The sequence below is a fragment of the Curtobacterium sp. 260 genome (assembly GCF_030803485.1).
Taxonomy (GTDB): Bacteria; Actinomycetota; Actinomycetes; order Actinomycetales; family Microbacteriaceae; genus Curtobacterium.
Genome location: NZ_JAURUY010000002.1, coordinates 57,672 through 436,826, shown reverse-complemented (window position 1 = coordinate 436,826; position 379,155 = coordinate 57,672). Strand labels below are relative to the sequence as shown.

Annotated in this window: 327 protein-coding genes, 8 tRNA genes and 2 riboswitches (1 of these 337 cut by a window edge); of the genes, 118 read left to right on the top strand and 217 right to left on the bottom strand. The window is 72.3% G+C overall.

Annotated features, from left to right (window positions below):
- Positions 1 to 257: 257 nt before the first annotated feature.
- The gene (locus tag J2X59_RS04380) at positions 258 to 2,384 is read right to left on the bottom strand and encodes a DEAD/DEAH box helicase (protein ID WP_326495830.1); all 2,127 of its coding nucleotides are present in this window, start codon (positions 2,382 to 2,384) and stop codon (positions 258 to 260) included.
- Positions 2,385 to 2,860: 476 nt separating this feature from the next.
- Entirely contained in the window at positions 2,861 to 4,105 is a 1,245-nt protein-coding gene (locus J2X59_RS04375) for a phosphotransferase enzyme family protein (RefSeq protein ID WP_311205883.1), read from the bottom strand.
- 80 nt (positions 4,106 to 4,185) lie between these two features.
- Here J2X59_RS04375 and J2X59_RS04370 point away from each other — a divergent pair, with 80 nt between their 5' ends.
- Complete coding sequence (locus tag J2X59_RS04370) at positions 4,186 to 5,262, top strand: FUSC family protein (RefSeq protein WP_326495829.1); 1,077 nt, start codon at positions 4,186 to 4,188, stop codon at positions 5,260 to 5,262.
- Positions 5,263 to 5,340: 78 nt separating this feature from the next.
- Here the strand turns inward: J2X59_RS04370 and J2X59_RS04365 are convergent, their stop codons facing one another.
- On the bottom strand, positions 5,341 to 5,826 hold the full coding sequence (locus J2X59_RS04365; RefSeq protein ID WP_326495828.1) for a hypothetical protein: 486 nt from the start codon (positions 5,824 to 5,826) through the stop codon (positions 5,341 to 5,343).
- 216 nt (positions 5,827 to 6,042) lie between these two features.
- Here J2X59_RS04365 and J2X59_RS04360 point away from each other — a divergent pair, with 216 nt between their 5' ends.
- Positions 6,043 to 6,720, top strand: a complete 678-nt coding sequence (locus tag J2X59_RS04360; RefSeq protein ID WP_066653196.1) for a response regulator transcription factor — start codon at positions 6,043 to 6,045, stop codon at positions 6,718 to 6,720.
- Positions 6,717 to 8,216 carry a sensor histidine kinase gene (locus J2X59_RS04355; RefSeq protein ID WP_271827028.1) on the top strand — a complete coding sequence of 500 codons (1,500 nt, stop codon included), beginning with the start codon at positions 6,717 to 6,719 and terminating at the stop codon, positions 8,214 to 8,216. The genes J2X59_RS04360 and J2X59_RS04355 overlap by 4 nt, the downstream gene beginning before the upstream one ends.
- A 4-nt stretch (positions 8,217 to 8,220) precedes the next feature.
- Here the strand turns inward: J2X59_RS04355 and J2X59_RS04350 are convergent, their stop codons facing one another.
- The 15 genes from J2X59_RS04350 to rplU form a co-directional block, all read right to left on the bottom strand.
- The gene (locus J2X59_RS04350) at positions 8,221 to 11,634 is read right to left on the bottom strand and encodes an error-prone DNA polymerase (protein WP_326495827.1); all 3,414 of its coding nucleotides are present in this window, start codon (positions 11,632 to 11,634) and stop codon (positions 8,221 to 8,223) included.
- Positions 11,635 to 11,644: 10 nt separating this feature from the next.
- Entirely contained in the window at positions 11,645 to 13,342 is a 1,698-nt protein-coding gene (locus tag J2X59_RS04345; RefSeq protein WP_326495826.1) for a DNA polymerase Y family protein, read from the bottom strand.
- A complete protein-coding gene (locus J2X59_RS04340; protein WP_326495825.1) occupies positions 13,339 to 14,235 on the bottom strand; it encodes a hypothetical protein in 897 nt (298 codons plus the stop codon). Before J2X59_RS04340 ends, J2X59_RS04345 begins: the two co-directional genes overlap by 4 nt.
- Positions 14,236 to 14,349: 114 nt before the next feature.
- Entirely contained in the window at positions 14,350 to 15,852 is a 1,503-nt protein-coding gene (locus J2X59_RS04335; RefSeq protein ID WP_326495824.1) for an anthranilate synthase component I family protein, read from the bottom strand.
- Positions 15,831 to 16,799, bottom strand: coding sequence for an aldose 1-epimerase family protein (locus tag J2X59_RS04330; protein ID WP_326495823.1), 969 nt, complete (start codon positions 16,797 to 16,799; stop codon positions 15,831 to 15,833). Before J2X59_RS04330 ends, J2X59_RS04335 begins: the two co-directional genes overlap by 22 nt.
- Positions 16,800 to 16,881: 82 nt before the next feature.
- Positions 16,882 to 16,954: transfer RNA gene (locus tag J2X59_RS04325), tRNA-Ala, on the bottom strand.
- A 103-nt stretch (positions 16,955 to 17,057) separates the two neighbouring features.
- Entirely contained in the window at positions 17,058 to 17,432 is a 375-nt protein-coding gene (gene rsfS, locus J2X59_RS04320) for a ribosome silencing factor (RefSeq protein WP_066653181.1), read from the bottom strand.
- A 139-nt stretch (positions 17,433 to 17,571) separates the two neighbouring features.
- Positions 17,572 to 19,167, bottom strand: coding sequence for a hypothetical protein (locus tag J2X59_RS04315; RefSeq protein ID WP_326495822.1), 1,596 nt, complete (start codon positions 19,165 to 19,167; stop codon positions 17,572 to 17,574).
- Positions 19,164 to 19,763, bottom strand: coding sequence for a nicotinate-nucleotide adenylyltransferase (gene nadD, locus J2X59_RS04310; RefSeq protein WP_326495821.1), 600 nt, complete (start codon positions 19,761 to 19,763; stop codon positions 19,164 to 19,166). Before nadD ends, J2X59_RS04315 begins: the two co-directional genes overlap by 4 nt.
- 11 nt (positions 19,764 to 19,774) lie before the next feature.
- A complete protein-coding gene (locus J2X59_RS04305) occupies positions 19,775 to 19,975 on the bottom strand; it encodes a hypothetical protein (RefSeq protein ID WP_058728434.1) in 201 nt (66 codons plus the stop codon).
- A gap of 44 nt (positions 19,976 to 20,019) precedes the next feature.
- The gene (locus tag J2X59_RS04300) at positions 20,020 to 21,285 is read right to left on the bottom strand and encodes a glutamate-5-semialdehyde dehydrogenase (RefSeq protein ID WP_326495820.1); all 1,266 of its coding nucleotides are present in this window, start codon (positions 21,283 to 21,285) and stop codon (positions 20,020 to 20,022) included.
- Positions 21,286 to 21,520: 235 nt separating this feature from the next.
- On the bottom strand, positions 21,521 to 22,339 hold the full coding sequence (proB, locus tag J2X59_RS04295) for a glutamate 5-kinase (protein ID WP_326495819.1): 819 nt from the start codon (positions 22,337 to 22,339) through the stop codon (positions 21,521 to 21,523).
- 7 nt (positions 22,340 to 22,346) lie between these two features.
- The gene (gene obgE / locus J2X59_RS04290; protein WP_066653172.1) at positions 22,347 to 23,864 is read right to left on the bottom strand and encodes a GTPase ObgE; all 1,518 of its coding nucleotides are present in this window, start codon (positions 23,862 to 23,864) and stop codon (positions 22,347 to 22,349) included.
- A gap of 123 nt (positions 23,865 to 23,987) precedes the next feature.
- Positions 23,988 to 24,239 (bottom strand): 50S ribosomal protein L27, encoded by a 252-nt coding sequence (gene rpmA / locus J2X59_RS04285; protein WP_022905368.1) that lies wholly within the window; start codon positions 24,237 to 24,239, stop codon positions 23,988 to 23,990.
- Positions 24,240 to 24,253: 14 nt separating this feature from the next.
- Positions 24,254 to 24,562, bottom strand: a complete 309-nt coding sequence (gene rplU / locus J2X59_RS04280) for a 50S ribosomal protein L21 (protein ID WP_066653169.1) — start codon at positions 24,560 to 24,562, stop codon at positions 24,254 to 24,256.
- Between the two features lie 178 nt (positions 24,563 to 24,740).
- Here rplU and J2X59_RS04275 point away from each other — a divergent pair, with 178 nt between their 5' ends.
- Positions 24,741 to 25,028: a DUF4031 domain-containing protein gene (locus tag J2X59_RS04275; RefSeq protein ID WP_326495818.1), complete on the top strand. Its 288-nt coding sequence runs from the start codon at positions 24,741 to 24,743 to the stop codon at positions 25,026 to 25,028.
- Positions 25,029 to 25,585: 557 nt separating this feature from the next.
- Here J2X59_RS04275 and J2X59_RS04270 read toward each other — a convergent pair.
- Both J2X59_RS04270 and J2X59_RS04265 read right to left on the bottom strand, forming a co-directional pair.
- Positions 25,586 to 26,572: a hypothetical protein gene (locus tag J2X59_RS04270; protein ID WP_326495817.1), complete on the bottom strand. Its 987-nt coding sequence runs from the start codon at positions 26,570 to 26,572 to the stop codon at positions 25,586 to 25,588.
- Between the two features lies 1 nt (position 26,573).
- The gene (locus J2X59_RS04265) at positions 26,574 to 29,732 is read right to left on the bottom strand and encodes an Rne/Rng family ribonuclease (protein ID WP_326495816.1); all 3,159 of its coding nucleotides are present in this window, start codon (positions 29,730 to 29,732) and stop codon (positions 26,574 to 26,576) included.
- A gap of 333 nt (positions 29,733 to 30,065) precedes the next feature.
- Here J2X59_RS04265 and J2X59_RS04260 point away from each other — a divergent pair, with 333 nt between their 5' ends.
- Positions 30,066 to 30,674 (top strand): vitamin K epoxide reductase family protein, encoded by a 609-nt coding sequence (locus J2X59_RS04260; protein ID WP_311205892.1) that lies wholly within the window; start codon positions 30,066 to 30,068, stop codon positions 30,672 to 30,674.
- Between the two features lie 502 nt (positions 30,675 to 31,176).
- Here the strand turns inward: J2X59_RS04260 and J2X59_RS04255 are convergent.
- From J2X59_RS04255 to ileS, 5 genes are read right to left on the bottom strand one after another with little or no spacing between them, the layout of a single operon-like run.
- Positions 31,177 to 32,025, bottom strand: a complete 849-nt coding sequence (locus J2X59_RS04255; RefSeq protein WP_058728427.1) for a DsbA family protein — start codon at positions 32,023 to 32,025, stop codon at positions 31,177 to 31,179.
- Between the two features lie 25 nt (positions 32,026 to 32,050).
- Complete coding sequence (gene ndk, locus J2X59_RS04250; protein ID WP_326495815.1) at positions 32,051 to 32,470, bottom strand: nucleoside-diphosphate kinase; 420 nt, start codon at positions 32,468 to 32,470, stop codon at positions 32,051 to 32,053.
- Between the two features lie 26 nt (positions 32,471 to 32,496).
- Positions 32,497 to 32,868 (bottom strand): DUF4233 domain-containing protein, encoded by a 372-nt coding sequence (locus J2X59_RS04245; RefSeq protein WP_326495814.1) that lies wholly within the window; start codon positions 32,866 to 32,868, stop codon positions 32,497 to 32,499.
- A gap of 41 nt (positions 32,869 to 32,909) precedes the next feature.
- Complete coding sequence (locus tag J2X59_RS04240) at positions 32,910 to 34,394, bottom strand: bifunctional folylpolyglutamate synthase/dihydrofolate synthase (protein WP_326495813.1); 1,485 nt, start codon at positions 34,392 to 34,394, stop codon at positions 32,910 to 32,912.
- A complete protein-coding gene (gene ileS, locus J2X59_RS04235; protein WP_326495812.1) occupies positions 34,391 to 37,645 on the bottom strand; it encodes an isoleucine--tRNA ligase in 3,255 nt (1,084 codons plus the stop codon). The genes J2X59_RS04240 and ileS overlap by 4 nt, the downstream gene beginning before the upstream one ends.
- Before the next feature lie 241 nt (positions 37,646 to 37,886).
- Here ileS and J2X59_RS04230 point away from each other — a divergent pair, with 241 nt between their 5' ends.
- Positions 37,887 to 38,921 carry a cation diffusion facilitator family transporter gene (locus J2X59_RS04230; RefSeq protein ID WP_326495811.1) on the top strand — a complete coding sequence of 345 codons (1,035 nt, stop codon included), beginning with the start codon at positions 37,887 to 37,889 and terminating at the stop codon, positions 38,919 to 38,921.
- Between the two features lie 11 nt (positions 38,922 to 38,932).
- Here J2X59_RS04230 and J2X59_RS04225 read toward each other — a convergent pair whose 3' ends face one another.
- The gene (locus J2X59_RS04225) at positions 38,933 to 39,532 is read right to left on the bottom strand and encodes a TetR/AcrR family transcriptional regulator (RefSeq protein WP_066653145.1); all 600 of its coding nucleotides are present in this window, start codon (positions 39,530 to 39,532) and stop codon (positions 38,933 to 38,935) included.
- A 31-nt stretch (positions 39,533 to 39,563) separates the two neighbouring features.
- Here J2X59_RS04225 and J2X59_RS04220 point away from each other — a divergent pair, with 31 nt between their 5' ends.
- The 4 genes from J2X59_RS04220 (at position 39,564) to J2X59_RS04205 (ending at position 44,774) form a co-directional block, all read left to right on the top strand.
- Complete coding sequence (locus tag J2X59_RS04220) at positions 39,564 to 41,207, top strand: ABC transporter substrate-binding protein (RefSeq protein ID WP_326495810.1); 1,644 nt, start codon at positions 39,564 to 39,566, stop codon at positions 41,205 to 41,207.
- Positions 41,192 to 42,262: an ABC transporter permease gene (locus J2X59_RS04215; RefSeq protein ID WP_326495809.1), complete on the top strand. Its 1,071-nt coding sequence runs from the start codon at positions 41,192 to 41,194 to the stop codon at positions 42,260 to 42,262. Before J2X59_RS04220 ends, J2X59_RS04215 begins: the two co-directional genes overlap by 16 nt.
- A 5-nt stretch (positions 42,263 to 42,267) precedes the next feature.
- A complete protein-coding gene (locus J2X59_RS04210) occupies positions 42,268 to 43,137 on the top strand; it encodes an ABC transporter permease (RefSeq protein WP_271827096.1) in 870 nt (289 codons plus the stop codon).
- 68 nt (positions 43,138 to 43,205) lie between these two features.
- Positions 43,206 to 44,774 carry an ABC transporter ATP-binding protein gene (locus J2X59_RS04205; protein WP_326495808.1) on the top strand — a complete coding sequence of 523 codons (1,569 nt, stop codon included), beginning with the start codon at positions 43,206 to 43,208 and terminating at the stop codon, positions 44,772 to 44,774.
- A gap of 205 nt (positions 44,775 to 44,979) precedes the next feature.
- Here the strand turns inward: J2X59_RS04205 and proP are convergent, their stop codons facing one another.
- A complete protein-coding gene (proP, locus tag J2X59_RS04200) occupies positions 44,980 to 46,554 on the bottom strand; it encodes a glycine betaine/L-proline transporter ProP (protein WP_326495807.1) in 1,575 nt (524 codons plus the stop codon).
- Between the two features lie 225 nt (positions 46,555 to 46,779).
- Here proP and valS point away from each other — a divergent pair, with 225 nt between their 5' ends.
- From valS to J2X59_RS04180, 4 genes are all read left to right on the top strand, one after another.
- Positions 46,780 to 49,371 (top strand): valine--tRNA ligase, encoded by a 2,592-nt coding sequence (gene valS, locus J2X59_RS04195; RefSeq protein WP_326495806.1) that lies wholly within the window; start codon positions 46,780 to 46,782, stop codon positions 49,369 to 49,371.
- A gap of 111 nt (positions 49,372 to 49,482) precedes the next feature.
- Positions 49,483 to 49,734 carry a hypothetical protein gene (locus J2X59_RS04190; protein WP_066653141.1) on the top strand — a complete coding sequence of 84 codons (252 nt, stop codon included), beginning with the start codon at positions 49,483 to 49,485 and terminating at the stop codon, positions 49,732 to 49,734.
- A 115-nt stretch (positions 49,735 to 49,849) separates the two neighbouring features.
- Positions 49,850 to 50,458: a TetR/AcrR family transcriptional regulator gene (locus J2X59_RS04185; RefSeq protein WP_326495805.1), complete on the top strand. Its 609-nt coding sequence runs from the start codon at positions 49,850 to 49,852 to the stop codon at positions 50,456 to 50,458.
- A gap of 139 nt (positions 50,459 to 50,597) precedes the next feature.
- Positions 50,598 to 52,625, top strand: a complete 2,028-nt coding sequence (locus J2X59_RS04180; RefSeq protein WP_326495804.1) for a M3 family metallopeptidase — start codon at positions 50,598 to 50,600, stop codon at positions 52,623 to 52,625.
- A 279-nt stretch (positions 52,626 to 52,904) separates the two neighbouring features.
- Here the strand turns inward: J2X59_RS04180 and clpX are convergent, their stop codons facing one another.
- The gene (gene clpX, locus J2X59_RS04175) at positions 52,905 to 54,185 is read right to left on the bottom strand and encodes an ATP-dependent Clp protease ATP-binding subunit ClpX (protein ID WP_326495803.1); all 1,281 of its coding nucleotides are present in this window, start codon (positions 54,183 to 54,185) and stop codon (positions 52,905 to 52,907) included.
- Positions 54,186 to 54,381: 196 nt separating this feature from the next.
- On the opposite strand from clpX, the gene J2X59_RS04170 reads away from it, so the two are divergent.
- Positions 54,382 to 55,104, top strand: coding sequence for a YcnI family copper-binding membrane protein (locus J2X59_RS04170; protein ID WP_251154786.1), 723 nt, complete (start codon positions 54,382 to 54,384; stop codon positions 55,102 to 55,104).
- A gap of 65 nt (positions 55,105 to 55,169) precedes the next feature.
- A complete protein-coding gene (locus J2X59_RS04165) occupies positions 55,170 to 55,784 on the top strand; it encodes a copper resistance CopC family protein (protein WP_326495802.1) in 615 nt (204 codons plus the stop codon).
- 113 nt (positions 55,785 to 55,897) lie between these two features.
- Here J2X59_RS04165 and J2X59_RS04160 read toward each other — a convergent pair whose 3' ends face one another.
- From J2X59_RS04160 to J2X59_RS04140, 5 genes are all read right to left on the bottom strand, one after another.
- Entirely contained in the window at positions 55,898 to 56,557 is a 660-nt protein-coding gene (locus J2X59_RS04160) for an ATP-dependent Clp protease proteolytic subunit (RefSeq protein ID WP_066653125.1), read from the bottom strand.
- 26 nt (positions 56,558 to 56,583) lie between these two features.
- On the bottom strand, positions 56,584 to 57,210 hold the full coding sequence (locus tag J2X59_RS04155) for an ATP-dependent Clp protease proteolytic subunit (protein ID WP_066653123.1): 627 nt from the start codon (positions 57,208 to 57,210) through the stop codon (positions 56,584 to 56,586).
- Positions 57,211 to 57,368: 158 nt separating this feature from the next.
- A complete protein-coding gene (tig, locus tag J2X59_RS04150; RefSeq protein ID WP_066653120.1) occupies positions 57,369 to 58,712 on the bottom strand; it encodes a trigger factor in 1,344 nt (447 codons plus the stop codon).
- Positions 58,713 to 58,748: 36 nt separating this feature from the next.
- Positions 58,749 to 58,825: transfer RNA gene (locus J2X59_RS04145), tRNA-Pro, on the bottom strand.
- Positions 58,826 to 58,878: 53 nt separating this feature from the next.
- Positions 58,879 to 59,202 (bottom strand): hypothetical protein, encoded by a 324-nt coding sequence (locus J2X59_RS04140; RefSeq protein ID WP_326495801.1) that lies wholly within the window; start codon positions 59,200 to 59,202, stop codon positions 58,879 to 58,881.
- Positions 59,203 to 59,257: 55 nt separating this feature from the next.
- Between J2X59_RS04140 and J2X59_RS04135 the strand changes: the two genes are divergently transcribed.
- Positions 59,258 to 59,331, top strand: a tRNA-Gly gene (locus J2X59_RS04135).
- An 84-nt stretch (positions 59,332 to 59,415) separates the two neighbouring features.
- Here J2X59_RS04135 and J2X59_RS04130 read toward each other — a convergent pair.
- The 9 genes from J2X59_RS04130 to J2X59_RS04090 all read right to left on the bottom strand — a co-directional run bounded on the left by J2X59_RS04130 (position 59,416) and on the right by J2X59_RS04090 (position 74,287).
- Positions 59,416 to 61,128: a glycosyltransferase gene (locus tag J2X59_RS04130; RefSeq protein WP_326495800.1), complete on the bottom strand. Its 1,713-nt coding sequence runs from the start codon at positions 61,126 to 61,128 to the stop codon at positions 59,416 to 59,418.
- Positions 61,125 to 62,291 (bottom strand): hypothetical protein, encoded by a 1,167-nt coding sequence (locus J2X59_RS04125; RefSeq protein WP_326495799.1) that lies wholly within the window; start codon positions 62,289 to 62,291, stop codon positions 61,125 to 61,127. Before J2X59_RS04125 ends, J2X59_RS04130 begins: the two co-directional genes overlap by 4 nt.
- A 137-nt stretch (positions 62,292 to 62,428) precedes the next feature.
- The gene (locus J2X59_RS04120; RefSeq protein ID WP_326495798.1) at positions 62,429 to 65,620 is read right to left on the bottom strand and encodes a GH92 family glycosyl hydrolase; all 3,192 of its coding nucleotides are present in this window, start codon (positions 65,618 to 65,620) and stop codon (positions 62,429 to 62,431) included.
- Between the two features lie 13 nt (positions 65,621 to 65,633).
- Complete coding sequence (locus J2X59_RS04115) at positions 65,634 to 66,596, bottom strand: endo-beta-N-acetylglucosaminidase H (protein WP_326495797.1); 963 nt, start codon at positions 66,594 to 66,596, stop codon at positions 65,634 to 65,636.
- Positions 66,597 to 66,682: 86 nt separating this feature from the next.
- The gene (locus tag J2X59_RS04110; RefSeq protein WP_326495796.1) at positions 66,683 to 69,712 is read right to left on the bottom strand and encodes an alpha-mannosidase; all 3,030 of its coding nucleotides are present in this window, start codon (positions 69,710 to 69,712) and stop codon (positions 66,683 to 66,685) included.
- A 66-nt stretch (positions 69,713 to 69,778) separates the two neighbouring features.
- The gene (locus J2X59_RS04105; RefSeq protein ID WP_326495795.1) at positions 69,779 to 71,158 is read right to left on the bottom strand and encodes a glycoside hydrolase 5 family protein; all 1,380 of its coding nucleotides are present in this window, start codon (positions 71,156 to 71,158) and stop codon (positions 69,779 to 69,781) included.
- Positions 71,158 to 72,123 carry a carbohydrate ABC transporter permease gene (locus tag J2X59_RS04100; protein WP_326495794.1) on the bottom strand — a complete coding sequence of 322 codons (966 nt, stop codon included), beginning with the start codon at positions 72,121 to 72,123 and terminating at the stop codon, positions 71,158 to 71,160. The genes J2X59_RS04105 and J2X59_RS04100 overlap by 1 nt, the downstream gene beginning before the upstream one ends.
- Positions 72,120 to 72,992, bottom strand: coding sequence for a carbohydrate ABC transporter permease (locus J2X59_RS04095; RefSeq protein ID WP_058727596.1), 873 nt, complete (start codon positions 72,990 to 72,992; stop codon positions 72,120 to 72,122). The genes J2X59_RS04100 and J2X59_RS04095 overlap by 4 nt, the downstream gene beginning before the upstream one ends.
- The gene (locus J2X59_RS04090; RefSeq protein ID WP_326495793.1) at positions 72,992 to 74,287 is read right to left on the bottom strand and encodes an ABC transporter substrate-binding protein; all 1,296 of its coding nucleotides are present in this window, start codon (positions 74,285 to 74,287) and stop codon (positions 72,992 to 72,994) included. Before J2X59_RS04090 ends, J2X59_RS04095 begins: the two co-directional genes overlap by 1 nt.
- Before the next feature lie 103 nt (positions 74,288 to 74,390).
- On the opposite strand from J2X59_RS04090, the gene J2X59_RS04085 reads away from it, so the two are divergent.
- The 3 genes from J2X59_RS04085 (at position 74,391) to J2X59_RS04075 (ending at position 76,068) form a co-directional block, all read left to right on the top strand.
- Positions 74,391 to 75,449 (top strand): LacI family DNA-binding transcriptional regulator, encoded by a 1,059-nt coding sequence (locus J2X59_RS04085; protein WP_326495792.1) that lies wholly within the window; start codon positions 74,391 to 74,393, stop codon positions 75,447 to 75,449.
- Positions 75,450 to 75,497: 48 nt separating this feature from the next.
- Positions 75,498 to 75,815: a hypothetical protein gene (locus J2X59_RS04080; protein ID WP_326495791.1), complete on the top strand. Its 318-nt coding sequence runs from the start codon at positions 75,498 to 75,500 to the stop codon at positions 75,813 to 75,815.
- A gap of 100 nt (positions 75,816 to 75,915) precedes the next feature.
- On the top strand, positions 75,916 to 76,068 hold the full coding sequence (locus J2X59_RS04075; RefSeq protein ID WP_158407736.1) for a hypothetical protein: 153 nt from the start codon (positions 75,916 to 75,918) through the stop codon (positions 76,066 to 76,068).
- A gap of 36 nt (positions 76,069 to 76,104) precedes the next feature.
- On the opposite strand, the gene J2X59_RS04070 is transcribed toward J2X59_RS04075, so the two are convergent.
- The 4 genes from J2X59_RS04070 to J2X59_RS04055 form a co-directional block, all read right to left on the bottom strand.
- The gene (locus J2X59_RS04070) at positions 76,105 to 76,992 is read right to left on the bottom strand and encodes an EamA family transporter (protein ID WP_326495790.1); all 888 of its coding nucleotides are present in this window, start codon (positions 76,990 to 76,992) and stop codon (positions 76,105 to 76,107) included.
- 22 nt (positions 76,993 to 77,014) lie between these two features.
- Positions 77,015 to 77,677 carry a response regulator transcription factor gene (locus tag J2X59_RS04065; protein WP_326495789.1) on the bottom strand — a complete coding sequence of 221 codons (663 nt, stop codon included), beginning with the start codon at positions 77,675 to 77,677 and terminating at the stop codon, positions 77,015 to 77,017.
- Positions 77,678 to 77,737: 60 nt separating this feature from the next.
- On the bottom strand, positions 77,738 to 79,387 hold the full coding sequence (locus J2X59_RS04060; RefSeq protein ID WP_326495788.1) for a sensor histidine kinase: 1,650 nt from the start codon (positions 79,385 to 79,387) through the stop codon (positions 77,738 to 77,740).
- Positions 79,388 to 79,481: 94 nt separating this feature from the next.
- On the bottom strand, positions 79,482 to 80,888 hold the full coding sequence (locus J2X59_RS04055; RefSeq protein WP_326495787.1) for a serine hydrolase domain-containing protein: 1,407 nt from the start codon (positions 80,886 to 80,888) through the stop codon (positions 79,482 to 79,484).
- A 33-nt stretch (positions 80,889 to 80,921) separates the two neighbouring features.
- Here J2X59_RS04055 and J2X59_RS04050 point away from each other — a divergent pair, with 33 nt between their 5' ends.
- Positions 80,922 to 81,575 (top strand): FMN-binding negative transcriptional regulator, encoded by a 654-nt coding sequence (locus J2X59_RS04050; RefSeq protein ID WP_326495786.1) that lies wholly within the window; start codon positions 80,922 to 80,924, stop codon positions 81,573 to 81,575.
- Positions 81,572 to 83,050 carry an amidohydrolase gene (locus J2X59_RS04045; protein WP_326495785.1) on the top strand — a complete coding sequence of 493 codons (1,479 nt, stop codon included), beginning with the start codon at positions 81,572 to 81,574 and terminating at the stop codon, positions 83,048 to 83,050. Before J2X59_RS04050 ends, J2X59_RS04045 begins: the two co-directional genes overlap by 4 nt.
- Positions 83,051 to 83,078: 28 nt before the next feature.
- Here J2X59_RS04045 and J2X59_RS04040 read toward each other — a convergent pair whose 3' ends face one another.
- The 3 genes from J2X59_RS04040 to J2X59_RS04030 are packed head-to-tail and all read right to left on the bottom strand — an operon-like array spanning position 83,079 to position 85,179.
- On the bottom strand, positions 83,079 to 84,008 hold the full coding sequence (locus tag J2X59_RS04040) for an Fpg/Nei family DNA glycosylase (protein ID WP_066653089.1): 930 nt from the start codon (positions 84,006 to 84,008) through the stop codon (positions 83,079 to 83,081).
- Between the two features lie 18 nt (positions 84,009 to 84,026).
- Positions 84,027 to 84,515 (bottom strand): ribose-5-phosphate isomerase, encoded by a 489-nt coding sequence (locus J2X59_RS04035; protein WP_271825951.1) that lies wholly within the window; start codon positions 84,513 to 84,515, stop codon positions 84,027 to 84,029.
- Positions 84,516 to 84,525: 10 nt separating this feature from the next.
- Positions 84,526 to 85,179 (bottom strand): helix-turn-helix domain-containing protein, encoded by a 654-nt coding sequence (locus tag J2X59_RS04030; protein WP_326495784.1) that lies wholly within the window; start codon positions 85,177 to 85,179, stop codon positions 84,526 to 84,528.
- Between J2X59_RS04030 and J2X59_RS04025 the strand changes: the two genes are divergently transcribed.
- Entirely contained in the window at positions 85,178 to 85,705 is a 528-nt protein-coding gene (locus J2X59_RS04025) for a GNAT family N-acetyltransferase (RefSeq protein WP_326495783.1), read from the top strand. The two genes, J2X59_RS04030 and J2X59_RS04025, sit on opposite strands and share 2 nt — an antisense overlap.
- Positions 85,706 to 85,796: 91 nt before the next feature.
- Here J2X59_RS04025 and J2X59_RS04020 read toward each other — a convergent pair whose 3' ends face one another.
- Positions 85,797 to 86,357, bottom strand: a complete 561-nt coding sequence (locus J2X59_RS04020) for a mycothiol-dependent nitroreductase Rv2466c family protein (RefSeq protein WP_209684412.1) — start codon at positions 86,355 to 86,357, stop codon at positions 85,797 to 85,799.
- Positions 86,358 to 86,561: 204 nt separating this feature from the next.
- Here J2X59_RS04020 and pepN point away from each other — a divergent pair, with 204 nt between their 5' ends.
- From pepN to J2X59_RS04005, 3 genes are all read left to right on the top strand, one after another.
- On the top strand, positions 86,562 to 89,141 hold the full coding sequence (gene pepN, locus J2X59_RS04015) for an aminopeptidase N (protein ID WP_326495781.1): 2,580 nt from the start codon (positions 86,562 to 86,564) through the stop codon (positions 89,139 to 89,141).
- 81 nt (positions 89,142 to 89,222) lie between these two features.
- Entirely contained in the window at positions 89,223 to 90,308 is a 1,086-nt protein-coding gene (locus J2X59_RS04010; protein WP_326495780.1) for a mechanosensitive ion channel family protein, read from the top strand.
- On the top strand, positions 90,305 to 90,763 hold the full coding sequence (locus J2X59_RS04005) for a globin (protein ID WP_326495779.1): 459 nt from the start codon (positions 90,305 to 90,307) through the stop codon (positions 90,761 to 90,763). The genes J2X59_RS04010 and J2X59_RS04005 overlap by 4 nt, the downstream gene beginning before the upstream one ends.
- Before the next feature lie 226 nt (positions 90,764 to 90,989).
- Here the strand turns inward: J2X59_RS04005 and J2X59_RS04000 are convergent, their stop codons facing one another.
- Positions 90,990 to 91,832 (bottom strand): NAD(P)H-binding protein, encoded by an 843-nt coding sequence (locus J2X59_RS04000; protein ID WP_326495778.1) that lies wholly within the window; start codon positions 91,830 to 91,832, stop codon positions 90,990 to 90,992.
- Between the two features lie 109 nt (positions 91,833 to 91,941).
- The gene (locus J2X59_RS03995) at positions 91,942 to 92,643 is read right to left on the bottom strand and encodes a hypothetical protein (protein WP_209683494.1); all 702 of its coding nucleotides are present in this window, start codon (positions 92,641 to 92,643) and stop codon (positions 91,942 to 91,944) included.
- A 43-nt stretch (positions 92,644 to 92,686) separates the two neighbouring features.
- On the opposite strand from J2X59_RS03995, the gene J2X59_RS03990 reads away from it, so the two are divergent.
- Positions 92,687 to 93,544, top strand: a complete 858-nt coding sequence (locus J2X59_RS03990; RefSeq protein WP_209683497.1) for an acyl-CoA thioesterase — start codon at positions 92,687 to 92,689, stop codon at positions 93,542 to 93,544.
- A 122-nt stretch (positions 93,545 to 93,666) separates the two neighbouring features.
- Here the strand turns inward: J2X59_RS03990 and J2X59_RS03985 are convergent, their stop codons facing one another.
- The 5 genes from J2X59_RS03985 to msrA form a co-directional block, all read right to left on the bottom strand.
- Entirely contained in the window at positions 93,667 to 94,149 is a 483-nt protein-coding gene (locus J2X59_RS03985) for an acyl-CoA thioesterase (RefSeq protein ID WP_326495777.1), read from the bottom strand.
- 3 nt (positions 94,150 to 94,152) lie between these two features.
- Positions 94,153 to 95,838 (bottom strand): energy-dependent translational throttle protein EttA, encoded by a 1,686-nt coding sequence (gene ettA, locus J2X59_RS03980; protein ID WP_209683500.1) that lies wholly within the window; start codon positions 95,836 to 95,838, stop codon positions 94,153 to 94,155.
- Between the two features lie 214 nt (positions 95,839 to 96,052).
- On the bottom strand, positions 96,053 to 96,751 hold the full coding sequence (locus tag J2X59_RS03975; RefSeq protein ID WP_326495776.1) for a single-stranded DNA-binding protein: 699 nt from the start codon (positions 96,749 to 96,751) through the stop codon (positions 96,053 to 96,055).
- Positions 96,752 to 96,868: 117 nt separating this feature from the next.
- Positions 96,869 to 97,072, bottom strand: coding sequence for a methyltransferase (locus tag J2X59_RS03970; protein WP_326495775.1), 204 nt, complete (start codon positions 97,070 to 97,072; stop codon positions 96,869 to 96,871).
- A gap of 37 nt (positions 97,073 to 97,109) precedes the next feature.
- Entirely contained in the window at positions 97,110 to 97,637 is a 528-nt protein-coding gene (msrA, locus tag J2X59_RS03965; RefSeq protein ID WP_326495774.1) for a peptide-methionine (S)-S-oxide reductase MsrA, read from the bottom strand.
- 74 nt (positions 97,638 to 97,711) lie between these two features.
- Between msrA and J2X59_RS03960 the strand changes: the two genes are divergently transcribed.
- Both J2X59_RS03960 and J2X59_RS03955 read left to right on the top strand, forming a co-directional pair.
- Positions 97,712 to 98,077: a hypothetical protein gene (locus tag J2X59_RS03960; RefSeq protein WP_209683505.1), complete on the top strand. Its 366-nt coding sequence runs from the start codon at positions 97,712 to 97,714 to the stop codon at positions 98,075 to 98,077.
- A gap of 169 nt (positions 98,078 to 98,246) precedes the next feature.
- Positions 98,247 to 99,422 (top strand): hypothetical protein, encoded by a 1,176-nt coding sequence (locus J2X59_RS03955; RefSeq protein WP_326495773.1) that lies wholly within the window; start codon positions 98,247 to 98,249, stop codon positions 99,420 to 99,422.
- Positions 99,423 to 99,481: 59 nt separating this feature from the next.
- Here the strand turns inward: J2X59_RS03955 and J2X59_RS03950 are convergent.
- The 3 genes from J2X59_RS03950 to J2X59_RS03940 all read right to left on the bottom strand — a co-directional run bounded on the left by J2X59_RS03950 (position 99,482) and on the right by J2X59_RS03940 (position 100,502).
- Positions 99,482 to 99,554 (bottom strand) — tRNA-Arg (locus J2X59_RS03950).
- Positions 99,555 to 99,921: 367 nt separating this feature from the next.
- Entirely contained in the window at positions 99,922 to 100,182 is a 261-nt protein-coding gene (locus J2X59_RS03945; RefSeq protein ID WP_066653047.1) for a thioredoxin family protein, read from the bottom strand.
- 29 nt (positions 100,183 to 100,211) lie between these two features.
- Positions 100,212 to 100,502 carry a hypothetical protein gene (locus J2X59_RS03940; RefSeq protein WP_066653044.1) on the bottom strand — a complete coding sequence of 97 codons (291 nt, stop codon included), beginning with the start codon at positions 100,500 to 100,502 and terminating at the stop codon, positions 100,212 to 100,214.
- Positions 100,503 to 100,563: 61 nt separating this feature from the next.
- Here J2X59_RS03940 and J2X59_RS03935 point away from each other — a divergent pair, with 61 nt between their 5' ends.
- From J2X59_RS03935 to J2X59_RS03915, 5 genes are all read left to right on the top strand, one after another.
- Positions 100,564 to 101,013: a MarR family winged helix-turn-helix transcriptional regulator gene (locus tag J2X59_RS03935; RefSeq protein WP_326495772.1), complete on the top strand. Its 450-nt coding sequence runs from the start codon at positions 100,564 to 100,566 to the stop codon at positions 101,011 to 101,013.
- Positions 101,010 to 102,248 (top strand): MFS transporter, encoded by a 1,239-nt coding sequence (locus J2X59_RS03930; protein WP_251154758.1) that lies wholly within the window; start codon positions 101,010 to 101,012, stop codon positions 102,246 to 102,248. Before J2X59_RS03935 ends, J2X59_RS03930 begins: the two co-directional genes overlap by 4 nt.
- 901 nt (positions 102,249 to 103,149) lie before the next feature.
- Positions 103,150 to 103,788, top strand: a complete 639-nt coding sequence (gene orn, locus J2X59_RS03925) for an oligoribonuclease (RefSeq protein WP_066653036.1) — start codon at positions 103,150 to 103,152, stop codon at positions 103,786 to 103,788.
- 75 nt (positions 103,789 to 103,863) lie between these two features.
- Positions 103,864 to 103,939, top strand: a tRNA-His gene (locus tag J2X59_RS03920).
- A gap of 75 nt (positions 103,940 to 104,014) precedes the next feature.
- Positions 104,015 to 104,359, top strand: coding sequence for a metallopeptidase family protein (locus J2X59_RS03915; protein WP_326495834.1), 345 nt, complete (start codon positions 104,015 to 104,017; stop codon positions 104,357 to 104,359).
- A 172-nt stretch (positions 104,360 to 104,531) separates the two neighbouring features.
- Here J2X59_RS03915 and J2X59_RS03910 read toward each other — a convergent pair whose 3' ends face one another.
- Both J2X59_RS03910 and J2X59_RS03905 read right to left on the bottom strand, forming a co-directional pair.
- Entirely contained in the window at positions 104,532 to 105,854 is a 1,323-nt protein-coding gene (locus tag J2X59_RS03910) for an acyl-CoA dehydrogenase family protein (RefSeq protein ID WP_326495771.1), read from the bottom strand.
- Positions 105,851 to 107,278: an LLM class flavin-dependent oxidoreductase gene (locus tag J2X59_RS03905; RefSeq protein WP_326495770.1), complete on the bottom strand. Its 1,428-nt coding sequence runs from the start codon at positions 107,276 to 107,278 to the stop codon at positions 105,851 to 105,853. Before J2X59_RS03905 ends, J2X59_RS03910 begins: the two co-directional genes overlap by 4 nt.
- Before the next feature lie 102 nt (positions 107,279 to 107,380).
- On the opposite strand from J2X59_RS03905, the gene J2X59_RS03900 reads away from it, so the two are divergent.
- Positions 107,381 to 108,796: an MFS transporter gene (locus tag J2X59_RS03900; RefSeq protein WP_326495769.1), complete on the top strand. Its 1,416-nt coding sequence runs from the start codon at positions 107,381 to 107,383 to the stop codon at positions 108,794 to 108,796.
- Between the two features lie 69 nt (positions 108,797 to 108,865).
- On the opposite strand, the gene J2X59_RS03895 is transcribed toward J2X59_RS03900, so the two are convergent.
- From J2X59_RS03895 to J2X59_RS03875, 5 genes are all read right to left on the bottom strand, one after another.
- Positions 108,866 to 109,507, bottom strand: a complete 642-nt coding sequence (locus tag J2X59_RS03895) for an ATP-binding protein (RefSeq protein ID WP_326495768.1) — start codon at positions 109,505 to 109,507, stop codon at positions 108,866 to 108,868.
- A complete protein-coding gene (locus J2X59_RS03890; protein WP_326495767.1) occupies positions 109,500 to 110,306 on the bottom strand; it encodes an energy-coupling factor transporter transmembrane component T family protein in 807 nt (268 codons plus the stop codon). The genes J2X59_RS03895 and J2X59_RS03890 overlap by 8 nt, the downstream gene beginning before the upstream one ends.
- The gene (locus J2X59_RS03885; RefSeq protein WP_442781408.1) at positions 110,303 to 112,036 is read right to left on the bottom strand and encodes an ABC transporter ATP-binding protein; all 1,734 of its coding nucleotides are present in this window, start codon (positions 112,034 to 112,036) and stop codon (positions 110,303 to 110,305) included. Before J2X59_RS03885 ends, J2X59_RS03890 begins: the two co-directional genes overlap by 4 nt.
- On the bottom strand, positions 112,033 to 112,782 hold the full coding sequence (locus J2X59_RS03880; RefSeq protein WP_326495765.1) for an ECF transporter S component: 750 nt from the start codon (positions 112,780 to 112,782) through the stop codon (positions 112,033 to 112,035). Before J2X59_RS03880 ends, J2X59_RS03885 begins: the two co-directional genes overlap by 4 nt.
- Positions 112,778 to 112,889, bottom strand: a riboswitch (TPP riboswitch). Its footprint overlaps the gene before it by 5 nt.
- A gap of 78 nt (positions 112,890 to 112,967) precedes the next feature.
- On the bottom strand, positions 112,968 to 113,288 hold the full coding sequence (locus J2X59_RS03875; protein ID WP_058727630.1) for a hypothetical protein: 321 nt from the start codon (positions 113,286 to 113,288) through the stop codon (positions 112,968 to 112,970).
- A gap of 129 nt (positions 113,289 to 113,417) precedes the next feature.
- Here J2X59_RS03875 and glgX point away from each other — a divergent pair, with 129 nt between their 5' ends.
- Genes glgX through treZ form a run of 3 tightly spaced genes read left to right on the top strand, consistent with a single transcriptional unit; the run spans position 113,418 to position 120,012 of the window.
- Positions 113,418 to 115,817, top strand: a complete 2,400-nt coding sequence (gene glgX / locus J2X59_RS03870) for a glycogen debranching protein GlgX (RefSeq protein WP_326495764.1) — start codon at positions 113,418 to 113,420, stop codon at positions 115,815 to 115,817.
- Complete coding sequence (treY, locus tag J2X59_RS03865; RefSeq protein WP_326495763.1) at positions 115,814 to 118,261, top strand: malto-oligosyltrehalose synthase; 2,448 nt, start codon at positions 115,814 to 115,816, stop codon at positions 118,259 to 118,261. Before glgX ends, treY begins: the two co-directional genes overlap by 4 nt.
- Complete coding sequence (gene treZ, locus J2X59_RS03860; protein WP_326495762.1) at positions 118,258 to 120,012, top strand: malto-oligosyltrehalose trehalohydrolase; 1,755 nt, start codon at positions 118,258 to 118,260, stop codon at positions 120,010 to 120,012. The genes treY and treZ overlap by 4 nt, the downstream gene beginning before the upstream one ends.
- Before the next feature lie 207 nt (positions 120,013 to 120,219).
- Here treZ and J2X59_RS03855 read toward each other — a convergent pair whose 3' ends face one another.
- The 8 genes from J2X59_RS03855 to J2X59_RS03820 all read right to left on the bottom strand — a co-directional run bounded on the left by J2X59_RS03855 (position 120,220) and on the right by J2X59_RS03820 (position 129,407).
- Positions 120,220 to 121,014 carry a polyprenol monophosphomannose synthase gene (locus tag J2X59_RS03855; RefSeq protein ID WP_200884134.1) on the bottom strand — a complete coding sequence of 265 codons (795 nt, stop codon included), beginning with the start codon at positions 121,012 to 121,014 and terminating at the stop codon, positions 120,220 to 120,222.
- Between the two features lie 45 nt (positions 121,015 to 121,059).
- Complete coding sequence (locus J2X59_RS03850) at positions 121,060 to 121,773, bottom strand: class F sortase (RefSeq protein ID WP_326495761.1); 714 nt, start codon at positions 121,771 to 121,773, stop codon at positions 121,060 to 121,062.
- The gene (locus J2X59_RS03845; protein WP_326495760.1) at positions 121,770 to 122,921 is read right to left on the bottom strand and encodes a glycosyl hydrolase family 8; all 1,152 of its coding nucleotides are present in this window, start codon (positions 122,919 to 122,921) and stop codon (positions 121,770 to 121,772) included. Before J2X59_RS03845 ends, J2X59_RS03850 begins: the two co-directional genes overlap by 4 nt.
- Before the next feature lie 131 nt (positions 122,922 to 123,052).
- Positions 123,053 to 123,901: a DUF4397 domain-containing protein gene (locus J2X59_RS03840; protein WP_326495759.1), complete on the bottom strand. Its 849-nt coding sequence runs from the start codon at positions 123,899 to 123,901 to the stop codon at positions 123,053 to 123,055.
- Positions 123,902 to 124,113: 212 nt separating this feature from the next.
- Positions 124,114 to 126,102, bottom strand: coding sequence for an ArnT family glycosyltransferase (locus J2X59_RS03835; RefSeq protein ID WP_326495758.1), 1,989 nt, complete (start codon positions 126,100 to 126,102; stop codon positions 124,114 to 124,116).
- Complete coding sequence (locus tag J2X59_RS03830; RefSeq protein ID WP_326495757.1) at positions 126,099 to 127,589, bottom strand: glycosyltransferase family 2 protein; 1,491 nt, start codon at positions 127,587 to 127,589, stop codon at positions 126,099 to 126,101. Before J2X59_RS03830 ends, J2X59_RS03835 begins: the two co-directional genes overlap by 4 nt.
- Positions 127,586 to 128,116, bottom strand: a complete 531-nt coding sequence (locus J2X59_RS03825; protein ID WP_326495756.1) for a GtrA family protein — start codon at positions 128,114 to 128,116, stop codon at positions 127,586 to 127,588. The genes J2X59_RS03830 and J2X59_RS03825 overlap by 4 nt, the downstream gene beginning before the upstream one ends.
- 286 nt (positions 128,117 to 128,402) lie before the next feature.
- Positions 128,403 to 129,407 carry an aldo/keto reductase family protein gene (locus tag J2X59_RS03820; protein WP_209683542.1) on the bottom strand — a complete coding sequence of 335 codons (1,005 nt, stop codon included), beginning with the start codon at positions 129,405 to 129,407 and terminating at the stop codon, positions 128,403 to 128,405.
- Positions 129,408 to 129,715: 308 nt separating this feature from the next.
- Between J2X59_RS03820 and J2X59_RS03815 the strand changes: the two genes are divergently transcribed.
- The 5 genes from J2X59_RS03815 (at position 129,716) to J2X59_RS03795 (ending at position 133,789) form a co-directional block, all read left to right on the top strand.
- Positions 129,716 to 130,189, top strand: a complete 474-nt coding sequence (locus J2X59_RS03815; RefSeq protein WP_326495755.1) for a hypothetical protein — start codon at positions 129,716 to 129,718, stop codon at positions 130,187 to 130,189.
- A gap of 209 nt (positions 130,190 to 130,398) precedes the next feature.
- Positions 130,399 to 130,659: a hypothetical protein gene (locus J2X59_RS03810; protein WP_326495754.1), complete on the top strand. Its 261-nt coding sequence runs from the start codon at positions 130,399 to 130,401 to the stop codon at positions 130,657 to 130,659.
- 120 nt (positions 130,660 to 130,779) lie between these two features.
- Entirely contained in the window at positions 130,780 to 131,340 is a 561-nt protein-coding gene (locus tag J2X59_RS03805; protein WP_326495753.1) for a YceI family protein, read from the top strand.
- Positions 131,341 to 131,863: 523 nt separating this feature from the next.
- Positions 131,864 to 132,430, top strand: a complete 567-nt coding sequence (locus J2X59_RS03800; protein WP_326495752.1) for a TIGR03086 family metal-binding protein — start codon at positions 131,864 to 131,866, stop codon at positions 132,428 to 132,430.
- 375 nt (positions 132,431 to 132,805) lie between these two features.
- Complete coding sequence (locus tag J2X59_RS03795; protein WP_326495751.1) at positions 132,806 to 133,789, top strand: aldo/keto reductase; 984 nt, start codon at positions 132,806 to 132,808, stop codon at positions 133,787 to 133,789.
- 100 nt (positions 133,790 to 133,889) lie between these two features.
- Here the strand turns inward: J2X59_RS03795 and J2X59_RS03790 are convergent, their stop codons facing one another.
- Positions 133,890 to 134,819, bottom strand: a complete 930-nt coding sequence (locus J2X59_RS03790) for an oxygenase MpaB family protein (RefSeq protein WP_066652984.1) — start codon at positions 134,817 to 134,819, stop codon at positions 133,890 to 133,892.
- Positions 134,820 to 134,878: 59 nt separating this feature from the next.
- Between J2X59_RS03790 and J2X59_RS03785 the strand changes: the two genes are divergently transcribed.
- A complete protein-coding gene (locus tag J2X59_RS03785; protein WP_326495750.1) occupies positions 134,879 to 136,561 on the top strand; it encodes a long-chain-fatty-acid--CoA ligase in 1,683 nt (560 codons plus the stop codon).
- Here the strand turns inward: J2X59_RS03785 and J2X59_RS03780 are convergent.
- The 8 genes from J2X59_RS03780 to J2X59_RS03745 form a co-directional block, all read right to left on the bottom strand.
- Positions 136,548 to 137,528 (bottom strand): EamA family transporter, encoded by a 981-nt coding sequence (locus tag J2X59_RS03780; protein WP_326495749.1) that lies wholly within the window; start codon positions 137,526 to 137,528, stop codon positions 136,548 to 136,550. The genes J2X59_RS03785 and J2X59_RS03780 overlap by 14 nt on opposite strands.
- Positions 137,525 to 139,426: an amino acid transporter gene (locus J2X59_RS03775; protein WP_235426593.1), complete on the bottom strand. Its 1,902-nt coding sequence runs from the start codon at positions 139,424 to 139,426 to the stop codon at positions 137,525 to 137,527. Before J2X59_RS03775 ends, J2X59_RS03780 begins: the two co-directional genes overlap by 4 nt.
- Positions 139,427 to 139,576: 150 nt before the next feature.
- Positions 139,577 to 140,392: an ABC transporter permease gene (locus J2X59_RS03770; protein WP_200884159.1), complete on the bottom strand. Its 816-nt coding sequence runs from the start codon at positions 140,390 to 140,392 to the stop codon at positions 139,577 to 139,579.
- A 26-nt stretch (positions 140,393 to 140,418) separates the two neighbouring features.
- Positions 140,419 to 141,495 carry an ATP-binding cassette domain-containing protein gene (locus tag J2X59_RS03765; RefSeq protein ID WP_326495748.1) on the bottom strand — a complete coding sequence of 359 codons (1,077 nt, stop codon included), beginning with the start codon at positions 141,493 to 141,495 and terminating at the stop codon, positions 140,419 to 140,421.
- A 59-nt stretch (positions 141,496 to 141,554) separates the two neighbouring features.
- Entirely contained in the window at positions 141,555 to 142,442 is an 888-nt protein-coding gene (locus J2X59_RS03760) for a hypothetical protein (protein ID WP_326495747.1), read from the bottom strand.
- A gap of 221 nt (positions 142,443 to 142,663) precedes the next feature.
- A complete protein-coding gene (locus J2X59_RS03755; protein WP_326495746.1) occupies positions 142,664 to 143,065 on the bottom strand; it encodes a DUF3054 domain-containing protein in 402 nt (133 codons plus the stop codon).
- A gap of 154 nt (positions 143,066 to 143,219) precedes the next feature.
- Positions 143,220 to 143,873, bottom strand: coding sequence for a spermidine/putrescine ABC transporter substrate-binding protein (locus J2X59_RS03750; protein WP_066652971.1), 654 nt, complete (start codon positions 143,871 to 143,873; stop codon positions 143,220 to 143,222).
- A gap of 686 nt (positions 143,874 to 144,559) precedes the next feature.
- Positions 144,560 to 145,492, bottom strand: coding sequence for a DUF3097 domain-containing protein (locus tag J2X59_RS03745; protein ID WP_251154738.1), 933 nt, complete (start codon positions 145,490 to 145,492; stop codon positions 144,560 to 144,562).
- Positions 145,493 to 145,587: 95 nt separating this feature from the next.
- Between J2X59_RS03745 and J2X59_RS03740 the strand changes: the two genes are divergently transcribed.
- Positions 145,588 to 146,640 (top strand): zinc-dependent alcohol dehydrogenase family protein, encoded by a 1,053-nt coding sequence (locus tag J2X59_RS03740; RefSeq protein ID WP_326495745.1) that lies wholly within the window; start codon positions 145,588 to 145,590, stop codon positions 146,638 to 146,640.
- Between the two features lie 33 nt (positions 146,641 to 146,673).
- Here the strand turns inward: J2X59_RS03740 and J2X59_RS03735 are convergent, their stop codons facing one another.
- From J2X59_RS03735 to mnmA, 9 genes are all read right to left on the bottom strand, one after another.
- On the bottom strand, positions 146,674 to 147,420 hold the full coding sequence (locus J2X59_RS03735; RefSeq protein WP_326495744.1) for a methyltransferase domain-containing protein: 747 nt from the start codon (positions 147,418 to 147,420) through the stop codon (positions 146,674 to 146,676).
- A complete protein-coding gene (locus J2X59_RS03730; RefSeq protein WP_326495743.1) occupies positions 147,417 to 148,502 on the bottom strand; it encodes a type III polyketide synthase in 1,086 nt (361 codons plus the stop codon). The genes J2X59_RS03735 and J2X59_RS03730 overlap by 4 nt, the downstream gene beginning before the upstream one ends.
- 122 nt (positions 148,503 to 148,624) lie before the next feature.
- Positions 148,625 to 150,130 carry an Asp-tRNA(Asn)/Glu-tRNA(Gln) amidotransferase subunit GatB gene (gene gatB, locus J2X59_RS03725; RefSeq protein WP_066652943.1) on the bottom strand — a complete coding sequence of 502 codons (1,506 nt, stop codon included), beginning with the start codon at positions 150,128 to 150,130 and terminating at the stop codon, positions 148,625 to 148,627.
- The gene (gene gatA / locus J2X59_RS03720; RefSeq protein WP_326495742.1) at positions 150,130 to 151,677 is read right to left on the bottom strand and encodes an Asp-tRNA(Asn)/Glu-tRNA(Gln) amidotransferase subunit GatA; all 1,548 of its coding nucleotides are present in this window, start codon (positions 151,675 to 151,677) and stop codon (positions 150,130 to 150,132) included. Before gatA ends, gatB begins: the two co-directional genes overlap by 1 nt.
- A complete protein-coding gene (gene gatC, locus J2X59_RS03715; protein WP_058728900.1) occupies positions 151,674 to 151,973 on the bottom strand; it encodes an Asp-tRNA(Asn)/Glu-tRNA(Gln) amidotransferase subunit GatC in 300 nt (99 codons plus the stop codon). Before gatC ends, gatA begins: the two co-directional genes overlap by 4 nt.
- A gap of 164 nt (positions 151,974 to 152,137) precedes the next feature.
- Positions 152,138 to 154,546, bottom strand: a complete 2,409-nt coding sequence (locus tag J2X59_RS03710) for a transglycosylase domain-containing protein (RefSeq protein WP_326495741.1) — start codon at positions 154,544 to 154,546, stop codon at positions 152,138 to 152,140.
- Between the two features lie 115 nt (positions 154,547 to 154,661).
- Complete coding sequence (locus J2X59_RS03705; RefSeq protein WP_326495740.1) at positions 154,662 to 156,068, bottom strand: alpha/beta hydrolase; 1,407 nt, start codon at positions 156,066 to 156,068, stop codon at positions 154,662 to 154,664.
- Between the two features lie 262 nt (positions 156,069 to 156,330).
- Positions 156,331 to 158,721, bottom strand: a complete 2,391-nt coding sequence (gene ligA, locus J2X59_RS03700; RefSeq protein ID WP_144411250.1) for an NAD-dependent DNA ligase LigA — start codon at positions 158,719 to 158,721, stop codon at positions 156,331 to 156,333.
- Positions 158,722 to 158,845: 124 nt separating this feature from the next.
- The gene (mnmA, locus tag J2X59_RS03695) at positions 158,846 to 159,952 is read right to left on the bottom strand and encodes a tRNA 2-thiouridine(34) synthase MnmA (RefSeq protein ID WP_326495739.1); all 1,107 of its coding nucleotides are present in this window, start codon (positions 159,950 to 159,952) and stop codon (positions 158,846 to 158,848) included.
- Positions 159,953 to 160,005: 53 nt separating this feature from the next.
- On the opposite strand from mnmA, the gene J2X59_RS03690 reads away from it, so the two are divergent.
- The 3 genes from J2X59_RS03690 (at position 160,006) to J2X59_RS03680 (ending at position 162,373) form a co-directional block, all read left to right on the top strand.
- Positions 160,006 to 161,367, top strand: a complete 1,362-nt coding sequence (locus J2X59_RS03690) for an MFS transporter (protein WP_326495738.1) — start codon at positions 160,006 to 160,008, stop codon at positions 161,365 to 161,367.
- A 66-nt stretch (positions 161,368 to 161,433) separates the two neighbouring features.
- Positions 161,434 to 161,514 (top strand) — tRNA-Leu (locus J2X59_RS03685).
- Between the two features lie 118 nt (positions 161,515 to 161,632).
- Positions 161,633 to 162,373 carry a DedA family protein gene (locus tag J2X59_RS03680; protein ID WP_326495737.1) on the top strand — a complete coding sequence of 247 codons (741 nt, stop codon included), beginning with the start codon at positions 161,633 to 161,635 and terminating at the stop codon, positions 162,371 to 162,373.
- A 188-nt stretch (positions 162,374 to 162,561) separates the two neighbouring features.
- On the opposite strand, the gene rdgB is transcribed toward J2X59_RS03680, so the two are convergent.
- The 3 genes from rdgB to murI are packed head-to-tail and all read right to left on the bottom strand — an operon-like array spanning position 162,562 to position 164,725.
- On the bottom strand, positions 162,562 to 163,155 hold the full coding sequence (gene rdgB, locus J2X59_RS03675; RefSeq protein WP_066652922.1) for an RdgB/HAM1 family non-canonical purine NTP pyrophosphatase: 594 nt from the start codon (positions 163,153 to 163,155) through the stop codon (positions 162,562 to 162,564).
- Positions 163,152 to 163,883, bottom strand: coding sequence for a ribonuclease PH (gene rph / locus J2X59_RS03670; protein WP_066652919.1), 732 nt, complete (start codon positions 163,881 to 163,883; stop codon positions 163,152 to 163,154). Before rph ends, rdgB begins: the two co-directional genes overlap by 4 nt.
- Positions 163,880 to 164,725, bottom strand: a complete 846-nt coding sequence (murI, locus tag J2X59_RS03665; protein ID WP_066652917.1) for a glutamate racemase — start codon at positions 164,723 to 164,725, stop codon at positions 163,880 to 163,882. The genes rph and murI overlap by 4 nt, the downstream gene beginning before the upstream one ends.
- Between murI and J2X59_RS03660 the strand changes: the two genes are divergently transcribed.
- Positions 164,717 to 166,159 (top strand): nicotinate phosphoribosyltransferase, encoded by a 1,443-nt coding sequence (locus J2X59_RS03660; RefSeq protein ID WP_442781409.1) that lies wholly within the window; start codon positions 164,717 to 164,719, stop codon positions 166,157 to 166,159. The genes murI and J2X59_RS03660 overlap by 9 nt on opposite strands.
- Before the next feature lie 4 nt (positions 166,160 to 166,163).
- Here the strand turns inward: J2X59_RS03660 and J2X59_RS03655 are convergent, their stop codons facing one another.
- From J2X59_RS03655 to J2X59_RS03645, 3 genes are all read right to left on the bottom strand, one after another.
- On the bottom strand, positions 166,164 to 166,424 hold the full coding sequence (locus J2X59_RS03655) for a DUF3039 domain-containing protein (protein ID WP_144411249.1): 261 nt from the start codon (positions 166,422 to 166,424) through the stop codon (positions 166,164 to 166,166).
- Positions 166,425 to 166,616: 192 nt separating this feature from the next.
- A complete protein-coding gene (locus tag J2X59_RS03650; protein ID WP_326495736.1) occupies positions 166,617 to 168,188 on the bottom strand; it encodes an ABC transporter permease in 1,572 nt (523 codons plus the stop codon).
- Positions 168,164 to 169,426 carry an ABC transporter ATP-binding protein gene (locus J2X59_RS03645; protein ID WP_326495735.1) on the bottom strand — a complete coding sequence of 421 codons (1,263 nt, stop codon included), beginning with the start codon at positions 169,424 to 169,426 and terminating at the stop codon, positions 168,164 to 168,166. Before J2X59_RS03645 ends, J2X59_RS03650 begins: the two co-directional genes overlap by 25 nt.
- A 333-nt stretch (positions 169,427 to 169,759) precedes the next feature.
- Here J2X59_RS03645 and J2X59_RS03640 point away from each other — a divergent pair, with 333 nt between their 5' ends.
- The 4 genes from J2X59_RS03640 (at position 169,760) to J2X59_RS03625 (ending at position 172,516) form a co-directional block, all read left to right on the top strand.
- Positions 169,760 to 170,455: a phosphocholine cytidylyltransferase family protein gene (locus J2X59_RS03640; RefSeq protein WP_066652912.1), complete on the top strand. Its 696-nt coding sequence runs from the start codon at positions 169,760 to 169,762 to the stop codon at positions 170,453 to 170,455.
- Between the two features lie 46 nt (positions 170,456 to 170,501).
- Positions 170,502 to 171,326, top strand: coding sequence for an ABC transporter permease (locus J2X59_RS03635; RefSeq protein ID WP_326495734.1), 825 nt, complete (start codon positions 170,502 to 170,504; stop codon positions 171,324 to 171,326).
- The gene (locus J2X59_RS03630; protein ID WP_326495733.1) at positions 171,326 to 172,096 is read left to right on the top strand and encodes an ABC transporter ATP-binding protein; all 771 of its coding nucleotides are present in this window, start codon (positions 171,326 to 171,328) and stop codon (positions 172,094 to 172,096) included. Before J2X59_RS03635 ends, J2X59_RS03630 begins: the two co-directional genes overlap by 1 nt.
- 108 nt (positions 172,097 to 172,204) lie before the next feature.
- Positions 172,205 to 172,516 (top strand): hypothetical protein, encoded by a 312-nt coding sequence (locus J2X59_RS03625; RefSeq protein WP_326495732.1) that lies wholly within the window; start codon positions 172,205 to 172,207, stop codon positions 172,514 to 172,516.
- Positions 172,517 to 172,527: 11 nt separating this feature from the next.
- Here J2X59_RS03625 and J2X59_RS03620 read toward each other — a convergent pair whose 3' ends face one another.
- The 5 genes from J2X59_RS03620 to J2X59_RS03600 all read right to left on the bottom strand — a co-directional run bounded on the left by J2X59_RS03620 (position 172,528) and on the right by J2X59_RS03600 (position 179,008).
- A complete protein-coding gene (locus J2X59_RS03620) occupies positions 172,528 to 173,760 on the bottom strand; it encodes a CDP-glycerol glycerophosphotransferase family protein (RefSeq protein ID WP_326495731.1) in 1,233 nt (410 codons plus the stop codon).
- A 138-nt stretch (positions 173,761 to 173,898) separates the two neighbouring features.
- Complete coding sequence (locus tag J2X59_RS03615) at positions 173,899 to 174,843, bottom strand: glycosyltransferase family 2 protein (RefSeq protein WP_271825989.1); 945 nt, start codon at positions 174,841 to 174,843, stop codon at positions 173,899 to 173,901.
- Positions 174,840 to 175,658, bottom strand: a complete 819-nt coding sequence (locus J2X59_RS03610) for a CDP-alcohol phosphatidyltransferase family protein (protein ID WP_326495730.1) — start codon at positions 175,656 to 175,658, stop codon at positions 174,840 to 174,842. Before J2X59_RS03610 ends, J2X59_RS03615 begins: the two co-directional genes overlap by 4 nt.
- Before the next feature lie 9 nt (positions 175,659 to 175,667).
- A complete protein-coding gene (locus J2X59_RS03605) occupies positions 175,668 to 176,711 on the bottom strand; it encodes a glycosyltransferase family 2 protein (protein ID WP_251154726.1) in 1,044 nt (347 codons plus the stop codon).
- Positions 176,712 to 176,929: 218 nt separating this feature from the next.
- Positions 176,930 to 179,008 (bottom strand): S1C family serine protease, encoded by a 2,079-nt coding sequence (locus J2X59_RS03600; protein WP_326495729.1) that lies wholly within the window; start codon positions 179,006 to 179,008, stop codon positions 176,930 to 176,932.
- Between the two features lie 221 nt (positions 179,009 to 179,229).
- On the opposite strand from J2X59_RS03600, the gene J2X59_RS03595 reads away from it, so the two are divergent.
- Complete coding sequence (locus J2X59_RS03595) at positions 179,230 to 180,432, top strand: aminotransferase class I/II-fold pyridoxal phosphate-dependent enzyme (RefSeq protein ID WP_326495728.1); 1,203 nt, start codon at positions 179,230 to 179,232, stop codon at positions 180,430 to 180,432.
- A 765-nt stretch (positions 180,433 to 181,197) separates the two neighbouring features.
- Here J2X59_RS03595 and J2X59_RS03590 read toward each other — a convergent pair.
- From J2X59_RS03590 to J2X59_RS03575, 4 genes are all read right to left on the bottom strand, one after another.
- A complete protein-coding gene (locus tag J2X59_RS03590) occupies positions 181,198 to 182,010 on the bottom strand; it encodes a carbon-nitrogen hydrolase family protein (protein WP_326495727.1) in 813 nt (270 codons plus the stop codon).
- Between the two features lie 161 nt (positions 182,011 to 182,171).
- Positions 182,172 to 182,248 (bottom strand) — tRNA-Met (locus tag J2X59_RS03585).
- 63 nt (positions 182,249 to 182,311) lie between these two features.
- Positions 182,312 to 185,341 carry a UPF0182 family membrane protein gene (locus J2X59_RS03580; protein ID WP_326495726.1) on the bottom strand — a complete coding sequence of 1,010 codons (3,030 nt, stop codon included), beginning with the start codon at positions 185,339 to 185,341 and terminating at the stop codon, positions 182,312 to 182,314.
- 248 nt (positions 185,342 to 185,589) lie between these two features.
- The gene (locus tag J2X59_RS03575; RefSeq protein ID WP_251154721.1) at positions 185,590 to 186,699 is read right to left on the bottom strand and encodes a YlbL family protein; all 1,110 of its coding nucleotides are present in this window, start codon (positions 186,697 to 186,699) and stop codon (positions 185,590 to 185,592) included.
- Positions 186,700 to 186,868: 169 nt separating this feature from the next.
- On the opposite strand from J2X59_RS03575, the gene J2X59_RS03570 reads away from it, so the two are divergent.
- Both J2X59_RS03570 and J2X59_RS03565 read left to right on the top strand, forming a co-directional pair.
- Positions 186,869 to 188,290 (top strand): zinc-dependent metalloprotease, encoded by a 1,422-nt coding sequence (locus J2X59_RS03570; protein ID WP_326495725.1) that lies wholly within the window; start codon positions 186,869 to 186,871, stop codon positions 188,288 to 188,290.
- A gap of 59 nt (positions 188,291 to 188,349) precedes the next feature.
- Positions 188,350 to 189,207, top strand: coding sequence for a hypothetical protein (locus J2X59_RS03565; protein WP_326495724.1), 858 nt, complete (start codon positions 188,350 to 188,352; stop codon positions 189,205 to 189,207).
- Here the strand turns inward: J2X59_RS03565 and J2X59_RS03560 are convergent.
- Complete coding sequence (locus J2X59_RS03560; RefSeq protein WP_326495723.1) at positions 189,098 to 190,852, bottom strand: ATP-dependent helicase; 1,755 nt, start codon at positions 190,850 to 190,852, stop codon at positions 189,098 to 189,100. The genes J2X59_RS03565 and J2X59_RS03560 overlap by 110 nt on opposite strands.
- Positions 190,849 to 191,784, bottom strand: a complete 936-nt coding sequence (gene nudC / locus J2X59_RS03555) for an NAD(+) diphosphatase (RefSeq protein ID WP_326495722.1) — start codon at positions 191,782 to 191,784, stop codon at positions 190,849 to 190,851. The genes J2X59_RS03560 and nudC overlap by 4 nt, the downstream gene beginning before the upstream one ends.
- A gap of 119 nt (positions 191,785 to 191,903) precedes the next feature.
- Between nudC and J2X59_RS03550 the strand changes: the two genes are divergently transcribed.
- On the top strand, positions 191,904 to 192,902 hold the full coding sequence (locus J2X59_RS03550) for a phosphotransferase (protein ID WP_326495721.1): 999 nt from the start codon (positions 191,904 to 191,906) through the stop codon (positions 192,900 to 192,902).
- A gap of 174 nt (positions 192,903 to 193,076) precedes the next feature.
- Here J2X59_RS03550 and J2X59_RS03545 read toward each other — a convergent pair whose 3' ends face one another.
- Together J2X59_RS03545 and J2X59_RS03540 are read right to left on the bottom strand one after the other, a co-directional pair.
- Entirely contained in the window at positions 193,077 to 196,409 is a 3,333-nt protein-coding gene (locus tag J2X59_RS03545) for an ATP-dependent DNA helicase (RefSeq protein WP_326495720.1), read from the bottom strand.
- Entirely contained in the window at positions 196,406 to 199,561 is a 3,156-nt protein-coding gene (locus tag J2X59_RS03540) for a PD-(D/E)XK nuclease family protein (protein ID WP_326495719.1), read from the bottom strand. Before J2X59_RS03540 ends, J2X59_RS03545 begins: the two co-directional genes overlap by 4 nt.
- A gap of 117 nt (positions 199,562 to 199,678) precedes the next feature.
- Here J2X59_RS03540 and J2X59_RS03535 point away from each other — a divergent pair, with 117 nt between their 5' ends.
- A complete protein-coding gene (locus tag J2X59_RS03535; RefSeq protein ID WP_066657860.1) occupies positions 199,679 to 199,903 on the top strand; it encodes a DUF3107 domain-containing protein in 225 nt (74 codons plus the stop codon).
- A 1-nt stretch (position 199,904) separates the two neighbouring features.
- The gene (locus J2X59_RS03530; RefSeq protein ID WP_326495718.1) at positions 199,905 to 200,201 is read left to right on the top strand and encodes a hypothetical protein; all 297 of its coding nucleotides are present in this window, start codon (positions 199,905 to 199,907) and stop codon (positions 200,199 to 200,201) included.
- Between the two features lie 55 nt (positions 200,202 to 200,256).
- Here J2X59_RS03530 and J2X59_RS03525 read toward each other — a convergent pair whose 3' ends face one another.
- Complete coding sequence (locus tag J2X59_RS03525) at positions 200,257 to 200,973, bottom strand: ferritin-like fold-containing protein (RefSeq protein WP_326495717.1); 717 nt, start codon at positions 200,971 to 200,973, stop codon at positions 200,257 to 200,259.
- A gap of 104 nt (positions 200,974 to 201,077) precedes the next feature.
- Between J2X59_RS03525 and J2X59_RS03520 the strand changes: the two genes are divergently transcribed.
- A complete protein-coding gene (locus J2X59_RS03520; protein ID WP_326495716.1) occupies positions 201,078 to 202,574 on the top strand; it encodes a DEAD/DEAH box helicase in 1,497 nt (498 codons plus the stop codon).
- A gap of 91 nt (positions 202,575 to 202,665) precedes the next feature.
- On the opposite strand, the gene J2X59_RS03515 is transcribed toward J2X59_RS03520, so the two are convergent.
- Complete coding sequence (locus tag J2X59_RS03515; protein WP_251159867.1) at positions 202,666 to 203,547, bottom strand: PHP domain-containing protein; 882 nt, start codon at positions 203,545 to 203,547, stop codon at positions 202,666 to 202,668.
- A gap of 61 nt (positions 203,548 to 203,608) precedes the next feature.
- On the opposite strand from J2X59_RS03515, the gene J2X59_RS03510 reads away from it, so the two are divergent.
- A complete protein-coding gene (locus J2X59_RS03510) occupies positions 203,609 to 205,093 on the top strand; it encodes an aminopeptidase P family protein (RefSeq protein ID WP_326495715.1) in 1,485 nt (494 codons plus the stop codon).
- 15 nt (positions 205,094 to 205,108) lie between these two features.
- Positions 205,109 to 205,618: a GNAT family N-acetyltransferase gene (locus J2X59_RS03505; RefSeq protein WP_081985226.1), complete on the top strand. Its 510-nt coding sequence runs from the start codon at positions 205,109 to 205,111 to the stop codon at positions 205,616 to 205,618.
- A gap of 115 nt (positions 205,619 to 205,733) precedes the next feature.
- Here the strand turns inward: J2X59_RS03505 and J2X59_RS03500 are convergent, their stop codons facing one another.
- Complete coding sequence (locus tag J2X59_RS03500; protein ID WP_326495714.1) at positions 205,734 to 206,675, bottom strand: general stress protein; 942 nt, start codon at positions 206,673 to 206,675, stop codon at positions 205,734 to 205,736.
- Between the two features lie 157 nt (positions 206,676 to 206,832).
- On the opposite strand from J2X59_RS03500, the gene J2X59_RS03495 reads away from it, so the two are divergent.
- Genes J2X59_RS03495 through J2X59_RS03480 form a run of 4 tightly spaced genes read left to right on the top strand, consistent with a single transcriptional unit; the run spans position 206,833 to position 210,756 of the window.
- Entirely contained in the window at positions 206,833 to 208,152 is a 1,320-nt protein-coding gene (locus tag J2X59_RS03495) for a magnesium transporter MgtE N-terminal domain-containing protein (RefSeq protein WP_066652860.1), read from the top strand.
- Positions 208,153 to 208,186: 34 nt separating this feature from the next.
- Positions 208,187 to 208,702 carry a DUF1003 domain-containing protein gene (locus tag J2X59_RS03490; RefSeq protein ID WP_396137159.1) on the top strand — a complete coding sequence of 172 codons (516 nt, stop codon included), beginning with the start codon at positions 208,187 to 208,189 and terminating at the stop codon, positions 208,700 to 208,702.
- The gene (locus J2X59_RS03485) at positions 208,695 to 209,861 is read left to right on the top strand and encodes a P-loop NTPase (protein ID WP_326495713.1); all 1,167 of its coding nucleotides are present in this window, start codon (positions 208,695 to 208,697) and stop codon (positions 209,859 to 209,861) included. Before J2X59_RS03490 ends, J2X59_RS03485 begins: the two co-directional genes overlap by 8 nt.
- 43 nt (positions 209,862 to 209,904) lie before the next feature.
- A complete protein-coding gene (locus J2X59_RS03480; RefSeq protein WP_326495712.1) occupies positions 209,905 to 210,756 on the top strand; it encodes a class I SAM-dependent methyltransferase in 852 nt (283 codons plus the stop codon).
- Positions 210,757 to 210,825: 69 nt separating this feature from the next.
- Here J2X59_RS03480 and J2X59_RS03475 read toward each other — a convergent pair whose 3' ends face one another.
- Entirely contained in the window at positions 210,826 to 211,206 is a 381-nt protein-coding gene (locus J2X59_RS03475; RefSeq protein WP_066652853.1) for a twin-arginine translocase TatA/TatE family subunit, read from the bottom strand.
- A gap of 64 nt (positions 211,207 to 211,270) precedes the next feature.
- On the opposite strand from J2X59_RS03475, the gene J2X59_RS03470 reads away from it, so the two are divergent.
- Complete coding sequence (locus tag J2X59_RS03470) at positions 211,271 to 211,903, top strand: O-methyltransferase (RefSeq protein WP_066652851.1); 633 nt, start codon at positions 211,271 to 211,273, stop codon at positions 211,901 to 211,903.
- Between the two features lie 173 nt (positions 211,904 to 212,076).
- Here J2X59_RS03470 and J2X59_RS03465 read toward each other — a convergent pair whose 3' ends face one another.
- Positions 212,077 to 212,247, bottom strand: coding sequence for a DUF3117 domain-containing protein (locus tag J2X59_RS03465; RefSeq protein WP_017887054.1), 171 nt, complete (start codon positions 212,245 to 212,247; stop codon positions 212,077 to 212,079).
- 145 nt (positions 212,248 to 212,392) lie between these two features.
- On the opposite strand from J2X59_RS03465, the gene J2X59_RS03460 reads away from it, so the two are divergent.
- Entirely contained in the window at positions 212,393 to 213,535 is a 1,143-nt protein-coding gene (locus J2X59_RS03460; protein ID WP_326495711.1) for an AI-2E family transporter, read from the top strand.
- On the opposite strand, the gene J2X59_RS03455 is transcribed toward J2X59_RS03460, so the two are convergent.
- Positions 213,514 to 214,752, bottom strand: a complete 1,239-nt coding sequence (locus tag J2X59_RS03455) for a hypothetical protein (RefSeq protein WP_326495710.1) — start codon at positions 214,750 to 214,752, stop codon at positions 213,514 to 213,516. The two genes, J2X59_RS03460 and J2X59_RS03455, sit on opposite strands and share 22 nt — an antisense overlap.
- A complete protein-coding gene (gene dapE, locus J2X59_RS03450) occupies positions 214,749 to 215,831 on the bottom strand; it encodes a succinyl-diaminopimelate desuccinylase (RefSeq protein ID WP_326495709.1) in 1,083 nt (360 codons plus the stop codon). The genes J2X59_RS03455 and dapE overlap by 4 nt, the downstream gene beginning before the upstream one ends.
- A 174-nt stretch (positions 215,832 to 216,005) precedes the next feature.
- Here dapE and dapD point away from each other — a divergent pair, with 174 nt between their 5' ends.
- On the top strand, positions 216,006 to 216,974 hold the full coding sequence (dapD, locus tag J2X59_RS03445) for a 2,3,4,5-tetrahydropyridine-2,6-dicarboxylate N-succinyltransferase (protein ID WP_326495708.1): 969 nt from the start codon (positions 216,006 to 216,008) through the stop codon (positions 216,972 to 216,974).
- Between the two features lie 25 nt (positions 216,975 to 216,999).
- Entirely contained in the window at positions 217,000 to 217,815 is an 816-nt protein-coding gene (locus J2X59_RS03440; RefSeq protein WP_326495707.1) for an alpha/beta hydrolase, read from the top strand.
- A gap of 634 nt (positions 217,816 to 218,449) precedes the next feature.
- On the opposite strand, the gene J2X59_RS03435 is transcribed toward J2X59_RS03440, so the two are convergent.
- The 7 genes from J2X59_RS03435 to typA all read right to left on the bottom strand — a co-directional run bounded on the left by J2X59_RS03435 (position 218,450) and on the right by typA (position 226,554).
- Positions 218,450 to 219,748 (bottom strand): citrate synthase, encoded by a 1,299-nt coding sequence (locus J2X59_RS03435; protein ID WP_081984701.1) that lies wholly within the window; start codon positions 219,746 to 219,748, stop codon positions 218,450 to 218,452.
- 194 nt (positions 219,749 to 219,942) lie between these two features.
- Positions 219,943 to 221,061, bottom strand: a complete 1,119-nt coding sequence (gene dapC / locus J2X59_RS03430; RefSeq protein ID WP_326495706.1) for a succinyldiaminopimelate transaminase — start codon at positions 221,059 to 221,061, stop codon at positions 219,943 to 219,945.
- Positions 221,062 to 221,075: 14 nt separating this feature from the next.
- Positions 221,076 to 221,393 (bottom strand): ferredoxin, encoded by a 318-nt coding sequence (gene fdxA, locus J2X59_RS03425; RefSeq protein WP_066652836.1) that lies wholly within the window; start codon positions 221,391 to 221,393, stop codon positions 221,076 to 221,078.
- A gap of 37 nt (positions 221,394 to 221,430) precedes the next feature.
- Entirely contained in the window at positions 221,431 to 222,693 is a 1,263-nt protein-coding gene (locus J2X59_RS03420; RefSeq protein WP_326495705.1) for a PIG-L family deacetylase, read from the bottom strand.
- A gap of 19 nt (positions 222,694 to 222,712) precedes the next feature.
- On the bottom strand, positions 222,713 to 223,252 hold the full coding sequence (locus tag J2X59_RS03415; protein ID WP_326495704.1) for a hypothetical protein: 540 nt from the start codon (positions 223,250 to 223,252) through the stop codon (positions 222,713 to 222,715).
- Positions 223,253 to 223,327: 75 nt separating this feature from the next.
- The gene (locus J2X59_RS03410) at positions 223,328 to 224,521 is read right to left on the bottom strand and encodes an amidohydrolase (RefSeq protein WP_326495703.1); all 1,194 of its coding nucleotides are present in this window, start codon (positions 224,519 to 224,521) and stop codon (positions 223,328 to 223,330) included.
- A 110-nt stretch (positions 224,522 to 224,631) separates the two neighbouring features.
- Positions 224,632 to 226,554, bottom strand: coding sequence for a translational GTPase TypA (gene typA, locus J2X59_RS03405; protein ID WP_251154704.1), 1,923 nt, complete (start codon positions 226,552 to 226,554; stop codon positions 224,632 to 224,634).
- 139 nt (positions 226,555 to 226,693) lie between these two features.
- On the opposite strand from typA, the gene J2X59_RS03400 reads away from it, so the two are divergent.
- Positions 226,694 to 227,443: a CPBP family intramembrane glutamic endopeptidase gene (locus J2X59_RS03400; protein ID WP_066652815.1), complete on the top strand. Its 750-nt coding sequence runs from the start codon at positions 226,694 to 226,696 to the stop codon at positions 227,441 to 227,443.
- 187 nt (positions 227,444 to 227,630) lie between these two features.
- On the opposite strand, the gene J2X59_RS03395 is transcribed toward J2X59_RS03400, so the two are convergent.
- From J2X59_RS03395 to J2X59_RS03385, 3 genes are read right to left on the bottom strand one after another with little or no spacing between them, the layout of a single operon-like run.
- Positions 227,631 to 229,769, bottom strand: coding sequence for an ABC transporter ATP-binding protein (locus J2X59_RS03395; protein WP_326495702.1), 2,139 nt, complete (start codon positions 229,767 to 229,769; stop codon positions 227,631 to 227,633).
- Complete coding sequence (locus tag J2X59_RS03390) at positions 229,766 to 230,794, bottom strand: ABC transporter permease (RefSeq protein WP_081984699.1); 1,029 nt, start codon at positions 230,792 to 230,794, stop codon at positions 229,766 to 229,768. The genes J2X59_RS03395 and J2X59_RS03390 overlap by 4 nt, the downstream gene beginning before the upstream one ends.
- A 1-nt stretch (position 230,795) precedes the next feature.
- Positions 230,796 to 231,779, bottom strand: a complete 984-nt coding sequence (locus J2X59_RS03385; protein WP_066657847.1) for an ABC transporter permease — start codon at positions 231,777 to 231,779, stop codon at positions 230,796 to 230,798.
- A 144-nt stretch (positions 231,780 to 231,923) separates the two neighbouring features.
- Here J2X59_RS03385 and J2X59_RS03380 point away from each other — a divergent pair, with 144 nt between their 5' ends.
- From J2X59_RS03380 to J2X59_RS03370, 3 genes are all read left to right on the top strand, one after another.
- Positions 231,924 to 233,606 (top strand): ABC transporter family substrate-binding protein, encoded by a 1,683-nt coding sequence (locus J2X59_RS03380; RefSeq protein ID WP_326495701.1) that lies wholly within the window; start codon positions 231,924 to 231,926, stop codon positions 233,604 to 233,606.
- 69 nt (positions 233,607 to 233,675) lie between these two features.
- Positions 233,676 to 234,152, top strand: a complete 477-nt coding sequence (locus J2X59_RS03375) for a peroxiredoxin (RefSeq protein WP_326495700.1) — start codon at positions 233,676 to 233,678, stop codon at positions 234,150 to 234,152.
- 212 nt (positions 234,153 to 234,364) lie between these two features.
- Positions 234,365 to 234,910 carry a hypothetical protein gene (locus J2X59_RS03370; RefSeq protein ID WP_326495699.1) on the top strand — a complete coding sequence of 182 codons (546 nt, stop codon included), beginning with the start codon at positions 234,365 to 234,367 and terminating at the stop codon, positions 234,908 to 234,910.
- A 174-nt stretch (positions 234,911 to 235,084) separates the two neighbouring features.
- On the opposite strand, the gene J2X59_RS03365 is transcribed toward J2X59_RS03370, so the two are convergent.
- The 8 genes from J2X59_RS03365 to gcvT all read right to left on the bottom strand — a co-directional run bounded on the left by J2X59_RS03365 (position 235,085) and on the right by gcvT (position 245,934).
- A complete protein-coding gene (locus tag J2X59_RS03365; RefSeq protein ID WP_066652794.1) occupies positions 235,085 to 235,588 on the bottom strand; it encodes a PH domain-containing protein in 504 nt (167 codons plus the stop codon).
- 62 nt (positions 235,589 to 235,650) lie between these two features.
- A complete protein-coding gene (locus tag J2X59_RS03360) occupies positions 235,651 to 237,393 on the bottom strand; it encodes an ABC transporter ATP-binding protein (protein WP_326495698.1) in 1,743 nt (580 codons plus the stop codon).
- Positions 237,390 to 238,340 (bottom strand): ABC transporter permease, encoded by a 951-nt coding sequence (locus tag J2X59_RS03355; RefSeq protein ID WP_066652788.1) that lies wholly within the window; start codon positions 238,338 to 238,340, stop codon positions 237,390 to 237,392. Before J2X59_RS03355 ends, J2X59_RS03360 begins: the two co-directional genes overlap by 4 nt.
- Positions 238,330 to 239,259, bottom strand: a complete 930-nt coding sequence (locus J2X59_RS03350; protein WP_066652773.1) for an ABC transporter permease — start codon at positions 239,257 to 239,259, stop codon at positions 238,330 to 238,332. Before J2X59_RS03350 ends, J2X59_RS03355 begins: the two co-directional genes overlap by 11 nt.
- Positions 239,260 to 239,505: 246 nt before the next feature.
- The gene (locus J2X59_RS03345; protein ID WP_066652772.1) at positions 239,506 to 241,134 is read right to left on the bottom strand and encodes a peptide ABC transporter substrate-binding protein; all 1,629 of its coding nucleotides are present in this window, start codon (positions 241,132 to 241,134) and stop codon (positions 239,506 to 239,508) included.
- Positions 241,135 to 241,536: 402 nt separating this feature from the next.
- Positions 241,537 to 244,452 carry an aminomethyl-transferring glycine dehydrogenase gene (gcvP, locus tag J2X59_RS03340; RefSeq protein WP_326495697.1) on the bottom strand — a complete coding sequence of 972 codons (2,916 nt, stop codon included), beginning with the start codon at positions 244,450 to 244,452 and terminating at the stop codon, positions 241,537 to 241,539.
- Complete coding sequence (gene gcvH, locus J2X59_RS03335) at positions 244,449 to 244,826, bottom strand: glycine cleavage system protein GcvH (RefSeq protein WP_066652768.1); 378 nt, start codon at positions 244,824 to 244,826, stop codon at positions 244,449 to 244,451. The genes gcvP and gcvH overlap by 4 nt, the downstream gene beginning before the upstream one ends.
- A 4-nt stretch (positions 244,827 to 244,830) precedes the next feature.
- Positions 244,831 to 245,934 (bottom strand): glycine cleavage system aminomethyltransferase GcvT, encoded by a 1,104-nt coding sequence (gene gcvT / locus J2X59_RS03330; RefSeq protein ID WP_251159886.1) that lies wholly within the window; start codon positions 245,932 to 245,934, stop codon positions 244,831 to 244,833.
- 170 nt (positions 245,935 to 246,104) lie between these two features.
- Positions 246,105 to 246,195: riboswitch (glycine riboswitch) on the bottom strand.
- A gap of 95 nt (positions 246,196 to 246,290) precedes the next feature.
- Here gcvT and J2X59_RS03325 point away from each other — a divergent pair.
- Genes J2X59_RS03325 through J2X59_RS03310 form a run of 4 tightly spaced genes read left to right on the top strand, consistent with a single transcriptional unit; the run spans position 246,291 to position 248,210 of the window.
- A complete protein-coding gene (locus J2X59_RS03325; RefSeq protein WP_066652757.1) occupies positions 246,291 to 246,680 on the top strand; it encodes a BlaI/MecI/CopY family transcriptional regulator in 390 nt (129 codons plus the stop codon).
- 13 nt (positions 246,681 to 246,693) lie between these two features.
- Positions 246,694 to 247,428 carry a M56 family metallopeptidase gene (locus J2X59_RS03320; protein WP_209683672.1) on the top strand — a complete coding sequence of 245 codons (735 nt, stop codon included), beginning with the start codon at positions 246,694 to 246,696 and terminating at the stop codon, positions 247,426 to 247,428.
- Positions 247,429 to 247,476: 48 nt separating this feature from the next.
- Positions 247,477 to 247,959, top strand: a complete 483-nt coding sequence (locus J2X59_RS03315; RefSeq protein ID WP_081985224.1) for an FBP domain-containing protein — start codon at positions 247,477 to 247,479, stop codon at positions 247,957 to 247,959.
- The gene (locus J2X59_RS03310) at positions 247,956 to 248,210 is read left to right on the top strand and encodes a hypothetical protein (protein WP_209683676.1); all 255 of its coding nucleotides are present in this window, start codon (positions 247,956 to 247,958) and stop codon (positions 248,208 to 248,210) included. The genes J2X59_RS03315 and J2X59_RS03310 overlap by 4 nt, the downstream gene beginning before the upstream one ends.
- Before the next feature lie 149 nt (positions 248,211 to 248,359).
- On the opposite strand, the gene J2X59_RS03305 is transcribed toward J2X59_RS03310, so the two are convergent.
- Complete coding sequence (locus J2X59_RS03305; protein WP_326495696.1) at positions 248,360 to 249,238, bottom strand: LysR substrate-binding domain-containing protein; 879 nt, start codon at positions 249,236 to 249,238, stop codon at positions 248,360 to 248,362.
- 68 nt (positions 249,239 to 249,306) lie between these two features.
- Between J2X59_RS03305 and J2X59_RS03300 the strand changes: the two genes are divergently transcribed.
- From J2X59_RS03300 to J2X59_RS03290, 3 genes are read left to right on the top strand one after another with little or no spacing between them, the layout of a single operon-like run.
- Positions 249,307 to 249,792, top strand: a complete 486-nt coding sequence (locus J2X59_RS03300) for a GNAT family N-acetyltransferase (protein WP_209683681.1) — start codon at positions 249,307 to 249,309, stop codon at positions 249,790 to 249,792.
- A 24-nt stretch (positions 249,793 to 249,816) separates the two neighbouring features.
- Positions 249,817 to 250,275, top strand: a complete 459-nt coding sequence (locus J2X59_RS03295; RefSeq protein ID WP_326495695.1) for a GNAT family N-acetyltransferase — start codon at positions 249,817 to 249,819, stop codon at positions 250,273 to 250,275.
- Positions 250,276 to 250,292: 17 nt separating this feature from the next.
- Positions 250,293 to 250,490: a hypothetical protein gene (locus J2X59_RS03290; RefSeq protein ID WP_209683687.1), complete on the top strand. Its 198-nt coding sequence runs from the start codon at positions 250,293 to 250,295 to the stop codon at positions 250,488 to 250,490.
- Between the two features lie 125 nt (positions 250,491 to 250,615).
- On the opposite strand, the gene J2X59_RS03285 is transcribed toward J2X59_RS03290, so the two are convergent.
- Entirely contained in the window at positions 250,616 to 251,803 is a 1,188-nt protein-coding gene (locus J2X59_RS03285; protein WP_326495694.1) for a MalY/PatB family protein, read from the bottom strand.
- Positions 251,804 to 251,915: 112 nt separating this feature from the next.
- Between J2X59_RS03285 and J2X59_RS03280 the strand changes: the two genes are divergently transcribed.
- Both J2X59_RS03280 and J2X59_RS03275 read left to right on the top strand, forming a co-directional pair.
- Positions 251,916 to 252,692 carry an isocitrate lyase/PEP mutase family protein gene (locus J2X59_RS03280; protein ID WP_066652738.1) on the top strand — a complete coding sequence of 259 codons (777 nt, stop codon included), beginning with the start codon at positions 251,916 to 251,918 and terminating at the stop codon, positions 252,690 to 252,692.
- Between the two features lie 312 nt (positions 252,693 to 253,004).
- A complete protein-coding gene (locus J2X59_RS03275) occupies positions 253,005 to 253,292 on the top strand; it encodes a hypothetical protein (RefSeq protein ID WP_066652736.1) in 288 nt (95 codons plus the stop codon).
- A gap of 99 nt (positions 253,293 to 253,391) precedes the next feature.
- On the opposite strand, the gene J2X59_RS03270 is transcribed toward J2X59_RS03275, so the two are convergent.
- Both J2X59_RS03270 and J2X59_RS03265 read right to left on the bottom strand, forming a co-directional pair.
- Complete coding sequence (locus tag J2X59_RS03270) at positions 253,392 to 253,739, bottom strand: hypothetical protein (protein ID WP_066652733.1); 348 nt, start codon at positions 253,737 to 253,739, stop codon at positions 253,392 to 253,394.
- A 99-nt stretch (positions 253,740 to 253,838) separates the two neighbouring features.
- Entirely contained in the window at positions 253,839 to 254,192 is a 354-nt protein-coding gene (locus tag J2X59_RS03265) for a hypothetical protein (protein ID WP_066652730.1), read from the bottom strand.
- A gap of 159 nt (positions 254,193 to 254,351) precedes the next feature.
- On the opposite strand from J2X59_RS03265, the gene J2X59_RS03260 reads away from it, so the two are divergent.
- Positions 254,352 to 254,978, top strand: a complete 627-nt coding sequence (locus tag J2X59_RS03260) for a TetR family transcriptional regulator C-terminal domain-containing protein (RefSeq protein ID WP_066652727.1) — start codon at positions 254,352 to 254,354, stop codon at positions 254,976 to 254,978.
- A gap of 36 nt (positions 254,979 to 255,014) precedes the next feature.
- On the opposite strand, the gene ychF is transcribed toward J2X59_RS03260, so the two are convergent.
- The 3 genes from ychF to J2X59_RS03245 form a co-directional block, all read right to left on the bottom strand.
- A complete protein-coding gene (gene ychF / locus J2X59_RS03255; protein WP_326495693.1) occupies positions 255,015 to 256,088 on the bottom strand; it encodes a redox-regulated ATPase YchF in 1,074 nt (357 codons plus the stop codon).
- 61 nt (positions 256,089 to 256,149) lie between these two features.
- A complete protein-coding gene (locus J2X59_RS03250) occupies positions 256,150 to 256,350 on the bottom strand; it encodes a hypothetical protein (protein WP_066652723.1) in 201 nt (66 codons plus the stop codon).
- Between the two features lie 24 nt (positions 256,351 to 256,374).
- Complete coding sequence (locus J2X59_RS03245) at positions 256,375 to 256,917, bottom strand: hypothetical protein (protein WP_326495692.1); 543 nt, start codon at positions 256,915 to 256,917, stop codon at positions 256,375 to 256,377.
- A 50-nt stretch (positions 256,918 to 256,967) separates the two neighbouring features.
- Here J2X59_RS03245 and J2X59_RS03240 point away from each other — a divergent pair, with 50 nt between their 5' ends.
- Together J2X59_RS03240 and J2X59_RS03235 are read left to right on the top strand one after the other, a co-directional pair.
- Positions 256,968 to 257,633: an exonuclease domain-containing protein gene (locus J2X59_RS03240; protein WP_245171741.1), complete on the top strand. Its 666-nt coding sequence runs from the start codon at positions 256,968 to 256,970 to the stop codon at positions 257,631 to 257,633.
- Between the two features lie 97 nt (positions 257,634 to 257,730).
- A complete protein-coding gene (locus J2X59_RS03235) occupies positions 257,731 to 258,489 on the top strand; it encodes a GntR family transcriptional regulator (RefSeq protein WP_326495691.1) in 759 nt (252 codons plus the stop codon).
- Between the two features lie 18 nt (positions 258,490 to 258,507).
- Here the strand turns inward: J2X59_RS03235 and J2X59_RS03230 are convergent, their stop codons facing one another.
- The 8 genes from J2X59_RS03230 to iolC form a co-directional block, all read right to left on the bottom strand.
- A complete protein-coding gene (locus J2X59_RS03230) occupies positions 258,508 to 258,915 on the bottom strand; it encodes a tautomerase family protein (RefSeq protein ID WP_326495690.1) in 408 nt (135 codons plus the stop codon).
- Between the two features lie 184 nt (positions 258,916 to 259,099).
- The gene (locus J2X59_RS03225) at positions 259,100 to 260,140 is read right to left on the bottom strand and encodes a Gfo/Idh/MocA family protein (RefSeq protein WP_209683703.1); all 1,041 of its coding nucleotides are present in this window, start codon (positions 260,138 to 260,140) and stop codon (positions 259,100 to 259,102) included.
- A gap of 17 nt (positions 260,141 to 260,157) precedes the next feature.
- The gene (locus tag J2X59_RS03220; protein WP_326495689.1) at positions 260,158 to 261,108 is read right to left on the bottom strand and encodes a sugar phosphate isomerase/epimerase family protein; all 951 of its coding nucleotides are present in this window, start codon (positions 261,106 to 261,108) and stop codon (positions 260,158 to 260,160) included.
- Positions 261,109 to 261,139: 31 nt separating this feature from the next.
- A complete protein-coding gene (gene iolD / locus J2X59_RS03215) occupies positions 261,140 to 263,077 on the bottom strand; it encodes a 3D-(3,5/4)-trihydroxycyclohexane-1,2-dione acylhydrolase (decyclizing) (protein WP_326495688.1) in 1,938 nt (645 codons plus the stop codon).
- Positions 263,074 to 263,982: a 5-deoxy-glucuronate isomerase gene (gene iolB, locus J2X59_RS03210; RefSeq protein ID WP_326495687.1), complete on the bottom strand. Its 909-nt coding sequence runs from the start codon at positions 263,980 to 263,982 to the stop codon at positions 263,074 to 263,076. Before iolB ends, iolD begins: the two co-directional genes overlap by 4 nt.
- A gap of 8 nt (positions 263,983 to 263,990) precedes the next feature.
- A complete protein-coding gene (locus J2X59_RS03205; protein ID WP_326495686.1) occupies positions 263,991 to 265,514 on the bottom strand; it encodes a CoA-acylating methylmalonate-semialdehyde dehydrogenase in 1,524 nt (507 codons plus the stop codon).
- Positions 265,511 to 266,500, bottom strand: a complete 990-nt coding sequence (locus J2X59_RS03200) for a class I fructose-bisphosphate aldolase (RefSeq protein ID WP_326495685.1) — start codon at positions 266,498 to 266,500, stop codon at positions 265,511 to 265,513. Before J2X59_RS03200 ends, J2X59_RS03205 begins: the two co-directional genes overlap by 4 nt.
- Complete coding sequence (gene iolC, locus J2X59_RS03195) at positions 266,493 to 267,506, bottom strand: 5-dehydro-2-deoxygluconokinase (RefSeq protein ID WP_209683709.1); 1,014 nt, start codon at positions 267,504 to 267,506, stop codon at positions 266,493 to 266,495. The genes J2X59_RS03200 and iolC overlap by 8 nt, the downstream gene beginning before the upstream one ends.
- A 147-nt stretch (positions 267,507 to 267,653) precedes the next feature.
- Here iolC and rmuC point away from each other — a divergent pair, with 147 nt between their 5' ends.
- Positions 267,654 to 268,916 carry a DNA recombination protein RmuC gene (gene rmuC, locus J2X59_RS03190; RefSeq protein ID WP_326495684.1) on the top strand — a complete coding sequence of 421 codons (1,263 nt, stop codon included), beginning with the start codon at positions 267,654 to 267,656 and terminating at the stop codon, positions 268,914 to 268,916.
- A 147-nt stretch (positions 268,917 to 269,063) separates the two neighbouring features.
- Here the strand turns inward: rmuC and glpX are convergent, their stop codons facing one another.
- Positions 269,064 to 270,053, bottom strand: coding sequence for a class II fructose-bisphosphatase (gene glpX / locus J2X59_RS03185; RefSeq protein ID WP_081984693.1), 990 nt, complete (start codon positions 270,051 to 270,053; stop codon positions 269,064 to 269,066).
- Between the two features lie 120 nt (positions 270,054 to 270,173).
- Between glpX and fbaA the strand changes: the two genes are divergently transcribed.
- Both fbaA and J2X59_RS03175 read left to right on the top strand, forming a co-directional pair.
- Entirely contained in the window at positions 270,174 to 271,202 is a 1,029-nt protein-coding gene (fbaA, locus tag J2X59_RS03180) for a class II fructose-bisphosphate aldolase (protein WP_066652690.1), read from the top strand.
- Positions 271,203 to 271,296: 94 nt separating this feature from the next.
- Positions 271,297 to 272,556, top strand: a complete 1,260-nt coding sequence (locus tag J2X59_RS03175; RefSeq protein ID WP_326495683.1) for a M18 family aminopeptidase — start codon at positions 271,297 to 271,299, stop codon at positions 272,554 to 272,556.
- Between the two features lie 60 nt (positions 272,557 to 272,616).
- Here the strand turns inward: J2X59_RS03175 and J2X59_RS03170 are convergent, their stop codons facing one another.
- Entirely contained in the window at positions 272,617 to 273,738 is a 1,122-nt protein-coding gene (locus tag J2X59_RS03170; RefSeq protein ID WP_326495682.1) for a zinc-binding alcohol dehydrogenase family protein, read from the bottom strand.
- Positions 273,739 to 273,823: 85 nt separating this feature from the next.
- Between J2X59_RS03170 and J2X59_RS03165 the strand changes: the two genes are divergently transcribed.
- Positions 273,824 to 274,393, top strand: coding sequence for a TetR family transcriptional regulator (locus J2X59_RS03165; RefSeq protein WP_311205967.1), 570 nt, complete (start codon positions 273,824 to 273,826; stop codon positions 274,391 to 274,393).
- A 39-nt stretch (positions 274,394 to 274,432) separates the two neighbouring features.
- On the opposite strand, the gene J2X59_RS03160 is transcribed toward J2X59_RS03165, so the two are convergent.
- Positions 274,433 to 275,191: a DUF6264 family protein gene (locus J2X59_RS03160; RefSeq protein WP_326495681.1), complete on the bottom strand. Its 759-nt coding sequence runs from the start codon at positions 275,189 to 275,191 to the stop codon at positions 274,433 to 274,435.
- The gene (locus J2X59_RS03155; protein ID WP_081984691.1) at positions 275,188 to 276,252 is read right to left on the bottom strand and encodes a 4-hydroxy-3-methylbut-2-enyl diphosphate reductase; all 1,065 of its coding nucleotides are present in this window, start codon (positions 276,250 to 276,252) and stop codon (positions 275,188 to 275,190) included. The genes J2X59_RS03160 and J2X59_RS03155 overlap by 4 nt, the downstream gene beginning before the upstream one ends.
- 137 nt (positions 276,253 to 276,389) lie before the next feature.
- On the opposite strand from J2X59_RS03155, the gene xseA reads away from it, so the two are divergent.
- From xseA to J2X59_RS03130, 5 genes are all read left to right on the top strand, one after another.
- Positions 276,390 to 277,631, top strand: coding sequence for an exodeoxyribonuclease VII large subunit (gene xseA, locus J2X59_RS03150; RefSeq protein ID WP_066652675.1), 1,242 nt, complete (start codon positions 276,390 to 276,392; stop codon positions 277,629 to 277,631).
- 64 nt (positions 277,632 to 277,695) lie between these two features.
- Positions 277,696 to 277,968, top strand: a complete 273-nt coding sequence (locus J2X59_RS03145; protein WP_066652672.1) for an exodeoxyribonuclease VII small subunit — start codon at positions 277,696 to 277,698, stop codon at positions 277,966 to 277,968.
- Positions 277,965 to 278,600 (top strand): DUF4245 domain-containing protein, encoded by a 636-nt coding sequence (locus J2X59_RS03140; RefSeq protein WP_066652670.1) that lies wholly within the window; start codon positions 277,965 to 277,967, stop codon positions 278,598 to 278,600. Before J2X59_RS03145 ends, J2X59_RS03140 begins: the two co-directional genes overlap by 4 nt.
- Positions 278,601 to 278,635: 35 nt before the next feature.
- Positions 278,636 to 279,250, top strand: a complete 615-nt coding sequence (locus J2X59_RS03135; RefSeq protein WP_066652668.1) for a carbonic anhydrase — start codon at positions 278,636 to 278,638, stop codon at positions 279,248 to 279,250.
- Between the two features lie 164 nt (positions 279,251 to 279,414).
- Positions 279,415 to 280,788 carry a class II fumarate hydratase gene (locus tag J2X59_RS03130; RefSeq protein ID WP_209684433.1) on the top strand — a complete coding sequence of 458 codons (1,374 nt, stop codon included), beginning with the start codon at positions 279,415 to 279,417 and terminating at the stop codon, positions 280,786 to 280,788.
- Positions 280,789 to 280,952: 164 nt separating this feature from the next.
- Here the strand turns inward: J2X59_RS03130 and J2X59_RS03125 are convergent, their stop codons facing one another.
- From J2X59_RS03125 to J2X59_RS03115, 3 genes are all read right to left on the bottom strand, one after another.
- Positions 280,953 to 282,314 (bottom strand): PhoH family protein, encoded by a 1,362-nt coding sequence (locus J2X59_RS03125; protein ID WP_209683731.1) that lies wholly within the window; start codon positions 282,312 to 282,314, stop codon positions 280,953 to 280,955.
- A 401-nt stretch (positions 282,315 to 282,715) separates the two neighbouring features.
- Positions 282,716 to 283,825 carry an aminotransferase class V-fold PLP-dependent enzyme gene (locus J2X59_RS03120; protein WP_066652665.1) on the bottom strand — a complete coding sequence of 370 codons (1,110 nt, stop codon included), beginning with the start codon at positions 283,823 to 283,825 and terminating at the stop codon, positions 282,716 to 282,718.
- A gap of 112 nt (positions 283,826 to 283,937) precedes the next feature.
- Positions 283,938 to 284,723 carry an isoprenyl transferase gene (locus J2X59_RS03115; RefSeq protein ID WP_326495680.1) on the bottom strand — a complete coding sequence of 262 codons (786 nt, stop codon included), beginning with the start codon at positions 284,721 to 284,723 and terminating at the stop codon, positions 283,938 to 283,940.
- An 86-nt stretch (positions 284,724 to 284,809) separates the two neighbouring features.
- Here J2X59_RS03115 and trhA point away from each other — a divergent pair, with 86 nt between their 5' ends.
- Positions 284,810 to 285,508, top strand: coding sequence for a PAQR family membrane homeostasis protein TrhA (gene trhA / locus J2X59_RS03110; protein ID WP_326495679.1), 699 nt, complete (start codon positions 284,810 to 284,812; stop codon positions 285,506 to 285,508).
- Positions 285,509 to 285,667: 159 nt separating this feature from the next.
- On the opposite strand, the gene J2X59_RS03105 is transcribed toward trhA, so the two are convergent.
- Entirely contained in the window at positions 285,668 to 285,961 is a 294-nt protein-coding gene (locus tag J2X59_RS03105; protein WP_326495678.1) for a hypothetical protein, read from the bottom strand.
- The gene (gene mca, locus J2X59_RS03100) at positions 285,958 to 286,848 is read right to left on the bottom strand and encodes a mycothiol conjugate amidase Mca (protein ID WP_326495677.1); all 891 of its coding nucleotides are present in this window, start codon (positions 286,846 to 286,848) and stop codon (positions 285,958 to 285,960) included. Before mca ends, J2X59_RS03105 begins: the two co-directional genes overlap by 4 nt.
- A 121-nt stretch (positions 286,849 to 286,969) precedes the next feature.
- On the opposite strand from mca, the gene J2X59_RS03095 reads away from it, so the two are divergent.
- Together J2X59_RS03095 and greA are read left to right on the top strand one after the other, a co-directional pair.
- Entirely contained in the window at positions 286,970 to 287,419 is a 450-nt protein-coding gene (locus J2X59_RS03095; RefSeq protein ID WP_326495833.1) for a DUF4307 domain-containing protein, read from the top strand.
- A gap of 67 nt (positions 287,420 to 287,486) precedes the next feature.
- Positions 287,487 to 287,975, top strand: coding sequence for a transcription elongation factor GreA (gene greA, locus J2X59_RS03090; protein WP_066652650.1), 489 nt, complete (start codon positions 287,487 to 287,489; stop codon positions 287,973 to 287,975).
- A 355-nt stretch (positions 287,976 to 288,330) separates the two neighbouring features.
- Here the strand turns inward: greA and ilvA are convergent, their stop codons facing one another.
- Both ilvA and J2X59_RS03080 read right to left on the bottom strand, forming a co-directional pair.
- Complete coding sequence (ilvA, locus tag J2X59_RS03085) at positions 288,331 to 289,590, bottom strand: threonine ammonia-lyase (RefSeq protein ID WP_066652647.1); 1,260 nt, start codon at positions 289,588 to 289,590, stop codon at positions 288,331 to 288,333.
- Between the two features lie 65 nt (positions 289,591 to 289,655).
- Complete coding sequence (locus tag J2X59_RS03080; RefSeq protein WP_326495676.1) at positions 289,656 to 290,894, bottom strand: AI-2E family transporter; 1,239 nt, start codon at positions 290,892 to 290,894, stop codon at positions 289,656 to 289,658.
- A gap of 93 nt (positions 290,895 to 290,987) precedes the next feature.
- On the opposite strand from J2X59_RS03080, the gene J2X59_RS03075 reads away from it, so the two are divergent.
- Complete coding sequence (locus tag J2X59_RS03075; RefSeq protein ID WP_326495675.1) at positions 290,988 to 292,250, top strand: winged helix-turn-helix domain-containing protein; 1,263 nt, start codon at positions 290,988 to 290,990, stop codon at positions 292,248 to 292,250.
- 247 nt (positions 292,251 to 292,497) lie between these two features.
- Here J2X59_RS03075 and J2X59_RS03070 read toward each other — a convergent pair whose 3' ends face one another.
- Positions 292,498 to 293,400, bottom strand: a complete 903-nt coding sequence (locus J2X59_RS03070; protein ID WP_326495674.1) for a M48 family metalloprotease — start codon at positions 293,398 to 293,400, stop codon at positions 292,498 to 292,500.
- Between the two features lie 23 nt (positions 293,401 to 293,423).
- On the bottom strand, positions 293,424 to 294,005 hold the full coding sequence (locus J2X59_RS03065) for a LemA family protein (protein WP_326495673.1): 582 nt from the start codon (positions 294,003 to 294,005) through the stop codon (positions 293,424 to 293,426).
- 236 nt (positions 294,006 to 294,241) lie between these two features.
- Between J2X59_RS03065 and J2X59_RS03060 the strand changes: the two genes are divergently transcribed.
- Positions 294,242 to 296,608: an Ig-like domain-containing protein gene (locus J2X59_RS03060; protein ID WP_326495672.1), complete on the top strand. Its 2,367-nt coding sequence runs from the start codon at positions 294,242 to 294,244 to the stop codon at positions 296,606 to 296,608.
- A 284-nt stretch (positions 296,609 to 296,892) separates the two neighbouring features.
- Here the strand turns inward: J2X59_RS03060 and J2X59_RS03055 are convergent, their stop codons facing one another.
- From J2X59_RS03055 to J2X59_RS03020, 8 genes are all read right to left on the bottom strand, one after another.
- On the bottom strand, positions 296,893 to 298,221 hold the full coding sequence (locus J2X59_RS03055) for a threonine/serine exporter family protein (protein ID WP_081984684.1): 1,329 nt from the start codon (positions 298,219 to 298,221) through the stop codon (positions 296,893 to 296,895).
- Positions 298,222 to 298,504: 283 nt separating this feature from the next.
- A tRNA-Leu gene (locus J2X59_RS03050) sits at positions 298,505 to 298,578 on the bottom strand.
- 75 nt (positions 298,579 to 298,653) lie between these two features.
- On the bottom strand, positions 298,654 to 300,129 hold the full coding sequence (locus J2X59_RS03045; protein ID WP_066652606.1) for an NAD(P)/FAD-dependent oxidoreductase: 1,476 nt from the start codon (positions 300,127 to 300,129) through the stop codon (positions 298,654 to 298,656).
- Between the two features lie 47 nt (positions 300,130 to 300,176).
- Entirely contained in the window at positions 300,177 to 300,725 is a 549-nt protein-coding gene (locus tag J2X59_RS03040; RefSeq protein WP_066652599.1) for a DUF501 domain-containing protein, read from the bottom strand.
- A gap of 67 nt (positions 300,726 to 300,792) precedes the next feature.
- On the bottom strand, positions 300,793 to 301,350 hold the full coding sequence (locus tag J2X59_RS03035) for an FtsB family cell division protein (RefSeq protein WP_326495671.1): 558 nt from the start codon (positions 301,348 to 301,350) through the stop codon (positions 300,793 to 300,795).
- Between the two features lie 401 nt (positions 301,351 to 301,751).
- The gene (gene eno, locus J2X59_RS03030; protein ID WP_058728084.1) at positions 301,752 to 303,035 is read right to left on the bottom strand and encodes a phosphopyruvate hydratase; all 1,284 of its coding nucleotides are present in this window, start codon (positions 303,033 to 303,035) and stop codon (positions 301,752 to 301,754) included.
- Between the two features lie 98 nt (positions 303,036 to 303,133).
- Positions 303,134 to 304,378, bottom strand: coding sequence for a histidine--tRNA ligase (gene hisS, locus J2X59_RS03025; RefSeq protein ID WP_326495670.1), 1,245 nt, complete (start codon positions 304,376 to 304,378; stop codon positions 303,134 to 303,136).
- 287 nt (positions 304,379 to 304,665) lie between these two features.
- Positions 304,666 to 305,331, bottom strand: coding sequence for a MazG family protein (locus J2X59_RS03020; protein WP_326495669.1), 666 nt, complete (start codon positions 305,329 to 305,331; stop codon positions 304,666 to 304,668).
- A 103-nt stretch (positions 305,332 to 305,434) separates the two neighbouring features.
- Here J2X59_RS03020 and nhaA point away from each other — a divergent pair, with 103 nt between their 5' ends.
- Complete coding sequence (nhaA, locus tag J2X59_RS03015; RefSeq protein ID WP_326495668.1) at positions 305,435 to 306,613, top strand: Na+/H+ antiporter NhaA; 1,179 nt, start codon at positions 305,435 to 305,437, stop codon at positions 306,611 to 306,613.
- A gap of 202 nt (positions 306,614 to 306,815) precedes the next feature.
- On the opposite strand, the gene mfd is transcribed toward nhaA, so the two are convergent.
- The 17 genes from mfd to J2X59_RS02930 all read right to left on the bottom strand — a co-directional run bounded on the left by mfd (position 306,816) and on the right by J2X59_RS02930 (position 327,942).
- Positions 306,816 to 310,427, bottom strand: a complete 3,612-nt coding sequence (mfd, locus tag J2X59_RS03010) for a transcription-repair coupling factor (protein ID WP_326495667.1) — start codon at positions 310,425 to 310,427, stop codon at positions 306,816 to 306,818.
- 61 nt (positions 310,428 to 310,488) lie between these two features.
- Positions 310,489 to 312,999, bottom strand: a complete 2,511-nt coding sequence (locus J2X59_RS03005) for a hypothetical protein (RefSeq protein ID WP_326495666.1) — start codon at positions 312,997 to 312,999, stop codon at positions 310,489 to 310,491.
- A gap of 222 nt (positions 313,000 to 313,221) precedes the next feature.
- Positions 313,222 to 313,401 (bottom strand): hypothetical protein, encoded by a 180-nt coding sequence (locus J2X59_RS03000; protein ID WP_326495665.1) that lies wholly within the window; start codon positions 313,399 to 313,401, stop codon positions 313,222 to 313,224.
- The gene (gene pth / locus J2X59_RS02995; RefSeq protein ID WP_326495664.1) at positions 313,398 to 313,982 is read right to left on the bottom strand and encodes an aminoacyl-tRNA hydrolase; all 585 of its coding nucleotides are present in this window, start codon (positions 313,980 to 313,982) and stop codon (positions 313,398 to 313,400) included. Before pth ends, J2X59_RS03000 begins: the two co-directional genes overlap by 4 nt.
- A 32-nt stretch (positions 313,983 to 314,014) precedes the next feature.
- Positions 314,015 to 314,647: a 50S ribosomal protein L25/general stress protein Ctc gene (locus tag J2X59_RS02990; protein WP_066652537.1), complete on the bottom strand. Its 633-nt coding sequence runs from the start codon at positions 314,645 to 314,647 to the stop codon at positions 314,015 to 314,017.
- A 335-nt stretch (positions 314,648 to 314,982) separates the two neighbouring features.
- Positions 314,983 to 315,942, bottom strand: coding sequence for a hypothetical protein (locus J2X59_RS02985; protein ID WP_326495663.1), 960 nt, complete (start codon positions 315,940 to 315,942; stop codon positions 314,983 to 314,985).
- 10 nt (positions 315,943 to 315,952) lie between these two features.
- On the bottom strand, positions 315,953 to 316,609 hold the full coding sequence (locus J2X59_RS02980) for a response regulator transcription factor (RefSeq protein ID WP_326495662.1): 657 nt from the start codon (positions 316,607 to 316,609) through the stop codon (positions 315,953 to 315,955).
- Positions 316,606 to 317,808 carry a sensor histidine kinase gene (locus J2X59_RS02975; RefSeq protein WP_326495661.1) on the bottom strand — a complete coding sequence of 401 codons (1,203 nt, stop codon included), beginning with the start codon at positions 317,806 to 317,808 and terminating at the stop codon, positions 316,606 to 316,608. Before J2X59_RS02975 ends, J2X59_RS02980 begins: the two co-directional genes overlap by 4 nt.
- An 81-nt stretch (positions 317,809 to 317,889) precedes the next feature.
- Complete coding sequence (locus J2X59_RS02970; protein WP_326495660.1) at positions 317,890 to 318,852, bottom strand: hypothetical protein; 963 nt, start codon at positions 318,850 to 318,852, stop codon at positions 317,890 to 317,892.
- Positions 318,853 to 319,039: 187 nt separating this feature from the next.
- Positions 319,040 to 320,395, bottom strand: coding sequence for a D-mannonate dehydratase ManD (manD, locus tag J2X59_RS02965; RefSeq protein ID WP_245171582.1), 1,356 nt, complete (start codon positions 320,393 to 320,395; stop codon positions 319,040 to 319,042).
- Complete coding sequence (locus J2X59_RS02960) at positions 320,392 to 321,672, bottom strand: mannitol dehydrogenase family protein (RefSeq protein ID WP_326495659.1); 1,281 nt, start codon at positions 321,670 to 321,672, stop codon at positions 320,392 to 320,394. Before J2X59_RS02960 ends, manD begins: the two co-directional genes overlap by 4 nt.
- A complete protein-coding gene (locus J2X59_RS02955) occupies positions 321,669 to 322,541 on the bottom strand; it encodes a sugar phosphate isomerase/epimerase family protein (RefSeq protein WP_326495658.1) in 873 nt (290 codons plus the stop codon). Before J2X59_RS02955 ends, J2X59_RS02960 begins: the two co-directional genes overlap by 4 nt.
- Positions 322,538 to 323,722 carry a Gfo/Idh/MocA family protein gene (locus tag J2X59_RS02950; RefSeq protein WP_326495657.1) on the bottom strand — a complete coding sequence of 395 codons (1,185 nt, stop codon included), beginning with the start codon at positions 323,720 to 323,722 and terminating at the stop codon, positions 322,538 to 322,540. Before J2X59_RS02950 ends, J2X59_RS02955 begins: the two co-directional genes overlap by 4 nt.
- Entirely contained in the window at positions 323,719 to 324,555 is an 837-nt protein-coding gene (locus J2X59_RS02945) for a sugar phosphate isomerase/epimerase family protein (RefSeq protein WP_326495656.1), read from the bottom strand. The genes J2X59_RS02950 and J2X59_RS02945 overlap by 4 nt, the downstream gene beginning before the upstream one ends.
- Before the next feature lie 77 nt (positions 324,556 to 324,632).
- A complete protein-coding gene (locus tag J2X59_RS02940) occupies positions 324,633 to 325,580 on the bottom strand; it encodes a carbohydrate ABC transporter permease (protein WP_326495655.1) in 948 nt (315 codons plus the stop codon).
- Entirely contained in the window at positions 325,577 to 326,590 is a 1,014-nt protein-coding gene (locus tag J2X59_RS02935; RefSeq protein ID WP_066652494.1) for a carbohydrate ABC transporter permease, read from the bottom strand. The genes J2X59_RS02940 and J2X59_RS02935 overlap by 4 nt, the downstream gene beginning before the upstream one ends.
- Positions 326,590 to 327,942 (bottom strand): ABC transporter substrate-binding protein, encoded by a 1,353-nt coding sequence (locus J2X59_RS02930; RefSeq protein WP_209683786.1) that lies wholly within the window; start codon positions 327,940 to 327,942, stop codon positions 326,590 to 326,592. Before J2X59_RS02930 ends, J2X59_RS02935 begins: the two co-directional genes overlap by 1 nt.
- 143 nt (positions 327,943 to 328,085) lie before the next feature.
- Between J2X59_RS02930 and J2X59_RS02925 the strand changes: the two genes are divergently transcribed.
- From J2X59_RS02925 to J2X59_RS02910, 4 genes are all read left to right on the top strand, one after another.
- Positions 328,086 to 329,126 carry a LacI family DNA-binding transcriptional regulator gene (locus tag J2X59_RS02925; RefSeq protein ID WP_326495654.1) on the top strand — a complete coding sequence of 347 codons (1,041 nt, stop codon included), beginning with the start codon at positions 328,086 to 328,088 and terminating at the stop codon, positions 329,124 to 329,126.
- 100 nt (positions 329,127 to 329,226) lie between these two features.
- Positions 329,227 to 330,666 carry a glucuronate isomerase gene (gene uxaC / locus J2X59_RS02920; RefSeq protein WP_326495653.1) on the top strand — a complete coding sequence of 480 codons (1,440 nt, stop codon included), beginning with the start codon at positions 329,227 to 329,229 and terminating at the stop codon, positions 330,664 to 330,666.
- Between the two features lie 103 nt (positions 330,667 to 330,769).
- The gene (locus J2X59_RS02915) at positions 330,770 to 334,291 is read left to right on the top strand and encodes an SdrD B-like domain-containing protein (RefSeq protein ID WP_326495652.1); all 3,522 of its coding nucleotides are present in this window, start codon (positions 330,770 to 330,772) and stop codon (positions 334,289 to 334,291) included.
- A gap of 197 nt (positions 334,292 to 334,488) precedes the next feature.
- Positions 334,489 to 335,112: a class I SAM-dependent methyltransferase gene (locus J2X59_RS02910; protein WP_326495651.1), complete on the top strand. Its 624-nt coding sequence runs from the start codon at positions 334,489 to 334,491 to the stop codon at positions 335,110 to 335,112.
- Here the strand turns inward: J2X59_RS02910 and J2X59_RS02905 are convergent, their stop codons facing one another.
- Together J2X59_RS02905 and J2X59_RS02900 are read right to left on the bottom strand one after the other, a co-directional pair.
- Positions 335,113 to 335,796, bottom strand: a complete 684-nt coding sequence (locus J2X59_RS02905) for a response regulator transcription factor (protein WP_326495650.1) — start codon at positions 335,794 to 335,796, stop codon at positions 335,113 to 335,115.
- Entirely contained in the window at positions 335,793 to 337,196 is a 1,404-nt protein-coding gene (locus tag J2X59_RS02900; protein WP_326495649.1) for a sensor histidine kinase, read from the bottom strand. The genes J2X59_RS02905 and J2X59_RS02900 overlap by 4 nt, the downstream gene beginning before the upstream one ends.
- 216 nt (positions 337,197 to 337,412) lie before the next feature.
- Between J2X59_RS02900 and J2X59_RS02895 the strand changes: the two genes are divergently transcribed.
- On the top strand, positions 337,413 to 337,658 hold the full coding sequence (locus tag J2X59_RS02895; RefSeq protein ID WP_326495648.1) for a hypothetical protein: 246 nt from the start codon (positions 337,413 to 337,415) through the stop codon (positions 337,656 to 337,658).
- Here J2X59_RS02895 and J2X59_RS02890 read toward each other — a convergent pair.
- The gene (locus J2X59_RS02890) at positions 337,645 to 338,184 is read right to left on the bottom strand and encodes a gluconokinase (RefSeq protein WP_326495647.1); all 540 of its coding nucleotides are present in this window, start codon (positions 338,182 to 338,184) and stop codon (positions 337,645 to 337,647) included. The two genes, J2X59_RS02895 and J2X59_RS02890, sit on opposite strands and share 14 nt — an antisense overlap.
- 179 nt (positions 338,185 to 338,363) lie before the next feature.
- Between J2X59_RS02890 and gndA the strand changes: the two genes are divergently transcribed.
- Positions 338,364 to 339,770 (top strand): NADP-dependent phosphogluconate dehydrogenase, encoded by a 1,407-nt coding sequence (gene gndA, locus J2X59_RS02885; protein ID WP_400339919.1) that lies wholly within the window; start codon positions 338,364 to 338,366, stop codon positions 339,768 to 339,770.
- A gap of 240 nt (positions 339,771 to 340,010) precedes the next feature.
- Here the strand turns inward: gndA and J2X59_RS02880 are convergent, their stop codons facing one another.
- Positions 340,011 to 340,697 carry a hypothetical protein gene (locus J2X59_RS02880; RefSeq protein WP_326495645.1) on the bottom strand — a complete coding sequence of 229 codons (687 nt, stop codon included), beginning with the start codon at positions 340,695 to 340,697 and terminating at the stop codon, positions 340,011 to 340,013.
- 144 nt (positions 340,698 to 340,841) lie between these two features.
- On the opposite strand from J2X59_RS02880, the gene J2X59_RS02875 reads away from it, so the two are divergent.
- Positions 340,842 to 342,443, top strand: coding sequence for a molybdopterin-dependent oxidoreductase (locus J2X59_RS02875; RefSeq protein ID WP_326495644.1), 1,602 nt, complete (start codon positions 340,842 to 340,844; stop codon positions 342,441 to 342,443).
- Here J2X59_RS02875 and J2X59_RS02870 read toward each other — a convergent pair.
- The 11 genes from J2X59_RS02870 to J2X59_RS02820 all read right to left on the bottom strand — a co-directional run bounded on the left by J2X59_RS02870 (position 342,430) and on the right by J2X59_RS02820 (position 354,493).
- On the bottom strand, positions 342,430 to 342,882 hold the full coding sequence (locus tag J2X59_RS02870) for a GNAT family N-acetyltransferase (protein ID WP_326495643.1): 453 nt from the start codon (positions 342,880 to 342,882) through the stop codon (positions 342,430 to 342,432). The genes J2X59_RS02875 and J2X59_RS02870 overlap by 14 nt on opposite strands.
- Before the next feature lie 28 nt (positions 342,883 to 342,910).
- On the bottom strand, positions 342,911 to 343,696 hold the full coding sequence (locus J2X59_RS02865) for a putative protein N(5)-glutamine methyltransferase (RefSeq protein ID WP_326495642.1): 786 nt from the start codon (positions 343,694 to 343,696) through the stop codon (positions 342,911 to 342,913).
- Positions 343,697 to 343,742: 46 nt separating this feature from the next.
- Positions 343,743 to 344,720, bottom strand: a complete 978-nt coding sequence (locus J2X59_RS02860; protein ID WP_066652469.1) for a ribose-phosphate diphosphokinase — start codon at positions 344,718 to 344,720, stop codon at positions 343,743 to 343,745.
- Positions 344,721 to 344,775: 55 nt separating this feature from the next.
- Positions 344,776 to 346,203, bottom strand: a complete 1,428-nt coding sequence (gene glmU, locus J2X59_RS02855; protein WP_326495641.1) for a bifunctional UDP-N-acetylglucosamine diphosphorylase/glucosamine-1-phosphate N-acetyltransferase GlmU — start codon at positions 346,201 to 346,203, stop codon at positions 344,776 to 344,778.
- An 85-nt stretch (positions 346,204 to 346,288) separates the two neighbouring features.
- On the bottom strand, positions 346,289 to 347,668 hold the full coding sequence (locus tag J2X59_RS02850; RefSeq protein ID WP_326495640.1) for an MFS transporter: 1,380 nt from the start codon (positions 347,666 to 347,668) through the stop codon (positions 346,289 to 346,291).
- 166 nt (positions 347,669 to 347,834) lie between these two features.
- The gene (locus tag J2X59_RS02845; RefSeq protein ID WP_326495639.1) at positions 347,835 to 348,881 is read right to left on the bottom strand and encodes an NAD(P)-dependent alcohol dehydrogenase; all 1,047 of its coding nucleotides are present in this window, start codon (positions 348,879 to 348,881) and stop codon (positions 347,835 to 347,837) included.
- Positions 348,878 to 350,203 (bottom strand): ROK family transcriptional regulator, encoded by a 1,326-nt coding sequence (locus J2X59_RS02840; protein ID WP_326495638.1) that lies wholly within the window; start codon positions 350,201 to 350,203, stop codon positions 348,878 to 348,880. The genes J2X59_RS02845 and J2X59_RS02840 overlap by 4 nt, the downstream gene beginning before the upstream one ends.
- Positions 350,204 to 350,363: 160 nt before the next feature.
- Positions 350,364 to 351,413: a sugar phosphate isomerase/epimerase family protein gene (locus J2X59_RS02835; protein ID WP_326495637.1), complete on the bottom strand. Its 1,050-nt coding sequence runs from the start codon at positions 351,411 to 351,413 to the stop codon at positions 350,364 to 350,366.
- 91 nt (positions 351,414 to 351,504) lie between these two features.
- Positions 351,505 to 352,602 carry a Gfo/Idh/MocA family protein gene (locus J2X59_RS02830; protein ID WP_326495636.1) on the bottom strand — a complete coding sequence of 366 codons (1,098 nt, stop codon included), beginning with the start codon at positions 352,600 to 352,602 and terminating at the stop codon, positions 351,505 to 351,507.
- Positions 352,587 to 353,300, bottom strand: coding sequence for a ThuA domain-containing protein (locus tag J2X59_RS02825; RefSeq protein WP_326495635.1), 714 nt, complete (start codon positions 353,298 to 353,300; stop codon positions 352,587 to 352,589). The genes J2X59_RS02830 and J2X59_RS02825 overlap by 16 nt, the downstream gene beginning before the upstream one ends.
- On the bottom strand, positions 353,300 to 354,493 hold the full coding sequence (locus J2X59_RS02820) for a Gfo/Idh/MocA family protein (RefSeq protein WP_326495634.1): 1,194 nt from the start codon (positions 354,491 to 354,493) through the stop codon (positions 353,300 to 353,302). Before J2X59_RS02820 ends, J2X59_RS02825 begins: the two co-directional genes overlap by 1 nt.
- Before the next feature lie 97 nt (positions 354,494 to 354,590).
- On the opposite strand from J2X59_RS02820, the gene xylA reads away from it, so the two are divergent.
- The 4 genes from xylA (at position 354,591) to J2X59_RS02800 (ending at position 359,487) form a co-directional block, all read left to right on the top strand.
- Positions 354,591 to 355,781 carry a xylose isomerase gene (xylA, locus tag J2X59_RS02815; RefSeq protein WP_326495633.1) on the top strand — a complete coding sequence of 397 codons (1,191 nt, stop codon included), beginning with the start codon at positions 354,591 to 354,593 and terminating at the stop codon, positions 355,779 to 355,781.
- Entirely contained in the window at positions 355,778 to 357,259 is a 1,482-nt protein-coding gene (locus J2X59_RS02810; protein WP_326495632.1) for a xylulokinase, read from the top strand. The genes xylA and J2X59_RS02810 overlap by 4 nt, the downstream gene beginning before the upstream one ends.
- Positions 357,260 to 357,377: 118 nt before the next feature.
- Complete coding sequence (locus J2X59_RS02805) at positions 357,378 to 358,367, top strand: acetylxylan esterase (RefSeq protein ID WP_326495631.1); 990 nt, start codon at positions 357,378 to 357,380, stop codon at positions 358,365 to 358,367.
- Positions 358,368 to 358,479: 112 nt separating this feature from the next.
- Positions 358,480 to 359,487, top strand: a complete 1,008-nt coding sequence (locus tag J2X59_RS02800; RefSeq protein ID WP_326495630.1) for a helix-turn-helix domain-containing protein — start codon at positions 358,480 to 358,482, stop codon at positions 359,485 to 359,487.
- Here J2X59_RS02800 and J2X59_RS02795 read toward each other — a convergent pair.
- Entirely contained in the window at positions 359,445 to 360,017 is a 573-nt protein-coding gene (locus J2X59_RS02795) for a TetR family transcriptional regulator (protein WP_326495629.1), read from the bottom strand. The genes J2X59_RS02800 and J2X59_RS02795 overlap by 43 nt on opposite strands.
- A 118-nt stretch (positions 360,018 to 360,135) precedes the next feature.
- A complete protein-coding gene (locus tag J2X59_RS02790) occupies positions 360,136 to 360,309 on the bottom strand; it encodes a hypothetical protein (protein WP_200884131.1) in 174 nt (57 codons plus the stop codon).
- Positions 360,310 to 360,799: 490 nt separating this feature from the next.
- Between J2X59_RS02790 and J2X59_RS02785 the strand changes: the two genes are divergently transcribed.
- Together J2X59_RS02785 and katG are read left to right on the top strand one after the other, a co-directional pair.
- Positions 360,800 to 361,264, top strand: coding sequence for a DUF2231 domain-containing protein (locus J2X59_RS02785; RefSeq protein ID WP_326495628.1), 465 nt, complete (start codon positions 360,800 to 360,802; stop codon positions 361,262 to 361,264).
- A 109-nt stretch (positions 361,265 to 361,373) separates the two neighbouring features.
- Entirely contained in the window at positions 361,374 to 363,779 is a 2,406-nt protein-coding gene (katG, locus tag J2X59_RS02780) for a catalase/peroxidase HPI (protein WP_326495627.1), read from the top strand.
- Positions 363,780 to 363,800: 21 nt separating this feature from the next.
- Here katG and J2X59_RS02775 read toward each other — a convergent pair whose 3' ends face one another.
- The 5 genes from J2X59_RS02775 to J2X59_RS02755 all read right to left on the bottom strand — a co-directional run bounded on the left by J2X59_RS02775 (position 363,801) and on the right by J2X59_RS02755 (position 370,891).
- Complete coding sequence (locus J2X59_RS02775; RefSeq protein WP_326495626.1) at positions 363,801 to 364,958, bottom strand: PP2C family protein-serine/threonine phosphatase; 1,158 nt, start codon at positions 364,956 to 364,958, stop codon at positions 363,801 to 363,803.
- Between the two features lie 164 nt (positions 364,959 to 365,122).
- The gene (locus J2X59_RS02770; protein ID WP_326495832.1) at positions 365,123 to 367,495 is read right to left on the bottom strand and encodes a glycoside hydrolase family 3 N-terminal domain-containing protein; all 2,373 of its coding nucleotides are present in this window, start codon (positions 367,493 to 367,495) and stop codon (positions 365,123 to 365,125) included.
- Positions 367,496 to 367,677: 182 nt separating this feature from the next.
- Positions 367,678 to 368,571: a carbohydrate ABC transporter permease gene (locus tag J2X59_RS02765; protein WP_066652437.1), complete on the bottom strand. Its 894-nt coding sequence runs from the start codon at positions 368,569 to 368,571 to the stop codon at positions 367,678 to 367,680.
- Positions 368,571 to 369,590, bottom strand: a complete 1,020-nt coding sequence (locus J2X59_RS02760; protein WP_058728968.1) for a carbohydrate ABC transporter permease — start codon at positions 369,588 to 369,590, stop codon at positions 368,571 to 368,573. The genes J2X59_RS02765 and J2X59_RS02760 overlap by 1 nt, the downstream gene beginning before the upstream one ends.
- Before the next feature lie 2 nt (positions 369,591 to 369,592).
- A complete protein-coding gene (locus J2X59_RS02755; RefSeq protein WP_326495625.1) occupies positions 369,593 to 370,891 on the bottom strand; it encodes an ABC transporter substrate-binding protein in 1,299 nt (432 codons plus the stop codon).
- A gap of 158 nt (positions 370,892 to 371,049) precedes the next feature.
- Between J2X59_RS02755 and J2X59_RS02750 the strand changes: the two genes are divergently transcribed.
- The gene (locus J2X59_RS02750) at positions 371,050 to 372,078 is read left to right on the top strand and encodes a LacI family DNA-binding transcriptional regulator (RefSeq protein WP_326495624.1); all 1,029 of its coding nucleotides are present in this window, start codon (positions 371,050 to 371,052) and stop codon (positions 372,076 to 372,078) included.
- A gap of 468 nt (positions 372,079 to 372,546) precedes the next feature.
- Here J2X59_RS02750 and J2X59_RS02745 read toward each other — a convergent pair whose 3' ends face one another.
- Positions 372,547 to 373,533: an AraC family transcriptional regulator gene (locus tag J2X59_RS02745; protein WP_326495623.1), complete on the bottom strand. Its 987-nt coding sequence runs from the start codon at positions 373,531 to 373,533 to the stop codon at positions 372,547 to 372,549.
- Between the two features lie 121 nt (positions 373,534 to 373,654).
- Here J2X59_RS02745 and J2X59_RS02740 point away from each other — a divergent pair, with 121 nt between their 5' ends.
- Positions 373,655 to 374,101 carry a MarR family winged helix-turn-helix transcriptional regulator gene (locus tag J2X59_RS02740; RefSeq protein ID WP_326495622.1) on the top strand — a complete coding sequence of 149 codons (447 nt, stop codon included), beginning with the start codon at positions 373,655 to 373,657 and terminating at the stop codon, positions 374,099 to 374,101.
- A 161-nt stretch (positions 374,102 to 374,262) separates the two neighbouring features.
- Positions 374,263 to 374,415 carry a hypothetical protein gene (locus J2X59_RS02735; RefSeq protein WP_175415895.1) on the top strand — a complete coding sequence of 51 codons (153 nt, stop codon included), beginning with the start codon at positions 374,263 to 374,265 and terminating at the stop codon, positions 374,413 to 374,415.
- A 135-nt stretch (positions 374,416 to 374,550) separates the two neighbouring features.
- Here the strand turns inward: J2X59_RS02735 and J2X59_RS02730 are convergent, their stop codons facing one another.
- The 4 genes from J2X59_RS02730 to J2X59_RS02715 all read right to left on the bottom strand — a co-directional run bounded on the left by J2X59_RS02730 (position 374,551) and on the right by J2X59_RS02715 (position 378,887).
- On the bottom strand, positions 374,551 to 375,399 hold the full coding sequence (locus J2X59_RS02730) for a carbohydrate ABC transporter permease (protein ID WP_126892586.1): 849 nt from the start codon (positions 375,397 to 375,399) through the stop codon (positions 374,551 to 374,553).
- Complete coding sequence (locus tag J2X59_RS02725; RefSeq protein ID WP_326495621.1) at positions 375,399 to 376,280, bottom strand: carbohydrate ABC transporter permease; 882 nt, start codon at positions 376,278 to 376,280, stop codon at positions 375,399 to 375,401. Before J2X59_RS02725 ends, J2X59_RS02730 begins: the two co-directional genes overlap by 1 nt.
- 107 nt (positions 376,281 to 376,387) lie before the next feature.
- Positions 376,388 to 377,707 carry an ABC transporter substrate-binding protein gene (locus J2X59_RS02720; RefSeq protein WP_066652411.1) on the bottom strand — a complete coding sequence of 440 codons (1,320 nt, stop codon included), beginning with the start codon at positions 377,705 to 377,707 and terminating at the stop codon, positions 376,388 to 376,390.
- A 160-nt stretch (positions 377,708 to 377,867) separates the two neighbouring features.
- Positions 377,868 to 378,887 (bottom strand): LacI family DNA-binding transcriptional regulator, encoded by a 1,020-nt coding sequence (locus tag J2X59_RS02715; protein ID WP_326495620.1) that lies wholly within the window; start codon positions 378,885 to 378,887, stop codon positions 377,868 to 377,870.
- A gap of 247 nt (positions 378,888 to 379,134) precedes the next feature.
- Between J2X59_RS02715 and J2X59_RS02710 the strand changes: the two genes are divergently transcribed.
- On the top strand, positions 379,135 to 379,155 hold the 5' portion of the coding sequence (locus tag J2X59_RS02710; RefSeq protein ID WP_326495619.1) for a sugar ABC transporter substrate-binding protein. The gene runs 1,218 nt beyond the window's last position; the window shows 21 of its 1,239 coding nt (coding positions 1–21); its start codon is at positions 379,135 to 379,137; its stop codon lies off the right edge, out of view.

Sequence of the window (379,155 nt, the reverse complement as noted above, 5' to 3'; positions counted from 1 at the left end):
CCGGGGACGCTGACCGCGCACCCGCCCCCCGGGGGGGGGGGGCCCCCCGGCCCCCCCCCCCCCCCCCCCCCCCCCCCCCCCCCCCCGGCGCCCCCCCCCCCCCCCCCCCCCCGCCCCCCCCCCCCCCCGCTTCTCGTTGTGCGGGAGCACGTCGTGCCGCAACGCGACCGGAGCCGGCGCCGGACGCCGGAGCCGACAACCGGCGCCGGGCGGCGGCCGCCGCGCCGCCTCCGCGAGCGACCGAACGCACTCGGCGCTCAGCCCCCGAGCGCCTCCGTCAGCAGCGCCACCATGGCGTCGAGCTGGATGTCGCCCGAGTCGGCGATCTCCTCGTCGGACCCGTCGAGCGCGCGGGCAGCCAGGGACGCCTTCGAGTCGATGAGCTCGGCGATCTTGGTGTCGATCGTCTGCGCCGCGATGATCCGCCACGCGGTGACGGGCTCTTCCTGTCCGATGCGGTGCACGCGGTCGATCGCCTGCGTCTGCTCCGCCGAGGTCCACGACAGCTCGGCGAGCACGACGTTCGACGACACCTGCAGGTTCAGGCCGACGCCGGCGGCGGTGAGCGAGCACACGATGACGGCGACGTCGGGGTCGTTCACGAACGCGTCGATCTCGGCCGTGCGCTGTGCGGGCGTCTGGTCACCGCGGACGGTGGCGGTCTTCAGGTGCCGACGGGCGAAGACCTCCTCGGCCTGGTCCATCACGTCGAGGTGCTTCGCGAAGAAGACCACCTTGCCGACGTTCGAGGCGAGCTGCGCCGCGTAGTCCGCCGCCAGCTGCGCCTTGGCACGACCGATCCGCCGCACCATCGAGAACACGTTCTCGCCGGTCGACGAGGCGTCCTGGTCCTCGAGCTCCCACCGCGCGACCTGGCGGACGAGCTTGTGGTCGATGCCGACGACCGGGTCCTGCCCGGTGCGGGCGTCGAGCGCCTGGTGGTACCGACGGACCAGCTTCGCGGTGAGCTCGCGCTCGGCGTCGCGGATGGAGCGGCCCTCGTCGCCGTCGAGCTCGACCGGGATGTCGGCGATCCGTCGCGCGGGGATGTCGGCGGCGACGTCGACCTTGCGGCGGCGGACGATGCCCTGGTCGATGACGGCCTTGCGGGCCTCGACGAAGAAGCCGGGGTCCGCCGGGGTGAGCCCGATGTCCTCGAGCTCGTTCATGAGCGTCGCGCGGGGCTTCTTGTCGTCGATCCAGCCGAGGAACTCCCAGATGGTACGGAAGTCCTCGACCGAGTTGATCAGCGGGGTACCGGTCAGCGCCAGGAACAGCGGCGACGACACCCGCGCACGGATCTGCTCGGCGAGCTGCAGCACGAACCGGGAGCGCTGCGACTCCTTGTTCTTGATGAAGTGGGCCTCGTCGACGACCATGCCCTTGAAGCCGAAGGCCCCGAGCCAGCCGGCGTGCCGGTCGAGGATCTCGTAGTTCACGATGACGATGTCGGCGAAGCCGTCCAGGTCGTCCCCGTCGCCGTGGATGACGGTGGCGGTGCGGTTCGGCACCCAGCGCTCGGCCTCGCGCGCCCAGTTGGTCTTCACGACGTTGGGCACGACCACGAGCAGCGGGAAGGCGTTCGCGGCGTCGGCGGCGAGCAGCGACTGCGCGGTCTTGCCGAGGCCGGGCTCGTCCGCGAGCAGGAACGTGCGGTGTCCCTGCGCCGCGGCGGCGACGAGCTCCGCCTGGTGCTTCATCAGCGTGGTGCCGGACCGCGAGTGCAGCGAGGTCGGCTCCGGCAGCGGCATCGACGCCGCGCCACCGCCGGCGCCGTACTCGAACGACTTGAACAGCGGTCCGAACAGCTCCCAGTTCGCCAGGCGACGCGGGTGGGCGACGGGCTGGTCGGCGAGGGCGAAGTCGGGCGCGAGGAAGGGGTTGGCCAGCTGGCGCTGCACGACCGCCTGCGGCACGACCGAGCGCACCGGGGCGTCGACCACCGGGGACGGCTCGGCCGCGATGACGAGGTCCTCGGGCTGCAGTTCCATCCCGCCGGCGATCATCATGTCGCGCTTGACCGTGCGGGTCGCCTCGCTCACCGAGGCCTCCTCGGTCAGCAGCTGGATCACGCTGGTGTCCCGCGCGGCGGTCTTCGCCAGGATCGTGGCGACACCGTCGAGACGCTTGAGCTGCTCGGCGCGCTGCGCGTCGGTGAGGTCCGGGTCGGCCTTGACTCGTGCGCGCTCCTCGCGCATCAGCAGCGCGACCGCCTGGAACTTCGACCGGTTGGACGCCTTCAGCGGTCCGCGCTGCGCCGCCGCCTCCACCTCGCGCACCGCGCGGGCGAGCACCGGGATGACGCCGTCGTTGTCCAGCGGGCGGGTACGGCGCGACGCGGTCCGCGTCCCGCCGGCTGCTCGCCGGGTGCCTGATCGAGCCAACGCTCCTCCTGTTCCGCCCGTTCTCCACGGGCGAGCCGCCGTCGTGGCGGGAAGTCCTCGACCGGCGTCTGGCACGACCCCGGTCCGCGGGCCACCCTGGCCCGCTCGTGCGCCGGTCCCGCCGTGGGACGTCCGGTGGACTCCCGCGGTCCGTGCGGCCGGCACCCCTCGGGTGCTCGACACGACGATCCGCGCCGGGACCCGGCGCCGTCGCACGCACGTGGAGCCCGTCGGACGCCCACGGATCCGGTCCCCACGTCGGTCAAGTGACCGACTGCCACGTCCGGAAACGACGCGGCACGCGACGACACGGTGCGTGCTGGGCTCAGTTTACTCCCGCACCCCCGACGGAGGCGACTCGACGGGACCCGCGCGCGTCGCGCCTCCCGTCCGACCGCGCGGTGGACGGGACGCCACGACGGCCGGGAGGCACTGCCCACCACCACCGCGCGGCCGGCGACCGTCCGACGGCCGGGTCAGACCTGCGGTGCCGACCGCGGACGGAGGGTGCCGGCCGACGGCACCGTCGGCGCCGCCTCGGCGAGCGCCGCACGCGTCGCCGCCAGCAGCTGCTGCGCCGTCCGGATGCCGTTCTCGGACCCGGTCGTCGCCTGCCCACCGGCGTGCGCGAGGAGCTGCGCGCCGATCGCCGGACCGATGCGGTCGGCCTCGGCCGGGTTCCGGGCGACCCAGTCGCGGGCGACCGCGTCGGCGAGCCGCTCCGCCGCTGCCCCGCGCTCGGCGTCCCCACGGGACCGGTGCCACAGGCCGGTGACGACCAGGTGCGCGACGACCGCACCCACGTCGCGGACCGGGAACCCCCAGCCCGCCGTGTCGATGTCCAGCAGGCCGGAGATGCGCCACGGCTCGTCCTCGTCGACGAAGACCTGCTCGAGGTGCAGGTCGCCGTGCACCACCTGCTTGGGGGCGGCGCCCCAGCCGATGGACCGCCGCCCGATGCCGTCGTAGAGCTCGTCGATCTCGGCCGCGTCCTGCGGCAGGGCGGCGACGAGCGTGCGCCGGTGCCAGTCGGCGTGGTCCATCGCGTCCGCGCGGGCCTGCTGCGTCATCGGCACCGTCGCGATCCGGCCGGTCAGGGCGGCGAGGGAGGCGACGAACCGCGGGTCGTCGGCGATCTCGGTGATGCGGCTGCCCGCGGGCACCCCGCGGATGCGCTCGAGCACGAGCAGGCCGTCGCCCCGGCTCGACAGCACCCGCGGGACCGGCAGCCCGGCGGCGACGAACTGCTCGTGGGTCTCGACGATCGGGGCGACGCGGTGCGGGCGGACGATCTTGAGGAACAGCACGCGCTCCGGGGCGTCCACGCGCACGACCGCGCGCTTGCCCGGACGGTAGGCGGCGACCGACAGCGTCGGGTCGGTGACCGGCAGGCCGAGGCCGGCGAGGAGCTCGGCGACGGCGTCGCGGTACGTCACCTGCGGCAGCACCGGGAGGCCCGGGTCGTTCGGGTAGGCCCAGACCGAGACCGGCTCGCCCGTGGCGGGGTCGGTGACGACGGCGCTGTTCTGGTCGTGGGCGCCACCCGTGTCGACGTAGGTCAGGACGGTGGCGCGCTGACCGGCCCGGTCGACGGTGTCGACCTCGTAGCCGTACAGGTAGCCGTTGCCCGACGGCTCGACCGAGTGGGCGCGCGCGGCGACCACGGAGGTCCCGGAGCCGGCGAAGGCCTGCGGGATGATGCGCTCGTGGTTGGGCCACACAGGACCAGTCAACCGTGCCGCGGCGGTTTCGTCGCCATCGTGCACGGCTCGGCGTGCGGCTGGTGGCTACCGTGGTCGTCGTGAACCCGGTCGCGCGCCTCCGCAGTTCCAGCCGCACACCGTTCCTGCAGGTCGTGAAGACCGCGGTCGCGGTGGTCGCGGCGGTCCTGCTCTGCCGTGCGCTCATCGACGGGCCGTTCCCGACCTTCGCCGCGATCGCCGCGCTGCTCGTCGTGCAGCCGAGCATCAACCAGTCGTTCGTGAAGGGCCTCGAGCGCAGCGCCGGCGTGGTGCTCGGCGTCGTGCTGGCGACCGCCTTCCACCTGGTCTTCGGTGACGGCGTCTGGGTCGTGCTCGTCGTCATCGTGCTGGCGATCCTGCTGAGCTGGGCACTCCGTCTGACCCCGACGTCGGCGACCCAGGTGGGCATCAGCGGCATGCTCGTGCTCACCGCGGGGGTCGTCACGCCGAACTACTCGGCCGACCGGGTCCTCGAGACCGTCGTCGGCGCCGTCGTCGCACTCGCGGTGAACGCCGTGATCGTGCCGCCCGTGCTCCTCGAACCGGCGCACCTCGCGGTCGCCCGACTGGCCCGGGACACCGCCGCCGCGTTCGAACGGATCGCGATCGGCCTCACCGAGGGCTGGGACGCCGAGCGGTGGGACGATGCCCTGCGCCAGGCGCGAGCCCTCCGGCAGCAGCACGCCCGCGCCGAGGCCTCGCTCACCGCGGCGGGCGAGTCACTGACGATGAACCCCCGTGGTGGCCGGCACCGCACGATCCTGCAGCGGGACACGACGGTCGCGGAGCACCTCCGCGTCCTGGTCACCCGGGTCACCGGGATGACCCGGGCGATCCGCGACAACACGGCGCCGGACCTCCGGTCGGACCCGGTGGTGGGGAGCATCGCGACCGAGGTCGCGCGCATCGGGGCGGACGTCCGAGCACTGAGCGCACGGGTCGAGGCGACGCGGCTGCACCACGCGGAGCGCGACGGCTTCACGGGCACCGCCGCCGACGAGACGACGGCCGCGGAGCCCGCGCTGACGGCGCCGCTCGAGGTCGTCCGGCCGAACTCGCGGCACTGGGTGCTCATCGGCGCCCTGCTCGAGGACATCCGACGGGTGCGGGAGGAGCTGCTCGGCGAGGACGACTGAGGTCCGCGCGGGCGGTCCGGGCCGCGGCGCGGTGTCCGTGGGGCGGAGGCGCGGGGCGTCGGGCCGGCGCGCGCGGCGTCAGGCCGTGGCGCGGTGTGCGGCGCGACCGGACGCTGCCGGGTGTGCGGCGTCCGCGGCGGGAGCGAGCGTGGGCGATCCCCCGCCCACTGCTGCCGGCACGGACGCGGCGGCCGGCTCGACGGCAGTCGGCTCGACGGCAGTCCGTTCGACCTCGGTCGGCTCCACCGCGGCCGCTGCCTCGACGGCCGTGAGGACGAGTCGGTCCCACAGCGCCGTCCCCGACTCGTGCTCGTCGGAGCGGACCCCCTCGAAGCCCTGGATGGTCGCGACCGCGCGATCGGCGCCGGCCTCGTACGCCGCACGGCTCGCGACGTCCGGCACCGCGCTCAGCAGCTCCGCGACGACCCGCTCGCGGCGGGCGTCCTCCAGCTCGCCGAGCACGTCGATGCCGTGCCGTGCCGCCTCGAGCTCCGCGTGCAACCGGACGATGGCCGGGTGGACGCTGTCGTCCGGACGGTACGGACGGTTCTCCTGATCCTGCATGGTGCCCCCTCGGGACACTGCGTCGGGTACGCCGTGTCCGCTGCGGAGCCTAGCAACGCGCTGCTCGCGAGGCCGATACCCCCCTCTGCGGGACGACCGTTCTGCCCTCGTCCGGGTGGCGTGGCGGGGTCACTGTGACGAGATTCAGCCTCTTCCCACCCGGAACCGCCCACGGACCGCCGTTCCCTGCCACGATGGGGGCCGAGGAGGTCGATCATGCGCCTGTTGGTGGTCGAGGACGACGACGAGATGCGCGCGCTCATGGAGCGTGGGCTCGCGGCAGAGGGGTACCGCGTCACGGCGGTCGAGAACGGTGTCGAGGCGCTCATCGCCCTCGGCGAGCAGGCCTTCGACCTCGCGGTCGTCGACGTCATGATGCCGGGCATGTCCGGCTTCGAGCTCGCCCGCCGGATCCGCGAGCGGGAGGACCCCGTGCGCATCCTGCTCGTCACCGCACGTGACGCCGTCGACGACCGGGTCTTCGGACTCGACGCGGGTGCGGACGACTACCTCACGAAGCCCTTCGCGTTCGCCGAGCTGACCGCCCGCCTCCGCGCGCTCGGTCGCCGCGAGTCGGCTGCCGGGCAGCGGGTCATCGAGGTCGGCGACGTCGCCATCGACTCCGAGGCCCGACGGGTGTCGATCAAGGGGCAGCGCGTGGCCGTCAGCCCGACCGAGTTCGCCCTGCTCCGGCTGCTCGCCCGGTCGGTCGGGACCGTCGTCGACCGCCCGAAGATCCTCGAGGAGGTCTGGGACGGCTCGCAGCACGTGGACCCGAACGTCGTCGAGCAGTACATCTCGTACCTCCGCAAGAAGCTGACCTCGCACGAGGCGACGGTCGCCATCGCGACGGTCCGGGGCCGCGGCTACCGGCTCGACCTGCTCGGGGCGTGACCGGGTCCGCACCCACGACCGGGACGGTCCGCGGCGGACGCGGCCTGCCCCGGCCGCTCCGGGTGCTCTCGCTCCGCGCCCGCATCACGATCGGCTCGACGGCGATCGCGGCGGTCGTGATCCTGCTGCTCGTGCTCGTCATGCGCTTCCAGGTCGTCAGCGTCGTGGCGAGCGCCACCCGCACCCTGCTCGACGCCGACGTCGACCCGTACGTGGCGACGCTCGAGGTCGACAGCGACCCGGACCTGTCCGCACCGGGCAACGCCCAGCTCGTCGCCGTCGTGGCACCCTCGGGCCAGATCCGGCTGTCGACCATGCCGCCCCGGGTCGAGCGGGCGCTCGGCAGCCTGACGTCGACCGAGTCGGGCACGTCGCTCATCACCGTCTCCGGGTCCGAGTACCGCGTCGTCATCGAGCACCCGGTCAACGCCGCCGGACGATGGACCGTCGTCGCCGCACGCAACTCGCAGGCCGAGGCGATCGTGGTCGACGACCTCACCACCACGCTGTCGCTCACCGGCCTCGCGATCCTCATCGCCTTCGGCATCGCGTCGTGGGCGCTCGCCACCGCGGCGCTCCGCCCGGTGAACCGGATGCGCCGTGAGGCCGAACGGCTCTCCGTCGCCCCCGAGCGCGCCGAGCTGCCGGTCGGTCCGGCGCAGGACGAACTGGCCTCGCTCGCCACCACGCTGAACGCCTTCCTCGCACGCACCCGCCAGGTGACCGAACGCGAGCGTCAGATGGTCTCCGACGCCAGCCACGAGCTGCGCACGCCCCTCGCGATCCTCACCACCCAGCTCGACCTGGCGTCGCTCGACGGCGACGACGCTGCGGCGCTCGCGGCGCACATCGACCGTGCCAAGCGGAGCGTCGCCCGGCTCTCGCGGCTCGCGAACGACCTGCTCACGCTGTCGCGCATCGAGGACGCGGAGGAACGCGAGCAGGACGGCGCGCAGCCGACCACCGCCTGGAGCGACCTGGGCGACGAGGTCATGGCCGCCGTCGACCGGGTGCGCCTCATCGCCTCGGCGAAGGACATCACGGTGGACTTCGACCTCGAGCGGACCCCGGACCCGGTCGGAGCGGCGGAACCACGCTTCCGCCTCGACACCGGTGGCATGGCGCAGCTCGTCACGAACACGGCGAGCAACGCGGTCGCCGCACTCCCCCGTGGTGGTGGCGTCTTCGTGTCGTGGCGGGTCGAGGGCGACGAGGGTGTCCTGCAGGTGACGGACGACGGACCCGGTGTCCCGGAGTCGTTCATCCCCGTCGCGTTCGACCGGTTCACCCGACCGGACGAGGCCCGGACGTCGCGCCGCGACCCGGACCCGGCGACGGGCGGGGTGCCGGTGCCGGGCGGCTCGGGCCTCGGGCTCGCGATCGTGCGCGCGATCGCGGAACGGTCGGGAGGAACGGCTGCCCTCCGCAACGTCCGGTCCGGTGGCCTCGAGGTCACCGTGCGCATCCCCGTGGTGCGCGAGCAGACCGGGTCCTGACCGGTCACTGGAAGTCCCGCGACCGGGTCCGCACCGCCAGCGGCAGGTGCTCGATCCGGTCCGCCACCAGGTTCACCACGCCGTCCGGCGACCGCTCCAGGATCCCCCGCACCACCACGGCCGGCGACTCCCGTGCCACCCGCCGGTACCGCCCCCACACGCCGACGCTGCAGATGACGTTCACCAGCCCGGTCTCGTCCTCGACGTTCAGGAACGTGATGCCCGACGCCGTCGCCGGACGCTGCCGGTGCGTCACGATGCCACCCACCTCGACCCGCCGTCCGGTCTCCGCCGTCGCGGTGTCCTGCACGCTGAGCACCCCGCGGGCGCGCAGTCGCGGGCGGACGTGGTGCACCGGGTGGTCGTCGGTCGACATGCCCGTCGACCACATGTCCGCGATCAGGACGTCCCCGCTCGTCATCTGCCCGAACAGCGGCGGCTGCACGGTGACCTGGGTGTCGGGCAGCTGGTCGGGTCGTTCCGCAGCAGCCTGCGCCGCCGACCACATGCCGCTGCGCCGGTCGATGCCGAGCCCGGCGAAGGCGTCCGCCGCTGCCAGGGCCTCGAGCTGCGCCGTCGTCAGCCGGACCCGGCGGGCGAGGTCGGACATGTCGGTGAAGGGTCCGTGCGCCTCGCGCTCCGCGACGATCGCCTCGGCGCTCCGCCGGCCGAGCGAGGCGACCTCGACGAGCCCCAGGCGGACGGCGAAGGCGCCGTCGCGACGGTGCTCCGCGGTGTCGTCGGGCAGCGAGCCGTCGAACGGCAGCACGGGTGGCTGTTCCTCGGCCAGGCACGCGTCGACCCCCGTCGGACCGCCCTCGCCGTCGGGCAGGGGCTCCAGCGTCGCGTCGACCGCCGAGCACAGGACGTCCGGTCGCAGCACCCGCACCCCGTGCCGCCGGGCGTCGGCGACGAGGGTCTGCGGCGAGTAGAACCCCATCGGCTGCGCCCGGAGCAGCGCCGCCAGGAACGCTCCCGGGTAGTGCAGCCGCATCCAGGCGCTCGCGTAGACGATGAGCGCGAAGCTGATCGAGTGGCTCTCCGCGAACCCGAAGTTCGCGAACGCCTGGATCTTGGCGTAGATCGTGTCGGCGTCCTCGCCGTGGATGTCGTTCGCCGCCATCCCCGCGTAGAGCTTCTCGCGCAGCCGCTCGATCTTCTCGAGGCCACGCTTCGAGCCCATCGCCCGGCGGAGCAGGTCGGCGTCGTCCCCGGAGCACCCGCCGACGGCGATGGCCATCTGCATGAGCTGCTCCTGGAAGAGCGGGACCCCGAGCGTCCGCTCGAGCACGGGTTCGAGCGACGGGTGGATGTACGTGATCGGTTCCTCGCCCGTCCGGCGCCGGATGTACGGGTGCACGGCACCGCCCTGGATCGGACCGGGACGTACGAGCGCGACCTCGATCACCAGGTCGTAGAACCGCCGGGGCAGCAGCCGCGGGAGGGTGCCCATCTGTGCGCGGGACTCCACCTGGAACACCCCGATCGTGTCCGCGCGGCAGAGCTGGTCGTAGACGCCCTGCTCCTCCTTCGGGATCGAGTGCATGTCCCAGCGCTCCCCGCAGTGTTCGTCGGCCAGGTCGAACGAGTACTGCAGCGCCGCGAGCATCCCGAGCCCGAGCATGTCGAACTTCACGAGCCCCATGAAGGCGCAGTCGTCCTTGTCCCACTGCAGCACGGTCCGGCCGTCCATGCGGGCGTGCTCGATGGGCACGACCTCGCCGACCGGCCGGTCGGTGAGCACCATGCCCCCGGAGTGGATGCCGAGGTGCCGTGGGAACCCGAGCACCTGCTGGGCCATGTCGACCACGGTGTCCGGGATGTCGTGGTCCTGGCTCTCGGTGACCGACCCCCACCGCTCGACCTGCTTCGACCACGCGTCCTGCTGCCCGGGGCTGTGCCCGAGCGCCTTCGCCATGTCCCGCACGGCGCCCTTCGGCCGGTAGGTGATGACGTTCGCGACCTGCGCCGCGTTGAACCGTCCGTACTTCTCGTAGACGTACTGGATCACCTCCTCGCGCCGGTCCGAGTCGAAGTCGACGTCGATGTCGGGCTCCTCGTCGCGCATCGCCGACAGGAACCGCTCGAACGGCAGTCCGTACCGGATGGAGTCGACCGCGGTGATCTCGAGCAGGTAGCAGACGGCCGAGTTCGCCGCCGAGCCGCGTCCCTGGCACAGGATGCCCCGCTGCCGGGCGTACTGCACCATGTCCCGCACGATCAGGAAGTACCCCGGGAAGTCCTTGTCCGCGATGACGGACAGCTCCCGCTCGATGCGTTCACGCTTCTGCGGGTCGACACCGTCGGCGCTGCCCGGGTAGAACCGACGGGCGCCCTGCCAGGTGAGCTCACGCAGCCACGACATCGTGGTGTGCCCCTCGGGGACCTCGACGTCGGGCAGCCCGGGCTTGGCGGTCCGGAGCCGGAACCCGAGCTCGTCGGCCAGGTCGACGCTCGTCTCGACGGCGCCCGGCCAGCGCGCGAATCGCGCGGCCATCTCGGCACCGGACCGCAGGTGGGCGGTCGGGGCCGCCGGCAACCAGCCGTCGATCTCGTCGAGGCTGCGCCGTGCCCGCACGGCCGCCAGCGCGGTCGCCACGGGGAAGCGGTCGGGGGTCGCGTAGTGCACGTTCCCGGTCGCCACGACGGGGAGTCCGTGCCGTGCCGCGAGCGTCGCGAGGACGTCGTTCCTGGCGGTGTCGAGCGGTTCCCCGTGGTCGGTCAGCTCGACGACCACCCCGGCCGTGCCGAACCGGTCGAGCAGCGCACGCAGGGCCTCGTCCGCCGCCGACTCGCCCCCGCGCTCGAGGGCCTGGCGGACGGTGCCCTTCCGGCAGCCCGTGAGGACCCGCCAGTGTCCGTCGGCCTGCGCTGCGAGCTCGTCGAGGTCGTACTGCGGCCGCCCCTTCTCGGCCCCTGCTGCCAGGTTCGCCCGCGTGACGGCCGCGGCGAGCCGGTGGTAGCCGTCCTGCCCGTCGGCGAGCAGCAGCAGGTGTGTGCCCTCCGGGTCGGGGACGCCGTTCTGCGGTTCGGTCAGCCCGAGGGACAGCTCGGTGCCGTACACGGTCGTCACGGTCGGGTACGCCTCGGCCACCTCGGCCATCCGGGCAGCGCCGTAGAACCCGTCGTGGTCCGTCAGCGCCAGGCCGTGCAGGTGCAGGCGTGCGGCCTCCTCCACCAGGTGCTCCGGACCGCTGGCGCCGTCGAGGAAGCTGAAGGTCGAGTGCGCGTGCAGCTCGGCGTACGGCACGACCGGGGCGTCGTCGTCGGCGGCGGGGGTCGGCGGGACGTACCGGGACCGCTTCCGTGACCAGGCCGGGCTGTCCCCGCCGTCGCCGGCGTGCGCACTGTCCGGCCGCTTGTCCGACAGGGCGCGTTCGAACTGCGACCACGGGATCGGTGGGTTGCTGTAGCCCATCAGGTCTCCTTCACGTCGCGACCGCCTCGGCCCACCACCGGTGGTCGGCGAGCACCAGGTACCAGGCCCGGCCGTCGTCGTCGACGACCTGCAGCCGGTGCAGTCGCCGCCCGCCGGCCTCCCACCAGCGCACGACGAGCGGCCACGGCCCCGCCCACGCGGTCACGGACGCGAACCGGCCGCCCCGCTCGCCCTCGGCCCGGAACCGCTCCGGCACCGCGGTCAGTGCGCCACGGTCGTCGACGTCGACGGTGTCGCCCCCCGCAGCGACGACGTCCACCGAACGGGGTCGCTCGAGCACGGTCGCGGGTGGCGGCCCCGGGAGCCTGCCGGGCCACGGCCGGTCGCGGACGGTCGCCAACGCCCGCTCGCCGCCGACCGGGGCGTCGCCCCACGGCACGAGCACGACGCGCTCGGCCAGCGTGCGGCCCCCGCCGATCCGCGGGGTGACCACGCCCTCGTGCCCGACGAGCCCCTGCACCCGGGCGAGGGCGTGGTGCACCCGCTCGTCGGGTCCGGTCCCCCAGAGCCCACGCTCGTGGTTCGACGCGTCGTCGACCGCGACCGGCTCGAGCACCACCTGGACCACGGGCGCCTCGAGCCCGGAGGGGTCCACGCCGCCGGCGAGCTGCCAGCGCACGCGGTCGACGACGTCGGCGGCGTCGAACCAGCGCGGGTGCACCCAGGTCCGTTCGAGCAGGAGGTCGCGCTCGTCGACGATGCCCACCCGGATCGTGGTCGCGACGAGTCCGGCCGCGCGCAGCCGTGCAGCGAAGTCGTCGGCCGAACGGCGGAAGGCGAACGCCACCTGGTCGGCGCGGTCGAGCGGTGGCTCGAAGGACGCCTCGACCCGGAGCTCCGGCGGAACCGCCCGCGCTGCGACCTCGCGCGGGTCTCGACCGCCCGCCAGCCGGTGCAGGAACGCCCCGGCGACACCGAACCGGTCGCGCACCTGCTCGTCGCCGAGCGCGGCGAAGTCGCCGAGCGTGGCGATGCCGAGCCGCCCGAGCACCATCGCCAGGTCCGGGTCGCCGAGCACGCCGAGCGGCAGGTCCGCCAGGAACGGGGCCGAACCGCCGACCGGCACGATGCGCACCCGCTCCCCCGGGCGCACGGGACGCGACCGCGCTGCCTGTTCCGCCGCGAACGGGGTGTCCGCCACCCCGGCACGCACACCGGGCGCACCGTGGTCGGCGGCGATCCCGGCCAGCGTCGCCGCGGCCGCCCGCTCGCCGCCGTAGTAGCGCGCAGGCCCCCGGGAGCGCAGGGCGATCGTCCCCGGTCGCAGGACCTCGACCCCGGGGACCGCTTCCTCGATCGCGCGGATGACGGGTTCGAACGCGCGGTGGTCGAGTGCGTCGTCGTAGGGCTCGACCACGAGTTCCGGGCAGCGCGCCTGGGCCTCGCGCACGCGGAGGCCCCGCACCACCCCCTGCTGCCGGGCACTGGCCGAGCTGGCGAACACCACCCCCTTCGCCACCAGGGCGAACGGGTGCTCGGGCGGCGACCCCGCGGCCCGGGCGGCGGCGATCACCGGCCAGTCCGGGCACCAGAGCACGATCGTGCGCGCAGGCGGTGGTTCCGGCAGGGCGCCGCCACGGGCCAGGGCATCGGCACGCACGGCCGCCTGCCCCGGCACCCCGGCGCCGGCGGTCCCCCTGGTCGTGCCGCGCGGCGAGGCGGCACGGGCCCGTCCCCGCGGGCTCATGACGCCACCGCGACCGGGCGGAGCACCCGGGACTCCCCTGCGCCGTCGACGGCCGCGCTGCCGACGCTGCCCGGAGCGCCCGTGTCCGTCCCACCGGCCCGGGCGACCAGGGGCGCGGCGGGTCGCACCGCACCGTCCGCCGCCGGGAGCAGCAGGTCGGCGCTGACGGGTCGACCTGCTCCCGCGCGGCCGGACGCCGTCACCGTGGCACGCCGCTCCGCCAGGTACCCGTGGCCGTCGCCGATGCCGGTCCACACCGAGCCGCTCACCCGCAGCGTGACGTCGGCGCCCGGCCAGGTGCCGAGGGCGACGAGCGCTCCACCGCGCTGCCGCAGCCGCGCGGACAGCCGGGAGACGTCGCCGGGCACGACCCGGCCGAGCGGTCGCGTCAGGACGATCTGCGCCACGTCGGCGAGGGCCGCGGTCACCGTGAGCCACTGGTCGCCCGGATCGGGCACGAGCACGAGTCGTTCGAGGTCGATGCCCATCGCCGCCGCCGCCTCGACCCCGAAGGACGGCACACCGACCACGGCGCACCATGCTCCCTCGGCCGAGGCCGCCTGCAGCATGGTCATCGCGAGCAGCACGGACTCCTGCACGGCGTAGGAGCCACCGACCCGGATCGCGCCACCGGGCAGCAGCGATCGCAGGGCGTCGGCGGTGGGGAGCCCCTGGACGTCGACGCGGGGTGCTTCCATCTCGGACACTCGGGAGCGCAGCGACGTGATGCGTTCGAGCGCCGCCCGGGCGTCCCCCAGGTGGTCGACGCGCCGGGTCGGTCGGGACGCCCCGGAGCGGCCCCCGGGGCGAGCGGGACCGTCGGGCCCGGTCGCCCCCTCGGGCCCGGGCGACAGGAGTGCCGCCGCCGTCTGCATGCCCTCATATTCGAACATGTGTTCGATGATGTCAACCGGGTCCGACATCCGGTGGACAACCGCTTCGAACACCCGTTCGACACGCCCGACCGGTGCCGGGACGCGGTACCGACCCGCGCCCGGACACCCCGCTCACCAGCGGGCCGAGACCCCCAGTGCTCCGAACACCGACCGGGTCTTCGTCTCGACCTCGTCCGCCTCGTCCGACGCGACCGACGACCACGTCACCGCGCCTCCGGCCCCGAACGTCCGGAAGCGTTCCGCTCCCCGGTCGTCCAGCACCGTCACCAGTGTGCGGATGGCCACCGACAGGTCGACCGCACCGTCCGCGGAGAAGTAGCCCACGACCCCCGAGTACACGCCCCGCGGTGCCCCCTCGAGCCGGTCCGCGATCGCCATCGCGCTGATCTTCGGCGCCCCGGTCATCGACCCCGGCGGGAACGCAGCGCGCACGAGCGCTGCACGGGACGCCCCGGCCGGCAGCACGGCGGACACCGTCGACACGAGCTGGTGCACGGTCGCGTAGGTCTCGACGTCGCAGAGCCGCTCGACGTGCACCGACCCGGGCACCGCCGAGCGGAGCAGGTCGTTCCGCAGCAGGTCGACGATCATGACGTTCTCGGCGCGGTCCTTCGGGCTCGCCGCGAGCGCCGCGCGCGCCGTGGCGTCACGTCGCGGGTCCGGGTCACGCGGGCGCGTGCCCTTGATCGGCTCGGCGACGACCGTGCCGTCGGCACCGACCCGCAGGAACCGCTCCGGCGAGCGGCTCGCGACCCGCAGCGTGCCGAGTCGCAGGTAGGCGCCGAACGGGACGGGGTCCGCCCGCCGCAGTCGCAGGTACTCGACCAGGTGCGGGTCCGTGGCGGGCGTGAGCAGGGCCTCCCGTCCGGATGCACCGACCGCGAAGGCGGTCGTGAGGCACACCTGGAACGCGTTCCCCTCACGGATCTCGGCGCGGCACGCCTCGACCGCTGCCTCGTACGCGTCGCGGGACACGCGCCCGTCCGCACCGGCCTGGAGGCCCGTGGTGCCGTCCGTCGCGTCGGCGGACGGCCGCCCCGTGTGCGGCCCCGCGAGCCACGCCCGGTTCGCCGCACTGGCCGTCGGTTCGTCGTCGGTCACCAGGGCGAGCGCCCAGGCACGACCGTCGGCGTGCACGACGAGCGCGCGGTCCACGAAGCGCAGGTCGGCGTCCGCGTGTGCCGCGGTGCGGTCGGGGCCGCCGGACTCGCGACCGAGCTCGTACCCGAGGAACCCGACCCAGCCGAGCGCGAACCCGCAGCCCGGCACGGGGGCCTCGAGCGGCGGGGTCCGGGTCAGCAGGTCGTCGAGCACGGTGAAGGCGGCACGCGCCTCGGTGCGGGACGGCCCGAACCACCGCTGCGCGGCGGACGGGACCTCGAGCACCGCGTGTCGGTCCTCGTGCCGGAACCGCGTCGCGAACGGCCCGTCCGTGTGGGCGAGGACCGACCACCGGGCGCGTCCACGAGCGGCCTCCGGCGCACCCTCGGGCAGCCCGGAGTCGAGCCAGACGACGTCGGAGCCGGTGGCAGCCGCCAGCGCACCGAGGTCCGGGGCGACGTCGAGGCGACGCGCGAGGACCCGCGCTCGGGTCAGACCGCGGCGATCGTCCACGAAGCGGCGTGCGCGGCACCGGGTGCGAGCACGACGAGCCCGGACTCCTCGCCAGCGTTGAAGGCGTCCGGCGCGCAGGTCATCGGTTCGACCGCGAGGCCGACCCGGTGGTACTCCGGCACGACGTGGTCAGCGGTGTGCACCTGCGCCCAGCCGCACTCCGGCCCGAAGGACACCCGGACCCCGTGGCCGTCCGCCGCGGTGAGCACGATCGTCGCCAGCCCGTCGCCGTCACGGTCGAACCCGGTGAACGCGTGGTCGATGAAACGGTCGCCGATCGCGGTCGCGGTGCGCAGGTCGAACTCGTCGTGCACGGGGACGGTGCCGGTCGGCACGAGACGGTCCTCGGTGACCTCGAGCACCTCGGCGGCGGGCAGGGTGAGGGTCCAGTCGTCGACGCGACCGGCGCCGGCGACGAGGTACGGGTGCGGTCCGGTCCCCCACGGTGCCGCGTCCCCACCGGTGTTCGTCCCGGTGACGGTCGTGTGCAGTCCGTCGGCGTCGACGCGGTACTCGACGAGCACCTCGACGCGGTACGGGTACCCCTCCTGCGCGGGGACGGTCGTGGCGAGCACGGCACGGTCGGGCTCGTGGGCCACGATGCGGAAGTCGGTCCAGGCGACGAGGCCGTGCAGCGCGTGGTGCCGCTTCGGTTCGGTCAGGGCGAGCTCGTGGTCCTGTCCACCGAAGGTGTACCGGCCGTCGACGACCCGGTTCGGCCACGGGGCCAGGACGGCGCCGCGGAAGGCCGGACGGACCTCGTCGGCGGCGAACGGGACGACCAGGTCGCGTCCGTCGGCGCGGAGTGTCCGGAGCGACGCCCCGACCGAGGCGATCTCGGCGGTGTACCCGCCGGCGGTGATCGTCAGGGCAGACCCGGACAGCGGGGATCCGGCCAGGTGGGGACCGGTCGACTGGGAACCGGCCACGGGGGCGTCGTTGCTCATGCGCAACAGCGTACTGGGGTGCGGAAGCCCGCAACGACGAAGCCCCGCCGGGTGTCCGGCGGGGCTTCGTCGTGTTCTTCGGTGGATCTGAGGGGACTCGAACCCCTGACCCCCTGCATGCCATGCAGGTGCGCTACCAGCTGCGCCACAGACCCAGATCGTGTTGCTCCGTGCCCCCGTTCCCGGCGGCACCATGAAAGCGTACACCACGCGAACGCCGGGTGACGAAATCGTCTCCGCCACCCGGGCGCGTCGCGTCTACGCCGTGTGGTCGACGGGCAGCTCGAGCGGGATCGTCGGGCAGTCCGACCAGAGGCGCTCGAGCGAGTAGTACTGACGGTCTTCCTCGTGGAAGACGTGCACGACGATGTCGCCGAAGTCGATGAGGACCCAGCGGCCCTCGGTCCGGCCCTCGCGTCGGAGCGGCTTGGCGCCGGCAGCGATCAGACGGTCCTCGACCTCGTCCGCGATGGCGAGGACGTTGCGCTCGTTCCGGCCGGTCGCGAGCAGGAACACGTCGGTGAGCTGCAGCGGCCCGGTCACGTCGAGGGCGACGAGGTCTTCGGCCTGCTTCGCGTCGGCCGCCTGGGCGGCGATCTGCACGAGTTCCAGTGCGCGTGAGGAGGCGGTCACGGAGTCCTTCCGGTCGTCGGCACCGCGCTCTGCGGGTCCGTGTGGTGGGTCCTGATCATAGGCCACCCCGCCGACAGCGGCCAGGCCGGTGGGCCGGGACGGACGACGGGGCGACGTTCGACGAGGGGTCGGCGGGCGGTCAGCCGCCGAGGTGGGTGGTGAGCAGGGCGACGATGATGACCCCGGCGGCCGCCAGGCCGACGGCGCCGACGGTGACGCCGAGGATGACCGGGGTCCGGGACTCCTTCGGCTTCGCGGCGGCGAGCACGACCTGACGGGTGGACGTGTGGCTCGAGACCGCACGGCTCGCCCGGACGGGGCTCGCGTCCGTCTCCGGCTGCTCGTCGTGCTGCTCGAGCAGACGGTCGACCTCGGACCCGTCGATCGGTCGGTGCGACCCGGTGGAGGACAGCGACGCGGGCAGGTCGATCGAACCGGTCAGGATGACCTCTCCCGTGGCGTTCAGGGCCCCGGTCGGGTCGGCCAGTGCCGAGTTCGGCAGCACGATCGAGTTGGTGTCCTGCACCGCGACGCGGCGCGTGCCCGTCACGTCGTGCACCTCGGTGTCACCGGCGTCCCGCGCCTGCTGGGTCCAGTGACCGGCCGGCGGCTCGAAGGCCGTCGTGACCGGCTTCGGCTCGGGGCTCCGACGGAACGCGGCGGGGACGCGGGGGGCGTCACCGACGGCGTCGGCGCCGTCGTCGGGACGGGAATCCGTCGCCGGCGTCGGGCGCTGGATCGGGACCTCGTTCGTGTCGTCGTCGAGCGACAGCGGGAAGACGACGGGCGTCGAGGACGAGGGCATCCGCGCCGACGACGGTGCCACTCGGGCGGCATCGTCGTCCGCGGCACCGTCCGAGCGCCGTGCGTCGTCGGTCTGGCCGTCGTCGGTGGTCTGGCCGTCGTCGGTGGCCCGGGCGTCGCCGGTGGTCGGGGCGTCGTCGGTCTCCGGCGGCGCCCAGGTCGTGCGGTGGCGTCGGGGTTCCTCGGCGTGCGCCGCGGCCTCGCTCAGGGGCTCGATCGCGTCCGGGGAGCCGTCGGCCTCGGTCGCCTGGGCCACCGCAGCGGCGTCGAGCATCTCGGTCTCGGCGGCAGGCTCCTGACCGGGTGCGTCCGTGGCGTCGCCGGTCCGGTCCGTCGCCTCGGAGGCGTCGACGACCGGGGTCGGGGCGAGCGGGACCTGGGCGGACCGGACCGGGTCCTGCGCCGAGGTCGGACGATCCGCGGACGCCGGGACCGGACGCGGCGGGGTCGACGACCCGCGGTCTGCCGAGGCCGGACGCGGACGCTCGGTGTCCTGGTCGAGGTGACCGACCGACCCGATGACGTCCTGGACGGTGCGGTCGGAGGACTGCGGGGTCGGCGCGCGCAGCGGCACGGGCTGCACCGCCTGCCCCTCGGCCTCGCGCATCAGGCGGAGCTGACGACGGGTGAGGCCGCCGGTCCCCGGCACGATCTCCGTCGCCGAGGCCGGAGCCGGGGTGAGCGGGAACACCGCGCCGGCGGGCTGCGGGGCAGGAGCGGAGTCGCCGGAGGCGGGACGGGCTGCCGACTGCGCGGGGCCGCTCGGCGACGGCGCGACGTGCGAGCCCGGTCGCCGACGGGCCTCGGACTGGTCGGACGGTGCTGCGACGGTCGGCGGCGGGGTGACCGGCTGCCCGCCGGCTGCGGCGGCACGCTCCCGCTCGCGCGCCTCACGCCGCGAGAGAGGCGGCTGCGCGTCGGACGAACTCATGCAACGCTCCGATACAGGTGGTGCTTGGAGATGTACTGGACGACCCCGTCCGGGACCAAGTACCACACGGGGTGGCCGCGCCTGACCCGGTCGCGGCAATCCGTCGAGGATATCGCCAGTGCAGGGACTTCGAGCAAGCTCACGTCTCGTTCGGGGAGTCCGGTGATGCTCAGGTCGTGGCCCGGACGGGTGACCGCGACGAAGTGCGCGAGGTCCCAGAGGCCATTATGATCCTTCCAGTCGAGGATCTGCTGAACGGCGTCCGCGCCCGAGATGAAGACGAGCTGCGCATCCGGTCGCTGGTCACGCAGGTCGCGGAGCGTGTCGATCGTGTAGGTGGGCCCCGGACGGTCGATGTCGACCCGGCTGACCGTGAACATCGGGTTCGACGCCGTCGCGATGACCGTCATCAGGTACCGGTGTTCGGCGTCGGTGACGTCCGACTTCATGTACGGCTGACCGGTGGGGACGAAGACGACCTCGTCCAGGTCGAAGGCACGCGCGACCTCGGACGCCGCCACGAGGTGCCCGTGGTGGATCGGGTCGAACGTGCCGCCCATCACGCCGATGCGTGGGCGCCCCGTGCTCTCGAGCATCGAGCGGCGTGTCAGAGCTTGGTGTGACCGAACTCGTCGACACCCGTCTCGTGGTGGCGGGTGGCCTCGAACTTGTGCGAGTGACGGTACGCGACGTCGCGGAAGCTCCAGGTGACGAACCCGAGGAACGTGAAGAACAGCGCGCCGCACATCGGGAAGACGAACGCGGGCACCCCGGAGGCGTGCTCAGCAGCTTCTGCGAGGAAGGTCATCGGTCCGGTGCTCCGTTCGATCGGGTGGGAAGTCGCGGCCCAGTCTAGCCGCGGATCTGTCCGTGCCCGCGCACGATCCACTTGGTGCTGGTGAGCTCGGGCAGTCCCATCGGGCCGCGCGCGTGCAGCTTCTGCGTCGAGATGCCCACCTCGGCGCCGAAACCGAACTCGCCGCCGTCGGTGAAGCGCGTCGACGCGTTCGCCATCACCACCGCGGAGTCGACCTCGGCCAGGAAGCGCTCGGCCGTGTCGACGTCGTCGGTCACGATCGACTCCGTGTGGCGCGTCGACCACCGCGCGATGTGCGCCATCGCCGCGTCGACGTCGGGTACGACCCGGATCGACAGGTCCAGGTCCATCGACTCCGTCGCCCAGTCCGCATCGGTCGCGCGGAGCACGCCGGGGACGATGGTCCGGGTGGCGTCGTCGCCGCGCAGGGTCACGCCGGCGGCTCGGAGGCGGTCCGCCAGCACCGGCAGCAACCGCTCGGCAGCCGCCTCGTGCACGAGCAGCGTCTCGAGGGCGTTGCAGACACTCGGCCGCTGGACCTTGCTGTTCAGCACGATGTCGACCGAGCGCTCCAGCGGTGCCGACGCATCGAGGTACACGTGCACCACGCCCGCACCGGTCTCGATCACGGGCACCTGCGACTCGGTCACGACGGTCTGGATGAGCGAGGCACTCCCCCGCGGCACCAGGACGTCCACGAGCCCGCGAGCACGCATCAGGTCGGTCGCCCCCTGGCGCCCGAACTCGTCGATCGTCTGCACGAGGTCCGCCGGCAGCCCCACCGAGGCCACCGCCCCGCGGATGCGCTCGACCAGTTCGGCGTTGGTGCGCTGCGCTGCCGATCCGCCACGGAGGACGACGGCGTTGCCGCTCTTCAGCGCGAGCGCGGCGATGTCGACGGTCACGTTCGGGCGCGCCTCGTAGATGGCCCCGACGACCCCGAACGGCACGCGGACCTGGGTGAGCTGGAGTCCGTTCGGCAACCGAGACCCGCGGACGAGGTCGCCGACCGGGTCCGGCAGTCCCACCACGTGCTCGACCGCCCCGGCGAGGGCGTCGATCCGTGCGGTGTCGAGGCGCAGGCGGTCGAGCAGACCGGAGGAGAGCCCGCCGTCCTCGCCCGCGACGAGGTCTCCGTGGTTCGCCGCGACGATGGCGTCCGTCCCGGCGCGCAGGGCGACCGCGACGGCGCGCAGTGCCTGGTCCTTGACCGCCGTGGTCGCCGTCGCGAGCGCCGTCGAGGCGGCACGCGCCGCGACCAGCTTGTCGGTGAGGGTGGGGGCGGTGACGATCGGCGACATGGTCCGATACTAGGTCGACCGCCGGGCTCGTGACGCTGGTGGGGTCGCAGCTGTGGGGACGGCCGGGAGGCGCCACTCGGGTGCAGGAATCCGCTCACGCCCGCGGGTGCCCGGTACCGCTCGCGATCGTGCCGCCAGGGCGGGGCGTGCCGCGGCGTCTCGACCGAACGCCGACGTCTCGACCGCAGGCCGACGTCGCGGGCCGGCACCGTGCCTCCCGGCCGACCGACCCCCGTCAGCGCCGCGGCGCCGCGTGGAACCAGGTGCCGACGTGCTCCCCGGCCAGTGCCCGGTCGACGAGCGCGGTCCCGGTGACGAGCACCGACGTCCCCGCCTCGGCCGCGAGCCGGGCCGCGGCGACCTTCGTGCCCGCTCCGCCGGTCCCGACGCCGGCCGCCCCGACCGACCCGAAGGTCACGCCGGCGAGCTCGTCACCGAACGGGACCTCGTCGATGGGCTCGGCCCCCGGGTGCTCCGGCGGACGGGTGTAGAGCGACGCGACGTCGGACAGCAGCACGAGCGCGTCGGCCCCGAGGAGCCGCGCGACGAGGGCCGCGAGCCGGTCGTTGTCCCCGAAGCGGATCTCGTGGGTGGCGACCGTGTCGTTCTCGTTGACGATGGGGAGCACCCGCAGCGCGAGCAACCGGTCGACCGCCCGCTGCGCGTTCACCCGGTGCGTCGGGTTCTGCATGTCCCCCGCGGTGAGGAGCACCTGTGCCGCGACGATGCCGTGCCGGTCGAGCTCCTTCTGGTACCGGAACATGAGCACGTTCTGCCCGGTCGCGGCCGCTGCCTGCTGGGTCGCCAGGTCCTCGGGGCGTCCCTCGAGCCCGAGGAACGGGAACCCGGTGGCGATGGCACCGGAGGACACGAGGACGACCTCGGTGCCACGCGCATGTGCCGCCGCCAGGGCGTCCACGAGCGCGGCGATCTGCCCGGTGTTGTCACCGCTGACCGACGACGACCCCACCTTGACGACGAGCCGGCGCGCACGCGGCACGTCCTGCCGCCGGCTGACGGGCCCGAGTTCGGTGCGTGCGCGCGCGTCGGTCATGCGTCGGTCAGTCCTGGTCGTCCCGGTCGTCGTCGGCCCACAGGCCGGACACGCGCTCCTGCTCGAGCTCGGCGCGCGCAGCCGCCTTGGCGTCCATGCGCTCGAAGTACTCCTCGCGGCGCTCGTTGCGCGTCGGGCGCGACGATCCGCCGACGCGGGCGTCCGTGCCGCGGGCGCTCGTGATGAGCTCGGCGGTCGACGTCAGCGTGGGCTCCCAGTCGAACACCATGCCGCCGTCCCCGCCGATGACGACGGTGGACCCGGCGACCGCTCCGGCCTTGAACAGGCCGTCCTCGACGCCGAGCTTCGCGAGCCGGTCGGCCAGGTAGCCGATCGCCTCTTCGTTCGTGAAGTCGGTCTGGGTGACCCAGCGCTCCGGCTTGTCGCCCCGGACGCGGTAGAAGCGGTGCTCCTCGCCGCCCTCGGCGCGCACGGTGAAGGGCTTCTCGTTGACGGCCTTCGGGCGGAGGACGATGCGCTCCTGCTCGGGCGCGGCGGGACGATCGGCACGCGCCTGCTCGACGACCTCGGCCAGGGCGAACGTCAGCTCGCGCAGACCCTTGCGGGACGCGGTCGAGATCGGGAACACGCGGTAGCCGCGCTCCTCGAGCTCGGCGGTGACGAAGTCGGCGAGCTCGGCTGCCTCGGGCACGTCGACCTTGTTGAGCGCGACGAGCTGCGGACGCTCGAGGAGCGGGGTCTGGCCCTCCGGCACCGGGTAGCGCTCCAGCTCGCCGAGGATGACGTCGAGGTCGGAGAGCGGGTCGCGGCCCGGGTCGAGCGTGGCGCAGTCGATGACGTGCAGGAGCGCCTCGCAGCGCTCGACGTGCCGGAGGAACTCGAGGCCGAGGCCCTTGCCCTCCGACGCGCCCTCGATCAGGCCCGGGACGTCGGCGACGGTGAAGCGGACCTCGCCCGACTCGACGACGCCGAGGTTCGGCGTCAGGGTCGTGAACGGGTAGTCGGCAATCTTCGGCTTCGCGGCGGAGATCGCGGCGATGAGCGAGGACTTGCCGGCGCTCGGGAACCCGACCAGGGCGACGTCGGCGATCGTCTTCAGCTCGAGGCTGACGTCGCCGGTCCACCCCGGGGTGCCGAGCAGCGCGAAGCCGGGGGCCTTGCGCTTCGTGGTCGCGAGCGCGGCGTTGCCGAGACCGCCCTGACCGCCGGGGGCCACGACGACGCGCATGCCGGGCTCGGTCATGTCGGCGAGGACCTCGCCGTCCTCGTCGTGCACCACGGTGCCGATCGGGACGGGGAGCTCGAGGGTCTCGCCGCTGACACCGCTGCGCATGTCGCCCATGCCCGGCTGGCCGTTCTTCGACGAGCGGTGCGGCGAGCGGTGGTAGCCGAGCAGGGTCGTCACCTGCGGATCGGCGACGAGGACGATGTCCCCGCCGTCACCGCCGTTGCCGCCGTCCGGGCCGGCGAGGGGCTTGAACTTCTCACGGCGGACCGACACGCAGCCGTTGCCGCCGTTCCCCGCGGTGAGGTGCAGGGTCACGCGGTCGACGAAGGTCGCCATGGGTCCACTCCTGGTTCTGGCTCGAGCGCGCGGACGGTACCGCGGCGCTCGAGGTCGTGCACGAAAGAACGGGAGGGGCGGGCACGTGGCCCGCCCCTCCCGCAGAGTCTGTCGTCGCTGGTGTTACGCGTTGACGATGTTGACGACCTTGCGGCCGCCCTTGGTGCCGAACTCGACCGAACCGGCCGAGAGGGCGAACAGCGTGTCGTCGCCACCGCGGCCGACGTTGGCGCCCGGGTGGAAGTGGGTGCCGCGCTGGCGGAGGATGATCTCGCCGGCGTTGACGACCTCGCCACCGAAGCGCTTCACGCCGAGGCGCTGTGCGTTCGAGTCACGACCGTTGCGAGTGGAGCTCGCACCCTTCTTGTGTGCCATCTTCTACTCCCGCCTTACGCGATCGAGGTGATCTTGACACGGGTGAGCTCAGCGCGGAAGCCCTGGCGCTTCTTGTACCCGGTCTTGTTCTTGAACTTCTGGATGACGACCTTCGGGCCGCGGAGGTCCTCGAGCACCTGGGCGGTGACGGTCACGTTCGCGAGCTCGGAAGCCGCCGACGTGATCTTGTCACCGTCCACGAGGAGCACCGGGGCGAGGTCGATGTTGCCCTTGTCGTCGGCCTTGGCACGGTCGATCGTGAGGATCGTGCCGACCTCGACCTTCTCCTGACGGCCGCCGGCGCGCACTACTGCGTAAACCACGTGGAATTCCTTACGTACTCTGCTTGAGGGAAGTCTCGGGTGCCCACTTCTGCACGAGCGGCTCCCGGAGGCCGGGCCCGATCGGCGACGCAGGCAGAACGGCCCGCTGACACCAGGGATCGAGAATACTCGATCCCCCCGGGTCCGGTCAAACGGCGACACACGTACGATGACTCGCGTGACCGTGCTGATCGACCCGCCGACGTGGCCCGCCCACGACACCGTCTGGTCGCACCTCGTCAGTGATGCATCCTACGACGAACTCCACGCCTTCGCCGAACGGGCCGGGATCCCCCGCCGCGCGTTCGACCACGACCACTACGACGTACCGCGTTCCCGCTACGACGAACTGGTGGCTGCGGGCGCGACGGCGGTGACCGGGCGCGAGCTGGTGCTCCGGCTCATCGCGAGCGGCCTGCGGGTGGCGCAGCGCGACAAGCGCGGTCGGGACCGGCACACGCACTGACCGTCCGCGCAGGCCGCGCGGACGGTCGGCGACGCGCTCCCTCCGTGGCGCGTCGCACGGGTCCGCGGCGCGACGGCCGGGAGGCGCGCCCCGCCGCCGCCACGCAGCGTCGCGCCCGGTGGACCACCCGGCAGGACGCGGGGTCGCCGCGGTCCCGTCGGCCCTGGCACGACGATCGATGCGACCCGCCGTAGCGTGCGGTCGGCGGCCGGCTGCCACAGCGGACGGCAGCAGCGGGAGGCCGGGCGCCGGACGCCGGACGCCGGCAGCCGCCGGTCGCCGGCAGCCGCCGGCCGGCGAGCGGCAGTGTGGCGGCGCTGTCGTCGTCCGCACGACGTCGAGCACGTCGAACCGCGTGACGGCGTGGCGCGAGGTGCTTCCCGGTGGTCAGCAGCAGCTCGCGCCGTGCGGTCGGCACGGTTCGGCGTCCGGCGGTCCGGCGGTGCACGGGGTGGCCGGGCGGGGTCGAGCGAGCCGACGACGGACGCCCGGAGCCGGGCTCCCGCCGGTGGCTGTGTCAGCGCACCGGCGGTGCCCGGCGACCGAGCGTGTCGGTGTCAGCGCGTCGGCGGCGTCCAACGGTCGTCGGGCCGCTGCACGGGCGGCTGGCCGGCGGCCTGCTGGGATCCGGACGGCTGACCGTACTGCTGCTGCTGCTGCTGCGCACCGTAGGGCTGCACGGCGGGCTGCACGGTCGGCGCGGGCACGGCGTCCGCAGGACGGACCGTCCCCGGTCGTCCGCCCGTCGGCCCCTGCCCCGGGCGTCCTCCCCGTGGACGACCCAGCCAGAGCCACGCCACGGTCGACGTCGCGAGGAGCATGAGGGTGAAGGGGATGCCGTTCTGCAGGGGCCCGGTGAGGACGTCGATGACGAGCCGGGCACCCGACCCCGTCCGGACCGCGGCGTAGGACCCGGTGAAGACCCCGACGAGCGCAAGGGCGACCGTCCCCGCGGCACCGGCGAGCACGGCACGGAGGAGCACCGTCGGCAGCGGACTCCGCCGCGCGATCGGCGTGAGGAACGCGAGGGCCGTGAACGCTCCCACGTAGAACGGGAACGGCGAGGCGAACACGCCCGACACGAAGCTGCCGAGCAGGCTCGCCCCGGTGCCGTACGTCGAGAAGGGGTGCACGACGAGGGACGCCCCGAGCAGCCCGAGGACGCCGGACACCACCTCGACGAGCACGACGGACACGACGGCGATGAGGGCCCCCGTGACGTTGGCGACCGACGCTCCGGGTGCGAACGCCCGGCGCGGATCCGCGGTCCGGGGCGGCCGTGACCGCACCCGGCCCTGCTGGCCGTACGGCTGTTGGCCGTCCTGCGGCTGGCCGTACGGCTGCTGACCGTACGGCTGCTGACCGTCCTGCGGGCGGCCGTACGGCGGCTGCTGCTGGCCGCCGGGTTGCTGGCCGACGTGCTGCTGGCCGGGCCACGCCGGGCCACCGGGCTGGCCGGCCGCGGGCGGTGCGGGCTGCGACCAGCCCGCACCGTAGTACCCGCGGTCCTGCTGCCGACCGTTCGGGTCGCCCGCGTGGGTCACGTCAGTTCCCCACGATCACGGCGCCGTCGTCCTGCCCGTCGTCGTCCGAGGACGCCGGTGCGCTGATGCTCGGCGACGACACACGGCGCGACCGCGATCGGCCCTGCCCCGGCTGCTTCGGCTCCGGGAGGGCCTGCAGCACGGAGTCGAGGAGCGACTCCGCGTCGTCCCGGACCGGACGCGGCTCACGCTTGGTCACGGCCACCGGGATGTCGAGGATCGCGACGGTGTTCTCGGTCGGGGTGACGGGAGCGCTCGAGCTCACGCGGCGACGGGTCGGCGCGGTCTTCGCCGGAGCGGCATCCTGCGCGGACGGCTCGGGAGCGGACCCCTGCAAAGGGGCCTCCTGTGCGCCAGCGGAACCCGCGCGGCCGGAACGGTGCTGGACGGCCTCGTCAGTGTCGCGCACGGCGGACCCGCGCTGCTCGCCGCCGTGCTGTTCGGCATCCTGCTCGTCGGTACCGCGCTGCTCGGGTGCAGCACTGCCGGCACCACGACCGCCACGACGGCGGCGTCGCTTCGACCCGGACGACTGCTCGCCGTCACGGTTGCCCGCACCACCGGCGTCCTCCGCGCCACGCTCCGGCGCGGACACCGGCGACGGACCGGACGCTGGTGCATCGGCCGAGGCGGAGACCGCGGCCTCGGGGTCCGGGGTCGCCGCGCCGCCGCGCGGCGACGCCACGCCGGTCACCGGTTCGCCGGACGACGCCTCGTCGTGGGGCAGGGTCGAGGCCGCGATGCGGGACAGCGCGTTCTTGACGTCCTCGGTGATCTGGTGCGCCTGCGACGACTGGCCGGTCGACCCGTTGCCGGAGCCCCCGTTGCCCGAGCCGCCGTTGCCACCGTGCCCGTTGCCTCCCTGGCCGTTGCCGTTGCCGTTGCCGTTGCCACCGGTCGAGCCGCCGTTGCCGCGGCCCTTGCGGCGCCCCTTCGAGGGCCCGGGGTCCGCGTTGTTGTCGTTGACCTTGGCGTTGACCTCGTCGAGCGACTCACGCAGCCCGACGCCGATCTTCTTGCGGGTCATCTGCACGAGGCCGAGCGAGGTGACCTCGGCCACCTGGTGCTTCGTGCGATCGCGGCTCAGGCACTCGACGAGACGACGCAGCACCAGGTCGCGGTTCGACTCGAGCACCATGTCGATGAAGTCGATGACGATGATGCCGCCGATGTCGCGCAGGCGGAGCTGTCGGACGATCTCCTCGGCCGCCTCGAGGTTGTTCTTGGTGACGGTCTCCTCGAGGTTGCCGCCGGAGCCGACGAACTTGCCGGTGTTGACGTCGACGACCGTCATGGCCTCGGTGCGGTCGATCACGAGCGAGCCACCCGAGGGCAGCCAGACCTTGCGGTCCAGGGCCTTCTCGATCTGCTCGTTGAGGCGGTACTCCTCGAACGAGTCCGGGCCGTCGTAGATCTCGACGCGGTCCTTGAGGTCGGGCGCCACGGCGTCGAGGTACTCCTCGATGGTGCCGCGCGCGGCCTCGCCGTCGATGATCAGCTTCGTGAAGTCCTCGTTGAAGACGTCACGCACGATCTTGACGAGCAGGTCCGGCTCCGAGTGCAGCATGACCGGGGCGTGCCCGTTCTGCACCTTCTTCTGGATCGCGTCCCACTGGCTGGTCAGGCGCTGCACGTCGCGCGTGAGCTGTTCCTCGGTCGCACCCTCGGCAGCGGTGCGGACGATGACGCCCGCGTGCTCCGGCAGGACCTCCTTGAGGATCTTCTTCAGGCGCGCGCGCTCGGTGTCCGGCAGCTTGCGCGAGATGCCGTTCATGGAGCCGTTCGGCACGTAGACCAGGTAGCGACCCGGCAGCGAGACCTGCGAGGTCAGACGGGCACCCTTGTGCCCGACCGGGTCCTTGGTGACCTGCACGAGGACCTTGTCCCCGGGCTTGAGCGCGGCCTCGATGCGTCGGCCGTGGTTGCCGGTGTCGACCGAGTTCCAGTCCACCTCGCCCGCGTAGAGCACGGCGTTCCGACCGCGGCCGATGTCGACGAAGGCCGCCTCCATCGAGGGCAGCACGTTCTGCACCTTGCCGAGGTAGACGTTCCCGATGAGCGAGACGTTGTGCGACTTGGTGACGTAGTGCTCCGCGAGGACGTTGTCCTCGAGCACGCCGATCTCGATCTTCGACGAGCTCGACCGGACGATCATCTGGCGGTCGACGCTCTCGCGGCGCGCGAGGAACTCGTCCTCGGTGATGACCGTCCGACGACGACCGGCGTCACGGCCGTCGCGGCGACGCTGCTTCTTCGCCTCGAGGCGGGTGGATCCCTTGATGCGCTGCGGCTCGGTGATGAGCTCCGGCTCGCGGCGGCGCGGCTCCTGGTGGTCGCGCGGCTCGCGGACGCCGCGCTCCTGGCGGTCGGCACTGCTCCCGCGACGACGCGAGCGACGGCGGCTGCCGCCCTGCTCGTCGTCCTCGTCGTCGTCCTCGTCACGCGCAGCGCGCGCCGGCAGGGCCGGCAGGTCCGGCAGGACCGGCGCGTGGAAGATCAGGCTGAGGGTGCTGGTCGCCTTCGGCACGAAGGGCTCGTCCGCCTCGGGAGCAGATGCGGGCTCCGGCCGGGAGGCACCGCCCACCTCGACCGCGTCGGTCGCCACCGCGGAGGACGCGTCGTCCGCCGTGGTCGCCCCGTCCGGGTCGGCTGCTGTGGTCGCAGCGGGTGCGTCCGCGACCGTGCTGCGCTCGATGCCGGCTGCACCGCCGTCCGACGACGCCTCGACGACGGGCTGGCTGCCCGTGACCGTCGAGACGTCCTGGGGCTCAGCCGCGGCGGCCGTGACGTGCTCGACCGCGACCTCGACGGCGTCGTCCGCCGTCGCCGTGTCCGTCGACGCAGGGGTCGTCGGCTCGGGGGTCGTCGGCGCGCTGCCCGTCGCTCCGGTGTCCATCGCTTCGGTGTCCGTCGCTTCGGCATCCGTCGCGGCACTGTCCGACGGCACGTTGTCCGGGGTGACCGGACCGTCGACCGCAGCGGTCTCGTCGGTCGGCGCGTCGTCGGTCACGGCGACCGTCTCGATGTCGCTGGTGTCGGTGTCGACGTCACCACGGGCCTCCTGGCCGGTGGACCGGGCGCGACGGCTGCCGAACAGGCGGCCACGGCGCTTCGGTGCGACTTCTTCGTTGTTCGGGTTGTCGGTGTTCTGCTCCACCATGGATCTGGTGCACTCCTCGGCCCCACTCGCGTCCTGACGGACGGCGGGAATTCTGTGGTTGTCACGGGTGGCGTCCACGCCCCCGTGTTCGTTCTCGTGACCGGTGTTCGTCGTCCCGGCGTGCGGTCCGGTGTCGTTCCGTGTCGGACACCCGGCCCGACCGGCTCGGCATCGGATGTGACGCGAGTCCCGGTCACGGCGCGCTCTCACCGCGCCTGATCGTCCGGGCTGCGCCCGGAAAGCTCTCTCGCCGCACGGATCGGCCGCGCGACTGCTGTCATTGTCGCACGAGGTGCCAGGAAAGGTCCGGAACGGACATGCGATGATGACGCCGTGAGCACGAGCGCAACCACGCCCCGCCGCCCGGTCGCGATGGCGGTCTTCCTCATCGTCACCGGAGCAGTCGGCCTCTTCGCCGCGTTCAACCTGGTGCTGGACGAGTTCGCGAAGTACGAGAACCCGTCGAAGGCACTCAGCTGCGACGTCAGCCCGTTCGTGAACTGCTCGCAGGTGATGACGAGCTGGCAGGGCTCCCTGTTCGGGTTCCCGAACCCGCTCCTCGGCGTGATGGGCTTCGTCGCCCCGATCGCCGTCGGGGTGATGCTGCTCGCCGGCATGCGGAACGGTCACCGCTGGTTCTGGGTGCTGTTCAACGCCGGAGTGTTCCTGGCGTGGGTGTTCGTCACCTGGCTCTTCACGCAGACCGTCTGGGTCATCGGCTACCTGTGCCCCTGGTGCCTGCTCGTGTGGACCGTGACGATCCCGATGTTCTGGATCTTCACGACCTGGAACGCGGCGCAGGGACGCTTCGGCGCCGGGCTCCAGCGGGTCGGGCGCTCGCTGCTGCCCTACTCGTGGGCGCTCGTGCTGGCGAACTACGCCGTGATCGTGGTCAGCATCCTCATCGTGTTCCCCCGCGTGCTCTCGACGCTCCCGTTCTGACGCCGCGCTCGTGACGGGCGTCCCGGCCCGCCTGACGCTGCCGCGTCGCTCCGGGTGAGCCCTTCCCGGCTCGCCGAGCGGGCCAGATCCGTCACGCTCGACGTTCTCCGGCGACGAGTCGTGCCCTCGCGCGGATCGCCAGCGGCGTGTCCTGCCCGCTCGGGAGGGCCGTCGGATCGGTCCTGATCGGCACAGCACGCTCGGATCGTCTCAATGGGCCGGGTTCCAAGGCTGCGACGCTCGGATCCGGGTACTGCCTGCGGTGCGACTACCAGGGACTCAGGACTCGCGAGCACTTCGTCCCATCACAGCTGCAATCGGATGACGATCCGCTCGTGGGAGGACGAAACGAACGACCTCCTACGCGCGGAACGACCTCCCACGCGCGGAACGGTCTTCCACGCGCGGAACGGTCCCCGTAGCGCGCCCCGGGCAGCCCGGGGACAGCGCTCGTCCCCGCGCTCCCGGATCGGGAGCGCGGGGCCGAGTGCGGCGGGGCCGACTACTTCGCGGCGGCCTCGATGGTCGGGACGACGTCGGTGAGGGTGCTCACACGCTGCCCGTTCACCAGGATCGTCGGCGTGCCGAAGCCCTGGGGACCGGCGACCGCCGGGTCCGAGGTGACCTGGTTCGTGATCTTCGTGACCCAGCCCTTGTACGTCTCGTTCGACAGGCACTCGGACACATCGGAGCCGGTGGCCCCGCCGGCCTTCACCAGGTCGGCGATCTCGGCGTTGGTCAGGCCCTTCGTGCCCTCCTCCGGCTGCTTCTCGAAGAACTGCGTCTGCACGTCGAGGAACTTGTCCGGCGCGTAGTTCGCGACGCACATCGCGGCGTTCGCGGCACGGCTGGCGTAGCGCGAGCCGAGGTAGCTGCGGTCGAGGATCGACACCGGGTGGATCTCGAGCGTCGCCTGGCCGTTCTTGACGAAGTCGGTGATCTGGTCGGCGTAGGCGCCCTCGAACTGCTTGCAGACCGGGCAGGCCCAGTCGACGTACTCGACGACCTTGACCTTGCCGTCGCTGTCGGCCGTGGCGACCGGGGACGGGGTGCCGTCCGCCGAGACCGCTCCGGTCGTGACGGGCGTGATCTTGCCGTCGCCGCCGGTGAACTGGATGCCACCGGTGACCATGTTCTTCGGGCCGGCGGCGGAGGTGGTGCCCCCGCTGTTCACGTTCACCACGACGATCGCGATGATCGCCGCGACGGCCACGATGCCCAGGCCGATGCCGCCCTGCAGGAACCACTTGTTGCGGCGCTTGCGGCGCTTCTCGGCGTCGGCCCGCTGGCGAGCGACCTCACGGGCGTGCTGGCGACGCTCGTTCTTCGTGGGACGGTCGTTGTTCGTCATCGCGTCTGTGCTCCGCTTCGGTCGATCAGGCGAACCAGAGGGCGAGCTCGCGGGCGGCCGACTCCGGGGAGTCCGAGCCGTGCACGAGGTTCTGCTGCACCTTGAGGCCCCAGTCGCGACCGAGGTCGCCACGGATGGTCCCCGGGGCGGCCGAGGTCGGGTCCGTGGTGCCGGCGAGCGAGCGGAAGCCCGCGACCACACCGTTGCCGGCGACGCGCACGGCGACGACCGGGCCGGACTGCATGAACTCGACGAGCGGCTCGAAGAACGGCTTGCCCTGGTGCTCCTCGTAGTGCTGGTCGAGGAGCTCACGCGACGCCGTGACCATCTTGAGGTCGACGATCTCGTAGCCCTTGGTCTCGATGCGACGGAGGACCTCTCCGGTGAGCTGGCGGGCGACGCCGTCGGGCTTGACGAGGACGAGGGTCTCTTCGAGATCGGACACGCAGTTCTCCTGTGGTTCGGTGGTGGTCAGTCCTCGGCCTGAGCGTCCCGGAACGCGGCGTTCTGCCGGTCGAGCTGACCGCCCTTGACGAAGCAGAACACCCACAGCGCCAGGAACACCGCGCCGACCGCGAACATGAACGGCTCGATGAAGCCGGTGGCGAGGATGGCCGCCTGCAGCAGCCACCCGAACCATACACCGGCGCGCTTGCCCGTCAGGCGTGAGGCAGCTGCGAGGACGATGATCGCCAGGATGCCGCCACCGAACGCCGCGAGCGGCGACAGCGTGCCCTTCCCGTAGACGACGAGCATCGGGAAGAAGAACATCACGGCCTCGAGTCCGAGGGTGATCGCGAGGAGGCTCTCGCGGGCACCGCGCTGCGGGCGCGGCTTCCGCACGCGCGGCTGTCGACCCGGCCGGGAGGCCCGAGGTGCGTCCGTCACTTCGTCCCGCTCTCCGCGTGGACCAGGTCCATGACCTTCCCCACCATGACGATGGAGCCGGCGACGAGCACGAGGGCGTCCTCGGCGTCCGCCTCCTCCGCCAGGTCGCGCGCTTCCTGCAGTGCCTGCTCGAGCGCGGGTTCGACGACCACCCGGTCCTCGCCCACCTCGGCCACGACGATGCGGGCGAACGCGTCCGCGTCGAGTGCACGGTCCCCCGGCGGCTGCGTGACGACGAAGGTCTGCACCGTGTCCTTGAGCGCCCGGACGAAGCCGCGGGCGTCCTTGTCGCCGAGGATCCCGACGACGCCGACGACGTGCTCGGACGGGAACGCGACCGGCAGCGCCTCGGCCAGGGCGCGCGCCCCGTGCGGGTTGTGCGCGGCGTCGACCACGACGGTGGGCTCCTGCGCGATCGGCTGCAGCCGGCCGGGGCTGGTCGCGTTCGCGAGGCCCTCGGACAGGACGTCCTCGTCGAGCGCCTGCGAGCCCCGCCCGAGGAACGACTCGACCGCGGCGATCGCGACGGCGGCGTTGTGCGCCTGGTGCTGGCCGAAGAGCGGGACGAACAGGTCGTCGTAGCGCCCGGCGATGCCCTGCACGGTGACGAGCTGTCCGCCGACGGCCGGGGTGTCGGACACGACGGAGAACCCGGTGCCCTCGACCGCGAGCGTCGACTCGGTGAGCTCCGCGGCCCGCTCGAGCTCCGCGAGGGCCTCGGGCGTCTGCGCACTGGAGACGACCGACGACGACGGCTTGATGATGCCGGACTTGGTGCGCGCGATCTCGGCGACGGTCGACCCGAGCTGCTTGGCGTGGTCGATCGCCACCGGGGTGATCACCTGCACCTGGCTCTGCACCACGTTGGTGGAGTCCCACTCGCCGCCCATGCCGACCTCGATGACGGCGACGTCCACCGGTGCCTCGGCGAAGCACGCCAAGGCCAGGACGGTCAGCGCCTCGAAGAAGGTCAGCGGCTGCTCGCCCTTGTCGGTGAGCTCCTGGTCCGTCATCGCCAGGATCGGGGTGATGTCGTCCCAGTTCTCCACGAACCGGTCGGCCGCGATCGGCTCGCCGTCGATGACGATGCGCTCCCGGATCGACACCAGGTGCGGACTCGTCATGAGGCCGGTGCGCAGCCCGTGGGCGCGGACGATGCTCTCGGCCATGCGCGCGGTCGATGTCTTGCCGTTCGTACCGGTGACGTGGATGACCGGGTACGCCAGGTGCGGGTCGCCGAGGAGCTCGACGGCCCGTCGGGTGGCGGTCAACCGACGTTCGGGTGCCTGCTCGCCGATCCGGGCGTACAGGGCGGCTTCGACGCGCTGCACCTCGTCGTCGTCGCCGCCGTACGGCAGCGCGTCCGTCGGGGCCTCCTCGCCGGACGGTCCGACCGGGATGCGGACCCCGGCCGTGTCGTCGAGCGGACCGAGGTCCTCGATGCCGTCGTGGTCGTCGTCGTACTGCTCGCTGTCGCTCATGCGCGTGCCACCTCCACGGACACCTTCGCACCGTCGCCGACGTCCGAGCCCTCGCCGGGAGCGAACGTCGTCGTGGTCACCTCGACGCTCGTCGCGAGGGTCTCCCCCGCGATGAGCTGCTCGTGCGTGCGGATCGCGTCCTCGGCGTCCTCGGAGACCCGGAGCGTCAGGACGATGCGGTCGCTGACGTCGAGGTCGGCGTCGCGGCGGGCCTGCTGCACGGCGCGGACGACGTCGCGGGCGAGCCCCTCGGCCTCGAGCTCGGGGGTCGTCACGGTGTCGAGCACCGCGAAGCCGCCGCCGTCGAGGAACGCCACCGCGACGGAGTCGTCCGCGACGGTGAGGTCGAGCGTGTACTCGCCCTCGACGAGGTCGACGCCGCCGACCGTCACGCCGGACTCGGTCGCGACCCAGTCACCCTTCTTTGCGGCCGGGATCACCTGCTGCACCTGCTTGCCGATCCGGGGGCCGGCGGCGCGGGCGTTGACGGTGAGCTTCCGCTCGATGCCGTAGCGGCCGAGCGAGGACTCCTCCTGCTGCTCGAGCACGACGCGCTTCACGTTGAGCTCGTCACGCAGGATGTCCGCGAACGGTTCGATCGCTGCCGGGTCCGGCACGACCAGCGTCAGGGTCGCGAGGGGCAGACGGACACGGCGGCCGGTCGCCTTGCGGAGCGCGAGCCCCTTCGACGCGACGTCGCGCACGCGGTCCATCGCGGCGACCAGGGCGTCGTCGGCCGGGAACTCGGCCGCGTCCGGGAAGTCCTCGAGGTGCACGCTGCGCCCGCCGGTCAGGCCCTTCCAGACCTCCTCCGTGACGAGCGGCGCGAGCGGGGCGGCGACGCGGGTGAGCGTCTCGAGCACGGTGTACAGCGTGTCGAACGCCGCGCGGGCCTCGGGTGAGGAGTCCGCACCGAGCCAGAACTTGTCGCGCGACCGACGGACGTACCAGTTGGTCAGCACGTCGGCGAAGTCCCGGACGGCCTGGGCCGCGAGCGGGGTGTCGAGCGCGTCGAGGTGCGTGGTCACGTCCGCCACGAGCACCCGGGTCTTCGCGAGCAGGTACCGGTCGAGCACGTCGGTGCTCGCCGTGCTGCGCGAGGCCTGGTAGCCGGTGTCGCCGGAGGCGTTCGCGTAGAGGGTGAAGAAGTAGTACGTCGACCAGAGCGGCAGCAGGAACTCGCGGACACCCTGGCGGATGCCCTCCTCGGTCACGACGAGGTTGCCGCCGCGGATGACCGACGACGACATGAGGAACCAGCGCATCGCGTCGGCGCCGTCGCGGTCGAACACCTCGGAGACGTCCGGGTAGTTCCGGAGCGACTTCGACATCTTCTGGCCGTCCGAGCCGAGCACGATGCCGTGGCTGATCACGTTCCGGAAGGCCGGGCGGTCGAACAGCGCTGTGGAGAGCGCGTGCATGACGTAGAACCAGCCGCGGGTCTGCCCGATGTACTCGACGATGAAGTCCGCGGGGCTGTGCTCCTCGAACCACTCGCGGTTCTCGAACGGGTAGTGCACCTGCGCGTACGGCATCGAGCCGGAGTCGAACCAGACGTCGAACACGTCGGAGATGCGGCGCATGGTCGACTGCCCGGTCGGGTCGTCGGGGTTCGGCCGGGTCAGCTCGTCGATGAACGGACGGTGCAGGTCGACCTCGCCGTCCGCGTTCAGCGGCAGGCGACCGAAGTCGCGCTCGAGCTCCTCGAGCGAGCCGTAGACGTCCTGGCGCGGGTACGCCGGGTCGTCCGACACCCAGACCGGGATCGGCGTGCCGAAGTACCGGTTGCGGGACACCGACCAGTCGATCGCGTTGCCGACCCACTTGCCGAACTGACCGTCCTTGACGTTGTCCGGCACCCAGTTGATGTCCTGGTTGAGCTCGCCCATGCGGTCGCGGAACTCGGTGACGCGGACGAACCACGACGAGACCGCCTTGTAGATGAGCGGCTTGCGGCAGCGCCAGCAGTGCGGGTAGCTGTGCTCGTACGAGGCCTGGCGGAGCAGTCGCCCCGCCTCGCGCACGGCCTTCGTCAGCGGCTTGTTGGCGTCCGACCAGAGCATGCCGGCGACGTCGCCGAACTGCGCCGTGAAGAGTCCGCCCTCGTCGAGGGACAGCACCACGGGGATGCCGGCGGCCGCGCAGACCTCCTGGTCGTCGGCGCCGTACGCCGGGGCCTGGTGCACGATGCCGGTGCCTTCACCCGTCTCGACGTACTCGGCGACGAGGATGCGCCACGCGTGCTCGTAGCCCTCGGCCTCCGCCAGGAAGTCGAACAGGCGCTCGTACTCGACGCCGTCGAGCTCGGCGCCGACGACCGTGCGGAGCACGGCGGCGAGCGCGTCGTCCGCGCTCTCGTAGCCGAGCTCCTTCGCGTGGGCGGCCACGGTGTCCGAAGCCAGGAGGTACCGAGCCGAGCCGGCGTCGCCACCGTCAGCCGCGCCTCCCGGCCCGGCCGGCACGACCGCGTAGGCGATGTCCGGACCGACCGCGAGCGCCGCGTTCGTCGGCAGGGTCCAGGGGGTCGTCGTCCAGGCGAGTGCACGGACCCCGGTCAGGTCGAGTGCAGCGGCGCGGGCGCCCTGCAGCGGGAACGACACCGTGACCGACTGGTCCTGGCGCATCTTGTAGACGTCGTCGTCCATGCGCAGCTCGTGGTTCGAGAGCGGCGTCTGGTCGTTCCAGCAGTACGGCAGGACGCGGAAGCCCTCGTACGCCAGGCCCTTGTCCCAGAGCTGCTTCCACGCCCACAGGACGCTCTCCATGAAGGTGACGTCGAGGGTCTTGTAGTCGTCCTCGAAGTCGACCCAGCGCGCCTGACGGGTGACGTACGCCTGCCACTCGTCGGTGTACTGCAGCACGGACTGCTTGGCCGCGGCGTTGAAGACGTCGACGCCCATGTCGTCGATCTCGTGCTTCTCGGTGATCCCGAGCTGCCGCATGGCCTCGAGCTCGGCGGGCAGCCCGTGGGTGTCCCACCCGAAGCGGCGGTGCACCTGCTTGCCGCGCATGGTCTGGTAGCGCGGGAAGACGTCCTTCGCGTAGCCGGTCAGCAGGTGACCGTAGTGCGGCAGGCCGTTCGCGAAGGGCGGGCCGTCGTAGAACGTCCACTCCGTGCAGCCCTCGCGCTGGTCGATCGACGCCTGGAACGTGTCGTCGCCCTTCCAGAAGGCGAGGATGCCCTGCTCGACGGCGGGGAAGGACGGGGACGGGACGACACCGTCGGTGGGGACGTTGAGGGGGTAGGCCACGAGCTGCTCCTGTGGGTTCGGTTCGTCTCCACGAGGACGGAGCGTGCTCCGCGGTACCACCTCGCTTGCCGGACGCTGCTCGCGCTGCGACCGACCGCTCGTTCGCCGGATGGGGTGCGGTCCGGTCCGCCCGGGTCTACTGACGGCGGTGGTGCTGCCGCGTTCTTCCGGAGGCTCACCGGTGATGGCCGGTTCGACGCCTGGTGGGACGAGTCTACAAGAGTCGGAGCATGCTGGAGCGATGCCCTCGTCCGAGAAGCAGGACCGTCCGGAGTCCCTGCTCACCGTCGTCATCGCCTTCGCCGCCAACCTGCTCGTCGCCATCGCCAAGACCGTCGCCTCCCTGGTCTCGGGTTCAGCGTCGATGACCGCGGAGGCCGCGCACTCGTGGGCCGACACGGGCAACGAGATCTTCCTGCTCGTCGCCGAACGACGCGGCGCGAAGAAGCGGGACCGGAAGCACCCGCTGGGGTACGGCCGCGAGACCTACATCTGGTCGATGTTCGCCGCGTTCGGCCTCTTCACCGCGGGTGCCGTCGTGTCGATCTGGCACGGCATCACCGAGCTCGGCGAGACCGGTCCGGCCGAGGACGTCGTGCTCAACTACGTCGTGCTCGGCATCGCGTTCGTCCTCGAGGGCACGAGCTTCCTGCAGGCCTACCGCCAGGCACACGGAGCCGCCACGAAGCGCCGCGTCCCGGTGCTCCGCCACGTGCTGCAGTCGTCGAACCCCACGCTCCGGGCGGTCTTCGCCGAGGACGCCGCGGCGCTGGTCGGCCTCGTGATCGCGTTCCTCGGCGTGCTGCTGCACCAGCTCACCGGCCTCGCGGTGTTCGACGCGATCGGCTCCATCGCGGTCGGACTCCTGCTCGGGGTCGTCGCGATCGTCCTCATCGAGCGCAACCGCCGGTTCCTGGTCGGCGAGGCGACGTCGCCCGAGCTCGAGGACGCCGTGCTCACCGAGCTGCTCCGCCGCGACGAGGTGGAGCGCGTCACCTACCTGCACCTGGAGTTCGTCGGACCGTCCCGGGTGTTCCTGGTGGCCGCGGTCGACCTGACCGGCAACGAGCTCGAGGACCACGTCGCGGTCCGGCTCCGTCGGGTCGAGGCGTCGCTCGAGGAGAGCCGGTACATCGAGGAGGCCGTCCTCACCCTGAGCATCCCGGGCGACGCGTCGCTCGCAGCCCGAGGGGACGGCGACGTCCCGGGGATCGTGCGCGACGGCACGGTGGAGGACGTCGCTGCCGGCGGCGCCGGGACGCTCCGCACCGAGTAGCGCCTGTCGGGTCAGCGCGCGTCGAGGCCCGCCGCGACCGGGGTCAGCGCCGCGCCGACGTACTCGACGAGGGACCTGCGGGCGACACCGTCGGCGACCCACACCCCGAACGCCGCCGCGGCGGCCCCGAGCATCGCCCCGGACACGGTCTGCGGCCACAGGGACGTCGGGTGCTCCCCCGTCCGCGAGCCGACGAACGCCGAGACCGCCCCGTGCTGCGCCATCACCCGCGCCGCCACACTGGCGACGAGCTCGGTGCCGATGTCCATCACCTCGGCCTGGGCGATCGCCCACGGCACCCGGTCCGGGTCGTGCGCCCGCGCCGCGGCGAGCACGGCCTGCTCCACGGCGCGCACGGGCGAGGACTCCGTCGAGGCGGTGAGGAACGCGGGCAGGTCGGCCACCGCGGCGTCGAGCTCCAGCCAGAGCACGTCCGACTTCGCCCCGAAGTAGTTGAAGAACGTCGCTCGGCTCACCCCGGCCCGGGCCGCGATCTGGTCGACGGTCGTCCGCGCGTACCCCTGCTCGAGGAACAGCTCGGCAGCCGCGTCGGCGAGGACCTCGGCACTCGAGCGTCGGGGGCGGCCACCGCGGCGCATCGTCTCGTCCATGCCGCCAGTAAACCGCTAGACTCGTGCAGCCATGATCTTGGACCGAGTACAGAAATCACGCACCCGCGCTCTCCTCACCGCCGCGGGAGCCACCGCGGTCCTGCTGGCCCTGACCGCCTGCACCGGCGGCGGCACCGCCACCGACGCCGGCACGCCGGTCAGCGGCGGGACGCTCACGTACGCCTCCGGCGACGCCGAGCCGACCTGCCTCGACCCGCACGTCGGCGGCAACTACCCGCAGGCCCTGCTGTCGACGCAGTACATCGAGATGCTCACCGGGCTCGACCGGGCGGGGAAGCCGACGCCGGCCCTCGCGACCGGGTGGACGACGAGCGACGACGGGAAGACCCTGACGCTCGACCTGCGCACGGACGTGTCGTTCTCCGACGGCACCCCGTTCGACGCGGCCGCCGTCGTCGCGAACATCGAGCACGTGCAGGACCCGACGACGGCGTCGAGCACGGGCTACCTCGCCCTGCAGTCGATCACGAAGGCCACGGCGACCGACGATCACACCGTCACGCTGACCCTGAGCCGCCCGGACAGCGCACTGCTCGAGTCGTTCTCGCAGCCCTGGGTCGGCATGGAGTCGCCGAAGGCCCTGCAGCGGCCGCAGGCGACGAACTGCGCATCCCCCGTCGGCACGGGCCCGTTCACCGTCACGGAGTGGCAGCGGGGCGATCGCATCACGCTGACGAAGAACGACGGGTACACGCCGCTCACCGGCTCGACGGAGCCCCGCCTCGACGGCATCACGTGGCGCTTCCTGCCCGACTCGACCTCGCGCTACGCCGCACTGCAGGCCGGTCAGGTCGACGTCATCGACAACGCCCAGCCCGACCAGCTCAAGAGTGCCTCGACGAAGGGCGCGATCCGCGACCTCGACGCCCCGCGCCCCGGCGCCTCGAACCGCCTCGAACTGAACTCCGGGCACGGGGTGTTCCGCGACGAGGCGGTCCGGAAGGCCTTCATCGCCGGCGCCGAGATCGACCCGGGTCTGCAGAGCCTGTTCCTCGGCACCGCGAAGCGCTCGTACTCGGTGCTGTCGAGCGTCGAGCCCGACGGGTACTCCGATCCGGCGCTGTTCGAGTACTCCCCGAAGACGGCGGGACGCCTGCTCGACGAGGCCGGTTGGAAGGTCGGCAGCGACGGCGTCCGCGAGAAGGACGGGCAGCGGCTCACCGTCACCTTCCCCGTGTCGACGAACCAGTCGGTGCCCGCGGAGCGCAGCCTGTTCCAGCAGGTCCAGGCCTCCGAGAAGGCAGTCGGGTTCGATGTGCGGCTCGAGGAGCTCGACCTCTCCAGCTGGTACGCCGCCCTCGCCGCGAACGAGTACGACGTCGTCAGCGCTCCGTACACCAAGGTCGGCCCGGACGTCCTCCGCATCCTGTACGACAGCGCGAGCATCGAGCCCGCACCGTCGGGCTACTTCGCAAACCTCGCGCAGCTCGACGACCCGACGGTCGACGACCTGCTGGAGCGGGCGGCACGCACGTCGGACGCCGACGAGCGCGGTGACCTCTACCGCCAGGCGCAGCAGCGGATCCTGGCGAGCGGCACCGTCCTGCCGCTCTACGACCAGCAGAACCACTTCCTGTACCGCTCCGCCGTCCACGGCATCGGGACCACGTCGGTCTCCACCCCGTGGTTCGGCACCGCGTGGATCGCGCGCTGACGGGCGAGCCGGCCGGGAGGCCCGCCCCGCGTCCGCCACGCACCGGCACCCGTCGCGGGTGGTCGGCGTGGGTCCTGTGGGGTCTCCGCCGTGCGGCCGGCGGCATCGGGGTGCTCTGGGCGGTCGCCACGATCGTCTTCGTCGCGATCCGGTTGATCCCGGGTGACCCGGCGCTGGCGATCCTCGGCGGCCCCGGGTCCCAGGCCTCGACGGAGGCGGTCGAGGCGGTCCGCCGCGAGTACGGCCTCGACCGGCCGGTGCTCGTGCAGTACGCGGTGTTCCTCGGGCGCCTGGCGACCGGGCACCTCGGCGACTCGTACGCGTTCCGCACGCCCGTGTCCGAGCTCCTCGCGCAGCAGGTCCCCGTGACGCTGACGCTCGCCGTCGCCGGACTCGTCGTCGCCTGGGTCCTGGCGATCGGCGCCGCGTGGTGGTCGACGCAGCGCGGGCGGATCGCCGCGGCCCTGACCGGCGCGATCACCGTGACGGCGAGCGTCGTGCCGCACTTCTGGCTCGGCAGCGTGCTCATCGTGGTCTTCGCGAGCGCACTCGGGTGGGTGCCGGCGGTGTCGGACGGCAGCCTGCGCGGTTGGGTCCTGCCCGTGCTCACCGTCGCCGTGCCGGTCGCGGGGTACCTCGCCGAGACGGTCCGCGACGGCGTGGTCGACGCCCAGCGCTCCGCGTTCGCCCTCGCAGCCCGCGGCCGCGGGGAGACCCGCGTCGGACTGTTCGGTCGTCACCTGCTCCGGCACGCGGCGCTCCCCGGGATCGCGCTGTCCGCGTGGGCCTTCGGCTCGCTGGTCTCCGGTGCCGTGGTCGTCGAGTCGGTCTTCGCGCTGCCCGGGATCGGTCGTGCCCTGGTCACCGCGGTCACCCAGCGGGACATGCCCCTGGTGGCCGGGATCGCCCTCGTGTCCGCCGCGGCGTACGTCGTCGTGCTGGCGGTCGCGGACCTGGTCGAGCGGGCGGTGGACCCGCGGACCCGCGACCGACGCCCGGCCGGTCGCGTGGGGCGAGTGCGCGTGCGCACGCAGGGCGGGGTGGACGCACGGTGAGCGGGGTGCTCGACCCGGGCCTCCCGGCCGGTGCGTCCGAGGGGCGGGCCCGACGGTCCGAGCGGTTCCGTGGGGGGACGCTCGGCCCGGCGGGCTCGGTCGCGGCGGTCGTCGTCGCGGTCGCGGTGCTGGCGGCGGTCTGGCCGGCGCTGCTCGGCGGCGGCGACCCGCTCGCGGTGCACCCCGCCGACGCCCTGACGCCACCCGGACCGGCGCACCCCTTCGGCACCGACGAGTCCGGACGCGACGTGCTCGCGCGCGTGGTCGCGGGGACACGGGCGTCACTCGTGGTCGGGGTCGCCGCGACGCTCGTCGGCGGTCTCACCGGGATCCTGCTCGGCACGCTCGCCGGACTCGGTGGTCGGATCGTGGACGCGGTCGTCGGCCGGGTCACCGAGGTGGCGTTCGCGCTGCCGCTGCTGCTCGTCGCGCTCGTCGTCATCGCGGTCACCGGCCCCGGACCGGTGCCCGCGACCCTGGCGGTGGGGTTCGCCACGGCGCCCGGGTACGCCCGGATCGTCCGCGGCCTGGTCCGGAGTGCGCGGTCGTCGCAGGTGGTCGAGACCGCCGTGCTGCAGGGCCGCTCCCCCGGCCGGATCGTGTTCCGGCACGTCCTGCCCGCGGCACTCTGGCCCGTCGTCGCCGTCGCCACGCTCGGGGTCGGCCAGGCGGTCGTGTGGGCGTCGGCGCTCAGCTACCTCGGGGTCGGGACCCCGCCGCCCGCGCCGGAGTGGGGTGCGATGCTCGCGGACGGCCGCACCTACCTGCTGACCGCGCCGTGGATGAGCACCTTCCCGGGCCTCGCCATCGTGGTGCTGGCGACCGCGGTGACGGTGCTCGGCCGTGCGGTGCGGCGGACGGGGGCCGTGCGGTGAGGGGCTCCGAGCGGGGGCCCGACGACGTCGCGGGACGGACCGGTGCAGCACGGCCGGTGGGGACCCGCGTGCTCGACGTCCGCGGGCTCGCGGTGTCGATCGACGGCGCGACGGTGGTGCTCGGCGTCGACCTGCACGTCGACGCCGGTGAGTGCGTCGCCCTGGTCGGGGCGTCCGGCTCCGGCAAGACCGTGACCGCCCGGGCGGTGCTCGGGCTCTCCGCAGCGGGTGCCGCGGTCACCGCCGACCGCCTCGACCTCGTCGGCTCCGACGTGCGCGGGCTCGCAGAGCGGCGCTGGCGTCGGCTCCGCGGGAGCACCGTCGGCTACGTCGGCCAGGAGGCCCTCGGCGCACTCGACCCCCTCCGCCCCGTCGGCCGCGAGGTCGCCGACGCCCTGCGCCTGCACACCGACCTGCGCGCAGCAGAACGGGTCGATGCCGTGCGCGCCGCACTGGCGGGCGTGGGGCTCGACCCCGCGATGGCGACCGACGGCCGGCGCTCCGGCACGCTCTCCGGAGGCATGCGACAGCGCGCGCTGATCGCGGCGGCGACCGTGGCCTCCCCCGCGCTCGTGGTGGCGGACGAACCGACGACCGCCCTCGACGCCGCCGTGGCCGTCACCGTGATGGAGCAGCTCCGGGCCGTGCAGGACCGCGGCGCCGGGCTGCTGGTCATCACGCACGACCTCGGGCTCGTCGCCGGGTGGGCGGACCGGGTGCTCGTCGTCGACGAGGGGACGGTGGTCGAGCACGGACCGGTCGCCGAGGTCTTCGCAGCACCGCAGCACCCGGCGACCGCAGCCCTGGTGCGGGCGGCACGGGCGGACACACGCCGGGCCGTGGGACCGGTGCCCGGCCCCGGTGCGCCGTCGGCCCCGCTCGTCGAGGGCTCCGGACTGACCCGTTCCTTCGACGGGGTGCCCGCCGTGCAGGACGTGTCGATCACCGTGCGACCGGGTCGCGTGACGGGTGTGATCGGCGCCTCCGGGTCGGGCAAGACGACGGTGGCGCGGATGCTGCTCGGACTCGAGACGCCGGACGCCGGCACCGTCACGCTCGACGGCGACCCGTGGGTGCCCCTGCCCGAGCGCGAGCGCCGGGCTCGTCGGCACCGGGTGGCGGCCGTCGTGCAGGACCCCGGGGCGACCTTCGACGAGCGGTGGAGCGTCGGACGGGTGCTCGCGGACGCCCTGTCCCGCGGGCAGGAGCGGCGGGCGCGGGGTGGTCTGGCCGACCCGGTCGACGCCGCACTCCGTCAGGTGGGACTCGACCCCGAGCTGCGGTCACGCGCCCCGCGCACGCTCTCCGGCGGCCAGCGGCAACGACTGGCGATCGCCCGGGCGCTGGCGACGTCGCCCGAGGTGGTCGTGCTCGACGAACCGGTGACGGCACTCGACGCGACCGTGCAGGACGCGGTGCTCACGCTGCTCGAACGACTGCGCGACGAGACCGGCGTGGCGATGGTGTTCGTGTCGCACGACCTGCGCGCCGTCCGACGGATGGCGGACGAGGTGCTCGTGGTGCACGACGGCCGCGTCGTCGAGCAGGGCCCTGCGGAGCGCGTGCTCGGCGCGCCGGAGCACCCGGCGACCGCGCGCCTGGTCGACGCTGCCGCCCGGCTCGCCCGCGGCGCCTGACCGCGGCGCGCCGGCGCCGGCGCCGCGGCGCAGCGGCGCCGCGCCAGCGGGCGAGTCTCGCCCAGGCGGACACGTTCGCGGTACCGAAGTCGCGAACGTGTCCGCCGAGCCGAGACTCGGGGAGCGCCCACGGAGCGGAAATGCCGGGAGGCACGGTGCGCGTCCGTGGCGGACGTGCACCGCGCCTCCCGGCCGACAGCGGCGGCTACGAGTCTGCGGGCTCCTTGTCGGACCCCGGCTTCGGGGTGTCCCCCGAGATGATCGGGATCTCGCTCGTCGAGAAGTCCTTCGCCCAGTCGGACTGCGCGAGCTCCGAGGTCGGGTCGTTGTAGTCCTTGATGACGTCGGCGACCTCGTCCTCGTGGGCGACCGTGGGGCCCGAGCCCATGAGCGGCGTCGCAGCCGTCTCCTTGGTGAAGAACACCGCGACGAGGCCGATCACGGCCGCGAGCATGAGGTAGAAGGCCGGGATGTCCTCGGCCCACGAGAGCCCGGCGTCCTTCGCCCCGGCGATGAGCGCCTGCGTCGCGAGCGGCGTCGTGCCACCGAAGAGCGAGACGGACACGTTGAACGCGATCGCCAGCGCGCCGTAGCGGATGATCGTCGGGAACAGCGCGGGGAGCGTCGACGGCATGGTCGACGTGAACGTGACGAGCACGAGACCGAGGATCAGCAGGCCGAAGAAGACCCCGGCACCGGTCCCGGTCTGGACGAGCTTGAGCGCCGGCCACGACAGCACGATGAAGCCGATGCAGCCTGCGGCGAGGACCGGCCGGCGGCCGAACTTGTCGGACAGGCGACCACCGAAGGTGATGACGACCATCATCAGGATCATCACGATGACGATGAGGATCAGGCCGAACGTGGCGTTCTGCCCGAGGTTCGTCTCGAGGTAGGTCGGCATGTACGACAGCAGCATGTAGTCGGTCACGTTGAACACGAGGACCAGGCCGATGCAGATGATGAGCGAGCGCCAGTTCTCGGCGAACAGCTTGAGGAACGGCGTCTTCTGCGACTCGCGCTCGGCGGCCTGCTCCTGCTGCTTCTGGAAGGCCGGGGTCTCCTCGAGCTTCAGGCGGAGGTAGAGCCCGATGAGGCCGAGCGGACCGGCGATCATGAACGGGATGCGCCAGCCCCAGCTGAGCAGGGTGTCCTCGGGCATCGCGTACTGCAGGATCGTGACGATCGACGCGCCGAGCACGTAGCCGGCCAGCGTGCCGAACTCGAGCCACGAGCCCATGAACCCGCGGCGCTTGTCGGGCGAGTACTCGGCGATGAAGGTCGCCGCACCGCCGTACTCACCACCGGTCGAGAAGCCCTGCACGAAGCGGGCGACGAGGAGCAGCACGGGGGCCCAGAAGCCGATCGTCGCGTACGACGGGATGAGGCCGATCATGAGCGTGCCGGCGGCCATAAGGATCATCGTCAGCGCGAGGACCTTCTGCCGGCCGATCTTGTCGCCGATGGGGCCGAAGACGGCGCCGCCGATCGGGCGGACGATGAAGGCGGCCGCGAAGAACCCGAAGGTCGCGACGAGGTTCGACGTCGGGTCGCCCGCCGGCAGGAACACCTTCGAGATCGTGACCGTCAGGTACGCGAAGATGCCGAAGTCGAACCACTCCATCGCGTTGCCGAGGGCCGCGGCGGCGACGGCACGCTTGAGCAGCGACTCCTCGACGACGGTGACGTCGTCCTCGGTCAGCTTGCGGCGTGCACGCTTCGCTGCGCTCTTCGTGCGCAACGGCCGGTCGCCGTGCTGGTGTGCGTCGTTCGGTGCCAAGTTCGTTCCTCCGGTAGTGCTGTGTCTTGCCTTCGGGCATCCGGCGGAGAGCGACTGTGCAGTCCTCGCGAACACCGCGCTCGCCGGACAAACTCCGACAGCCTACCAGATGGAGCGCTCCGACGCGGCGGACCGCTACGATGAGGCCACCGCGTACTGTACGCGCGACACTCAGGCACCTCACCACGGACTCGGTGCCGCACACATCGATCGAAAGGCCCTGCCATGACGAAGCCCATGCCCGACAAGCCCACGGTGGACGGCCTCGAGGACGTCTGGGGTCCGGTCTGGGAGCAGGACGGCACCTACCGCTTCGACCGCGACAGCGCGACGAAGGACGCGGTGTACTCGATCGACACCCCGCCGCCGACCGCGTCGGGTTCGCTGCACATCGGGCACGTGTTCTCCTACACGCACACCGACCTCAAGGCCCGGTACGAGCGCATGCGCGGGAAGCACGTCTTCTACCCGATGGGCTGGGACGACAACGGCCTGCCGACCGAGCGCCGCGTGCAGAACTACTACGGCGTCCGGTGCGACCCGCAACTCCCCTACGACCCCGCCTTCGTGCCGCCGTTCGAGGGCGGCGACGGCAAGTCGAGCAAGGCGGGCGACCAGCTGCCGATCTCGCGCCGCAACTTCATCGAGCTGTGCGAGCGCCTGACCGTGCAGGACGAGCAGCAGTTCGAGCACCTCTTCCGCACGCTCGGCCTGTCAGTGGACTGGACGCAGTCGTACCGCACGATCGACGACACCTCGCGGGCGAGCGCGCAGCGTGCGTTCCTCCGCAACCTCGAGCGCGGCGAGGCCTACCAGGCCGACGCCCCGACGCTCTGGGACGTCACCTTCCGCACTGCCGTCGCGCAGGCCGAGCTCGAGGACAAGGAGATGCCCGGCGCGTACCACGGCCTGGCGTTCCACCGCACCGACGGCGGCGAGGACGTCGTCATCCAGACCACCCGTCCGGAGCTGCTCCCCGCCTGTGTCGCCCTCGTCGCGCACCCGGACGACGAGCGCTTCCAGGACCTGTTCGGCACGACCGTCCGCTCCCCCCTGTTCGACGTCGAGGTCCCGGTCCTCGCGCACCACCTGGCGCAGCAGGACAAGGGCGCGGGCATCGCGATGGTCTGCACCTTCGGTGACACCACCGACGTGGTGTGGTGGCGCGAACTGCAGCTGCCGAACCGCGCGATCATCGGCTTCGACGGCCGCGTCCGCTCGGACGAGCCCGCGTGGATCGAGTCGACCCGCGGCAAGGAGCTCTACGCCGAGATGGCCGGCAAGACCGTCTTCTCGGCGAAGAAGGTCCTCGTGGACGCGCTCACCGAGTCGGGCGAGCTCGTCGGCGACGTGAAGACGATCAACCACCCGGTGAAGTTCTTCGAGAAGGGCGACAAGCCGCTCGAGATCGTCTCGACCCGCCAGTGGTACATCGTCAACGGCGCGCGCGACGAGCAGCTCAAGGAGACCCTGCGGAAGCGCGGCGAGGAGATCGCCTTCCACCCGGACTTCATGCGCGTCCGCTACGACAACTGGGTCGGTGGCCTCTCCGGCGACTGGCTCATCTCGCGCCAGCGCTTCTTCGGCGTGCCGATCCCGGTCTGGTACCCGCTCGACGCCGACGGCAACCCGGTCTTCGACCAGCCGATCGTCCCGACCGAGGCACAGCTGCCCGTCGACCCGGCGTCCGAGCCGGCCCCCGGGTACGCCGAGGACCAGCGCGGCGTCGCCGGCGGCTTCCAGGGGGAGCTCGACGTGATAGACACCTGGGCGACCTCGTCCCTCACCCCGCAGCTCGCGGGCAAGTGGGAGACGGACCCGGCGCTCTACGACCTCGTGTTCCCGTACGACGTCCGCCCGCAGGCGCAGGACATCATCCGCACGTGGCTCTTCACGACGGCACTCCGCAGCCAGCTCGAGGCCGACGTCGCGCCGTGGAAGCACGCGAGCATCTCCGGCTTCATCGTGGACCCCGACCGCAAGAAGATGTCGAAGTCGAAGGGCAACGTCGTCACGCCGCTCTCGATCCTCGAGCAGCACGGTGCCGACGCGGTCCGCTACTGGGCGGCCTCGTCGAAGCTCGGCACCGACGCGGCCTTCGACCCGCAGAACCCGAAGCAGATCAAGGTCGGTCGTCGCCTGGCGATCAAGGTGCTCAACGCGGCGAAGTTCGTCTACGGCTTCGAACTGCCGAGCGGTGCGACGACCGTCACCGAGCCCCTCGACGTCGACGTGCTGGCGGAGCTCGGCTCCGTGATCGAGCAGGCCACCGCCGCGTTCGACGGCTTCGACCACGCCCGTGCGCTGGAGGTCACCGAGCGGTTCTTCTGGACCTTCTGCGACGACTACCTCGAGCTCGTCAAGGAGCGTGCCTACGGCACCGCGCCCGACGCGACGCACGAGACCCAGGCGAGTGCGGTCCTGGCGCTGCGCGCCGCGATCGACGCGCTGCTCCGTCTGCTGGCACCGTTCCTCCCGTTCGCGACGGAGGAGGTGTGGGCCTGGACCCACGACACCAGCGTGCACACGGCCGCGTGGCCCACGGTCGCGGAGCTCCCGACGCAGGCGGAGCCGTCCGGGCTGCTGGCCGCCGTCGGCCAGGCGCTGATCGGGATCCGCGGTGCGAAGACCGCCGCCAAGGCGTCCCAGAAGACGCCGGTCACCCGTGCCGTCGTGGCGGCTCCGGCCGACCAGCGCGCGCTCATCGAGCGCGCGGCGGTCGACCTGGCCGCCGTGGGCCGCATCGAGAACCTGTCGTTCACGGACGGCGAGGAGCTCGCGGTGACCGAGATCGAGCTCGCGGAGCAGCAGGCGTAGCGTCGTCCGTCGACGGGCCGGGTCGCGAGCGGCCCGGCCCGTCGTCACGAGCACGAGTACGAGCACGAGTACGAGTACGAGTACGAGTACGAGTCGGCACTGGAGGCACGGATGCAGTTGGGTACACGCTGGAACGTGGGTGGGCAGCCACCCGAGCGACTCCCCGAGGCGATGGTCGTCGCCGCGCGCGGTGTCGAGGAGGAGCTTGCGGCGGCGTCGGTCGACGCATCGACCTGGCGCTGGACGCTGACGTACCTCGAGGGCAAGCCGATCGTCGAGCTCGACGACGGCACGTCGATCCACCTCGACCCCGCCGGGCGTGCGCAGGTGACGAACCCGGACGACGCGCCGGAGGAGGACTAGGCCGTCCCCCGGTCCCGGGCTCGACCGGGACCGGGGGACGCGGCCTACACTGGAGAACGTCCGTTTCCGAGGCGACGGGGACGAGTGGGACCGCAGCGGAGGGAAGGGGATGCCCGTGTCCGGCACCGCCAGCACGACCGACCCGCAGGTGCGCGAGCGCATCGTCGACGCCGCGGACGCGCTCTTCTACGCCCGCGGGTTCCAGTCGGTCGGCATGGACGAGATCCGGACGAGCGCCGGCGTCTCGTTGAAGAAGCTCTACTCGGTGTTCCCCGGCAAGGAGCAGCTCGTCGCCGCGGTGCTCGGCGGGCGGCACGACCTCTGGGAGCAGGGCATCGAGCAGGCGGTGGCCGCAGCGGGGACCCCGCGCGACCGGCTGCTCGCGATGTACGACTTCCTGGAGCACTGGTTCGGCGACGACACCTTCCGCGGCTGCGGCTTCATCAACGCCTTCGGTGAGCTGGGTGCGACCTCCCCCGCGGTCGCGGAGATCGCCCGCGAGCACAAGGACTCGTTCCAGCGGTACGTCGCCGGGCTCGCCGCGGCCGCCGTACCGGACCTCGACGCGGCCGAGGAGCTCGCCGCCCAGCTCGCACTCCTCGCCGAGGGTGCGCAGACGACGGCCGCGATCGCGGGCGACACGACGCCGGCACGGCACGCGCGGCGCGCGGCAGCCACGCTGATCGACGTGGCGATGCGTGCGGAGACCGACCCGACGCGCTGACCCGACGCGCTGACCCGATGCGCCGACCGGACGCTCGACGACACGACGCCCGACACGACCCGACGTCGGCCGGGAGGCGCGGGGCGGGCCCGCCACGTGCCTCCAGACCGGCGTCCGGTCCGGTCCGTAGGGTGGGGCCATGGACACCCCGTTCGACCAGCCGAGCACCCTCCCCTACGCCCTGCCGCCGTTCGACGACGTCCGGCTCGAGCACTTCCGTCCCGCGTTCGACGCCGGCATCGCCGAGCAGCGTGCCGAGGTCGAGGCCATCGCCGCCGATCCCGGTGCAGCGACGTTCGAGAACACGCTGGTGGCGCTCGAACGCTCCGGGCAGCTGCTGACCCGGGTCTCGCACGTCTTCTTCACGCTGTCCTCCGCCGACTCGACGCCCGAGCTGCACGACCTCGAGGCCGAGGAGTCGCCGCTCCTCGCCGCCCACCGCGACGCGATCACCCTCGACGCGCGCCTGTACGCACGGGTCGATGCGGTGCGGTCCTCGCTCGACGAGCGTGCGGACCTGTCCGACGAGGACCGTCGACTCGTCGAGCGGGTGCACACCGAGATGACGCTCGCGGGAGCCGGCCTCGACGACGGTGGGAAGGAGCGTCTCACCGCGATCAACCAGGAACTCTCGACGCTCACCACGACCTTCGAGCGCAACCTGCTCGAGGACACGAACGACCTCGCCGTGCACGTCACCGACGAACAGGAGCTCGCCGGACTCGACGACGGCGCGAAGTCGGCCGCCGCCGCAGCCGCAGCGGACCGCGGCCTCGACGGCTGGCTCGTGACGCTGCCGCTGTACACGGGTCACCCGTGGCTCGCCTCGCTGACCGACCGTGGCCTGCGCGAACGGATCATGCGTGCCTCGCTGTCGCGGGGGCGACGTGGGAACGCGCACGACAACCGCGAGGTCCTGCTGCGCATCGTCCGGCTCCGGGCCGAGCGGGCCGAACTCCTCGGCTTCCCGAACCACGCTGCCGTGGTGACGGCCGACGAGACCGCGGGGACGCCCGAGGCGGTCGACGGCCTGCTCTCCTCGCTCGTCCCGGCCGCCGCCGCGAACGCCGAGGACGAGCGCGCCGTCCGCTCCCGCACGGTCGGCTTCGACGTCGAGGCCTGGGACTGGGCACACGCGACGGAGGTCCTGCGCGGCGAGCAGTTCGCCGCGGACAGTTCGGCGCTGCGGCCCTACTTCGAGGCCGACCGCGTCCTGCACGACGGGGTGTTCCACGCCGCCGGCGCCCTGTACGGACTGACGTTCACCGAACGCTCGGACCTGCACGGCTACAACGACGAGGTCCGGGTCTTCGAGGTGCACGGCGACTCCGGGGAGGAGGTCGGGCTCTACCTGCTCGACCTCTACACACGGGACGGCAAGCGTGGCGGTGCCTGGATGAACCCCGTCGTCGAGCAGTCACACCTGCTCGGCACGCTGCCCGTCGTCGTGAACAACCTCAACGTGGCGAAGCCCGCCGCCGGCTCTCCCACGCTGCTGATCCAGGACGAGGTCGAGACGCTCTTCCACGAGTTCGGGCACGCGCTGCACGGGCTCATCGCCAGGACGACCTACCCGCGGTTCTCGGGCACGAACGTCGAACGGGACTTCGTGGAGTTCCCCTCGCAGGTCAACGAGATGTGGGTGACCTGGCCCTCGGTCCTCGCGAACTACGCGAAGCACCACGAGACCGGCGAGCCACTGCCGCCCGAGCTCGTGCTCGGACTGAGCGACTCCGCCGGCTTCAACGAGGGCTTCTCGACCACCGAGTACCTCGCCGCGGCGCTGCTCGACCAGGCGTGGCACCGTCTGTCGGCTGCCGACGCCGCCGAGGTGACCGACGTCGAGGCGTTCGAGCGCCAGGCCCTCGCTTCCGCGGGCATCGACGTGGCCGCGGTGCCGCCGCGGTACTCGTCGACGTACTTCGCGCACACGTTCTCCGGCGGGTACGACGCCGGGTACTACGGGTACATCTGGTCCGAGGTGCTCGACGCGGACACCGTCGAGTGGTTCCGCGAGCACGGCGGACTCTCGCGCGAGGCCGGGCGGCGGTTCGCGTCGCTCGTGCTCGGGGTCGGCGGCGCGCAGGACCCGCTCGAGGCCTACCGTGCGTTCCGCGGCCGCGACGCCGAGGTCGGGCCGCTGCTGCGCCGTCGCGGGCTCGAGTAGCGCGGCGCCGCGCCGCGGCGGCGGGCCGGCGCACGGCGGGCGTCGCGCCAGCCGCCGCGGCGCCGGGCCAGTGCGTCGGCACAACCGGAAGCACGTCGCGCCGCGGAAGTCCGCGGCGCGACGTGCTTCCCGTTGTGCAGCGGCACGTCACACCGCGGACTGCCCCGGTCCGCCTGCGCACCGCTCCCACGAACGCTCCCGCACCCGCGCCCCCTCCCGCTCACGGCGACGGCCCAGCCCCACGCGGGGACCGGGCCGTCGGCCTGCGGGCGTCGGACGCTACGCGGACTTCTCCACGCGCTTCGCCCGGGGACGCGGCACGATCGTCGGCGCGGCGTTCTCGAGCACGGACTCGCGGGTGATGACGACGCGCGCCACGTCGTCGTCCGACGGCACGTCGAACATGACCGGGCCGAGGACCTCTTCGAGGATGGCCCGGAGGCCGCGGGCACCGGTCTGGCGCAGCACCGCGAGGTCCGCGATGGCCTCGAGCGCCCCGCGGTCGAAGTCGAGCTCGACACCGTCGATCGCGAACATCCGCTGGTACTGCTTCACCAGCGCGTTCTTCGGCTCGGTCAGGATCTGCATGAGCGCCGCCTGGTCGAGCTGCGACACCGTCGTGACGACGGGCAGACGACCGATGAACTCGGGGATGAGCCCGAACTTGTGCAGGTCCTCGGGCAGGACGTCGGCGAACAGGTCCTGCTGGTCGAGCGGGCTGTGCAGCGGAGCGCCGAACCCGATCCCGCGCTTGCCGACGCGCGACGACACGATGTCCTCGAGTCCCGCGAACGCCCCCGCCACGATGAACAGCACGTTCGTCGTGTCGATCTGGATGAACTCCTGGTGCGGGTGCTTCCGACCGCCCTGCGGCGGGACCGACGCGGTCGTGCCCTCGAGGATCTTGAGCAGCGCCTGCTGCACGCCCTCGCCGGAGACGTCGCGCGTGATCGACGGGTTCTCCGCCTTGCGTGCGATCTTGTCGACCTCGTCGATGTAGATGATGCCCGTCTCGGCACGCTTGACGTCGTAGTCCGCGGCCTGGATGAGCTTGAGCAGGATGTTCTCGACGTCCTCGCCCACGTACCCGGCCTCGGTCAGGGCGGTGGCGTCGGCGACGGCGAACGGCACGTTGAGCCGCTTCGCCAGGGTCTGCGCGAGGTAGGTCTTGCCGCAGCCGGTCGGCCCGATGAGCAGGATGTTCGACTTCGCGATCTCGACGTCGTCGCGGTCCTCGGCAGCGGTGATCTGCCCTTGTGCGCGGATGCGCTTGTAGTGGTTGTAGACGGCAACGGCCAGCGCGCGCTTCGCCGGGTCCTGGCCGATCACGTACTCCTGCAGGAAGTCGAAGATCTCGCGGGGCTTCGGCAGCTCGAAGTCGCCGTTCGTGGTGTCCTCACCCGCTTCGGCGAGGCGCTCCTCGATGATCTCGTTGCACAGCTCGACGCACTCGTCGCAGATGTACACCCCCGGCCCGGCGATGAGCTGCTGGACCTGCTTCTGGCTCTTGCCGCAGAAGGAGCACTTGAGCAGGTCAGCGCTCTCCCCGATGCGTGCCATGTCGGTGCCCTCCTTGGATGACCGGTGCAGTTCAGCGATGCAGGCTGGTGACCCGCCCGATGTGATCGACTCTAACCGCATCCGGTGACACCCACGGCGACGCCGTCCGGCCTGTCCCCACGCGTTCGCCCAGGGCGTGCACACCTGGTACCGTTGGCACGTTCCTCTACAAGTTGTAGAAAACCGGAAGGACCCCATGACGAAGCGCCTCGCCCTCCTCGGCACCGGAACCCTCGGCGTCACCGCCGCGATCGTCCTCGGCACCGCGGCCGCCGCGAGCGCACACGTCGAGGCGGATGCGACCTCGACGGCGGCGAACTCGTACACGACCGCGACGTTCTCGGTGCCGCACGGCTGCGACGGCTCCCCCACCACGAAGCTCGTCTTCCAGGTGCCCGAGTCCGTCATCGAGGTCACGCCGACCGTCAACCCGAACTGGACGATCACGAAGGCGACCGAGCCCTACACCGCCCCGTCGAGCAGCGCTGCGAGCGACGAGGAGTCCGAGGCCGGCGCCGAGCGCGTCACGAGCGTCACCTACACCGCGAAGACCCCGCTGCCCGCCGACGAGCGCGACACCTTCTCGCTGTCCTTCGCGCTGCCCGACGGCAAGCCGGGCGACCGCGTGGCCTTCCCGGTCGTGCAGACCTGCGAGCAGGGGTCGACCGACTGGGACCAGGTGCAGAAGAGCGGCGAGTCCGAGCCCGAGCACCCCGCGCCGTCGATCGTCCTGACCGCCGCCAGCGCGGCGAGCGGTGACGACGACGACGCGACGACGGCCACCGCGAGCGACACCACGACCACCGCGGCGCAGCCCGACCTGGTCGGTCGCTTCCTCGGCCTCGGCGGCCTGGTGGTCGGGGCCGTCGGCCTGGTCGTCGCCGTCGCCGCCACGCGCCGCCGGGACGCCTCGAAGTGACCCGGACCGCACGGCCGACGCGCGCCCGTCGGCCCCCGGGTGACCGGCGTCCGGTCTGGAGGCCCGTGGCCGCGACCGCCGCGACCCTCGCCGTCGCGGGCGGTGCGATCCTCGGGCTCGCCGCCCCCGCCAGCGCGCACAACTACCTGGTGTCGTCGACGCCGAAGGTGGGCGGGACGCTCACCGAGCTCCCCGACCGCTTCGACATCACGACGAACGACCGGCTCCTGGCGATCGGCGGGTCGGACTCGGGCTTCGCCTTCCGGGTCATCGGCCCGGACGGTCGGTACCACGAGGACGGCTGCGTCTCCGTGGACGGCCCCTCGATGACGACGAAGGCCGCCCTCGGCGACTCCGGGAAGTACGAGGTCGAGTGGCAGATCGTCTCGGCCGACGGCCACACGGTCTCCGACCGGTACGACTTCACCTGGAAGGCCCCGGCCGGCTTCACGCCCGACCGCGGCACCGCGACGCCGGCGACCTGCGCCGACGGCAGCGGAGGCGGCTCGGCATCCAGCGCGCCCGACGCCCCGACCGGTGCCAGCGGTGACTCGAGCGCGACCGACGCCCTGTTCATCGGCGCCGGTGGCATCGTCCTCGCCGGCGTCGTCGTGGCGGTCCTGCTGCTGCTCCGACGCCGCCCGGCCGCCCCGGCGACCGACGACCGCGACGAGGACTGAACCGCCCCGCCGGATCGGCACCGCGCCTCCAGGCCGGATCCGCGCCCCCGACGCCGCACCGGACACGACGAAGGCCCCGCACCGATCGGTGCGGGGCCTTCGCGCGTGCAGCGCTACTTCACGAGCGCCGGCAGGTTCTTGCGGCTCGTGAGGACCTGGTCGATCAGGCCGTACTCGAGTGCCTCTTCGGCGGACATGATCTTGTCGCGCTCGATGTCGTTGTTGACCTGCTCCGGGGTCCGGTTCGAGTGCTTCGACAGCGTCTCCTCGAGCCAGGTGCGCATGCGGAGGATCTCCGCCGCCTGGATCTCGATGTCGGACGCCTGACCGCCACCCTGCTGGACGGCGGGCTGGTGGATGAGCACGCGGGCGTTCGGCAGCGCGAGACGCTTGCCGGGGGTCCCCGCGGCGAGGAGCACCGACGCGGCCGAAGCGGCCTGGCCGAGGCAGACCGTCTGGATCTGCGGACGGATGTACTGCATCGTGTCGTAGATCGCCGTCATCGCGGTGAACGAGCCACCGGGCGAGTTGATGTACATCACGATGTCGCGGTCCGGGTCCATCGACTCGAGCACGAGCAGCTGTGCCATGACGTCGTCGGCGGACGCGTCGTCCACCTGGACGCCGAGGAACACGATGCGGTCCTCGAAGAGCTTCGCGTACGGGTCCTGCCGCTTGAAGCCGTAGGCCGTGCGCTCCTCGAAGCTGGGGAGGATGTAGCGATCGGACGGAGCCGGGACGTTCTGCGCGCCACCGAGCATGGGGAGGTGCATTCTCGTTTCCTTCTCTTCGGTGGTGGTCAGTTGGACTCGGGCTCGGCTGCCGCGGTCGGCGTCTCGCCGTCGCTCACGGTGCCGCCGCCGCCGACGACCTCGACCGACGAGGCGCGGAGGTGGTCGACGAAGCCGTACTCCAGGGCCTCCTGCGCCGTGAACCAGTTGTCACGGTCGTTGTCCTTGAGGACCTGCTCGATCGTCTTGCCGGTCTGCTCCGCCGTGAGCTCCGCCATCCGCTGCTTCATGTCGAGGATGACCTTCGCCTGCGTCTGGATGTCGGCAGCGGTGCCGCCGAAGCCACCGGACGGCTGGTGCAGGAGCACGCGGGCGTTCGGGGTGATGTAGCGCTTGCCCGGGGTACCCGACGAGAGCAGGAACTGCCCCATCGAGGCGGCGAGGCCGATGCCCACGGTGACGATGTCGTTCGGCACGAACTGCATCGTGTCGTAGATCGCCATGCCCGCGGTGATCGAGCCACCGGGCGAGTTGATGTAGAGGTAGATGTCCTTCTCGGGGTCCTCGGCGGCGAGCATCAGCAGCTTCGCTGCGATCTCGTTCGAGTTGTCGTCGCGGACCTCAGAGCCGAGCCACACGATCCGGTCTCTCAGAAGGCGGTCAAAAACACTGGGGTTCAGTGTCGCTTCGGCCATGGAAAAGCTCCCGTTCAGTTGTCGCTTGATGTCGAACTTATCGGGTGCAACGCACCACTTCGCGTCTGTTCGCTCTGGGCGGTCGGATGGTGCCGGGACGACGGACGGGAGGCACGGAGCCAGCTGGCACCGTGCCTCCCGTCCGTCAGCGCGTCGCGTTACTTCGCGTCGGCCTCGGTGACCTCGTCGGCGTCGGCCGACTCGTCGTCAGCCGACTCCTGCGCCACACCGGCGGTGAAGGCGGACAGGTCGACGGCGTCGCCGTTCGTGTCCTTGACGGTGACCTTCGACAGGACGGTCGCGACCGCCTTCGAGCGGGCGACCTCGCCGACCATGCCGGGGATCTGCCCGTTCTGGTCGATCACCTTGATGAACTCGGCCGGCTCCATGCCGTACTGCGACGCCGCCTGGATGAGGTACTGCGTGAGTTCCTCCTGGGAGACCTGGATCTCCTCCTTCTCGGCGATGGCGTCGAGGAGCAGCTGCGAGCGGAAGGCCTTCTCGCTGGACTCGGAGACCTCCTTGCGGTGCTCCTCGTCCTCGAGACGGTTCTCCTGCTCGAGGTGACGGTGCACCTCGTCCTCGATGAGCTGCTCCGAGATCGGGATGTCCACGTCCTCGATGAGCTTCTCGACGAGCTTGTCGCGAGCCGCGGCGCCCTGACCGAAGGTCTTGGACTTCGCGATCTGCTCCTTCAGGTCCGCCTTGAGCTCGTCGATGGTGTCGAACTGGCTGGCGATCTGGGCGAACTCGTCGTCGGCCTCGGGGAGCTCGCGCTCCTTGACGGCGGTGACGGTGACGGCGATCTGCGCGGTCTCGCCCTCGCGGTCGCCACCGACCAGCGTGGACTCGAAGGTGGTCGACTCACCGGCGGTGAGCGACTCGAGCGCCTCGTCGATGCCCTCGAGCAGGTCGCCCGAGCCGATCTCGTAGGAGACGCCGGTGGCCGAGTCGACCTCGTCGTCACCGATGGTGGCGGTCAGGTCGATCTGGGCGAAGTCGCCGGTCTCGGCCGGGCGGTCGACCGTCACGAGCGTGCCGAAGCGGGTGCGCAGGTTCTGCAGCTCCTCCTCGATCTCGTCGTCGGAGACCTCGACGGCGTCGACCGTGAGCTCGTACTGGTCGTACGCGGGGAGGTCGAACTCGGGACGGACGTCGACCTCGAAGGTGAGGACGAGGTCGCCCGAGAAGTCCGCGACGTTCGGGAGCTCGGCGACGTCAGCCTCGGCACGGCCGAGGATGCGCAGCTCCTGCTCCTCCACCGCCTGGCGGTAGAAGGTGTCGATGGCGTCACCGACGGCGTGGTTCAGGACCTCGCCGCGGCCGACGCGCTGGTCGACGATCGCCGGCGGGACCTTGCCCTTGCGGAAGCCGGGGATGTTGATCTGCTCGGCGATGTGCTTGTAGGCGTGGTCGATGCTCGGCTTGAGATCGTCCGGCGTCACGTTCACGGTGAGCTTGACGCGGGTGTCGCTCACCTTGTCGACGGTGCTGGTGGCCAAGGGATGTACTCCTGTTGGTTGACGTTCGAGTGGACCTGGTCGGGGCGACAGGATTCGAACCTGCGACCTCCCGCTCCCAAAGCGGGCGCTCTACCAAGCTGAGCTACGCCCCGTGACTGGGCCAGGTGACCGCGCACGCCCGAGGGCACGCACGACCGCGACGAGTCTAGCGGTCCCCCGCTGCCTGGTTCCCGGGCGGCGTGCCGCGTGTGGACGGTTCCTGCTCGGCGCTGCGCCGCAGGCCCCGTCGCCACCGCACCCCGACGGCGACCTGCACCCCGAGCGCGGCGACCACGAGCGCGACGCCGAGGACGATGCGCCAGACGTGCAGCAGGGCGTGCCAGGGCTGGGCCTGCGGGTCGCCGAAGGCCTCGGGACGGAGCGAGAACACCACGGCAGCGACGGCGAGCAGCACGAACGAGAGCACCCGCGAGCGCTTGATCCGGCGCGTGTCGGAGCCGTCCGGCTGCGGCAGCACGTTCGATGGCATGTCGGGGGCCGTTCGTCCGCTACGATGGTGGCGCTGCGGACTGGTGCCGCAGTGCGGGGATGTAGCTCAATGGTAGAGCCCCAGTCTTCCAAACTGGCCACGCGGGTTCGATTCCCGTCATCCCCTCCACGTCCTCTTCACGGCTTCCGACCGGCGCTGCGCCGAAACTCGATTCCCGTCATCCCCTCCACACCGTCGTCCCCGTCGTCGCGATCAGGCGGTCGTCTTCGTCAGGCCGTGCTCGGTCTTCTCCCAGTAGTGCGGCCGGGTGATCAGCTGCCACAGGCCCTTGTACGCGGCGACCGAGTGCAGGATCCAGTACAGCGGGTTGAGGAGCGCCCAGCCCATCAGGTCGAAGCGACCGCGCTTGTACGGCCCCATCATCGTCAGGTAGATCATCGTGGCGTTGCCGAGCAGGAAGTCGAGCACGCAGAGCCACAGCACCGGCGCCGGGAACAGCGGCGCGGTCCAGTCGGCCGGCAGCACGAGCGTCGCGATCGTCACGAGGACGCCGGGCAGCATCCCGAGGAACGTCAGCGGCGTCCCCGCGATGAGCAGGGCGAACGCGGCCGCGCGACGCGGCCCGATCTCGCGGACGAGCGCACGGGGCCTGCGCGCGTGCACGAGGGCGGTCTGCATGTACCCCTTGATCCACCGGGAGCGCTGCCGGACGAAGTTCGGGATCGAGGTGTTCGCCTCCTCCATCGTCGTGGAGTTGACGACGGCGACGCGGTACCCGACGGCGGACGCGCGGATGCCGAGGTCGGCGTCCTCGGTCACGTTGTAGGGGTCCCACCCGCCGAGCTCACGGAGCAGCTCGGCGCGGAAGTGGTTCGACGTCCCGCCCAGCGGGATCGGCAGCTGTCGCGCGTCGAGGCCGGCGAGCATGTAGTCGAACCAGTACGAGTACTCGAGGGTGAACATGCGCGTGAGCGCGTTCTCGTCGGCGTTGAAGTAGCTCAGCGCCGCCTGCACGCACACGGTGTCATCCCCGGCACGGTCGAAGGTCAGGAACACCTTCTTGAGCTGGTCGGGGTCCGGACGGTCCTCAGCGTCGTAGATGACGACGTACTCCCCGTGCGCGATGGCGAGGCCGACGTTGCAGGCACGCGGCTTCGTCTGGGGTGACCCCGGCGGGACGATGACGATGCGCATCCAGTCCGGCGGGGCTGCGTCGATGACGGCCTCGCGGGTCTCGTGGTCCTCGGCCTCGACGAGCACCAGGACCTCGAGCCGGTCCTTCGGCCAGTCGAGCACCTCGAGGTTCCGGACGAGGTCGTGCACGATGTTCGCCTCGCGGAACACGGGCACGAGCACGGTGTAGGTCGGCAGGGCGTCGTCGTCCAGGGCGGCGACGTCCTCGGCCGAGACCTGCTCGACCAGGTCGAAGCGGGCCCCGACCATCGACACCCAGAACTTGAAGAGGATCCCGGCCAGGAACCCCAGGGAGAGCACCGCCGTCGCGATCGCGACCGTGCTGCCCGGTGCGAGGACGAGGCACACCGCGAACAGGAGCAGGGCGACCGCACCGCCGACCCGTTGTCCTCGTGAGAGGACGGTCCGTGCGGACAGCGCCGGGTTCGTCCGGGCGAGACCGTGGGCGGCGAGGTCGGCGACCTCCTCCTCGAGCTCATACGCGATGCGCTGCCGGACGTCCGCCTCGGACGCGCCGCGGAGGACGACGGGTTCGCCGAACTCCTCGGTGAGCGCCGCGCGGAGGACGTCCGGGTCCGACCGACCGCTGGTCAGGACGAGGACGCCCTCGCGGATGCGGGCGGACGCGACCCAGCCCTCCTCGACGTGCCGCTGCACGGAGCACCGGTGCCGCGGTCGCCAGTCGACGTCCTCGCCGCGGTGCCGACCGGTCCCCCCGACCACGACGGTCGGCTCGGCGTCCACCGGCGGCCGCGCTCCGACGGCGGTCACCGGAGCACCACCGCCACGACGGCGTGCATCCACTCGACGACGACCTGGCGTTCGGAGGCCGCGGCCCACGCGAGCGGGACCTGCAGGACGGCGAGGACGACGACCAGGGTGCTGGTGACCCGGCCGGCGACCGGCGGCAGGATCGCGATCGCGACGCTGAGCATCGTGACGAAGACGTTGCCGGCCGTCGCGACCGGCACGAGCCCGATCGCGTACCCGCCCACGGTCCCGACGAAGAGCGCCGCGACGAGGGCGATCGCGCCGGGCCGGCGGACGAGCAGTGCCAGGGTGGCGCCGGCGACGAGCATCGTCACCAGGAGCAGGCCGTCCGCCGAGGCGAAGAGGTGGCGCAGGCCGTCGAGTCGCTCCTCGGACACGCTGATCGTCCCGCGCAGCGCCGCGAACGGGTCGTGGAGCACCATGAGGTCGAGGACGGCCGTCGAGAGCGCGACGGCGAGGCTCGGGAACACCAGGACGAGCACGTTCGCCCGCCGGATGCCGCGCTGGTCGTGCCGTGCCAGGTCGAGCAACGGGGCGGCGAGCGCCGCGATGCCGACGTAGACGAAGCCCATCGGGTCGACCAGCGTGGACAGCATCAGCGCGAGGCCGGCGCGGAACCCCGCCTGCGTGTCCCCCCACGCGAAGAACCGCACCATGTCGACGACGGCCAGGGCGAAGAGGGCGATGCCGAGGAACGCCTGCAGGTCGTCGAGCGCGAGGAAGGCGTACAGCGGGTTGGCGCCGAGCGCGATCGTGAACGCGACGACCTCGCGCATGCGCAGGCCGCGGCGCAGCATGTCCTGCGCGAGGAGCTGGAGCAGCACGCCGGCGACGATCCCGCCGAGCACCGCGGCACCCTGCACACCGAAGGGCATGAAGCGCAGGAGCACCCCGGAGAGCAGCGGCCAGAGCTGCCCGATGGCCGGCACCACGCCGCCGTCGAGCGCGGCCGTCGCCCGGTCGAGCGTCACCTGGTTGCCGGTCAGCCCGATGAGCGGCGTCGTCGTGATGCGCGACGCCACGAGCGCGAGGGCCACGTATGGCAGCGCGAAGGCGGCGCGGAGCAGCCACCGGACGGCGACGGACGGCAGGGGCCGCAGCGGTGCGGGTGCCGGCACCGCACCGGGCGGCGCCGAGTGCGGGCGGGAGAGCGTGACGGTCATGCGGCTCCTCCGGGTGAAGCACGCAGGGGTGTCCTGCACCGTCCATTCCACCCCGTGTCCCCGGAGCGCGACAGCCCACGAACGGGGTACAAGCCGGTCCCCCTCGTGGCGGACCGACCAGCACCGGGTGCGCCGGGTCAGTGCACGTCGGTCCCGTCCGTGACCGTGCTGTCGGCCGCGATCAGCTGCAGCTGCGTCAGCACCACGGGTGTGGCAGCCTCGAACGCCAACGTCCCGCCGGTCACCCCGCCCGCGAACCGGAAGACCCGGGTCTGCCCGGCCCAGGTGAACGCCGCGTCCCGCTCCTCGACGGCGTGCACCACCGTGCCGTCCGCACTCCGGAGCACCGCACGCCACGAGGCCGTCACCGGCGCTGCCGCGGTCACGGTGTACAGGGACGTCCCTGCCGCGGTGACCGGCACCGACACCGACTCGCCCGCGGCGAGCGCCACCGGGGTCAGTCCGGTGTCGTCGGTCAGGGGCGACGCCCCCACGGGCAGGACGTCGTCGGGGGTGTCCCGGAAGCCGTGCAGCTCGGACGCCGAGACCGGTCGGGTGTCCGCAGCCCACCCCGTCGGGGCCTCCGACAGCGTGACGACGATCCGCTCCGCGGCGGCGACCACCGTGTGCGGGATGCTGATCGAGCCCCACGGGTCACCGTCGACCGTGACGGACGCGATGAACCGTCCGTCCCCGGCGGTCTCGATGACGGTGGACGCGCCTCCCGGCCGTCGCAGGACCGACCGCCGGACCGACGGCGGGACGAGCACGTAGGTGCCGGTCGCCGGCGCCAGCGGGTACAGGCCGATCGTGGCGAGGACGTACCAGGCGCTCATCTCGCCGTTGTCCTCGTCGCCCGGGTACCCCTGTCCGAGGTCGGAGCCGACGAAGAGCCGGTCGAGGCACTCGCGGACGATGCGGTGTGCGTCGTCGTGCCGTCCGGTGAACATCGGGAAGAACGGGAGGTGGTGCGCGGGCTGGTTCGACAGGCCGAGCATCCCCGTGCGGACGTCGCGCGCCTCGGTCATCTCGTGGATGGCGAACCCGTAGGACCCGGACCGGTCGGTGGCGCCGGTCTCGGGCCGCTGCAGGAACCGCTGGAAGGCGTCGTCGAAGCCGGCCGGTCCACCGTGCAGGTCGACGATCCCGGCGCCGTCGTGCGGCGCGGTGAACATCGTGCCCCAGGCGTTGGTCTCGGTGTAGTCGCTCCCCCACACGTCCGGGTCGAAGTCGTCCCCGGACCGCCAGGCGCCGTCCGGCGTGCGGCCGATGAAGAACCCGCGCTCCCGGTCGAAGACGTTCCGGTAGCGGAGCGAGCGGCGCGCGAACCACTCGTGCTCGGCCCGGTACCGTCGCTCGACGTCCGCGTCACCGGTGGCCGCGGCTCGCGTGGCCATCGCGTCGGCCAGGACGGCGACGCCCCAGTCGTTGATCGCGGCGTCGAGGGTCCACGACATCCCCTCGTCGGTCGCCGTGTCGACGTACCCGCGGAGGTCACCCGGGAGGCTCCCCTTCCGCCCGACGCGTCGGTCCGGTGACGGGACGGTCGCGTTCCGCACCGCGGACCGGTACGCCTGCTCGACGTCGAAGCCGTCGACACCCTTCGCCACGAGGTCGGCGAGGACGGTGTCGCTCGTCGTGCCGGTCATCACGTCCTCGGCCCCGGGCGCACTCCACCGCGGAGTCCACCCGCCGTCGGTGAAGTGGCCGACGACCCCCTCGGCGAGGTCGGCGGCGGTGTCGGGCGTGAGCAGCGCGAGCAGCGGCCAGGCGGTCCGGTAGGTGTCCCAGAACCCGTTCGTGGTGGTGAGCGGGCCGTCGACGACCTCGGGCCCGGGCTCGTCGCGGATCGGTACGGTCAGGACGCCGCCGTACGGGGAACGGTGTCGCGGGCTCCCGGTCAGCGCGGTCTCCCCCGCCCGGGTCGGGTGGAGGAACGCCCGGTACAGGCCCGAGTACAGCGAGACGAGCTGGTCGGGGGTGGCGCCCTCGACCTGCAGTGTGTCGAGTTCGGCGGTCCAGCGTTCCTCGGCGTGCTGGTGCATCGTGTCGAAGTCACCGGCGGCGTCGAGGTTCGCGGCCGCGTCCTCGGCGGACACGGTGGAGATGCCGAGGAGCACGTCGGTGTCACCGGCGACCTCGACCCGTCCGCGGAGCTCGCCGTCGACGAACGTCGTCCGGTCGGCGAGGGCGTTCCCGATCCGCACGTGCACGTGGTGCGGCGGCGTCTCGGCCCGGTCGTCGAGCAGGGCGTCGACGACCGCGGTGCCGTCCTCGATGCGGACCGTGCAGGAGCGGAGGACGCCGTGGTGGTCGAGGACGACGCTGCGGACGCCGGTGAACCGCCACGCGAGGGCGAACTCCCCGGCGGTCATCTCGGCGGTGACGCCCGCGTCGAGGGTGACCCGGTAGCGGTGCGGGCCGTCGGCCTCGTCGACGTGGTCGAAGCCGAGCGCGCGGGCGGTCCGGTCGAGGTCGGGGTCGGCGAGCGGGGAGGGCATGACCTGGAACACCCCGCGGTCGGCCATCCACGGCGAGGGCAGGTGACTCGTCGCGAACGCCTGGATCGTGGGCCGGTTGTCGCTCCGCCGGTTGTGCTCTTGGTAGGCGTACGGCCACCGGCTGTCGGCAGCGTCGGTCATCGGCAGGCCGAAGACGCCCCCGTGCGGGAGCCCGACGAGGGGCGCGGTGTTGCCGCGCGAGAACGTGCCGGACGAGTGGGTGCCACGCGTGGTGCGGACGTGGTCGAGCGGTCGGGCACCCTCTGGCAGGTGGCCGGTCGCGCGCCCGGCGGGTCCGATCCGGACGTCGTCGAGCCAGCCGCGGACGGCGGTACCGGGGTCACCGTCGGGCGCGGGCCGGTCTGCCCGGCCGAGCCGGGCCTCCAGACGGTCCACCGTCCGGCCGACGTGCGCCGACAGGTCGACGGTCCGCCGGTTCCACTGGTCGACCCACTGCTTGCGGGCGTCGTCCTGCGCCTCGGGGGTGACGAGGTCGCCGTACTGGTCGCGGGCGCCGCCCGCGCTGAGTCGTGTGCCGTCGGTGAAGACGACGTCGAGTGCGAACGCCGTGGCGGCCCAGAACCGGTCGAGGTCCGTGGTCGTCGGCTCGGTCCGCCCGTCGGGCAGCGACCGCTCCGGGAACCAGACCCAGGTCAGGACGTCGGTCGGCCCGACGTCGTGACCTCGGTGCCCGTCGAGGACCTGCACGGTCCCCGTCGGGTCGGTCTGCTCGATCGGGGTCGCCTGCTGCGAGACGAACCCGACCCCGTTCCGGGCCGCGACCGCGGTCACGGGGCCGGTCGGGCCGCCACGGCGTTCAGCACTCATCGGTCGGTCGTCCTCACTCGTGGGTCGTGCTCTGCCCGTAGAGCACGTTCGTCAGCCCGGACACGTACCCGCTGACGTCGCCGTCCGGCAGGTTGTACGTCATGAAGACGCCGTACTCGTCGGCCTTCGAGCGCTGCGCGAGCGACACCGCCGTCGACTGCGGGGTGTTCTGGATGTCGACCGCCGCCGCCGAGAGCCGGTCCTTGCCGAGCCCCGGGATCGACGGCGCCGAGTACGTGCCGTAGTAGGGGTTCCAGGCGTAGTCGAGCTGGGAGCCGATCGCGCTGCTCGACGACGACAGGGCGTCGGACGCCGGGCCGATGTCGTAGAACGAGATGAGCTTGTCGGGCATGTCGGCGCGCAGGGCGCTGACGAGCCAGCCGATCGACTGCTGGTTCGGCTGCGGGGTGCCGTCCGTGCCGTAGTCGGAGTACTCGTCGTCGAGGTCGACCCCGTCGAGGCCGTACTCCGCGACGGTCGCGGTGACCTGGGCCGCGAAGTCCTCGGCGGCGGCCTGCGTCGGGAAGTTCGCGATGCCGGTGCCCTGGTGGTTGCCGAGGATCGACAGCGACACCTTGATGCCCTTCGCCTGCAGCGGCCGGATCTGCGTGGCGGCGTCGTCGAGGGTGCGCTGTACGTTCTCGTTGGCGTACAGCACCGCGTTGCCGTCCGCGTCGCGGTTGATGTTCGCGGCGAAGATGATCGCCACGTCGAAGGCGTTCGCGCCGTTCGCGAGCCGGTAGCGGCCGACGTTCGCGAGCTGGTCGTTGTTGACCTCGACGTAGGCGATGCTCGTCGGGCCGTCCTTCGTGGGGACGGCGCGCGGCTGCTCCCCGTGGCCGACGCCGTGGTGCGCGCCGACCCCGTGGGAGAGGCCGGTCGGGGACGGTGCCGCCGACGCTGCGGCCGGCACCATCGGTGCTGCGAGCATCGCGGCGAGCGCCGCCACGATGCCGATCTTCACGGACTGCTTCATGTCACTCCTCATCGAGTGGTGGACCGGTCGACCGGTGCCGACCGGGGACCGCCGCCGGGGATCCCGAACCCCCGGCGGCGGGGGTCTCAGGCGCGCGGGTAGCGGAAGGTCCGGACCTCGTACGCGTCGACCGGGAAGGCCGCGACACCGTCGGTGAGCGCGGCGACGCCCGGCAGGGCGTCGTCGACCTCCTCGAGCAGCGTCACCTCGACCGGGTCGCCGAAGACGCCGGGCTCGGCCACGGCGATGCCTCCGGTCCCCCGCCGCCCGCTCGGCTCGTACACGCGGACGACCAGGTCGCCCGAGCGGTCGTCCGCGAGCTTGACGCTCGACAGCACGACGTCGCCCGACACCTGCACGAGCGGCTCGAAGCCGTGGGCGCCCGCGATGCGCCGTGCCGGGGCGTTCATCACGATGCCGGCCCCGGTCGCGCCGAGCTGGTCCGTCCCGACGACGATGCCGTACCGGTGGGTCTGCACGCCCTGGTCGGTCTCCGGGTCGGGGAAGCGCGGTGCGCGGAGCAGCGAGAGCCGGACGGTGGTGGTGACGTGGCCGTCGACGGCGTCACGGGTGGTGTCGAAGCCGTGGATCGAGGAGTTCACGAGGGCGACCCCGAACCCGGGCTCCTCCACCAGCACGTAGCGGTGCATCGACGTCTCGAACTTCGCGGCCTCCCACGAGGTGTTCGTGTGCGTGACGCGCTTCTGCGCGCCGAACTGCGTCTCGGCGACCGTGTGCTCGGCGCGGACGTCGAGCGGGAACGCCACCTTGAGGAACTTCTCGGTCTCGTGCCAGTCGGTCGTCTGGTCGAACTCGAGCGTGCGGGAACCGGGCGCGAGCAGGATCTCCTGCGTGACGGTGGAGTCCCCGAACGAGCGCGACACGACGATGCGCGCGATCCCGGCGGCGTCGACCGACGCGTCGAGCGAGTCGACGGAGACCAGGTCCTCGACCCGGTTCCGGTAGTACCGGTCGACGTCCCACGCGTCCCACATGTTCGGGAAGTCCTGGTGCAGCTGCAGCAGGTTCGCGGCCTGCCCCGGGGCGATCGCGTCGCGTCCGGTGGCCAGGTCGACGGCGCTCGTGACGAGCCCCTGTGCGGTCACGACGATCCGCACCAGGTCGTTGGTGAGCACGTACCCGCCGTCCTGCTGGGCCAGCGAGACCGGCTCCGCGGTGGGCACGTCGGTCGCCGGGAGCGCACCCTGCGCGGGAGCACCGGCCTGGAGGACCGGGGCCGGGTTGACGACGACGGTCTCCGTCCCGGGGCCGGCGAGTGCCGACAGCGCGTCCTCGATGATCGCGGTCAGGGCTGCAGCCGTCTCCGCGTACTTCGCGACCGCCTCGCGGTGCACCCAGGCGATCGAGGTGCCGGGGAGGATGTCGTGGAACTGCTGCAGGAGGACCTGCTGCCAGAGCGCGTCGAGCTCGTCGTACGGGTACACGAACCCGGTGCGTGCCGCGGCGGTCGTGGCCCAGAGCTCGGCCTCGATGAGCAGCTGCTCGCACCGGCGGTTGCCCTGCTTCGTCTGGTGCTGGCTGGTGAGCGTGGCGCGGTGCAGCTCGAGGTACAGCTCCCCCACCCACACCGGCGGGTCCGGCAGCTCCGACTTCGCCCGGTCGAAGAACGCGTCCGGGTGCTCCCACCGGACCTTCGCGCTGCCCTCGAGGTCGGCGAGGCGTTCGGCCGTGCCGGTCATCTCGCGCGTCGTGCCACCGCCACCGTCACCCCACCCGACCGGGGCGATCGACCCCGTGGCGAGGCGGTTCTCGCGGAACTGGCGGGAGGCCTTCGCGACCTCCTCCCCGGAGAGCCGGGAGTTGTAGGTGTCCATCGACGGGAAGTGCGAGAAGACCCGCGACCCGTCGATGCCCTCCCAGAGGAAGGTGTGGTGCGGGAACTTGTTCACCTGGTTCCACGAGATCTTCTGGGTGAAGAACCACTCGAAGCCCGCGCGGCGCATGAGCTGCGGCAGCGCCGGCGAGTACCCGAAGCTATCCGGCAGCCAGACGCCCTTCGGCCGGATGCCGAACTCCCGCTCGAAGAACCGCTGTCCCTGCGAGAACTGCCGCACGATGCTCTCGCCCGTCGGCATCACGGTGTCGGACTCGACCCACATGCCGCCGAGCGGCAGGAAGCGACCCGCCTCGACCGCTGCCTGCACCCTCGCGTAGACCTCGGGCCGGTGCTCCTTGATCCAGGCGTACTGCTGCGCGCTCGACATGCCGTAGAGGAAGTCGTCGGTCTGGTCGATGAGCTCGGTCATCGTCGAGGTCGTCCTGGCGACCTTCCGGATCGTCTCGCGGACGGGCCACAGCCACGCGGAGTCGATGTGTGCGTGCCCGATCGCCGAGATCGTGTGCGCCGAGGCCGCTGCGGGCGCGGCGAGCACGCCGGCGAGTGCGGCGCGGGCGTCCGCTGCCGTCCCGACGATGTGCTGGAGGTCGAGCCGGTCGAGGGCGTCGTCGAGTGCCTGCAGGATCCGCATCCGCCGCGGGCCGTCGGGCAGCTGGGCCTGGAGTTCGAGGAGGACCTCGAGGTCGAGCGACAGGTCGTGCACCTCGGACGCGAACACCGCGAGGTCCATCCGGCGGCTCGTGTACAGCCGCTTCGACGACGAGGTCTGCACGTCGCCCTCCTGCGTCGGCAGGAAGGGGTGGTAGTCGAGCAGCACCGGGTTCGACGCGGCCTCGACGAAGAGCTCGACGGTCTCGCCGCCCTCGGCCCGCTCGGTGACGAGCACCCACTGGTTCCGCGGGTTGATCGACTTCACCGGGGTGCCGTCGGCCAGGTACACGAGCCCCTCGCACTGGAACCCGGGCATGTTCTCGTCGAAGCCGAGGTCGATCACCGCCTCCACGCGCTGCCCGGCGTACTCCTGCGGGATCGTGCCGGACAGCCGGAACCACGTCGTGCCCCAGGCCGCGCCCCACGGCGTTCCCACCTCGTACGGCGTGAAGTCGAGCTGCAGACCGGCGGCGAGCGGGACCGGCTCACCGGGCAGCTCGTGCCAGGCGGCTCCGAGCGGCACCGCGGTCGCGTGCACCGCGGGCAGGATCCGCTCGTCGAGGACCCGTCGGGCGCGTCCGGTGGTGAGGGGGATGTCGTCGTGCATGGGGTCCTTCCGGGTGGTCGGATCGGGGCGTGGTCGGGCGGGGCGGTGGGCCGTGGTGGGCCGGGGTCAGGGCATCGTCGCGGGGTGGGCGATCGACAGCGCGGTGCCGGCGAGGTCGTCCGGCACCTCCACCGTGCTCCTGATGCCCCTGGCCGCGGTGTGCGCGGTGTCGGACAGCCGAGAGCGCAGCACGACCTGGGGTCCGCGGCCGTCCGTGGCGGACTCGGCGCACGCGAGCCACGCGGCCGCGAACCGGCCACCGGGGGCGCAGTCCGCACGCACCCCGTACCGGGGCGAGCCGTCCGGGAGCACGTCGTCCAGCACGACCGCGGTGGTCGGCGGCGCCGCGGGGGCGGGCAGACCGGTCCGGGCCAGGGCGGCGAACGCCTCGCCCGCGGGCTTCAGCCGGCCGTCGTTCGTGAACAGCCCGAGGTCGTACTCGAGCTCCGGGAAGTCGGCGAGCGACCGTGCGACGTCGTGCGAGCACCACCAGGTCACCCCGAGCAGGTCCTGGGCGCCGGCGACGTGCCGGATGGTCCGGTCGGTGAACGCGGCGGCGTCGGCCGGGTCGACGACGTTCGTCGGGGCGCCGACCTCCTGCAGCCAGTTCGGTCGACCGGGCTCACTGTTCCAGGCCGCGGCGAGCTGGAGCAGGTACTCCCCGTGCCGCACCGACCCGGCACCGAGTGCGCCGTGCAGGGCCGCGGACCCGTTGAACACCCACGAGTGCGTGACCGTCGCGTCGCCGTGGTCCGCCGCGTGGGCCGGACCGAAGGGCTGCGTGTCGTCGTACCAGGCCGCGTCGTACTGCGCGACGGTGACCAGCGGCGAAGGACGCGACCCGGGGGCGGCAGGAGCCGACGAGGCGGACGCGCGTGGTGCCTCCTGGCCGGCCGACGACCCGACCGTGGACCCACCGGACAGCCCGCGCCGCGCCGCCGCGACCATCGCCGCGGCCCACGCGTGTCCTTGTTCCGCGGTGATGTCGTGCGGTGCGGGGTGCGGTGCGTGCGCGAACTGGTTGACCTCGTTGCCGATCGAGATGCCGAGCAGGTTCGGCTTGTCGGCGACCGCCGCGGCGAGTGCCTCGACGTACGCGGCCGTCGACGCGACCACGTCCGGGTCGGTGAACATGTTCCGGCGGTGCCAGCTGTCGAGCCACGACGGCACGAAGTCGAAGCTCGACAGGTGCCCCTGCAGCGCGTCGACGTTCACGTCGAGCCCGAAGGAGCCGGCGATGTCGACGACGGTGGCGACGTCGCGCAACGCCGACTCCCGGATGAGCGTCCGGTTCGGCTGGACGACCGGCCACAGCGGGAAGATCCGCACGTGGTCGGCACCGAGCGAGGCGATCTGCTCCATGTCCCGCGCGGTGTCCGCCGGCGAGAAGTCGAGCCACGAGTGGAACCAGCCGACCGACGGGGTGTGGTTGACACCGAAGCGCATCAGCCCTTCACCCCGCCCTCTTCGACGCCCTTGAAGAAGAAGCGCTGCAGGACGGCGAAGATCACGGCGATCGGGATGAAGGCGATCATGGTGCCGGCGGCGATCATGCGCTGGTCGGTCGCGAACGTGCCCTGCAGGTACTGGAGTCCCACCGTCAGCGTGAGGTTCTCGGGCGACTGCAGCACGATGAGCGGCCAGAGGAAGTCGTCCCACGCACCGATGAACGAGAAGATCGCGATCACCGCGATGGTCCCCTGCACGGCGGGCAGGGAGATGTACCGGAGGCGCTGCATCGCGTTCGCGCCGTCCACCACCGCGGCCTGGTCGATCTCCTCGGGGATCTGCCGGAACGCGTTGAACATGAGCAGCACGTTGAGTGCGGCGATCATGCCCGGCAGCGCGACGCCGACCAGGTTGTCGGCGAGCCCGAGGTCCTTGACCGTGACGAACTGGCTGATGATCGTCGCCTCGCCCGGCAGCACCAGGGTGGCCAGGAAGAGGCCGAGCACGAGCTTCCGGAAGCGCCACTGCAGGCGGGCGAGGGCGAACCCGGCGAGGGTGGCGAACACGATGTTGCCGAACACGTCGATCGCGGCGACGAGCAGCGAGTTGCCGATGTACCGGAAGACCGGGATCGCTGCCGCCACCTTGAGGTAGTTGTCGAACGTCGGCTCGCTCGGGATGAACGACGGGTTCGCGGTGTAGATGTCCTCGCCCGCACCCTTGAGCGAGGTGGAGAACTGCCAGAGGAACGGGCCGATCGTGATGAAGAGGACCACCACGAGCAGGACGTAGCGGACGACCTTCTCACGGGTGGACATGACGCCCCAGACCTGGCGGCGCTTCCGCGGTGTCGGACCGGAGGCGCGTCCGCGTGCCGTCGCGCCGGTCACGTCCGGTGCGGGTGCGGCGACGCCGGCGGCGCCCCCGATCACGGGTTCCGTGGTGCTGGTCGTGTTCGTCACTTGTCCGCCTTGCTGTTCATGCGCGCCAGGGCGAGCATCGGCACCAGCGTCACCACGAAGAGCAGCAGGCTGAGCGCGGACGCGTAGCCGAGGTTGCCGGTGAAGCCGCGGGCGTACTGCTGGATGAGCATGACGAGCGAGTTGTCCTGCCCGCCGGGTCCGCCGGTGCCGTTGGTGAGGATGTAGAGCTCGCTGAACACGCGGAGCGCGCTGACGCACACCAGGATGCCGACGAGCGTCATGGTGCCGCGGACACCGGGCATCGTCACGGACCAGAAGCGGCGGACCGACCCGGCACCGTCGAGGGCGGCGGCCTCGTGCAGGTCCTTGCCGACGTTCCCGAGCGCCGCGAGGAAGATGATCATGTAGTAGCCGAGGCCCTTCCAGACCGTCAGGCTGATCGCGCTGATGAGCAGCAGCCACCGGTCGGTGAGGAACGGGATGCCCGCGCCACCGAGCGCCTTCACGATCTCGTTCACCACGCCGCGGTCGTCGAGGATCCACGTCCAGATGAGCCCGACCACGACGGCCGAGGCGATCACGGGCGTGTAGTACGCCGTACGGAAGAACGCGATCCCGGGGAGCTTCTGCTGCACGAGCACCGCGATGAGCAGCGGCAGGACGGTGAGCAGCGGCAGGCAGATCGCCATGTAGATGACGCTGTTGAGCAACGCCTCCCACACCTGCGGGTCGGCGAGCAGGGTCTGGAAGTTGCGGACGCCCACCCACTGGCTCACGCCCCCGAGCGGGCTGGCGTTCGTGAACGACAACCGGACGGTGTTGATCGACGGCCAGAGGCTGAACGCGAGGAGCCAGACGAGTGCCGGCAGGACGAGCAGCCAGGGCGTGAACCAGCGGTTGGCGCGCATCAGCCGTTGGCCAGGAGGGAGTTCATCTTGTCCTGCGCGGTCTGCAGGGCCTTCTCCGGCGAGACCTGCCCCTTCATGGCGAGGGCGATCTGCTGGTCGAGGAAGTCCGTCATCGCGGAGTTCGCCTCGACCGGGTTGAGGACCTTCGCCTCCTTGAGCGCCTCGTTCGCGAGCACGCGGGCCTTGCCGTTCACGGTGCCGTCGTCCTTCGAGAAGTACGGGTCGGACTGCGACGAGACGGTCGACGGGAAGATGTTCACCTGGTGGGCGAACGCCTCCTGGTTCTTCGCGTTCGTCATGTACTGCGCGAACGCCTCGGCGGTGGCGAGGTGCTTCGACTTGCTGGACACCGACAGGCCCTGCACGTACAGCGGCGGGGTGTCGAGCGCCGGGCTGACGGTGACGTTGCCCTTGAGCGACGGGTTGCTCTTCTCCATGTCGGCGAGCGCGGTCGCACCACCGGTGGTCCAGGCGACCTTGCCCTGCGTGAAGAGCGTCGAGTTGCCGAGGTAGTCGCTGTTGAGGACGTTCGACGGCATGTAGCCGTCCTGGTACGCCGTCCGGTACCGGTCGATCAGGTCGGCGGCCTTCGACGAGTCGGCGAAGGTGAACTTCGTCCCGTCCCCGTTGACCACCTTGACGCCGGCGAGCGTGAAGTCGCCGAGCCCGGGCTTCCGGCTCATCAGGTAGTCGTCCGGGCAGTTCTCGTGCATCGTCTTCGCCTGGGTGAACAGGTCGTCGGTGGTCTTCGGCGGGTCGTTCGCGTCGAGCCCGCACTTCGCGAACATCGACGAGTTCCAGTAGTCGACGTCGGTGTTGAGGTACCAGGGGTAGCCGTAGGTGCCGTCGAGTCCCTTGTACTCGTACGAGTCGAGCGCGCCGGCGACGTACGTGCTGCTCAGCGTGCTGTCGTCCTTCGAGACGTCCTGCAGGAACCCGCGCTTCGCGAGCGGCAGCGCGATGTCCGGCGGCAGGTTGATGACGTCCGGCAGCGAGTTCGACGACGCCTGGCTGAGGACCTTGTCCGCGTAGCCGTCGCCCGGCTGGTCCTGCAGCTTCACCTTCGCGTCGGGGTGTTCCTGCTCGAAGCCGTGGATGACGCCCTGCAGGTAGTCCGTGTAGGTCGGCGTGAGCGCCCAGGTCTGCAGGGTGATGGTGCCCTCGACCTTGCCGTTCCCTCCGCCGGTCGCGCCGCTGCTGCCGCTCGAGCAGCCGGTCAGGACGAGGGCGGTGGCCGCCGCGGTCGCGAGCAGCGCTGCCGCGCAGCCCCTCGTCGGTCGTGGTGTGGTCCTCATGGCGTTGTGACTCCTTCGTCATCCTGCTCAAGCGGTTCAGCCGTCGTGTGCTGCAACCGGGTTGCGTGCCACTGTGCGGGACTAAAGCGTTATAGTCAACCCCGTGCAACCGAAGCGTCGGACGACGATCGCCGACATCGCCGCCCGAGCCGGCGTGTCCATCAGCGCGGTGTCGTTCGCGCTCAACGACCGACCGGGCGTCTCCCCGGAGACCCGTCGACGGGTGCAGGAGATCGCGCGCGAGCTCGACTGGCAGCCGCACACCGCGGCGCGCGCGCTCGGTGGAGCCCGGGCGGGCTCGATCGGGTTCGTGCTGAACCGGCCCGCACGCACCCTCGGGACGGAGTCGTTCTTCGGCGACCTGATCTCCGGGATCCAGCTCGGTCTCGCGGGCACCCACGTCGGCATGACCCTGCTCGTGGCGCGGGACGCGGACGAGGAGCTCCAGACGTACCGGGACTGGTGGCGAGGCCACCGGGTCGACGGCGTCGTCGTGATCGACCCGAGACAGGACGACGACCGCCTGGCCCTGCTCGCCGAGCTCGGGATGCCGGCCGTCGTCGTCGGGTCCCACCCGTCACCGGCGGGTGCGGCGCCGAGCGTCTGGATCGACGACTCCGACGCCACCGAGACCGTCCTGCGCTACCTGCACGCCCTCGGTCACCGCCGCATCGCCCACGTCGCCGGCCCTCCGGAGTTCGAGCACACGGCGATGCGCACGGCGCGCCTCGAGACGTTCGCCGCGGCCGAGGGGCTCGAGCGGACGGTGTCGATCCCGACGGACTACTCCGCGGAGGCCGGCGCCCGTGCGACGCGGACGCTGCTGTCCGGCACCGACCGGCCGACCGCGATCGTGTACGACAACGACGTGCTCGCCGTCGCCGGCCTCGGCGTCACGAGCGAGATGGGGATCGCGGTCCCCCACGCGGTGTCGATCGTCTCGTTCGACGACTCCGCGATGATCCGCCTCGTGCGACCCGCGATCACGTCCCTGACCCGCGACACCGTCGAGCTCGGGCAGCGGGCCGCCGTGCTCCTGCGCGAGCAGATCGACACGGGCGCGGTCCTGCCCTCGCGCCCCGGCCCCTCGCTGACCCTGAGCGTGCGCGACTCCACCGGTCGCACACCGACACGCCCGCACGGCGGCCGATCCGCACGCTGACCGCGCGGCTGACTTGACGCCGGTTCGAACACACGTTCGAATACCCCTGTGGGACGGCGTCGCGAGAACCGGTGGCAGCCCCCGGAACACCCGGAGGTCGAACGCCCGCGCGCCTACTCCCTGTCGGAGGATGCCCGCGGGCCCGACGTCTGCCACGCGGTCACCCCCGCACCCGTGTGGGCGTGGATCCAGTTCCCCACGTTCCACATCCGCGTGAAGGGCTTCGCGACGAGCTGGACCCGTGACGCCGTGCTCGTCGAGTGGGCGCAGTTCGGGCAGCAGGCCCACGCCTGGGTCTGGCGGTCCGCCGTGAAGCACCGCACGCTCCGCGCCGACCCACGGCATCCGGGGAACGCACCGCATTGACTTCCACCCGCATCACGAGGATCGTTCTGCCCGTACCGCTTCGTCGAACTACACGATCATCGAGGAGTTCGACGGCCACGACCCGACGAGAGGAGGCACCGTGAAGAGGAACGAGGTGCCGTCCTGGGTCGCCCACGTGCTCACCCCGCCGGAGGTCATCGCGGCCTACGTCGAGCGCCGGATCAACGATCCGGCCCTGCTGTCGGGTGTGCAGTCGGAACCCACGTACGCGGACTTCCTGCGCGCCGAGTAGGCGGTCGGCCGGGAGGCACGACGGACGTCCCCGACGTCAGGGAACCTGCCCCGCGCCTCCCGTCCGACCCGCGTCCGGTCGCGCGCGACCGCGTCGCGCCGACAGGGTGACCCCGACGCTGGCGACGCTCACGCAGGCCAGGGCGACGACCTCCTGCACCGCGAGCTCCTCCCGCAGCACCACGAGGCCCGCGAGGGCCGCGATCGCCGGACCGAGGCTCTGCAGCACACCGAACACCCGGGTGGGCATCCGGCGGAGCGCGAGCATCTCGAGGGCGTACGGCAGCACGGTCGAGAGCAGCGCGACGCCCGCGAACACGAGCAGCAGCGACGGGTCGCCGACCACGCCGTCGACGGCCGGACGGAGCCCGGTCGGCAGCGACACGAGCATCGCGACGACCATCGACACCGCCAGCCCGTCGACCCCGGGGATGGCGGCACCGACCCGACGGTTCATCACGATGTAGCCCGCCCAGCACGCGGCAGCGGCGATCGCGGCGACGACGCCCCCGACCGCGGTGACCGCGGCCGGACCGACACCGAGCAGCACGACCCCGGCGAGCGCGAGGGCCGCCCACGTGACGTCCCGCCACCGTCGGGTGTGCGCGAGCGACAGGGTGAGCGGTCCGAGGAACTCGATCGTCACGGCGACGCCGATCGGGATGCTCGCGAAGGCCACGTAGATGAAGACGTTCATCCCGCCGAGCGCGAGGCCCAGCAGCACCGCCGCCGCCCACTGCCCGCGGGTCCAGTGCCGGACGCGCGGGCGCACGACGAGCAGGAGCACGAGCGCACCGATGACGAGCCGGAGCGCAGCGGCACCGACCGACCCGACCTCGTCGAAGCGGGTCTTCGCCAGCGCGGCACCGATCTGCACCGAGAGCATCGCGGCGAGGGCGAGCACCGGTGCGGGGACGCGGGTCACGGTGCGGTCGCCATGCGTCGGGTCAGCCGAGGTACGCGAGCACGGCGAGGACGCGGCGGTGGTCCTCACCGGTGTCCTCCAGGGCGAGCTTGCCGAAGATGCTCGACACGTGCTTCTCGACGGCTCCGGTGCCGATCACGAGCGCACGGGCGATGGCGGCGTTCGTGCGCCCCTCGGCCATCAGCCCGAGGACCTCGCGCTCGCGGGGCGTCAGGGCGGCGAGCGGGTCCCGCCGGCGACCCATGAGCTGCGTGACGACCTCGGGGTCGAGCACGGTGCCGCCCGCGGCGATGCGCCGGACGGCGTCGTCGATCTCCTCGAGCCGGGTCACGCGGTCCTTGAGCAGGTACCCGATGCCGGTCGCCCCGGCGGCCAGGACGTCCTCGGCGTAGGTGGCCTCGACGTACTGGGACAGCAGCAGGACCCCGGTGCGGGGTGCGACGCGGCGGGTGGCGACGGCGGCGCGCACACCCTCGTCGGTGAACGTCGGCGGCATCCGCACGTCCATGACGACCACGTCCGGGGCACGGTCGGGCAGCGTGGCGAGGAAGGCGTCCGCGTCGGCGTACTGGCCGACGACGTCGATGCCGGCCTCGTCGAGCACGCGGGCGAGCCCCTCGCGCAGGAGCACCGCGTCGTCGACGACGACGGCCCGGATGCGTGCTGCACCCGGGCCGTCGCTCATGCCGACCAGCCTAGTGGGAGCGGGTGCGCCGACCGTGGCGCCGGGCCGCTCCCGACGCCGTCACCCGCGGACGACGGGGACGCCGTTCAGGGCTCCGAGCGGGATCCGGGCGGTGGCCTCGGTCGGACCGCCCTCGGGGCTGTTCACGACGAGCTCGCCGTCGAGGGCGCGCATCCGACCCATCAGGCCCTCGATGCCGTGGCCCTCCTGCGGTCGTGCGCCACCACGGCCGTCGTCGGTGACGCTGACCGTCAGGTACCAGAGGCCCGAGGCGTCGACGATGAGCCCGAGGTACACGCCGGCCGTCGAGGCACCGGCGTGCTTGGTCGTGTTCGTCAGGAGCTCGCTCACCGTGAAGTAGACGTTGCGCTGGATCTCCGTCGCGAGCTCGAGCCCCTCGGGCAGGCGGACGTCGAGCCCGACGGGGATCGGCGTCCGGGCGACCAGTGCCTCGAGCGCCGCCACGAGTCCGCGGTCGAGCAGGATCGGCGGTGCGAAGCCGCGGGAGAGGGCGCGGAGCTCGTCGAGGGCGTCCTGCGCGTGCTCGGTCGCCTCGCCGATGAGCCGCTTCGCCTTCTCCGGGTCGCGGTCGAAGGCGCGCTCGGCAGCGGCGAGGTCCATGCGGAGCCGGACGAGCCGCTGCTGCGGACCGTCGTGCAGGTCGCGCTCGATCTGGCGCAGTGCCTGGCCCTCGGCCGTCACGGCACCGGCGCGGGAGGCCTGCAGCCCGGCGACGCGCTGCTCGAGCTGCTCGGCACGGAAGCCACCGAGCAGACCGAGGTCGATCCAGGAGTGGGCGAGCACGGAGCCACGTGCCCAGAGGGGCAGGAGCGCCACCGACGCGGCCATCGACAGCAGGCCGAGGAGTCCGATCGCGAGCAGCGCACCACTGTCCGAGCTGGGCAGGTACATGCCGCCCACGCCGAGGAAGCCCCAGGCGACGGCGACCACGAACGGCCAGGCGAACCCGGCGAGGAGCACGACACCGGCTCCCACGGTCACGAGTGCCGCGAGCGGGTAGACCACGGCCGCGTGCAGCAGGTAGAGCCAGTAGTGCGGGTTCGCCACCGCGGACCCGGTGCGCGTCCACCAGTTCTGCTGCCACCGCGGCGTCCAGTCCACCGGACGGATCGGCCGGGGGTCTGCCCACCCGATGCGGAGCTTCTCGAACTGGCCGAGCCACCGCGCCACGAACAGCGCGATGAAGAACATCAGGAGCACGAACGGGTTGAACAGGTCGCGCAGGCCCCGTCCGAACAGCGCCGCTGGGAACGCTGCGTACAGCGTGCAGAGCAGCACGGCCGTCAGCGCCATGTAGCCGAAGTCGCGCGGCAGGCGACGCCAGGCCTCGCGGTAGAAGCGACCGGCGGTCATGCCGGAGCCGGCACCACCCCCGTTGCCCGACGCGCCCGCGGCGGCGAAGGGCGGCTGCCCCGGCACACCCGCGGCGGCGAAGGGCGGCTGCCCCGGCACACCCGCGGCGGCGAAGGGCTGCTCCCCCGGAGCGGACGCCCGCCCCGTGGTCGGTGTCGCACCCCATCCCGAGGGCGCCGAGGACGGGCCGCCGTCGGGCGTGCGGGGCTGTTCGGGCATCGGCTTCGTGGCTCCCTGGGGCACGGCTCCGTCGAGCGGGACGGTCTGTGCACGATCGGCGGCGTGGTCGTCCAGCGGGACGGTCTCGGCCTGGTCGAGGCGGTCGGTGTCGGTCATGGGTCCAGCCTCACGGAGCCCGTCCCCGCGTCCCATCCTGCCGTCTCCCGGATCGGGGGTGGGGTTGTCCCCACCCCCTGTGCCCGTCGCGCCGTCAGACGAGGGCGGCGGCGACCTCCGGGGACTCCTCGGGGACCGACCACGGGCGGTGCGTCATGCCGCTGTCCCCGCGGAACGACACGACGGTGCCGTCCTCGTCGCGTGCGTAGGTGATGCGCTCGTCCACCGAGCCGAAGCGGTTCCCCGCCGCCATCACGAGCGTGTCCTCGTCGACGACCCGGAGCCGCACCGGGGACTCGGTCGGGACCGGCTGCGTCGGGTCGATCGCGAGCAGCCGGTCCCCCACCCGTGCGACGTCGGTGATGCCCTCGAACGTCGTGAACCGTCCCGTGTACCGGTCGGTGTCGACGCCCTCGGGCAGCTCGGGACCGGGGGCGTGCTCGTCGGCCGCGGCGTCGAGCAGGTGCACGATGCCCGTCGCGAGCATCCCCGCCGGGCCGGTCGCGCTGCTCGTCAGGACGGAGACGACGAGCGACGACGCCGGGTCGAACACCGTCTGGGTGATCTGTCCGGGGAAGCCGCCGGAGTGCCCGCGGACCTCGCGCCCGCCGATCCGGTCGACGATGAAGCCCGCGCCGTAGCCGCGCGCCGCCGGATCGGTGTCGAGCGCGCTCCAGGCCTTCCGCTGCGCCAGGCGCTTCGCGTGGTCGGACAGCAGCGAACCCCGGCCGGGCACGTGCGCCGAGAAGTACCGGACGAGGTCGGACGCGGTGCCGTGGAAGCCCGTCGCCGCGGCGAGCGCCCCGGTCGTGACGTGCGGGACACGCTGGCGGGTGCGGGCGGTGTGCAGGCCCGTGTAGCCGACGACGAACTCGTCCTCGCGCGCCGGGTCGTACTCCGGCCCGGTGCCGGTCAGTCCGAGCGGCTCGACGATCGCACGCCGGACGTGCTCGGCGTAGGTCGTGCCGGTGACGGCCTCGATGACGAGTCCGAGCAGGCCGTAGCCGAGGTTCGAGTAGTTGAAGGCCGAGCCGACGGGGACCTTCGCGCCGCCCTCGACCACGAGCGCGACGAGCTGGTCGGCATCCGGGAACGGGTGGTCGAGCGCCCAGTGGTCGCCGTCGGCACCGTCACGCACGACACCGCCGCCCATCTCCATGAGCTCGCGCACCGTCGCGTCGGCGATCGGCGACCCGGCGTCGACGAGGGCGGGCACGAACGACCCGACGGTGTCGTCGAGCCGCAGCGCGCCGGCGTCGGCGAGCTGCAGCAGCGCGGTCGCGGTGAAGGTCTTCGAGTGCGACGCGATCCGGAACAGGTCCGTGGTCGTCAGGCGCCGTCCGGCCTCGACGTCCGCGTGACCCCAGGCCTCGGAGAACAGCACCTCGTCCTCGAATCCGATCGCGACCTGCACGCCCGGGAGGCGGAGCTGCCACACCTTGTAGTCGATCCACTCACGGACGTAGGGCAGGACGGACTCGTACGCGGCGCGCTTCTCCATGCCGACCAGCCTCGCATGTGCCACGCTCGTCGCATGTGGCACACACCCCACTTCCTCATGACCGACGTCGACGAGGTGCGACGCCTGATCGACGGGCACCCGTGGGCGACGATCGTGTCGCACACCGCCGCCGGGCTCGTCGCCTCGCACTACCCGTTCCTGCTCGAGGCGCCGGGACCGGACGACGATCCCGACGCGCTCGTCCTCGTGTCGCACGTCGGCCGACCGGACGAGGTCGCGCACGAGCTCGGCCAGCACGAGGTCCTCGTCGTGTTCCAGGGCCCGCACGGCTACGTCTCCCCCGCCTGGTACCCACCGGAGCAGTTCGTCCCGACCTGGGACCACGTGACGGCGCACTGCTGGGGCACGCCGGAGATCCTGTCCGACGAGGAGAACTTCCGGGTGCTCGGCGAGCTGGTCGACCACTTCGAGCGCGTGATGCCCGAGCCGGTGTCCCTCGACGTCGACCCCGCGACCGCCCGCCGCGCGGCGAAGGGCACCGTCGGCATCCGCATCCGGGTCACCCGGTTCGACGCCCGCGCGAAGCTCTCGCAGAACAAGGCTCCCGAGGTCGTCGAGCGGATCGTCGCCGGGCTCCGCGGCGACGGCCCGTACGCCTCGCCAGCGCTCGCCGACGCCGTCGAGCGCGCCCAGGTGGCGCGCCGGGACGACCGGGAGGCATCGTGACCGACGTCCTGCTCCGCACCGTCCGCCGGGTGGGCACCTCCGGCGCGCCGTGCGACGTGCGCATCGTCGGCGGCCGCGTCGACGCGGTCGCCCCCGCCGGCACGCTCGACCCGCCCACGGGCGCCGACACCGACGTCGTCGAGACCGACGGCGCGTGGCTCGGTCCGGGGCTCGTCGACCACCACGTGCACTTCGACCAGTGGGCCCTGGTCCGCCGGCGCGTCGACGTGTCCGCCTGCACGTCGGCGGAGGCGACCGCCGAGGCGCTCGCCGCGGTCGCGCGCATCGGCGTGTCGGACCTGGTGCTCGTCGGCCACGGCTACCGCGACGGGACCTGGCGGCGCCCCGCACGACGCGAGCTGCTCGACGGAGCCGCACCGGGCCTCCCGGTCGTCGTCATCAGCGCCGACCTGCACGCCGTGTGGTGCAACGCGCTCGCGCTCGCCCACTGCTCGGCGCTCGTCGGACGGCCGCTCACCGCCGGGGACGACGGGGTCCTGCGCGAGCAGGACGCCTTCGACGTGACCGCGGTGCTGTCCCGGGTGCCGGACGACGTCCTCGACGACTGGGCGGCGGAGGCGGTCGACGCAGCGGCCGCCCGCGGCGTGACGCGTGTCGTCGACCTCGAGATGGTGTCCGGACTCGACCGCTGGACGCGACGGGTCCGCGCCGGCACCGACGGCCTGCGGGTGGACTGCGGGGTGTACCCGGGCGGCCTCGACGCGGCGATCGCCCGTGGCCTCCGGACCGGCGACGTCGTGGACGGTACCCGTGGCCTGGTCCGGACGGGTCCGTTCAAGGTGATCACCGACGGCTCGCTCGGCACCCGGACCGCCGCGTTGACGTCGGGCGAGGGGGTGCTCGCGTACCCGTTCGAGGACCTCGTCGCGATGGTCCGGCGCGCGGTCGACGCCGGACTCGTCCCCGCCGTGCACGCGATCGGCGACCGGGCGAACACCCTGGCGCTCGACGTGTTCGAGGCCGTGGGCGCGCGGGGCAGCATCGAGCACGCACAGCTGCTCGTCGACACCGACGTCGACCGGTTCGCCCGGCTCGGGGTCGCTGCGTCCGTGCAGCCCGAGCACGCGATGGACGACCGGGACATCGCGGACCGGTACTGGGCGGGCATGACCGACCGGGCCTTCCCGTTCGCGTCGCTGCACCGGGCCGGTGCGGAGCTCCGGCTCGGGTCGGATGCTCCCGTGGCGCCGCTCGACCCGTGGGTGTCGATGGCGGCCGCGGTCGGGCGGGACCGCGACGGACGCACACCGTGGCACCCGTCCGAGCGGCTGGCGGCGCTGACCGCGTGGCGCGGCTCGACCGAGGGCGGTCGGGTCGGCGTGTCCGTCGGCGACGTCGCCGACCTGGTGCTGCTCGCCGCGGACCCGCTGGCGGTCGCCGACTCGGCGTCGCTGCGGCACGCCGAGGTGCTCGGGACCGCCATCGCGGGACGGTTCACGCACCGCGACCTGTAGCGGCGCCGGCTCCTCCTGGTCTCCGGCGTTACTCCTGGTCCTTCGGGCACCAGTAGAGCTTGCGTCCGGCCATGTCCGCCATCCGGATCTCGGTGCCGCACACCCGGCAGGGCTCCCCCTCGCGGTGGTACACCCAGTGACGGTCCTTCCGCGAGCGCACGGCCTTCGCCTGGTCGGCCTCGGACAGGTCGTCCATCGTCAGCATGAGGCCGTCACGGACCCCCGCGTGCAGGAGCTTCGACCAGTCCTGCCACAGCGCCTTCGCCTGCTCGACGGTGATCTTCCTGCCGGGCTTGTACGGGTCGATGCGCTGCCGGAAGAGCAGTTCGGCCCGGTAGATGTTGCCGATGCCCGCGACGACGGCCTGGTCCATGAGCAGCTGCCCGATCGCGACGTTCCGCTTCCGGACGTTGTCGACGAAGGTCTGCTCGGCCTCCGGGCCGTCGTCGTTGATCGGGTCCGGCCCGAGCTTGTCGAGCGCGCGCTGCACCCCGGCCGGGTCCTCGACGACGCAGGCCGTCGGACCGCGGAGGTCGGCGACGGTGTCCTCGGTCAGGATGCGGACGCGCACCTGCCCGACCGGGTCCGGCGGGAAGGACTCGATCGGGTCCTCCGACTTCTCCTGCTCGGCCATCCGGTACCGGGCGAGTCGCGGGGCGCCGATCGACGACAGCGACTCCTCGCCGTCGCCGTCCTCGGACAGGGCCTCGGCCGACGAGATCACGCCCGCGAAGTCCCACGCCCCGTAGAGCCCGAGGTGGACGCGGAGGAACAGGTCGTCCTCGAACTCCAGGAACATCTGCTTCGCCACGGCCCGGGCGGCGACCATGCGCTTGCCGTCGAGCTGGGCGGCACCGGCGGCGAACCGCCCCTGCGGGCTGGAGACCTCGCAGCGCTTGCCGACGAAGTGCCGGGAGAACTGGTTCGCGATGCGGTGGACGGAGTGACCCTCTGGCATCGGTCCTGTCTACCCGGACTACTCGTCGATCTGCCGACCGGCGATGTGCCCCGTCGTCTCGTACTCGGCCAGCTGCGCGATGCGGCGAGCGTGACGCTCCTCGCCCGAGAAGGGCTCGGCGACGAAGAGGTCGACGAAGCGCATCGCTTCCTCCTCGGTGTGCTGGCGCGCGCCGATCGAGATGACGTTCGCGTCGTTGTGCTGGCGGGCGAGGAGCGCGGTCGACTCGTTCCAGACCAGCGCAGCGCGGACGCCCTCCACCTTGTTCGCGGCGATCTGCTCGCCGTTGCCCGACCCGCCGAAGACGACGCCGAGCGCCTCGACGCCCGCGCGCTGGTCCTGCACGACCGCGTGCGCGGCGTTGATGCAGAACGAGGGGTAGTCGTCCAGCGCGTCGTACTCGGTCGGCCCGTGGTCGACGACCTCGTGCCCCGCCTCGGTGAGGTGCTGGGCGAGGGTCTTGGTGAACTCGAGGCCGGCGTGGTCCGTTCCGAGGTGGATGCGCATGGCTCCGATCCTATTCCCGGCCCCGAGGGGCCCGGACCACCACGACGACGTACCGCACGTGCTCCGCGCCGGGGTTCCGGTAGACCACGTCTGCGGGCTCACCGAGCTCGATGCGGTCGCCGGCACCGAGCCGGGTGGGCTCGTCGCCGACGACGACCTCGAGCACGCCGTCGACCACCCAGATGCAGTGCTGCAGGAACGCGTAGGCGGACGCCGGGTACGCCACCTGTTCACCGGCCGGGAGGCGCACCTCCGTGACGTCCGCGGGGAAGTCGGCGCTCGAGACCGGACGACGGCGGTACCCGGTCTCGGGATCGGTCCAGGAGTCGGCGGTCACCCCGCGCTGGACGCCACGCGCCTCGTCCGGGTCGGTCGCCCTGGGCACCTCGTGGTCGAGTGCCTCGTCGAGGAGCTGCGAGATCGTGAGTCCGAACGCCCCGGACAGTCGCCCGAGGATCGTCGCCGTCGGGCTGGACACCCCGCGCTCGACGCGGTTGATCATCGCGCGGGAGACACCGGACTCCTCGGCGAGTTCGGTCAGGCTCCACTTCCGCTCGGTGCGGAGGCGCTGCAGTCGCTCCCCCAGGCGACGCTGGTCGGCGTCGTCCGGGTGCTCGGTGACCGGTTCCGCCGTCGCCGAGAAGTCGTCTACGATCTGAGACATGGCGACAGCATATGGGACGGAGTCGGCGTCCTCGGTCACGGTCCGCGACTGCGAGCCGCGTGACCTCGACGTCGTCCACGCCCTGCACGTCGACGCCGTGCTGCACTCGACCGCGATCTGGCAGGAGGAGCCGCACCCGCGGGAGTACTTCGACGGCTGGCTCGCGGAGCGCCGGGCTGCCGGGCTGCCCGTCCTGGTCGCCGAGGTCGACGGCACCGTCGCCGGGTACGTCACCTACAGCGCCTTCCGGCCGCACCAGGGGTACCGGCACACCGCGGAGCACAGCGTCTACGTCGTCCCGGCGTTCCGCGGCCGGCGCATCGCCACCGTGCTCATGGACGCGCTCGTCGCACACGCCCGCTCGGCCGGCGTGCACGTCCTGATGGCGGGCATCTGCTCGACGAACACCGGCTCGATCGCCCTCCACGAGCGACTCGGCTTCACCACCGTCGGCGTGCTGCCCGAGGTCGGGCGGAAGTTCGACCGGTGGCTCGACCTGACCCTGATGCGGTTGCCCCTGGCCTGACGGGGTGCCGGCCGGACGGCAGGCGCGGGGCGGAGCCGCACCGCGCCTCCCGTCCGTCCGTCCACCGGTCGCGTCGTGGACGCCGGTCGGGCTACTCGACGGTGTCGAAGATCGGACCGACCGTCCGCGAACGCTTGAGCTCGAAGAACCCGGGGACCTTCGCGACGGCGACGACGCCGTCCCACAGGTCGAGCGCCTCCTGGCCCTTCGGCGCCGGGGAGATGACGGGGCCGAAGAACGCGGTGCCCTCGACGGCGATGACCGGGGTGCCGACGTCCTGACCGACCCGGTCGATGCCGTCCTGGTGGCTCGCGCGGACGGCCTGGTCGACCTCGTCGGTCCACGCGTACTCGAGCAGGTCCTCGTCGAGGTCGAGCTCGCGGAGCACGGCGGGCACGACCTGGTCGGGGTCGGACTCCTGGCGGTGGTGGACGTGCTCGCCGAGCGCGTCGTACAGCGGCTTGACGACGTCCTGGCCGTGGCGGAGCAGCGCGGCGGTGACGATGCGCGGGTAGAGCTGTCCCTTGTGGATCCGCTCCCGGTACTCGTCCGGGATGTCCTGGTCCTCGTTGAGGACGAAGAGGCTCATCACCTTCCAGGTCACGTCGATCGGGCGCTGGCGCTCGACCTCGCCGACCCAGCGGCTCGTCATCCAGGCCCACGGGCAGTTCGGGTCGAACCAGAACTCCACGGCGGTGCGGGCGGTCTCGGTGTTGTCCACAGTCGTCTCGGTCACGCTGCGAGCGTACGCGCGCTCGCTAGGCTGATCCCATCGTCCCGACGGCGCACGACGCCTGCCGGGATCCCCTCACCGCGGACATCGATCGTCCGCGCCGCAAGCGAAGTTGGAGCGTCCGTGCCCGGAGAGAACCTCACCAGAACCGAAGCCCAGGAACGCGCCGCGATCGTCGACGTGCAGACGTACGACGTCGAGCTGGACCTGACCCGCGGGGCCGAGACCTTCGGCAGCACCACGCGCGTCCGGTTCACCGCGACGCCCGGCGCCTCGACCTTCATCGACGCGATCACGAAGACCGTGCACTCGATCACCCTGAACGGCTCGGCGCTCGACGTCGCCGCGGTGAACGACGGCGTGCGCATCCAGCTCGACGACCTGCAGGAGCAGAACGAGCTCGTGGTCGTCGCCGACGCGATGTACACGAACACGGGCGAGGGCCTGCACCGCTTCGTCGACCCGGTCGACGACGAGGTCTACCTGTACTCCCAGTTCGAGGTCCCGGACTCGCGCCGGATGTTCGCGGTGTTCGAGCAGCCCGACCTCAAGGCCGAGTTCTCCTTCACCGTCACGGCACCGTCGCGCTGGCAGGTCGTCTCGAACTCCCCGACGCCCGAGCCCCACGTCGACGGCGAGATCGCCACGTGGGCGTTCAGCCCGACCGCGACGATCTCGAGCTACATCACCGCGCTCGTCGCCGGCCCGTACGAGGTCGTCCGCGACGAGCTCACGAGCCGCGACGGTCGGACCATCCCGCTCGGCGTCTTCGCGCGGCGCTCGCTCGCCGAGTACCTCGACCCCGAGTACGTGTTCGAGACGACCAAGAAGGGCTTCGCCTACTACGAGGAGAAGTTCGACGTTCCGTACCCGTTCGAGAAGTACGACCAGCTCTTCGTGCCGGAGTTCAACGCCGGCGCGATGGAGAACGCGGGCTGCGTGACCTTCACCGAGACCTACGTCTTCCGCTCGAAGGTCACCGACGCCATCAAGGAGCGCCGGGTCGTCACGATCCTGCACGAGCTCGCGCACATGTGGTTCGGCGACCTCGTCACCATGAAGTGGTGGAACGACCTGTGGCTGAACGAGTCGTTCGCCGAGTGGGCGTCGACCATCGCCACGGCCGAGGCCACCGAGTGGACCGAGGCGTGGACCACCTTCCAGGCGATGGAGAAGTCCTGGGCCTACCGCCAGGACCAGCTCCCCTCGACGCACCCGATCGTCGCGACGATCAACGACCTCGAGGACGTCCAGGTCAACTTCGACGGCATCACGTACGCCAAGGGCGGTTCCGTCCTCAAGCAGCTCGTGGCGTGGGTCGGCATCGACGCGTTCTTCGCAGGCGTCTCGGCCTACTTCACGAAGCACCACCACGGCAACACCGAGCTCCGCGACCTGCTCGTCGAGCTCGAGGCGACCAGCGGCCGCGACCTGTCCGAGTGGTCGCAGCTGTGGCTCGAGACCGCCGGCGTGAACACGCTGCGCCCCGAGATCGAGGTCGACGAGTCCGGCGTGATCACGTCCTTCGCCGTGCTGCAGGAGGCTCCGGCCGACCACCCGACGCTCCGCCCGCACCGCCTGGCGATCGGCGTCTACGGCTTCACGACGGACGAGTCGGCGCCCTTCGGTGCCGACACCGCGTCGGCCGGCGGCAAGCTCGAGCGCACGCACCGCGTCGAGATCGACGTCGACGGTGCCCGCACCGAGGTCCCCGAGCTCGTCGGCGTGCACCGCGGCGACCTCGTGCTCCTCAACGACGACGACCTGGCCTACGCCAAGATCCGTCTCGACGAGCAGTCCCGCCGCACCGCGATCGAGCACCTCGCCGCGATCGCGAACCCGCTCGCCCGCTCCATCGTCTGGGGCGCGATGTGGGACGCCACGCGCGACGCCGAGTCGCCCGCGAGCGACTACGTCCGCCTGGTGCTCGGCAACATCGCGACCGAGACCGAGTCGACGACGATCCGCACCACGCTCTCGCAGCTGCTGCTGACCGCCCGGAGCTACGTGGCACCGGCGAAGGTCGACGCCACCGTCCGCACCGTGGGCGACACCCTCTGGCAGCTGGCCTCCTCGGCCGAGGCCGGGTCCGACGCCCAGTTCCAGTTCGTGAAGTTCTTCGCGCAGATGGCCTCGACGCCGGAGCACGTCACGACCCTGCAGGGCCTGCGCGACGGGTCCGTCACCCTGCAGGGCCTGGAGATCGACACCGACCTGCGCTGGGAGCTGCTCGAGGGCCTCGTCCTCGCCGGTGCTGCCGGTGACGACGAGGTCGACGCCGAGCTCGCCGCCGACAAGACGGCCTCGGGTGAGCAGGCCGCCGCTCGGGCGCGTGCGACGATCCCGACCGCCGAGGGCAAGCTCGCGGCGTTCTCGTCGCTCGTCGACTCGTCCGAGGCGCCGAACGCCATCGTCCGCCAGACGACCGTCGGCTTCCAGCACACCAACAGCCCGGTCGTCCTCGAGGGGCTCGTGTCGCGGTACTTCGACGTGCTGACCCGCATCTGGGCCGAGCGGAGCTACCACATCGCCGACACGATCGTCAGCGGCCTCTACCCGGCGCCGCTCGCGTCGGTCGAGCTCCGCGACGCCGCGAACGCGTGGCTCGAGGCGCACCCGGAGACCCCGGCGCTCCGCCGCATCGTGTCCGAGAACCTCGCGGGCACCGAGCGTGCGCTGCGGGTCCAGGGGGCCGACGCCTGATCCGCGTCCGACGGTAGTGCAGGGGCGGGGCCTCGGTGATCCTCAAGGGTCGCCGAGGCCCCGCCCTCTAGCATCGTCCGGATGATGAACTCGGCAGCGAACACGACCGACGACGTCTCGAAGTGGGCGTCGAACGCATTCACCCAGTTCGTCGACACCTGGCAAGCACCGATCACGATCGTCATCACGGTCATCGCGGCGATCATCCTGCGGTTGATCCTCCGGCGCGTGATCAAGGGCGTCGTCGACCAGGTGGTCAACGGGGCGAAGCGCCGCCAGAACGTCGACGACACCCAGGCACTCATCGCCTCGCCGGTGCAGACCGCCCGCGTCGTGCAACGGACCCGGACCCTCGGCAGTGTGCTCGAGAACCTGGCGACCGTCGTCGTCGTGGTCATCGCGCTGATCGTCATCGTCACCGCCGTGTGGCAGGGCGCGGCCGTCGGGATCGTCGGTGGCGCCTCGCTGATCGCCGCGGGCCTCGCCGTCGGTGCGCAGAGCATCGTGAAGGACCTGCTCTCCGGCGTCTTCATGATCCTCGAGGACCAGGCCGGCGTCGGGGACGTCGTCGACACCGGGCAGGCCACCGGCGTGGTCGAGAACGTGGGACTCCGCGTCATGCAGATCCGCGACGTGAACGGCATCCTGTGGTTCGTCCCGAACGGGCAGATCCTGCGCGTCGGCAACCTGTCCCAGGGCTGGTCGCGCGTGCTGGTCGACATCACCGTCCCGTACGAGACCGACATCGACGCCGTGCAGGACGCCCTGCTGCGTGCCGCGGTGACGATGTCCCAGGAGCCGCGCTGGCGTCAGCGGATCGTCGAGAAGCCGGAGATCTGGGGCCTCCAGTCGATCTCCGACGCCGGGATGGTGTTCCGTCTCGTCGTCAAGACCCGTGCGTCCGAGCTCGACGTCGTCGGGCGCGAGATGCGCGTGCGGCTGAAGCGCGCCGTCGACGAGCTCGGCGTCACGCTGCCCGCCATGGCGATGATCATGCCCGAGGGGTGGGAGAACGCCACCTCGATCAACGGCCTCCGGTCGGTCCGGACGCAGCCGACGCCCGCACCGACGAAGTCGCGCGGCGGGAAGCGTGGGAACCTGTTCGGACGGGCGATCCGCACCGACGACACCGACCGCGGCCAGGACCCCGGGAAGGACCACCAGTGAGCGACCTCACCCCTCGGGACCGGGGCGGCCTACCGGCGCAGCCGATCACGCTCCGCGTCGGCGAGCACGGCGCCAGCGCGACCGGCTCCCTTTACGAACGCATCGGCGGTGCTCCCACCTTCGACCGGCTGGTCCGACGCTTCTACGAGGGGGTGCAGCAGGACGAGGTCATCTGGCCGATGTACCCGGCTGACGATCTCGACGGTGCGATCTGGCGGCTGTCGGCGTTCCTGCAGCAGTACTGGGGCGGCCCCGGCACGTACAGCGAGGAGCGCGGGCACCCCCGGCTCCGGATGCGCCACAACCCGTTCCGCATCACCTCCGAAGCCCGGGAGCGCTGGCTCCACCACATGCACGAGGCCGTCGAGTCGCTGGGGTTGGCGCCCCTCGACGGGGCCGAACTGTGGGCGTACCTCGACCGGGCGGCACACGCGATGACGAACACGTTCGACTGAGCGTCCTCTCCGCTCGACGCCGGGCCGGTCCGCTCGCACCCGGGCCGGTCCGCTCGGTAGCCGGCCGGTGCGCTCGGTACCCGGCCGGTCCGCTCGGTAGCCGGCCGGTCCGCTCGATGCCGAGCCGGACAGCGGGTCCGTCCTGTGTCGGTCGCTGCCGGGCGGGCGCGGACGGGAGGCCCGTGGCGGGGCCGCCACGGGTCTCCCGTCCGCCCCGCACCTGGGTTCAGCGGGCGGAGGACTCGCTGGCGAGGTCCTCGACCAGTGTCGGTCGGGTCGGGTTCCAGCCGAAGGCGGCACGCGCGTGCGCGCCCGAGGCCTCCTGGTGCAGCAGCAGGGCGTCCGCGTACGTGCGCCCGAGCCGCTCCCGACTGTCGTCGGCACTCTCGGCGACGACCGGCGACCCGTGCGCGCCCGCTTCGGCGATCTCGCGCACGGTCGGGTTGTCACCGGTCGCGGCGACGACGTAGCCGTCCTGCTCGCCGCGCTGCACGGCGAGGACGTACAGTTCGCCGAGGTCGTCGACGTGCACCGTCGTCCACCGCTGTGACCCGTCGCCCACCAGCCGGACCTCGTGCTCCCCGTCGCCGACGAACATCGCCGGGATGCCCGCGCCACGGCCGTACACGATGCCCGGTGCGACGATCGTCGTCCGTGCGTCGCTCGCGCGGACCCGCGCCTCGATCGGAGCGCGCCACGCCGTGAGCTCCGGCGGGTCGACTGGCGACTGCTCCGAGATGTCGGTCGAGTCGCCGAACGTGAAGATGCCGCCCGTGTGCACGAACGGCTTCGACGTCCCCGAGAACGCTTCGGTCACCGTCGCCGTGAAGTCCGGGTCCACCGACTCGGCCGACGCGGTGTGGACGACGGCATCGCTCTCGTGCGCGAGTCGGCGCACGAGCTCGGTGTCGGACAGGTCGCCGACGACCGCCTGGCCGCCGGCGTCACGGACCGCCTGCGCCTTCTGGTCGGAACGGACGACCGCGGTGACCTGGTGCCCGTGGGCGAGGAGTGCGCGGAGGACGGATGACCCGATGTACCCGGATGCGCCGGTGAGGAAGACGTGCATGACGCAACCCAACCATGCCGGTCACGGCGTTGACCGGGTGCCCGTCGGAGGTGTGGACGGACGAGGGCTCAGGCGCGACCGTGCAGGGATCGGCAGTGCCGCGGCGGCACTAGTGGTCGAGGCTCCAGGCGCGTCGCTTCACCAGGATGTGCCCGCGCGACGTCGTCAGGCGGCTCCAGGGGCCGGTCTCGAACAGCCGGACCGGATCGTGCCCGAGGAAGCCGAGGCTCTCCCCCGCGAACCCGGCTGCTGCGGGGACGTGCTCGATCCCGGGGACGGGACGGCCCCAGACCTCGGCGCGGATGCGGCGGACGATGGCGTCACCGGCGTTCGACGGGACGGCGTCCGCGACCTCGGCGATCCCGTCGCGGGCAGCGCGGCGGAGCAGCTCCGGCGAGACGTCGGGCAGCGGCACCCATCCCCCGCGGGGCGGCGAGATCGCGGCCCACGTCACGGTGTGCACCTCGTGCGGCAGCCCGACCTCGATCGGGGTCGGTCGCGTCGGATCGGCACCGTCGGCACCGGCGGCGTCCTGTTCCTCGGCCAGCACACGGAGCCGCTCCCGCAGGGAGGCGAGCGGGACGACCGCGTCGATCGTCGCTGGCTCGGTCAGGGAGAAGGTGCGGAGGCCGAGCACGGTCGGCAGCTCGTCGAGGAGCCCGACCGGGTAGAGGATCGCGGCGTAGACGGCGAGGACGCCGGAGTCGGCGATGAGCCGCACGGAGCCGTCCTCGATCCGGGCAGCGCGTCCGAGGTAGGTGCGGAGGTCGCCGAGCGAAGCGGCGTCGGGAAGCGTGAACGAGGTGCCCATGTCGACACCGATCCTACCGGCGACGGGTTCGTAGACTGCGGGGGTGAACGGCGAACCCGACTTCCTCAGCACCCTCCGCTTGCAGGACACCGGCGCGAGCACGGGCGAGACGATCCTCACCGGTGCCAGCCACTGGTCGCCCGGCGGCCGGGTCTTCGGCGGACAGGTGCTCGCGCAGTGCATCGTCGCCGCGCAGCACACGATCGAGGACCGCGACATCCACTCGATGCACGGGTACTTCCTGCGTCCCGGTGACATCGACGTGCCCATCACCTTCGCCGTCGAGCGCATCCACGACGGCCGCTCGTTCGCCACGCGCCGTGTCCAGGCCTACCAACGCGGTGTGCCGATCTTCTCGATGATCGCCTCCTTCCAGCGACCGGACGACGGACTCGAGCACCAGGACCCGTTCCCCGTCGGCACCCCCGATCCCGAGTCGTTGCCCTCGGCTGCGTCGATCCTGTCCGCGATAGACCACCCCGTGGCGCAGGCCTGGGCGGAACGCTCGATCGACCTGCGGCACGTCGAAGGCCCGGTGTTCGTCGACGTGCAGGGCGAGCGCGTCCCGCACCAGGCGGTGTGGTTCCGCGTCGACGGTGACCTGCCGGAGGACCCGTCGCTGCACCGGGCCGTGCTCGGCTACGCGAGCGACATGTCGATCCTGGAGCCGATCATGCGGCGGCACGGCGTCGCCTGGGGCACGCCGGGAGTGAAGAGCGCGAGCCTCGACCACGCGATGTGGTGGCACCGCGACGGCCGTGCCGACGACTGGGTCCTGTACGCGCAGGAGTCCCCGAGCGCCCAGGGCGGCCGGGGACTGGCGTTCGGGCGGATGTTCGCGCGCGACGGTCGGCTGCTGGCATCGGTGGCGCAGGAGGGGATGCTGCGCGTCCCGCGTTGACGGCTGCCCTGCCCGCTCCTGGCGGACACACGGTGCCGCCCGTCCTGGCCGCTACGGGCTCGAGAACTGCGCCGGCGGTCCAGCCGCTACGGACCGGGAGGACCACACCGGTGGTCCCGCCGTTACGGGCGGGAGAACTGTACGGGCGCTTCGACGAACGGCGCACAGGCGGCGCGCTCAGCCTCGGACAGGCGCCGAGGCCGGTTCGAGGCCGCGTCGACCATCACCAGGGCCGTCGTGGCGCGCGTGTACAGCACCTGCGGCTCGACTCCGACGGGTGACCAGATCTCGTACGACACGTCGATGCTCGCGCCACCGACTCGTCCGATCCACATCTGCACGTCGAGAGGTTGGCGCAGGTACGGGATCGATGCGAGGTACTCGAGACGTTGGGCAGCGATCACCGTCATCGTCCCGGAGCCGGGCCGACCGTCGATGATCGGGTCCGGCAGGTCGTCCTCCGGCGCGACGTCAGCGGGGTCGTGGCCCCAGAACCCCGCGATGCGCGCCTCCTCGAGGAGGCGCAGCATCGCGGAGTTGTTGACGTGGCCGTACGCGTCGATGTCGCTCCACCGGATGCGGACGGGAGCGTGCAGCCTCGCCACGGGTCAGTCGCGGGTGAGCTTGCGGTACGTCGAGCGACCGGGCTTGTTCGCGTCCGGGCCGAGGCGCACGAGCTTGTTCTCCTCGTAGGCCTCGAAGTTGCCCTCGAACCAGTACCAGTTCGGGGTGCCGTCCTCGTTCACGCCCTCCCACGCGAGGATGTGCGTCGCGATGCGGTCGAGGAACCACCGGTCGTGGGTGATGACCACGGCACAGCCGGGGAACTCGAGCAGGGCGTTCTCGAGGCTGCCGAGGGTCTCGACGTCGAGGTCGTTGGTCGGCTCGTCGAGGAGCAGGAGGTTGCCGCCCTGCTTGAGCGTGAGCGCCAGGTTCAGGCGGTTCCGCTCACCACCGGAGAGCACACCGGCCTTCTTCTGCTGGTCCGGGCCCTTGAACCCGAACTGCGAGACGTAGGCGCGGGACGGGATCTCGGTCTTGCCGACCTGGATGAAGTCCAGGCCGTCGGAGACGACCTCCCACAGGTTCTTGTTCGGGTCGATGCCGCCGCGGCTCTGGTCGACGTACGAGATGTCGACCGTGTCGCCGATCCGCAGCTGGCCGCCGTCGAGCGGCTCGAGGCCGACGATGGTCTTGAACAGCGTGGTCTTGCCGACGCCGTTCGGGCCGATGACCCCGACGATGCCGTTGCGGGGCAGCGTGAAGGACAGGCCGTCGATGATGACGCGCTCACCGAACTGCTTCTGGAGCTTCTCGGCGTCGATCACCTGCGAGCCCAGACGCGGGCCCACGGGGATGACGATCTCCTCGAAGTCGAGCTTCCGCGTGCGCTCGGCCTCGGCAGCCATCTCCTCGTACCGGGCGAGACGGGCCTTCGACTTCGCCTGGCGGCCCTTCGAGTTGCTCCGGACCCACTCGAGTTCGCTGGACAGACGCTTGGCGAGCTTGGCGTCCTTCTTGCCCTGGACCTCGAGACGCTCGCGCTTCTTCTCGAGGTAGGTCGAGTAGTTGCCCTCGTACGGGTACAGGCGACCGCGGTCGACCTCGGCGATCCACTGTGCGACGTGGTCGAGGAAGTACCGGTCGTGCGTGACGGCGAGCACGGCGCCGGGGTACTTCGACAGGTGCTGCTCGAGCCACAGCACGGACTCGGCGTCGAGGTGGTTGGTGGGCTCGTCGAGGAGTAGCAGGTCGGGCTTCTCGAGGAGCAGCTTGCAGAGCGCCACGCGGCGCTTCTCGCCACCCGAGAGGTTGGCGATCTGCGCGTCAGCCGGCGGGCACTGCAGCGCGTCCATGGCCTGCTCGAGCTGGGAGTCGAGGTCCCACGCGTCGGCCGCGTCGATCTCCTCCTGCAGGGTGCCCATCTCGGCCAGGAGGGCGTCGAAGTCGGCGTCCGGCTCCGCCATCAGCGCGGAGATCTCGTTGAAGCGGTCGAGCTTGCCCTTGATCGCACCGACGCCCATCTGGACGTTCTCGAGCACGGTCTTGGACTCGTCGAGCTCGGGCTCCTGCATGAGGATGCCGACGGAGAAGCCCGGCGTGAGCTTCGCCTCGCCGTTGGACGGCTGGTCGAGACCCGCCATGATCTTCAGGATCGTCGACTTGCCCGCGCCGTTCGGCCCCACGACGCCGATCTTGGCGCCGGGGATGAACGACATCGTGACGTCGTCGAGGATCAGCTTGTCGCCGACCGTCTTGCGGGCGCGGACCATCTGGTAGATGTACTCAGCCATATCGGCGCAAGTCTACTGACCCGGGCACGTCACCGCTCCCCCCTGCGCCGCAGCGCACGGCTCGTGGATCGGCGGCGCCGACAGGACCACGGCGGGGCGCGCGCCGAGGCGCCGGCACCGGTAGGACGCGAGTGCCTCGCGCCGAGGCGGCCGGCACCGGCAGGACGCGGGTGCCGCGCGCGGCCGACGGTCCGGCGATGACTCGTCCGACGACTCATGCGACGGCACGGGCGTCGGGTCCCGGCTCGGGCTCCCGGGATCCGGGCAGGACCGGGGCGACCCCTCCGGCTGCCCGCGCGCCGCTGTCCTCCGGGTCGCCGCCGTCCGCGACGCCGTCGCCCGGGACGCCGTCGTTCAGGACGCCGCCGTCCCGGGCGCCGTGGCGCGGCAGCGCGGGCCCGTCTGCTGCCCCGGGCAGGGCATCGTCGCCGTCTCCGCCGAGCACGGGCGTCGCGTGGTCGTCCTCGGGCACCGTGCCCGTCACCTCGCCGGTGTCCGGATCCACCGTCGGCACCCCCGGCGGCACCCCGGGACCCGCGTTCGAGTCGCCGACGTGCCGCGGGACGCGGATCCAGTTGCTGATGCCCCAGGCGAGGTCGTGCCCGATGCCGTCGGCGTCGATCTCGACCGCGGTCCCGTTCCGCCCGTCACGCTCCCAGGTGCGGATCCGGACGCGTCCGGTCACGAGGATGCGATCGCCCTTCTTCAGCGACTTGTGGACGTTCGCCGCGAGGGACCGGAAGGCGGTGACCGTGTACCAGTTCGTCGGACCGTTCGTCCATGACGACGTGCTGCGGTCCCAACGACGGGAGGGGGACGCCAGACGCATGCTCGAGATGGCGATGCCGGTGTCGGTGACGAGGTGCCGGGGTTCGGTCGCGACGATGCCGCAGACGGTGATCGTGTCGTTCATGACTCGATCGTCTGCGAGCCCCGGGCCGCGCTGGCGGCCCGGGGCTCGATCTGTGAGCAGCCGACTCATCAAGGTGGGCTGTGGAGGAAGACTCCCCCGAACCTCCAGGCCGGCGGGTCAGTGCGCGCGGAACTCGGGTCGGTCGGCGAGAGGCCCGAGCGCCGCGTGGACCGCACCCTTCGCGGTCTCCAGCGACGGGTAGGTCCTGCCTCGGCCCCGTCGACCGTAGAGCTCGACGTGGAAGCCGTCCGACGCGCGGCGGATGCTCCCGACCGCGCCCGCCGGACCGACGGCCACCCAGGTCCCGGTGTTGTCCATCATCGTTCGACCACCTCCTCGTGGCCCCGACGTCCGCGTCTCAGGACGCCAGGATGTACTGACTGTAGGCCTTGCGGACCTTGTTCACCTTGGGCAGCGCGACCGCGAGGCAGTAGCCCTGACCAGGGTTCTTCGCGAAGAAGTCCTGGTGGTGCTCCTCCGCACGGAAGAAGCTACCGAGCGGCTCGATCGTCGTCACGATCCCGCCGTCCCAGATGTCCGCAGCGCGCTGCACCGCCCGCTCGAACAGCGCTCGCTGCTCGTCGTCCGCAGGGAACATCGCCGAGCGGTACTGGGTGCCGACGTCCGCACCCTGGCGGTTCAGCTGCCGCGGGTCGTGGAGCGTGAAGAAGACGTCGAGGACGACGTCGGCGGGGATGACCGACTCGTCGAAGGTCACCGCGACCGCCTCGGCGTGACCGGTCGCACCGGTGCAGACCGCTTCGTACGTCGGCTCCTCGACCACGCCGCCGGTGTAGCCCGACACCACGTCCTGCACGCCCTGCAACGTGCGGTACACCGCGTCGAGGCACCAGAAGCATCCACCTGCGAGCACGAACGTCGTCATGCGCGCCACCGTACCCTCCTGTGCTCACGGAGCACGGGGCCGGGGTACTTCTCCTGCACAGCATCGTCCTCGCCGTGAGCGCTCCCCTGACGCCACTGCACGGCCGTGGAGTGTCGGTGGTCAGCCGTACCGTCGAGGCAACGAAGACCACGACGAACCAGCAGGAGGCACCCGTGCAGACCAGCACCGAACCAGCGTTCCGGATCCGTTCCACGCCGGTCGCACGCAGCCGTGGCGACCTGCGCGTGCTCGACGTGCGAGACGACCTCAGCCGGGTCACCCGCACCAACGGCGAGATCGTCGGGTACGTCGACCGCGTGGACGTCGCGGGCGGCACGGCCTACCGCGCCCGTCGCTACGTGGCGGTCGAGCGACGGTTCGTCGAGCTGCCGAACGTGTGGTCGGCGGACGACGCCGTCGACTGCCTGCGCTGGGGCTGACCAGCCGGCCGCGCCCGTCGACCGCGCCGCCCGACGGGCGACCGCCCCGCGTGAGCGAACGCCGCCCCGCTCGACGGAGCGCAGCCCGGCTCGACGGAACGCGGTCCGGCTCGACGGAACGCCGTCCGGCCTCCGCGGTTCTGCGTCGCACGCTGCGTAGTGTTCGCCCATGGACTGGTGGAACGACCTGACCGACTGGACAGCATCCGACGAGGGATGGCGCGTGCTGTCCGGCGCGATCATCCCCTTCGTCGCGATCGTCGTCGCCGGAGTGATCGCCGCGCTCATCGGACGCGCGGCAACGAAGCGCGTCGTCGCGCTCCACGACCGCGAGAGCCGGAACGCAGCAGTCGCGGGCGTGGTCACCGCGGCGCGCAAGGCCTCGCGCTGGGGAGCACTCGGACACGAGGAACGTGCCTACGCCGACCACCTCGCCGAGGACGCCGACGTGCGGCTGCGCCTCCTGCCGGTGAGCGGTGCTCCGCTTGCCGCCGACTGGGTGCAGCACGAGATCGCCGACATCAAGCGGAACTCCTCGACCTTCACCTCGCAGGCAGACCAGTCGCTCGGCGAACTCCGCGACCGTCTGCTCGAGTGGAACGGCAAGCCAGGACGTGCGAAGAAGCTGTTCAAGGCCGATCTCGAACGCTGGAAGTTCGACTCCCCGGACCCCGACGCCGACCTCATCGCCCGCCAGCAGGACTGGAACGCCGGTCAGCAGCAGCAGCAGCGGACGGCCGACGCAGACGCCGGCACGGCCCCGTCGCGCCCGACGCCGACCACCACCTCGCTCCGTCCCGCGCCGCAGCAGTCTCCCGTCGGCGCCCCTGCGGCGGGGACGTCGGCGGGCCGCACCTCGGGTCCGACCGCCGCGGCGACGGTCGACCAGGACGCCACCACCCCGATCGACGACGTCCGAGGTGCTGCCGACAACCGGACGCGCCCCTACGGCGACCGCGAGACGGTCCAGCTCGACGGCGCGCCGGTCCGCCCTCCGCTCGGGTCCCCGATCGCGTCGGCGCGTCCGGGCAACGGCACGACTCCGAGCGCTCGGAACGACCTCGGCTCGCGCAGCGACGACTCCTCGGACTCCGGCGAGGTCGACGTGACCGATCGTGGCGGTGATGCCCGCTCCGATGACCGGCCGACCTCCGCGCCCCGGGTCGCGAGCCCGACGTCGGCTGACGCCCACGTGAACCGTGCCGCAGCGTCCGCGACCGGGCTCGACCGGCCCGGGGCGGCGAACGCGACGCCGGGTGCTCGAGAGGACGACGACGACGCCTCGCCGTACACCCAGCCCATCAGCGCGAGCGAGCTGCGACGCCGAGCAGCCGAGGACGACTGAGACCTCCCCCGTTCGACGAGAGGCCGCCATCCCGACGGATGGCGGCCTCTCGTCGCGTGTGCCCCCGGCAGGAATCGAACCCGCGACACGGAGGGTAGAAACCACCTGCTCTATCCACTGAGCTACGGAGGCGAGCGGCGACGATTCTACCGCCGTCGGTCGTCGGGGCGCTGCACTGCCACGCACGAGGCCGGTGCTCGGCGATCGCGCCCGACTGCTCCGTCCGTCCCGAGCGGGCGGAAGGGGTGCGGCGCGTGCCGCCGGTGAGCACGAAGGGCCCGCCCGCCGGGGTCGCACTGGTCAGCACGGACGACCGCCGCGCCGAGGGGCGGAACCGGTCCGCGCGGCACCGCCGGACAGCAGGGAACGCCCGCTCGCGCGAGGGCACGCGCTGCCGTCGCGACCGACGTGGCGGACATGCACCGCGCCTCCTGGCCGAGCACGCCTGCACGGTGACCGGACGAGGCGGACGTGCCCCGTGCCTCCCGACCGGGTCCGCTCAGAGCGCCTTCGCGACCGCCACCAGCAGCTGGTCCCGCGAGGGGACGCCCGGCGAACGGAAGACCTCGGCACCGTCGTCCCGACGCACGATGATCGTGGGGGTCGAACGGATGCCGAGGTCCTCTGCAGTGTCAGGGTGTGCCGCGACGTCGCGTTCGGTGACCCGGAGCCCGGGGACGAGCGCCGCTGCCTCACCGCTCACACGGCGGGCGGCTGCGCACGGGGCGCAGAAGGCGGAGGTCCAGAGGTCGAGCTGCACGGGACGGTGCAACGTGCGCGGCGCGCGATCTACTCCCGGTCGAACTCGCCGCTGCGGTCCCCGCGGTCCTGCAGGTCGTCGACCGGATCGGAGTCCGCGGCGTCGTACTCGTACTCGACCGAGGTCTGGTCGAGCACCTGACGGGTCTTGGTGGCCTTGTAGGCGAAGGCCGTCTGCAGGCCCTCGACGTCCGCGTACACCGTGACCTCGTCGTCGACCGCGTCGCTCGTGGCGGTGCGGGTGTCGGTCGTGCCGTCGAAGGGACCGCCGTGGAAGATCGCGGTGTACTCGTCGCCCTCGTGGATGGTGATGTCGCTCATGCGTCCCTTCTACCAGGGGTGCCCTGTTGACGGATGTATAGCACCGCTATATAGTTCAGACATGGAAGCATCACGGGCGCAGGCACTGGAGACGCTGATCATCTCGGTCAACCGCTTGGTCCGTGCTGCGGCGCAGGCCTCCGGCGACGCCACCTCGGCCGCGGTCTGGCGCACGCTCGGCATCCTCGAGACCGAGCAGCCGCTGCGCCTCGGTGAGCTCGCCGCCGCGTCCCGTGTGGCACAGCCCACGATGACCCGGATCGTCGCCGGCATGCTCACCGACGGTCTGCTCTCGCGCACCGTCGACCCCGACGACTCACGCGGACAGCTCATCGAACTCACCGATGCGGGGCGCGAGCGGCTCGCCACCTGGCGCGCGACGATCGCCGACTCCGTCGGACCGGTCTTCGCCGACCTCGACGACGACGACTGGGACGTCCTGCGCGACGCCGCCGGCATCATCGCCTCGCGCACCACCACGAACCCCACCAGAACGGAGATCCACGCGTGAACGCCCACGCACCCGCTGCGTCCGGCAGCATCCTCAAGCAGTCGTCCGCCGTCTGGGCGATCGCGTTCGCCTGCGTCGTCGCCTTCATGGGCATCGGCCTGGTCGACCCGATCCTCCCCGCGATCGCGACGTCGCTGCACGCCACCGCCGCGCAGACCGAACTGCTCTTCACGAGCTACCTCGCCGTCACCGGCGTCGCCATGTTCTTCACCAGCTGGGTGTCGAGCCGCATCGGTGCGAAGAACACCCTGCTCATCGGGCTCGCGCTCATCGTGGTCTTCTCGGTGCTCGCAGCGACCTCGGGCAGCGTCTGGAACATCATCGGCTTCCGCGCCGGTTGGGGCCTGGGCAACGCGCTCTTCATCTCCACCGCACTCGCGACCATCGTCGGTGCAGCGTCCGGTGGCACAGCGTCGGCGATCATCCTCTACGAGGCAGCGCTCGGCCTCGGCATCGCCATCGGGCCCCTGGTCGGCGGACTGCTCGGGTCGGTGAGCTGGCGCGGTCCCTTCTTCGGCGTCACCACCCTGATGGCGATCGCGTTCATCGCCGTCGTCGCGCTGCTCAAGACCTCCGGACTCGAGAAGCCCACGCCGACCAAGCTCTCGGCACCGTTCCGCGCCCTCGGACAGCCGGCGCTCGCGGCCCTCGCGGTGACCGCGCTCTTCTACAACATCGGCTTCTTCGTGCTGCTCGCGTACACGCCGTTCCCGCTCGGCTTCGGCGCACTCGGCATCGGTTTCACCTTCTTCGGGTGGGGCGTCGGGCTCGCGATCACCTCCGTGTGGGTCGCCCCGATGCTGACCGCGCGCATGCGCCGCACGACCGTGCTGAAGATCGCGCTGCCGCTCCTCGCCCTCGACCTGTTCGCCGCGGCGGTCGTCGTGACCTCGCAGGCCGGGCTCATCATCTGCGTGGTCATCGGCGGCCTCGTGCTCGGTGTCCTCAACACGGTGCTCACGGAGTGCGTGATGGAGGCAACGGACCTCCCCCGCTCGGTGGCATCGAGCGCGTACTCCGCGGTGCGCTTCATCGGGGGTGCGATCGCCCCGCCCGTGGCGACGCTGCTCGCCGACTCGTTCTCGCCGTCGGCGGCGTACGTGTTCGCCGGGGTCTCGGTGGCGGTCGCGTTCGTGGTCGTGGTGCTGACCACCAAGGTGCTGCGGCGGGTCGACGACGGGGCCGAGCCGGAGCGCGTCGAGGCCGAGGCGATCTCGGCTGGCGAGATGGTCTGAGTCGACACCAGCGCGGGTGGGCGGTGAGCCCGCTCGCGCTCGGTGCGAGCGCTGGTGGGCGATGAGCCTGCTCGCGCTCGGTGCGCTTCGCTGCGGGCGGGGGCTGCGGTCGGGACTCCGGTCCGGTCGCGCGTCTCGCCCGTTCGTCATGTGCGGACGCGCGTGAGCGAGTGGATGGAGGTTCAGGGGTGGACCCCTCGGCCGTACTGGGGGGGTCCTCGGGGCCGAGTGCGCTCGGCAGGCCGCGCGAGCCGCGCGAGCGGGCAGGACGCGCCGGGCCGGCGCCGTCCGCCCGACCGGTTCCGCCCGCTGGGCAACCGGAGGACGGGCCGGAGCGGACCGTCGGACGCGGGTCGAGCCTCCAGACCGGTGGTGAGGGCAGCCGCGTGAACGCGAGCGGGCGGAAGGCGCGCCGTGGTGGTCGCCCAGTCGACGATTCCGCCCGCCCGCCTGGATCGGCCGACCGGGACGCGTGCCGTGACACCGCAGGGACGGCCCGGTCGCCAGCGGGCAGATCCCGCCGCCGTTCCGGATCGCGGCTGCCGGTTCCGCCCGCTCACGGACCGACCGGGAGGCACGGCGCACGTCGATCCGCACCGCGCGCGCCGCCAGCGGGCGGATCCTGCAGACGGCTCGTCTCGCGGCTGCGGGTTCCGCCCGCTCACGGACCGACCGGGAGGCACGGTCCACCTGGATCCGGACCGCGCGCGCCGCGAGCGGGCGGATCCTGCAGACGGGTCGTCTCGCGGCTGCGGGTTCCGCCCGCTCGGCCAGGGGCGGCCGTGCGGCCACAGCGTCCCGGTGTCGCCTCGAGCGGTGCCGGCACGGTGCCGACCGGGATCGCTCCACAGCCTCGGGTCCGGGCGCGGGAGCGTCACCCGTGCGGAATAGGATCGAGGACATGGCAACTGCGAACGACCGCCTCGTCTGGATCGACTGCGAGATGACCGGCCTCGACGTCGAGGTCGACCAACTCGTCGAGGTGGCCGTCGTCGTCACGGACTTCGACCTCGTCCCGGTGCACCCCGGGTTCGACATCGTGATCAAGCCCGACCAGTCGGCGCTCGACAACATGAACGAGTTCGTCACGAACATGCACGCGACTTCGGGCCTCGCCGAGGCGATCCCGGACGGTGTCTCGCTGGCGGACGCCGAGTACCAGGTGCTCGAGTACATCCTCCAGCACGTCCCGGCCGAGGGCAGCGCGCCGCTGGCCGGCAACACGATCGGCACGGATCGCGCCTTCCTGTCGAAGTACATGCCCCGCGTCGACGGGCACCTGCACTACCGCAGCGTCGACGTGTCGAGCATCAAGGAGCTCTGCCGCCGCTGGTTCCCGCGCGTGTACTTCAACGCGCCGGAGAAGCACGGCGGCCACCGTGCCCTCGCGGACATCCTCGAGTCGATCCGCGAGCTCGAGTACTACCGTCGCGCCGGCTTCATCCCGGAGCCCGGCCCGACGACCGAGGACGTCCGCGCCGTCGCGGCCGAGGTGGTCGAGAAGTGGGAGCCGCGGCTCGGGCAGCCCACGGCGGAGTAGCGACACGCGTGGTCGTCGCGGCCTCCGGCATGTACTACTATTGAGTGGTCGCGCCGGTCAGCCGGTTCGGACATGGTGGATATAGCTCAGTTGGTAGAGCGCCTGGTTGTGGTCTAGGAGGTCGCGGGTTCGAGACCCGTTATTCACCCCAGCAGTCGAAGGCCCCGTCCCGCAGGACGGGGCCTTCGCAGTTCTCGGATGGTCGTGTGCCACCATCGAGTCCGTGATGGAGATGTCCGCCGACGAGTTCGAGCAGCTCGTGACCGACGAGCTCGACCGGCTGCCCGACGAGATGGTCGACGGGCTGGACAACGTGGTGTTCGTCGTCGAGGACGAGCCCGAGGACGGCTCCGACCTGTTCGGGTACTACGACGGGGTCGCCACGACCGAGCGCGGGCAGTACGGGTTCGGCGAGCTCCCCGACCGGATCGTGGTGTTCCGGAAGCAGCACCTCGAGGAGTGCGACACCGTCGAGGATCTCCGGGACGAGGTGCACACCACGCTCGTCCACGAGATCGGGCACTTCTACGGCATCGACGACGCTCGGTTGCACGAGCTCGGCTGGGCGTAGAGGCTGCCGGATCCCGCTCGCGGCTCCCGCTGAGCCGAGACTCGCGCTGGCGGACGGTTTCGCGGCTCCGAAGACGCGAAAGTGTCCGCGGGGCCGAGACTCGCGCTGGCGGCACGCGCCGCGGCACGCGCCGCGGCACGCGCCGCGGCGCGCGCCCGCGCGGCGCGCGCCCTCAGAACCGCGTCGGCCCCACCTCGTGGTACCGCTCCCACGCGTCCACCGGCCCCCGCCCGTGCAGCACGTACTCCCCCACGAGTCGCTCCTTGTAGACGGCAGGGTTGTGCGACGCCACCACCCGGGCGTTCCGCCAGTGCCGGTCGAGCGCCCGCGTCCGGTCGGCCGCCGAGGCCCCACCGACCTCGAACAACTCCGTGGCCGCCTGCAGCACCCGCGGCCCGATCTCGACCTGCGCCTGGTAGACGGCGTTCTCGGCGGCATCGAGCAGTGCGTGGTCGACGCCCACCCCGGGCTCGTTCGTCGCCACGACCCCGTCGAGCAGCCCTGCCGCCGCGACGACGAGCGACCGCGCGGTGAACGCCCCCGCCGACAGCCGTCCGAGCACGGCCAGCACCTGCGGGTCCTCCCCCGGTACGGCGGCGTTAGCGTGGATGTACGTGCGGGTCCGCGGCCGGACGAACGCCACGGCGTCGTCGACGACGGCCTGTCCGATCCCGGCGAGGACCGCCAGCAGGTACAGCTGGTAGAAGGCCTGGATGTGCGAGAGCGGTGCGTCCCGGTACGCAGAGACGACCGACTCGTCGACCGCGACACCGGAGAACACCGTCGTCCCCGAAGCGGTGAGGCGCTGCCCGAAGCCGTCCCAGTCGTCGACGCCGGTCACACCCGGTGCACCGGTCGGCACGGCGAAGGTCACCCGCTCGCCGTCGCGGTCGGCCGCCAGGTAGATCCAGTCGGCGTAGAGCGTGCCGGTCGAGTAGAACTTGCGCCCGTCGAGCCGCCACGTGCCGGAGTCGTCGGGAGCGACGGTCGTCGAGATGTCCGCCAGCGTCGTGCCGGTCCGCTCCGAGGTCGCGTTCCCCACGATCGCCCCGTCGACGATGCGCTGGAGCCACTCGTCCCGAGCGGGCGAGTCCGGACGCAGGAGCACGAGCTCCGTGTACCCGAAGTGTCCCCGCCACAGGTGCGCGATGTTCGAGTCCGCCGCCGCGAGGTCCGCCACCAGGTGCGCGAGCTCGACGAGCGTCACGCCGAAGCCACCGCGTTCCTCGGGCACGCGCAGCCGCCCGAAGCCCGCGTCTGCCAGCGCGCGCACCTCGGCGTGCGGGAGGTCGCGGTCGCCAGGGGTGCCGGACGCCAGCTCGCGCGCGACCGCGCCCTCGCGGATCGCCTCGACGACCGGCGCGAAGCGCGCACGCAGGACTGCGAGACGGTCGGCCGGGAGGCGCGGCTCACCCCCGGCGCTCGCCGTCACGTCGTCCGGACGGTCGCTCGGGAGGCCCGGCTCACCCCCGGTGCTCGTCGTCGCGTCCGTCATGCGGTCACCTCCACGGCGTCGCGCGCCTCGTCCGCACCGGTCCCGGCCGCGCCGCCGGAGAACGCGCCGCGCCACCGCCTCGCCGGGTGCGAGTCGGGCAGCTGCGCGTGGCCGAAGAGCTTCTCGCGGAGGGTGCCCTCCCGGTACTCCGACTGCATGAGTCCGCGCTCCTGCAGCGTCGGCGCGATGTGGTCGACGAACTCCTCGTAGGAGCCGGGCAGCGTCCAGTTGATGACGTTCACGCCGTCGACCCCGACCCGCTGCCACGCGGCGAGTTCGTCCGCGATCTGCTCGGGCGTCCCGACGACCCGTGCCCGGAGCTTGGCGGAGAGCCGGGCGAGGTCGGCGATGGTCGGCTCGCGGTCGCCGGCGGCCTCGCGGAGCCACTGCAGGTGCGACTGCCCGGCCTGGGTCCGGACCTCGGACAGCGGCGTCGCCGGGTCGAGCGGCTCGCCGGTGTCCGGGTCGAAGCCGAGGTTCGAGTGCACGAGGAAGCCGTCGGCGGCCAGGTACTCGTCGATCTCCGCTTCCTTCGCCTTCGCCTCGGCCTCGGTGGATCCCGTGACGAAGGTCAGGCCGAGGAAGAACGCGATGTCCTCGCGGCGTCGGCCGACGGCGGCGGCGAGGTCGCGGGTCTCGCGGATCAGCTGCTCGGTGGCGTCCCGGTTCGAGGTGAGGATGAACTGTGCCTCGGCGTTCCGCGCGGCGAAGGCCCGGCCGGCCGGCGAGGACCCGGCCTGGAACAACACGGGCGTCCGCTGGGGCGAGGGCGCGCTGAGGTGCGGCCCCTGCACGTCGTACCGCTTGCCGTGGTGGTCGATGCGGTGCACCTGCGCCGGGTCGGCGTAGCCGCGCACCGGGTCCTTGAGCACGGCGCCGTCCTCCCACGACCCCTCCCACAGCTTGGCGCAGACCTCGAGGTACTCCTCGGCCCAGGCGTAGCGCTCGTCGTGCTCCTCGAGCCGGTCGGCGCCGAAGTTCCGGGCGGCGCTGTCGAGGGCGCTCGTCACGACGTTCCACCCGATGCGGCCGCGGGTGATGTGGTCGAGCGTCGACACCTTGCGGGCGAAGTCGAACGGGTGCGCCTGGATGACGCTCGAGGTGAACGCCAGGCCGAGGTGCTCGGTCGACACGGCGAGCGCGGAGAGCAGCACGGACGGGTCGTTCGAGGGGATCTGCAGCCCCTCGCGGAGGTTCGTCGCGTAGTCGCCGCGGGCGGGGCCGTACGTGCCGACGACGTCCGCGAAGAACATCGCGTCGAACTTCCCGCGCTCGAGCGTCCGGGCGAGGTCGGTCCACAGCGTGACGTCGTCGAAGTCCGCCTGCCGGGCGTCCGGGTGCCGCCAGAGGCCGTGCTGGATGTGCGACGTCGTGTTCATGACGAAGGCCGCGAAGCGCAGCGGACGGATCGGTGCATCGCTCATGCCCCCCATGGTGTCCGGGGAGCCGCCGCCGACGGTCATGACGTGACCTCGCGTTACGGGCGCGGTTCCGCGGCGGCCGGGCGGCGACCATGCTCCTGAGGCATGCCGACCCAGACGACCGCAGCCGCGCCTCCCGTCCGTCCCCCGTCTCCGTCCACGAACGCGACCCGACGTCGCGTCGCGCTCGCGTCGTTCGTCGGGACGACCGTCGAGTACTACGACTTCTACCTGTACGCGACGGCCTCGGCGCTCGTGTTCGCCCCGACGTTCTTCCCGTCCGCCACGCCGGCCGTCGGTGTGATCGCGTCCTTCGCGACCTACGGTGTCGGCTTCGTCGCGCGGCCGCTCGGCGGCATCGTGGCCGGGCACCTGGGCGACCGGATCGGGCGGAAGAAGCTGCTCGTGGCGTCCCTGGTGCTGATGGGCATCGCGTCGACGCTCATCGGGGTGATCCCCTCGGCGGCGACGATCGGGGTCGGCGCGGTGGTCGCACTCGTGGTGCTGCGACTGCTCCAGGGCGTCGCAGCCGGCGCGGAGTGGGGCGGGTCGGCGCTGCTGTCGGTCGAGCACGCGCCGACGCGGCACCGGGGACTGTTCGGGGCGTTCACGCAGATGGGGTCCGCGGGCGGCATGCTGCTGGCGACCGGGGTCTTCACGCTCGTGCGGACCCTGCTCGGCAACGAGGCGTTCCTGGCCTGGGGGTGGCGCCTGCCGTTCCTGTTCTCCGCGGTCATCGTCGCGGTCGGACTCGTCATCCGGCTCGGCGTGCAGGACGCCCCGGTGTTCCAGGCGCTGCGCGCGTCCGGCGGTGTCGAGCGGTTCCCGGTGTGGCAGGCGGTCCGTCGGCACCCGCGGTCGATCCTCGTCACCGCAGGGCTGCGGCTCGTCCAGCCGGCGCTCTACTCGATCCTGACGACGTACTCGCTGACCTACCTCGGGGCGAGGCGCGGCGAGGAGGGCTCGGCCGCCGGGCTCCAGGCGGTGCTCGTGATCTCGGCGGTGTCGCTCGTGTCGACGCCGTTCTGGGGGTGGCTGTCCGACCGGGTCGGGCGCCGGCCGCTCGCGATCGGGGCCGCGATCGGGATCGGCGTGCTGATCTGGCCGTTCTTCGCGTTCCTCGACGCCGGACCCCTGGTGCTGCTGCCGCTCGTCGCGTTGATCGGCATGAGCGTGTTCCACGACAGCATCTACGGTCCGCAGGCGGCGTGGTTCGCGGAGCAGTTCCCGACCGGGCGGCGCTACTCGGGCATGAGCCTCGGGTACCAGATCGGGTCGATCTTCTCGGTGGGGCTGACGCCGTTGCTCGCGGCGGTGTTCGTCGAGGTGGGCGGGGGCTCGCCGTGGATCCTGTGCGCGTACCTCGGCGTGTACGCGGTGCTGTCGGTCGTGGCCGCGGTGTTCGCGGTCGACCCGGTGCGCGACGCGCAGCGGGCGGACGCCCGGGCGGACGCCCGGGCGGCCGGTGCCGGTGCCGGTGCCGGTGCCGGTGCCGGTGCCGGTGGGCCAGTCTCGGGCTGAGCGACGGGGCTCGGGCTCCGGGCCGCGAGGGACGTCGGTCAGCCCGGGTCTCACCGGCGACCACACCGACTACGTCCTGAGCACCAGGTCCGCGAGCTCCGCGGGCGCCTCCGCGGCGATGAAGGCACGCTCCTGGGCAGCCCAGCGCTCCCACTCGCGGGCGAACACCTCGCCGTCGCGGCCGATCGCCCGGTCGCGTCGGACGTCGTCGTCCGCCTCGAGCCACACCCGGAGGGTCGCTTGTGGAGCGGACCCCCGGGAGAGCGCCCCGCACCCCTCGACCACCAGCGGCACGTGCGACTCGATCGACACCCACTCCGCCGGCTCGGACCGCTCCCAGTCCCAGCGCCGGTACCCCGACGGCGTCCCGAGCACGTCGGACACGACCGCGTCGGCGGCCGCGCGCAGGCCGTCCCACCCGGGGTAGACGTCGTCGAGGTGCACGACCCGTGCGCCGAGCCGTGCCGCCACGGCGTCGCCCAGCGTGGTCTTCCCGGTGCCCGAGCGCCCGTCGACCAGCACGACGAGCCGTCGTCCGGTGGCGGCAGCAGCGCCGGCTGCGGCCGCGGCGATCCCCTCGACGAGCGCCGCGTCCGGTGCCGCTCCCCCGGCGGTCGCGTCCGGCCGCGCACCCCCGTCGGTCACGTCCGGCATCGCTCCCCCGGCGACCGCACCCGAGGCGATCGCGCCCGGCCGCGCGCGCTCAGGCACGCCACGTCCCCGCAGCCACGGCCACCCCGATCGACGCGACGCCGATGCCCACGAGCACGGCGACCATCGCCCACTCCGGTCCCGCGAACCGCGCCTGCCGCGCCCACGTCCGGGGACCGGGAGCGCCGAAGCCGCGCGACTCCATCGCCACCGCCAGCGTGGTCGCCCGGCGGAGTGCGAGCACGAGCAGAGCGAAGGCCATCGACGCTCCGCGCCGCAGCCGTCCGTGGTCGGCGAGCCCCCGTGCGCGGCGCGCCATGGCGAGCTGGCGCCAGTCCTCGCCGAGCAGGGTCGTCATCCGCACCGCAGCCAGGGCCCCGAGCACGAAACGGGCCGGCAGCCGCAGCAGCTGCGCGAGCCCGTCGGCCAGGTCGGTCGGGTCGACCCCGACGAAGAGCACGACGGCCGGCAGCCCGACCGCGAGGACCCGCAGCGCGGTCGCCAGCGCGAGCGTCAACGACCCCTCGGTGACGTGGACGAAGCCGAGGTCGAACCACTCCCGCCCGGAGGGCCGGCCGTACAGCGCGATGCTCAGCGCCGTCAGGGGCACGGCGACGAGCACCGGTGACGCCCGCAGCAGCAGGCTCCGCGGCGGGATCCGGAGCACCGGGAGGAGCAGCAGCTCCAGCGCGAGCGCGACGGCCGCGGAGACGACGTCGAGGCTCGTCACGAGGCACAGGCCGAGTGCGAGCACGCCGAGCATCGCGGCGACGGGCTGGACGCCGGCGACACCGCGACGCGTCCGGCCGGGAGGCTCGGCTCGCCCGCCCGCACCGGCGCGGGTCGTCGGGGTGGTCACCGGTGCACCTCCGTGGTCGGTCGGGGTCCGCCGGGTCCGGTCGACGCGGCGCCGGGTCCGGCCGACGGGTCACCGCGTCCGTCCGGCGGGACGGCGGTTCCGGCCGGCGGCACGGTCCTCGCACCGTCGGCGGCGAGCACGACCTCGTCGGCGTCGAGCGCACGGACGAGGTCACGGTCGTGCGTCACCACGACGAGCGCCGTCCCCGCGTCCGCCAGCGCCCCGAGCAGGTCGACCACGGCCTGCCAGGTCGCACGGTCCTGGCCCGAGGTGGGTTCGTCCAGCACGACCACGGGCGGTCGCGAGGCGACGACGGCACCGATCGCGAGCCGCCGCTGCTCACCGCCGGACAGCGTGAAGGGGTTGGCGTCGGCGAGGTGCCGGAGCCCGAACGCGTCGAGGAGTTCCTCCACCCGCACGTCGGCGTCCGACAGCCCGAGCGCGCGCGGTCCGGCACCGAGCTCCTCGCGGACACTGCGCGCCACGAACTGGTGTCCGGGGTCCTGGAACACCGACCCGATCCGGGCCGCGAGCTGCCGGCTCGTCCATCGGATCGGCGCGTCACCGGCCTCCCCGGCCAGGTCGGGCGTCGCGAGGAGTGTCCCTCCGGACGGCCGCAGGAGCCCGGCGAGGGTGAGGCCGAGCGTCGACTTGCCGACGCCGTTCGGACCGGTGACCGCGAGGACCCGACCGCGACGGACCCCGAGGTCGATGCCGCTGCCGACACGGGTCCCGCCGGCACGTCCGAGGATGCTCCCGCGCGCGGTCGCGAGTCCCCGCGCCTCGAGCAGCGCCGTGTCCTCGTCGAGCGGGCGGAAGGCGCCCCCGGCCACCGGTGCTCCCGGTGCTGATCCGCCCGCTCGCTCGGTCGACGACGCGACCTGACGTCCGGCGCCGGCCGTCGGCGCGACCGGACGTCCGCCGCCGGCCCGGGACGATCCCCGCGCCGGCTGGGCACCGGGCACCCACACGCCGGCCGCCGTCAGCGCCGGACCGTGCTCGGCGAGCACCGACGCGGGGGTCCCGTCCGCGACGACCCCGCCCCCGGGTTCGAGGAGCACGAGTCGATCGACCAGGTCGAGCCAGGTGCCGATCCGGTGCTCGACCACGAGCATCGTCGCACCGCTGGTGTCGAGCAGCGCCCGCACGGCGTCGTGGACCTGCACCACGCCCTCGGGGTCGAGGTTCGCGCAGGGTTCGTCGAGGACGAGCACGCCGGGACGCATCGCGAGCACGCCCGCGAGCGCCAGACGCTGCCGCTGCCCGCCGGAGAGCCGGCTCGTGGACCGGTCGAGCGGCAGGTCGAGGCCGACGACCCCGAGCGCGTGCCGGACGCGTTCCCACGTCGCGGCCCGCGGGACGCCGGTGTTCTCGCACCCGAAGGCCACGTCGTCGCCGATCCGCGACATCACCGTGTGGGCCTCGGGGTCCTGCATGACGAGGCCGACGCGCCCGCGGACCGCGCGGGGGTCGGCGCCGTCGACCAGGACCGAGCCCTGCACGGCTGCGGCGGTGTCGTCGTCGGGGTCCGGTTCGTCCGCCAGCACCGCTGCGACCGCGCGGAGCACCGTCGACTTGCCGGCGCCCGAGGGGCCGACGACCGCGACGCGCTCACCCGGCTCGACGACGAGGTCGAGACCGCGCACCGCCCACGCGTCGCGCCCGGCGTACCGCCAGCCCCAGTCACGGAAGGCGATCCGCGCCGCCCCCGAGGACGACACGGCCGTCACCGGGCGGCGCGGGACCCGCGCTCGGCCTGCTCGGCGGCAGGCGTCGCGGTGCCGGACTGCGCTCCGTCGAGCGGAACGGTCGCGCCGGTCGGGGCGGACGACTGCTGCGGGGTCGTCGCGTGCGTCCGTCGGGCGTGCTCGCGCCCTGCGGCGAACGAGGACAGCACGCCGGTCGCGGCGAGCGCCCGGACGAGCAGCCACGAACCGAGCCCGGCGATCACGGCCCCGGACACCACGGCGGACACGACGTAGACGGTCTTGAACGCCGCGTCGAGCCCCGGGTACCAGAGCACGGTGTCGTTGATGCCGAGGGCGAGCCCCGCGGCGGCACCGGCGAGCACGACGACCGGCAGCCGGTAGGCCCGGTAGAGGAACAGTGCGAGCACGACCTCGGCCCCGAGGCCCTGCACGAGACCGGCCTCGAGCGTCAGCCACCCCCACTGGGTGCCGAGCAGTGCCTCGACGCTGGCGGCGACCATCTCGGCGTAGAGCGCGGCCCCGGGCTTCCGGACGACGATGGCGACGAGCGGCCCGGCGAGCAGCCAGACCCCGCCGAAGAGTGCCTGGGTACCGGGGAGGACCAGGGCCGCGACGGCGCTGATCGGCTCGTAGCCGAACTCCCAGAGCTTGAAGACGACACCGATCGCGACGGCGAGGACGCTCGCGACGACGATGTCGACGACCCGCCAGCGCAACGAGCGCCTGACGGTGGTGGACGGTGCTGCGGACTGCGTGGTTGCAGGCATGGTTGCTGACTCCTCCCTGCGCCGGCATGACCCGGATCAGGTTCGACGGTCGGAGCGCCGTTCGCTCCCTCTCAGCCCGGCGGTCCCGGACTCCCGTGTGTGTGGCAGCAGTCTAGACGCGGTCGTGACCGCGTGACGGACGGGAGGCCCGTGGCGGCGTCGCCACGGGCCTCCCGTCCGGTGGGTCACTTCTTGAGGGCGCGGATCACCTTGCTCAGGGCCTTGCCGGTCACCCAGATGGTGGGGATGCTCACCGCGAGCAGCGAGATCAGGTTCGGCTCGAACTGCAGGTCCTGCCCCGGGCGACGCACGTAGGCACCGACGGGGATCGACGCCCCGCCGCCACCGCCGCCGCCGTTCTCGTCGTCCCCGCCGGCGCCGAAGCCGAACCAGCCGATGGACACCGGGATGAGGGTCTGGTCCCCGACCTCGACCGGTTCGCCGTAGTTGGTCGAGACGCCCACGGGGCGCACCTTGTCTGCGATCTGACTCACGATGTTGGCCATGCGCGCGAGGCTACTCGTCGGTTCCTCCACAGGCCGGCGAGCACCTGCGGCCGTCGACCCCTGGGGCTTGTCTGCGGACGCGGACGGCCCGCGCCGATACCGTGGCGGAACCCACACCTGGAGGACTGTTTGCACACCTGGCCCGGCAACCCGTACCCCCTCGGGGCGACCTACGACGGCAGCGGCACGAACTTCGCCCTGTTCAGCGAGGTCGCCGACCGCGTGGAACTGTGCCTCTTCGACGACGCGGGGAACGAGGAGTGCGTCGACCTGGTCGAGGTGGACGCACACGTCTGGCACGCCTACCTGCCGAACGTCGCCCCGGGGCAGGAGTACGGCTTCCGCGTGCACGCCCCGTACGACCCGGCGAACGGACTGCGCGGCAACCCGCACAAGCTGCTCCTCGACCCGTACGCGAAGGCGACCAGCGGCGACATCGACTGGGACCAGGCGCTGTTCTCGTACACGTTCGGCGACCCGGACTCGACCAACGACCAGGACTCGGCGTCCCACATGATGAAGGGCGTCGTCATCAACCCGTTCTTCGACTGGCAGGGTGACCGGGCTCCCCGGGTCCCCTACGGCGAGACGGTGATCTACGAGGCGCACGTCAAGGGCCTCACCGAGACGCACCCCGACGTGCCCGAGGAGCAACGGGGCACCTACGCCGGTGTCGCGCACCCGGCGGTCATCGAGCACCTCAAGCGCCTGGGGATCACGACGCTCGAGCTCATGCCGGTGCACCAGTTCGTCAACGACTCCACGCTGCAGGAGAAGGGGCTGTCGAACTACTGGGGCTACAACACGATCGGCTTCTTCGCGCCGCACTCGCACTACTCGTCGTCCGGCGACCGCGGGCAGCAGGTGCAGGAGTTCAAGGCGATGGTGCGCGAGCTCCACCGTGCCGGCATCGAGGTCGTCCTCGACGTCGTCTACAACCACACGGCGGAGGGCAACCACCTCGGGCCGACGCTGTCCTTCCGCGGCATCGACAACGCGGCGTACTACCGCCTGGTCGAGGACGACAAGCGGTACTACATGGACACCACGGGCACCGGGAACTCGCTCAACGTCGGGCACCCGCACTCGCTGCAGCTCATCATGGACTCGCTGCGGTACTGGGTCACCGAGATGCACGTCGACGGGTTCCGCTTCGACCTCGCCGCGGCCCTGGCCCGCGAGTTCTACGAGGTCGACCGGCTCGCGGCCTTCTTCGAACTGGTCCAGCAGGACCCGATCGTGTCCCAGGTCAAGCTCATCGCCGAGCCGTGGGACGTCGGGCCCGGCGGGTACCAGGTCGGCAACTTCCCGCCGCAGTGGTCCGAGTGGAACGGCAAGTACCGCGACACCGTGCGTGACTTCTGGCGGGGCGAACCCTCGACGCTCGGCGAGTTCGCCTCGCGCATCTCCGGGTCGGCCGACCTGTACGAGCACGACGGCCGGACGCCCAAGGCGAGCATCAACTTCATCACCGCCCACGACGGCTTCACGCTGTACGACCTGGTCGCGTACAACGAGAAGCACAACGACGCCAACGGCGAGGACAACAACGACGGCGAGAGCCACAACCGGTCGTGGAACTCCGGCGTCGAGGGGCCGACGGACGACCCGGAGGTCGCCGCGCTCCGACTGCAGCGCCGGCGGAACTTCCTCGCCACCCTGCTGCTCAGCCAGGGCGTGCCGATGATCGCCCACGGCGACGAGCTCGGCCGCACCCAGCACGGCAACAACAACGTGTACGCGCAGGACTCCGCGATCAGCTGGATCGACTGGGAGCACGCCGACGACGAACTCGTGCAGTTCACCGCCGACGTCGTGAAGCTCCGGCACGACCACCCGACCTTCCGCCGCACCCGGTACTTCAACGGTCGTCCGGTGCGCCGGGGCGAGGGCGAGCCACTGCCCGACGTCGTGTGGCTGACCCCGTCCGGCGACGCGATGGACCCCGAGGACTGGGACTCCGGCTTCGGCAAGAGCGTCGGCATGTACCTGAACGGCGAGGGCATCCGCGGACGCGACCGCTGGGGCGAGCGTGTGACCGACGTGGCGTTCCTGACGTACTACAACGCACACGACGACGTCGTGACCTTCACCCTGCCACCCGAGGAGTACTCGCCCGGGTGGACCGTCCGGATCGACACGGCCGAACCCGGCGCCCGCGAGACGGTCCTCGACGCCGGGACCCCGCTCGACGTACCGGCGCGCTCGATGATCGTGCTCCGTGCCGAGCCCGACCACGAGGTCACCACCACGCAGGTGGAGTCGGTCGAGGGCGGGCGGCAGTCCACCCCGACCAACCCCGCGGCGTCGACGGCGGCGTCCGCCACCGACCCGGAACCGACCGGGGCGGAACCGTCCGACGCTGCACCGTCCGGCGCGGAACCGTCCGACGCTGCTCCGTCCGGGGCGGAACAGCTCACGGCGTCGGCCGAGGGCACGTCCGCAACGGACCCGGTCAGCGACACCGACGCCGACCCAGACTCCTCCGACACCGAACCCGAACCCGAACCCACAGGAGCCACCGCGTGAGCGCTCGCCGCGTCCCCACGTCCACCTACCGGCTGCAGGTCACCGCAGACTTCGACCTCGACGCCGCCCAGGGCGTGGTCGACCACATCCGCACCCTCGGTGCGGACTGGGTCTACCTCTCCCCCGTGCTGCAGGCCGAGCCCGGGTCGCAGCACGGCTACGACGTCGTCGACCACTCGCACGTCGACACCGAGCGCGGCGGCGACGCCGCGCTCCGAGCCCTCGCCGAGGCCGCGCACGCCGCCGGGCTGGGTGTCCTCGTCGACATCGTGCCGAACCACGTCGGCGTCGCCACCCCCGAGGCGAACCCGTGGTGGTGGTCCCTGCTCGAGTCCGGACAGGGCTCCCCCGTCGCGTGGGCCTTCGACGTGGACTGGCAGGCCGGGGACGGGCGCATCCGGATCCCGGTGCTCGACGACCGGCTGCTCGACGCGGTCGAGCTGCGGGACGGCCGGCTGTACGTCGGCGAGACCGCCTACCCGACGGCCGAGGGCACCGTGCAGGACGGTGACGACGTCGCAGCCGTGCACGCCCGTCAGCACTACGAGTTCGTGCACTGGAAGCGCGCGGACCACGACCTCAACTACCGTCGCTTCTTCGCGGTCAACACCCTCGCGGCGATCCGCGTCGAGGAGCCCGAGGTGTTCGCCTCGTCCCACGCCACGATCGGCGGCTGGTTCCGCGACGGGCTCGTGGACGGCCTGCGCATCGACCACCCGGACGGCCTGTACGACCCCGCCGGGTACCTGCAGGACCTGCACGACCTCACCGGCGGCGCGTACACGCTCGTCGAGAAGATCCTCGAGCCCGGCGAGCAGCTCCCGTCGTCGTGGCCGGTCGACGGCACCACCGGCTACGACGCCCTCGCCGTGGTCGACCGTGTCTTCGTCGACCCCGCGGGTGAACCGGCGCTCACCGCCGCGTCCGGTGCCGAGCCCGCCGACTGGCAGCAGCTCACGCACGACACCCGGCGCGGGATCGCCGACGGCATCCTCGGCAGCGAGGTCCGCCGGCTCGCACGGCTCCTCGCCCCCGTGGCACCGGACGTGCCCGAGGACCGCGTCGTCGACGCCGTCGCCGAGATCGTCGCGTCCTTCGAGGTCTACCGGACGTACCTGCCCGAGGGTGTCCACCACCTCATCGACGCCCTCGAACGCGCCGCCGAGGCCCGCCCGGACCTCGACGACGTGATCGACCGCATCGCACCGGCGCTCGTCGACCCCGGTCACGCCGCGGCCGTCCGGCTGCAGCAGACGTCGGGCATGGTGATGGCGAAGGGCGTCGAGGACACCGCGTTCTACCGCACGTCGCGCCTGACCACCCTGAGCGAGGTCGGCGCCGACCCGAGCCTGTTCGCCGTCTCGGTGGAGGACTTCCACCAGGCCCAGCGCGACCGCCAGGGCAGCTGGCCACACACCATGACGACGCTCACCACGCACGACACGAAGCGCAGCGAGGACACCCGTGCGCGCATCAGCGTGCTCGCCGAGCTCGGCTCCGAGTGGGCCGACGCCCTCGCGCGGCTGCGGTCCCTGGCCCCGCTCGACGACGCCGTGATGGCTGACCTGTTGTGGCAGGCCATCGTCGGTGCACGTCCTGCGAGCCGCGATCGCCTGCACGCCTACGCCGAGAAGGCGTCGCGCGAGGCCGGCGACAGCACGACGTGGACCGAGCCGGACGAGGCGTTCGAGGAGCAGATGCACGCGCTCGTCGACGCGTCGTTCGACGATCCGCAGGTCGTGGCCGTGCTCGACGAGCTCGACCAGGTCATCAACGCTGCCGGGTGGTCGAACGGGCTGGCCCAGAAGCTCGTGCAGCTGACGATGCCCGGCGTGCCGGACGTCTACCAGGGCACCGAGGGCTGGGACCGGTCGCTCGTCGACCCGGACAACCGCCGACCGGTCGACTACGCCGAGCTCCGGCACGTGCTCGCCGGGCTCGACGGCCCCGAGGACGACGGCCCCGAGCGGCTGCCGGCCGTCGGACTCGACGGTGCCGTGAAGACCCTCGTCGTCAGCCGGGCCCTGCGCCTGCGCCGCGACCACCCCGAGCTGTTCACCCGCTACCTGGGGCTCGAGGCCACGGGCAGCGCCGCCGACCACGTCCTGGCGTTCGACCGTGGCGGTGCCGTGACCGTCGCGACACGCCTGCCCGTCGGACTCGAGCGGGTCGGGGGCTGGGGCGACACCCTGGTGCACCCGGTGCCGCTCGACCGGGTCGACCTGCTCACCGGTCGACGGTTCCCGGCGTCCCGCGGCATCGCGCTCGCCGAGCTGCTCACGGACCTGCCGGTGGCGCTCCTCGTGCCCGCCGACCTCGCCGACGCCGGGGCGGCCGCTGCCTCCTCGTCCACGTCGACGACCACCCCCGCGGCCTCCGGGTCGGGCGGCACCGCCGTCTCCGACCAGCAGGCCGAGATCGAGATCCTGGAGGGTCACGCATGACCGTTCCCGCCCGCTACGCCGTCTGGGCGCCGAACCCCGAGCGCGTGCGCCTGGTCGTCGACGACGTCGAGTACGCGATGACCCGCGGTGACGACGACTGGTGGAGCACCGACGAGGTCGCCCCGGTCGTCGGCGCGCGCTACGGCTTCCGCATCGACGACGACGAGGACGTCCGCCCGGACCCCCGCAGCCGGTACCAGCCGGACGGGGTGCACGGCACGTCCGAGGTCGTGGACCCGGAGCGCTTCGCCTGGACCGACGAGGCCTGGACGGGCCGTCCCGCCCGCGGCGGGGTCATCTACGAGATGCACATCGGCACCTACACGCCCGAGGGCACCCTCGACGCGGCCGCCGCGAAGCTCGACCACCTCGTCGAGCTCGGTGTGGAGTTCGTCGAGCTGCTCCCCGTCAACGCCGTCAACGGTGAGTGGAACTGGGGCTACGACGGGGTCGGCTGGTTCGCCGTGCACCACCCCTACGGCGGTCCGGACGCCTACGACCGCTTCGTCGACACCGCCCACGCGCTGGGCCTCGGGGTCATCCAGGACGTCGTCTACAACCACCTCGGCCCGAGCGGGAACTACCTGCCGCTGTACGGTCCGTACCTGCTGCAGGGGCTCGGGAACACCTGGGGCGACTCGGTCAACGTCGAGCACCCCGAGGTCCGCCGGTACGTGCTGGACAACGTGCGGATGTGGTTCCGCGACCACCACGTCGACGGACTCCGGCTCGACGCGGTGCACGCGATCCGGGACACCACGCGCCCGCACGTGCTGCAGGTCATGGCTTCCGAGACCGAGGCGTACTCGGAGTTCGTCGGGCGCCCGCTCTCGCTCATCGCCGAGTCGGACCTCAACGACCCGGTCATGTTCCGTCCGCAGGAGGCCTCCGGGTACGGCCTGACCGGACAGTGGTCGGACGACTTCCACCACGCCGTCCACGTGGCGCTCACCGGCGAGACGAACGGCTACTACGCCGACTTCGCACCGCTCTCGGCGCTGGCGAAGGTCCTGGAGCACGGGTTCTTCCACGACGGCACCTGGTCGTCGTTCCGCGGGAAGCGGCACGGTCGACCGATCGACCGCGGGACGTCGCCCGCGACGGCGCTGGTCGTCGCGAACCAGAACCACGACCAGATCGGCAACCGCGCCGCGGGCGACCGGCTCGCGGCGTCACTCGACGACGAGTCGCTCGTCATCGCCGCGGCGCTGACGCTGCTCGGCCCGTTCACGCCGATGCTGTTCATGGGCGAGGAGTTCGCCGCGACCACGCCGTGGCAGTTCTTCACCTCCCACCCGGAGAAGGCGCTGGGCGAGATCACGGCGAAGGGCCGGATCGCCGAGTTCGCGGAGCACGGTTGGGACGAATCGGTCGTCCCGGACCCGCAGGACCCGACGACGTTCTCGAACTCGAAGCTCGACTGGGCCGACGTCACCTCGGAGCGGGGTGCGCGGATCCTCCGGGCCTACCGCGTGCTCGTCGCGCTGCGCCGCACCGAGCAGGCCTTCGTCGACCACCGCTACGAGGCGAACGCCGTCCGCTTCGACGGGGACGACCGCTGGCTCGTGCTGACCCGCGGCCTGCTCGGGCCCGACGCGGCGCCGGTGCACGTCGTGGTGAACTTCGCCGACGACGCTGCCGAGGTGTCCGTCCCGGACGCGACCGGTGAGGAGCTCTACCGCTTCGGTGAGGCGAGCGTCGACGCCGGTGTGGTCCGGTTCGCGTCGCGCGGCGTGGTGGTCCTGCGCTGACGGACGTGCCCTGACCGATCTGCGAGAGCGACAGTCCCCCGTGGAACCCCCACGGGGGACTGTTGCTTCCGCGGACCAGAGCGGCCACGACACCGGCCGGGCACGGCGCGGCAGTACCGGTACCGGTACCGGTACCGGGCCGTCACCGGCATCGGTACCGGGCCGTCACCGGCACCGGCACCGGCACCGGTTCCGGGCCGTTGCGGGTCAGGCGGACTGGTCTCCGACCGCGTGCGCGTTCTTGCGCACCGAGGGCAGTCGGCGGTGGTCCTTCACGACGGAGCGCACCTCGCGCACCCGCCGGTCGATGCCCCACTTCGTCACGAGCGTCAGGCTCTCACGGACGATGTTGCCGCTCATCTTCGAGACGCCGAACTCGCGCTCGGTGAAGGTGATCGGCGTCTCGACGACCCGCAGCCCGGCCTCGAGCGCACGCCAGCACAGGTCGACCTGGAAGCAGTACCCCTTCGACGCGACCCCGGCCAGGTCGATCCGCTCGAACGCCTTCGACGTGAACACCCGGAAGCCGCCGGTCGCGTCACGCACCGCGATGCCGAGCGCCATCCGCGTGTAGAGGTTCCCGCCGCGGGACAGCAGTTCGCGGTACCACGGCCAGTTCTCGACCTCGCCGCCCTTGATCCAGCGGGAGCCGAGCACGAGGTCGTTCGAGTCGGCGAGCTCGAGCATCCACGGGAGGTACTCCGGGTGGTGCGAGCCGTCCGCGTCCATCTCGACGAGCTTGTCGTAGCCGTGCTCGAGGCCCCAGGCGAACCCCGCGAGGTACGCGCCGCCGAGGCCGTCCTTCACCGTCCGGTGCATCACGTGGACCCGGTCGGTCTCACGCGCGATCTCGTCCGCGATGTCGCCGGTGCCGTCCGGGGAGTTGTCGTCGACGACGAGCACGTGGACGCTGTCGTCGGTCGCGGCCAGGGTGCGGGCGACGATCGGGCGGACGTTCTCCGCCTCGTCGTAGGTCGGGATGATGACCAGGGACGTGCTCATGGTGCTCCTCGCGGTTCGCATCGAAGGGTATCGGGTCGCCCTGCGTCAGCCCGACGTCAGGTCTGCGAACACGATCAGATTGTCCGTGTAATGCCCGGTCGCGGTGTCGAACGTACCGTCGCACGTGATCAGCCGGAGCTGCGGGGTCGGTGCGCTGCCGTACACGTCACTCGTCGGGAAGGCCGACTTCGCGGCGCGCTCCGAACGGTCGACCGTGAAGGTGCGGGTCGTGCCGTCGGACATCGCCACGTGGATCTCGTCCCCGGCCACGAGTTCGTCGAGCCGGAAGAAGACGGCTGCGCTCGTTGGGCTGTCGACGTGCCCGGCGATCACGGCCGGCCCGACCTGCCCCGGCACGATGCCGTCGGCGAACCAGCCCGCGCTGTCCCAGTCCTCCGGCGGGTCGAGCTCCCCAGCGGCACCGCGGCCGAGGTCCTCGAGGCCCGAGGACACACCGATCGCCGGGATCTCCACCCGCACCGGTGTGGCGGTCGAGCGTGCCGCCGGGGCAGCGGGGTCCTGGAAGCCCGACGTGTCGCCGGCCCCGGAGCCGTTCGCCGCCGCACCCGGGTCCGTCCTCGCGGACGGGCTGCTGGTCGCCGCCGTCCGGGTCCCCGCGGCGTCGGTCCCCGTGGTGGCGACGGCCACCCCGGCGATGCCGCCGCCGACGAGGACCGCCGCCACCGCTCCACCGACGAGCACACCGCGGCGGCCGGACCACCACCGGGTCGGTCCGGTCGCGGCCCGACGCCCGGTCACGAGGCACCTCCCGCGTCGGTCGCGCAGCCACCGAGGACGTCGGACGTGAGCATGGTCGCGCCGAGCGCTGCCCACGCGTCGCCGTAGTAGGTCGGGGTGGTCGCCGAGGTCCGGTCCATCCGCCGCAGGTCGGCCGACGCCGCCGACGACGAGCCGGCCGCGTGCTCGGCCGCTGCCCGTGCTGCGTAGGCGAGCGCGCTGGTGTCCCCGGTCACGGCCGTGCCGCCCAGGTCGAGCTGGGCTGCGAGCTCGGTGCTCCGGCGCAGGGTCGGCGCGATCGACCCGGCGAGCGTGCGGTCCTCGGCCGAGCACGCCTCGGCGTAGCGCAGCGGCAGCCGCATCGCGTCCCACCCGTAGACGACGCTGCCCTGGTCGCCGTTCGCGGGCATCGGTTCGACCGTGCCGTCGGCGTGCACCTGGGACCAGTCGCTCGGCAGGTCGCTGACGTCGAGCACGGCGGCGGTCACCGCACGGGAGCCCTCGGTGAGCTCCGCCCAGCGGCGGTCTCCGGTCGCCCGTTCCAGGATCCGGAACGCGGCGGGTGACGCGTAGGACGCGTCGTACCGGTACGGCTCGGTGTCCGCCCACGGCCCCGGCAGCAGGATCGTCCCGAGGTCGGTCTCCGCCGTCTCGTGCTCGAGGATCGCCGACGCCATCGCCCTGCCCGCAGCGGTGTACCGTTCGTCGCCCCACCGGTCGCCGGCGAGCACGAGTGCCCGGGCGGCGTCGAGGTCGGCGTCGCTCGCGGACTGGCCGTCGACGACCCCGACCTCTGGCGTCCACCGCCACGCGAGCAGGTCGTCGTCGGTCACCAGGTGCCGCTTCGTCCACGACCAGATCTCGCCGAAGGTCGCACGGTCGTCGTCCGCGTAGGCGATGAGCAGACCGTAGGCCTGCCCCTCGCTGACGGTGTCGCCGCCCTGGTCGGTGCGGACGACCCGGCCGTCCTGCACGTAGTCGTCGAGGAAGTCCTGCCGCAGCTCGGCGGCGCTGCGGTCGACGTCCGGGGCGGGCGACGAGGTCACGCTCGACGTCGCTCCTGCCTGCGGCACGGCGTCGCTCCACGGACGGACGGCGACGAGGGCGGCGCCGACGGCGACGACGACCGCCGCTGCGGCGGTGATGGGGATCCAGGTCCTGCGGGTCATGCCGGCACCTCTTCCGGGGTGGTCGGGGACGGTCGGACGGGAGGCGCGCACCAGGTGGGCGCTCGGGCTGCGGTGATCCGCGCCTCCAGGCCGGGCCCGACGGGTCACGCGACCCGTCGGCTGCCCGTCGGTCAGTGGAACAGCGAGCGGAACGCCGCGACGATCGCGTGCGTGAACTCGGTGACGGGGCGGTCAGCGGCTGCGCCGCCACCACCGGTCTGGACGCCGCCCGACGGGGTCGTTGCCGTGGCGGCCGCGTCGGTGACGGGCACGACGGTCAGGTCGCCCTTGCTGTCGTCGAGGACGAAGAGCGTCGACACGGTGTTGCCGGCGAGGTCGACCTCGGCGGTCCCGCGCTGGCCGCTGCCGGAGACGTCGAGCGACCACTTGCCGGCGCCCACCGTCGCGTACCGGGTGGCCGTGCCGAAGGAGGCGTCCTCGGCGATGGCGGTGCCGTCGGTGGTGCTGACGTCGACCTCCTTCGCCGTGGTCGCGGCCTGGACGAGACGGAGCTTGGCCTTGCCGTCACCGGGCTGCTGCAGGTCGTCGGTGAACGCCTTGGTCTGCAGGTCGTCGTTCTTGCCGTAGGCGACGACGGTGTTCGCGTCGCCCTGCTGGACCTGGACGTCGGTCGAGATCACCGGGGTGGAGTCGGGGGCGTCGGCAGCGCGCATCGAGAGGACGTAGGTGCCGACGGGGAGCTCCTGGTAGGGGCTGACCTGGCCGTACGTGACGTCGTCGAGCTCGAACACCGTCTTGCCGCCGGACAGGCTGGTCAGCTCGACGTCGACGCCCTTGGTGTCCGGGGAGAGGTGGCCGACGCGGAGCCAGCCCTCGTCGGAGCCGGTCGCGGCCGAGGCGGTCTGCGGTGCGGCGAGGCCGACGGTGGCGGCGACGACGGCTGCGGCGATCCCGGCGACGACGATCGGGCGGCGGGCGGCGCGGCGGGTGGCGGTGGGCGCGGAGGTGCGTGCGTGCATCGTGGTGCTCCTTCGGTTCGGGTGGTGCTGGTGCTGGTGCTGGTGCTGGTGAGTGGTGCGCGAGCGGGCGGATCCTGCTCGGGGGCTGCCGGTTCCGCCCGCTCACGACGGGGCCCGGGTCAGGAGGCGCTCGCCGTTCCGCGAGCGGGCGGATCCTGCTCGGGGGCTGCCGGTTCGGCTACCGGTTCCGCCCGCTCACGACGGGGCCGGGGTCAGGAGGCGCTCGTCGGCGTCGTCGTGGGATCGGCCGGGGTGTAGGTCACGACGACCCGCTCCCCGTCGCGCTCGACGTCGGCCGGGCGGATCCCGTCGCTCATGGCATCGAAGGTGGCGACGGCACGAGCAGCATCCGCCCGGTCGGCGGTCTGCACGACGAGCCGACGGAAGGGTTGCCCGTCCTCCCCCGTGAGCGGGCGGAACCGTTCGACCGCCACCGACTGGTCGGCGAGCACCTGGCCGAGGGCGAGCATCGCGCGCGAGTCGACCTGCCCCGCTCGGAACTGCGACTTCGTGCCGGCGTCGGCCCGGAGCGCCGGGTTCTGCGCGAGCTCGGTCCCCATCGTCTTCCGCCCGTTCGTCGCGGCGGTGATCGCGTCGTTCGCGGCCGCCTCGCCCTCGGAGTGGATGCGACGGACGTCGACCTGCTGGTCACCGGTGCCGAACGTGGCCACGCTCGTCGAGTTCCGGATGGCGAGCGACACGTCCTGCGAGGAGTTCCCGCCGGTGCGCATCGAGTCCGTCGTGACCACGTAGTCGGAGTCCTTCCACCCGTTCGGCGACTGGCGCTGGACGGCGGCGTCGGTGTCGAGCTTGTAGTACCAGATGACGTTGTTGCGGGCGTACCCGTCGCGGACCAGGTCGACCCACATGGCGTCGTCCACGAGCAGCCGCGAGGACTTCGGGACGTTGTCGCCGACCCACTGCTCGGCCTGCTGCATCGGCAGGTCGAGGTTCGCCGACGTGAACCCGCGCAGCTGCGTGCCCCAGAGCGGCACCGCCACGACGACGGCCGCTGCGGTGACCACGGCCCAGGCGGCACCGAAGCCACGTCGAGCGAATCCGTGCACACGGGTCCGGGCGTTGGACCGGATCCGTCCGGCGAGCGCGAGGACCGCTCGCTCGGCGGTGTACGCGACGAGCAGCGCTGCGAAGGGCACGAGCACGATGACGTACGGCACCGGCAGGTACCCGTTCGGGCGGAACATCATCGCGAGCAGGAAGACGAGCATCGCGGCGATCGGGCGGACCCGGCGCAGGAAGAGCCCGACAACCGCGGCGGCCGAACCGAGCACGATGAAGACGGGGTCGAGCGCCCACCACTGTGCGGCGGCCTGGTTCGCCAGGCTCCCTCCGTCGAAGATCGATCCCGACGCGGTGCGCGAACCGAGCTGGTAGGTGATGCCCTCGAAGAGGCTCACCCGGCCGGCGCCGGGCAGGAGCTCACCCTTGACCGCGGCGAGCAGCAGGTAGCCGCCACCGATGACGACCAGGACGGCCCCGGCGACGCTCAGCGTGTACCGACGGGTGCTCCTGTCGGCCCGGCGGACCGCGATCCAGATCAGGAACGGCAGCGCGAGCAGGTACGTCTCCTTGGAGAGCACCGCGACGCCGAGGCACGCGGCGGCTCCGGCGAACCCGGCGAGCTGCTGGCGCCGGCTCAGGACGAGGACGAACGCGGCGAGGAGCCACGGCGTCGCGACGTTGTCGATGTAGACCGTGCGGTGGTACTGCAGGGCCAGCGGCGACAGGGCGAACACGAGGCCCGCGGCCGCGGCGGTCGCACGGCCCGCGCCCAGTCGACGGGCGAGCACGAACAGCAGGATGCTCGACACCGCGGCGAAGAAGACCATCGCCTCGCGTGCGGCCTCGACGGCGAACGGGTAGCGCGCGAACGCCCCCGTCACCGAGGTGTAGGCCGCGATCTGGATCCAGCCGAGCGGCGGGTGGTCGTACCAGTACGTGTAGTGGGTGATCTCGCCGAGGTTCGTGATCGCCCACGCCTGGGCGGTGTAAGTGCCCTCGTCGTCGATGCGCTGCGGCGTGCCGGACATGTTCCAGAGCTGCACCACCACGGTGACGGCGAGCACGGGGAGCAGCCAGCCGAGGCTCGCCGCGTGGACGCGGAACCAGCCGCGGACGCCGGAGAACGACTCCGCGCCACGCACCGGGATCCCGGTGGTGTGGGTGATGCTGGCGGTCATCGGGCACCTCCTGCGGACGAACCGGCGAGCTCACGCTGCTGCGTGTCGGTGGTGACGGCGTTCGCGAAGCCCACGACCTCGGGCGTCGCGGAGGCCGTGCGGTGCTGCCCGGTGTGCTCGGTCTTCTCCCAGCCGTTCTGCCCCTTGACGTGGCGGACGACGGCACGGACGGCCGCTGCGGCGAGGAACACCTGGTACGGCACCAGGCCGAGGACGAGCTTCACGTAGTCGCGGATGCGGACCTTCTCCTTGTAGATGCGACCGAACTCGTTGAGTCCGACGACCTCGACGGCGAGCAGCATGAGCGTGGGCGCCACCGGGATGAACGAGACGAGGGCGATCGCCGTCGGCACCTTGACGAAGAGGATCATCAGGACGCTGAGCGGGATGAGCAGACCGGTCGCCGCCTGGATGAACGGCATGGTCAGCATGTAGCGGGCGAAGAAGCGCTGGCGGAAGGACGGCAGCTTCTTCCACTCCCCCTTGCCGAGCACCTGCAGGAAGCCCTGGTTCCAGCGGGTCCGCTGCTTGAGCAGGGACGCGAACGTGGGCGGCGTCTCCTCGCGGGTGACGGCCTCGGGGCTGTAGGCGACGACGACCTTCGCGCCGTCGGCGGAGAGCCGGACGCCGAGCTCGCAGTCCTCGGCGAGGCAGTGCGCGTCCCAGCCGTCCGACCACTCGAGGCGCTCCTTCGTCACGAAGACGGTGTTGCCGCCGAGCGGGATGAACTTCGAGCCCGCGTGGAAGTGCAGGCGCGAGCGGAACCAGAAGTAGTACTCGAGCACGTTGCGGAGCGACCACCAGCTCGACTTGAAGTTCATCAGCTGGACGCCACCCTGCACGACGTCTGCGCCGGTCTCCTGGAAGCGCGAGTCGACGAGCGACAGGAGCTTCGGGTAGACCTCGTCCTCGGCGTCGAACACCCCGACGATGTCGCCCGTCGCGTACTGCAGCGCGAGGTTCATCGCCTTCGGCTTGTTCTTCGGTGCGGTGTCGTCGACGACCACGCGGATCAGTCCTGGATGACGCTCCGCAGCCGCGCGCACGACGGCGTCCGTCTCCGGGTCGTCCTCGCCGACGATCGCGATGATCTCGAAGTCCGGGTGGTCCTGCGTCGCGAGCATGTCGAGCGTCTCGCCCATCACGTCCTGCTCGTGCCGACCGGGTACCAGCAGGGTGAAGCGGTGGGCGGCCGGCAGCGGGGTCTGGCTGAAGCTCGTCGACTTCAGCGCGTCGCGTGAGCGCCAGGCGTGCAGCATCCACCACAGCGTGGTGAGCGCGATCACCGTGAGCAGCACGGAGACCGCGATGAGCGCCGAGTAGCCGAACCACTCGCCCAGCGACCAGGCGACCTGCGGAGCCTGCCCCGAGCCTCCCGTCGGGACGTCCGTGGTCCCGCGGTTCGGGAGGTCCCCGGCGGGACCGGTCCCCTCGTTCGGCTGCAGCAGCGGCCCGGCGGCCGTCAGCAGCGTGGTGGTGATGGTCATGCGGCGTGCTCCTTCGCGTGAGCGTCGGTGGAACGGAAGACGAGGGCCTTGTACGCGGCGAACCGGAAGACGGTGCCGAGGACGAGACCCACCCCGTTGCCGGCGACGTTGTCGGCGAGGGTCGAGGTGAAGCCGAGGACGTAGTGCGAGACGAACAGGCAGGCCGAGGCGATGCCGAGACCGATGACGTTCGTGACGGCGAAGAGGAGTCCCTCGCGGAGGGTCTCCTTCCGGCCGACCTGCCGCTGCGAACGGAACGTGATCGAGCGGTTCGCGAGCCACGCGACCACCGTGGCGACGACGGCGGAGACGATCTTCGCGGCGATCGGGCCGTCGGGCAGGACCGTCGCGCGCAGGAGGTTGTAGACGCCGAGGTCGATGAGGAAGCAGATCGCGCCGATGGCGCCGAACGACGCGAGCTGCGTCGTGGTGGCGCGGAGCCGCGGGCCGAGGGCCGGTCTTGGGACGCTCGCCGCAGGGACGCCGGTCGCCGCTGAGTGGGCGGTCGAGGCGTTGGAGGTCGGCACCGAGCCTGTGCCTGGTGGCACCAGAACGGGGGTGACGGTTCGGGTCATGCCCCCTCTTCGGGGGCACGTTGCGGAGTGGTTTGGTCGGGGTACAGCCCCTGCCAGGACCCTGCCAGTTCCGCGACACCTGCTGTTCATCAGTGAACATCCTTCAGCGTTTTTGCTGATCAGGTGTCAGGAGGGCAGTCCGCCCGGACGGTCGTGCTCGTCGTGAGCTTGCTGCACGACGGACGGGAGGCACGGTGCCAGCTGGCACCGTGCCTCCCGTCCGTCGGTCGGTCGCGCGCTACGCGGGGCGCTGCTCCGGGCTGACCGTCTTGCTGGCATCGCGCTCCGGGATGTCGCCGAGCGCCTCGTCGATGGCGGCGAGCGCGTCAGCGTCGAGCGTCACGCCCGCGGCCTTCACGTTGTCGGTGACCTGCTCGGGGCGGGACGCGCCGACGATCGCCGAAGCGACGTTCGGGTTCTGCAGCGTCCACGCGATCGCGAGCTGGGCCAGCGTGAGGCCGGCCTGGTCGGCGACGGGCTGCAGGCGCTGCACGGCTTCGAGGACCTCGTCGCGCATGAACCGCTTGATCATGTCCGCGCCGCCCTTCTCGTCCGTGGCGCGGGACCCCTCGGGGGCCGGCTGGCCCGGCTTGTACTTGCCGGTGAGGACACCCTGTGCGATCGGGGACCAGACGATCTGGCTGAGACCGAGCTGCTTCGAGGCGGGGACGACCTCGCCCTCGATGACGCGCCACAGCATCGAGTACTGCGGCTGGTTCGAGATGAGCTGGAAGCCGAGCTCCTTCGCCAGCGCGGCACCGGCGCGGATCTGCTCCGCGTTCCACTCGCTGACGCCGATGTAGAGCGCCTTGCCCTGACGGACGACGTCCGCGAAGGCCTGCATGGTCTCCTCGAGCGGCGTCTCGTGGTCGTAGCGGTGCGCCTGGTAGAGGTCGACGTAGTCGGTCTGCAGGCGCTCGAGCGAGCCGTCGATCGACTCCGTGATGTGCTTGCGGGAGAGGCCGACGTCGTTGTGCCCCTTCGGCCCGGTCGGCCAGTAGACCTTCGTGAAGATCTCGAGCGACTGGCGACGCTCGGCCTTGAGCGCCTCGCCGAGGACCGTCTCCGCCGCGGTGTTGGCGTACGTGTCGGCGGTGTCGAACGTGGTGATGCCGGCGTCGAGCGCTGCCCGCACGCACTGGGTGGCGACGTCGTTCTCGACCTGCGAGCCGTGCGTCAGCCAGTTGCCGTAGGTGATCTCGGAGATCTTGAGTCCGGAGTTGCCCAGGTACCTGAATTCCATGCTCCTGACGCTAGTGGAGTGAGCGCTCTCGTGAGGGGGTGTGCGAGTACCTGTGGAGCGGCGCGGGCGCCGCCGGCATGGGCGCCGCCGGCGTGGGCGGGCGGAACACGCGACGCGCGCCTCCCGACCTCATCCGGATCCGCCCGCTCGGGGTGCGAGCAGCAACAGACCGGATCCGCCCGCTCCGGGCCGCACGCACCGGTCCTCGGCACCGGCACGAGTCCTGCACACCTCGCTCCGTCCGGCGCCCGTCCACAGCTCGACAACGCCCGTTACGGCCGACCTGGCCGATCAGACACACTGCCCGCATGTCCATCGCCGACCACTTCCCGCCGCCGCTCCGCGGACGCCCCTTCCGCGTCCGCGAGGCACTGCACCGCGGTGTCCCGGCGAGCCGACTCCGCTCACGACGGCTCTGCCGACCCTTCCACGGCACACGGTGCTGGACCCCACCCACCTCCCGCGCGGACCGTGCACGCGCGGTCGCTCCACGGCTCCGGTACGACCAGGCGTTCAGTCACACCACTGCAGCGCACCTCCTCGGCATCCCGCTCCCGCGCAGACTCGAGGCAGACCGACGCATCCACGTGACCACCATCGGCAAGGACCAGGCCATCCGCGTGCGCGGGACCGTCGGACACCGAACCAGGGCACACCTCGCGAACGTCGTCCGTTCCGGGACCACCCCGATCGTGGACCCGGCCACCACCTTCGTCATGCTGGCAGCGTTCCTCACGGTCGACGAGCTCGTCATCCCGGCGACGCGTTGGTCGGGTGGCTGAACTGGTGCGCGGTCGACGCACTCAGGGCCGTCGTCCGCCGCCACCGCGGCGGGCGGCACGTCCGCAAGGCTCGCGCCGCCCTCGCCGAGGTGCGCCCGGGCTCGCGGAGCCCGGGCGAGACACGTCTCCGACTGGTCCTGGTCCGGCGCGGACTCCCCCTTCCGTCGCTCAACCACGACGTCGTCGTCGGAGGCAGATGGGTCGCCTGTGTGGACCTGGCCTACCCGGACGCGAGGGTCGCGATCGAGTACGAGAGCGACCTCCACCGATCCGACCCGCGGGTGTTCCGCAAGGACCTGACGTGCGGCGAGCACCTGAAGGACGTCGACTGGTGGCTGGTCCGGGCGACAGCGGATGACGTCGGTCCGCTCGCCGACGACTTCGCCGAGCGCATGCGGCGCCTGCTCACGACGGGCACGGCCGGGAGGCACGACACGCGGTCCCGACATCCCGTTGCGACGTTCACGTGAACATTGGTTGACGCTTCAACCAAACAGGTGCACAATGGGCTACAGTTCAAATCGATGCAGGCGCATGAAGATGCTCGCCTGGTCGGGAACCGCAGACCAACACTCTCGTAAGGAGTCACCATGACGCTCAACGCCTCCGCCATCCCGGGCTACCAGACCGGTACCTGGAAGATCGACCCGACCCACTCCGAGGTCACCTTCTCCGTTCGCCACCTCGCGATCAGCAAGGTCAAGGGCTCCTTCGAGCGCTTCGACGCGACGCTCGTCACCGCCGAGAACCCCCTCGACACGACCCTCGAGGCCTCGATCGACGTCGCGAGCATCAACACGAACCAGGCGCAGCGCGACCAGCACCTCGCCACCGGTGACTTCTTCCTCACCGAGGAGCACCCGCAGATGACCTTCAAGTCGACCGGCATCCGCGAGGACGGCGACGACATGCTCATCGACGGTAAGCTCTCGCTCCGCGGCGTGACCAAGAACGTCACGCTGAAGACCGAGTTCGGTGGCGTGACCACCGACGGCTACGGCCAGGTCAAGCTCGGCGCCGAGGCGACCACGAAGATCGACCGCACCGAGTTCGGCGTGAACTGGAACGCGGCGCTCGAGGCCGGCGGCTTCACGCTCGGCAACGACGTCACCATCAACCTCGACGTGCAGTTCGTCCTCCAGGCGGCCTGACCTCCGGGTCACTGAACCGAGGCTGTCGTCCCGCCCGAGCGCGGGGACGACGGCCGCGGACACCGAACGAAGTACCTGCAGTACCCGGCGAACGGCCCGGCTCCTCCCCCACGGAGCCGGGCCGTTCCGCGTTCCCGATCGCCCGGTCCGTGAGCCGTGATCGGTGAGCCGGCCGGACGCCCGCCCGTGAACTCGAGCGGGCCTTTCCTGTGGCAGCCGTTGCCTTGCATGCGCCGATCCCGTCCGCTCGGGCACGAGCGGGCCGTTCCCGCAGCCGCGTACCGATTCCGCCCGCCCGAGCACGAGCGGGTGTTTCCGTCGCTGCCGGCTCGACCTCGACGCCGGATCCGCCCGACCGTCGCGATGACCGACCGCCCTCGGCCCGCAGACGACACCGAGCGCTGCCCCGCACGCGCACAGAGCTAGCGAGCGGGCGTAGCGTGTCGCCTGTTCAGCGCGGGAATCGCCCGTCCGTCGGTCCCGTTGCACCTCGCACCCGCCCCGACCGAAGAGGAGCACCACCATGGCCACCGACTGGATCGCGCTGCAGTCCCTCGCCGCAGCCGAGTTCGGACGCCGCGTCGCCGCAGTGTCCGACTGGGAAGCGTCCACTCCCGACTCGGAGTGGACCACGCGCGACCTGGTGACGCACGTCATCGACGAACAGCGATGGATCCCCAAGCTCCTGACGGGGTGCGACTACGCGCAGGCCGAGGCGGACCTCGAACCCATCGGGCAGGACCTCGTCGACGAGTGGGCGAAGTTCGCGGCGGCAGCTTCGAGCGCGTGGCAGAACGCGCCCGCTGACACTCCCGTGCACCTCAGCACCGACGTGGTCCGTGCAGACGAGTACCTGACCGAGCAGACCAGCGACATCACCATCCACACGTGGGACCTCGCGCGCGCGACGGGGACCGACGAAGCGTTGCCCGATGAACTCGTCCGCGCTGTGTGGGAGTACTTCGAACCGCAGATCCAGGACCTCGCGGCGACCGGGCTGTACGCCGCGCCGGTCGAGGTCGACGAGGATGCGCCGCTGCAGGTCCGCCTGCTCGCGGTCACAGGTCGCGATGCCAGGGTGAACGCCTGACGCGTCTTTCCGCCCGTTCGACACCGGGGGGGGCGGAATCGGCGGCAGAACGCCAGTGGGCGGAACCAGCGGCAGCGTGAGCGCACGCGAGCAATCTCCGCCCGCTCGTCGTTCGGCAGGCCTGACGCCTGGCGGCCCGACACGACGACGATGACAGCACTCATCCAACAGGAACCGCCCGCCGGACACCCGGCGGGCGGAATCGACGAAGGAGCCATCACGAACGCAGCAGACAACGCCCGCTCGACCGCCTCGACCGACGCCCACGGACGCCACGGAGCCGCCGAAGAGACCGCAACCCCCGGAACGACCGGAACCCCCGGAACCGCCGGAACCACCGCCTCGACCGACGCCCCCGACGCCGCCGGGCCCTCGGTGCGCACGACCCGCCTCGGACGCACGGGCCTCGAGATCAGCCGCGTCGTCCTCGGCATGATGTCCTACGGCAAGCCGGACCAGGGCGCCCACCCCTGGAGCGTCGACATCGACGACGCCCGCCCGTTCGTCCGCCGTGCCTACGAGGCCGGCATCACCTCGTTCGACACCGCCAACGTCTACTCGGCCGGCTCGAGCGAGGAGATCACCGGGCAGCTCCTCAAGGAGATCGCTCCGCGCGAGGAGGTCCAGGTCTTCACCAAGGTCTTCAACCGCATGCGCCCCGGTCCGAACGGCGCCGGGCTCTCCCGCGCCGCGATCATGCATGAGATCGACGCCTCGCTGACCCGGCTCGGCACGGACTACGTGGACCTGTACCAGATCCACCGGTTCGACCCGCACACGCCGATCGAGGAGACCATGGAGGCGCTCCACGACGTCGTCAAGGCCGGCAAGGCGCGCTACATCGGCGCGAGCAGCATGTGGGCGTGGCAGTTCGCGCAGATGCAGCACACCGCCGAGCTGCACGGGTGGACGAAGTTCGTCAGCATGCAGGACCAGTACAACCTCCTCGAGCGTGAGGAGGAGCGCGAGATGCACCCGTTCGCACAGGCGACCGGCGTCGGCGTCATCCCGTGGAGCCCACTGGCCCGCGGCAAGGTGACCCGCCCGTGGGACGCCCAGGGTTCGGGCAGCCGCTCGGACACGGACGAGTTCGGCAAGACGCTGTACCGCCAGGACGAGGACGCGAACCGTGCCGTCGTCGACGCGGTACAGCAGGTCGCCGAGGCCCGCGGCGCGAGCATGGCGCAGGTCGCCCTGGCGTGGGTGGCCGGCAAGCCCGCCGTCACCGCGCCGATCATCGGCGCGACGAAGGAGCACCACATCGACGACGCCGTGGCGGCGGTCGCGATGGAGCTGACGCCCGATGAGGTGTCGCGACTCGAGTCCGCCTACACGCCGCGGGTGCCGTCCGGTTTCTGACGCGACCGGACGACGGACGGGAGGCGCGGTGCCAGCTGGCACCGCGCCTCCTGTCCGTCAGGTCAGTCAGTCCGGGAACGCCGCACGGACGGCGCACCGCTCAAGCGGTGGCGTCCTGACGCGATTCCTGCTCCAACCGGGCGATCCGGACGAGCGCCGCGCGCTCGGTTCCCGGGGTCGTCCCCAGCACCGCGCCGATGCCGTCGAGCACCACGCCGGCGACCTGCCGCACCGGCAGCTGCACGGGCCCGACCCCGGGCGTCCGCAGCGCGAGCATCGACCGGTGTCGCGGGTCGAGCGACGCGACCGCTCCGTCGAACAACGCCCGGTAGCCCGGTCGGAGGAGCCTGGCGAGCGGGGGGTCCTTGATGAACCGGACCACGTCGTGCGTCCGGGCGTCGGCCTTGAGCTCGCCGCGGTCGAGGTACCCGTTCATCTGTGCTCGGAGTTCGGCGTCCGACTCCGGAGCGTCCTCGACCCCCATCAGTCGCCCGGCGACCGCCCACTCGCGCACGTAGGCGTCGGCACCACCCGGGATGGGCTTGCCCCACACCTGGGCGCTCCGCAGGAAGGCATCGGTGAAGGCGAGGTGCACCCACCGCGCCAGGTCGGGGTCGTTCGCGGCGTACGGCTTCGTGACGCCGTGGCCGTCGACGTACTCGCCGACCACCCGCTCGTGGAGCTTCCGCACCCACTGGCTGGCGTGCGTGGCCTGCTGCGTGTCGCCGTGCGAGACCGTGTAGATCCACCGGATGGTGCCGGCGAGGCGGCCGAACGGGTCCTCGCGGTAGCGCGAGTGGTCGGCCACCCCGGCGAGGGCCCCGGGGTGCAGCGCCTGCACGAGCAGCGCCCGGACCCCCGCGAGCACGGTGTGGTTGCCGCCGTGCACGGCCCAGGTCGCGGAGCCCGGGCCGAAGAAGCCCGCGTCGGAGCCCTGTTCGAGCTCGTCGATCCAGGCGGGACGCTCGGTCGCGCCGTTGGTGAAGGTGTCGTTGAGGCGGGAGCGGAACGCGTCGGACACGGAAGCCATGCACCCATCGTCCGTCGTGCCCCTGACAACGAGCACGGCTCCGCCGGTAGGTTGGCCGAGTGAGCATCGACACGCCTCGTCCCTGGCTTGCCTCGTACGCCCCGGGGGTCCCGCACGACATCGACGAGCCCACGGGCTCGCTCTCCGACATCGTGGAGCAGTCCGCGGACCGCTTCCCGGGGAAGGTGGCGCTCGAGTTCTTCGGCAGGACGACGTCGTACGCCGACCTGCAGGAGCAGATCCTGCGGGCCGCGAACGGCCTGCGGAAGCTCGGCGTCGGTGCCGGCGACCGGGTGGCGATCGTGCTGCCGAACTGCCCGCAGCACGTGGTGGCGTTCTACGCGGTGCTCCGGCTCGGGGCGATCGTCGTCGAGCACAACCCGCTCTACACGGCCCGCGAGCTCCGGCACCAGTTCGAGGACCACGGCGCGAAGGTCGCGATCGCGTGGGACAAGTCCGTCTCCACGCTCCAGGACTTCCCCGCGGACCTGCGCCTCGACGCGATCGTCTCCGTCGACCTGACGCGCGCGATGCCCCGTGCGACCCGCATCGCCCTGTCGCTGCCGGTGGCCAAGGCCCGCGAATCGCGCGCGAAGCTCACCACGAGCGTGCGTGGCACGACGAAGTGGGACGACCTCGTCTCGACGCGCAAGCTGTCGAAGCGTCACCCGCGCCCGGGCACCACCGACGTCGCGCTCATCCAGTACACGTCCGGCACCACCGGGGTGCCGAAGGGTGCGGTGCTGAGCCACCGGAACCTGCTCGCCAACGCTGCGCAGGCACGGGCGTGGGTCCCGACGATCCGCCGGGGCGACAACACGGTGTACGCGGTGCTCCCGATGTTCCACGCCTACGGTCTGACGCTGTGCCTGACCTTCGCGATGAGCATGGCCTCGCGGCTGGTGCTCTTCCCGGCGTTCGACCCGGCACTCGTCCTCAAGGCGATGAAGAAGCACCCGCCGACGTTCCTGCCGGCCGTGCCGCCGATCTACACCCGACTGCAGCACGCGGCGGACTCGGCGAAGGTGTCCCTGCAGGGCATCGAGATCGGCATCTCGGGCGCCATGCCGTTGTCGCAGAGCGTCGTCGAGCCGTGGGAGGCCCGGACCGGCGGCTACCTCGTCGAGGGCTACGGCCTGTCCGAGTGCTCCCCCGTCCTCATGGCCAACCCGGTCTCCCCGGAGCGTCGCCTCGGCGCGATCGGACTGCCGCTGTCGTCCACCGAGGCCCGCGTGGTCGACCCGGACGACCAGACGAAGGTGCTCGGCACGGGCGAGGCCGGCGAGCTGCAGGTCAGGGGCCCGCAGGTGTTCCGCGGCTACTGGGGCAAGGCCGAGGCCACCGACGAGGTCTTCACGCCCGACGGCTGGTTCCGCACCGGTGACGTCGTGTCGATCGACGCGGACGGCTTCGTCAGCATCGTCGACCGGCTCAAGGAGCTCATCATCACCGGCGGCTTCAACGTCTCGCCGTCCGAGGTCGAGGACGCCCTGCTCAAGCACCCCAGCGTGCGCGAGGTCGCCGTCGTCGGCATCACGCAGGGCGGCAACGAGCAGGTCGTCGCGGCGGTCGTGCCGAAGGACCGGGAGTCGTTCGACGCCGAGGCGCTCCGTGCGTGGTCGCGCGAGCAGCTCGCGGCCTACAAGGTGCCGCGGCGCATCGTCGTGGTGGAGGACCTGCCGCGCTCGATGATCGGCAAGGTGCTCCGCCGCAAGGTGCGGGACCAGATCACCGCGAAGTAGGCGGGCCGCTCCGTCGCGGGACCGCGAGCAGCGCGAGGCCGGCGACGACGAGCGCGATCCCGAGCCACCCGGCACCGCCGAGGTGTTCGCCGACCACGAGCACGGCGAGCACCGCGGCGACCACGGGCTCGAACAGCGACAGCAGTGTCGCGACCGAGGCGCTGACCCGCCGCAGCCCGACCGCGTACAGCGAGTGTCCGAGCACCGTCGGCACGAGCGCGAGGTACACGAACACGGGCCAGTTCGCCCCGACGACGAGCGCGTCACGTCCCGCGACCGCCGCGAGCACGACGAGCGGGACGGCAGCCAGCCCGAACACGGCGCCGACCACCCCGCGCCCGCCGGCACCGGCCGCACTGCCCGACACGGCGGTCGGCAGTGCCGGCGGCACCGGGGCCGGCCGGGTCGCCGCGTGCATCCCCCGCGCGACCGCCCACGAGTAGGTGGCGTACGTCAGTCCGGCGAGCAGTGCGCTGCCGAGCCCGAGCAGCAGGGACCCGTCGCCCGGTGCCGTCGACCTCGCGAGCGTCACGACGACCATGCCGACCACGCTCACCAGGGTGGCGACGACCCAGCGACCGGTGACACGCCTCCCGTCCGCCGCCCACTCCACGATGCCCGCGAAGAGCGGCGACGACCCGATGGCCACCGTCGTGCCGAGCGCGACCCCCGCGTCCGCGAGTGCTGCGTAGAACGCCACCGCGTACACGACGAGCGAGACCGCGCCGAGCAGCACCCAGCTCCGTGCACCGGGTCGGACGACCGCGCGCAGCGCGGAGCGACCCGTCGTCGCGGCGAGGACGAGCCCGCCGAGACCGAACGTGACCGCACCGAAGACGAACGCGGGAACGCCGGGTGCGAAGTGGGTCGCGGTCCCCGTCGTCCCCCACACGGCGGCGGCGACGAGGACCGCCACGGGGCCGCCCACCGGACGGGAGGCACGACCCACCGCCGCCGGGTCGGTCACGACACGTGGACGGTCGGCCGCCGGTGCACGTCCGGCTCCGCCTCGCGCAGGACCTCGCGCGTCACCGGGGCGACGTCGCCGACCCCGGTGAACACGAAGCGCAGGGCGTTCTGGATCGGGCTGCCCTCGTTCCACTCGAAGTAGATGCTCGGCACGACGCCGGCGATGTCCCGCACGGCGAGCAGCGTCGACGCGATGGTGTTCGGCACGTTGCCGGACCGGACGCGCAGGACGCGGTGGCCCTGCACGACGTGTCCCTCGACGACCAGGTCCTCCTCGAAGTCGGACGAGTCGGCCGGCAGCACCTCGAGGAACATCGTCGGCACGCGCGCGGGGATGCCCGAGTCGCGGCGTTCCTCGCGCCCCTTCGACCGGTAGGCCTCGGCGGTCCCGGCGCCCGGCTCGTTGGCGATGATGCAGACGGAGCTGAACTGGTCGGCGTCGGCCTCGATGAACTGCCGGGCGGTCGCGTCCAGCTCGATCGACGACGCCCGGAGCTCGAACGACCGCCGCACGCGGGACACCAGCGACACGACGACGATGGCGATGATGAAGACCGCCGCGATGCGGACGCCGTCCGGACGTTCGATGACGTTCGCGACCGTGGTGTAGACGAACACCACCGCGATGACCCCGAAGCCGATCGTCCGCTTCTTCTGCTGCCGCCGCCGAGCCGACAGCGTCACCGCGACGGCCGCGCTCGTGATGAGCACGAGGACACCCGTGGCGTAGGCGCCGCCCTGCGCGTCGACGTTCGCCTCGAAGATGATCGTGATCGCGAAGGCGATGAGCGTGAAGATGATCACGAGCGGCCGGGTCGCACGTGCCCACTGCGGCGCCATGCCGTAGCGGGGCAGGAAGCGCGGGACGAGGTTGAGCAGGCCGGCCATCGCGCTCGCGCCCGCGAACCACAGGATCGCCACCGTCGACACGTCGTAGACCGACCCGAAGACGTTGCCGAGGTACTCGTGCGCCAGGAACGCCAGGGCGCGACCGTTGGCGCCGCCGCCCGGCTGGAACTCCTGCTGCGGGATGAGGAAGGTCGTGGCGATCGAGGACGTGATGAGGAACGTGCTCATGATGATCGCGGCGGTCGTCAGCAGGCGCTTCGTGCCGCGGATCCGTCCCTCGGGGCGGCCGTCCGGGTCGTCACCGGCCCCGCCGCGCACCTGCGGCATCACCGCCACGCCCGTCTCGAAGCCGGAGAGGCCGAGCGCCAGCTTCGGGAACACGACCAGCGCGATCCCGATCATCACGAGCGGGTTGCTGTGCTGCGCGGTGAGGTTCGACCACCAGTCGCTCGCGACGACGGGACGCTCGAACACGTGCCACAGCGCCACGACGACGACGACCGCGTTGAGCAGGAGGAACACCGCGACGAGCCCGACGGCGATGCCGATGGCCTCCTTGAACCCGCGGAGGAACACGACGCCGAGCAGGAGCAGCAGCACGAGCGTGATCGGCACCGGGATCTCGGTGAACCAGTGCGGCGTGAAGGGGTTCTCGGCGATGTGCGCGGTGGCGTCGGCGGCCGAGAGCGTCATCGTGATCATGAAGTCGGTCACGGCGAACCCGAGCAGCACGAGCACGAAGAGCTTGCCGGCCCACCACGGCAGCAGCTTCTCGAGCATCATGATCGAGCCGGCACCCTTGAAGCTGTCCGACGCGACCCGTCGGTACACGGGCAGGGCGCCGAACAGGGTCACGAGCACGAGCACGATCGTCGCGATGGGCGACAGCAGCCCGGCGGCGAGCGCCGCGATGGCGGGCTGGTAGCCGAGCGTCGAGAAGTAGTCGACGCCGGTCAGGCACATGACCCGCCACCACGAGTGGGTCTTCTCGACCTCGACCTGGTGGGGGCCCTGGTGCGAGGCACCCTGGTCGGCTCCGTGCAGCATCCAGCGGCGCAGCCGCTCGCTGCGGTCGGAGGGTCGCCCCGTGGCGCCGCCCTGGGCGGCACGCTCGGCTTCGGTCGCGGTCACGAGAGTCGATGGTAAGCGGTCCCGACGACCCTCGGGCACCCCACGACCGGGTCTGTGGACGGCGCCTCAGCCCGCGCTGATCCTGGTGTACTTCCGCACCGACAGCGGCACGAACACCACGAGCAGCACCACGATCCCGATCAGCACCGTCACGACCGGGTGCTGCATCGTCCAGACGTCGGGGACGGGAGCCGTGCCGACGTTGCCGAACAGCTCCCGTGCTGCCTGCACGAGCGACGACACGGGGTTCCACTCGGCGAACACCCGCAGCACGAGCGGCATCGTCTCGCTCGGCACGAAGGCGTTCGAGATGAACGTCAGGGGGAACAGCACCATGAAGGACGCGTTGTTGATGACCTCCGGCGTCCGGACGCTCATCCCGAGCAGCGCCATCACCCAGCTGAACGCGTAGCTGAAGAGCAGGAGCAGCCCGACCCCGGCGAGGAACTCGTGCGGTGCGGACCCGACCCGCCACCCGACCGCCAGCCCGGTCAGCATCATGATCACCATCGAGATCGCGTTGAGCACCAGGTCCGAGTTCGTGCGCCCGACGAGCACCGCCGACGCCGACATCGGCAGGGTCCGGAAGCGGTCGATCAGGCCCTCCTTGAGGTCCTGCGCCATCGCCGACCCCGAGAAGGTCGCCCCGAACACGACGGTCTGCGCGAAGATCCCCGCCATCAGGAACTGCGTGTAGTCCGTCCCCCGCACCTGGATCGCCCCGCCGTAGACCTGGCTGAAGAGCAGCACGAACATGATCGGCTGCAGCACCGCGAAGACGAGCATGTCCGGGGACCGCTTGATCTTCGTCAGGTTCCGTCGCGTGACGGTCCAGCCGTCCTCGAACCAGATCGCGACGGGCGAGGTCACGACCACCGGCATTTGCTGCCGCGACGCGCCGACGGCGGTCACCGGACACGCTCCGGGGTGCTGTCGTTCGTCTCCCCTGCGGCTCCCACCGCGTCGCGTCGGCCCGGCCGGGAGGCACGTCCCGCCCCCGCGCCGCCGCCACCGTCCGACGCGTCCTCCTCGTCCGCCGTGGCGGCGTGTCCCGTGAGGCGCAGGAAGACGTCGTCCAGCGTCGGGCGTCGCATGCCGGCGTCGTGCAGCCGGATGCCCGCCTCGCCCAGGTCGGCGAGGACCCGCTGGAGCGCCTGCGGTCCGGCCTCGACCGCGATGCCGGAGGTGCGCCCGTCGGCCGACGTCTCCACGTCCCCGACGCCGTGGCGGCGCAGGGCGGTGACCACGGCCTCCCGGTCGTCCTCGTCCACCAGGGTGACCACCACACGGTGTCCACCGACCTGTGCCTTGAGCTGGTCGGCGGTGCCCTCGGCGATCACCCGTCCGTCGTCGATCACGGCGATGTCGTCGGCGAGCTGGTCGGCCTCCTCGAGGTACTGCGTCGTGAGCAGCACGGTGGCGCCGTCGCCGACCAGGCCCTCGATGACCGCCCAGAGGGCCAGGCGACTCCGGGGGTCCAGTCCGGTGGTCGGCTCGTCGAGGAACAGCACGCGCGGGTTCGTGACGAGCGCACCGGCGAGGTCGATGCGCCGACGCATGCCGCCGGAAAAGCCCTTCACGGGTCGGTCTCCGGCCTCGGACAGGTCGAACACCTCGATGAGTTCGCGCGCCCGCTGCCACGCTGCCCGTCGACCGAGGTGGTACAGCCGGCCGATCATCTCGAGGTTCTCGGCCCCGGTGAGGTTCTCGTCGACCGCGGCGTACTGCCCCGACACACCGATGGACCGCCGGGTGGCCTGCGGATCGGCGACCACGTCGATACCGTCGATCGTCGCCCGGCCGGAATCCGGGGTGACGAGCGTCGTGAGGACCTTCACGGTGGTGGTCTTGCCCGCGCCGTTCGGTCCGAGCAGCGCCGTGACGGTGCCCTCGGGGACGGACAGGTCGAGCCCGGCCAGCGCGTGCACCGGACCCGAGCGCGATCGGTAGGTCTTGGTCAGCCCGGAGGCTTCGATGATGGCCATGTCGCTCCCTCGTCGGCCACGTCGGTGTGGTGTGGGGTCGGAGGGAGCGACGACGTCACTCAGACGTCGAGGTCACCACCGAAGTCGCCGAAACCGCCGCCGCCGAAGTCTCCGCCGCCGTCGTCCCAGCCCGCGTTCTCGTACCCGCCGCCGTCGGACGCGCCCGCATCGGACGCCCCGCCGTCACCGGAGTCGGCACCAGTGTCCTCCGAACCGCCGTCGCCCGCAGCATCGGTACCGCCGTCGAACGATCCGGCGTCGGGCAGGAAGGCGCTCATGATCGCCGAGCCGATGACGTACCCGGCGACCGTGCCGAGGATCGAGGCGCCGATCATCCGGCCGAACGACGGACCACCGCGCTGGCCCATCGCTCCCGCGCCGCCGTTCATGCCGCCGAGCGAGCGCTCCATGAAGCCGGGCTGCCGGATCTCCGAGCGGGTCGCCGCCTGGGCGAGGGACCGCGGGTCGTCCCCGCGGGGGGCCTCGCCGTCCGGGGCGCTGCGGGTGAACTCGTCGTAGACCATCCGACGCTGCTCGGGCGTCAGGGTCGCGAAGGCCTCGGCGTGGACCTCCTCGATGCGCTCCGGCGGCGCCGTGCGGAGCAGGTAGCGGTAGCGCTCGACAGCGCGCTCGTCGTCGGTGGACGCTGCGCCCTGCGGTCCGCCCGGCCGCTGTCCGCCGTACTGCTGGCCGCTGGGCTGAGCGGGACCGCCCCACTGCGGGGTCCCGTACTGCTGGCCGCCGTACTGCTGGCCCTGCGGGGTTCCGTACTGCTGGGCTCCGTACTGCTGGTCGCCGTCCTGCTGTCCCTGCGGGACGGGAGGCACCTGGTACGACTGCTGTCCGTACCGGTAGCCCTGCTGCTGCGGCTGCTGCGGCTGGGCCCACCCGTTCTGCTGGTCGCGGTCGCGCTCGGGACGGCCGAGCAGTCGGTCGAGGAATCCCATGTCGTTGCTCCTTCGGTGCGGTCCGCCCCGGTCGGGAGGGTCCGTCGGTGCCACCCTAGGGAGCGTCGGCGACCGCTGACTGTACGGCCGCACAGAACTGGCCGAGAGCGGTGTCGGCGCGCGCCGAGTGCCGTCGACCAGGCCCTGGAGCGCTCGTCGGCGGCACCCGGGCGGGCGACGAGGACGGGGCTCCCGCCACGGCGACGAGCGCCGGCGACCGCTCAGGCGCGCCCGCGACCCCGCCGCCCGGTGCGGAGGACGAGCCCGGCGAGCAACCGCCACCCCAGCAGGAAGACCGCCAGCGAGATCGTCGCGACGATGACGAACGACAGGGGCAGCGGATCCCCCGCGACGTCGCCCTGCCCGGTCAGCACGCGGAGCAGCATCCCGATCGCGACGGTCGCCACCCACACCACCACGCCCGTCGGCCACACCCGGAGCGGGCGCCGCCAGCCGCGCACGACCAGGTACCCGACGAGCCAGCCGACCAGGAACGGGTACGCCGTCGTCCACAGTCCGGAGAGCGACGAGGCCTCGGCGTGGGAGGACCGCCCGATGAGCGCGAAGGCGACGATGAGGACGATGTCGACGACGGCTGCGAGCCAGCCCCAGGTGCGAGTCACCCGACCATTCTCGCGCGGTCGGAGCGCTGCTCGTGACCCCCGCCCGGTCGGCGCACCCTCCCGTCGTGACCCTGCCCCGTCGTTGCCCTGCCCGTCGTGACCCTGCCCGTCGTGACCCTGCCCCGCCGTGACCCTGCCCCGCCGAGGCCGGCGCTCAGAACAGCCCGGGGCGACCGTTCTCCTCCGGCAGGTCGAACCCGCGGAACATGTCGGACACGAGCGCCGCGATCTGCGGTTCGACCAGGCGTTCGACGGCCTCGGCGATCCGCGGACGGTGCTCGACGAGGGCCAGGCACACGGCCGTCCCCGTGGCGCGCGCACACTCGTCGGACAGGGCGATCTCGTGCCGCAGTGCAGCCTTCGCCTCGTCGGACAGCGGTTCGCGCGGCGTCTGTTCCCCCGCCCCCGTGCCGGTCATCTCGTCGAGGGTGAACAGGAACGGCTCCCCGGGCGACGGCTCCGGGTCCACGTCGAGTCCCTGGAACTCCGGCGACAGGCCCTCGGTCGGCTGGTAGCCCGCGTGCCGCTTCCGCGCGGCGGCCCGTTCGAGCTCACGGTGCAGCAGCGGGAGGTTCTTCGCGGTGTACTCGTCGACGGCGTCCTCGACGATGGTCGAGATCCGACCGATCAACGCGTGCTGGACGGCGTGCGGCACGTCCGGGCCGAAGCCCGCTGCCGAGGCGATCGGAGAACCGGTGCACTTCCGGCAGATCCGCGTCCGCGGGCGGGCGGTCCCGATCTGCCAGCGCGGCAGCCAGCGCAACCACACGTCGACCGCGCTCCGCACGCGACCGTCGATGCCGTCCATCCCTCAACAGTAGGCCGCGCGGCGCGGTTGCCCGCGGAGCGCGCCCGAGCGGGCGGAAACGCGCCGCGCTCGCCGAGCGGCCTGCACGTTCCGCCCCCTCGTCAGCCCGGCGCGGTGCGGCGAGCGGTCAGGTGTGCCGCGAGCGGGCGGAAACGCCTGCCGGACCGGGCGCGCAGGTGCGAGATCCGCCCGCTCGGAGTGAGCGTCCGGCACCACCCGGCGAGCGGGCGGATCGGTCGAGCAGCCATGCGCGGACCTGCGCGTTCCGCCCTCTCGCGCTCGGTACCGGACGCGCGAGCCGACACGTCGCGCGAGCGGGCGGGACCGGCGACCGGGCCGGGCGCGGGAGTACGCGTTCCGCCCGCTCGCGATGGTCGCCGGACGCGGGGGCCGGCGAGCGGGAAGGAACCAGCGACCGGACCGGGCGCGGGAGTACGCGTTCCGCCCGCTCGCGATGGTCGCCGGACGCGGGGGCCGGCGAGCGGGAAGGAACGGCAACCGGGCCGGGCGCGGGAGTACGCGATCCGCCCGCTCGCGGTGGTCGCCGGACGCGGGGGCCGGCGAGCGGGAAGGAACGGCAGCAGAGGTGGTCCGCCCCCGCCGGTTCCGCCCGCTCGGCGAACGGGACGGACGGGAGGCGCGGGTCGGCCCCGCCCCGGGCGATCCGGCCCCGGGTGGTGCCGTGCTCAGGCCCGCGGCTCGGTCACGAAGTCGATGAGCTCCTCGACGCGCCCGAGCAGCTGTGGCTCCAGGTCGTTGAAGGTCCGGACCTGCCCGAGGATCCGCTGCCATGCACGGGCGACGTCGGCCTGCTCCGCGGCGGGCCACCCGAGGTGCTGCAGGATGCCCTTCTTCCACTCGATCGAGCGAGGGATCGTCGGCCACGCCTCGAGCCCGAGGCGCGCCGGCTTCACCGACTGCCAGACGTCGACGAACGGGTGCCCGACGACGAGGACGTGCGCGCCCCACTTCCCGCGCATCACCGCGTCGGCGAACCGGGACTCCTTCGACCCCGGGACGAGGTGGTCGACGAGCACCCCGACGCGACGCTCTCGGGTGGGCCGGAACTCGTCGAGCACGTCGGCCAGGTTGTCGACGCCCTCCAGGTACTCGACGACGACGCCCTCGACACGGAGGTCGGCGCCCCAGACCTTCTCCACGAGCTCGGCGTCGTGCCTGCCCTCGACCATGATCCGCGAGGGCAGCGCCACTCGTGCCCGCTGCTGCTCGACGGCGAACGAACCCGACGCGGTCCGGAGGCGACCACCGTCGGTCGTGTGCCGCACGGCGGGCGCGGCCCCGGGCCTCCCGTCCGCACCGGCGGCGCGAGCCGGGGGTGCAGCCGCGGCGGAGCGACCGACCGGCGCCTGCGGACGACCGAGGGTGACGAGTTCGCCCTCGAGCAGGAACTGCCCGGTGAAGGGGAAGGCGCGGGTGCGACCCTTCCAGTCCTCCAGGGCGACGTTGCCCGCCTCGAGCCCGACGACGGCGCCCGCCCACCCGGAGTCGGGGTCCTCGAGCACCATGTCGCGTTCGAGCGGCACCTGCCGCACCTTCTTGACGCCCTTCGAGCGCCAGTCGCCCGAGAGCACGTCACTGCCGTACCGGTCGTCGTCCACCCGGGAAGCGTAGTGTCGACGGGTCCCGCAACGGCGCCGGCACCCTGGCGCGTCACGGTACGCGCCGCGTCCACCCCCGATCGGAAGGCCACACCGTGCGCGCAACCGTCATCCACGCCCCTCGCGACATCCGCGTCGAGGAGCGCGACACCCCCGTCCTCATCGAGCCCACCGACGCCGTCGTCAAGGTGACCGCGTCCTGCGTCTGCGGATCGGACCTCTGGCCGTACCGCGGCGTCCGCGGGACCGAGCAGGCCCACACCATCGGGCACGAGTTCGTGGGCGTCGTCGAGTCCGTCGGCGCCGACGTCACGGGCCTGTCCGCCGGCGACTTCGTCATCGCGCCGTTCACGACGAACGACGGCACCTGCCAGGCGTGCACGCACGGCATGACGAGCGGCTGCGAGCACAGCTCGATCTTCGGGGGCACGACCGACGCCTACGGCCACCCGATCGGCGGCGCCCAGTCGGAGTACGTCCGGGTGCCCGACGCCGCGGCGACGCTCGTGAAGGTCCCGGGCCCGGTGGACGACGACCTCGTGCCGTCGCTCCTCACGCTCTCCGACGTCTTCTCGACGGGACACCACGCCGCCGTGTCGGCCGAGGTCGGCCCGGGGAAGACCGTCGTGGTCGTCGGCGACGGCGCGGTCGGCCTGTCCGCGGTGCTCGCCGCCGCGCGCCTGGGCGCCGAGCGCATCATCGCGATGAGCCGGCACACGGACCGCCAGGCGCTGGCGCGGGAGTTCGGGGCGACCGACGTCGTCGAGACCCGCGGCGAGGAGGGCATCGCCGCCGTGCGCGAACTGCTCGGCGGGGAGCTCGCCGACTGTGCCCTCGAGGCCGTCGGTACCGCGGAGAGCATGGACCAGGCGCTGCGGGTCGTCCGCCCCGGCGGCAACGTCGGCTACGTCGGGGTCCCCGCGGGTGCACCCGAACTGCCGATGCCCTTCCTGTTCGCGAAGAACATCACCGTGGGTGGCGGGATGGCCCCCGCCCGCGCGTACATCGAGGAGCTGCTGCCCGACGTGCTCTCGCGGACGATCGAGCCGGGCCGGGTGTTCGACCTCGAGCTGCCCCTCGACCAGGCCGCCGAGGCGTACGCGGCGATGGACGAGCGGCGCGCGATCAAGGTGCTGCTGCGTCCGTAGCACCCGGGTGGGCTGAGTGGGCGGTGTCGTCCGTCAGGCGTCGCGCACCGCGAGCACCCGGTGCGGCGCCGCCCGCTCGGCGGTCCACCCCGCGGGGAGCGCCTCCTGCAGCTCCGGCACGGTGAACGACCGGCGGATGGAGCGGAGCCCGTCCACCCGGACGAACGTCCCGGCGGACACGAGCGGGGATGCCAGCGCGTACGCGCGGTAGGCCTGCCGCGACCGACGGATGTCCGAGTGGAGGCTCCGACCGGTGGCCAGCTGCTCGGAGTCCGACAGGAAGGCCGCTCGGGCGTCGTCGTCCAGGTGGTGCAGCACGTGGTTCGACACGACGACGTCGAACCGCTCTCCCGCGGCGACGAGGTCCGTGCTCGACGCCTGCCGGAAGGTCACCCCGCGCGCCGTCGACCGTCGGGCTGCAGCGATGGCGCGTTCGTCCGGGTCGACCCCGACGACCTCGAGCGACAACCCGTCACTGCCCGCCCACCGCACGAGCGAGCGCGCCAGGTCGCCGCCACCGCAGCCGAGGTCGAGGACCCGCGCACGACCGCTCGGTGGCAGCGCGGGGACGACGTGCGTCCGCCAGACCGCCCGCCACCCGCTGACCAGCGAGTTCACCACGGCGAACCGCCGGAACGTCCGATCGAGCACCCGCGGGTCGCACCCCGGGTCGTCCATGAGCTCCTGCAGGACCGTGTCCCGCTGTCGGAGGTCGACCGCTCGGGCTCCGGGCTCACGTCCGCCGTCCGTGCCGCGCACGGTCCGTGGCCGGTCCGTCACGCCTCGACCGCCGTGAGCCTCGCGCTCTCCACCGTCAGCCCGGGACCGAACGCGACGGCCGCGACCGGCGATCCGGGCGCGAGGCCCTGCTCGACGGCGTCGCGGAGCACGAACAGCACCGTCGCGCTCGACATGTTCCCGTGGTCGCGGAGCACGGCGCGGCTCGACGCGACCGCGCCGTCGGGCAGCTCGAGGGCGTCCTGCGCCCGGTCCAGGATCGCCCGTCCACCGGGGTGCACCGCCCACACCGGCACGTCGGCGAAGGTCTCGCCCTCGCCGAGCAGCGCGGTGACGGCAGCCGGCACGTGCACACCGACGAGCTTCGGGACGGCGGTGGAGAGCACCATCTCGAAGCCCTCGTCACCGATGTTCCACGCCATCTCGGACGCGCCCTCGGGCACCGTCGCCGTCGCGAACCGCTCGATGCGCAGACCCGGCCCGCCCGCCGTGACGACCGCCGCCGCCGCGCCGTCGCCGAAGACGCTGTTCGCGACGATCTGGTCCGGGTCGTCCGACGCGCGGACGTGCAGGGTGCAGAGTTCCGCGCAGACGACGAGCACGACCGCGTCCGGGTCCGCCTCGGCGAAGGCCGCCGCGATCCGCAGCGCCGGGAAGGCGGCGCAGCACCCCATGAAGCCGATGTGGTGTCGGAACACCCCGGCGGGCAGTCCGAGCTGGTCGACGACGTCGATGTCCGGTCCGGGCTGCGTGAACCCCGTGCACGAGACGGTCACCAGGTGGGTGACCCGGTCCGGTGCCACCCCGGCGCGCTCGACGGCGTCACGGGCGGCCGCGACGAAGAGCGCCGGAGCGAGCTCCCGGTAGCGGTCGTTGCGTGTACCGGTGGACGGTGAGACGAGCGTGCCGGAGTCCTGTCGGAAGAGCCCGCCGGGCCGCGAGGCGTCGAGCTCCTCGATCACCGTGTGCCGGTGCTCCACGGCGGATGCGTCGAACGCCGCGGGGACGATCCGTGCGCCGAGGCGGCCGAGGCCGGGCTGCCCGGCGAACAGGTCACGCACCGAACCCTGGTCGAGGGTGGTGTCGGGGACGGCGGTCCCGATGGCGCGGATCGTTGCGGTCACGACCCATCCTGTCACCGGGTCGCTGACACGTCCCCAGGTTGGTCCGGTCCGGTCGGTGCCGACGACGGACGGGAGGCACGGGGCCAGCCGGCCCCGTGCCTCCCGTCCGTCGCGGCCGGACGCTACGACTGCTGCGCGCGCTCCAGGACCAGTTCGCGGACGCGGGCCGCGTCGGCCTGACCCTGCATCGCCTTCATGACCGCGCCGATGATCGCGCCGGCGGCCTGGACCTTGCCGTCCTGGATCTTGGCGAGGACGTCCGGCTGGGCGGCGAGTGCCTGGTCGACCGCTGCGGTGAGGGCCGAGTCGTCGGAGACGACCTTGAGCCCACGGGCCTCGACGACCTGCGCCGGCGACCCCTCGCCCGCGATGACCCCCTCGAGCACCTGGCGCGCCAGACGGTCGGTCAGGTCACCGGACTCGACGAGCGCGATCGTCTCGGCGACGTGCTGCGGCGACACGAGGTCACCGGCTGCGGCGTCCTGCGCGTTCGCGACGCGGCTGATCTCGCCCGTCCACCACTTGCGCGCGGCCTGCGGAGAGGCACCGGCGGCGACCGTCGCCTCGACCTCGTCGAGCAGCCCGCCGTTGACGACGTCCTGGAACTCGAGGTCGCTGAAGCCCCAGTCCCCCTTGAGACGGCGGCGACGTGCGACGGGCGCCTCGGGCAGGGATGCCCGGAGTTCCTCGATGACCGCGGGGTCCGGCACGACCGGCAGCAGGTCGGGCTCCGGGAAGTAGCGGTAGTCGTCGGCGTCCGACTTCGGGCGGCCGGCCGAGGTGCGCCCGGTGTCCTCGTGCCAGTGCCGCGTCTCCTGCGTGATCGTGCCACCCGCGGCGAGGATCGCGGCCTGGCGCTGGATCTCGTAGCGGATGGCGCGCTCGACGGCGCGGAACGAGTTGACGTTCTTCGTCTCGGTGCGGGTACCCAGCTTCTCCTGGCCCCAGGGGCGCAGCGAGATGTTCGCGTCGCAGCGCAGGTTGCCGCGCTCCATGCGGGCCTCGGAGACGCCGAGGGCGCGGACCAGGTCACGGATGACCTGGACGTACGCGGCGCCGAGCTCGGGAGCACGGTCCTTCGCGCCGAAGATCGGCTTCGTGACGATCTCGACGAGCGGGACGCCGGCGCGGTTGTAGTCGACGAGCGAGTACTCGGCGCCCTGGATGCGACCGGTGGCACCACCGACGTGCGTCAGCTTGCCCGCGTCCTCCTCCATGTGGGCGCGTTCGATCGGCACCTGGAAGATGGTGCCGTCGGCGAGCTCGACCTCGACCTCACCCTCGAACGCGATCGGCTCGTCGTACTGCGAGATCTGGTAGTTCTTCGGGTTGTCCGGGTAGTAGTAGTTCTTCCGGGCGAACCGCGAGGACTCCGCGATCGAGCAGCCGAGCGCGAGCCCGAGCTGGATCGAGTAGCGCACGGCCTGCTCGTTGACGACCGGCAACGACCCGGGCAGCCCGAGGTCGACCGGGGTCACGTTCGTGTTGGGCTCGCCGCCGAAGAAGTTCGGGGCGTCCGAGAACATCTTGGTCTTCGTCGCGAGTTCGACGTGGACCTCGAAGCCGAGCACCGGCTCGAAGCGCTCGAGCGCCTCGTCGAAGTCCATCAGCGCGTCCTTCTGCGCCATCAGATCACACCTTCCTGCGCAGCGGACTGCTGAGACTGGTCGAGGTCCGGGATGCTGTCGATGAGCGGGCGGCCCCACTGCTGCTCGAGCAGACGCTCGAGCGCGGCGCCGTACCGGTAGAGGCGGGCGTCCTCGCGCTGCGGCGCCATGAGCTGCACACCGGTCGGCAGCGAGTCCTCGGGCGCGAGGCCGTTCGGGATGCTCATGCCGGGCACGCCGGCGAGGTTCGCCGGGATCGTCGTGAGGTCGTTGAGGTACATCGACAGCGGGTCGTCGAGGCGCTCCCCCAGCGGGAAGGCGGTCGTCGGCGCCGACGGGCTGATGAGCAGGTCGACCTGGTCGAACGCCGCCGCGAAGTCGCGCTGCACCAGGGTGCGGACCTTCTGCGCGGACCCGTAGTAGGCGTCGTAGTAGCCAGCGCTGAGCGCGTAGGTGCCGAGGATGATGCGGCGCTTGACCTCGGGGCCGAAGCCGGCCTCACGCGTCGCGGCCATGACGTCCTCGACGGTCGCACCGTTCTCGGGCGTGACGCGCAGGCCGAAGCGCACCGAGTCGAACTTCGCGAGGTTCGACGACGCCTCGGCCGGCAGGATCAGGTAGTAGGCGCTGATCGCGTACGCGAACGACGGCGCGGCGATCTCGACGACCTCGGCGCCCGCCTGCTCGAGGATCGCGACCGTCTCCTGGAAGCGCTGCGTGACGCCGGCCTGGAAGCCCTCGCCCCCCGCGAGCTCCTCGACGACGCCGACCTTGAGCCCGCGGAGCGTGTCGGCCTGCAGGCCCTCGCGCGCAGCGGCGGCCATCGACGGCCAGGCGTCAGGGATCGACGTCGAGTCCTTCGGGTCGTGCCCGCCGATGACGTCGTGCAGCAGCGCAGCGTCGAGGACCGTGCGGGACACCGGACCGACCTGGTCGAGCGACGACGCGAGTGCGATCGCGCCGTACCGGCTGACCCCGCCGTAGGTCGGCTTCACACCGACCGTGCCCGTGACGGCACCCGGCTGGCGGATCGAGCCACCGGTGTCGGAGCCGAGGGCGAAGGGGGCCTCGTGCGCGGCGACCGCTGCCGCCGATCCCCCGCCGGAGCCGCCGGGGATCCGGTCGAGGTCCCACGGGTTGCGCGTCGGACCGTACGCCGAGAACTCGGTCGTCGAGCCCATCGCGAACTCGTCCATGTTGGTCTTGCCGAGCGGCACGAGACCGGCGGCGCGGAGCTTCGCGACCGGGGTGGCGTCGTAGGGCGGCCGCCAGCCCTCGAGGATCTTCGACCCCGAGGTGGTCGGCATGTCCTGCGTGCACAGGACGTCCTTGATCGCGATCGGCACACCGGCGAGCGCACCGAGGTCGTCGCCCGCGGCGCGACGCGAGTCGATCGACCGCGCTGCCGCCAGGGCGTTCTCGTTGACGTGCAGGAACGCGTGCACGTCGCCGTCGACCGCTGCGATCCGGTCGAGGTGGGCCTGCGTGGCCTCGACGCTCGAGACGTCGCGCGCCACGAGGGCGTCGGCGAGGGCGGCCGCGCTGAGGCGGGTCAGGTCGTCGGTCACTGCTCTTCTCCCAGGATTGCCGTCACGCGGAACCGTTCGCCGTCGGAGTCGGGCGCGCCGGAGAGCGCCTGCTCCTGGGTCAGCGTCTGCCCCACCACGTCGGGTCGGGTGACGTTGCCGAGCGGCACCGGGTGGCTCGTCGCCGGGACGTCGTCGGTCGCGACCTCGGCGACCTTGGCGACGCTCTCGACGATGTGCGACAGCTCCCCGGTCAGCTTCTCGATCTCGTCGGGCGTGAGTGCGATACGTGCGAGGTTCGCCAGGTGGGCGACCTGCTCGCTCGTGATGTCAGGCATGGTGCTCCGTCGATCGGTTCGTGGAATGCGCACCAGTCTATTGGCCGCGTCCGGCGGCGGCACCACGGTCACCGGGGCTGTGGAGAACCGGTACGCCAGGCCCGGTGCCGGTCCGGCGGACCGGCACCGGGCCTGGCGTACCGTCGCGTGCTCGCCGTCGCCGCCTACCCGTGCGTCGGTGGCTGCTGGGTCGCCTCGCCCGTTCCGGTGCCCTGCGCGCCGCCACCGGGGCCCGTCCCGGTCGACGGCGCGCCGGCACCCGCGCCCGGCTGCGAGCCGGCACCCGCCGCCCCGCCCGGTGCGGGCGCGCCCGTCGTCGTGCCGCCGGTCGTGTCCGCGGTGGACGATCCCGGCGCGGAGGGCGCCTGGGCGCGCGTCCCCGGCGTCGCCTGGTCCCCGCCCGTCGCCGCGTCCGAGGCCGAACCGTCGACGGACCGCGGCGTCGAGCCGATCATCGCCGGGTCGGGCTCGGGCAGCGCTCCCCCGCCGTAGCGCTGGTCGAGCCACGACATCATCGAGCGGCCGACGCCGAACTTCGCGCTGTACCCGGTCGTGCCCTGCGGGAAGGACGTGTTCGCGAGACCGACGAGCCCCCTGACGTTGCCGATCCACGTCGCGTTGGTGTACTTCGTGCTCGACGTGACGAGCCAGTTCTGCGTGTCGGCGTCGGTCGTGCCGGTCTTGGCGAACTTCGGGGTGCTGTCACCGGGGTTCGCCGAGGCCGCGGTGCCGCTGCCGGTCAGGACGCCCTGCAGCGCGTGGTCGACCGTCCCGGCGACCTCGGCGGAGACGCCCCGGGTGCAGCTGGACGGCGTGGGCGTGACCGTCGTGCCGTCGGCCTCGCGCACCGAGTCGATGACGGTCGGCGTGCACACGACGCCGCCGTTCGCGAAGCCCGCGTACGCCTCGGCCAGGTCGATCGGCGAGAGCGGGTTCGTGCCGAGCACGGACGCCGGGTTCGACGCCGGGGCCGAGCCGTCCGCCTGGTGGATGCCCATGGCCTGTGCGAGGTCCTTGATCTTGCAGAGGTCGAGCTGCTTCGCCATCGCGCCGAACGCGGTGTTGATCGACTCCGAGGTCGCCGCCTGGACGCTCATGCTCGCCGGGACGGCCTCGGCGTTCGAGACGGGCCAGGGGGACCCGCCGAGTGCCTCGCACGAGTTCGTGAACTCGGACTGCTGGAACAGGTGCTCGCCCGTCGGCACCGACTCCGACAGCGTGTGCCCGGACGCCAGCCACTCGGCCAGGGTGAAGACCTTGTAGGTCGAGCCGGTCTGGAACCCCCCGGAGTTGCCGTAGGCCGTGTCCGCGTTGTAGTCGATGGCCGTCGCACCGGGGCCGGCGTTGTCGCGCTGCGTGTACGTCGTGTTCTGCACCATCGACAGCACGCGTCCGGTGCCGGGCTGGACGGTGACGTTCGTGCCGCCGAGGTCGACACCGGTCATCGTCGCGGGCACGTAGGACGAGAGCGCGGACTGGGCCTGGGCCTGCAGGTCGAGGTCGAGCGACGTGTGGATCTCGAGGCCCTTCGTGTCGAGGGTCTCGATGCGCTCCGCGGCGGTCTTGCCGAACGCCGGGTCCTGCAGCACCTGGTCGCGGACGTAGTCGCAGAAGTACCCCGCGTCGTACGCACTCGCCGCGGCCGAGCAGCCGTTCGCGGTGTCGGTGATCCGCGGCGTGACCGGGGTGGCCTCCGCCTGGTCGAGCTGCGCCTTCGAGATGTCGTGGTGCACGTACATCCGCTGCAGGACGTAGTCGCGCCGCGTCTTCGTCGCCGCGTAGCCGTTCGCCGCGCCGTTGTCCTCGTCGTCCGGCTCGTCGATGCGCAGGTTCGCCGGGTTGTTGAGGATGGCGACGAGCGTCGCGGACTGCGGGAGCGACAGGTCCTTCGCGTGCACGCCGAAGTAGTACTCGGCACCCGCCTCGGCGCCGTAGACGCGGCCGCCGAGCCCGACGAGGTTCAGGTAGCCGGTGAGGATCTGGTCCTTCGTGTACTTCTTGTCGACCGCGATGGCGTAGCGCATCTCCTGCAGCTTGCGTTGCGGTGTCACCCCGGCGGCGTCCTGGTAGCACGCCGCGACCTTGGCCTGGGTGGCGGCCGCGGTCGCGCCGGTGAGCTGCTCGCACTGCTGCACGAGGACGTTCTTCACGTACTGCTGCGTGATGCTCGAACCGCCCTGCACGTCGCCCCCGACGACGGTCGCCGCGACACCGCGGACGGTCCCGAGCACGTCGATGCCGCCCTCGTCCTCGAAGCGGGGGTCCTCGGTGTCGATCGCCGCGCGCTTGAGCGACTCCGCCATGGCGTCCGAGGCGACGTCGGTCCGGTTCTCGGCGTAGAACGACGCGATCTTGACCTGCTGGCCGTCCTTCGTGGCGTAGACCGACGACACCTGCTGCGGGGTCTGGATGTCGAGGTAGCTCGGCAGGTCCTCGAAGAACGACACCGCTCCGGACGTCGCCTCGCCCGCCACCGCCACGGCCGGGGTCACCGCGACCGCGACCAGCAGTCCTGCGAGGCCGGACATGGCGAGGAAGGTCGTGAGGGCACCGGACCACCGCATCGCACGCATGGCGGCACGGTACGGCCCCGGACTGGGGTGCTTCTGCCGTGCGGAGGGCGGGGGCTGCGGCGGCGCACAGGATCACCCACAGGGAGGGTCGTGCATCGCCCACGGGCGGGTCCGCTCAGTCGCGGGGCTGCAGGTCCTGGGGTCGCAGGAGGTACATGTCGGGCACCGGTTGCGCGGTCCCGCCGCCACCCTGGCCGCGCCGGGCCTGGTGCCGGACGAGGTCACCGCGACCGACCCCGATGAGGGCGACGTCGTGCAGCGACGCCGTCCCCGGCTTGAGGTAGTCGTTGTGACCCACCGGTCGGCGGAACACGCCCGCGTCCGGTTCGACGGTGTCCGTGGAGAGGTCGAGGAGCGTCGACCCGAACCCCGCCGAACCCGGGTCGGTCCCGAAGTACCCGGAGCCCGCGATCGGGTCGCTGTGCGCGTCGCCGACGTACACCTGCCCGGGTCCCACCGCGAGCTCGGAGGCGGTCTGCACCGCACTGCCCGGCGAGCCGAGCACGGTGAGCGAGTCCGCCTGCATGCGGCCGGACGACAGTGCCATCAGCGCCGTCGTCGACCCGTAGGAGTGCGCGACGACGTTCAACCGGGGCCGGTCGTCGCCGCGGACGGCGTCGAGACCGTCGACCACCCGTTCGAGCCGCTCGGCACCGGTGCGGGCGAGTCCGAGCGACAGGATGTTGGACATGTCGGGCGTCCGGTAGCCCATCCACGCGAGCACGGCGGTGCCGCTCGACGCGTGGTCCGCGACGCCTCGGGCGGTCTGCGTCGTGGCGAGCGCCGACACGGTGGTCTGCTCGTCGTACAGGTCGCTCGCGGTGTCGGTGAAGTCGTGCATCTGCCCGGTCACGGTGAAGAACATCCCCGGGACGACCACCGTCACGTCCCGGGCGGTCGCGAGGTCCCCCACCGCGATCGCCGCGCGGCCCGAGCCCCGGGTGTCGAGCACGATCAGGCGCCGGGGGGCCTGGCCCGACTCGCGGTGCAGGGAGTCCCGGACCTGCGCGAGCAGCGCGGTGCGGGCGGCGGCACGGTCGGACCCGGCGCCGGAGTCCTGGGCATCGGAGTCCTGGTCGTCGGAGTCCTGGTCGTCGGTGCCGACCCCGTCGGCGAGGGTGGTCCGGTTGGCGCGGTCACGGACGTCGTACGGCACCCCGTCCAGGTTGCCGACGACCGCGGGGGCGAGGGCGACCAGGCGCTCCTGTGCGCCGGTGCCGAGCGCGTCCCACCACCGTGCGACGGCGGCCGCGGTGGGTGGCCGGTCCTGGGCGGTCGCGAGCACCCGATCGTCCTCGTCGGCGCGTGCCAGGTCGCCAGGACCGACCGCGACGAGTGCGTCGAGGAACGCCGTGCCGCGCGCCCGCGCCAACCGCTCGAGGCCGACGTGACCGCCGGCAGCGGTCGTCGAGGCGCCGGGCGGAGCATCGCGTGCCACGGGGTCCCGGACCCCGGACACCTCCGCGACGGGCGCCTCGGCCACGGCCAGGACGCCCACGCCGGACACTCCCGGGACGGGCACGGCAGGAGCCTCGACCACTCCCAGCGAGTGCATCGAGGCGGTGAGTAGCAGGGCCGCGGCGATGAGCAGCAATCAGGTCTCCCCGGGAAGGCCGTGTCGTCGACCCCCTCAGCCGACGATTGATGCCCTCTCGAGTGTAAGGAGAATGCGCTCACGAGGGGGTGCGCGGTGCAACTTGCCCCTCGAACTGGGTGCGGATCGTCGACGGTCCCCCGCGGACGACGGCGCGTCGCTCACGGCGAGCCGCGCTCCGCCGTGCTGCTCAGCTCCCTGCGTCCGCGTCGTCGGTCGCCTGGCCGTCGGCGCCGTCGGACGGCTCCGGTCCGTCCGCCCGGTCCGGCTCCAGGGCGCCGGGCCCCTCGGTCACGAGCAGGCGGAACTGCTCCGCGTCGATGATGCGGAGCCCGAGCTGCTCGGCCTTCGTGAGCTTCGACCCGGCACCGGGACCGGCGGCGACGAAGTCCGTCTTCTTGCTGACGCTCGACGCAGCCTTGCCGCCGGCGGCGATGATGGCCTCCTGCGCGCCCTCACGGGTGTACCCCTCGAGCGAGCCCGTCGCGACGACGGTGACCCCGCTGAGGACGCCCCCCTCGACGGCAGCGCCGGGACCGGGGTGGTCCGGCGTGGTGAACTGCACCCCCGCGGCCGTCCAGCGGTCGATGATCTCGCGGTGCCAGTCCACGGCGAACCAGTCGAGCAGGGCGTCCGCGATGATCCCGCCGACCCCGTCGACCGCCGCGAGCTCCTCGCGCGACGCCTCCCGGATGCGGTCGAGCGACCCGAAGTGGTTCGCGAGTGCCCGTGCGGCGACCGGGCCGACGTGCCGGATGCTGAGCCCGACCATGATGCGCCAGAGCGGCTTGGTCTTCGCGGCCTCGATGTTCGCCAGCATCTCGAAGGCGTTCTTCGACGGGTAGCGGCTCGGCTCACCCGTGTGGTCGGCTCCGCGCGCGTCGGGGTCGAACGGCGGATCGGTCTTCTTGCGGGCACGGCTGAACGGCGTGACGCGCTTCGGCGTGCCGTCGTCGTCGGACTTCTCCATGCCGGTCTCGGCGTCGCGGACGATCACCTCGATGGGGACGATGTCCTCCATCGTCAGGTCGAACAGGCCGGCCTCGGTGACGAGCGGCGGCTGCTCGGGGTGCAGCGGCTGCGTGAGCGCCGCGGCGGCGACCTCGCCCAGGCCCTCGATGTCGAGGGAGCCGCGCGAGGCGATGTGCTCGACCCGGCCACGGACCTGGGCGGGGCAGCTCCGGGCGTTCGGGCAGCGGAGGTCCTTGTCGCCCTCCTTCGCCGGTGCGAGGGGCGTCCCGCACTCCGGGCAGGCGGCGGGCATGACGAACTCGCGCTCGGTGCCGTCGCGCAGCTCGACGACCGGGCCGAGCACCTCGGGGATGACGTCGCCGGCCTTGCGGAGCACGACGGTGTCGCCGATCAGGACGCCCTTCGCCTTCACGACGTCCTGGTTGTGCAGGGTCGCCTGCCGCACCACGGACCCCGCGACCTCGGCCGGCTGCATCACCGCGAAGGGCGTCGCACGTCCGGTCCGCCCGACGCTGACCACGACGTCGAGGAGCTTCGTGTGGACCTCCTCCGGCGGGTACTTGTACGCGATGGCCCAGCGCGGTGCACGGGAGGTCGAGCCGAGTTCCTCGTGCAGGGCCAGGTCGTCGACCTTCACCACGACGCCGTCGATCTGGTGCTCGACCGACGCACGACGCTCGCCGGTCGTCCGCACGAACCCGATGACCTCGTCCACGGTGTCGAACACCCGGTAGTGCGAACTCGTCGGCAGGCCCCAGGTCTGCAGCAGCTCGTAGACCTCGGACTGGGAGTGCACCTCGGTGTCGCGCTCGAGCTCGCGCACCGGCCACGCGCCGATGCCGTGCACGAGCATGCGGAGGCGTCGCAGGCGGTCGACCATGAGCGCGCGCTTCGCCTCGGACTTGCCCTCCTCCTTCTGGCGGAGCGATCCGGCGGCCGCGTTGCGCGGGTTCGCGAACACCCGCTCCCCCGCCTCGCGCTGCCGCGCGTTCAGTTCGTCGAACTGCGCGACGGGGAAGAAGATCTCGCCGCGGACCTCGACGATGGCCGGATGTCCCTCGCCGGACAACCGGTCGGGGATCGTGCCCATGGTGCGCACGTTGCCGGTGACGTCCTCGCCCACCACCCCGTCACCACGGGTCGCCGCCGACACGAGGCGACCGTGCTCGTACCGCAGGTTGATCGCGAGCCCGTCGATCTTCAGCTCGGTGAGGAACCGGACCCGTTCGGACCCGGCGTCGCGCTGCACCTTGTCGGCCCACTCGGTCAGCTCCTCGGGGCTGAACACGTTGTCGAGGCTCAGCATGCGCTCGGCGTGCTCGACCGGCGCGAACTGCACCGTCTGCGCCTGGCCGCCGACGGTCTGGGTCGGGCTGTCCGGGGTGCGCAGGTCCGGGAAGCGCTGCTCGATCGCATCGAGGCGACGGACCATCGCGTCGTAGTCGCCGTCCGACACCGTCGAGCCGTTGCCCTCGTAGTACTGGTCGCGCAGCTCGCCGATGCGCACCCGGAGACGGTCGACCTCCCGCTGGGCCTGCGCGGCGTCGAGGTCGGCCGGGGCCAGCGTCTCGAACGTCGAGTCGGCCGAGTCGGGGGTCGTGTCGCTCATGCCTCAGTTCTACCGTGCACCGCCGACCCCGGCCGCAGCCGGCTCCCCGGCCCCAGCCGCCCGACCCCCGGCAGCACCCGGCCGCCCGAGGCCGCAGCCGGCTGCCCGACCCCCGGTGGCAAGCTCAGACGGTCGCGGGCACCGCCGAGACGGCGCGGTCGATCGTGCACTGCCCGAGCACCCGGGTGCCGACGTAGACCACCGCAGTCTGACCGGGAGCCACACCGGACAGCGGCTCGTCGACGTCGATCACGAGCTCGCCGTCCGTCACCCGCGCCGTCGCCGGGACCGGATCGGCGTGCGCCCGGATCTGCACGTCGCACGCGAACGGCGTCGCCGGGTCGGCCGGAGCGGTCCCGGCCCAGGTGAACCGCGAGCCGGCCATCGACCGGACGTCGAGCGCCTCCTTCGGACCGACGACGACGGTGTTGTCCTTCGGCCGGATCTCGAGCACGAAGCGCGGCTTGCCGTCCGGTGCCGGTCGTCCGAGGTGCAGTCCGCGGCGCTGCCCGACGGTGTAGCCCGTGGCACCCTCGTGCTCGCCGACCACGGTGCCGTCGCGCTCCACGACCGAGCCCGGCGCGGTCCCCACGCGGTCGGCCAGCCACCCGCGGGTGTCCCCGTCCGGGATGAAGCAGATGTCGTAGGAGTCGGGCTTCTGCGCGACGGTCAGCCCGCGCGCCGCCGCCTCGGCACGGACCTCGTCCTTCGACGGTGTCGCACCGAGCGGGAACATCGCGTGCTCCAGCTGCTCGGCCGTCAGCACGCCGAGCACGTACGACTGGTCCTTCGCCCACGCCGCCGAACGGTGCAGCTCACGGGCGCCGTCCGACCCGGTCACGACCGAGGCGTAGTGGCCGGTGCACACGGCGTCGAAGCCCAGGGCGAGCGCCTTCTCGAGCAGGGCGGCGAACTTGATCCGCTCGTTGCACCGCATGCAGGGGTTCGGGGTGCGGCCGGCCTGGTACTCCGCGACGAAGTCGTCGACGACGTCCTCCTTGAAGCGCGCCGAGAAGTCCCACACGTAGTACGGGATCCCGAGCGCCGAGGCCGCCCGCTGCGCGTCCATCGAGTCCTCGATCGTGCAGCAGCCACGGCTCCCCGTGCGGAGCGTGCCCGGCATGCGGCTCAGCGCCAGGTGCACACCGACCACGTCGTGCCCCGCGTCGACGGCCCGCGCCGCGGCCACCGCCGAGTCGACCCCACCGCTCATCGCCGCAAGTACACGCATGTGTCCAGGGTAAGCGCATCCCCCGACGAGTCCAGGCGTACCGTTGCTCGACGATGACCAGCACCACGAACGACGCCTTCGACCGCCGCGGCGTCCTGCTGTCCGGCTTCCTGCCCGCGGCGCTCTTCGCGATCGGCGAGGGAGCGATCATCCCGATCATCCCGATCGCCGCCGACTCCCTCGGCGCGAGCCTCGCGTTCGCCGGGTTCGTCGCCGCGCTGATCCTGGTCGGCGAGCTCATCGGTGACGTGCCCTCAGGCGTCGTGGTCGGACGGATCGGTGAACGGAACGCGATGATCGGCGCCGCCGTGGTGTCCGTCGTCGGGCTGCTCGTCTGCGTCGTCTCGCCGAGCCCCTGGGTGCTCGCCGTCGGGGTGTTCCTGGTCGGTGTCTCGACCGCCGTCTTCGCCCTTGCCCGGCACGCCTACATGACGACCGCGATCCCCCTGCGGATCCGGGCCCGCGCCCTGTCGAGCCTCGGCGGTGTGTTCCGCTTCGGCTACTTCGTCGGGCCCTTCCTCTCGGCCGGCGTCGTCCACCTGACCGGCACGACGCAGAGCGCCTTCTGGATCCACGTGGCGTGCTGCCTCGCGGCGGCGGTCGTGCTCCTCGTCCTGCGCGACCCCGCGACGGGCGCACGCGGTCTGCGGTTGCCGAGCAGGGCCTCCAGGCCGGACTCGACGAGCGCGACCGACGGGACGGACGCGACCCACGGACCGGACGCGGCCGACGCGGCACGGCGCACGGCACCCGCGCGGCACCCCGACGAGCCGCCCACCGACACGGGCGCGCAGTTCGTCGAACGCGAGGCACACGGCCTCGTCCGCACCATCCGCGAGAACCGCGCCGTCCTGGCACGGCTCGGCAGCGGAGCGGCGCTCATCGGCGCGCTCCGCGCCGGACGGCAGGTGATCCTGCCGCTCTGGGCGGTCAGCGTCGGTCTCGACGACGCCTCGGCCGCGCTCGTCATCGGCATCGCGGGCGCCGTCGACTTCGCGCTCTTCTACACGAGCGGGCAGATCATGGACCGCTGGGGTCGACTCGCGAGCGCCCTGCCGTGCATGCTCGGGCTCGCCGTGAGCTACTTCCTGCTCGCCTGGAGCGGGCACCTCGACGCGAGGGTCGGGTGGTTCGTCGGCATCGCGATCGGCATGTCCCTCGCCAACGGTGTCGGCAGCGGCATCCTCATGACGCTCGGTGCGGACCTCGCGCCGCGGGGGAACCCGGCACCGTTCCTCGGTGCGTGGCGCTTCACGGGGGACTTCGGGTCGGCTGCGGCGCCACTGCTGATCTCGGGCGTCACCGCGGTCGCCTCGCTGGCGTTGGCGAGCGGGGTGATGGGGGTGCTCGGCCTGGTCGGTGCGGGGGTGCTGCTGCGGTACGTGCCGCGGTACCTGCCTCGTCGGCTGCGCTGAGCGGACGGCCTGGAGGCGCGGCTCCCGCCCGCCCCGCGTCCACGCCTCGGTAGACTGCCGCTGCTCGCGGGAGTGGTGGAATCGGTAGACACGCAGGATTTAGGTTCCTGTGCCCCAGGCGTGAGGGTTCGAGTCCCTCCTTCCGCACGATGGTCGGCTCGCCGGGTGGAGTCACACCACAGGAGGATGGGGCGGTCACCGCCGGGCGGTACCCTCGTCAGGCGGGAGCTTCCCCGTGCCCCGCCCCGACACGACCGGAACAACCATGCACTCCGTCGCACTCGCCCTGATCCCGTGGCTCGACCCGCAGTACATCCTCGACCACTTCGGGGCCATCGCCGTGCTCATCGTCTGCGCCATCGTCTTCGCCGAGACGGGCCTGCTGATCGGCTTCGTCTTCCCCGGCGACAGCCTGCTCGTCATCACGGGGCTCTTCGCCTTCGACCGCGGCGGCCAGATCGGCGGCATCCCCATCTGGGCGGCGGCGCTGATGATCGGCGCGGCGGCGTTCCTGGGCGGTGAGCTCGGGTACTACATCGGCAAGAAGGCCGGGCCCCCGATCTTCGAGCGCAAGGAGAGCGGACTCTTCTCGAAGGAGAACGTCGACCGCACGAACGCGTTCTTCCACCGCTTCGGCCCGCTCGCGGTCATCCTCGCCCGTTTCGTCCCCGTGGTCCGGACCTTCCTGCCGATCGCGGCCGGGGTCGGGCGCATGAACTACAAGAAGTACTCGCTGTACAACGCCGTCGGTGCGGTCGTCTGGGGTGTCGGCGTGACCTTCCTCGGGTACTTCCTCGGGTACATCCCGCCGATCGCGTACGTCGTGCGGAACTACATCGACGTGATCCTCATCCTCGCGGTGCTCGTCACGGTCGTCCCCGCGGGGCTGCACTACTGGCGGACCGCGCGCAAGGCGAGGCACGCCGCCGAGGCCGAGAAGGCAGCGCAGCGCGGTGGCGCCGAGCGGGGTACCGCCGACGGCTCGGGTCGCCCGGCCGAGCAGTAGTCGGCGGGCCGTCGGCGCTCCGGCGGCCTGGCGGCGCTGACCGTCCGCGCACGGCGCTGCAGCGGCGGCGTCGCACAACTGAAGACACCTCGCGCCACGGGAACCCGTGGCGCGAGGTGTCGCTCGTTGTGCCTGAGCACGGAACGCCGCGCAGACGCCGGCGTCCCGCGGAGCTCCGACCGGTCGGGTCAGACCCCGAAGTACTCCCGGACGATCGGCGCGATCCCCCGGAACGCCTTCGACCGGTGCGACAGTGCGTTCTTCTCGTCGCGCGTCAGCTGTGCTGCCGAACGGTCGGCGTCGTCCGGCTGGAACACCGGGTCGTACCCGTGTCCGCCGTCCCCGACCGGCTCGGTCAGGACCTCGCCGTTCCACACCGCCTCGAACAGGTGCTCCGTGCCGTCCGGGGTGACGAAGGCGGCGGCACACACGAACGCAGCGGTCCGCTCCACGACGCCCTCGAGGTTCCGCAGCAGCAGCGCGATGTTGTCCGCGTCCACGCGCGTCCCGGCGTACCGGGCGGAGTGGATGCCGGGTGCCCCGCCGAGCGCGTCGACGGCGATCCCGGAGTCGTCGGCGAGCGCCGGCAGCCCGGTGTGCGCCACCGCCGCACGCGCCTTGATGAGCGCGTTGGCCGCGTAGGTGTCGCCGTCCTCGACGGGCTCCGGACCGTCGTACCCGACGAGCTCGACGCCCGCGCCGAGGGCCTCGCCGAGGATCCCGCGCAGCTCGACGACCTTGCCCTGGTTGTGCGTCGCCAGGACGACGGTGTGGCCGGTCACGCGAGGCCCAGCACGTCGCGCTGGATCGCCGCGAGCGACCGGTTGCCCGCGAGGCCGAGGTCGAGCAGCGTGTCCAGCTCGTCGCGGTCGAACGGCGCGTGCTCCGCCGTGCCCTGGACCTCGATGAACTTGCCGGAGCCGGTCGTCACGATGTTCATGTCGGTGTCGGCTGCGGAGTCCTCGGTGTAGGCGAGGTCGAGCATCGGCTCCCCCCCGACGATGCCGACCGAGATCGCCTGCACGCTGTCGGTCAGCGGCGTCGCCTTCTTGGCGATGAAGCCCTTGTCGCGGCCCCACTCGATCGCGTCCACCATCGCCACGTAGGCGCCGGTGATCGACGCGGTGCGGGTCCCGCCGTCGGCCTGCAGCACGTCGCAGTCGAGGACGAGGGTGTTCTCGCCGAGGCCCTTCATGTCCACGACCGCTCGGAGCGACCGCCCGATGAGCCGCGAGATCTCGTGCGTCCGTCCACCGACCTTGCCCTTGATCGACTCGCGCTGCATGCGCTCGTTCGTCGACCGCGGCAGCATCGAGTACTCGGCGGTGACCCAGCCGGTGCCCTTGCCGGCCATCCAGCGCGGCACACCGTTCGTGAAGGACGCCGTGCACAGCACCTTCGTGTTGCCGAACGAGATGAGTGCGCTGCCCTCGGCCTGCGAACTCCACCCCCGCTCGATGCTGACCGGACGGTGGTCGGTGGCACTGCGGCCGTCGATGCGGGTGCTCATGGGGTCCTTTCGGTTCGGGGCAGCGTGATGGCCCCGGTCTGGAGGTGTCCGACGCTCGAGACCTCGGGACCGAGGAAGCGCCGGGCGAGCCGGATGAAGCCGTTCTTGTCGTCGCCGGTGGCCTCGAACGCGTAGGTCGGCGGCTCCGGGGTGGTGCGTTCGAGCCCGTGCTCGACGAGCCGACGGTAGACGTCGTTCGCGGTCTCCTCGGCGCTCGACACGAGCGTGACGTCCGGGCCCATCACGTACTGGATCGCCGCGGACATCAGCGGGTAGTGGGTGCACCCGAGCACGAGCGTGTCGACGTCGGCGGCGCGGATCGGCGCGAGGTACTGCGCCGCCACCTCACGGAGCGCCGGCGACGAGGTGTCCCCGGCCTCGACGAACTCGACGAAGCGCGGGCACGCCGCGAGGGACAGGGTGACGTCGGCAGCCACGGCGAACGCGTCCTCGTACGCCCGCGAGGCGATGGTCCCCACCGTCCCGATCACCCCGACGCGACCGGTCCGGGTCTGCTTCACGGCGGCACGGGCGGCCGGCTGGATCACCTCGACGACGGGGATGCCGTACGCCTGCTCGTAGCGTTCCCGAGCATCGCGGAGCACGGCGGAGGACGCGGTGTTGCACGCGATCACCAGCGCCTTCACGCCCTGGTCGACGAGGTCGTCCATCACCTCGAGCGCGTACCGCCGGACGTCGGCGATCGGCTTCGGGCCGTAGGGCGAGTGCACGGTGTCCCCGACGTAGCGGATGCTCTCGCGCGGCAGCTGGTCGATGATCGCCCGCGCGACCGTCAGTCCACCGACCCCGCTGTCGAAGACTCCGATCGGTGCATCCGTCACCCGTCCAGCGTACCGAGCCGCACCCGCCCGGCGCCCGACCACGCGCGCCCCGCGCCTCGGCACCGCGACGTCGCCCCGGCTCCGCGACGTCACCGCGGCACAGCGACGTCACCTCGGCACCGGGAGGTCACTAGTGTCGGACGCGTGACCAGCGCGCTCCTCACGGACCAGTACGAACTCACCATGGTGGACGCCGCCCTCAAGGACGGCACCGCCGATCGACGCTGCGTGTTCGAGGTGTTCGCCCGCCGCCTCCCCGACGGCCGCCGCTACGGTGTCGCCGCCGGTCTCGGGCGCTTCCTCACGGCGCTCACGGAGTTCCGCTTCGGCGACGAGGAGATCGGCTTCCTCCGCGACCGCGGCGTGATCGACGAGGGGACGGCCCGGTGGCTCGCGGACTACCGGTTCACCGGGGACGTCCGCGCCTACCGCGAGGGCGAGGTCTTCTTCCCCAACTCCCCCGTGCTGCAGGTCGAGGGGACCTTCGCCGAGTCGGTCGTCCTCGAGACCCTCGCGCTCAGCATCTTCAACGCCGACTCCGCCATCGCCGGCGCAGCGGCCCGCATGGTGTCCGCCGCCGACGGCCGTCCGCTCGCCGAGATGGGCTCGCGACGCACCGGCGAGTGGAACGCCGTCGCCGCCGCCCGCGCCGCGTACATCGCCGGGTTCGGAGCGACCAGCAACCTCGAGGCCGGCCGCACCTGGGGCATCCCGACGATGGGCACCGCCGCGCACGCGTTCACGCTCCTGCACGACTCCGAGGAGGCCGCGTTCCGCTCGCAGCTCGACGCCCTCGGCGACGGCACCACGCTGCTCGTCGACACGTACGACATCGAGGCAGCGGTGGAGACCGCCGTCCGGCTCACCGACGGCCGGCTCGGCGCGGTCCGCATCGACAGCGGTGACCTGCCGAGCGTCGTCGCCGCGGTCCGAGCACAGCTCGACCGGCTCGGAGCACCCGCCACGAAGATCACCGTGACGAACGACCTCGACGAGTACACGATCGCCGCCCTCCGCGCCGCACCGGTCGACTCCTACGGTGTCGGCACGAGCGTCGTCTCCGGCTCGGGACATCCGGCGGCGGGCATGGTGTTCAAGCTCGTCGCGCACCAGACCCCGGCGGGCGACGAGTGGGTCCCCGTCGCGAAGAAGTCCGCGGACAAGGCCTCGACCGGTGGGCGCAAGGAGGCCGGCCGGCGCCTCCGCAACGGCATCGCCACCGCCGAGGTCGTCCTGACCTCCGGTCGCCTCGGCCCCGACGAGCGACCCCTGCTCGTCCCCGTGGTGGACCACGGCGAGGTCGACCCGGCGTTCCTCGGGGTCGCCGGCGTCGAGGCGGCTCGGGCGCACCACGAGCGCGCCAAGGCGGAGCTCCCGGTGGACGCGTCCCGCATCGGACGCGGCGACCCGGCGATCCCCACCCTGGTGGTCTAGCGGACTACTCGGACTTCATCTTCTCGTAGATGGCCTTGCAGTCCGGGCACACCGGGAACTTCTCCGGGTCGCGGCCCGGCACCCACTTCTTGCCGCAGAGCGCCTTGACCGGCTTGCCGGAGAGTGCGGACTGCAGGATCTTGTCCTTCTTCACGTAGTGCGAGAACCGCTCGTGGTCGCCGGGCTCGATCGCCTCTTCCTCGAGGAGCTTCTCGAGCTCGCGGTCCATCACGTCGAGGCCGCCGCCGGGTTCCGTCATGCTCATGGGTCCAGGGTACGACGATGCGGCCGACGCCGCGACGGACGGGAGGCGCGGGTCCGCCCCGCCACGCGGCTCACCTGCACCGAGGACGGACGGGAGGCGCGGGACGGTCCCGCCACGCGCCTCCCGTCCGACGGTGCGTACCGACGGGAGGCACGGCGTCAGGCCACAGCGCGCCTCCCGGCCGGCAGGCGCTCAGTTCCGCTGCGCCGCAGCGAGCAGGTCGGGACCACGCCGGTCGAAGAGCCGACCGCCGACGGCCACGCCGGTCACGAGCACGACGACACCGACGGCGATGCCGACGAGGAGCGTCGCGAGTGCCCAGGGTTCCGGACCCTCGACCGCGGTGAGCACCGCCAGCCAGCCCGCGGGGACGAGCGACGCCAGGATGCCGACGATCATCGTCGTCTGCGCGACCGCGGCCGTCGTCCCGGCGGCCTGCGGCTGCTGGAACGGGTGGTCGCCGGGGCGGACGGTCGGGTACGGCAGCAGGACGGAGACGACGCTCGACAGCCCGAGCCCAGCGAGCAGTGCACCCACTGCGATGCCGGTCAGCACCGGGAAGGCCGTCGGGTCCCCGAAGAGCGCGGCGGACACAGCGGCGCCGGCGACGACGAGCGGCAGTCCGACGACGAGCAGGGGCACGAGTCGCCCGAGCCGGTCGGTCCAACCGGGAGCGCCCGACGCGACGTGCAGCCAGACCGCGGTGTTGTCGTAGGAGACGTCGTTGTGGGGCAGGAACCCGGCGATGAGTGCCATGAGCGGCAGCGGGACCAGCGCGGTCCAGTGCCACGGCACGCCGGCGACCCCGAGCGGGAGCACGACGAGCGGCACGAACAGGATGACCAGGTAGGACATCCGGTAGCGCGGGTCACGGCCCCAGTACGTCAGCGCCCGGGCGGCGACCGCGCCGACCGGCGTCGAACCCAGTCCGGCGAACCAGCCGAGCCCGCGGTAGCGGCGGGTGCCGGCGCGTCCGTCCGCGGCCTCGAGTGCGGCGCCGACCAGCGCCCACCAGGCCCACGCGAGCAGTGCGACGGTGACCAGCGCGACCAGCAGCTTCAGGAGCCCCTCCCCGACGCGACCGCTCGCCACGTCCGCCGGGACCGCCCAGGCGGCTCCCCAGGGCGTCCACCCGGCGACGTCGGCGATCCGCTGGAGCTCGGTGCTGGCAGGGTCGAGCCACTCGCTGCGGAACAGCAGCGACGCCACCGGCAGTCCCAGCACGACGATCACGAGGGCGGCGAGCCAGCCGGCGTCGCGCGACCGGTGCGGTCCGACGAAGGTCGCACCGACGGCACTGCCGACCCGCAGCAGCAGGGCGCAGGTCAGGGTGCCGAGCAGTGCGGCGACGACGGCCAGCACCGCGGTGCCGCCGCTGCGCGACCACGCTCCGACCTGCCCGACCGCGACGACCGCGACGGCGAGCACCGGGACGCCCACGAGTCCGGCGACGCCGAGACCGACGGCGAGGTGACGGCGGTCGATCCCGTACACGGCGAAGCGGCGCGGGTCGAACTGGTCGCTGCGGCCGACGACGAGCGGCACCAGCGTGAGTGCGAGGGCGACGAACGTGCCGACGGGGACCGCGACCGACCGCGCGACCTCGACGGGTGCCTGCCGCAGCGCGAGGAGCTCGCCGGCCACCACCACGGCGGCGACCAGGCCGAGCAGGGACCCGAGCACCACGAGGACCGACCGTCGGGCTCCCCCACGGACCTCGCCCGCGAGCAGGTCGACCCTCAGTCGGAGAAGCTGTGCAACCATTCCATGCTCTCTGCCACGACGCGGCCGCCCGCGAGTTCGACGAACTTGTCCTCGAGGCTCCTGCGCCCGCGGACCTGCGCCATCGTGCCGGAGGCGAGGACCTTGCCGCCGACGATGATCGCGACGGAGTCGCACGTGCGCTGCACGAGCTCCATGGAGTGGCTGGAGAGCACCACGGTGCCGCCGCCGCGGGTGTACCGCCGCAGGATGTCCGTGATCGTCGCCGCGCTCACCGGGTCGACCGACTCGAACGGCTCGTCGAGCACGAGGACGCGCGGCGAGTGGATCAGGGTCGCGGCGAGCGCGATCTTCTTCGCCATGCCGACCGAGTAGTCGGCGACCTGGCGCCCGAGCGCCTCGCCGAGACCGAACGCCTCGGCCAGGTCGGTGCTGCGCTTCCGTGCGGTCGCACCGTCGAGCCCACGGAGCGTGGCCGAGTAGTGCAGCAGCTGCGCGCCGGTGAGCCGGTCGAACAGCCGGAGCCGGTCGGGCAGCACACCGAGGGCGCGCTTGGCCGCCGTCGGGTCGGACCAGACGTCGTGGTCGAGGACGGTCACGGTGCCCGCGTCGGGCCGGAGGAGACCGGTGACCATCGACAGCGTGGTGGTCTTGCCGGCGCCGTTCGGTCCGACGACGCCGAAGATCGAACCCTGGCGGATCTCGAGGTCGACCTCGTCCGCGGCGAGGGTCTGGCCGTACCGCTTCACGAGGCCGCTCGCGCGGAGCACGACGGGCTGCTGCGCCTGCGCGGTCTGCGTCGCGGCGGCGGTGGCGGTCGGCTGGCGTCCGGGAGCGCGCTTCTCCTTCGCGGTGGAGCCGGCAGCAGCCGTCGACGGCGTGCCCGCACGCTGGGTCGTCGCCGTGCTCGACGCGTCGTCCCCGGCCGCGCCGGAACCGGTGGCGGCCGTGTCGGCGGGCTGTGCGGGCGTCGCGGGACCGGAGGGTCGTGCGGCACGCCCCTTGCCCTTGCCCTTGCCCTTGCCCTTGCGGGGGGTGCGGTCAGACGCGGCGACGGCGGTCTCGGGGGCGGCGCCCTGGTCGGGTGCACCTTCGTCGTGGCCGACCGCGACGGCCGCACCCGTCGTGTCGTCCGTCATCTCGTCATCATCGGAGGCGTCGTCGCGCGCATCCTCGTCCCCCGTGTCGTCGTCGGCCGCGTCACCGGACGGTCCGTCCGCGTCCGCCAGCCAGGCGGCGTCGGACGTCGCGTACACGTCGTCGTCATCAGCTGCAGCCACCGCCCCACCGTACCAACGCGCCGGACGCGGCCGACCCCGACCGGCGGCGCGTCCGCGAGGGCCTCGGTACCGAACCGGTCACAGGATCACGAAATGAGCACGAAGCACGCACGGGTGTACCCCGGAGCACACTCGTTCCGTATCATTCACCAGGGCACGACGGAGTGTTCACCACTTGGAAACCAGCCCGGACGGGCGCCCGTGGCCGCTCGTCCCCCGCACGAAGGTGCAGGAAGCGCACGCTCACGGCGAACTCGGACCCGGAGCGGGCACACTCGACGAGGCCCGCCCGTGCCCCACGCGGCGCGCGGGCGGACACCAGAAGGGACCAGCATGACCACGCAGATCGTCATCCTCGCAGCGGGGATGGGCAGCCGACTCGGTCGGAGCCTGCCGAAGCCGCTGACCGAACTCAGCGACGGCCGCACCATCATGCAGCAGCAGTTCGACAACATCCGAGCCGCCTTCGGCTCGAGCGCCCGGGTCACGATCGTCGTCGGCTACAAGTCCGAGTACATCGTCGAGGCGTTCCCCGAGGCGAACTTCGTCTACAACGAGTCCTACGACTCCACGAACACGTCGAAGAGCCTGCTGCGCGCGCTCAAGGCGACCGGCAAGAGCGGCGTCCTGTGGATGAACGGTGACGTCGTCTTCGACCCGCGCGCCCTCGTCCGTGCCGCGGACATGATGGACCAGGACCGCTCCTTCGTCAGCGTCAACACCGAGAAGGTCTCCGACGAGGAGGTCAAGTACACGGTCGACGCCGACGGCTGCATCAAGGAGCTCTCGAAGCGGGTGGTGGGCGGCCTGGGCGAGGCCGTCGGCATCAACTACGTCTCCTCGCGCGACAAGCAGGCGCTCATCCGCCAGCTCGGCCGCGTCGACGACCAGGAGTACTTCGAGGGCGGCATCGAGGCTGCCATCGCCGAGGACGGGCTACGCTGGTCGCCGATCGACATCTCCGACCTGTACGCGGTCGAGATCGACTTCGCCGAGGACCTCCAGCGCGCGAACGACCTGTTCGCCTGAACCACCGTCAGGACCCCCTCGGCGGTTCCGCCCGGAGGGAAGCCGCGTGACCACAGCGAGTGCGCCGACCGCGCCCGCGACGACTGCATCGACGTCGTCCCGGAGCGCCGGTCGACGGTACCGCCAGGCACTCTGGCTGCTGACCGTGCGGGACCTGCGCGTCCGGTACTCGACGTCCGCGCTCGGGTACCTGTGGTCGATCCTCGACCCGCTGGTGATGTCGGCGATCTACTGGTTCGTCTTCACCCAGGTCTTCCACCGGGGATCGGTGGGCGAGGAACCGTACATCGTCTTCCTGCTGTCGGCGTTGCTGCCGTGGATGTGGTTCACCGGAGCGGTGTCGGACTCGACGCGGGCCTTCACGAAGGAGGCGAAGCTGATCCGGTCGACGACGATCCCCCGGAGCATCTGGGTCGCCCGGGTGAACGCCTCGAAGGGCATCGAGTTCCTGCTGAGCCTGCCGGTGCTCGCGGTCTTCGCGATCGCCGCCGGTGCGCACCTGCACTGGGAACTGGCGCTGTACCCGCTGGCCATCGTGCTGCAGTGCGCCCTGGTCTACGGGATCGGGCTGATCGTCGCACCCCTGGTCGTCTTCTTCCGTGACCTGGAACGCGCCGTGAAGCTCGTCCTGCGGTTCCTGTTCTACGCATCGCCGATCATCTACGGCACGCAGGCCCTGCCCGACCGGCTGCACGACATCGCCGCACTGAACCCGCTCAGCGGCATCTTCGGCCTGTACCGCTCCGCGTTCTTCCCCGGCCAGCTCGACTGGCTCGAGGTCGGCGTGTCGGTGGCGGTCACCGCCGTGGTCCTCGCCGTCGGTCTCGTCGTGTTCCGCCGGAGCGAGCACCGCGTCCTGAAGGAGCTGTGATGACCGCGACCAACCGGACCGCGCCGTCCACGAGCGTGGCGCCCGTGATCTCCGTGCGCGACGCCGGGATCCGGTTCAAGCGCAACCGCCGCGCGAGCCGGAGCTTCAAGGACCTGTTCGCCGGGAGCAACCGCCGCAAGCGTGCGGACGAGTTCTGGGCGCTCCGCAACGTGTCGTTCGACGTCCGGCCGGGCGAGGCCATCGGCGTCGTCGGACGCAACGGTCAGGGGAAGTCCACCCTGCTCAAGCTCGTCGCGCAGGTCATGCTGCCGGACGAGGGACGGATCCGTGTCGATGCGGGTGTCGCTCCGCTCATCGAGATCACCGGCGGCTTCGTCGGCGACCTCACCGTCCGGGACAACGTGTACCTGACAGCGGGTCTGCACGGGATGTCCCGGGCCGAGATCCGGGACGCCTTCGACGAGATCATCGACTTCGCCGAGATCGGCGACTTCGTCGACACCCCCTACAAGCACCTGTCGAGCGGCATGAAGGTGCGCATCGCGTTCGCGGTGATCTCGCGGTTGGACGAACCGGTGATCCTGGTGGACGAGGTCCTGGCGGTGGGTGACAAGAGCTTCCGCGAGAAGTGCTACAAGCGCATCGAGGAGCTGCTGGCCGGTGGCCGGACGCTGTTCTTCGTCTCGCACAACGACAAGGACCTGCGTCGCTTCTGCGACCGGGGGCTCTACCTCGACAAGGGGCGTCTGCAGCTCGACGACACGATCGAGGCAGCCCTGGCGCGGTACGCGGCCGACCACGGGGCCTGAGCTCCGCTCCTCCACACCCGGGCCCCGCCGTACCCTCGTCCACAAGCCGAGGCACCAGCGCACTCCCCCGGGCTCCCGACGTCGGCCCCTCCCCCTACCGTGGCCCGCATGCACCACCCACCCACGGCCTACGCAGTCCCGTTCACCGTCGACCGATCCTGGGCACCACGTCGCTACGACCTGGTGAACACCGGGCCGGAGCCGCTCCACGCGATCTCCCTCACGCACCTCGGCAGCGGGTACTGCCCGCCGCTGGCGGTCAACCGTCTCGACCCGGGTCGATCCCTGTCGATCGCGGTGTTCGGCGCCGACCCCGAGCAGACCGGCATCGTGGTCGTCCGGTGGCGGCGCCCGGACCGTTCCGAGTACCTGTGGCGGATGTCACTCGTGGGCGACCGTCTGATCGGCCTCGCGTCGTGACGACCGCAGGGTCAGCCCTCGCCGCGCTCCCGGGCGACCTCGTGCCAGCGCGCCACGAGACGGTCGACGGCAGCATGCAGCCGGCGCGTCGCGACGCCGGGTGTGGTGTCGCCGAAGTACCGCTCGACCCAGTGCTGCAGCGTCGCGAGCTCCTCGGCGTCGTTCGCGGCGGCGTCCACCCGCGCGACCACGTCGGCGGCGTCCTCGGCGAGCAGCCAGTTCGCGGCGCCGAGGTACCCGCGCTCGTCCACGTCGGCCTCGGGTGCCGCAGGACGCGTCACGAGCAGCGGCTTGCCGACGGCCAGTCGGTCGTAGATCATCGCGCTGATGTCGGTCACGGCGACGTCCGCGTCCGCGAGCTGCCACCCGAGCTGCGGTCCGTCGTCGTACACGTGGTGCGCAGACAGGTCGGCGGCGTTCGCGGCGGTGATCGCGGCGACGATGCGCTCGTGGGCAGCACGGTAGTCCTGGTCGAGCACGCCGCTGCGCGGGTGCGGCCGGTACACCAGCCGGTGTCGACCGGTCGCGAGCAGGCGCTCGGCGAGCTCGACCCCGTGCGACGCGATCGAGCCGTACGCGGCGGCGGCGCGGTCGCCCTCCCACGTGGGCGCGTAGAGCACCACGGTCCGGTCGTCGTGGGGGTACGGCACTGCGCCGGCGAAGTGGTCGGCCTGCGGGCGCCCGATGGCGATGGTGCGGTGGTCCACGTCGTAGTCCCACAGGGCGGCACGCAGGCGGTCCCGGGCGGCGTCTCCCGCGATCAGGGCGTAGTCGTACGCCTTGAACTGGTTGGTGGTCATGTACATCTTGTCGCTCTCGCCGTGGTTGACGAAGACGTGCCACATGCGCCCGTACCGCATCATCTGGAAGTTGCGGGCGTTCTGGTTGACGTACAGGACGATCTTCGGTGCCTGCTCCTCGACGAACCGTTCGAGGTCGACGACCTGGCGGGCGTACACCGCCGGGACGGGCGACTCGTCGAGCAGGGTCGTCATCGTGCCGGGGCTGCGGGAGATGATCGCGACGGGGTGCTCGCTGGCGAGTTCCGCCAACGGTGCGTACCACTGCCGGAGCTGGTACATGTTCACCTTGCCGTCGGCGAAGTAGACCGCGACCTCGATCGAGCGCGGTGCGAGCTCCGGGACCTCCGGGAGCCGGCGGGCGAGCTCCCGCCGGTTCTGACGGGAACGCAGCAGGCGGCGGGCGAGACGGATCGCGGTCCGGACGTCCTTGGTGATCGGCATGGTGGTCCTCAGGCTACGGGCGATTGCTGGGCGGTGTGCTCGGCGACGACGGCAGTGACGAAGGGTGTGGTGCGGGCAGCGACGGGGTGATCGACCGCGGACACCCGGTCGGGGCGCCGGGACGTTCGGGCGGCGGCGTCAGACGACGGGTGGCCGACCGGCCAGCGTCATCCGAGCGATGGTCAGCCACCCCATGGGCCGCGACGGCCCGCAGTCCGCCGTCCAGCCCTCCCGGATCCCCGCGAACCACGTCCGCAGGCGCACGGGGTGTCGCCACCAGCGCGCCACCTGGATCGCGGCCCACGACCCGACGTAGACGGGTCGCAGTGCCACCGGCAGGTTGCGGCGTGCCAGGAACACGCGGTTGCGGGCGTTCAGCCGGATGTACTCGGCGTGCCGGGCGGGGTCGATCGCCGGGTGGTGCGCGACCAGGTCACCGGCGTACCAGGCGCGTCGACCGGCGTCCCACACACGCCACGCCAGCTCGATGCCCTCGTGCGCGTAGAAGTACGGCGCACCCCACCCGCCGACGGCACGGTGCACGTCCATCGGCAGGAGCACGGCCCCCTCCCACACCGAGAAGACCGGCGACGAGTCGGTCGCAGCGCCCTTGCGGATGCGCGGCACCCAGCGACGGGGGTTCGCCGATCCGGTCGGGTCGACCACCCGCGGTTGCACCAGGCCGAGCGACGGGTCGCGTTCGAGCAGTGCCACGGCGTCACGCAGGAAGGTCGGCGACGGGATCGACGCGTCGTCGTCGAGGAAGAACACGTAGTCGCCGTCGACGACTGCTGCTCCGGCGTTGCGACCGGCGGGGATCCCGACGTTCTCGGGCAGCGCGAGCGCACGGACGCCCTCGGGCAACCCCGTCGGCTCCCAGCCGTTGCCGACGCACACGACGTCGAGCTCGACGTCCTGCTGCGCGAGCACGCTCGTCAGCCCGCGGCGGAGGTCGTCCGGACGGGTGCCCTGGGACAGGCTCACGACGGCGATGCGCGGGCGCTGCCGGTGCGGGACGGCGTTCCGACGGTGGGTCCCGGGCAACGCCTCCGGTGTGGCGCCCGTCGTCGCTCCCGAGGTCATGCCCGCACCCGCTTCGACGAGATGATGGCGACGAAGTGACCGGCCGTGGCGAGGACGGCGAGCGGCAACAGCGCCCCGACCAGGACCCGGTCGACCAGCGGGCTGCCGACGACGAGCCCGAGCAGTGCGAACACGAACGCCAGGATGGTCAGCTCGACCGAGTGGTACAGGCGGTGGAAGGGCAGGAAGCGTGCGAAGCGACGGAGCGTCGCCAAGCGCCGCCCGGACGGGGCCGTGCCGGCGTCCCGGCGGTCGACGAGCTTCTCGAGGCCGGCGTTCGCGCGGGCGACGTGGACCATGTCGTTGAGCGCCTTGTTGAGCACGATCACCAGGCCGAGCGCGCACCCGATCGTCGTCCACATCCAGTCCGCGCCGTGGACCGGCCAGGTCGCGGCGCGGACGCCGAGCGCGATCGGGATGAGTCCCTCGGTCGTGTAGTGCCCGACCTTGTCGAGGAACACCCCGGCGGGCGACCGGGTGCCGCGCCACCGGGCGACCTCACCGTCACAGCAGTCCACGAGCATCTGCAGCTGACCGAGCACGAGTGCGAGCAGTGCACCCCAGATGCCCGGGACCAGCAGCGCGGCGGCGACGCTCCACCCCACCAGGATCATCAGGCCGGTCACCTGGTTCGCCGAGACCCGCGTCCTGAGCAGCGCCCAGGTCAGGTACGGCGACACGTCGCGCAGGTAGAGCGACGCCGTCCAGTGCTCGGCGTTCGCCCGCGAGCGGACCTCGTCGGGTTGGGCGACCGCACGGAGTTCGGCGATCGAGGTCGGGCGGGCGCTGCCGCGGCCGGTGGTGTCGTCGGTCAAGGGGTCAGGTCACCGTCCCGTGTGCGTGGTCAGCTCGGAGGTCCGGGTCAGGAACCCGATGATGAAACCGATGCCCCAACCGACGTGGATGCAGGGCAGCACGACGATCAGCCAGAGCATCGTGGGCAGCCCGGAACGCCGCGCCACGAGGACGGCGCCGAGCACGACGAAGAGCAGGTAGACGGCGGGGACGACGAAGCCCAGCGCCGCCCATGCGACGGGCGACCCGAGCACGGCACCGACGATGCCGACGAGTCCGGCGACGATCCCGAGCGCCATCGCCACGACCATCGCCGGGGGCGCGAAGTACCGCAGGCCGTTGTTCGCCGGGAAGCGTCGGGCGAGCTCGCCGCGCCAGAGGCCCGTCGCGACGAACTGGCGCACCAGTCGTCGGAGGCTCGGCCGCGGCCGGTAGGTCACCACGAGTTCCGGGGTGAACCACACCGTGCCACCGGTCTGGCGCAACCGCCGGTTGAGTTCCCAGTCCTGGCCGCGCTTGATGCCCTCGTCGAAGAGTCCGACCTCGAACAGCCGGTCGCGTCGGAACACCCCGAGGTAGGCGGTCTCGGCCGGACCGGCCTTGCCGCCGACGTGGTGCGGTGTCCCCCCGAGGCCGACCCGGCTGCCGTAGGCGAGCGCGACGGCACGCTCGAACGGCGTGCGGCCCTCGGCGTGCATGATGCCACCGACGTTGTCCGCACCCGACTCGAGCAGCACGCGGACGGCGATCCGGGTGTAGTCCGACGGCAGCACCGAGTGGGCGTCGACCCGGATCACGATCGGGTGCACCGACGCTCGGATGGCGACGTTCAGCCCGGCGGGTGTGGAGCCGACGGGGTTCTCGATGGCCCGGACACGAGGATCGGCGGCGCTCATCTCGGCGACGAGTTCGTTCGTCCCGTCGATCGACGGTCCGAGCGCGAGGATCACCTCGAACGGACCCTCGTAGTCCTGCTCCAGCAGGCTCCCGACCGCGGCACGGACCTCGGTGACCTCGTTGAGCACCGGCATCACGTACGAGACCCCCGGCAGGGGCTGTCCGTCTGTCTGCATGCGGTCCTCGGGGTCGTGGCTGACGCGCGGAGCGCACCGTGGACCGGTACCGCCCCGGAGAGCAGCCATGAGCCTATCAAGCGGCCGGAGCGCCCACCTGCGCCGGACCCGCCAGGGCGCCGACCGGCGGACCGCACCACGACCCGCGGCGTGGACGGACGACGGACGGGAGGCGCCGTGCCAGCCGGCACCGCGCCTCCCGTCCAACGCTGGTCGCGTCAGCTCTTGTAGGTCCCGAGCGTGACGTCGGCCTCGCGCGTCTGACCGTCACGGACGTAGGTGATCGTCGTCTTCGCACCGCCGGCGAAGAAGCGGACCTGCGCGGTCAGGTCAGTGGCGTCCGCCACCGATGCCGAGCCGATCTTCGTCACGACGTCGCCCTTCTCGAGGCCGGCGTCCGCCGCCGCTCCGCCGGACGACACCGACTTGATGAGCGCACCCATCTGGGTGGCGTTCGCGTCCTCGGAGGCGTCGCCGACCGTCGCGCCGAGCAGACCGTGCGTCGCGGACCCGTTCTCACGGATCTCGTTCGCGACGCGCTGGACCAGGTTCGCCGGGATGGCGAAGCCGACACCGATGCTGCCCGACTGCGCGTCGGAGGACTGGGAGCTGCCCGCGCTCGCGATCGCGACGTTGATGCCGATCAACTTGCCCTTCGAGTCGAGCAGGGCGCCGCCCGAGTTGCCGGGGTTGATCGACGCGTCGGTCTGGATGACCGGCAGCGAGACGGTCGTCTTGGTGGAGGATCCGCCGTTGCCCGGGAACTCGAACGGGCTGTCGCCGTTGCCGCCCTCGTTCGAGTCGCCGCCCTGGCTGGGGGCGCTCGAGGCGACCTGGATGCTGCGGTTCAGGGTCGAGACGATGCCGTCGGTGACGGTGTTCGACAGGCCGAGCGGCGCACCGATCGCGACCGCGGTGTCACCGACGTTGAGCTCGGAGGAGTTCGCGAAGGAGATCGGCTTGGTGCCGGTCGCGTCGATCTTGATGACCGCGAGGTCGACCGTCGGGTCGGTGCCGACGAGCTTCGCCGGGTAGATCCTGCCGTCGGACGTCGTGACCGTGATCGTGCCGTTCGAGCTGTCACCGTCGAGGGTCACCACGTGGGTGTTCGTGACGATGTACCCGTCCTTCGTGAAGAAGACACCGGAGCCGGTGCCGCCCGCGGAGCCCGAGGAGACGTTGATCGTGACGACGGACGGCGTCGCCTGCGCGGCGACCGCGGTCACGACGGTGGCGTTGTTGTAGTCGTTGACCGTGAGGTTGCCGCCGTTCTGCGACGAGCCGGAGCCGATCACGGTGGTGCCGCCGCCCTGGGCTGCACCGGCCGCCCAACCGGCGCCGCCGCCGACCAGGCCGGCGAGCACCAGACCCGCGACGATCGGCAGGACGAGCTTGTTGCGGCCGCCCTTCCCGTTCGCGGTCGTGCCCGTTGCGGCACCCGTGGCGGTCCCGGTCGCCGCACCCGCGGCAGCGCCGCCGAAGTAGTGGCCGTTGCGCTGGTTCGAGCCGTCCACGTCGCCGAAGGCGCTGGCGGACGAGGGGGCCTGGGCGGAGCCGGGGTACGAGGCGCTCTGCGGTGCGCCGTACTGCGAGCCGACCTGCGGCGTGCCCTGGGCGTACTCGCCGTAGCGGGGCTGGCCCTGGGACCGGCCGTACTGGCTCTGGCCGTCCTGGCCGTACTGGCTCTGGCCGTACTGGTTCTGGCTCTGGCCGTACTGGTTCTGGTCCTGGCCGTACTGGCTCTGGCCGTACTGGCTCTGGTCCTGGCCCTGGCCGTACTGGCTCTGGCCGTACTGGCCCTGACCGTACTGGCCCTGGCCGTGGCCGTGGCCGTACTGGCCCTGGTCCTGGCCGTACTGGCCCTGGCCGTACTGGCTCTGACCCTGGCCGTACTGGCTGTGCCCGTACCGGTCGTCGTCCTGGCCGTGGGCGCTCTGGCCGGACGCGCTCTGTCCGTCGCCCTGCCCGTGGTGAGCGTTGTCGGAGCCGTAGGGGCTGGCCTGCTGCCCGGCATCGCTGCCGTCGCGGTCGCGGTCGATGGTCGGGTAGGGCGCGGTGTAGCGGTCCGTCGTGGTGTCGGTCCCCGCGGCGATGACGTCGGTCTCGGCCCCGTGGGCGTCGTCGAAGACGTCGGTGAGGTCGTGGTCCGTACGGCGGTCGGCGGGCTGTCCGGAGACGTCCTGCGTCGACGTGCCCTCGCCGGAGGTGGCGCGCGAGGCGTCCTCGGCTGCGGCCCGGTGGTCGGTTTCCTCGGGGCGGTTGTCGTCGCCCTGGCCGTGTGGCGTGGTGTCGGTCATGCTGGACGTGCTCCTTTCAAGCTCGTGCAGTCTTCCGGACCCACCTGAGCGGTGCTCCTGCTGGCGCTGCAAGCGACCTATGGCGATCTTATGCGTGGGCTGTGGACGCGTTCCCGGTCTCGCGGCGCCGGGTGACCCGCAGGACGCGCACCGCCGATCCGTCCGACTAGGTTGGGGCCTCCAGGCCGTCGACCCGCGCCGAGCGCACCGGAGGGACCACCATGCACCGCACCGGACCCTGGCTCCGAGCCGCCGAGGGAGCGATGCTGCTCGGTCCCGACGGCGTCCCCGCGCCGACCGTCTTCGCCGAGATGAGCGCGCTCGCTGCCGCCACCGGCGCCGTCAACCTCGGCCAGGGCTTCCCCGACCAGGACGGCCCGGTCGAGGTGCTCGACGCCGCGGTCGACGCGATCCGCCGCGGCGTGAACCAGTACCCGCCCGGCCGCGGGGCGCCGGAGCTCCGGGAAGCGATCGCCGAGCACCAGGCGCACTGGTACGGGCTGACGGTCGACCCGGACCGCGAGGTCCTCGTCACCGCCGGCGCGACCGAGGCCCTCGCAGCGACGCTGCTCGCGTTCGTCGAGCCCGGCGACGAGGTCGTCACCTTCGAGCCCTTCTACGACGCGTACGGGGCGCTGATCCGTCTCGCCGGCGGCACCCACGTCACGGTTCCCCTGACGGCACCGGACTTCCTGCCGGACGAGACCACCCTGCGTGCCGCGTTCACCGACCGCACACGGGTCGTGCTGGTGAACACACCGCACAACCCGACCGGGCGGGTGCTCCCCCGCGAGGTCCTGGCCACCGTCCTCGAGCTCGCCGAGCGGCACGACGCCCTGGTCGTCACCGACGAGGTGTACGAGCACCTCACCTTCGGCACACCGCACGTCCCCGTCGCGACCCTGCCCGGTGCAGCGGACCGGACGATCACGATCTCCAGCGCTGGCAAGACCTTCAGCACCACCGGCTGGAAGATCGGCTGGCTCACGGCTGCACCCGCACTCGTCGAGGCCATCGTCTCGGTCAAGCAGTACCTCACGTTCGTGAACGGGGCTCCCTTCCAGCCCGCGGTCGCAGCCGGGCTCCGTCTGCCCGACGAGGTGTTCCACGGCATCGCGCGGGAGCTGTCCGAGAAGCACGAACTGCTCGCGGGCGGACTCCGCGCGTCGGGCTTCGAGGTGATGCACCCGGACGGTGGGTACTTCGTCCTCGCGGACACCGCACCGCTCGGGTACGACGACGCCCGGGAGTTCTGCCTGCGGCTCCCCGGACTCGCCGGGGTCGTCGGCGTCCCCGTCTCGGCGTTCGTCCGATCGGAGCGCGCGGCGGGCTACCGGTCGCTCGTGCGCTTCGCGTTCTGCAAGCGCCGCGACGTCCTGTCCGAGGCCGTCAGCCGCCTCGCGGCCCTCGCTCCGACCCACTGACCCGGAGGCGCCACCCTCCCCCACGGCGCACCCCGTGCTCCGGCGCGCCGCACCCGACGTGCACGTCCGCCGCCGTCCCGCGCTGACCAGCCGAGCGGGCCTCTTCTGCACTTCTCGCCGCACCGAGCCGCCGTTACCGCCCGCTCGGCGAGCGCTGGTCACCCGGTCACCGTGAGTGGGCCTTCTCTGCTCGTCTCGCCGCACCGAGTCGCCGTTTCCGCCCGCTCGGCGAGCGCCGGCCACCCGGTCCCCCAGCCACCGCGAGCGGGCCCTTCTGCACGCCTCGCCGCACCGAGCCACCGATTCCGCCCGTTCGGCGAGCGCCCACCACCCGGTCACCCGGTCACCCGGTCACCCGGCCACCCAGCCACCCAGCCACCGCGAGCGGGCCTCTTCTGCACGTCTCGCCGCACTGAGCCGCTGTTTCCGCCCGTTCGGGGAGCGCAGCTCGTCGTGCCGACAGCGGCCCGTGCCGGCTGTCCCCGCGAGCGGGTCGTTCCTGCGCCTTCGGACACGCGGCCCTCCCGGTTCCGCCCGTTCGCCGTCGTGCGCCGGTCCGCGCGGCTCGTCTGGTTGCAGCAGAGGGCGAACACGACCGCACCAGGGCGCGCGAGCGGGCGGAATCGAGGGCGGAGCTCGCGCCACGATGCCGGTTCCGCCCGCTCGGGGAGACAGCGGTGCGGCAGAGGCACGGGCGGGCGCAGCCCGTGCGGCACGGGCGCGGGCGCGCGCGCGCGCACAGTCCGTGCCCGCGCGGGCGTGCGCTCAGCGCGGGTGCACGTCGAACCGACGGAGCGCGAGCGAGGGGTTGACCGCACGGACCGCCTCGGTGGTCGCGGTGTCGATCGTCGCGACGACGGTGCCGGGCTGGGCTCCGCCGGCGGCGACCGCGACACCGGCGGGGTCGATCACCACGGAGTCGCCGATACCGATCGGCCCGGTCTGACCGACCCCGACGACCCAGATCGTGTTCTCGATCGCACGGGCGGTCAGCAGTGTGCGCCAGTGGTGTTCCTTCCCGGGGCCGCGCACCCACTCGGCCGGCAGGACCACCGCGTCGGCTGCGCCGACCTCGGGTGCGGCCAGGCGCCGGGTGACCTCGGGGAAACGCAGGTCGTAGCAGGTCTCGAGGCCGATGCGGACCCCGCCGAGCTCGAACACCGGCAGCTGGTCGGCATCACCCGACTCGATGCGGTCGGACTCCTCCGACCCGAACGCGTCGTACAGGTGCACCTTCCGGTACGTCGCCGCGATCGATCCGTCGGGCAGCACAGCGACCAGGGTGTTCCGGAACCGTCCCGGCGTCCCCGCGGTCTCGGCCACACCCACGACGAGCGCGATGGCGTGCTGTCGCGCGATCGCCCGGAGCCCGGTCACGAAGGGCCCGTCGAGCGGCTCGGCGGCGGCGACGAACCGGTCGTCGATCTCGGCGCTGAAGTACGACGTGTACTCGGGCGTCACGAGCAGGTCGACCCCGCGCGCGGTGGCGTGCTCGGCAGCGGCCTGCACGGTGCGGAGGTTGGCCGCCGTGTCGTCGACGGGAGCGAACTGCGCGGCGGCGACGGTGAGGGTTGCCATGGCCCGAGCGTAGCCGCGGCACGTCCTCGCTGAACGCAGCGGCGAGGAGGACCAGCGCGACCAGCGCGACCAGCACGCCGTGCACGACCAGCAGGCCTTGCACGTCCGGGTGGAACGACGAAGGCCCCGGTCCGAGTGGACCGGGGCCTTCTTGTGACGCTTGGTTGCGGGGGCAGGATTTGAACCTACGACCTCTGGGTTATGAGCCCAGCGAGCTACCGAACTGCTCCACCCCGCGGCACATCCAATAGCCTACACACCCCGGTGGCGGGGCACAAATCGAGTGCCCCGCCACGGCGTGTCAGTTGCCGTTCTCGGCTTCGGTCGCGGCCTCGATGGCGTCCTGCAGGCGCTTGTCTGCCTCTGCCGCAGCGACCAGGTCGTTGTCGGCGTAGGCCTTCTGGCGGTCCTGCAGCGCGCTGCGCGCGTCTGCCAGGGCCCGGTCGAGCGCCTGGTTGCCGGTGTCGCTCGACGAGCCGCCCGAGCCGCCGGAGGAGGACCCTCCGGACGACGAGCCGGAGTCACCCGAGGAGTCGGACGATCCCGAACCCGAGTCGGCCGAGCCTGAGCCCGACGAACCCGAGCCCGACGAACCCGAGTCCGACGATCCGGTCGAACCCGACCCGTTCGCCGCGCCCTGGTCACCGGCGGCAGCACCGGAGTCACCGTCGAACAGCTCGTTGAGCGCCTGGTCGAGGGTGTCCTCGAACGCGATCTTGTCGCCGAAGGCCACGAGCACCTTCTGCAGCAGCGGGTACGAGCCACTCGAGGTCGACTGGACGTAGACGGGCTGGACGTAGAGGAACCCACCGCCGACGGGCAGCGTCAGCAGGTTGCCCTGCTTCACGGTCGAGTTGCCCCGCTTCAGGATGTTCAGCTCCTGCGACACGGTGGTGTCACCGTTGAAGAGGCTCTGCACCTGCGCCGGGCCCGGGATGTTGTCCGTCTTCGGCATCGTCAGCAGCGTGAGCTTGCCGTAGTTCGACGCCTTCTCGCCCTTGCCGGCACCACCCGCGTCGGAGTCCACCGCCAGGTACCCGGTCAGCACGTTGCGGTTGTTCGCTCCGGCCGACTGCTGCGGGATGTAGGTCGTGTACAGCGAGTAGGCGGTGTCCTGCCCCGGCACCTTCATCGTCAGGTAGTACGGGTCCTGCAGGTTGCCCTGCGACGCCGTGGTCCTGGTACCGAGGGCGTTCGTCGTCGTCTGCGACACCGTGTCCGAGTTGGTCTCGGAGTCGGTCGTGCCCGTGGTGGTCTCCTGCGGGGTGTTCCACGCGTCGTCACCCGAGTAGAACGAGTTCGCGTTCGTCACGTGGTACGTGCCGAGGATCGAGCGCTGCACCTTGAACAGGTCGGTCGGGTAGCGCACGTGGTCGAGGAGCTCCGCGCTCATCTGCGAGACCGGCTGCGTCGACGTGGGGAAGATCTTCTGCCACGTCTTGAGCACCGGGTCCTCGGTGTCCCACGCGTAGAGCGTCACCTTGCCGGTGTACGCGTCGACGGTGGCCTTCACCGAGTTGCGGATGTAGTTCACCTGGTCCGTGCGGAACGCCGACGAGTCGGTCCCGGCGACCGTGTCCGACAGGCTCTGGCTCTGCGAGTACGGGTAGGCGTCGCTCGTCGTGTAGCCGTCCACGATCCACTGGATGCGGTGGTCGACGATCGCCGGGTACGCGTCGCTGTCGAGCTTCAGGTACGGAGCGACCTTCTGCACGCGCTGGATCGGGTCGCGGTCGTACAGGATCTGCGAGTCGCGGTTCACCGCGTCCGACAGCAGGATCTGCTCTGACTGGAACTTCGCCGCGTAGACGAGGCGGTTGAAGAACCCGCCGAGGCTCGGTCCGCCGTTGCCCTGGTACGTCGTCGTGGCGTTGCCGCCGTCGCTGTCGTCGGAGCCGGCCGGGTAGTCGAGCTCGATGTTCTTCGAGCCCTCGGGTCCGCCCACGATGGAGTACGGCGGCGAGGTCTCACCGAAGTAGACGCGCTCCTGGTAGTTGCCGAGCTGCCCGTTCGACGGGATGCCGGACTCGAGGAACACCGGCTTGCCGTCGCTCGCGCGCTGGTTGCCGTAGGCCGCGGTGACACCGAAGCCGTGGGTGTAGACGAACGTCCGGTTGTACTGGGTGTTCGCCTGCGAGCTGAGCCCGTCGAGGTCGATGTCGCGGACCGCGATGACGGTGTCCTCGGTCTGGCCGTCGATGTCGTAGCGGTCGACGTCCAGCTGGTCGGGGAACTGGTAGTACTGCCGGTACTGCTGCAGCTGGCTGAACGTGTCCGAGACGATCTTCGGGTCGATCAGACGGATGTTCGCCGTGGTCTGGGCGTCCTGTGCCAGTGCACCGGAGCTCGCCTCGGTCGTGGCGTCGTAGTTCTGCTCCTGCACCCCGCTCACGCCGTACGCGTCGCGGGTCGCCTTGATGTTGCGCTCGATGAAGGCCGACTCGTAGGTCCGCTCCGACGGCTTCACCTGGATGCGCTGGACGATCCAGGGGTAGATGCCGCCGATGACGATCGCCGCGACGAGCAGCAGCCCGGTGCCGACGATCGAGATGCGCCAGCGGCCGATGACGGCGGTGACGATGAAGAGGATCGCGACGATCGCCGCGATGCCCGCCATGATCTCGCGCCCCGGGATGACCGCGTTGACGTCGGTGTACTGCGCACCCGTGATGAGCGGGTTGTCCTTCGTCAGCGCGGCGTACTGGTCGAGCCACAGGCTGACGGCCTGCAGCGCCACGTAGACCGCTGCGGTGACGGCGAGCTGGATGCGCGCGGCCTTCGAGATGCGCACCTCGCGCCCGCCGAAGCGCAGCGCGCCGTAGAGGTAGGTCGCGGCGAGCGCGGCGATGCCGGCGATGAGGACGACGGCCGACGAGTACGCCACGATCGAGCGCCAGAACGGCAGCTCGAACACGTAGAACCCGATGTCCAGCCCGAACTGCGGGTCCTTCTGGCCGAACGGGGTCCGGTTGAAGTACTCGAGCACCATGCTCCAGCGACCAGCGGTCGCGAGCCCGGCGAACAGGCCGAGGACGACCGGGATGCCGATCATGACCGCGCGGCGCAGGGGCTCGATGACCTGCTGGTAGCGGTCGAGCTGCGAGTTGAGCTTGGCGTAGACCGGGCGGAAGCGGAAGGCGAGTGCGATGCTCACGTAGACCGGGACCGCCATGCCGAGGAACCCGGCCAGGAACATGAGCGTGCCCGCGATCCAGCGCGTGGTGAGGACCTGCTGGAACCCGAGCTGCGCGAACCACGCGTAGTCGGTGTACAGGCTGGCGAAGATGAAGAAGCCGATCACCAGTGCGGCCAGCACGATGATCGTGACCACGATCGGGACCCGCGGCGAACGCCGCCCAGCAGTGCCCGAGGTGGACGAGGTTGTCGTCACTTGATGTGCTCCAGACGTGTCGGACCGGCGGGCCCGGCGCGCCGGGCCGTCAGTGCTCCGATCCTATTGGTCCGGACCGACAGCGAAACTGTACGGGGACTCAGGAAGGCGAGCCGAGCCTCCAGGCCGGTCGGCCGGGAGGCGCGGATCGCGTCGAGCGCGCACGTCGCGCCGTGCGGGTGGCCGGGTCAGGAGCCGCAGCGTGCGAGCCCGGCGGTGCTCTTCCCCGCGGCGATCGTCTCGAGGTCGGTGACCGCCTGGTCGAGCGTGGCGACCTTGTAGACGTCGAGTCCGTCCGGCACGTGGCCGACGACCTCGTCGCAGTTGTCGGCCGGCGCCAGGAACACGGTCGCACCGGCGTCCTTCGCGCCGTAGAGCTTCTGCCGGATGCCACCGATCGGGCCGACCTCGCCGTCCGCGGTGATCGTGCCGGTGCCCGCGACGTGCTTCCCGCCGTTGAGCTCGCCCGGCGTCAGCTCGTCGATGATCCCGAGCGCGAACATCATGCCGGCGGACGGGCCGCCGACGTCCTGCAGCGCGATCTTCACGTCGAAGGGGAAGTCGTACCGTTCGGTGACGCCGACCCCGAGGAGCGGGGTCCCCTGCTCCTCGCGGGGGGTGACCTCGACCTGCTCGCGCTTCCCGTCGCGCAGCAGCGTCACGGTCGCCGGCGACGAGGTCCCGTGCTCCGCGACCGCCGCGCGGAGCGACCCGGCGTCGACGTTCTCGGTCAGCTGCTCCCCGTCGAAGGCCGTGATGACGTCGCCCTCGCGGATGGTGCCGTCCGCGGCGGAGCCCTCCTGCACCGTCCCGACCCGGAGCTCGGTCGGCAGGTCGTGGCCCTGGTGGATGAGCGCGGCGGCGACGGCGGACTGCTGCGACGACCGCATGTCGGCCTCGTCCTGCTGGTTCACCTGCTCGGTGGTGGTGCCCTCCGGGTAGACGGCGCTCGCGGGGATGACCGCCTCGGAGCGCGAGAACAGCGCGCGGATCACGCTCGTCCACGACGGGCGGTTCGTGGCGTCACCCTGGATGCCCACGGTGAGCATGTCGAGCGCGCCACCCGTCGGGTACGTCTCCGCCCCGTCGATCTGGATGAGCTCGACGTCCTTCGCGTCCTTGCCCTGCCCCTGCCGCTGCGTGCCGATCGTGTTGTAGACCGGCCCGGGCACCTCGATCAGGTAGGGGCTCGGCAGGAAGCTCGCCAGGAGTCCGAGCACGACCGCGCCGATGACGAACGCCCAGCCGACGGTGCGTGCGCGGGAACGGCGACGGGGCGCGGGGGCGAAGAGGGTCACGGACGTCCTTCCACGGGCGGGGCGCCCGCGGGTGCGGGCGGTGCACCCGCGCGCTGGCGGGTCGGTCGCCCGCGTGCTCGCAGGCTGTTCGCCCTCGGCGCAGCGGTCCGGGCGTCCCCTCGGGAGCATCCCGGGCGCGGCCCCGTGAGCAGCGGTTAGCGTAGTCGTCATGCCTGATCAACCGCAGCCGGGGCCGGACGACGACTTCCAGGAGATGCTGCGCAAGCTGCTCTCCGGAGAGGGACAGATCGACCCGTCGCAGCTCGCGGGCGCGGCCGGACTGCCGAACGACCCGGCGTTCGTGGCGAACCTGATGAGCCAGCTCCAGCGCGCGGCGCAGTCCGGCGGGGACGGCATCGACTTCTCGGTCGCGTCCGAGCGTGCGACCGCGATCGCGCGCGACGGCGGACACCCGGTCGACCCGGCGACCGCCCAGGCATCGGACCAGGCGTTCCAGGTCGCCGCGCTCTGGCTGGACGAGGCCACGAGCGTCCCCGAGCTCACCGCGACGCCGAGCCTGTACACGCGGGAGCAGTGGGCGAAGGCCACGACCCCGGTCTGGGCACAGATCGCCGAGCCGGTGGCGCTGAGCATCGCGAACGCGCTCACCGAGGCGATCGACCAGCGCGCGCCGGAGCAGCTCAAGGCCATGCTCGGCGACGTCTCGAAGGCGATGCGCGGCGTCGGCGGCGCCCTGTTCGCGATCCAGCTCGGCCAGGTCGTCGGGCAGCTGTCGAAGGAGGTCGTCTCCGGCGGCGACGTCGGCGTGCCGCTCCTCGATGAGCAGGTCGCCGCACTGCTGCCGCAGAACGTCGCCGAGTTCGCCGAGGGCCTCGACGTGCCCGAGGACGAGGTCCGGATCTACCTGGCCGTCCGTGAGCTCGCGCACGCCCGGCTCTTCCGCTCCGCCCGCTGGCTCCGGCTGCACATCATCTCGTCGATCACCGACTACGCACGGGGCATCCACATCCCGTTCGACCGGGTCGAGGAGCTGGCCTCGGAGATCGACCCGACCAACCAGGAGCAGCTGCGCGACGCACTCGCGTCCGGGGCACTCATCCCGCCGCGCACGCCCGAGCAGGAAGCCGCGCTCGGCCGGCTCGAGACGATGCTCGCGCTCGTCGAGGGCTGGGTCGACACGGTCACCGCCGCCGCAACCGTCCGGCTGCCGAAGTCCGACGCGATCGCGGAGATGGTCCGCCGTCGCCGTGCCGCCGGTGGTCCCGCCGAGTCGGCCTTCGCCACGCTCGTCGGCCTCGAGCTGCGTCCCCGCCGTCTGCGCGAGGCCGCTGCGCTCTGGCAGCGCGTCACCGAGGAGTTCGGGGCCGAGGAGCGCGACGCCCTGTGGTCGCACTTCGACGCCGTGCCGACGTCCGAGGACGTGGACGACCCGGACGCCTTCGTGCTGCGGCTGCGGAACCCGGGTCGCTCCGCCGAGGACGACGCGTTCGACAAGGCGCTCGAGGACCTGCTCAACGACGCCTCCGGCGACCGCCCGCGCGAGGACGAGAGCGGCGGCATCGAGGACGAGGGCGGCCCCGCGGACGACGGCGCTGCGGGCGACGACACCCCCGGCGCCGGACCCCGCTAGTTCTCCACAGATCGTGACGGCCGGTCCCACGGGGCCGGCGGTTCCGCCAGCGTGGGTGCATGGGCATCCGCATCGACCCCACGCTCGAGTTCGTCTGGCGCGACCCGTGGACCGTGCAGTTGGGCGTCGACCCGCCGCGCGCCGTCGTCCCCGTCCCGACCGTGGCCGAGGAGCGCTTCCTCTGCGCCCTCCGGCGGGAGACGAGCCGCGATGCCCTGACCGCCCTCGCCGGGACGACGGGGTGCCGTCCCGAGGTGGCGGCCCGGGTGCTCGGTGACGCCTCCCCCGCCGTCGTCGACGTCCTGCCCGAGCCGCTCGCCCGGGTCGAGGTCCACGGGGACGGCGTCCTCGCCGACACCGTCGCCGAGATGCTCTCCGGCGAGGGCGTGACCGTGGCCCGGACGGCCGCGCCCCGCGGTGGGCCGGTCGTGCTGCCGGACCCGACCCCCGCACTCGCGGTGGTCGTCGCCGACCACGTCGTCGACCCGGCGCTCCGGTCGGCGTGGGCGCGGCGCGGGACCCCGCACCTGTCGCTCGTGGTCGGCGACGGACGGATCCGGCTCGGGCCGGTGGTCGTCCCGGGCGACGGCCCGTGCCTGCAGTGTGTCGAGTACGCCCGCGTGGACGAGGACCCGGCGTGGCCCGCGCTGGCCGCCCAGGTGTGGGGTCGGCCGGCAGCACCGCTGTCGCGCTGGCGACGCGCAGCGGTCGCGTCGGCCGCGGTGCGGATGCTCGTGCAGCGCCTGCCCCTGCGGACCCAGGTCCCCACGACCGACCAGGTCGTCTTCGACCGCGACGACCTGACGGTCAGCCTGCTGCCGGTGGCACAGCACCCGCGGTGCGCCTGTCGAGCGCTGCCAGGAACCGACTCGGCGCCCGGGCACCCCCGCGCGTGGAACCCTGCCGTGACCACGTGACGGTGACCGAGCGACGCGCGCGGGTCAGCCCGACGTAGAACAGCCGGCGCTCCTCGTCGACCTCGGCGTCGGTCGTGGCGTGGGAGATGGGCAGCAGCCCCTCGGCGGCGCCCACCACCACGACGTGGGGCCACTCCAGACCCTTCGAGGAGTGCAGCGTGGCGAGGGTCACGGCGTCGAGCTCGGGCTCGTGGTGGGTCGCCGCACGGTCGACCAGGTCCTGCGTGAACTGCTGCATCGTCGTGCCGGCGGGGGCGGCCTCGGCCAGGCCCATCACCGCCTGCAGCGCCTCCCACTGGTCGCGGACCGCGCCGGTGCCGTCCGGCGGCGTCGGGGTCCAGCCGCTCAGCTGCAGCACGAGCCCGACCCGGCGGGTGAGCTCGTCGTCGGTCTGCCGGACGGCCTCGCCGCGCATGTGGTGCACCGCGAGCTTCACCTCGGGCCGGTCGAAGAACCGCGTGCCGCCCTGCACCCGGTACGGGATGCCGGCGCGACCGAGGGCGGACTCGAGCGCCGCGGACTGCGCGCCGACGCGGAACAGGACCGCGCAGTCGCCGAACGCCGCTCCCGACGCCACGAGCTCGCCGATGCGACGGGCGACGGTCTGCGCCTCGTCGCCGTCGTGCACGCAGGGCAGCACCTCCGGCTCCGGGCCCCGCTCGGTGGACTGCGCGACGAGGTCGAGCGCACCGGGCTGCCCGCGCATCAGGGTGTTCGCGGCGTGCACCACCTCGGGCGTCGACCGGTAGTTCCGCTCGAGGCGCACGACCGACCCGCGGGGGAACTCCGACCCGAAGCCCAGCAGGTACCGGCTCGACGCGCCCGCGAACGAGTAGATCGTCTGGCTGGCGTCACCGACCACGCACACGTCGTCGCGGCCGCCGAGCCACGCGCGCAGCAGGTCGTGCTGCACGGGCGAGACGTCCTGGTACTCGTCCACGACGAAGAACCGGTACTGCTGTCGGACGTACGAGGCCACCCGCGGCTCCGACTCGACCATGCCGAGCGTCGCGAGCAGGACGTCCTCGAAGTCGAGTTGCCGACGGTCGTCCTTGAGCTGCTCGTACGCCTTCATGAGGTCGATCACCCGCCGGGGCGGGGTGTCCCGCGGCATCACCCGGTCGGCCGCGGCGGCCTCGTACTCGTCGTAGGTGAGCATCTGCACCTTGCGCCACTCGACCTCGGCCGCGAGGTCGCGGAGCACCGGGGTGTCCACGTGGATCCCGACCGCGTCGGCGGCGTGCGCGATGACCCGACCCTTGGACTCCACGATGCGCGGGGCGTGCCCGCCGACGGTGTCCGGCCAGAAGTAGCTGAGCTGTGCCATCGCCGCGGCGTGGAAGGTCCGCGCCTGGACCGTCCCGGCGCCGAGCGCGCGCAGCCGCGACCGGAGCTCCCCGGCCGCCCGAGTCGTGAAGGTGAGCGCGAGGACGTGGTTCGGCGAGTACGTGCCGGTCGCGACCCCGTACGCGATCCGGTGGGTGATCGCCCGGGTCTTGCCGGTCCCTGCGCCGGCGAGCACGGCGACGGGGCCGAGCAACGTCCGGGCCACGGTCTGCTGCTCGGCGTCGAGCGCCGCGAGCAGTTCGTCCGGCGACGGCGGGCGCACCGGTGCGGCACCGGTCGCCGCGCGGGGATCGGTCACGGCACGTCCAGCGGCCCGCCGTACCACTCCTCGATGATCGCGCGGGCGATCGACGTGCGGCCGGGCAGCAGCAGGGTGTCGCCGGCACGCTCGCGGACCTCGTCGCGCGAGAACCACCGGACGTCGAGGATCTCGACGCCGTCCGGTCGAGCGGTCGAGGGATCGCCGTCCACGGCGCGTGCGCGGAAGCCGACCATGAGCGACGCGGGGAACGGCCAGGGCTGCGACCCGAGGTACTCGGGCTCCTCGACGCGCACGCCGGACTCCTCCCAGACCTCGCGGCGGACGGCGTCCTCGAGGGACTCCCCCGGTTCGACGAAGCCGGCGAGCAGCGAGTAGCGGTCGGCGTCCCACGCGGCGTTCGACCCGAGCAGGATGCGGTCGTCGGCGTCGGTGACCCCGACGATGATCGCCGCGTCGGTCCGCGGGAAGAGCTCGTGCCCCTCGGGGTCGCGGCGGACCCACCCGCCGCTGACGACGTCGGACGGCGAGCCGGTGCGCGGGGAGAACCCGTGCACGGCGTGCCAGTTCGCCATCGCGACGGCCTCGACCGCGAGGCCCTGGTCGCGGGCGGACAGCTCGGTGCCGAACATGCGCAGGCTCGACCACGCCTCGTCGTCGGGCTCGATCGCGGCGGCGGCCGACGCGTCGAGCAGCGCGGCGGCGAAGCGCGTGCCGGCAGGAGCGTCGGCGGCGTCGGTGACCGCTCGGCCGAGGTAGAGCGTCACCGCGTGCTCGGGTACCGCGTCGGCACCCACGAACCGGAGCGCGCCGTCGGCGTCACGGAGCAGCTCGGCACCGCGGACCGGCAGCCACCGGGTGTCCGGGTCGACCCGCAGGACGCGGTCGAGGTCGGGGGTGGTCCGGAACTCCGCGTCGCGGTCGAGTTCGTTGCGGGACAGCGGGAGTCTGGCGGCGAACTCGACGGTCACGGCGGGGTGCTCCTCGATCGGGACGGGCTTCTCAACGGGACCCTGTGGACGGTGCCCGGGCTTGCACAGGCCAGCGTGGCGTGCGCTCCGGCACCGGACGCGGACCTACCCTGAGGGGCATGGCGGGATCCCAGTTCACTCTAGCCGCGTTGGCGACCACGGCCGTTCCCGGTCTGGTCGTCACGGGCACGCGCACACTCGGCTCGGCCGCCTCCGGTGACTACGAGTCGGCCGTCCTCCGCGACGCGGACGGCGCGCTCAGTGCGATCCGTCGTCCGCGCAACCAGCGGGCCGAGGCCCGGCAGTCCGCGGACCTCGTCGCGATCCGTGCCCTGAGCGCCGGCATCCGTTCGCGTCTGCCGTTCGCCGTGGCCGAGTACCGCGGTCAGGCGCCGATCGGCTCGACCCGGGCGATCGTCACGACCTACGTGGCGGGCACCCACCCGACGCTGCGCGACCTGACCGAGCGTCCCGACCTCGCGACCGCCGTCGGCCGTGCCGTCGCGGCCGTCCACCAGCTGCCGACGAGCTTCGTGACGGACGCGGGACTGCCGTCGCTCACCCCGTTCGAGGTCCTGCGCTCCGCCGTCTCCGTGATGGACCGCGCGGTCGCCACGAAGCTCGTGCCCGCCGCACTCGTCGAACGGTGGGAGGGCGCTGCGCGCGACCAGCAGCTCTGGCAGTTCACCCCGACGGTCGTGCACGGCGCGCTGGGCACCGGGGTCGTCCTGGTCGACGGCGACTCGGTCACCGGCGTCCTCGACTGGGGCGAGCTCCGACTCGGCGACCCCGCGAAGGACCTGGCATGGGTGCTCGCCGGTCACCGCGACGCCTTCGACACCGTGATCAGTGCGTACGAGGCGAACGGCGGGGGTCGGGACCGCCAGCTCGCCCAGCGCGCCCGCGTCCACCACGAGCTCGAGACCGCACAGTGGCTGCTGCACGGCGTGCAGGCGAAGAGCACCGAGGTGGTCGACGACGCGGTCGCGATGATGCACCGGCTGGTCGACGCCGTGCAGACCCCGAGCGCGGCGCCGCTGCAGTCGGTCTCCCCCGAGACGATGGAGATCGGCGAGGTCGAGCAGTTGCTGTCGTCGACCGAGCGTCGACACGGCTGACCCGGCCGCCGCCCCGTCCGTCGCGACCACGCACCGGACGGGAGGGTCCCCGCGGCCCCGCCCCGCGCCTCCCGTCCGACACGGCGTCGGTCCACGTGCCGCAGCGGCCCAGCGCTGACCGGGCCGACCAACGCACCGGGCTGGCCAACGCACCCGACAGGCCGACGCACCGGATCAGCCGAGCGCCTCCTGCCAGGCGCGCTCGAGACCGGCACGGTCGAGCAGCGCCGTGGGCCGCACCTCGAGGTCGTCCGCGACGAAGTAGAAGACCGCGTCCACCTCGTCGACCGGTCGCCCGGTGAACTCGGCGTACGCCACCCGGTACAGCGCGAGCTGCAGCTGCCGCGCGGCCAGGTCTGCCGTTCCGGTCGGTGCCTTGCCGGTCTTCCAGTCCACCACCTCAGCGCGACCGTCGATCTCGTACACCGCGTCGAGCTTGCACACCACGCTGTGCCCGAGGAACGGGATGTGGATCTCGCGCTCGACCTCCACCGGGGTCAGCTCGGCCCAGCGTGACCGGGCGAAGGTCGCCTGGAACGCCGCCAGTCGTCGTGCGTCGTCGTCGGTGACCGCGGCGTCCGTCGAGGCGTCCACGGCCTCGTCCGCGTCGAGGTCGCGTTCGTCGTCCCACAGGTCGAGGGTCTCGAGCGAGCCACCGCTGCGCGCGCGCTGCTCGACCCACTGGTGGAAGAGCGTGCCGAGCCTGGTCGCACGGTACGGCCGCTCCGGCATGGGCCGGCGCAGGCGCTCGGCGACCGCGTCCGGCTGGCCGATGTAGTCCTTGAACCCCGAGGCCGGGACGCGGTGCGGGATCGCGACGCGGCGCCGGTCCGACCGTGCAGCCTGCCGCTCGGCGAGCAACAGGTCGATGTCCGCCGCGAAGCGACCGGCCGCACCCGGGTTCGCGTTCCGGACGCGCTCGGCTGCCGCGAGGACCCGGGCACCCCGCTGCCCGAACGGCACGTGCGGCCAGGACTGGGTCGCGCCGTCCCCGCCGAGCGGGTTCTCCTCGTGCACGGTGCCGTCGGGGACGGCGTCGGCAGCGACGACCCCTGCCGCGACGAGGTCCCGGAGGTACCGACTCGGCGGCGTCGGCTTGACCCCGCCGGCCCACGACGACCCGGACACGAGCAGGTCGTGCCGTGCCCGCGTCAGCGCCACGTAGGTCAGCCGACGCTCCTCGTCCTCGTTCCGGGCCTTCACCTGCTCCTTGTAGGCCTCGATGGCGTCGACGACGCCCTTCTGGTCCGCGTGCCCCCGCCACTCGAGCCGTGGGAGCTCGTCGGCGTCCCCGCGGAACTCGTACGGCAGGCGGCCGAAGCCGAGCCACCCCGAGGATCCTTCCTGCGGTCGGGCGGGGAGCCCGCCCTCGACGAGCCGCGGCACCGCGACCGCGTCCCACTCCAGGCCCTTCGACCCGTGGATCGTCAGGATCTGCACCGTGCCGGCCTCCGGCTCCTCGGACCGCGGGCCCATGTCGTCGCGGCGGGCGGCGGCGTCGATCCAGCCGAGGAAGGCACCGAGGTCGGCGCGGTCGTCGGTCGTCACGAACCCGGCGAGCTCGTCGACGAACGCGTCGAGGAAGGCGGCGCTCCCCTGCTCGTGGGCGGCGACCTCGACGTCGAGCCGCATCTCCTGCACGACCAGGGTCACGAAGTCGACCAGGTCCCCGGCCGCCCGGGCCCGGAGCGCGGCGAGCTGCTGCCCGAGCTCGCGCATCCGCTGGCGGCCGGCGGGACTGATGCCCTCGAGGGCTCCGTGCTCGTCGGGGGCGCTCGCGACGAAGTCGAGCGCGTCGACGATCGATCCGTGCTCCCCGGCGGCGACGGACGCGCGGAACGCCGCGGTCAGCTCGTCGTCGAGGCGCTGCTGCGTGTGGTCGCGGCGGAACAGCCAGCGGGCGAGTTCGTGCAGCGCGGCGACGTCGGCGGCACCGACCCGCCACCGTGCGCCGGCGAGCAGGCGGATGAGGTCGTTGCCGGCCGCCGGGTCGTGGAGCACCCGGAGACACGCCACCAGGTCGACGATCTCGGGTCGCTGCAGGAGGCCGCCGGTGCCGAGCACGTGGAACGGCACCCGGTGTGCACCGAGCGCGGCGGTGAACGCCGACAGGTCCTTCCGCGAGCGCAGCAGCAGCGCCATCGAGCCCTCCGGCGAGGCACTCCGGCGGTCCGCGAACCAGCGGGCGACCGCGTCCGCCTCCTCGGGCAGGGTCTCGGGGAAGACGGCCGTCACCGTGCCGGCGTCCGCACCGGGTCGCGGCGCGAGTCGCTCCACCGCGACCTCCGACGCAGCCGACAGCGGGTCGACGACGGCGTTCGCGCCGGCGAGCACGTCGACCGGGTTGCGCCAGCTCGTGGAGAGGGCGAAGGTCACCGGCGCCGGCGTCCCGGCGTCGTCCGTCCCCGAGACCGGTGCGACCGGTGCGACCGGTGCGACCGGTGCGACCGGTGCGTCCGGTGCGTCCGGTGCGTCCGCGAAGTCGCGCGGGAAGCGGGCCAGGTTCGCCGCGCTCGCCCCGCGGAACCCGTAGATCGACTGGTGCGGGTCGCCCACCGCCATCACCGGGTGCCCGCGGAAGAGCCGGGCGAGGAAGCGTGTCTGCACCACGGAGGTGTCCTGGTACTCGTCGAGGAGCACCACACGGAACCGGCTCCGCAGGTCGTCGACCACCCGCGGGGCGGACTCGGCCGCGGCGAGCGCGAGGGCGATCTGGTCCGAGAACTCCACGAAGCCGCGGTCGACCTTCTGCCGTCGGAACTCCTCGACGAGGTCCACGAGCGGCTCCAGCGCTCCGATCGCCGCGACGGTGTCGGTCACGGCCTTGTAGGGGTTGCCCCTGGCGTTCCCGGGAAGCTCGAGCAGCGCGCCGAAGTCGATCGCGAAGCGACGCAGGTCGGCCGGGTCGACGAGGTGCTCGGACACCGCCCCGGCGAGGGCCACGACGGCAGCGGTCACGGTGTCGACGTCGCGGTCGAGCCCGGCGAGCCGGTCGTCCCGCGCACCGACGACCACCCGACGGGCGAGCTGCCAGGCGGAGGGCTCGGTGAGCACCTGGGACTCGCCGTCGCGTCCGACCAGCAGGGCGTTCTCGCGGAACACGGCGTTGGCGAACGCGTTGTAGGTGGAGACCGTCGGGGCCTCGAAGGCGTCGCCGGCGGTCAGGAGCCGGACGTCCTCGAGCGCACGGATCCGGTCGTTGATGCGCACGGACAGCTCACCGGCCGCCTTGCGGGTGAACGTCAGCCCGAGCACCTCGGCCGGACGGACGAACCCGTTCGCGAGCAGCCACACCACCCGCGACGCCATCGTCTCCGTCTTGCCGCTGCCGGCTCCCGCGACGACGAGCGCGGGAGCGAGCGGCGACTCGATGACCGCACGCTGCTGGTCGGTCGGGCGGGGTCGGCCGAGGGCGTCGGCGATCGCGTCGGCGTCGTGGGCCGCCGGGGGCGCGGCGGTGTCGACACCTGCGTCGGCCTCGGGCTGCGTGTCGGTCTGGGTCGTCACCAGGTCACCTCCCCCACCACGTGGATGCGGCACTCGACGCCGGTCCGCGCCCGGTCGCAGTGGTCGTCGACGTTCGCCAGGAAGGTCCGGCCGGCCATACCCCGCGCGACGGCGTGCAACCGTTCCCGGTAGGCCTCGCGCGCCTCGTCGTCGAAGGCGTGCTGCGTGCGCTCCGAGTACGCCTGTCCCGCGCGGGAGTTCTGCACGAAGACGAGTCGGGCGTCGGCCATCGGCGCGCCCGCCGGGACCCCCTCGACCGCGCCGTCCTCGACCGCGAGCTGGTACGCGCCGAGCTGGGGGTGCTCCGGCATGTCGTTCTTCTCGCTCGGCATGGAGCGGCCGGTCTTCAGGTCGACGACGCTGACCCGCCCGTCGGGGTCGACCTCGATGCGGTCGATGCTGCCGCGCATCCGCGCCGGCCCGGTCACGAGTGCGAACGACGTCTCCGCGCCGAGCAGCCGTCGCCCGGTGCTCGCGAACGTGCGCAGGTAGTCACTGAGCCCCTCGATCATCCGCCGGGTCCGCGCTCGTTCGCGGTCGGCGACCCACGGCGACTCGAAGGTCAGCTCGTCCCAGCGCCCCTCCACGTGGTCCCACAGCGACTCGACGTCGACCGCGGTGGCCTGCTCCATCGCCTCGTGGACGATCGTCCCGATGCCCATCGCCGGGCTCGGCGCGCTGCCACCGAAGGTCTGCACGAACCAGTGCACCGGGCACTCCTCGAAGGTGCCGATGCGCGAGGGCGACACCGCGACCGTCGGGGCGACCGGCTCGCCGTCCTCGTGCTCGGGCGCCGGCGGGGCGTCCAGGTCGACCAGCGGGTCCTCCGTCGTCGGCTCGGCCGTCCCGTACCACTCGTCCGGTGACGCACCGGCGACCCCGGCCGCGGCGAGCCGTGCGAGGGCGGACGCCGCCTCGTGGTCACCCGAGGCGACGACGCGGCGCCGCAGCGAACCCGCCATGCCCCGGAGCGACAGCGGGTGCACGGTCGGTTGCCGGTCCGGCGGCACCGGGACGAGCCGGACGAAGGGCGACGGTGCCTCGTCGTCGTTGGCGACCGTGCCGATGACGACCTGCGTGGTGGCGCGGGAGACGGCGCGGGCGAACAGCCGGAGCTCATCCGCGATGACGGCTGCCCGGTCGTCTACGGTCTGGTCGTCGATGCCGGCGGCTGCGCGGACCAGCCCGTCCGGGTCGAGCAGGCTCCCCCGCACCCGGGTGTTCGGCCAGACACCGTCCTGGAGCCCGAGCACGACGACCACGTCGCACTCGAGCCCGATCGTGGCCGAGGGGGTGAGCACGCGCACGCGGCCGGCCGTGCGGTCGGGGCCGATGGAGTCCTCGGGCAGGTCGGCGCCGAGCAGGTCGTCGACGAACACCCGCGCGGGCGCGTCCGGGGTGCGCTCGACGAAGCGCTTCGCCGCGGTGAAGAGCCCGACGACGGCGTCGAGGTGCCGGTCGGCCTCGGCGGCGCCGACACCCCCTGCCGCGGACTGCCCGCCCCAGGCAGTCGCGAGGCCGCTGCGCTCCCACAGCCCCCACAGGATCTCCTCGATGCTGGCGTCCGCGGCGGCGTCCGCCCGCGCCTGCACGAGGCTGCGGGCGAGTCGGGTCGCGCGTCGGGCGAAGCCGGCGTCGACGGTGGCGAGCCGTTCGGGGGCACCGAGCGCCTCGACGAGCAGCTCGTCGGCGGTACGGGTCCCGCCGCCCGCGAGTTCCTCGCGACGCAGGGCGAGCCGGAGACGTCGCATCGCCAGGGTGTCCAGGCCCCCGAGGGGTCCGGTCGCGAACGACGTCGCCAGGTCGGCACCGAGGGGGAGCACCCCGAGCGCGACCGCGGCGGCGTCGAGCAGCGCCCGGGCAGCGCTGTCGTCACGCGGGCGGACCGGGGCGGCGCCGGCTGTCGCGGGCACCTCGGCGACGGACAGGGCACGCACGAGCTCCGGGATGGCGGCTCCGCTGCGGGTGACGACGGCCATCCGGTGCCACGGCAGGCCGTCCAGCAGCCGGTGTTCACGGAGGCGCCGGGCGACGGCGACGACGAGCGCCGAACGGCTGCCAGCCTCGAGGTGCAGCACGGCGTCGCTCCGGGCACCGGTGGTCGACGCGACGGCGGTGCGCTGGCGTCCGGCTGCGGCTGCCCCGATGCGCGCCGTCACGGCGCCGACGAGCTCCCGGATCGGTGCCGCGTGCCGGTGCACCGTGCCGAGCACGACCTCGTCGACGCGCGCCACACCGAGCCGGGTGGCGAGGCGTCCGAGCACGTCCGGCTCCGCACCGCGGAACGCCGAGGCCGCGATGTCCGGGTCCCCGAAGGCCACGACCTGCACCCCGGAGCGGGCGAGCGCCCCGAGCAGGGCGACCTCGCCCTCGACGAGTTCCTGCGTGTCGTCCACGACGACCAGGCGCAGCGCGGCGACACTCGCCGGGACCTCGTGCCGCAGCACTGCGGCGGTCGCGAAGGCCACGAGCTCCGCGGCGTCGAGACTGCTGCCACGGAAGGCCGTCACCGCTGCGCGGTACTCGTCCACGAAGTCACCGACCGCGCGCCACTCGGGGCGACCGCGCTCGTCGGCGAGCTCCCGCATGTCCTCGGGCTCCACCCCGGCGGCCAAGGCGCGCATCATCACGTCGCGGAGTGCCGTGCGGAAGCCGGCCCGTTCCCGCACGACGGCGGTGATCGGCGCCGGCCACTCCGGTCCGACCCCGTCGGTCTCGTGCCCCGCGAGCAGGTCGGCGATGATGCGGTCCTGCTCGCCACCCGTGAGCAGCGTCGGCGGCTCCTGCCCCTGCAGCGCGGCGGCGTGCGCGACGACCTGGAAGGCCAGGGAGTTGACCGTCCGGGCGAGCGCGCCGGGGACCGCCCGGTCGACCGCGGCCGCCAGGCGATCGCGGAGCGCCGTGGCTGCGGTGCGGGCCGAGGTCAGCGCGAGCACCGTGGCGTGTCCGTCCGGCGAGACCGCGTCCGGGCGGGCGAGCCGGTCGGCGACGAGCCGCGCGAGCGTGGTGGTCTTGCCGGTGCCCGGCGCGCCGAGCACGGCGGCGTGCCGGCCCTCCGGCAGCGCGAGCACGGCGTCCTGCGCGGGGTCGGCGACGAGCGGGCGGACGACCCCGACGTCCTCGGGGAGGGTCGTCAGCGTGGTCCTGGGCACGCGGACACGGTACCGAGGACGGCCGACAGCAACGCTCGACGCACCGGGACCGCCGCTGGCGGTGCGCCCCCGGCGAACGCCCGGGCCGACGGGGTACCGCTCGGATACGCTGTGCTCGTGGACATCAAGATCGGCATCATCAACAGCCCGCGCGAGATCGCCTTCGAGACCGCCCAGAGCGCCGAGGAGATCGAGCAGGCCGTGGCAGCGGCCCTCGAGTCGCAGTCGACCCACCTCTCCCTCAAGGACGAGAAGGGCCGCCGGTTCATCGTGCCCGTCGCCTCGCTCGCCTACGTCGAGGTCGGCGCAGAGGAGTCTCGCCGCATCGGCTTCGTCGCCTGACGTGGAGCTGCTCTTCGCCGTGCTCGGCGGCCTCATCGCGGGGGCCGTCGCGCACGTCGTGGTGCCGTGGCGCTCGACGCGCGGCGCACTGCTCGGACCCGTCGTCGGCGGCGTCGTGGCGGCCGTCGTGTGGGAGGCCCTGACCTGGGCCGGTTGGCCGTACGACGGCGGGTGGATCTGGGTCGTGGCCCTGGTGGGTGCCGGGGTCGTCGCCGTCGTGACCGAGTGGGTCCTGGGTCGTCGTCGCGCGGCCGCAGACGAGCACGCCTTCGAGCGCGCACGCACCGAGCGCGTCTGACCGAGCAGGCCCGAGCGAGCGCGCCCCGCGCCCCGGGCTGTCAGCGGCCCGCGCCTCAGGCGGTCAGGCCGAGTGCGTCCATCCGCCGTGTGTGCGCAGCGATGAGCTCCGTCCACACCGGCTCGAGCTTCTCCTGGTCCTCACGGGCGTGGACCGCCAGCGCCGACCGTGCCACGAGCAGCGTGTCGCCCACGAGCCGCCGGCCCCACATCGCCAGGCGCGACCCGACGCGCGGGTCCTGCTCGATGTGCGCTGCCAGCTCCTCGACGACCGCCGGTTCCTCGCGCGCGTCGAACACCGTCCGCAACCGCTGTCGGACGTCGAGCGGCAGCGACCGGAGCAGGCTGCCGAAGAGGTCGTTGAGGATCCCTGCCGTCACGTAGCCCGTGAGCATCGACTCGTACCAGTCAGCGCCGCTCGTGCGCAGCAGGAAGCGGTCGATCGCCTCGCGGTGGGGCTCCATGAGCTCCGCCGGCGCCCACCCGCCTCGTTCGATCTCGGCGACGATCGTCCGGTGCCGCTCGAGCGCGGTCGTCGCGAGCACGCCCGTGACGAGTCGCCCGGCCATCGTCGGCGCCGCGGCACCGGCTCGACCCATCGTCTCGTAGAGCGACAGCTGCAGGTAGGCCGCCTGCCCCAGGTACACGTCGAGCTCGGGACTCACGTCGTCCAGCTGCAGGCGCTCCACGGGCTTGGCGTTCCGCGGGTTCCGCGACGCCAGCCACGCGGCGGCGAGCTGCGCAGCGCGCTTCCGGTTCCACCACGACACCACGCCCCAAGCATACGGGCCGCGGGCACCACTCCCGCCCGGCGGGCGCTGTCCTCGCCTGCCGTCGGTAGACTGGCCTGGACTTCCACCAGGACTAAGGTGATTCTTTGACTTTCGCAGACCTCAACATCGAGCAGGACATCGTCGACGCGCTCGCGACGAAGGGCATCGCCGAGCCCTTCCCGATCCAGCAGCAGACGATCCCGCTCGCCCTCACCGGCCAGGACATCATCGGCCAGGCCAAGACCGGTACCGGCAAGACCTTCGGCTTCGGCCTGCCGCTGATCCAGCGTCTCGGCGCCGACCCCGAGCACGGCGTCAAGGCGCTCGTCGTCGTCCCGACCCGCGAGCTCGCGGTCCAGGTGACCGAGGACCTCGAGCTCGCCACCTCGAACCGGTCGACCACGATCGTGTCGATCTACGGCGGCAAGGCGTACGAGGGCCAGATCGAGCAGCTCAAGGCCGGTGCGCAGATCGTCGTCGGCACGCCCGGTCGCCTCATCGACCTGCAGCGCCAGCGCCTGCTCGACCTGTCGAAGGTGCAGGAGGTCGTGCTCGACGAAGCAGACCGCATGCTCGACCTCGGCTTCCTGTCGGACATCGAGCGCATCTTCCAGGCCGTCCCCGCGGTGCGCCACACCATGCTCTTCTCGGCGACGATGCCGGCTCCGATCGTGGCGCTGGCCCGCCGGTTCATGACGCGCCCGGTGCACATCCGCGCGACGGACCCCGACGAGGGCCTGACGCAGGCGAACATCAAGCACGTCATCTACCGCGCGCACTCGCTCGACAAGGACGAGGTCATCGCCCGCATCCTGCAGGCCGAGGGCCGCGGCAAGACCGTGATCTTCACCCGCACGAAGCGCGCCGCGGCGAAGCTCGTCGAGGAACTGAAGGACCGTGGCTTCAACGCCGCCGCCGTCCACGGCGACCTCAACCAGGAGCAGCGCGAGCGCGCGATGGCGGCGTTCAAGGCCGGCAAGCGCGACGTGCTGATCGCGACCGACGTCGCGGCGCGCGGCATCGACGTGGACGACGTCACGCACGTCATCAACCACACGATCCCGGACGACCCGGACACGTACCTGCACCGCGCCGGCCGCACCGGTCGTGCCGGCAAGACGGGCATCGCGGTCACCTTCGTGGACTGGGACGACCTGCACAAGTGGACGCTCATCGACAAGGCGCTCGAGTTCGGCATCCCCGAGCCCGTCGAGACCTACTCGTCGTCGCCGCACCTGTTCGCCGACCTCGACATCCCCGCCGGGACGAAGGGACGCCTGCCCGGTGCGCCCTCGCACGCGGCCGAGGCAGGTTCCTCCGCCGGCCGTGGCGCGCAGCGGACCGGTGACCGTCGCGGCTCCGAGCGCAGTGGAGACCGCCAAGGCGGCTCGCGTCCGCGCTCGCGCACCCGGTCGGGAGGCTCGTCCGACGCCGTCACGTCGGCTCCGGCCACCGAGTCCACGGGTCCCGACGCCGCGCAGTCCGCCGGCGAGGGCTCGGCCCCCGACGGGGCCGCGAAGCGCCGTCGCCGTCGTCGTCGTCGCAGTGGTTCCGCCGAGGCGGCCACCTCGGCACCGCAGGGCACCGGCGAGGGCGAGTAGCGCCTCCCGTCCGGAGGCCCCGTCACCCACGTGACGGGGCCTCCGTCACGTCCGCCTGCCTGCCCGCCGGGGACCCCGACGGGGGCGGACGTCAGGCCAGGCGGGAGCCCGCGCCGTGCACCGGGTCGCTGCCGGTGGCCTGGTCGACGATGGCGTCGAAGGAGTGCCGCGCGGTCCGGTGCTCGCCGAACCGGTTCGGCTTGCCGGTGCCGTGGTAGTCGCTCGAGCCGGTGACGAACAGGTCGTAGCGACCGGCCCAGTCGAGCAGCGTCCGCTTGCCGTGGGCGAGGTTCTCGCGGTGGTCGACCTCGAGCCCGCCGAGGCCGGCGTCGACGAGGTCACGCAGCATGGGCTCGTCGATCACGATCCCGCGCGAGGACGCCGCCGGGTGCGCGATCACCGGCACGCCACCGGCACCGCGGATGAGCTCGACGCCGCGCAGGGGCGTGGGCGCCTCGTGCGGTTCGTAGTAGCCGGAGGCCGGGTGCAGGATCCCGCGGAACGCCGCGCTGCGATCCGGTTCGAGCCCTCGGGCGACCAGGGCGTCGGCGATGTGCGGGCGACCGATGGTGGCGCCGTCGCGCGCCTGGGCGAGGACGTCGTCCCACGTGATCGGGTGGTCGCGACCGATGCGCTCGACCATGCGCCGTGCCCGCGCGAACCGGCCGTCGCGGATCCGGGCGGTCTCCGCGACCAGGGCCTCGTCGGTCGGGTCGACCAGGTAGCCGAGCACGTGCACGCTCCGGTGGCCGACGCGGGTGCTCAGCTCGAGGCCGGGGAGCAGCGACATCGGGCGGTCGCGGACGGCGGCGGTCGCCTCGTCCCAGCCGGCCGTCGTGTCGTGGTCCGTCAGGGCGACGCCGTCGAGGCCGGCAGCAGCGGCGGCAGCGACGAGCTCCGCCGGCCGCTCGGTGCCGTCGGACACGCTCGAGTGGGCGTGCAGGTCGATGAACGGATCGGGCACGTCGACCATGCTACCGACAGGTGAACAGCTGCTCAGGCCGGAGGGTCAGCTCGGTGCGATGATGGGTGACATGGCCGACACCACTCCTCGCGCGACGAGCAACCGATCCACCACCCCCGGGTCCTCGACCTTCAAGGACCACATCGCGTCGCAGTGGGCGGACCGGGAGCGTCCCACCCCCGAGCCGCGCGAGCAGTCGGCCTTCGCGGCGGAGCGACGTGCTCGCATCTCGGCGCTGCACCCCGGACGCACGATCGTCGTCCCCGCGGGTCAGGCGAAGGTGCGGTCGAACGACTGCGACTACCCGTTCCGCCCGCACTCGACCTTCGCGCACCTGACCGGCTGGGGCACCGACACGGTCGTCGGCTCCGTCCTGGTGATGACCCCGAACGGGTCCGGTCACGACGCCACGCTGTACTTCCGCGCCACGGCCGGCCGTGACTCCGAGGAGTTCTACGCGAACCCCGAGATCGGTGAGTTCTGGGTCGGGCCCCGCCCCTCGCTCGACGAGGTCGCCGCCGACCTGGGTCTCGCGACGGCCGACCTCGGCGCCTTCGCCGGGGTGGCCGACGACCTCGACGCATCGGTCCTGCTCGTCCGCGATGCCGACGCCGAGCTGACGCGCGCCCTCGACACCCGACTCGGCACGACGGTCGGCGGTGCGGACGCCGTGGACGGGGCCCCGGCGACCGAGGACGTGCTCTCCCGTGACCTGTCCGAGCTCCGGCTGGTCAAGGACGCGTACGAGGTGCACGAGCTCCGGAAGGCCGTCGAGGCCACGGGGTCCGGTTTCGACGACGTCATCGCCGACTTCGACGCCGTGCTCGCGCACCCTCGCGGCGAGCGCATCGTCGAGGGCACGTTCAACCGTCGCGCACGGGCCGACGGCAACACGGTCGGCTACGACACGATCGCCGCGTCCGGCCACCACGCGTGCATCCTGCACTGGACCCGCAACGACGGCGCGGTGCAGCCGGGCGACCTGATCCTGATCGACGCCGGCGTCGAGGTCGACTCGTTCTACACCGCCGACATCACCCGGACGCTCCCCGTGTCGGGCACCTTCACCGACGTGCAGCGCATGGTCTACGAGGCCGTGCTCGAAGCCGCCGACGCCGCGTTCGCGATCGTGAAGCCGGGCATCACCTTCCGCGAGGTGCACGCCACCGCGATGGAGGTCATCGCGAAGAAGACCGCCGAGTGGGGCTTCCTGCCCGGTACGGCCGAGGAGTCGCTGCAGCCGGACAACCAGTTCCACCGCCGCTACATGGTGCACGGGACGAGCCACCACCTCGGGCTCGACGTCCACGACTGCGCGAAGGCCCGTCGCGAGATGTACATCGACGGTGTCGTGCAGGCGGGCATGGTGTTCACGATCGAGCCCGGCCTGTACTTCCAGCAGGACGACCTGACCGTGCCCGAGGAGTTCCGCGGCATCGGCGTCCGGATCGAGGACGACGTCCTGGTGACCGAGGACGGCGCCGAGAACCTGTCGGTCGGCATCCCCCGGACCCCCTCGGAAGTGGAGGGGTGGATCGCCCGCACCGGCCGCTAGCCTGAGCGGGTGACGATGCCCGACGCCTCCCCCAGCACGACGTCCGCCCCGACCGACGGCCCGATCGCGCCGCGCGGGCTGGTGATCGACGTCGAGCACTTCGACTCGCCCGACGCACAGCGGCTCCGCGCCGCCCAGCGTCTCGAGATCGACCGGGCCTACGGCGGGGACACCGAACCGGGCGAGAAGCCGACGGCCGACTCGATCGCGGTCTTCTTCCTGGCCCGCGACGAGGACGGCACGCCCCTCGGCTGCGGGGGTCTGCGCCTGGTGCAGGACGGCATCGCCGAGGTGAAGCGGATGTACGTGCGGCCGGAGTCCCGAGGGGCCGGTGTGTCGAGCGCGATCCTCCGTCGCCTCGAGGAGGCCGCGATCGACCTGGGTTCCCCGGCGCTCGTGCTCGAGACCGGCGACGAGCAGAAGCGCGCGATCGGGTTCTACGAGCGCGAGGGCTTCCGCCGCATCGCGCAGTTCGGGCCGTACGTCGGAGCGGCGCGGTCGATGTGCTACTCGAAGGTGCTCTGACCACCGAGCCCTGACCGGCGACCCCTGACCGGAGCCCTGACCGGTCACGCGCCGCACCGCAGGACGCCCGCGTCGACGATCGTCGACGCGGGCGTCCTGCGGTTCGGTCCCTCCGTCAGCCGCGCTCGCCGTCGCGGCGGTCGTCGGGTGCCGAGCCGGGTCGCTGGTCCGCGCCGGCGGGGCGCTCGTCGGCTCCGACGACGCGCTCCCCGTACTGCGGGGGCTGGCCCGGTCGTGACTGCGGGACACGCGGGTCCGACGTCGGCGCGGGCTGCTGCGCCGTCTGCGGGGTCTCGCCGTACCGCGGGCCGTCGTTCGTCCCGTACCGCGGGCCGTCGTTCGTCCCGTACCGCGGGCCGTCGTTGGTCCCGTACCGCGGACCGGCGGCCGACGGGCCGGACTGCTGCGGGCCTCCAGGCCGGTGCTGCTGCGGCTGGTGCGGCGTCGCGTGCCCACCGTAGGGCGAGCCCTGCTGGGGGCCCGGACGCCACGGCTCCTGCCCCTGGGACGGACGGGCCTGCGAACCCGGCGCGCCCGGCTGCGGAGCGTCGTTCCAGTGCGTCGACGGCGTCGCGCCGTGCTGGCCGAGGATCCGCTGCGCCTGGCCGGTGAGCTGCGGGTCGACGACGATCTGGTAGTTCGTGGCGAGCACCTGGTGCACGCTCGTGAAGTCCCGCTGCCGCTTCGTGATCGCGAACGAGACGATGCCGTACAGCATGCCGAACGCGGCACCGATGATCGCCGCGGCGATGATCAGACCGCCCGCCGTCGGTGAGAACAGCGTCAGCACGATGCCGAAGAAGATGCCGAGCCAGAGCCCGGAGAGTGCGCCCGCGATGGCCGCACGGCCGTAGGTCATCTTCCCGGTGACGCGCTCGACGGTCTTCAGGTCGTTGCCGACGATCGAGATCTTGGCGACGGGGAAGTCCGCCTCGGCGAGCTTCGCGACGACGCGCTGGGCATCGGGGTAGCTGTCGTAGGTGCCGAGGACGTCCCCACGCGGCAGCGTCGGGAAGGCCTGGGCGGTTCGTCCGGCGAACGGGCTCTGGTTGGTCACCCAGCCATCATCCACCGGGCACCTTGCGATCACACGTGCGCCTCCCGGGAACCTCCGGGGCAGGGGCGCAGCGGCTGGTGCACCGAGCCGCGCGTCCCCACGGTGTGCGCAGGGTGCGCTCGTCCCCGGCCCGCGCGGCAGCGACTACGCTGGACGGGTGAGCGCCACGAAGGTCTTCGTCGCCCGCCTCGCCGGGTGCTCCGTCTTCGACCCCGCGGGCGACCGCGTCGGTCGCGTCCGGGACGTCCTGGTCGTGTACCGCCGCGTCGACGCCCCGCACGTCGTCGGGCTCATCGTCGAGGTGCCCGGCAAGCGCCGCATCTTCCTCAGCATCGGCCGCGTCACCTCGATCGGCGCCGGTCAGGTCATCACCACCGGCATCGTCAACATGCGTCGCTTCGAGCAGCGCGGGGGCGAGGTGCGCGTCATCGCGGAGATGCTCGGCCGCAAGGTCCTGCTGACGCGCGACCGCATCCGCGCCACGATCGAGGACGTCGCGATCGAGGACCGCGGACAGGGCGACTGGGAGGTGTCGCAGCTCTTCCTCCGCAAGCCGAAGACGACGCCGTCGCCGTTCGGCAAGGGCCCGACGACCTTCGCCACGTGGAACGAGGTCACCGAGGACGAGCTCCCCGGCGAGGCCCAGTCCGCCGAGCACGTCATCGCCGCCTACTCCGACCTGGTCCCGGCCGACCTGGCGTCGACGCTCCTCGACCTGCCCGAGGAGCGCCGGTTCGAGGTCGCCGAGGAGCTCCCCGACGACCGGCTCGCCGACGTGCTCGAGGAGATGCCCGACCAGGAGCGCATCGAGATCCTGACCCGGCTCGAGGACGCCCGCGCGGCCGACGTCCTCGACCAGATGCAGCCCGACGACGCCGCCGACGTCCTCGCGCAGTTCCCCGACGACCGGAGCGAGGCGCTGCTCCAGCTCATGGAGCCGGAGGAGGCGCAGGACGTCCGCATGCTCCTCGAGTACGAGCCGGACACCGCGGGTGGTCTCATGACCACCGAGCCCGTCATCGTCTCGGCGGACGCGACCGTCGCCGAGGGGCTGGCGCTCATCCGCCGGCACGAGCTCGCTCCGGCGCTCGGCGCGAGCGTGTGCGTGGTGCTGCCGCCCTACGAACCGCCGACCGGTCGGTTCCTCGGGCTCGTGCACTTCCAGCGCATGCTCCGGTACCCGCCGAACGAGCGCCTCGGCACGCTCATCGACCAGCAGACCGAGCCGGTCCGCGTCGACGCGAGCGCTGCCGAGGTCACGCGCGTGATGGCGACCTACAACCTCGTGTCCGTCCCCGTGGTCGACGACGCCCACCGTCTGGTCGGGGTGGTGACGATCGACGATGTCCTCGACCACGTCCTGCCGGACGACTGGCGAAGTCACGGCGAGGGAGATGCCCCCTCGCGACTCCGCCAACGCCAGCGCAAGACGCCCGTGACGACGGGGAGGAGGACCACCCGTGGCCCGAACGGATGACAACCGCCAGGAGCGACTCGACTCGCCCAAGGGCATGCGCACGCGTGTGCTCCCGACCCGCCGCCGTGGCCGCGGGGACACCTTCGGTCGGGCGACCGAGGGAATCGCGCGGGCGATGGGAACGCCCTGGTTCCTGGTCGGCCTGACCCTCTTCTGTGCCCTGTGGATGGGCTACAACACCCTCGCTCCGAAGCCGTGGCAGTTCGACTCGGCTGCGATCGGCTTCACCGCGCTCACCCTGGTGCTCTCACTGCAGGCCTCGTACGCGGCGCCGCTCATCCTGCTCGCGCAGAACCGGCAGGACGACCGCGACCGTGTGCAGTTCGAGCAGGACCGCCAGCGCGCCGAGCGCAACCTCGCCGACACCGAGTACCTGGCCCGCGAGGTCGTCGCCCTCCGTCTGGCGATGCGGGAGATGGCGTCGAAGGACTTCATCCGCGCCGAGATCCGGTCACTGCTCGAGGAGCTCGACCGGCGGGACGCCGAGGAGGCAGCGCTGCGCGCCGACTCCGTCGACGACGGTGAGGGAGCGACGAGCACGCGTGGCTGACGGCACCGCAGCGACGCCCGACGAGCAGCTCGGCGCCGCGGTCCTCGCTGCGCTCGGTCGCGTGATCGACCCCGAGATCCGCCGCCCCGTCACGGAGCTCGACATGATCCGCGGGGTCGACGTCCGGCCGGGAGGCTCGGTTCGGGTCGACCTGCAGCTCACGATCGTCGGGTGCCCCGCCGCCGACACCATCGAGCGCGACGTGCGGTCGGCCGCCGGTTCCGTGGACGGCGTGCACCACGTCGACGTCGACGTCGACGTGATGAGCCCGGCGACCCGCGCCGCCCTCACCGAACGGCTCCGTGCCGGCCGGCCGCGCGGCGTGCAGTTCACCCCGGACTCCCTGACCCGCGTGATCGCCGTCACGAGCGGCAAGGGCGGGGTCGGGAAGTCGACGGTCACCGTCAACCTGGCCGTCGCGCTCGCAGCGGCCGGTCAGCGGGTCGGCATCGTCGACGTCGACGTGCACGGCTTCAGCGTGCCCGGCCTGATGGGGTTGACCGACGAGCACGGCGTCGCACCCCGGCCGACCCGCGTCGACAGCATGATCCTGCCGCCGGTCGCCCACGAGGTGAAGGTCGTCTCGATCGGCATGTTCGTCGACGACGTCTCGACCGCGGTGTCCTGGCGTGGACCGATGCTGCACCGCACGGTCTCGCAGTTCCTGACCGACGTGTGGTTCGGCGACCTCGACGTGCTCCTGCTCGACCTGCCGCCCGGCACCGGCGACGTGGCCATCTCGGTCGGGCAGCTGCTCCCCCACGCCGAGGTGCTCGTCGTCACGACGCCCCAGGCCGCGGCCGCCGACGTCGCCGAGCGGAGCGGGGTCGTCGCACGGCAGACCGGGCAGAAGGTCATCGGTGTGGTCGAGAACATGGCCGGGCTCGTGCAGCCCGACGGCAGCGTCCTGCACCTGTTCGGCGAGGGCGGCGGCGACGAGACCGCCGCTCGGCTCTCCCGGGGGCAGGACGTCCCCGTGCCGGTCCTCGGCCGCGTCCCCCTGTCGGTCCCGCTCCGGGAGGGCGGCGACGGCGGCGTCCCCGTCGTGCTCGGCTCCCCGGAGGACCCCGCCGCGGTCGCCCTGCGGTCCGTCGCCGAGACCATCACCACGATGGGACGGGGCCTGGCCGGACGGAAGCTCGGGCTCAGCCTGTCCTGAGCGACCGTCGCGCACGGGCCGATGCGCCCGCTAGCGTGGCCGCATGGACAGCTCCGACCACGTCAGCGTCGACTGGGACGCCGCCCGCGCGACGAACCGCGCGAACTGGGACGACCGGGTCCCCATCCACGAGGGCGCGTACGACGTCGCCGCGCTCGACGACCCGGCACATCGGTCGGACGTCGTGCGCGACGACCTGCCCGCGCTCACGCCGTGGCTGCCCGGCGGCACGCTCACGGGGCTCGACGTCTGCCACCTGCAGTGCCACATCGGCACCGACACGGTCTCGCTGGCCCGCGAGGGTGCACGCCTCACCGGGGTCGACTTCTCGGCACCGGCGCTCGCGTCGGCAGCGGCCCTGGCCGACCGGCTCGGCCTCGACGTCACGTGGGTGGAGACCGACGTCCTCGACGCCCGCGCGGCCGTCACGGGCGACTTCGACGTCGTCTACACGAGCATCGGCACGATCTGCTGGCTCCCGGACCTCGACCGCTGGGCCGCGCAGGTCGCGGGGCTCCTCCGGCCGGGCGGGGTGTTCTTCATCCGCGACGGACACCCCGCGCTGTACGCCCTGGACGAGGACGCGCCGGAGCTCGCGACGCGACACCGGTACTTCCCCGACGGCACGGCCCAGCAGTGGGAGGACGCAGGTACCTACGTCGGCGAGGGCACCGTCGCGAACACCCGGACGTACGAGTGGCCGCACCCGCTGTCCGAGGTCGTCAACGCCCTGCTCGGCGCCGGACTGCGTCTCCGCCGTCTGGACGAGGGGCGCACCCTGCCGTGGCGGTTCAGCCCGCGCATGGAGGAGGACGGCCACGGTTCGTGGGTGTGGCCCGCCCCGGACCGCGACCGGATGCCGACGACGTTCACGATCGTCGCGACGCGTGCTTGAGAACGGACGGGAGGCCCGGTGCCAGCTGGCACCGGGCCTCCCGTCCGTCGTGACGTGACGGGAGCCGCGTCAGGTCGCCTCGGTGTCGAAGGGGGCCGGCTCGCCCTCGGCGAGCGGCACCACCGGCGCCGTCGCACGCACCTTCGACGCGGTGACCTGCGCGGTCTCCACCGCCGCCGTGCTGCCGGCGGCGGTGCCCCCGGAGTCGAGCAGGGCGTCGCGGATGATGCGACGGGGGTCGTACTGCCGGGGGTCGAGCTTCTGCCAGTCGACGTCGTCGAACTCGGGGCCCATCTCCTCGCGCATGCGGTCCTTCGCGGTGTCCGCGAACCGGCGGATCGCCTTGACGAACTCGGCGAGCTTCTGCGCGTACATCGGCAGGCGCTGCGGCCCGAGCAGCAGCACCGCGATGATCCCGATGATCAGGATCTTGTTGAAGTCGATGGACACGGCAACGAGCGTAACCCGTCCCACTGCGCCGCACCCGTAGAGTTGTCTCCCGAACGGAGTGTGCGTGTCAGAGAAAGAGTCGAACTGGAAGTTCGCCGAGGACATCGTCTCGGAGCCCGAGGTGATCGCCCGAGCGCGAGAGCACTCCCTCGAACTCGGGGTCGAAGCCGTCTCCCCCGCGATCGGCGCCCAGATCGCCGTGGTCGCAGCGGCATCACGCGCGACGAGCATGATCGAGATCGGCACCGGGCTCGGCGTCTCGGGGCTCTACCTGCTGCGCGGCGCGCCCGATGCGACCCTCACGACGATCGACGTCGAGGTCGACCACCAGCAGTACGCCCGTGACGCCTACGTCGCCGCCGGCACGGCACCCTCGCGCGTCCGGCTCATCCCGGGTCGGGCGAACCAGGTGCTGCCCCGGATGAACGAGGCGTCGTACGACGTCGTCCTCGTCGACGCCGACCCCGAGCACGTGATCGAGTACGTGGAGCACGGACTCCGCCTCGCGCGCGTCGGGGGCACCGTGCTCGTGCCGCACGCGCTCTGGCGCGGTCGCGTCGCGGACCCGGTGCGTCGGGACCGCGCGACGACGGACTTCCGACTGCTGCTCACCGAGGTCTCGACCTCGGGCGCGGTGCGCAGTGCGCTCTCCCCCGCCGGGGACGGGCTGCTGCAGATGACGAAGGTCTCGGCCTGACCCGCCGGACGTCCTGATCCGACGGACGTCCTGGACCGCCGAACATCCTGATCCGATGGACGTCCTGGATCGACGGACGTCGTGGCCCGGTCTGCCGGTTCCGTCGGCCACGAGGCACACGAGAGGCCCGGAGCGTACGCGCTCCGGGCCTCTCGTCGTGGTGCGTCGACGGACTAGGCGGAGACGACCTCTGCCAGTGCGTCGTGGAGTTCCTTGGCCTCGGCGTCGTTGACCGAGACCACCAGGCGGCCTCCACCTTCGAGCGGAACCCGCACGATGATGAGTCGACCCTCCTTGACAGCCTCCATCGGCCCGTCACCGGTCCTCGGCTTCATCGCTGCCATCAGATGTCCCCTTTCGTGCAGAAGATGCAGGCCCATTATCCCGTACCGAGGGGGCAACTGCGAAACCGCCCAGGTTGGGGGTGTCGGAATGCGACGTTCTCGCGGCTCCGGGTGGTCACCTTGGCGTGTGCCGAACATCCGCTCCGTGCTGCGTCCACAGGTCGATCCGGTCGTCGAGGCGGTGCCGAGGGGCATGCGCATCGCCGGAGCGTTCTCGTGGCGCTTCCTCGTGGTGGTGGCTGCCCTCGCCGTCGTCGTCGCCCTCGTGATCCTGCTGCAGGACATCATCGTGCCGTTCCTGGTCGGGCTGCTCGTCTGCGCACTGCTCGCCCCCTTCTCGGCGTTCCTGCAACGTCACCGGTGGCCGAAGTGGCTCGCCGTGCTCACGGCCTGCATCTCGGTCGTGGTCGTCCTCGGTGTCCTGGCGCTCGTCGTGACGGCGCAGATCCGCTACGACCTGCCGACGCTCGAGCGTCGGCTGACGAGCAACGTGCAGACCTTCCAGACCCTGCTCGCGTCCGAGCCGTTCGGCATCACCTCGGCGCAGGTCACGAAGTACCTGGCGGAGGCGACGAAGTTCCTGCAGACCCACGTCGCGTCGATCCTGTCCGGGGCCGCCGAGGCGGGCAGTGGGCTGGTGCACGCGCTCGAGGGGCTCTTCATCGTGGTGTTCACGACGATCTTCGTGCTCATCGACGGCCGTCGGATCTGGTCGTGGGTGGTGCGGATCTTCCCGCGACGCTCGCGCGGGCGCATCGACGCCGCGGGACAGGCGGGGTGGAAGACCCTCACCAGCTTCATCCGCGTGCAGCTCGTCGTCGCGGTGACGGACGCACTCGGCATCGTCATCGGCGCGCTCGCGCTCGGCCTCCCGCTCGCCGTCCCGATCGGCGTGATCGTGTTCTTCGGCGCGTTCGTCCCGGTGGTCGGGGCGATCGTCGCCGGCATCGTCGCCGTGCTCATCGCGCTGGTCTTCAACGGACTGGTCCCGGCGCTGGTCATGCTCGCCGTGGTGGTGGTGGTCCAGCAGCTCGAGAGCCACGTGCTGCACCCGTTCCTGACCGGCTCGGCCGTCCGGGTGCACCCGCTCGGCGTCGTGCTCGGCGTGACCGCGGGCACCACGATCGCCGGCGTCGTCGGAGCCTTCTTCGCCGTGCCGTTCATCGCCACGGTGAACGCCATGGTGCACGCCGCGGCCGACTGGCGCCCGGGCGAGGACCCCTCGGCGACACCCGCCGCCGAGGACTCAGACGACCGCGAGGTCGATCACGGCGGCGTCCAGTCGTAGCCGTCGACCCACCAGCAGGTGTACAGCCAGACGAACTGCAGACCGAGACAGACCGCGACCACCAGCACCCGGTAGCCCGACGACCGCGGGAGGGCCACGATGCCGAGGAGCGGCGCGATCGGCAGCAGGATACGCCAGGTGCTCGACTGCGGGAAGAACACGGCGAGCAGGTAGACGACGTAGGCCACGCCCCACAACCGCAACTCGAGGCCGACGCGCCGCACAGCGGGGTGCGCGACGAACACCGCGAACCCGACGAGCGCCACGGCGAGCAGGATCGCGCCCGCCGGCTGCCCGAACCACCAGCCGGCGCCCTGGATCCACGGCGCGAACGGGACGAGTTCCCGCCACCCGATGTACGACGACCGCCAGGCGAGCTCGGTGTCGGTGTACGCCTTCGGGACCCCGGTCACCGCCCACGCGATCGCCGGCCATGCGAGTCCGACGAGCCCCGAGACCGCACCCACGACGAGTGGCGGCAGAGCGGTGCGCAGGGTCGGCCGCTCCACCTCGCGCACCGATGACGGCCGGATCGTCCAGGCGGCCAGGAACAGCACCACGAGGAACGCGAACGCGAGCCCGGTCGGTCGGGTCATCCCGAGCAGCAGCACGACCGGCAGCATCGTCCACCAGCGGCGGTCGACCATCAGCAGCAGGGCGACCAGGAGCAGGAAGAGCCCCATCGCCTCGGCGTAGGCGACCTGGAACACGGCGGACACCGGCGCGACGCAGAACAGCACCGTGGCGAACGTCGCCCGGCCGTCGTCGAGGAAGCGGCCCATCAGCCGTCGGAACACCAGCGCAGCGCCCCACCCGGCGACCAGCGACACGGTGACCGCGACGGCCTCGAACGACGCCCCGGTCAGCACCATCAGCCCTCGGACGAGGAACGGGTACGCGGGCATGAACGCCCACGCGTTCTCGGTGACGTGTCCCGCGGCGTCCACCGGCAGGGTCGACGGGTACCCGTTCGACGCGATCACCCGGTACCAGGCGCCGTCCCAGATCGATGCGAAGGACAGGTACGACGGACGCGCACCGGTGAACGAGTTGGCGGTCTGCACACCGGCGAAGGCCAGGAGCATCGCCCCCGTCACGAGCCGCGCGACCACGTAGACGACGGTGACCCGGACCCACCAGGGCACGAGCCGGTAGCGCGTGCGCCAGCGGCCGGCGCCGTGGAACCCCGCGACGGTGCGCGCGGGGCCGGTGGTCACGCCGTCAGCCACCGACGCAGGCCGTCCTCGACCGCGGTGATCTGGTCGACGGGGACCTGCTCGTCGTCGTGGTGGGCGAAGACCGGCTCGCCGGGACCGTAGTTGACCGCCGGGACCCCGAGCGCCGAGAAGCGGGCGACGTCGGTCCACCCGTACTTCGGGCGCGGGGCCGGGCCGCCGACCGCTGCGACGAACTGCTGCGCGAGCGGCGCGTCGAGCCCAGGGCGGGCGCCGGCGGCGAGGTCGACGATCTGCACGTCGTACCCGTCGAACAGCTCTCGGATGTGCGCGACCGCCTCGTCCGCGCTGCGCGACGGCGCGAAGCGGTAGTTCACGTGCACCATGGCCTCGTCCGGGATGACGTTGCCGGCGATGCCGCCGGTGATGCCCACGGCGTTGAGCCCCTCGCGGTACTCGAGCCCGTCGACCGTCACGGTGCGCGGTTCGTACGCCGCGAGCGTCGCCAGGATCGGTGCGGTCTTGTGGATCGCGTTGTCGCCTATCCAGCTGCGTGCGCTGTGGGAGCGCTTGCCGGAGGTCCGGACCTCGGCGCGGAGGTTGCCGTTGCACCCGCCCTCGATCTGGGCCCCTGACGGCTCACCGAGGATCGCGAAGTCGCCCGCGAGCAGCTCGGGACGGGTCCGCGCCAGCCGACCGAGGCCGTTCAGGGAGTCGCTGACCTCCTCGTGGTCGTAGAACACCCACGTGACGTCGACGTTCGGCTCGGTCAGGTCGTGCGCGAGCTTGAGCTGCACGGCGCACCCGGCCTTCATGTCGACCGTGCCGCGACCCCAGAGGATCTCGGTGCCGTCGTCCGCGGTCCGGAACTCGGTCGGCAGGTTGCCGTTGAGCGGCACCGTGTCGATGTGCCCGGCGATCACGACGCGGCGCTCGCGACCGAGCTGCGTGCGTGCCACGATCGCATCGCCGTCGCGCACGACGTCGAGGTGGGGCAGCGACGACAGCGCCGCCTCGATCGCGTCGGCGAGGGGTCCTTCGTTCCCCGACACCGACTCGATGTCGCAGACGGCGCGCGTGATGTCGATGGACGAGGCGGTGAGGTCGAGCTGCTCCGGCATGCGGTCAGCGTACCGGCCGCGTCCCTCAGCGGACGGTGAGGCGACCACCGGTGGACGATGCCGATCCGTCCACAGCACCCGCGCCTCCAGGCCGGCCTGGTCGTGTCACCGACGTTCTCCACAGACCGTCTCCCCGGACGGGTCGCCGACCGGCCCGCTCGCTACCCTGGTGGCGTGACCGACGCGACCGCTGCCACCGACCGACCCACGCACGCCTGGGGCCACGGCCTCGCGACGATCGCCGCCGACGGCACCGTCCTCGACACCTGGTACCCCGAGACACACCTCGGTGCGCGTCCGGCCGACGCGGTGTTCCCGACCGAGCTCGAGGCGCACGTCGGCGACGACCCCCGGCGCGAGGTCCGGATCGAGGCGGTGACGACCGAGATCGCCATCGACGACGCACCCACCAGCACGCCCGATGCGTACCTGCGGCTGCACCTGCTCAGCCACCTGCACGTCCGGCCGAACACCGTCTCGCTCGACGGTGTCTTCGGTCACCTGCCGATCGTCGCCTGGACCAACGCCGGCCCGGTGCACCCGGACGCCCTCGTCCGCCTGCGTCCGGTCCTGCAGCGCGCGGGCATCGCGGTGCACGCGGTCGACAAGTTCCCCCGCCTGCTCGACTACGTCGTGCCGGACCGGGTGCGCATCGGCGACGCCAACCGGGTGCGGCTGGGCGCACACCTGGCTCCCGGCACGACCGTCATGCACGAGGGCTTCGTGAACTTCAACGCCGGCACGCTCGGTGACGCCATGATCGAGGGTCGGGTGTCGCAGGGGGTCGTCGTCGGAGACGGCACCGACATCGGTGGGGGTGCGTCGATCATGGGGACCCTGTCCGGCGGCGGGACGCACCGGGTGTCGCTGGGCGAGCGGGCGCTCCTCGGGGCGAACGCCGGCCTCGGCATCTCGCTCGGGGACGACTCCGTGATCGAGGCCGGGCTCTACGTGACGGCCGGCACCAAGGTCGTCCTGGTGGGTGTCGCACCGAACCCGGACGGCACGCCGCGCACCGTGAAGGCCGCAGAGCTGTCGGGCGTGCCGAACGTGCTGTTCCGGCGCAACTCGCTCTCCGGTGCGGTCGAGGCCCTGCAGCGCCAGGGCCAGGGCATCCAGCTCAACACGGCGCTGCACGCGTAGCGCGGCTCCCGGCGAGACCGACGGCATGGGGGCGACGATCGCGGGGCCGCACGGACCGGTGCCCGTCCGACGGTACGGACGCCCGAGCCGACCCACCCTGGTCTGGTTGCACGGGGGCGGGTTCTTCCGCGGTGGCCTCGACCAACCGGAGTCGCACGCCGTCGCCACCGCGCTGGCCGCCCACGGGCTCGCCGTCGTGACCGTCGACTACCGCCTCGCTCCGCTGCCCGGGCTGCCCTGGGTCGGACGCCGTGGAGCTCGGCCCCGGGCGCGGTGGCCCCACGCGCACGACGACGTGCTCGCGGTGGTCCGACACACGAGGGCGCACACCGACGGGCCGCTGCTGCTCGGTGGGGCGAGCGCGGGGGCGTGCCTCGCGTCCGCCGCGACGCTCGGCCTGCTCGACGCCGGCGACCCGCCGGAGGGCGTCGTCCTCGCGTACGGGTTCCACCACGCCCGACTCCCTCGCGACCGCGCCGTGCAGCGAACCGTTCGCGGACACCGCCGTGTGACGCATGCGCCGTGGGCCCTCGACGTCGCGAACCGGAACGCGGTGCCCCGGACGGCACTCGGGCAGCGGACGGCGTTCGCCGGCGGACAGGACCTGACCGGCTTCCCGCCCGCCTTGGTCGTCGACGCCGCGTCCGACGCGATGCGGGCGTCGGGCGAGCGGTTCGCCGCCGAGCTCGTCTCGGCGGGCACGTCGGTGGAGCGACACGTCCTGCCCGATCGGCACGCCTTCCTGAACCGACCGGGCACGCCCGCGTTCCGTGCGGCCGTCGACCTGCTCGGGACCTGGGCGACGGGCCGATTCCCGGCGGGGGCGCACCGCGCCTGCTGAACGCCGCTCCTGAGCGCGGCGCCTGACCGCCGCTCCCGAGCGCCGCCTGACCGCCGCTCCCGAGCGCCGCTCCTGAGCGCCGCGAGGAGTTAGCCGCGAGCCGGGTGACGCCGCCGGGGACCGACGGACCCCGGGCGCACCCACGGAACCGGGCGTACCCAGCAGAACCGGGCGTTCCGAGCGGAACCGGGGCACCCAGCAGAACCGGGCGTACCCAGCGGAACCGCGCGCACCCAGCAGAACCGGGCGCACCCAGCAGAACCGGGCGCACCCAGCAGAACCGGGCGTACCCAGCAGAACCGGGCGTACCTGATCCGCAGGATCGACCAGGTACGCCCGGTTCCGCTTGCCATGGCACGCGTGTTGGGAAGGAACGGGTGCGCCGGACGGGAGGCGCGGTGCCAGCCCACACCGCGCCTCCCGTCCGGCGCGTTCGCAGTTGCGCTCAGGTCACCGAGCGGGCAGGACACGCCGCGCGTCTCCTGCCGAGCGGGCAGGAACCGTCGCCGGACGACGCCGAGCGTGACAGGAATGGCCCGCTCGCGGGCCCCGCCCGTCGAGCGTGACGGAGAAGGCCCGCTCGCGGGACGCGAGCGGGCCTCTCGGACCGTGTCGAGTGGACCGGGGCCGGACGTCAGCGAGCGGGCAGGTCCCGCTCCGGGTGCCCCACGTAGAGCTGCTGCGGGCGGCCGATCTTGTTGAGCGGGTCGTTGTTGAGCTCACGCCACTGGGCGATCCACCCCGGCAGACGCCCGATGGCGAACAACACCGTGAACATGCGCGGCGGGAAGCCCATCGCCCGGTAGATGATGCCCGTGTAGAAGTCGACGTTCGGGTAGAGCTTGCGGCTGACGAAGTACTCGTCCTCGAGCGCGATCTGCTCGAGCTCCATCGCGATGTCGAGCAGGTCGTCCTGCACCCCGAGCGACTGCAGCACCTCGTGCGCGGACTCCTTCACGAGCTTCGCGCGCGGGTCGTAGTTCTTGTAGACGCGGTGCCCGAAGCCCATGAGCTTCACTCCGCGCTCCTTGTTCTTCACCCGCTCGACGAAGCGCGACACCGGCTCACCGGAGTCCTTGATCTGCTGGAGCATCTCGAGCACGGCCTCGTTCGCGCCACCGTGCAGCGGCCCGTACAGCGCGTTGATGCCGGCGGAGATCGACGCGAACATGTTCGCCTTCGTCGAGCCGACCAGGCGCACGGTCGAGGTGGAGGCGTTCTGCTCGTGGTCCTCGTGCAGGATGAGGAGCCGCTCGAGCGCCTTCGACAGCACCGGGTTCGGCTCGTACGGCTCGGCCATCGTGCCGAAGTTCAGCCGGAGGAAGTTGTCGACGAACGACAGCTTGTTGTCCGGGTAGAGGAACGCCTGCCCGATCGCCTTCTTGTGCGCGTAGGCGGCGATGACCGGCAGCTTCGCGAGGAGCCGGACGGTCTGCAGCTCGACCTTCTCGGGGTCGTCGACGTCCATGTCGTCCTCGTAGTACGTGGACAGTGCGCTCACGGCGCTCGACAGCACCGACATCGGGTGTGCCGAGTGCGGAAGCGCGTCGAAGAGCCGACGGAGGTCCTCGTGCAGCAGCGTGTGCCGACGGATGCGGGCGTCGAAGTCGTCGAGCTCGTCCTTCGTGGGGAGCTCACCGTAGATGAGGAGCCACGCGACCTCGAGGTAGGTGCACCCCGATGCGACCTGGTCGATCGGGTAGCCGCGGTAGCGCAGGATCCCCTGGTCGCCGTCGATGTACGTGATGGCGCTCTTGGTCGCGCCGGTGTTGACGAAGCCGTAGTCGAGCGTGTTCAGCCCGGTCTGCTTCTTCAGCGAGGAGATGTCGATGGCGGACGCGCCGTCGACGCTCGGCAGGATCGGGAACTCCGCCGTGCCACCCGGGAACGTCAGTGTCGCCGTCTCCGTCGACTCCGCGGCGGCGGGGCTCACGGGGACGGGCGTGGTGGGCGGTGTGGCCGTCTTCTGAGCGTCGTTGGCAGTGTCAGTCACGACGACAGCCTAACTGCGCCGACTGTCGGTCGTGCACCACCGGAAGGCGGAGATCTGGTGGATTCCACGGATTGTGCGGGGAGCGCACAGCGGTCCCACCCCTCGTCACGACCGGGAGGCGCGGCCCACCTCGATCAGGACGCGGCCAGTCTCCGGGTGCTCGCCAGCCGCTGCGCCGCGGCCGCGATCCGGTCGTCGGTCGCGGTGAGCGCCACCCGGACGTGCTCCGCCCCGGCGGGCCCGTAGAAGGTGCCCGGTGCGACGAGGATGCCCCGTTCCGCCAGCCAGCCGACCGTGTCGAGCGCGGGCTCGCCGCGGGTCGCCCAGAGGTAGAGCCCGGCCTCGCTGTGGTCGATCCGGAAGCCCGCTCCCTCGAGTGCCCGTCGGAGCATGTTCCGACGGGCCCGGTAGCGGGCCTTCTGCTGCTGCACGTGCGTGTCGTCGGCGAGGGCCACGATCATCGCGTCCTGGACCGGCAGCGGCGGCATCATGCCGGTGTGCTTCCGGACCGCCAGCACGTCGGCCAAGATTGCGGCGTCCCCCGCGACGAAGGCAGCACGGTACCCGGCGAGGTTCGACTGCTTCGACAGCGAGTACACGCTGAGCACACCGTCCACCCGGTCGCCGACGACCTGCGGGTCGAGGATCGAGGGTGTCGGCGACGCGTCGTACGGCGGCTCCCACCCGAGCTCGGCGTAGCACTCGTCACCGACGATCACGGCGCCGAGCTCCCGCGCCCGTGCGACCGCGGCGCGCAGCTGTTCGACGGACAGCACGCGACCGTCCGGGTTGCCGGGCGAGTTCAGCCACACGAGCTTCGTGCTCTCCGGCCATGCGGCGGGGTCGTCGGATGCCAGCGCGTCGGCCCGAACGAGCGCGGCTCCGAGCTCGTAGGTCGGGTACGCGGCCTCCGGGAACACGACGGTGTCCCCCGGGCCGATCCCGAGCCAGACCGCGAGCCCGGCGATGAACTCCTTCGAGCCGATGGTCGGGAGCACCTGCTCGGGCGTCAGCGTGATGCCCTGCCGACGGCCGTACCAGTCGGCGATCGCCTCGCGCAGCGCGGGCGTGCCGGCGACCTGCGGGTAGGCGTGCGCGTCGGTCGCACCCGCCAGGGCCCGTCGGACGACCTCGGGGGTCGGGTCGACGGGCGAACCGACGCTGAGGTCGACGATGCCGCCCTCGTACGCCGCTGCGCGCTGCTTGAACGGGACGAGCTGGTCCCAGGGGAAGTCGGGGAGGTCGAGCGCCACGGAGCGGTCCGGGGTCAGCCGCGCGGGGGCTGGGCCGTGATGACGGGGTGGTCCTTGTGGATCACACCGACCTTGGCAGCACCGCCGGGCGAACCGACCTCGTCGAAGAACTCGACGTTGGCCTTGTAGTAGTCGGCCCACTCGTCCGGCAGGTCGTCCTCGTAGTAGATCGCCTCGACCGGGCAGACCGGCTCGCACGCACCACAGTCGACGCACTCGTCGGGGTGGATGTACAGCGACCGGTCACCCTCGTAGATGCAGTCGACCGGGCATTCGTCGATGCAGGCGCGGTCCTTGACGTCGACACAGGGCTGGGCGATCACGTAGGTCACGGTGCGGGTGCTCCCTTCGGACTGAGCGTGGTCGAGTCTACTCGCGGCGCCCGGGAGCCCCGGACCGCGCGGTGTCCGTGGACGATGCGGCAGCCGTCCCGGCCCCGGCTCCGGCTCCGGACGCCGACGCCGCCGCGCGGGCTCGCAGCCCCGACAGGTCGGGCCAGGCGAGGGCGAACGCCGCGATCGCCGCCGGCGCGAAGGTCCACACGTAGCCGGCGAGGTTCGCGAGCACCAGCGGGGACGACTGCCCGCCGACGCTCACGAGCACCTGCGTCGCGACGATGATCCCGATGCCGGCCGCTGCGACCATCGCCCGCGAGCGGTACAGGAGGCGCAGTCCCACCACGAGTCCGAGCACGATGAGCGTCGTCAGGACCATGCCGACCGGGAAGCCCGCGAGCCGCTGCTGGTGCGTGACGGTCCCGAGTGCTCCGACGACGAGCCCGGCGACCGCCGCGACGACGACCGCCGTCACCTTCCCCTGACGGGTGAGCTCCGCGAAGGTCTCGGGAGCGTGGGGCACCGGGTCGGCGTCGTACCGGAACGCCTCGATCGCGGGAGCCTCCTGCCGGACGCCGTGGGGCATCACCCAGGTCAGGCGCTGCGGGTCGGTCGGGTCCACGGGGTCGACGGCGACCTGCGACCGGTACTGCTCGACGGCGGCGCGGACCTTCGCCCGGACGGGGACGACGTCGACGGTCAGGTCGACCTCGTCCGACGTCGGGTCGACGATCATCGAGAAGGGGACCTCCTCGGCCCGGGCCGCGTACCGGGCAGCGTGGTGCACCCGAACGTGGTCCGGGTGGCCGTACCCGCCGTCGTCGGCGTAGCTGACCACCGCGTCGGCGCCGGTGGAGCGGATCGCCGCGCGCACGTCGTCGACGACCTCGCCCAGGTCCGCCGCGGTGAGCGAGTCGGCCGGGGCGTCGTCGGCGGCCGTCGCGCGTCCGTCCGGTCCCCACTGCATGCCGGAGTCGCTGTACCGCCGCTCGGGCAGGTCGGTGGGACGTGCTCCCCGGCCGCCGAGCCACAGGTGTGCCGAACCGCCGAGCGCGGCCAGCGCGGCGGCGATCTCGGTCTCGCGGTGTGCGGCGACACGGGGGCCGTCACCGAAGAGCGGCGCCAGGGCCTCGGTGAGCATCTCGCCGCGCTCGCCTCGCGTGGCGGTGAGCACCGTCACCTCGGCGCCGAGCTCGAGCAGGGTGGCGATGGTGCCGCCGGACGACAGGGTCTCGTCGTCGGGGTGGGCGTGCACGAACAGGACGCGCTCGGGACGCGGTGCGGGAGCCTTGGACATCGCGTCCCAGGGTACTTCGCTAGCGGGGCGTGACGATGTACGTCGCGGTGACGCCGTCCGACGACTCGGACACCGTCAGCACCACGCGGTACGCATCGCTGCGGAACATCCCGAACGCGCTCGACGTGTCCGCACGCTTCGCGGACTCGGTGTACCCGGCGGCAGCGAGCTGCTCGGCGGCCGCCGCGAAGTCGTCGACCGAGGCCACGCGGACCTGGACCACCCAGCCGGAACCCTTCGGCCCGGCCCCACCGCCGAGCACGGTGCCGTCGACGAGCGGGACGTCGGGGGTCGGGAAGCCGTCCGGCACCCTGCCGTCGCTCGTCACGCCCGTGCCCGACAGTGCCGCGTCGAGGGCGCCGTCGATGCCGCCCGCGACCGAGGCCATGCCGTCCTGCACGGCCTTGCCGTCGATGCCCTGCACGGTCTCGCTGACGTTCGAGGCGACCGACGAGCCGAGGTCGGTCGCCTGGCGCACCGCGTCGGCGGAGCAGCCGGTCAGGCCCGCGAGGGCGATCCCCGCGGTCACGGCGGCGATGAGGGTCCGGGTCGTGCGCATGCGGACACCCTAGGTGGACTGCCGGGAGGCGCGGCGTGCGTTCCCTGGGAAGTCTCCCGTCCGCCGCGCCGCCGGTCAGGACAGGTAGGTGCGGGCGGCTGCCGTCAGGGCGTCGACGCCGACCGGGATCGCCGTCTCGGCCTGCGGCGCGTAGAACGGCGAGTGGTTGCTCGGGATCTCCTCGCCGCGGCGGAACAGCTCCGGATCGGTGATGCCGGTGAACCAGTACACGAGCGGCACCCCCGCCGCGGTGGCGAGCTGGCCGACGTCCTCCGACGCCATCGCCAGCCCGATCTCCAGGTCGCGCGCACCGGGCACGACGGGACGGATCGCCTCGAGCACGCGCTTCGCCGCCTCGGGGTCGTTCACGGTCACCTCGGCACCCGGGGCACGCTCGATGGTCGGCGCGGCGAGGCCGCCCGCCTCGCTCTCGGCCCGCACGATGCGCTCGATCGAGGCGATGATCCGCTCGCGGGTCTCCTCGTTCCGGGCGCGCGTCGAGATCTCGATGACGGCCTGGTCCGGGATGATGTTCGGCCGGGTCCCGGCGTGGAAGGCGCCGACGGTGACGACGCCGGCGTCGGACGGCGAGACCTCGCGGGAGACGACCGTCTGCAGCCGCACGACGGCGCTCGCGGCGGTGACGATCGGGTCGAGCGAGGCCTGCGGCGCCGAACCGTGCGCGCCGCGGCCGTTGAACGTGACCGTCATCCGGTCGCTCGACGCCATGACCGGTCCGCTGCCGACCGCGACGATCCCGACCGGCGCGGGGGCGGAGTGCTGCCCCAGCACGACCTCCGGCTGCGGGAATTGCTCGACCAGGCCGTCCTCGATCATCGCGCGGGCACCGGAGATGACCTCTTCCGCGGGCTGGAAGACGGCGACGACCGTGCCGTGCCACGCGTCACGGGTGTCGACGAGGCGCTCGAGGGTCCCGAGCAGCCACGTGACGTGGATGTCGTGTCCGCAGGCGTGCATCGTCGGGACCTCGACGCCCTCGTCGTCGCGGCCGGTGTGCGTGCTCGCGTAGGACAGCCCCGTGCGCTCCTGCACGGGCAGGCCGTCGATGTCGGCGCGGAGCCACACGACCGGCCCGTCGCCGTTCGCCAGGACGCCCACGACGCCCGTGCCGCCGACGCCCGTGGTGACCTCGATCCCACCGATCTCGGCCAGTCGGTCGGCGATCACACCGGCGGTGCGGTGCTCCTGGAAGCCGAGCTCCGGGTGGGCGTGCAGGTCCTGGTACAGGGAGAGGAGATCGAGGGTCACCCGTCCACCGTAACCCCGGAGCCGGAGGGCGCGGACGCCGACGGCCCGGCCACCTCGACGAGGTGACCGGGCCGTCGGACGGAGGCAGTGCCTCCAGGCCTGTCGCGGGGTTACGCGTCCTGGCGCTTCAGGCGGGCGTACGCGCGCTGACGGGCCTGCGCGTCGAGCTCGACCTTGCGGATGCGCACGTTGTCGGGGGTGACCTCGACGCACTCGTCCTCGCGCGCGAACTCCAGGCACTCCTCGAGGGAGAGCTGGCGCGACGGCGTCATCGACTCGAAGGAGTCGGCGTTCGCCGAACGCATGTTCGTGAGCTTCTTCTCCTTCGTGATGTTCACGTCCATGTCGTCGGCGCGCGAGTTCTCGCCGATGACCATGCCCTCGTAGACCTCCTCCGTCGGGTTGACGAAGAACGTCATGCGCTCCTGCAGGTTCGTGATGGCGAACGGCGTCACGACACCGGCGCGGTCGGAGACGATCGAGCCGTTGATGCGGGTCTGGATCGGGCCCGCCCAGTCGTCGTAGCCGTGCGAGATCGCGTTCGCGATGCCCGTGCCACGGGTCTCGGTGAGGAACGACGTGCGGAAGCCGATGAGGCCACGCGACGGCACGATGAACTCCATGCGGATCCAGCCGGTGCCGTGGTTCGTCATGTTCTCCATGCGACCCTTGCGCGCGGCCATGAGCTGCGTGATCGCGCCGAGGTGCTCCTCCGGCGTGTCGATCGTCATGTGCTCGTAGGGCTCCTGGAGCTTGCCGTTCTCGTCACGCTTCGTGACGACCTGCGGCTTGCCCACGGTGAGCTCGAAGCCCTCGCGGCGCATCTGCTCGACCAGGATGGCGAGCGCCAGCTCACCACGGCCCTGGACCTCCCAGGTGTCCGGACGGCCGATGTCCTGCACCTTGAGCGACACGTTGCCGATGAGCTCGCGGTCGAGGCGGTCCTTGACCATGCGCGCGGTCAGCTTGTGGCCCTTGACCTTGCCGACGAGCGGGCTCGTGTTGGTCCCGATGGTCATCGAGATGGCGGGGTCGTCGACCGTGATGGTCGGCAGCGGGCGGACGTCCTCGGGGTCGGACAGCGTCTCACCGATGGTGATGGTGTCGAAGCCGGCGACGGCGACGATGTCACCGGGGCCCGCGGACTCGGCCGGGAAGCGGTCGAGTGCCTTCGTGATGAGCAGCTCGGTGATGCGGGCGTTCGCGACGGTGCCGTCGTGCTTGACCCACGCGACCGTCTGCCCCTTCTTCATCGTGCCGTGGAAGATGCGGAGCAGCGCGAGGCGGCCGAGGAACGGCGAGGCGTCGAGGTTGGTGACGTGCGCCTGCAGCGGGTGCTCGTCGTCGTACGTCGGCGCCGGCACGTGCTGCAGGATCGCCTCGAACAGCGGCTCGAGGTCGTCGTTGTCGGGCAGCTCGCCGTCGTTCGGCTTGTTGCGGCTCGCGGCACCGGCACGACCGGACGCGTAGACGACCGGGACGTCGAGGATCGCGTCGAGGTCGAGGTCGTCGACCTCGTCCGACAGGTCGGAGGCCAGGCCGAGGAGCAGGTCCTGCGACTCGGAGACGACCTCGTCGATGCGGGAGTCCGGGCGGTCCGTCTTGTTGACGAGCAGGATCACCGGGAGCTTCGCGGCGAGCGCCTTGCGCAGCACGAAGCGGGTCTGGGGCAGCGGGCCCTCGGACGCGTCGACGAGCAGCACGACACCGTCGACCATGGAGAGGCCGCGCTCGACCTCACCACCGAAGTCGGCGTGGCCGGGGGTGTCGATCACGTTGATCGTGATGCGGCCACCCGGGTTGAACTCCTCGGCGTGCTCCCCGTTGTAGAGCACCGAGGTGTTCTTCGCGAGGATGGTGATGCCCTTCTCGCGCTCGAGGTCGTTCGAGTCCATCATCCGGTCTTCGCCCTCGAAGTGGGCGTCGAACGAGTTGGTCTGCGTGAGCATCGCGTCGACGAGGGTGGTCTTGCCGTGGTCGACGTGTGCCACGATGGCGACGTTGCGCAGGTCGGACCGGGTGGCGAGCGCCATACAGGACATCCTTCAAGTGTTCGGAGAAGATCGGGCGGCCGACGGCGGCTCTCGCGCCGTGGTGGCACTGCCCGTGGGTGGGCTGGAACGCCCGACACGCCAGTCTACCGGTAGTTCGCAACCCTGAGGAGTACAGCGCATGACCCGACGGCGGACGTGGACCGAGATCACGATCGTCCTCATGCTCTCACTGGGCGGCAGCGCGCTGTACTCGGTGCTGCAGATCATCGACGACCTGTCGCAGACGACGCCCCTCGGCGAGCAGTCGACGGCGCTCAACACGTCGACCACGACCGTGCAGTACGTCGACCTCGCGCGGCAGCTCGTCGGCATCGCGGTCGACCTGGCCCCGGTCGCGCTGGTCTGCTACCTCCTCTGGAGCGCGAGGCGCCCGCACCTCCACCGGCTCGGCATCGACCGCTTCCGGGCGCGGCCGGACCTCGGCGGCGCCGCCCTCATCGCGCTCGGCATCGGCGTCCCCGGACTCGCGCTCTACTTCACCGGTCGCGCACTCGGCTTCACGGTGGACGTCGACCCGGCGGCGCTGAACACCTACTGGTGGACGATCCCCGTCCTGCTGCTCTCGGCCGTCCGGTCCGGGCTGCAGGAGGAGGTCATCGTCATCGGGTACCTGTACGAGCGACTCGGCGGGCTCGGGTGGGGGCGGTGGCAGGTCATCCTGTCGACCGCGGTCCTGCGCGGGAGCTACCACCTCTACCAGGGGTTCGGGGCGTTCGTGGGGAACGCGGTGATGGGCGTCGTGTTCGGGTGGATCTACACGAGGTGGGGGCGGCTGCTCCCGCTCGTCATCACGCACTGCCTGCTCGACGCCGTCGTCTTCGTGGGCTACCCCTTCGTCGCCCAGGCGTTCCCGGGGCTGTTCCGGTGAGCGGGTGCGTCGCCGAGGCGAGACGCCGGCGTGCCCGTCAGACGGAGGCATCGACGCGAGACGCCGCAGGATCCTGCGGCGTCTCGACGTGACGAGACCGTCTCACGGCAGGACGGGCCCGAGGTGACCGGGTGACGGACGGGAGGCGCGGTACCGACCGGCACCGCGCCTTCCGTCCGTCGGCTGGTCACGCGACCAGCTGCGGCACCTGCTCCGGGTAGTGGCACGCCGCACGGTGGTCGCGCTCCGCGCCGGCGTGCGACGCCTTCTCGGGCACCTCGTCGCGGCACCGCGCCTGCTGTGCCTCGGGCAGCATCGCGTAGAGCGGGCAGCGCGAGCGGAACCGGCAGCCGGTCGGGCGCTCGGTCGGGCTGGGCGGGTCCCCCGGCAGCAGGATCGTCCGCCGTGCGCGCTCCACGACGGGATCCGGCACCGGGACCGCCGACATGAGCGCAGCCGTGTACGGGTGCATCGGGCGCTCGAACACCTCGTCCACCGCGCCCTCCTCGACGGTGCGGCCCAGGTACATCACGCTCACCCGGTCCGCGACGTGCCGGATCACCGACAGGTCGTGCGACACGAACAGGTACGACAGCCCGAGTCGTGCCTTGAGGTCGGCGAGCAGGTTGAGCACCCCGGCCTGGATCGACACGTCGAGCGCGGAGACCGGCTCGTCGAGCACGATGAGCTCCGGCTCGGTCGCGAGCGCCCGAGCGATCGAGATGCGCTGCCGCTGCCCGCCGGAGAACTCGTGCGGGTAGCGGTCGGCCTCGGCGGCACGGAGCCCCACGAGCCCGAGGAGCTCCGGCACCCGCTCGGCGATGCGGTCCGACGCGGCGCCGACGGCCCGGAGCGGTTCGGCGACGACGTCGTACACGGACATGCGCGGGTCGAGGCTCGCTGCGGGGTCCTGGAACACCATCGAGATGCGCTGCCGCAGCTGCTTCGACGCCGTGACCGGCTGTCCGAAGAGCTCGACCGTGCCGTGCTCGGGCCGCTCGAGGTCCATCAGCTGGTGCAGGGTCGTCGACTTGCCGGACCCCGACTCCCCGACCAGCCCGAGCGTCTCGCCCGTGCGGATGTCGAGGTCGACGCCGTCCACCGCGTAGACCTCGCCGACCTTGCGCTTGAACACCGATCCCTTGACGAGCGGGAACGTCTTCGTCAGCCCCTCGACCTGGACGACGGCGGGGCGCTGCTCGCGGGCGGCGGGCGTGGTGACCGCGACGCCGGTGTCCGGGATCTCGGGCAGCCGGAAGATCGCGCCGGAGTCGGCGTGGGCCTCGGCGACCTCCTCGTACCGGTGGCAGGCGACGGCGTGCGGCACCGAGGTGTCGACCGGCCCTTCTCCGGGGACACCGGCCGCCACGTCGACCGCGGCGAGCGGCGGCTCCGACCCGCGGCAGACGGCGGCGGCGAGCGGGCACCGGTCGGCGAACGGGCAGGCGTCCGGCAGCCCGATGAGCGACGGCGGCGACCCTGGGATCGGCACGAGCGGCTCGCCGCTCGACTCGTCGAGCCGCGGCAGCGCGCCGATGAGACCGATCGTGTAGGGCATGCGTGGTCGGGCGAACAGCTCGTCCGCGCTCGCCGTCTCGACGATCCGCCCGGCGTACATCACGGCGATGCGGTCGGCGATGCCGGCGATCACCCCGAGGTCGTGGCTGACGAACACCAGGGCGGCACCGGTCTCGCGCTGCGCGGTGCGGAGCACGTCGATGATCTGGGCCTGGATCGTCACGTCCAGTGCGGTGGTCGGTTCGTCGGCCAGGATCACGTCCGGGTCGTTCGCCATGGCCATCGCGATCATCGCGCGCTGCCGCATGCCACCGGAGAACTCGTGCGGGAAGGCGTCCACGCGCTGCGCGGCCTGCGGGATGCCGACGAGCTCGAGCAGCTCGATCGCCCGGGCGCGTGCGTCCTGCTTGGAGGCACCCCGGTGCACGCGGACGGTCTCGGCGATCTGCTCACCGATCGTGTACACGGGCGTGAAGGCGGACAGCGGGTCCTGGAAGACCATGGCGACCTTGGCGCCCCGCAGCTTGCTCAGCTGCCGGTCGCTGCGGCCGAGGAGCTCCTGCCCCTCGAGCGCGATCGACCCCGTGACCTTCGTGGTCTCCGGCAGCAGTCCGAGGATCGCCATGCTCGTGACGGACTTGCCCGAACCGGACTCGCCGACGATGCCGAGGACCTCGCCCCGCCGGAGCTCGAGGTCGACCCCCCGAACGGCGTGCACGACGCCGCGCGGGGTCGGGAACCGGACGTCGAGGTCGCGGACACGGAGCAGCGGGTCGGTCGTGGTGGTCGTCGTGGTGGTGGTGCTCATGCGCCGGCCCCTGCCTGCGTGGTGATGGTCGCAGCGTCGACCGCGGCCTGGTTCTGGTCGCGCTTCCGACCGGTCCGCTTCTGCTTCTTGCCCGTCGCCGACGTCGGGTCGAGCGCGTCGCGCAGCCCGTCGCCGAGCAGGTTCGCCGCGATCGCGAAGACCACGAGCGCACCGGCCGCGAAGAAGAACAGCCACGGGCTGGTGAGCGCGGCGTCCTGGTTCTGCGCGATGAGCGTGCCGAGCGAGACGTCCGGTGGCTGGACGCCGAAGCCGAAGTAGCTCAGGCTCGTCTCCGCGAGCACCGCGGCCCCGACCTGGATGGTGCCGTCGATGATGAGGAACGAGGCCACGTTCGGCAGGATGTGCCGGAGGATGATCCGGAACGGGCCGATGCCCATGTACCGGGCGGCGCGCACGAACTCGCGCTCCTTCACCGAGAGCGTCATCGAGCGGACGACCCGGGCGGTGACCATCCAGCCGAAGGCCGCGATGAGGACCACGAGCACGATCCAGCCGGAGTCCTGGATGCGCGGGCTGATGATCGCGATGATGAGGAACGACGGCAGCACGAGCAGCATGTCGACGAAGAACATCACGATCCGGTCGACCCAGCCGCCGAAGTAGCCGGCAGCAGCACCCGTCAGCGCTGCGAGTGCGGTCGAGAACAGTGCGACCAGCAGACCGATGAGCAGACTCTTCTGCATGGCGCGAGCGGTCTGCGCGAAGACGTCCTGCCCGATGCCGTTCGTGCCGAACCAGTGCGCGCCGCCCGGGGGCTGCGAGAAGGCGGTGTAGTCGATCTGGGAGTAGCCGTAGGGGCTCACGAACGGCCCGATGAACGCGAAGGCGAAGAGCAGCACGATCACCACGAGGCCGATCCCGGCCCCACGGTTCATGAACACGCGGACTGCGGTCTGCACGAAGCGGTTGCGCTGCTTCCCGCCCGGCTTCGGGCTGCCGGGCAGCGGCGTGTCGGACCGGCCGACGGTCGTGCCGTCGACGGGTTCGATGCGGGTGTCGGTCATCTCAGCTCCTCCGCACACGCGGATCGAGGGCGGCGGTGAGGACGTCGGCGAGGAAGCCCGCGATGAGGACCACGACCGAGGCGAACAGCGTGTACGCGGTCACCGCGTTCACGTCGTTGTTCTGCACCGAGTCGATGAACCACGCGCCGAGGCCGTTCCAGCCGAAGATCTTCTCGGTGAAGGTCGCACCGGTGAGGATGCCGAGGAACCCGTAGGCGAAGAGCGTCGTCATGGGGATCAGCGCGGTCCGGAGCCCGTGCTTGAAGGTCGCCTGGCGCTTCGTCAGCCCCTTCGCCCGCGCGGTCCGCAGGAAGTCCGAGCCGAGCACGTCGAGCATCGTCGCCCGCTGGTACCGGCTGTAGATCGCGATGAGGCCGAGCGCGATGGAGATCGTCGGCAGGAGCAGGTGCACGCCCCGGTCGAGGAACAGGTCCCACGCGCTGCCGCTCAGCCCCGGGGTGGCCTCGCCGGTGAAGTTGATGAGCTGGGTCCCGGTGTCCTGGTTGAGCTTCGTCGCTCCGATCTTCAGGAACACGGCCGTCAGGAACACCGGTGTCGAGATGAGCACGATCGAGACGATCGCACTCACCCGGTCCGAGATCCGGTACTGCCGGATGGCGTTCCAGACACCGAGCAGCACCCCGAGCAGGATGCCGAGCAGGGACCCGACCACCAGCAGCCGCAGGCTCACCCCCAGGCGCGGCCAGAAGGCGTCGTTGACGCTGCGGTCCTGGATCGTCCGGCCGAGATCGCCCTGGACGGCGTCGCCGAGCCAGTGCCCGTAGCGCACGACGATCGGCGTCTTGTCGTTGACGCCGATGTCGTCGAGCTTCTTGTCGATGGTGGCCGCAGGCGGTGCCGGGTTGCGCTCTGCGTAGACGGATCGGGGGCTGAACGTCGCCGAGGCCAGGAAGTACGTCAGCGAGGTGGCGAGGAACACGAGCACGACGTAGTACACGAGTCGACGCGCCAGGAAGCGGGTCATGCGGAACACCATACGACCCGATTTGTTTCCGGGAGATCACATCCCGCCACATCCCGCGTAACGGATTGGTGTTTGCAACAGAACGGGTCGACTGCCCCCGCGCGGGGGCCGTATGGTGATCCACAACTTCACGAGGGGAACACCATGAAGCACAGGAAAGTCCTGGCGTTGACGGCGGCACTCGCCGGCTTCGCTCTCGTCGCGACCGGCTGCTCGAGCGGATCCAACGGAGGATCCGGCGGCGGTTCGGACGACTCGGGCAAGAAGACCCTGCCCACCTCGGCCCAGATCAACGAGCAGCCGGTCTCGGACCTGCAGGACGGCGGCACGCTCCGTCTGCCGATCTCGCAGTGGATCACGCAGTGGAACTACAACCAGGTCGACGGCGCCCTGGTCGACGCCTCCACGATCGAACAGGCGACGATGCCGTTCATCTACGTGATCGACGGCAAGGGCGCACCGCAGCTCGACACCGACTACGTGTCGAAGGCCGAGGCGACGAGCGACGACCCGCTCACGATCGAGTACGAGATCAACCCGAAGGCGAAGTGGAACGACGGGTCCCCCATCACGTGGAAGGACTTCGAGAACGAGTGGAAGGCCCTGAACGGGTCGAACCAGGACTACCTGGTCGGGTCGACCACCGGGTACGAGGACATCGCGTCGGTGTCGAAGGGCTCGTCCGACCAGGACGTCAAGGTCGTCTTCGACAAGCCGTTCTCCGACTGGAAGTCGCTCTTCAGCCCGCTCTACCCGGCGAGCCAGACCGGCACCCCGGAGCAGTTCAACGAGGCGTACAAGGGCAAGGTGCCGCTCTCGTCCGGACCGTACAAGGTGTCGAAGCTCGACGAGACCGCCGGCACCGTGACGATCGTCCCCGACGAGAACTGGTGGGGTGACAAGCCGAAGCTCGACCAGGTCATCTTCCGGTCGCTCGACGGCAACGCGGACGTCGACGCCTACCTCAACAAGGAGATCGACTCGGTCCTGACGACGACCTCGGAGCGGTTCGACCGCGTCAAGGACGCCAAGGACTCGAAGGTCTACGCCTCGACCTCGGCGCAGTACACGCACGTCGACTTCTCGTCCAAGGGCATCCTCAAGGACAAGCAGCTCCGACTCGCGATCCAGCACGCGGTGAACCGTGAGGCGCTGGCGCAGGTCATCGGCGGCACGCTGCCGTACAAGCTCGGCACGCTCGACAACCACATCTTCCTGTCGACCGACGACGGCTACGAGGCGAACACCGACCCGAGCGGCACCTTCGACGTCGAGAAGGCGAAGAAGATCCTGGACGACGACGGCTGGAAGACCGACGGTCAGTACCGCAAGAAGGACGGCAAGACGCTCTCGCTGTCCATCACGATCCCGTCGGGTGCGACCGCGTCGCAGAAGCTCTCCGAGGTCATGCAGCAGCAGCTCAAGGACGTCGGCATCGAGCTGAAGCTCAAGTCCGTCGCGGTGGACGACTTCTTCGAGCAGTACGTCACGCCGGGCAACTACGACATGACGATCTTCGTCTGGGGCGGTACCGGCTTCCACTCGGGCGGCGCCTCGATCTACACCACCGGCGACACCGGACAGAACTACGGCCGCATCGGCGACGACGCGATCGACGAACTCGTCGCGAAGGCCATCGCCGAGCCGGACACCGACAAGGCGAACGAGATCTGGAACCAGGTCGACAAGCAGGTCTGGGCGATCGGCCACTCGATGCCGATCACCGCGAAGCCGGCCCTCGTCGCACAGAACCCGAAGCTCGTCAACTACGGCGCGTTCGCGGGCGCGCAGAACATCGACTGGACCAAGGTCGGGTTCACGAAGTAGCAGCACGACACCAGGACGGGCCCGGTCGCAGAACGCGACCGGGCCCGTTCCCTGTCCTACTGTGAGGGCATGAGCATCCCCGAGCCGGGCGAGACCGCGCCCGACTTCTCCCTGCCCGGCCTGGTCATCCGGAACGGCGCACGGACGGACGGCGAGTACGCCCTGTCGGCGGTCATCGGACGCTCCCTCGTCCTCGCCTTCTACCCCGGCGACGCCACGCCCGTGTGCACGGCTCAGCTCTGCAGCTACCAGGAGGAGCTCGACGGGTTCTCCGACCTCGGGGCGGTCGTCTGGGGTGTCAGCCCGCAGGCACTGGACTCGCACGAGGACTTCGCCCGCGGTGCGTCCCTCACCTTCCCGCTGCTGAGCGACACCGGCGGCGACGTCGCGCGGGCCTACGGCGTCCGTGCGCCGGGCATCGGCCTCCGCCGCTCGGTCTTCGTCATCGATGCCGACGGCATCGTCCGCTGGCGCCACGTCGGGCTCGTCGGCCTGCGCTTCCCGAAGGCCGACACCATCCGCGAGCAGGTCGAACGACTCGTCTGACCGCGCCGGACGGACCGGCGTTCCTGAATATCGGGCACCGGGTGTTGACACCCGGGCGTGGCGGTGCCGACCATGGACGGACGAGGTCCGCAACGGACCCGCCTCTCCGGGGAACCGGGTCGTCCGGCGGTACGCGCAGGTGTGTCACACCCGCTCCCGGACGTCCCCGGGGAGGCGCTCTCGACCCCGCCCACTCCCCTACGATGGCCTGGATGAGCACCGTCGTCGCGCCCCGGATGCGCCTGTTCGCCGTCGTCCTGTGGGTCGTCGCGGTCGTGCTGGTGCCGCTCGCGCTCCTGACCGGCGGCAACCCGTTGCTCGTCCCCGTCCCGAGCATCTTCACCGCGTTCATCGCGTGGGCCGCGCTCTGGCGCCCGCGGTTCGAGCTCACGGAGGAGACGCTGACGATCGTCGACGTCCGCCGCACGAGCACCTACCCCTGGCGCCGCGTGCAGGAGGTCCGCACGAAGTACGGCATCGAGGTGGTCACGTCCGAGGGCGTCCGCCGCACCTGGCTCGCGACGCGGCCGACCGCCGTGCTCGGGATCCGTCGCCCGGGCGACGGCGCGACGACGGCCGCCGACGTGCGGGAGGTCGCGGACGTCCTCCGCGCGCACGTGCCGGCGCCGGTCGTGCAGGACGGACCGCCGCCGGCGACCGTCGAGGCCGCGACCATCGTCCACCGCGTGCACGGGTGGACGGTCACGGCGATGATCGTGCTCGGTGTCGCCGCGTCGATGGCAGGCGCACAGCTCTAGACGAGCACGCAACGGCCAGGAGGCGCGTGGCGGGACCGCGTCGAGCCTCCGGACCATCCCGTCGGCGGACGGGAGGCGCGCGGCGGGACCGCGCAGAGCCTCCCGGCCGTCCCGTCGGCGGACGGGAGCCGCGTGGCGGGACCGCGCAGGGCCTCCCGACCACCCCGTGGTGCGTCAGACCGCCAGCGCGCCCGCGGAGACCAGCAGCAGGACCGCGACCGCCGCCCCGGTCACGACGGCGGGACGGTCCCACCCGCGGCGGACGTCGCTGTCGGGTGCCCCGGCCGCGCGGCGTGCGCGCCAGCGCTGGCGGATCGTCCGCAGCTCCTCCGGCTCCTGCGGCACGGACAGCTGCCCACGACGGACCGGACGCGACCCGCGGATCGACGGCCCGCCGCGGCAGGTGACGGAGCGCCCGTCGGCGGTCTGCACCACGATCTGCCAGCGCAGCCGGACGTCGGTGACGGCAGCCCACGGGACGCGGGTGGTGCGCATCGGGTTCACGACCGTGAGCGCGTCGTCGTCGAGCCGCACCGACGGCCGGACGGTGAGCAGCCAGAGCGCCCACACGATCGCGGCGACCGGGCCGACCGCGACCCAGACGACGTCCCAACTCCCCCGTACCGCGGCGTCGGCGAGCAGGAACACCCCCAGGACGACGACGAGGCCGGACGCCACCGCGCCTCCGCGACCTGCGCGGAGGACGACGGGACGTCCGGCCTCGGGGTGGTGCAGCGGGATCAGCGCCCGAACTCGAACCCGGCACCCGGGATCGCGGCGAGCAGGTCCTTCGTGTACTGCTCCTTCGGGTTCGCGAAGACCTCGTCGGTCGTCGCCTTCTCGACGATCTGCCCCTTCCGCATGACGCAGACGTTGTCCGCGACGAGGCGGACGACGGCGAGGTCGTGCGTGATGAAGAGGTACGTCAGGTCGAGCTCGGTCTGCAGCTCGGTGAGCAGGTCGAGGATCTGTCCCTGGACGAGCACGTCGAGCGCCGAGACCGCCTCGTCGAGCACGATGACCTCGGGCTTGAGCGCCAGCGCACGCGCGACCGCGATGCGCTGCCGCTGCCCACCGGACAGCTCGTTCGGGTAGCGGTTCACCATCGACTTCGGCAGCGCGACCTGGTCGAGCAGCTCGAGCACGCGGGCCCGGCGGCTCGCCTTGTCGCCCACCTTGTGCGTGGCGAGGGGCTCGGCGATCGTGTTCCCGACGTTGTACATCGGGTCCAGCGAGCCGTACGGGTCCTGGAAGACCGGCTGCACCCGGCGACGGAAGTCGAACAGCTCCTTGCCCTTGAGGGCGCCGATGTCGATGCCGTCGAACGTGACCGAACCACCGCTGATCGACTCGAGCTGCAGCACGAGCTTCGCGACGGTCGACTTCCCCGACCCCGACTCGCCGACGAGCGCCGTGGTGGTGCCCTTCGGGATCGCGAACGAGACGTCGTCGACGGCCTTGAGCTCGCGGGACTGCAGGTTCTTCCCGCGGAGCTTGTAGACCTTCTGCAGGTTCTTCACCACGATGAGGTCCTGCGCCGGACGGTGCTCGCGCTCCTGGGCGCGGGCGATCAGCTCGTCGTCCTCGCTGCCCGCGTCGGCGATGTCGACCCGCGCGTGCTGCACCTTCGACTGGATGCGACGGCTCGCGAGCGAGGGCGCCGCGGCGACGAGGCGCTGCGTGTACGGGTGCTGCGGGTTCGCCAGAATCTCCTTGGACGGACCCGACTCGACGACCTGGCCCTTGTACATCACGACGAGCTTCTCGGCACGCTCGGCGGCGAGGCCGAGGTCGTGCGTGATGAACAGGACCGAGGTGCCGAAGTCACGGGTCAGCGTCTCGAGGTGGTCGAGGATGATCCGCTGGACGGTGACGTCGAGCGCCGAGGTCGGCTCGTCGGCGATGAGCAGCTGCGGGCGGCTGGACAGACCGATCCCGATGAGCACCCGCTGGCGCATGCCGCCGGAGAACTCGTGCGGGAACTGCTTGAGCCGGGTGGCGGCGTCGCCGAGGCCGGCCTCCTGCAGCACCTCGACCGCGCGGGCGCGGATCGCGTGCTTGCCGGTGGCCATGCCGTTGGCCTTGATCGCCTCTTCCACCTGGAAGCCGATCGACCACAACGGGTTGAGGTTCGACATCGGGTCCTGCGGGACGTAGCCGATCTCCTTCCCGCGGATGCCGGCCATCTCCTTGTCGGACAGCCCGACGAGCTCACGCCCGTTGAACTTGATCGACCCGCCGGTGACCTCGCCGGTGCCGGCGAGCAGCTTGATGATCGCCTGGGCGCTGGTCGACTTGCCCGAACCGGACTCGCCGACGATCGCCAGACGCTCGCCCTGCTCGAGGGTGAAGTCGACGCCGCGCACGGCCTGCACGAGACCGCTCTGCGTGCGGAACCCGACCTGCAGGCCGGAGACCTCGAGCAGCGGGGCGCCGGAACCGGCCGGACGACGGGTGGTGGGATCGGTGAGCGTCTCGGTCATCGACGGGCCCTCGCCTTCGGGTCGAGCGCGTCGCGGACCACGTCGCCGAGGAGCAGGAACGCGAGCACGGTGATGGACAGGGCGGCGGACGGCCAGAAGATCGTCGACGGGTTGGTGCGGATCGACGTCTGCGCGGTCCCGATGTCGAGGCCCCAGCTGAGCGCCGACGGGGGCAGCCCGATGCCGAGGAACGACAGGGTGGCCTCGGCGACGATGAACGACCCGAGCGACACCGTGGCGATGACGATGACCGGGGCGATGGCGTTCGGGATCACGTGGCGGACGAGCGTGGTGAAGCGGCTGACGCCGAGCGCCGCCGAGGCGGTGACGTAGTCGGACTGCTTCGCACTGAGCACCGCACCGCGCATGATGCGGGCGATCTGCGGCCACGCGAACGCGGCGAGCACGAGGGCCACCGTGATCGCGTTGCGGGCCGGGATGACCGACATGATCACGATCGCACCGAGGATGGTCGGGATCGAGAAGAAGATGTCGCCGATGCGGGAGACGATCGTGTCGAGCCAGCCGCCGTAGAAGCCGGCGAGGGCACCGATGATGATGCCGACGAGCGACACCAGGATCGTGGCCACCAGGCCGACGATGACCGAGCTGCGTGCGCCCCAGATGACACGGGCGTACACGTCGTAGCCCTGGCGGTTGTACCCGAGCGGGTGACCCGGGCGGGCGCCCTCGTCACTGAAGTCGAGGTTCGCGGCGCGCGGGTCCACGTGCGTGAACAGGCCGGGGAAGACCGCGACGACCAGCACGAGCAGGATCAGGACCGAGGAGATCCAGAAGGTCGGGCGGACACGCATGGAGTCCCACGCGTCGGTCCAGGTCGAGCGCGTCTTCTCCGTCTCGTCGACCTGGTCGACGGCCTGGAGCGGCGTCTCCTCGATCGGCGCCACGTAGTGCGTCGCGGAGCGGGGTTCGGCGTTACTTGGCATAGCGGATCCTCGGGTCCAGGACGGCGTAGAGCAGGTCGACCAGGAGGTTGGCGAGCATGAAGATGATGACCATCACGGCGACGAACGACACGACCGTGGGGCCCTCGCCGAGCTTGACGGCGCGGAACACCGTGCCGCCGACACCGTTGATGTTGAAGATGCCCTCGGTCACGACCGCGCCGACCATCAGGTTGCCGATGTCGACACCGAGGTAGGTCACCACGGGGATGAGCGAGTTGCGGAAGATGTGCACCCCGACCACGCGACGACGGGGCAGGCCCTTCGCGGTGGCGGTCCGGACGAAGTCGGCGTTCATGTTCTCGGCGACGCTGGCACGCGTGAGCCGCACGATGTACGCGAACGACACGGTCGCGAGCACGACGGCCGGGAGCACGAGCTCCGACCACGGTGCCTGACCCGACACGGTCACGCGGAACAGACCGAGCTGGATGCCGAAGACGTACTGCAGCAGGAAGCCGACGACGAAGGTCGGCACCGAGATGAGCAGCAGCGAGACGACGAGTGCGGAGGTGTCGAACCACTTGCCCTTCTTGAGACCCGCGATGACACCGACGACGATGCCCGCGACGGCCTCGAAGAGCAGGGACAGGAGCGCCAGACGCGCGGTGATCGGGAACGCCGACGCGAGCTGCTGCGACACCGGCAGGCCCGAGTAGGTCAGTCCGAGGTCGCCGCGGAAGACGCCACCGATCCACAGGAAGTACTGGACGAGGAACGGCTTGTCCAGGTTGTACTGCTGCCGGAGCTGCTCGATCACCTGCGGCGACGGCTGACGGTCGCCGAACAGCGCGGCGATCGGGTCGCCGGGCAGCGAGAAGACCATGAAGTAGATGAGGAACGTGGCCCCGAAGAAGACGGGGATGAGTTGCAGGAGGCGCTTGCCGAGGTACCAGAGCATCAGATCGCTCGGCCCTGCGCAGCGGCGCGCGTGTCGTTCAGGTTCATGTCGTGAGGGGTGGACGGCTCGCGGGTCGGCACGGGTGTCCGGTGCGGGCGGCGGCGCCCGCGGTGGTGGGGGTTGTGTTGCCGCCGAGGTACGGGGGCCCGGAGACCGTGTGGTCTCCGGACCCCCGTCCGGTGGCCGCGGAGCAGGATACCTGCTCGCGATGTGTCTCCGCGGTGCTCGACCGCGGTGACACCGGTGTTACTTGGTGACCTCGATGTCGTAGTACAGCGGCACGGAGTCCCAACCGAACTTGACGTTCTTCACGTTGTCGGCCGACCAGACGCCGGTCACGTTGGAGTACCACAGCGGGATCTCCGGCAGGTCCTGGAACAGGAGCTCCTGGGCCTGGTCGAAGTACTTGTTGCCCTCTTCGACGGTCGAGGCGGAACGGCCCTTGGCGAGCAGTTCGTTGTACTCGGCCGAGTCGTAGCGCGCGTAGTTGCTGGACGAGCCCTCACCCATGGTCGGGCCGAGGAAGTTGTACAGCGACGGGTAGTCGGCCTGCCAACCGGTGCGGCTACCGCCCGTGAGCTTGTCCTGCGTCTGGGCGTCGAGCGCTTCCTGGAAGGTCGGGATCGCCTTGCCCTCGGCCTTGATGTCGAGCGTGTTCGAGATCGAGTTGGTGACCGCGGTCACCCATGCCTCGTGGCCGCCGTCGGCGTTGTAGGCGATGGTGAGCGTCTCGTCGTACGGCGACATCTCGTTGGCCTGCGCCCAGAGCTTCTTGGCCTCGGACGGGTTGTAGTCGAGGACGTCGGAGCCCTTGAGGTCACCGTTCCAGCCGGCGATGACCGGGGAGGTGAAGTCCTTGGCCGGGGTGCGGGTGCCGTCGAAGATCTTGTCGGTGATCTGCTTGCGGTTGACCGCCATCGACAGGGCCTCGCGACGGAGCTTGCCCTCCTCGCCCTTCCAGTGGTCGAGGTAGTAGGGCAGGTAGAAGCCCTGGAAGATCGCCGCGGCCTGGTTCGCGTTCGAGTCGGGGAAGTCCGACTTGTACGTCGCGAAGGCAGCGTCCGGGATGGCGTCGAGCACGTCGAGGTTGCCACCCTGCACGTCCGCGTAGGCGGTGTCCTGCGAGGTGTAGAACGTGATCGTCAGACCACCGTTCTTCGGCTTGCGCTTGCCGGCGTAGTCCTCGTTGGTGACGAGCTTGATCGACTGGTTGTGCGTCCACGCACCCTTGCCGTCGAGCTTGTACGGGCCGTTGCCGATCGGGTTCTCACCGAACGCCTTGGTGTCGTCGTAGAACGCCGAGGGGAGCGGCATGAAGGCCGAGTAGCCGAGCGACAGCGGGAAGTCCGACTGCGCCGACTTCAGCGTGACGGTGAACTCGTCGTCGCTCTTGACCTTGAGCCCGGTGAGCTCCGAGTCCTTGTCGGCGTCGTAGCCCTCGATGTTCTCGAAGAAGTAGCTCGCGCCCTGCGCGTTCGACTTCTGGGCAGCCCAGTTCCACGCCTTCGTGAACGACTCGGCCGTGACCTTCTCGCCGTTGGTGAAGGTGTAGCCCGTGTTCAGCGTGATGTCGTAGGTCTTGGAGTCATCGGTGTCGATGCTCTTCGCGACCTCGTTCACCGGCTTGCCGTCGGCGTCGTACGAGACGAGGCCCTCGAAGATCGACGTGATGATCTTGCCGCCACCGGTCTCGGTGGAGTTCGAGGGGATGAGCGGGTTCTGGGGCTCGGAGCCGTTCGTGGTGACGATCCCGGACGCGTTCGTCGAGCCCGAGTCACCGCCGTTGCCGCTTCCGTTGCTGGAGCAGCCGGTCAGGGCGATTGCTGTGGCCCCGAGCACGGCGAGGGCAGAGAGCCCAGCGCGCTTCTTGATCAAGGTTCCTCCTGGTGCATGGGACGCGCCAGGCACAGAGGTGCTGCCGGGCGCGTTTGTCCTTGCACTGTAGGCAGTGCCCCGACCGCCGACCAAACCCTGCGGCCATCGGTTACAAACCGGAAACCAAGTTGCAGGATCGTTGCGGGAGGATGCAAGATTCAGTCGCCCTGACGAGGCGCGAGCGGGTTTGTTGCTTCTGCAACGAAGTTGTTGCACGAGCGCACAGCGATGGGCTAGCCGAGCAGCCCTCGGACGGAGGTGGAGCGCTCCGACATCCCGCTGTCCGGAACCGTCGGCGCACACCCCCTGGCGCACGTGTGCCCTGCCCGGATCTCCGGACAGGGCACACGCTACGCGCTCAGGGGTGGGACCGCCGCCGTGTGACACGGGCGGCGGGCCTGATCAGGCGAACGCCTCGATCGGCGGGCACGCGCAGACCAGGTTCCGGTCGCCGTACGCCTGGTCGATCCGGCGGACCGGTGGCCAGTACTTCCGCGCACTGATCCCGGGGACGGGGTAGACGGCCTGCTCCCGCGTGTACGGGTGCGTCCACTCCCCCGAGATCGCGGACGCCGCGGTGTGCGGGGCGTGCACGAGCGGGTTGTCGTCCGCCGGCCACTCCCCCCGCTCGACGGCTGCCGCTTCGGCACGGATGGCCAGCATCGCGTCGACGAAGCGGTCGAGCTCGGCGAGGTCCTCGCTCTCGGTCGGTTCGACCATGAGCGTCCCGGCGACCGGGAACGACATCGTCGGGGCGTGGAAGCCGTAGTCCACCAGGCGCTTCGCGACGTCGTCGACCGTGATGCCGGACGACTCGCGCAGGGGGCGCAGGTCGAGGATGCACTCGTGGGCGACGAGCCCCGACTCCCCCGTGTAGAGCACGGGGAACGCGTCACGGAGCCGCGCGGCGATGTAGTTCGCACCGAGGACCGCGGCCTCGGTCGCCCGGGTGAGGCCCTCGAGTCCCATCATCCGGACGTAGGTCCAGGTGATCGGCAGGATGCTCGGGCTGCCGTAGGGCGCTGCGGAGACCGGCCCACCGGCGTGGGCGAGTCGCCCGTCCGAGGTCGATCCGGGTCGCCGGTCCGGGTCCTGGGCGAAGGCGTGCGCCGGCAGGAAGGGCGCGAGGTGCGCCTTCGCCGCGACCGGGCCGACGCCGGGGCCGCCGCCGCCGTGCGGGATGCAGAACGTCTTGTGCAGGTTGAGGTGCGAGACGTCGCCGCCGAAGTCGCCGAACCGGGCGTGCCCGAGCAGTGCGTTGAGGTTGGCACCGTCGACGTACACCTGGCCACCGGCCTCGTGCACGGCGTCGCAGACCTCGCGGACGTCGTGCTCGTAGACGCCGTGCGTCGAGGGGTAGGTGATCATCAGCGCGGCGAGGGTGTCGGCGTGCTGCGCGGTCTTGGCACGGAGGTCGGCGAGGTCGACGTTGCCGTCCTCGTCGCAGGCCACGACGACGACCTTCATGCCGGCGAGGACGGCGGACGCGGCGTTCGTGCCGTGGGCGCTCGACGGGATGAGGCACACCGTGCGGTCGACGTCACCGCGGGACCGGTGGTAGCCCCGGATCGCGAGCAGCCCCGCGAGCTCGCCCTGGCTGCCGGCGTTCGGCTGCAACGAGACCGTGTCGTACCCGGTGACCTCGGCCAGCCAGGTCTCCAGGTCGCCGATCATGTCGAGGTACCCCTCGACGTCCTCGCGCGGGGCGAACGGGTGCACGTTCGCGAACTCGGGCCAGGTGACCGCCGCCATCTCGGTCGCCGCGTTGAGCTTCATGGTGCAGCTGCCGAGCGGGATCATGCCGCGGTCGAGCGCGTAGTCCTTGTCGGCCAGGTGCTTGAGGTACCGCATCATGCGGGTCTCGCTGCGGTGCGCGCTGAACACGGGGTGCGTCAGGTAGTCGCTGCTGCGCAGCAGGTCGGACGGGAGGCCCGTGGCCGCGTCGCGCACGGCGCCCTCGGTCGACGGGACGGTCACGTCCACCGCCCCGAACACGTCGGCGAGCGCCGTCACGTCCTCGGGTGTGGTCGTCTCGTCCACCGACAGCTGGAGGGTGTCGGCGTCGATCAGGTGGAGCAGGCGGTCGGCGTCGCGCGCGGCGTCGACGATCGCTGCCGCGCGCCCGCGAGCCCGCAGGGTCAGGGTGTCGAACCAGTGCTCGTGCACGACCTCGAGCCCCGCCGCACGGGCGACGTCGGCGAGCGCCGAGGTCGTCCGGGCCACGCGGTCCGCGATGAAGCGCAGCCCCTCGGGGCCGTGGTAGACCGCGTACATCGAGGCCATCACGGCGAGCAGGACCTGCGCGGTGCAGATGTTGCTCGTGGCCTTCTCGCGACGGATGTGCTGCTCACGCGTCTGCAGGCTCAGCCGGTAGGCCATCTGTCCGTCGGCGTCGAAGGAGACGCCGACGAGCCGGCCGGGCAGCTGCCGCTCGAGTCCGGCACGGACCGCGAGGTACCCGGCGTGCGGGCCGCCGAAGCCGAGCGGGACGCCGAAGCGCTGGCTCGTGCCCACGGCGACGTCGGCACCCAGGTCGCCCGGGCTCGCCAGGAGCGTCATCGCGAGCAGGTCGGCCGCGACCACGGCGATGCCGCCACCGGCGTGCACGCGCTCGATGGTCGTCGAGGGGTCGACCACGCGCCCGGAGGCACCGGGGTACTGCACGATCACGCCGAAGGCGCCGTCCAGGTCGTCGTCGCTGGGCCCGGTCGCCGCGTCGAACTCGCGCAGGGCGATCCCGACCGCGTCGGCACGGTGGTCGAGCAGCGCGCGGGTCTGCGGCAGCAGGTCGGCGTCCACCAGGAACGCGTCGCCCTTGACCTTCGACGCACGACGGGCCAGGAGCATGCCCTCGACCACGGCCGTGCCCTCGTCGAGCATCGACGCGCCGGCGGTGGCCATGCCGGTCAGGTCGGACACCATCGTCTGGAAGTTGATGAGCGCCTCGAGCCGGCCCTGCGAGATCTCCGGCTGGTAGGGCGTGTACGCCGTGTACCAGCTCGGGTTCTCGAGCACGTTCCGCTGGATCACCGCGGGCGTGTGGGTGCCGTGGTAGCCGAGGCCGATCATGGCGCGACGGACGGTGTTCCGCCCGGCCTTCGCGCGGAGCTCGGCGAGCGCCTCGGTCTCACCGACGGCCGCGGGGACGACCGTGTCGGTCGTGGGCGCGGCATGGATCGACTCCGGGATCGCCGCGCGGACGAGGGCGTCGAGGGACGGCTGCCCGACCACGTCGAGCATGACCTGCTGGTCGGCGCTCGTCGTGCCGATGTGCCGGTCGGCGAAGGACGTCTGGAGGTTCTGCTGCGCGCCGGTCATGCGAGGGACGCCCGGTACGCGTCGTGGTCCATCAGGTCCTCGGGGAAGGAGGTGCCCTCGACCTTGAGCTTCACGAGCCAGCCGGCGCCGAACGGGTCCTGGTTGACGGTGTCGGGGGCGTCGACCACGGCGTCGTTGATCGCGACGACCTCGCCCTCGATCGGGGCGAAGAGCTCGCCGACGCTCTTGGTCGACTCGATCTCGCCCATCTGCTCGCCGGCGGTCGTGGTGGTGCCGACGGCGGGGAGCTCGACGTAGACGACGTCCCCGAGCTGCTCGGCGGCGTGGTCGGTGATGCCGACGGTCACGGTGTCGCCCTCGACGAGGATCCACTCGTGGTCGGCGGTGTACTGCAGTGCGGTCTGGTCGGTCACGGGATCAGCCTCTCGGAGTGCGGCGGTAGAAGGGGAAGGGGGTGACGGTGCTGGGGATCGCGGTCCCGCGCACGTCGATGTGCAGGAGCTGTCCCTCACCGGCCACGGTCGGATCGACGAAGGCCATGGCGACGGGGTGTCCCAACGTCGGCGAGAGCGCCCCGGACGTGACGGTGCCGACGACCTGCCCGTCGTGCACGACGTCGTACCCGGCGCGCGGCGCACGGCGTCCCTCGGTCACGAGGCCGACGAGCACGCGGGCGCCGGGGGCGGGCGCCACGCCGGCGTCCCCCACGAACGAGCCCGAGGTCGCGACGACCCGACCGAGACCGGCCTGGGCGGGTCGCACCTCGGTCGACAGTTCGTGCCCGTAGAGCGGCATCCCGGCCTCGAGCCGCAGGGTGTCCCGCGCGGCGAGCCCGGCGGGCACGACACCGCGGTCGGCGCCGGTCTCGAGCAGGGCGTCCCAGATCGACGACGCGACGTCGGTGTCGCTGTAGATCTCGAAGCCGTCCTCGCCGGTGTAGCCGGTCCGGGCGACGAGGACCTCGGCGCCGTCGAACAGCGCGTGCAGCACGCGGTAGTACCGGAGTTCGTCGAGCGGGGTCTCCGGCTGCAGGCGGTCCGCGACGACCAGGGCGTCGAGCGTCCCTGCGGCGGCCGGACCCTGGATCGCCACGAGGGCGGTGGTGTCCGAGTCGTCGGTGACCTCGACGTCGTGGCCGCCCGAGCGCGCGACGAGCGCGTCGACCGCGACGGAGCGGTTCGCGGCGTTCGCCACGACGAGGAAGACGTCCTCGCCGGTGCGGTAGACCACGAGGTCGTCGAGGATCCCGCCGTCCTCGGCGAGGAGCAGCGAGTACTTCGCGCGACCGACGGGCATCGCGCCGAAGGACCCGGCGAGCGCGTGGTCGAGGAACGGCACGGCGTCGGGGCCGACGACGCCGACCTCGGCCATGTGCGACAGGTCGAAGACGCCCGCGGCCTGACGCACGGCGTGGTGCTCGGCGAGGTCGGACGAGTACCGCACGGGCATCCGGTACCCGGCGAAGTCGGTGAAGGTGGCGCCCGCAGCCTCGTGCGCGGACTCGAGTGGGGAGGAACGCATGACGGAGTTCTCCTGGCATCGGCAGGACCCGACGGCCGTCGTCGGGTGGGAACTCCCCCTCTGTCATGGGCCTGAGAGTTTCACCGCGGCCCGTGAGGTCCGGCGGCTTTCACCGTGGGCGAGACACCGCGCGGGCCCGGCGGGGACGCGTGTCTGCTTTTCAGAGTGGCCTGTCCGCTGCGGTGTGGGACCTGAGAGATTGACGGGGAGGTTGCTCCTTCGGTGCCGTGCGCGTGCGCTCGGCTCTCCCGCGGCGGGTGTGCGGCCGGTGTTGAGTTGTGCAGGCCCGAGCATACCGACCCCGCGTTTCCGGCATGTGTCGTGGTCGACCCTTCGACGTCTCGTAGAATGCGGGGATGGCAGGACAGCGATCGCGCCCCCGTGGGCAGCTCGAGCAGGCGGTCCTCGAGACCCTGCGCGCTGCGGCCGACCGCGGCGTCGTGGACGGGTGCACGGCACGGCAGGTGCTGGACGCCTTCCCGGAGCCGCGTCCGGCGCTCACCACGGTGCTGACCGTGCTCGACCGCCTGGGACGCAAGGGCCAGGTCGAGCGGCAGGAGCACGCCGAGGCCCCGCTGACCTTCCGCGCCGTGCACAGCCGTGAGCAGCAGACGGCATCGCTGATGTCGAACGCGCTGGCCGCCGCGTCGGACCGCGAGGCCGCGCTGCTCCAGTTCACCGGATCGCTCGCCTCGGACGACCTCGACGTCCTGCGCCGCGCCCTCGACGCCCGAGCCCGCTCCTGACCGGAACCGAGCAGTGGTCGTCGTCGGAGTCGCCCTCATCGCCCTCGCCCTCGTCGTCGTGGTGGTCGCCCCGCGCGTCCTGACCCGGTCCGCCTGGACGATCGACCATCCACGCACGGCGCTGGTCTCGTGGTCCGTCGCGGTCCTGCTCGGCGTGGTCGGATTCGTCGTCGGGGTCGCCCTCGTCGTCGCGGCCGACCGGCCGCTCGACCCCTTCCGGCTCACCGAGTCCCCGACGCACGGCCTGAACCTCGGCGTCGCACTCCTCGGCGTGGCAGCGTTCGTCGTCGCGGTCCGGGTCCGTCCCGGCGCCGAGCACGAGGCAGTGCGGCAGGCCATGCGGTCGGGCACCGCTCCGCACCGACAGATCGACGGCACCACCGTCGCCCTGGTCGAGGCGGACCACGCGCTCGCCTGCGCGGTCCCCGGTCGGTCCGGCGGTGTGCTCGTGAGCACCGGGCTCGCCGACCTGCTGCGGACCGACGAACTGGAGGCCGTGGTCGCCCACGAGCGCGCCCACCTGACGCAGCGCCACGCGGTGGCCGTCGCGGTCGCCGAGTCGATCGAGCGTGCGGTCCCGTGGGTGCCCGGGGCGCGCGCCATGGCGCGCTCGACGCGCGTCCTCGTCGAGTTCGCCGCCGACGACGCGGCGGCCCGACGCGTCGGACGCGACGCCCTGCGCCGGGCGGTGCTCGTGGCGGACGGGACGAGCGCGCTCGGGGCGGTCCGTGCGTCCCGGCTGCGCTGAGCCCACCGGTCACGCCTGTCGGGGGCGAGGCATAGGGTGGCAGGCACCGTGAAGCCACTGACCGAAGCAGACATCCGTTCGTCGTTCGTGAACGCCACCCCGGACGAGCTCGAGCAGCTCCCCATCCCGGGGCTGCACGAGATGCTGTGGGACGAGCGCGAGTTCCTCGGCTGGCGCGACCCGCAGGCCGCCCGACGCGGCTACATCGTGTCGTGGATCGACGACCGCCCGGTCGGCATCGTCGTCCGCTCCGCCGGCGGTTCGCTCCGCCCGGGCATCGCCGCGATGTGCTCGTTCTGCCACTCCCCGCAGCCGGCGACGCAGGTCCGCCTGTTCTCCGCCGCCCGCGCCGGTGAGTCCGGCCGGAACGGCAACACCATCGGGTCCTACATCTGCGAGGACCTCGGCTGCTCGATGCTCATCCGGACGGCCCCGCCGCACCTCAACCCGCCCGCGACGATCGCGATGCGCGGCGAGGCCCTGCTCGGGCGCGTGCGGAACTTCACCGAGGACGTGGCGAAGACCGCGTGAGCCGGTTCGCCACCGCGCGGTGGGCCGTCGTCGAGGAACAGGGCGACGGGCGCTGGCGCCTCAGCATCCGCGACGAGGCGGACGACGAGCTCGGCGCCCTCGGCCTCGGGGTCGAGGGGCCGTGGGACCCGGACGTCGAGCCGCACGTGGCGTTCGTCCTGGTGCAGCTCGGACTGACGCTCCGCGGTGCGCGGCCGTGGCACGAGGACGAACTCGGCGACCAGCGCGCACCGGTGCTGCCGCTCGGGTGAGCGACCGCTCCAGCGGCCGCGGCGGGCGGCGGGCGGCGGGCGGGGATCGAACCACGTACCCGACGTCGAACCAGCCACGCCGCCTGGTTCGACGTCGGGGACCTGGTTCGACGCTGCATTGCACCCCCGGCCCGGCGGCGGGGCACAGCTCAGGGCTCGGTGGCCGCGATGAAGTTGCGGAGGATCTCGCGGTCGTCGTCGACGCGGACGGCCCAGACCAGCTCGCTGCGGTGCGGGTCGTCCTGCAGCGGGAGCAGGACGACGGTGTCGGGTGCCGCGAGGGTTGCGCTCTCCGGGGCGATCGTCACACCGAGCCCCGCTCCGACCAGGTGGAGCACGGTCGCCCACGTCGTGGCCTCCTGCACGACCTCGGGTCGCCGTCCGTCGACGACCACGGGCGCGAGGTTGCGTTCGGTCGCGACCGCACCGGCGATCGCCGGGAAGAACACGAACGGGTCGTCGACCAGTTCGGTGCCGCGGATCGACGTCCGCTCCGCGAGCCGGTGCCCGTGCGGGACCGCCGCGACGAAGGGCTCGGAGCGGAACGGCAGGAACCGCACGGCGGGGTCCGGGTCGGGGTCGCGCAGCACCGCCAGGTCGAGCTCGCCGCGGACGATGCGGGCGAGCAGCGTCGACGAGTAGCCCTCGGTGAGTTCGACGCGGACGAGCGGGTACCGCTGCCGGAAGGCCTGCACGCGCTCGATCGGACCGAGGGGCAACGCCGAGACGACGAACCCGACGTCCAGCCGTCCGGCCTCACCGCGTCCGACCCGCACGACCTCGTCCAGGTCGCGCGCTGCCTGGTCGAGCAGCGAGCGCGCACGGCCCTGCAGCACCCGACCGGCGGCGGTGAGCGCGACGCTGCGCGAGGTGCGGACGAACAGGTCCACCCCGAGGTCACGCTCGGTCCGTCGGATCTGCTGCGAGAGCGCGGGCTGGGCGATGCGCAGCCGCTCGGCGGCCCGCCCGAAGTGCAACTCGTCGGCGACGGCGAGGAACGCCCGGAGCTGCCGCAGGTCGACATCCATGCACGCAGCCTATCGATGTGCGGGAACGAGTATTGGACGCGATCAGATCCCTCGTCGAGGATGGGTCCGTGCCCGAGACGCCCACGCTGACCATCGCCGAGTTCGAGACCGCCGCCGACGCCACGGCGTTCCGCACCCTCAACGAGGCGTGGATCGAGCAGTACTTCACGCTCGAGGACGAGGACCGCGCGATCCTCGGCGATCCGATCGGCCGCATCATCGAGCCCGGCGGTGCGGTGTTCGTCGCGCGGCTCGACCACGAGGTCATCGGCTGCATCGGGATCATGCCCGTGGGCGAGCGCGTGTTCGAGCTCGTCAAGATGGCGGTCTCGCCGGTGCACCAGGGGCACGGCACCGGGCGGAAGCTCATCGCCGCAGCACTCGACCGCGCCCGGTCCCTCGGCGCGCAGCGGGTCGCGCTCGAGAGCAACAGTGCCCTGGCGAGCGCCGTGCACCTGTACGAGGCGTTCGGCTTCCGGCACCTCGGACACGACGAGATCGCGCCGAGCCCGTACGCCCGGGCGGACGTCCACATGGTGCTCGACCTGGTCTGACCCCGACCCGGTAGCGTCGCGCTCGTGCACATCCGACCGCGCCGCGACGATGACCTGGAGCACCTGGTCCAGGTGCTCCGGCGCACGCACGACGAGGACGGCTACCCGGCGCACTGGCCCGACGATCCGGTCACGTGGCTGACCCCGCCCGGGCACCGCTCGGCGTGGACCGCGTGGTCGTCGGGCAGCGTGGTCGGTCACGTCGGACTGGCCGCTCCGGCCGCGGCCGCGGCACCGCTGGTCACCCGACTCGTCGTCCACCCGGACCACCGTGGGCAGGGCGTCGCCGACGCCCTGCTGGCGGCTGCCGAGGCCTCCGCGGCGTCACCGGTCCTGCGGCTCGACGTGACCGAGGAGACCCCCGGTGCGTGGCGGCTCTACGAGCGCCGCGGCTGGCGGTTGACCCACCGGTCTCCCGCGGACTGGGCGAAGCCGGACGGGACCGTCCCGACCATGCGGTGGTACGAGAAGCGCCTGCCGTGAGCCGGTACGCTCGCCCCATGGCGACGTACGAGGTGCAGGCCGTCCGTGAGCGCGGCGTGTGGCAGGTGTTCATCGAGGGGACCCCGATCACCGAGGTGCTCCGCTGGTCCTCCGTCGGTCCGGTCGCACGGGAGTTCCTCGCGATGGACCGCGACGACGACCTGCGCATCCGCGTCGTCGGCCGCAACCAGTACGTCGACGAGCTGTCCGACTGACGCCGTCGCGGCGCTCCTCCGCGCGCGTCCTCCCGCGGTGAGGCTCGGGCTGAACGACGTCCCTCGCGCGCCCGGGCCCGGGACGGGTCGCTGGGCGCGAGACTCGTCCGAGCGCGACCGACCGCTCAGGCGACGTGCCAGACCAGCCCCTCCTGCGCGCTCGACGGGTAGGCCGCCGCGATGCGGTGCACGGCCTCGCGCAGGGTCTCCGGTGAGCACGCCAGGTTGAGCCGCGCGAACCCCCGCCCCTGGGCGCCGAAGCCGAGCCCGGAGTTCAGCGCCACGTACGCGTGCTCACGGAGCGGCACCGCCGGGTCGTCGCCGAGGCCGATCCCCCGGAAGTCGAGCCATGCCAGGTAGCCGGCCCGCGGCCGCGTGTAGACGACCCCGGGCAGGTGCTCCGCGAGCAGGGACCCGAGCAGCCGCTCGTTCGCGACGATGCGGGCGACGACGTCGTCGAGCCAGTCCGTCGCCAGGGTGAACGCGGCGAGGTTCGCGTGCAGCCCGAGGATGCTCGTGCGGCAGGCGACCTCCTCCCACAACGTGTCGAGGAGCGCCGCGGCCCGGTCGTCCCCCGCGACCATGACGGAGCACTTCACGCCCGCGAGGTTCCAGCCCTTGCTCGCGCTCGTCACGCAGACGCTGCGGGCGCCGTGCTGCTCGGCGACCATCGCGAACGGGGTGAAGTGGACCCCCGGGTGCGTGAGCGGCGCGTGGATCTCGTCGCTGACGACGAGCACGTCGTACCGCGCCGCCAGCTCGGCGAGCGCCTCGAGGTCGGCCCGGTCGTGCACGAGCCCCATCGGGTTGTGCGGGTTGCAGAGCAGGAACACCCGGACACCGTCGGCGAAGGCGCGCTCGAGCCCGGCGAGGTCGAGCCGGTAGACGCCCCACTGCTCGGTCAGCGGGACCTCCTCGACCTGACATCGTGCTTCCTCGACGAGCTCGAAGAACGGCGGGTACACCGGCGGGGTGATCGCGACGCGTCCGCCCTCAGGGAGCGCGAGCCGCAGGGACTCGACGATCCCGACGCTGACGTCCGTCGCCAGGTGCACACGCTCCGGGTCGACCGCCCAGCCCCACCGGTCGCGCGCGAACTGCGCGAACGCCGGCGCGAGCGGCCCGGGGCCGTCCAGGTACCCGAGGTCGGACTGCTGCACCCGCTCGACCAGTGCCTGCCGGATCGCCGGCGCCACGTCGTGGTCCATCTCGGCGACGAACAGCGGCAGCACGTCGGGCGCGTAGCGCGTCCACTTGATGCTCGTGCGGACCCCGCGGAGCGTGCCGACCGGGTCCTGTTCGTCGTCAGCCATGCGTCCCAGCATGCATCGACCGGAAGGCCCGGTGCGAGTCCGGCCGTCATCCCGCGTCGTCCAGCGGTCACCTCCCGTGCGTGCCGAGGCCCGCCCACGTAGGTTCGGCACCATGAGCACGAGCACCGCCGACAAGGCGACCACCCTCAAGCAGCTGCACGAAGCCCCCGAGATCCTGCGCGTCGTGAACGTGTGGGACGCGATCAGCGCGAAGGTCGTGAGCGACCTGCCGGAGACGAAGGCGATCGCGACCGCCGGGCACTCCATCGCCGCGAGCCACGGCTACGACGACGGCGGGATGCCGCTCGACGTGGCCCTCGCGGGCGCCGCGACCGTCGCCGCCGCGACCGACCTGCCCGTCACGGCAGACCTCGACGACGGGTACGCGGACCCGGCCGAGACGATCCGTCGCGCGATCGCCGCCGGGATCGTCGGCGCGAACGTCGAGGACCGACTCCGTCCCTTCGACGAGGCCGTCGCCCGCGTCGCCGCGATCACCGCCGCAGCCGAGGCCGAGGGCGTCGCCTTCCAGCTCAACGCCCGCACCGACGCGATCGCCCGGGGTGGCGACCGCCCGATCGACGAGAGCATCGAGGACGCCATCGCCCGCGGGAAGGCGTTCCTCGACAACGGCGCCGCACTCGTCTTCGTGCCGGGTGCGATCCAGCGCGACGTGGTCGAACGACTCGTCGACGGGCTCGGTCGCGGCAAGCTCTCGGTGATCGGACTGCCGGGCGCCCTGCCGGCTGCCGAGTACGAGGCCCTCGGCGTCGCCCGCATCTCCTACGGTCCGCTGACGCAGCGCGTCGCGCTGCGGGCGCTCCGCGACCTGGCGACCGACCTGTACGGCGACGGCGTCGTGCCGGAGGACACCCCCGCTCTGAACTGACGGCCCACCGGACGGACGGCGCGGTGCACGCTCGCACCGCGCCTCCCGTCCGTCTTGCTGGACGTTCCGGACGAAGCGACGTATAGTGTCTCATTGGTGCACTGCAGCGAACCCATCTGACTCGCGCACACCAGCACGTCTCGTACCGACCCGCCGGGTCGCATTCCACCGAGACCACCGCTCGATCCGAACGGACGAGCAGCACGTCGAGACACGACGTGCGCACCCGCAGCCGATGCGTCGTGCCGGACCACGGAGTCCGCCGACCAGAGCACGGCCGGGTGCCGAACGACCAGGAAGTACCGCACCACCATGACCAGCAACGACCGCATCACCATCTCCGGGACCGCACTCGCGGCCCCCACCGTCTCCCCCGACCGCATCGCCGAGTTCCCGGTCCGCGACGACCGCTCGCAGCGCGAGTACCTCGTCCGCATCGCGGCCGACGACCTGCGCCTGTTCGTCACGCGTGACGCACGCGTGGACATCGACGGCGAGGCCGGCTGGACCGTACCCGGCCGCTCCTGGCGGGGCGAGTCGAGCCGGACCATCCTGCTCGCGCGCCGCGTCGGCAAGGGCGAGCTCGCCCTGGCCGCCTAGGTCGGACCCGCCGGAACCGCTCACACGGTTCCCGGTCCACACACGACGAACGCCGCCGGCTCAGCGCCGGCGGCGTTCGTCGTCTGTGCCTTCGGGGTGTCAGGCCGGCCCGTACGACGACGGCCCCTCGGCTCCACGGAAGCGCGTGCCACCGTCCGCGTTCACCGGGAGCGCCGGACCCGCACGCCGTGCCGCGTCGCGCAGGCGACGGATGAACGCCGGGTCCTCGGGCTCGAGCTCGTCGTCCGGGGCGACCGTCACGCAGAGCTCGCTCGCCGGGCCGACGAGCAGGATCGACGTCGACACCGAACCGTCGTCACCGACGCTCGGCACCGTGATCGTGTCGGTGCGCGAGTTCGCTCCGAGGACGGCCGCGTAGTCGGCGACCGCGTCCGCGATCAGGTCCCCGGTGAGGATCTGGCTCGCGTCGTAGTTGATGTACTTCACGTCTCCTCCTCATCTCTCCCTCGACGGTAGGTACCGCGTGTGCGAGGAGGTTCGGAGTGTGCGTTCCGTGGCCAGTCCACTCCTCGGGGCGTGCGGCGGTCAGACCTCAGGCGGGTCCGTCCGGAGGCGCTTGGCCTCCGGCTCGTCGGAGTGCGACGACGCGGCGTCCGTGAACCGTCCGCCGCCCACCACCGCGATGCGGCGCCCGAGCTCGTTGACCAGGTCCTCATCCTCGGGCTCCAGCTCGTCGTCCGGCGCCGCCTCGACCATGATCTGCGAGGCCGGCCCGAGCAGGACCTCCGCCGTGGTGCCGTAGCCCTCGGCGTCCGCGGTCGGGATCTCGACGATGTCCGTCGTCCCGTTCTCGCCGAGCGCAGCGGCGTAGGCGAGCACCGCCTCGGCGATCGCGTCGCCGGTCATCACTCGGTTCTCTCCGTAGACCACGTACTTCATGCGTCCAGTGAACGCTGCGACCTCGGTGGGCACTCAGCTCGGACGGGCCCCGGGGGACGCGCTGCTCCTCCGCCACGCCGGGACTGCGCGGCTGCGGAGATCGGCTCTTCCCAGTTCTGGGGACTGGTCAGGGCAGCACGCACCCGGTGGACTGGACCCATGCGATCGTTCCACCCCCTCGACACGTCAGCGCTGCTCCGGGTCGAGATCGTCGACGCGATGATCCGTGTGCTCCGCGCGAACGCCCTGCACGAGGTCTCGTACGAGCACGTGGCCACCGAGGCGTCGCAGCCGCTCGACGTCGTCACCGAGGTGTTCCCGACCTGGGACGGACTCCTGCTCGCCACCATCGACCAGTGGAACGACCAGCGGACCACCGCGCTGCTGCCGATCGCCGAGCGCAGCGGCACGATCGTGTTCCTCCGCGCCATCGTCCGCGCGAACGTCGCCGACCCGTCGCTCATGCGCTTCCTGACCTCGACGCTCAACATCGCCGCGACGCCGCACCACCCGCTCGCACCGATGCTCCACCTGCGCTGGCGTCGCTTCCACGGGTTCGTGCTGGCGGCCCTGCAGCGGGACGTCGAGCTCGGCCGGGAGCCGCGCACCATGGAGCCGGCTCGTGGTGCCGAGCAGCTCCTCGCGACGTACGAGGGGCTGCAACTGCAGTCGATGGTGCGGCCGGAGATGGACCTGCTCGAGTCGTTCGACCGCGCGGTCACCCGACTCCGCGAGGGCTGGTCGCGCGAGTACGTGCCGCCGGTGTGGGACCTCGAGACGGCCTGACGGGGCGACCGGTCGTCGTCGGACGCCCCGCTTCCGTCAGTTGTTGAAGCGGAACTCCACCACGTCGCCGTCCTGCATGACGTAGTCCTTGCCCTCGATGCGGGCCTTGCCGTGCGCACGGGCCTCCGCGATCGAGCCGGCCGCCATCAGGTCCCCGAACGAGATGACCTCGGCCTTGATGAAGCCCTTCTCGAAGTCGGTGTGGATCACGCCGGCAGCCTGGGGAGCCTTCCACCCCTTGCCGATCGTCCACGCACGCGCTTCCTTCGGCCCGGCGGTCAGGTAGGTCTGCAGCCCGAGGGTGTCGAACCCGATACGGGCGAGCTGGTCGAGACCGGACTCGGTCTGCCCGGTCGACTCGAGCAGCTCGGCGGCGTCCTCGGGGTCGAGCTCGATGAGCTCCGACTCGACCTGGGCGTCGAGGAACACGGCCTGCGCCGGTGCCACGAGCGCGGCCAGCTCGGCCTTGCGGGACTCGTCGGTCAGGATCGCCTCGTCGACGTTGAACACGAAGATGAACGGCTTCGCCGACAGGAGGCCGAGCTCGGCGATCGGCGCGAGGTCGATCGAGGTCGCGGAGAGCAGCGTGCCCTGCTCGAGCGCCGCCTTCGCCTCGTTCGCGGTCTCGAGCACGATCGGCTCGGCCTGCTTGAGCTTCACGGTCTTCTCGTACCGGGGCAGCGCCTTCTCGATGGTCTCGAGGTCCGCGAGGATGAGCTCGGTGTTGATGACCTCGAGGTCGTCCTTCGGCGAGACCTTGTTCGCCACGTGCACGACGTCGTCGTCGGTGAAGCCGCGGACGACCTGCGCGATGGCGTCGGCCTCGCGGATGTTCGCGAGGAACTTGTTGCCGAGGCCCTCGCCCTCGCTCGCACCCTTCACGATGCCGGCGATGTCGACGAACGACACGGGCGCGGGCACGGTCTTCTCGGAGCTGAAGAGCGTCGCGAGCTGGTCGAGCCGCGGATCGGGCAGGTTCACCACGCCGACGTTCGGTTCGATCGTCGCGAACGGGTAGTTCGCGGCGAGGACCTGGTTCTTGGTCAGGGCGTTGAACAGGGTCGACTTGCCGACGTTCGGGAGACCGACGATTCCGATGGTGAGAGCCACGGGAGCACAGCCTACCGGCGGCGGCCCGCCGGAGCCGACCCGGTCCTCCAGGCCGGTGCCGTCAGGACGGCCAGATGCCGGACAGGAAGCTCACGAACGTGAGCAGCAGGCCGTGCGCGATCCCGAGCACGATGCCGGCGACCAGCACCGCGGTCACGAGCAGGGTGGTCCCGAGACCGATCCCACGCCGCACCGTGTGCGGCCGCGCGTCCACGCGGTGTGCACCCGCCAACAGCTCGTCCAGGTCCCTCGGCTCCCCCATGCGCCGACTGTACGTCGCGGCGGGTCAGGACACCAGCGCTCTGATGCGCTCGTCGACCAGGGCGAGCACCTCGGCCTGGAGGCGCTGGGAACCGCGCCAGTCACCGCGCACCTCGAGCGCGTGGTCCGCACCGTCGACCGTGTGCAGTCCGGCGCGCGTCGTCCCGACCGCGGAGGGCAGCCACATCGGGTCGGCGGAGCCGCCGACGGCGAGCGAACCGGTACCCGCCGCGGCGAGCGCGGCGACGACGGCCGGGTCGGTGAGGACCGGCGTGAGCCAGAGCCCGTCGACGCCGTGGCGGACCGCCCAGGGCAGGGCGGAGCAGCCGAACGACTTCGCGACGACGAGGTCCGGGCGGCGGCCGTCGAGTGCGCCTGCCACCTGGCGCTCGACGAAGGCCACCGGGTCGACCTTCGCTACGGCGTCGACCGTCCACGCCGGCGCGACGACCTCGACGCCGTGCTGCGCGGCGATCGCGCGCGTCCACCAGAGCAGGGGCGCCTGCTGCCCGTACCCGGCACCGGGCAGGACGAGGACGAGCGGGGTCGTGGTGGCGGTGGCGGTCACGCCTCGGACGCTACCGCGCCGGGCCGCAACGCCGAGGCCGCGTGCGGGTGATGTCGGAACCCCGTGCGACCATCGAGGGCGTGCCGTTGAACTTCACCGCGATCGACTTCGAGACCGCGAACAGCTCTCCCGCGAGCGCCTGCTCCGTCGGACTCGTCAAGGTCCGCGGCGGCCGCGTGGTCGAGCGGGCCTCCTGGTTCATCCAGCCACCGCTGGGCCACGACGCGTTCCTCGAGTGGAACACCCGCATCCACGGCATCGTCGCGACGGACGTGGTCGGGGCGAAGGGGTGGGCCGAGCAGTACCGGGACATCGTGGCGTTCGCCGAGGGGGACGTCCTGGTCGCGCACAACGCCCGGTTCGACATGGGTGTGATCGCCGGCGGCTGCTCGGCGACCGGCACGGAACTGGCGGAGCACCACTCGCTGTGCTCGCTCCAGGTGGCGCGCAAGACCTACACGCTCGACTCCTACCGACTCCCGATGGCGGCCCGCGCGGCCGGGTACGAGGGCTTCCAGCACCACGACGCCGCTGCCGACGCCGAGGCCTGCGCCGCGATCGTCGTGCACGCCGCGGGGCAGCACGGGTGCGACACGGTCGAGGCGCTCGGTGCGGCCACCCGGGTGCACATCGCGCCGGTGCGACCGCGGACGGAGCAGCCCCGCGCGGCAGCCCAGCCGCGGCTGTCGAACCGTCCGATGATCTTCGCCGACTGACGATCCCGGGGAGCCGGGCCGCGCAGAGTCCGGTGCTATTGTCACGACATAGCCGAGGGGTGCCGTCGCCGGTGCCCTCCCCACCCGGAGGACCGCGATGACCAACGAGGGCCAGCTGCCGTCCGACTTCTCCACGGACCTGGACCGCTCCGGGCCGGTGCCGCTGTACTTCCAGGTCGCATCGCGGCTCGAGGAGGCGATCCGCTCCGGTGCGATGCCGCCCGGAGCACGGCTCGAGAACGAGATCGCCCTCGGCGAGCGACTCGGGCTCTCGCGCCCGACGATCCGCCGAGCCATCCAGGACCTGGTCGACAAGGGGCTGCTCGTCCGTCGTCGAGGGATCGGCACGCAGGTCGTGCACGGCCCCGTGACGCGCAAGGTGGAGCTGACGAGCCTGTACGACGACCTCGCGCAGGGCTCGCAGGCACCGGCGACCACGCTGCTCGAGCGCACGGACCTGCCGGCGAGCGACGTCGTCGCCGAGGCCCTCGGCACCGCCCCGGGCACGCCGGTCGTCCACATCCGCCGGGTCCGCTTCGCCGAGGACGTCCCGATGGCGATCCTCGAGAACTTCCTGCCGCCCGAGTTCACGGCGATCACCGACGAGGACCTGCAGACGCACGGGCTGTACCAGCTGCTCCGCGGCCGGGGTGTCACGATGCGGGTCGCGAAGCAGCGGATCGGGGCACGGGCGGCCACCGACGACGAGGCCTCGCTGCTCGAGATCGAGGACGGTGACCCGGTCCTGACGATGAGCCGCACGGCGTACGACGCGTCGGGCCGGGCGGTGGAGTACGGGGTGCACTGCTACCGCCCGGACCGCTACTCGTTCGAGGTCACCCTCGTCGACAAGTAGGCCGGCGGACCCGCTGCCTCAGCCGGCGGAGGGGACGCCGAGCTCGCCGGTCACGTACTGGGCACGGCCGAACCCGAACGACCAGTCCTGCGGCCCGTTCTCCACGTAGCCGATGAAGACGTCCTCGCTCGCGACGCCGACCTCGGCGAGCCGGTCGTGCACGGCGCGGTAGAGACCCTGCTTCGCCTCGTCGCTCCGACCGCCCTGGGTGAAGACCTGGACCATGACGACGCCCTCGGTCCGCTCGAAGCCGAGACCGGCGTCCTGCGCGATGATCTGCTGCGCCGGGTGCTCGGTGATCACCTGGAACCGGTCGCGCTCGGGGATGCCGTACTCGGCGACGATGGCGGTGTGGACCGCGTCGGCGACGGCACGCACCTGCTCCGGGGTGCGACCGGTGACGAGATCGATGCGGACGAGCGGCATGGTGCCTCCTGGGGGTGCGTGGGGGGGGTGGCGGTGCGCCGTCGCGGACGGGAGGCGCGGTGCCAGCATGCACCGCGCCTCCCGTCCGGTACACGGCCCGTCTCCAGCACCGGTGCCGGCACCTCCGTCGCCGGGCGCCCGCCGCCGGGCGCCGCCGTCAGGCGTCCTTCGTCAGGGTGCGTCCTCAGGCGTCAGGCGTCGTCTCGTAGAACGCGGGCTTCGCGGTGGCGTAGGTCACGTGCTCGAGGGCGCCGGTCTGCTGCGCCCGCACGGCGACCTCGGCGACGACCGACGCCGTGTAGCCGTCCCAGGCGCTCGGCCCGTCGATGCCCCCGGTGCGGGCAGCGTCCACCCAGCGCTGGACCTCCTCGTCGTACGCGGCGCCGAAGCGCTCGACGAAGGACGGGGTGACGCCCTGGCCCGAGACACCGGCCGACACGACGTTCATCGTCGTCTCGCGCCCGATGTACGCGACGCCGGACTCGAACACGGCGTCGGTCGTCACCTGGTACCCGAACTGCGCGTTGACGTTGATCTCGACGATCGCCATGGTGCCCGACGCGGTGGTGAACAGCACGAACTGCGGCTCCGGCAGGTCGACCGGTCCGAGCGAGTTCCTGCGGGGCTTCTTCACCTCGACCGCGACGATCGGCTCGCCCGTGAGGAACGGGATGATGTCGATCTCGTGGATGACCGAGTCGTGGATGAGCATCGACTCGCTGAAGTTCGGCGGCGTCGTCGGGTTGCGGTGCGCGTGGTGCAGGGCGAGCAGCGCGCCGTTCGTGCCGGACTCCCGGAGTGCCCGGAGCTCCTGGTACCCCTTGTCGAAGCGACGCATGAAGCCGACCTGGATCCGTGGGCGGTCGGACCTCGCCTGCTCGAGCTCGACGATGCGCAGGGAGTCCTCCGCGCTCGTGGTGAGGGGTTTCTCGCACAGGACGGCGAGACCACGCTCGATCGCCGGCACGAGGACGGGCTCGTGCAGGAACCCGGGCGTCGCGACGAGCACGGCATCGATCGGCGTCGCGTCGAGGGCGTCCTCGAACGACGCTGCGGTGAGCGCCCCCGGTGCCCGCTCGGCGGTGGCGGTGGCCCGGGCGGTGTCCGGGTCGACGACGGCGACGACGTCTGCGCCGGCGATCGTGGACGTGATGCGACGGACGTGGTCGCTGCCCATCGCGCCGGCTCCGACGACGGCGACGCGGAGGTTCTCGGTGGTGCTCACGGGGTTCTCCTGGGGGGTCAGCGGACGCGCGCCGAGGCGGTCGAGCCGAGGATGTGCCGGACGGTGCGCTCGGCGATCGGGCCGGGGGCGTCGACCGAGCAGCCGTACATGTCCTGCTCGACGATGCCGAAGACATCCGGGTCGATCCGGGCGACGGCCTCGATGACCGGGGCGAGCTCGGGGGTGCCGTGCGGCGGCTCGGTCATGATGCCCTGCGCCACGGCCGTCGCGAAGGGCACGTCGTTCTTGAGCACGTCGAACAGCAGCTCGGTGTCGACCTGCTTGAGGTGGAGGTAGCCGATGCGCTCCGGGTGTTCGGCGATCATGCGGAGGTTGTCGCCGCCGTAGTAGGCGAAGTGCCCGGTGTCCAGGCACAGGTTCGTGTACCGCGGGTCGGTCTCCTCGAGGAAGCGCACGGTCTCGCGGTACGTGCCGACGTGGCTGTCGGCGTGCGTGTGGAACTGCTGGTGGACGCCGAACTCCTCGAGCAGCGCCTTGCCCAGCTGGTCGTGTCCCCTGCCGAGGCGCTCCCACTGCTCGTCGGTCAGGGTCCGCGACTCGAGCACCGCACCGGTCGCGTCCGAGCGCCAGAGGTCCGGGATCGTCACGAGGTGCCGGGCACCGAGCGCCGACGCGAGCCCGGCGACCGCGACCGCCTGGTCCCACGCCCGCTGGAACTGGTCGTCACCCTTGTGGAACCCGGTGAAGACCGTGCCGGCGGACAGCCGGAGGCCGCGGGACTCGAGCTCGTCGGACAGCTGCGCCGGATCGGTGGGCAGGTACCCGTACGGACCGAGCTCGATCCACGTGTAGCCGGCTGCTGCGGCCTCGTCGAGGAAGCGCTGCCACGGCACCTGGCCCGGGTCGTCCGGGAACCAGACGCCCCAGGAGTCGGGGGCGGTGCCGATGCGGATCGCGGCGGGGGCGGCCGCTGCGTCGGTGGCAGCGGTGTCGGCGGTGTCGGTCATGACGTCGTCGTCCTTCGTGGGATGGGTTCGTTCAGCCGAGCAGGGGGCGCTGCGACGCGACCTGCTGCTCGTACTCGGCGCGGGCCTGCCGGGTGCTCGGCAGGGTCGAGATCTCGGCGACGGGGACGTCCCACCAGCCGTCACCCTCGGGGGCGGGGGCGAGCGGGTCGGCGTGCACGTGCACCAGCGTGGTGTGGTCGTTCGCCTTGGCCTGCCGCACGGCCGCGGTCAGGTCGGCGATCACGTCCGGGCCGGGGCGGACCTCGATCACGTCGACGCCGTAGGAGCGCGCGTTCGCGGCGAGGTCGACGGGCAGCACCTCGTCGTTCTCGAACGACCCGGTGTCGTCCCGGTAGCGGTACTCCGTGCCGTAGCGCTCGGAACCGACGGTCTCGGACAGGCGGCCGATCGACGCGTAGCCGTCGTTCTGCACGAGCACGACGACGATCTTGATGCCCTCGGCGACCGCCGTCACCAGCTCGGTGTGCAGCATCAGGTACGAACCGTCGCCGACGAGGACGATCGCGTCGCGGTCCGGGGCGCCGCGTCGCACGCCGATGCCGCCGGCGATCTCGTAGCCCATGCACGAGAAGGCGTACTCGACGTGGTACCCGAGCGGGTCGCGGACCCGCCAGAGCTTGTGCAGGTCGCCGGGCAGCGAGCCAGCCGCCTGGACCACGACGTCGCGCGGGTCCGTCGCCGCCCGGACCGCGCCGATGATCTCCGACTGGCCCGGGACCGCGCGTCCGGACGGCACGGACGCGGCGTCGACGACGGCGTCCCACTCCTGCTTCCGCGACGCGACCTCGGCGGCGTACCCGGCGGAGACGGCGTACGACGGGGCGTCCGACGAACCTGCCGTGAGCATCTCGGTCAGCGCGACCAGCGCCTCCCGGGCGTCCGCGACCAGCGGCAGCTGCGAGCCGTGCTTGTGGGCGTCGAACGCGGCGACGTTCACGTTGACGAAGGTCACGTCGGGGTCCTGGAACGCCGTCCGGGACGCCGTGGTGAAGTCGCTGTACCGCGTGCCGATGCCGATCACGACGTCGGCCCGTGCGGCGATCGCGTTCGCCGCAGCCGTCCCCGTCGCCCCGATGCCGCCGAGGTACTGCGGGTGGTCCCAGACGAGCGAGCCGCCGCCCGCCTGCGAGGTGCCGACGGGGATGCCGGTCGTCTCGACGAAGGCCGCGAGTTCGTCCTCGGCACCCGAGTAGAGCACGCCACCACCGGCCACGACCACGGGACGCTCGGCGCTCCGGATCGCCTCGACCGCACGGGCCAGCGGTCCGCGTTCCGGCAGCGGACGCCGGACGTGCCACTCGCGCGGTTGCAGGAACGTCACCGGCACGTCGAGCGCTTCGGCCTGGACGTCCTCGGGCAGGGCGATCGTCACGGCGCCGGTCTCGGCCGGGTCGGTGAGCACCCGCATCGCGGCGAGCGCGATCGGGAACAGCTGCTCGGGCCGTTCGACGCGGTCGAAGAACCGCGACAGCGGCCGGAACGCATCCGTCACCTGCAGCGACGGGTCGTGCGGCATCTCGATCTGCTGCAGCACCGGATCGGTCCTGCGGGTGGCGAAGGTGTCCGACGGCAGCAGGAGCGCGGGCAGCCGGTTCGTCGTCGCGAGCGCGGCGCCGGTGAGCATGTTCGCCGCGCCGGGGCCGACCGAGGCCGTCGACGCGAAGGTCGCCCGGCGGCGGTGCATCCGGGCGAACCCGACGGCCTGGTGCACCATCGCCTGCTCGTTGCGGGCCTGGTGGTACGGCAGCAGGCCGGGCTGGTCGACGTGGAGCTGCTTGATCGCCTGCCCGAGACCGGCGACGTTGCCGTGCCCGAAGATGCCGAAGATCCCCGGGATCGTGCGCTCGCGGTGGTCACCGTCGACGGTCCACTGGTTCGCCAGGAACGCGACGAGCGCCTGACCGACGGTCATCCGACGGGTCTGCTCCGGGCCGGCGTACTGGCTCATCGGGAGGGCTCCTTCTCGTAGGGCAGGCGCGGGTCGATCGGTTCCGAGGTCCACGTCTGCCGGACCCACCCGTGGGCGGGGTCGTCGGTGATGTTCCAGACGCGCTCCGGGTCCGGTCCGGCCATGACGTTGAGGTAGTACATGTCGTAGCCCGGTGCCGCGACGGCCGGTCCGTGCCAGCCGTACGGCACGAGGGCGATGTCCCCGGTCCGCACCTGGCGGAACTCGTCGATGGGCCGGTCGTCCGAGGCGTACGTGCGGTGCAGGGCGAAGGGGTCGGCCTGCTCGGGAGCCTGCAGACCACGGGTCACGGCGGCTTCGTAGTAGTAGATCTCCTCGAGGTCCGACTCCTCGCCCGGGCGGTTCGTGTCGTGCTTGTGCGGCGGGTACGACGACCAGTTGCCGGCCGGCGTGATCACCTCGCAGACGATGAACCGCACCGCGTCGAGGGCGGCCGGGGTCCCGAAGTTGTGCACCTGCCGGCTCGACTGCCCCGCGCCGCGGAGTTCCACGGGGACGTCGACGCGGGCGATGTACGTGCTCGGCTGGACCGTCTCCGTAGGCGCCTCGGCCACGGCGACACGACCGGAGCCGGTGATCGTCGCGGCGGTGCCGGAGCCCAGGTAGAGGACGTCGGTCGGCCCCTCGAAGACGCCGGTGCGTCCCTCGAGCGCCTGCTCGGTGTCGTCGTACGCCACGGTGAAGCTGCCGGCGAGCGGGACGACGAGGCGCTCGACCGCGTCGGCCGGGAGGCGCAGCTCGCCACCGTCCTGCAGGGCGCCGGTCCGCAGACCGGTGTGCGTCCACCCCTCGACGCGGCCGTCGACCACGTCGGTCCAGCCCGCCTCGGGGCGGGAGCCCGCCGGGATGAACCAGCGGTCGCGCTGCTGCTGTTCGTTCGCCATGCTGCGCGTCAGCCGTTCGACGGGAAGCCGAGGTCGACACCGCCGTGCACTGCCGGGTCGAGCCAGCGGGAGGTGATCGCCTTCTGCCTGGTGAAGAAGGCCACCCCGTCGGCGCCGTACGCCTTGTGGTCGCCGAACAGCGAGTTCTTCCAGCCGCCGAACGAGTAGTACGCCACCGGCACCGGGATCGGCACGTTGATGCCGATCATGCCGACCTGCACGTCGCGCTGGAATCGTCGAGCGGCTCCACCGTCGTTCGTGAAGATCGCGGTGCCGTTGCCGAAGGCGCCGGAGTTGATCAGCTCAAGCCCCTCGTCGTAGGACTGCACCCGGACGACCGAGAGCACCGGACCGAAGATCTCCTCGGTGTAGACGCGACTCGACGTCGGCACCCGGTCGATCAGCGTCGGGCCGAGCCAGAAGCCGTTCTCGTCGCCGTCGGGTCGCACGGTGCGGCCGTCCACCACGACCTCGGCTCCGTCCTGCTCGGCGACCTCGATGTACGAAGCGACCCTGTCGCGGTGCTGCTCGGTGACGAGCGGGCCCATGTCGCAGCCCCGACGTCCGTCGCCGACGCGCAGCGTCGCCGCGCGCTCGCTGATCTTCGCGATCAGCTCGTCGGCGACCGGCTCGACCGCCACCACCACCGAGATCGCCATGCAGCGCTCACCGGCCGAGCCGAAGCCCGCGTTGACCGCGTTGTCCGCGACGAGGTCGACGTCCGCGTCCGGCAGCACCAGCATGTGGTTCTTCGCCCCGCCGAGCGCCTGGACGCGCTTGCCGTGCTTCGTGCCCGTCTCGGACACGTACCGGGCGATCGGCGTGGACCCGACGAACGAGATCGACTCGACGTCGGGGCTGGTGAGGAGCCCGTCGACCGCTGCCTTGTCGCCGTTGAGCACCGTGAACACGCCGTCGGGCAGACCGGCCTCCCGGAACTTCCGCGCGAGCCACATCGCGGCGGACGGGTCCTTCTCGCTGGGCTTGAGCACGACGGTGTTGCCGGCGGCGATCGCGATCGGCAGGAACCAGAGCGGCACCATCGCCGGGAAGTTGAAGGGCGAGATGATGCCCACGACACCGAGCGGTTGACGGATCGAGTACACGTCGATGCCGTTCGACACCTGGTCCGAGAACTCGCCCTTCATCAGTGACGGGATGCTCGTCGCCAGCTCGACCACCTCCTGCCCGCGGGCGATCTCCCCCAGGGCGTCGTCGATGACCTTTCCGTGCTCGCTCGTGATGATCTCGGCGAGCTCGGCCTTGTCGCGGTTGAGGACCTCACGGAACGCGAACATGATCTGCTGGCGCTTCGCGAGCGACAGATCCGACCACGCCGGGAACGCCGCCTTGGCACTCGCGATCGCCCGCTGGACCTCGGCCTCGTCGGCCAGGGCGACCCGCTTCGTCACGACGCCGAGCGCCGGGTCGTGGACCGGGGCGGTCCGACCGGAGGCCGAGGCGACGTGCTCGCCGTCGATCCAGTGCCCGACCGTCGTGCTGCCGGCGCTGGTCTCGGTGCTGGTGGTCATGCGGTGCTTCCTTCCGGGACGGACGGGTCCAGGGTGGCGGACGGGGCGGGCGAGTCGGCGCGTCGGCGAGCCGGTGTGGAGCGATCGCCCCGTGCCTCCCGGCTGTGGACGAGTGCGGCGGCGACGTCGACGGCGGCGGCGACGTCGCCGTCCTGCGGGTAGAGCAGGGTGCGACCGACGACGAGCCCGCGGACGCCCGGCAGGGCGAGCGCGTCGTCCCAGGCGGCGTACGTCTCGTCCGGACTGCCCGACGGGTCGCCGCCGAGCAGCAGCGTCGGCAGGGTGGTCGCAGCCATCACGCGTGCCATGTCGTCGACGACCGGGACCTTGAGCCAGCTGTAGGCGCTCGACTCACCCAGGCCGGCGGCGATCGCCATCGACGTGATGACGGCGTCGGCGCTCAGGTCGTTGACGACCCTGCCGTCCCGCCACGAGGACATGAACGGCTCGAGCATGATCGGCAGCTGCAGGGCCGCGGCCTCGGTCACCGCCCGCGCCGTCGCCTCGAGCGTCGAGGCGGTGCCGGGATCGTCGAGCGCGATCCGGACGAGCAGCTTCGCGACGTCGAGCCCGGCGTCCGTGATCGCCTGCGCCGAGTACGCGGTGTAGCGGTCGTCGAGCTCGAACGATGCTCCGCGCAGGCCGCCGCGGTTCATCGAGCCGACGACGACCTTACCGTCGAGCGCCCCGAGGAGCGCCAGGTCCTCGAGGACGTCCGGCGTGCCGAGGACCCCGTCGACGCCCGGGCGGCCGAGGGCCACGACGAGCCGTTCGAGCAGGTCGTACCGGTCGGCCATCGCCGAGGCGTCGTCGCGGACCGCGAGCGCACCGCGCGCCGGGTGGTCCGCGGCGACGATGAGGAGCCTGCCGTCCTCGGCGAGCAGCGGACGGCGGGTCCGGGTCCGCAGGACCTCCCCGACGCGTTCCGGTGATCCGGCGCGCAGGTCGCGCAACCGGGCGAAGTCGGCCGGGCTGACCTCAGGCACCGACGCCCTCCTCCGCGGTCGCCGGCGCGGGGTTCGTGCGCAGGAAGCCCTCGACCTCGTCGCTCGTCGGCATCGCGGTCGAGCACTCGAACCGGGTGGCGACGATCGCCCCGGCCGCGTTCGCGAACGCGAGGGTGCGGTCGAGGCTCCAGCCCTGCAGCAGCCCGTGCACGAGTGCTCCGCCGAACCCGTCGCCGGACCCGAGGCCGTTGACGACGTCGACGGCGTGCGGTCGGTACGCGACGGTCTCGTCGCGGGTCTTCGCCAGCACGCCCCTCGGGCCCTGCTTCACGATCGCGAGCTCGACGCCGCGCTCGAGCAGGGCGTCGGCGGCGCGCAGGGGGTCGGTCTCCCCCACGGCGATCTCGCACTCCTCACGGTTGCCGACGGCGACGGTGGCGTGGTCGAGGGCGACGGCGACCTCGCGCGTCGCGGCCGCCGGCTCGGGCCAGAACACCGCTCGGTAGTCGAGGTCGAGCACGGTGTGCCGCCCGGTGGCGCCCGGCGCCCGCAGTGCCGCGCTCCGTGCCGCGGCGGCCGCGTGGTGCGCGCTGCGGCTCGGCTCCTCGCTGAGTCCCGTCACGGTCGTCCAGAACACCCGCGTCCGTTCGATCGCGTGCAGCGGCAGGGACTCCGACGTGATCATCAGGTCCGGCGCCTTCGGCGCGCGGTAGAAGTAGAGCGGGAAGTCGTCCGGCGGGAAGATCTCACAGAACGCCACGGGCGTGTTGAGGCCCTCGACCGGCTCGACGAAGTCGTTCGCGACGCCGAACTCCGGCAGGGTGCGGGCGATGTAGCGGCCGAAGGGGTCGTTGCCGGTGCGGGTGATCACCGCTGCGTCCGCGCCGTGCCGGGCGGCGGCGACGGCGACGTTGGTCGCGCTCCCACCGACGGACTTCGAGAAGGTGGTGACGTCCTCGAGCGGTCCGGTCTGCTGCGGGTAGACGTCGACACTGACGCGTCCCATCGTGATCACGTCGTGGACGTGCGGGGCTTCGTCGGTCATGCGACGCGGACCTTCCGGGCGGCTTCATCGGCGGACGAGCACGACTGTACACGGACTTTGCGCTGATGTCAGTACATGGATCGGGCTGCTGTCCGGCGCCTCTCCGGCCTGGAGGCGCGTGTCGGTGGGACCTGCCAGGGTCACGACATGCAGATCCTCGCCCTGGTCATCGGCCTCGTCCTCGGTACGGCCGTCGGTGCCGTCGTCGCGTGGTCGCTCGCCCGCTCGCGCGCCGGGGTGGAGGCGGCAGCCGCACGGGCGACGGCCGACGTGCTGCGTGCGCAGCTCGACTCGGTGCGCGCCGACGCCGAGGAGCGCCTCGACGCCCAGGACGCCCAGTACCGCCGGCAGGTCGACTCCCTCGAACGCCGTGCCGCCGAGCTCGAGCACCTCGTGCAACGCATGCACGGCGCCGACGCCGCGCGCACACAGGGCGAGTCGAAGGTGCTCTCTGCGCTGAGCCCGGTCGCGCAGACGCTCGACGTCATGCGCGCGAAGATCGCCGAACTCGAGCAGTCCCGCAGCGAGCAGTACGGTGCCCTCTCCGCGCAGCTGCGATCCGCCGCCGAGTCCGAGGAACGGCTCCGCGCGACGGCCGACACCCTCGCGAGCGCCCTGTCCTCGAACAGCACCCGCGGCGTGTGGGGCGAGACGCAGCTCCGGAACGTCGTCGAGGCCGCGGGGCTCCTCGAACGCGTGGACTTCGACGTGCAGTCCTCCATCACGACGACCGCGGGGACCGCCCGACCCGACATGGTCGTGCACCTGCCCGGCGGCAAGACGATCGCCGTCGACGCGAAGGTGCCGTTCAGCGCCTACCTGCAGGCGGCCGAGATCCCGGCGAGCGCGACGGGTGCCGAGGGTGCCCGGCGCGAGCAGCTCATCGCGCAGCACGTCAAGGCGCTCCGGGCGCACGTCGACGCCCTCGCCGCCCGCGAGTACTGGACGGGCTACGACGCGTCGCCCGAGTTGACGATCGCGTTCATCCCGTCCGAGTCGCTGGTCTCGAGCGCGCTGGCCGCCGACCCCGGACTGCTCGACCACGCCTTCCGCAAGCGCATCGCACTGGCGTCACCCGTCACGCTGTGGTCGGTGCTGAAGACGGTGGCGTTCTCGTGGCAGCAGGACGTCGTCACCGCCGAGGCACGCGAGCTCTTCCGGGTGTCCCGCGAGCTGTACGGCCGCCTGGCCACCATGGGCGGGCACGTCGACAAGCTCGGCCGGGCCATCCGCGGCTCGGTCGTCGACTACAACCGCTTCGTGGGGTCGCTCGAGCGCCAGGTGCTGCCGAGCGCCCGGCGGCTGTCGCTGCTCGACGAGTCGAAGGTGCTCGCCGACCCGGCGACGATCGACGACGAGCCGCGGCTGCTCACCGCGCCGGAGCTCGTCGGCGCCCTCGACGAGGACTGACCGCGCGGCGCCACGGCACGAGGCGCCGCGGCGCGAGGTGCTCCGGCACGACGAGAAGCACCCCGAACCACGTGATCGCGTGGTTCGGGGTGCTTCTCGTCGTGCGAGCGGTCAGGCGTCCCGACGGCCGTCAGCGGTCCGGCCGGATCAGAACCACTTCTCGGCGCGGTGGTCGGCCTGGATGCGGCGGATGGTGTTCGAGCGCGAGCGGAGCACGAGCGAGTCGGTGTGGATGACACCGCGCGACCGGCGGACACCGTCCACGAGGACACCGTCGGTGACGCCCGTCGCGACGAAGAACGTGTTGTCGCCCGTCACGAGGTCGTCCTGGTCGAGGACCTTGTCCAGGTCGTGCCCGGCGTCGAGTGCCTTCTGGCGCTCCTCGTCGTCCTTGGGCTGGAGCTTGCCGAGGATCACACCGCCGAGCGCCTTGATCGCGCACGCGGTGATGATGCCCTCGGGCGTACCGCCGACACCGACGCACATGTCGATCTTCGAACCGGGCAGTGCCGCCGAGATGCCACCGGCGACGTCGCCGTCGAGCAGCAGGCGCGTGCCGGCGCCCGTAGCGCGGATCGCGCGGATGAGCTCGTCGTGGCGCGGACGGTCGAGGACGGCGATCTGCATGTCCTCGATGTCCTTGTGCTTCGCCTTCGCGAGCGCGCGGATGTTCTCGCCGATCGGCTTCTCGAGGTCGAGGACGCCACGACCCTCGGGGCCCGCGGCGATCTTGTCCATGTAGAACACCGCCGACGGGTCGTACATCGAGCCGCGGTCGGAGACGGCCATCACGGAGATGGCGTTCTGCCGGCCGGCGGCGGTGAGCGAGGTGCCGTCGATCGGGTCGACCGCGATGTCGCAGGCCGGGCCGTGGCCGTTGCCGACGTGCTCGCCGTTGAAGAGCATGGGGGCGTCGTCCTTCTCGCCCTCGCCGATGACGACCACACCGTCGAAGTTCACCGTGCCGAGGAACTTCCGCATCGCGTCGACGGCTGCGCCGTCCGCGAGGTTCTTCTCGCCCCGGCCGACCCACGGCTGCGCACGGATCGCGGCGGCCTCCGTCGCACGCACGAGCTCGAGCGCCAGGTTGCGGTCGGGCTGGAGGAACAGGGAGCCGGTCTCAGTCGTGGGAGTCACGACCAGAGCCTACCGACCGGGCTCCGGGGCGGCCGCACGGGTGCACGGACGTGCACGCTGTAACCCGTTGAGGAGCCCTGACTAGGCTCGGCGGGGAACCACCAGTCGAAGGAGATCGCAGTGCCCATCGCAACGCCGGAACAGTACGCCGAGATGCTCGAACGAGCGAAGGCCGGCAAGTTCGCCTACCCCGCGGTGAACGTGTCCTCCTCCCAGACGATCAACGCGGTCCTCCAGGGCCTGCAGGAGGCCGGCTCGGACGGCATCCTCCAGGTCACGACCGGTGGCGCCGACTACTTCGCCGGGCACACCGTGAAGAACCGCGCCGCCGGCGCCCTCGCGATGGCCCGCTTCGCCCACGAGGTCGCGAAGAACTACGACGTCACGGTCGCGCTGCACACGGACCACTGCCCGAAGGACGCCCTCGACGGCTTCGTCATGCCCCTCATCGCCGCGAGCGAGGAGGAGGTCCGCCAGGGCCGCAACCCGATCTTCCAGTCGCACATGTGGGACGGCTCGGCCGTGCCGCTCGACGAGAACATCGAGATCGCCCGCACGATGATCGAGAAGACGCGCAACATCAACGCGATCCTCGAGGTCGAGATCGGCGTCGTCGGCGGAGAAGAGGACGGCGTCCAGCACGAGGGCACCAACGACGCGCTCTACACGACCCCGAACGACGTCGAGAAGGTCGTCGACGCCCTCGGGCTCGGCGACCGGGGTCGCTGGATCGCCGCGCTCACGTTCGGCAACGTGCACGGCGTCTACAAGCCGGGCAACGTCAAGCTGCGCCCGGAGCTCCTCGGCGAGATCCAGGCCTCGGTCGCGCAGAAGCACGGCACCGGTGAGAACCCGCTCGACCTCGTCTTCCACGGCGGCTCCGGCTCGACCGACGACGAGATCCACGAGGCCGTGCGCAACGGTGTCATCAAGATGAACATCGACACGGACACGCAGTACGCGTTCACGCGCTCGATCGCCGACTCGATGTTCCGGAACTACGAGGGCGTGCTGAAGATCGACGGCGAGGTCGGCAACAAGAAGCAGTACGACCCGCGTGCCTGGGGCAAGGTCGCCGAGACCGCCATGGCGGCCCGCGTCGTCGAGGCGGCGAAGGTCCTCGGCTCGGCCGGCAACAGCAAGGGCTGATCGGCACCACCAGCCGGGAGGAACGGGGCGCGTCCGCAAGGACGCGCCCCGTTCCGCGTCCGGTCACCGCCACCGCCCGTGCCACGATGGGCGGGTGACCTCCGACGCCATCGCCTCCTCGTTCGCCCAGTACGTCACCGAGTCCCCCACCGCGTTCCACGCGGCCGCGGTCGCGCGGGACCAGCTCGTCGCAGCGGGGTTCACCGAGCTGTCGGAACTCGACGCCTGGCCGACCGAGGCGGGCGCCTACGTCGTCGTCCGCGACGGCGCGGTCATCGCCTGGCGTCTGCCGGAGTCGGCGACGCCCACCACCCCCTTCCGGATCCTCGGTGCCCACACCGACTCCCCGGGCTTCCGCATCAAGCCGAACCCGACCGTGCGCGTCGGTGGCTGGGAGCAGCTCAACGTCGAGGTCTACGGCGGTGCCCTCCTGTCGACCTGGTTCGACCGCGACCTCCGCATCGCCGGACGTGTGGTCGACGCCGACGGCTCGGTGCGGCTCGTGTCGACCGACGCGGTCGCGCGGATCCCGAACCTCGCGATCCACCTCGACCGCGGGGTGAACGACGGCAAGGAGATCGACCGGCAGCGCCACACCCTGCCGGTCGTCGGCACGGACGGCACCACCGGCGGCACCGACGTGCTCGGGTGGCTGCGCGGCCGGCTCGGGGAGGACGCGGTCTCGTGGGACCTCTTCCTCGCGGACACACAGCCCCCGGCGCGCATCGGCATCGATCGGGAGTTCCTCGCGTCCGGCCGCATGGACAACCTGACGAGCGTGCACGCCGGGCTCCGCGGGGTCGTCGACGCGCCGACCGACGGCGACCACATCCCGGTGTTCGCGGCGTTCGACCACGAGGAGATCGGTTCCTCGACCCCGTCCGGTGCCGGTGGCCCGTTCCTCGAGGACGTGCTCGGCCGTGTGCAGGAGGGGCTCGGTGCCACCCGCTCCGAGGCCGCCCGGGCGTTCCGGGCGTCCTGGCTCCTGTCGAGCGACGCCGGACACCTCGTCCACCCGAACCAGCCGGAGAAGCACGACCCGACGAACCGTCCGCGTCCGGGAGCGGGCCCGCTCCTGAAGATCAGCGCGAACCAGCGTTACATGACCGAGGCGAAGGGCGAGGCCGTGTGGGCGACCGCCTGCGACACCGCCGGCGTCTCCTGGCAGCCCTTCGTCAACGTGAACACCATCCCCGGTGGCTCGACCATCGGCCCGATCGCGGCGACGCGGCTCGGCATCCCGACGATCGACATCGGCGTCGGCCTGCTGTCGATGCACTCGGTCCGTGAGCTCGTGCACGTGGACGACCTCGCGGCACTGCACGGCGCGGTCGCCGCCTTCCTCGCCGGGTAGGCGGGTCACGGCCCGGCCGGCCGGACAGCGCCGGCCGGACAGCGCCGGCTGGCCCGCGGGTCAGAGCGTCACGACCACCTTGCGCGCGGACACCCCTGCACGCTGCCGGTCGATCGCGCCCTGCACCGCGCCCGGCCCGTGCCCGACGACGAGCGGCTCCGGCATCGGTCGGATCGAGCCGTCGGCGAGCCCCTCGGGCAGGACCCGGCCCCACAGCTCCGGGCCCAGGTCGTCGTCGCGCAGGCTGCTCCCCCACACGAACGCGGCCCGGATCCCCGCACGACGGGCACGCAGCGTGAGCGCCAGCGTGGCGAGTCCGAGGCGGGTGAACACCGGGAGCATCGCCGGGAAGAGTCGCCGACGGCCGGCGATCCGGTCGAGGGAGACCGGCGTGCTCGCCATCGCCAGCGCGGTGCCACCCGTCCGGCGGAGCACCTCGATGCACGCGGCCGTCGAGGTCGTCCCGAGCGCGACGGCACCGACGACGGGGCGTCCGGCGACGCCGGCGACGAGGTCGTCCACCGCCGTCGGCGAACCGTGGTCGACGACGACGTCGGCCCCGAGCGACCGGACGGTCGCGGCGTTCCGGGGCGACGCGGTGCTCACGACCGCGTACCCGGCGGCACGGGCGAGCTGCACCGCGTTCATCCCGACGCTCGTCGAACCACCCCAGACCACGACGACGCCGGAGCGGTCCGACGGAGCGTCGGCGGCCCCGGGGAGCGGGAGCCCGAGGTGCTTCGGCTGGAACAGCGCGCAGGCGGCGGTCGAGGCCCCGAGCGGCAGGACCGCGGCCTGTTCGAGGGGCACGTCGTCCGGCACCGCGGCGGTCAGGCGTTCGAGCAGCGCGGTGTGTTCCTGGAACGCGCCCTCGTGCACCGGGTCGCGGCCACGGTCGGTCCCGGTCGCGAGTCCGACGACGCGGTCGCCGACCGCGAAGCGGGTGACGCCGGAGCCGACGGCGACGACCTCGCCGGCGACGTCCGAGCCGAGCACCGCCGGCGTCCGGAGCCAGCGGTAGGTCACCGGCCCCGTGCCCTGGATCACCCAGTCCACGGGGTTGACGGCGGCGGCGCGGACGCGCACGACCACCTCGTCCTCGGCGGGGACGGGGACCGGTACCCGGTCGACGACGAGTGCGCCCCGGGGTTCACGGAGCAGAGCGGCGGAGTTGTCGGGCACGGCGGGCCTTTCGTCACGAGCGATGACACCTGGTGTCGTCACTCTACCCGCCCTCGGCACCGAGTGTCATCACTAGGGTGTCCCCATGGCGAGATGGGCACCGGACACCCGTGAGCGACTGCGGACGGCCGCGATGGAGCTCTTCGCGGAACGCGGCTTCCATGCGACGACGGTCCCCGACATCGTCGCGCGGGCGGGCGTCACCCGGCGCACGTTCTTCCGCCACTTCAGCGACAAGCGCGAGGTCTTCTTCGGCGACGACGAGATCCCCGCGATCGCGACCCGGATGATCGAGACCGCGCCGGCCGAGGAGGCACCGATGCGCGTGGTCCTCGACGGGCTCCGGCGGCTCGCGGCCGAGCGGTTCGACCCCCGCCGCGACCAGGTGCTCGCCGCACGACGGATCATCAGCGAGGAGCCCGACCTGCGGGAGCGGGACCTGCGGAAGCAGGAGGACCTGCGGGCGGCGGTCCGGGACGGCTTCCGTCGCCGCGGCGAGGACGACCGGACCGCCCGCTCCGTCGCCGGGCTCACGGTCCTCGTCCTGCAGACCGCGCTCGAGACGTGGCTCGAGGACGCGGACGGAACACCGCTGCAGGACCACATCGACGCCACGGTCGACCGGGTCACCGGACTGCTCGACACCGGTCGCTGACGGGCGCACGGCCCGCACACGACAGCGAGGGCCCGAGGGTCAGGCCCCGGACTGCTGCATCAGCACCTGCACGAAGCCCGGGTCCTGGAACATCACCACGGCGAAGGCGACCAGGCTGACGAGCGACGCCACGGCCCCGCCGAGCAGCGGGACCCAGAACGTCCACCTCCGAGCGGCCAGCCGACGCAGGGACCACCACGCGACGAGGGCGAACACGACCACGTTGCCGATGGCTCCGACGGCAGCGGCGGTCGACAGCGCCGTGGGGTCGGAGAGCTCCAGGCCCTGCTGTTCGAACGCCCTGCGCACGGCGGAGGCGACGTCGCTCACGGCGAGCGACTGCACGACCGACAGCAGACCGAACGCCAACAGGGCGACCGTCACCACGAAGTCGAACTGCGACGCCCCGAAGCGGCTCGAGAGCGTCGGCCGCTCCTGACCGGCCGCGGCACCGCGCGACGGCCCGGCGCCGTTGCCACCGGGCGTGCGGCGGTCCGTCGGACGGGTCGTGCGTGCCGTGCCACGGTCGGTCGGCCCCTGGGTCGCCGCGCGGGCACGGTCGTCGGCCTCGCGCCGCTGCCGGTCGCGCCGTTCCTGCTCGACCAGGACCGGGTTCACCCAGCCCTCCGGCGCGTACTCGCCGTACTCGGGAGCGGGCGTGCCGTGGACCCGGCCGTCCCGTCGACCGGAGGCCGGTGCGGCGGAGGCGGGACGGGCCTCCAGGCCGAGGGCGGTCTCGTCCACGTGCCCCGGTTCACGGGCCGGTGCCGACGACCAGTCGCCGCGGAGGCCGCTCACGAGCGACGCCCGCCGAGGGCGCGGGTGGGGTTGCCCGCGGCGTCCGTGCGGAGCTCCTTGGGGAGCGAGAACATGAGGTCCTCGTGCGCCGTCACGACCTCTTCCACGGTGCCGTAGCCGGCGTCCGCGAGCTGCTCGAGCACCTCGGTGACGAGTTCCTCGGGCACCGAGGCACCGCTGGTCACACCCACCGTGCGGACACCGTCGAGCCAGTCCTGGCGGATCTCCTCGGCGTAGTCGACCCGGTGGGCGGACGCCGCACCGTACTCGAGGGCGACGTCGACGAGGCGCACGCTGTTCGAGGAGTTCGCCGAACCGACGACGATGACGAGGTCGGCGTCGGGCGCCACCTTCTTCACCGCGACCTGGCGGTTCTGCGTGGCGTAGCAGATGTCGTCCGACGGCGGGTTCTCGATGGACGGGAACCGCTCACGGAGCAGGCGGACGGTCTCCATCGTCTCGTCGACGCTCAGGGTGGTCTGCGACAGCCAGACGAGGTTGTCGGGGTCGGGCACCTCGAGCGCGGCGACGTCCTCGGGTCCGTTGACCAGGATCGTGCGCTCGGGCGCGTGGCCCATGGTGCCCTCGACCTCCTCGTGACCGGCGTGGCCGATCAGGACGATCGTGCGGTCCGCCTTCGCGAAGCGGGTGGCCTCGCGGTGGACCTTGGTGACGAGGGGGCAGGTCGCGTCGATCGCGTGCAGGTCGCGTTCTGCGGCACCGGCCACGACGGCGGGTGCGACGCCGTGCGCACTGAAGACGACGTGTGCGCCGCGCGGGACCTCGGCGACGTCGTCGACGAACACCGCGCCGCGCTGCTCGAGCGTGGAGACGACGTGGACGTTGTGGACGATCTGCTTCCGCACGTAGACCGGCTCGCCGTACTGCTCGAGCGCCTTCTCGACGGCGACCACGGCACGGTCGACACCCGCGCAGTACCCGCGGGGCGCGGCGAGCAGGACCTTCTTCGTGCCGGCGACCGGCTCGTCCCGCAGCCGACCACGCGCTGCGTGCACCCGCGGCGGGGCGAGCGGGACCGTGCGGCCGTTGGTGATCGTCACGTCCCCGATGATAGGTGCCGGGCACGCGCGGGGCCTGGGTGCGTCCGGGGCCGAGCCGGGCCGTGACGACGTGGTGGAGCACCGGCGTGCGGCGCCGCGGGCCGGCGCTGTCGCCGGGATGCGGCACGATGGTGGGCATGGCGATCGAACAGGGCCCGCCGACGGCCGACAACCCGTGGCCCGTCGCCCTGCTCGGGGCGAAGCTCCGCGACTGGATCGACCGACTCGGCACCGCCTGGGTCGAGGGCGAGATCACGCAGTGGAACGTCGCCGGCGGCAACGTCTACGGCAAGCTCAAGGACGTCGAGGTCGACGCGACCGTGTCCTTCTCGATCTGGTCGAGCGTGCGTTCCCGGGTGCCCGCGGACCTGGGGCAGGGCGCCCGCGTCGTCGCCGCGGTGAAGCCGAACTACTGGGTCAAGGGCGGCTCGCTCACCATGCAGGTGGTCGAGATGAAGCACGTCGGCCTCGGTGACCTGCTCGAGCGGCTCGAACGGCTCCGGCGCACCCTGGCGGCGGAGGGCCTGTTCGACCCGTCCCGCAAGAAGCGTCTGCCGTTCCTGCCGCACCGGATCGGCCTGATCACCGGCAAGGACTCCGACGCCGAGAAGGACGTCAAGCGGAACGCGCAGCTCCGCTGGCCGCAGGTCGAGTTCCGCACGGTGCACACGGCGGTGCAGGGCGAGCGGGCCGTGGGCGAGGTCACGGCCGCGATCGTCGAGCTCGACGCCGACCCGACCGTCGACGTCATCATCGTCGCCCGGGGTGGCGGCGACTTCCAGAACCTGCTCGGCTTCAGCGACGAGGGACTCGTCCGGACCGCCGCTGCCGCCACCACCCCCATCGTCTCCGCCATCGGGCACGAGGCGGACCGCCCGATCCTCGACGAGGTCGCCGACCTGCGCGCCTCCACCCCCACGGACGCCGCGAAGCGCGTGGTGCCCGACGTGGCCGAGGAGCTCGCGAACGTCCGCCAGGCCCGGGCCCGGCTCGGGCTGCGGCTCTCGCACACCCTGTCGGTCGAGGCCGACCGGATCGCCGCCCTCCGGTCGCGCCCGGCGCTGGCGTCGACCGCCTGGCTCGTCGACACCCGGGCCGAGGAGGTCGCACGCGACCTGTCCCGTGCCCGTGAGCTGCTCGACCGACGCCTCGAGCGCTCGCACAGCGACGTCGGGCACCTGACCGGGCGGCTGCGCGCGCTCTCGCCGCGCGACACCCTGCGCCGCGGCTACGCCATCGTGCAGCGGAGTGACGGCGGGGTCGTGCGCGGTACCGAGGACCTCGACGGTGCGACGCCGGTCCACGTCACCCTCGGCGCGGGCACGGCGACGGGGACACTCGAGCCGGAGGGACCGGGGCCGGACGGTTCCGGGGCGTAGCCCGGTCTCCACGGGCTCCGTCGGCGGTGCACCGCCGACGGAGGGTGCTCGGTAGGATCGGGGTGTGTCATCCCAGCAGGAACCCGTGCCGTCCGACGTGCAGTCGCTGAGCTACGAGGCGGCGCGCGACGAACTCGTGCGCGTCGTCGGTGAGCTGGAGCAGGGGTCCGCGACGCTCGAGCGTTCGCTCGCGCTCTGGGAGCGTGGCGAAGCCCTCGCGGCCCGGTGCGAGGAGTGGCTCGTCGGCGCGCGCGCCCGGCTGGACGCCGCCCGTGCCGCGTCTGCCGGTGACGGCACCGCGGACACCGCAGGCGACCCGGACGGAGCAGCACGGTGACCGACCCCGACGGACGCCCGATCGTCGCCGAGCTCGGCCGCCCGGAGACCCCGGAGGAGACCTGGGCCCGGAAGGACGCCGCGCGACGCTCCCGCCGCGAGCACCAGACCGCCTTCAACCTCGTGCTGGCGCTCATCGCATCGCTCGGCATCGTGCTCTTCCTGGTCGCCGTGGTCGTGCGACCGGACCAGACCGTCGACCGGTCCGTGGACTACCAGCAGGTCGCCGCCGGTGCCGACGTGCCCGGCGTGACGCTCGCGGCACCGGACCTGCCCGACGGTTTCACCTCGAACCGCGCCGACTTCCAGGACAAGACGTCGGACGGCGTGCGGGTCTGGACGGTCGGCCTCGTCACCCCGGACCGCCAGTACATCGGCCTCCAGCAGGGCATCGATGCGAACGCGTCGTGGGTGGCCAACCAGCTCGACCAGGAGCCCGCCACCGGTGACCGCACCATCGACGGCACGAAGTGGACCGTGTACGACCGTCGCGACGAGGGCAAGGACGCCGGGAACCACGCGTACTCGCTCGTGCACACCTTCGGCCGCGACACCATCGTCCTGTCCGGCACGGCCGACGACTCGTCGTTCACGACCGTCGCGAAGGCCGTCACCGAGCAGCTCGCGAACTGACCCCGCCCGACCGAACCCGAAGCACGAGGAAGACCATGCCCGACCGCGCCGCCTCCACCCCGTCCGACGCCCTCCGCCTGCTCGTCGAGGGCAACGCCCGCTTCGCCGCCGACAAGCGCCGCACCGGCCGGATCGACCCGGACCGCCGTGGCGAGCTCACGGGCTCGCAGGCGCCCTTCGCGACCGTGCTCGGCTGCTCCGACTCACGCGTGCCGTTCGAGCACGTCTTCGACGCGGGCATCGGTGACCTGTTCGCGATCCGCAACGCCGGTCAGATCGTCGACGACGTCGTGCTCGGCTCCATCGAGTTCGCGGTCGTCGCCCTCGGCACCCCGCTCGTCGTCGTCCTCCGCCACACCGCGTGCGGGGCCGTCGCCGCGGCGCGCTCGGGCGAGCCCGTGCCCGCGCCGCACCTGCAGTCGCTCGTCGACGCGATCGCGCCGAGCGTCGAGCGGGTCCGCGCGACCGACGCCGAGCTCCCGCAGGAGGCCGTCGGTGCCGCGCACCTCGAGGCCACGCTCCGCCAGGTGATCGAGCGGTCCGGTGTCGTCTCCGACGCGGTCGCCGACGGTAGGTTGGCCGTCGTCGGGGCGACCTACGACCTCTCCACGGGCGAGGTCACCATCGACACCGTCGTGGGCCAGGCCTGACCGGCCGCCACGACGCGACGCCCGGAGACCACCGGGCCGCCGAAGACACCGGGGCGACCGCTCCGGCCGTGCACCACAGGAAGGACCACGACGACGTGACCCACACCAGCGAGCCCGACCAGACCGCGACCGACCGGACCGCGACGGGCGGTGACGGCTTCCGCATCGAGCACGACACGATGGGCGAGGTCCGGGTCCCGGTGGACGCCCTCTACCGCGCCCAGACGCAGCGCGCGGTCGAGAACTTCCCGATCTCGGGCAGCGGACTCGAGCCGGCACAGATCGTCGCCCTCGCCCGGATCAAGCGCGCCGCAGCGGTCGTCAACGGGTCCCTCGGCATCGTCGACCCGACCGTGGCCGACGCGATCGCACGGGCGGCCGACGCGATCATCGGCGGCGAGCACCACGACCAGTTCCCGGTGGACGTCTACCAGACGGGCAGCGGCACCTCGTCGAACATGAACATGAACGAGGTCCTCGCGACCCTGGCGACCCGCATCGCCGGCACGGACGTCCACCCGAACGACCACGTCAACGCGTCCCAGTCGTCGAACGACGTCTTCCCGACCTCCGTGCACGTCGCCGTGACCGAGGCCCTCATCCGCACGCTCGTCCCCGCGCTCGAGCACCTGGCGGAGTCGCTCGAGGCCAAGGCGACGCTCTGGGCCGACGCCGTGAAGTCCGGACGCACCCACCTGATGGACGCCACCCCGGTCACCCTCGGGCAGGAGTTCGGCGGCTACGCCCGCCAGGTCCGGCTCGGCATCGAGCGCGTGCAGGCCACGCTCCCCCGCGTCGCCGAGGTCCCGCTCGGCGGCACCGCGGTGGGCACCGGCATCAACACGCCGAAGGGCTTCCCGCAGCAGGTCATCGCCCGTCTGGCCTCGGACACCGGCCTGCCGATCACCGAGGCGCTCGACCACTTCGAGGCACAGGGTGCCCGGGACGCACTGGTCGAGGCGTCGGGTGCGCTCAAGGTCATCGCGGTCAGCCTGACGAAGATCAACAACGACCTGCGCTGGATGGGCTCGGGTCCGAACACGGGCCTCGGCGAGCTGCACATCCCGGACCTGCAGCCCGGCTCGTCGATCATGCCCGGCAAGGTGAACCCGGTCATCCCCGAGGCCACCTTGATGGTCGCTGCACGCGTCATCGGCAACGACGCGACGGTCGCCTGGGCTGGCGCCTCGGGTGCCTTCGAGCTCAACGTCGCGATCCCGGTGATGGGCACGGCCCTGCTCGAGTCGATCCGCCTGCTCGCGAACAGCTCGCGGGTGCTCGCCGACAAGACCATCGACGGGCTGCAGGCGAACCTCGAGCGCGCCCGCGCGTTCGCCGAGTCGTCCCCGTCGATCGTCACGCCGCTCAACCGCGTCATCGGGTACGAGGCCGCGGCCAAGGTCGCCAAGTACGCCGTCGCCGAGGGCATCACCGTGCGCGAGGCGGTCGTCGCCCTGGGCCACGTCGAGCGCGGCGAGGTCACCGAGGAACAGCTCGACAGCGCGCTGGACGTGCTGTCGATGACGCACCCGAACTGACCCACGGGACCCACTGACGGACGGGAGGCACGGTGCCGGCTGGCACCGTGCCTCCCGTCCGTCGTCGGCTCACCCCCGAGACTCGCGCCTGCGGACACGTTCGCAGTCCTGCGACCGCGAACGTGTCCGCCCAGGCGAGTCCCGCCGGCGGCCGACCAGCCGCGCTACCCGAGGTCGGGCGAGTCGAGCAGCTCCGTCACGAGCGCCGCGATCGCCGACCGCTCCGAGCGGGTCAGCGTCACGTGCGCGAACAGCGGGTGCCCCTTCAGGCGCTCGATCACGCTCGCGACACCGTCGTGCCGGCCGACCCGCAGGTTGTCCCGCTGGGCGACGTCGTGCGTCAGCACCACACGCGAGTTCTGCCCGATGCGCGACAGCATGGTGAGCAGGACGTTCCGCTCGAGCGACTGCGCCTCGTCCACGATCACGAACGCGTCGTGCAGGGACCGCCCGCGGATGTGCGTGAGCGGCAGCACCTCGAGCATCCCGCGCTCGACGACCTCGTCGAGGACGTTGTCGGACACCAGCGCGCCGAGGGTGTCGAACACGGCCTGCGCCCAGGGGTTCATCTTCTCGGAGGCGTCGCCGGGCAGGTACCCGAGCTCCTGCCCACCCACGGCGTAGAGCGGCCGGAACACCATGATCTTCTTGTGCTGCTGTCGTTCGAGCACCGCCTCGAGCCCGGCGCAGAGCGCGAGCGCCGACTTGCCGGTGCCGGCCGATCCTCCGAGCGAGACGATGCCGATCTCCGGGTCGAGCAGGGCGTCGATCGCGAGCCGCTGCTCGGCGGAGCGCCCGCGCAGCCCGAAGACCTCGCGGTCGCCGCGGACGAGCGACACCGCGCCTGCCTCGTGCACGCGGCCGAGGGCCGACCCGCGCTCCGAGTGGATGACGACGCCGGTGTTCACCGGGACGCCGTCGAGCCGCGAGGACCGGATCTCCTCGTGCTCGTACAGGTCACTCATCTGCTCGCCGGACACCTGCAGGTCGGTGATGCCCGTGTAGCCGGAGTCGACGGCGAGCTCGGCGCGGTACTCCTCGGCGGCCATGCCGATCGACGACGCCTTCACGCGGAGCGGCAGGTCCTTCGACACGACGACGACGTCCAGCCCGTCGTTCGCCAGGTTCGACGCGACCGCGAGGATCCGCGAGTCGTTGTCCCCGAGCCGGAGCCCGGACGGGAGCACGGACTGCTCGGAGTGGTTCAGCTCGACGCGGAAGGAACCGCCGTCGTCGAGTGCGACGGGGAAGTCGAGCCGCTCGTGCTCGACCCGCAGTTCGTCGAGCAGCCGCAGGGCCTGGCGCGCGAAGTACCCGATCTCCGGGTCGTCACGCTTGGACTCGAGCTCGCTGACGACGACCACGGGCAGCACCACGGCGTGCTCGGCGAAGCGGAACAGCGCCCGCGGATCGCTGAGGAGCACCGACGTGTCGAGCACGTACGTGCGTTGGGCGACCGACGTGGACGAGTCCGCGGTGGACCGCTGGGCGGGTTCGCGAGCGACGTTGCGAGAGGTCACGACCACTCCATCCCCGGGCCGCGCTCGGCCCGGTCACTGTCCTCGACGCGGCCGGAGAGCGGTCCCGAAGCACCGTTGCCTGGCCGCTCCGACCGGGCACCGTGCCCGGTGGGGCCAAGCTACGACCGGCCCCCGACAGCCGGACCGCGACACGCGGTCCCCGAGGTTACGGTCACGTGAACGCGCACCACGACGGCCGGGAGGCACGTGGCGGGCCCGCCACGGGCCTCCCGGCCGCCTCGGGCGCACGTCCGGCCCGTGCCCGTCCGGGCGCGCAGGCGCGCAGGCGCGCAGCGGCGAGACTCGCGGACGCGGACGGATTCGCGGGCCGGGAGGCGCGAACACGTCCGCCCGGCCGAGTCTCGCGGACCGCGGCCAGGCCGGCGGGCGGCCAGCGCGCGGGCGCGCTACTGCATCGTGGCGTAGGACAGGCACGCGTCGCGGAACATGTCGAGCGTCGCGTCCGTGGTGGACGCGAACACCGACACCCGCGCGACCCCGAGCCGCGTCGTCGCCGTGACCCCGTGGTTGTGCAGCGCCGCGGACAGCGCCGTGAGCCGACCCTGCGGCGGACGCAGCACGACGATGCCGGCGCGCTCCCGCGGGTCACGGCTGGACTCGACCGACAGGCCGAACTCGTCGGCGATGTCGAGCACCCGCTCGACCCGGTCGGCCACGCGCTCCTGCACGGCCCCGACCCCGACGGAGACCAGCCGCTCGAGGGACACCGCCATCCGGGCCTGTGCGACCGGGTCGACGCGCGTCATCTGGTACCCCGCGGCGCCCGGCTTCACCGACGGGACCTCGGTCGGCCAGCCGGTCGTGCCGTGCGGCCCGGACAGCGCCGGGCGCAGGCGGTTCAGGGCGCGGTCGCTGAACGCGAGGAAGCCCGTGCCCCACCCAGCGTGCAGCCACTTCTGCCCGCCGGTGGCGACGACGTCGGCGACCTCGTACGGGGCGTCGACGACGCCGAAGCCCTGGATCGCGTCGACGATGAGCAGGCGGTCACCGATGACCTCCCGGATCGCAGCGAGGTCGGCGAGGTACCCGGTCTGCCAGTCGACGAGCGACACGGCGACGGCGGCGACGTCGTCGGTCAGGCGCTCCCGGACCAGCGTCGGGGTCATCCAGCCGGCACCGGACTCGACGACGACGGGCTGCACGCGGCCACCCGTCGCCGAGGCGGCGCTCGCCAGTGCGAGCGGCAGCGACGGGTACTCGTCGGCGGCCACGAGGACACCGCCGGTCAGGCCGAACGCGGTGTGCAGCAGCCCCGGCGTCGTGGCGGTCTGCGAGACCACCTGGTCCTCGCGACGGCCGACGAGCCGGGCAGCGACGGTGCGCACCCGGGCGTCCTGCTCGTCGAGGGTCTCCACGGCGCCGAAGCGCATGCGCTCCTGGATCGTCCCGAGCACCCGCTGCTCCTCGAGCACGGCGGTCTGCACCGGCCCGAAGGCGGCGTGGTCGAGGTAGCCGGGCTCCTCGTCGAAGCCGGCCGCGTACTCGGCGATGTTCACAGGGGCAACCTTCCGTGGGACGAAAACCCTGTGAGTCTACTGGGACGCACGGAGGCCGCGCGAACCTGAGCCGCCTGACGCACTCGCCACCGCCGTCGGGAGCCTCCCGCGATCAGCCGCCGAAACGACGGGAGCGCAGGCCGAAGTCGCGCACGGCCCGCAGGAAGTCGACCTCGCGCAGGTCCGGGTAGAGGGCCTCGACGAAGTAGAACTCGCTGTGCGCGCTCTGCCACAGCATGAAGTCCGACAACCGCTGCTCACCCGAGGTGCGGATCACCAGGTCGGGATCGGGCTGGCCCTGCGTGTACAGGTGGTCGCCGATGAGCTCGGGCGTCAGCACCTCGGCCAGGGTGTCGAGCGTGCCGCCGCCCTCGCCGTGCGCCCGGACGATGCTCCGCATCGCGTCGGCGATCTCCCGGCGTCCGCCGTAGCCCACCGCGAGGTTGACGTGCAGGCCGTTGTGGGCTGCGCTCCGGGCCTCGGCGTCCGCGAGCGCCCCGAGGAGACCCGCGGGCAGCCCCTCGTCGGAACCGACGTGCTGCACGCGCCAGTCGCGGTGCACGGCGAGCGTCCCGGCCAGGTCGCCGATGATGCCGACGAGCTGCTCGAGCTCCTCGCCGCCCCGACCGGTCAGGTTGTCGGCGGACAGCAGGTAGAGCGTGACGACCTCGATGCCGAGCTCGTCGCACCAGTCGAGGAACTCGGGGATCTTGGCCGCGCCGGCACGGTGCCCGTGGGCGGCCGACTCGAGGCCGAGCTGCTTGGCCCAGCGACGGTTGCCGTCGACGATCATGGCGACGTGCTTCGGCATCGCCTGGCCGTCGATCTGGCGGCGGATACGACGCTGGTAGGCACGGTAGAGGACGCCGCGCCCTGCCCATCCCACCCTGCCGGTCACGCCACGACTGTAGTGCACCGTGACGCCGGCCGTGCGGGGCTGTGCATTCCCTGCTGCCGTTCGGCCGGGGGCCCTACTGTCGCCCCATGCAGGACGAGACCGCCACGCTCCCCCACGTCCCGTTCACCGAGGAAGCGGACACCACCGAGCCGCCGCGCCCCGCCTGGCGCGGCTGGATCCACCTCGGCACGTTCCCGTTCGCCATCGCGATGGGCATCGTGCTCATCACCCTGGCCGACAGCGGGGCCGCGAAGGCCGGCAGCGCCGTGTTCATGGCGACGTCGCTGCTCATGTTCGGCGTCTCCGCGACCTACCACCGCTTCCCGTGGGGCCCGACGGTGAAGAAGGTCCTCAAGCGGATCGACCACACGAACATCCTGCTGCTCATCGCCGGCACGTACACGCCGATCGCGATCTGCGCGCTGCCGCACACGCTCATGGTGGTCGTGCTCTGGGTGATGTGGTCCGGGGCCGCGCTGGGCATCGCCTTCCGCGTCCTGTGGATCGGCGCACCGCGCTGGCTGTACGTGCCGATCTACCTCGTGCTCGGGTGCGCTGCGCTCGGTCTGCTCCCGCAGTTCTTCGCCGCGAGCGTCCCGATGACGGTCCTCGTGCTCTCCGGCGGCCTGGCGTACGTCATCGGTGCCCTGGTCTACGGCTTCAAGCGCCCCGACCCCGCCCCGACCGTGTTCGGCTTCCACGAGGTCTTCCACGCACTGACCGTCGTCGCGTTCGCCGCGCAGTGGGTCGGCGTGCTCATCGTGGCCCTCGACTCGGTGCGCTGACCGCAGCCGCTGCGGACCGCGGCACCGGCCGGCAGGGGCGACCGGACGACGGACGGGAGGCCCGTGGCACGCTCGCCACGGGCCTCCCGTCCGTCTGCTGGGGACGTCGCTGCTGCCGACGTCGCCGCTGCTGGTGTCGCTGCTGCCGACGTCGCGGGCTCAGCCGCGTTCGGTGTCGTCGCCCAGGTCGGTCCGGCCGTCCTCGTCGGCGCGACGCACCGGCTCGTCCGTCGACGTGCCGTCGCCCGCGTCGGACTCGAGCCGCTGGCGGATCTCCGCGCGGTAGCGGGTCCGACGGATTCGGCGGGTCATGTCGACCACGAGCAGGATCGTGACGACCGCGACGACCGCGATCGCGACGAAGCCGGCGACCCCGGGGGTGACGTCGACGTCGGGCACGACCGACGGGCTCGGGCTGGGGGCGGCGGCGATGGCCGTCAGGATGGTGCTCACGCGGTGGTGTCCTCGTCGTCAGGGAGCCCCGCGAACAGGTCGGACTCCGGCAGGTCGGTGGGCACGCGGGCCTCGACGAGCTGGTAGTCCTCGGTGGGCCACACCGTCGCGAGGAGGTCGTTCGGCCACGAGAAGAAGACGCTGTCCGGCGGCACCTGGCTGGCGTGCGCGTGCAGGGCGGCGTCGCGGGCGTCGAAGTGGTCGCGGACGTCGACGTGGGTCGTCGCCAGGTCCGGCCGGTCGGCGAACCGCTCCACCCACTCGCGCAGCTGCTCGACGGCAGCGCTGTCCGGGTCGCGCTCGCGCAGTGCCTCGTAGATCGTGCGGAAGCGGCGCGGGTTCATGGTGCGCTCGTAGTAGAGCTTGCTGATCGACCACGGCTCCCCGGCGTCCGGGTACTCCGCGGGGTCGGCGGCGGCGCGCCAGGCGGCGACCGAGACCTCGTGCGTGCGGATGTGGTCGGGGTGCGGGTAGCCGCCGTTCTCGTCGTAGGTGACGAGCACGTGCGGACGGAAGCGGCGGACGACGCGGACGAGTGCCTCGGTCGAGTACTCGAGGGGCACCGTCGAGAACGTGCCCGGACGGACCGTCTCGCCCTTCTCGGCATCCGGCAGCCCGGAGTCGTGGTAGCCGAGCCAGACGTGGTCGATGCCGAGCGCTGCCTGCGCAGCCGCCATCTCGGTGCGCCGGTAGCCCGCCATGTCGCGGTGGGCGCGGCTCGTCGCCGGCCCACCGAGCTGGTCGTTGAGGATGTCCCCGGCCTCGCCGCCGGTACAGGAGACGACCATCACCTGGTGCCCCTCGGCGACGTACTTCGCGGCCGTCGCGGCACCCTTGCTCGACTCGTCGTCGGGGTGGGCGTGGACGGCCAGCAGGCGGTACGGCACGGAGGATCCTCACGGGTGACGGAGCGGGCGGGACGCGCACGGATCGACCCGGGCGTGGGGGCAGCGCACAGCGGGGCGTGAACTACCCTGGGACCAGGATAATCACCCCAGGAGCCCCGAACTGTCCGAACCGCTGCACCCCACCCCCACCGCTGCGTCGGCCACGGCCACGACCACCGCCGCGTCGCTGGACGACCGGTACGGGCGCACGCCGGATCGTCGGCGCCGCGGGAAGCTGTTCGGGGTCGTCGCGGCGATCGCCGTCGTGCTCGTGTTCGTCGCGTGGGTGGTCTGGGCCGGCCTCGACCAGGAGTCACACGGGCTCGACGACACCGAGCTCGGGTACACCGTCGTCTCCGACCACCGCACCGTCGTGCACTCACAGGTGTCGGCCGACCCGGGGACCGAGGTCCGGTGCGCCGTGCAGGTGCTCGACAAGTCGTACTCGATCGTCGGGTGGAAGGAGGTGACGCTGCCGGCATCCGAGCAGCGCACCCGCTCGATCTCGACCGAGGTGAACACCACGACCCGCGGCGTGACCGGCTTGATCCACGACTGCTGGGTTCCCTAGACTCGACTGATTCGCGGACGAGACCGGCCACACCGGCCGGTCTCGTCCTTTGTCGAAAGGGAGACCGATGAGCAACGACACGCAGACCACCTGGCTGACCCAGGAGGCGCACGACCGTCTCACGGCCGAGCTCGAACAGCTGTCGGGCCCGGCCCGCAAGGAGATCGCGGACCGCATCGAGGCGGCGCGTGAAGAGGGCGACCTCAAGGAGAACGGCGGCTACCACGCCGCGAAGGACGAGCAGGGCAAGATCGAGGCCCGCATCCGGCAGCTCACCGAGCTGCTCAAGCACGCCACCGTGGGCGAGGCCGACTTCGACGGCACCGTCGAGCCGGGCACCGTCGTCACGGCGGTCATCGCCGGCGACGAGTCGACCTTCCTCGTGGGCAACCGCGAGATCGTGGCCGAGGGGTCCGACCTGACCGTGTACAGCCCGGTGAGCCCGGTCGGTGCCGCGATCCTCGGGCTGCGCGCGGGCGACGAGACGACCTACACCGCGCCGAACGGCAAGGAGATCAGCGCCAAGGTGACGAAGGTCGAGCGCTACGAGCCGTAGGGCGCCCGGAGCCCGGCGCCCGGCGCCCGGCGCCGCAGTGCGCCCGGAACGCGAAGGCCGCAGAGCGCGCGGCGGGCCAGCAGGCGGCGCGACGCGCCAGTGCACAACGAGGAGCAGCTCGCACCACGGAACCACGTGGCGCGAGCTGCTCTTCGTTGTGCAGGGGCCGACGGGGCTCTCGGCGCTGGTCGGTGCGCGACGACGTCGCGAAGCGAGGGCAGGATCGACGTGAGGGTCATGACGGGAGCTCCACGCGCCTCCCGGCCGTCCGCGGTGTCGCTCACGCGACCCTGACGCCTGCGCGGCCGTCCCGTGCGCACCGCTGACACCGACGCGTAGGGCCAGCGCGGCGGGGTCAGTTCTCGAGCAGCTCCGGGCGGAAGCCGACCTCGTGCAGGCGCTGGATGACCTCCTGCGCGTGCTCGGGGCCGCGTGCCTCGATCGACAGGTCCAGGGCCACCTCGTTGATCACCAGGCCCTGCCCGTGCCGGGTGTGCAGCACCTCGACCACGTTGGCGCCGGCGTCCGAGATGACCTGGGCGACGCGGGCGAGCTGTCCGGGGCGGTCGGGCAGCATGATCCGGATGCCGATGTAGCGCGACGCCGCGACGAGACCGCGGGTGATGATCCGCTCCATCATGAGCGGGTCGATGTTCCCACCGCTCAGCAGCACGACGGTGCGGCCGGTGTCACGGACGGCGCCGGACATGATCGCCGCGACGCCGACGGCGCCGGCGGCCTCGACCACGAGCTTCGCGCGCTCGAGCAGCACCAGGAGGGCACGGGCGGTGTCGTCGTCCGAGACGGTCACGATCTCGTCGACCAGGTCGCGGATGATCGGGAAGTTCAGGTCGCCCGGTCGGGCGACCGCGATGCCGTCCGAGATCGTCGGCTTCGTCGTGATCGTGACCGGTGCTCCCGCGGTGATCGACGACGGGTACGCCGCGGCGTTCTCCGCCTGCACGCCGATCACCCGGATCGGACGACCGAGGCGCTCGGACATGCCCTTCACCGCGAGCGCGATGCCGGAGATCACCCCGCCGCCACCGATCGGCACGACCACCGTGTCGACGTCGGGCACCTGGTCGATGATCTCGAGGCCCAGCGTGCCCTGGCCCGCGATGACGTCCGGGTGGTCGAAGGGCGGGATGAACACCGCACCGGTGTGGGCGGCGAAGTCCTTCGCGGCGCTCAGCGCTTCCTCCACCGAGTGACCGCGCAGCACGACCTCGGCGCCGTAGTGCCGCGTCGCCTGGAGCTTGGGCAGCGCGACGCCCACCGGGGTGAAGATCGTGGCCGGGATGCCGAGCTCACGAGCGGCCAGGGCGACTCCCTGCGCGTGGTTGCCGGCACTCGCGGCGACGACACCCGCCGCTCGCTGCTCGGGGCTGAGGGCGGCGAGTCGGTTGTAGGCGCCGCGCACCTTGTAGGCGCCCGTGCGCTGCAGGTTCTCGCACTTCAGGTGCACCGGCGAGCCGAGCAGCTCGGCGAGGAACTGCGACGTCTCCATCGGCGTGACGCGTGCGACGCCCGCGATGGTCTGCCGAGCGGCCTCGATGTCCGCGAGCGTCGGGAACGCGTCGGTCTGCTGCTGGGGCGCGGAGGTGTCGGTCACGGACCCATCATCGTCCGTCGGAGCCGTCACGGCGAACTCGTGACGGTCCGTCGGTGAACGCCCGCTCAGCCCGCGGTCCCCTTGGTGGCGGTGGGCTGTTCGTCGCTGCCCGGGGCCGGGACGCCGTCGGGGTGGCGCTTCCGCCAACGACGGCGCTTCTTCGCCTCGACGCTCGCGTGGTGGTCGCGCTGCTTCGCCTCGAGCACGTGGTCGGAGTCGAGCCCCTTCCACCGGCCGCTCGCGATCGTCGTGACCATCGAGTTCACGGTCGCGATCAGCGGCACCGCGAAGAACGCTCCGGCGATGCCGGCAAGCCCGGACGCCGCGGTGACGCCGAGGACGACGGCGAGCGGGTGCACCTTGACCGCGCTGCCCATGACGAGCGGCTGCAGGATGTGCCCCTCGACCTGCTGCACGACGAGGATCACGCCGAGCATGACGAGCGCCGCGACCCATCCGTTGAAGATCAGGGCGATGAAGACGGCGAGGAAGCCCGTGACGATGGCGCCGACGACCGGGATGAACGCGCCGAGGAACACGAACACGGCGATCGGGATGACGAGCGGCAGCTGCAGCGCGGCGGCACCGATGCCGATGCCGACGGCGTCGACGAACGCGACGAAGATCTGCACGCGGATGAAGCTCGTCAGGGTGGTCCACCCGGCGACCCCGGCGCCGTCGATCGCGGCGCGGGCGTTCTTCGGGAACAGCCGGACGGTCCAGCGCCACACGTTCTTGCCGTCGATGAGCAGGAAGATCACCGTGAAGATGACCACGAACAACCCGGTGAGCAGGTGCGTCAGCGACGATCCCGCGCTCGCGACCCCGGACAGGATCGAGCCGGAGTTGCTCGACAGCCAGTCGGTCGCCTGGTTGAGGTAGTTGTTGAGGTCGGACTGGCTGATGCCCAGACCGGAGCTGAGGACGAACTCGCGGATGTTGTCGTACTGCGAGAGCGTCCGGTCGCGGAGCGAGGGGTAGGCCGCCGCGATCTGGTCGACGACGAGCCAGATGAGTCCACCGACGGCCGCGAGGCCCCCGACGAGGCTGACCACGACGGCGATCCACTTCGGCACGTGGTGGCGCTGCATCCAGTTCGACAGCGGCACGAGCAGGGCGGCGACGACGATCCCGATGAGGAACGGGATGAGCACCTCGCTGAACAGCGTCACGAGGTAGATGAAGACCGCGACCACGCCGACGACCACGAGCACGCGCCAGGACCACGCCCCCGCGATCCGCATGCCCGTCGGCACGACCTGCTCGACGACGGGATCCGGATGCGTCTTCTTTCCCCAGGCCATGCGGTGAGTGTACCGACGCGTGCCGGTGTGTGTTCCAGATGCGGCATACATCGGCCCGACCCCGGTGTCGGCGTCGATCGGTAGCGTCGTGCCATGGTCCGGACCACGCTCTCCGCCGCCGAGGCCCGCCGCGTCACGCTGGCGGCCCAGGGCTTCGGCGCACCCCCGCGCGACGCGGTGGGCACCCGCACCCTGACCAGCACGATCGGCCGGCTCGGGTTGCTGCAGATCGACTCGGTCAACGTCTTCGAACGCAGCCACTACCTGCCCCTCTTCGCCCGCCTCGGTCCCTACGACCGGGACACGTTGGACCGGCTCACCATGCGGCGCTCCGGCCCCTACGCGGAGTACTGGGCACACGAGGCGGCGTTCCTGCCGCGGACCGACCTCCCGCTCTTCCGGTGGCGGATGGACGCGTACCGCGAACGCGACGCCCGACCGAACCGGATCGCCGGCGTGGAACGGACCGCGAGCGTCCGCCGGGAGCTCCGCGCACTGCTCGCCGCCGAGGGGCCCCTGCCCGCCAGCGCGGTCGAGCACGAGGCGAACGTCCGACGCGGGCCGTGGTGGGGGTGGAGCGACGTGAAGGCGGGGCTCGAGCAGATGTTCCGCTGGGGCGAGGTCGTGAGCGCCGGACGCGCCGGGTTCGAGCGTGTCTACGCCCTGCCCGACCAGGTGCTGCCGGTGGGGACGCTCGAGGCCGCGCCCGACCGCCACACCGCGGTCACGGAGCTGGTCCGGCGTGCCGCGCGCGCGTCCGGCGTCGGGACCCGCGCGGACCTCGCCGACTACTTCCGCCTGCGTGCGGACGACACCGCCGCCGCGATCACGGAGCTCGAGGAGCGCGGCGAACTCGTACCGGTGCGGGTGGCGGGCTGGCGGGACCGTGCCTGGCTGCACGTCGACGCCAGGGTCCCACGCCACGTCGCCGCCGACGCGGTGCTCAGCCCGTTCGACCCCGTCGTGTGGTTCCGGCGTCGCGCGGAGCGCATGTACGACTTCCACTACCGCATCGAGATCTACACGCCGGCGCCGAAGCGTGTGTACGGCTACTACGTGCTGCCCGTCCTGCAGGACGACCGGCTGACCGGACGCGTCGACCTGAAGAGCGATCGGCAGCGCGGCGTGCTCCGGGTCCGGACGGCCTGGCAGGAGCCCGGCGAGCACCTCGACGCGGAGCGCCTCGCCGAGACGCTGCGGCGGGCGGCGGCGTGGCAGGGCCTCGACGGCGTCGAGGTCACCGATCGCGGCACCGCCGCGGGTGCGGTGGCCGCGGCGCTCGGGGTCGCGCTCGTCCCGCACGAGGCGGCGGACGACGCCGATGCTCCGGCTCCCGAGGACGACACGGTCGTGTGACCAGCGGCCGGGAGGCACGGCGCCCGTCCGCCCCGCCCGTCCGGCTCGGGTCGAGGTCCCGTCACCCGCCGCTCCGTCGCGGCGACGCCGCATCGTCGTCGGGACACCGCTTCGTCGTCGAGACACCGCATCGTCGTCGAGACGCCGCGGATTCCGAGGGCGTCTCGCCGGCACGAGTCCGTCTCGTGTGGACACCGGCGTCTCGGCGCCGGCATCGCAGCGACGGCGGCGACGGCGTCAGCGCCCGTCAGAACCGGTCGAGGCTCCCCCGGAGTCGCGCGACCCGGTCGGGCAGCGGCGGGTGCGTGGAGAACAACCGGTCCATCAGGCCCGGTCGCATCGGGTCCGCGATCCACAGGTGCGCCATCGAGGAGTTCTGCGACCGGGTCGGTCGGCCGTGCGCCTGGAGCTTCTCCAGCGCACGGGCGAGTCCCTCGGGGTACCGCGTGGTCATCGCACCCGTGGCGTCGGCGAGGTACTCCCGCTGCCGCGAGACGGCCGCCTGCACCGCCGCGGCCGCGATCGGGGCGACGAGCACGGCCACGATCCCCGCGACGAGGACGATCGGGTTGCCGCCTCCACCCCCGGAGTCGCTGTTCCGCCCGCGCCCGCTCAGCCCGCCGAAGATCGAGATGCGCAGGAGCACGTCCGCCAGGAACCCGACCGCGACGACCAGGCCGAACACCATGGTCGAGACGCGGATGTCGAAGTTCTTGACGTGACCGAGCTCGTGGGCCATGACGCCCTGCAGCTCGCTGTCGTCCATGATCGCGAGCAGTCCGGTCGTCGCCGCGACGATCGCGTGCTCCGGGTCCCGTCCGGTGGCGAAGGCGTTCGGTGCCGGGTCCTCGATGACGAACACCCGCGGCATCGGCATGCCGTTCGTGATCGCCAGGTTCTCGACCGTCCGCCAGAGCCGCGGCTCCGTGTTCCGGTCGATCTCGATGCCGCCCGCGATGGCCGTCGCCTGCCGCCCGGCCAGGAAGTACTGGAGCACCGCGTACCCGAGCGCGACGAGGAGCACGATGACGCCCACGGAGACGTTGCCCGCGAGGTAGCCGCCCAGGAACCCGAGCGCCCCGACGATGAGCAGGAAGACCAGGATGATGACGACGGTGTTGCGCTTGTTCCGCGCGATGGCGCTGTACACGGGTCAGGCCGCCCCGGTCGACGTCAGAACTGGACGCGCGGCGGTTCGGCGATCGCCGCGGGCTCGGCCGTCTCGAAGAACGTCGCCTCGCTGAAGCCCTTGCTCTTCGCGAAGGTCGAGTTGGGGAAGACCCGGATCTTCGTGTTCAGCTCGCGCACGCCACCGTTGTAGAAGCGCCGGGCGGACTGGATCTTGTCCTCGGTGTCGACGAGTTCCGACTGCAGCTGCAGGAAGTTCTGGCTCGACTGCAGCTGGGGGTAGCCCTCCGCGACGGCGAACACACCCTTCAGGGCCTTCTGCATGTGCCCCTCGGCCACCGAGGCGCTCGAGGCGCTCGATGCGCCGAGGGTCTCGGCGCGGGCGCGCGTCACCGACTCGAACACGGACTTCTCGTGCGCGGCGTACCCCTTCACCGTCTCGACGATGGTGGGGATGAGGTCCGCGCGGCGCTTCAGCTGCACCGTGATGTCGCTCCACGCCTCGTCCACGCGCAGCTTCAGCGTGACGAGCGAGTTGTAGGTCACCCAGAGGTAGATCCCGACCACGACGAGCAGGACCACCACCACTCCGACGACGATCAGCGTCGTGACGAGTCCGGTGTCCATCTGGGCGTACTCCTTTGCGCTTCGGGTCCGGCGCAGTGGGACCGCGGCCGGTGCGTGGCCGTGGGACGACCGTCCACGAGTGTACCGAGGCGCACCGGCACGACCCGTTCGCGCAGTCTGGTTCACGGGGGATTCCCGAGTGGCGCACACCCACCGTCCGGGGACCCCCGCCGGGGATCGGTCCCGGGACACATCATCCGGGTGGTGGATTGACCCGAGCCCGATGATCGCGTGTGATGGAGACGGTGGACAGGCTCGGGGACAACGTGCAGGAGGGGACCGTCGGGGGCGGCGGTCCCGTCGGTCGACCCCGATCGCGCGTCGGGCTGCTGGCCGCGGCGCTGGTGACGGTGCTCGCCACCGGGACGGTCCTGCTCGGCGCACAGCCCGCCGCAGCCGCGCCCGCGACGACGTCCGCGACCGCGACGACCACGACGTCCACCACCGACACCGTGCCGCAGCAGGACGGCGACGCGCCCCGGACCGCCTCCCCGACGCCCTTCCCCCAGTTCGGCACCCTGCCACCGGACACCGGTTCCCCGGCGCCCTCGCCGACGGACCGCCCCGCCGTCCGCCCGAGCATCGCCGACCCCGGCGACGTCACGACCGCCACCGTCCGGCTGCACGGCGCCGGGACCCCCGGGCACCGGCTGCGCGTCACCGGACCGGCGGCCACGGGCTCGAGCGGCTGCACGACGACCGTGGCGACCGACGGGTCCTGGTCGTGCATCGCCACCGTCCGCTCGGGCCCGCAGCAGGTCTTCACGGTCGCCGACGAGACCGACGCCGCGCTCGGGTCGTCCCGCGCTCCGGCCTCGGACGTCGTCGTCCCGCCGGCCGTCACGACCGACGGTCCCACCTCGGGTCCCGTGTCCGGCACCGGCCTGCCCGGAGCGACCGTCGCCGTGTCGGTCTCCGGCACCCCGACCGACCGCACCGCGCGGGTGGACGCCGGCGGTCACTGGACCGTCCCGCTGCCCGGCAGCACGCGCGACGGGCGCATCGCGGTCTCCGCGGCACAGACCGCGAGCACCGCGAACGGCTTCCGCTCGGACTTGCGGAGCGCCTCCTCGGCCCCGCGGACGGTGGTCGTGGACCGGACCGCCCCGGCAGCACCGGTCGTCACCACGCCGGGGTCCGACGAGCGCGTCCGTTCCCAGCCGTTCACCGTGCGCGGCACCGGTGAGCCCGGTGCCGTCCTCACCGTGTACGTCGACCGCTCGCCGGTGTGCCGCTCCGACGTCGGTGCCGACGGCCGGTGGGCGTGCACGACGACGGGCGCGACCGCACCCGCCGGGACCCGGGTGGTGAGCGCGATGCAGCAGGACGCCGCGGGCAACTCCTCACCGTCGTCGTCGGGGGTCCGCGTCGTGCTGAGCGACGCGACCGCAGCGCCGAGCGCCGGGCCGAGCGCGAGTGCCTCCGGGGCCGCGGGCGGGCAGACGTCGTCGTCCGGCGCGCCGGGGACGACGTCGGACGACCACACGTCCGGTGCGACGGACGGCACCGGGACCCCGACCGACACCGGCACGAGCGGCGGCGGGTCGACCGGGACGGCCGGGGGCAGCGGCACGGCAGGCGCCGGGGGCAGCACCAGCGGGGTGCCCGACTGGTCCGGCCCCGCGGGCGACTGGACCGCCGACACCGCCTACGACCGCGGCGTCCCGACGATCCAGGCCTCGTTCTCGTGGGGCACCGTCCTGCTCGCCACCGGCGTCGCCGCCGGGTTCCTCGTGCTCGTCGCCGTGCCGCTCGCGGTGGTCGGCGCCGCTGCCCGGGGTCGCCTGCGCAACCCGTTCGCCGCGCTGCTCGGCCGCAACCGCTCGCGCACGGAGCGACGACTCGGGGACGAGGTCCTGCCCACCTGGGCCGCGGCGGCCGTCGGCGTCGGGATCGTGGTCGTCACGACGCTCCTCGGTGTCGGCGTCGCGCTCGAGGCCCGCTACGTCCGGCTCGCGCTCGCGGTGCTGCTCGGTTCGGCGGTCACCACCGGGGTCGTCGTCCTGGCCACCCGCTGGGCGGCCGGCAGGGACCGCGCCGCCGTCGGTTTCCGCGTCTCCCCCTGGCTCGTGCTCGCCGCCGTGCTGGGCTGCGCCCTGACCCGCGTCGCCGACCTCTCCCCCGCCCTGGTCGTCGGGGCCGTCCTCGTCCCCGTCGGACGCCCCGGCGCCGACACCGCCGCCCTGCGACTGGGCTCGAGCGTCGCCCGCGGGGTCCGGAACGCCACGGCCCGCTCGGCCGCGCTGCTCGGCGTCGCCACCGTCGGCTGGGTCCTGCACTCGCTGGTGCACGGGTCGGGCTTCTGGACGACGCTGACGGCCGAGTTCGCCACCACGCTCTGCGTCGGCGCGGTCGGCGCACTCGTCGTGTCGCTGCTGCCGTTGCCCGGGTCGACGGGTGCGGTGCTCGTCGCCGGCGCACGTGCGCGCTGGGTCGGCCTCACGGCCGCTGGGGTCGCGCTGGCGGCGGTGACGGCGGGCGCGGGGGCTCCCGCTGTCCCCTCACCGACCGAGACCGCGGTGGCGTCCGCCCTGTGTGCCGCCGCCGTCGCCTGCTGCTGGGTCTGGTTGCGCGGCTCGCGCACCGCCGCACAGCACCGCTGACCGGTCCGTCCACGGGACGGGAGGCGCCGGGCTCGACCACCACGCGCCTCCCGGCCCGCCACCCATCGGACGGGAGACGCCGGGCTCGACCACCACGCGCCTCCCGGCCCGCCACCCACCGGACGGGAGACGCCGGGCTCGACCACCACGCGCCTCCCGGCCCGCCACCCACCGGACGGGAGGCGCCGGGCTCGACCGCCACGCGCCTCCCGGCCCGCACCGGTCGGACGAGAGGCACGTGACAGGGCGGCCGCGCGCCTCCCGACCGCCGCGCGCCCCAGGTCTCAGGCCACGCGGTGCGGGGCGTTCCGCCGGAACAGACCGGGCAGCAGGCCTCCGATCTTCGTCCCGATGCACAGGCTGACGAACGTGGCCAGGGGCGTGCCGAGCGCGACAGGGTCGAACGTGGTCACCGCGACGAGTCCCACGGTGCCGGGCACGAGCAGCAGGAACGCGGGGAAGAACGACACCGTCGCCGGGATCACCGGGACCACACGCTCGAGCAACCGCGTCGCGACGAACAGCAGCGCGGCCGCAGCTCCGGTCGCGACCACGCTGCCCCACACCGGCGTCGTCCCGCTCACGACCGCGTACGCGCTGATCATGACGGCGACGGACACGACGGTGAGCCGCCAGCCGGAGCGGAACACGAGCCCGAGGCCGACGGCGAGGCCTGCCACCGCCACCCAGGACACCCAGTAGGACGGCACGGCCTCCCAACCACCGCGGAGCGTGCCGACGCCGGCGACCTCGCCGACGAGGGCCGCCGACGACGGGTCGACGCGCAGGCCGGTGAGGGCGCTCCCCGCGGCGATCCCGGCGGCCATGAAGCCGAGCGTGATGAGCCCCTGCACCAGGCGCGAGGCTCCGGTCACGATGTCGGCGGCCGTCAGCTCGAGCAGCGCGTTCGTGATCAGCGCGCCGGGCACGAAGACCGCGACGGGCGCACACACCGCGAACAGGGGCACGTGGTCGAACCCGGTGCCGGCGGCGACGAGGCCGACGACGCTCGTCGACATGAACGCGGCCAGGAACGGGATGATCGCGACGGCCTCGCGGAAGCGGCGGAGCACGAGGCTGAGCACACCGACCAGGGCACCGACGACGAGCGCGAGCACGATCGCCCACCACGGGCAACGGAACACGACGGCCAGTCCGACCGAGGTGAGGGCGTTCCCGGTGATCCACGGCAGCGCCGGCGGCGGCACGGTACCGGTCCGGATCGCACGCACCCGGGCGGGGATCTCGGCGAGGGCGATGGACCCGCGTTCCAGGCCGAGCACGAGGCGGTTCGCCCGCGCTGCCTGACGCGACGAGAGCTCGACGCCCTCGGCGTTCACGATGGTGGCGGCGCCGGTGGCGACCTCGCTGACCATGACGAGTGCGGGCAGGACACCGACGGCGAGCGTCGGTCCGACCCCGGCGGCGTCGCGGGCCTTCTCGAGCGCGGAGCGGACGTCGGTGACGGAGCTGCCGGCGTCGAGCAGCAGGGCGCCGAGGGTCCCGAGCAGCATCCCGGTGGGGACCGTCTCGCCGTCGACGACCTCGACGTGCGCCTCGGGTCGGTTGAGCGCGTTGCGCAGGTTCGCGAGAGCGCTTCCGAGTCCGACCACGGACGTCGATGCTACTGCGCGGCGGCGAGCGGCGGGTGGCTCCGGCCTGTGCGGGCGGGGTTGTGCGGGCGGGGTTCCGGGCGGGCGGGGCTCCGGGCGGGCGGGGCTCCGGGCGGGCGGGGCGCTCGCACGAGACTCGCCTGTGCGGACACATTCGCGACGGTAGACCCGCGAAACCGTCCGCGGACCCGAGACTCGCCCGCCGGTACGCGGCGGGGCGGGCGGCGCGGCGGCGCGGCCAGCGCGGCCGGCGGCGCAGCCGGCGGCGCACCCGCGCCTCGCGTACCCCCGGTGGGACTCGAACCCACAACTCAGCGATTTTAAGTCGCGTGCCTCTACCGATTGGGCCACGGGGGCGGGCCGCAACAGCCTACCGACGCGACGACGGCCGCCGCCCACGTGGGGCGACGGCCGTCGGTGCTGGTGCTGGTGCTACTTGGCGTCGGCCGGGGCCGCGACGGGCGCAGCGTCCTTGGAGACGTCCTCGGCCGGGGTGGCGTACGCGGGACCGGCCGCGTCGGCCGGCTGACCCTCCGCCGGAGCCGGGGCAGCGACGGCCTTCGGCTCCTCGGCGGCAGCGGGCTTCGGGCGCGACGCGAAGGCTTCGAACGCGGCACGCGGGGTCTCACGGTCGTCGAGCGACGCGATGTCGCGGCCCAGGAAGAAGCCGCCGACCCAGTCGCCGATGACGCGCCACTTGCGCTCCCACGACGGCATCGCCAGGCCGTGGTACCCGCGGTGGGCACCCCAGGCCAGGAAGCCCTTCATGGCGAACTTGCCGGACTGGAACACACCCGTGCCGAGACCCAGGCCCGCGACGGCGCCGAGGTTCTCGTGCTTGTAGTCGGTCGTCGCCTCGCCGCGGACGACCGCGACCAGGTTCTTCGCGAGCTGCTTCGCCTGGCGCACGGCGTGCTGGGCGTTCGGCACGCAGAAGCCGCCGACACCGCCACCGGTCAGGTCCGGCACGGCCGCGACGTCACCGCAGGCCCACGCGTCGGCGATCACGCCGTTGTCGTCGACCACGCGGAGGTCGGGCTGCACGCGGATGCGACCGCGCTGCTCGAGCGGGAAGTCGGTGCCCTTGACCATCGGGTTCGCCATGACACCGGCGGTCCAGATGATGAGGTCGGACTCGATGGTCTCGATCGACTCGTCCTTGGCCTTGAGCTGGCAGACGCCGCCCTCGGCCGAGGCCAGCTGGGTCTCGAGGTGCACCGTCGCGCCGCGGGACGCGAGGTTCTCGAGCACCCAGTGCGAGGTCTCGAGCGACACCTCGGGCATGATGCGGCCCATCGCCTCGACCAGGTGGAAGTGCGTGTCGTCGAAGGACAGCTGCGGGAAGCTCTTCAGCAGGTCGGACGCGAAGGAGCGGAGCTCGGCGAACACCTCGATACCGGCGAAGCCACCGCCGACCACGACGACGGTGAGCAGGCGGTCGCGCTCGGGACCGGCCGGCAGGTTCGCCGCCTTGTGGAAGTTCGTGAGGATCTTGTCGCGGATCGCCGCGGCCTCCTCGATGGTCTTCAGGCCGATGGCCTCGTCCGCGACGCCCGGGATCGGGAAGGTCCGCGAGACGGCACCGGCGGTCATGACGATCTGGTCGTAGGACTCCTCCCACGCCTCGCCCTCGGCCGGGGTGATCGTCGCGGTCTTCGTGGCGTGGTCGACCTTCGTGACCTTCGCCGTGACGACACGGGTCTTCTTCAGGTGACGACGGTGCGACACGATCGCGTGACGCGGCTCGATCGAACCGGCGGCGACCTCGGGCAGGAACGGCTGGTACGTCATGTACGGCAGCGGGTCCACCATGGTGACCTCGGCTTCACCCTGACGCAGGTGCTTCTCGAGCTTCCAGGCGGTGTAGAAACCGGCGTAGCCGCCGCCGACGACGAGGATCTTGGGCACGGGGGATGATCTCCTTGGAGTGGGGTGGTTGCTTGCCGGGAGGCTGGTCAGTCTTCGCCGCCACCCGCCCCGACTCCAGCGTCTGCGATGCCATCATACGCCCGGCACTCACAGCGGGAGGGCGACCAGTCCACGCGCTCGAGCGCGAGGTCGCCGATGGGGTTGACGCCGGGTCCGGCAGCGAGGGCGTGGCCGACGAGCGCGTGCAGGCACTTCACGCGGGTGGGCATGCCGCCCGCGCTGATGCCGTCGATCTCGTCGACGTGCTCGATCGACTCGCGGTCCGCCAGGTAGGACTCGTGGGCCGCGCGGTACTGCGCCGCGACGGTCTCGTCCTCGAGCAGGGCGGCGAGCTCGGGCATGACGTGGTTCGCCTCGAGCGTGCTCACGGCCGCGGTGGCGGCGGGGTGGCACAGGTAGTAGAACGTCGGGAACGGGGTGCCGTTCGCGAGTCGGGGCTTCGTCGACACGACGGTGGGGTTGCCGCAGGCGCACCGTGCAGCGATCCCGACGACGTCGCGGGCCGGTCGCCCGAGCTGCGCCGAGACGACCTGGATGTCGCGGTCGGACGGCGGATCGAAGGGAGGGGTCGTCACGGGCACGTGAGCCTACCCGAGTCCGGGTCGCCGTCCCACTCCGTGACGCCGCGGCGCCCCGGCTGCCCTACTTGCTGTCGCTCGTCGCGGCGCCGGTCGGGTCCCCGGTGCCGGAGACGTCCGGAGCCACGAGCTCCTCGGTGGTCTTCTCGGTCAACCCGGACTGCAGCACGCTGGACAGCATCGCCTGCACCCAGTCGACCTTCGGCGTCTGCACCATCGAGCTGACCGGGCTGCCGGAGTCGGTCTCGGTCCGGTCCGACCCCTTCGCCTGCTCCGCACCCATCACGAGGTAGCTCTCCTCGCCCGGGTACACGTAGAGCAGCCGGTCGCGGGCCTGGGCCTCGATGTAGGCCGGGTCGTCCCACCGCGCGACGTCCTGCTTCTTCTGCGCGACGTCGGCCTTCTGCGCTGCGACCTCGCGCTGCTGCTGCGCGATCTGCTCCTGCTGCTGGATGAGCGTCCGCAGCGAGGGGGCGAGCACGACGACGAACAGCACGATGATCGCGAGCATGAGGAGGCTGAAGCCGGAGAACCGGATGGACCGGTACCAGGGCTGCTCGTGCGCACCGGACTCCGGCACGGCCACGGGGATGCGGCGGACGCGGGGCTTCTGGCTGGGCACGGCTCGACGATAACCCGGCGCGGCACGGTCACGTGACCCGGCACGCGGACCGTCGTGCGTCGCTCGGCACCCTCCCAGCGGCCGGGAGGCGCGGCGCACGGCCGCCACGCGCCTCCCGTCCCCCGGAGGGCCACCAGGCTGGCTGGCTGACCGACCGGCTGGCTGGCCGGCTGTGGGCTAACCGGCTGCCGAGCGGGAAGGACATGCCGCTCACGTCCACCGAGCGAGCGATGACCGTCGGAATGCAGCGCCGAGCGTCGCAGATCTGGCCCGCTCGAGGGCGAGAGCAGACCGGGTCGAGAGCGAGGGCGGATCAGCTCGACGACGACGGGAGCGCCCGGGAACGGCGAGACGCCGCCCTCCCGGAGGAGGGCGGCGTCTCGTGGTGGTGCGGGTGCGACCTAGAGCGCAGCGGCCCGGGGGAACGCGGTGCGGCCGGCGTAGACGGCGGCGTCGCCCAGTTCCTCCTCGATGCGGAGCAGCTGGTTGTACTTCGCGACGCGGTCCGAACGGGCCGGGGCACCGGTCTTGATCTGGCCACCGTCGACGGCCACCGCGATGTCGGCGATGGTGGTGTCCTCGGTCTCGCCCGAGCGGTGCGACAGGATCGCGGTCATGCCGTGGCGGTGCGCCAGGGAGACGGCGTCGAGGGTCTCGGTCAGCGTGCCGATCTGGTTCACCTTGACCAGGATCGAGTTGCCGGCCTGCTCGTCGATGCCACGCTGCAGACGCTTCGGGTTCGTGACGTACAGGTCGTCGCCGACGAGCTGCAGCTTCGAGCCGAGTTCGGCGGTGAGGTGCTTCCAGCCCTCCCAGTCGTCCTCGGCCAGGGCGTCCTCGATGGTGACGAGCGGGTAGTTCGCGACGAGGTCCGAGAAGTACCCGGTGAACTCCTCGCTCGAGAGCTGCTTGCCCTCGAACGCGTACTTGCCGTCGTGGAAGAACTCGGTCGCGGCGACGTCGAGGCCGAGCGCGATGTCCTTGCCCGGGGTGAAGCCGGCCTTCTCGATCGCGGCGAGCAGGAAGTCGAGCGCAGCACGGTTCGAGGCGAGCTCGGGGGCGAAGCCGCCCTCGTCGCCGAGGCCGGTCGCGAGACCCTGCTTCTTCAGCTCGCCCTTGAGGGCGTGGTAGGTCTCGACGCCCCAGCGCAGGGCCTCCGAGAAGCTCTCGGCGCCGTAGGGCACGAGGAAGAACTCCTGGATGTCGACGTTGGTGTCGGCGTGCGCGCCACCGTTGACGACGTTCATGAGCGGGACGGGCAGCGTGTGCGCGTTCGGGCCACCGAGGTAGCGGAACAGCGGCAGGTCGGCCGAGTCGGCGGCGGCGCGGGCGACGGCGAGCGAGGCGCCGAGGATCGCGTTGGCACCCAGGCGGGACTTGTTCTCGGTGCCGTCGAGCTCGATGAGCGCGGCGTCGACGAGGCGCTGGTCGGTGGCGTCGAAGCCCTCGAGCGCCGGGCCGATCTCGTCGAGGACGGCGTCGACGGCCTTCAGGACGCCCTTGCCGCCGTAGCGGTTCGCGTCGCCGTCGCGGAGTTCGTACGCCTCGAACGCACCGGTGGAGGCGCCGGACGGGACGAGCGCGCGCGAGACCACGCCGTCGTCGAGGAGGACCTCGACCTCGACCGTCGGGTTGCCTCGGGAATCGAGGACTTCGCGTGCGCCTACGGCATCGATCTGGGCCACGGGGTACTCCCTACGAGTTCGGTTGTGGTGGACAGCGGGTCGATCCTACCGAGGCGCGGTGGACGCCTCGCCGCGGATGACGTCGGGTGTGGAGGAGTTCACGCCAGCGGGCGGAACTCGACACCTTCCAGGGTCTCGGTGTCGGCCCGCACACCGGCGAAGGCCGCGAAGCCCTGCTCGGCGAGGCTCGCGAGCAGGTTCTTGGTGTTCTTCGGCCGCCGCTCGAGCCGGACGCGACGGTGCGACGCGAGGGCCTCGGTCTTGAGCGCCGCGAGGCGGACCGGGTCGACGTCCCTGTCGTACAGGAGCACGACGGCGTCCGACTCGGCCGACTCCGGCAGCGTGACGAGGTCGACGAGCCGCTCGAACCCGAGCGAGAACCCGACCGCGGGCACGTCCTGCCCGAGGAAGCGTCCGATCATGCCGTCGTAGCGACCGCCGCCACCGAGGCTGTAGCCGAAGTCGGGGTGGGCGACCTCGAAGATCGTGCCCGTGTAGTAGCCCATGCCGCGCACGAGTGTCGGGTCGAAGCGCAGGTCCACGCCCGGCAGGGCCCGGCGGAGGCGGAGCAGGTCCGCGAACGCCTCGGCATCGAGCCACGGCGCCCCCTCGACGGACACCCAGTCCGCGGCCTCGAGCGCACGGATCGTGTCCTCGAGGCCCGGCAGGTCGGCGCCGATCGTCGCGCGGAGCTCGGCGGCCACACCGTCCGCACCGATCTTGTCGAGCTTGTCGACCGTGATCAGCGCCCGGTCCGCGGCGTCCGGGTCGGTGATCCCCCACGAGGCGAGCAGCGCGAGCAGGATGCGACGGTCGTTGATCCGGATGGTGGTGTCCGCGATGCCGAGCGCGTCGAGCGCGGCGGTGGTCGCGCGGATGAGCTCGATCTCCGCGAGCTGCCCCGGCTCGCCGAGGATGTCGATGTCGCACTGGACGAACTGCCGGTAGCGCCCCTTCTGCGGACGCTCGGCACGCCACACGGGTGCGATCTGCACGGCACGGAACACCGCGGGCAGCTCGGCGCGGTGCGAGGCGTAGAAGCGGGCGAGCGGGACCGTCAGGTCGAAGCGGAGTCCGAGGTCCGCGAGGTCGAGCGGCGCAGCCGCCTGCTGCAGGTCCTCGGTGGTGAGCCCGCGGCGCATCACCGCGAACGCGAGCTTCTCGTTGTCGCCGCCCAGCCCCGAGTGCAGGCGTGCGGCGTCCTCGACGACCGGGGTCTCGATCTCGTCGAACCCGTGACGCGCGTACACGTCCCGGACCACCCCGAGGACGTGCTCGCGACGGGCCTTGTCCGCCGGGAGGAAGTCACGCATGCCACGGGGAGCCGTCACGGTCGTCGCCATGCGCCAATCTTGCCAGAACCGGGGCAGGATCTTGCGCCCCAGCCGGTCTACTGGTACGCTACATACAGAACCTCGGTCTGACGGCCTCCTGATCCGGCCACCAGACCGTTCGCGGGGCTGGTGTGCTGCAACGGTGCCCCGCGGTTCGGGCGGGCATCCCTGTCGACGTGTCGCCTTGGCGCGTCGTGGCCCGCTCGCGGGCACCCTCCTTTTCGGGTTGGGAGGGTGCCCGCCCTCTCGTCTGCCTGCCCGGCGCTCCTCCGCGCGCGCCGAACAAGAGGCGCAGCTCACTCCCCGACGCGCGCGCCGGCCTCGAGCCGGGTCACCGCGTCCCGCAGGCTGGCGACGACGTCGATGCCCGCCTCCCGCGCCGCTGCGACCTCGGCGAGCATCCCCGCACCCCACCACCGGTCGTCGACGGCGCCCTCCGACCGGCTGCCCTCGGCAGGCGCGGCCGCCGACGTGACGGCGGCGACGACCGTGGCGGCGTCGCCACGCTCCTCCAGGCGTTCGAGCAGCTTCACGGCTCGCTCCAGCGGCGGCATCGCCCTCGGGACCCCGTCGAGGACACTCGTGCGCGACGCCTTCTCGGCCGACTTCGCCGCCCGCCACACCCGGACGACCTCCGCCTCCGTGTCCGCCCGTTCGGCACCGAACACGTGCGGGTGCCGACGGACCATCTTGTCGCGAGCACCGGCGGCGACGTCCTCGAGGTCGAACCGGCCCTGCGCTGCAGCCAGTCCGGCGTGCAACACGACCTGGTAGAGCACGTCGCCGAGTTCCTCGCGGAGGTCGTCGTCGTCGCCGGAGTCGATGGCGTCGACGAGTTCGTACGACTCCTCCACGGCGTACCGCGCGAGCGATGCGTGGGTCTGTGCACGGTTCCACACGCAACCGCCGTCGGGGGCGAGCAGGCGGTCGACGACTTCGACGAGGTCCGTGACGGCGGTCATGGCGTCATGCTCGCACGCAGGCCGCTCCGGTAGGCTCACCCCTGGTGTGTCGGGAAGTCTGGTCGACGGTTCCGTACCCGTACCCGCACACCGTCGGAGATCCATGTCGGCACTCGTCCGCTCCCCCCGTTTCAGCGCGATCGCGCTCCTGACCGCCGCCGTGCTCGGCCTCCTCGTGGCGAACTCGCCGCTCGGACCGGGCCTCGAACGAGCCCTCGACGCGCACTCGCCGTGGGGAGCGGTCGGTCTCGACCTGTCCGTGTCGCACTGGATCAGCGACGGCCTGCTCGCGGTCTTCTTCCTGCTGGTCGCGATCGAGTTGCAGCAGGAGCTGCTCGACGGGGAACTCTCGAACCCGAAGACGGCCGTCATCCCGGCGATCGCCGCGGTCGGCGGCGTGCTCGTGCCGGCCGGGATCTTCCTCCTGGTGACCTCGGGCACGCCGTACCAGCACGGGTGGCCCATCCCGACCGCGACGGACATCGCGTTCGCGCTCGGGGTCCTGGCGATGTTCGGTCGAGGGTTGCCCTCCACGCTGCGCGTGTTCCTGCTCGCGCTCGCGGTGCTGGACGACCTCATCGCGATCGTCATCATCGCCGTCGTCTTCGCGCACGGCACGGACTTCCTCGCGCTCGGCGGTGCGGTCGTCGCCCTCGTCGTCTTCGCGGTGCTCGGTCGACTGCTGCGTCCGGGCCGCACCGGCCACGTGTGGATCATCGCCGCGATGGTGCTGGTCGGCCTCGTCACGTGGTGGCTCGTGTACCACTCGGGCGTGCACGCGACCATCGCCGGCGTCGCGCTCGGTCTCGTCCTGCCCCGCCGTCCGGGACACACGTTGCACGAGAACGTCGAGCCGTGGTCGAACGCCGTCGTGCTGCCGGTGTTCGCCTTCGCCTCGGCGGCGGTCGTGCTCCCGAGCGTCGGCATCGGCGAGCTCTCCCCCACGTTCTGGGCCGTCGTCCTCGCGCTCCCGGTCGGCAAGGTCATCGGCATCACGCTGTTCGGTGCCGTCGCGACGCGCATCTTCCGCGCCCCCGGTCGATCGACGCTCTCGTTCTGGTCGATCGTGACGGTCGGCGTGCTCGGCGGGATCGGCTTCACGGTCTCGCTGCTCATGAACGAGCTGGCGTTCGCCCGGAACGAGGAGATCCTCGACGAGGGTGTCCTCGCCGTGCTCGTCGGGTCCGGCATCGCGATCCTCGCGTCCGCCGTCGTCGTCAGCCTGCGCGCCCGCCGCTACCGCGCGCGACGCGAGCTCTCCGAGGCCGAGGCCACCGAGTAACGCACCGAGCGGCCACTGCGCTGCGACACGTCCGCCGTCGGAGGACCGCGGACGTGTCGTTGCAGGCGCACCGTGCCACATCGCACGGGTCGATCGACACGTGCGATGTCGGATGGCGACCACTCGTCGGCCTGGAGGCGCGGTACCGGCTGGCACCGCGCCTCCAGGCCGCGTCGGGTCGCGTCACTTCGCGCAGGCCGCGTCAGGAGGCAGGCGCCTCCGCGGGGGCCTTGGACGCGCCGTAGACGGCCGTCAGGATGCTCTCCACCCACTCGATGAGCGCGTCGTCGGGCAGCGTCTCGCCGTGCGGCTTCGGCAGCGGGATGCTCGCGGCGTCCTGCTGCGGGAACCAGCGCGCGCCGGGGAACATGCGCTTCAGCCGGACCTGGGCCGAGTCGGCGAGTTCCTTGCCCGCGATGCGCAGGTTCGACCCCATCACGACGACGTCGGACAGGCCGACCTGCTGCGCCATGCGGCGGAGGCGCGACACCTCGACCAGGGTGAGCACCGGCTGCGGCGGCTGGCCGTAGCGGTCGGTGAGCTCGTCGAGCACCATGTCGATCGCCTCGGGCTGCGCAGCCGGAGCCGATGCGGCCGACAGCTTCTGGTACGCCTCGAGCCGGAGCCGCTCGGACTCGACGTAGTCCTCGGGGATGTGCGCGTCGACCGGGATCTCGAGCCGGAGCTCGGTCTGTCCCTCGGCGACGTCGCCACGGAACTGCGACACCGCCTCGCCGATCATGCGGAGGTACAGGTCGAAGCCGACCCCGGCGATGTGCCCGGACTGCTCGCCGCCGAGCAGGTTGCCCGCGCCGCGGATCTCGAGGTCCTTCATGGCCACCTGCATGCCGGCGCCGAGCTCGTTGTTCGCGGCGATGGTCTCGAGCCGGTCCTGTGCGGTCTCGGAGAGCGGCTTGTCGGCGTCGTAGAGGAAGTACGCGTACCCGCGTTCACGCCCACGGCCGACGCGACCGCGGAGCTGGTGGAGCTGCGACAGCCCGTACTTGTCGGCCTTGTCGATGATCAGTGTGTTCGCGTTGGCGATGTCGAGGCCCGTCTCGACGATGGTCGTGGACACGAGCACGTCGAACTTGCGCTCCCAGAAGTCGACCATGACCTGCTCGAGGGTGCCCTCGGACATCTGCCCGTGGGCGACCTGGATCCGGGCCTCGGGGATGATCTCGGCCAGGTGCGACGCCACCGACTGGATGTCCTTCACGCGGTTGTGCACGTAGAAGACCTGGCCCTCGCGCAGGAGCTCGCGGCGGATCGCGGCGGCGACCTGCAGGTCGGACTGCGGCCCGACGAAGGTCAGGATGGGGTGGCGGTCCTCCGGCGGGGTCGCGAGCGTCGACATCTCCCGGATGCCGGTGACGGCCATCTCGAGCGACCGCGGGATCGGGGTCGCGGACATCGCGAGCACGTCGACGTTGGTCTTGAGCTTCTTGAGCTGGTCCTTGTGCTCGACGCCGAAGCGCTGCTCCTCGTCGATGATGACGAGCCCCACGTCCTTGAACGCGATGTTCTGCGACAGGATGCGGTGCGTGCCGATCACGATGTCGACGGTGCCGTCGGCGAGGCCGGCGATCGTCTCCTTCGACTCCTTCTCGGTCTGGAAGCGACTGAGTGCGCGGAGGTGCACGGGGAAGCCCGCGAAGCGCTCCTGGAAGGTCTCCATGTGCTGGCGCACCAGCAGCGTCGTCGGGACGAGCACGGCGACCTGCTTGCCGTCCTGCACGGCCTTGAACGCCGCGCGGATCGCGACCTCGGTCTTGCCGTAGCCGACGTCGCCGGAGAGCAGGCGGTCCATCGGGATCGGGCTCTCCATGTCGCGCTTGATCTCGTCGATGGTGGTGAGCTGGTCGGCGGTCTCGGCGAACGGGAAGGCCTCCTCCAGCTCACGCTGCCACGGGGTGTCCGGACCGAACGCGTGCCCCTTCGAGGCCATGCGCGCCGAGTACAGCTTCACGAGGTCGACGGCGATGTCGCGGACGGCCTTGCGCGCCTTCGACTTCGCGGCGGACCAGTCCGAGCCGCCCATCTTGGACAGCGTGGGGTTCTCGCCGCCGACGTACCGGGAGAGCTGGTCGAGCTGGTCGGTCGGGACGAAGAGCTTGTCGCCCGGGTAGTTCCGCTTCGACGGGGCGTACTCGAGCACGAGGTACTCGCGCTGCGTCTTCACGGCGTTGCGGCCGCCGGAGCTGACCTCGCGCGAGACGAGCTCGACGAACTTGCCGATGCCGTGGGTGTTGTGCACGACGACGTCGCCCGGCTTCAGCTGCAGCGGGTCGACGACGTTCTTGCGGCGGGCGGCGAGCTTCTTGACGGTGCGGGCGCCCTGCTGGACGCTGCGGCCGTAGAACTCGGCTTCGCTCAGGACGGCGATCCGCGGGTCGGGAGTCGCGAAGCCGGCCTCGACGGTGGCGGTGGTGACGATCGCGACGCCCGGCTCGGGCGGCGCGGTGAGGTCCTCGGCACGAGCCGCGACACCCGCGTCCGCGAGTACCTGCACCGCGCGCTCGACGAGCCCCTTGCCCTGCGCCGTCACGACGACGCCCCACCCGTCGTCGACGAGCTGCTTGACGTGCTCGACGGCCCCGTCCGCGCTGCCCGCGAAGCTCGGGATCGACTCCGCGCGGACGCGGATGTACTCACCGGCCTCGGCAGCGGCCTCGGCGTCGGTGAGCACGCGCGCGCGGTCACCCTCGTCGAGCCCCGAGTCGAACGGCGTGACCGTCCACCAGGTGCGCTGGCCGCGGGTGTTCTTGAGCTGCTGCACGGACAGGAAGTTGCCCGCGTCGAGGTCGATGGGTGCCTGTGCGCCCGCGACCGCGGCACTCCACGCGGCCTGCAGGAACTCGGTGTTCGTCTCGGCCAGGCTGTGCGCGCGACCGGCGACCCGCTCGGGCGAGAGGACCGCGATCGTGGCGGCCTCGGGCAGGTAGGTGGTGATCGGCACGAGGTCCTGCACGAGCGCCGGCGCGAGGGACTCCATGCCCTCGACCGGGATCCCCTCGGCGATCTTCGCGAGCATCTGCGACAGGTTCGGGAACTCGTGCAGCATCTCGCGTGCCCGCTGGCGCACGTCGTCGCTGAGCAGGAGCTCGCGCGAGGCGGTGAGCTCGACCGAGCCGAGGTCGTCGTCGGTGGTGCGCTGGTCGGCGACCGAGAACGCCTCGATCGCCTCGATCTCGTCGCCGAAGAAGTCGACGCGCACCGGGTGGTCGGCACCGGGCGGGAAGACGTCGAGGATGCCACCGCGCACCGCGAACTCGCCGCGGCGGGTGACGAGGTCGACCCGGGCGTAGGCCAGGTCGACGAGCTGAGACGCGATGGTCGCGAGGTCGTTGCCGCGTGAACCCGTCGCGAGTGCGACCGGGGCGAGCGACGTCAGGTTGCCCGCGATGGGCTGCAGTGCGGCGCGGACGCTCGCGACCACGACGATCGTGCGGCGGTCGGCCGGATCGGCGTCCTGCCACGCGGCGAGCTTGCGGAGCGTCGCGATGCGGGTGCCGACCGTCTGGGCGCTCGGGCTGAGGCGCTCGTGCGGCAGGGTCTCCCACGCGGGGAACTCGAGGACCTCGGCGTCGGGGACCGTGCACGTGAAGGCGCCGCGGACCGCCTCGGCCTCGCGCCCGGTGGCGGTGACGACGAAGAGGCACTGGGGACCGTTGCGCTCGGCGAGCAGCGCGCCGAGCAACGGGACCCGCAGGCCGTCGACGACGGAGAAGTCCGCGTCACGCCCGGCAGCGCGGAGGACGCGATCGAACGCGGAGGCGCGCGAGAGCGCAGGGATGATGCCCGAGATCGTCACTCAGACGATGGTACCGGCGGCGTCCGACACCCGGCCCGGCGTGCGCGGGCGGCGAACACGGTCAGCTGCGGCGACGGAGTCGGGACCCGATCAGGACGAGCAGCGCGGCCACGAGCAGCGCGGGCGCGACGGGTGCGGCGCCGGTCCAGGCGAGGGTGGTCGGGCTGCGGTCCGCAGACGTGGAGCCGGCCCGGTCGGGAGGCGCGGCACCGTCCGCCGCGTCGGCACCCGTCACGCCGGTGGTCCCGCCGTGGCCGGGGGCCGACCCCGGGTCGGCGCTCGGGGTCGGGGCGGTCGGGGTCGGGGCGGTCGGTCCTCCCCCGCCGGTGGAGCCGTCCGGGCCGGGCGACGGGTCCGGGTCGGGTGCGGCCGTCGGTGCGGGGGCGCCGGTCGGACCGGGGGCGGCTCCGGACGAGGCGTCGGGCGAGGGCGACGGTCCGGGCTCCGGGGCGGTGGTCGCCCCCGGCTCGGGCGCCGTGGTCGGTCCGGGCGCGGTGGTCGGCTCGGGCGCGGTGGTCGGCTCGGGCGCGGTGGTCGGTCCGGGCGCGGTGGTCGGTCCGGGCGCGGTGGTCGGCTCGGGGGCGGTGGTCGGCTCGGGGGCGGTGGTCGGCTCCGGCGCGGTCGTCGGTCCGGGCGCCGTGGTCGGCTCCGGCGCGGTCGTCGGTCCGGGCGCCGTGGTCGGCTCCGGCGCGGAGGTCGGTCCGGGCTCCGGCTCCGCGGTCGGCTCGGCCGTCGGGGACGGTGCGGGCGACGGCTCCGCTGCCGTCGAGGGTGTCCCGGTCGGGAGCGGTCCTGCCGTGGCCGGGGCGGAGGGGGTCGGCGTCGCGCTCGCCTCGCCCGTCGGGTCGGGATCCGGCTCGGGTCGGGGGCCCGGGTCGGTCGTCGGTGTCGCACCCGGGGTGCCCGACGGCGACGGGGTCGGCTCCGGGGTGGTCGGTCCGGGGCCGGGCGGCGTCGGGGTGGGGCCCGGCTCGTCGGTCGGCTCCGGGTCCGTCGAGGGACCGGGCTCCGTCGACGGATCGGGCTGCGGCGTGGCGGTCGGCTCCGCGGTGGGATCGTCGGTCGGGGAGGGCGACGAGGTCGGTGCGGGGGTCACCGTCGGCGTCGCGCTCGGCTCGTCGGTGGGCTCGTCGGTCTGCTCACCCGTGGGGGCGGGGGTGGGCTCGTCGGTCGCCGGCGCCGACGGGTCCGTACCCGGCTCGCTGCTCGGCATCGGCGTCGGCGTCGGCGTCGGCGTGGGCGTCGGCTGGTCGTTCGGATCCGACGTCGGCGCTGCGGTCGGATCCGACGTCGGCCCGGGGGTGGGCTCCCCCGTCGGGTCGGACGTCGGTGCAGCGGTCGGTTCCGACGTCGTCTCGGGGGTGGGCTCCCCCGTCGGGTCGGACGTCGGCGAGGCAGTCGGGTCGGGCGTCGACGGGTCGGTCGGGGAGGCGGTCGGATCGGACGTCGGCGAGGCGGTCGGGTCGGACGTCGGCGAGGGGGTCGAACCGCCGCTCGGGTCACTGCTCGCCGGCGTCGTCGGCTCACCGGTCGCCGGAGTCGTCGGCTCCGCCGAAGGTCCGGGAGACGGGGCGATCGTCGGGCCAGCCGTCGGCTCGGGCGTCGGGATGTCCGACGGCAGGGGCTCCGCCGTCGGCGCGGTCGGGCTCGTGCCCGGGGTCTCCTCGACGCGGCCGGACGACGTCGCGGTGACGATCCGCTGCCGGTTGTAGTCCGCCACGACCAGGCTCCGACCCGGGCCGACGGACACCGCGGTCGGGTTCGCGAGTGCCGACCCGTCGGGCGCCGTCGAGAACGCCGGAGCCCACGCGCCGCCTTCGTCCGACCAGACGCGGCCGTTCCCGTTGTCCACGACGAAGACGTCCCCGTCGTCGACCGCCACCCCGCGGAGCCGGGTCTGCCCATCGGCCGGGAACCCGAGCGCGCTGACGACGCCCGACGCGCGGTCGACCTGCCACACCTCGTCGGGTCCGGCGTCCGTCACGGTGAGCGTTCCACCGTCGGCGGAGATCGCGACGCCGCTCGGGTCGGACCACGGACCCGCGACCGCCGTCCACGTCCCGCTGCCGAGCTCGGCCGTCCAGAGCGATCCGCTGCCGGGCACGGCAGCGAAGACCGTCGTCCCCTGCACCGCGAGTTCGGAGACGGCTCGTCCGCTCGGAGGCGGGGCCCACCGGGAGACGACGAGCCCGTCCGGGGAGAGGAGCGTGATCGACCGCCGCCCGGCCTCGGCGACGAGGATGCGGCCGTCGTCGAGGGTGGTCACGGCCGACGGGTTCCACATGTCGCCCGGCGCCGTGCCGAACGGAGCGACCACGCTCCAGGTGCCGTCGAGTCCGCGGCGCAGCAGGCCGTTCCCGGCGAAGTCGGCGACCAGGAGTCGTCCGTCGACGTCGTGGTGCACGTCGTTCGGGGCGGAGAAGCTGCTCGCGACCGGTGGCGCGGACGACTCGGCGCTCGTCGGTGTCCAGGTCTCGGTGGCGGCGACCGCGCCGTCCTGGGTGAGCAGGGAGGCCATGCCGACCGCGATGACCGCGACCGCGGCCGGGACGACGGCGAGGACCGCACGCACCCCCGTGCCGGAGCGCTGTGCGACGTCTGTCGGTCCTGCCCGGTGTCGTGCTCGCCCCACGTCGCCCCCTCGTCGTCGGGACGGTCGCCCCGACGGCGAACCTACCGACGACCGGGGGACGTGACGGTCCCCCAGTTCGGGGACCCGGCGGGAACCGGACAGCCGCCGCTGACCTGCACTGCGCCTCCCGACCGTGGTTACCGGGCACCGGCGAAGCCGGGATCAGTCCTGTCCGGGCTCGAGATCGTCCGGCTGCGACGGCCGCGTGTCCGAGCGGTCGTCCCGGGTCGCCTTCCGGGTCAGCATCCGGACAGCGAAGGTGAGCGTGAAGCCGACGATCACCACGACGACGAGCGCGATCACCTGGACGGGGCCGTCGGCCGCGAACAGGACCGTGCTCACGACGGGGCGTGCACGCGCTGCTGCGCGGCGAGGAGCCCGAGCTCCGCGATCGCCTCGACGGCGTCGGCGCCGTCGGCGAGCAGGTTCGGCAGCGTCTTCTTCTCGGCCGGCGAGAAGTCACGCAGGACGTAGTCGGCGGGGTCCTGGCGACCCGGGGGACGGCCGATGCCGATCCGCACCCGGGTGAACTCGTTCGTGCCGGTCGCCTTGATGATGTCGCGGAGCCCGTTGTGGCCGCCGTGCCCGCCGCTGCCCTTGAGACGGACGGTGTCGAACGGCAGGTCGAGTTCGTCGTGGACGACGACGAGGTCCGCCGGGGTGGCGCTGTAGAACCCGAGCACGCTCGAGACCGGGCCACCCGAGGTGTTCATGAAGGATCCCGGCTTCGCCAGGACGAGCTTCGGTCCGCCGGGCACCAGGCGCCCCTCGGCGACCTGGTTCGGCGTCTTGTGCTTCTTGAACGTCGCACCCATGCGGGCGGCGAGTTCGTCGAGGACCATCTGGCCGACGTTGTGACGGTTCCCCGCGTAGCCGGGCCCGGGGTTCCCGAGCCCGACCACGACGAGGGTCGTTCCTGTCATCAGCGTCGGCCAGACGTTCCGCGGAGGGTGTGTTACTCGGAGTCGACCGGGGCGGAGCCGCCCTCGGCGCCGGCCTCGGCGCCCGCCTCGGCAGCGGCCTCGTCGGCAGCGTCGTCGTCAGCGGTGCCACGCGGGGTGACGATCTGCACGACGAGCGCCTCGCCGTCGGTCTCGAGCTCGGCGCCGGTCGGCAGCTCGAGCTGCGAGGCGAGCACCTGGGTGCCGTCCTCGAGGCCCTCGACGTCGACGGTCACGTGTTCCGGGATGTCGGTCGCCTCGACGAGGAGCGAGACCGAGGAGAGGTCCTGGACGTGGATCGTGCCGGAGAACGACTCGCCCTCGACGACGACGGGGACGTCGACGGTGACCTTCTCGCCACGGCGCACGACGACGAGGTCGATGTGCTCGATGATCTGGCGCACCGGGTCGCGCTGGACGTCCTTGACGAGGGCGAGCTGGGCCGCACCCTCGATGTCGAGGTCGACGACCGCGTTGGCGGTACGGACGAGCAGCATCGTCTCGTGGCCCGGGAGGGTGATGTGCTGCGGCTCGGTGCCGTGGCCGTAGACGACCGCGGGGATCTTGTCGGCGGCGCGGAGCTTGCGCGCAGCGCCCTTGCCGAACTTGGTGCGGGTCTCCGCTGCGAGCTTGGTGTAGTCGGCCATGGTGCCTCCTGGTGTCGGGGTCGACGCCGGGGTGCCGGCATCGGGGGGTCTGTGGTGTTGCAACTCGAACGCGTGCACGCGTGAGGAACGCTCCCAGGACTGGGCCGGGTCTCCCTACCGCGTCGATCACGGCCGCGCGCTGCGCGGCCCTCGCCGAAGTCGGTTTGTGAGTCTAGCAGGGGACGTCGGGCGTGTCGCACCGCGGCACTGCCCACCACCGGACGGGAGGCTCGTGGCGGTGCCGCCACGAGCCTCCCGTCCGTCCCTGCGCGCGGTCGCGGACCGGTCCCCCCAGGTCCACCTGCCCGCGACCGCGGGTCTGTCGCCGTTGTCCGTCAGTCGACGCCCTCCGGTGCATCCGGCGCCAGTCGCTCGATCGTCCTGGCGACGCGGTCGGCGACCGCGAGCTGGTCCGGCCGCGCGGCCGCCAGCACGGCGGCGTCGGTGGCGGTGACGTGGAGGAGCCGGGACCACTGCGCGTCGTAGAGCGCCTCCCGGTAGCCGGACGACTGCTGGCAGGCCAGGTCGTGCTCGGCGAGGGCGATCTCGGGCTTCGTGACGGGCAGTGCGAGGCCGCTGATGCCGAGCGCCTGGCGCATCGGAGCGGTCGGCATCCCGTGCGGGTCCTCGGGGAGCGCGCTCGGGGCGTGCGGTCCGAGGCACGTGCGCCAGCGTGCCGCCGCAGCGACGACCGCCGGTTCTCGTCGTGCCTCGTCCGCGGCGAGGTAGGTGAGGCGCTTCGCGGTCATCGAGGCGCCCTGGGCTTCCTCGTCGTCGTCCGTGCCGAGCGCGCGACGGGAACGTTCGAAGCACCGATCGACGGCGGACCGGTCGGCGCGGTCGAACGCCGCGTCGTGCTCGGGGTCCTCCGCCCACTGCCGCCAGCCGTCACGGTTCGCACCCCGTGCCGACGGCCGGTGGTAGCCGAGGTCCGCCGCCGCCTTGCTCAGCGGTCGTGACCAGTCGAGTGCGGGAGCGTCGTTGCCGCGTTCCGGCGTCTCGTCGGCGACCGACTCTGCCTGCAGGCCCGCGGACGTCGCCCACGGCACCGGGAAGTCGATGCCGACGTCACGCAGGCAGGACTGGTCGAGGAGCGACTCTGCGTACCCGGTCTCGGACCAACCGGGCTGGGCGTAGCCGTCGAGCGGCATCGACCACGTGTCGAGGTCGCGCTCCACCGTCGGGCGGACGGCGTGGTCGGCGGGCTCGGGCAGGCTGTGCAGCACGGCTCCCCCGAGGCCGGCGAGGACGAGGACGAGTGCGCCGGACTTCGCGGCACGCTGGGTGATGCGCATGGTGTTCCCCCTAGGCGCGGACGAGTCCGCGTTCGTGTGCGGTGATGACGACCTGGATCCGGTTCCGGAGTCCGAGCTTCGTGAGCACCGCGCGGACGTGCGTCTTGACCGTGGCCTCGCTGAGGAACACGGTCGCCGCGATCTCCTGGTTGCTGAGCCCCTTCGCGACGAGCAGGAAGACCTCGCGCTCCCGGGCGGTGAGGACGTCGAGCACCTCGTCCGGGCGCGGGGTCTCGACGAGGGTCCCGTCGGCGCGGAGCAGGTCGAGCGCCTCGGCCTCGGTCGGCGCCGGACGCCCCTCGTGGACGTCGCGGATCGTGGCGAGCACCACCTCGGGCAGGGCGTCCTTCGTCAGGAACGCCGCCGCTCCCGCACGGAGGGCGGCGAGCACGGCCTCGTCGCGGCGGATCGTCGTCAACACCACGACCCTCGGGCGGTCTCCGCCCTGCGCGGCCAGGCGTGCGGTGGTCTCGATGCCGTTCAGCACCGGCATGCGGAGGTCCAGGAGCAGGACGTCGGGGTCCTCGTCGGCGCAGAGCTCGAGCGCCGCGGCGCCGTCGGCAGCGGTGCCGACGCAGGCCATGTCGTCCTGGGCCTCGACGAGCATCCGCATGCCGGAGGCGAAGAGGTGCTGGTCGTCGACCACGGCGACGCGGATCGCGCTCACCGGGCGTCCTCGACGGGCACCCAACCGGTCACGACGAACTCGTCGGCGTCGTCGCCGGCACCGGCCCGGAGCCACCCGCCGGCGAGCCGAGCCCGCTCCCGCATGCCCTCGATGCCCGAGCCCGCGCCGTCGAGCTGCACCAGGGGCGCGTCCCCTCGCGAGGTGACCACGATGCCGAGGCCCGGGCCGCGCCAGTCGAGCACGACGCGGGTCGACGCCGTCCGCCCCTGGTGCTTGAGGACGTTCGTCAGGCTCTCCTGCACGATCCGGTGCACCGCTCCCCCGGTCGCCGTGCCGACGGGTCCGGGTACACCGTGCTGCTCGAACGTCGCACGCATGCCGAGGTCGCGCATGTCCTCGACGAGGTCGGGGACGTCCGCGAGGCCGTGCACCGCCGCCGACCCGGTGCCCTGGATGCGTTCGACGAGTGCACGGACGTCGCCGAGGGCGCTCCGGCTCACGTCGGCGATGTCGCGGAGGGCCGTCGCTGCCGGTGCGCCGGCACCGGCGATCGCCGCGGCGCCCTGGGCCTGCGAGACCACCACGGCGAGCGAGTGTGCGAGCGAGTCGTGCACGTCGCGGGCGATCCTGGCGCGTTCCTGTTCCGCGCGGAGCTCGGCGGTCGTGACCTCGGTCTCCCGCTCGGCCGCGACGACGCGGGTCCTGGCGAGGCCGATCCGCCACGCTGCACCGATCGCGACGCCGGCGGCCCAGGCGATGCCGCTCGCGCCGGCGATCGCCAGCGACAGGAGCACGAGGTCACTCCGCGTCCCCGAGTGCGCCCCGGTCCAGCTGCCCCAGACGTCGGAGTCGGCGACCGTCGGCACCGCCATCGCCCAGGCGGCGGCGATGCTCGCGACGCCGAGGACCGGGACCGCGAGCCACCGGAGCAGCCCCGACCGCCCTGCACCGACGACGCCCACGACGATCGCGATCGCCAGGTACTCCGGCCACGTCGTCGCGCGCGGGCGGTCGAGCAGGTGCAGCGCCTGCAGCAGCGGGACCACCACGACCAGGCCGAGCGCCGTCGCGGGCATCCAGTTCGTCAACCCGATGGCGACGGCGAACGCGGCGACGACGAGCACGTGGCCGGTCAGCTCGGAGCGTCCGGCCTCGGCGACGATCCAGAGCACCAGGTACACGGCACCGACGACCGGAGGCAGCACGTGCCGGACGCGGCGACGCAGGAAGGAGGTCATGTCGGCGAGCGTAGGGCGGGCGTCCACGCGGCTGCGAGCTCGGGCGGCACCTCTCATCCGAGTGGATGAGTGCTGCGGACGTCAGCGACCGACGTCTCGGCGGTGGTGCTGCGCGGCGCGCAGGAGGTCCCGCGCGCGATCGCTCGCGTCCGCTGCCTCGTCGCGCGCGCGTTCGGCCCGCTCGACCTCGACCGCCGCTTCGGCGAGCTGCCGTTCGAACTCGGCACGACGGTCCTCGGCGGCCTCGAGTTCCTGCTCCGCCGAGTCGAGGGCCGCGTCGGCATCGCGGGACTCGGCCCGAGCGGTCGCCTCGGCCTCGCGAGCGGCGCGGCGCTCGGCAGCGGGGTCGGTACGCGGTTCGGGTGCGGCCTGCGGTTCCGCTTCCGGCTCCGGTTCGGACTGCGGCTTCGGCTTCGGCTCCGGCTCCGGCCCCGGCCCCGGCCCCGGCCCCGGCCCCGGCCGGGAGGCTCGGCCCCCCTTCCGGGACCGTCGCGCGCTGGTGATCGGGATGGGTTCGGCGTCGGTGCCGGACCACGAGTCGGGGACCGCGTCGGGATCGGCCAGTGCCCCGTCGAGGTCGACGGCGTCGAACCCGGCGCTCTCGAGCGGTCGGACGAGCAGCCCGGACCGGACGGCGGCACCCGCGTGTCCGTCGGCCATCGCAGCCTCGATCGTCGCGCGGACCTGGTCGAGGACGGCGGATGTCAGCGGGTGCCCGGCGTCGGAGGCCAGGTCGGCGCCCGCCTGCGCCAGCGCGGCGACGACCTCGGACCGCTGGCGGCGGAGCCGTCGGATCTCGTCGGGGTCGGCGTCCGCCTGGGCCTGCCGGATCGCCGGGCCGAGGTCGACCGCCTCGTCCAGGGCGCCCTCGTGCGCGAGCAGGTCGACCACCCACGCCGCGGGCGCGGGCTTGCGCAGACCACCGATGCGCGTCGCGAGCGCTCGGTCGTCCTTCCGCACCGATCGCTGCCGCGCGGTGCGTTCCCGGACGAAGTCCGCGGGCGCGACGAGGAGCAGTTCCCTCGCCTCATCCGCGAACTCCATGCCCCCAGCATGCCCGTCGGCTCACTCGCACTCTCGTCGGAAGCACGACCGACCGGGCAGGACACGCCGCACGTCCTCCACCGAGCGGGCCGCGTACGTCACCGTCGTGCGCGACCGTGCCGTGTTTCGCCCGCTCGGGGGCGGGGGCGGGGGCGGGGGCGGGGGCGGCCGCCGGTCCGGCGTCGGACTACCAGTCGTGGACGGTGCCGTCGGCCAGGCGGTTGAACGGCAGGTACGCCTGCTCGTACGGGTACTTCCCCGCCTCGTCCACGTCGAGCGTCACGCCGAGGCCCGGCTCGTCGCCCGGGTGCAGGTACCCGTCCGTGAAGGTGAACGTCTGCCGGAACACCTGGTTCGTCCTCGGTCCGTGCTGCATGTACTCCTGGATGCCGAAGTTGTGGATCGCCATCCCGAGGTGCATCTGCGCGGCGAGTCCGACGGGTGAGATGTCGGTCGGCCCGTGGAACCCGGACTTGATCTGGTACATCGCGGCGTAGTCCATCGTCTTGCGCAGCGGGGTGACGCCGCCCATGTGGGTCACGGCACCGCGCACGTAGTCGATGAGCTGGTCGCGGATGATGTCCTTGAAGTCCCAGATCGTGTTGAAGACCTCGCCGATCGCGAGCGGTGTGGTGGTGTGCTGCCGGACGAGCTTGAGCGCCTCCTGGTTCTCGGCGGGGGTGCAGTCCTCGAGCCAGAACAGGTCGTACGGCTCCAGGCTCTTGCCGAGCTTGGCCGCCTGCAGCGGGGTCATCCGGTGGTGACCGTCGTGCAGGAGCGGCAGCTCGGGCCCGAACTCGTTCCGGACGGCCTCGAACACGGTCGGCACGTGGCGCAGGTAGGCACGGGTGTCCCAGTCCTCCATCGCCGGGAACGCACCGCGCTGTGCCGGCTCGAAGTCGTACCGGACGCCGGCGTTGCCCTCGGTCGTCCGGTTCGACGCGATGCCGTAGATGCTCTCGAGCCCGGGGACGCCCGTCTGCACGCGGATGGACCGGTAGCCCTCCTCCTGGTGCTCGCGGATCGAGTCGAAGAGCTCCGGGAGCTCCTTGCCCGAGGCGTGGCCGTACGCCATGAGTCCGGTGCGCGACGCCCCGCCGAGCAGCTGGTAGAGCGGCATGCCGGCGACCTTGGCCTTGATGTCCCACAGCGCCATGTCGACGGCCGCGATGGCGGCCATCGTGACCGGGCCCCGGCGCCAGTACGACGAGCGGTAGAGGAACTGCCAGGCGTCCTCGATGCGGCTGGCGTCCCGCCCGACGAGCAGCGGGACGACGTGCTCGGACAGGTACGCGGACACGGCGAGCTCGCGGCCGTTGAGGGTGGCGTCGCCGAGCCCGGTGACACCGTCGGCGGTGGTGATCCGCAGGGTGACGAAGTTGCGGTCCGGACTCGTGACGATGACCTCCGCGCGGTCGATGAGCTGTCCGCGGTCAGCCGACGCCCAGGTGTCCGGTCGGCCGGCGGTCGGGTCCGTCGCCGCGCCGCCGTCGGCAGCGCCGGGGACGGGCGCAGCGGGGTTCGTGGTGCCGGTGTCGGTCATGCGTGGACTCCTTCGTCGACGGGGCCGCGTGCTGGTGCCGCGGCGGCGCGGATGCGTTCGGCGGCCGCGGTCACTGCGGCCACCACGGGGGTGGTGTCGAGGTCGGGCGCGACGACCCCCAGGACGTCGTGCACGTCCGAGTCTGGCCCGGGTGCTCCGGCGTCGTCCACGAGCTCGGCCTGCGTGGTGCAGTGCACCCACCAGGCGGCGAGCAGGGTCGCGGCTCCCGGGCCGACCCCGGCGTCGGGGTCGCGCTCGAGTCGCCGACGCAGGACGTCGACGACGCGGACGGGCAGCTTCTGCGAGCCGCCGGACGCGATCTGGCGCAGGGTGTGCCGGATGCGCGGGTTCGCGAACCGCTCGACGAGCGCGGCCCGGGCGTCGGCGACCTCGTCGGTCGGCAGCGGGAGTTCGGCGGCGGCTTCGTCCCAGAGCTGCTCGACGGCGGTCCGGCAGCGTGGGTCGTCCATCGCCGACGCCACGGTGTCGTGGCCGAGCAGCAGGCCGAGGTACGCCAGGAGCGAGTGCGCCCCGTTGAGCAGCCAGAGCTTCCGCTGCTCGTACGGGGTGACGTCGGGCACGAGCCGCACGCCGGCGGTCTCCCACGCGGGGCGGTCGATGCCGTCGAACACGTCCTCGAGCACCCACTCGGCGAAGGGTTCCGTGACCACGGGCACACGGTCGCCGTCGAGCGCCCCGGGCAGGTCGCCGATCTCGTCGAGGTCGGCGGCGGTGGTGGCCGGCGTGATCCGGTCCACCATCGACGACGGGAAGGCGACGGACGACTCGATCCACGACCGGAGTGCCGGGTCGTCCGTCGCCCCCAGCACGGCCTCGCGGAGCACGGCGCCGTTGTGCGTCAGGTTGTCGGCGGACACCAGGGCGATGCGTCCGCCGTCGGCGGCCCGGCGTGCGGCGAGCCCGTCGACCAGCCGGGCCGGCACGTCGGCGTCGGCGCGGTAGCCGGCCTCGGTGACCGTCAGCGTGACGATGGTCGTCCCCGGGGACGCGACCACGTGCCTCCAGGCCGTGCCGTCGCCGCCGGGGTGCGCCGCCACGATCGAGTCGACCACCTCGGCCGTGTCACCGTCGGCCGCTCGCGTCACCAGCGTGTACCGGCAGTCCTGGCCGGCGAGCGCATCGGCTGCTCCGGGCGAGCGCCCGGTGAAGGCGGTGATCCCCCACGGATCACCGCTGGCGTGCTGCGTGTACCAGGCGAGGTGGGCGCGCGCGAACGCGCCGATGCCGAGGTGGGCGATGCCGGGGCGTCGACTCATGCGGTCACCGGGACCAGGGAGCGCAGGTACGCCAGGTTGTCGGCGGTGCGCTCGGCGAGCGGCAGGTCGGTCGAGAAGTCCTCGATGGCGACCCACCCGTCGTACCCGTGCCGTCGCAGGGCGTCGAGGTACTCGGACACCGACGCCTGGCCGTCGCGCAGCGGTGCCCACTCGTTCCGCCAGATCCGGCTGCCGTCGTCCCGGGTCTCGCCGGTGTCGACCCACCGTGCGTTCTTCACGTGCGCGTGGGCGAGGTACGGCCCGAGGAGCTCGAAGGCCGCGAGGTGGTCCTCCTGCCCCTCGATCACGAGGTTCCCCAGGTCGTGGATGACGCCGACGTGCTCGGGGTCGAGCCCGTCGACGAGCCGGAGCGCGGCCGACGCGGACGGGGTGATCGTCATGTGGTGCAGCTCGACGAGTGCCTTGACACCGAGCTCGGCAGCACGCGCCGCCGCCCACTCGAGGTCGGCGCGCGTGCGGTCGAAGAGCTCCCCGTAGGTGGCGCCGGTCCGCTCGCGCTCGCGCTGGTACCAGGGCATGGTGACGCGCACCTGGCGGGCGCCGAGTTCGCTCGTCACCCGGAGCATCGTCTCGACGCCCTCGTGGTCGGACACCGGCTGGTAGCCGCCGATGCCCGAGTACTGCAGGCCGGCGGCGTCGGTGGTGCGGGCGATCTCGCCGACCCGGTCCGCGATGCCGGTGAACTGCCAGGTCGACCGGTTGCCGGCCCAGAAGCCGGACGAGCCGTCCTCGGTGAGGTCGTCGACGATGCGCCACTCGATGCCGTCCCAGCCCTGCTCGGCGAGGGTGTCGGCTGCCTGCGACGGGGTCCAGTCGGGCGTGGAGGCGGTGAACACGGAGAACTTCACCGGACTGCTCCTTCCCGGGGAGCGACGACCGGTTCGACGTCGTCGTACTTCCCCTCGATGACGTCGTCGATCCGGACCGGCTGCCCGAGGGTCGCGCTGACGTACAGGCCGCGGACGGTCGCGAGCGACACGAGGGCGTCGTCGACGGTCACGCCGGGGTCGCGTCCCTCGCGGATCGCGGCGACGATGTCCGTGTACTGGCGGGCGTGCCCCGCGGCGAAGTGGTCGGGCTCCGGCGGGCCGCCGACGACGTGCTCCGGCGGGACGACGTCGTGCTTCTGGTCGACGGCGTCGGCGACCGCGGTGGCGTTCGCCGTGGTCGACGCGGACTCGAGCGTCGCCGCGTCCGGTGCGACGTGGAAGTACGCGAGCCGGTCGTCGTCGACGATCGCCGAACCGTGCGTGCCGTACACCGCGTAGCGCGCGGAGAGTCCCGGGTAGGCGGCGGTCGTGCAGTGGATGACGCCGAGCGCGCCGCCGCGGAACCGGACGGTCGCGACCGCGGTGTCCTCGACCTCGATGCGGTCGTGCGCGAGGAGCCCGACCTGCGCCGAGATCTCCTCGGGACGACCGAGTGCCCAGACGAGCAGGTCGACGGTGTGCACGCCCTGGTTCATCACCGCGCCGCCGCCGTCGAGCGCCCAGGTGCCGCGCCAGTCGCCCGAGTCGTAGTAGCCCTGCGAGCGGTACCAGGCGACGCTCGCGACGCCGGAGGTCACGGTGCCGAATTCGCCGCCGTGCGCGGCTCCCGCGACCGCGACCGAGGCCGGGTCGAAGCGGTGCTGGCTGATCACGCTCGTCGTCACCCCACGCGAGCGGGCGTCCGCGGCGAGCGCCGCGATCTGGCGGGCCCGGGGCATCGTGGTGTCGAGCGGCTTCTCGATGACGACGTGCTTGCCCGCGGCGAGCGCCGCCTCGGCCAGCTGGACGTGCATGCCGGACGGGGAGCAGATCGCGACGACGTCGATGTCGGTCTGCGCGACGGCCTCCTCGACGGTCGCGGTGGTGACGGGCCGGGCGGCGCCCGTCGCCTCGATCTCGTCCGCCGCGCCGGTGGCGGCCGCGGGGACGGCGTCGACGAGGGCGACGACCTGCAGGTCCGGGTGCTGCACGGCAACGCGGGCGTGGTGGCGTCCGATGACGCCGGCGCCGACGACCGCCAACTTCAGGGGGGTGCTCATCGCAGGGTGACTCCGATCTGGTCGGTGAGGGAGCGGAAGGCCCGTCCGGCACGGCCGAAGGCCGCGGGGCCGGAGAACCCGCCGAGGGAGGTGACGTCGCTGAGGTGCGGTTCGAGGGAGGCGTACCCGGAGTACCCGGCGTCGCGGAGCGCGGTCAGGGTCTCGAGCAGTTCGCCGTCGCCCTCCCCCGCCGGGACGACGGACGCGTCGGCGGCCAGGGCGTCCTTCACCTGCAGGTAGTCGACGTACGGCGCGAGCTGCGCCCAGCCGTCGGCGAACGGCCGGACGCCGCACTGCACGTAGTTCGCGTTGTCCCAGGCGAGCCGCAGCGCGCTCGACCCGACGCTCTCGACGATGTCGAGCACGCGCTCGGGGACGTCGCCGTAGATGTCCTTCTCGTTCTCGTGCAGCAGGGTGATGCCCTCGCGGTCAGCGAGGTCGGCGAGCGCACGCATCCGGACCATGACGTCGTCGCGCACCTCGTCCGCCGTGCGCCCGTCGAAGTAGAACGAGAAGATCCGGATGTTGGTCGTGCCGAGCGCGTGCGCGGCGGCGATCGCGCGGCCCAGCCGCTCGACCTCGTGCTCGACGGGCCGGTCGACGAGCACCTTGCCGATCGGCGAGGCGATCGCGGACACGGTCTGCCCGCGCTCCTCGAGCAGGCGGTGGAGGCCGGCGAGCTGGTCGTCGTCGAGGTCGACGACGTTGGTGCCCCATGCGCTGCGCACCTCGATCGCGCTCGCGCCGAGCGCCTGCAGCACGGCGACCTGGACGGCCGGGTCGGCATCGATCTCGTCGCCGAAGCCGGAGAGCTCCCACGTTGGCTGGGTCATCGTGTTCCTTCCTTGTCGGACGGGAGGCGCGTGGCGGGCCGGCACCGCGCCTCCCGTCCGTCGTGTGGTTGCGTTCGTCACTTGACGGAGCCGGCGGTGAGCCCGCCGACCAGGTAGCGCTGGAAGATGAGGTAGAGCGCGACGACCGGCACGGCGCAGACGATCGACGCGGCCATCATCTGGCCGTAGATGGGGACGGCGCCGCCCTCCTGGGCGGTGCCGAGCACCTGCAGCACCACGGCCACCGTGCGGGTGTTCGGGGTCGTCATGATCGTGCTGAAGAGCACGTCGTTCCAGCCGAGCAGGAAGGCGAAGATCGCCGAGACCACGACGCCGGGCCACGAGAGGGGCAGCACGACGCTCCGCAGGATGCGGGTGCTCGAGGCGCCGTCGATGCGGGCCGCCTCCTCGAGCTCCTTCGGCAGGCCGCGCAGGTACGTGACCATCACCCACGTCGAGAACGGCAGGGCGAACGTCAGGTAGGTGACGAAGAGGCCCCAGCGGGTGCCGATCACCTGCACGCCGGTGGCGCTCGCGATGTTGGCGAAGACCACGAAGACGGGCAGGAGCAGCAGGGTGCCGGGGATCGACTGCAGGGCGAGCAGCCCGCGGAGGATCGTCAGCCGGCCGAGGAACCGGAACCGGACGAGCACGTAGGCGGTGGACACGGCGAGCGCCGCACTCGCGACCGCCACCGCACCGGCGGTGAGCAGGGAGTTCACCAGGCCCTGCCCGAGCGACACGGTGTCCCAGATCGCCACGTAGTTCGACAGCGTGAACTCGGACGGGAAGTACTCGCCGCGGGCGACCGCGACGTCCGAGTTCACCGAGCCGAACAGGATGTACAGCACCGGCACGGCGATGAACGCGACGAGGACGGCGATCACGGTGACCAGCAGCCACCGCGGCAGCAGCCGGGTGACGTCGGTGTCGTACGGACGCTTCGGGCGCTTCGCGCCACCGGCGGTGATGCTCTCGGTGAGCGTCGCGGTCGGACGGGTGCGGGTCTGGCTGAAGGCGCTCATGCGCGGGCTCCCTCGAGGTCGGCGGCGGCCGGGGCGGCGAGCAGGGCGCGGTCCGCGCGACGCTGCTTCCGGGTGGGGCCCGCGTCGTCTCCGGTGTCGAGCTTGACTGCCCGGAGGTAGACGAACAGCGGGATCGCGACGATCACCAGCGAGCAGATCGCCATCGCCGCGGACAGGCCGAAGCGGAACGACTGGAAGCTCGCGATGTACGTCAGGACGGGCATCACCTCGACGCTCGAGGGCAGGGGGTTGCCGAAGAGCACGAAGGGCAGCGTGAAGTTGTTGATGTTGTGCAGGATCGAGATGATGATCGCCAGGCTCAGCGGTCCGCGCAGGTACGGGAAGACGATGTAGCGGAGCTTCGCCCACCACGTCACGCCGTCGAGGGCGGCGGCCTCGTGCACCTCGTTGTCGACCGCCTGCAGTCCGGCGAGCGAGAGCAGGTAGACGAACGGCCAGCTCGTCCACACCATGACGCCGGCGAGCGCCCAGTAGGACGCGGAGCCGTTCAGCCAGAGGACGTCGGTGCCGAGGACGGTGTTCACCACGCCCTGCGGCTGGAGCATCGTGCGGAAGAACGTCCCGACGACGAAGGCCGGCAGCACGTACGGCACGAGGTAGATCGACCGGACCAGGCCGCGCCCGGGGAACCGGTTCTGCGTGGAGACCGCCGCGGCGACACCGATCGGGACGGTGACCGCGGTGACGAGCACCGACAGGGACACCGAGATCCAGATCGAGTGCAGGAGCGGCGAGTCGGTGAAGGCCTCGGCGAAGTTGGCGAACCCGACGAAGGGGGCGCTGAACCACTGGCGCAGCGTGTACTGGTCGAGGTCGAGCATCGCGATGTACAGGCCGACGAGCAGCGGCACGACGATGACGGCGAGCATGAGGACGCCGCCGGGCAGGAGCATCCAGAGCGGACGCTCGCGCTGGTACAGCGGGGTCGTCCCGTGCGGGCGGACCTCCCGCGGGGTCTCCTGGCGGGGTCGGGTCTGCGTGGTGGTCATCACAGCCCTCCGTTCTTCTGGCGGTCGAGCGTTGCCTGGGCGTCCCGCTGCGCCGCTGCGAGGCGCTTCCGGAGCTGGTCGTCGCTGACCTCGCCGCGCTTCAGCGACGGGATCGACTGCACGACGACGTCGACCAGCGAGAGCTGCACGTCCGACCAGGCGCCGGTGAAGGCGGTGGGCTTCGACAGTTCGCCGGCGCGGACGATGGGGGCGAGGTCGGGGTTCTGCTGCGCGATGCGGTCCGCCGCGACGGTGTTCGTCGGCAGTTGCCCGAAGAGCTCGAAGTAGCGTTCCTGCGCCTCGGGCGAGGACACCTGCCGCACGAAGTCGAACGACAGGTCCTGCTTCGAGCCGTAGTCGGCGACGACGAGGTTGTCCCCGGACAGGATGCTCGCCGCCTCGATGCCGTCGGCGGGGCGCTCGGTCGCGCCCGGTGGCACGGTCGGCAGCAGGGCGTACTCGTACTTGCCGTCGACGGCCGAGCCCTGCAGCGAGTTCAGGGAGGTCGTCGTGGTCATCGGGAAGAACGCGGCCTTGCCGTCGGCGAACTGCGCGAGGGCCTGCGGGTTGTTCCAGCCGATCGCGGCGGGGTCGACCACGCCGTCCTCCGTCACCCAGTCGAAGTAGGTGCGGTAGGCCTGCTCGACGGCGGGGGCGTCGATCTCGGCCTTCCCACCGTCGATGATCGTGTTGCCGGCGTTCTGCGCCATCCCCCACACGAACTTCCACGGGTCGAAGCCGTCCGCGTAGGCGATCGCCATGCCGTAGGTACCGTCGCCGGTGGTCTTCCGGGCGTCCTCGGTGAGCTCGTCCCAGGTCGTCGGCAGGTCCGTGATCCCGGCGCGCTCGAGGAGCTCCGTGTTCACGGCCATCACGAACGGTCGGCTGGCGAAGGGGATCCCGATCTGCTCCGCCGTGCTCGGACCGGAGATGCCGAGGGACGCCGGTGCGAACTGGTCCTTGCCGCCGACCGCGTCCCACTGCTCCGGCCCCATCTCGACGAAGGCACCGGTGGCGTAGGCGGTCGGGGTGAAGGTCGTCCCGATGGCGTAGACGTCCGGGCCCTGGCCCGAGATGACGCTGGTCTGGATCGCGGTGAGCTCCTCCTGCGGGGTCGAGTAGGTCTCCCACTGGATGTCGGCACCCGTGGTGCGCTCGAACTCGGCGGCGGTCTCCCGCTGCCACTGCGCGCGTTCCTTCGGGTAGGTCGTGTCCGCGCCCATCATCACGCGGAGGGTGTCCGGGTCGTCGCCGCTGCCGTCGACGATCGCGCAGCCCTGCAGCGAGAGGGCGGCGACGGCGACGACGGCGGCACCGACCAGGATGCGGGTCCTGCGTCTTCCTGTGCTCATGCGGGGGTGTCCTCCTCGACATCTCCCCCGGGCGACGGTGCCCGGGACGGCGGCTGCGCTGCCGACGTGCCACCACTGTCCCGGTCGTGGCAACAACCGGCAACCGGTTGCCACTTGTTGCCACGCCGGCATAGTTTCGCCTCGTGAGCAGCGCAGACACGGACACCTCGCGGCGGGTGACCATCCGGGACATCGCCGACGCGACCGGGGTCGCCCCGTCCACGGTCTCCCGCGCGCTCTCGCTGCCGGACCGGGTCAACCGCGACACCCAGCAGCGGATCCAGCAGGTCGCCCGCGAGCTCGGCTACGTCGCGAACTCGCAGGCCCGGGCGCTCACCTCGGGACGGACCCGGGCGGTCGCCGTCCTGGTGTCCGACATCACCAACCCCTTCTACTTCGACGTGATCCGCGGCACGCAGCACCAGCTCTCCGCCGCCGGGTGGACGCAGTTGCTCGTCGACACCGAGGAGTCCGCCGAGGCCGAGGTCGCGGCGCTGCGTGCCGTCGCGGGCAAGGCCGACGGCGCCGTGCTCACGGCGTCCCGCCTGTCCGACGCGCAGATCGCGCGGTTCGCCGAGCGCACCCCGCTCGTCGTCGTGAACCGTCGCCCGGCCGGGGTGCCGTCGGTCCTCATCGACACCCCCGGAGGCGTCGAGCAGGCCGTGCAGCACCTGGTCTCCCTCGGGCACCGGGACGTGCTCTACGTGGCCGGCCCGGACAGCTCGTGGTCGAACGAACGCCGCTGGCGGGCGCTCGTCCGCGTGGCGGGGCGCCTGGGCGTCCGGGTCGCCCGCATCGGCCCGCACGCGCCGTTCGTCGACTCCGGAGCGGCCGCCGCCGACGCCGCCGTGCACGCCGGGGCCACCGCGTGCATCGCCTTCAACGACCTCATCGCGATCGGGATGCTGACGCGGTTCCGGGAGCGGGGCGTCCGCGTGCCCGAGGACGTGAGCGTGGTCGGCTGCGACGACATCTTCGGTGCCGACTTCTGCAACCCGCCCCTGACGACCATGACGTCGCCGATCGAACGCGCCGGTCGGGTGGCGATCCGGATGCTGCTCGGTCGACTCGATGCACTGCCGGCCGACGAGCCGCCGGGTGAGCACGCGGCGGGCGCCGTCGCGCTGCCCACCCACCTGACCGTCCGGGGGTCCACGGGCCCGGCACCCGTGCGGCCCCGCTGATCCCCGCCCCGCCGCTCGATCCCGCCCGCTCGCTCGCCCGACCTCGCCCGCCTGCCCGCCCGCTCGCCCGACCTCGCCCGACTGCCCGAAGGAGCCGATGATGCCCTGCACCAGCACGACCACGCCGCTCGCACCGCACCCCGACCGGCTGTTCCCGGCGGACCCGGGGACGCGCTCGGTCGCCCGCACCGTCTACGAAGCGGTCCGCGACGCCCCGATCATCTCCCCGCACGGGCACGTCGACGCGGCGCTCATCGCGGACGACCAGCCGTTCCCCGACCCCGCTGCGCTGCTGGTCGCGCCCGACCACTACGTCCTGCGCCTGCTGCACGCGAACGGGGTCGGGTTGCAGGAACTGGGTCGCCGCGACCTGACGGGCACGCACCCAGACCCCGACGGCCGGGAGGTCTGGCGCCGGCTCGCCGAGCACTGGGACGACTTCGCCGGCACGCCGGTCCGCTACTGGTTCGAGACCGAGCTGCACGACGTCTTCGGTCTGACCGAGCAGCCGTCGGCCGCGAACGCGGACGCGCAGTACGACCGCATCGCAGCCGCGCTCGCGACGCCGGCGCTCCGACCCCGCGCGCTGTTCGACTCCTTCGGGATCGAGGTGCTCGCGACCACCGACGGCCCCGCGGACGACCTCGCCGCGCACGCACGGCTCGCCGCCGACCCCTCCTTCACCGGTCGGGTGCTCCCCACCTTCCGCGCGGATGCCGTGTTCGACCCGTCACGCCCGGACTGGAGGCACGTGGTCGCGTCGATCGGCGAGGCGTCCGGCATCGACACGGGCACCCACGACGGGCTGCTGGCGGCCCTCCGTGACCGGCGCCGGTACTTCATCGAGCACGGCGCGACCGCCACCGACACCGGCGTGCTCGACGCGGGATCCGCGCCACTGTCCACGACCGAACGCTCGCGCATCCACGCGGCGGCGATGCAGGGCCCGTCGGGCGTCTCCGCGGCCGAGGCGGTCGCCTACCGCCACGACATGCTCTACCGGTGGGCGGAGATGAGCGTCGACGACGGCCTCGTCATGCAGCTGCACCCGGGTGTGCTCCGGAACCACCACACGCCGACCCTCGAGCGGTTCGGCCCGGACACGGGCCACGACCTGCCGGCCGTCGGCGCGTTCACGGAGCCGCTCCGTCCGCTGCTCGAGGCCTTCGGGACCGCACCCGGCTTCCACCTCGTCCTGTTCACCGTGGACGAGACCGTCTTCTCGCGCGAGATCGGCCCCCTGGCCGGCTTCTACCCCGCCGTGTACGCGGGCGCCCCGTGGTGGTTCATCGACACCCCGGCGGCGATCGGCCGCTACCGGGCGGCGGTGACGGACTCCGCCGGGTTCACGAAGACCTCCGGGTTCATCGACGACACCCGGGCGTACTGCTCGATCCCGGCACGGCACGACATGGCACGGCGGGCCGACGCGGCGTACCTGGCGTCGCTCGTGGTGTCGCACCAGCTCTCCGAGGAGGACGCGGTGCGTGCGGCACGGAGGATCGTGTCGGACATCCCGCGGGCGACGTTCAAGCTCTGAGCGGGATGCCGCACATGTGACATGCGGAGTGTTCGGTCCTGCGGCGTCGGCGGGGTCAGGGTGAGGCGTCCGTCGTCCATCCGATCTCCGACCGAGGAGCGCCATGTCTCGTCGTCCGTCGTCCGAACGTCCTCCCTCGCCCACCCCCGCCCGTTCGAGCCGATCCGGCCGACCCGTCGGGCCGCCCTCCCTCGGCCGCGCAGTCGGCGCTCTGGGGGCAGCGGCCCTCGCGGTCCCCTCCGTCCTGCTCGGACCGACGGGTGCCGCCGCTGCGGCGACCGCGCCGGCGGCGGTGGTCGGCCTGGCCGTCGAGGTCGCCGCCGACGGCCGCGGTCCCTTCACGCCGGACGACGGCCCGGGTGGGGACCGGGGTCCCGCCAACGGCATCGTCCGGACCCGCGACGCCGTCACGTACCGGGTCACGGTGAACGCCGGCGACGGGACCGCGCACCACGAGCGCTTCGTCCTCGACGCTCCGGCGGGCACGGGTTGGGCGGGGGTCCCGCTCGCGTGCACAGGTGCCGGGTCGGCGGTCGAGGGCCAGCGGCTCACCTGCGGCCTCGGCGACGTCCCCTCGGGTCACGCCGTCGCCGTGCCGGCCGTGCTCGACGTCTCCGGGGACCGGCGGAACGGTGACCGCATCGCCGTGACCGGCACCGCGACCGCGGACGACGCCGAGCCCACCGCACCGGTCACGTCGGCGACGACCGTCGTGTCCGCCGCGCCGCGGTACAACCTCAGCAACGCCGTGGTGGGCTCGACCCTGCAGACCGACGTGCCGGGCCCGGACGGGACCCCCGGTGTGCAACTGCGCTACCCGATCGCCGTCGACTGGCAGTCCCCCGTCCCCGGGCAGGGTCTCCTCGGGTTCGAGCGGAGCACGGGCGACATGCACTTCACCGACGACCTGTCCCATCTGCTCGGCGACCGGCCGTCGCGTGCGGTGCTCTGGAACGGCGGTCGACCCACCTGCGGCAGGAACGGCGAGGACGGCGTGCAGTTCGGCGGTCTGCCGGGCGGCCGCGGCGGGGGCGACCGTGCCGTGGCCGACTCCGGCACCATCACCTGCACGCAGGCAGCGCCCGGCGGCGAGGTCGACGTGACGATCGCCGGCGCGGTGACGGACGCCGCGCGGATGCCCGGGCGGAACATCGGCGGCGGCCCGCTCAGCGGCGGCCCGAAGCCGTACGTCGTGAGCGGGTGGATCTCGCTGTGGATGTCCACCCCGTCGGTGCCGACGTCCGTCGAGTCGGTCAACACCTTCACGCCGCTGCAGACGACCTCGGTCAGCGGGACCCCGAACTTCCCCGGCAGCTCGGAGCCGATGGCGGACAACAGCGCCCGACGGAACCTCGTCGAGCTCGGACCGGGGACCGCGGGGAAGCGGCTGTGGCGCCTCGGGAGCGACGGCAGCGGCGTGACCGCCGGATCGGCGAGGGCCGGGGACCCCTGGGCCACCGGCGGCACTCGACTCCGCAGTGCCGTCACGATGGCGAACACCGGCCTCGCGCCCTTCCGCGGCGCAGCGCTCTGCGACACCTTCGACCGCCGGACGCAGCGACTGACGACGGTGGCAGGGCGGGCTCCTGCGTGGTCGAGCGGTCTCGAGCATGCGCACGTACAGTACGCCGCGTACGACATGGCGTCACCGGCGGCGGGCCAGGTGCGTACGTGCGACGACGCCGACGGCCCCTGGTTCGACGATCCGGCGGACGTCCCCGGCGGCATCGCGGCGGTCGGGGCAGTCCGCGTCACCGGTGACCTGGCCGGCAGCGCGAGCGGCGGCCTCTACTCCACGGTGATGACGCAGCGCGCGCCGGACGGGACCCGGGCGTACGACTTCGGGCACGCTCGCTTCGGTGACCACCGGCCCGAGTGGGTGCACGATCACACGGACCCCGGGCTCGGTGCCGGCGGGCTGGCCGACAGCGTCATGCTCACCGAGGACCTGGTCCGCGTCGAGAAGGTCGTCGTCGACCCGGGTACCGACGCCGCGGACACCCCGGACCGGACGAGCTCGGCCCTCCCCGGCAACACCGTCGACTACGCGCTCCGTCCGACCCTGACGAACGGCTTCGCCGACGGCAGGGCGACCACGGTCACCGTCCGCGACGTCCTGCCGACGCACACCGAGTACGTCGAGGACAGCGCCTCGCTGACGCCGGAGGTCGACGTGGTACAGGACGCTGACGGCCGTCAGCACCGACGCCTGACCTGGACGCTGCACGACGTGCAGCCGAACGCCCACATCGCGCCGATCACCTACACGGCGCGGATCGACCGCTCGGCGCAGGCCGGTCCGATCAGCAACACGGTGACCGTGGCGTCACCGGCCGACCGGTCCGACGAGCGCTGGCGCACCGCCGAACGCGGCCTGGAGGTCGTCACCACCGGCGGGGTCGGGGTCGAGAAGCGCACGCCGGCCCCCGTCGTCGCGACCGGCGACGATCCGGAGTGGGACCTCGACGTCACGAACACCGACGACGCCGCGATCGGCGGCCTCGACCTGATCGACGTGCTCCCGCACCACGGAGACGCACGAGGCTCGGACTTCCACGGCACCGTCGGACTCGCGGCGCCGGTCCCCACCGACCCCGACGCCGGTGAGCTCGTCCGGTACACCGACGCCGATGCCGCCGACGTCTCCCCCGACGGTGCCGACCCGAGCAACCAGCCCGGCGGTACGACCCGCTGGTGCACCGAGGACGAGTTCGCTGCGAGCGGCTGCCCGGACGCACTCGACCGGGTGACCGCCGTCCGGATCGAACGGCAGACGCCGGTCCCTGCCGGCGAGACCGTCACGCACCGGCTCGTGCTCGCGACGAGCGGCGCACAGGACGGCGACCGCTACGTGAACCGGTTCGGCCTGCGGACGTCCGACCTGGCGCTCCCGGTGCAGTCGAACCCGTCGACCGTCCGGGTCGTCGCCGGCATGATCGGCGATCGGGTGTGGGACGACCGGAACGGCGACGGCCTGCAGGACGACGACGAGTCCGGCGTCCGTGGCGTCCCCGTCACCCTGACCGGGACCGACGACCACGGTGACGCAGTCGAGCGGCGCACGACCACCGACGACGAGGGTGGGTACCGGTTCGACGGGCTGCGGCCGGGCGACTACCGCGTGCACTTCACGGCGCCCGACGGCATGCACGTCACCGAGGAGCACGTCGGCGACGATCCGGCGGTCGACTCCGACGCCGGACCGGACGGCGAGACCGCGGCGGTCATGATCGACCGGGTCACGAGCGCGGAGGGAGCGCTCGAGGGGGTGCGCCGCGACACGACCGTCGATGCCGGCCTGGTCGAGGCCGGATCCGGCGACGGTGGGGACGGCGGTGGTGGGGACGACGGCGGGGACCCGGGGGCAGGCGACGGGACCGATGGCCCCGGGAGCCCCGGTGACGGCCGTCCTGGTGGCGCCGGTGCCGGTGCCGGTACCGGGGGTGGGGACGCGCCGATCGGCAGCGATCACGAGCAGACCGGCGCGGCGCAGGCCCTGTCTGCCGGCCGACTCGCCTACACGGGGACGACCGTCGGTGCTGCGGTGGCGCTGGCGCTCGCGCTCCTCGTGCCCGGGCTGACCGTGCTCATCAGCCGACGACGGTCCCGTCGGTCGTCTGCCTGACCCGGCATCCGGCGCTCCGCACGGCGGGGTCGGGTCACCTCCGGGTAGCTCGACCCCGCTGTCGTGCCTCCACCGCTCGCCGTCGGGAAGCAGCGGCCCCGGTCGTGCGTTCGACGGTACGTCGGCGGTCGGCGGTCGGCGGTCGGCGGTCGGCGGTCGGCGGTCGGCGGTAGCGTCGCTTCGTGGACCCTGCCTCGATGAGCGCTCCGAGCGCAGCAGCTCGAGCGGACGCCCGCGTCGTGGCGGCCTACGGCGACCGGGCGGACGAGTACGCCGAGGTCCTCGGATCGATGGACGCCGTCCACCGCGAGGACCGGACGCTCGTCGAGGACTGGGCGGACACGACGCCCGGCCTCCTGCTCGACGTGGGGTGCGGACCCGGCCACTGGACCGCGCACCTGCACCGTCGTGGCCACGCCGTCATCGGGATCGAGCCCGTACCGCAGTTCGTCGAGCTCGCGCGCGCTGCCGCTCCCGAGGTCGACTTCCGGACCGGGACGATCGAGGCGACCGGTCTGTCCGACGGCGGTGTCGGCGGTGTGCTCTCCTGGTACTCGCTCGTGCACCACCGTCCGGACCGGGTGCCGGTCGCGCTCGCGGAGTGCCGCCGGATCCTGGCGTCGGGGGGCGGGCTGCTCGTCGGGTTCTTCGAGGGTCCGACGCTCGAGCCGTTCGACCACGCGGTGACGACCGCCCACCGCTGGCCCGTCGAGCGGATGGTCGCTGCGCTCGAGGACGCGGATCTCACGGTCGACGCCGTGCACCGACGCACCGACGACGGAGCGCGCCCGCACGCGGCCGTCCTCGCGCACCGGGCCTGATCACGGCTGCCATCCCGGAGTGACCAGCCCGGTCTCGTAGGCGAAGACGACCAACTGCGCGCGGTCGCGGGCACCGAGCTTGATCATGGCGCGCGAGACGTGCGTCTTCGTGGTCATCGGACTGACGAAGAGCCGCTCGGCGATCTCCGTGTTGGTCAGGCCGAGGGCGACGAGTTGCATGACCTGGCGCTCGCGTTCGGTGAGGACCTCGAGGGACGGAGCCAGCGCGGACGGCTTCGCGTGCGTCGCGTACGCGGCGACGAGCGAGCGCGTCGGACCCGGTGAGAGCAGCGACTCCCCGGCGTGCACGGTACGGACGGCGCGGAGCAGTTCGGCGGGCTCGGTGTCCTTCACCAGGAAGCCGGCCGCACCGCCACGGATCGCCTCGAACACGTAGGAGTCCTCCTCGAAGGTGGTGAGGATCACCACGTGCACGCCGTCGAGGTCCGGATCCGCCGAGATGCGCTGGGTTGCGACGAGCCCGTCCGTGCCCGGCATCCGGATGTCCATCAGCACGACGTCGGGACGCTCACGTCGGACCGTCGCGACGGCCGAGTCACCGTCACCGGCCTCGCCGACCACGGTCATCCCCGGTTCGGCGTCGACCAGGGCGCGGAGCCCGGCCCGGATGAGCACCTGGTCGTCCACGAGCACGACCCGGATGGCCTCGTCGGTGGTCGTCACGATCGCTCCTCGTCCTCGTGCTCGTCCTCGTCCTCGGCCGCGTCCGACGACCGCGCGGCGACGGTCGAGGGCAGTCGTGCGGCCACGCGCCACCCGCCGTCCGGCGTGGGTCCGGCCGACAGGGTGCCCCCGACGGCGGAGGCCCGCTCGCGCATCCCGATGATGCCGTTGCCGGACGGTCCGAGCAGCGGCGTGATCCGGGTGTCGGCCGGGTCACGGTCCGGGGCCGGGGAGTCCTCGACCGACAGGTCCACGATCTCCGGTCCGAACCGCACCGCGATGCGGGCGCGGTGCTCGGGAGCGTGCTTCATCACGTTCGTCACCGACTCCTGCACGATCCGGAAGGCCGTGCGGTCCGTGGTCCGGTCCACCGGTGCAGGGTCACCCTCGACCGTCGCGCTGATGTCGACCCCGGCCGCGCGTGCCCGCTCGACCAGGTCCGCCAGGCGGTCGAGCCCCGGGACGGGGGTGCGGTCCGGGGCGCCGGGGTGCGGCTCGCTCCCGGCGGACCCGCGGTCGGCCGTTCCGCCGGTCGGTCCGTCCGTCCCGGCGACGTCCCGGTCCCCGGATCCGTCGACCGACCGGAGGACCCCGAGGATCGTCCGCAGCTCGACCAGTGCCTCGCGGCTCGTCGCACGGATGTCGGCCAACGAGGTGCGGGTCTGCTCGGGGAGCGCCGACCCCAGGTGGAGCGCGACACCCGCCTGCAGGTTGATGAGCGACATGCTGTGCGCGACGGAGTCGTGGAGCTCACGGGCGATGCGGACGCGCTCGTCACGGGCGCGTTCCTGCTCTGCGGCAGCGCGCCGACGCCGTCGGTCCGCGACGCGGTCGAGACGGACGCGGACGAGCTCCGCCACGGACAGGGTCACCGCTGCCCAGGCGACGGCGAAGAAGACCGCGTCGAGGTTCCCCGCGGGTGCACGGCCGAGCAACCCGTCGGCGGTCGGCAGCACCGTGACGGCCAGTCCGAGCGCGACACCCACTGCGGTGCGGCGCCCGTGCAGCCACGCGTTCACCGCCGCCATCGTCAGCGCGGCCACGAACGGCCCCCGCGGGCTGACCAGCAGGGCGTAGCCGATCGTCGTCACGAGCGTCACGGCGAGGACGCCCGTCGGCCACCGCCAGCGCCACGGCAGGACGAGCACCCCGACGACGAGCAGCACGATCGCGAGCGGACCCGGCTGCGCTGCGTCGACGATCGAGGAGCCGAGGACGTGGGTCGCCCAGGGCGGGCCACCGCGAGGGCCGACGGTGTCGGTCGGGAAGCGCGCGGCCAGCAGTGTCCCCACGATCTGCACGAGTGCGACCGGCAGCACCCGACCGAACCGGGCGAAGCGACGGACGCCGTCTCGCTGGTCGTCGGTCGCCTCGACGGCGGCAGTGGGGGTGCGGCGCATGCGTCCGAGCCTAGGCTCGCCTCGGCGGCACGGCATCGGGTCGTGGCAGGAGCTGTGGACTACTCCCATGGGAGTAGTCGGCGGTGCAGGAGGACCGGTCGTACGGCTGCGGGAGCAGGCGGGAGTCGGCCTCCGTGGCGGACGCGGGACGAGCCTCCGGACCGGATGCTGGGAACGTCGCCCGACCGGGCGACACGATCCGCCCAGGAGGCAACCGTGCACACCGCTCTCACCACCTTCGCCGCCGTCGGCCCCCTCGGGCACGGCGGGCCGCCCTTCTTCCTGTTCCCGGCGTTCTTCCTGCTGGTGCTCCTGGCCGCCGCCGTCGTGTTCGGCGTCCTGCGCCGCGGCGGCTGGCGGTCGCGGTCCGATGCCCGGGCCGTCCTCGCCGACCGGTTCGCCCGGGGTGACATCGACGCGGACGAGTACCGCTCGCGGCTCGCGGAGCTCAGCCGGAAGTGACCGCCAGCGCCGACGTGATCGTCGCCACGGTGTCGTCGACCGACCCGTCGATGGACACCGCGACGACGGTCTCGTCGGGCTGGGGCCGCTCGAGGGTCGCGAACTGCGAGTCGAGCAGCGACGACGGCATGTACTCGTGGTGGCGGTGCGCCTGGCGCTCGGCGATGAGGTCGTGCGAGCCGTCGAGGAAGGCGATCACCAGGTCGGGTGCCGCGCTGCGCAGCCGGTCGCGGTAGGCGCGCTTCAGGGCGGAGTTCGCCATCACGCACCGGTGCCCCGACGCCTGCACCTCGGCGATCCGTGCCGCGCAGGCGGCCAGCCACGGCCATCGGTCCTCGTCGGTCAGCGGCGTACCCTGCCGCATCTTCTCCTTGTTGGCGGCCGGGTGGAGGTCGTCGGCGTCGACGAACGTGCTCGGCTGGCCCTGCTCGGCGAGCGCGTCGGCCAGCGCCTGACCGATCGTGGACTTGCCCGAGCCGGAGACACCCATCACGAGCACGGGCGGGAGGACGTCGTGGTCGGTCATCCCTCCACAGTACGGGTCGTCCGCTTCCCGTCCCCAGTTGACCGGATCCCCGTGCCGACCCCAGGTGTCGGTCGTACCGTGGGCCGCGATACGTCAGGACGAAGGAGACTCAGGTGGCGGACAACGAACAGCACGACGACGGCGGCACGGCGAACATCGGTGTCGTCGGTCTGGCGGTGATGGGGTCGAACCTGGCCCGCAACCTCGCCTCGCGCGAGGGCAACACGGTCGCGGTGTACAACCGCACCTACGCGCGCACCCAGGACTTGCTGGACGAGCACGGCGACATGGGGTTCATCGCGTCCGAGGACATCGACGGCTTCGTCGCGTCGCTGTCGAAGCCGCGCACCGCGATCATCATGGTGCAGGCGGGCAAGGGCACCGATGCCGTCATCGAGCAGCTCGCCGACCGTTTCGAGGAAGGCGACATCATCGTCGACGGCGGCAACGCCAACTTCCACGACACCATCCGCCGCGAGCACGACCTGCGTGAGCAGGGCCTGAACTTCGTCGGTACCGGCATCTCGGGTGGCGAGGAGGGCGCGCTGAAGGGCCCGTCGATCATGCCCGGCGGCTCGGACGAGGCGTGGGAGACCCTCGGCCCGATCCTGAAGTCGATCGCCGCGGTGGCCGAGGGCGAACCGTGCGTGACGCACATCGGTACCGACGGCGCCGGTCACTTCGTCAAGATGGTCCACAACGGCATCGAGTACGCGGACATGCAGTTGATCGCCGAGTCCTACGACCTGCTCCGTCGTGCCGGCGGACACTCGGTCGACGAACTCGTGCAGATCTACGAGAAGTGGAACGAGGGCGACCTCGAGTCCTACCTGATCGAGATCACCGGCGAGGTCCTCAAGCAGCAGGACGCCGACTCCGGGGAGCCGCTCGTCGACGTCATCCGTGACGAGGCCGGGTCCAAGGGCACGGGTGTGTGGACGGTGCAGAACGCGGTCGGGCTCGGCATCCCCGTCTCCGGCATCGGTGAGGCGGTCTTCGCCCGCGCGGTGTCCTCGAAGCCGTCGCAGCGCGCAGCCGTCCAGCGCTCCGTGACGAACCGACCGGACGTGGTCGACGTCCCCGACACGTTCGAGGACGACGTCCGGGCTGCGCTGTACGCGTCGAAGGTGGTCGCGTACGCACAAGGCTTCGACCTCATCATCGCCGGGGCGAAGGAGTACGACTGGGACATCGACCTCGGCGCGGTCGCGAAGATCTGGCGCGGTGGCTGCATCATCCGCGCCCAGTTCCTCAACCGCATCGTCGAGGCGTACGACAAGAACCCCGCGCTCGAGAGCCTGCTGGTCGACCCGTACTTCGCGGACGCCGTCGCCGAGGGCGAAGCGGCCTGGCGTCGCATCGTCGGCATCGCCGCTGCGTCCGGCATCCCCGCTCCGGGGTTCTCGTCCGCGCTGGCGTACTTCGACTCGCTCGCGTCCGATCGACTCCCGGCGGCGCTCATCCAGGGGCAGCGTGACTTCTTCGGAGCGCACACCTACCAGCGCGTCGACAAGGACGGCACGTTCCACACGCTGTGGTCCGAGGACGGCCGCCGCGAGGTCGAGCAGGAACCCTCCACGCACTGACCCGGACAGGCAGCAGGCCCCGTCGGGCGGCGGGGCCTGCTGCCGCCGTGTCGGCGGGGCCTGCTGCCGCAGAGTCGACGGGGCGTGTTCCCGCCGGGTCGGCCGGGCGTGTTCCCGCCGGGTCGGCGGGGCGTGTTCCCGCCGGGTCGGCGGGGCGTGCTGCCGCCCGACCGGCCCCGGCAGCTGCCGCCGCCGGCCAGCCGTCCCGTCCGGCCCCGGAGCCGGACACGGGCGACGGGGTCAGGCGACGATCCGCTCCCGTGCGAGGTCGGCGACGAGCCGCTCGAGCCGAGGTCCCCGTCCGAGCAGCCGTCGGGACCCGGGCGACGAGCGGACGAAGAACGTCGCGACGGCAGCGGAGTCGTCCGGTCGGACGTAGTGCATCGCCACGGCGCTCGCGTCGCGCTCCCCCGGGACGTCCTCGACCCCGACGTGCACCATCCGGCTCCAGCGGATCACGAGCAGCCGCGTCGCCCGGCGCTCCTCGAGTTCCCAGAGCGACGCCTCGGTGGCTCCGAACGCCCAGGTCACGCGCTCGCCGAGGGTGGCCTCGGGGCGGGCCCGCAGCACGTCCTGGCGCAGTTCCGGTGTCGGCGCCGCGGGGACCAGCCAGACCGTCGGGTCGATGCGACGGATGGCCAGTGCGAGCGCTTCGTCCGCGCGTCGCCGACGGATCACGCGGGCGCGGACGACGGCGACGACGAGCCCGACCACGCCGACGGAGATCGCGACGAGCTCGGCGACGCCGAGGAACGCCAGGTCGGTCTGCGGCGCTGCCGCCACGACCACGATGCGGCTGACGACGAGCGCGGTCCAGACACCGACGAGGGTCCACCGCAGAGCCGCGAACCGGCGGCCAGCGCTCCCCGGCGTCCGCGGCCGGTGCGCGCGCCGGCCGCGGGGCACGCGGTCTGGTCGGTCCAACACGCTCCCGATCCTCGCACGGCCGCGGTCGGCGGCGCTGTCCCAGAGCAGTGCACGACCGACGAACCCGGCGCGGAGCGGGACCGAGGCGTCCACCGCCGTGCTGTTGTCAGCCCATCCGCGGTGGCTCCGACCTACGCTGCACGGGTGAGCACGTCAGCGGCACCGACCACCGAGCAGGCACCGACCCCGACCCCGGTCCGTCGTCCGGCCCTGCTCGCCGCGGTCTGCGGCGTGATCGCGATCGCCGCGTTCCTGGCGGTCGCCGAGCTCGGAGCGCTGCTGCTCGGCGGGGCGGGCAGTCCGCTGGTGGCCGTCGGCTCCGCCGTGATCGACCTCGCTCCCCCGGCGGCGAAGGACCTGATGGTCGGCCTGTTCGGCACCGGGGACAAGGTCGCCCTCTTCGTGCTCATGGCCGTGGTGACGGCCGCGGTCAGCGCCGGCGCCGGTGTGCTCGAACGTGCCCGGCCGCCGTTCGGCGCGCTCGTCCTCGCGGCCGGTGCGGTCCTCGCGCTGGTCGCCGTCACCACCCGCTCGGGCAGCGGCACGTGGGACGGAGCGCCCACGGTCCTCGGCGTCGCAGCCGCGATCGTCGTGCTCCGCGTGCTCCTGCGCCACCTCCGCCGGTGGGAGGCAGCGACCGCCGTGCCGTCGGCCTCGCCCCGCCCCGCGGCGACCGAGCGGCGCACCTTCCTCGTGTGGAGCGCGACGACGGCCGTGGCGGCGATCGTCGTGGGAGGAGCGTCGCGAGCCGGCACCGCGGCGGTGCAGGCCGCCGCAGCGGCACGGCGGGCGGTCCGGCTGCCCCGAGCGGCGACGATCGCGCCCGTCGTCCCCGGGGGCGCGTCCCTCGACGTCGACGGGATCACGCCCTACGTCACCCCGAACGCCGACTTCTACCGGATCGACACCGCACTGCGGGTCCCGTCCGTCGACCCCGCAGACTGGTCGCTCCGCATCCACGGCGCCGTCGACCGGGAGGTCGAGCTGACGTGGGACGAGCTGCTGGCGCTCCCGCTGCAGGAGCACATGGCCACGCTCAGCTGCGTGTCGAACGAGGTCGGCGGCGACCTGATCGGCAACGCGCTGTGGCTGGGCTACCCGATCCGTGAGCTGCTCGCTCGTGCGGGCGTCCAGGACGGTGCCGACATGGTGCTGTCCCGCAGCATCGACGGGTTCTCCGCGGGCACGCCGCTGGACGTGCTGCAGGACGAGGGCACGGCTGCGCTGCTCGCGATCGGGATGAACGGCGAACCGCTGCCGGCCGAGCACGGGTTCCCGGTGCGGATGGTGGTGCCCGGGCTGTTCGGGTACGTCTCCGCCACGAAGTGGGTGACGGAGCTCGAGGTCACCCGCTTCGCCGACGCCCAGGGCTACTGGACACCCCGCGGGTGGTCGGAGCGCGGGCCGGTGAAGCTCGAGTCGCGGATCGACACCCCTCGCGGCGGTGCCTCGTTGACCGCCGGGCAGCAGGTCGCGGTCGCCGGCGTCGCGTGGCAGCCGCACACCGGTGTGAAGGCCGTGCAGGTCCGCATCGACGACGGCGCGTGGCAGGACGCCATGCTCGCGGACTCCGTCTCGGCCGACACCTGGCGACAGTGGGTGTACCGGTGGACGCCCGACGCCGGCTCGCACACGATCCGGGTCCGGGCGGTCAGCGCCGACGGTCAGGTGCAGACGAGCGTCGAGCGGCCGCCGGCGCCGAACGGCGCGACCGGGTGGCACACCGTGCAGGTCAGCGCCGGCTGACCCCGCTGCCGCTGCCGTCGCTGCCGGTGCCGGGCGCCGCGACGACCGTCACGAGGTCCATGCCCGGTCCGTCCTCGTGCCTGCGTCCGAAGCCACGCTGCTCGTAGAAGGCAGCTCGGCCCCGAGCCGCGAAGAGCTGCACGTCGTCGACCCCACGACGGCGCGACTCGTCGACGAGCCGCGCGAGCACCTCGCCGCCGACGCCCCGGCCGCGCGCATCCTCCGCCACGATCATCTCGGTCACGAAGGCGTGCAGGGCGCCGTCGCTGATCAGCCGTCCGATGCCGACCAGACGTCCCGTCTCGTCGCGTGCGCTGCACACCACCCAGCTGCCGGCCAGCGCCCGACGGAACCGTTCGAGGTCCCACGCACCCCACGCGGTCTGGTCGTACAGGGCCCGGAACTCCGCTGCGGTCGGCGGTGCGAACGAGTACTTCACACCGCGACGGTACCGCGGCGGACGAGTGTCAGGCGGGCAGCTCCGCGACGATGCAGGTGCCCTCGACCTGCTCGTCGGACTCGACCGCCGCGGTGAACCCGGCGCCCTCGAACAGCGCAGCGGACTGCGGCGCCTGCGTCGACGAGACCTCGATGACGACCGCGCCGCCCGGGCGCAGCCACACCCCCGCTCCCGCGGCCACTCGCCGGTGCACGTCGAGCCCGTCCGGTCCACCGTCCAGCGCGATGCGCCGCTCGTGCTCCCGCGCCTCGGCCGGCATGGTGGCCAGCGCGTCCGACGGCACGTACGGCGCGTTCACCGCGATGACGTCGACGACGCCGCGGAAGCGCTCGGGCAGCGGCGTGAACAGGTCGCCCGGGACGACGATCCCGCGGTCGCCGATGTTCTCCGCCGCGACGTCGACGGCGTCCGCGTCGATGTCCGCCGCGACGAGGTCGAGTGCGCCGACCCGTCCGAGCAACGCCACCGAGATCGCCCCGACACCGCAGCACAGGTCGACGACCCGGTCGTAGCGGTGCAGGCGTCGTGCGGCCTGCTCGACGACGACGGTGGTGCGGGTCCGCGGCACGAAGACCCCCGGGACGACCCGGACACGGTGCCCGTCGAACGCGGCCCAGCCGAGCACGACCTCGAGCGGCTCACCACCGAGTCGCCGCTGCACGAGCCCGCGCAGCTTCACGGGATCGCCGTCGCCGGCCTCGAGCAGCAGGTCGGCCTCGTCCTCGGCGAACACGCTGCCCGTCGCCCGCAGACGGGCGGCCAGGGCAGCGTGCGCCGGGTGGACGGGAGGCACGGCTCAGCCCGCCGGCCGGGTCACGCCCGACACGCGGCCGGTCCGCCTACGCGGCACCGTCGAACATGGAGGTCACGGACCCGTCGTCGAAGACCTCGTGGATCGCGCGGGCGATGAGCGGCGCGATCGGCAGGACCTCCAGGCGGTCCCAGCGCTTGTCCTCGGGCAGGGGCAGCGTGTCGGTGACGACGACGCGGTCGATGAACTCGCTCTGCAGCAGCTCGGTGGCCGGGTCGGAGAACACGGCGTGGGTCGCCGCGACGACCACGCCGGTCGCGCCGGCGTTCTTGAGCGCCTCGGCGGCCTTCGCGATGGTGCGGCCGGTGTCGATGAGGTCGTCGACGAGCAGGCACACGCGGCCGGAGACGTCACCGACGATCTCGTGCACGGACACCTGGTTCGGCACGAGCGGGTCGCGCCGCTTGTGGATGATCGCCAGCGGAGCACCGAGCTTCTCGGACCAGATGTCGGCGACGCGCACACGGCCCATGTCGGGCGACACGACGGTCAGGGTCTTCGGGTCGAGGATCTGCTGGAAGCGCTCGAGCAGGACGGGCATGGCGAACAGGTGGTCCACGGGGCCGTCGAAGAAGCCCTGGATCTGTGCGGCGTGCAGGTCGACGCTCATGATGCGGTGGGCACCGGCGGCCTTGAACAGGTCGGCGACGAGCCGGGCCGAGATCGGCTCGCGCCCGCGGCCCTTCTTGTCCTGGCGCGCGTAGGGGTAGAAGGGCGCGACGACGGTGATGCGCTTCGCCGAGGCACGCTTCAGGGCGTCGACCATGATGAGCTGCTCCATGAGCCACTCGTTGATGGGCGCGGTGTGCGACTGGATGACGAACGCGTCGCAACCGCGGACCGACTCGTCGAAGCGGGCGTAGAGCTCACCGTTCGCGAAGGTCCGGGCATCGGTCGGCACCAGGTCGACACCGAGCTCGTCGGCGATCTGCGCCGAGAGTTCCGGGTGCGCCCGGCCCGACACGAGGACGAGTCGTTTCTGGCCCGTGGTCTTGATTCCGGACAAGTGCGGTGCTCACTCCCTGACCCGCTCGGGGTCGTCTCGATCGACCCGACCGCCGTCAGATCTGTTCGCCGTGCGCGTGCCGAGCCGCCTCGGCCGCCGGCGAACCGGGTCGGTGTTCCTCGACCCATCCGTCGGTGTTGCGCTGCGGGGCGTAGCTGATCGCCAGCGACCCGGCCGGTACGTCCTTGCGGACGGTCGTACCCGCGCCGGTGTACGCCCCGTCACCAATCCTAACCGGGGCGACGAACACGTTGTGCGAGCCCGTGCGGACGTTCGACCCGACCTCGGTGCGGTGCTTGTGCACGCCGTCGTAGTTCGCAGTGATCGTGTTGGCCCCGATGTTCGAGTCCTCGCCGACCTCGGCGTCACCGATGTACGACAGGTGCGGGACCTTGCTGCCGCGACCGATCACCGCGTTCTTCGTCTCGACGAACGTGCCGATCTTGCCGTGCTCGCCCAGGACCGTCCCCGGTCGCAGGTAGGCGAAGGGACCGACCGCGGCGCCGTCGCCGATGACCGCCAGCGTCGCGTCGACGCGGTTCACGACCGCGCCGGCTCCGACCTCGGTGTCGCGGAGCGTGGTGTCCGGTCCGACCACCGCGCCGGCGGCGATCGCCGTCGCCCCGACGAGCTGCGTGCCGGGGAGGATCTCGGCGTCGGCCTCGACGGTGACGTCGACGTCGATCCACGTGGTCGCCGGGTCCTGCACGGTGACGCCGGCGAGCTGGTGCCGGCGGACGATGCGGGCGTTGAGCTCACGCGCCGCGTCGGCGAGCTGCGCGCGGTCGTTGATGCCGGCGACGAGCCACGGATCGGTCAGCGTGACGACGTCGATCGCTCCCCCGCGCGCGGCGACGAGCGACGGGACGTCGGTGACGTACTTCTCGCCCTGCGCGTTGGCCGTGGTGAGCGAGGGCAGCACCGCACGCAGGTGGGTCACGTCGAACGCGTAGATGCCGGCGTTCGCCTCGGTGATGGCCCGTTCGGCCTCGGTGGCGTCCTTGTGCTCGACGACGCGCACGAACACCCCGGCGGCGTCGCGGACGACCCGGCCGAGCCCCGTCGGGTCCGGGGCGATCGCGCTGACCAGGGTCACGGCGTTGCCGGCGTGCGCGTCCACGAGGCGTCGGAGCGACGCCGTGTCGAGCAGTGGGACGTCCCCGGAGAGCACCACGACCGAGCCGTCGAAGTCCGCCGGGAGCGCCTGCACCGCGACCTCGACGGCGCGTCCGGTGCCGGGGACCTCGTCCTGGTCGACCACGATCGCCCCGGGGGCACGCTCGGCGACCTCGGCCGCGACGCGCTCGCGCTCGTGCCGCACGACCACGGCGACGTGCTCCGGCTCGATCGAGGACGCAGTGCGCAGCACGTGCGCCAGCAGGGGCAGGCCGGCGAGGCGGTGCAGCACCTTCGGGGTGGACGACTTCATGCGCGTGCCCTGCCCGGCGGCGAGGACGACGACGGCGATCCGCTGGTCGGTCATGCACCCATCCTGGCGCATGTGCTCCGACCGGGTGCTCGACCCGCACCGACAGCACGGGCCCGGCGCGGGGCGAGCGGACCGTGCGCTACGCCCGCGCGGGCTCGCGCTGCACGAACGCCATGAGCACGAGGCCCGCGACGAGGACCACGACCACGCCGATGATCCCGTACCGCGTCGACCCGCCGACCGTCACCGCGATGCCGAACAGCGCCGGCGCGAGGAACGATGCCGCACGCCCGGTCGTCGCGTAGAGGCCGAAGAGCTCGCCCTCGCGTCCCGGGGTTGCGAGTCGTGCCAGGTACGCCCTGGACGACGACTGCACCGGCCCGACGAAGATCGCCAGCGTGAGCCCGAGCACCCAGAACCCGGCCGTGGCGCTCCCGATCAGGAACACCCCGATGCCGGTGAGCGCGAGCCCGACGAGCGCGACCGTGATGACCGCCCGTGAGCCGAAGCGGTCGTCGAGCCGCCCGGACGCGAAGGTCGCGACACCCGCCACCACGTTCGCCGCGATCGCGAAGAGGATCACCTGCGACGGGCTGAAGCCGAACACCTGTGCGGCGACGATGCCGCCGAAGGTGAAGACCGCACCGACGCCGTCGCGGAACACGGCGCTCGCGAGCAGGAAGACCAGGACGTTGCGGCGTTCCCGCCACAGCCGGGCGACGTGCCGTCCGAGGTCGCGGTAGGCGCTGAGCAGACCGCCCGTGCGCGAGCGGTCCGGCGCCGCCTCGGGCACGGTCAGGAAGAGCGGGACCGAGCTGACCGCGAGCCACACCGCGGCGATCCCGATCGCGACCCGGACGTCCCACGACCCGGACGCGACGGTCGACGGCAGCTGCAGGAGGCCGGCGACCCCCTCGGTGCCGAAGTCCTGGATGCAGAGCAGGAGCAGGACGACGAGCAGCACGATCCCGCCGAAGTACCCGGCCGCCCAGCCGATCGCCGAGACGCGGCCGGTCTGCGGGCCCGACGCCACCTGGCCGAGCATCGCGTTGTAGCCGACGGTGGCGACCTCGTACGCGACGGTCCCGATGCCGAGGAGCGCTGCGCCGAGCACCAGGTACGGCTGCTGCGGCGCGACGAACACCATCGCCCCGATCGACAGCGCCGTTCCGATCGTCCCGATGAGCACGGACCGGCGGCGGTGCCCGGACGAGTCCGCCAGCCGCCCCACCGCGGGTGCGACGAGCGCCACGACGATCCCCGCCAGGGTCAGGGCCGTGGACACCGTCGCGGCGTTGTGCGCCAGCTCCCGCTCGACCGTCTGCGCGGCGGCCGTCGACGAGTCCTCGGCAGCGACGAGCCGCGGGTCGACGAACGCCCGGCTCGCCAGGTAGGTGCTGAAGACGAAGGTGGTGACGACGGCGGTGAACGCCGAGGCCCCCCAGTCCCAGAGCGCCCAGGACACGAGTGCCCGCCGGTCGGTGCGTCGCGGCACTGCCGCCGCCGGTGTCGCGGTCATGGCCGAACCGTAGCGCGTCGCGGTGTCGCGGCGGGCCGACCCGGCCACGGCTCGCCGTGGTGACCGGACGACGGACGGGAGGACGGCACCCGCCGGCACCGCGCCTCCCGTCCGTCGACCGCTCACCGGACGGCGCGACCCGCGTCGCGCACGTCGGCTCGCGTCCTCACGCGCCCGCGGGCACGCCGTTCGGGTAGACGACGGACTTGAGCGAGGCCGGGTCGGTGTCGCTCTCGAGGGCCTCGCGGACCGCATCGAGTCCGAAGCGCCCGGTGACGAGCGCGTCGAGGTCGACCTGGCCCGACGCGACCAGACCGATCGCGACCGGCCAGGTGTTCGTGTAGCGGAAGATGCCGGTGACCGTCACCTCGAGGTTCTGGATGTGCTCGACGGGCAGTACCATCTCGGAGTTGCCGAGGCCGACGAGCACCGCCGCGCCGGCCGGTCCGACGGCCTTGATGCCGTCCGAGACGGCACGGGGCGCACCGCTGGCGTCGATGAAGGCGTCGACGGGGACGATGTCCGCCGTGACGTCCACCGAGACGGGGTCGACCACCTCGGTCGCGCCGAAGGACAGCGCACGCTCGCGGCGCTCGGGGACGAGGTCGCTGACGACCACGCGCGTCGCGCCGAACGCCCGGGCGACCTGGGCGCAGATGACGCCGATCGGTCCGGCGCCGGCGATGAGGACGCTCGAGCCGGGCACGATGCCGGCCTTGCGCGCGGCGGCGATGCCGACGGACAGCGGTTCGAGCAGTGCGCCGGCCTCGAAGGACACCGTGTCGGGCAGGGCGTGCGCGAACTCGGCCTCGATCGTGACGTACTCGGCGAAGGCACCGTCGACCGGCGGTGTCGCGTAGAAGCGCATGTGCGGGCAGAGGTTGTAGCGGCCGGCCAGGCACTGCGCGCAGCGGTGGCAGGGGCGCTGGGGCTCGACGGCGACGCGCTCGCCGACGCGGGCGGGGTCGACGCCCTCGCCGACCGCGGCGATCGTGCCGGAGAGCTCGTGGCCGAGGACGAGCGGCTCCTCGACGACGAAGTCGCCGATGCGGCCGTGGCGGTAGTAGTGGACGTCGGAGCCGCAGACGCCGACGGCGGCCACGCGGACGAGCACGTCGCCGGGGGCGACCTCGGGGACGGGGCGGTCCTCGATCGTCAGGTCCTCGGTGCCGAGCAGGACGCTCGCGCGCTGGGTGTCGGAGGGGGTGCTCATGCGGATCTCGCTTCCTCGACCGCGTCGTCGCGGTCGGCTGTGGTGTGGTCGGTGTCGGACGCGCGGGTCGAGGTTGCGGCGGTCACGCGGGTCCCGGGCGCGCCGGTCGCGCCGGTCGAGGTCGCGCTGCTCGGGCCGGTCGTGGTCGCGCCGGTCGTGGTAGGCAGAGTCCCGTCGCGCAGCAGGGCGGCGAAGCCGAGCTCGGCGGCGCCCCGGACGAGGACGTCGCGGCCGAGCTCCGCCGGCACGATGCGCAGCCGGTCGGTCATCGCGGCCATCGTCTGCGCCCGGACGTCGTCCTCGACGCGGTCCCCCACGTGCCCGAGCAGCACGCCGAGGAACCCCCCGAGCACGACGACCTGCGGGTCGACGGTGTGGATGGCGTTCCGGATCGCCGTCGCGAGCGCGGTCACCTGGCGGTCCACGACCCGTTCGACCGCGTCGTGTCCCTCGGCCAGGGCGGTGGCGAGGGCGTCCAGGTCGTCGGGCGCGGTCCGGGTCACCGCGGTGAGGGCCCCGCGTGAAGCCTCGGTCTCCAGGCACCCGATCGCCCCGCAGTGGCAGCGGATGCCGTTCGCCGCGACGAAGGTGTGCCCGAGCTCGCCCGCGTACCCGTCCGCGCCGCTGAACGGGCGGCCGGCGCTGACGATCCCGCCGCCGATGCCGCTGGCGCCGCCGTTGAGGTACACGAGGTCGTCGACGCCGCGCGCGCTGCCGTAGAGCCGTTCGGCCCACGCACCGACGTTCGCGTCGTTCGCCGCGCGGACGGGCAGCCCGAGACGCTCGGCGAGGGGCCCGGCGAAGGGCTCGTCCCGCCAACCGAGGTGCGGGGCGTCGCGGACGACCCCGTCCTCGACCCGGACGATGCCCGGCACCGCGACGCCCACACCGACGAGCCGCAGTGCCGGATCGGCGCGTGCGGTCAGCGTGGCGAGGACACGGGCCACGGCGTCGATCGCTGCGGCGGCACCGGGCACGCTCGACTGGGGTTCGACGAGGCGGTCGCGCACGGTGCCGTCGAGCGCGACGAGCGCCACGGCGACGGCGTCGATCTCCACCGTCACCGCGGCGGCCACGACGTCGCGCGATGCCCGGACGACGGCGCTCGGCCGACCGACCCCGGCGGGACGGTCCGCCCCGGCGCCCGGGAGCTCCTCGTGCACGAGTCCCTGCTCGACGAGCTCCCCGACGAGCGCCAGGACCGTCGAACGGTTGAGTCCCGTCCGACGGGTGAGCTCGGCACGGGTGACCGGCCCGCCCTCGTGCACGATGCGGAGGACGCGCGCGACGTTCCCGGGCGTGGTCGTGGCCGACCTGGCCATGGGTCCTCCTCGTGGTGGTGTGATGTGGGGTGGTGCGGGGCGGGGCGGGGCGGGGCGGGGCGGGGCCGAGTCTCGGCTCGGCGGACACCTTCGCGGGTTCGGCACCGGGGAACTGTCCGCGGGACCGAGTCTCGCGGGTCCGTCCGTACCCGCGCGCGGCTCAGCGCGAGCGGGAGAACGCGGCGTCGAACGCGGCGTCGGGCGGGGCGATCGTCCCCAGGCGACGCACGAACGCGAGCGCCTCGGGGCCGCCGACGAGTCGGTCCATGCCGGCGTCCTCCCACTCGACGCTCGTCGGGCCGTCGTACCCGATGTGGTTCAGCACGCGGAACACCCGCTCCCACGGCACGTCCCCGTGCCCGGCGGAGACGAAGTCCCACCCACGACGGGGGTCGCCCCACGGCAGGTGCGATCCGAGTCGACCGTTGCGGCCGTCGAGCTGCTTGACCGACTCCTTGCAGTGCACGTGGTACACCCGGTCGGCGAAGTCGAGCAGGAACGCGGCGGGGTCGAGGTCCTGCCACACGAAGTGCGACGGGTCGAAGTTGAACCCGAACGACGGGCGGTCCCGGAACACCTCGAGCGCCCGCTTCGCGGTCCAGTAGTCGTAGGCGATCTCGGACGGGTGCACCTCGAGCGCGAAGCGGACGCCGACCTCCTCGAACACGTCGAGGATCGGCGACCAGCGGTCGTGGAAGTCCTGGTACCCGGCCTCGATCATCGCCGGGGGCACGGGCGGGAACCCGGCGACGGTCTTCCAGATCGACGATCCCGAGAATCCGGTCACGGTCGACACCCCGAGCGCGGCGGCCGCACGGGCCGTCCACTGCAGCTCCTCCGCCGCCCGCCGGCGGACGCCCTCGGGGTCGCCGTCGCCCCACACGTGCGGCGCGAGGATGTCCTCGTGCCGCTGGTCGATCGGGTCGTCGCAGACGGCCTGGCCGGTCAGGTGGTTCGCGATCGTCCAGACCTGCAGTCCGTTGCGCTCGAGGACCGCCTTCCGGTCGGCCACGTACGCCGGGTCCGTCGCGGCACGTCGGACGTCCAGGTGGTCGCCCCAGCAGGCGATCTCCAGCCCGTCGTAGCCCCACTCGCCCGCCAGGCGTGCGACCTCCTCGAAGGGCAGGTCCGCCCACTGCCCGGTGAACAGGGTCACCGGCCTGGAGGCGCTGCTCGCCCCGGTCTCGCCGGTTCCGTCCGTCGTCGTCATCGTCGTCGTCCTTCCTCGCCTGTCGTGTCGTGTCGTGTCGCGTCGTGCTGCTGCTGCTGCTGCTGCTGCTGCTGCTGCTGCCGAGTCTGGCTCACCAGGACCCGGGGGTGGCACCGGCCGGCACGGTGTCGGGGCGGTCGACGCGCGACCGGACCTCGACCACGGTGTGCTCGCGGGCCGCGGTGGAGACCGCCTCCATCACCTCGAGCACGTGGAACGCGAGGTCGCCGGACGCGCGGTGCGGGCGATCCGTCGCGATCGCGTGCGCCATGTCGGCCAGGCCGTAGCCGCGTCCGGCGTCGGCGTACCCGGCGCTCGTCGGCAGGTCCCGCCACTCGCGGGTGGCGGCGTCGGCGATCGACACGGTGTCGGAGAACCGGTTCGGGTCGGGGACGCCGAGGGTGCCCGCGGTGCCGAACACCTCGAACAGCGGCGCCCTGGTGGCCCAGACCTCGAACGACACCGTGACGGTCGAGACGACGCCGTCCGCGTGCTCGAGGACGGCGACGACGTGCGTGTCGATGTCGACCCGGAGCGGGGTGCCGGCCGCGGGGCCGGTCGCGATGGTGCGCTCGCGGTCCGTCCGGGTCGAGGCTCCGCTGACCCGGACGACCGGGCCGAAGAACGACACGAGGCTCGTCAGGTAGTACGGACCCATGTCGAGCAGCGGGCCGCCGCCGGGCTGGTAGTAGAACGCCGGCGCCGGGTGCCAGAGCTCGTGCCCGGGCGCCGACCACGACACGGCGGCGCCGACCGGGGTCCCGATCACGCCGCTGTCGAGCGCCTGCCGCGCCGTCTGGATCCCGGTGCCGAGCACGGTGTCCGGCGCGCTGCCCACCCGCAGGCCCGAGCGACGGGCGAGGTCGAGCACGGGGCGCGCCTCGGCCGTCGACATCGCCAGCGGCTTCTCGCCGTACACGTGCTTGCCGGCCTCGAGCGCCCGCGTGGCGATCTCGGCGTGGGCCGCCGGGATCGTCAGGTTGAGCACGACGTCGACGTCGTCCGCGGCGATCAGCTCGTCGACCGAGGCACCGCGGACGCCCTGCGTCTCGCCCACCGACTGCGCCCGGGCGACGTCGATGTCCGCGACGGCGGTGAGCTCGAGCCCGGGCAGTGCCGGGAAGTGCTCGAAGTACTGCTGGCTGATGACGCCGACACCGACGACACCGACCTTCATCGGGCTGCCCACAGGAGTCCCCTCTCGATGATCGTGCGGAGCGGCTGCGACTCGACGACCTCGAGCCGGTGCCCGGGTGCCGAGACGAACACGCGTCCCTGCCCCCACTGCCGGGTCCAGATCGCCGGCGCGGTGACCGGACGGTTCCAGGCGTCGAAGTCCCGGGCCTCCTGCGTCGTCGTCGCCAGCACGTCGTTGTACTCGTCGGAGAGCACCCAGTACTGCTCGGTGACGAGGTCGAAGTCCTCGATGCCCTGCGTGATCGGGTGCTCGTGCCCGGCCTCGGTGATGTGCACCGTGTACGGGATGTAGTTGTCGGACTGCTCTCCGGTGCGCTCGGACGGGTGCTTGCCCGCGTGGTGCGCGAACTGCCCGCCGACCATGTGCAGGTAGTCGGCGGTGTTCCGGAAGGCGTCCGCGATCCCGCCGTGCCACCCGGCGAGCCCGGCGCCACCGAGCACCGCCTGCTGCAGTCCCGCGAACTCGTCGTCAGCGATGGTCGACATCGTGACGACCTGCACGATCAGGTCGACGTCCGCCATCACGGACTCGTCGGCGTACACGGCCGTCGAGTCCGACACGTGGACGTCGAAGCCGTTGTCGCGCAGGAACGGGACGAACAGCTCCGTGGTCTCGACGGGCATGTGCCCGTCCCACCCGCCACGGACGACCAGCGCTCGCTTCGTCGTGTCGTTCTTCGTGTCGGCCATCAGATCGCCGTCCAGGCGCTGCCGTCGGACGCGCTGCGCTCGACCGCATCGAGGACGCGCTGCACGTGCAGGCCGTCGGCGAACGACGGCGAGGGGTCGGTGCCCGCGACGATCGCCCGCACGAGGTCGGCGACCTGGTGGCTGAAGGTGTGCTCGTAGCCGATGAGGTGCCCGGTCGGCCACCAGGCAGCCATGTACTCGTGCTCCGGCTCGGTGACGAGGATGCGACGGAAGCCCTGCTCCCCCGCGGGTGCCGACGACTCGTACAGGCGCAGCTCGTTCATGGACTCGAGGTCGAACTGGATCGCACCCTCGGACCCGCTGACCTCGAGCGTCAGGCCGTTCTTCCGCCCGGTCGCGTAGCGCGTGGCCTCGAAGGTGCCGATCGCACCCTCGGCAGCGCCGCCGGTGAGCCGACCGAGGAAGAACGCGGCGTCGTCGACGGTGACCTGTCCGCGCTCACTCGAGGCGGTGCCGGAGAGCCCGACCCCCTCGGCCATCAGCGGACGTTCGTGCACGAAGGTCTCGAGCGTGCCGGACACGGTCGACAGGTGTGCGCCCGTGACGTGCTCGACGAGGTCGATCGCGTGCGCACCGATGTCGCCGAGCGAGCCCGAGCCGGCGAGCGCCTTGTCGAGGCGCCACGTCATCGGGCCGTCCTCGTCGGACAACCAGTCCTGCAGGTAGAGCGCGCGGACCTGGCGGACCGTGCCGATCCTCCCGTCCGCCACCAGCTGCCGAGCGAACGCGATCGCAGGGACGCGGCGGTAGCTGAAGCCGACCATCGCGCGGACGCCGCGCTCGGCGGCGGCCTCCGCAGCGGCGGTCATCGCCTCGGCCTCCTCGACCGTGTTGGCGAGGGGCTTCTCGCAGAGGACGTGCTTGCCGGCCTCGAGCGCGGCGATCGCGATCTCGACGTGCGAGGAACCGGGCGAGACGATGTCGACGAGGTCGATGTCGGGGTCCGCCACCACCTGCCGCCAGTCCGACGACGCGGCCTGCCAGCCGTACTGCACGCGCGCTGCCTCGGTGCGCTCGGCGTCACGGCCGACCACCACGGCCATCTCAGGTTCGACGCCGAGGTCGAAGAACCGCGGTGCGGTCCGCCACGCCTGGGAGTGCGCCGCTCCCATGAAGCCGTGCCCGACCATGGCGACGCGCAGTCGTCCCGGTCCGTGTCCGTCCTGTGCCATCCACTCGCTCCTTTGCGATCCGGTGTTGCCAGGATCCACCCTACCGCTTATGTTGGGCGCGGCAACATTTTGTTTCGACGACGAACGGTGATCCACCATGGCAACGACGCCCACCCGCGACGACAAGTTCTCCTTCGGTCTCTGGACCATCGGCTACAACGGCTCCGACCCGTTCGGCGGCCCGACCCGTCCCGCGCTGGACGTGGTCGAGGCGGTCGAGAAGCTCGACGAGCTCGGTGCCTACGGCCTGACCTTCCACGACGACGACCTGTTCGCGTTCGGCTCGACCGACGCCGAGCGCCAGGCACAGATCGACCGCCTCAAGGGCGCGCTCGACTCCACCGGCATCATCGTGCCGATGGTCACGACGAACCTGTTCTCGGCGCCCGTCTTCAAGGACGGCGGCTTCACCTCGAACGACCGGAACGTCCGTCGCTTCGCCCTCCGCAAGGTGCTCCGCAACCTCGACCTGGCCGCCGAGCTCGGCGCGAAGACCTTCGTCATGTGGGGTGGCCGCGAGGGCTCGGAGTACGACTCCGCCAAGGACGTGCAGGCCGCCCTCGAGCGCTACCGCGAGGCCGTGAACCTGCTCGCCCAGTACGTCACCGACAAGGGCTACGACATCCGCTTCGCCATCGAGCCGAAGCCGAACGAGCCCCGTGGCGACATCCTCCTGCCGACCCTCGGTCACGCGATCGCCTTCACCGAGACGCTCGAGCGTCCGGAGCTCTTCGGCATCAACCCCGAGGTCGGCCACGAGCAGATGGCGGGCCTGAACTTCACGGCCGGCATCGCCCAGGCGCTCTACCAGGGCAAGCTCTTCCACATCGACCTCAACGGGCAGCGCGGCATCAAGTACGACCAGGACCTGGTGTTCGGCCACGGCGACCTGCAGAACGCCTTCTCGCTCGTCGACCTGCTCGAGCACGGTGCCCCGCAGGGCGGCCAGGCGTACGACGGCCCCCGCCACTTCGACTACAAGCCGAGCCGCACCGAGGACATCACCGGCGTCTGGGACTCGGCGCAGGCGAACATGCGCATGTACCTGCTCCTCAAGGAGCGCGCCCAGGCGTTCCGCGCCGACCCCGAGGTGCAGGAGGCCCTGTCCGCCGCGAAGGTCGACGAGCTCTCGACGCCGACGCTGAACAGCGGCGAGTCGTACGACGACTTCCTCGCCGACCGTTCGGCGTACGAGGACTTCGACGCCGACGCGTACTTCGGCGGCAAGGGCTTCGGCTTCGTGCGCCTGCAGCAGCTGGCGATCGAGCACCTCATGGGCGCTCGTTGAGCCAGCAGCTCGTCGCCGGGGTCGACTCGTCGACCCAGTCGTGCAAGGTCACCATCCGTGACGCGGGCACCGGTGCGGTCGTCCGGGAGGGTCGTGCGACCCACCCGGACGGCACGTCCGTCGACCCCCGCCGCTGGTGGGACGCGCTCGGCACCGCGATCGCGGACGCCGGCGGGTTCGACGACGTCGCCGCCGTCGCGGTCGCCGGGCAGCAGCACGGCATGGTCGCGCTCGACGCCGACGGCCGCGTGGTCCGCGACGCACTCCTGTGGAACGACGTCCGCAGCGCCGACGCGGCCGCGCAGATGGTCGAGGAGCTCGGCCGGGAGGCATGGGTCACCCGCACGGGTCTGGTCCCGGTGGCGTCGTTCACCGGCACCAAGCTGCGGTGGCTCCGCGACGCGGAGCCCGACAACGCGGCGCGCGTCGCCGCCGTCGCGCTCCCCCACGACTGGCTGTCGTGGCGGCTGCGCGGGTACGGCCCCGCCGACGAGAGCCCGCTCGGGCCGGACCTCGACGCGCTGGCGACCGACGGTTCGGACGCCAGCGGCACCGGTTACTGGGACCCGGTGCGCCGGGAGTACGACGCGGAGCTGTTCGAACAGGCGCTCGGACGTCCTTCGCGGGTCGCTGCCGGACCGCACCACGGCGGCGACAGCCCGGTCGTGGTCCCGCGGGTCGTGGCGCCCGACGAGGCGATGGGCACCCTGGCGTCCGACGTGGAGCTGCCGGGCGGCGCCGTCGCCCGCGCGGGGCTCGTCGTCGGCCCGGGACTCGGCGACAACGCCGGGGCAGCGCTCGGCCTCGGGCTCGGCCCGGGTGACGTCGCGGTGTCCCTCGGGACCAGCGGGACCGTCTTCGGCGTCACCGACACCGAGGTGACGGACCCGAGCGGGACCGTGGCGGGCTTCGCCGACGGGACCGGGTCGCGCCTCCCGATCGTCACCACGCTCAACGCGGCCCGCGTGCTCGAGGTGATCGGCGGACTCCTCTCCGTCGACCACGGCGAGCTCGGCGAGCTGGCGCTGCAGGCGCCGGCAGGGGCGGACGGGCTCGTGCTCGTGCCGTACTTCGTCGGCGAGCGCACGCCGAACCGACCGGACGCCACCGCCTCGCTCGTGGGCATGACGCCCGCGACGACCGACCGGGCGCACCTCGCCCGCGCCGCAGTCGAGGGCATGCTCTGCGCCCTGGCCGACGGCCTCGCCGCGGTCGAGGCCACCGGGGTGCAGGTGTCGCGGCTGCTGCTGATCGGCGGCGCTGCACGGAACGAGGCCGTCCGGGCCGTCGCCGCGCAGGTGTTCGGCCGCGACGTGTCGATCCCGGAACCGGGCGAGTACGTCGCCTCGGGCGCCGCTCGACAGGCCGCGTGGGTGCTGACCGGGAGCCTCCCGTCGTGGGAGGTCGCCGCGACGGTGGTGCCCGCGGACCCGCACCCCGAGGTGCTCGAGCAGTACCGCGCCGCCGCGCGCCAGTAGGACGAACCGCTCGGAGGAAGACGAATCGCTCGTAGGGTGCAGGAAGAACCGGCACCCTACGAGCGGTTCGACATCCCGCACGCGGAACAGCCCACATCACCTCTGCCGGAAGGACCCCATGCCGCTCACCGACCTGCCCCTCGACCAGCTGCGCACCTACCGCCCGACCGTGCCGCGGCCCGACGACCTCGACGCCTTCTGGGCGGCCACCGTCGCCGAGGCGCGGGCGGCCGGCGCCGGGACCGAGCCCGTGCTCGTCCCCGCCACCACGCCGGTCACCGCGCTCGACGTGCAGGACCTGACGTTCCCGGGCTTCGGCGGCGACTCCGTCCGCGCCTGGGTCTCGCGGCCGGCGGGCTCGACGGGCGACCTGCCCGCCGTGGTCGAGTTCATCGGCTACGGCGGTGGTCGCGGGCTGCCCGGCGAGCGGGTCGCGTGGGCGCTCGCCGGGTACGTGCACGTCGTGATGGACACCCGCGGGCAGGGCAGCGGCTGGGGAACCGGCGGCGACACCCCCGACCCGCACGGGTCCGGCCCGAACGGTGGCGGGTGGATGGCGAGCGGCATCACCTCGCCCGCCGAGCACTACTACCGGCGGGTCTACACGGACGCCGTCCGACTCGTCGACGCCGTGCGGACACTGCCGGGAGTCGACCGTGACCGCATCGCGCTGACCGGCGGCAGCCAGGGCGGGGGCATCGCGATCGCGGCGGCCGCCCTGGTCGAGGCACACAGCGCGCCACTCGTCGCCGTGCTGCCCGACGTCGCGTTCCTGTCCGACTGGGAGCACGGCACCGACGTCGCGACCGGCGGCCCCTACCTCGAGCTCGCCCAGTACCTCGCCGTGCACCGGGACGCGGTCGACACCGTCTGGGACACCGCGGCGTACTTCGACGGCGTGAACCTGGCCGCAGGCATCACGGCCCCGGCGCTGTTCTCGGTCGCCCTCATGGACGACGTGGTCCCGCCGCGCACGACCTTCGCTGCGTACAACGCGCTCGCGTCGACCGACAAGCACATCGAGGTCTACCCCTACAACGGCCACGAGGGCGGCGGCCACCGGCACTGGGAGCGGCAGGCGGCGTTCCTCTCGCAGCACCTCGGTTGACCAGTCGCAGAATGCAACACTGTCCGATCGTCGACGTCGGAGTCGGCGCCGGAACGCCGCGACGCGCACCGCACCGCTGATCCTCGGCGAGGAGGCGCAGACTGGTCCGCGCATGCGAACCGATCTCCGCACCCCCACCGCCACCGAACAGCACGGCGCAGCGGTCGACGACGCCGTGGAGCTGTTCGAGGGCGTCTACAGCAGTCACGACATCAACATCGGACAGGCGCTGTCCGAGGGGTTCTCCTACCGGTACCGCGCGGTCGGCGACGACCAGGTGACCACCGCGACGTCAGCGGTCGCGGCGCACCGCTGGGGCACGATCAACCCGGGGGGCCAGTACACCCTGGCGTGGGCGACCGGGCCGGGCATGGTCCTCGACACCGACCGCCGTGACCGGATCACCATGCGGCCCAACGTCCCCGTGATGTACCCGGCAGGACGCCCGTTCGCCTTCGACGCCGCCCCCGCGGTCCAGCACGTGATCCGCTTCGACGGCGCCTTCCTCGAGTCCGTCTCGGCTGCGGTCCGCGGTGACCTCCCCGGCCCGCTGGACCTGCGCGCGGAGGCCGACCCGGACGCGCTCCCCGCACTGCGCCGGACCATCGCGGGCGCCGCCACGACCCTGTGGGACCCGGGTGCCGACCCCGTCGTCCGCTCGGTGCAGCACCGTCGCGTCGCCGAGGCCGTCATCGGGGCGTTCGACGTGACCGCTGCGTCCGGCGTCACGGCCGCAGGACGGGGATCGGTGCGGGTCGCGCAGGAGTGGATCGCCGCGAACGCGCACCGCCCGCTCACCACTGCCGACGTCTGTCGCGCCACCGGGCTCAGCGCCCGAGGACTGCAGGCGGCGTTCCACCGCGTCGGAGCCGCGAGCCCGATGCAGTTCCTGCGCGACGTGCGACTGCACCGGGTCCGTGCCGCGCTCGAGGCCGGGGACCCGACCACCACCACGGTCTCCGAGGTGGCGCAGGCGTGGGGGTTCGCACACCTCGGCCGGTTCGCGGGGACCTACGCCGGCGCCTTCGGCGAGCGCCCCTCGGACACGTTGCACCGCAGGGCCCGACGGGACACCGGTCAGTCGCCGAGCAGCGCTCCGACGGCGTCCACGACGACCTGACGGCGGCGCTGCGGCACGACCGCTGCGACCGGAGCGGACGCCTCGGGCCGGAGCGTCGACCAGACCTCCGCGAGCTGGACGACGAGCCCGTAGAGCACCGCGGGGCGGAAGCGCCGCGGGAGCACACCGGCGCGCTGTGCCCGCTCGACCTCGGCGACGGCGTCGGCGTACTGCTCGGCGAGCGCCTCGATCGGTGTCTCCGGCCGCTCGAGCCGGTGCCAGGTGGCGAGACGCTGCACCCAGGGACGCTCGACCAGGACGTCGTGCAGGCGTCCGGCCCACGCCGCCAGGTCGGCCGTGTCGAGCGGCGCGGCATCGTGCACGGCCGTCAGCTCGCTCGTCAGCAGCGCGTCGAACAGGCCGTCCTTGCCCCCGAAGTAGTGGAACACCTGCGCCTTGTTGCTCCCGGCGTCGGCGGCGAGGCGCTCGATCCGCGCCCCGCCCAGCCCGTGCGCAGCGAACTCGTCGCGGGCGGCGGCGAGCAGGGCCGCACGCATCGCGTCGGCAGCGGGGGGTGTGAAGCGGGCCATGCCCGACACGGTACCGATCCGCGGCCCGGTCCCGCAGGCGACGCGGCGACCGGAGACGCAACGGGAGGCCCGTGGCGGCGTCGCCACGGGCCTCCCGTGCGTCTCGTGCTCGGGTCGGCTACTCCGCCGTCTCGTCGTCCTCTTCGGGGTTGAAGTGCGAGTCGTCCCCGGCGAAGCCGGCGGCGACCCCCTCGGGGTGCGCGGGGATCGTGCCGTCCTCGCCGAGGCCGTCGGCCTTCTCGGTGCCCTCGGGGTCGTTGGTGGTGTCGCGGGGGTCGTGTGCGTCCGACATGGCGTGCTCCTTCACGGTGTGAGGAGTGCCACGGTACCCACGCTCCCCCGGGGTTCCCGGAGCGAGGGCGGATCCCGGACCTCCCGGTGCGGTCCGCGGCCGTGTAGCCTCACGAGGACCGACACCGGGAGGGGCGTCATGGGGCACTCGGACGACGACCGACCGTTGGGTGACGACGCGTTCGAGCATCCGCGGAAGCGCGGGTGGTTCGCGACCGCGGTGAGCATCGTGACCCGCTCCGTCACGGCCGTGGGCGCTGCGAGGAACGGCGGCCAGTCGCCGCGACAGCTGCCGCTCGACCCACCGCCGGGTCGGTACGAACACCGCCCCTGACGGGGTCGTCCCGGTGTGGCGCTCCGGCCGCTCCGTGTGAGGTCTCGAGTGGTCGCGGAGTGCGTCGACCGGCCTGCCGGGCGAGCGCGGTACCGGTCGGTCCGCTTGGCTGATCGCAGGTCGTCGGAACCACCGACGCGCGATCCGGAAGGCCACGATGGACTGGCAGTTCGACGGCATCCCCCTGCACCCGCTCCTCGTGCACCTGACCACGGTCTCGGTGCCCGTCGCGGCCCTCACCACGATCGTGACGGCGGCCTGGCCGGCAGCCCGACGGTGGCTCGCGGTCGGCGCGCCGGTCATCGCCCTGGTGGCGCTGGTCTCGGTGCCGCTCGCGACCTCGTCCGGCGAGTGGCTCGAACACCGCGAGCGTGAGACCGCGCTGCTCGAACGGCACACCGAGCTCGCCGACGGACTGCTGCCGTGGTCGATCGCGGTGTTCGTGCTGCTGACGCTGTGGTGGGGCTGGCACCGCTTCGCCGCCCCGCGGGTCGCGGACGCCGGGCTGGCACGAGCGGTGGGGATCGTCGGCCCCGTGCTGCTCGTCGCCGCCGGCATCGGCTCGCTCGTCGAGGTCGTCGTGATCGGTCACGCCGGCGCCGTGTCCGTCTGGAAGGGCTGACCGGACCCACCGGCGGGATGCGCACTGCTCCCGCCGTCCTCACAGCCTCGGGGCGGAGCGTGACGGGCGTCCCCCGCGTTCCGCGGACAGTCATCGAACAGGAGCAGCGTTGAGCAACGACAGCACGACCGGCACGCACGGCACCGACGACAGCGGGCAGCACGACACCGCGACCCCGCAGGGCGCGTCCTTCCACGGTTCCCACGGCCGGGACGCCGACGGCACCGACACCTGCAGCTTCCACATGGCCGGGTCCCTGCCCGCCGGTGGTGACCACCTGGGCGGGACGTTCGGTCAGGCACCGTCGTCGCTCGAGGGCTGGTACCCGCAGCGGCTCCGTGTCGAGCTGCTGCACCGCAACGGCGTCGACGCCGACCCGCTCGGTGCGGACTTCGACTACGCGGCGGCCTTCGCGACGATCGACCTCGACGAGCTCAAGCGCGACATCACGCAGCTGCTCACGACCTCGGTCGACTGGTGGCCCGCGGACTACGGCAACTACGGCCCGCAGATGATCCGGATGGCCTGGCACGCCGCGGGGACCTACCGGATCGCGGACGGTCGCGGCGGAGCGGGCACCGCGATGCAGCGCTTCGCCCCGATCAGCAGCTGGTGGGACAACGGGAACACCGACAAGTCGCGACGTCTGCTCCAGCCGATCAAGCACAAGTACGGCAACGCGCTCTCGTGGGCCGACCTGATGGTCCTCACGGGGAACTGCTCGCTCGAGCTCATGGGTCTGCCGACGTACGGCTTCGGCGGCGGTCGACTCGACGCGTGGGAGCCGGACGAGGGCACCTGGTGGGGCCCGGAGGTCCGGGACCCGCACCACGTCGAGAGCCAGGACGACATGGTCCAGCGCGACGAGCGGTGGCACGGCGAGAACGGCGACGCGGACTACGACCTGCAGAGCCCGCTCGCTGCCTCGCACCAGGCGCTCATCTACGTGAACCCCGAGGGACCGTACGCGAACGGCGACCCGATGGGCTCGGCGCGGGACATCCGCATCACCTTCAGCCGGATGGCCATGAACGACGAGGAGACGGTCGCCCTGATCGCCGGCGGCCACGCGTTCGGCAAGAGCCACGGCCAGGTCCCCGCGGCCGAGATCGGTCCGCCCCCGGAGATCGCGCCGGTCGAGGCGATGGGGCTCGGGTGGCACAACCCGAAGGGTGCCGGCAACGGCAAGGACACGATGACGAACGGCATCGAGGGCAGCTGGACCCAGGACCCGACCCGCTGGGACAACAGCTACCTGGAGAACCTGTTCGGCCACGAGTGGGAGCAGACGACGAGCCCGGCGGGCGCCCTGCAGTGGACCCCGGCGGACCCCGACGCCCCGCGCACCCCGGACGCCCACGTGCCCGGCGAGACACACGCGCTCATGATGATGACCTCGGACATCGCGCTGAAGGTCGACCCGGCCTACCGCGAGGTGTGCGAGCGCTTCCTCGCCGACTTCGACCTGTTCACCACGGCCTTCTCGAAGGCCTGGTACAAGCTGACGCACCGCGACATGGGGCCGAAGCACCGTTACCTCGGTCCGGAGACGACGATCTCGGACGACCTGCTGTGGCAGGACCCGCTGCCCGACCCGGTCGGCGAGCCCCTGAGCGACGCGGACGTCGATACGCTCCGAGCGGCGATCCGGTCGACCGGCACCTCGGTCTCCGACCTGGTCGTCACCGCGTACTCCGCCGCGTCGACCTACCGGGACAGTGACAAGCGCGGCGGTGCCAACGGCGGGCGGATCGCGCTCGCCCCGCAGAAGGACTGGCCGATCAACCGGCGGACGGTCCCGGTCGTCGAGACCCTCCGCGGCGTCAAGGCCGCCTTCGAGCAGGACGGGAAGCACGTCTCGCTCGCCGACCTGGTCGTGCTCGCCGGTTGCGTCGGGGTGGAGGACGCCGCACGCGCCGCGGGTGTCGAGGTCACCGTGCCGTTCACGCCCGGCCGTGCGGACGCCTCCCAGGAGCAGACCGACGTCGAGATGTTCGAGTGGCTGCGCCCCGTCGCCGACGGGTTCCGGAACCACGTGTCCGAGCGCTTCGCGGACTTCGCCCCCGGTGTCGCTCCGGAGGCGGTGTTCCTGGACCGCGCGAACCTCATGACGCTCACGGCCCCGGAGTGGACGGTGCTGACCGGCGGCCTCCGGGTGCTCGGCGCGAACTGGGACGGCTCGTCGACGGGCGTCCTGACCGACCGCGTCGGCGCGCTGACGACGGACTTCTTCGTCAACCTCACCGACACCGACCTGGTGTGGACGAGGACGGACGAGCACGAGTCGACCTTCACCGGCACCGTCCAGCGCACGGGCGAGGAGCGGTGGACCGCGTCGCGGGACGACCTGGTGTTCGGGTCGAATGCGCAGCTCCGTTCGATCGTCGACGTCTACGCCGGCAGCGACGGGCAGGAGCGGTTCGTGCGGGACTTCGTCGCCGCCTGGGACAAGGTGATGATGCTCGATCGCTACGACGTCAAGGGGCACCGCCGCTACGGCCCGATGGCTGCCTGAGCCGGAGGCCGCTGCGCGCGGTCAGGCCCGGCCGAGGACGACGACCGTCACGTCGTCCTCGGCCCGCTCGGCCGCACGCAGCCGCACCGTCTCGAGGAAGGCCTCGACGCTCGACGCGGCGCGCAGGGTCCGCGCGAGGTCCAGCAGGGTGTCGATCGTCCCGTCACCCAGGTCGAGCGCCCCGTCGCTCACCACGACGAGGGCGTCCCCGGGCTCCAGGACCGTGGTCGACGCCCTGCGCCGTGCACCCTCGGCGTGCAACCCCAGCGGCAGCCCGTGGGACCGGAGCACCCGAGGCGTCCCCGCCGCCGGCACGTGCACCGCCAGCCCGTGGCCCGCGTCCACCACGTCGACCACGCCGCTGACCGGGTCGAGCCGGGCGTGGAACAGTGTGGCGAAGGCGCTCGCGCGTCCGAGGTCCTCGGCGAGGGCGGGTTCGACGGCGGCGACGGCGGCCACGGGCGCGACGGTGCGGTGCTGCCGGAGGGCGGCCCGGATCCCCGCCGCGAGCAGCGCGGCCGGCTGCTCCTTGCCCATGACGTCGGCGAGCGTCAGCACGAGGTCGCCGTCGACGACCGACCAGTCGTGCAGGTCGCCGCTGAGGTCGCCGTAGGGCACCGTGGTGCCGGCGATCCGGTAGCCGTCGGGCGCGACGGCGCTCGGCGCGAGTGCGCCTGCGACCTCGAGCAGGCGGTCGTGGTGCAGCCCCTGGGCGAGCGCGCGCTCGGCCCAGTGTCCGAGGTCGATGAGCGCGGCGGTGTCCTGCGGCGAGAACGCCCGCGGTCGCGTGTCCATCAGGCAGAGCGTCCCGACGGGCTCCCCACCCGCGATCGTGAGCGGGACGCCCGCGTAGAACCGGATGCCGCGCCGTGTCACGCCCGGCAGGTCGGCGGTCCGGGGGTCGGCCGTGGTGTCCGGCACGACGGTCGGCTCCGTGTGCTGCACCGTCAGCTGGCAGAAGGACCACCCGACCGGTCCGGAGACGATCTCGTCGGGCACGTTCGGGGTGAGGGTGTGCAGCAGGTCGTCGTCGAGCACGTTGACGTACGACAGCGGCACGTCGAAGACCTCGCGCGCGACCCGGACGATGCGCTCGAAGCGCTCCGACGGTGGCGCGTCGACGACGTCGAGTGCCGCCACGAGCGCGCTGCGCACGCGTGCCTGGTCGTCGGTGCTCACGGGTGTCGTCCTCCTCCTGGTCCACCGGGGCCGCGGTGCGTGGTGGCGCACCGTGACGCGGTCCCCGTGGAAGACTCGTTCCACGCTACCGGCCGGACGTCGGAACGCACGCGGACGCCGCCGCGGGGTCCCTGATCCGGACACTCCACGGCGGCGTCGGCAGCTCAGACGGTCGTCCAGGTCACGGTGCGCCGGTCGGCCAGCGTGACCTCGTGCACGGCACCGGTCAGGCGCACGACCGCACGGTCCGTCGCCGACCGGGGGAACTCGTGCCGGACCGGTCCGTCCCCGGACGCGACGATCCCGCCCGTCTCCACCGGGCCTCCCGGCCGCGACGCCGCCGCGTCGGACGCGACCCACACCTCGACGTCCCCCGGCTCGACCACCTTCCGCATCGCGCGGTCGGTGAAGGCGAACCGCTGCACCGGCACGTCGAACCGCACCGTGACGCACTCCCCCGCCGCGACCGCGACCCGGGCGTAACCGAGCAGCTGCGCGACCGGGCGCGTGATCGACGCGTGCGGGTCGTGCCCGTAGAGCTGGACGACCTCGACGCCGTCCCGGTCGCCGGTGTTCCGCACGGTGACCGACGCGGTGAGCGCTCCGTCCGTGGACGCGGTCCCGTCCACCGTCAGGTCCTCGTACGCGAAGGACGTCCAGGTCAGGCCGTAGCCGAACGGTCGGACCGGCGTGGAGTCCGTCGCGGTGACGTCGGACGGTCCGCCGAGACGAGGGTGCAGGTACGAGTACGGCTGCGCGCCGGCCGACCGCGGCAGCGAGACGGGCAGGCGGCCGGACGGTGCCGCGGCACCGGTGAGCAGGTCGGCGATCGCGGTGCCGCCCTCCTCGCCGGGGAAGAACGCCTGGACGACCGCCGCGGGCTTCGGTTGGTCGCCGTCGAGTGCCCAGCCGATCGCGTACGGACGACCGGTCAGCAGCACGACGACGGTCGGCGTGCCGGTGGCGACGACGGCCTCGACGAGCTCGCGCTGCACGCCCGGCAGGTCGAGCGACTCGGAGTCGTTGCCCTCGCCGACCGTGCCACGACCGAACAGGCCGGCCTGGTCGCCGACGACGACGACCGCCACCCAGGACTCCCGCGCGACCGCCACCGCCTCGGCGAACCCGGCGCGGTCCTCGCCCTCGACCTCGGCACCGCGGGCGTACCGGACCCTGTCGGACCCGAGCGCGTCCTGCAGCGCCTCGAGCACGGTCGGGATCGCGAAACCGGCCTCCAGCCCGGGGTGCGTGGCCAGCACGTGGTTCGCGAAGGAGTAGCAGCCCTGCAGGGCCTCGGCGCGGTGGGCGTTCGGGCCGATCACCGCGACCGGGCCCCGCGGGTCGGCGCCCGGGGTCGGGGAGACGGGGGCTGCGGCGCCACCGTCGAGCGGCAGCACGCCGTCGTTCGACAGCAGCACGAGCGACTCCGCCGCGAGCCGCCGCGCGAGCGCCCGGTGCTCCGGCGAGTCGAGGTCGACGCCGGTGGGCGGTTCGTCCTCGAAGACGTCCGGGTCGAGCAGGCCGAGCCGCTCCTTCTGCCGGAGCACGCGCAGCACGGCGCGGTCGACGAGGGCCTCGTCGACGAGTCCGCTGCGCACCCGCTCGACCAGCGGCGCCAGGTAGGCGTCACCGGTCGGCAGCTCGACGTCGATGCCGGCGGCGAGCGCCGTCGCAGCGGCCTCGCCGCGGTCACGGGCGACGCCGTGCATGACCTCGAGGAACGCGACGGAGAAGTAGTCGGCCACGACCGTGCCGTCGAACCCGAGCCGGTCGCGCAGCAGGTCGGTGAGCAGCGCGGGGTCGGCGGCGACGGGGACGCCGTCGACCTCGGCGTACGAGTTCATGACGCTCCGCGCGCCGCCGTCGACGAGGGCCATCTCGAACGGCGGCAGGAACACGTCGGCGACCTCGCGCGGTCCGGCGTGGACCGGGGCGTGGTTGCGGCCGGCGCGCGAGGCCGAGTAGCCGAGGAAGTGCTTGAGCGTGGCGTCGACGCCGGCGCTCTGCACACCGCGGACGTACGCGGTACCGACGGTGCCGACGAGGTACGGGTCCTCGCCGATGCACTCGTCGACCCGTCCCCAGCGGGGGTCGCGGACGACGTCGAGCACGGGCGCGAGGCCCTGATGGACGCCGAGCTCGCGCATCGAGCGGCCGATCACGGCGCCGACGTGCTCGACGAGCTCCGGGTCGAACGACGCACCCCACGCCAGCGGTGTCGGGAACGTCGCGGCCTTCCACGCCGCGAGCCCGGTCAGGCACTCCTCGTGCACGAGCGCCGGGATGCCGAGGCGGGTCTCGCGCTTCAGCCGACGCTGCTCCGCCCACAGCCAGGCGGCGCGCTCGTCGGGCTCGACGGGACGGGTGCCGTACACGCGGGTGTACTGGCCGAGGCCGTGCCGGGTGACGTCGGTGAGCGTCGTGCCCTGCTGGGCCGCGGCCATCTCGCCCTGCATCGGGGCGACGACGCCGTTCTGGTCGAGCCAGTAGCCGACCAGCTGCGCGGTCTTCTCCTCGAGGGTCATCGCGGCCAGCAGCGTGGTGACGCGGTCGGACGCGGTCGCGTCCGTGACGTGCCCCGGGTCGGACGGGAGGCCCGTGGCGGCGTCGCCACGTCCCTCCCGTCCGTCACGGGTGGCGGCGGGCCGCGGTGCGGACGTGCCGCGTGCCGCCTGGCCGTCGGTGGTGCCGTCGGTGGTGACCGTGTGGTCGAGCGTGGTCACCCCTTCACCGCCCCGGTCAGACCGCCGACGATGCGCTTCTGGAAGATCGTGAAGAACACCAGCGCGGGGATCATCGACATCGACGTGAAGGCGAGCACCTTCGCCGTGTCGACGGAGTACTGCGACGAGAACGCCTGGACGCCGAGCGGCAGCGTGTAGGCGGCCTCGTTGTTGAGGATGAACAGCGGCAGGATGTAGCTGTTCCAGCTGCCGATGAACGCCAGGATGCCGACGGTCACCACACCGGGCAGGGACAGCGGGACGATCATCCGGAAGAAGAAGCCGAGGCGGCTGGCCCCGTCGATCGACGCGGCCTCCTCGAGCTCGTCCGGGATCGCCCGCAGGAACGGCACCAGGATGATGACCGTCGTCGGCAGGGCGAAGGCGATCTGCGGCAGGATCACGCCCGCCAGGCTGTTCGTGAGACCGAGGTCCTTCACGAGCAGGTAGAGCGGTGTGATCGCGACCGTGATCGGGAACATCAGGCCCGCGGCGAACAGCGCGTACACCGCACCGCGACCCCGGAAGGAGTAGCGGGCGAGCACGAAGCTGACCATGAGCCCGAGCACGACGACGCCGAGCGTCGTGGTGACCGCGCTGATCGTCGAGTTGCCGAGCTGCTGCCAGAAGATCCCGCTCGACAGGACCGATCCGTAGTTGCCGAACTGGAACGGTGCCGGCAGACCGGCCGGGCTCGTCGTGATCTGCGAGTTCGTCCGGAACCCGCCCAGCACGATGTAGAGCACCGGGGCGAGGTTGGCGGCGACGAACAGGATCGCGACGACGTAGGTCAGCGGGCTCGCCTGGCCGAGTGCTGCGCCGGACTTGCGTGCCCGGGCACCGCGACGGCCGGGGGCGACGAGGTTGGTGGTGGCGCTGGTGACGGCCATCAGTGCTTCCTCTCGGTGATGGCGCCGGCGGTGTCCCGACGGAGCACGAAGTGCTGGTAGACCAGGGCGACGGCGAGCGAGATCAGGAACATGACCACCGCGACGGCGCTGCCGAAGCCGTAGTTGCCCGAGGTCCGGCCGTTCGCGACCATGTACGTCGCCATGGTCGAGGTCCCTGCGGTCGACGAGATGTACTGGCCCCAGATGATGTAGACGAGGTCGAACAGCTGGAGCGAGCCGATGATCGACAGGAACGCCCAGATGCGGATGGTGGGGCCGAGCAGCGGCAGGGTGATGCGGCGCTGGATCTGCCAGTAGCTCGCACCGTCGATCGCCGCGGCCTCGAAGAGCTCCTCGGGGATGCTCTGCAGACCGGCCAGGAACAGGATCACCGCGAAGCCGATGTACTTCCACGAGATGATCGCGAGGAGGCTCCAGATGGCGATGTCCGGGTTGGACAGCCAGTCCTGACGGAGTCCGCCGAGCCCGATGCCCTGCATCAGGTCGTTCACGGCGCCGTTCGACTGCAGCATGAGGCTCCAGCCGGTGCCGACGATGACCTCGGAGATCACGTAGGGCACGAAGACGAGCACGCGGACGAGTCCGCGGCCGCGCATCTTCTGGTTGAGCAGCAGGGCGAGGACGATGGCGATCGGGCCCTGGAGCACGAGCGACATCACGACGATGAAGCCGTTGTGCAGCAGGACCGACTGGAACGCCTTGTCCTGGAAGATGATCAGGTAGTTCTGCAGCCCGACGAAGTTCGTCGGCGGGCCGTAGCCCTGCCACTTGTAGAAGCCGTAGTACGCGGCGAGCGCCACCGGCAGGATGACGAACGTCACGAAGACGATGACCGCGGGTCCGGCGAGGACCGCGATCTCGACGCGTTTGCGCCAGTCGGCGACGCGCTGGGCGGTCCGCCGGGCGGGGAGCGGCGAACCGCTCCCCGCCGGGGACGTCCCGGGAGCCGTGCCCGACGCCTTCGCCGGGGTCGTGCCGAGGGAGGTGTCGAGCGCCATGATCAGCCCTTGGCCGCGGCCTGGTTGGTGGTCTCGACGATGTCCTTCGCGCTGCCCTTGCCGGCGAGCAGGTCGACGACGCTGGTGTTCAGCGCGTTGCCGACGTTCTGGCCGTACAGGGTGTCGAGGTACTGCGAGACGAACGGGGCCTCCTGGTAGGCGGCGAGGGCCGTCTTCAGGTAGGGCTCGGACACGACGGACTGCGCGTCCTTGTTGACGGGGATCGCGTTGAAGGCCTTGTAGTACGCCTCCTGGTTGTCCTTCTGCACGATGAAGTTGAGGAAGTCCGTGCAGGCCTTCTTCGGGGCCTGTGCCGAGCAGGAGTTGCCGTCGACACCACCCATCATCGACTTCGGGTCACCCTTGCCGCCGTCCACCGCGGGGAACGGGAACCACCCGAGGTCGCCGAGCGGCTTCGCGTCGGGGGTCAGCGAGGCGATCACGCCCGGGTCCCAGGCGCCCATGAGCTCCATCGCGGCCTTGTGGTTCGCCAGGAGTCCGGCCGAGCTACCGGCGCCCTGCTGCGCGGCGGTGGTGAGGAAGCCCTGGTTGAAGGGCTTCGTCGCGGTGAAGTCCTCGAGCTGCTGGCCGGCCTTGGTCCAGCACGCGTCGTCGAACTTGAGCGTCTTCGCCGCGTCGTTCAGCGTCTTCTCGCTGCACTCGCGGAGCGCGAAGTTGTAGTACCAGTGCGCGGCGGGCCAGGCGTCCTTCGCGCCGACGGCCACCGGGTCGATGTCCTTGGCCTTGAGCTTGGCGATGTCCTCGTTCAGCTCGTCCATCGTGGTCGGGGTGCCGTCGATGCCGGCCTGCTCGAACAGGTCCTTCGAGTACCAGATGCCCTCGGGGAGCACGGCGCCCGGCATGGCGTAGGTCTTCCCGTCCTTCTCGTACCCGGCGAAGGTGCCCTTGCTGATCGACTGCTTCGCGTCGTCGCTGATCGAGTCGGAGATGTCCATGAGCTGACCGGCCGCGATCATCGCGTCCATCTTGCCGCCGCCGCGCTGCAGGAAGACGTCCGGACCGTCACCGGAGTTGAGCGCGGTCTGGAGCTTGCCGTCCAGGTCCTCGTTCTGGATCGCCTGGGTCTTGATGGTGACGTTCGGGTACTTCTCCTCGAACGCCTTGACGGTGCTGTCCCAGTAGGCCTTGCCCGGACCGGTGGTCGAGTTGTGCCAGAAGGTCATCGTGACCTTGCCGCCGTCCTCCGACGGGTCGCTGCCGCCGGCGGAACAACCCGCCAGCGTGAGAGCGGTGGCCCCGACCAGCGCGATGGCTGCCGCGGCACGGATCTTCCTCGTCATCGTGGAACTCCTCGGTGTCGTCGTTGACGTTCGCGGCAGTCGATGCCGCTGCGGAGAGCGTGCCAGCTGCTCCACGGCCTTGTCAATCGTTATCGATAACGTTTTCTAACCGTGATGTGTCCGCTGGCGGAACGCTGTTGCGGCGGTACGGTGAGCACATGCAGACCGCCGTCGACCACACGCCCGGACCGGGGCGGGTCACGATCGCGGACGTCGCGCGTGCCGCCGGCGTCTCGATCCCGACCGTGTCGAAGGTGGTCAACAACCGCGACGGCGTGGCGCCCGCGACCATGCTCCGCGTCCAGGAGGTGGTCGAGCGCCTGGGCTACGAGACGTCCCTCGTCGCGCGCAGCCTGCGGAGCTCCCGCACCAACGTCATCGGCATCCTGGTCCCCGAGTTCGAGCCGTTCTCGACCGAGCTCCTGCGCGGCGTCTCGGCGGCGACCACGGGGACCGGCTACGAGCTGCTCGCCTACGCCGGACTCGAGGCCGGCACGGGGCAGCCCGGGTGGGAACGCCGCTCGCTCTCACGCCTGTCCGGAACGCTCATCGACGGCGCCATCGTCGTGACCCCCTCCGCCGCCCTGTCGGGAGCGTCGATCCCCGTCGTGGCGATCGACCCGCACACCGGGCCGGAGGGCCACGCGACCGTCGACACCGACAACGTCGCCGGGGCCCGGGACGCCGTGGACCACCTGCTCGAGCTCGGGCACAGCCGCATCGCCCACGTGCAGGGGCGCAGTGACCTGGCGTCGTCGCAGCTCCGCGAGACCGGCTACCGGGACGCCCTCGCCGCCGCCGGCATCGCGGTCGACGAGCGACTCGTGCGCGCCGGTGACTACCAGGAGGAGCGCTCGGCAGCCGTCGCGCACGAGCTCCTCACGCTGCCCGACCGGCCGACGGCGGTGTTCGCCGCGAACGACTCGTCGGCCATCGGCGTGCTGCACGCCGCGGCGTCGCTGGGGCTGCGCGTGCCCGAGGACCTGTCGGTCGTCGGGTTCGACGACGTCCCGCAGGCATCGACCACGACCCCGCCGCTCACCACCGTGGCCCAGCCGCTCGCCGAACTCGGCGCGAGCGCGGTCGCGATGCTCCTTGCCATGCTCCGCGGCGAGCCCACGAGCGACCACGTGCGTCTGCGCTCGACGCTGCGCGTCCGGAGCAGCACGGCGCCGGCGCACGCCTGAGGCGCGCGGCCGCTGCGCGGCGCGCAGCCGGCGCCGCGTCTCCCGTCGGCACGGCGAGCGGGCCACATCCGTCACGCCCGGCGCTGCTGACGACCGATCGCACCCGCCCGACGCACGCCTGCAGCGTGTCGTACCCACTCAGCCGTCTCGGCGAGTCGACGGACGGGAGGCACGCAGCGACCTGGCACCGCGCCTCCCGTCCGGCGGTGCTCGCCTGCTGCGCGGCGGCGAGTCGTCCGCGGAAGCGACAGTGCGCCGCGGTCGGGAGACGGAAGCGTGTCGCTCCCGCGGCGCGGAGCTTCGCGGCGCCCGCGGCCGCGGCGCCTGCGGCCACGGCGCCTGCGGCACAACCGAAGGCATGTCGCGCCACGGCGTTCCGTGGCGCGACGTGCTCCTGGTTGTGCGCGAGCACGTCGCGCCGGCCGGCGCGACGCTGGCGCCGTCGCCGCGCGACCCGCCGCTCAGCGCTCAGCGCCGCAGCGTCTGCTTCGGGTACTCGCCGAAGCGCTCGGCGTAGGACGCCGAGAACCGCCCGAGGTGCGCGAAGCCCCACCGGCGCGCGATGTCCCCGACGGCACCGGCCTGCGGTCCTGCCTCGAGGAGCTCCTCGTGCACGCGGTCGAGCCGCACGTGGCGCAGGTAGGTCAGCGGGGAGACGTCGAAGACCCGCCGGAAGGACTCCTGGACGGACCGCACGCTCAGCCCCGCGGCCTCGGACAGGTCGACGATCGACACCGGTTCGGCGGCGTGCGCGTGGATGTACTCCACGGCGGCCCGGAGCCGGGCGTTCCGCGGCTGCTCCAGCACATCGGGCAGGTCGTCGCTCTGCGGCGGGAACATGTCGAGGAAGACCTCGGCAGCGGTGACCTTCGCGTCCTGCCACGCGTCCGAGTCCGGTCCGCCGACGCGCAGCGCCCGGGACAACGCCGTCAGGGCACCCTGCCAGCGGTGCTCGATCGACTCGTCGGCACCACGTCGCGCGTCGAACCGCATCGGCCGGTCGGCGACGTCCGCCCGCGCCGTGGCGACACGTCGGACGAACTCGCGGTCGAAGTGCACCAGTCGCTGGTCGTAGTCGGCGGTGACGAAGCCGAACTCCTCGTCGGCGGGGAACATCACCGGGGTGTCGTGCAGCATGGGCCAGCGCTCACTGCGCATCTCGAGCTCACCCGTGCCGGCGCTGATCCACGTGACGACGTAGTCGACCGAGCCGACGGGCATCCAGCCCCGGATCTCGCCGTGCATCTGGGAGCGCCGGATGGTGACCTCGCTGTCCCCGATCGCGGTGTAGCGGTAGTCGAACCGCCCGTGGGACGGCACGGCGCTCCACCGCTCCCCCGCGTAGATGCCGCCGAGGTCGCGGACGGCGGTGTCCGGGCGCGTCCCGGACACCTCGAACCGCACCGGTGCGATGGTCTCCTCGGCGCCGAACGCCTCGATCAACGGGTCAGCCACGGCAGGTCCGTCGGCGTGGATCTGTCCAGATGGCGCATGCTTCCTCGTTATCCGGATACGGTTCTGGGGTGGGTGCCGCGTAGTGTCGCGCACGACCGATGCGCACGGAGGGGGCGATCACGTGAGTGAGATCGACCTGACGGCGGCGATCACCCGGCTCGAGGCCGCGATGGGTGCCCTCCGCGGCCGACTGCGCGAACGCCTCTCCGTCTCCGGCTCGGACCTCACGGTCCTGCAGTTCGTCGCCCGCGCCGCTGCGGCCGACCGGACGGTCCGGGTGAAGGACCTCGTGTCGCACCTCGGCCTGACGGGCCCGGCGGTCACCGGGACGGTCGACCGGCTCGAACGCGCCGGGCACCTGTGCCGCGTGCCGAACCCGGAGGACGGCCGCAGCCGGTTCATCGAGCTGACGCCGGAGACACAGCGCGCCTACGCCGCGGCGATGGACAGCACGAACGAGCACCTGCACGAGCTCCTGTCCTCCTTCTCCGAGCGCGAGACCTCGCGGTACGTCCGCGTGATCGATCGTGTGATCGAGGCGCTCGAGTACGGCGCTCCGACCCCCTGACGGCAGGCTACGGGCGGCCGAGGACCCTGCTCGAACGTTTGTCCAACAAGCGCAGTTAGGTAACTTCCCGACCTATCTTGCCGGACGCGGAGCCGCCGTGCCCGTACCGTCGCCACTGGGTACCCCCACACGGGGGTGGATCAGGGAAACGGGGAGGAACCATGGGTTCGTACCAGTCCGAGCCGGGCATCGACCCGGTGCGCATCGAGACGTTCCGCCGGATGCGCAAGCGGTGGAAGTACGGCGAGCTGCAGGACGTGAACGGCCTGTACGCAGACTTCTTCACCGACACCGCCCGCGACCGACGTCGCTGACGGCACGGCACCGTCCGGGCCGCGACGAGCGCGCACCGGCCGGGTGACGGACGGGAGGCCCGTGGCGGGATCGCCACGGGCCTCCCGTCCGTCACGGGACCGACGAACGGTCTGCGGTCACCGATGCTGCGGACGTCACCCCTTGACCGCTCCGCTGGTGAGCCCGGAGACGATCGAGCGGCGGAACACCAGCACGAGGATGACGATCGGGATCGTCGCGGCGACGCTCGCCGCGAAGATCTGCGCGAACGGCACGGTGAACTGGGTCCCGAACAGGGCGATGCCGACCGGGATGGTCCGGAACGAGTTCTCGCTGTTGAAGGTGAGCGCCATGAGGAACTCGCTCCACGACGCCGTGAACGTGAAGACGCCGACGGTGAACAGTCCGGGCTTCGCCATCGGCAGGATCACCGACAGTACGGTGCGCCAGGCGCCGGCGCCGTCGATCTCGGAGGCCTCCTCGATGGTGGAGGGGATCCCCTGCAGGTAGTTGCGCATGATCCAGATGGCGAACGGCAGGTTGAAGGCGACGTACGGCACGATCAGGCCCGGGTACGAGTTGAGCAGCCCGAGGTTCCGCTCGAGCAGGTACAGCGGCGTCAGGACCGCGATCGCCGGGAAGACCGACAGCATGAGCAGCGAGGTCATGATCGCCGTCCGGCCCTTGATCCACCGCCCGGCGAGGGCGTAGCCGGCGAGGAACGACAGTGCCAGCACGACCACGGTGGTGGCCACCGACACCACGATGCTGTTGACCATGTACTGGCCGAGGGCGTTGTCGCGGAAGGCCACGACGAAGTTGTCGAACGTGAGCGACCGCGGCACGACGGTCGGCGGCGACTGCGCGATCTCCGACGACGGCTTGAGCGACGTGGAGACGAGCCAGTAGAGCGGCAGCGCGGTGAGCACGGCGATGACGACACCGCTGACGTTGACGGTGTTGACCCACTTCCGCCAGCCCTTGCGGACACGTTGACGGGGCATCAGGCATCCCCTCCCTTCGCCTGGTTCCGGAACGCCCGCAGGAAGAGCAGGCACCCGACGGCCACGATGACCGCGGTGCTGGTCGCGATCGCTGCGCCCGGTCCGATGTTGATGTCCTGGAAGAGCACCTTGTAGCCCATGATCGCGAGCGACTGGGTGGTGGTGCCCGGTCCGCCGTTCGTCAGCACGAACGGCAGGTCGAAGACGCCGAACGCCTGCAGCACGCGGAACAGGACCGCGATCGTCAGGGTCGGAGCCAGCTGCGGGACGACGACGCGCCAGAACGTCTGCCACCCGTTCGCCCCGTCGAGCTCGGCGGCCTCGTAGAGGTCCTCCGAGATCTGGACGAGGCCCGCGAGCAGGATGATCGCCACGAACGGCGTGGTCTTCCAGATGTCCGCGACCATCAGACCCGTGATCGCGGGGACCGGTTCGCCGAGGATCACCGGGGCGTCGCCGAACAGCCCGAAGAACCACGTCGCGACGCCGTACGTCGAGTCGTAGATGTACTTCCACAGCTGTGCGTTGACGATCGTCACGAGCGACCACGGCACGAGGAGCAGCGCGAGCATCCAGCCGCGGGTGGCCCCGAGCCGTTCGAGCACCAGGGCGACGAGCATGCCGAGGACGAGCTCCACGGACACCGTGACGACCGTGTACAGCACCGTGAAGCCGAGCGCCCGGTACCAGTCGGCGCTCTGCAGCAGGGCCGCGTAGTTGCCGAGGCCGAAGCCTTGGATCGTGAAGCCGTCGTAGCCGATCTCGACGTCCGCGAAGCTCAGGACGATCGAGTACACCACCGGGAAGATCGTGACCGCGGCGACGACCAGGAGCGCCGGGGCGGCGAAGCCCCACGCACCCCGGGCACGGACGCGCTCCATCCGCGACCGAGCGCTCGTCGGGCGGTACCCGTCGGGCCTCCTCCCCGGAGTCCGTCCCCCGCCCGCACCGGCTGCGCCGGCCGGCGTCCGCGTCGCGGTGCCGGCGCTCACAGCGCGTCCCCGGTCAGGGCGAGCGAGATCGCGGAGGCCATCGCGCGGGTGCCGCCGTCGACGGAGGCCTGCCCGCCGAGGATGCTGTTGCCGTTCTGGTACACGCCCTGCGAGACCTTCGGGTAGTACGCCGTCGAGGTCGGACGGGGAACGAGCGTGATGCCCGCCGCGGTGTCGTACGTCGGGCGGTTCTGCCGCTTCGCGTCGTCGCTGACCAGGCTCGCGCTGCGGGCCGGCAGGACACCGCCCTCGCGGGTGAGGAACTGCTGCGCCGTCTCGCTCGACATCCAGGCCGCGAAGGTGAGCGCCGCCGCGGGCTGCTGGGTGTGCGGGTTGATGTAGTTCCCCCACCCACCGATCGTCGAGTGGTGCTCGTCCGTGCCGTCGAAGGTCGGGCGCGCGGCGAGACCGACCTTGCCCGCGACCGCGGAGTCCGGCCCGTTGGCGATGCCCCACGCGTACGACCAGTTGCGCAGGAACGCGGCGCGACCGCCTGCGAAGGCGTCGTTCGTGTCCTGCTCCTGGTACGTCAGGGTCGCGCGCGGTGCGGCGCCGTCGGTGATGAGCGACCGCATGAACTCGAAGGCGCGCTTCGTCTCCGAGCTCGTGGTCGCGGGCTTCGTCAGGTCGTCGTTGAGCAGCGAGCCGCCCGCGTCGGCGACGAACTCGGTGACGTTGCACGTGAGGCCCTCGTACACGTCGCCCTGGAACGCCAGCCCGTAGTCGACGTCGCCCGTGTCGACGAGCTTCGCGGCGGTCTCCTTGACCTCCTCCCACGAGCGCGGGACCTGGAACCCGTGCTTGTCGAGCAGGTCCTGCCGGTACAGGAAGAACGACTCGTCGATGTAGAGCGGGAACATGTAGTAGGTCCCGTCGACGCTGGCGGCCAGCCGGAGTCCCTCGGGGAACTGCTCGAAGAAGTCCTCGCCGACGAGCTGGTTCACCGGGGTCGCGAGCTTGTTCTTCGCGAACTGCCCGGGCCACGCGACGTCGCCCAGGTACACGTCCGGTGTCGGGCTCCCAGCGGCGATCTGCGTCGTCAGGCTGGTGCGGTTCGTGTCGGTGTCGCTCGGGGCGCTGACGATCCGCACGCGGATGTTCGGGTGCTCCTTCTGGAACTCCGCGATCAACCGGCGACGGAGGTCACCGCCGTCCTTCGAGGCCACCTGCCCCGCCCACCAGCTGATCGTGACGTCGCCCTCGGGCGGGTCGGTGGGCCACTGCTCGACGGTGGTGCGCTCCGGCCGGGTGGAGCAGCCGGCGAGCAGCAGCACCCCCGTGCCCCCCAGCAGGAAGAGCCTGCGGTCGATTGCCATCCGTCCTCCTCGACGAAGGGTGCGCGAGCACCCGGCGATCACGTGGCACCACAGAACCAAGCGCGCCTGAGCGACCGCACAGGGAGCCTGAGTAGGCGACGGACGGGAGGCTCGGTGCGGGCCCGCCACGAGCCTCCCGTCCGAGGCGTGGCCGCGCGGGTCAGCGGGTGGGTGCGGGGGCCGTCGACTCGGCGGGGCGGAGCACGCAGGGCAGCAGGAAGTGCGGCAGCTCGACGGACGTACCGTCGAGGCGGTCGATCAGCGCGTCGGCCGCGCGCACGCCGAGCTCGCGGCCGGGCGCGATCATCGTCGACAGGCGGGGGTGGTGCTGGTCCCCCGCCGCGGCCGACGACGCGATGCTGAGCACCGAGACGTCGTCCGGCACCCGTCGACCCGCGGCGTAGAGCCCGACCAGCAGACCGGCGGACGAGTCGTCCTTCATCACGAGCACCGCGGTGACGTCCGGGTCCGCCTCCAGCAGGCGTCGGGCGGCGTCGCGACCGCCCTCGCTGCCGGGCCCCGCGGTGATGATCGTCCCCGCACCGCCGCGCTCGGCGACCGAGCGGCGGAAGGTGTCCTCGACCCGCAGGTGCGGTGCGTACCCGGCCATCGGTGTGCCCTCGAGGCTCTCGAGCACGAGCCCGAAGCGCCGGTGGCCGAGACCCTGCAGGTGGTCGAGACCGTCCTCGATGGTGGTCTCGAAGTCGATGTCCACGTACGGCAGCTCCGCGGCGTCGCGCGTCCGGCCGATCAGGGTGAAGGGCACCCCGAGCTCGGACAGCTTGACCACGCGCGGGTCGTCCATCCGCACCTCCATGAGGACGACGCCGTCGACGAGACCGCCGGAGACGAGGTCGTCGAGGTCCTCGCCCGCAGGGTCGACGGGCCAGAGCACCAGGTGGTACCCGCGTTCGGACGCCCGCTCGGCGGCGTTCATGAAGAACTCGGACGTGGTCGGGCTGAAGCGGTTGCCCGTCGTCGGGAAGAGCAGGGCGATGATCCGCGTCCGCCGACTGGCAAGCGCGCGCGCAACGACGTTGCCGCGGAACTTCAGCTCGCGCATCGCCGCGGTGACCTTCGCCGTCGTCGCCGGCGTGACGTACTTCGTGCCGTTCACCACGAACGACACCGTCGCGATGGAGACGCCGGCGCGGTCGGCGACCTGCTGCATCGTGGCCATCGGCCCCTCCTGATCGATCGGCACCGTCGGGTTCCGTGCACGTCCGGCGGCAGGCCGGCGACGGTGCCGTCCTGCTCCGCGTGCACTGCGGTGGTCACGAGCATAGACCCGCACCGGAACCAGAAAAGCGCTTTACAGGTGAAGCGCTTCTCTGTTAGCTTCTCGCCCCAGGACCACCGCGACGACGACGTCAGTGGAGTCGACGCACCGTGTCCTTCCCCGCATCCGCGAAGAGAAGAGCAGTGCAATGAAGCCTGGTTTCCGCTCC

Excerpts from the sequence above, each read along its gene's own strand:
- J2X59_RS04365 (WP_326495828.1), bottom strand. The coding sequence starts at position 5,826 with ATGCAGGATCAGGAGAACCGTCCGTACCGTCCGGACGACAGCGTCCAC.
- J2X59_RS04360 (WP_066653196.1), top strand. The coding sequence starts at position 6,043 with ATGCGCCTGTTGGTGGTCGAGGACGACGACGAGATGCGCGCGCTCATG.
- J2X59_RS04350 (WP_326495827.1), bottom strand. The coding sequence starts at position 11,634 with ATGGGCTACAGCAACCCACCGATCCCGTGGTCGCAGTTCGAACGCGCC.
- J2X59_RS04345 (WP_326495826.1), bottom strand. The coding sequence starts at position 13,342 with ATGAGCCCGCGGGGACGGGCCCGTGCCGCCTCGCCGCGCGGCACGACC.
- J2X59_RS04340 (WP_326495825.1), bottom strand. The coding sequence starts at position 14,235 with ATGTTCGAATATGAGGGCATGCAGACGGCGGCGGCACTCCTGTCGCCC.
- J2X59_RS04330 (WP_326495823.1), bottom strand. The coding sequence starts at position 16,799 with ATGAGCAACGACGCCCCCGTGGCCGGTTCCCAGTCGACCGGTCCCCAC.
- J2X59_RS04315 (WP_326495822.1), bottom strand. The coding sequence starts at position 19,167 with ATGAGTTCGTCCGACGCGCAGCCGCCTCTCTCGCGGCGTGAGGCGCGC.
- nadD (WP_326495821.1), bottom strand. The coding sequence starts at position 19,763 with ATGCTCGAGAGCACGGGGCGCCCACGCATCGGCGTGATGGGCGGCACG.
- J2X59_RS04305 (WP_058728434.1), bottom strand. The coding sequence starts at position 19,975 with ATGACCTTCCTCGCAGAAGCTGCTGAGCACGCCTCCGGGGTGCCCGCG.
- J2X59_RS04300 (WP_326495820.1), bottom strand. The coding sequence starts at position 21,285 with ATGTCGCCGATCGTCACCGCCCCCACCCTCACCGACAAGCTGGTCGCG.
- proB (WP_326495819.1), bottom strand. The coding sequence starts at position 22,339 with ATGACCGACGCGCGCGCACGCACCGAACTCGGGCCCGTCAGCCGGCGG.
- obgE (WP_066653172.1), bottom strand. The coding sequence starts at position 23,864 with ATGGCGACCTTCGTCGACCGCGTGACCCTGCACCTCACCGCGGGGAAC.
- rpmA (WP_022905368.1), bottom strand. The coding sequence starts at position 24,239 with ATGGCACACAAGAAGGGTGCGAGCTCCACTCGCAACGGTCGTGACTCG.
- J2X59_RS04265 (WP_326495816.1), bottom strand. The coding sequence starts at position 29,732 with ATGGTGGAGCAGAACACCGACAACCCGAACAACGAAGAAGTCGCACCG.
- J2X59_RS04255 (WP_058728427.1), bottom strand. The coding sequence starts at position 32,025 with ATGACGAACAACGACCGTCCCACGAAGAACGAGCGTCGCCAGCACGCC.
- J2X59_RS04240 (WP_326495813.1), bottom strand. The coding sequence starts at position 34,394 with ATGAGCGACAGCGAGCAGTACGACGACGACCACGACGGCATCGAGGAC.
- J2X59_RS04230 (WP_326495811.1), top strand. The coding sequence starts at position 37,887 with ATGCCCTCGTCCGAGAAGCAGGACCGTCCGGAGTCCCTGCTCACCGTC.
- J2X59_RS04225 (WP_066653145.1), bottom strand. The coding sequence starts at position 39,532 with ATGGACGAGACGATGCGCCGCGGTGGCCGCCCCCGACGCTCGAGTGCC.
- J2X59_RS04220 (WP_326495810.1), top strand. The coding sequence starts at position 39,564 with ATGATCTTGGACCGAGTACAGAAATCACGCACCCGCGCTCTCCTCACC.
- valS (WP_326495806.1), top strand. The coding sequence starts at position 46,780 with ATGACGAAGCCCATGCCCGACAAGCCCACGGTGGACGGCCTCGAGGAC.
- J2X59_RS04190 (WP_066653141.1), top strand. The coding sequence starts at position 49,483 with ATGCAGTTGGGTACACGCTGGAACGTGGGTGGGCAGCCACCCGAGCGA.
- J2X59_RS04180 (WP_326495804.1), top strand. The coding sequence starts at position 50,598 with ATGGACACCCCGTTCGACCAGCCGAGCACCCTCCCCTACGCCCTGCCG.
- clpX (WP_326495803.1), bottom strand. The coding sequence starts at position 54,185 with ATGGCACGCATCGGGGAGAGCGCTGACCTGCTCAAGTGCTCCTTCTGC.
- J2X59_RS04170 (WP_251154786.1), top strand. The coding sequence starts at position 54,382 with ATGACGAAGCGCCTCGCCCTCCTCGGCACCGGAACCCTCGGCGTCACC.
- J2X59_RS04160 (WP_066653125.1), bottom strand. The coding sequence starts at position 56,557 with ATGCACCTCCCCATGCTCGGTGGCGCGCAGAACGTCCCGGCTCCGTCC.
- J2X59_RS04155 (WP_066653123.1), bottom strand. The coding sequence starts at position 57,210 with ATGGCCGAAGCGACACTGAACCCCAGTGTTTTTGACCGCCTTCTGAGA.
- J2X59_RS04140 (WP_326495801.1), bottom strand. The coding sequence starts at position 59,202 with ATGCCATCGAACGTGCTGCCGCAGCCGGACGGCTCCGACACGCGCCGG.
- J2X59_RS04125 (WP_326495799.1), bottom strand. The coding sequence starts at position 62,291 with ATGACCGTCACGCTCTCCCGCCCGCACTCGGCGCCGCCCGGTGCGGTG.
- J2X59_RS04120 (WP_326495798.1), bottom strand. The coding sequence starts at position 65,620 with ATGAGTGCTGAACGCCGTGGCGGCCCGACCGGCCCCGTGACCGCGGTC.
- J2X59_RS04115 (WP_326495797.1), bottom strand. The coding sequence starts at position 66,596 with ATGAAGCAGTCCGTGAAGATCGGCATCGTGGCGGCGCTCGCCGCGATG.
- J2X59_RS04110 (WP_326495796.1), bottom strand. The coding sequence starts at position 69,712 with ATGCACGACGACATCCCCCTCACCACCGGACGCGCCCGACGGGTCCTC.
- J2X59_RS04105 (WP_326495795.1), bottom strand. The coding sequence starts at position 71,158 with ATGCGCTTCGGTGTCAACCACACCCCGTCGGTCGGCTGGTTCCACTCG.
- J2X59_RS04095 (WP_058727596.1), bottom strand. The coding sequence starts at position 72,992 with ATGCGCGCCAACCGCTGGTTCACGCCCTGGCTGCTCGTCCTGCCGGCA.
- J2X59_RS04090 (WP_326495793.1), bottom strand. The coding sequence starts at position 74,287 with ATGAGGACCACACCACGACCGACGAGGGGCTGCGCGGCAGCGCTGCTC.
- J2X59_RS04065 (WP_326495789.1), bottom strand. The coding sequence starts at position 77,677 with ATGAGCGACGGCCCGGGTGCAGCACGCATCCGGGCCGTCGTCGTCGAC.
- J2X59_RS04060 (WP_326495788.1), bottom strand. The coding sequence starts at position 79,387 with ATGACCGACACCGACCGCCTCGACCAGGCCGAGACCGTCCCGCTGGAC.
- J2X59_RS04055 (WP_326495787.1), bottom strand. The coding sequence starts at position 80,888 with ATGGAGAAGCGCGCCGCGTACGAGTCCGTCCTGCCCTACGTCCGTGAG.
- J2X59_RS04050 (WP_326495786.1), top strand. The coding sequence starts at position 80,922 with ATGTGGCACACACCCCACTTCCTCATGACCGACGTCGACGAGGTGCGA.
- J2X59_RS04040 (WP_066653089.1), bottom strand. The coding sequence starts at position 84,008 with ATGCCAGAGGGTCACTCCGTCCACCGCATCGCGAACCAGTTCTCCCGG.
- J2X59_RS04035 (WP_271825951.1), bottom strand. The coding sequence starts at position 84,515 with ATGCGCATCCACCTCGGAACGGACCACGCCGGCCTCGAGTTCACCAAG.
- J2X59_RS04025 (WP_326495783.1), top strand. The coding sequence starts at position 85,178 with ATGGCGACAGCATATGGGACGGAGTCGGCGTCCTCGGTCACGGTCCGC.
- J2X59_RS04030 (WP_326495784.1), bottom strand. The coding sequence starts at position 85,179 with ATGTCTCAGATCGTAGACGACTTCTCGGCGACGGCGGAACCGGTCACC.
- J2X59_RS04020 (WP_209684412.1), bottom strand. The coding sequence starts at position 86,357 with ATGACGAGCCGCTGGGTCGGCGAGGTCGAGCGCCAGCGCCCGATCGAC.
- J2X59_RS04010 (WP_326495780.1), top strand. The coding sequence starts at position 89,223 with ATGATGAACTCGGCAGCGAACACGACCGACGACGTCTCGAAGTGGGCG.
- J2X59_RS04000 (WP_326495778.1), bottom strand. The coding sequence starts at position 91,832 with ATGCACGTCTTCCTCACCGGCGCATCCGGGTACATCGGGTCATCCGTC.
- J2X59_RS03995 (WP_209683494.1), bottom strand. The coding sequence starts at position 92,643 with ATGGGCACCTCGTTCACGCTTCCCGACGCCGCTTCGCTCGGCGACCTC.
- ettA (WP_209683500.1), bottom strand. The coding sequence starts at position 95,838 with ATGGCTGAGTACATCTACCAGATGGTCCGCGCCCGCAAGACGGTCGGC.
- J2X59_RS03975 (WP_326495776.1), bottom strand. The coding sequence starts at position 96,751 with ATGAACGACACGATCACCGTCTGCGGCATCGTCGCGACCGAACCCCGG.
- J2X59_RS03970 (WP_326495775.1), bottom strand. The coding sequence starts at position 97,072 with ATGATGGACAACACCGGGACCTGGGTGGCCGTCGGTCCGGCGGGCGCG.
- msrA (WP_326495774.1), bottom strand. The coding sequence starts at position 97,637 with ATGACGACGTTCGTGCTCGCAGGTGGATGCTTCTGGTGCCTCGACGCG.
- J2X59_RS03955 (WP_326495773.1), top strand. The coding sequence starts at position 98,247 with ATGGACTGGTGGAACGACCTGACCGACTGGACAGCATCCGACGAGGGA.
- J2X59_RS03940 (WP_066653044.1), bottom strand. The coding sequence starts at position 100,502 with ATGAGCGACATCACCATCCACGAGGGCGACGAGTACACCGCGATCTTC.
- J2X59_RS03935 (WP_326495772.1), top strand. The coding sequence starts at position 100,564 with ATGGAAGCATCACGGGCGCAGGCACTGGAGACGCTGATCATCTCGGTC.
- orn (WP_066653036.1), top strand. The coding sequence starts at position 103,150 with ATGGCAACTGCGAACGACCGCCTCGTCTGGATCGACTGCGAGATGACC.
- J2X59_RS03915 (WP_326495834.1), top strand. The coding sequence starts at position 104,015 with ATGGAGATGTCCGCCGACGAGTTCGAGCAGCTCGTGACCGACGAGCTC.
- J2X59_RS03910 (WP_326495771.1), bottom strand. The coding sequence starts at position 105,854 with ATGACGGACGCGACGACGAGCACCGGGGGTGAGCCGGGCCTCCCGAGC.
- J2X59_RS03905 (WP_326495770.1), bottom strand. The coding sequence starts at position 107,278 with ATGAGCGATGCACCGATCCGTCCGCTGCGCTTCGCGGCCTTCGTCATG.
- J2X59_RS03900 (WP_326495769.1), top strand. The coding sequence starts at position 107,381 with ATGCCGACCCAGACGACCGCAGCCGCGCCTCCCGTCCGTCCCCCGTCT.
- J2X59_RS03880 (WP_326495765.1), bottom strand. The coding sequence starts at position 112,782 with ATGCCTGCAACCACGCAGTCCGCAGCACCGTCCACCACCGTCAGGCGC.
- J2X59_RS03875 (WP_058727630.1), bottom strand. The coding sequence starts at position 113,288 with ATGGCCAACATCGTGAGTCAGATCGCAGACAAGGTGCGCCCCGTGGGC.
- treZ (WP_326495762.1), top strand. The coding sequence starts at position 118,258 with ATGACCGTTCCCGCCCGCTACGCCGTCTGGGCGCCGAACCCCGAGCGC.
- J2X59_RS03855 (WP_200884134.1), bottom strand. The coding sequence starts at position 121,014 with ATGAGCACGTCCCTGGTCATCATCCCGACCTACGACGAGGCGGAGAAC.
- J2X59_RS03845 (WP_326495760.1), bottom strand. The coding sequence starts at position 122,921 with ATGACCCGCAGGACCTGGATCCCCATCACCGCCGCAGCGGCGGTCGTC.
- J2X59_RS03840 (WP_326495759.1), bottom strand. The coding sequence starts at position 123,901 with ATGCACGCACGCACCTCCGCGCCCACCGCCACCCGCCGCGCCGCCCGC.
- J2X59_RS03835 (WP_326495758.1), bottom strand. The coding sequence starts at position 126,102 with ATGACCGCCAGCATCACCCACACCACCGGGATCCCGGTGCGTGGCGCG.
- J2X59_RS03830 (WP_326495757.1), bottom strand. The coding sequence starts at position 127,589 with ATGACCATCACCACCACGCTGCTGACGGCCGCCGGGCCGCTGCTGCAG.
- J2X59_RS03820 (WP_209683542.1), bottom strand. The coding sequence starts at position 129,407 with ATGGAATTCAGGTACCTGGGCAACTCCGGACTCAAGATCTCCGAGATC.
- J2X59_RS03815 (WP_326495755.1), top strand. The coding sequence starts at position 129,716 with ATGTCCATCGCCGACCACTTCCCGCCGCCGCTCCGCGGACGCCCCTTC.
- J2X59_RS03805 (WP_326495753.1), top strand. The coding sequence starts at position 130,780 with ATGACGCTCAACGCCTCCGCCATCCCGGGCTACCAGACCGGTACCTGG.
- J2X59_RS03800 (WP_326495752.1), top strand. The coding sequence starts at position 131,864 with ATGGCCACCGACTGGATCGCGCTGCAGTCCCTCGCCGCAGCCGAGTTC.
- J2X59_RS03790 (WP_066652984.1), bottom strand. The coding sequence starts at position 134,819 with ATGGCTTCCGTGTCCGACGCGTTCCGCTCCCGCCTCAACGACACCTTC.
- J2X59_RS03775 (WP_235426593.1), bottom strand. The coding sequence starts at position 139,426 with ATGCTGCACGGAGCCGACCAGGGTGCCTCGCACCAGGGCCCCCACCAG.
- J2X59_RS03770 (WP_200884159.1), bottom strand. The coding sequence starts at position 140,392 with ATGCCGGTGGTCGTGACCTCGCCCGTCGCGATCTGGTTCGAGGACGGC.
- J2X59_RS03765 (WP_326495748.1), bottom strand. The coding sequence starts at position 141,495 with ATGGCCATCATCGAAGCCTCCGGGCTGACCAAGACCTACCGATCGCGC.
- J2X59_RS03760 (WP_326495747.1), bottom strand. The coding sequence starts at position 142,442 with ATGGGATTCCTCGACCGACTGCTCGGCCGTCCCGAGCGCGACCGCGAC.
- J2X59_RS03750 (WP_066652971.1), bottom strand. The coding sequence starts at position 143,873 with ATGGACGGCATCGACGGTCGCGTGCGGAGCGCGGTCGACGTGTGGTTG.
- gatB (WP_066652943.1), bottom strand. The coding sequence starts at position 150,130 with ATGGCGCAGAAGGACGCGCTGATGGACTTCGACGAGGCGCTCGAGCGC.
- gatC (WP_058728900.1), bottom strand. The coding sequence starts at position 151,973 with ATGCCTGACATCACGAGCGAGCAGGTCGCCCACCTGGCGAACCTCGCA.
- J2X59_RS03710 (WP_326495741.1), bottom strand. The coding sequence starts at position 154,546 with ATGCGTGCGATGCGGTGGTCCGGTGCCCTCACGACCTTCCTCGCCATG.
- ligA (WP_144411250.1), bottom strand. The coding sequence starts at position 158,721 with ATGAGCGACACGACCCCCGACTCGGCCGACTCGACGTTCGAGACGCTG.
- mnmA (WP_326495739.1), bottom strand. The coding sequence starts at position 159,952 with ATGCGTGTACTTGCGGCGATGAGCGGTGGGGTCGACTCGGCGGTGGCC.
- J2X59_RS03690 (WP_326495738.1), top strand. The coding sequence starts at position 160,006 with ATGACCAGCACCACGAACGACGCCTTCGACCGCCGCGGCGTCCTGCTG.
- J2X59_RS03680 (WP_326495737.1), top strand. The coding sequence starts at position 161,633 with ATGCACTCCGTCGCACTCGCCCTGATCCCGTGGCTCGACCCGCAGTAC.
- rph (WP_066652919.1), bottom strand. The coding sequence starts at position 163,883 with ATGAGCACCCGCATCGACGGCCGCAGTGCCACCGACCACCGTCCGGTC.
- J2X59_RS03655 (WP_144411249.1), bottom strand. The coding sequence starts at position 166,424 with ATGAGCATGACGGAACCCGGCGGCGGCCTCGACGTGATGGACCGCGAG.
- J2X59_RS03650 (WP_326495736.1), bottom strand. The coding sequence starts at position 168,188 with ATGGTTGCACAGCTTCTCCGACTGAGGGTCGACCTGCTCGCGGGCGAG.
- J2X59_RS03640 (WP_066652912.1), top strand. The coding sequence starts at position 169,760 with ATGACCACGCAGATCGTCATCCTCGCAGCGGGGATGGGCAGCCGACTC.
- J2X59_RS03630 (WP_326495733.1), top strand. The coding sequence starts at position 171,326 with ATGACCGCGACCAACCGGACCGCGCCGTCCACGAGCGTGGCGCCCGTG.
- J2X59_RS03625 (WP_326495732.1), top strand. The coding sequence starts at position 172,205 with ATGCACCACCCACCCACGGCCTACGCAGTCCCGTTCACCGTCGACCGA.
- J2X59_RS03620 (WP_326495731.1), bottom strand. The coding sequence starts at position 173,760 with ATGCCGATCACCAAGGACGTCCGGACCGCGATCCGTCTCGCCCGCCGC.
- J2X59_RS03615 (WP_271825989.1), bottom strand. The coding sequence starts at position 174,843 with ATGACCTCGGGAGCGACGACGGGCGCCACACCGGAGGCGTTGCCCGGG.
- J2X59_RS03605 (WP_251154726.1), bottom strand. The coding sequence starts at position 176,711 with ATGCAGACAGACGGACAGCCCCTGCCGGGGGTCTCGTACGTGATGCCG.
- J2X59_RS03600 (WP_326495729.1), bottom strand. The coding sequence starts at position 179,008 with ATGACCGACACCACGCCACACGGCCAGGGCGACGACAACCGCCCCGAG.
- J2X59_RS03595 (WP_326495728.1), top strand. The coding sequence starts at position 179,230 with ATGCACCGCACCGGACCCTGGCTCCGAGCCGCCGAGGGAGCGATGCTG.
- J2X59_RS03590 (WP_326495727.1), bottom strand. The coding sequence starts at position 182,010 with ATGGCAACCCTCACCGTCGCCGCCGCGCAGTTCGCTCCCGTCGACGAC.
- J2X59_RS03570 (WP_326495725.1), top strand. The coding sequence starts at position 186,869 with ATGCCTGATCAACCGCAGCCGGGGCCGGACGACGACTTCCAGGAGATG.
- J2X59_RS03565 (WP_326495724.1), top strand. The coding sequence starts at position 188,350 with ATGGGCATCCGCATCGACCCCACGCTCGAGTTCGTCTGGCGCGACCCG.
- J2X59_RS03550 (WP_326495721.1), top strand. The coding sequence starts at position 191,904 with ATGGCGGGATCCCAGTTCACTCTAGCCGCGTTGGCGACCACGGCCGTT.
- J2X59_RS03515 (WP_251159867.1), bottom strand. The coding sequence starts at position 203,547 with ATGGTCGACGTGCCCGATCCGTTCATCGACCTGCACGCCCACTCGAGC.
- J2X59_RS03510 (WP_326495715.1), top strand. The coding sequence starts at position 203,609 with ATGGCCGACACCACTCCTCGCGCGACGAGCAACCGATCCACCACCCCC.
- J2X59_RS03505 (WP_081985226.1), top strand. The coding sequence starts at position 205,109 with ATGCCCGACGCCTCCCCCAGCACGACGTCCGCCCCGACCGACGGCCCG.
- J2X59_RS03490 (WP_396137159.1), top strand. The coding sequence starts at position 208,187 with ATGCGCACGCGTGTGCTCCCGACCCGCCGCCGTGGCCGCGGGGACACC.
- J2X59_RS03480 (WP_326495712.1), top strand. The coding sequence starts at position 209,905 with ATGGACAGCTCCGACCACGTCAGCGTCGACTGGGACGCCGCCCGCGCG.
- J2X59_RS03465 (WP_017887054.1), bottom strand. The coding sequence starts at position 212,247 with ATGGCAGCGATGAAGCCGAGGACCGGTGACGGGCCGATGGAGGCTGTC.
- dapE (WP_326495709.1), bottom strand. The coding sequence starts at position 215,831 with ATGCCGGAGCAGCTCGACCTCACCGCCTCGTCCATCGACATCACGCGC.
- J2X59_RS03440 (WP_326495707.1), top strand. The coding sequence starts at position 217,000 with ATGGGGGCGACGATCGCGGGGCCGCACGGACCGGTGCCCGTCCGACGG.
- J2X59_RS03420 (WP_326495705.1), bottom strand. The coding sequence starts at position 222,693 with ATGTCCAAGGCTCCCGCACCGCGTCCCGAGCGCGTCCTGTTCGTGCAC.
- J2X59_RS03415 (WP_326495704.1), bottom strand. The coding sequence starts at position 223,252 with ATGCGCACGACCCGGACCCTCATCGCCGCCGTGACCGCGGGGATCGCC.
- typA (WP_251154704.1), bottom strand. The coding sequence starts at position 226,554 with ATGGCGCTCGCCACCCGGTCCGACCTGCGCAACGTCGCCATCGTGGCA.
- J2X59_RS03400 (WP_066652815.1), top strand. The coding sequence starts at position 226,694 with ATGACCCGACGGCGGACGTGGACCGAGATCACGATCGTCCTCATGCTC.
- J2X59_RS03395 (WP_326495702.1), bottom strand. The coding sequence starts at position 229,769 with ATGAGCACCACCACCACGACGACCACCACGACCGACCCGCTGCTCCGT.
- J2X59_RS03390 (WP_081984699.1), bottom strand. The coding sequence starts at position 230,794 with ATGACCGACACCCGCATCGAACCCGTCGACGGCACGACCGTCGGCCGG.
- J2X59_RS03385 (WP_066657847.1), bottom strand. The coding sequence starts at position 231,779 with ATGACCCGCTTCCTGGCGCGTCGACTCGTGTACTACGTCGTGCTCGTG.
- J2X59_RS03380 (WP_326495701.1), top strand. The coding sequence starts at position 231,924 with ATGAAGCACAGGAAAGTCCTGGCGTTGACGGCGGCACTCGCCGGCTTC.
- J2X59_RS03375 (WP_326495700.1), top strand. The coding sequence starts at position 233,676 with ATGAGCATCCCCGAGCCGGGCGAGACCGCGCCCGACTTCTCCCTGCCC.
- J2X59_RS03370 (WP_326495699.1), top strand. The coding sequence starts at position 234,365 with ATGAGCACCGTCGTCGCGCCCCGGATGCGCCTGTTCGCCGTCGTCCTG.
- J2X59_RS03360 (WP_326495698.1), bottom strand. The coding sequence starts at position 237,393 with ATGACCGAGACGCTCACCGATCCCACCACCCGTCGTCCGGCCGGTTCC.
- J2X59_RS03355 (WP_066652788.1), bottom strand. The coding sequence starts at position 238,340 with ATGCCAAGTAACGCCGAACCCCGCTCCGCGACGCACTACGTGGCGCCG.
- J2X59_RS03350 (WP_066652773.1), bottom strand. The coding sequence starts at position 239,259 with ATGCTCTGGTACCTCGGCAAGCGCCTCCTGCAACTCATCCCCGTCTTC.
- gcvP (WP_326495697.1), bottom strand. The coding sequence starts at position 244,452 with ATGACCGGCGCGCAGCAGAACCTCCAGACGTCCTTCGCCGACCGGCAC.
- gcvT (WP_251159886.1), bottom strand. The coding sequence starts at position 245,934 with ATGCGTTCCTCCCCACTCGAGTCCGCGCACGAGGCTGCGGGCGCCACC.
- J2X59_RS03325 (WP_066652757.1), top strand. The coding sequence starts at position 246,291 with ATGGCAGGACAGCGATCGCGCCCCCGTGGGCAGCTCGAGCAGGCGGTC.
- J2X59_RS03305 (WP_326495696.1), bottom strand. The coding sequence starts at position 249,238 with ATGGATGTCGACCTGCGGCAGCTCCGGGCGTTCCTCGCCGTCGCCGAC.
- J2X59_RS03290 (WP_209683687.1), top strand. The coding sequence starts at position 250,293 with ATGGCGACGTACGAGGTGCAGGCCGTCCGTGAGCGCGGCGTGTGGCAG.
- J2X59_RS03285 (WP_326495694.1), bottom strand. The coding sequence starts at position 251,803 with ATGGCTGACGACGAACAGGACCCGGTCGGCACGCTCCGCGGGGTCCGC.
- J2X59_RS03280 (WP_066652738.1), top strand. The coding sequence starts at position 251,916 with ATGAGCACGAGCACCGCCGACAAGGCGACCACCCTCAAGCAGCTGCAC.
- J2X59_RS03275 (WP_066652736.1), top strand. The coding sequence starts at position 253,005 with ATGACCAGCAACGACCGCATCACCATCTCCGGGACCGCACTCGCGGCC.
- J2X59_RS03265 (WP_066652730.1), bottom strand. The coding sequence starts at position 254,192 with ATGAAGTACGTGGTCTACGGAGAGAACCGAGTGATGACCGGCGACGCG.
- J2X59_RS03260 (WP_066652727.1), top strand. The coding sequence starts at position 254,352 with ATGCGATCGTTCCACCCCCTCGACACGTCAGCGCTGCTCCGGGTCGAG.
- J2X59_RS03250 (WP_066652723.1), bottom strand. The coding sequence starts at position 256,350 with ATGGGGGAGCCGAGGGACCTGGACGAGCTGTTGGCGGGTGCACACCGC.
- J2X59_RS03240 (WP_245171741.1), top strand. The coding sequence starts at position 256,968 with ATGTCGGAACCCCGTGCGACCATCGAGGGCGTGCCGTTGAACTTCACC.
- J2X59_RS03235 (WP_326495691.1), top strand. The coding sequence starts at position 257,731 with ATGACCAACGAGGGCCAGCTGCCGTCCGACTTCTCCACGGACCTGGAC.
- J2X59_RS03230 (WP_326495690.1), bottom strand. The coding sequence starts at position 258,915 with ATGCCGCTCGTCCGCATCGATCTCGTCACCGGTCGCACCCCGGAGCAG.
- J2X59_RS03220 (WP_326495689.1), bottom strand. The coding sequence starts at position 261,108 with ATGACCGACACCGCCGACACCGCTGCCACCGACGCAGCGGCCGCCCCC.
- iolD (WP_326495688.1), bottom strand. The coding sequence starts at position 263,077 with ATGAGCCAGTACGCCGGCCCGGAGCAGACCCGTCGGATGACCGTCGGT.
- iolB (WP_326495687.1), bottom strand. The coding sequence starts at position 263,982 with ATGGCGAACGAACAGCAGCAGCGCGACCGCTGGTTCATCCCGGCGGGC.
- J2X59_RS03205 (WP_326495686.1), bottom strand. The coding sequence starts at position 265,514 with ATGACCACCAGCACCGAGACCAGCGCCGGCAGCACGACGGTCGGGCAC.
- iolC (WP_209683709.1), bottom strand. The coding sequence starts at position 267,506 with ATGACCGACGAAGCCCCGCACGTCCACGACGTGATCACGATGGGACGC.
- rmuC (WP_326495684.1), top strand. The coding sequence starts at position 267,654 with ATGCAGATCCTCGCCCTGGTCATCGGCCTCGTCCTCGGTACGGCCGTC.
- J2X59_RS03165 (WP_311205967.1), top strand. The coding sequence starts at position 273,824 with ATGGCGAGATGGGCACCGGACACCCGTGAGCGACTGCGGACGGCCGCG.
- xseA (WP_066652675.1), top strand. The coding sequence starts at position 276,390 with ATGGCGATCGAACAGGGCCCGCCGACGGCCGACAACCCGTGGCCCGTC.
- J2X59_RS03135 (WP_066652668.1), top strand. The coding sequence starts at position 278,636 with ATGCCCGACCGCGCCGCCTCCACCCCGTCCGACGCCCTCCGCCTGCTC.
- trhA (WP_326495679.1), top strand. The coding sequence starts at position 284,810 with ATGCAGGACGAGACCGCCACGCTCCCCCACGTCCCGTTCACCGAGGAA.
- greA (WP_066652650.1), top strand. The coding sequence starts at position 287,487 with ATGAGCAACGACACGCAGACCACCTGGCTGACCCAGGAGGCGCACGAC.
- J2X59_RS03080 (WP_326495676.1), bottom strand. The coding sequence starts at position 290,894 with ATGGCCTGGGGAAAGAAGACGCATCCGGATCCCGTCGTCGAGCAGGTC.
- J2X59_RS03075 (WP_326495675.1), top strand. The coding sequence starts at position 290,988 with ATGGTCCGGACCACGCTCTCCGCCGCCGAGGCCCGCCGCGTCACGCTG.
- J2X59_RS03065 (WP_326495673.1), bottom strand. The coding sequence starts at position 294,005 with ATGGACACCGGACTCGTCACGACGCTGATCGTCGTCGGAGTGGTGGTG.
- J2X59_RS03060 (WP_326495672.1), top strand. The coding sequence starts at position 294,242 with ATGGAGACGGTGGACAGGCTCGGGGACAACGTGCAGGAGGGGACCGTC.
- hisS (WP_326495670.1), bottom strand. The coding sequence starts at position 304,378 with ATGGCGACGACCGTGACGGCTCCCCGTGGCATGCGTGACTTCCTCCCG.
- J2X59_RS03020 (WP_326495669.1), bottom strand. The coding sequence starts at position 305,331 with ATGACCGCCGTCACGGACCTCGTCGAAGTCGTCGACCGCCTGCTCGCC.
- nhaA (WP_326495668.1), top strand. The coding sequence starts at position 305,435 with ATGTCGGCACTCGTCCGCTCCCCCCGTTTCAGCGCGATCGCGCTCCTG.
- pth (WP_326495664.1), bottom strand. The coding sequence starts at position 313,982 with ATGACAGGAACGACCCTCGTCGTGGTCGGGCTCGGGAACCCCGGGCCC.
- J2X59_RS02990 (WP_066652537.1), bottom strand. The coding sequence starts at position 314,647 with ATGGCCGACTACACCAAGCTCGCAGCGGAGACCCGCACCAAGTTCGGC.
- J2X59_RS02985 (WP_326495663.1), bottom strand. The coding sequence starts at position 315,942 with ATGCGCATCACCCAGCGTGCCGCGAAGTCCGGCGCACTCGTCCTCGTC.
- J2X59_RS02975 (WP_326495661.1), bottom strand. The coding sequence starts at position 317,808 with ATGACCTCCTTCCTGCGTCGCCGCGTCCGGCACGTGCTGCCTCCGGTC.
- J2X59_RS02970 (WP_326495660.1), bottom strand. The coding sequence starts at position 318,852 with ATGGAGTTCGCGGATGAGGCGAGGGAACTGCTCCTCGTCGCGCCCGCG.
- manD (WP_245171582.1), bottom strand. The coding sequence starts at position 320,395 with ATGACCGACACCGGCACCACGAACCCCGCTGCGCCCGTCCCCGGCGCT.
- J2X59_RS02960 (WP_326495659.1), bottom strand. The coding sequence starts at position 321,672 with ATGAGTCGACGCCCCGGCATCGCCCACCTCGGCATCGGCGCGTTCGCG.
- J2X59_RS02950 (WP_326495657.1), bottom strand. The coding sequence starts at position 323,722 with ATGAGCACCCCCCTGAAGTTGGCGGTCGTCGGCGCCGGCGTCATCGGA.
- J2X59_RS02945 (WP_326495656.1), bottom strand. The coding sequence starts at position 324,555 with ATGACCCAGCCAACGTGGGAGCTCTCCGGCTTCGGCGACGAGATCGAT.
- J2X59_RS02940 (WP_326495655.1), bottom strand. The coding sequence starts at position 325,580 with ATGAGCGCCTTCAGCCAGACCCGCACCCGTCCGACCGCGACGCTCACC.
- J2X59_RS02935 (WP_066652494.1), bottom strand. The coding sequence starts at position 326,590 with ATGACCACCACGCAGACCCGACCCCGCCAGGAGACCCCGCGGGAGGTC.
- J2X59_RS02930 (WP_209683786.1), bottom strand. The coding sequence starts at position 327,942 with ATGAGCACAGGAAGACGCAGGACCCGCATCCTGGTCGGTGCCGCCGTC.
- uxaC (WP_326495653.1), top strand. The coding sequence starts at position 329,227 with ATGCCCTGCACCAGCACGACCACGCCGCTCGCACCGCACCCCGACCGG.
- J2X59_RS02915 (WP_326495652.1), top strand. The coding sequence starts at position 330,770 with ATGTCTCGTCGTCCGTCGTCCGAACGTCCTCCCTCGCCCACCCCCGCC.
- J2X59_RS02910 (WP_326495651.1), top strand. The coding sequence starts at position 334,489 with ATGAGCGCTCCGAGCGCAGCAGCTCGAGCGGACGCCCGCGTCGTGGCG.
- J2X59_RS02900 (WP_326495649.1), bottom strand. The coding sequence starts at position 337,196 with ATGCGCCGCACCCCCACTGCCGCCGTCGAGGCGACCGACGACCAGCGA.
- J2X59_RS02890 (WP_326495647.1), bottom strand. The coding sequence starts at position 338,184 with ATGACCGACCACGACGTCCTCCCGCCCGTGCTCGTGATGGGTGTCTCC.
- gndA (WP_400339919.1), top strand. The coding sequence starts at position 338,364 with ATGGGGTCGAACCTGGCCCGCAACCTCGCCTCGCGCGAGGGCAACACG.
- glmU (WP_326495641.1), bottom strand. The coding sequence starts at position 346,203 with ATGACCGACCAGCGGATCGCCGTCGTCGTCCTCGCCGCCGGGCAGGGC.
- J2X59_RS02850 (WP_326495640.1), bottom strand. The coding sequence starts at position 347,668 with ATGACCGCGACACCGGCGGCGGCAGTGCCGCGACGCACCGACCGGCGG.
- J2X59_RS02845 (WP_326495639.1), bottom strand. The coding sequence starts at position 348,881 with ATGAGCACCCCCTCCGACACCCAGCGCGCGAGCGTCCTGCTCGGCACC.
- J2X59_RS02840 (WP_326495638.1), bottom strand. The coding sequence starts at position 350,203 with ATGGCCAGGTCGGCCACGACCACGCCCGGGAACGTCGCGCGCGTCCTC.
- J2X59_RS02835 (WP_326495637.1), bottom strand. The coding sequence starts at position 351,413 with ATGACGACGACGGACGGAACCGGCGAGACCGGGGCGAGCAGCGCCTCC.
- J2X59_RS02825 (WP_326495635.1), bottom strand. The coding sequence starts at position 353,300 with ATGGCCGACACGAAGAACGACACGACGAAGCGAGCGCTGGTCGTCCGT.
- J2X59_RS02820 (WP_326495634.1), bottom strand. The coding sequence starts at position 354,493 with ATGGCACAGGACGGACACGGACCGGGACGACTGCGCGTCGCCATGGTC.
- xylA (WP_326495633.1), top strand. The coding sequence starts at position 354,591 with ATGGCAACGACGCCCACCCGCGACGACAAGTTCTCCTTCGGTCTCTGG.
- J2X59_RS02805 (WP_326495631.1), top strand. The coding sequence starts at position 357,378 with ATGCCGCTCACCGACCTGCCCCTCGACCAGCTGCGCACCTACCGCCCG.
- J2X59_RS02800 (WP_326495630.1), top strand. The coding sequence starts at position 358,480 with ATGCGAACCGATCTCCGCACCCCCACCGCCACCGAACAGCACGGCGCA.
- J2X59_RS02795 (WP_326495629.1), bottom strand. The coding sequence starts at position 360,017 with ATGGCCCGCTTCACACCCCCCGCTGCCGACGCGATGCGTGCGGCCCTG.
- J2X59_RS02790 (WP_200884131.1), bottom strand. The coding sequence starts at position 360,309 with ATGTCGGACGCACACGACCCCCGCGACACCACCAACGACCCCGAGGGC.
- J2X59_RS02785 (WP_326495628.1), top strand. The coding sequence starts at position 360,800 with ATGGACTGGCAGTTCGACGGCATCCCCCTGCACCCGCTCCTCGTGCAC.
- J2X59_RS02765 (WP_066652437.1), bottom strand. The coding sequence starts at position 368,571 with ATGGCCGTCACCAGCGCCACCACCAACCTCGTCGCCCCCGGCCGTCGC.
- J2X59_RS02760 (WP_058728968.1), bottom strand. The coding sequence starts at position 369,590 with ATGGCGCTCGACACCTCCCTCGGCACGACCCCGGCGAAGGCGTCGGGC.
- J2X59_RS02755 (WP_326495625.1), bottom strand. The coding sequence starts at position 370,891 with ATGACGAGGAAGATCCGTGCCGCGGCAGCCATCGCGCTGGTCGGGGCC.
- J2X59_RS02750 (WP_326495624.1), top strand. The coding sequence starts at position 371,050 with ATGCAGACCGCCGTCGACCACACGCCCGGACCGGGGCGGGTCACGATC.
- J2X59_RS02735 (WP_175415895.1), top strand. The coding sequence starts at position 374,263 with ATGGGTTCGTACCAGTCCGAGCCGGGCATCGACCCGGTGCGCATCGAG.
- J2X59_RS02730 (WP_126892586.1), bottom strand. The coding sequence starts at position 375,399 with ATGCCCCGTCAACGTGTCCGCAAGGGCTGGCGGAAGTGGGTCAACACC.
- J2X59_RS02725 (WP_326495621.1), bottom strand. The coding sequence starts at position 376,280 with ATGGAGCGCGTCCGTGCCCGGGGTGCGTGGGGCTTCGCCGCCCCGGCG.
- J2X59_RS02720 (WP_066652411.1), bottom strand. The coding sequence starts at position 377,707 with ATGGCAATCGACCGCAGGCTCTTCCTGCTGGGGGGCACGGGGGTGCTG.
- J2X59_RS02715 (WP_326495620.1), bottom strand. The coding sequence starts at position 378,887 with ATGGCCACGATGCAGCAGGTCGCCGACCGCGCCGGCGTCTCCATCGCG.